This is a genomic window from Streptomyces sp. SCSIO 75703 (genome assembly GCF_036607905.1).
In the GTDB taxonomy this organism is placed as follows: Bacteria; Actinomycetota; Actinomycetes; order Streptomycetales; family Streptomycetaceae; genus Streptomyces.
In genome coordinates this window covers 4,693,084-5,154,456 of the sequence record NZ_CP144555.1, presented here as the reverse complement: position 1 = coordinate 5,154,456, position 461,373 = coordinate 4,693,084, and the positions used below count along the sequence as shown (strand labels likewise).

General features: G+C 74.0%; 391 protein-coding genes, 6 tRNA genes, 1 other RNA gene, 13 pseudogenes and 3 riboswitches (1 of these 414 only partly in view). Of the genes and pseudogenes, 199 read left to right on the top strand and 212 right to left on the bottom strand.

Annotated elements, in window-relative coordinates; all coding sequences use genetic code 11:
- Nucleotides 1-48: the start of a dienelactone hydrolase family protein gene (locus VM636_RS22635; RefSeq protein ID WP_338485484.1), read on the bottom strand. 597 nt of this gene lie to the left of the window's left edge; 48 of the gene's 645 nt are visible here — the first part of the coding sequence; the start codon lies at nt 46-48; the stop codon falls past the left edge of the window.
- A gap of 105 nt (nt 49-153) precedes the next feature.
- Between VM636_RS22635 and VM636_RS22630 the strand changes: the two genes are divergently transcribed.
- Nucleotides 154-1,281: a mechanosensitive ion channel domain-containing protein gene (locus tag VM636_RS22630; RefSeq protein ID WP_030417870.1), complete on the top strand. Its 1,128-nt coding sequence runs from the start codon at nt 154-156 to the stop codon at nt 1,279-1,281.
- Between the two features lie 36 nt (nt 1,282-1,317).
- On the opposite strand, the gene VM636_RS22625 is transcribed toward VM636_RS22630, so the two are convergent.
- The 4 genes from VM636_RS22625 to VM636_RS22610 form a co-directional block, all read right to left on the bottom strand.
- A complete protein-coding gene (locus VM636_RS22625) occupies nt 1,318-2,904 on the bottom strand; it encodes a Na+/H+ antiporter (RefSeq protein ID WP_030417869.1) in 1,587 nt (528 codons plus the stop codon).
- Between the two features lie 134 nt (nt 2,905-3,038).
- A complete protein-coding gene (locus VM636_RS22620) occupies nt 3,039-3,983 on the bottom strand; it encodes an RluA family pseudouridine synthase (protein ID WP_053912607.1) in 945 nt (314 codons plus the stop codon).
- Nucleotides 3,984-4,110: 127 nt separating this feature from the next.
- Complete coding sequence (gene lspA, locus VM636_RS22615; RefSeq protein WP_030417867.1) at nt 4,111-4,704, bottom strand: signal peptidase II; 594 nt, start codon at nt 4,702-4,704, stop codon at nt 4,111-4,113.
- Nucleotides 4,705-4,793: 89 nt separating this feature from the next.
- Nucleotides 4,794-5,615, bottom strand: a complete 822-nt coding sequence (locus tag VM636_RS22610; RefSeq protein ID WP_053912606.1) for a TraR/DksA family transcriptional regulator — start codon at nt 5,613-5,615, stop codon at nt 4,794-4,796.
- 634 nt (nt 5,616-6,249) lie between these two features.
- Between VM636_RS22610 and ileS the strand changes: the two genes are divergently transcribed.
- Nucleotides 6,250-9,396: an isoleucine--tRNA ligase gene (gene ileS, locus VM636_RS22605; RefSeq protein WP_053912605.1), complete on the top strand. Its 3,147-nt coding sequence runs from the start codon at nt 6,250-6,252 to the stop codon at nt 9,394-9,396.
- 213 nt (nt 9,397-9,609) lie between these two features.
- Here the strand turns inward: ileS and VM636_RS22600 are convergent, their stop codons facing one another.
- The 16 genes from VM636_RS22600 to rsmH all read right to left on the bottom strand — a co-directional run bounded on the left by VM636_RS22600 (nt 9,610) and on the right by rsmH (nt 27,525).
- Entirely contained in the window at nt 9,610-10,815 is a 1,206-nt protein-coding gene (locus VM636_RS22600) for a DivIVA domain-containing protein (protein WP_030417864.1), read from the bottom strand.
- 55 nt (nt 10,816-10,870) lie between these two features.
- Entirely contained in the window at nt 10,871-11,155 is a 285-nt protein-coding gene (locus VM636_RS22595) for a YggT family protein (RefSeq protein ID WP_030417863.1), read from the bottom strand.
- Nucleotides 11,156-11,227: 72 nt separating this feature from the next.
- A complete protein-coding gene (gene sepF / locus VM636_RS22590) occupies nt 11,228-11,869 on the bottom strand; it encodes a cell division protein SepF (protein WP_030417862.1) in 642 nt (213 codons plus the stop codon).
- A 129-nt stretch (nt 11,870-11,998) separates the two neighbouring features.
- Nucleotides 11,999-12,718 carry a YggS family pyridoxal phosphate-dependent enzyme gene (locus VM636_RS22585; RefSeq protein ID WP_053912604.1) on the bottom strand — a complete coding sequence of 240 codons (720 nt, stop codon included), beginning with the start codon at nt 12,716-12,718 and terminating at the stop codon, nt 11,999-12,001.
- 6 nt (nt 12,719-12,724) lie between these two features.
- Nucleotides 12,725-13,453 carry a peptidoglycan editing factor PgeF gene (gene pgeF, locus VM636_RS22580; protein WP_053912603.1) on the bottom strand — a complete coding sequence of 243 codons (729 nt, stop codon included), beginning with the start codon at nt 13,451-13,453 and terminating at the stop codon, nt 12,725-12,727.
- Nucleotides 13,450-14,652: a cell division protein FtsZ gene (gene ftsZ, locus VM636_RS22575; RefSeq protein WP_030417859.1), complete on the bottom strand. Its 1,203-nt coding sequence runs from the start codon at nt 14,650-14,652 to the stop codon at nt 13,450-13,452. The genes pgeF and ftsZ overlap by 4 nt, the downstream gene beginning before the upstream one ends.
- 287 nt (nt 14,653-14,939) lie before the next feature.
- Nucleotides 14,940-15,734, bottom strand: a complete 795-nt coding sequence (locus tag VM636_RS22570) for an FtsQ-type POTRA domain-containing protein (RefSeq protein ID WP_053912602.1) — start codon at nt 15,732-15,734, stop codon at nt 14,940-14,942.
- Between the two features lie 25 nt (nt 15,735-15,759).
- Nucleotides 15,760-16,854 carry an undecaprenyldiphospho-muramoylpentapeptide beta-N-acetylglucosaminyltransferase gene (gene murG / locus VM636_RS22565; protein ID WP_030417857.1) on the bottom strand — a complete coding sequence of 365 codons (1,095 nt, stop codon included), beginning with the start codon at nt 16,852-16,854 and terminating at the stop codon, nt 15,760-15,762.
- 6 nt (nt 16,855-16,860) lie between these two features.
- Complete coding sequence (gene ftsW, locus VM636_RS22560; protein WP_338485475.1) at nt 16,861-18,231, bottom strand: putative lipid II flippase FtsW; 1,371 nt, start codon at nt 18,229-18,231, stop codon at nt 16,861-16,863.
- A gap of 74 nt (nt 18,232-18,305) precedes the next feature.
- Nucleotides 18,306-19,712 carry a UDP-N-acetylmuramoyl-L-alanine--D-glutamate ligase gene (gene murD / locus VM636_RS22555; protein WP_078855648.1) on the bottom strand — a complete coding sequence of 469 codons (1,407 nt, stop codon included), beginning with the start codon at nt 19,710-19,712 and terminating at the stop codon, nt 18,306-18,308.
- A gap of 8 nt (nt 19,713-19,720) precedes the next feature.
- Nucleotides 19,721-20,812 (bottom strand): phospho-N-acetylmuramoyl-pentapeptide-transferase, encoded by a 1,092-nt coding sequence (gene mraY / locus VM636_RS22550; protein ID WP_030417854.1) that lies wholly within the window; start codon nt 20,810-20,812, stop codon nt 19,721-19,723.
- Nucleotides 20,812-22,218 carry a UDP-N-acetylmuramoyl-tripeptide--D-alanyl-D-alanine ligase gene (gene murF / locus VM636_RS22545; protein ID WP_030417853.1) on the bottom strand — a complete coding sequence of 469 codons (1,407 nt, stop codon included), beginning with the start codon at nt 22,216-22,218 and terminating at the stop codon, nt 20,812-20,814. Before murF ends, mraY begins: the two co-directional genes overlap by 1 nt.
- A gap of 4 nt (nt 22,219-22,222) precedes the next feature.
- Entirely contained in the window at nt 22,223-23,743 is a 1,521-nt protein-coding gene (locus tag VM636_RS22540; RefSeq protein ID WP_053912600.1) for a UDP-N-acetylmuramoyl-L-alanyl-D-glutamate--2,6-diaminopimelate ligase, read from the bottom strand.
- 188 nt (nt 23,744-23,931) lie between these two features.
- Nucleotides 23,932-25,920 carry a penicillin-binding protein 2 gene (locus tag VM636_RS22535; RefSeq protein WP_078855635.1) on the bottom strand — a complete coding sequence of 663 codons (1,989 nt, stop codon included), beginning with the start codon at nt 25,918-25,920 and terminating at the stop codon, nt 23,932-23,934.
- Nucleotides 25,917-26,519, bottom strand: a complete 603-nt coding sequence (locus tag VM636_RS22530; protein ID WP_030417850.1) for a hypothetical protein — start codon at nt 26,517-26,519, stop codon at nt 25,917-25,919. Before VM636_RS22530 ends, VM636_RS22535 begins: the two co-directional genes overlap by 4 nt.
- A 49-nt stretch (nt 26,520-26,568) precedes the next feature.
- Nucleotides 26,569-27,525, bottom strand: coding sequence for a 16S rRNA (cytosine(1402)-N(4))-methyltransferase RsmH (gene rsmH, locus VM636_RS22525; protein ID WP_078855634.1), 957 nt, complete (start codon nt 27,523-27,525; stop codon nt 26,569-26,571).
- A gap of 421 nt (nt 27,526-27,946) precedes the next feature.
- Between rsmH and VM636_RS22520 the strand changes: the two genes are divergently transcribed.
- The 4 genes from VM636_RS22520 (at nt 27,947) to VM636_RS22505 (ending at nt 33,555) form a co-directional block, all read left to right on the top strand.
- Nucleotides 27,947-28,501: a carbonic anhydrase gene (locus VM636_RS22520; RefSeq protein WP_305793743.1), complete on the top strand. Its 555-nt coding sequence runs from the start codon at nt 27,947-27,949 to the stop codon at nt 28,499-28,501.
- A gap of 313 nt (nt 28,502-28,814) precedes the next feature.
- Nucleotides 28,815-29,816 carry a MoxR family ATPase gene (locus tag VM636_RS22515; protein WP_030417847.1) on the top strand — a complete coding sequence of 334 codons (1,002 nt, stop codon included), beginning with the start codon at nt 28,815-28,817 and terminating at the stop codon, nt 29,814-29,816.
- On the top strand, nt 29,816-31,174 hold the full coding sequence (locus tag VM636_RS22510; protein WP_030417846.1) for a DUF58 domain-containing protein: 1,359 nt from the start codon (nt 29,816-29,818) through the stop codon (nt 31,172-31,174). Before VM636_RS22515 ends, VM636_RS22510 begins: the two co-directional genes overlap by 1 nt.
- Complete coding sequence (locus tag VM636_RS22505) at nt 31,171-33,555, top strand: DUF3488 and transglutaminase-like domain-containing protein (protein WP_338485469.1); 2,385 nt, start codon at nt 31,171-31,173, stop codon at nt 33,553-33,555. Before VM636_RS22510 ends, VM636_RS22505 begins: the two co-directional genes overlap by 4 nt.
- Before the next feature lie 189 nt (nt 33,556-33,744).
- Here VM636_RS22505 and VM636_RS22500 read toward each other — a convergent pair whose 3' ends face one another.
- From VM636_RS22500 to VM636_RS22490, 3 genes are all read right to left on the bottom strand, one after another.
- Entirely contained in the window at nt 33,745-34,143 is a 399-nt protein-coding gene (locus tag VM636_RS22500; protein ID WP_030417844.1) for a DUF3040 domain-containing protein, read from the bottom strand.
- Between the two features lie 277 nt (nt 34,144-34,420).
- Nucleotides 34,421-35,191, bottom strand: a complete 771-nt coding sequence (locus tag VM636_RS22495) for a methyltransferase (RefSeq protein WP_030417843.1) — start codon at nt 35,189-35,191, stop codon at nt 34,421-34,423.
- Between the two features lie 205 nt (nt 35,192-35,396).
- On the bottom strand, nt 35,397-35,969 hold the full coding sequence (locus VM636_RS22490) for an SAV_6107 family HEPN domain-containing protein (RefSeq protein ID WP_338485467.1): 573 nt from the start codon (nt 35,967-35,969) through the stop codon (nt 35,397-35,399).
- A gap of 175 nt (nt 35,970-36,144) precedes the next feature.
- Here VM636_RS22490 and VM636_RS22485 point away from each other — a divergent pair, with 175 nt between their 5' ends.
- The 4 genes from VM636_RS22485 (at nt 36,145) to VM636_RS22470 (ending at nt 41,686) form a co-directional block, all read left to right on the top strand.
- A complete protein-coding gene (locus VM636_RS22485; RefSeq protein ID WP_338485465.1) occupies nt 36,145-36,984 on the top strand; it encodes an ATP-binding cassette domain-containing protein in 840 nt (279 codons plus the stop codon).
- A complete protein-coding gene (locus VM636_RS22480; protein WP_053912596.1) occupies nt 36,956-39,034 on the top strand; it encodes a YhgE/Pip domain-containing protein in 2,079 nt (692 codons plus the stop codon). The genes VM636_RS22485 and VM636_RS22480 overlap by 29 nt, the downstream gene beginning before the upstream one ends.
- Before the next feature lie 46 nt (nt 39,035-39,080).
- The gene (locus tag VM636_RS22475) at nt 39,081-39,710 is read left to right on the top strand and encodes a TetR/AcrR family transcriptional regulator (protein WP_030417839.1); all 630 of its coding nucleotides are present in this window, start codon (nt 39,081-39,083) and stop codon (nt 39,708-39,710) included.
- A gap of 485 nt (nt 39,711-40,195) precedes the next feature.
- The gene (locus tag VM636_RS22470) at nt 40,196-41,686 is read left to right on the top strand and encodes an NAD(P)/FAD-dependent oxidoreductase (protein WP_030417838.1); all 1,491 of its coding nucleotides are present in this window, start codon (nt 40,196-40,198) and stop codon (nt 41,684-41,686) included.
- A 27-nt stretch (nt 41,687-41,713) separates the two neighbouring features.
- Here VM636_RS22470 and VM636_RS22465 read toward each other — a convergent pair whose 3' ends face one another.
- From VM636_RS22465 to VM636_RS22440, 6 genes are all read right to left on the bottom strand, one after another.
- Nucleotides 41,714-42,721 (bottom strand): membrane protein, encoded by a 1,008-nt coding sequence (locus VM636_RS22465; protein ID WP_030417837.1) that lies wholly within the window; start codon nt 42,719-42,721, stop codon nt 41,714-41,716.
- Between the two features lie 56 nt (nt 42,722-42,777).
- Nucleotides 42,778-43,701 (bottom strand): methylenetetrahydrofolate reductase [NAD(P)H], encoded by a 924-nt coding sequence (gene metF / locus VM636_RS22460; RefSeq protein WP_051821135.1) that lies wholly within the window; start codon nt 43,699-43,701, stop codon nt 42,778-42,780.
- A 164-nt stretch (nt 43,702-43,865) separates the two neighbouring features.
- Nucleotides 43,866-44,519, bottom strand: coding sequence for a thiamine phosphate synthase (thiE, locus tag VM636_RS22455; protein ID WP_030417835.1), 654 nt, complete (start codon nt 44,517-44,519; stop codon nt 43,866-43,868).
- A gap of 141 nt (nt 44,520-44,660) precedes the next feature.
- Nucleotides 44,661-45,026 (bottom strand): Rv2175c family DNA-binding protein, encoded by a 366-nt coding sequence (locus tag VM636_RS22450; protein WP_030417834.1) that lies wholly within the window; start codon nt 45,024-45,026, stop codon nt 44,661-44,663.
- An 82-nt stretch (nt 45,027-45,108) separates the two neighbouring features.
- Nucleotides 45,109-46,350 carry an FAD-dependent oxidoreductase gene (locus VM636_RS22445; protein ID WP_030417833.1) on the bottom strand — a complete coding sequence of 414 codons (1,242 nt, stop codon included), beginning with the start codon at nt 46,348-46,350 and terminating at the stop codon, nt 45,109-45,111.
- Between the two features lie 75 nt (nt 46,351-46,425).
- Complete coding sequence (locus tag VM636_RS22440) at nt 46,426-46,815, bottom strand: hypothetical protein (protein ID WP_338485461.1); 390 nt, start codon at nt 46,813-46,815, stop codon at nt 46,426-46,428.
- Nucleotides 46,816-46,866: 51 nt separating this feature from the next.
- A riboswitch (TPP riboswitch) is annotated at nt 46,867-46,978 on the top strand.
- Here VM636_RS22440 and thiO point away from each other — a divergent pair.
- The 5 genes from thiO to VM636_RS22415 all read left to right on the top strand — a co-directional run bounded on the left by thiO (nt 46,976) and on the right by VM636_RS22415 (nt 52,222).
- Entirely contained in the window at nt 46,976-48,160 is a 1,185-nt protein-coding gene (gene thiO, locus VM636_RS22435) for a glycine oxidase ThiO (protein WP_030417831.1), read from the top strand. Its footprint overlaps the riboswitch before it by 3 nt.
- Nucleotides 48,157-48,369, top strand: coding sequence for a sulfur carrier protein ThiS (gene thiS / locus VM636_RS22430; protein ID WP_030417830.1), 213 nt, complete (start codon nt 48,157-48,159; stop codon nt 48,367-48,369). The genes thiO and thiS overlap by 4 nt, the downstream gene beginning before the upstream one ends.
- Nucleotides 48,370-48,371: 2 nt before the next feature.
- Nucleotides 48,372-49,169, top strand: a complete 798-nt coding sequence (locus VM636_RS22425; protein ID WP_030417829.1) for a thiazole synthase — start codon at nt 48,372-48,374, stop codon at nt 49,167-49,169.
- A gap of 194 nt (nt 49,170-49,363) precedes the next feature.
- Nucleotides 49,364-51,298, top strand: coding sequence for a Stk1 family PASTA domain-containing Ser/Thr kinase (pknB, locus tag VM636_RS22420; protein ID WP_338485456.1), 1,935 nt, complete (start codon nt 49,364-49,366; stop codon nt 51,296-51,298).
- A gap of 45 nt (nt 51,299-51,343) precedes the next feature.
- The gene (locus VM636_RS22415) at nt 51,344-52,222 is read left to right on the top strand and encodes a deoxyribonuclease IV (protein WP_030417827.1); all 879 of its coding nucleotides are present in this window, start codon (nt 51,344-51,346) and stop codon (nt 52,220-52,222) included.
- Nucleotides 52,223-52,261: 39 nt separating this feature from the next.
- On the opposite strand, the gene VM636_RS22410 is transcribed toward VM636_RS22415, so the two are convergent.
- Nucleotides 52,262-52,909 carry a sulfite oxidase-like oxidoreductase gene (locus VM636_RS22410; RefSeq protein WP_030417826.1) on the bottom strand — a complete coding sequence of 216 codons (648 nt, stop codon included), beginning with the start codon at nt 52,907-52,909 and terminating at the stop codon, nt 52,262-52,264.
- A gap of 182 nt (nt 52,910-53,091) precedes the next feature.
- Between VM636_RS22410 and bfr the strand changes: the two genes are divergently transcribed.
- Nucleotides 53,092-53,610, top strand: coding sequence for a bacterioferritin (bfr, locus tag VM636_RS22405; protein WP_030417825.1), 519 nt, complete (start codon nt 53,092-53,094; stop codon nt 53,608-53,610).
- Nucleotides 53,611-53,658: 48 nt separating this feature from the next.
- Here bfr and VM636_RS22400 read toward each other — a convergent pair whose 3' ends face one another.
- A complete protein-coding gene (locus VM636_RS22400) occupies nt 53,659-53,994 on the bottom strand; it encodes a (2Fe-2S)-binding protein (protein WP_037857126.1) in 336 nt (111 codons plus the stop codon).
- A 178-nt stretch (nt 53,995-54,172) separates the two neighbouring features.
- Nucleotides 54,173-55,528 (bottom strand): 3-deoxy-7-phosphoheptulonate synthase class II, encoded by a 1,356-nt coding sequence (locus VM636_RS22395; protein WP_053912593.1) that lies wholly within the window; start codon nt 55,526-55,528, stop codon nt 54,173-54,175.
- A 300-nt stretch (nt 55,529-55,828) separates the two neighbouring features.
- Here VM636_RS22395 and VM636_RS22390 point away from each other — a divergent pair, with 300 nt between their 5' ends.
- Nucleotides 55,829-57,748, top strand: coding sequence for an anthranilate synthase family protein (locus tag VM636_RS22390; RefSeq protein ID WP_030417822.1), 1,920 nt, complete (start codon nt 55,829-55,831; stop codon nt 57,746-57,748).
- On the opposite strand, the gene VM636_RS22385 is transcribed toward VM636_RS22390, so the two are convergent.
- The 4 genes from VM636_RS22385 to VM636_RS22370 all read right to left on the bottom strand — a co-directional run bounded on the left by VM636_RS22385 (nt 57,700) and on the right by VM636_RS22370 (nt 61,593).
- Complete coding sequence (locus VM636_RS22385) at nt 57,700-58,695, bottom strand: 2-hydroxyacid dehydrogenase (protein WP_030417821.1); 996 nt, start codon at nt 58,693-58,695, stop codon at nt 57,700-57,702. The genes VM636_RS22390 and VM636_RS22385 overlap by 49 nt on opposite strands.
- A 117-nt stretch (nt 58,696-58,812) precedes the next feature.
- Nucleotides 58,813-59,490: a response regulator transcription factor gene (locus VM636_RS22380; RefSeq protein WP_030417820.1), complete on the bottom strand. Its 678-nt coding sequence runs from the start codon at nt 59,488-59,490 to the stop codon at nt 58,813-58,815.
- Entirely contained in the window at nt 59,487-60,746 is a 1,260-nt protein-coding gene (locus VM636_RS22375; RefSeq protein WP_051821133.1) for a DUF5931 domain-containing protein, read from the bottom strand. The genes VM636_RS22380 and VM636_RS22375 overlap by 4 nt, the downstream gene beginning before the upstream one ends.
- 49 nt (nt 60,747-60,795) lie before the next feature.
- Nucleotides 60,796-61,593, bottom strand: coding sequence for a lysophospholipid acyltransferase family protein (locus VM636_RS22370; RefSeq protein ID WP_037857123.1), 798 nt, complete (start codon nt 61,591-61,593; stop codon nt 60,796-60,798).
- 167 nt (nt 61,594-61,760) lie between these two features.
- Between VM636_RS22370 and VM636_RS22365 the strand changes: the two genes are divergently transcribed.
- Both VM636_RS22365 and VM636_RS22360 read left to right on the top strand, forming a co-directional pair.
- Nucleotides 61,761-62,564 (top strand): alpha/beta fold hydrolase, encoded by an 804-nt coding sequence (locus VM636_RS22365; RefSeq protein ID WP_030417817.1) that lies wholly within the window; start codon nt 61,761-61,763, stop codon nt 62,562-62,564.
- On the top strand, nt 62,557-63,225 hold the full coding sequence (locus tag VM636_RS22360; protein ID WP_053912592.1) for a hypothetical protein: 669 nt from the start codon (nt 62,557-62,559) through the stop codon (nt 63,223-63,225). The genes VM636_RS22365 and VM636_RS22360 overlap by 8 nt, the downstream gene beginning before the upstream one ends.
- A gap of 27 nt (nt 63,226-63,252) precedes the next feature.
- Here the strand turns inward: VM636_RS22360 and VM636_RS22355 are convergent, their stop codons facing one another.
- From VM636_RS22355 to VM636_RS22330, 6 genes are all read right to left on the bottom strand, one after another.
- Entirely contained in the window at nt 63,253-64,011 is a 759-nt protein-coding gene (locus VM636_RS22355) for an endonuclease/exonuclease/phosphatase family protein (RefSeq protein ID WP_030417815.1), read from the bottom strand.
- A 71-nt stretch (nt 64,012-64,082) separates the two neighbouring features.
- Nucleotides 64,083-65,036, bottom strand: a complete 954-nt coding sequence (locus tag VM636_RS22350; protein ID WP_030417814.1) for an ROK family glucokinase — start codon at nt 65,034-65,036, stop codon at nt 64,083-64,085.
- Nucleotides 65,037-65,164: 128 nt separating this feature from the next.
- Nucleotides 65,165-65,710 (bottom strand): DUF5304 domain-containing protein, encoded by a 546-nt coding sequence (locus tag VM636_RS22345; protein WP_053912591.1) that lies wholly within the window; start codon nt 65,708-65,710, stop codon nt 65,165-65,167.
- Between the two features lie 57 nt (nt 65,711-65,767).
- On the bottom strand, nt 65,768-66,940 hold the full coding sequence (locus VM636_RS22340; RefSeq protein ID WP_030417812.1) for an ArsA-related P-loop ATPase: 1,173 nt from the start codon (nt 66,938-66,940) through the stop codon (nt 65,768-65,770).
- Nucleotides 66,941-66,996: 56 nt separating this feature from the next.
- Entirely contained in the window at nt 66,997-67,437 is a 441-nt protein-coding gene (locus VM636_RS22335) for an SRPBCC family protein (RefSeq protein WP_030417811.1), read from the bottom strand.
- 124 nt (nt 67,438-67,561) lie between these two features.
- Nucleotides 67,562-68,317 carry a metallophosphoesterase gene (locus tag VM636_RS22330; protein ID WP_030417810.1) on the bottom strand — a complete coding sequence of 252 codons (756 nt, stop codon included), beginning with the start codon at nt 68,315-68,317 and terminating at the stop codon, nt 67,562-67,564.
- Between the two features lie 338 nt (nt 68,318-68,655).
- Between VM636_RS22330 and VM636_RS22325 the strand changes: the two genes are divergently transcribed.
- Entirely contained in the window at nt 68,656-70,452 is a 1,797-nt protein-coding gene (locus VM636_RS22325) for an AMP-dependent synthetase/ligase (protein WP_053912590.1), read from the top strand.
- A 94-nt stretch (nt 70,453-70,546) separates the two neighbouring features.
- Here the strand turns inward: VM636_RS22325 and VM636_RS22320 are convergent, their stop codons facing one another.
- Nucleotides 70,547-71,689, bottom strand: a complete 1,143-nt coding sequence (locus VM636_RS22320; RefSeq protein ID WP_030417808.1) for a glycosyltransferase family 4 protein — start codon at nt 71,687-71,689, stop codon at nt 70,547-70,549.
- A 121-nt stretch (nt 71,690-71,810) separates the two neighbouring features.
- On the opposite strand from VM636_RS22320, the gene VM636_RS22315 reads away from it, so the two are divergent.
- Entirely contained in the window at nt 71,811-73,040 is a 1,230-nt protein-coding gene (locus VM636_RS22315) for a glycosyltransferase 87 family protein (RefSeq protein ID WP_053912589.1), read from the top strand.
- 48 nt (nt 73,041-73,088) lie between these two features.
- Here the strand turns inward: VM636_RS22315 and VM636_RS22310 are convergent, their stop codons facing one another.
- The 5 genes from VM636_RS22310 to VM636_RS22290 all read right to left on the bottom strand — a co-directional run bounded on the left by VM636_RS22310 (nt 73,089) and on the right by VM636_RS22290 (nt 78,665).
- On the bottom strand, nt 73,089-74,273 hold the full coding sequence (locus VM636_RS22310; RefSeq protein ID WP_053912588.1) for a hypothetical protein: 1,185 nt from the start codon (nt 74,271-74,273) through the stop codon (nt 73,089-73,091).
- A gap of 33 nt (nt 74,274-74,306) precedes the next feature.
- Nucleotides 74,307-75,374, bottom strand: coding sequence for a C40 family peptidase (locus tag VM636_RS22305; RefSeq protein ID WP_030417805.1), 1,068 nt, complete (start codon nt 75,372-75,374; stop codon nt 74,307-74,309).
- A 210-nt stretch (nt 75,375-75,584) separates the two neighbouring features.
- Nucleotides 75,585-76,658, bottom strand: a complete 1,074-nt coding sequence (locus tag VM636_RS22300; protein ID WP_030417804.1) for a C40 family peptidase — start codon at nt 76,656-76,658, stop codon at nt 75,585-75,587.
- A 352-nt stretch (nt 76,659-77,010) separates the two neighbouring features.
- Nucleotides 77,011-78,360, bottom strand: coding sequence for an NYN domain-containing protein (locus tag VM636_RS22295; protein WP_030417803.1), 1,350 nt, complete (start codon nt 78,358-78,360; stop codon nt 77,011-77,013).
- 65 nt (nt 78,361-78,425) lie between these two features.
- Entirely contained in the window at nt 78,426-78,665 is a 240-nt protein-coding gene (locus VM636_RS22290; RefSeq protein ID WP_030417802.1) for a hypothetical protein, read from the bottom strand.
- A 156-nt stretch (nt 78,666-78,821) separates the two neighbouring features.
- Between VM636_RS22290 and VM636_RS22285 the strand changes: the two genes are divergently transcribed.
- The gene (locus tag VM636_RS22285; protein ID WP_078962483.1) at nt 78,822-79,583 is read left to right on the top strand and encodes a rhomboid family intramembrane serine protease; all 762 of its coding nucleotides are present in this window, start codon (nt 78,822-78,824) and stop codon (nt 79,581-79,583) included.
- Complete coding sequence (locus VM636_RS22280; protein WP_030417800.1) at nt 79,580-79,861, top strand: Lrp/AsnC ligand binding domain-containing protein; 282 nt, start codon at nt 79,580-79,582, stop codon at nt 79,859-79,861. Before VM636_RS22285 ends, VM636_RS22280 begins: the two co-directional genes overlap by 4 nt.
- A 37-nt stretch (nt 79,862-79,898) precedes the next feature.
- On the opposite strand, the gene VM636_RS22275 is transcribed toward VM636_RS22280, so the two are convergent.
- The 6 genes from VM636_RS22275 to VM636_RS22250 all read right to left on the bottom strand — a co-directional run bounded on the left by VM636_RS22275 (nt 79,899) and on the right by VM636_RS22250 (nt 87,258).
- Nucleotides 79,899-81,284 carry an aminotransferase class V-fold PLP-dependent enzyme gene (locus VM636_RS22275; RefSeq protein ID WP_053912587.1) on the bottom strand — a complete coding sequence of 462 codons (1,386 nt, stop codon included), beginning with the start codon at nt 81,282-81,284 and terminating at the stop codon, nt 79,899-79,901.
- A 370-nt stretch (nt 81,285-81,654) separates the two neighbouring features.
- A riboswitch (SAM riboswitch) is annotated at nt 81,655-81,771 on the bottom strand.
- Between the two features lie 84 nt (nt 81,772-81,855).
- A complete protein-coding gene (gene trpD / locus VM636_RS22270) occupies nt 81,856-82,920 on the bottom strand; it encodes an anthranilate phosphoribosyltransferase (protein ID WP_030417798.1) in 1,065 nt (354 codons plus the stop codon).
- A 153-nt stretch (nt 82,921-83,073) separates the two neighbouring features.
- Nucleotides 83,074-84,711: a cytochrome bc complex cytochrome b subunit gene (locus VM636_RS22265; RefSeq protein ID WP_030417797.1), complete on the bottom strand. Its 1,638-nt coding sequence runs from the start codon at nt 84,709-84,711 to the stop codon at nt 83,074-83,076.
- Nucleotides 84,708-85,766 carry a Rieske 2Fe-2S domain-containing protein gene (locus tag VM636_RS22260; protein WP_030417796.1) on the bottom strand — a complete coding sequence of 353 codons (1,059 nt, stop codon included), beginning with the start codon at nt 85,764-85,766 and terminating at the stop codon, nt 84,708-84,710. Before VM636_RS22260 ends, VM636_RS22265 begins: the two co-directional genes overlap by 4 nt.
- Nucleotides 85,763-86,572, bottom strand: coding sequence for a c-type cytochrome (locus VM636_RS22255; protein ID WP_030417795.1), 810 nt, complete (start codon nt 86,570-86,572; stop codon nt 85,763-85,765). Before VM636_RS22255 ends, VM636_RS22260 begins: the two co-directional genes overlap by 4 nt.
- A 65-nt stretch (nt 86,573-86,637) precedes the next feature.
- Nucleotides 86,638-87,258: a heme-copper oxidase subunit III gene (locus VM636_RS22250; protein ID WP_030417794.1), complete on the bottom strand. Its 621-nt coding sequence runs from the start codon at nt 87,256-87,258 to the stop codon at nt 86,638-86,640.
- A 178-nt stretch (nt 87,259-87,436) separates the two neighbouring features.
- On the opposite strand from VM636_RS22250, the gene VM636_RS22245 reads away from it, so the two are divergent.
- Nucleotides 87,437-87,838, top strand: coding sequence for a response regulator transcription factor (locus tag VM636_RS22245; protein WP_030417793.1), 402 nt, complete (start codon nt 87,437-87,439; stop codon nt 87,836-87,838).
- Nucleotides 87,839-87,936: 98 nt separating this feature from the next.
- Here the strand turns inward: VM636_RS22245 and VM636_RS22240 are convergent, their stop codons facing one another.
- The 4 genes from VM636_RS22240 to coxB form a co-directional block, all read right to left on the bottom strand.
- Nucleotides 87,937-89,211: an Ig-like domain-containing protein gene (locus tag VM636_RS22240; RefSeq protein ID WP_030417792.1), complete on the bottom strand. Its 1,275-nt coding sequence runs from the start codon at nt 89,209-89,211 to the stop codon at nt 87,937-87,939.
- 138 nt (nt 89,212-89,349) lie between these two features.
- Nucleotides 89,350-89,748, bottom strand: coding sequence for a cytochrome c oxidase subunit 4 (locus tag VM636_RS22235; protein ID WP_030417791.1), 399 nt, complete (start codon nt 89,746-89,748; stop codon nt 89,350-89,352).
- Entirely contained in the window at nt 89,745-91,481 is a 1,737-nt protein-coding gene (gene ctaD / locus VM636_RS22230; protein WP_030417790.1) for a cytochrome c oxidase subunit I, read from the bottom strand. The genes VM636_RS22235 and ctaD overlap by 4 nt, the downstream gene beginning before the upstream one ends.
- Nucleotides 91,478-92,437, bottom strand: a complete 960-nt coding sequence (coxB, locus tag VM636_RS22225) for a cytochrome c oxidase subunit II (RefSeq protein WP_030417789.1) — start codon at nt 92,435-92,437, stop codon at nt 91,478-91,480. The genes ctaD and coxB overlap by 4 nt, the downstream gene beginning before the upstream one ends.
- A gap of 355 nt (nt 92,438-92,792) precedes the next feature.
- On the opposite strand from coxB, the gene VM636_RS22220 reads away from it, so the two are divergent.
- Nucleotides 92,793-94,175 (top strand): cysteine desulfurase/sulfurtransferase TusA family protein, encoded by a 1,383-nt coding sequence (locus VM636_RS22220; protein WP_053912586.1) that lies wholly within the window; start codon nt 92,793-92,795, stop codon nt 94,173-94,175.
- Nucleotides 94,176-94,183: 8 nt separating this feature from the next.
- Here VM636_RS22220 and VM636_RS22215 read toward each other — a convergent pair whose 3' ends face one another.
- On the bottom strand, nt 94,184-95,158 hold the full coding sequence (locus tag VM636_RS22215) for a carbohydrate kinase family protein (protein ID WP_030417787.1): 975 nt from the start codon (nt 95,156-95,158) through the stop codon (nt 94,184-94,186).
- A 138-nt stretch (nt 95,159-95,296) separates the two neighbouring features.
- Here VM636_RS22215 and VM636_RS22210 point away from each other — a divergent pair, with 138 nt between their 5' ends.
- Together VM636_RS22210 and VM636_RS22205 are read left to right on the top strand one after the other, a co-directional pair.
- Nucleotides 95,297-95,506, top strand: coding sequence for a hypothetical protein (locus tag VM636_RS22210; RefSeq protein ID WP_030417786.1), 210 nt, complete (start codon nt 95,297-95,299; stop codon nt 95,504-95,506).
- A 93-nt stretch (nt 95,507-95,599) separates the two neighbouring features.
- Nucleotides 95,600-97,135: a hypothetical protein gene (locus tag VM636_RS22205; RefSeq protein WP_053912585.1), complete on the top strand. Its 1,536-nt coding sequence runs from the start codon at nt 95,600-95,602 to the stop codon at nt 97,133-97,135.
- 97 nt (nt 97,136-97,232) lie between these two features.
- On the opposite strand, the gene erpA is transcribed toward VM636_RS22205, so the two are convergent.
- Nucleotides 97,233-97,589 carry an iron-sulfur cluster insertion protein ErpA gene (gene erpA, locus VM636_RS22200; protein WP_030417784.1) on the bottom strand — a complete coding sequence of 119 codons (357 nt, stop codon included), beginning with the start codon at nt 97,587-97,589 and terminating at the stop codon, nt 97,233-97,235.
- 251 nt (nt 97,590-97,840) lie between these two features.
- Here erpA and nadA point away from each other — a divergent pair, with 251 nt between their 5' ends.
- Nucleotides 97,841-99,025, top strand: a complete 1,185-nt coding sequence (nadA, locus tag VM636_RS22195) for a quinolinate synthase NadA (protein WP_030417783.1) — start codon at nt 97,841-97,843, stop codon at nt 99,023-99,025.
- Between the two features lie 95 nt (nt 99,026-99,120).
- Here nadA and VM636_RS22190 read toward each other — a convergent pair whose 3' ends face one another.
- The 5 genes from VM636_RS22190 to VM636_RS22170 all read right to left on the bottom strand — a co-directional run bounded on the left by VM636_RS22190 (nt 99,121) and on the right by VM636_RS22170 (nt 105,545).
- Nucleotides 99,121-102,237 carry an efflux RND transporter permease subunit gene (locus tag VM636_RS22190; RefSeq protein ID WP_053912584.1) on the bottom strand — a complete coding sequence of 1,039 codons (3,117 nt, stop codon included), beginning with the start codon at nt 102,235-102,237 and terminating at the stop codon, nt 99,121-99,123.
- A 149-nt stretch (nt 102,238-102,386) separates the two neighbouring features.
- Nucleotides 102,387-103,070 (bottom strand): response regulator transcription factor, encoded by a 684-nt coding sequence (locus VM636_RS22185; RefSeq protein WP_030417781.1) that lies wholly within the window; start codon nt 103,068-103,070, stop codon nt 102,387-102,389.
- Entirely contained in the window at nt 103,067-104,293 is a 1,227-nt protein-coding gene (locus VM636_RS22180; RefSeq protein WP_030417780.1) for a sensor histidine kinase, read from the bottom strand. Before VM636_RS22180 ends, VM636_RS22185 begins: the two co-directional genes overlap by 4 nt.
- 150 nt (nt 104,294-104,443) lie before the next feature.
- Entirely contained in the window at nt 104,444-104,725 is a 282-nt protein-coding gene (locus VM636_RS22175; RefSeq protein WP_030417779.1) for a hypothetical protein, read from the bottom strand.
- A 43-nt stretch (nt 104,726-104,768) separates the two neighbouring features.
- The gene (locus tag VM636_RS22170; RefSeq protein WP_078855627.1) at nt 104,769-105,545 is read right to left on the bottom strand and encodes a PspA/IM30 family protein; all 777 of its coding nucleotides are present in this window, start codon (nt 105,543-105,545) and stop codon (nt 104,769-104,771) included.
- A 231-nt stretch (nt 105,546-105,776) separates the two neighbouring features.
- Here VM636_RS22170 and VM636_RS22165 point away from each other — a divergent pair, with 231 nt between their 5' ends.
- The 3 genes from VM636_RS22165 to VM636_RS22155 all read left to right on the top strand — a co-directional run bounded on the left by VM636_RS22165 (nt 105,777) and on the right by VM636_RS22155 (nt 108,682).
- The gene (locus VM636_RS22165; protein ID WP_199809319.1) at nt 105,777-106,460 is read left to right on the top strand and encodes a DUF3043 domain-containing protein; all 684 of its coding nucleotides are present in this window, start codon (nt 105,777-105,779) and stop codon (nt 106,458-106,460) included.
- 86 nt (nt 106,461-106,546) lie between these two features.
- Nucleotides 106,547-107,311: a class I SAM-dependent methyltransferase gene (locus VM636_RS22160; RefSeq protein ID WP_030417776.1), complete on the top strand. Its 765-nt coding sequence runs from the start codon at nt 106,547-106,549 to the stop codon at nt 107,309-107,311.
- Nucleotides 107,312-107,590: 279 nt separating this feature from the next.
- The gene (locus tag VM636_RS22155; protein ID WP_338485436.1) at nt 107,591-108,682 is read left to right on the top strand and encodes a trypsin-like peptidase domain-containing protein; all 1,092 of its coding nucleotides are present in this window, start codon (nt 107,591-107,593) and stop codon (nt 108,680-108,682) included.
- 70 nt (nt 108,683-108,752) lie between these two features.
- Here VM636_RS22155 and VM636_RS22150 read toward each other — a convergent pair whose 3' ends face one another.
- Entirely contained in the window at nt 108,753-108,965 is a 213-nt protein-coding gene (locus VM636_RS22150; RefSeq protein ID WP_030417774.1) for a hypothetical protein, read from the bottom strand.
- Nucleotides 108,966-109,231: 266 nt separating this feature from the next.
- On the opposite strand from VM636_RS22150, the gene VM636_RS22145 reads away from it, so the two are divergent.
- Entirely contained in the window at nt 109,232-110,431 is a 1,200-nt protein-coding gene (locus VM636_RS22145) for a bifunctional adenosylcobinamide kinase/adenosylcobinamide-phosphate guanylyltransferase (protein ID WP_053912582.1), read from the top strand.
- Here the strand turns inward: VM636_RS22145 and VM636_RS22140 are convergent.
- Nucleotides 110,420-111,157, bottom strand: coding sequence for a methyltransferase domain-containing protein (locus VM636_RS22140; protein ID WP_030417772.1), 738 nt, complete (start codon nt 111,155-111,157; stop codon nt 110,420-110,422). The two genes, VM636_RS22145 and VM636_RS22140, sit on opposite strands and share 12 nt — an antisense overlap.
- Before the next feature lie 172 nt (nt 111,158-111,329).
- Here VM636_RS22140 and cobT point away from each other — a divergent pair, with 172 nt between their 5' ends.
- The 9 genes from cobT (at nt 111,330) to VM636_RS22095 (ending at nt 124,672) form a co-directional block, all read left to right on the top strand.
- On the top strand, nt 111,330-112,469 hold the full coding sequence (gene cobT, locus VM636_RS22135; protein ID WP_053912580.1) for a nicotinate-nucleotide--dimethylbenzimidazole phosphoribosyltransferase: 1,140 nt from the start codon (nt 111,330-111,332) through the stop codon (nt 112,467-112,469).
- Nucleotides 112,470-112,831: 362 nt separating this feature from the next.
- Nucleotides 112,832-113,614, top strand: a complete 783-nt coding sequence (locus VM636_RS22130; protein ID WP_030417770.1) for an adenosylcobinamide-GDP ribazoletransferase — start codon at nt 112,832-112,834, stop codon at nt 113,612-113,614.
- Nucleotides 113,615-113,830: 216 nt separating this feature from the next.
- Nucleotides 113,831-115,360, top strand: a complete 1,530-nt coding sequence (locus tag VM636_RS22125) for a leucyl aminopeptidase (RefSeq protein ID WP_338485432.1) — start codon at nt 113,831-113,833, stop codon at nt 115,358-115,360.
- A gap of 288 nt (nt 115,361-115,648) precedes the next feature.
- A complete protein-coding gene (lpdA, locus tag VM636_RS22120) occupies nt 115,649-117,037 on the top strand; it encodes a dihydrolipoyl dehydrogenase (protein ID WP_053912577.1) in 1,389 nt (462 codons plus the stop codon).
- A gap of 63 nt (nt 117,038-117,100) precedes the next feature.
- On the top strand, nt 117,101-118,888 hold the full coding sequence (gene sucB, locus VM636_RS22115) for a 2-oxoglutarate dehydrogenase, E2 component, dihydrolipoamide succinyltransferase (protein WP_053912576.1): 1,788 nt from the start codon (nt 117,101-117,103) through the stop codon (nt 118,886-118,888).
- Nucleotides 118,889-119,080: 192 nt separating this feature from the next.
- Nucleotides 119,081-119,704, top strand: coding sequence for a GntR family transcriptional regulator (locus tag VM636_RS22110; RefSeq protein WP_030417766.1), 624 nt, complete (start codon nt 119,081-119,083; stop codon nt 119,702-119,704).
- A 411-nt stretch (nt 119,705-120,115) separates the two neighbouring features.
- Entirely contained in the window at nt 120,116-122,818 is a 2,703-nt protein-coding gene (gene aceE / locus VM636_RS22105; RefSeq protein WP_030417765.1) for a pyruvate dehydrogenase (acetyl-transferring), homodimeric type, read from the top strand.
- Between the two features lie 81 nt (nt 122,819-122,899).
- Nucleotides 122,900-124,051, top strand: coding sequence for a WYL domain-containing protein (locus VM636_RS22100; protein ID WP_030417764.1), 1,152 nt, complete (start codon nt 122,900-122,902; stop codon nt 124,049-124,051).
- 99 nt (nt 124,052-124,150) lie between these two features.
- A complete protein-coding gene (locus VM636_RS22095; protein ID WP_053912575.1) occupies nt 124,151-124,672 on the top strand; it encodes a DUF4240 domain-containing protein in 522 nt (173 codons plus the stop codon).
- 52 nt (nt 124,673-124,724) lie between these two features.
- Here VM636_RS22095 and VM636_RS22090 read toward each other — a convergent pair whose 3' ends face one another.
- Both VM636_RS22090 and VM636_RS22085 read right to left on the bottom strand, forming a co-directional pair.
- Entirely contained in the window at nt 124,725-125,579 is an 855-nt protein-coding gene (locus VM636_RS22090; RefSeq protein WP_078962481.1) for a peptidoglycan recognition protein, read from the bottom strand.
- Nucleotides 125,580-125,646: 67 nt separating this feature from the next.
- On the bottom strand, nt 125,647-126,144 hold the full coding sequence (locus tag VM636_RS22085; RefSeq protein WP_053912692.1) for a GNAT family N-acetyltransferase: 498 nt from the start codon (nt 126,142-126,144) through the stop codon (nt 125,647-125,649).
- A gap of 73 nt (nt 126,145-126,217) precedes the next feature.
- Between VM636_RS22085 and VM636_RS22080 the strand changes: the two genes are divergently transcribed.
- Nucleotides 126,218-127,120, top strand: coding sequence for a TIGR01777 family oxidoreductase (locus tag VM636_RS22080; RefSeq protein WP_030417760.1), 903 nt, complete (start codon nt 126,218-126,220; stop codon nt 127,118-127,120).
- A 235-nt stretch (nt 127,121-127,355) separates the two neighbouring features.
- Entirely contained in the window at nt 127,356-128,813 is a 1,458-nt protein-coding gene (locus VM636_RS22075) for an NAD(P)/FAD-dependent oxidoreductase (RefSeq protein WP_053912574.1), read from the top strand.
- A 174-nt stretch (nt 128,814-128,987) separates the two neighbouring features.
- Here the strand turns inward: VM636_RS22075 and VM636_RS22070 are convergent, their stop codons facing one another.
- Nucleotides 128,988-130,451, bottom strand: a complete 1,464-nt coding sequence (locus tag VM636_RS22070; protein ID WP_030417758.1) for a hypothetical protein — start codon at nt 130,449-130,451, stop codon at nt 128,988-128,990.
- A 256-nt stretch (nt 130,452-130,707) separates the two neighbouring features.
- Between VM636_RS22070 and lipB the strand changes: the two genes are divergently transcribed.
- From lipB to VM636_RS22050, 4 genes are all read left to right on the top strand, one after another.
- Nucleotides 130,708-131,577: a lipoyl(octanoyl) transferase LipB gene (gene lipB / locus VM636_RS22065; RefSeq protein WP_078855645.1), complete on the top strand. Its 870-nt coding sequence runs from the start codon at nt 130,708-130,710 to the stop codon at nt 131,575-131,577.
- A 116-nt stretch (nt 131,578-131,693) separates the two neighbouring features.
- Nucleotides 131,694-132,683 (top strand): lipoyl synthase, encoded by a 990-nt coding sequence (gene lipA / locus VM636_RS22060; protein ID WP_030417756.1) that lies wholly within the window; start codon nt 131,694-131,696, stop codon nt 132,681-132,683.
- Between the two features lie 303 nt (nt 132,684-132,986).
- The gene (locus tag VM636_RS22055; RefSeq protein WP_030417755.1) at nt 132,987-133,205 is read left to right on the top strand and encodes a hypothetical protein; all 219 of its coding nucleotides are present in this window, start codon (nt 132,987-132,989) and stop codon (nt 133,203-133,205) included.
- Between the two features lie 123 nt (nt 133,206-133,328).
- The gene (locus VM636_RS22050) at nt 133,329-134,033 is read left to right on the top strand and encodes a DUF4191 domain-containing protein (RefSeq protein WP_030417754.1); all 705 of its coding nucleotides are present in this window, start codon (nt 133,329-133,331) and stop codon (nt 134,031-134,033) included.
- A 206-nt stretch (nt 134,034-134,239) separates the two neighbouring features.
- Here the strand turns inward: VM636_RS22050 and VM636_RS22045 are convergent, their stop codons facing one another.
- Entirely contained in the window at nt 134,240-134,707 is a 468-nt protein-coding gene (locus VM636_RS22045; RefSeq protein ID WP_030417753.1) for an RDD family protein, read from the bottom strand.
- Nucleotides 134,708-134,991: 284 nt separating this feature from the next.
- Between VM636_RS22045 and glnA (VM636_RS22040) the strand changes: the two genes are divergently transcribed.
- From glnA (VM636_RS22040) to VM636_RS22020, 5 genes are all read left to right on the top strand, one after another.
- Complete coding sequence (glnA, locus tag VM636_RS22040) at nt 134,992-136,401, top strand: type I glutamate--ammonia ligase (RefSeq protein WP_030417752.1); 1,410 nt, start codon at nt 134,992-134,994, stop codon at nt 136,399-136,401.
- A gap of 139 nt (nt 136,402-136,540) precedes the next feature.
- A complete protein-coding gene (locus tag VM636_RS22035; protein ID WP_051821132.1) occupies nt 136,541-137,131 on the top strand; it encodes a hypothetical protein in 591 nt (196 codons plus the stop codon).
- 210 nt (nt 137,132-137,341) lie between these two features.
- Complete coding sequence (locus tag VM636_RS22030; protein ID WP_030417750.1) at nt 137,342-137,608, top strand: hypothetical protein; 267 nt, start codon at nt 137,342-137,344, stop codon at nt 137,606-137,608.
- A gap of 144 nt (nt 137,609-137,752) precedes the next feature.
- Nucleotides 137,753-138,670 carry a zinc metalloprotease HtpX gene (gene htpX / locus VM636_RS22025; RefSeq protein WP_030417749.1) on the top strand — a complete coding sequence of 306 codons (918 nt, stop codon included), beginning with the start codon at nt 137,753-137,755 and terminating at the stop codon, nt 138,668-138,670.
- Between the two features lie 3 nt (nt 138,671-138,673).
- Entirely contained in the window at nt 138,674-139,252 is a 579-nt protein-coding gene (locus VM636_RS22020; RefSeq protein WP_030417748.1) for a hypothetical protein, read from the top strand.
- An 82-nt stretch (nt 139,253-139,334) separates the two neighbouring features.
- On the opposite strand, the gene VM636_RS22015 is transcribed toward VM636_RS22020, so the two are convergent.
- The gene (locus tag VM636_RS22015; protein WP_030417747.1) at nt 139,335-139,649 is read right to left on the bottom strand and encodes a hypothetical protein; all 315 of its coding nucleotides are present in this window, start codon (nt 139,647-139,649) and stop codon (nt 139,335-139,337) included.
- Nucleotides 139,650-139,913: 264 nt separating this feature from the next.
- Between VM636_RS22015 and VM636_RS22010 the strand changes: the two genes are divergently transcribed.
- The 7 genes from VM636_RS22010 to VM636_RS21980 all read left to right on the top strand — a co-directional run bounded on the left by VM636_RS22010 (nt 139,914) and on the right by VM636_RS21980 (nt 146,956).
- Entirely contained in the window at nt 139,914-140,273 is a 360-nt protein-coding gene (locus VM636_RS22010; RefSeq protein ID WP_030417746.1) for an arsenate reductase family protein, read from the top strand.
- A 152-nt stretch (nt 140,274-140,425) separates the two neighbouring features.
- Nucleotides 140,426-141,202, top strand: coding sequence for a hypothetical protein (locus tag VM636_RS22005; RefSeq protein WP_053912573.1), 777 nt, complete (start codon nt 140,426-140,428; stop codon nt 141,200-141,202).
- Between the two features lie 116 nt (nt 141,203-141,318).
- Nucleotides 141,319-142,032 (top strand): hypothetical protein, encoded by a 714-nt coding sequence (locus tag VM636_RS22000; protein ID WP_030417744.1) that lies wholly within the window; start codon nt 141,319-141,321, stop codon nt 142,030-142,032.
- A gap of 508 nt (nt 142,033-142,540) precedes the next feature.
- Complete coding sequence (locus VM636_RS21995; protein ID WP_053912691.1) at nt 142,541-142,972, top strand: MarR family transcriptional regulator; 432 nt, start codon at nt 142,541-142,543, stop codon at nt 142,970-142,972.
- 540 nt (nt 142,973-143,512) lie between these two features.
- The gene (locus VM636_RS21990) at nt 143,513-144,181 is read left to right on the top strand and encodes a winged helix-turn-helix domain-containing protein (RefSeq protein ID WP_053912572.1); all 669 of its coding nucleotides are present in this window, start codon (nt 143,513-143,515) and stop codon (nt 144,179-144,181) included.
- 80 nt (nt 144,182-144,261) lie between these two features.
- Nucleotides 144,262-145,278: an SDR family oxidoreductase gene (locus VM636_RS21985; RefSeq protein ID WP_053912571.1), complete on the top strand. Its 1,017-nt coding sequence runs from the start codon at nt 144,262-144,264 to the stop codon at nt 145,276-145,278.
- Nucleotides 145,279-145,480: 202 nt separating this feature from the next.
- Nucleotides 145,481-146,956 carry a DUF1996 domain-containing protein gene (locus VM636_RS21980; protein WP_053912570.1) on the top strand — a complete coding sequence of 492 codons (1,476 nt, stop codon included), beginning with the start codon at nt 145,481-145,483 and terminating at the stop codon, nt 146,954-146,956.
- Nucleotides 146,957-147,095: 139 nt separating this feature from the next.
- Here the strand turns inward: VM636_RS21980 and VM636_RS21975 are convergent, their stop codons facing one another.
- Nucleotides 147,096-147,542 (bottom strand): hypothetical protein, encoded by a 447-nt coding sequence (locus VM636_RS21975; protein ID WP_030422415.1) that lies wholly within the window; start codon nt 147,540-147,542, stop codon nt 147,096-147,098.
- Nucleotides 147,543-147,863: 321 nt separating this feature from the next.
- On the opposite strand from VM636_RS21975, the gene VM636_RS21970 reads away from it, so the two are divergent.
- The 3 genes from VM636_RS21970 to VM636_RS21960 all read left to right on the top strand — a co-directional run bounded on the left by VM636_RS21970 (nt 147,864) and on the right by VM636_RS21960 (nt 151,777).
- Nucleotides 147,864-149,792, top strand: a complete 1,929-nt coding sequence (locus VM636_RS21970) for a hypothetical protein (protein WP_030422414.1) — start codon at nt 147,864-147,866, stop codon at nt 149,790-149,792.
- Nucleotides 149,793-149,962: 170 nt separating this feature from the next.
- Nucleotides 149,963-151,027, top strand: a complete 1,065-nt coding sequence (locus VM636_RS21965) for a PDR/VanB family oxidoreductase (protein ID WP_053912569.1) — start codon at nt 149,963-149,965, stop codon at nt 151,025-151,027.
- A gap of 57 nt (nt 151,028-151,084) precedes the next feature.
- A complete protein-coding gene (locus VM636_RS21960) occupies nt 151,085-151,777 on the top strand; it encodes a TetR/AcrR family transcriptional regulator (RefSeq protein WP_078856182.1) in 693 nt (230 codons plus the stop codon).
- 351 nt (nt 151,778-152,128) lie between these two features.
- On the opposite strand, the gene pulA is transcribed toward VM636_RS21960, so the two are convergent.
- From pulA to VM636_RS21930, 6 genes are all read right to left on the bottom strand, one after another.
- On the bottom strand, nt 152,129-154,873 hold the full coding sequence (pulA, locus tag VM636_RS21955; RefSeq protein ID WP_107091269.1) for a pullulanase-type alpha-1,6-glucosidase: 2,745 nt from the start codon (nt 154,871-154,873) through the stop codon (nt 152,129-152,131).
- A gap of 195 nt (nt 154,874-155,068) precedes the next feature.
- Nucleotides 155,069-156,445, bottom strand: a complete 1,377-nt coding sequence (locus VM636_RS21950; protein ID WP_199825435.1) for an alpha-amylase family protein — start codon at nt 156,443-156,445, stop codon at nt 155,069-155,071.
- A 309-nt stretch (nt 156,446-156,754) separates the two neighbouring features.
- Nucleotides 156,755-158,455: a glycoside hydrolase family 13 protein gene (locus VM636_RS21945; RefSeq protein ID WP_053912568.1), complete on the bottom strand. Its 1,701-nt coding sequence runs from the start codon at nt 158,453-158,455 to the stop codon at nt 156,755-156,757.
- Between the two features lie 110 nt (nt 158,456-158,565).
- Nucleotides 158,566-159,477: an ABC transporter permease subunit gene (locus tag VM636_RS21940; protein WP_053912567.1), complete on the bottom strand. Its 912-nt coding sequence runs from the start codon at nt 159,475-159,477 to the stop codon at nt 158,566-158,568.
- Nucleotides 159,478-159,490: 13 nt separating this feature from the next.
- Nucleotides 159,491-160,495 carry a sugar ABC transporter permease gene (locus VM636_RS21935; protein WP_053912566.1) on the bottom strand — a complete coding sequence of 335 codons (1,005 nt, stop codon included), beginning with the start codon at nt 160,493-160,495 and terminating at the stop codon, nt 159,491-159,493.
- Nucleotides 160,496-160,602: 107 nt separating this feature from the next.
- Nucleotides 160,603-161,874 carry an extracellular solute-binding protein gene (locus VM636_RS21930; protein WP_030422406.1) on the bottom strand — a complete coding sequence of 424 codons (1,272 nt, stop codon included), beginning with the start codon at nt 161,872-161,874 and terminating at the stop codon, nt 160,603-160,605.
- 514 nt (nt 161,875-162,388) lie between these two features.
- On the opposite strand from VM636_RS21930, the gene VM636_RS21925 reads away from it, so the two are divergent.
- Together VM636_RS21925 and VM636_RS21920 are read left to right on the top strand one after the other, a co-directional pair.
- Nucleotides 162,389-163,423, top strand: a complete 1,035-nt coding sequence (locus VM636_RS21925; protein WP_030422405.1) for a LacI family DNA-binding transcriptional regulator — start codon at nt 162,389-162,391, stop codon at nt 163,421-163,423.
- 85 nt (nt 163,424-163,508) lie between these two features.
- Nucleotides 163,509-164,378 (top strand): phosphatase PAP2 family protein, encoded by an 870-nt coding sequence (locus VM636_RS21920; protein WP_037859347.1) that lies wholly within the window; start codon nt 163,509-163,511, stop codon nt 164,376-164,378.
- Nucleotides 164,379-164,450: 72 nt separating this feature from the next.
- On the opposite strand, the gene VM636_RS21915 is transcribed toward VM636_RS21920, so the two are convergent.
- Nucleotides 164,451-167,447 carry a bifunctional [glutamine synthetase] adenylyltransferase/[glutamine synthetase]-adenylyl-L-tyrosine phosphorylase gene (locus tag VM636_RS21915; protein ID WP_030422403.1) on the bottom strand — a complete coding sequence of 999 codons (2,997 nt, stop codon included), beginning with the start codon at nt 167,445-167,447 and terminating at the stop codon, nt 164,451-164,453.
- A 247-nt stretch (nt 167,448-167,694) separates the two neighbouring features.
- Nucleotides 167,695-169,449 carry an NAD+ synthase gene (locus VM636_RS21910; RefSeq protein WP_053912565.1) on the bottom strand — a complete coding sequence of 585 codons (1,755 nt, stop codon included), beginning with the start codon at nt 169,447-169,449 and terminating at the stop codon, nt 167,695-167,697.
- 389 nt (nt 169,450-169,838) lie between these two features.
- On the opposite strand from VM636_RS21910, the gene glnA (VM636_RS21905) reads away from it, so the two are divergent.
- The 6 genes from glnA (VM636_RS21905) (at nt 169,839) to VM636_RS21880 (ending at nt 175,014) form a co-directional block, all read left to right on the top strand.
- Nucleotides 169,839-171,200, top strand: coding sequence for a type I glutamate--ammonia ligase (glnA, locus tag VM636_RS21905; RefSeq protein WP_030422401.1), 1,362 nt, complete (start codon nt 169,839-169,841; stop codon nt 171,198-171,200).
- A 363-nt stretch (nt 171,201-171,563) separates the two neighbouring features.
- On the top strand, nt 171,564-171,890 hold the full coding sequence (locus VM636_RS21900) for a hypothetical protein (protein ID WP_159042087.1): 327 nt from the start codon (nt 171,564-171,566) through the stop codon (nt 171,888-171,890).
- A gap of 5 nt (nt 171,891-171,895) precedes the next feature.
- Entirely contained in the window at nt 171,896-172,357 is a 462-nt protein-coding gene (locus VM636_RS21895) for a hypothetical protein (protein ID WP_158786524.1), read from the top strand.
- A gap of 61 nt (nt 172,358-172,418) precedes the next feature.
- Nucleotides 172,419-173,174 carry an ATP-binding cassette domain-containing protein gene (locus VM636_RS21890; protein ID WP_030422400.1) on the top strand — a complete coding sequence of 252 codons (756 nt, stop codon included), beginning with the start codon at nt 172,419-172,421 and terminating at the stop codon, nt 173,172-173,174.
- A gap of 35 nt (nt 173,175-173,209) precedes the next feature.
- A complete protein-coding gene (locus VM636_RS21885; RefSeq protein WP_338485413.1) occupies nt 173,210-174,424 on the top strand; it encodes a hypothetical protein in 1,215 nt (404 codons plus the stop codon).
- Nucleotides 174,421-175,014, top strand: coding sequence for a hypothetical protein (locus VM636_RS21880; RefSeq protein ID WP_053912564.1), 594 nt, complete (start codon nt 174,421-174,423; stop codon nt 175,012-175,014). The genes VM636_RS21885 and VM636_RS21880 overlap by 4 nt, the downstream gene beginning before the upstream one ends.
- Before the next feature lie 646 nt (nt 175,015-175,660).
- Here the strand turns inward: VM636_RS21880 and VM636_RS21875 are convergent.
- Entirely contained in the window at nt 175,661-176,713 is a 1,053-nt protein-coding gene (locus VM636_RS21875; protein WP_053912563.1) for an endonuclease/exonuclease/phosphatase family protein, read from the bottom strand.
- A 367-nt stretch (nt 176,714-177,080) separates the two neighbouring features.
- On the opposite strand from VM636_RS21875, the gene panB reads away from it, so the two are divergent.
- From panB to VM636_RS21860, 3 genes are all read left to right on the top strand, one after another.
- Nucleotides 177,081-177,956: a 3-methyl-2-oxobutanoate hydroxymethyltransferase gene (gene panB / locus VM636_RS21870; RefSeq protein ID WP_030422396.1), complete on the top strand. Its 876-nt coding sequence runs from the start codon at nt 177,081-177,083 to the stop codon at nt 177,954-177,956.
- A 206-nt stretch (nt 177,957-178,162) separates the two neighbouring features.
- A complete protein-coding gene (locus VM636_RS21865) occupies nt 178,163-179,188 on the top strand; it encodes an ATP-binding cassette domain-containing protein (protein ID WP_030422395.1) in 1,026 nt (341 codons plus the stop codon).
- A complete protein-coding gene (locus VM636_RS21860; protein ID WP_030422394.1) occupies nt 179,185-180,006 on the top strand; it encodes an ABC transporter permease in 822 nt (273 codons plus the stop codon). Before VM636_RS21865 ends, VM636_RS21860 begins: the two co-directional genes overlap by 4 nt.
- A gap of 8 nt (nt 180,007-180,014) precedes the next feature.
- Here the strand turns inward: VM636_RS21860 and VM636_RS21855 are convergent, their stop codons facing one another.
- Nucleotides 180,015-183,311, bottom strand: a complete 3,297-nt coding sequence (locus VM636_RS21855; protein ID WP_053912562.1) for a BTAD domain-containing putative transcriptional regulator — start codon at nt 183,309-183,311, stop codon at nt 180,015-180,017.
- A 260-nt stretch (nt 183,312-183,571) separates the two neighbouring features.
- Between VM636_RS21855 and VM636_RS21850 the strand changes: the two genes are divergently transcribed.
- Entirely contained in the window at nt 183,572-184,372 is an 801-nt protein-coding gene (locus tag VM636_RS21850) for a site-2 protease family protein (protein WP_030422392.1), read from the top strand.
- Here the strand turns inward: VM636_RS21850 and VM636_RS21845 are convergent.
- Both VM636_RS21845 and npdG read right to left on the bottom strand, forming a co-directional pair.
- Entirely contained in the window at nt 184,362-184,550 is a 189-nt protein-coding gene (locus VM636_RS21845) for a hypothetical protein (RefSeq protein ID WP_030422391.1), read from the bottom strand. The genes VM636_RS21850 and VM636_RS21845 overlap by 11 nt on opposite strands.
- 62 nt (nt 184,551-184,612) lie before the next feature.
- Nucleotides 184,613-185,320, bottom strand: coding sequence for an NADPH-dependent F420 reductase (gene npdG, locus VM636_RS21840; protein ID WP_030422390.1), 708 nt, complete (start codon nt 185,318-185,320; stop codon nt 184,613-184,615).
- A gap of 138 nt (nt 185,321-185,458) precedes the next feature.
- On the opposite strand from npdG, the gene VM636_RS21835 reads away from it, so the two are divergent.
- On the top strand, nt 185,459-186,073 hold the full coding sequence (locus VM636_RS21835; RefSeq protein WP_030422389.1) for a vWA domain-containing protein: 615 nt from the start codon (nt 185,459-185,461) through the stop codon (nt 186,071-186,073).
- 116 nt (nt 186,074-186,189) lie between these two features.
- Here VM636_RS21835 and VM636_RS21830 read toward each other — a convergent pair whose 3' ends face one another.
- Entirely contained in the window at nt 186,190-186,417 is a 228-nt protein-coding gene (locus tag VM636_RS21830; protein WP_053912561.1) for a hypothetical protein, read from the bottom strand.
- A gap of 58 nt (nt 186,418-186,475) precedes the next feature.
- On the opposite strand from VM636_RS21830, the gene map reads away from it, so the two are divergent.
- Nucleotides 186,476-187,333 carry a type I methionyl aminopeptidase gene (gene map / locus VM636_RS21825; RefSeq protein WP_030422387.1) on the top strand — a complete coding sequence of 286 codons (858 nt, stop codon included), beginning with the start codon at nt 186,476-186,478 and terminating at the stop codon, nt 187,331-187,333.
- A gap of 204 nt (nt 187,334-187,537) precedes the next feature.
- Nucleotides 187,538-188,185 (top strand): biliverdin-producing heme oxygenase, encoded by a 648-nt coding sequence (locus tag VM636_RS21820; RefSeq protein ID WP_053912560.1) that lies wholly within the window; start codon nt 187,538-187,540, stop codon nt 188,183-188,185.
- 147 nt (nt 188,186-188,332) lie between these two features.
- Here VM636_RS21820 and VM636_RS21815 read toward each other — a convergent pair whose 3' ends face one another.
- Nucleotides 188,333-189,871 carry an HtaA domain-containing protein gene (locus tag VM636_RS21815; protein WP_053912559.1) on the bottom strand — a complete coding sequence of 513 codons (1,539 nt, stop codon included), beginning with the start codon at nt 189,869-189,871 and terminating at the stop codon, nt 188,333-188,335.
- 52 nt (nt 189,872-189,923) lie between these two features.
- Nucleotides 189,924-191,348, bottom strand: coding sequence for an HtaA domain-containing protein (locus VM636_RS21810; protein WP_053912558.1), 1,425 nt, complete (start codon nt 191,346-191,348; stop codon nt 189,924-189,926).
- A gap of 81 nt (nt 191,349-191,429) precedes the next feature.
- Here VM636_RS21810 and VM636_RS21805 point away from each other — a divergent pair, with 81 nt between their 5' ends.
- The 4 genes from VM636_RS21805 (at nt 191,430) to VM636_RS21790 (ending at nt 195,559) form a co-directional block, all read left to right on the top strand.
- Entirely contained in the window at nt 191,430-192,470 is a 1,041-nt protein-coding gene (locus VM636_RS21805) for an ABC transporter substrate-binding protein (protein WP_053912557.1), read from the top strand.
- Nucleotides 192,467-193,558, top strand: coding sequence for an iron ABC transporter permease (locus VM636_RS21800; RefSeq protein WP_030422382.1), 1,092 nt, complete (start codon nt 192,467-192,469; stop codon nt 193,556-193,558). The genes VM636_RS21805 and VM636_RS21800 overlap by 4 nt, the downstream gene beginning before the upstream one ends.
- A complete protein-coding gene (locus tag VM636_RS21795) occupies nt 193,555-194,409 on the top strand; it encodes a heme ABC transporter ATP-binding protein (protein ID WP_053912556.1) in 855 nt (284 codons plus the stop codon). The genes VM636_RS21800 and VM636_RS21795 overlap by 4 nt, the downstream gene beginning before the upstream one ends.
- Before the next feature lie 151 nt (nt 194,410-194,560).
- Entirely contained in the window at nt 194,561-195,559 is a 999-nt protein-coding gene (locus tag VM636_RS21790; RefSeq protein WP_053912555.1) for a hypothetical protein, read from the top strand.
- Nucleotides 195,560-195,733: 174 nt separating this feature from the next.
- On the opposite strand, the gene VM636_RS21785 is transcribed toward VM636_RS21790, so the two are convergent.
- Together VM636_RS21785 and VM636_RS21780 are read right to left on the bottom strand one after the other, a co-directional pair.
- Nucleotides 195,734-196,465 carry a bifunctional DNA primase/polymerase gene (locus VM636_RS21785; protein WP_053912554.1) on the bottom strand — a complete coding sequence of 244 codons (732 nt, stop codon included), beginning with the start codon at nt 196,463-196,465 and terminating at the stop codon, nt 195,734-195,736.
- A 137-nt stretch (nt 196,466-196,602) separates the two neighbouring features.
- Complete coding sequence (locus tag VM636_RS21780) at nt 196,603-197,259, bottom strand: TetR/AcrR family transcriptional regulator (RefSeq protein ID WP_053912553.1); 657 nt, start codon at nt 197,257-197,259, stop codon at nt 196,603-196,605.
- Here VM636_RS21780 and VM636_RS21775 point away from each other — a divergent pair.
- Nucleotides 197,165-197,563: pseudogene (locus VM636_RS21775) on the top strand (hypothetical protein); the annotation flags it as partial. The gene VM636_RS21780 and the pseudogene VM636_RS21775 overlap by 95 nt on opposite strands.
- 31 nt (nt 197,564-197,594) lie before the next feature.
- Here VM636_RS21775 and VM636_RS21770 read toward each other — a convergent pair.
- The 4 genes from VM636_RS21770 to VM636_RS21755 all read right to left on the bottom strand — a co-directional run bounded on the left by VM636_RS21770 (nt 197,595) and on the right by VM636_RS21755 (nt 201,808).
- A complete protein-coding gene (locus VM636_RS21770) occupies nt 197,595-198,035 on the bottom strand; it encodes a hypothetical protein (RefSeq protein ID WP_338485403.1) in 441 nt (146 codons plus the stop codon).
- Nucleotides 198,036-198,060: 25 nt separating this feature from the next.
- Nucleotides 198,061-199,083 (bottom strand): small ribosomal subunit Rsm22 family protein, encoded by a 1,023-nt coding sequence (locus VM636_RS21765; RefSeq protein ID WP_053912551.1) that lies wholly within the window; start codon nt 199,081-199,083, stop codon nt 198,061-198,063.
- A gap of 104 nt (nt 199,084-199,187) precedes the next feature.
- Nucleotides 199,188-200,363, bottom strand: coding sequence for a serine hydrolase domain-containing protein (locus tag VM636_RS21760; protein ID WP_053912550.1), 1,176 nt, complete (start codon nt 200,361-200,363; stop codon nt 199,188-199,190).
- Complete coding sequence (locus VM636_RS21755) at nt 200,315-201,808, bottom strand: multidrug effflux MFS transporter (protein ID WP_030421624.1); 1,494 nt, start codon at nt 201,806-201,808, stop codon at nt 200,315-200,317. The genes VM636_RS21760 and VM636_RS21755 overlap by 49 nt, the downstream gene beginning before the upstream one ends.
- Before the next feature lie 88 nt (nt 201,809-201,896).
- On the opposite strand from VM636_RS21755, the gene VM636_RS21750 reads away from it, so the two are divergent.
- Nucleotides 201,897-202,988, top strand: coding sequence for a Gfo/Idh/MocA family oxidoreductase (locus tag VM636_RS21750; RefSeq protein WP_199825434.1), 1,092 nt, complete (start codon nt 201,897-201,899; stop codon nt 202,986-202,988).
- A 154-nt stretch (nt 202,989-203,142) separates the two neighbouring features.
- Nucleotides 203,143-203,970: an SDR family oxidoreductase gene (locus tag VM636_RS21745; RefSeq protein WP_078856084.1), complete on the top strand. Its 828-nt coding sequence runs from the start codon at nt 203,143-203,145 to the stop codon at nt 203,968-203,970.
- Between the two features lie 366 nt (nt 203,971-204,336).
- Here the strand turns inward: VM636_RS21745 and VM636_RS21740 are convergent.
- A pseudogene (locus VM636_RS21740) lies at nt 204,337-204,677 on the bottom strand (nuclear transport factor 2 family protein).
- A 166-nt stretch (nt 204,678-204,843) separates the two neighbouring features.
- Here VM636_RS21740 and VM636_RS21735 point away from each other — a divergent pair.
- The 4 genes from VM636_RS21735 (at nt 204,844) to VM636_RS21720 (ending at nt 207,298) form a co-directional block, all read left to right on the top strand.
- Nucleotides 204,844-205,386, top strand: coding sequence for a DoxX family protein (locus VM636_RS21735; protein ID WP_030421621.1), 543 nt, complete (start codon nt 204,844-204,846; stop codon nt 205,384-205,386).
- 19 nt (nt 205,387-205,405) lie between these two features.
- Complete coding sequence (locus VM636_RS21730; RefSeq protein ID WP_030421620.1) at nt 205,406-205,768, top strand: MazG-like family protein; 363 nt, start codon at nt 205,406-205,408, stop codon at nt 205,766-205,768.
- A 408-nt stretch (nt 205,769-206,176) separates the two neighbouring features.
- Nucleotides 206,177-206,497 (top strand): divalent-cation tolerance protein CutA, encoded by a 321-nt coding sequence (gene cutA / locus VM636_RS21725; protein ID WP_030421619.1) that lies wholly within the window; start codon nt 206,177-206,179, stop codon nt 206,495-206,497.
- A 108-nt stretch (nt 206,498-206,605) separates the two neighbouring features.
- Nucleotides 206,606-207,298 carry a DUF5701 family protein gene (locus VM636_RS21720; protein WP_030421618.1) on the top strand — a complete coding sequence of 231 codons (693 nt, stop codon included), beginning with the start codon at nt 206,606-206,608 and terminating at the stop codon, nt 207,296-207,298.
- Between the two features lie 52 nt (nt 207,299-207,350).
- On the opposite strand, the gene VM636_RS21715 is transcribed toward VM636_RS21720, so the two are convergent.
- The gene (locus tag VM636_RS21715; protein ID WP_051821450.1) at nt 207,351-207,863 is read right to left on the bottom strand and encodes a LuxR C-terminal-related transcriptional regulator; all 513 of its coding nucleotides are present in this window, start codon (nt 207,861-207,863) and stop codon (nt 207,351-207,353) included.
- 789 nt (nt 207,864-208,652) lie between these two features.
- Between VM636_RS21715 and VM636_RS21710 the strand changes: the two genes are divergently transcribed.
- A complete protein-coding gene (locus VM636_RS21710; RefSeq protein WP_053912548.1) occupies nt 208,653-209,003 on the top strand; it encodes a hypothetical protein in 351 nt (116 codons plus the stop codon).
- A 122-nt stretch (nt 209,004-209,125) separates the two neighbouring features.
- Here VM636_RS21710 and VM636_RS21705 read toward each other — a convergent pair whose 3' ends face one another.
- Nucleotides 209,126-210,946 carry a sigma-70 family RNA polymerase sigma factor gene (locus VM636_RS21705; RefSeq protein ID WP_053912547.1) on the bottom strand — a complete coding sequence of 607 codons (1,821 nt, stop codon included), beginning with the start codon at nt 210,944-210,946 and terminating at the stop codon, nt 209,126-209,128.
- A 360-nt stretch (nt 210,947-211,306) separates the two neighbouring features.
- Between VM636_RS21705 and VM636_RS21700 the strand changes: the two genes are divergently transcribed.
- The 3 genes from VM636_RS21700 to VM636_RS21690 all read left to right on the top strand — a co-directional run bounded on the left by VM636_RS21700 (nt 211,307) and on the right by VM636_RS21690 (nt 214,256).
- The gene (locus tag VM636_RS21700; RefSeq protein WP_338485398.1) at nt 211,307-212,668 is read left to right on the top strand and encodes an SPFH domain-containing protein; all 1,362 of its coding nucleotides are present in this window, start codon (nt 211,307-211,309) and stop codon (nt 212,666-212,668) included.
- Nucleotides 212,638-213,588 carry a C40 family peptidase gene (locus VM636_RS21695; RefSeq protein WP_053912545.1) on the top strand — a complete coding sequence of 317 codons (951 nt, stop codon included), beginning with the start codon at nt 212,638-212,640 and terminating at the stop codon, nt 213,586-213,588. The genes VM636_RS21700 and VM636_RS21695 overlap by 31 nt, the downstream gene beginning before the upstream one ends.
- Before the next feature lie 110 nt (nt 213,589-213,698).
- Nucleotides 213,699-214,256 carry a helix-turn-helix transcriptional regulator gene (locus VM636_RS21690; RefSeq protein ID WP_267882418.1) on the top strand — a complete coding sequence of 186 codons (558 nt, stop codon included), beginning with the start codon at nt 213,699-213,701 and terminating at the stop codon, nt 214,254-214,256.
- A 139-nt stretch (nt 214,257-214,395) separates the two neighbouring features.
- On the opposite strand, the gene VM636_RS21685 is transcribed toward VM636_RS21690, so the two are convergent.
- From VM636_RS21685 to rnpB, 5 genes are all read right to left on the bottom strand, one after another.
- Complete coding sequence (locus tag VM636_RS21685) at nt 214,396-215,268, bottom strand: hypothetical protein (RefSeq protein ID WP_159042086.1); 873 nt, start codon at nt 215,266-215,268, stop codon at nt 214,396-214,398.
- A gap of 337 nt (nt 215,269-215,605) precedes the next feature.
- Complete coding sequence (locus VM636_RS21680) at nt 215,606-216,211, bottom strand: hypothetical protein (RefSeq protein ID WP_158786487.1); 606 nt, start codon at nt 216,209-216,211, stop codon at nt 215,606-215,608.
- Complete coding sequence (locus VM636_RS21675; RefSeq protein WP_158786485.1) at nt 216,208-217,458, bottom strand: hypothetical protein; 1,251 nt, start codon at nt 217,456-217,458, stop codon at nt 216,208-216,210. The genes VM636_RS21680 and VM636_RS21675 overlap by 4 nt, the downstream gene beginning before the upstream one ends.
- On the bottom strand, nt 217,455-218,201 hold the full coding sequence (locus VM636_RS21670) for an ATP-binding cassette domain-containing protein (protein WP_338485394.1): 747 nt from the start codon (nt 218,199-218,201) through the stop codon (nt 217,455-217,457). The genes VM636_RS21675 and VM636_RS21670 overlap by 4 nt, the downstream gene beginning before the upstream one ends.
- 569 nt (nt 218,202-218,770) lie before the next feature.
- An RNA gene (gene rnpB / locus VM636_RS21665) (RNase P RNA component class A) lies at nt 218,771-219,170 on the bottom strand.
- A gap of 167 nt (nt 219,171-219,337) precedes the next feature.
- Between rnpB and VM636_RS21660 the strand changes: the two genes are divergently transcribed.
- From VM636_RS21660 to eda, 4 genes are all read left to right on the top strand, one after another.
- Nucleotides 219,338-220,102, top strand: coding sequence for a MerR family transcriptional regulator (locus VM636_RS21660; RefSeq protein WP_030421608.1), 765 nt, complete (start codon nt 219,338-219,340; stop codon nt 220,100-220,102).
- Nucleotides 220,099-220,698 carry a hypothetical protein gene (locus tag VM636_RS21655; protein ID WP_030421607.1) on the top strand — a complete coding sequence of 200 codons (600 nt, stop codon included), beginning with the start codon at nt 220,099-220,101 and terminating at the stop codon, nt 220,696-220,698. Before VM636_RS21660 ends, VM636_RS21655 begins: the two co-directional genes overlap by 4 nt.
- Before the next feature lie 230 nt (nt 220,699-220,928).
- Entirely contained in the window at nt 220,929-221,711 is a 783-nt protein-coding gene (gene yaaA, locus VM636_RS21650; protein ID WP_338485392.1) for a peroxide stress protein YaaA, read from the top strand.
- Nucleotides 221,712-221,783: 72 nt separating this feature from the next.
- Nucleotides 221,784-222,443, top strand: a complete 660-nt coding sequence (gene eda / locus VM636_RS21645) for a bifunctional 4-hydroxy-2-oxoglutarate aldolase/2-dehydro-3-deoxy-phosphogluconate aldolase (protein ID WP_030421605.1) — start codon at nt 221,784-221,786, stop codon at nt 222,441-222,443.
- Here eda and VM636_RS21640 read toward each other — a convergent pair.
- The 3 genes from VM636_RS21640 to VM636_RS21630 are packed head-to-tail and all read right to left on the bottom strand — an operon-like array spanning nt 222,418 to nt 225,334.
- Nucleotides 222,418-223,731 carry a bifunctional RNase H/acid phosphatase gene (locus tag VM636_RS21640; RefSeq protein ID WP_338485390.1) on the bottom strand — a complete coding sequence of 438 codons (1,314 nt, stop codon included), beginning with the start codon at nt 223,729-223,731 and terminating at the stop codon, nt 222,418-222,420. The genes eda and VM636_RS21640 overlap by 26 nt on opposite strands.
- Before the next feature lie 11 nt (nt 223,732-223,742).
- Nucleotides 223,743-224,486 carry a C4-type zinc ribbon domain-containing protein gene (locus VM636_RS21635; RefSeq protein ID WP_338486421.1) on the bottom strand — a complete coding sequence of 248 codons (744 nt, stop codon included), beginning with the start codon at nt 224,484-224,486 and terminating at the stop codon, nt 223,743-223,745.
- Complete coding sequence (locus VM636_RS21630; RefSeq protein WP_030421602.1) at nt 224,483-225,334, bottom strand: Nif3-like dinuclear metal center hexameric protein; 852 nt, start codon at nt 225,332-225,334, stop codon at nt 224,483-224,485. The genes VM636_RS21635 and VM636_RS21630 overlap by 4 nt, the downstream gene beginning before the upstream one ends.
- Nucleotides 225,335-225,765: 431 nt before the next feature.
- Between VM636_RS21630 and VM636_RS21625 the strand changes: the two genes are divergently transcribed.
- Nucleotides 225,766-226,941, top strand: coding sequence for a hypothetical protein (locus VM636_RS21625; RefSeq protein WP_053912540.1), 1,176 nt, complete (start codon nt 225,766-225,768; stop codon nt 226,939-226,941).
- Nucleotides 226,942-227,048: 107 nt separating this feature from the next.
- Entirely contained in the window at nt 227,049-227,219 is a 171-nt protein-coding gene (locus VM636_RS21620) for a hypothetical protein (RefSeq protein WP_078856080.1), read from the top strand.
- Nucleotides 227,220-227,322: 103 nt separating this feature from the next.
- Here the strand turns inward: VM636_RS21620 and VM636_RS21615 are convergent, their stop codons facing one another.
- On the bottom strand, nt 227,323-228,861 hold the full coding sequence (locus VM636_RS21615) for an MFS transporter (RefSeq protein WP_338485386.1): 1,539 nt from the start codon (nt 228,859-228,861) through the stop codon (nt 227,323-227,325).
- A 431-nt stretch (nt 228,862-229,292) separates the two neighbouring features.
- Here VM636_RS21615 and VM636_RS21610 point away from each other — a divergent pair, with 431 nt between their 5' ends.
- From VM636_RS21610 to VM636_RS21595, 4 genes are all read left to right on the top strand, one after another.
- Entirely contained in the window at nt 229,293-231,014 is a 1,722-nt protein-coding gene (locus tag VM636_RS21610; protein WP_338485384.1) for an MFS transporter, read from the top strand.
- 125 nt (nt 231,015-231,139) lie between these two features.
- Complete coding sequence (locus VM636_RS21605; protein ID WP_030421598.1) at nt 231,140-231,811, top strand: class I SAM-dependent methyltransferase; 672 nt, start codon at nt 231,140-231,142, stop codon at nt 231,809-231,811.
- A gap of 1 nt (nt 231,812) precedes the next feature.
- The gene (locus VM636_RS21600) at nt 231,813-232,793 is read left to right on the top strand and encodes an N-acetylmuramoyl-L-alanine amidase (protein ID WP_338485382.1); all 981 of its coding nucleotides are present in this window, start codon (nt 231,813-231,815) and stop codon (nt 232,791-232,793) included.
- Nucleotides 232,794-232,945: 152 nt separating this feature from the next.
- Nucleotides 232,946-233,737: a hypothetical protein gene (locus tag VM636_RS21595; RefSeq protein ID WP_030421596.1), complete on the top strand. Its 792-nt coding sequence runs from the start codon at nt 232,946-232,948 to the stop codon at nt 233,735-233,737.
- 242 nt (nt 233,738-233,979) lie between these two features.
- On the opposite strand, the gene VM636_RS21590 is transcribed toward VM636_RS21595, so the two are convergent.
- The 3 genes from VM636_RS21590 to VM636_RS21580 are packed head-to-tail and all read right to left on the bottom strand — an operon-like array spanning nt 233,980 to nt 237,181.
- Nucleotides 233,980-235,059 carry a prenyltransferase gene (locus VM636_RS21590; RefSeq protein WP_030421595.1) on the bottom strand — a complete coding sequence of 360 codons (1,080 nt, stop codon included), beginning with the start codon at nt 235,057-235,059 and terminating at the stop codon, nt 233,980-233,982.
- Complete coding sequence (locus VM636_RS21585) at nt 235,056-235,790, bottom strand: class I SAM-dependent methyltransferase (protein WP_338485380.1); 735 nt, start codon at nt 235,788-235,790, stop codon at nt 235,056-235,058. Before VM636_RS21585 ends, VM636_RS21590 begins: the two co-directional genes overlap by 4 nt.
- Entirely contained in the window at nt 235,784-237,181 is a 1,398-nt protein-coding gene (locus VM636_RS21580; RefSeq protein WP_030421593.1) for a glycosyltransferase family 4 protein, read from the bottom strand. Before VM636_RS21580 ends, VM636_RS21585 begins: the two co-directional genes overlap by 7 nt.
- Nucleotides 237,182-237,364: 183 nt before the next feature.
- On the opposite strand from VM636_RS21580, the gene VM636_RS21575 reads away from it, so the two are divergent.
- From VM636_RS21575 to VM636_RS21545, 7 genes are all read left to right on the top strand, one after another.
- Nucleotides 237,365-238,006, top strand: a complete 642-nt coding sequence (locus VM636_RS21575; RefSeq protein ID WP_030421592.1) for a TetR family transcriptional regulator — start codon at nt 237,365-237,367, stop codon at nt 238,004-238,006.
- A gap of 262 nt (nt 238,007-238,268) precedes the next feature.
- Nucleotides 238,269-238,352: riboswitch (cobalamin riboswitch) on the top strand.
- A gap of 128 nt (nt 238,353-238,480) precedes the next feature.
- Nucleotides 238,481-239,722 (top strand): prenyltransferase/squalene oxidase repeat-containing protein, encoded by a 1,242-nt coding sequence (locus VM636_RS21570; protein ID WP_030421591.1) that lies wholly within the window; start codon nt 238,481-238,483, stop codon nt 239,720-239,722.
- The gene (locus VM636_RS21565) at nt 239,719-240,387 is read left to right on the top strand and encodes an SCO2322 family protein (protein WP_030421590.1); all 669 of its coding nucleotides are present in this window, start codon (nt 239,719-239,721) and stop codon (nt 240,385-240,387) included. The genes VM636_RS21570 and VM636_RS21565 overlap by 4 nt, the downstream gene beginning before the upstream one ends.
- Nucleotides 240,374-241,645: an energy-coupling factor transporter transmembrane component T gene (locus tag VM636_RS21560; protein WP_234340351.1), complete on the top strand. Its 1,272-nt coding sequence runs from the start codon at nt 240,374-240,376 to the stop codon at nt 241,643-241,645. The genes VM636_RS21565 and VM636_RS21560 overlap by 14 nt, the downstream gene beginning before the upstream one ends.
- A complete protein-coding gene (locus VM636_RS21555) occupies nt 241,642-243,324 on the top strand; it encodes an ABC transporter ATP-binding protein (protein WP_030421588.1) in 1,683 nt (560 codons plus the stop codon). The genes VM636_RS21560 and VM636_RS21555 overlap by 4 nt, the downstream gene beginning before the upstream one ends.
- On the top strand, nt 243,321-244,307 hold the full coding sequence (locus VM636_RS21550; RefSeq protein WP_078856078.1) for an ECF transporter S component: 987 nt from the start codon (nt 243,321-243,323) through the stop codon (nt 244,305-244,307). The genes VM636_RS21555 and VM636_RS21550 overlap by 4 nt, the downstream gene beginning before the upstream one ends.
- A gap of 248 nt (nt 244,308-244,555) precedes the next feature.
- Nucleotides 244,556-244,789 (top strand): hypothetical protein, encoded by a 234-nt coding sequence (locus tag VM636_RS21545; protein ID WP_030421586.1) that lies wholly within the window; start codon nt 244,556-244,558, stop codon nt 244,787-244,789.
- A gap of 107 nt (nt 244,790-244,896) precedes the next feature.
- Here VM636_RS21545 and VM636_RS21540 read toward each other — a convergent pair whose 3' ends face one another.
- Complete coding sequence (locus VM636_RS21540; protein ID WP_078962474.1) at nt 244,897-247,086, bottom strand: bifunctional glycosyltransferase 87/phosphatase PAP2 family protein; 2,190 nt, start codon at nt 247,084-247,086, stop codon at nt 244,897-244,899.
- 538 nt (nt 247,087-247,624) lie between these two features.
- Between VM636_RS21540 and proP the strand changes: the two genes are divergently transcribed.
- Both proP and VM636_RS21530 read left to right on the top strand, forming a co-directional pair.
- Nucleotides 247,625-249,001, top strand: coding sequence for a glycine betaine/L-proline transporter ProP (gene proP, locus VM636_RS21535; RefSeq protein ID WP_053912537.1), 1,377 nt, complete (start codon nt 247,625-247,627; stop codon nt 248,999-249,001).
- Nucleotides 249,002-249,144: 143 nt separating this feature from the next.
- Complete coding sequence (locus VM636_RS21530) at nt 249,145-249,816, top strand: O-methyltransferase (protein ID WP_030421583.1); 672 nt, start codon at nt 249,145-249,147, stop codon at nt 249,814-249,816.
- 10 nt (nt 249,817-249,826) lie between these two features.
- Here the strand turns inward: VM636_RS21530 and VM636_RS21525 are convergent, their stop codons facing one another.
- Complete coding sequence (locus VM636_RS21525) at nt 249,827-250,219, bottom strand: hypothetical protein (protein ID WP_338485374.1); 393 nt, start codon at nt 250,217-250,219, stop codon at nt 249,827-249,829.
- A gap of 87 nt (nt 250,220-250,306) precedes the next feature.
- Here VM636_RS21525 and VM636_RS21520 point away from each other — a divergent pair, with 87 nt between their 5' ends.
- Both VM636_RS21520 and VM636_RS21515 read left to right on the top strand, forming a co-directional pair.
- Nucleotides 250,307-250,735, top strand: a complete 429-nt coding sequence (locus VM636_RS21520; protein ID WP_053912535.1) for a DUF1992 domain-containing protein — start codon at nt 250,307-250,309, stop codon at nt 250,733-250,735.
- Between the two features lie 35 nt (nt 250,736-250,770).
- The gene (locus VM636_RS21515; protein ID WP_030421580.1) at nt 250,771-251,292 is read left to right on the top strand and encodes a GNAT family N-acetyltransferase; all 522 of its coding nucleotides are present in this window, start codon (nt 250,771-250,773) and stop codon (nt 251,290-251,292) included.
- 37 nt (nt 251,293-251,329) lie between these two features.
- Here VM636_RS21515 and VM636_RS21510 read toward each other — a convergent pair whose 3' ends face one another.
- Nucleotides 251,330-253,396 carry an MFS transporter gene (locus VM636_RS21510; RefSeq protein ID WP_053912534.1) on the bottom strand — a complete coding sequence of 689 codons (2,067 nt, stop codon included), beginning with the start codon at nt 253,394-253,396 and terminating at the stop codon, nt 251,330-251,332.
- A gap of 1,082 nt (nt 253,397-254,478) precedes the next feature.
- Here VM636_RS21510 and VM636_RS21505 point away from each other — a divergent pair.
- A complete protein-coding gene (locus tag VM636_RS21505) occupies nt 254,479-255,315 on the top strand; it encodes a peptidoglycan-binding domain-containing protein (RefSeq protein ID WP_234340350.1) in 837 nt (278 codons plus the stop codon).
- Nucleotides 255,316-255,645: 330 nt separating this feature from the next.
- Here the strand turns inward: VM636_RS21505 and VM636_RS21500 are convergent, their stop codons facing one another.
- Nucleotides 255,646-256,305, bottom strand: coding sequence for an HAD-IA family hydrolase (locus tag VM636_RS21500; protein ID WP_030421577.1), 660 nt, complete (start codon nt 256,303-256,305; stop codon nt 255,646-255,648).
- A 261-nt stretch (nt 256,306-256,566) separates the two neighbouring features.
- Complete coding sequence (locus VM636_RS21495) at nt 256,567-257,148, bottom strand: TMEM165/GDT1 family protein (RefSeq protein ID WP_030421576.1); 582 nt, start codon at nt 257,146-257,148, stop codon at nt 256,567-256,569.
- Between the two features lie 401 nt (nt 257,149-257,549).
- On the opposite strand from VM636_RS21495, the gene VM636_RS21490 reads away from it, so the two are divergent.
- Entirely contained in the window at nt 257,550-258,194 is a 645-nt protein-coding gene (locus VM636_RS21490; protein WP_053912533.1) for an HNH endonuclease family protein, read from the top strand.
- Between the two features lie 289 nt (nt 258,195-258,483).
- Nucleotides 258,484-259,113, top strand: coding sequence for a VTT domain-containing protein (locus tag VM636_RS21485; protein WP_030421574.1), 630 nt, complete (start codon nt 258,484-258,486; stop codon nt 259,111-259,113).
- A 43-nt stretch (nt 259,114-259,156) separates the two neighbouring features.
- Here the strand turns inward: VM636_RS21485 and VM636_RS21480 are convergent, their stop codons facing one another.
- Nucleotides 259,157-259,390, bottom strand: a complete 234-nt coding sequence (locus VM636_RS21480) for a DUF2277 family protein (protein WP_030421573.1) — start codon at nt 259,388-259,390, stop codon at nt 259,157-259,159.
- Between the two features lie 200 nt (nt 259,391-259,590).
- Between VM636_RS21480 and VM636_RS21475 the strand changes: the two genes are divergently transcribed.
- On the top strand, nt 259,591-259,959 hold the full coding sequence (locus VM636_RS21475; RefSeq protein WP_030421572.1) for a hypothetical protein: 369 nt from the start codon (nt 259,591-259,593) through the stop codon (nt 259,957-259,959).
- Between the two features lie 16 nt (nt 259,960-259,975).
- On the opposite strand, the gene VM636_RS21470 is transcribed toward VM636_RS21475, so the two are convergent.
- From VM636_RS21470 to VM636_RS21460, 3 genes are all read right to left on the bottom strand, one after another.
- On the bottom strand, nt 259,976-260,605 hold the full coding sequence (locus VM636_RS21470; RefSeq protein ID WP_053912532.1) for a DUF305 domain-containing protein: 630 nt from the start codon (nt 260,603-260,605) through the stop codon (nt 259,976-259,978).
- 89 nt (nt 260,606-260,694) lie between these two features.
- Complete coding sequence (locus VM636_RS21465; protein WP_199825432.1) at nt 260,695-261,135, bottom strand: DUF6153 family protein; 441 nt, start codon at nt 261,133-261,135, stop codon at nt 260,695-260,697.
- Between the two features lie 80 nt (nt 261,136-261,215).
- Nucleotides 261,216-261,290: transfer RNA gene (locus VM636_RS21460), tRNA-Val, on the bottom strand.
- 331 nt (nt 261,291-261,621) lie between these two features.
- Here VM636_RS21460 and VM636_RS21455 point away from each other — a divergent pair.
- The 3 genes from VM636_RS21455 to VM636_RS21445 all read left to right on the top strand — a co-directional run bounded on the left by VM636_RS21455 (nt 261,622) and on the right by VM636_RS21445 (nt 264,199).
- Nucleotides 261,622-262,392, top strand: a complete 771-nt coding sequence (locus VM636_RS21455) for a DUF4097 family beta strand repeat-containing protein (protein ID WP_030423313.1) — start codon at nt 261,622-261,624, stop codon at nt 262,390-262,392.
- Between the two features lie 74 nt (nt 262,393-262,466).
- Entirely contained in the window at nt 262,467-263,873 is a 1,407-nt protein-coding gene (locus VM636_RS21450) for a hypothetical protein (protein WP_037860047.1), read from the top strand.
- Between the two features lie 104 nt (nt 263,874-263,977).
- The gene (locus VM636_RS21445; protein WP_030423311.1) at nt 263,978-264,199 is read left to right on the top strand and encodes a zinc ribbon domain-containing protein; all 222 of its coding nucleotides are present in this window, start codon (nt 263,978-263,980) and stop codon (nt 264,197-264,199) included.
- 6 nt (nt 264,200-264,205) lie between these two features.
- Here VM636_RS21445 and VM636_RS21440 read toward each other — a convergent pair whose 3' ends face one another.
- From VM636_RS21440 to VM636_RS21430, 3 genes are read right to left on the bottom strand one after another with little or no spacing between them, the layout of a single operon-like run.
- On the bottom strand, nt 264,206-265,024 hold the full coding sequence (locus tag VM636_RS21440; protein ID WP_030423310.1) for a hypothetical protein: 819 nt from the start codon (nt 265,022-265,024) through the stop codon (nt 264,206-264,208).
- Nucleotides 265,021-267,600, bottom strand: a complete 2,580-nt coding sequence (locus VM636_RS21435) for a phosphoribosyltransferase (protein ID WP_030423309.1) — start codon at nt 267,598-267,600, stop codon at nt 265,021-265,023. The genes VM636_RS21440 and VM636_RS21435 overlap by 4 nt, the downstream gene beginning before the upstream one ends.
- Nucleotides 267,597-268,790 carry an HpcH/HpaI aldolase/citrate lyase family protein gene (locus VM636_RS21430; RefSeq protein ID WP_030423308.1) on the bottom strand — a complete coding sequence of 398 codons (1,194 nt, stop codon included), beginning with the start codon at nt 268,788-268,790 and terminating at the stop codon, nt 267,597-267,599. The genes VM636_RS21435 and VM636_RS21430 overlap by 4 nt, the downstream gene beginning before the upstream one ends.
- Before the next feature lie 205 nt (nt 268,791-268,995).
- Between VM636_RS21430 and VM636_RS21425 the strand changes: the two genes are divergently transcribed.
- The gene (locus VM636_RS21425) at nt 268,996-269,880 is read left to right on the top strand and encodes a TerD family protein (RefSeq protein ID WP_030423307.1); all 885 of its coding nucleotides are present in this window, start codon (nt 268,996-268,998) and stop codon (nt 269,878-269,880) included.
- 143 nt (nt 269,881-270,023) lie between these two features.
- Here the strand turns inward: VM636_RS21425 and VM636_RS21420 are convergent, their stop codons facing one another.
- The 6 genes from VM636_RS21420 to VM636_RS21395 form a co-directional block, all read right to left on the bottom strand.
- Nucleotides 270,024-270,755, bottom strand: a complete 732-nt coding sequence (locus VM636_RS21420; RefSeq protein WP_030423306.1) for a Tellurium resistance — start codon at nt 270,753-270,755, stop codon at nt 270,024-270,026.
- A gap of 164 nt (nt 270,756-270,919) precedes the next feature.
- Nucleotides 270,920-272,050, bottom strand: a complete 1,131-nt coding sequence (locus tag VM636_RS21415) for a DUF475 domain-containing protein (RefSeq protein WP_053912530.1) — start codon at nt 272,048-272,050, stop codon at nt 270,920-270,922.
- A 76-nt stretch (nt 272,051-272,126) separates the two neighbouring features.
- Nucleotides 272,127-272,702 (bottom strand): TerD family protein, encoded by a 576-nt coding sequence (locus tag VM636_RS21410; protein WP_030419683.1) that lies wholly within the window; start codon nt 272,700-272,702, stop codon nt 272,127-272,129.
- Between the two features lie 130 nt (nt 272,703-272,832).
- The gene (locus VM636_RS21405; protein WP_030419684.1) at nt 272,833-273,408 is read right to left on the bottom strand and encodes a calcium homeostasis/redox stress adaptation protein; all 576 of its coding nucleotides are present in this window, start codon (nt 273,406-273,408) and stop codon (nt 272,833-272,835) included.
- Between the two features lie 124 nt (nt 273,409-273,532).
- On the bottom strand, nt 273,533-273,991 hold the full coding sequence (locus VM636_RS21400) for a peroxiredoxin (RefSeq protein ID WP_030419685.1): 459 nt from the start codon (nt 273,989-273,991) through the stop codon (nt 273,533-273,535).
- Nucleotides 273,992-274,111: 120 nt separating this feature from the next.
- On the bottom strand, nt 274,112-274,549 hold the full coding sequence (locus tag VM636_RS21395) for a DUF3052 domain-containing protein (protein WP_030419686.1): 438 nt from the start codon (nt 274,547-274,549) through the stop codon (nt 274,112-274,114).
- Between the two features lie 402 nt (nt 274,550-274,951).
- On the opposite strand from VM636_RS21395, the gene aceE (VM636_RS21390) reads away from it, so the two are divergent.
- Nucleotides 274,952-277,699 (top strand): pyruvate dehydrogenase (acetyl-transferring), homodimeric type, encoded by a 2,748-nt coding sequence (gene aceE, locus VM636_RS21390; protein ID WP_030419687.1) that lies wholly within the window; start codon nt 274,952-274,954, stop codon nt 277,697-277,699.
- A gap of 635 nt (nt 277,700-278,334) precedes the next feature.
- On the opposite strand, the gene VM636_RS21385 is transcribed toward aceE (VM636_RS21390), so the two are convergent.
- On the bottom strand, nt 278,335-279,951 hold the full coding sequence (locus tag VM636_RS21385) for an MFS transporter (RefSeq protein ID WP_030419688.1): 1,617 nt from the start codon (nt 279,949-279,951) through the stop codon (nt 278,335-278,337).
- Nucleotides 279,952-280,235: 284 nt separating this feature from the next.
- Here VM636_RS21385 and VM636_RS21380 point away from each other — a divergent pair, with 284 nt between their 5' ends.
- The 3 genes from VM636_RS21380 (at nt 280,236) to VM636_RS21370 (ending at nt 283,165) form a co-directional block, all read left to right on the top strand.
- On the top strand, nt 280,236-280,946 hold the full coding sequence (locus tag VM636_RS21380; protein ID WP_037857930.1) for a TetR family transcriptional regulator: 711 nt from the start codon (nt 280,236-280,238) through the stop codon (nt 280,944-280,946).
- Between the two features lie 83 nt (nt 280,947-281,029).
- Nucleotides 281,030-282,235 carry an alpha/beta hydrolase gene (locus VM636_RS21375; protein WP_030419690.1) on the top strand — a complete coding sequence of 402 codons (1,206 nt, stop codon included), beginning with the start codon at nt 281,030-281,032 and terminating at the stop codon, nt 282,233-282,235.
- Between the two features lie 75 nt (nt 282,236-282,310).
- Nucleotides 282,311-283,165, top strand: a complete 855-nt coding sequence (locus VM636_RS21370; protein WP_030419691.1) for a DUF4429 domain-containing protein — start codon at nt 282,311-282,313, stop codon at nt 283,163-283,165.
- An 18-nt stretch (nt 283,166-283,183) separates the two neighbouring features.
- On the opposite strand, the gene VM636_RS21365 is transcribed toward VM636_RS21370, so the two are convergent.
- Nucleotides 283,184-283,663 (bottom strand): MerR family transcriptional regulator, encoded by a 480-nt coding sequence (locus VM636_RS21365; RefSeq protein ID WP_030419692.1) that lies wholly within the window; start codon nt 283,661-283,663, stop codon nt 283,184-283,186.
- Nucleotides 283,664-283,912: 249 nt separating this feature from the next.
- On the opposite strand from VM636_RS21365, the gene VM636_RS21360 reads away from it, so the two are divergent.
- The gene (locus VM636_RS21360) at nt 283,913-284,734 is read left to right on the top strand and encodes a serine hydrolase domain-containing protein (protein ID WP_030419693.1); all 822 of its coding nucleotides are present in this window, start codon (nt 283,913-283,915) and stop codon (nt 284,732-284,734) included.
- Between the two features lie 3 nt (nt 284,735-284,737).
- Here VM636_RS21360 and VM636_RS21355 read toward each other — a convergent pair whose 3' ends face one another.
- Nucleotides 284,738-285,397, bottom strand: coding sequence for a pirin family protein (locus VM636_RS21355; protein WP_338485362.1), 660 nt, complete (start codon nt 285,395-285,397; stop codon nt 284,738-284,740).
- Between the two features lie 59 nt (nt 285,398-285,456).
- Here VM636_RS21355 and fasR point away from each other — a divergent pair, with 59 nt between their 5' ends.
- The 5 genes from fasR to VM636_RS21330 all read left to right on the top strand — a co-directional run bounded on the left by fasR (nt 285,457) and on the right by VM636_RS21330 (nt 290,458).
- The gene (gene fasR / locus VM636_RS21350) at nt 285,457-286,662 is read left to right on the top strand and encodes a fatty acid biosynthesis transcriptional regulator FasR (RefSeq protein WP_030419695.1); all 1,206 of its coding nucleotides are present in this window, start codon (nt 285,457-285,459) and stop codon (nt 286,660-286,662) included.
- An 89-nt stretch (nt 286,663-286,751) separates the two neighbouring features.
- Nucleotides 286,752-287,663, top strand: coding sequence for an ACP S-malonyltransferase (locus VM636_RS21345; RefSeq protein ID WP_053912528.1), 912 nt, complete (start codon nt 286,752-286,754; stop codon nt 287,661-287,663).
- Nucleotides 287,664-287,686: 23 nt separating this feature from the next.
- Nucleotides 287,687-288,754, top strand: coding sequence for a ketoacyl-ACP synthase III (locus VM636_RS21340; RefSeq protein ID WP_030419697.1), 1,068 nt, complete (start codon nt 287,687-287,689; stop codon nt 288,752-288,754).
- 78 nt (nt 288,755-288,832) lie between these two features.
- Nucleotides 288,833-289,081 (top strand): acyl carrier protein, encoded by a 249-nt coding sequence (locus VM636_RS21335; RefSeq protein ID WP_030419698.1) that lies wholly within the window; start codon nt 288,833-288,835, stop codon nt 289,079-289,081.
- 105 nt (nt 289,082-289,186) lie between these two features.
- Complete coding sequence (locus tag VM636_RS21330; RefSeq protein ID WP_053912527.1) at nt 289,187-290,458, top strand: beta-ketoacyl-[acyl-carrier-protein] synthase family protein; 1,272 nt, start codon at nt 289,187-289,189, stop codon at nt 290,456-290,458.
- 84 nt (nt 290,459-290,542) lie between these two features.
- On the opposite strand, the gene VM636_RS21325 is transcribed toward VM636_RS21330, so the two are convergent.
- Nucleotides 290,543-291,037, bottom strand: coding sequence for a DUF3145 domain-containing protein (locus VM636_RS21325; RefSeq protein WP_030419700.1), 495 nt, complete (start codon nt 291,035-291,037; stop codon nt 290,543-290,545).
- Nucleotides 291,038-291,331: 294 nt separating this feature from the next.
- Between VM636_RS21325 and VM636_RS21320 the strand changes: the two genes are divergently transcribed.
- Nucleotides 291,332-292,273 (top strand): SGNH/GDSL hydrolase family protein, encoded by a 942-nt coding sequence (locus VM636_RS21320; RefSeq protein ID WP_053912526.1) that lies wholly within the window; start codon nt 291,332-291,334, stop codon nt 292,271-292,273.
- A 242-nt stretch (nt 292,274-292,515) separates the two neighbouring features.
- On the opposite strand, the gene VM636_RS21315 is transcribed toward VM636_RS21320, so the two are convergent.
- The 3 genes from VM636_RS21315 to VM636_RS21305 form a co-directional block, all read right to left on the bottom strand.
- Nucleotides 292,516-293,421, bottom strand: a complete 906-nt coding sequence (locus tag VM636_RS21315) for an EI24 domain-containing protein (RefSeq protein ID WP_078962473.1) — start codon at nt 293,419-293,421, stop codon at nt 292,516-292,518.
- A 193-nt stretch (nt 293,422-293,614) separates the two neighbouring features.
- Nucleotides 293,615-294,034 carry an organic hydroperoxide resistance protein gene (locus VM636_RS21310; protein WP_030419703.1) on the bottom strand — a complete coding sequence of 140 codons (420 nt, stop codon included), beginning with the start codon at nt 294,032-294,034 and terminating at the stop codon, nt 293,615-293,617.
- 298 nt (nt 294,035-294,332) lie between these two features.
- The gene (locus tag VM636_RS21305; protein WP_030419704.1) at nt 294,333-295,355 is read right to left on the bottom strand and encodes an NADP-dependent oxidoreductase; all 1,023 of its coding nucleotides are present in this window, start codon (nt 295,353-295,355) and stop codon (nt 294,333-294,335) included.
- 131 nt (nt 295,356-295,486) lie between these two features.
- Here VM636_RS21305 and VM636_RS21300 point away from each other — a divergent pair, with 131 nt between their 5' ends.
- Nucleotides 295,487-295,930 (top strand): MarR family transcriptional regulator, encoded by a 444-nt coding sequence (locus tag VM636_RS21300; protein WP_030419705.1) that lies wholly within the window; start codon nt 295,487-295,489, stop codon nt 295,928-295,930.
- 212 nt (nt 295,931-296,142) lie between these two features.
- Here the strand turns inward: VM636_RS21300 and VM636_RS21295 are convergent, their stop codons facing one another.
- The gene (locus tag VM636_RS21295) at nt 296,143-296,985 is read right to left on the bottom strand and encodes a hypothetical protein (protein ID WP_053912525.1); all 843 of its coding nucleotides are present in this window, start codon (nt 296,983-296,985) and stop codon (nt 296,143-296,145) included.
- 225 nt (nt 296,986-297,210) lie between these two features.
- Here VM636_RS21295 and VM636_RS21290 point away from each other — a divergent pair, with 225 nt between their 5' ends.
- The 8 genes from VM636_RS21290 to VM636_RS21255 all read left to right on the top strand — a co-directional run bounded on the left by VM636_RS21290 (nt 297,211) and on the right by VM636_RS21255 (nt 309,242).
- On the top strand, nt 297,211-298,377 hold the full coding sequence (locus VM636_RS21290) for a mandelate racemase/muconate lactonizing enzyme family protein (protein WP_053912524.1): 1,167 nt from the start codon (nt 297,211-297,213) through the stop codon (nt 298,375-298,377).
- Entirely contained in the window at nt 298,374-299,378 is a 1,005-nt protein-coding gene (locus tag VM636_RS21285; RefSeq protein ID WP_053912523.1) for an alcohol dehydrogenase catalytic domain-containing protein, read from the top strand. Before VM636_RS21290 ends, VM636_RS21285 begins: the two co-directional genes overlap by 4 nt.
- A 74-nt stretch (nt 299,379-299,452) precedes the next feature.
- Nucleotides 299,453-300,430, top strand: coding sequence for a hypothetical protein (locus tag VM636_RS21280; protein ID WP_053912522.1), 978 nt, complete (start codon nt 299,453-299,455; stop codon nt 300,428-300,430).
- A gap of 185 nt (nt 300,431-300,615) precedes the next feature.
- Nucleotides 300,616-301,722 (top strand): multiple monosaccharide ABC transporter substrate-binding protein, encoded by a 1,107-nt coding sequence (gene chvE / locus VM636_RS21275; RefSeq protein WP_030419710.1) that lies wholly within the window; start codon nt 300,616-300,618, stop codon nt 301,720-301,722.
- 31 nt (nt 301,723-301,753) lie between these two features.
- The gene (gene mmsA / locus VM636_RS21270) at nt 301,754-303,304 is read left to right on the top strand and encodes a multiple monosaccharide ABC transporter ATP-binding protein (protein WP_030419711.1); all 1,551 of its coding nucleotides are present in this window, start codon (nt 301,754-301,756) and stop codon (nt 303,302-303,304) included.
- Nucleotides 303,301-304,545, top strand: coding sequence for a multiple monosaccharide ABC transporter permease (gene mmsB, locus VM636_RS21265; protein ID WP_030419712.1), 1,245 nt, complete (start codon nt 303,301-303,303; stop codon nt 304,543-304,545). Before mmsA ends, mmsB begins: the two co-directional genes overlap by 4 nt.
- A gap of 207 nt (nt 304,546-304,752) precedes the next feature.
- Complete coding sequence (locus VM636_RS21260; protein ID WP_030419713.1) at nt 304,753-306,411, top strand: histidinol-phosphate transaminase; 1,659 nt, start codon at nt 304,753-304,755, stop codon at nt 306,409-306,411.
- A gap of 107 nt (nt 306,412-306,518) precedes the next feature.
- Entirely contained in the window at nt 306,519-309,242 is a 2,724-nt protein-coding gene (locus tag VM636_RS21255; RefSeq protein ID WP_078962472.1) for a beta galactosidase jelly roll domain-containing protein, read from the top strand.
- Here the strand turns inward: VM636_RS21255 and VM636_RS21250 are convergent.
- The gene (locus VM636_RS21250) at nt 309,193-310,701 is read right to left on the bottom strand and encodes an alpha-N-arabinofuranosidase (RefSeq protein ID WP_030419715.1); all 1,509 of its coding nucleotides are present in this window, start codon (nt 310,699-310,701) and stop codon (nt 309,193-309,195) included. The genes VM636_RS21255 and VM636_RS21250 overlap by 50 nt on opposite strands.
- A gap of 355 nt (nt 310,702-311,056) precedes the next feature.
- Here VM636_RS21250 and VM636_RS21245 point away from each other — a divergent pair, with 355 nt between their 5' ends.
- From VM636_RS21245 to VM636_RS21225, 5 genes are all read left to right on the top strand, one after another.
- On the top strand, nt 311,057-312,286 hold the full coding sequence (locus VM636_RS21245; RefSeq protein ID WP_037857941.1) for an MAB_1171c family putative transporter: 1,230 nt from the start codon (nt 311,057-311,059) through the stop codon (nt 312,284-312,286).
- Between the two features lie 111 nt (nt 312,287-312,397).
- Nucleotides 312,398-312,925, top strand: coding sequence for a hypothetical protein (locus tag VM636_RS21240; protein WP_030419717.1), 528 nt, complete (start codon nt 312,398-312,400; stop codon nt 312,923-312,925).
- On the top strand, nt 312,922-314,121 hold the full coding sequence (locus tag VM636_RS21235; protein WP_030419718.1) for an MAB_1171c family putative transporter: 1,200 nt from the start codon (nt 312,922-312,924) through the stop codon (nt 314,119-314,121). The genes VM636_RS21240 and VM636_RS21235 overlap by 4 nt, the downstream gene beginning before the upstream one ends.
- Nucleotides 314,122-314,152: 31 nt before the next feature.
- Nucleotides 314,153-315,340 carry an MAB_1171c family putative transporter gene (locus tag VM636_RS21230; protein WP_030419719.1) on the top strand — a complete coding sequence of 396 codons (1,188 nt, stop codon included), beginning with the start codon at nt 314,153-314,155 and terminating at the stop codon, nt 315,338-315,340.
- A 14-nt stretch (nt 315,341-315,354) separates the two neighbouring features.
- Complete coding sequence (locus VM636_RS21225) at nt 315,355-316,761, top strand: FAD-dependent monooxygenase (RefSeq protein ID WP_030419720.1); 1,407 nt, start codon at nt 315,355-315,357, stop codon at nt 316,759-316,761.
- A 146-nt stretch (nt 316,762-316,907) separates the two neighbouring features.
- Here VM636_RS21225 and VM636_RS21220 read toward each other — a convergent pair whose 3' ends face one another.
- Together VM636_RS21220 and VM636_RS21215 are read right to left on the bottom strand one after the other, a co-directional pair.
- Nucleotides 316,908-317,750 carry an SMP-30/gluconolactonase/LRE family protein gene (locus VM636_RS21220; RefSeq protein WP_030419721.1) on the bottom strand — a complete coding sequence of 281 codons (843 nt, stop codon included), beginning with the start codon at nt 317,748-317,750 and terminating at the stop codon, nt 316,908-316,910.
- On the bottom strand, nt 317,747-318,520 hold the full coding sequence (locus tag VM636_RS21215; protein ID WP_030419722.1) for an IclR family transcriptional regulator: 774 nt from the start codon (nt 318,518-318,520) through the stop codon (nt 317,747-317,749). The genes VM636_RS21220 and VM636_RS21215 overlap by 4 nt, the downstream gene beginning before the upstream one ends.
- A 499-nt stretch (nt 318,521-319,019) precedes the next feature.
- On the opposite strand from VM636_RS21215, the gene VM636_RS21210 reads away from it, so the two are divergent.
- The 5 genes and pseudogenes from VM636_RS21210 to VM636_RS21190 all read left to right on the top strand — a co-directional run bounded on the left by VM636_RS21210 (nt 319,020) and on the right by VM636_RS21190 (nt 325,531).
- On the top strand, nt 319,020-319,652 hold the full coding sequence (locus VM636_RS21210) for a hypothetical protein (RefSeq protein WP_030419723.1): 633 nt from the start codon (nt 319,020-319,022) through the stop codon (nt 319,650-319,652).
- A 130-nt stretch (nt 319,653-319,782) separates the two neighbouring features.
- Nucleotides 319,783-320,874: a MerR family transcriptional regulator gene (locus tag VM636_RS21205; RefSeq protein ID WP_030419724.1), complete on the top strand. Its 1,092-nt coding sequence runs from the start codon at nt 319,783-319,785 to the stop codon at nt 320,872-320,874.
- Nucleotides 320,875-320,998: 124 nt separating this feature from the next.
- Nucleotides 320,999-322,454: pseudogene (locus tag VM636_RS21200) on the top strand (acyl-CoA synthetase).
- Between the two features lie 614 nt (nt 322,455-323,068).
- A complete protein-coding gene (locus VM636_RS21195; protein ID WP_030419726.1) occupies nt 323,069-324,103 on the top strand; it encodes a rod shape-determining protein in 1,035 nt (344 codons plus the stop codon).
- A 21-nt stretch (nt 324,104-324,124) separates the two neighbouring features.
- Nucleotides 324,125-325,531 carry a GAF domain-containing protein gene (locus VM636_RS21190; RefSeq protein ID WP_030419727.1) on the top strand — a complete coding sequence of 469 codons (1,407 nt, stop codon included), beginning with the start codon at nt 324,125-324,127 and terminating at the stop codon, nt 325,529-325,531.
- 39 nt (nt 325,532-325,570) lie between these two features.
- Here the strand turns inward: VM636_RS21190 and VM636_RS21185 are convergent, their stop codons facing one another.
- A complete protein-coding gene (locus VM636_RS21185) occupies nt 325,571-325,738 on the bottom strand; it encodes a hypothetical protein (RefSeq protein ID WP_199809365.1) in 168 nt (55 codons plus the stop codon).
- Nucleotides 325,739-325,959: 221 nt separating this feature from the next.
- Between VM636_RS21185 and VM636_RS21180 the strand changes: the two genes are divergently transcribed.
- Nucleotides 325,960-326,319, top strand: coding sequence for a DUF6204 family protein (locus VM636_RS21180; RefSeq protein ID WP_053912520.1), 360 nt, complete (start codon nt 325,960-325,962; stop codon nt 326,317-326,319).
- Between the two features lie 114 nt (nt 326,320-326,433).
- On the opposite strand, the gene VM636_RS21175 is transcribed toward VM636_RS21180, so the two are convergent.
- The 3 genes from VM636_RS21175 to VM636_RS21165 all read right to left on the bottom strand — a co-directional run bounded on the left by VM636_RS21175 (nt 326,434) and on the right by VM636_RS21165 (nt 326,868).
- Nucleotides 326,434-326,507 (bottom strand) — tRNA-Ile (locus VM636_RS21175).
- A gap of 210 nt (nt 326,508-326,717) precedes the next feature.
- A tRNA-Asn gene (locus tag VM636_RS21170) sits at nt 326,718-326,790 on the bottom strand.
- Between the two features lie 5 nt (nt 326,791-326,795).
- Nucleotides 326,796-326,868: transfer RNA gene (locus VM636_RS21165), tRNA-Asn, on the bottom strand.
- 148 nt (nt 326,869-327,016) lie between these two features.
- Here VM636_RS21165 and VM636_RS21160 point away from each other — a divergent pair.
- From VM636_RS21160 to VM636_RS21145, 4 genes are all read left to right on the top strand, one after another.
- Complete coding sequence (locus tag VM636_RS21160; RefSeq protein ID WP_030419729.1) at nt 327,017-327,322, top strand: YtxH domain-containing protein; 306 nt, start codon at nt 327,017-327,019, stop codon at nt 327,320-327,322.
- 54 nt (nt 327,323-327,376) lie between these two features.
- Complete coding sequence (locus tag VM636_RS21155) at nt 327,377-328,828, top strand: FGGY family carbohydrate kinase (protein WP_030419730.1); 1,452 nt, start codon at nt 327,377-327,379, stop codon at nt 328,826-328,828.
- 201 nt (nt 328,829-329,029) lie between these two features.
- Nucleotides 329,030-330,763 carry an ABC transporter ATP-binding protein gene (locus tag VM636_RS21150; protein ID WP_053912519.1) on the top strand — a complete coding sequence of 578 codons (1,734 nt, stop codon included), beginning with the start codon at nt 329,030-329,032 and terminating at the stop codon, nt 330,761-330,763.
- Complete coding sequence (locus VM636_RS21145; protein WP_030419732.1) at nt 330,763-332,691, top strand: ABC transporter ATP-binding protein; 1,929 nt, start codon at nt 330,763-330,765, stop codon at nt 332,689-332,691. Before VM636_RS21150 ends, VM636_RS21145 begins: the two co-directional genes overlap by 1 nt.
- Nucleotides 332,692-332,745: 54 nt before the next feature.
- Here VM636_RS21145 and VM636_RS21140 read toward each other — a convergent pair.
- The 4 genes and pseudogenes from VM636_RS21140 to VM636_RS21125 all read right to left on the bottom strand — a co-directional run bounded on the left by VM636_RS21140 (nt 332,746) and on the right by VM636_RS21125 (nt 338,899).
- A pseudogene (locus VM636_RS21140) lies at nt 332,746-334,025 on the bottom strand (RNA polymerase sigma factor).
- Between the two features lie 135 nt (nt 334,026-334,160).
- Nucleotides 334,161-336,089, bottom strand: a complete 1,929-nt coding sequence (gene dnaG / locus VM636_RS21135; RefSeq protein ID WP_053912517.1) for a DNA primase — start codon at nt 336,087-336,089, stop codon at nt 334,161-334,163.
- A gap of 88 nt (nt 336,090-336,177) precedes the next feature.
- Nucleotides 336,178-337,443, bottom strand: coding sequence for an FAD-dependent oxidoreductase (locus VM636_RS21130; protein ID WP_030419735.1), 1,266 nt, complete (start codon nt 337,441-337,443; stop codon nt 336,178-336,180).
- A 145-nt stretch (nt 337,444-337,588) separates the two neighbouring features.
- On the bottom strand, nt 337,589-338,899 hold the full coding sequence (locus VM636_RS21125; protein WP_030419736.1) for a deoxyguanosinetriphosphate triphosphohydrolase: 1,311 nt from the start codon (nt 338,897-338,899) through the stop codon (nt 337,589-337,591).
- Nucleotides 338,900-339,310: 411 nt separating this feature from the next.
- Here VM636_RS21125 and VM636_RS21120 point away from each other — a divergent pair, with 411 nt between their 5' ends.
- The gene (locus VM636_RS21120; RefSeq protein WP_338485346.1) at nt 339,311-339,838 is read left to right on the top strand and encodes a hypothetical protein; all 528 of its coding nucleotides are present in this window, start codon (nt 339,311-339,313) and stop codon (nt 339,836-339,838) included.
- Nucleotides 339,839-339,976: 138 nt separating this feature from the next.
- On the top strand, nt 339,977-340,603 hold the full coding sequence (locus tag VM636_RS21115) for a class F sortase (protein WP_030419738.1): 627 nt from the start codon (nt 339,977-339,979) through the stop codon (nt 340,601-340,603).
- Nucleotides 340,604-340,628: 25 nt separating this feature from the next.
- On the opposite strand, the gene VM636_RS21110 is transcribed toward VM636_RS21115, so the two are convergent.
- Entirely contained in the window at nt 340,629-341,411 is a 783-nt protein-coding gene (locus tag VM636_RS21110) for a TSUP family transporter (RefSeq protein ID WP_030419739.1), read from the bottom strand.
- Nucleotides 341,412-341,904: 493 nt separating this feature from the next.
- Between VM636_RS21110 and VM636_RS21105 the strand changes: the two genes are divergently transcribed.
- Nucleotides 341,905-342,357 carry an excalibur calcium-binding domain-containing protein gene (locus VM636_RS21105; RefSeq protein ID WP_338485344.1) on the top strand — a complete coding sequence of 151 codons (453 nt, stop codon included), beginning with the start codon at nt 341,905-341,907 and terminating at the stop codon, nt 342,355-342,357.
- Between the two features lie 207 nt (nt 342,358-342,564).
- On the opposite strand, the gene ppdK is transcribed toward VM636_RS21105, so the two are convergent.
- Nucleotides 342,565-345,258 carry a pyruvate, phosphate dikinase gene (ppdK, locus tag VM636_RS21100; protein ID WP_030419741.1) on the bottom strand — a complete coding sequence of 898 codons (2,694 nt, stop codon included), beginning with the start codon at nt 345,256-345,258 and terminating at the stop codon, nt 342,565-342,567.
- 1,400 nt (nt 345,259-346,658) lie between these two features.
- Here ppdK and VM636_RS21095 point away from each other — a divergent pair.
- A complete protein-coding gene (locus VM636_RS21095; protein ID WP_051821268.1) occupies nt 346,659-348,227 on the top strand; it encodes a hypothetical protein in 1,569 nt (522 codons plus the stop codon).
- Nucleotides 348,228-348,260: 33 nt separating this feature from the next.
- On the opposite strand, the gene dusB is transcribed toward VM636_RS21095, so the two are convergent.
- Nucleotides 348,261-349,427, bottom strand: coding sequence for a tRNA dihydrouridine synthase DusB (gene dusB, locus VM636_RS21090; protein ID WP_030419743.1), 1,167 nt, complete (start codon nt 349,425-349,427; stop codon nt 348,261-348,263).
- 97 nt (nt 349,428-349,524) lie between these two features.
- Between dusB and VM636_RS21085 the strand changes: the two genes are divergently transcribed.
- The gene (locus tag VM636_RS21085) at nt 349,525-350,976 is read left to right on the top strand and encodes an MFS transporter (protein ID WP_030419744.1); all 1,452 of its coding nucleotides are present in this window, start codon (nt 349,525-349,527) and stop codon (nt 350,974-350,976) included.
- A 16-nt stretch (nt 350,977-350,992) separates the two neighbouring features.
- On the opposite strand, the gene VM636_RS21080 is transcribed toward VM636_RS21085, so the two are convergent.
- From VM636_RS21080 to VM636_RS21065, 4 genes are all read right to left on the bottom strand, one after another.
- On the bottom strand, nt 350,993-355,357 hold the full coding sequence (locus VM636_RS21080; RefSeq protein WP_030419745.1) for a cation-translocating P-type ATPase: 4,365 nt from the start codon (nt 355,355-355,357) through the stop codon (nt 350,993-350,995).
- Nucleotides 355,358-355,366: 9 nt separating this feature from the next.
- Entirely contained in the window at nt 355,367-356,206 is an 840-nt protein-coding gene (locus VM636_RS21075) for a hypothetical protein (RefSeq protein WP_338485340.1), read from the bottom strand.
- A 121-nt stretch (nt 356,207-356,327) separates the two neighbouring features.
- Nucleotides 356,328-356,915, bottom strand: a complete 588-nt coding sequence (locus tag VM636_RS21070) for a TetR family transcriptional regulator (RefSeq protein WP_030419747.1) — start codon at nt 356,913-356,915, stop codon at nt 356,328-356,330.
- A 23-nt stretch (nt 356,916-356,938) separates the two neighbouring features.
- On the bottom strand, nt 356,939-357,943 hold the full coding sequence (locus VM636_RS21065; protein WP_053912512.1) for an aldo/keto reductase: 1,005 nt from the start codon (nt 357,941-357,943) through the stop codon (nt 356,939-356,941).
- Nucleotides 357,944-358,261: 318 nt separating this feature from the next.
- Here VM636_RS21065 and VM636_RS21060 point away from each other — a divergent pair, with 318 nt between their 5' ends.
- The gene (locus VM636_RS21060) at nt 358,262-359,341 is read left to right on the top strand and encodes a chitinase (protein ID WP_053912511.1); all 1,080 of its coding nucleotides are present in this window, start codon (nt 358,262-358,264) and stop codon (nt 359,339-359,341) included.
- Nucleotides 359,342-359,472: 131 nt separating this feature from the next.
- Here the strand turns inward: VM636_RS21060 and VM636_RS21055 are convergent, their stop codons facing one another.
- Nucleotides 359,473-360,855, bottom strand: a complete 1,383-nt coding sequence (locus VM636_RS21055; protein ID WP_030419750.1) for a glycine--tRNA ligase — start codon at nt 360,853-360,855, stop codon at nt 359,473-359,475.
- Nucleotides 360,856-360,993: 138 nt separating this feature from the next.
- Here VM636_RS21055 and VM636_RS21050 point away from each other — a divergent pair, with 138 nt between their 5' ends.
- Genes VM636_RS21050 through VM636_RS21035 form a run of 4 tightly spaced genes read left to right on the top strand, consistent with a single transcriptional unit; the run spans nt 360,994 to nt 364,189 of the window.
- Entirely contained in the window at nt 360,994-361,983 is a 990-nt protein-coding gene (locus VM636_RS21050) for a metal ABC transporter substrate-binding protein (RefSeq protein WP_053912510.1), read from the top strand.
- A gap of 35 nt (nt 361,984-362,018) precedes the next feature.
- On the top strand, nt 362,019-362,798 hold the full coding sequence (locus tag VM636_RS21045) for a metal ABC transporter ATP-binding protein (protein WP_030419752.1): 780 nt from the start codon (nt 362,019-362,021) through the stop codon (nt 362,796-362,798).
- Nucleotides 362,798-363,700, top strand: a complete 903-nt coding sequence (locus VM636_RS21040) for a metal ABC transporter permease (protein ID WP_030419753.1) — start codon at nt 362,798-362,800, stop codon at nt 363,698-363,700. Before VM636_RS21045 ends, VM636_RS21040 begins: the two co-directional genes overlap by 1 nt.
- A gap of 60 nt (nt 363,701-363,760) precedes the next feature.
- Nucleotides 363,761-364,189, top strand: coding sequence for a transcriptional repressor (locus VM636_RS21035; protein ID WP_030419754.1), 429 nt, complete (start codon nt 363,761-363,763; stop codon nt 364,187-364,189).
- A 75-nt stretch (nt 364,190-364,264) separates the two neighbouring features.
- On the opposite strand, the gene VM636_RS21030 is transcribed toward VM636_RS21035, so the two are convergent.
- Genes VM636_RS21030 through VM636_RS21015 form a run of 4 tightly spaced genes read right to left on the bottom strand, consistent with a single transcriptional unit; the run spans nt 364,265 to nt 366,330 of the window.
- On the bottom strand, nt 364,265-365,095 hold the full coding sequence (locus VM636_RS21030; RefSeq protein WP_053912509.1) for an isoprenyl transferase: 831 nt from the start codon (nt 365,093-365,095) through the stop codon (nt 364,265-364,267).
- A 44-nt stretch (nt 365,096-365,139) separates the two neighbouring features.
- Nucleotides 365,140-365,889, bottom strand: a complete 750-nt coding sequence (gene recO / locus VM636_RS21025) for a DNA repair protein RecO (protein WP_030419756.1) — start codon at nt 365,887-365,889, stop codon at nt 365,140-365,142.
- 22 nt (nt 365,890-365,911) lie between these two features.
- Nucleotides 365,912-366,127 (bottom strand): hypothetical protein, encoded by a 216-nt coding sequence (locus tag VM636_RS21020; RefSeq protein ID WP_030419757.1) that lies wholly within the window; start codon nt 366,125-366,127, stop codon nt 365,912-365,914.
- Entirely contained in the window at nt 366,124-366,330 is a 207-nt protein-coding gene (locus tag VM636_RS21015; RefSeq protein ID WP_338485334.1) for a hypothetical protein, read from the bottom strand. The genes VM636_RS21020 and VM636_RS21015 overlap by 4 nt, the downstream gene beginning before the upstream one ends.
- Before the next feature lie 115 nt (nt 366,331-366,445).
- Here VM636_RS21015 and VM636_RS21010 point away from each other — a divergent pair, with 115 nt between their 5' ends.
- Together VM636_RS21010 and VM636_RS21005 are read left to right on the top strand one after the other, a co-directional pair.
- Nucleotides 366,446-367,279, top strand: coding sequence for a helix-turn-helix transcriptional regulator (locus VM636_RS21010; RefSeq protein WP_338485332.1), 834 nt, complete (start codon nt 366,446-366,448; stop codon nt 367,277-367,279).
- Nucleotides 367,261-367,575, top strand: coding sequence for a DUF397 domain-containing protein (locus tag VM636_RS21005; RefSeq protein WP_051821267.1), 315 nt, complete (start codon nt 367,261-367,263; stop codon nt 367,573-367,575). The genes VM636_RS21010 and VM636_RS21005 overlap by 19 nt, the downstream gene beginning before the upstream one ends.
- A 55-nt stretch (nt 367,576-367,630) precedes the next feature.
- Here VM636_RS21005 and VM636_RS21000 read toward each other — a convergent pair whose 3' ends face one another.
- The 6 genes from VM636_RS21000 to VM636_RS20975 all read right to left on the bottom strand — a co-directional run bounded on the left by VM636_RS21000 (nt 367,631) and on the right by VM636_RS20975 (nt 374,391).
- Nucleotides 367,631-368,785: a hypothetical protein gene (locus VM636_RS21000; protein WP_030419761.1), complete on the bottom strand. Its 1,155-nt coding sequence runs from the start codon at nt 368,783-368,785 to the stop codon at nt 367,631-367,633.
- 73 nt (nt 368,786-368,858) lie between these two features.
- Nucleotides 368,859-369,839, bottom strand: coding sequence for an SCO2521 family protein (locus VM636_RS20995; protein ID WP_030419762.1), 981 nt, complete (start codon nt 369,837-369,839; stop codon nt 368,859-368,861).
- Nucleotide 369,840: 1 nt separating this feature from the next.
- Nucleotides 369,841-370,806 (bottom strand): SCO2522 family protein, encoded by a 966-nt coding sequence (locus VM636_RS20990; RefSeq protein ID WP_030419763.1) that lies wholly within the window; start codon nt 370,804-370,806, stop codon nt 369,841-369,843.
- Nucleotides 370,803-371,720, bottom strand: a complete 918-nt coding sequence (locus tag VM636_RS20985) for an SCO2523 family variant P-loop protein (protein WP_030419764.1) — start codon at nt 371,718-371,720, stop codon at nt 370,803-370,805. Before VM636_RS20985 ends, VM636_RS20990 begins: the two co-directional genes overlap by 4 nt.
- A gap of 2 nt (nt 371,721-371,722) precedes the next feature.
- Nucleotides 371,723-373,567 (bottom strand): SCO2524 family protein, encoded by a 1,845-nt coding sequence (locus VM636_RS20980; RefSeq protein WP_030419765.1) that lies wholly within the window; start codon nt 373,565-373,567, stop codon nt 371,723-371,725.
- Nucleotides 373,568-373,620: 53 nt separating this feature from the next.
- Nucleotides 373,621-374,391, bottom strand: coding sequence for an SCO2525 family SAM-dependent methyltransferase (locus VM636_RS20975; protein ID WP_030419766.1), 771 nt, complete (start codon nt 374,389-374,391; stop codon nt 373,621-373,623).
- A 311-nt stretch (nt 374,392-374,702) separates the two neighbouring features.
- Between VM636_RS20975 and VM636_RS20970 the strand changes: the two genes are divergently transcribed.
- Complete coding sequence (locus tag VM636_RS20970; RefSeq protein WP_030419767.1) at nt 374,703-375,251, top strand: GNAT family N-acetyltransferase; 549 nt, start codon at nt 374,703-374,705, stop codon at nt 375,249-375,251.
- Nucleotides 375,252-375,285: 34 nt separating this feature from the next.
- On the opposite strand, the gene VM636_RS20965 is transcribed toward VM636_RS20970, so the two are convergent.
- The gene (locus tag VM636_RS20965; protein WP_030419768.1) at nt 375,286-375,981 is read right to left on the bottom strand and encodes a TerB family tellurite resistance protein; all 696 of its coding nucleotides are present in this window, start codon (nt 375,979-375,981) and stop codon (nt 375,286-375,288) included.
- A 184-nt stretch (nt 375,982-376,165) separates the two neighbouring features.
- On the bottom strand, nt 376,166-377,887 hold the full coding sequence (gene leuA / locus VM636_RS20960) for a 2-isopropylmalate synthase (protein WP_030419769.1): 1,722 nt from the start codon (nt 377,885-377,887) through the stop codon (nt 376,166-376,168).
- 331 nt (nt 377,888-378,218) lie between these two features.
- Between leuA and VM636_RS20955 the strand changes: the two genes are divergently transcribed.
- From VM636_RS20955 to VM636_RS20920, 8 genes are all read left to right on the top strand, one after another.
- Nucleotides 378,219-379,313: a M4 family metallopeptidase gene (locus tag VM636_RS20955; protein WP_030419770.1), complete on the top strand. Its 1,095-nt coding sequence runs from the start codon at nt 378,219-378,221 to the stop codon at nt 379,311-379,313.
- Nucleotides 379,314-379,334: 21 nt separating this feature from the next.
- Nucleotides 379,335-379,601, top strand: a complete 267-nt coding sequence (locus tag VM636_RS20950; protein ID WP_030419771.1) for a protealysin inhibitor emfourin — start codon at nt 379,335-379,337, stop codon at nt 379,599-379,601.
- Between the two features lie 662 nt (nt 379,602-380,263).
- Nucleotides 380,264-381,343: a PhoH family protein gene (locus VM636_RS20945; protein ID WP_078962470.1), complete on the top strand. Its 1,080-nt coding sequence runs from the start codon at nt 380,264-380,266 to the stop codon at nt 381,341-381,343.
- Between the two features lie 12 nt (nt 381,344-381,355).
- Nucleotides 381,356-381,853, top strand: a complete 498-nt coding sequence (ybeY, locus tag VM636_RS20940) for an rRNA maturation RNase YbeY (RefSeq protein WP_030419773.1) — start codon at nt 381,356-381,358, stop codon at nt 381,851-381,853.
- Nucleotides 381,850-383,151, top strand: coding sequence for a hemolysin family protein (locus VM636_RS20935; protein WP_030419774.1), 1,302 nt, complete (start codon nt 381,850-381,852; stop codon nt 383,149-383,151). The genes ybeY and VM636_RS20935 overlap by 4 nt, the downstream gene beginning before the upstream one ends.
- Nucleotides 383,148-383,507, top strand: a complete 360-nt coding sequence (locus VM636_RS20930) for an MmcQ/YjbR family DNA-binding protein (RefSeq protein ID WP_030419775.1) — start codon at nt 383,148-383,150, stop codon at nt 383,505-383,507. The genes VM636_RS20935 and VM636_RS20930 overlap by 4 nt, the downstream gene beginning before the upstream one ends.
- A gap of 307 nt (nt 383,508-383,814) precedes the next feature.
- On the top strand, nt 383,815-384,168 hold the full coding sequence (locus tag VM636_RS20925) for a cytidine deaminase (protein ID WP_053912505.1): 354 nt from the start codon (nt 383,815-383,817) through the stop codon (nt 384,166-384,168).
- A gap of 121 nt (nt 384,169-384,289) precedes the next feature.
- A complete protein-coding gene (locus VM636_RS20920; RefSeq protein ID WP_053912504.1) occupies nt 384,290-385,075 on the top strand; it encodes an SDR family oxidoreductase in 786 nt (261 codons plus the stop codon).
- A 283-nt stretch (nt 385,076-385,358) separates the two neighbouring features.
- Here the strand turns inward: VM636_RS20920 and VM636_RS20915 are convergent, their stop codons facing one another.
- The gene (locus VM636_RS20915) at nt 385,359-385,919 is read right to left on the bottom strand and encodes a GNAT family protein (protein ID WP_053912503.1); all 561 of its coding nucleotides are present in this window, start codon (nt 385,917-385,919) and stop codon (nt 385,359-385,361) included.
- A gap of 280 nt (nt 385,920-386,199) precedes the next feature.
- On the opposite strand from VM636_RS20915, the pseudogene VM636_RS20910 reads away from it, so the two are divergent.
- The 3 pseudogenes from VM636_RS20910 to VM636_RS20900 all read left to right on the top strand — a co-directional run.
- Nucleotides 386,200-386,427, top strand: a pseudogene (locus VM636_RS20910) (replication initiator); the annotation flags it as partial.
- 51 nt (nt 386,428-386,478) lie between these two features.
- Nucleotides 386,479-386,647: pseudogene (locus tag VM636_RS20905) on the top strand (helix-turn-helix domain-containing protein).
- A pseudogene (locus tag VM636_RS20900) lies at nt 386,647-387,763 on the top strand (site-specific integrase). Before VM636_RS20905 ends, VM636_RS20900 begins: the two co-directional pseudogenes overlap by 1 nt.
- A gap of 50 nt (nt 387,764-387,813) precedes the next feature.
- Here VM636_RS20900 and VM636_RS20895 read toward each other — a convergent pair.
- A protein-coding gene (locus tag VM636_RS20895) for an IS5 family transposase (RefSeq protein WP_234312548.1) occupies nt 387,814-388,622 on the bottom strand; the annotation gives its coding sequence in 2 pieces (ribosomal slippage) (nt 387,814-388,302 and nt 388,305-388,622; 807 coding nt in all).
- A 229-nt stretch (nt 388,623-388,851) separates the two neighbouring features.
- Nucleotides 388,852-389,091, bottom strand: a complete 240-nt coding sequence (locus VM636_RS20890; RefSeq protein ID WP_338486417.1) for a transposase — start codon at nt 389,089-389,091, stop codon at nt 388,852-388,854.
- Nucleotides 389,092-389,108: 17 nt separating this feature from the next.
- Here VM636_RS20890 and VM636_RS20885 point away from each other — a divergent pair.
- Both VM636_RS20885 and VM636_RS20880 read left to right on the top strand, forming a co-directional pair.
- Nucleotides 389,109-389,461 (top strand): annotated as a pseudogene (locus tag VM636_RS20885) (winged helix-turn-helix domain-containing protein); the annotation flags it as partial.
- Nucleotides 389,458-389,987: pseudogene (locus tag VM636_RS20880) on the top strand (transposase). The pseudogenes VM636_RS20885 and VM636_RS20880, both read left to right, overlap by 4 nt.
- Before the next feature lie 28 nt (nt 389,988-390,015).
- Here VM636_RS20880 and VM636_RS20875 read toward each other — a convergent pair.
- Together VM636_RS20875 and VM636_RS20870 are read right to left on the bottom strand one after the other, a co-directional pair.
- Nucleotides 390,016-390,303 (bottom strand): hypothetical protein, encoded by a 288-nt coding sequence (locus VM636_RS20875; RefSeq protein WP_030419782.1) that lies wholly within the window; start codon nt 390,301-390,303, stop codon nt 390,016-390,018.
- Nucleotides 390,304-390,769: 466 nt separating this feature from the next.
- Nucleotides 390,770-394,381: pseudogene (locus VM636_RS20870) on the bottom strand (ricin-type beta-trefoil lectin domain protein); the annotation flags it as partial.
- A gap of 129 nt (nt 394,382-394,510) precedes the next feature.
- Between VM636_RS20870 and VM636_RS20865 the strand changes: the two are divergent.
- Together VM636_RS20865 and era are read left to right on the top strand one after the other, a co-directional pair.
- Entirely contained in the window at nt 394,511-394,717 is a 207-nt protein-coding gene (locus tag VM636_RS20865; RefSeq protein WP_030419784.1) for a hypothetical protein, read from the top strand.
- A gap of 119 nt (nt 394,718-394,836) precedes the next feature.
- Nucleotides 394,837-395,790 carry a GTPase Era gene (gene era / locus VM636_RS20860; RefSeq protein ID WP_030419785.1) on the top strand — a complete coding sequence of 318 codons (954 nt, stop codon included), beginning with the start codon at nt 394,837-394,839 and terminating at the stop codon, nt 395,788-395,790.
- A gap of 47 nt (nt 395,791-395,837) precedes the next feature.
- Here era and VM636_RS20855 read toward each other — a convergent pair whose 3' ends face one another.
- Nucleotides 395,838-396,890, bottom strand: a complete 1,053-nt coding sequence (locus VM636_RS20855; protein ID WP_234340354.1) for a PfkB family carbohydrate kinase — start codon at nt 396,888-396,890, stop codon at nt 395,838-395,840.
- A gap of 1,175 nt (nt 396,891-398,065) precedes the next feature.
- On the opposite strand from VM636_RS20855, the gene VM636_RS20850 reads away from it, so the two are divergent.
- Nucleotides 398,066-399,409, top strand: a complete 1,344-nt coding sequence (locus VM636_RS20850) for an MFS transporter (protein WP_053912502.1) — start codon at nt 398,066-398,068, stop codon at nt 399,407-399,409.
- Nucleotides 399,410-399,459: 50 nt separating this feature from the next.
- Here the strand turns inward: VM636_RS20850 and VM636_RS20845 are convergent, their stop codons facing one another.
- The 8 genes from VM636_RS20845 to hrcA all read right to left on the bottom strand — a co-directional run bounded on the left by VM636_RS20845 (nt 399,460) and on the right by hrcA (nt 411,182).
- Nucleotides 399,460-400,461, bottom strand: a complete 1,002-nt coding sequence (locus tag VM636_RS20845; RefSeq protein ID WP_053912501.1) for an adenosine deaminase — start codon at nt 400,459-400,461, stop codon at nt 399,460-399,462.
- Nucleotides 400,462-400,481: 20 nt separating this feature from the next.
- Nucleotides 400,482-401,387: a ribonuclease Z gene (locus tag VM636_RS20840; RefSeq protein WP_053912500.1), complete on the bottom strand. Its 906-nt coding sequence runs from the start codon at nt 401,385-401,387 to the stop codon at nt 400,482-400,484.
- 6 nt (nt 401,388-401,393) lie between these two features.
- Entirely contained in the window at nt 401,394-401,747 is a 354-nt protein-coding gene (locus tag VM636_RS20835; protein WP_053912499.1) for a histidine triad nucleotide-binding protein, read from the bottom strand.
- Nucleotides 401,748-401,800: 53 nt separating this feature from the next.
- Complete coding sequence (locus tag VM636_RS20830) at nt 401,801-405,004, bottom strand: S41 family peptidase (protein WP_053912498.1); 3,204 nt, start codon at nt 405,002-405,004, stop codon at nt 401,801-401,803.
- A gap of 2,091 nt (nt 405,005-407,095) precedes the next feature.
- Nucleotides 407,096-407,848, bottom strand: a complete 753-nt coding sequence (locus VM636_RS20825) for a 16S rRNA (uracil(1498)-N(3))-methyltransferase (protein ID WP_053912496.1) — start codon at nt 407,846-407,848, stop codon at nt 407,096-407,098.
- Nucleotides 407,845-408,930 carry a nitronate monooxygenase gene (locus tag VM636_RS20820; RefSeq protein ID WP_030418323.1) on the bottom strand — a complete coding sequence of 362 codons (1,086 nt, stop codon included), beginning with the start codon at nt 408,928-408,930 and terminating at the stop codon, nt 407,845-407,847. The genes VM636_RS20825 and VM636_RS20820 overlap by 4 nt, the downstream gene beginning before the upstream one ends.
- A gap of 95 nt (nt 408,931-409,025) precedes the next feature.
- Nucleotides 409,026-410,165, bottom strand: a complete 1,140-nt coding sequence (gene dnaJ / locus VM636_RS20815; RefSeq protein WP_030418322.1) for a molecular chaperone DnaJ — start codon at nt 410,163-410,165, stop codon at nt 409,026-409,028.
- Entirely contained in the window at nt 410,166-411,182 is a 1,017-nt protein-coding gene (gene hrcA, locus VM636_RS20810) for a heat-inducible transcriptional repressor HrcA (protein WP_030418321.1), read from the bottom strand. It abuts the gene before it with no gap.
- Between the two features lie 163 nt (nt 411,183-411,345).
- Between hrcA and VM636_RS20805 the strand changes: the two genes are divergently transcribed.
- Entirely contained in the window at nt 411,346-412,071 is a 726-nt protein-coding gene (locus tag VM636_RS20805; protein WP_030418320.1) for an MBL fold metallo-hydrolase, read from the top strand.
- Nucleotides 412,072-412,105: 34 nt separating this feature from the next.
- Nucleotides 412,106-412,906, top strand: coding sequence for a DUF3097 domain-containing protein (locus tag VM636_RS20800; RefSeq protein ID WP_030418319.1), 801 nt, complete (start codon nt 412,106-412,108; stop codon nt 412,904-412,906).
- A 205-nt stretch (nt 412,907-413,111) separates the two neighbouring features.
- Here VM636_RS20800 and hemW read toward each other — a convergent pair whose 3' ends face one another.
- From hemW to lepA, 4 genes are all read right to left on the bottom strand, one after another.
- Nucleotides 413,112-414,344 (bottom strand): radical SAM family heme chaperone HemW, encoded by a 1,233-nt coding sequence (gene hemW, locus VM636_RS20795; RefSeq protein ID WP_030418318.1) that lies wholly within the window; start codon nt 414,342-414,344, stop codon nt 413,112-413,114.
- A 27-nt stretch (nt 414,345-414,371) separates the two neighbouring features.
- On the bottom strand, nt 414,372-416,600 hold the full coding sequence (locus VM636_RS20790) for a SpoIIE family protein phosphatase (protein ID WP_053912495.1): 2,229 nt from the start codon (nt 416,598-416,600) through the stop codon (nt 414,372-414,374).
- Nucleotides 416,601-416,932: 332 nt separating this feature from the next.
- Complete coding sequence (locus VM636_RS20785) at nt 416,933-418,813, bottom strand: AMP-dependent synthetase/ligase (RefSeq protein WP_053912494.1); 1,881 nt, start codon at nt 418,811-418,813, stop codon at nt 416,933-416,935.
- A 249-nt stretch (nt 418,814-419,062) separates the two neighbouring features.
- The gene (gene lepA / locus VM636_RS20780; protein ID WP_030418315.1) at nt 419,063-420,931 is read right to left on the bottom strand and encodes a translation elongation factor 4; all 1,869 of its coding nucleotides are present in this window, start codon (nt 420,929-420,931) and stop codon (nt 419,063-419,065) included.
- A gap of 233 nt (nt 420,932-421,164) precedes the next feature.
- On the opposite strand from lepA, the gene rpsT reads away from it, so the two are divergent.
- Complete coding sequence (gene rpsT / locus VM636_RS20775; RefSeq protein WP_030418314.1) at nt 421,165-421,431, top strand: 30S ribosomal protein S20; 267 nt, start codon at nt 421,165-421,167, stop codon at nt 421,429-421,431.
- Nucleotides 421,432-421,983: 552 nt separating this feature from the next.
- Here rpsT and holA read toward each other — a convergent pair.
- The 6 genes and pseudogenes from holA to VM636_RS20745 all read right to left on the bottom strand — a co-directional run.
- The gene (gene holA, locus VM636_RS20770) at nt 421,984-422,973 is read right to left on the bottom strand and encodes a DNA polymerase III subunit delta (RefSeq protein WP_030418313.1); all 990 of its coding nucleotides are present in this window, start codon (nt 422,971-422,973) and stop codon (nt 421,984-421,986) included.
- Between the two features lie 186 nt (nt 422,974-423,159).
- A complete protein-coding gene (locus VM636_RS20765; RefSeq protein WP_053912493.1) occupies nt 423,160-423,405 on the bottom strand; it encodes a hypothetical protein in 246 nt (81 codons plus the stop codon).
- A gap of 42 nt (nt 423,406-423,447) precedes the next feature.
- A complete protein-coding gene (locus tag VM636_RS20760; protein WP_078962468.1) occupies nt 423,448-424,329 on the bottom strand; it encodes a YceI family protein in 882 nt (293 codons plus the stop codon).
- Between the two features lie 377 nt (nt 424,330-424,706).
- Complete coding sequence (locus VM636_RS20755; protein ID WP_053912492.1) at nt 424,707-425,078, bottom strand: DUF6415 family natural product biosynthesis protein; 372 nt, start codon at nt 425,076-425,078, stop codon at nt 424,707-424,709.
- 347 nt (nt 425,079-425,425) lie between these two features.
- Entirely contained in the window at nt 425,426-426,610 is a 1,185-nt protein-coding gene (locus tag VM636_RS20750; protein ID WP_053912491.1) for a helix-turn-helix transcriptional regulator, read from the bottom strand.
- A 352-nt stretch (nt 426,611-426,962) separates the two neighbouring features.
- A pseudogene (locus tag VM636_RS20745) lies at nt 426,963-427,559 on the bottom strand (MBL fold metallo-hydrolase); the annotation flags it as partial.
- A gap of 849 nt (nt 427,560-428,408) precedes the next feature.
- On the opposite strand from VM636_RS20745, the gene VM636_RS20740 reads away from it, so the two are divergent.
- From VM636_RS20740 to VM636_RS20720, 5 genes are all read left to right on the top strand, one after another.
- Nucleotides 428,409-428,933: a hypothetical protein gene (locus VM636_RS20740; protein WP_191045143.1), complete on the top strand. Its 525-nt coding sequence runs from the start codon at nt 428,409-428,411 to the stop codon at nt 428,931-428,933.
- On the top strand, nt 428,926-429,264 hold the full coding sequence (locus VM636_RS20735) for a hypothetical protein (protein WP_338485313.1): 339 nt from the start codon (nt 428,926-428,928) through the stop codon (nt 429,262-429,264). Before VM636_RS20740 ends, VM636_RS20735 begins: the two co-directional genes overlap by 8 nt.
- Nucleotides 429,261-430,232 (top strand): hypothetical protein, encoded by a 972-nt coding sequence (locus tag VM636_RS20730; protein ID WP_338485311.1) that lies wholly within the window; start codon nt 429,261-429,263, stop codon nt 430,230-430,232. The genes VM636_RS20735 and VM636_RS20730 overlap by 4 nt, the downstream gene beginning before the upstream one ends.
- Nucleotides 430,233-430,489: 257 nt before the next feature.
- Nucleotides 430,490-431,314: a hypothetical protein gene (locus tag VM636_RS20725; RefSeq protein ID WP_338485309.1), complete on the top strand. Its 825-nt coding sequence runs from the start codon at nt 430,490-430,492 to the stop codon at nt 431,312-431,314.
- A 43-nt stretch (nt 431,315-431,357) separates the two neighbouring features.
- Nucleotides 431,358-431,855 (top strand): DUF6420 family protein, encoded by a 498-nt coding sequence (locus VM636_RS20720; protein WP_338485307.1) that lies wholly within the window; start codon nt 431,358-431,360, stop codon nt 431,853-431,855.
- Between the two features lie 148 nt (nt 431,856-432,003).
- Here VM636_RS20720 and VM636_RS20715 read toward each other — a convergent pair whose 3' ends face one another.
- Both VM636_RS20715 and VM636_RS20710 read right to left on the bottom strand, forming a co-directional pair.
- Nucleotides 432,004-432,642, bottom strand: coding sequence for a hypothetical protein (locus VM636_RS20715; protein ID WP_338485306.1), 639 nt, complete (start codon nt 432,640-432,642; stop codon nt 432,004-432,006).
- Entirely contained in the window at nt 432,614-433,087 is a 474-nt protein-coding gene (locus tag VM636_RS20710) for a hypothetical protein (RefSeq protein WP_338485304.1), read from the bottom strand. Before VM636_RS20710 ends, VM636_RS20715 begins: the two co-directional genes overlap by 29 nt.
- A 388-nt stretch (nt 433,088-433,475) precedes the next feature.
- Here VM636_RS20710 and VM636_RS20705 point away from each other — a divergent pair, with 388 nt between their 5' ends.
- The 3 genes from VM636_RS20705 to VM636_RS20695 all read left to right on the top strand — a co-directional run bounded on the left by VM636_RS20705 (nt 433,476) and on the right by VM636_RS20695 (nt 435,450).
- A complete protein-coding gene (locus VM636_RS20705) occupies nt 433,476-433,961 on the top strand; it encodes a hypothetical protein (protein ID WP_338485302.1) in 486 nt (161 codons plus the stop codon).
- A gap of 129 nt (nt 433,962-434,090) precedes the next feature.
- Nucleotides 434,091-434,546 carry a hypothetical protein gene (locus VM636_RS20700; RefSeq protein WP_338485300.1) on the top strand — a complete coding sequence of 152 codons (456 nt, stop codon included), beginning with the start codon at nt 434,091-434,093 and terminating at the stop codon, nt 434,544-434,546.
- A 70-nt stretch (nt 434,547-434,616) separates the two neighbouring features.
- The gene (locus VM636_RS20695; RefSeq protein WP_338485298.1) at nt 434,617-435,450 is read left to right on the top strand and encodes a transposase family protein; all 834 of its coding nucleotides are present in this window, start codon (nt 434,617-434,619) and stop codon (nt 435,448-435,450) included.
- A gap of 9 nt (nt 435,451-435,459) precedes the next feature.
- On the opposite strand, the gene VM636_RS20690 is transcribed toward VM636_RS20695, so the two are convergent.
- Nucleotides 435,460-436,023 (bottom strand): hypothetical protein, encoded by a 564-nt coding sequence (locus VM636_RS20690; RefSeq protein WP_338485296.1) that lies wholly within the window; start codon nt 436,021-436,023, stop codon nt 435,460-435,462.
- A gap of 271 nt (nt 436,024-436,294) precedes the next feature.
- Between VM636_RS20690 and VM636_RS20685 the strand changes: the two are divergent.
- Nucleotides 436,295-436,651, top strand: a pseudogene (locus VM636_RS20685) (hypothetical protein); the annotation flags it as partial.
- Nucleotides 436,652-437,797: 1,146 nt separating this feature from the next.
- Here VM636_RS20685 and VM636_RS20680 read toward each other — a convergent pair.
- The 9 genes and pseudogenes from VM636_RS20680 to leuS all read right to left on the bottom strand — a co-directional run bounded on the left by VM636_RS20680 (nt 437,798) and on the right by leuS (nt 452,670).
- Nucleotides 437,798-438,256: a hypothetical protein gene (locus VM636_RS20680; RefSeq protein ID WP_338485294.1), complete on the bottom strand. Its 459-nt coding sequence runs from the start codon at nt 438,254-438,256 to the stop codon at nt 437,798-437,800.
- Nucleotides 438,253-440,364 (bottom strand): integrase, encoded by a 2,112-nt coding sequence (locus VM636_RS20675; protein ID WP_338485292.1) that lies wholly within the window; start codon nt 440,362-440,364, stop codon nt 438,253-438,255. Before VM636_RS20675 ends, VM636_RS20680 begins: the two co-directional genes overlap by 4 nt.
- The gene (locus tag VM636_RS20670) at nt 440,361-442,292 is read right to left on the bottom strand and encodes a hypothetical protein (protein WP_338485290.1); all 1,932 of its coding nucleotides are present in this window, start codon (nt 442,290-442,292) and stop codon (nt 440,361-440,363) included. The genes VM636_RS20675 and VM636_RS20670 overlap by 4 nt, the downstream gene beginning before the upstream one ends.
- Nucleotides 442,276-443,736, bottom strand: coding sequence for a hypothetical protein (locus VM636_RS20665; protein ID WP_338485288.1), 1,461 nt, complete (start codon nt 443,734-443,736; stop codon nt 442,276-442,278). The genes VM636_RS20670 and VM636_RS20665 overlap by 17 nt, the downstream gene beginning before the upstream one ends.
- 148 nt (nt 443,737-443,884) lie before the next feature.
- Nucleotides 443,885-445,867: pseudogene (locus tag VM636_RS20660) on the bottom strand (ComEC/Rec2 family competence protein); the annotation flags it as partial.
- Between the two features lie 335 nt (nt 445,868-446,202).
- Complete coding sequence (locus VM636_RS20655; protein ID WP_234340353.1) at nt 446,203-447,027, bottom strand: ComEA family DNA-binding protein; 825 nt, start codon at nt 447,025-447,027, stop codon at nt 446,203-446,205.
- 836 nt (nt 447,028-447,863) lie between these two features.
- On the bottom strand, nt 447,864-448,709 hold the full coding sequence (locus VM636_RS20650) for a DegV family protein (protein WP_030418304.1): 846 nt from the start codon (nt 448,707-448,709) through the stop codon (nt 447,864-447,866).
- A 71-nt stretch (nt 448,710-448,780) separates the two neighbouring features.
- Complete coding sequence (locus VM636_RS20645) at nt 448,781-449,542, bottom strand: hypothetical protein (protein WP_053912489.1); 762 nt, start codon at nt 449,540-449,542, stop codon at nt 448,781-448,783.
- A gap of 239 nt (nt 449,543-449,781) precedes the next feature.
- A complete protein-coding gene (gene leuS / locus VM636_RS20640) occupies nt 449,782-452,670 on the bottom strand; it encodes a leucine--tRNA ligase (protein ID WP_053912488.1) in 2,889 nt (962 codons plus the stop codon).
- A gap of 571 nt (nt 452,671-453,241) precedes the next feature.
- Here leuS and VM636_RS20635 point away from each other — a divergent pair.
- Nucleotides 453,242-454,489: a ferric reductase-like transmembrane domain-containing protein gene (locus tag VM636_RS20635; RefSeq protein WP_030418301.1), complete on the top strand. Its 1,248-nt coding sequence runs from the start codon at nt 453,242-453,244 to the stop codon at nt 454,487-454,489.
- A complete protein-coding gene (locus VM636_RS20630; RefSeq protein WP_053912487.1) occupies nt 454,486-456,099 on the top strand; it encodes an NADH-quinone oxidoreductase subunit NuoF family protein in 1,614 nt (537 codons plus the stop codon). The genes VM636_RS20635 and VM636_RS20630 overlap by 4 nt, the downstream gene beginning before the upstream one ends.
- Nucleotides 456,100-456,164: 65 nt before the next feature.
- Here VM636_RS20630 and VM636_RS20625 read toward each other — a convergent pair.
- The 9 genes from VM636_RS20625 to VM636_RS20585 all read right to left on the bottom strand — a co-directional run bounded on the left by VM636_RS20625 (nt 456,165) and on the right by VM636_RS20585 (nt 461,245).
- Nucleotides 456,165-456,237 (bottom strand) — tRNA-Ala (locus VM636_RS20625).
- A 197-nt stretch (nt 456,238-456,434) separates the two neighbouring features.
- Nucleotides 456,435-456,668 (bottom strand): hypothetical protein, encoded by a 234-nt coding sequence (locus tag VM636_RS20620; RefSeq protein ID WP_004988233.1) that lies wholly within the window; start codon nt 456,666-456,668, stop codon nt 456,435-456,437.
- Nucleotides 456,669-456,671: 3 nt separating this feature from the next.
- Nucleotides 456,672-456,845, bottom strand: coding sequence for a hypothetical protein (locus tag VM636_RS20615; protein WP_107091261.1), 174 nt, complete (start codon nt 456,843-456,845; stop codon nt 456,672-456,674).
- 199 nt (nt 456,846-457,044) lie between these two features.
- Nucleotides 457,045-457,117 (bottom strand) — tRNA-Ala (locus VM636_RS20610).
- Between the two features lie 123 nt (nt 457,118-457,240).
- Nucleotides 457,241-457,912 carry a histidine phosphatase family protein gene (locus tag VM636_RS20605; RefSeq protein WP_053912486.1) on the bottom strand — a complete coding sequence of 224 codons (672 nt, stop codon included), beginning with the start codon at nt 457,910-457,912 and terminating at the stop codon, nt 457,241-457,243.
- Nucleotides 457,909-458,358, bottom strand: coding sequence for a ribosome silencing factor (gene rsfS / locus VM636_RS20600; RefSeq protein WP_030418298.1), 450 nt, complete (start codon nt 458,356-458,358; stop codon nt 457,909-457,911). The genes VM636_RS20605 and rsfS overlap by 4 nt, the downstream gene beginning before the upstream one ends.
- Before the next feature lie 104 nt (nt 458,359-458,462).
- Nucleotides 458,463-460,286 (bottom strand): LCP family protein, encoded by a 1,824-nt coding sequence (locus VM636_RS20595; RefSeq protein WP_053912485.1) that lies wholly within the window; start codon nt 460,284-460,286, stop codon nt 458,463-458,465.
- 17 nt (nt 460,287-460,303) lie between these two features.
- Complete coding sequence (nadD, locus tag VM636_RS20590) at nt 460,304-460,993, bottom strand: nicotinate-nucleotide adenylyltransferase (protein WP_030418296.1); 690 nt, start codon at nt 460,991-460,993, stop codon at nt 460,304-460,306.
- 96 nt (nt 460,994-461,089) lie between these two features.
- Nucleotides 461,090-461,245 (bottom strand): hypothetical protein, encoded by a 156-nt coding sequence (locus VM636_RS20585; RefSeq protein ID WP_030418295.1) that lies wholly within the window; start codon nt 461,243-461,245, stop codon nt 461,090-461,092.
- Between the last annotated feature and the right edge of the window lie 128 nt (nt 461,246-461,373).

Genomic DNA, 461,373 nt, shown 5'->3' with positions numbered 1-461,373 from the left:
GACCGCCGGTCGCGGGCCGTGGGTCGAGTGAAAGAGCACGATGTCCATGCGTCCATCGTGCCAGCCGGGCGGGACGGCGCGGGACACGGCGGCGGCCCGGACGGGACACACCTCACAGGTTCGCTCCGGGCGTCACCGGTTACGTTCGTGGTCATGGAGAACGTACTCCGCCCGCTGATCGTGGTCGGCGGCTGTGTCCTGCTCACCCTGGCCATCGGCTGGGCCACCGACCTGCTGCTGCGCAAGGCCGACGCCCGGCATCACGAGACCCCCCTGTGGGGCCTCCTGCGCCGGGCCAGTGTCCCCTACCAGCTCGTCCTGTGCGCGGCGCTGCTCAGAGGCTCCTACGACGAGGCCCGGCTGCTGGAGGGGCACCGGGTCGGCATCGGCCGCGCGCTGACCCTGGTGCTGATCGGCTCGGTCGCCTGGCTGGTCGTCCGCATCGCGGCGGCGGTCGTCGAGACCTCCTACTCGCGCTACGCCCACGCCCGCGCCCGGACCGATCCGGCGCGGGTCCGGCGGGTGCGCACCCAGGTGTCGCTGATCATGCGGGTCGTGACGGCCGTCGTCGGCGTGGTCGCGGCGGCCTCGATGCTGCTGACCTTCCCGGCGATGCGCGCCGCGGGCGCCTCGCTGCTGGCCTCGGCCGGTGTCCTCGGCATCGTCGCCGGCATCGCGGCCCAGTCCACGCTGGGCAACCTCTTCGCGGGCCTCCAGATCGCCTTCGGCGACATGGTGCGCCTGGGCGACACGGTCGTGGTGAACGGCGAGTGGGGCACGGTCGAGGAGATCACGCTGACCTTCCTGACGGTGCGCACCTGGGACGAGCGCCGGATCACCATGCCGGTGTCGTACTTCACGGCGAACCCGTTCGAGAACTGGTCGCGGGGGACGCCGCAGATGTCCGGGACGGTCTACTGGTACCTGGACCACTCGGCCCCGCTGGACGCGATGCGCGAGCGGCTGCGGGACATCCTGCGCGACTGCCCCGCCTGGGACGGCCGGACCTACAACCTCACCGTCACCGACACCACCCCCAGCACCATGCAGGTGCGGGCGCTGGTGACCGCGAAGGACGCGGACGACATCTGGACGGTCCGCGTCGAGGTGCGCGAGCGGATGATCCGGTGGCTGGCCGACGAGCACCCGTACGCGCTGCCCCGCGTCACGACCGCGACGGCCCCGCCGGTGCCCGGCCGCGACGGGGCGGTGCCGCACGCCCGCCCGGGACGGACCGGGGAGACCCGCCGCCGCGCGGAGCACCCGGCCGAGCACCGCTGACCGGCGCCGGGCGCCGCCGGCCGCGCCCGGCGCCGGTCAGCGCAGGCTGCGCACGTCCAGGTGGCGCAGCACCCGGTCCACGATCTCCGGATCGGCCCCCGGTTCGCTGCGCGCGGCCAGCACCTCGTGGCGGGCGGCGCTCAGCATCTCGCCCTGGATGCGGCGGATGCGGCGCAGCCGCCGGGTGCGCTGCCGCTGGGCCTCGTGGCGCTCCTCGTCCCCGAGGTCCGGGCTGATCCGGTAGCCGATGTCGAAGGCCCGCCGCAGCATCTGCTCGGCCAGGTCCTCCGGCAGGTCCTCGACCGCCTCGATCTCCCGCAGCCGCTGCCGCGCCGCCCGCGCGGCACGCACGGCGAGCTGCTTCTCGTACTCCTGCTCCCGCTCGGTGTCCGCGCGCACCCCGAGCCGGCCCACCAGCCAGGGCAGGGTCGTCCCCTGCACCAGCAGGGTCGCGATGATGACCCCGAAGGCGATGAAGACGACCTCGTCGCGGTGCGGGAAGGGCGAGCCGTCGTCCGTCCGCAGCGGGATGGCGAGCGCGAGGGCGACCGAGGCGACGCCCCGCATCCCGGCCCACCACATGACGACGGACTCCCGCCAGGTCATCGGGATGTCCTCGTCCTGGTCGTGCTTGGCGTGCAGCCACCGGGTCAGCCAGGTGGCGGGCAGCAGCCAGACCAGCCGGACCAGGACGACCACGCCGACCACCGCCGCCGCCCAGCCGAGCAGTTCGCCCCAGCGCCCGGAGGCGGTGCGGATGGCGTGGGACAGTTCCAGCCCGATCAGCCCGAACGCGACGCCGGTGACGAGGGTGTCGACGACGCCCCAGACGGTATGCCCGGTGAGCCGGGTCATCACGTCGTCGGCGCCGACCGCGTACTCGGCGAGGAACATGGCGGTGGTCAGCACCGCGAGCACCCCGGAGCCGTGCAGTTCCTCGGCGACGACGTAGGAGGCGTACGGCACCAGCAGCGTCAGCCCGATCTGGAGGGTGGCGTCCTCCAGCAGGTCGATCAGCTTGTACGCGCCCCAGCCGAGCGCGAGGCCCACGGCGACGGCGACGACGGCGGAGAGCACCAGGTCGAGACCGGCCCGCCACGGGGAGAAGGAGCCGCCGACGGCGGCGGCGATGGCCACGTGGTAAAGGACGATGGCCGTCACGTCGTTGAAGAGGCCCTCGCCCTCCAGGATGGAGACCAGGCGACGCGGCAGCCCGAGCTTTCCGGCCACGGCGGTCGCGGCGACCGGGTCGGGCGGGGCGACCAGCGCGCCGAGCGCGAAGGCGGCGGCGACCGGCAGTCCGGGCACGATCGCGTGGGCCACGGTCGCCACGCAGGCCATGGTGACGAAGACCAGGGCCACCGCGAGCAGGAAGATGGGCCGCCGGTTGGCCGCGAACTGGCGCCAGGAGGTGCGCCGCACGGCCGCGTAGAGCAGCGGCGGCAGCAGCGTGGGCAGGATCAGCTCGGGCGGGATGTCCACGTCCGGCACGAAGTCGAGCAGCGCCAGGGCGATCCCGAGGACGGTCATCAGCACCGGGGCGGGCAGCCGGAGCCGGTCGCCGAGGGGGACGCTCAGCAGGGACCCGAGCAGGAGCACGAACAGCAGGGCCAACTGATCCACGGTCAGCGCTCCGGTGGCGTCGGGGCGGGCACGGCGCTCCCAGCCTGCCACCGGCCGTCGTGATCAGCCGGTCGGCGCTCCGGTGCCCGGGGCCGCGCCGGGCGGCGGGGCCCCGGGGGCGGGCGGGGCGCCGCTCAGCCGTAGGTCTCCTCGCGGACCTGGTCGAGGGCCCGGCCGAGGTCGTCGGGGTAGTCGCTGGTGAACTCGACCCGTTCGCCGGTGCCGGGGTGGTCGAAGCCGAGCCGCACCGCGTGCAGCCACTGCCGGGTCAGCCGCAGGCGCTTGGCGAGGGTGGGGTCGGCGCCGTAGGTGAGGTCGCCGACGCAGGGGTGGCGGTGGGCGGCCATGTGGACCCGGATCTGGTGGGTGCGGCCGGTCTCCAGCGCGACGTCGAGCAGGGAGGCGGCGCGGAACGCCTCGATGAGGTCGTAGTGGGTCACGGAGGGCTTGCCGTCGGCGGTGACCGCCCACTTGTAGTCGTGCTGCGGGTGCCGGCCGATGGGGGCGTCGATGGTGCCGCTGGTCGGGTCGGGGTGGCCCTGCACGAGCGTGTGGTAGCCCTTGTCGACCGTCCGCTCCTTGAACTGGCGCTTGAGGGAGGTGTACGCCCGTTCCGACTTGGCGACCGCCATCAGTCCCGAGGTGCCCACGTCGAGGCGGTGCACGATGCCCTGGCGCTCGGCGGCGCCGGAGGTGGAGACCCGGAAGCCGGCCGCGGCGAGCCCGCCGATGACGGTGGGGCCGGTCCAGCCGGGCGAGGGGTGGGCGGCGACGCCGACCGGCTTGACGACGACGACCACGTCCTCGTCGTCGTGGACGATCTCCATGCCCTCGACCGGTTCGGCGACGATCCGCACGGGCGCGGGCGCCGCCGGCATCTCGACCTCCAGCCAGGCGCCGCCGCGGACCCGCTCGGACTTGCCGACCACCGATCCGTCGACCTGCACCTTGCCCGTCGCGGCCAGTTCGGCGGCCTTGGTGCGGGAGAAGCCGAACATGCGGGAGATGGCGGCGTCGACGCGCTCGCCCTCCAGGCCGTCGGGTACGGGCAGGGTACGGATCTCGGGAAGCGTGCTCACGCCGTCGAGTATGCCGGACGGCCGGGACGGGGCCGTACGCCAGCCCGTGCCGCGGGCTCCGGCCGGCGCCCGTTCCCGGCCGTGGGAGGGCGCCGGTGCCGCCCCGGGCGGGGCCCCGCGCTCCCGCTCAGTCCCGGTGGACGGTGCCGTCCGGGTCGAGGCCGCGGAAGGAGAGCAGCACGATCAGGATGCCGCCGCAGACGATCGCCGAGTCGGCGAGGTTGAAGACGGCGAAGTGCTTGGGTGCGATGAAGTCGACGACCGCGCCCTCGAAGACGCCCGGCGAACGGAAGATCCGGTCGGTGAGGTTGCCCAGGGCGCCGCCGAGCAGCATGCCGAGCGCGATCGCCCACGGCAGGCTGTAGAGCTTGCGGGCCAGCCGGGCGATCACCACGATCACGGCCGCCGCGATCACCGTGAAGATCACGGTGAACGCCTCGCCGAAGCCGAAGGCCGCGCCCGCGTTGCGGATGGCCGCGAGCCGCAGCCAGTCCCCGACGATCTCGATGGGCTCGTGGTGCTCCAGCTTGGCCACCACGATCATCTTGCTCGCCAGGTCGAGCGCGTAGGCGATGGCGGCGACCACGAAGAGCACCGCCACCCGTCGCTTGCCCCGGGGGCGCTCCGGGGCCTCGGCCTGCCCGGCGCCGGCCCGCTCCTGCCCGTCCCCCGCCGCCTGCGGGGTGTCCGGCGTACCGATGATGCGCTCCGCCTCTGCCACGTGAGTCCCTCAACCTAGGTACCTGACTGAGCACGAGGGTACGGCACGCCCCGCGCGTCCCACGTGCTCAGTCGTGGTCCGGCGCCCGGTCAGGGACGGCGTTCCTGTTTCTGCTTGCACTCGACGCACAGCGTGGCCCGGGGGAACGCCTGCATCCTGGCCTTTCCGATGGGTTGGCCGCAGTTCTCGCAGAGGCCGTAGGTGCCCGTGTCGAGGCGGTCGAGGGCGCGCTCGGTCTGGACGAGCATCTCGCGCGCGTTGGCGGCGAGGGCCAGCTCGTGCTCGCGGGTGATGTTCTTGGTGCCGGTGTCGGCCTCGTCGTCGCCCGCCCCGTCGCCGGAGTCGCGCATCAGCCCCTGCAGCGAGCGTTCGGAGGAGGAGATCTCGGTACGGAGCCGGTCGGCCTCGCTCTGGAGGCCGATGCGCGCCTCCTCGGCCTCCTCCCGCGTCCAGGGGTCCTCGCCGGGACGTACGGGGAGGTCGCCGGGGTCGGCGGCGCCGCGCGCCGTGGGCAGCTCGGACGTGGCCGTCGTGGCCGTGCCGGGGGTCTTCTTCGCAACCACTGTCGTGGCTCCCGTCTGCTCCGCGGCCCGCGCCGCGCCCGCCTTCTTGGCCGTGCTCTTCTTCTTGGCCGTGCTCTTCTTCGCCGTACTCTTCCCCGCGTCCGCGGCCTTCTTCGCCGCGGTCTTCTTCGCCGGAGCCTTCTTCGCCGCGGTCTTCTTCGCCGGGGGGCTCTTCGCCGCCTTCCTCGCCGGCGGCTTCCCGGCGGCGGGCGGTTCCTGGGCCGGGCCTGCGGCGGCCGGGTCCCGCTCCGCTCCGGGCGCCGGTGCGCCGGGCTCCCCGGCGGCGCCCTTCCCCGCCGCCGTCTCCCGCACCGCGGACTGCTTCGCGGCGGTCTTCTTCGCCACCATGGCCGCGGTCCCTTCACGTGTGGTGATCTTGCTCCCGCATCGTGCTGGGACGATAAATCGACTCCGGTCCCGCGGCAACGGGGCACGCCGCCCGATTCGTCCCGCCTCGTCCACCGCTCGCGGCGGGCATGCATGCGTTGTGCCCAGCTCGCCGCCGGGTAATCCGCCGAGCCGTCCCGGACCCCTCCCGTGCGCGCCCCGGACACCCGTCCGCGCCATTCGGGGCATCCCGCCCCAAAACCCACCCCGGACCCGTCCGCGGCACCCGGCCGTCCCGGGCCCCGGAAATCCGGTCGGCCGCCGGTCCCGCGGCGCCGTACACTGGGCGGAGCGAAAAGCGTGGATGGGGACGAGTAGCGACGCGAGCGGCCCAGAGCGACCCGGGGACGGTGTGAGCCCGGGGGCGAGCCCGTCGTGAAGATCACCCCGGAGCCGCCGGAAGAAAGCCGCAGCCCCCGGGCGCGGCGAGTAGAACCGGCCTCGTGACCCCAATGAGGGGGCTCACCGGTGCGCCCGAGGCACCGGGGGCCAAGGAGGGTGGTACCGCGGGAGCGCGCCGCAGGCAGCGGCGTCCGTAGCCTCTACGGCTCTCGTCCCTCCGACGGAAGGCAGCACGTCCGCCGGAGGAAGCTCGTTGAACACGCAGCCGCAGTACCGACAGGTACCCGCCCAGGTCGACCTGCCCGCGCTCGAACACGCGGTGCTCGACTTCTGGCGCGAGCAGAAGATCTTCGCGAAGAGCCTGGAGCGGTCCGAGGGCCGCCCCGAGTGGGTGTTCTACGAGGGTCCGCCCACCGCCAACGGCATGCCGGGCGCCCACCACATCGAGGCGCGCGTCTTCAAGGACGTCTTCCCCCGCTTCCGCACCATGCGCGGCTACCACGTGGCCCGCAAGGCCGGCTGGGACTGCCACGGCCTCCCGGTCGAGCTGGCCGTGGAGAAGGAGCTGGGCTTCTCCGGCAAGAAGGACATCGAGGCGTACGGCATCGCCGCCTTCAACGACAAGTGCCGCGAGTCCGTGCTCCGGCACACCGACGCCTTCTCCGAGCTGACGACCCGGATGGGCTACTGGGTCGACATGGACGACGCGTACGTCACCATGGAGCCCGAGTACATCGAGTCCGTCTGGTGGTCGCTGAAGGAGATCTTCGGCAAGGGCCTGCTGGTCCAGGACCACCGGGTCGCCCCCTGGTGCCCGCGCTGCGGCACCGGCCTGTCCGACCACGAGCTGGCCCAGGGCTACGAGACGGTCGTCGACCCCTCCGTCTTCGTCCGCTTCCCGCTCACCTCCGGCCCGCTGGCCGGCGAGGCCGCGCTCCTGGTGTGGACGACCACGCCGTGGACCCTGGTCTCCAACACCGCCGTCGCGGCCCACCCCGAGGTCACCTACGTCGTCGCCACCGACGGCACCGAGAAGCTCGTCGTCGCCGAACAGCTCGTCGCCGGCGCCCTCGGCGAGGGCTGGGAGACCACCGGTGAGACCTTCACCGGAGCCGAGATGGAGCGCTGGACCTACCGCCGCCCCTTCGAGCTGGTCGACTTCCCCGAGCCGGCCCACTACGTGGTGAACGCCGAGTACGTCACCACCGGCGACGGCACCGGCCTCGTCCACCAGTCCCCCGCCTTCGGTGAGGACGACCTCGCCGTCTGCCGCGCCTACGGCCTGCCCGTCGTCAACCCGGTCCGCCCCGACGGCACCTTCGAGGAGGACCTCCCGCTGGTCGGCGGCGTCTTCTTCAAGAAGGCCGACGAACGGCTCACCGAGGACCTGCGCGAGCGCGGCCTGCTCTTCCGCCACGTCCCCTACGAGCACAGCTATCCGCACTGCTGGCGCTGCCACACCGCGCTGCTGTACTACGCCCAGCCCTCCTGGTACATCCGCACCACCGCGATCAAGGACCGGCTGCTGGCGGAGAACGAGAAGACCAACTGGTTCCCGGACTCCGTCAAGCACGGCCGCTACGGCGACTGGCTGGACAACAACATCGACTGGGCCCTGTCCCGCAACCGCTACTGGGGCACCCCGCTGCCGATCTGGCGCTGCGAGCAGGACCACCTCACCGTCGTCGGCTCCCGCGCCGAGCTGACCGGGCTGACCGGCACCGACCAGTCCGCGCTCGACCCGCACCGCCCCTACATCGACGAGGTCACCTTCCCCTGCCCGCAGGACGGGTGCGGGACGACGGCGACCCGCGTCCCGGAGGTCATCGACGCCTGGTACGACTCGGGCTCGATGCCGTTCGCGCAGTGGGGCTACCCGTACAAGAACAAGGAACTGTTCGAGTCCCGGTACCCGGCCCAGTTCATCAGCGAGGCCATCGACCAGACCCGCGGCTGGTTCTACACGCTGATGGCCGTCGGCACCCTGGTCTTCGACAGGTCGTCCTACGAGAACGTGGTCTGCCTCGGCCACATCCTCGCCGAGGACGGCCGCAAGATGTCCAAGCACCTCGGCAACATCCTCCAGCCCATCCCGCTCATGGACCAGCACGGCGCCGACGCCGTCCGCTGGTTCATGGCGGCCGGCGGCTCCCCCTGGGCGGCCCGCCGGGTCGGCCACGGCACCATCCAGGAGGTCGTCCGCAAGACGCTCCTCACCTACTGGAACACCGTCGCCTTCCAGGCCCTGTACGCCCGCACCACCGGCTGGGCGCCGAGCGAGGCCGACCCGGCCCCGGCCGACCGACCGGTGCTGGACCGCTGGCTCCTGTCCGAACTGCACCGCCTCACCGACCAGGTGACCGAGGCGCTGGAGAACTACGACACCCAGCGCGCCGGCAAGCTGCTCTCCGCGTTCGTCGACGACCTGTCCAACTGGTACGTCCGCCGCTCGCGCCGCCGCTTCTGGCAGGGCGACAAGGCGGCCCTGCGCACCCTGCACGAGGTCGTCGAGACCGTCACCCAGCTCATGGCGCCGCTCACCCCGTTCATCACCGAGCGGGTCTGGCAGGACCTGGTCGTCCCGGTCACCCCGGGCGCCCCGGAGTCGGTCCACCTGTCCTCCTGGCCCCGGGCCGACCTCACCGCCGTCGACCCGGAACTGTCCCGGCAGATGGCGTTGGTGCGGCGCCTGGTCGAACTGGGCCGGGCCACCCGTGCCGAGTCCGGCGTCAAGACCCGGCAGCCGCTCGGCCGTGCCCTGGTCGCCGTGTCGGGCTTCGAGACCCTCTCCCCCGAACTGCACACGCAGATCACCGAGGAGCTGAACGTCGAGTCGCTCGCCTCCCTCGGCGAGGTCGGCGGCTCCCTGGTCGACACGACCGCGAAGGCCAACTTCCGGGCGCTGGGCAAGCGGTTCGGCAAGCGCGTCCAGGACGTGGCGAAGGCCATCGCCGCCGCGGACGCCGCCGCGCTCTCCCTCGCCCTGCGCGAGGGCACGGCCTCGGTCGACGTCGACGGGGAGACCGTCACCCTCTCCCCCGACGAGGTGATCGTCACCGAGACGCCGCGCGAGGGCTGGTCGGTCGCCTCCGACTCGGGCGCCACGGTCGCCCTGGACCTGGAGATCACCGAGAAGCTGCGGCAGGCGGGCCTCGCCCGGGACGCCATCCGCCTGATCCAGGAGGCGCGCAAGAACAGCGGCCTGGACGTGGCCGACCGGATCGCGCTGCGCTGGACGGCCACCGACCCGGCGACCGTCGCCGCGCTGAGCGAGCACGCCGGCCTGATCGCCGACGAGGTCCTCGCCACGGACTTCGCCCAGGGCGAGGCGGACGACACCTTCGGCGACGCCTTCACCGACGAGGGACTGAGCCTCGTCTTCCGCCTGCGCAAGGCCTGATCCGCCTGCCGGGCCCCGCACCCGGGACACGACGAGGGCCCGGCCTCCCCCCTTCGGTGGGGGGAGGCCGGGCCCTCGCGCGTCACGGCTCCCGCCTGCCCGCGGCCCCCGGAAGGACACGGCCCCGGGCACGCGAGCGGGCCCCGGGTGGTCACCCGGGGCCCGCTCTGAACGCCGCCGGCCGCTAGGCCGTACTACCGGTCACGAGAACCGTCAGTTGTCGTCCTCGTCGATCAGGAAACCGCGCATCGGAGACGGCGCCTGGCCCATCGGCGAGGGGCCCTGCGGACGCACCGGCGCCATCGGCTGGGTCATCGCCGGCGACATCTGCTGCTGGCCGCCGTAGGACGGACCGCCCGGGTTCGGGCCGCCACCCATCGACGGGTTGCCGCCGTAGGACGGGGCACTCGCGCCGGCCGGTGCCATCGAGGGCGCCGGGGACGGCGGCAGGGACGCCGCCGCCGGGGTCCGCGGCGGGGCCAGCGAGTCGTCGGCCTGGGTCTCCAGCTGGCGGAGCTGCGACTCCAGGTAGGACTTCAGCCGCGTGCGGTACTCGCGCTCGAAGCCGCGCAGGTCCTCGACCTTGCGCTCCAGCGTGGCGCGGGCGGACTCCAGGGAGCCCATCGCGACGCGGTGCTTCTCCTGCGCGTCCCGCTCCAGGGCGTCGGCCTTGGCACGGGCGTCCCGCTCCAGGCCCTCGGCCCGCGAACGCGCCTCGCCCACGATCTTGTTGGCCTCGGAGCGGGCCTCGGCGATCGCCTGGTCGGCGGTCTGCTGGGCCAGCGAGAGGACACGGGCGGCGCTGTCGCCGCCGGGGCCCTGACCGGGCATGCCGGGGCCACCCGGGCCGCCGGGACCCTGCGGGCCGCCCATGCCCATCGGACCGGGGCCCATCTGACCCTGCATCGGACCCTGGCCCATCGGACCGGGACCCTGACCCATGGGACCGGGACCCTGACCCATCGGACCCGGACCCTGGCCCATCGGACCGGGGCCCTGCGGACCGCCCTGCCCACCGGGACCGGCGGGCAGCTGCGGCGCACCGCTCGGCAGCTGGGGCGGGCCTCCCATGGGGCCGCCCATCTGCTGCTGCGGCGGGCCCGATATGCCGGCGGGCACCGGAGCGCCGGGGCCTCGCATGCCCTGCTGCTGCGGAGGCATCCCCTGCTGGGGTGGGTGCTGCTGATGCTGCTGATCCTGGGGCGGCTCGGGGGGCTTGCGCATGTTCTGCTGGTTCTGCGCGGCCGCGCGCGTGGCCGCGGCCAGCTTGGCCCGCAGGTCCTCGTTCTCGCGGAGCAGCCGGGTCAGTTCGGCTTCGACCTCGTCGAGGAAGGCATCGACCTCGTCCTCGTCATAGCCTTCTCGGAGGCGGACGGTCGTGAACTGCTTGTTCCGCACGTCCTCAGGGGTCAACGGCATCTCTTCACCTCAACGTAGTCGTCGGCATTCGGCAAGCCCGCATCTCTCTCATCGTTCACAGCCGGCTCACGATCGAGATCAGGATGTAAACGATGATCATCAGCACGAAGAAGGACAGGTCGAGCGCCACGCCCCCGAGACGCAACGGCGGAATGAACCGCCGCAGAAGCTTCAACGGTGGATCGGTGACAGTGTAGGTGGCCTCCAGAACGACCACCATCGCCTTGCCGGGATGCCACGAGCGGGCGAACTGGAAGACGTAGTCCATGACCAACCGGAAGATGAGCACGATGAGGAAGCACATCAGCGCGATGTAGACGACATCCAAGACCACGCTCATGACCTGGGCTTCCCTCTCCCCTGAACCATCCCCCGGACCCGTCCTCGGGCCCGCGCTCACCGGTGCTGCGTCTCAGCTCTGGTTGAAGAACCCGCCCTCTGCGATACGGGCCTTGTCCTCCGCCGTGACATCGACGTTAGCAGGCGACAACAGGAACACCTTCTGCGTCACCCGCTCGATACTGCCGTGAAGACCAAACACCAAACCCGCCGCAAAGTCGACAAGTCGCTTCGCGTCTGTGTCATCCATCTCAGTCAGATTCATGATCACCGGCGTGCCCTCACGGAAGTGTTCCCCGATGGTACGGGCCTCGTTGTAGGTCCGCGGGTGAAGGGTGGTGATCCGGTAGGGCTCTCGTTCCGACACGACCTTGGGCATGATGACGGGTGCGCTCTTTTCCAGGCTTGCGCGTTCTTGTGTGATGGACGCCACGGGCGCGATGCGCGCCGGACGGCTGGATTCCGCCCCGAGCGAAGCGGATCGGGGCACCGGCTCGCGCTGGGCCGGAGGTTGCACGACGCGCACCTCTTCGTCCCGCTGGGGCTGGTGTGATCCGTGCGACTGGTGAGGCGGCTCGTGCCGCCGGTGGTCCCGCTCGGGCTCGGGGTCGAGTTCCGGTTCGAAGTCGTCGTCGGGGTCGAATCCCCGGCCGTCGTACCCATCGTCCTCCACGAGGCCGAGGTAGACCGCCATCTTGCGCATCGCGCCGGCCATGCTCTGAGTCCTCCGCTCTGTGGTGGATCGGCTGACGACTGCCAAGTGCCCGCGATCCACGAGGTCGTTGCCTCCGCCTTTCGACGGTAATGACCATATTTTCTACTGTGGTCCGACTTCTTGGCGACGTTACCCGAGCCCGGGGCGGACTCCGAGTACCGCCGTACCGACGCGCACATGTGTCGCTCCGGCCGCCACGGCGTCCTCGAGGTCCGCACTCATCCCTGCGGAGACCATGTTCGCAGCCGGATGGGTCCGGCGCAGGTCGGTCGACAAATCCATGAGGTGATCGAAGGCCGCGCGTTGACGTCCGGCATACTCCCCGGTGAGCGGCGCGACCGTCATCAGGCCGTCCAGCCGCAGCCCCTCGGCCCCGGCGACCAGGTCGGCCAACTCCGCGACGCCCGAGGGCGCCACGCCGCCGCGCTCGCCGCGTCCGCTCGCCCCCGCGTCGAGGGCGACCTGGAGCAGGCAGCCCACCTCGCGGCCGGCCCGCACCGCCTCGCGCGAGAGGGCGGTCACCAGCCGCCCCCGGTCGACAGACTGCACGACGTCGGCGTAACCGACCACGGAACGCACCTTGTTCGTCTGCAACTGCCCGACGAAGTGCCAGGAGAGCGGAAGGTCCGCGCAGGCCGCCGCCTTGGGCGCCGCGTCCTGGTCGCGGTTCTCGGCGACGTGGCGCACGCCGAGCCCGGACAGGACGCGCACGTCCTCGGCAGGGTAGGTCTTGGTGACCACGATGAGGGTCACCTCGTCGCGGCGTCGGCCGGCGGCGGCGCACGCCGCGGCGATGCGCCCCTCGACTGCCGTCAGATTCGTGGCGATTTCGTGCTTACGGTCCGTCATGCCCCATCAGTCCAGCCAGACATAGCCCGCGAGCCGTCCGGTGACCCGGTCGCGGCGGTACGAGAAGTGGTCGTGCGACTCCCGGGTGCACACCGGGGAGCGCGTACGGTCGCGCACGCCGAGGCGCTCCAGTTGCGCGTGCACTCCGGCGCACACGTCGACGGCCGGTGTCCCCCAACTGGTCTCGGCGTACGCGGCCGGCTCCGTCCCGGCGACCTCGTCGCGCATCGCCGCCGGCACCTCGTAGCACCGTCCGCAGACGGCGGGTCCGGTGCGGGCGACGATCCGGGCGGGGTCGGCGCCGAGGCCGGTCATGGCCCGTACGGTGGCGGGGACCACCCCGGCGGCCATGCCGGGCCGGCCCGCGTGCGCCGCGCCGGCGACGCCCGCGACCGGGTCGGCGAGCAGGACGGGCACGCAGTCGGCGGTGAGGACGGCGAGCGGGAGTCCGCGCCGGGCGGTGACGACCGCGTCGGCCGGGGGGACCGGCCGGTCCCCCCAGGGGCCGTCGACCACGGCCACGTCGGCGCCGTGCACCTGGTCCATCCAGACCACCCGGCCGGCGTCCAGGCCCAGCGCCCCGGCGGCGAGCCGCCGGTTGGCCAGGACGGCGGCGGGGTCGTCGCCGACCGCGCCGCCGAGATTCAGCTCCTCGTGCGGAACGGCGCTCACTCCGCCCCACCGGTCGGTGAAGCCGAAGTGCGCGCCGTTCACGGTGTCACGCTGTCCTATCACTTCAGGAAGTCCGGCACGTCCAGTTCCTCGGCCGCGCTGTCCGAGTAGGTACGGGAGGGCGGCACGGGCGGGGCGGTCAGCGGCGGGAGGTCGTCGACCGGCTCCGGCACGACCGGCTCCGGGTCCTCCTTGGGCTTGACGCTGCCGAGCGAGCCGAAGGTGGGGCGGCTCTCGGGCTGCCGGACCGGGGCGGGCTGCTCCTCGCGCTTGGCGGAGGAGGAGCCGAGGACGTTGTCCCGCTTGGCGGGGGGCTGGCCCCCGTCGAAGCCGGCGGCGATCACGGTGACCCGCACCTCGTCGCCGAGGGCGTCGTCGATGACCGCGCCGAAGATGATGTTGGCCTCGGGGTGGGCGGCCTCGCTGACGAGCTGGGCGGCCTCGTTGATCTCGAACAGGCCGAGGTCGGAGCCGCCGGAGATGGAGAGGAGCACGCCCCGGGCGCCGTCGATGGACGCCTCCAGCAGCGGCGAGGAGATCGCCATCTCGGCCGCGGCCACCGCGCGGTCGTCGCCGCGGGCCGAGCCGATGCCCATGAGGGCCGAACCGGCCTCGGACATGACCGACTTGACGTCGGCGAAGTCCAGGTTGATCAGGCCGGGGGTGGTGATGAGGTCGGTGATGCCCTGCACACCGGAGAGCAGCACCTGGTCCGCGGACTTGAAGGCGTCGAGCACGCTGACCTGACGGTCCGAGATGGACAGAAGCCGGTCGTTGGGGATGACGATGAGGGTGTCGACCTCTTCGCGGAGTTCGGCGATGCCGTCCTCGGCCTGGTTGGCGCGGCGCCGTCCCTCGAAGGTGAACGGGCGGGTGACCACGCCGATGGTGAGGGCGCCCAGCGAACGGGCGATGTTGGCCACGACGGGCGCCCCGCCGGTGCCGGTGCCGCCGCCTTCACCGGCTGTCACGAAGACCATGTCGGCCCCCTTGAGGACCTCCTCGATCTCCTCGCGGTGGTCCTCGGCCGCCTTGCGTCCGACGGCCGGGTTCGCTCCGGCGCCGAGTCCGCGGGTGAGTTCGCGGCCGACGTCCAGCTTGACGTCGGCGTCGCTCATCAACAGAGCTTGCGCGTCCGTGTTGATGGCGATGAACTCGACGCCCTTGAGACCGACCTCGATCATCCGGTTGATGGCATTGACACCACCGCCGCCGACACCGATGACTTTGATGACTGCGAGGTAGTTCTGCGGTGCTGCCACGTCGAAGGCCTCTCGCCTCGAGTTACGTGTCGCCGGATCGGCCGGAGCACTGCCGCTCCGCGACCCGACGACTGATGCCGATGGGACGGTCCGTAGCCCCGACCCGAACCCTAAAGCTCAAGTTTAGGGTTACCAGTGTGTCCGCTCCTTGGAGTCTTCCGAACAGGACACTAAGTCGACAAGCGGCGCGCGTTCAACGAACACGCCGAACCTCCCTTTTTTCTTTTCACCCTATGTGATCAGCCGTAGCGCTGCCCAGCCAGGGTGCTGGCCTGCACATATGCCCGTCAACTCGCCGATGACGCCGGGGCGGTGGGCACACTCACGTCGAAGTGACGTGCGTCCGGGGCCGCTTTCATGAGAGCGGTGAGCACCCGGGCCTTGTCTTCACCGAGTTCACCACTTCCCCACGTCACCGTCCGGTCGTCGGTCAGCTCCAGCGCGATGTCGTCGAAGGAACGGACGGTGATCTCGCGGGTCACCCGGGCGACGGGCTTCGGGACGCGGCGGGCGACCCGCACCGCCTCGCGCACCAGCCGGTCCTCGCCGAAGCGGCGCACGCTGGCGGCGGCCGGGCCGGACCGGGCGGGTTCGAGCCGCAGCACCGGCACGCCCTTCGGGGCCCGGGGCACTGTGGCGTAGCGGACGCCGTCGTCGTCCACCTCGACGAACTCGGCGCCCTTGCGCACCACCAGGACGGGAGTACGCTCCGTCACCCTCAGCACGATGCCGTCCGGCCAGGAGCGCTCCACGTCGACCGTGTCGATGCGGGGCAGTTCGCGGCCGAGGCGTGCGGCGAGGGCGCCGGTGTCGACGGAGACCAGCGGGTCGCCGAGGGGCACGTCGGCCGCCTCGCGGACCTCTGCGGGGGTCAGCACACGGGTGCCGGAGACCGACACGCGTTCCACCCGCAGCCAGTGTGAACCGTAGAGCAGCCAGACGGCCGCGCCGGTGGCGAGCACGAGGCCGGCCACCGAGATGATGATCGTACGGAGCCGGGGCCGCCGGAAACGCCCCGCGGGGGGCGGGCCGGACGACTCCCGTCGGCGTTCACCGCGTTCGGCGGTGGTCGTTCCGGCCACGCTCCCTGCCTTCCGTCATCCGTCCCTAGCGATGCGCACGGGCGGCGATCGCCTCGTACACCATGCCGACGAGGAGGTCGTCGGCGTCCCGGCGGCCGAACTCGGCGGCGGCGCGGGACATCTCGTACAGCCGGTGAGGGTCGGCGAGCACGGGCAGGACGTTCTGCTGCAGCCACTCGGGCGTCAGTTCCGCGTCGTCGACCAGCAGTCCGCCGCCGGCCTTGACCACCGGCTGGGCGTTGAGCCGCTGTTCGCCGTTGCCGATGGGCAGCGGGACGTAGGCGGCCGGGAGCCCGACGGCGGAGAGTTCGGCCACGGTCATCGCGCCCGCGCGGCAGAGCATCATGTCGGCCGCGGCGTACGCGAGGTCCATCCGGTCCAGGTAACTTACCGGGAGGTACGGGGGCATCCCCGGCATCTGCTGGACCTGCGGCAGTTCGTTCTTGGGGCCGACCGCGTGCAGGATCTGGATGCCCGCCTGCTGGAGCCACGGGGCGACCTGCTGGACCACCTCGTTGAGCCGCCGGGCACCCTGCGAGCCGCCGGAGACCAGCAGCGTCGGCAGGTTGGGGTCGAGCCCGAAGGCGGCGCGGGCCTCGGGGCGCACCGCGGCGCGGTCGAGGGTGGCGATGGCGCGGCGCAGCGGGATGCCGATGTACCGGGCGTCGCGCAGCTTGCTGTCCGGGGTGGAGACGGCGACCTGGCTGGCGTAGCGCGAACCGATCTTGTTGGCGAGGCCGGGGCGGGCGTTGGCCTCGTGCACGATGATCGGCACGCCGAGCCGCTTGGCCGCGAGGTACCCGGGCAGCGCGACGTAGCCGCCGAAGCCGACCACGGCGTCCGCCTTGGTGCGCTCCAGGATCTGCTCGGTGGCCTTGATGGTGCCGCGCAGCCGGCCCGGGACGGTGATCAGCTCGGGCGTGGGCTTGCGGGGCAGCGGTACGGCCGGGATCAGGGCCAGCTCGTAGCCGCGCTCGGGCACGAGCCGGGTCTCCAGGCCGCGTTCCGTGCCCAGGGCCGTGATGCCCACGGTCGGGTCCTGCCTGCGCAGGGCGTCCGCGAGGGCGAGCGCGGGCTCGATGTGGCCCGCGGTTCCTCCGCCGGCGAGTACGACATGCACCGAAATTCACCGCTCTCCGGACGAACGCGCCGCCGAGGCACGCCGTCGCATCGTGTTCCAACTCCGGGGGTTCCGTTTGGACCCGGTGCCCCCGGTCCCCCGCTTTCTACCAAAGCGGGGTTGCCGCAACGCAAGCGCCGCCCGCGCACCGGGCTCTTCCCGCGCGAAGGCGATCAGCAGCCCGATGGCGAACATGGTCGGCAGCAGGGCGGAGCCCCCGTAGGAGAACAGCGGGAGGGGGACGCCGGCGATCGGCAGCAGTCCGAGGACCGCGCCGAGGTTGATCACGGTCTGCGCCATGATCCAGGTGGTCACGCCTCCCGCGGCATACCTCACGAAGGGGTCCTCCGTGCGTCCGGCCACGCGAATACCCGCATAGCCTAGAGCCGCGAACAGGGCGAGCACCGACAGCGTCCCCATCAGACCCAGTTCCTCCCCGGTGATGGCGAAGATGAAGTCCGTGTGGGCTTCGGGGAGTTGTCCCCATTTCTCCACGCTGGCACCGAGTCCGGAGCCGAACAGGCCGCCGGAGGCGAGGGCGTAGAGGCCGTGCACCGCCTGCCAGCAGATGTCCTGCGGGCCGGGGTCGGTGGCGCCGATGCAGCTCATCCGGTCCATGCGGTTGGAGCTGGTCTTGATCAGGTACCCGCTGACCAGCGCGGCGACCGCCAGCACCCCGGCGAAGAGCCGCGTGGGCGCCCCGGCCAGCCAGAGCAGGCCGAAGAGGATCACGGCCAGGATGACCGCGGTGCCCATGTCGCTGCCGATCATGATCAGCCCGAGCAGCAGGAAGGTGGCCGGCACCAGCGGCACCAGCATGTGCTTCCACTGGGCCAGCAGGTTGCGGTCCTCCTTGCGGGCGAGCAGGTCGGCGCCCCACAGGATGAGGGCGAGCTTGCCGAACTCGCTGGGCTGGACGAGGAACGAGCCGCCCAGCGAGATCCAGTTCTGGTTGCCGTTGACGGCCACACCGATCCCCGGCACCTGCACGAGGGCCATCAGGCAGACGGCGACCGCGAGGAACGGGTAGGCCAGCGCACGGTGCAGCTTCACCGGCATCCGCATGGCGGCCGCCAGCAGCCCGGCGCCGATCAGCGCGGCCAGGAACTGCTTGCGGAAGAAGTACGAGCCGGGCAGCGAGAGCTGGAGCGCGGTGATCTGCGAGGCCGAGTAGACCATCACCAGACCGAGCACGGTGATGAGCAGGCTGCTGCCGAGGATCAGGTAGTACGCGGTGAGCGGGCGGTCCCAGGCGCGGCGCAGCCGGGTGTGCAGGCGGCGCAGCGCGTTCTCGCGCGCCGGGCGGGGCGGGCGGGCCGCCGACGGCCGTCTGACGGCCCGCTGGACGGGCGGACGCCCGGTACGGCTAACGGGCATCCGTGCCTCCGCTGTACGTCGGCCTGGACCGTCCCACGCGTCCCTCCCGAGGTCGCCCGGCGCAGGCGGCCGGGTCAGGCGCCGAGTTCGCGCACGGCCTGTGCGAAGGCCTCGCCGCGCCGGTTGTAGTTGGTGAACATGTCCATGGAGGCACAGGCCGGGGCCAGCAGCACCGTGTCGCCCGGCCGGGCGAGCCGCCGCGCCTCCTGGACCGCCTGGAGCATCGCCCCAGTGTCGGTCCGGTCGAGGTCGACCACGGGTACCTGCGGGGCGTGTCGCGCCAGGGCTTCGCGGATCAGGGCGCGGTCGGCGCCGATCAGGACGGCGCCGCGCAGCCGCCCCGCCGCCGCGGCGACCAGTTCGTCGAAGGTGGCGCCCTTGGCGAGCCCGCCGGCGATCCACACGATCGACTCGTAGGACGCCAAGGAGGCCGACGCGGCGTGGGTGTTGGTGGCCTTGGAGTCGTCGACGTAGGCCACCTGGTCCACGTCCGCGACGTGCGCGATGCGGTGGGCGTCGGGCCGGAAGGCGCGCAGCCCGTCGCGCACGGCCGCGGCGGGGACGCCGAAGGCGCGGGCGAGGGCCGCGGCGGCCAGGGCGTTGGCGACGTTGTGCGGGGCGGCCGGGACCACGTCGGAGACCTCGGCCAGCTCCTGGGCGCTGCGGTGCCGGTCGGCCACGAAGGCGCGGTCGACCAGGATGCCCTCCACCACGCCGAGTTGGGAGGGGCCGGGGGTCCCGAGGGTGAAGCCGATCGCCCGGCACCCCTCCTCGACGTCGGCGGCGCGGACCAGCTCCTCGGTGGCCGGGTCGGCGGCGTTGTACACGCAGGCGACCCGGTTGCCCTCGTAGACCCGGCCCTTGTCGGCCGCGTACGCCGCCATCGAGCCGTGCCAGTCGAGGTGGTCGGGGGCGAGGTTGAGCACCGCCGCCGAGTGGGCGCGCGGCGAGGGCGCCCAGTGGAGCTGGTAGCTGGACAGCTCCACGGCGAGGACGTCGTACTCCTCCTCGCCGGTGACCGCGTCCAGCACGGAGACGCCGATGTTGCCGACGGCCGCCGTGCGCAGGCCGGCCGCGGTCAGGATGGCGGCCAGCATCTGCACGGTGGTGGTCTTGCCGTTGGTGCCGGTGACGGCCAGCCAGGGGGCCGCGTCCGGTCCGCGCAGCCGCCAGGCCAGCTCGACGTCGCCCCAGACGGGGACGCCGGCGGCCTCGGCGGCGGCGAACAGCGGCTTGTCCGGCGGCCATCCGGGCGCCGTGACGATCAGCTCGGTGCCCTCGGGCAGGGTCGCCCCGTCGCCGAGGCGCACGGTGACGCCGAGCGCCCGCAGCTCCTCGGCCTGTGCCCGCGCGCGCTCGTCGTCGCCGTCGTTGACGACGGTGACGCGCGCGCCGAGGCCGGTGAGGACCTTGGCCGCCGGGACGCCGGAGACGCCCAGTCCCGCGACGGTGACGTGCTTGCCCCGGAATTCCGAAGGCACCGAGGAGGTCACTTGTCCGCTGCCCATCCCGCGTAGAAGAGTCCCAGTCCGACGATCACGCAGATGCCCTGGATGATCCAGAAACGGACCACGACCAGGACCTCGGACCAGCCTTTGAGTTCGAAGTGGTGCTGGAGCGGTGCCATGCGGAAGACCCGCTTGCCGGTGAGGCGGAAGGAGCCGACCTGGATGACCACCGACATGGTGATGAGGACGAACAGACCGCCGAGGATGGCGACCAGCAGCTCGGTGCGCGAGCAGATGGCCAGGCCCGCGAGGACGCCGCCCAGCGCCAGCGAACCGGTGTCGCCCATGAAGATCTTGGCGGGCGAGGTGTTCCACCACAGGAAGCCGAGGCAGGCGCCCATCAGGGCGGAGGCGACCACCGCGAGGTCGAGCGGGTCCCGTACCTCGAAACAGGCGTTGGGGTTGGTCAGGGTCTGCGCGTTGGCACAGGACTCCTGGTACTGCCAGACGCCGATGAAGGTGTAGGCGCCGAAGACCAGCACGGACGCGCCGGTGGCCAGGCCGTCCAGACCGTCCGTCAGGTTCACGCCGTTCGACATCGCGAGGATCATGAACAGCGCCCAGACCACGAACAGCACCGGTCCGATGGTCCAGCCGAAGTCGGTGATGAACGACAGCTTCGTGGACGCCGGGGTGTTGCCCCGGTTGTCGGCGAACTGGAGCGCGAGCACCGCGAAGGCGATGCCGACGATGAGCTGGCCGGCCATCTTCGCCTTGGCCCGCAGGCCCAGTGAGCGCCGCTTGACGATCTTGATGTAGTCGTCGAGGAAGCCGACCAGGCCCATCCCCGCCATCAGACCGAGCACCAGCAGGCCCGAGAAGGTCGGGGTCGCGTCGGCGTTCTCGTCGACGTACCCCGTGATCACCTTCGCCAGGAAGTACGCGGCGATCGTCGCCAGGATGAAGGCGATGCCGCCCATCGTCGGCGTACCGCGCTTGCTGGCGTGCTCGCGCGGGCCGTCGTCGCGGATGTACTGGCCGTACCCCTTGCGGGCCAGGAGCTTGATCAGCAGCGGGGTGCCGACCAGCGTCAGGAAGAGGCCGATGACTCCCGCGAACAGGATCTGCTTCATCATCGGGCGGCGACCTCACCCTCGGCGCCGGCATCGAGCAGCGCCGCGGCGACGCTCTCCAGTCCCACCGATCGGGACGCCTTCACGAGCACGACGTCCCCCGGGCGCAACTCGCTGCGCAACAGGTCGACCGCCGCCTGTGCGTCGGACACGTGCACCGACTCCTCACCCCATGAACCCTCGTTGTATGCGCCCAGTTGCAGCCAGGCGGCTTCCCTGCCCCCGACCGCGACGAGCTTGCTGACGTTGAGCCGGACGGCGAGCCGTCCGACCGCGTCGTGCTCGGCGAGCGCCTCGTCCCCGAGCTCGGCCATCTGGCCGAGCACCGCCCACGTGCGACGTCCCTTGCCCATGGCCGCCAGCGCGCGCAGCGCGGCACGCATGGACTCGGGGTTCGCGTTGTAGGCGTCGTTGACGACGGTCACGCCGTCCGGGCGCTCGGTGACCTCCATCCGCCAGCGGGAGAGGGAGCCCGCCTCGGAGAGCGCGGTGGCGATCTCGTCTGCGGACATGCCCAACTCGTGGGCGACGGCGGCCGCGGCGAGCGCGTTCGACACGTGGTGCTCACCGTACAGGCGCATGGTCACATCACGTGCACCGGAGGGTGTGTGAAGCCGGAAGGAAGGCTGTCCGCTGTCCGTGAGTCTCACGTTCTCGGCGCGAACGTCCGCTTCGCCGGACTCTCCGAAAAGGATCACCTTCGCCTTCGTACGGGAGGCCATGGCCCGTACGAGGGGGTCGTCCGCGTTGAGGACGGCCACGCCGTCCTCGGGCAGCGCCTCCACCAGCTCGCCCTTGGCCTCGGCGATCTGCTCCCGGCCGCCGAACTCGCCGATGTGGGCGCTGCCGACGTTGAGGACGAGGCCGACGGAGGGCGGGGTCAGTCCGGCCAGGTAGCGGATGTGGCCGATGCCCCGCGCGCCCATCTCCAGCACGAGGAAGCGGGTCTCCTCGGTGGCGGTGAGGGCGGTCAGCGGCAGCCCGATCTCGTTGTTGAGCGAGCCCGGCGTGAACACCGTCGGCGCCTTGCTCCGCAGCACCTGGGCGATGAGGTCCTTGGTGCTGGTCTTGCCGGCCGACCCGGTGAGCGCGACGAGGGTGGCGCCGAGCCGGCGGACCACGTGCCGGGCGAGGGCGCCGAGGGCGGCCTGCACGTCGTCGACGACGATCGCGGGCACGCCGACGGGCCGGGAGCCGAGCACGGCCGCCGCTCCCGCCCCGACGACCGCCGACGCGAAGTCGTGGCCGTCGACGCGCTCGCCGACGAAGGCGACGAAGAGGCAACCGGGCCCGGCCTCCCGGGAGTCCCGGACGACCGGCCCGGTGACCCGGACGGACGCGTCCGGTATGTCGTGCGTCTGCCCGCCGACGACTTCTGCGATCTCGGCGAGGGAGAGGGCGATCACAAGTTCATCCCTGGGTCTTCTGGATAGCTTCGCGAAGCACCTGGCGGTCGTCGAAGGGACGGACCACTCCGGCGATGTCCTGGCCCTGCTCGTGGCCCTTGCCCGCGACCAGTACGGTGTCGCCAGGCTCGGCCCGCGCGACGGCGGCGGCGACGGCGGCGGCCCGGTCCTCGAAGACCTGGACCTCGCCCCGTTCGTGCGACGGCACGGACGCGGCGCCCTCCAGCATCGTGGCGAGGATGGCGAGGGGGTCCTCGGAGCGGGGGTTGTCCGAGGTCAGCACGGCGGTGTCGGCGAGCCGGGCGGCGGCGGCGCCCATCGGGCCGCGTTTGCTGCCGTCGCGGTCGCCGCCGCAGCCGAGGACGACGTGCAGCCGGCCCTCGGTGACCTTGCGCAGGGCGCGCAGCACCGACTCGACCGCGTCGGTCTTGTGGGCGTAGTCGACCACCGCGAGGTAGGGCTGTCCGGCGTCCACCCGCTCCAGCCGGCCCGGCACGCCCGGCACGGCGGCGATGCCGTCGGCGGCGGTCTGCGGGTCGAGCCCGGCGGCGGCGAGGGCGACGAGGGCGGCGAGGGTGTTGGCCACGTTGAACGGGCCGGCCAGCGGCGAGGTGGCCGCGATCCGCTCGTCCTTCGGCCCGATGGCGGTGAAGGTCGAGTCGAGCGGGCCGACGGTGACGTCCTCGGCCCGCCAGTCGGCGTCGGGGTGGCCTTCCGCGGAGTAGGTGACGACCGGGACGGTGGCCTCGCGGGCGATGCGGCGGCCGTGCTCGTCGTCGACGTTGACCACGCCGAGGCGGCTGCGGGCGGGTGTGAAGAGCTGCGCCTTGGCCTGGTGGTAGTCCTCCATCCCGGAGTGGAAGTCCATGTGCTCCGGGCTGAGGTTGGTGAAGACGGCGACGTCGAAGACGCAGCCGTCGACGCGGCCGAGCACCAGGGCGTGGCTGGAGACCTCCATGGCGACCGCCTCGGTGCCGCGTTCGCGCATGACGCCGAAGAGCGCCTGGAGGTCGGTGGCCTCGGGGGTGGTGCGCTCGGAGGGGATGCGCTCGTCGCCGATGCGCATCTCGACCGTGCCGATGAGCCCGGTCGCCATGGTGGTGCGCAGCCCGCCCTCGACGAGGTAGGCCGTGGTGGTCTTCCCGGAGGTGCCGGTGATGCCGATCTGGAGGAGGTCGCGCCCGGGGTGGCCGTAGATGGTGGCCGCCAGTTCACCCATCCGGGCGCGGGGGTCCTCGACGACCAGGGCCGGCAGTCCGGCCGCGGCGGCGCGTTCGGCGCCGGCCGCGTCGGTCAGCACGGCGGCGGCGCCGAGGCCCGCGGCCTGGGTGACGAAGTCGGCTCCGTGGGCGCGGGCCCCGGGCAGCGCGGCGTACAGGTCACCCGGGCGGACGGCGCGCGAGTCGTGGGTGATCCCGGTGATCCCGGCGGTGCTGCGCGGTGCGGTGACACCCAGTTGACCGGCGAGTTCCGCGAGGGGTGTCGCGGTGGTCCGCGCCGGCCGGGGCGGTCCCGAATAGGTCACGGGATGACCCTTCTGGGTGGTTTGGGACTGATCAGCGTGTGGCACGGCGGTGAGCGTACCGGGCCCACCCGCCTCCGGGCGAAGTGAGGTCCGGGGGCTGTCCTGGTTCCCCGGATCGGGGGTGATCGTTGTCACGGGTGGTTCCTGGTGGCTCGGTGCTGGCTCGGTACGGGCTGCTCGGTGCGGGGTCAGGGCTTGAAGGTGACCGGGAGCTTCGCGGGTTCGGCGCCGGTGGGCGGGACCTGGAGGGTCTTCAGCGCGAACTCCATCACCTCCTTGTAGATGGGGCCGCAGATCTGGCCGCCGAAGTAGCTGCCCCGGGTGGCGTTCTGGATGGCGCAGTAGACGGTGACGCGGGGCTTGTCGGCGGGGGCGAACCCGGCGAACGAGGAGGTGTAGCCGTGGTACTTGCCGGTGGCCGGATCGACGCGGTTGGCGGTGCCCGTCTTGCCGGCCACGCGGTAGCCGGGGATGCGCGCCTTGGTGCCGGTGCCCTCCTCGTCGTCGACCACCGACTCCAGCATCCTGGCCAGCGTCCTGGCGGTCTCCTCGCTGACCACACGGGTCCTCTTGGGCTCGGGGGCGGGGGTGAAGCGCCCGTCGGCGCCCTTGGTGCCGCGCACGACGGTGGGTTCGACGCGCGTGCCGCCGTTGGCGATCGTCGAGTAGACGGAGGCCGCCTGGAGCGCGTTCACCGACACGCCCTGGCCGAAGGGAATCGTGTACTGCTGCGAGGTGGACCACTGTCCGGGCGGGGCGAGGATGCCCTTGGTCTCCCCCGGGAAGCCCAGTCCGCTGTACTCGCCGAGCCCGAACTTGCGCAGGTAGGAGTAGAGGACCTCGTTGGCCTCCCGCTGGGTCCCGCCCAGTTCGCCGGTGGCCAGGATGGTGCCGATGTTGCTGGACTTGGCGAGCACCCCGTTGAGCGTGAGGTACCAGGTGGGGTGGTCGACGTCGTCCTTGAAGAGGCGGTCGCCGCGGTGCAGCCGGTTGGGCACGGTGACGTGGGTGCCCGGCGTGGCGGCCTCCTCCTCCAGCACGGCGGCCATCGACATGACCTTGGCGGTGGAGCCGGGCTCGAAGGCGTCCTGGAGCGCCCCGTTGCCGAGCGCCGCCGGGTCGGCGTGGGCCAGGTCGCCCGGGTCGAACCCGGGCGAGTTGGCCATGGCGAGGATCTCGCCGGTGCGGGTGTCCTGGACGATCACGTAGCCGCCGTCGGCCTTGGACTTGGCGACCTGCTCGGTGATGGCGTGCTGGGCGGCCCACTGGATGTCCCGGTCGAGGGTCAGTTCGACGTCGCTGCCGGGCACGGCGGGCGTCTCGGTCGAGCCGGCCGTGGGCACGTGGCGCCCGCCGGACTGGGCGTAGCGGAGCGTGCCGTCCTTGCCGGCCAGCGTGTCGTCGAGCTGGCGTTCGAGGCCGCCGCCGCCCTTGCCCTCGGAGTCGACCCAGCCGATGAGTCCGGCGGCCAGGTCGCCGCCCGGGTAGACCCGCTTGCTGCTGGGGTCGGCGAAGACGCCGGCGAGGACGTTGACGGCGGACTTGTCCGTCTCGCGCTCCTTGGCCAGCGCGCTCTTCAGGTCCTTGATCTGGTTCCAGACCTGGGGGGTCTGGCGACGGGCGAGCCGGACGTAGCGCAGCCCGGTGTTCTTCGGGCGGAGCTGGGTGACCAGTTCCTCCTGCTCCCGGCCGAGGATGGGGGCGAGGAGCGCCGCCGCCTGCTCGGGTCCGTCGTCGACGCCGAGCTGGTCGCGGGTGAACATCGTGGGGTCGGCGGTGATGTCGTAGGCGTCCTCGGTGGCGGCGAGGGCGACGCCGTTGCGGTCGGTGATGCCGCCGCGCTCGGCGGTCAGGGTGTGGACGACGTAGCGGTTCTGCTCGGCCTTCGCGGTGTACGTGCCGGCCTCGACGGCCTGGACCTGGAGCAGCCGCACCACGAAGGCGGCCAGGACCAGGGTGAAGGCGAGCCCGACCATGCGCAGCCGGGGCCGGGGGCGGCCCAGGCGCAGGGAGCCGGACGCCGGGCCCCTGGGCGGGGAGGGCCGGGCCGGGCGGCGGGCCGGGCCGCGGGGGGACCGGGCGCCGGGTCCGGGCTGCCGCCGTCCGCCGGGGCGGACGGGCCGGGCGGGTCCGGGCACGCGGCGGCGCGGCGGTTGCCTGTCGGACACTTCCGTCACCTGCCGGGGGTCGGGGTCGGGAGGGGGCTGCCCGCCGCGGTGGGGGCGGGGGTGGTTCCGGGGGTCCCGGTGCCGGAGGGCTCCGCGCCGGGGGCCGGGGCCGGTCCGGTGGCGGGCGGCTCACCGGTGGCGGACGGGTCCGGGGAGGGATCGGCCGAGGGGTCCGTCCCGGACGGTGAGGGCGGCGCCTCGGGGGCGGCCGGCCGGGAGGTGGCCGGGGCCGGCGGGGTGGCCGCGGGGCTGGGCGAGCCCTTGACCTTGCCGTCGGGGCCGAGGAAGGCGGGGTCGCCGCCGGGCACCATACCCAGCTCGCCCGCGCGCCGGTGCAGCGCCTGGGGCGCGGCGTAGGCGTCGATGTCCCGCTGGAGCGCCTGCTCCTCGTCGGTGAGGCTCTTCGTCTCCCGTTTCAGGTCGGCGAGCTGGAAGGAGCCCTCGCTCAGCGCCGAGTTCAGCACCAGCAGGCCGATCAGTCCGCCACCGAGCAGCACGACGACCAGGAGGACGAAAGGCGCCCTGGCCGCCTGGCCTCGCCCGCCGCCCGGCGGGAAGAGCCGGGCGAGCCGCGCGGCCCGCCCCCTCAGTTCGGGTTTTCCGCTCACGTACCCTCCCCGCGGCCGCGACGGCGCACCCGCACCCGCCTGGCCGGCCTCACTCGACGTCCTCCCTGATGCGCTCGGCCCCGCGCAGCCGGGCCGGCGCCGCCCGCCGGTTCTCGGCGATCTCCTCCTCGGTGGGAAGTTCGGCACCGCGGGTGAGCAGCTTGAGCCGCGGCGCGTACCGCTCCGGCACGACGGGCAGTCCGGGCGGCGCGGTGACGGCCGCGCCGGCCGACAGGACCTGCTTGACCAGCCGGTCCTCCAGCGACTGGTACGAGAGCACCGCGATCCGGCCGCCGACGGCGAGGGCGCGCACCGCGGCCGGCACGGCCCGCTCCAGGACCGACAGCTCGCCGTTGACCTCGATCCGCAGCGCCTGGAAGGTGCGCTTGGCCGGATTGCCGCCGGTGCGCTTGGCGGCCTGCGGCAGCGCGTCGCGGATCAGCTCGACCAGCCGGGCGCTGGTGGTGAAGGGCTCCTTCTCCCGCTCACGCACGATCGCCGAGACGATACGCCGGGCCTGCTTCTCCTCGCCGTAGGCGCGCAGGATGCGCACCAGGTCGCCGGGCGGGTAGGTGTTGAGGACCTCGGCGGCGCTCACGCCGGCCGTCTGGTCCATCCGCATGTCCAGCGGGGCGTCCTGCGCGTAGGCGAAGCCGCGGCCGGCCTCGTCGAGCTGCATGGACGACACGCCGAGGTCGAAGAGCACGCCCTGCACGCGCGGCAGGCCGAGCCGCTCCAGGACCTCGGGCAGTTCGTCGTAGACGGCGTGGACCAGGGTGGCGCGGTCCCCGTAGCCGGCCAGCCGCTCGGCGGACAGGCGCAGGGCCTCCGGGTCCCGGTCGAGGGCGACCAGCCGCACCCCGGGGAAACGGTCGAGCAGGGCCTGGCTGTGTCCGCCGAGCCCGAGCGTGCAGTCCACGACCACCGCCCCCGGTTCCTGGAGCGCGGGTGCCAGCAGGTCCAGGCACCGCTGGAGCATCACCGGGACGTGTCGACTCTGGCTCAAGTGGTGCGGCCTCTCCGGTCCGGCGCGGCGTCACGTACCGCCGGGTCCCCTCCCGCTCGCTCGGAAGGGGAGACCTGCCGGCGCCGAAAGCGTCGGCCGGCCGGGAGCGGGAGGAGGCCGAGCCGTACGTACGCGCCGCGCACGTGGGGAGAGCCAGCGGGATCTCGCCCAGCTCTCCGGGGTGTTCAGTCCAGCGGGGAGAGCCTCGCCTCCCGCTGCGCGTCACTTTAGTCGACCGGGTCGCCCGGTCAATCAACCGGCCTGCGCGTCGCGGACACCGGCGTCCGCAAACCGGCGCACCGCGCCTTTTCACCCGTACGGGCGCATTCACACCGCCCTGTGGGTTGGCTCACAACAAGCCACGATGACGTTCTTTGTCCCGCTTCACCGAGGGCTACGGGCCCGGTCGGCCAGTAACGTCATGGTTATGACGACTTCTGCATCGGTTCCCGCAGGCTCCGAATCCGCCATAGTGCGCGAGGGCACCGTCACCGACCGGCTCGTCGAGGCCAACGCGGAGTACGCCGCCGCGTTCACCGATCCCGGGATGGACGCCCGTCCCGTTCAGCGCGTCGCCGTCGTCGCCTGTATGGACGCACGGCTCGACCTGCACGCCGCGCTCGGCCTTCACCTCGGTGACTGCCACACCATCCGCAACGCGGGAGGCGTCGTCACCGACGACGTCATCCGCTCCCTCACCATCAGCCAGCGTGCCCTGGGCACGCGCAGCATCGCCCTCATCCACCACACCGGCTGCGGCCTGGAGTCGCTCACCGAGGACTTCCGGCACGAACTGGAGATGGAGGTCGGCCAGCGCCCCGCGTGGGCGGTCGAGTCCTTCCGCGACGTCGACCAGGACGTGCGCCAGTCGATGAAGCGGGTGCGCACTTCGCCGTTCCTGCTGCACACCGAGGACGTCCGTGGTTTCGTCTTCGATGTACGGACGGGCCTGCTGCGCGAGGTCGACCCCGCCTGACCGGCCCGTACGCTCCGACACCCGTCCCCGTGCCGTCACCGGTGCCGCAAGACCCGACATAACGCGGCGAGTTGTCCACAGGCGAGTGACACGAATCGGTAACGGCGGCAAGAATGCGGGGAGTGGCCTCACGCGGGACCGTGGATTCCGCGTGGTGCCGCGACGGGGTGGGCCGTCCCGGGACACGGGGGCCGGCCGGAAAGCTGGGGTAACCCCGCTCCTCGGAGCGCGGGGAAGGGCCGAGGAGGGCCGGTTGACCACCTATGACGATCGTGCGAGCCGTGGGGGCGCCCCCGACCGGGCGTATCCGCCGGTGGGGGACGATCCGACCGCCGTCGTCGAGCGGGTGCGCGCGTCGGTCGAGAGCGTGATCGAGGGCAAGCCCGAGGTCGTGCGGCTCGCCCTGACCGTGCTGCTCGCCGAGGGGCACCTGCTCATCGAGGACGTCCCCGGGGTCGGCAAGACCATGCTGGCCAAGGCGCTGGCCCGGTCCGTCGACTGCTCCGTGCGCCGTATCCAGTTCACGCCGGACCTGCTGCCCTCGGACATCACCGGCGTCTCCATCTGGGACCAGCAGCGCCGGGACTTCGAGTTCAAACCGGGCGCCATCTTCGCCCAGGTGGTGATCGGCGACGAGATCAACCGCGCCTCGCCGAAGACCCAGTCCGCGCTCCTGGAGTCGATGGAGGAGCGCCAGGTCACCATCGACGGGCAGACCTACGAGCTGCCCAGCCCCTTCATGGTCGTGGCCACCCAGAACCCGGTGGAGATGGAGGGCACCTACCCGCTGCCCGAGGCCCAGCGCGACCGCTTCATGGCCCGGGTCTCCATCGGCTACCCGCACCCGGAGGCCGAACTGCGCATGCTGGACGTGCACGGCGGGGTGAACCCGCTGGACGACCTGCAGCCGGTGGCCCACGCCCACGACATCGTCAAGCTGGTCGAGGCGGTCCGCGAGGTGCACGTCGCCGAACCGGTCCGGCGGTACGCCGTGGACCTGGTCGCCGCCACCCGCACCCATCCCGACCTCAGACTCGGCGCCTCCCCGCGCGCCACCCTGCACCTGCTGCGCGCCGCGAAGGCCGCCGCCGCCCTCGGCGGGCGGGACTACGCGCTGCCGGACGACGTGCAGGCGCTCGCCGTCGCCGTCCTCGCGCACCGCCTGCTGCCCACCGCGCAGGCCCAGCTCAACGGCGCCACCGCCGAACAGGTCGTCCAGGAGATCCTGCGGCGCACCCCGGTGCCCGCCACCGTGCGCCACAACGGCCTCGGGGCGGCCCCCGCCCACGGCCGGCAGCCGCCGCGGAGGCCGTGATGGAGGCCGGGGGGACGCACCGCCCGGACCAGGACCAGGACGGCGCCGGGGGCGGCGGGATCCGCGCCGCCCTGGCCGGGCTGACCACCCGGGGGCGTTCCTTCCTGGCCGCCGGGATCGCCGCCGCCGTCTGCGCCTACGTCCTCGGCCAGGGCGACCTGCTCCGGGTGGGCCTGCTGCTGGGGGTGCTGCCGCCGGCCTGCGCCGCGGTGCTGCACCGCACCCGCCACCGGGTCGCCGGAGGGCGCCGGCTGTCCCCGGCGCGGGTGCCCGCCGCCGGGGAGGCCCGGGTGCACCTGCGCGTCGAGAACGTCTCGCGGCTGCCCACCGGACTGCTGATGCTCCAGGACCGGGTGCCCTACGTGCTCGGCCCGCGCCCCCGCTTCGTCCTGGACCGGGTCGAGCCGGGCGGCAGCCGGGAGGTGTCCTACCGGGTCCGCTCCGATCTGCGGGGCCGCTACCCGCTCGGCCCGCTCCAGTTGCGGCTGACCGACCCGTTCGGGATGTGCGAGCTGACCCGGTCCTTCTCGGCCGAGGACATCCTGACCGTCGTCCCGCGCGTGGAGGCGCTGCCGCCGGTGCGGCTGAGCGGCGATTCGCGGGGCCGCGGGGACGGGCTGCGGCGCGCGCTCGCCCTGGCCGGTGACGACGACGTCATCCCGCGCGGCTACCGGCACGGCGACGACCTGCGCCGGGTGCACTGGCGGTCCACCGCGCGCCACGGGGAGCTGATGGTGCGCCGCGAGGAGCAGCCGCGGCGGGCCCGCTGCACGGTCCTGCTGGACACCCGCCGGACGGCGTTCGAGGGCGCCGGTCCCGACTCGGCCTTCGAATGGGCCGTCGCGGGCGCCGCGTCCGTCCTGGCGCACATGCTGGAGCGGGGCTTCTCGGTGCGGCTGCTGACCGACACCGGCGCCACGGTCCCGGGCGAGGGCGCCGACGGCTTCACCTCCGGCGGCGGCGCCGACACCGCCGGGCTGCTGATGGACACCCTCGCGGTGGTCGGGCACTCCGGCCAGACCGGCCTGTCCCGGGTCCACGACGTGCTGCGCGGCGGCAGCGGGGGGCTGCTGGTGGCGTTCTTCGGGGACCTCGACGAGGAGCAGGCCGCCGTCGCCGCCACGCTGCGCCACGCCGGCGGCGGGGCGGTCGCCTTCGTCCTGGACGTGGCCGAGTGGCGCGGCGACGCGGCGCCGGGCACCGCCGCGGACGGGGACCGGGAGCCCCTGCGGCGGCTGCGCGAGGCGGGGTGGACCGTGGTCGGCGTCCCCCGCGGCGCCGCGCTCGCCGAGCTGTGGCGCCGGGCCGACCGCGAGCGCGACGGCCTCGCACCGGCCACCGGGGAGGACGGGCGATGAGCGGGCAGGCACGAGTGGCGCTGTGCGCCTGGGCGGCCACGCTGACGACGGCGTGCGCGCTGCTGCCGCTGGTGGACCCGGCGACCTGGATCGTGCAGGCCGCCTTCCTGCTGGCGGTGCAGTCGGGCGTGGGCGCGGTGGCCCGGCGGGTGCCGCTGGCCCGGCCGCTGACCGTCGCCGCGCAGTCGGTGACCGGGGTGCTGCTGCTGACCGTGGCCTTCGCCCGCCGGGAGGCCCTCGCCGGGCTGGTCCCCGGCCCGGAGGCCGTCGCCCGGGTGGGCGCGCTGCTGCGCCAGGGCGCCGACGACATCGCCCGGTACGCGATCCCGGCGCCGCTGGAGTCGGACGGCATCCGGCTCATGCTGGTCGGCGGGGTGCTGGTCATCGGCCTGCTGGTGGACACCCTGGCGGTGACCTTCCGCAGCGCGGCCCCGGCCGGGCTGCCGCTGCTCGCGCTGTACTCGGTGGCCGCGGGGCTCGCCGAGGGCGGCGCCGACTGGCTGTGGTTCCTGCTGGCCGCCACGGGGTACCTGACGCTGCTGCTCGCGGAGGGCCGCGACCGGCTGGCGCAGTGGGGACGGGTCTTCGGCGGGCCGCAGCGCACCGCCGGGGAGCGCGCGGGCCCCGCGGCGCCGCTGCGCACCGGGCGGCGGATCGGCGCCTTCGCGCTGGGCGTCGCCCTGGTGGTGCCGGCGGCGCTGCCCGCGCTGGAGGGGGGTCTGCTGGACAGCGCCCGCTCGGCGGGCGACGGTTCCGGGGGCGGCGGCACCATCTCCGCGGTGAACCCGCTGGTCTCCCTGCGGGACAGCCTCAACGTCGACGAGGACCGCCGGGTGCTGTCCGTCACCACCGACACGGCGGACCTCTCCGACCTGTACCTGCGGATCGTCTCCCTGGACGACTTCGACGGCACCACCTGGAAGCCGGCCAAGCGGCACATCACCTCGGTGCCGGAGGGCGCCTTCCCCACCCCCGCGGGGCTCGGCCCCGACGTGGAGCGCCGGGAGACGGTGACGACGGTGTCGGCGGCGGACTGGTACGCCCAGGACTGGCTGCCGATGCCGTATCCGCCGAGCGGGGTGCGGGTGTCCGGCCACTGGCGCTACGAGCCGGTCGGCATGACGCTGGTGGGCGACCACGGCCAGAACACCCGCGGGATGACGTACGAGGTGCGCGGTCTGGACGTGCGTCCGACGGCGGAGCAGCTCGCGGCGGCGCCCCGGCCGCCGGAGGGGCTGTTGCGGGAGTTCACGGAGCTGCCCGAGTCGCTGCCGGGGGTGGTCGCCGAGACCGCCCGCGAGGTGACGGCCGGGGCGTCGAACGCGTACGAGCGGGCGGTCGCGCTCCAGGAGTTCTTCGCCACCGAGGGCGGCTTCGTCTACGACACGCAGGTGCGGGTCGGCAGCGGGTCGCAGGCGATTTCCCGGTTCCTGCGGGACCGGCGGGGCTTTTGCGTGCACTTCTCCTTCTCCATGGCGGCGATGGCCCGCACCCTGGGCATACCGGCCCGGGTGGCGGTGGGCTTCGCGCCGGGCACGCCGCAGGGGGACGGTTCGGTGTCGGTGGGGCTGCGGGACGCGCACGCCTGGCCCGAGCTGTACTTCGAGGGTGTGGGCTGGACCCGGTTCGAGCCGACGCCGACCCGGGGTTCGGCGCCCTCGTACACGCTGCCTCAGGCGCCGGGGAGCGCGGTGCCGGACCCGGCCGAGCCGTCCCGGGACGCGCGGGCGGAGCCGTCGGCGGCGCCCTCGGCGAGCGACGGGTGCTCGGCGGAGGACAAGAAGGCGGAGGCGTGCGCGAGCGAGCCGGCGGTGACCGTGCCGGTGGCCGGCGGCGGCGGTCCGGGCGGGTACGCGGTGCTGGGCTGGACGCTGGGCGCCCTCGCGGTGCTGCTGACGCCGCTGACGCCGATGCTGTGGCGGCTGCGCCGGCGGTCGGTGCGACTGGGGGCGCACGGGCGGGGCGCGGCGGACGCGGCGCCGCACGCCCTGGCCGTGTGGGAGGAGCTGGGCGACACGGCGTGGGACCTCGGCGTCCCGCCCGACGGGTCGCTGACGCCGCGTGGCTCGGCGGAGCGGATCGTGCGGCTGGGGCGCCTGGACGAGGAGGCCGGGGCGGCGGTGCGCCGGGTGGCCCGCGCGGTGGAGGAGGTGCTGTACGCGCCCCGGCCGCGTCCGGTGGCGGGGCTGGCGGAGGACGCCGGCCGGGCGGCGGCGGGGTTGCGGGCCTCGGTGGGCCGGGGCACGCGGCTGCGGGCACGGATCGCCCCGCGTTCGGCCGTCCGGGTGGTCTGGGCGGCCTCGGCCCGGTGGACGGCCCTGCGGGAGCGCCTCGGCACGGCGTCGCGGCCCCCGCGCAAGGTGCCGGGTCTGCGCGGCTGACCGGACGGCGGCCGGCGCCGGGCTCCGGGGAGCCGGGGGCCCGGCGCCGCCCGTGGGGTCGCGGGGGCCGCGCGGGCGGGGACGGCCGGGCGCGCGAGGGCCGCGGGGACATGGGCGAGGGGGTGACCACCCGGTGGGTGGTCACCCCCTCGAACCGTCCTGTGCGGGGCGGAGGGCGGGTGCCGGGGCTCAGTGCCCCTGCTGCTCGTCCCTGCGCCGCTGCCAGCGCTCCTCTATACGGTCCATCACGGAGCGCCGCTGACGCCCCTGACCGCGTGGCTGTGGCCCGGTACCCGGGGGCGGCTGCTCGCCCGGCTTGGGGGCCTTGCGCCAGCCGGTCACCGCGAGGACCGCGCAGCCCAGCATGACGAGGAACCCCACCACGCTGAGCCAGACCTGCTTGGCGACCATACCGGCCATGAGGAGCGCAATTCCTACGAGGAAGCCCGCGACCGCCTGGTAGACCCGACGCCGGGTGTACGTACGCAGCCCGCTTCCCTCGAGCGCCGACGCGAACTTGGGATCTTCGGCGTACAGCGCTCGCTCCATCTGCTCGAGCATGCGCTGCTCGTGCTCCGAGAGCGGCACGGAGTCCTCCTCATCGTGCAGTCGCCGGGGCGACCCGGGGGGTCCCTTCAGGATAGGCAGGGAATCGCCCCCGTGAAACCCGCCCCTCTACGCCATGTGGCCAACCAGTATCCGCCATGACCACGTCGACTCGTCGAAGTTCCCATTCCCCGACGGCCGACCGGTCATGCCGGGCGGTCTCCTTCGATCATACGGCGCCCGGCCCCCGTTCGGGTGGGCTGTGGCGTACTCCATCGACGGCCGCGACGCTGATCAGCGGCCTGTCCCGGTGGGCGGCTCAGGCCCCGTCGGCCCCGCTCGCCTCACCGAGTACGTGGAGCTGGGTGGCCACGGCGTGGAAGGCGGGGAGTTCCGCGGCGGCGGCCTCCAGCTTGAGCAGGGCCTCGTGGGCTCCGGGCTCGGTGTCGACGAGGACGCCGGGGACGAGGTCGGTGAAGACCCGCACCCCGTGCACCGCGCCGACGCGGAGACCGGCGGCCTCGACGAGTCCGCTGAGCTGTTCGGCGGTGAAGCGCCGGGGCACCGGGTCGCCGTCGCCCCAGCGGCCGTCCGGGTCGTCGAGGGCCCGGTGGGCCTCCGCGAAGTGGCCGGCGAGGGCGCGGGCGAGGACGGCTCCGCCGAGTCCGGCGGCGAGCAGGCTGAGGACACCGTCGGGACGGAGGGCGGCGACGACGTTGCCGAGGCCCTCGGCGGGATCGTCCAGGTACTCCAGGACGCCGTGGCACAGGACGGCGTCGTGGCCGCCGCGCTCGACGACGTCGAAGAGGCCGCGGGCGTCGCCCTGGACCCCGCGCACCCGGTCGGCGACGCCGGCCTCGGCGGCGCGGCGCTCCAGCGCGAACAGGGCGTTGGGGCTGGGGTCGACGACGGTGACGTGGTGGCCGAGGCCGGCGAGGGGCACGGCGAAGTTGCCGCTGCCGCCGCCGGCGTCCAGGACGTCCAGCGCCCGCCGGCCCGTGGCCGTGACCCGGCGGTCGAGGGCCTCCTGCAGGACGTCCCAGACCACGGCGGTACGGAGGGCGGCACGGGGGCGCATCGGGTCCGGCACGGCAGTTGACTCCTCGGCGCGGCCCCGCCGCTGGCACGGGCGGAGCGAACGGGCTGCCCGTCCCGGTCCGGGACGCGGACGGGGGCGGGCTTCAGGCGCCTCCCACCCTATTGCCTCCGGTACGGGGGCGAACCACCCCGGGTCCGGCGCACCCCCCCGCCCCCGAGGCGCCGGGCCGCCGTGACCGTGGCCCGCCCGGGACGGGTCAGGCTGCGCCGGGCGAGCCGGGGGCGGGGGCGGGGTGGGGCGGCGCCTGCGTGGCGGGGCGGGAGGCAGGGACGAGGGGCTGGCGGGGCTGGAGGGTGAGCACGCGTTCCACCAGGCGCAGGAACATCCCGGCATCGCGCACCAGGTCGTCGGCGGCCCGCGCGTCGGCCGCGCCGCGGATGCCGGCCTCGGCGCGGGCCCGGCGCCCGGCGCCGGCGGCGAACAGGGCGCACCACTCCGTCAGTTCCGGTGCGATCTCGGGGACGACCTCCCAGGCGCTGCGGATGGGGGCGCGGGCCCTCGGGGTGGTCTCCGGGCGGCCCCGGGCGGCGAGCACCGCGGCGGCGGCGCGCAGGGCGGCGAGGTGGGCCGTGGCGTAGCGCTCGTTGGGCGGGTCCAGGAAGGCGGCCTCGGCCAGCCCTGATCGGGACTGGGCGAGCAGGTCGAGGGCGGCCGGCGGGGCGGCGGACCGGCGGAGCACCGGGTGCACGTCGCTCGCGGGGCCGTTCGGTGAGGGGGCAGGGCCGGGCGTGCGGCGCCGCCGGGCGGCGGCTGCGGACGGATGGGCCATGACGAACCTCCTGTCGTCTGCGTGACGGCACGGTGGCCGTCTGCGCATATCGTGCGGCCCGCCACTGACAATCCGCTCTGACCTGCGCCTTTGCCTCGCTCGACCGTTCGGGCTAGTTTTTGCACTGACCAGTCAGTTCAAAAAGGCTCCCGGGTGGGGCGGAGGGGTTGCGCTCGTGGTGGTGGACGAGGAGGCGTCCGGGCTCGCGGTGGCGGCGCGCGGGCTGGGGCTGCGGGGGCCGCGGGGCTGGGTGTTCCGGGACGTCGGAATCGACGCCGGGCCCGGTGCGCTGATCGCGCTGGCGGGGCCGTCGGGCTCCGGGCGCACCTGCCTGCTGCTGACGCTCACGGGGCGGATGCGGCCGACCGAGGGCACGGCGACCGTGGGCGGCCGGACGCTGCCCCGGCGGATGGCCGCCCTGCGCCGGGTCAGCGCCCTCGCCCACGTCCCGGGGGTCACCGACCTCGACCCCGCGCTGACCGTCGCCGAACACCTGCGCGAACGGGAGCTGCTGCAGCGCCGGTTCGGCGATTCCGTACGGGCGTTGCTGCGTCCGCGGTCGCGGTCCGCCGCCGGGGCCCGGCGGCGGACCGACGCGGCGCTGGCCGCCGCCGGGCTGGAGCTCGCGGCGCTGCCCAAGGGTCCGCGTACGGCCGTACGGGACCTGGAGCGGGTCGAGGCGCTCAGGCTCTCCGTCGCCCTGGCCCTGATCGGCCGGCCGCGGCTGCTCGGCGTGGACGACACGGACCTGAAGCTGTCGGCGGCCGAGCGGGAGGAGGTCTGGGCCCTGCTGCGGTCGCTGGCGGCGTCCGGCACGACGGTCGTGGCCGTCTGCGCGGAGGCGCCCGAGGACGCGGTGACCGTGTCCACCCGGCACGAACCCGCCGGCCGCTCCCCCCACGAGAACGACCACCCGAACGACCACGACCACGACGACGCCCACGACGACCACGACGCCCACGACGACCACGACAAGGAGACGGCCGATGCGCTCGCCGAAGCTGGCCGCGATTGAGCTGAGGCGCTTCGGGCGCGGGCGGCTGCCACGGGCCGCGCTGGTGGCGCTGCTGTTGCTGCCGCTGCTCTACGGCGCCCTGTACCTGTGGTCCTTCTGGGACCCGTACGGCCGCCTGGACCGCATCCCCGTGGCGCTGGTCAACGAGGACCGGGGCGCGGGCGCCGGCGACGAGCGGATCACCGCGGGCGACGACATCGCCGAGGGGCTGCTCGAGAGCGAGACGTTCGCGTGGCACCGGGTGAGCGCCGCCGAGGCCCGTGAGGGCGTGGAGGACGGCACCTACTACCTGTCGCTCACGCTGCCCGCCGACCTGAGCGCCAAGGTCGCCTCCGGCGCGGGCGACGCGCCCGAGGCCGGGGCGCTGCGGGTGCGCACCAACGACGCGAACAACTACATCGTCGGCCAGATCTCCCGGTCGGTCTTCTCCGAGGTGCGCCAGGCGGCGTCCGGCAAGGCGTCGCGGGCGTTCCTGGACCGCATCTTCATCTCGTTCTCCGACATCCACGGCGAGACGGTGAAGGCGGCCGAGGGGGCGGACACCCTCCAGGGCGGTATCGGCGAGGCCGAGAAGGGCTCGGGCGACCTGGCCTCGGGGCTGAAGGACGCCGAGGACGGCAGTGGCAGGCTCGGCAAGGCGCTGAAGAAGCTGGACACGGGCTCCGGCGATCTGGCGAAGGGCTCCAAGGAGGTCGCGGACGGCACCCGGAAGCTGGCCGAAGCGGTCGGGGGGCTGGCCGGCAAGGTGAGTCCGCTGCTGGACGAGAAGGCCGTCGGCGACACCGCCCGCTTCGTCGCCGACTCCTCGGGGGCGCTGCGGGAGAACCTGGACGCCCTGGTGGAGCGGGCCCCGGCCGCGGCGAAGGACGCCCGCGCGCGCGCCGACTCCCTGACGGAGGTCCACCGCGTCCGCTGCGAGGAGGCCGAGGAGGCGGACCCGGCCTGCGCCGACCTGGAGAAGGCCCGTGACGCGGCCTCGGGCGCGGCGGACGTCGCCGAGGAGATGTCCGCCCTGGTCGCCGGTCACCGGGCCGAGCTGAAGAAGCTCGACACCCACCTGGCCGGCCTCCAGGAGGCGGCCCGGGACCTCGCCGAGAAGGCGCCGCACCTCTCGAAGGACCTCAAGGACGCCGTCACCCGGGTGAACGAGCTGAACACCGGGGCCGGCAAGGTCGCCTCCGGCGCCAAGGCGCTGCACGAGGGGGTCGGTGCCGCCCGGACCGGCGCGAAGGAGCTGGACGAGGGCGTCGGCGCCCTGCGGACCGGCGCCGTGGACCTGAACGGCGGGCTCTTCAAGCTGGCCGACGGTTCCGAGAAGCTGGCCGGCGGGCTCCACGAGGGCGCCGACCGCATCCCCGACTACGACGAGGGCGAGCGCGACCGGCGCACCGAGGTGATGGCCGACCCGGTCCGGCTGGTCTCCGAGTCGCTGCACGAGGCGCCGAACTACGGCACCGGTTTCGCCCCGTACTTCATCCCGCTGTCGCTGTGGGTGGGCGCGATGGTGGCGTACATGCTGATCCCGCCGATGAACCGGCGGGCGCTGGCCGCGGGCGGCTCGGCCTGGCGGATCGCGCTGGCGGGGTGGCTGCCGGTGGCGGCGCTGGGGGTGCTCCAGACGGGGGCGCTGATCGCGGTGCTGCACTGGGGGCTGGGCCTGGAGATGGTCCGGGCGGCCGGCACGGTCGGCTTCCTCTTCCTCGTGACGGCGTGCTTCGCGGCGATCGTGCAGTGGCTGAACGCGCGCTTCGGCGCGGCGGGCCGCATCCTCGTGCTCGCACTGCTCATGCTCCAGCTCACCTCCGCGGGCGGCACCTACCCCGTACAGACCAGTCCGGGCTTCTTCAACGCGGTCCACCCCTTCCTGCCGATGACCCACGTGGTCGAGGCGCTGCGCCGGCTCATCACCGGCGGCGGGCTGGAACCGGTGTGGCAGGCGTGCGGGGTGCTCTCGCTCTACACGGTGGCCGCCCTGGCGCTGACCGCGCTCTCGGCCCGTCGCAGCCAGGTGTGGACGCCGTCCCGGCTGCACCCGGAGCTGAGCCTGTGAGCCCTGCGGTGACCATCGGGAGGAAGGGCCTGTGACAATCATGGCCATGGACAGCAGCAACGCCGCCCCGCAGGGGGGCAGCCGACGTGAGGCGACCCGGCAGCGGCTCTACGAGGCGGCCGTGACCCTCATCGCCGAGCAGGGCTTCTCCGCCACGACCGTGGACGAGATCGCCGAGCGGGCGGGGGTGGCGAAGGGCACGGTCTACTACAACTTCGCCAGCAAGTCCGTCCTGTTCGAGGAGTTGCTGCGGCACGGGGTCGGGCTGCTCACCGCCTCGCTGCGGGAGGCGGCGGAGCGCAGCGAGCGGGAGGGCCGCGGCCGGGTGGACGCCCTGGACGCGATGGTCCGGGCGGGGCTGGTCTTCATCGACCGCTATCCGGCCTTCACCCAGCTCTACGTGGCCGAGCTGTGGCGCACCAACCGGGCCTGGCAGGACACGCTGCTGGTGGTGCGGCAGGAGGCGGTCGCGGTGGTGGAGGGGGTGCTGCGCGAGGGCGTGGCGACCGGGGAGTTCAGCGAGGAGATCGACGTCCAGCTCACCGCCGCCGCGCTGGTCGGCATGGTGCTGGTGGCGGCGCTGGACTGGAAGTCGTTCCAGCCGGAACGCTCCCTGGACGATGTGCACGCCGCGCTCTCCCGGCTGCTCCAGGGCCGGGTGAGCGGCTGCCGCTGAGCGGTCCGTGCCGGCCCGTGCCCGTCGCGGGCACGGTCGGGCGCCGGTGCGGTGGTGGCCGCGTCCCCCGCGGGCCGCCACCGCACCGGCGCCTTCCCTTCCGTACGCCACGTACGTCACGTACGTCACGCGGTCACGCACGTCCGGTGCGCGCCCGCCGTACGTCCCCGTACGTCCCCCGTACGTTCCCCCGTCGGAACCCCCGTGTCGGTCGTCCCCCGGGTTCCCCCGTGCCTCGCTCCCGCCGGCCGCGACCGGCGGAAGGAGCGGATCGCGGGCCCGGTCCCGTTCCGGCGCCCCGTGCCGCCGGTGCCGGGACCCGGCCCCCTCTCCGTGTCTCCACCCTCTCGTTCCCGCAGGTCGCGGCCCATCCGCGCGGCTACTCATCTCCGCGGCTGAGTACGCGTACTCAGGCGTGCGCGGTGCCGCTCAGGACCCTCGCCCCCGGACCGGGCGTGGCCGGGGCGGCGGATAAAGTCCCGGTCATGGCACGGATTGCGGTGATCGGCGCCGGGATGGGCGCGATGGCGGCCGCCGCCCGGCTGGCCGTCGCGGGCCACCGGGTGGCGGTGTACGAGCGGAACGGGACCTACGGCGGTGCGGTGGGCCGCCTCGAACGCGACGGGTTCGCCTTCGACACCGGGCCGGGCCTGCTGCCGCTGCCCGCGGTCTGGCGCGATCTGTTCGTCAAGACCGGCAAGGAGCCCCTGGAGGACCGGGTCGGGCTGGTCCAGGTCGACCCGTCGTCCGCGCACCTCTTCGCCGACGGCACCCGGGCCGTCCTCCCCAACGCCTCGCGTGCCGGTGTGGTCGACGCGCTGGACGAGGCGCTCGGCGCCCCCGCCGGACAGCGCTGGGGGGACCTGCTGGTGCGGGCCCGGGAGGCGTGGGACCGCACCCGGCGCCCGCTGCTGGAGGAGCCGCTGTGGCCGAACTGGCGGGTGCTGGCCGAGCGCGAGCCCTACCCGGCGGTCCCCCACAAGCGGCTGCTGCGCACCCGCCGGGCCACCACCCTCGCCGAGGTCGGCGCCTGGGAACTGCGCGACGACCGGCTCGCCGCGCTGCTGGAGGGCCACGCCCTCGCCCACGGGCTGGACCCCCGCACCGCCCCGGCCAACGCGGCCGTCCTCGCGTACATGGAGTACGCCTTCGGCCTCTGGTACGTGCGCGGCGGACTGCGCGAGCTGGCCCGCGCCGTCCACGAACGCTGCCTGGCCCGCCGGGTGGAGTTCCGCTTCGGCCGCGAGGTCACCCGGGTGCTGACGGACGACGGCAGGGTGACGGGGATCGAGACGGCGGACGGCACCGTCGCCGAGGCCGACCTCGTGATCGCCGGGGTGCCGCCCGGCGTGCTGGAGTCGATCGCCGGCGAGGCGGTCCGGCGCGGCGGGGACGAGGTCCCGGCCCGGTCCGGGACGCCGAGCCGGCTCACGGTCCACCTGGCGCTGCGCGGCGACCGGCCCGAGGGCACCGCGCACCGCACGGTGGTGCACGCCCCGGACCGCGCGGCCGAACTGGACGCCCTGTTCGGCGGCGGGCACGGGCCGTGCGCGGCGCCGACGGTGACGGTGCTGCGCCCGGACGACCCGGAGCTGGTGCCCGGCCCGGGGTTCGAGGCGGTCACGCTGAGCGCGGTGGTGCCGGCCGGCACGGACGCGGGCGGGCACGCCGGGTCCCTGCTCGACGTGGCGGAGCGGGCGGTGCCCGGGCTGCGGGACCGGCTGCTGTGGCACGAGGTGCGCGCCCCGGCCGACGTCGCGGCGGCGACCGGCGCGGCGGGCGGGGCGGTCCCGGCGCCCGCGCTGGCCGCGTCCGCCGGGCGGCTGCTGCACCCGGCCAACGGCACGCGCACGCGGGGCCTGTTCACGGTCGGCGGCTGGTCGCACCCGGGCGGCGGGCTGCCGCACGCGGGCATGTCGGGCGCGCTGGTCGCCGGCCTGGTCGTGGAGGGGCCGGACTTCCGCGGCTCGCAGTGAGCGGGCGGGCCGGCCGGCCCCGGGCGGTCAGAAGCGGTACTGCTGCTCGTCGTAGCCCTGCGGGCCGTTCCGCGCCTGGCCGTCGCCCTGGTAGGGGTACGCCTGCTGCTCCGGCGGGAGGTCGCCGCCGTAGGGCTCGTCGGTGCTGCGCTGCTGCGGGACCCACACGCCGCCGGCCGGGGTCTCGCCGCCGTGGCCGCCGGCCGCGTACGGGTCGTGCGGGTAGCCCTGCTGCTGTTGCCCGTACTGGCCGCCGGTGGTGTCGTAGCCGCCGGTGTCGTACGAGGGCGTCCCGCCGTAGGTGTGGGTGCCGATGTACGGGTCGGAGTACGCGGCGTACTGCTGCCGGCCGGGGTCGTAGCCGTAGTCCTGCTGGGGGTAGCCGGAGTAGTCGTAGGCGTAGGACTGGTCGGCGCCCTGGGCGGCGGCCGGGGCCTGCTGGTCCTGGCCGTACCCGGCGGAGTCGCGGTAGACCCCGTAGGAGCCGGTGTCGTCGGGCAGCGGCTGCGGTGCGTGGACGGCGGTGGTCTCCGCGTCGGCGGGGGCGCCGGGGCGGTTCGGGGTGAACACGTCGTCGTGGTCGTCGTCGTGACCGTAGGCGTCCTGGTCGCGGGCCCCGGCGGGGTCGCCGTAGGCGTCGTCGCGGCGGTAGGCGGCCTCGTGACCGTCCCCGCCGTCGCCGCCGTACCCGTCGTCACCGGGGGCTTCGAGGCCGGAGACCTCCAGCGTCGGCTCCTGGCGGCCCCGTTCGGGCCGGCCGCGCTTGACCGCGGCCAGCCCCCCCGAGGAGACCGCCCAGCCGGAGGCGAAGCCGCGGCGGAAGGACAGCGTGACGTAGGTCTGGCCGACCGCGAACGCGGCGGCGCCCAGACCGATCACGATGACCGACGGGATCAGCACGCCGAGGACGACGCCGGCGAAGCCGCCGAAGGCGAGCAGCCGCCAGCGCAGCCGCGCCTTGTACTGCAACAGCACTTCGCCGAGCAGCCACAGCGCGACGACGCCGAACGCGATGTAGAGGACCGTCCAGCCCATGTACGCCCCTCTCCCAGTGGCCGCTTCGCAGTGTGTCGTACAGGCGTGCGGCCGGTCTAGGCCCGTGGTGGACGGTTCAGGCCCAGGTTCTCGTAGATTTCCAGCGTAGCCGTGGAGTTGTTGAGCGTGATGAAGTGCAGTCCGGGAACACCCTCGGCCAGCAGCCGCGCGCAGAACTCCGTGGCGAACGCGATGCCAATGGAGCGTACCGCCGCCGGATCGTCGCGTGACGCGAGGATGCGCTCTTTCAGCTCCTGCGGGAAGGACGCGTTGCTGAGCCTGGGCAACCTCTCCAGCATCTTCACACTGGTCACCGGCATGATCTCCGGAATGACCGGCGTGTCGCAGCCCGCCGCCTCGACCCGGTCGCGCAGCCGCAGGTACGACTCGGGACGGAAGAACATCTGTGTGATGGCGTAGTCGGCGCCGGCGCGGCACTTGTCGACGAAGTGCCGGACGTCGCTCTCCCAGTCGGGCGAGCGCGGGTGCGTCTCCGGGAAGGCGGCCACGCCGACGCAGAAGTCGCCCGACTCCTTGATGAGCCGGACCAGGTCGGCGGCGTACGTCAGCCCCTGGGGGTGCGCCACCCAGTCGCCCATCGGGTCGCCCGGCGGGTCGCCGCGCACGGCGAGCATGTTGCGGATGCCGGCGTCGGCGTACTGCCCGATGATGTTGCGCAGTTCGGCGACGGAGTGGTCGACCGCGGTCAGGTGGGCGACCGGGGTCAGGGTGGTGTCGGAGACGATCTGCTCGGTCTCCTTGACGGTGCCCGCGCGGGTGGAACCGCCCGCGCCGTAGGTGACGGAGACGAAGTCCGGTGCCACCGCCTCGACTCTGCGCAGCGCGCTCCACAGGTTCTTCTCGCCCTTGGGGGTCTTCGGCGCGGAGAACTCGAACGAGTACGTGGTCTTGCCGGCGGCCAGGATCTCGCGCACGGTGCGGGCGCGATCCGTCCTGGTCGATGCGGTTCCGAGGGCCATACGGGCAGGTTAGCCACGGGACGGCGGTCCCCCAACCGGACCGGGGATTTTGCCCGCATTGTCGATTTGTCGTCCACCTTGTGGACACTTCGCCGCCCCCGGGGGCCCGGCGGCCTCCCGGAGACCCCGGACCCGGGCGCGCCGGGCCCGGAGGAGGGCGTGGCTCAGGGGGCCTCGCGGAGCCGGTGGGCGAACTCGGCCGCCGCGGCGCCCGGATCGTCCGCCTCGGTGATCGCCCGGACGACGACGGCCCGCCGGGCGCCCGCCTCCAGCACCTGGTCGAGGGTCGTGAGGTCGATGCCGCCGATGGCGAACCAGGGGCGGCCGGTGCCGAGGGCGGCGGTGTGGCGCACGAGGTCCAGTCCGGGGGCTGGGCGGCCGGGTTTGGTGGGGGTCGGCCAGCACGGGCCGGTGCAGAAGTAGTCCACGCCCTCCTGGACGGCGGCGGCCTCGGCCTCGGCGGCCGAGTGCGTGGAGCGGCCGACGAGCACGCCGTCGCCGAGGATCCGGCGGGCGGCCGGCACCGGGAGGTCGCCCTGCCCGAGGTGGAGCACGTCGGCGCCGGCGGCGTGGGCGACGTCGGCCCGGTCGTTGACCGCGAGAAGCTTGCCGTGCCGCGCGCACGCCTCGGCGAAGACCTCCAGGTGCTCCAGTTCCTCGGCGGCCTCCATGCCCTTGTCGCGCAACTGCACGATGTCGACGCCTGCGGCCAGCACCACGTCCAGGAACGCGGGCAGGTCGCCCTGGGCCGTCCGGGCGTCGGTGCACAGGTAGAGGCGGGCGTCGGCGAGCCGGGCGCGCGCGGAACTGTCGGACATGCGGGGTCCCCCCAGGTTGGGTGTCGTACGGGCCGGCGCGGGGCGCGGCGGCGGATGCGGGCCCGCGCCACGGCCCGCGGACCGGCCGGGGTGCTCCCCCGCCGGTCCACGGGCCGGGCGTCGGGCGGTGTGCGCCACGGGTCAGACGGCGAGCGCCTGGGCGCGGCGCTTCACCTCCGTCCCGCGGTTCTCGGCGAGGGCCTGGGCCGGGGTACCGGGCAGGCTGGGGTCCGGGGTGAAGAGCCACTCCACCATTTCCTCGGGCGTGAAGCCGTCGTCCCGCAGCAGGGTCAGCGTGCCGGTGAGGCCCTTGACGACCTTGTCGCCGTCGATGAAGGCCGCCGGGACGTGCAGCGCCCGGTTCTCGCCGCGGCGTACGGCGATGAGCTGGCCTTCCTTGATCAGCTGCCGCACCCGGGTCACCTCGACGCCGAACCGCTCGGCGATGTCGGGAACGGTGAGCCAGTCGGGTACGAGCGCATCAATCTTCGCGTCAATCTCGGTCACCCCTCCAGCCTGCCATCCGCCACCGACAGCCGGAAACCGGGCGGGTCCGTCCCGGGGGCGCCCCCGGGACGGACCCGCCCGGTCAGGCGGTCGCGGACTTCAGCGGCCGGGCCGGGTCGGCGAGCAGCACCGGGTCCACCGGCGTGCCCGCCTCGATCAGGCGGCGGCCCTGGGCGAGGTCCCGGGGGCGGCCGACGGCCAGCAGGGCGACGAGCCGGTCCCCGCGCAGCCAGCAGACCGTCCAGGCGGGCCCGGCCGGGTCGCCGCGCCACAGCAGGGTGTCGGCGGCCGGGTGGTGGCCCGCGTACTGGACGAAGCGCCCGAACTGCTCGGACCAGAAGTAGGGCACCGGGTCGTAGACCGCCGGGGCCCGCCCCGCGCCGGCGGCGACGATGTTCGCGGCGACCGTGCGGGGGCCCTGGAGGGCGTTGTCCCAGTGGTGCACGAGCAGCCGCTCGCCGTAGCGGCGGGAGGGGAAGGAGGCGCAGTCGCCGACCGCGTAGACGTCCGGGGCGGTGGTGCGCAGCCGCTCGTCGGCCGGGACCTCGCCGTACGCGCCGAGGGCGATGCCGGAGCCGGCAAGCCAGCCGGTGGCGGGCCGGGCGCCGATGCCGACGAGGACCGCGCCGGCCGGCAGGCGGGTGCCGTCGTCCAGGACGGCCGTGCCGGGCTCGACGCGCGCCACGCGCGCGTGGGTGCGCAGGGCGGCGCCGCTGTCGGCGTACCAGGCGGCCATGGGGGCGGTGACCTCGGCGGGCAGCGCGCCCGCGAGCGGCCGGTCGGCGGCCTCCACGACGGTCACCTCGCACCCCGCCTCGCGGGCGGCGGTGGCGAACTCGGCGCCGATCCAGCCGGCGCCGACGACGACGACGTCGTGCTGCCGTTCGAGGACGGGGCGGAGCCGGGCGGCGTCGTCGAGGGTGCGCAGCAGGTGGACGCCGGGCGCGTCCCCGGCGCCGGGCAGCCGCAGCGGTTCGGCGCCGGTGGCGAGGACGAGGGCGTCGTAGGGCACGGGCCCCTCGGTGGTGTCCAGGACGTGGTCGCCGGGGCGCAGGCCGAGCGCCTCGTGGCCGAGCCGCAGGGTGACGCCGAGCGAGTCGAAGTCGATGTCGAAGGCGGAGCCCTCGGCGGTGCCGAGCAGCACGGCCTTGGAGAGCGGGGGGCGGTCGTAGGGCCGGTGGGTCTCGGCGCCGATGAGGGTGACGGTGCCCCGGTAGCCCTCCTCGCGCAGCGCGACGGCGGTCTGCACGCCCGCCATGCCCGCGCCGACGACGACCACGCCGGCTCCCGTGTCCCGTCCCGGTTCCCGTGTCTGCTCGCTCACCCGTTCACCATAGACACCCGGCGTGTCACCCCCGGCACCTGACGTGCCGTCGGCGGGCGGGAGGGGCCGGTGCCGCTACCCGTCCCGGACCTCCTCCACCGCGCTGGTGCCGCGGCCGGGGGCCGACTCCCACTCCCAGTCCTCCTCCAGGCGCAGGCGCCCGTCGGGCAGTGCCACGACGGTGGCCAGGCAGTGGCCCGAGGCGGTGGTCCCGTCGGTGCGGAGCTGCACGTACCGGAAGTCGAGCCGGTCGCCGTCGCGGGTGCCGACCAGCCGCCCGTGGACGACGTCGCCGCCCTCGTACTCGGCCCACACGACGCCGTCCCGCTCGTGGTAGGCGAACCGGGTGCGGGTGCCCACCTGGCCGGCCGACTGGTCGGCGACCGGGGCGAGGACACGGCCGTCCAGGGACGGCGGGGCCGGTCGGGCGGGGGCGGCCGGGCCGGGGGCGGGGGGACGGTTCACGCGGAAGGCTCCCTTACTGGGACGGACGGCATCGGGCTAGGGTGGCCAACGTAAGGCACACGCGGGAGCCCGGACGCACCGGGCTGAGAGGGAGGCTTGCGGCCTCCGACCGTACGAACCTGATCCGGATCATGCCGGCGAAGGGAGGGGCTGGACGCCCATGTCGTCTCCACCGTCGTCCCCGTCCACCTCGGACGTCCTCGTCGTCGGGGGCGGGATCATCGGGCTGGTCACGGCCTGGCGGGCCGCGCGGCGCGGGCTCGCCACCGCCGTCGTGGACCCCGCGCCGGGCGGCGGGGCCGCCCGGGTGGCCGCCGGGATGCTCGCCCCCGTCACCGAACTGCACTACGGCGAGCAGGCGCTGCTCGCGCTCGGCCTCGCCTCGGCCGAGCGGTACCCGGACTTCGCCGCCGAGCTGTCCGAGGCCACCGGGCACGACCTCGGCTACCGCCGCTGCGGCACCCTGGCCGTCGCCCTGGACGCCGACGACCGCGCCCACCTGCGGGAACTGCACGCCTTCCAGGAGCGCTGCGGGCTGGCGTCCACCTGGCTGCCAGGGCGGGAGTGCCGGCGCCTGGAGCCGATGCTCGCGCCCGGCGTGCGCGGGGGGCTCTGGGTGGAAGGCGACCACCAGATCGACCCCCGGCGGCTGGCCCGCGCGCTGGTCGTCGCCTGCGAACGGGCGGGCGTGGTCTTCCACCGCGACGAGGCCGTCCGGCTCACCATCGCCGGGGACCGGGCCACGGGGGTCGTCACGGCCGGCGGCACGGAACCGGCGGCCGGGCGGGTGGTGCTCGCCGCGGGCAGTCTCAGCGGCCGGCTCGCGGGCGTGCCCGAGGAGGTGCGTGCGCCGGTGCGGCCGGTCAAGGGCCAGGTGCTGCGGCTGGCGATGCCGTCGGCGCACGGGCCGCTGCTCGGGCGCACGGTGCGCGCGGTGGTCCGCGGCAACCCGCTCTACCTGGTGCCCCGGGAGAACGGCGAGCTGGTCGTCGGCGCCACCAGCGAGGAGCTGGGCTGGGACACGACGGTCACCGCGGGCGGGGTCTACGAGCTGCTGCGCGACGCCCACGAGCTGGTGCCGGGCATCACGGAGCTGCCGCTGGCCGAGACCCTGGCGGGCCTGCGCCCCGGCTCCCCCGACAACGCCCCGCTGCTCGGCGCCACCGCGCTGCCGGGACTGCTGCTGGCCACCGGGCACCACCGCAACGGCGTCCTGCTGACCCCCGTCACCGGCGACGTGATGGCCGAGATCCTCACCGGCGGGGAGCCGCCCGCCGTCGCACGTCCCTTCACCCCCCGGCGCTTCGGCGCCGCCGTCCCCGCACCCACGGAGCAGCCCGTATGAGCACCGACGTCACGATCCGCGTCAACGGGGAGCCGCGCGAGGTGGCTCCCGGCACCGCCCTGGACACGCTGGTGAGCAGCCTCACCGCGGCGCCCTCGGGCGTGGCCGCCGCCGTCAACGAGACCGTCGTCCCGCGCGCCCGCTGGTCCGCCACCGCCCTCGCCGAGGGCGACCGGGTCGAGGTCCTCACCGCCGTGCAGGGAGGCTGACCATGGCCGACGACCCCTTCGTCCTCGGCGGTACGACGTTCACCTCCCGGCTGATCATGGGCACCGGCGGGGCCCCCAGCCTGGACGTGCTGGAACGCTCGCTGGTCGCCTCCGGCACCGAGCTGACCACGGTGGCGATGCGCCGGGTGGACCCGTCCGTGCACGGGTCGGTGCTGTCGGTGCTGGAGCGGCTGGGCATCCGGGTGCTCCCGAACACGGCCGGCTGCTTCACGGCCGGGGAGGCGGTGCTCACCGCGCGCCTGGCCCGGGAGGCGCTCGGCACGGACCTGGTCAAGCTGGAGGTCATCGCCGACGAACGGACCCTGCTGCCGGACCCGGTCGAGCTGCTGGAGGCGGCCGAGACGCTGGTCGACGACGGGTTCACGGTGCTGCCGTACACCAACGACGACCCGGTGCTGGCGCGGCGGCTGGAGGAGGTGGGCTGCGCGGCGGTCATGCCGCTGGGCTCGCCGATCGGCTCCGGGCTCGGCATCCGCAACCCGCACAACTTCGAGCTGATCGTGGAGCGGGCCGGGGTGCCGGTGATCCTGGACGCGGGCGCCGGTACGGCGTCGGACGCGGCGCTGGCGATGGAGCTGGGGTGCGCGGGTGTGATGCTCGCCTCGGCGGTGACGCGGGCGCAGGAGCCGGTGCTGATGGCGTCCGCGATGCGGGCGGCGGTGGAGGCCGGGCGGCTGGCGCGGCGGGCGGGGCGCATCCCCCGGCGGCGGTTCGCCGAGGCGTCGTCGCCCGCCGGGGGCCTCGCGGAGCTGGACCCGGAGCGGCCCGCCTTCCGGTAGCCCGGCGTCACCCGCACCGCGCGGGGCCCCGCCGGGCCCCGGCCGCGCACCGCGGGCGGGACGCGAGCGCCGCGCGGGCCGGGCGCCGTCGGCGGCCGGCCCCGGTGGCCGGGTGTGTCACAGGTGGGCTTCAGGGGGGTTCCGGTCGTGGGCGAGGCGGCCGGGTGTCCGTTCCGGCTCGTACACTCGCCTGCGTGGACACGACCCTTCAGGACCCTCTGGTCGGGCAGGTGCTCGACGGCCGGTACCGCGTGGAGGCGCGGATCGCGGTCGGCGGGATGGCCACGGTCTACCGGGCCGTGGACACCCGCCTCGACCGCGTGCTCGCGCTGAAGGTGATGCACCCGGGCCTCGCCACCGACGCGACATTCGTCGAGCGCTTCATCCGGGAGGCCAAGTCGGCGGCCCGGCTCGACCACCCCAACGTCGTCCAGGTCTTCGACCAGGGCGCCCAGGGGGCCTACGTCTACCTGGCGATGGAGTACGTCTCCGGCTGCACCCTGCGCGACGTGCTGCGCGAGCGCGGGGCGCTCCAGCCCCGGGCGGCCTTCGGCATCCTGGAACCGGTGCTGGCCGCGCTCGGCGCCGCGCACCGGGCCGGGTTCGTGCACCGGGACATGAAGCCGGAGAACGTGCTCATAGGGGACGACGGCCGGGTCAAGGTCGCCGACTTCGGTCTGGTGCGGGCCGTGAACACGGTGACCAGCACGACCGGCGCCGTCCTCGGCACCGTCTCCTACCTGGCGCCCGAGCAGATCGAGCACGGCACCGCCGACCCCCGCGTCGACGTGTACGCGTGCGGGGTCGTCCTCTACGAGATGCTGACCGGCGGCAAGCCGCACGAGGGCGACTCCGCCGCCCAGGTGCTCTACAAGCACCTGCACGAGGACGTGCCGCCGCCCTCCGCCGCCGTGCCGGGACTGCCGTACGAGCTGGACGAACTGGTCGCCGGGGCCACGGCGCGCACCCCGGGGATCCGCCCCGCCGACGCGGTGGCGCTGCTGGCGCGGACCCGCGAGGCGCACGCGGCGCTGAGCGCGGAGCAACTGGACGCGCTGCCGCCGCAGGCGCTGAGCGCCGAGCACGACAACGCCGAGGACCGCACCAGCGTGATCCCCCGGTCCCTGGCCGTGCCCCGCCCGCTGCCGGTGAACGAGGACGACGACTCCCTCCCGGCGGACGGGGTGCACCGCACCAGCCGGCTGGCCGGGCCGCCGGTGCCGCCGCGCCGCGGACCGGCGGGCCTGGCGCGCGGGCCGCTGGCGATCGTCGCGGCCGTGCTGCTGGTGCTCGGCCTCGGCGTGGGCGTCTGGTACGTCAACTCCGGCCAGTTCACCAAGGTGCCGCCGCTGCTGTCCAAGACGGAGGCGCAGGCCCGGGAGCGGCTGGAGCGGTCCGGCCTGGGGACCGGCACGGTCCGGCACGCCCACAGCGACACCGTCGAGCGGGGCGCCGTCATCAGCACCGATCCCGCGGCGGGCGCCCGTATCCGCAAGGGCGACGCGGTGTCGTTCACGCTCTCCGACGGCCCCCGGAAGGTGAAGCTGCCGGACGTGGCGGGCTACCGGGAGGACCGGGCCCGCGCCCTGCTCCAGGACGAGGGGCTGGAGCCGGGGATGGTGACCCGGGAGTTCAGCGACGAGGTGCCGAGCGGCTTCGTGGTGTCCACCAGCCCGGCCGCGGGCACCGAGGTGCGCGGCGGCTCCGCCGTCGCCCTGGTGCTCAGCAAGGGCCGCCCGGTCGAGGTGCCGGACGTCGCCGGCGAGGACCTCCAGGACGCGCGGGCGGAACTGACCGAGGCCGGTCTCACCGTCGAGGTCGCCCCCGAGCAGGTCACCTCCGAGTACGACAAGGGCCAGGTCGCCCGGCAGACCCCGGCCCCGGGCAGCCGGGCCGCCGAGGGCGACACGGTGACGCTGACGGTGTCCAAGGGCCCGGAGATGGTCGAGGTGCCGGACGTGGTCGGCGAGAGCGTGGCCGACGCCCGGCAGACCCTTCAGAAGGCCGGTTTCGGCGTGAAGGAGGACCGCGGCCTGCTCGGGCTCTTCGGCGACAGGGTGAGGGAGCAGTCCGTGTCCGGCGGCGACACCGCGCCCAAGGGGTCGACGATCACCCTCCGCATCCGCTGACCCCGCCGGCCCCGGCCTCCGCCGGGGGCATGACACCCTGGGGACGTGAACAGTCTCCGGTCCGCCGCCTCCCGCAACCCCGTCGGCTCCCACGTCCCCGTCGCCGGCGGCCTGCACTCCACCGGGCTGTCCGCCGCCCGCGAGCTGAAGGCGGAGGCCGTGCAGGTCTTCGTCGCCAACCCGCGCGGCTGGGCCACACCGGCCGGCGACCCGGCGCAGGACGAGGCGTTCCGCGCCGCCTGCGCCGAGGCGTCGATCCCGGTCTACGTGCACGCCCCGTACCTGATCAACTTCGGGTCGCACACCGAGGCGACGGTGGAGCGGTCGGTGGAGTCGCTGCGGCACTCGCTGCGGCGCGGGCGGGCCATCGGGGCGCTCGGCGTGGTCGTGCACACCGGCAGCGCGACCGGCGGCCGGGAGCGTGCGGTGGCGCTGCGCCAGGTGCGCGAACGGCTGCTGCCGCTGCTGGACGAGCTGACCCACGAGGACGATCCGTACCTGCTGCTGGAGTCGACCGCCGGGCAGGGCGCTTCCCTGTGCTCACGGGCCGGGGACTTCGGCCCGTACTTCGAGGCGCTGGACGCCCACCCGAGGCTGGGCGTCTGCCTGGACACCTGCCACATCTTCGCGGCGGGGCACGATCTGGCCGGACCCGACGGGATGCACCGCACCCTCGACGAGCTGGTGGGGACGGTGGGCGAGGGGCGGCTGCGGCTGATCCACGCCAACGACTCCAAGGACGTCGCGGGCGCCCGCAAGGACCGGCACGAGAACATCGGCGCCGGGCACATCGGCGAGGAGCCGTTCCGGGCGCTGATGACCCACCCGGCGACCGAGGGCGTGCCGCTGGTCATCGAGACGCCGGGCGGGCCGCAGGGGCACGCGGCGGACGTGGAGCGGCTGAAGAAGCTCCGCGACGGCTGACCGGGACCGGGCCGGTCGTCTCCGGCCGGCCCCGGGCCGTCACAGCTCGGGGCCGTCCCCGGGCTCCTCCTGGTAGGTGTAGCGCTGTTCCTTCCAGGGGTCGCCGATGTTGTGGTAGCCGCGCTCCTCCCAGAAGCCGCGCCGGTCGGCGACCATGTACTCGACGCCGCGCACCCATTTCGGGCCCTTCCAGGCGTACAGGTGCGGGACGACCAGCCGGAGCGGGAAGCCGTGCTCGGCGGTGAGCAGCTCGCCGTCCTTGTGGGTGGCGAAGAGGGTGCTCTCGTCGGTGAAGTCGCCCAGCCGCAGGTTGGCGCTGTAGCCGTACTCGGCCCAGACCATCACGTGGGTGACGCCGGGGGCGGGCGGGGCGAGGTCGAGGACCGTGCGGGCGGGCACGCCGCCCCACTCGGAGCCGAGCATGCTGAACTTCGTGACGCAGTGCAGGTCGGCCACGACCGTGGTGTAGGGCAGCGCGGTGAACTCCTCGTGGGTCCAGCGGTGCTTGCCGCCGTCGGCGGTGGCGCCGAAGACCCGGAAGTCCCAGCGCTCCGGGCGGAACTTGGGCACCGGCCCGTAGTGCGTGACCGGCCAGCCGCGCTGGAGGCGCTGACCGGGGGGAAGCTCGAACGCCGGTGCTCCTTGCGTACCGCCTTCTCCCGTTTCGTGTCCCACCGGCTGACCCATGCCTCCATCCTGACAGACCGGGACCGATGCCCCCGACCCGACCGTCCTACTTTCGGGCAAATCAACCCAACACCGACCGAGTGCGGACTTACTTACTAAGTGCAGACTTACTGGACGATCTTCCTCGGCGATGCCATCATGCGGCGCAATCCGCCAGTTCCCGCCGGAAGGAGCCCCACCCGATGCAGGGCGACCCCGAGGTCATCGAATTCCTCAACGAGCAGCTCACCGCCGAGCTGACGGCGATCAACCAGTACTTCCTCCACTCGAAGCTCCAGGACCACAAGGGCTGGACCAAGCTCGCCTCGTACACGCGGTCGGAGTCCTTCGACGAGATGCGGCACGCGGAGGTGCTCACCGACCGCATCCTGCTCCTGGACGGGCTGCCCAACTACCAGCGCCTCTTCCACGTGCGGGTGGGCCAGACGGTCACCGAGATGTTCCGGGCGGACCGGGAGATCGAGGTCGAGGCCATCGACCGGCTGCGCCGGGGCATCGCCGTCATGCGCGCGAAGAACGACATCACGTCGGCCAACATCTTCGAGGCGATCCTCGCCGACGAGGAGCACCACATCGACTACCTGGACACACAGCTCGAACTGATCGAGAAGCTGGGTGAGCCGCTCTACCTGTCGACGGTGATCGAACAGTCCCAGCCGGACGCCTCCGGGCCGGGCACGGGCGGTTTCTCCACCCGCTGAGCCGGCGGCCCGGCGAGCGCCCCGGGCGGCGCCGGGTCCCGCGAGCGGTCAGGCGGCCCTGGGCAGGCCGGGGATCACCGGGAGGCCGGGGACCGCGGGAGGGCCGGGGATCTCCGGGAGACCGGGGGCGACGGGCGCCTCGGGCCGTCCGGGCACCCCGGGTGCCTCGGGCGGTGTGGCGAGGACCGCCGCGCGCCCCTCGCCGGCGGGCTCGCGGCGGGGGCCGGCCCCGCGGCCCAGCAGCGCCTGGATGCGCCGCACGCAGCCACCGCAGTCGGTGCCCGCCTTGCAGGCGGAGGCGATCTTCCGGGGCGTGCACGCGCCGTCGGCCGCGTGGGACCTCACCTGCTCCTCGGTCACGCCGAAGCAGCTGCAGACGAACACGCGGGGTCACCTCCCGGCAGGGGTCCAGGGTCGCGCCGTACCGACGGACCGGGGACCCGAGTGTCGGTGAGGCAAACCTAACCTTACCCATGGCTCGGGTGGGGCAAAAGCGTGCGGGGCGCGGATCGGGTGTGATCCGCGCCCCACTACGTCCGTTTCGCGCCCCGTGGGCGGTCCGTCACTGGTCCCGGTACATCTCCGCGACCAGGAAGGCGAGGTCCAGCGACTGGCTGCGGTTGAGCCGCGGGTCGCAGGCCGTCTCGTAACGCTGGTGCAGGTCGTCGACGAAGATCTCGTCGCCGCCGCCCACGCACTCGGTGACGTCGTCGCCGGTCAGCTCGACGTGGATGCCGCCCGGGTGGGTGCCGAGCGCCTTGTGCACCTCGAAGAAGCCCTTGACCTCGTCGAGCACGTCGTCGAAGCGCCGGGTCTTGTGCCCGGAGGCCGCCTCGAAGGTGTTGCCGTGCATCGGGTCGGTCACCCAGGCGACGGTGGCGCCGGAGGCGGTGACCTTCTCGACCAGCTCGGGGAGCCGGTCGCGGATCTTGTCCGCGCCCATCCGGACGACGAAGGTCAGCCGGCCCGGCTCGCGCTCCGGGTCCAGGCGCTCGATGTACTGCAGCGCCTCCTCGGCCGTCGTCGTCGGGCCCAGCTTGATGCCGACCGGGTTGCGGATCTTCGCCGCGAACTCGATGTGCGCGTGGTCGAGCTGCCGGGTGCGCTCGCCGATCCACACCATGTGCGCGGAGGTGTCGTAGAGCTGCCCGGTGCGCGAGTCCACGCGGGTGAGCGCCGACTCGTAGTCGAGCAGCAGCGCCTCGTGGGAGGCGAAGAACTCGACGGTCTTGAACTCCTCCGGGTCGGCGCCGCAGGCCCGCATGAAGTTCAGCGCGTTGTCGATCTCCCGGGCGAGCTGCTCGTAACGCTGGCCGGAGGGCGAGGACCGCACGAAGTCCTGGTTCCAGGCGTGCACCTGGCGCAGGTCGGCGTAGCCGCCGGTGGTGAAGGCGCGCACCAGGTTCAGCGTGGAGGCCGAGGCGTGGTACATGCGCTTCAGCCGCTCGGGGTCCGGGACGCGGGCCGCCTCGGTGAAGTCGAAGCCGTTGACCGAGTCACCGCGGTAGGTCGGCAGGGTCACGCCGTCGCGGGTCTCGGTCGGCTTGGAGCGCGGCTTGGAGTACTGGCCGGCGATCCGGCCCACCTTCACCACGGGCACGGACGCCGCGTAGGTGAGGACGGCGCCCATCTGGAGCAGGGTCTTGAGCTTGGCCCGGATGTGCTCGGCGGACACGGCGTCGAAGGACTCGGCGCAGTCGCCGCCCTGGAGCAGGAACGCCTCTCCCCGGGCGACGGCGGCCATGCGCGCGCGCAGTTGGTCGCACTCGCCGGCGAACACCAGCGGCGGATACGTTTCCAGCTCGGCGATCACCTCGCGCAGAGCCTGGGCATCCGGGTACTCGGGCTGCTGCGCCGCGGGCAGGTTTCGCCATGTCGCCTGAGCGGCGACGCTTCGAGAATCAGCGTTCACGGTCACGCGCCCCACAGTACGCGGTCGGCCGGGGTCCCCCGGGCAGCGCTCAGTGGGTGAGACGGTTTGTCCGGTCTCCCCCGCGGGGTCGCGGTTCGTGTACCGTGCCTGCCATGTTCGCGCACTCGACCCGCACCTGGTGGTGGACCGCCCTCCCGGCGGCCCGCTGACCGCGCGTACCCGAGACGCCGCGAAGGCCGCCCCGAGGGGCGGCCTTCGGTGTTCCGCGCACCGGTGCGCGAGCGGCCGTCCCTCTCCCCCTCCCCCGGCTCCCCGAGCCGGACGAGACCGAGAAGGACCGGATCCATGACGCTGCCCGCCCTGCCCGACCTGCGCGCCCTGACCGGCGACCCCCGCCCCTTCGCCCTGCTCCGGCGGCGCACGCCCGGCCGCGACCACGACACCGTCGAACTGCTGGTCGGCCCGGTCACCGCCCGCGAACGGCTGGGCGACCTGCCCGACGAGGGGCTGGCGCTGGTGCCCTTCCGCCAGATCCGCGAGCGCGGCTTCGACGTCCGCGACGACGGCACCCCGCTGCTGGTGCTCACCCCCGAGGAGCGGTACGAGATCCCGCTCGGCGAGGCCCTGGACCGGCTCCCCGCACACGAGGTCCGGGTGGTGGACGGCGGCTTCGACGTGGACGACGAGGAGTACGCGCGGACCGTGGGCCGGGTGCTGACGGAGGAGATCGGGCGGGGCGAGGGCGCCAACTTCGTGATCCGGCGGACCTACGGGGGGCGGATCCCCGGCTTCGGGCGGGCCGACGCGCTGGCCCTGTTCCGGCGGCTGCTGGAGGGCGAGCGGGGCGCGTACTGGACGTTCGTGGTGCACACCGGGGCGGCGGCGGGCGGGCGCACCCTGGTCGGCGCGAGCCCCGAGGTCCACGTGCGGATGTCCGGCGGGACGGTGGTGATGAACCCCATCAGCGGCACCTACCGCTACCCCGAGGCGGGCCCCACCCCGGAGCACCTGCTGCGCTTCCTCGCCGACGGCAAGGAGATCGAGGAGCTGTCGATGGTCGTCGACGAGGAGCTGAAGATGATGTGCACCGTGGGCGACCGGGGCGGGGTGGTGGTCGGCCCGCGGCTGAAGGAGATGGCACACCTCGCGCACACCGAGTACGAGTTGCGCGGCCGGTCCTCGCTGGACGTGCGGGAGGTGCTGCGGGAGACCATGTTCGCGGCGACCGTCACCGGCTCGCCCGTGCGGAACGCCTGCCGGGTCATCGAGCGGCACGAGAGGGGCGGACGCGGCTACTACGCGGGCGCGCTGGCCCTGCTCGGCCGCCGGGACGGCACCGGCGCCGACGCGCAGACCCTGGACTCCCCCATCCTCATCCGCACCGCCGACATCGACGCCGGCGGACGGCTGCGGGTGCCGGTGGGCGCCACGCTGGTCCGCGGCTCCGACCCGGCCGGCGAGGTCGCCGAGACCCACGCCAAGGCGGCCGGGGTGCTGGCCGCGCTGGGGGTGCGGCCGGGCCGGCCCCGGGCGGAGGCGGAGCGGCCCCGGCTGGCCGACGACCCCCGCGTCCGGGCGGCGCTGGACGGTCGCCGGGCCGCGCTGGCCCCGTTCTGGCTGCGGATGCAGGAGCCGGCGGGCACCTCGGCGGGGCACGCCCTGATGGTCGACGGGGAGGACACCTTCACCGCGATGCTCGGCCACCTGCTGCGCGCCTGCGGGTACGCGGTCGACGTGGTGCCCCACGACGCGCCGGGACTCGCCGAACGCGTCCTGGGGCACGAGGGCCCCGTGGTGCTGGGACCGGGCCCCGGCGACCCGGGCGACACCGCCGACCCCAAGATGCGGCGGCTGCGCTCGCTGGCCGCCGGCCTGATCCGCGGGCACCGGCACGGCGTGCTCGGCGTCTGTCTCGGGCACGAGATGATCGCCGCCGAACTGGGCCTGGATCTGGTGCGCAAGGCGGTGCCCTTCCAGGGGGCGCAGACGGCGATCGACCTCTTCGGGCGGCGGGAGACCGTCGGCTTCTACAACAGCTTCACGGCCCGCTGCGACGACGAGGCCCTGCGGGAGCTGGGCGCGCACGGCGTGGAGGTGAGCCGCTCGCCGTCCGGCGAGGTGCACGCCCTGCGCGGGCCCGGTTTCGCCGGGGTGCAGTTCCACCCGGAGTCGGTGCTCACGCTGAACGGCCCGGCGATCGTGCGGGAGCTGGCCGGTCAGCTCCGCGGCACGAGCACGTTCTCCGAGCGGCGTCCCGCGCGGTAGTCGAGGACGTTGCGCACGGTGGTGTCGACGATCTGCCCGACGGCCTCGCGGGTGTAGTACGCCTGGTGCGAGGTGACCACGACGTTCGGGAAGGTGACGAGGCGGGCCAGGGTGTCGTCCTCGACGGCCTCCAGGGACCGGTCGAAGAAGAACAAGCCCGCCTCCGCCTCGTACACGTCCAGGCCGACGCCGGTGAAGCGGCCCGCGCGCAGCTCCCCGACGAGGGCGGCGGTGTCGATCAGGCCGCCGCGGCTGGTGTTGACCAGGATCGCGTCGTCGCGCATCGACGTGAGCGCGTCGGCGTCGATCAGGTGCCGGGTCTCGGGCAGCAGGGGGACGTGCAGGCTGACCAGGTCGGCGGAGGCGAGCAGTTCCTCCCGGGGGACGTAGCGCATGCCGAGGGCGAGGCACTGCGGGTTCTCGGCGACGTCCCAGCCGAGCAGCTCCATGCCGAAGCCGTGCGCGATGCGGGCGAACGCCGTCCCGATCCGGCCGGTGCCGAGGACGCCCGCGGTGCGGCCGTGCAGATCGCGGCCGAGGAGCCCGTGCAGCCGGAAGTCGAAGTCGCGGGTGCGGGTGGAGGCCCGCACGATCCGCCGGTTGACGGCCATGGCGAGGGCCCAGGCGAACTCGGCGACCGCGTACGGGGAGTAGGTGGTGACCCGGGCGATGGTGAGGCCGAGCCGCTCGGCCGCCTCCAGGTCGATGTTGTTGAAGCCGGTGGAGCGCTGGGCGACCATCCGGGTGCCGCCGGCCGCGAGGACCTCCAGGACGGGCGTGCCCAGGTCGGCGTTGACGCTCGTGGAGATGGTCTCGTGGCCGTGGGCGATGGGGGCGGTGTCCTCGTTGAGGAAGACGTCCAGGCAGCGGACGTCGAGGTGGCCGGCGAAGGCCCGTTCGATGAGGGGTTGTTCGTCGGCCTGGACGCCGAAGACCAGGATCTCCATACCCGCTCCCGTGTGAGGGCCGTCTCCGTTCCGCCGGGTCCGGCGACCCGGGGCACCGGGCCCGAATATACGGCCGCCGGGCCGCGCCCGCGCGGGGGACGGCGGGGCGCGGCGTCGTCAGTCGTCGTCGAGGCCGCGCTCTATCGCGTAGCGCACCAGTTCCACCCGGTTGTGCAGCTGGAGCTTGCCCAGGGTGTTCTGGACGTGGTTCTGCACGGTGCGGTGGGAGATGACGAGGCGCTCGGCGATCTGCTTGTAGCTCAGCCCCTTGGCGACCAGCCGCAGGACCTCGGTCTCGCGGTCGGTGAGCCGGGGGGCGCCCGGCGCCCCGGTGTCGGGGGCGGGCGCCGGTTCGGAGGCCAGGCGCCGGTACTCGCCGAGGACGAGGCCGGCCAGGCCCGGAGTGAAGACCGGGTCGCCGTCGGCGGTGCGGCGCACGGCGTCCTGGAGTTCCCCGGTGGACGCCGACTTGAGCAGGTACCCGGTGGCCCCGGACTTGACGGCCTCCAGCACGTCGGCGTGCTCCCCGCTCGCCGACAGCACCAGGACGCGGACGGCGGGGTCGGCGCCGACGACCTCCTTGCAGACCTGGACGCCCGGCTTGCCGGGCAGGTTGAGGTCGAGGACGAGGACGTCCGGCGCGGTGGCGCGGGCCCGGCGCACCGCCTGTTCGCCGTCGCCCGCGGTGGCGACCACCTCGAAGCCGGACTCGGCCAGGTCCCGGGCGACCGCGTCGCGCCACATCGGGTGGTCGTCGACCACCATCACCGTGATCGGTCCCTGTCGTTCGCTCATCGCGTGCCGCCTCTCCCCGTGCGGCCGGCGCCCGGGTGCCCCGGTGCCGGCGTGGTCTTCGGTGCCCTCAGTTCGACCTCGGTGCCCTGGCCGGGGACCGAGATCAGCTCGGCGGTGCCGCCGAGGTCGCGCAGCCGGCCCCGGATGGACTGGGCCACCCCGAGCCGCCCCTCCCCCTCCGCCTCCGCGAGCCGGCCCTCCGGGATGCCGGGCCCGTCGTCGCGGACGGTGACGATCACCTCGTCGGGCTCGTCCTCGATCAGGATCCAGGCCCGCGCCCCCTCGCCGGCGTGCCGGCGGACGTTGTCCAGGGCGGCGCCGGCCGCGGCGGCCAGTTCCCGGGCGGTGCCGGGGGGCAGCAGGACCGGCGCCCCCGGTTCGGCGAGGCTCACCCGCGCCCCGGCCCGCGGTGCCAGCAGGGAGCGCAGGTCGAGGGGGGTGTCGGGGCCGGCCCCCGCGTCGTCCGGCTCCTCCACCATCCGGACGACGGCGCCCTCGGCGGTGTCCTCGGAGACCCGGGAGACGGGGACCATGCCGCCGGAGACCAGGGTGCGCAGCGCGACCTCCTGTTCCCCGGCCATCCGGCCCAGCTCGGCCGCCTCCCCGCCGATGACGGCGCCGCGCCGCTGCACCATGGCCAGCACCTGGAGCACGCTGTCGTGGATGTCCCGGGCGAGCCGTTCCCGCTCCCGGGTCGCGGCCTCGATCTCCAGGGCGCGGGCCAGCGTGCGCTCGGAGGCGCGGGCGACCTCGACGACGTAGCCGATGGCGATGGAGGCGACCCAGACGAGGATGACGTTGTGGACGGTGTCGCGGGCGGGGGTGCCGCGCTCGACGAGGTTGGCCACCGCGACCAGCGAGGAGGCGAGCGCCGCCCAGCGCCAGCCGCCCTTGAGGGCGAAGGCGAGGACGGAACCGGCGGTCCATATCGACGGCAGGGTGGGCCCGCCGCCCAGGACCCGCGCCGGGTCGTCGGCGACGGGGGTGAGCAGGATGCCGGTGAGGGCGAGGGTGAGGTCGGCGGCGAGGAACCGCTTGGTGCAGCGCGCCGCGCCCGCGACCCTCGGGAGGGTGGCGAGGGTCCACACGCCCAGCACGGCGAAGTAGCCGACGGCGAGCCAGGGCCGGGTGAAGCCCTCGTACGCGGTGGCGAAGAGGCCGGTCGCGTAGAGGACGGCGAGGATCCGGTAGGCGGTCAGCGCGCGCCACAGCGGCTGCTCGACCGACATCCTCATGACTCGTTCGCGTCCGGCCATGTCCCGTCTCCCCCGTTCCCGTCGCCGCCCCTCGGCGGCCCGCGCCGGCCTACGGCTCGGAGCGGCCCTCGCCGCCGCCCGCGTCCCTCTCCGCCCGCGCCGGACCCTTCCCGGCCTTCCCGGTCTTCTGGGTCTTCTCGGTCTTCCCGGCCTTCGCCGCTTCCTTCCCGGCCTTCGCCGCCTCCGCGAGCTGCCGCTTCATCGCGGTCGCGTAGACGTCGACGTACTCCTGGCCGGAGAGCTTCATGATTTCGTACATGACCTCGTCGGTCAGCGCCCGCAGCACGAAGCGGTCGTGCTCCATGCCCTGGTAGCGGCTGAAGTCCAGCGGCGCCCCGATGCGGATGCCGGGACGCATCAGCCGGGGCACGACCTGGCCCGGCGGCTGGATCTTCTCCGTGTCGATCATGGCGACCGGCAGCACCGGGGCGCCGGTGGCGAGGGCGACGCGGGCCAGGCCGCCGGGCTTGCCCCGGTAGAGCCGGCCGTCCGGGGAACGGGTGCCCTCCGGGTAGATGCCGAACAGCTCGCCGCGCTCCAGCACCTCGATGCCGCTCCGGATGGCGGCCTCCCCGGCGCCGCGCCCCCCGGAACGGTCCACCGGGAGCTGGCCGACGCCCTTGAAGAAGGCGGCGGTCAGCCGGCCCTTGACGCCCGGGGTCGTGAAGTACTCGGCCTTGGCGATGAAGGTGATCTTGCGGTGCAGGACGGCCGGGAGGAAGAACGAGTCGGAGAACGACAGGTGGTTGCTGGCCAGGATGGCGGGCCCCTCGGCCGGGACGTGCTCCAGCCCCTCCACCCACGGCCGGAAGGCGAGCTTCAGCGAGCCCCCGATGGTGACCTTCATCGCGCCGTACAACAAGCGAGTGCCTCCTGTGTCTGAGGGTGAGAGATTATCCCGGGCCACGGTCGATGGCCCCGACGGCCCTGGTCGGTGTCAGTGCGGTCGCGTACGGTGAAGTACCCGCACCCGGTGTGCCCCGCGGTGCCCGCTCGTCACGAGGGAGACCACACGTGCCGGTTCTGCCCGGAGCCGAGCCGTTCCGCCACGACGGCGGGGAGGCCGGCGTCCTCCTGTGCCACGGCTTCACCGGCTCCCCGCAGTCCCTGCGTCCCTGGGCCGGCCACCTCGCCGCGCGCGGCCTGTCCGTCTCGCTGCCGCTGCTGCCCGGACACGGCACCCGCTGGCAGGACCTCCAGCTCACCGGCTGGCAGGACTGGTACGCGGAGGTCGACCGCGCGCTGCACGTCCTGCGCGAGCGGTGCGAGAGGGTCTTCGTGGCCGGGCTGTCGATGGGCGGCGCCCTCGCGCTGCGGCTCGCCGCCCGGCACGGCGACGCGGTCTCCGGCGTGATCGTCGTCAACCCGGCCAACCGGATGCACGGCCTGGCCCCGCACGCCCTGCCGGTCCTGCGCCACCTCGTGCGCACCACCCGGGGCATCGCCAGCGACATCGCCCGGCCCGGCGCCGGGGAACTGGGCTACGACCGGGTGCCGCTGCACGCCGCGCACTCGCTGCGCGCCTTCTTCCGTCTCGTCGACGGCGAACTGCCCCAGGTCACCCAGCCGCTGCTGCTCCTGCGCAGTCCGCGCGACCACGTGGTGCCGCCGGCCGACTCGGCGCGGGTGCTGGGCCGGGTCTCCTCGACGGACGTGACGGAGATCCTGCTGGAACAGAGCTTTCACGTGGCGACGTTGGACCATGACGCGGACCGGATCTTCGCGGAGAGCGTCGCGTTCATCGGCCGGCTCGCGCCCGGTTCCGTCGGGGAGACGGAGCCCGGTCTCGGCAAGGAAGGGACGGCCGCAGGTGGCTGAGCACGACTCCGACCGCGACGAACGCGAGGAACGCGAGGAGCGGGAGGAGCGGGGCACCCAGCCCGCTCCGGAGGCGGACCGGCCGCGCCCCGCCCCTCCCGAGGGGGAGCGTGCGCGCCCCGGGGAGGCGGAGGGGCCGGCGGACGCCGCGCCGGGCGCCGCCGGGCCGTCCTTCGACGAGGACGCCGCCTGGGCGGCCATCGTCGCCGGTTACGGGCAGGAGCCGCCGGACCCGCCGGGCGCGAAGCCGTTCAAGTCGGTGGAGGACCTGGCGCTGCTGGAGGCCGACACCAACGACGAGAAGCCCGCCCCGGCCCGCCCGCTCGGCGGTTCGGTGGCCTTCGCGCCGGGGGTGGGTCCCCGCGACCACTCGCTGGCCGAGCCCTCCGAGGACGACTTCGACGAGGAGGACGAGGGCCACTTCGTACCGCCCGAGCCGCCGCCGCTGTCGGAGGGCGACACCACCACGAAGTTCGCCTGGCTGGGCGTGATCGGCGGCCCGGTCCTGCTGCTGCTCGCGGTGGTCCTCGACTGGGAGATGACGTGGTGGCTGACGTTGCTCACCATCGGCGGCTTCCTCGGCGGCTTCGCCACGCTGGTGGCGCGGATGCGCCCCGACGACGAGGGGGACGACGACCCGGGCCGCGGCGCGGTGGTCTGACCCGCCGCCGTGGGCCCCGGCCGGTGCTCAGGAGGCCGGGACGCGGAGGGCGGCCAGCACCGGCAGGTGGTCGGTGGCGGCCACCAGATCGCCCCGGTCCACCCCGGGCAGGCTCCGCGGCACCCCACAGCCCAGCACCTCGACCCCGGCCGTGGTGAAGAGGGCGTCGATGCGCTGGTGCGGGTCGGCCGCGGTGGAGGTGTACTCCCCGCCCCACGGCGCCGCGGTCCGGCAGTCCCGCAGCCCCTCGGCGAGCCGCCGGTGGGTGGGCCCCCCGGGGCGTTCGTTGAGGTCGCCGCCGGCCACCGCATGCTCCACGCCCAGCCGGGCCAGGTGGTCGAGGACCATCCCGGCCTGGGCGAGGCGCTCTTCGGCCCGCAGCGAGAGGTGGCAGCTCAGCACGCCGAGGCGGGCGCCGCCGATGCCGACCACGGCGGTGGCGAGGCCGCGCCGGTGCAGCCCCGGGGTGAGCGGCAGCAGCACGTCCCCGGTGCGCTCCACGGTGGCCCTCAGCGAGCACAGCAGCGCCGGTCCGGCGGCCGGGGCGCCCCCGGAGAGGACGACCAGATCGCAGGCGGCGGCGAGCCGGGCGAGCTTCTTGCGCCAGCGGAAGAAGCGGGGCGCCTCCTGGAGCAGGACGAGGTCGGCCTCGCAGGCGGCGACGACCCGGGCGAGGGCGTCGGTGTCGTCGCGCATCGAACGGACGTTGTACGAGAGGACCCGGACGACGGCGGAGCCGTCGGGCTCGGTGCGGGAGGCGGGCAGCGGGGTGTCGGTGGTCGCCATGCCGGTCAAGATACGACGCGGGCCCGCCGTCCCCGGGTGGGGCTCGGCGGGCCCGCGCGCACGACCGGGCGTCACATGATCGGGTCGGGCTCCCGGGCGAGGTCGGCGGCGCCCACGAGGCCCGCCTTGTTCCCGAGCCGGGCGGCGATCACGTCGGCCACCGGGCGCCAGTTCCCGCCGACCAGCCACCGCTTGTACGAGGTGCGGATCGGGTCGAGGACCAGGTCGCCCTCGTCGGAGAGGCCGCCGCCGACGATGAACGCGGACGGGTCGAAGAGCGAGGCCAGGTCGGCGAGGCCGGCCCCGGCCCAGCGGGCGAGTTCCCGGTAGGAGTCGACGGCCACCGGGCAGCCCTGCCGGGCGGCGACGGAGATGTGCTTGCCCTCGATGCCCCCGGGGGTGCCGTCGCCGAGGCCGAGGAGCACGTCGGCCCGCTCCGGGGTGGCGTTGGCGCGCTGCCTGGCGTAGCGGACGAGGGCGCGGCCGGAGGCGTACTGCTCCCAGCAGCCCTGGGAGCCGCAGCCGCACAGCAGCCCGTCGGGCACCATGCGGATGTGGCCGAACTCGGCGGCCACGCCGAAGTGGCCGCGGCGCAGCTTGTTGCCGATGATGATGCCGCCGCCCAGGCCGGTGCCGAGCGTGATGCAGATGACGTTGCGGTGCCCCTTGCCCGCGCCGAACTTGTACTCGCCCCAGGCCGCCGCGTTCGCGTCGTTCTCCACCACGACGGGGAGCCCCACGCGGGCCTCGACCTTCTCCTTGAGCGGCTCCTGGCGCCAGTCGATGTTCGGCGCGAAGTAGACGGTGGAGCGCTGCCGGTTGACGTACCCGGCGGCGCCGATGCCCACGCCGACGATCTCGTGTCCGGCCCGCGCCCCGTCCACGGAGGCGGCGATGGCGTCCACGATGGCCTCGGGCGTGGTGGGGGTCGGCACCTTGAAGGTCGAGAGGATGTTTCCGTCCTCGTCGACCACGCCGGCCGCGATCTTCGTGCCGCCGATGTCGACGCCGATGGTGAGTCCCATGAATCCCTCAGTTTCGGTCGAGCCCCGCTACGGCCAACCGTACCCGAGGCGATGCCGTCGGATTCGCTTCCCGGACGGGCCGCTGGGGCCCGCACCGCACGGCCGTTCGCGGCGGAACCGGGGGGATCTCAGTCCAGGTCGACGCGCCGGCCGGTGCCGCCGCCCTCGCCGTCGTCGTCCGCGCCGCCCTCGCCGTCCCCGCGGGGGGCGGCGGTGTCGCGGGGGTCGTCCTCGGCCCCGTTCCCGGTGGCCCCGGTGGTCCAGCGGTGCTCCTGGCCCCGGACCGCGGAACGGTAGGCGGCCAGGAGTTCCCCGCCGGCCGCGGCGAGGTGGTCGAAGACGTCGGGGTTGCGCTCGATGACGGGCTCGACGGCGGCCTTGGCCTGCCGGACGGCCTGCCGCACCGCCTCCTGGGCGGCGGGTCCGGCGACCGCGCCGAGCAGCGGGACGGGGAGGCCGGTGAGCTTGTCGGCGACCGCGTCGACCAGCCGGCGCAGTTCCTCGGCGGCCGAGCCGGGGGGCGGTCCGTAGGCGGAGCGGCGGCGGGCCTTCTCCTCCTCCAGGTCCTCGGCGCACGCCGTGGACCAGGCGTCGGCGTCGGTCACCCGCACCTCGTCGGCCGCGTCGGCCGCGTCGGCGCGAGCGTCCTCGGGCGTGGGCGGCTCTTCGCTCATGACGGACTCCTGACTGGGTTTCGTGCCTCCGACGTTACCCGACCGGGCCCGGGAGGTTCACCGGCCGCCGGGCCACAGCCGCGGGTCCGGCGCGAACCGGACGGCGAGGGTGCCCTCCCGCAGCGCGGCGCCCTCGACGGTGCAGCGGCGCAGCGCGGAGGGCAGCGGCACGATCCGGCGGAACGGGCCCGCCGTGACGACGAGTTCGTCGCCGCGCCGCACCAGGTCGAGTTCCTCGCGGACCGCGCCGGGCAGCGGGATGTGCCAGACGAGGACGCCGTCGGCGGCGAGCCGGTCGGTGACCGGCCAGGCGACGGGCGGCCCGTCCGGCCCGGTGTGCGGGGCGGCGAGGGCGGTCAGGTCGTCGGCGCCGCGCGGGTCCCGGCCCAGGTGGGGGACGGGGTGCACGGCGTGCGTCTCGTGCCAGGCGTCGAGGGTCTTGCGCTGCTGGGCGAGGGGGCCGGCGAGCCAGCCGTCGGCGGGCACGTCCTCGGGCAGCACCCGGTTGGCGACGAGCAGGTCGGTGCGCAGTCCGCGCAGGGCGAGGCCGAGACCGGCGGCGCGGACGGCGTCGGCACCGGCCGGGCCGGGTTCGGCGACCAGCCGGACGACGGTGCCGGGATCGGCGAGGACGGCCTCGGTGGCGGCCAGTTCGCGGTCCCAGCGGGCGGTGGTCTCGTAGAGGCCCTCGGCGGGCAGCGGGACACCGGCCAGGCGGCCCAGGACGGGGCGCAGGGCGCGGGCGGCCTGCCGCTCGGGCGGGAGCAGCCGGCGCAGGTAGCGGCGGAGTTCCTCGGGCAGGGCGAGCAGGGCGAGGGCCTCGGGCACGGGCGGCAGGTCGACGACGAGCACGTCGTGCGCCTCGGCGAGGGCGGCGTCCCGCAGGGCCCGCAGCAGGGCGAGGGCCCCGGCGCCGGGGAGCGGGGTCAGCTCCTCGGGGTCGAGGCGGGCGGCGCCGAGCAGGTCGAGTGCGGAGGCGGCGCGTTCCTGGAGGGCGGCGAGGTCGTCACGGAAGCCGCGGGCGGCGTCGGGACGCCAGACGGTCAGGCCCGGTGCGGCGGGGGCCGGCGTCCCCCCGGTGGCGACGCCGAGCGCGGCGCCGAGGGTGTCGTCGCGGTCCGAGCCGATCAGGAGGGTGCGGTGGCCCGCACGGGCGGCGGCGAGCGCGGTGGCGGCCGCGACGGTGGTACGGCCACTGCCGCCGGGGCCCGTGATCAGGAGGGTGCGCATGAGAGCGAACGCTACCCGCGCCGCGGGACCCCGGTGCCCGCACACCGGGGGCGGCGTTACGGGTGCACCGACTCCACGCGCTTCTTCAGGCCGGCCAGGGCCCGGTCGATGATGACCTTCTCGGCCTTGCGCTTGATCATGCCGAGCATCGGGATCTTGACGTCGACGGTGAGCCGGTAGGTCACCTCGGTGCCCTTGCCGGACGGCTTGAGCTGGTAGGAGCCGTCCAGGGAACGGAGCATCTGGGACTTGACCAGGGTCCAGGAGACCTCGTAGGGGCCGGTCCAGGTGTAGCCGAGGGTCTGGTCGTCCTTGATGGCGCCGGCGTCCATGACGAGGCGGACCTGCTCGGCGCGGCCGTCGGCACCGGTGGCGAGGACCTCGGCCTCCTTCACCTCTCCGGTCCAGTCGGGGTAGCGGGCGAAGTCGGCGATCACCTCCATGACGTCGGCGGGCGCCGCCTCGATCGTGATGCTCGAACTGGTGTGTTCCGCCATCGCCGTGGCTCCTCCGGATGCGGGCCGGTACTGGGATCGTCTCGGCACGGTGTGCCGCGTGCAGGCTACCGCGCAGCCGGACGTCGGCCGCCGCCACCTGCCGGACCGCGCGGGCGGCGCCGCGTCACCATTCGAGGACCCAGGGCCGGCCGGTGGTGGCGAAGTGGCCGACGTTCACGCACTCGGTGGCCCCGATCCGCATCCGCCGGGCCAGCGGCTGGTGGACGTGGCCGAAGAGGGCGTAGCGGGGCCGGGTCCGCCGGATCGCCTCCAGCAGGGCCCGGCTGCCCCGCTCGAAGCGCCGGGCGACGGTGTCGTAGACCAGTTCCGGCACCTCCGGCGGGATGTGGGTGCACAGGACGTCGACCTCGCCGACGGCCTCGATCTTCGCCGCGTACTCCTCGTCGCCGATCTCGAACGGGGTGCGCATCGGGGTGCGCAGTCCGCCGCCCACGAAACCGAAGACGCGCCCGCCGATCTCCACCCGCTGTCCGTCCAGCACGGTGGTGCCGGCCCCGGCGTACTCGGGCCACAGGGCGGGCATGTCGACGTTGCCGTAGGTGGCGTACGTCGGGGTGGGGAAGGCGGCGAACAGTTCGGTGTACTGCTTGCGCACCGCCCGTTCGATGAGCACCGACCGGTCCTCGCCGACGCCGGCCCAGAGCCGGGCCCCGAACTCGCGGGCCTCCTCGAAGCGCCGGGCGGTGCGCAGCGCGACGATCCGGTCGGCGTTGGCGACCCCGAACAGGTCGGGGAAGATGCCGCGCGAGTGGTCGGCGTAGTCGAGGAAGAGGATCAGGTCGCCCAGACAGACCAGGGCGTCGGCCCCCTCGCCTGCCCGGGCCAGGTCGCGGGCGTTGCCGTGGACGTCGCTGACCACGTGGACGCGCGTCGTCGCGCCGCCGGGCGGTGTGAATGCCATGCCGATCAAGCGTAAGCGGGTGCGGGTGGCGTGAACAGTGGCGGGCGGACCTGCCGTTACTGGCTGGCCGGTCGCCGCGTCGACTACTCTGCGCAAAGGAAACCCCCTACGTGTGACGCAGCGAACATCTCGCGGGGACCCCCTGTCGGAGAGCCCATACCGACGGGTAACGTCCGGGCAGTCCCGTCGTGCTCGGGCTTTCGGCATGCGAAGCCCCGAGCACCAGCCCGAGCCATGGACCGCACCGACGCATCACACACCGTCATGGCGCCGGCGCCCTAAGAGGAGCAGCAGTCTTGCGCGAGTTCAGCCTTCCGGCCTTGTACGAGGTCCCCGCGGACGGAAACCTGACCGACATCGTCCGCAGAAACGCCGCGCAGCATCCGGAGGTCGCCGTCATCGCCCGCAAGGCGGGCGACGCCTGGCAGGACGTGAGCGCGCGGGAGTTCCTCGCCGAGGTGCACGCCGCCGCCAAGGGCCTGATCGCCGCGGGCGTGCAGCCGGGCGACCGGGTCGGCCTGATGTCCCGGACCCGCTACGAGTGGACGCTGCTGGACTTCGCCATCTGGAGCGCGGGCGGGGTCACCGTGCCGGTCTACGAGACCAGCTCCCCCGAGCAGGTGCGGTGGATCCTCGGCGACTCCGGCGCGACCGCCTGCGTGGTGGAGTCGCCGGCGCACGCCGCCGCCGTGGAGTCGGTGCGCGAGGAGCTGCCCGCGCTCGAGCACCTCTGGCAGATCGACGCCGGGGGCGTGGAGGAGCTGGGCCGGCTCGGCCGGGACGTGACGGACCGCACGGTCGAGGAGCGCGGCTCGCTGGCGAAGGCCGACGACCCGGCGACGATCGTCTACACCTCGGGCACCACCGGCCGGCCCAAGGGCTGTGTGCTGACCCACCGCAGCTTCTTCGCCGAGTGCGGCAACGTCGTCGAGCGGCTGCGCCCGCTCTTTCGCACCGGCGAGTGCAGCGTGCTGCTCTTCCTGCCGCTGGCGCACGTCTTCGGGCGGCTGGTGCAGATCGCGCCGATGATGGCGCCGATCAAACTGGGCTGCGTCCCCGACATCAGGAACCTCACCGACGAGCTGGCCGCGTTCCGCCCGACGCTGATCCTCGGCGTGCCGCGGGTCTTCGAGAAGGTCTACAACGGGGCGCGGGCCAAGGCGCAGGCCGACGGCAAGGGCAAGATCTTCGACAAGGCCGCCGACACGGCCATCGCGTACAGCAAGGCGCTGGACAGCCCGGCGGGCCCCTCGTTCGGCCTGCGGATGCGCCACCGGCTCTTCGACCGGCTGGTGTACGGCAAGCTGCGCGCGGTCCTCGGCGGGCGCGGCGAGTACGCCATCTCCGGCGGCGCCCCGCTGGGCGAGCGGCTCGGGCACTTCTTCCGCGGCATCGGCTTCACCGTGCTGGAGGGCTACGGGCTGACCGAGTCCTGCGCGGCCACCGCCTTCAACCCCTGGGACCGGCAGAAGATCGGCACGGTGGGCCAGCCGCTGCCCGGCTCGGTGGTGCGCATCGCCGACGACGGCGAGGTGCTGTTGCACGGCGAGCACCTGTTCAAGGAGTACTGGGGCAATCCGGCCGCGACCGCCGAGGCGCTGGCCGACGGCTGGTTCCACACCGGCGACATCGGCACCCTCGACGAGGACGGCTACCTGCGGATCACCGGCCGCAAGAAGGAGATCATCGTCACGGCGGGCGGTAAGAACGTCGCCCCGGCGGTGATCGAGGACCGCATCCGGGCGCACGCGCTGGTCGCGGAGTGCATGGTGGTGGGCGACGGACGGCCGTTCGTGGGCGCGCTGGTCACCATCGACGAGGAGTTCCTCGGCCGCTGGTGCGCCGACCACGGCAAGCCGGCCGGTTCGACGGCCGCCTCGCTGCGCGAGGACCCCGAGCTGCTGGCCGCCGTGCAGGCGGCGGTGGACGACGGGAACGCGGCGGTCTCCAAGGCGGAGTCGGTGCGCAAGTTCCGGGTGCTGGACGCCCAGTTCACGGAGGAGTCGGGCCATCTGACGCCGTCGCTGAAGCTGAAGCGGGGCGTGGTGGCGAAGGACTACGCCGACGAGATCGAGGCGCTCTACCGCAAGTGACCCCGGGGCGGGGCCGCCCGCGGCCCGGCCGCTCACCTCGCTCACCTCGCTCCGCGGGGCCCGCCGGCCGCGGCCCGCCGGCCCCGCCCGCCGGTCAGAGGAGGTCGCGGAGCCGTTCCGCGAGCAGGTCCCAGCGCCAGGCCTCCTCGACCCAGGCCCGGCCCCGCTCCCCCATCCGGCGGCGCAGCTCCGCGTCGCCGAGGAGGGCGACGATCCGCTCGGCGGCCTGTTCGGCGGAGCCGCCCGCCACGACCCAGCCGGTCTCGCCGTCGAGGACCGCGTCGGGGGCGCCGCCGGAGTCCCCGGCGACGACGGGCAGCCCGGTCGCGGACGCCTCCAGGTAGACGATGCCGAGCCCCTCCACGTCGAGGCCGCCGCGCCGGGTGCGGCAGGGCATGGCGAAGACGTCCCCGGCGCCGTGGTGCGCGGGCAGTTCCGACCAGGGCACGGCGCCGGTGAAGCGGACGGAGCCGGCGACGCCCCGCTCGTGGGCCAGGCGGCGCAGCTCCTTCTCGTAGGGGCCGCCGCCGACGATCAGCAGCACGGTGTCCGGCTCGGCGGCGAGGATCGCGGGCAGGGCGCGGATCAGCGTGTCCTGGCCCTTGCGCGGCACGAGCCGGGAGACGCAGACCACCACGGGCCGGTCGGTCAGCCCGAGCCGGGCCCGCACCTCGGCACCGCCCGAACCGGGGTGGAAGGTCTTCTCGTCGACGCCCGGCGGCAGGTGCGCCATGCGGGCCGCCGCCTCGGCGGTGAGCGCGCCCGCGATCCGCGAGCGGGTGTACTCGCCGAGGTAGGTGACGGTGTCGACCGACTCCCCGATGCGCCGCAACAGCCCCCGGGCGGCGGGAAGCTGGGCCCAGCCAGCCTCGTGGCCGTGGGTGGTGGCGACGATCCGCCGGGCGCCCGCCCGCCGCAGCGCCGGGGCCATCAGGCCGAGGGGCGCCGCCGCCCCGAACCACACCGACTCGCAGTCGTGCTCGCGCAGCAGGGCCACCGCCCGCCGGGTCGCCGCGGGCGTCGGCAGCAGCATCGTCGTCCGGTCCCGTACGACCGTGAAGGGCTGCTCGGCGTCGAAGGCGGCGGTGGCCTCGGCACCCTCCCGGCCCCGCTTCCAGGTGGAGGCGTAGACGACCAGCCGCTCGGGGTCCAGGCGCAGCGCCATGTTGTGCAGGAATGCCTGGATGCCGCCCGGGCGGGGCGGGAAGTCGTTCGTCACGATCAGGGTCTTGCGCATCGCCGCCGACCCTACCGAACGGGCGGGCCGGGGCCGGTCCCGGCCGCGTCGGTGGCACCGGCGCCGTCGTACGGGACATCATGGGGCCCCACCAGGACGGCACGCGGACGGCGGGAGCACGGTGAGGACGACGGACGCGCTGCGCTCCCGGGCGGTGCCGGCGGCGGTGTGGGCGGCGACCCGGACGGCGCTGCTGCTCTTCGTGCTCGGCGTGTGGGCCTTCCCCGGGCCGGACGTCACCAGCGACGTGTCGGTGATCTACCAGGACTGGCACCACGTGCTGCGCACCGGCACCTTCCCGCAGCACGACGTGACCTGGCAGTACCCGCCCGGCGCCGCGTTCGCCGTGCTCTCCCCGGACCTGCTGCCCTTCCTCGACTACCCGACCGCCTTCTTCGTCCTCGCCTGCGCCGCCGACCTCGCCGTCCTCGCCATGCTCGGCTGCGCGGCCCGGCGGCCGGGCGGGTCCGCGGCCGGGCTGTGGGTGTGGGTGGCGGGCGTCCCGCTGCTCGGCCCGACGGTGTACGCCCGCTACGACGTGATGGTCGCCGCGGTCGCGGTGGCGGCCCTGCTGCTCGCCGGCCGGCATCCGCGCGTGGCGGGGGCGCTGGCCGGCTTCGGGGCGATGCTCAAGGTGTGGCCGGCGCTGCTGCTGGTGGGCGTGCGCCGGCGCGGGGCGTGGGTGGCGGCGGTGCTGGCCGCGGCGGCGGTGGCGGCGCTGTTCACCGTGACGATGCCGGGGGCCTTCGCCTTCCTGAGGTTCCAGCGGGACCGGGGCGTGGAGGTGGAGTCCCTGGCGGCGCTGGTGCTGCACGTGGCCCGGCACGCCGGCTGGGAGGGCGAGGTGCTGCTCCACTACGGCTCGGTGGAGTTCCTCGGTCCGTACGTGGACCTGCTGGGCACGCTCTCGCTGGCGCTGACCGGGGTGGCGTTCGGCTGGCTGCTGATGTGGCGGGTGGCGGCCTCGCGGTTCCCGGCGCACGCGGTGGCGGACGCGGCGTTCGTGGCGGTGCTGCTGTTCACGGTGACCAGCCGGGTGCTCAGCCCGCAGTACCTGGTGTGGCTGATCGCCCTCGCCGCGGTGTGCCGGTGCCGGCGGGCGGGGCGGATGCGGGTGCCGGCGGTCCTGGTGCTGGCGGCGAGCGCGGTGACGGTGCTGGAGTTCCCGGTCTGGTTCGGGCACGTGGTGGCGAGCGACCCGCTCGGCGTGACACTGCTGTTCGTGCGCAACGGGCTGCTGGTGGCGGCGACGCTCACCGCGGCTCGGGCGCTGTGGCGGGACACGGTGCGCAAGGCGGGGCCGGCCGCCGCGGCGCCGGAGCGGGCGGGCGAGGCGCCGGCGGCGCCGTGAGCGGGGGCGCCGGGCCCCGGGGCGCGCGGGCGGCTCCCCGGGGGCCGCTCAGGCGAGGGACGCGCGCAGGTACTGTGTCCAGTCCCGGGTGAACCGCTCCGGCGTGGTGCCGAGCACCGTGTCCAGTGCCTCGGCGACCGCGCCCTCGCGGTGTCCGTGCGCGCCCACGGCCCGGTAGAAGGCGTCGAGCCGGTCCTCGCCCCACCGGTCGGCGATCATCCGGCAGGCCAGCCAGCCGCCCTCGTAGGCGCGGGCCGTGGCCCGCGGGCCGCCGTCGGGCCCGAAGTCGCCGTCGGCCGGCAGCCGGACCGGCGCCCGCCCCTCCCGGACCGCGCGGGCGAGTTCGGGGGCCGCCTCGGCCGGGGCGGAGGGGCCGCCGCGGTAGGCGGCCCAGTCGGCGTACCCCTCGGAGAGCCAGAGCGGGGTGGCGGCGGTGGTGGCGTGCCGGGTGGCCACGTGGGCGGTCTCGTGGGTGAGGACGACCTGCCGTCCCCGGTCGCCGAGCAGCGCGTACGCCTCGGGATTGACGATGATCCGGTCGGCGGGGGCGGGCTCCCGGCCGCCGGTCACCCCGGTGGTGACCGCGGCGATGTCCCGGTAGGCGGAGGGCGGTGAGCCGAGCAGGCGGGCCATGTCCTCCAGCGAGCGCGGGACGAGGACGACGACCCGCCGGGGCCAGTCCTCGCCCCAGGCGTCCGACACGGCCGGCACCGCGCGGTCGGCCAGGTCCGCGAGGCCGCGCAGTTCCCCGGCGCCGCGGCCGACTCCGAGGACGAGGCCGCGTTCGCCGCGGACCGCCCGCACCTCGCCCTGGTCCCAGGGCTGTTCCCCGGCGCCGGGCGCGGGGCGTTCCCCGGCGACGGACCACCGTCCGCCGACGTCCCGGACCAGCCGGACGGTGCGGCGGGCGGTGACGGCGCCGGGGTCGTAGCCCTCGACCCGGTACCGCAGGTCGGCCTCGGCGGTGGCGGCGTCGCCGTCCCGTTCCAGCCGGGTCACCCGGTAGGACCAGGCGGCCAGCGGCACCGCGCCGAGGGCGTCGAAGCCGGCCGGGGCGCCGGTGCGGGCGTAGGCGGCGCGGTCGTGGCCGAGGACGGCCGCCGCGCGCCGGTCCAGCAGCCGCTGCACCCCGGCGAGTTCGGGGTCGGTGACGGGGCCGCCGCAGGCGGGGGCGGCGAGCAGCAGGCACAGGGCCGCCGCCGAGGTGCGGCGTACCCGCCGTCTGCCGGTCATCGCCCGATCGTAGGGGGCCGCGGGCCGCCCGGGTCAGACCCGGGTGACGGAGGAGACCGGCATCATCCCCACGGGGTCGTAACGCACCGGGGCACCGGGCCGGGGCGCGTGGATGACCTGGCCGCCGCCGACGTACAGGGCGATGTGGCTGGCGTCGTCCCGGTAGGCGACGAGGTCGCCGGGGCGGGCCTCGGAGAGCGGGACCTGCCGGCCCGCGTACCGCTGCTCCTGCGAGGTGCGCGGCAGGCTGATCCCGGCCTGGGCGTAGGACCACTGGGTCAGTCCCGAACAGTCGAAGCCGCTGGGGCCGTTGGCGCCCCAGATGTAGGGCTTGCCGAGGGCGGAGCGGGCGGCGGCGAGGGCGGCGGCGGCCCGTCCGGAGGCGGGGGCGGCACCGTCGGGGCCGGGCAGGTCGTCGCGGCCGGAGCGGGAGGCGCGGTCGAGGGCGCCGCGTTCGCCGGGCGGCAGGGAGAGCAGCAGGCGGCGGGCCTCGCCCAGTTTGCGTTCCACGGTGCGCTTGTGGGCGGCGACCGCCTCGCGGCTCTCCTCCAGTTCGGCGAGGCGCGCGGTGGCCTCGGAGCGGTCCTGGGCGAGCCGGCGCAGCGCGTCCCGGAGCTGCCCGAACTCGCCGGCCTGCCGGGTGCTGACGCGGTCCAGCGCGAGGGCGCGGTCGAGGTAGTCGTCCGGGTGGGCGGACAGGAGCAGGGCGAGCGAGGGGTCGAGGCCGCCGGAGCGGTACTGGGCTCCGGCGAGCGAACCGAGCGTCTCACGCAGGCCGTTGACCCGGTCCTGCTGCCGGGCGACCGCGTCGCGGGCGGTGTCGACCCGCTCGCGCAGTTCCTCGGCGCGCTCGTCGGCCTTGTTGTACTCCTCGGTGGCCCGTTCGGCCTCGGTGTAGAGGCGGTCCACCTCGGCCCGCGTGTCCTCGTGCGGGGCGGCGGCGGCCGGTACGGCGCCCAGGACGGCGGCGGCGACGGAGAGCAGGCCGGCCGCGCCGGTGAGCCCGCGGTGGGCCGGCGGAGCGGATCTCGTCGGTGCCGGACGGGCGGCGGCCGGGCCGCGGCGCGGGCCGGACGGCGCAAGACGGCGATGGGACCCCACGGGAAGCCGCACTCCTTCCGCTGGCGGACGGGGAAACGCGGCAGACAGTAGCCCCGCGGGGCGGCGGAGGCCAACGACCGTGGGCGGCCCGCGACACGGCGCCCCGCCGCTGACGCAGGTCACCGGCGGGGCGGGGGTCGAAGTACCGCAGCGTGATTCGCCCGAACGGGCGGTATGGGGGAGGCCTTTGGGGCGCGCGTGCCCGGTGGGTCAGACGCGCACGCCGAACATGAACGGGCCGCCGATGGTGTTCATCGACTCGTAGCGGACCACGGTGCCGGTGCGCGGGGCGTGCAGGATCTGGCCGTTGCCCGCGTAGAGGCCGACGTGGTGGATGTCGTTGAAGAAGAAGACGAGGTCGCCGACCTGGAGTTGGTTGACCGAGTAGATCCGCGTGCCGGCGTTGGCCTGGTCCTGGGACATGCGGGGCAGTCCGACGCCGGCCTGGGCGTAGGCCCAGCGGGTCAGGCCCGAGCAGTCGAAGGAGGAGGGGCCGGTGGCGCCGTAGACGTACGGGGTGCCTATCTTGCTCTGCGCGGCGGAGAAGGCCGCCCCGGCGCGGCCGGAGGCCGAGACGGAACCGCCGGCCGAGCCGGTGTCGGTGCTGCCGCCGCCACCGCTGAGCACCTGGCGCTCGCTGTCGCGGCTGGCGCGGGTCTCCTCCTCGGCGAGGGCGGCCTTCTCGGCGGCGGTGAGGCTGTTGAGGAGCTTCTGCGCGGAGGAGAGCTTGCCCTGGACTTCCTTCTTCTTCTTGCCCAGCTCGGTGCGCGTGGAGGAGAGGTCCTTGAGCTTGTCGGAGGCCTCCGCGCGCTGCTGGGCGAGGTCGCGCTGCTTCTCCTGGATCTTCTTCAGCGCCTCGACCTGCTGGCCGCTGAGCTGGTCCAGGGTGGACGCCTTGTCGAGGTAGTCGTCCGGGTCGGCGGAGAGGAAGAGCTGGAGGGAGGGGTCGAGGCCGCCGGTGCGGTACTGGGCGCTCGCCATCGAACCGAGGCCGTCGCGGAGCTTGTTCAGCTCCTCCTGGCCGCGGGCGACGTTGTCCTGGAGGGTGGAGATCTCCTTCTGGAGCTTGTCCTGCTTCTCCTTGGCGCCGTTGTACTTCTCGGTCGCCTGCTCCGCCTCCTGGTAGAGCTTGTCGACCTTGGCCTTGACCTCGTCCTTGCTCGGCTTCTCACTGGGGGCGGCGTTGGCGGCCTGCGAGCTCAGGGCGACAGCGGCGGCGGCAGCGGTGGTGAGCACGGTCACTCGTGCGCGGCTCGGCTGCTTGGGACGACGGTGGGACGCCACGGAGGCGAGCTCCTTCTTCCTCCAGCCGCCTACCGACACGCCGGCGGGCGGTGCCCTTCGCCGTCACTCACCCCTTGTGAGCGATCACCCGAGCGAAGGTTCGAGCCGACCCTAGTGACCCACTTGTGATCAGTTCAAATCCTCAGGTGAAAAATGTGAGGCAGCCGAGACATATTTTGCCTTCAACTCACCGCGCGTCACCTTGGCTTGACTCACCGTCGCCCAGATGTCCGTCAAAGTCGGCCAAGCGGCCCTTAAGGCACGGCAGTGAGGTAAGGGGCTGTTGGGACACACCGCTCACGGCACGGCACGCGGAAGGCACCCCGCCGGGCCGGACCGCCGGGCCGCGGGGTCAGCCGCGCGAGAAGCGCTTGAGGAGCACCGCCGAGGCCACCGGCCGCGCGCCCGCCCGCGCGATCCCGTCGGCGACCTCGCGGTCGGTGGAGACCACGACGACCGGCCGGCCCGGCGGCTCGGCGCGCACGAGTTGGCGGATCAGCTCGTCGGCGGTGACCCCGGGCTTGGAGAAGAGCACCCGCACCCCGCGCGGCGGCGCGAGCAGCACGGGCGCGGCCAGTTCGGCGCCGTCGAAGACACAGGTCGTCTCGGCGCCGGTCTGCGCGGCGAGCTGGGAGAGCTGGCCGAGCAGCCGCAGCCGCTGCTTCTCCAGCGGCATCTGCGGATAGCCGGTCTTGGTGACGTTGTAGCCGTCGACCACCAGGTGCGCCTGGGGCAGCGCCAGCAACTGGTCGAGGATGGCGGGGTCGTGCTCGGACAGGGCACGGGCCGCGATGTCCTTCGGCGACATCCGGCCGGGCTCGACCGCGTCCACCGTCTCCGCGGGCCGCACCGAGACCGGGGGCAGCGCCAGTTCGCGGCGCAGCCCCTGGGTCGCGTCGAGCAGCGTGTCGAGCAGCAGCCGGACCCGCATGTCCTCGACGCTGCGCCCCTCACGGGCCGCTTTGCGGGTGGCCTCCAGGGCCGCCTCCGCCTCCCCGAGCCGGGACTTCAGGCGCCGGTTCTCGCTCTCGGCGGCGGAGACCAGCGCCTGGGCGTCGGCGCGGACGGCGTCCGCTTCGGTCCGGATCCTGCGCAGCGCCGCCTCGCCGCGCCGCACGTCGCTGAGCGCGGCCCGCAGCTTGCGGTGGAGCGCGTCGGACTCTTTGCGCGCCGCGTCCAGCTCCGTCCGCAGCCGTTCGGTCTCGGCGCGGGTGTGCTCCCGGGCGCGGGCCAGCTCGCCGGTGAGCCGTTCCAGCTCGGCCCGGCTCTCCTCGCCGGCGCGCTCCGCGTCCGCGCGCAGCGCCTCCTCACCGGCCGCCGCCACCAGCTTGACCCAGCCCGGCGGACGCAGGACGTAGGCCGCGGCCGCCACGTCGAGCGGGTCCGCGGCCGGGGGCGGGGAGCCGGCGTCGAGGGCGCCGGCCAGCTCCGGCTGCGCCTCCCGGAACTTCTCGCCGACGCGCCCGCGGAAGAGCGGGTCGCCCTCCACGGCGGCGGCCATCGCGTTGCCCGCGAAGCGGATCCGGCGGGTCGGGGTGAAGCGGGCGTACTGCCGGAGCTGGGCGGGCAGTTCACCGAGGGTGAGCCCGCCGAAACCGTCGGACACGATCTGCACGACCCGGCGGCGCACCCCGTCGGGCAGCGGGCGGTCGAGCACCTCGGCGGCGCCGTCGCCCGGCTCTCCGCTCTGCGTCTGCGCCATCCGTCACCCCCATCCCTGAGGACGGTCCCCTGCGGGGCCGCCGCCGGCCGGGCCCGCTCCCCTCATCAGGAGCCGGCGCCCGGCCTGTCCACGAGTTCCACCTGGTCCACGGCATTGCACCAGCGACACCGCACCGACTCGATGGTCTCACTGAGCACCTCGCGCTCCTCGACCTTCGGCTCACCGGCCAGATCGAGGTGCACGTACTCGACGACCTTCGACGCGCGGGTCACGTCGAAGCGCGTGAGGTTGCCGCAGAGGGTGCAGCGCCACCGTGTCGTCTCGGTCGGCAGGGGAACGGTCATCGTCGCGGTTCGCTCTCTTCCGGTCCGGAGGACGCGCCGGACCGTCCGGTGCGTCTGGCTCGTAACCCTACGGCCTGGCGGGTACCCGTCGCCCGCGTGTCCACGGCGGCGAGGCGGTCCGGGCGGTTGTGCCCGGTTACGTCATGCTCTGTGTCCATGTTCCGCAACTGGAGGCCGGGGGCCCTGAGGAAAGCCCGGACGGGCGGCGACGACGGCACCTCCCGGTGCCGGGCGGCGCCGGTGACCTACGGGCTGATCGCGCTGTGCTGTGTGTCGTTCCTGGTCAGCCCGGCCTCGGGGCTGAATCCGGGGTACGGCGCCGGGGAGGCGCTGCTCACCGCGCAGCGCGCCTGGTTCCGACGCTGGGGCGTGGTCCCCGCAGAGCTGTTCGACGGCTCACCCGGTGCGGTGTTCACGCCGGTCACCGCGCTCTTCGTGCACGCCGGCTGGGTGCACCTGCTCGGCAACATGCTGTTCCTCTACGTCTTCGGCGTGATGACCGAGGCCCGGATGGGCCGGCTCGGGTTCGCGGTGTTCGCCGTGAGCTGCGGGAGCCTCGCCCTGCTGGGGTACGCGGTGGCCAACGCCTCCTCCGAGGAGTCCCTGGTGGGTGCCTCGGGGGCGATCTCGGCGGTGCTCGGCGCCTTCCTGCTCCTCTTCCCGCGGGCCCGGGTGACCAGCCTGCTGCCCTTCCTGTTCTTCGTGCCGCTGCGCTTCCCGGCCTGGGTGGTGCTGCCCTTCTGGGCCGGGCTCCAGGCGCTGGCGGCGGGGCGGGCCGGCGACGGGCCCGGCGTCGCCTACCTCGCCCACCTGGTGGGCTTCGGGCTCGGCTTCCTCTACGCCTGGGTGCGCTTCGGGCGGGGGACTAGAGTTGGGGGCGTCCCAGCGACGGCCCCCGAGGGAGAGAACCAGCCGTGATCAGCGCGATCGTCCTCATCAAGACCAGCGTGGACCGGATTCCCGAGATCGCGGAGCGGATCGCCGCGCTGGAGAGCGTCAGCGAGGTCTTCTCGGTCACCGGCACCTACGACCTGATCGCCATGGTCCGGGTCCGCCGGCACGAGGACCTGGCGGAGGTCATCCCGGGCCGGATCAGCAAGATCCCCGGAGTGGAGGCCACGGACACGCACGTGGCCTTCCGCACCTACTCCCAGCACGACCTGGAGGCGGCCTTCGCCATCGGGCTGGACAACTGACCCGCTCCCCCGCCGCGCCCCGGCCGGTCCGCCCCGCTCAGGCCGCCGGAGCCTCGGGCACGCAGCGCCCGTCCTCGGTGCGGTAGCTCCACCGGGCACCCTCGCGCACCAGCCGCCCCACGGCCTCGACGAACCGGTCGACGTGCTCCTCGGGCGTGCCCGCCCCGAAGCTGACCCGCACCGCGTGCAGGGGCCCCTCCCCGCCTCCCGGCTCCGCCGCCGCACCGCAGCCGCCCGGCGCCTGCGCCCCGCCGCCGAGCAGGGCGCGCACCAGCGGGTGGGCGCAGAACAGCCCGTCGCGCACGCCGATGCCGTACTCGGCGGAGAGCGCGGCGGCGAAGTGCGAGGCGTTCCAGCCCTCGACGACGAAGGAGACCACGCCGACACGGGGCGCCTTGTCGCCGAAGAGGGACAGCACCCGCACCTCGGGCACCCGGGCCAGCCCCGCCCGCAGCCGGCCGAGCAGGTACCGCTCCCGCGCCACCAGGGCGTCGAAGCCGGCCTCGGTCAGCGCCTCACAGGCGGAGGCGATGGCGTGGGCGCCGATCACGTTGGGCGAGCCGGCCTCGTGCCGGGCGGCGCCGTCGTGCCACTCGACCTCCAGCGTGCCGTCGGCCCGCCGGGCCACCGTCCGGCTGGCCCCGCCCCCGGCGAGGTAGGGCTCGGCCTCGCCCAGCCAGTCGGCGCGGCCGGCCAGCACGCCCGCGCCGAAGGGCGCGTACAGCTTGTGCCCGGAGAAGGCGACCCAGTCGACGTCCAGGTCGCGGACCCTGACCGGGTGGTGCGGGGCGAGCTGGGCGGCGTCCAGGACGACGCGGGCACCGTGGGCGTGGGCGGCGGCGGCCAGTTCGCGCACCGGCCACAGCTCGCCGGTGACGTTGGAGGCGCCGGTCACGCAGACCAGGGCGGGGCCGTGGGGGGCGCGGTCGGCGAGGGCCCGCTCCAGGATCTCCACGGCCCGCCCGGGGCTGTCGGGGGCGTCCAGCACGGTGACGGGGGCGCCGCGCCAGGGCAGCAGCGCCGCGTGGTGCTCGGTCTCGAAGACGAAGACCCGGCAGTCGCGGGGCAGGGCGGCGGCGAGCAGGTTGAGGGAGTCGGTGGTGGACCGGGTGAAGACGACCTGGTCCCCGGGGCGGCAGTCGAGGAACTCGGCGACGGTCCGGCGGGCCCGCTCGAACAGTTCGGTCGACAGCCGGGACAGGTGCCCGGCCCCGCGGTGCACGCTGCCGTAGTACGGGGCGTAGGCGGCCACGTCGTCCCAGACCCGGCGCAGCGCGGGGGCGCTGGCGGCGTAGTCGAGCGCGGCGTAGCCGATCTCGCCGCCGGTCACGAGCGGGACGGCGACGTCGAGACCCAGTACCGGGAGCGGGCCGGCGGGGGCGGCCGTGGAGGTCGCGGTGGCGGGGGCGGTGGCGGTGGTCATGGGTGTACTCCCGTGAGGACAGGCGGACCCTTCGCGCGGGCGCTGCGGCCGGGCGCGGAAGGGTCGGAAGGGGCAGAAGGGGGGAGGAGGACGCGCGGCGGGGGCGCTGCGGCCCCGGGCCCTCCGGCGCGGTCCCGGCGCACGCCCACGCGAGGCCGACGGCACGAAACCGGCGCGCGGGGCGCGGGGACGGCGGACCGTGAAAGCGGGCGGGAGGGGACCGTGACGGCGGGCCCGGGGGCGTCGTCGGGGGTGCGGGGCACGGGGGCACGGCACGAGGCGACGACGGCCCCTACGGCATTCGCTTGCTCACGGAAGGCTCCCTCGTACGACCAGGACCCCTGGCGGTGTCACTCGAAGGAGTGCGAGGGGTCCGCGCTTGCCATGGACCCTGCTGTCCACGGCCTGGTCTTCACCCGGGGCACCCCGCCACGGACGGAGGGTTGCCGGACAGTCGGCCGGGGCCGTGTGACTGTCACTCATGACCTGGAAGGGAACGTACGCGAGCCGGCCCGCCTCCCGCAACCCGGGTCCGGAGCGCGGGACGCCGGCCGGCCCGGCGGACGGGGTGTCAGGCGTTGCTGGCGGTGACCCAGCGTTCGAGGACGCGGCGGGCGGCGCCCGAGTCGACGGACTCCGCGGCCCGGTCCATGGCCGCCCGGAGCCGCTCGGCGAGCGGGCCGGCGCCCGGCTCCAGCGCCACCAGGGCCGCGGCGGAGTTGAGCAGGACCGCGTCGCGGACCGGGCCGCTCTCGCCGTGGAGCAGGCGGCGGGCGACGTCGGCGTTGTAGGCGGCGTCGGCGCCGCGCAGCGCCTCCACCGGCACCGGCTCGATGCCGACGTCCCGCGGGTCGAAGTGCTCCTCGGTGACCTTGCCGTCGCGCACCTCCCAGACCCGGGAGGTGGCGGTGGTGGTCAGCTCGTCGAGGCCGTCGTCACCGCGGAAGACCAGGGAGGAGTGGCCGCGCTCGGCGAAGACCCCGGCGATGATCGGGGCCATCCGGGCGTCGGCGACGCCGATCGCCTGTGCCTTGACGTGCGCGGGGTTGGTCAGCGGACCCAGGAAGTTGAAGACCGTACGGATGCCGAGCTGTCCGCGGGCCGCCGCGACGTGCCGCAGCGAGGGGTGGAACTTCACCGCGAAACAGAAGGTGATCCCGGCCTCCTCGGCGACCTCGGCGACCCGCCGCGGGCCGAGTTCCAGGTTGACGCCGAGCTTCTCCAGGACGTCGGAGGCGCCGGAGGCCGAGGAAGCGGCCCGGTTGCCGTGCTTGACGACCTTGGCCCCGGTGCCGGCCACGACGATCGCGGACATGGTGGAGATGTTGACCGTCTTGGCACCGTCGCCGCCGGTGCCGACGATGTCGACGGTCTCCCCCGGCACCTCGATCACCCGGGCGTGCGCGTACATGGTGCGGACCAGTCCGGAGATCTCCTCGACGGTCTCGCCCTTGGCCCTCAGCGCGGTGGCGAACCCGGCGATCTGCGCGTCGGTCGCCTCCCCCCGCATGATCACGTCGAGGGCCCAGGCGGTGTCGTCGGCGGTCAGGTCGTGACCGTCCAGCAGTCCGTTCAGCAGGGCGGGCCAGGAGCGGCCCGCCGCGGTGTCGCCTCCAGCGGGGGTCACAGCGCTCATCAGCCGCTCCTGTGTGTGGGTCGGGAAACCGTGTCCGCCGGAGGGCACGCGAGTGCTCCGGCGCCCCCCACCCTATCCAGCCGGGGACACGGCCGAGGGGCCCCGTCCGCAGACCGGACGGGACCCCTCGGCAGGTGTGGCGACGCGGGAGCGTCAGTGGTGGCCGTGGCCGCTCGTGATCTCCTTGTACTCCTCGACGGTCGGCTTCGGGATCTGCGAGTCCTCGCCGAAGTACGCGTTGCTCATCTTGGCCCGGAGCTTCTCCGTGGCCTTGGGCTTGCGCTCGACGCCGTTCTCGTCCACCGTCGGGCCGAGCTCGACGGGCCGGTACTGCTCGTGCGCCGTGAGCGTGTGGAGCTGCTCCTGGCTGAGCGGCTCGTGGACCTCGATGAACTCACCGTGCGGCAGGCGCTTGATGACGCCGGCCTCGCGGCCGTGCAGCACCTTCTCCTTGTCCCGGCGCTGGAGGCCGAGGCAGATCCGCTTGGTGACCACGAAGGCCACGACCGGTCCGAGGAAGAACCCGATCCGGACGAACCAGGTGACCGCGTTGATCGACAGGTGGAAGTGGGTGGCGACGATGTCGTTGCCACCACCGATCAGCGTGATCAGGTAGCCGGTGATCCAGGCGACGCCGACGGCCGTGCGGGTCGGGGCGTTGCGCGGGCGGTCCAGGATGTGGTGCTCGCGCTTGTCCCCGGTCACCCAGGACTCGATGAACGGGTACAGGGCGATCACGGCCAGGAACAGACCGAAGACGACCAGCGGGATGAACACGCCCAGGACCAGGGTGTGGCCCCAGAAGTTGATCTCCCAGCCCGGCATGGCGCGGACCAGGCCCTCGGCGAAGCCCATGTACCAGTCCGGCTGGGCGCCGGTGCCGACCTGGTCGGGCCGGTACGGGCCGATGCCCCAGATCGGGTTGATCGTCACGATGCCGGCGATGGCCGCGATGACACCGAAGACCAGGAAGAAGAAGCCTCCGGCCTTGGCCATGTAGACCGGCATCAGCGGCATGCCGACGACGTTCTTGTTGGTCTTGCCCGGCCCGGCGAACTGGGTGTGCTTGTGGTAGAAGACCAGGATCAGGTGGGCCACCATCAGGCCCAGCATGATGCCCGGCAGCAGCAGGATGTGGATCGAGTAGAACCGGGCCACGAAGTCGTGGCCGGGGAACTCCCCGCCGAACAGGAACATCGAGATGTACGTGCCGACGATCGGCACGGACAGGATCGCGCCCTGCGTGAAGCGGACACCGGTGCCGGAGAGCAGGTCGTCCGGGAGCGAGTAGCCGGTGAAACCGGTGAACATGCCCAGGACGAACAGCAGGAAGCCGAACAGCCAGTTGACCTCGCGCGGCTTGCGGAACGCGCCGGTGAAGAAGACGCGCATCATGTGCACGAACATGCCGGCGAGGAAGATCAGCGCCGCCCAGTGGTGGATCTGCCGGATGAGCAGACCACCGCGGATGTCGAAGCTGATGTCCAGCGTGGAGGCGTACGCCTCACTCATGAGCTGGCCCTGCATCGGCACGTACGAGCCGTGGTACGTGATCTCGTTCATCGACGGGTGGAAGAACAGCGTCAGGTACACACCCGTGAGGATGATGATGATGAAGCTGTACATGCACACTTCGCCCAGCATGAACGACCAGTGGTCGGGGAAGATCTTGCGCATGTTGGCCTTGGCCAGGGAGTAGATCCCGAGCCGCCCGTCCGCCCAGTCGGCGACGCGCTCGCCGGCCGGGGACTTCCCGCGAGAGCGGGCCTCAGTGCTCGGTGCAGTACTCATCCGCGCTCCCAGAAGGCAGGACCGACGGGCTCGTCGAAGTCGCCGAGCGCCTCGAGGTAGCCCTCGTCGTTCACACCGATACGCAGCTGCGGCAGGGCGTGACCGGCGGGACCGAAGATCACTCGGGCGCCGTCGGAGAGGTCGAAGGTGGACTGGTGGCAGGGGCACAGCGCGTGGTGCGTCTGCTGCTCGTACAGGGAGATCGGGCAACCGACGTGGGTGCAGATCTTCGAGTACGCCACGATGCCCTCGTGCGACCACTCGAGTTCGCGCTTGTCCTTGATGTCGCCCGGCTGGAGCCGGACGATCATCAGAGCCGCCTTGGCGATCTCGGACTGGAAGTTCTCGTCGTGCTCCGACATGCCCTCGGGCATGGCGAAGCTGAGCGAACCGACGACCACGTCCGAGGGACGGATCGGCTGGTTCGTGTTCATGTTGACGAGAAGCTTGCCCTTGGACCACATGGTGTGGCGGAGCTTGGTCCCGGGCAGCGGGCCGAGGTCGCGCAGGAGCACGACGCCGGAGAGCGGAACCAGGGTGAGCGCGCCGAGCATGGTGTTGCGGATCAGCTTGCGGCGCCCGATCGCCGATTCCTTCGCGCCCTGCTTGAAGTCCGCGTGGACCTTGGCCCGGACCTCCGGCGACGCCTCGATCGGGTGACGCTCATCGGCGATCTCCTCGTCGGACATCAGGGTGCGGGCCCAGTGGACCGCGCCCGCGCCGATGGTGAAGAGCGCGACACCGAGGGTCAGACCCAGCGCGAAGTTCATCGCGTTGAGGTGCCCCAGCGGCCACACGTAGATCGACTTGTCGTGCGGGATGGCCACGAACGCGGCGATGAAGCCGACGGTGGCCAGCATCGAGACCGTGAACAGCAGGGCCACCGTGCGCTCGGACCGCTTGGCGGCCCGCTCGTCGATGTCCTGCACCCGGTGCTCGTGGGGCGGCAGACCGGGGTCCGCGAACGGGTTCTCCTCGTCCGCGACCCGGACCGCACCGTGCGGGGCGTCCTGCTCAGCGGGCAGGTTCTCTTCGGGAATCTGGTTGCTACTCATGACTTCTTGGCCTTTGCGGTCCGAGCGGCGACCCAGACGGCGACCGCGATCAGCCCGCCCAGTCCGAACAGCCACGCGAACAGACCCTCACTGACCGGGCCCAGTCCGCCGAGGCTGAGACCGCCGGGGCTCTCGGTGTCTTCGCCGTTGACCGCGTTCAGGTAGGCGATGATGTCCTTCTTGTTCTGCTCCGACAGCGTCTGGTCGGGGAAGGAGGGCATGTTCTGCGGGCCGGTCTGCATGGCCTCGTAGATGTGCTTCGGGTCCACGCCCTCCAGACCGGGGGCGTACTTGCCGTGCGTCAGCGCGCCGCCCTTGCCGGTGAAGTTGTGGCACTGGGCGCAGTTGTTGCGGAACAGCGCGCCGCCGTTGGCGATGTCCGCGCCCTGCGGGCCGTACTGCTCCTTCGTCGGGACGGCCGGACCGGCACCCAGCGAAGCGATGTAGGCCGCGAGCTGGTCGATCTCGGCCTGCGAGTAGATGACCTTCTTGCGCGGGACCTGCGCGCCCGGCTGCTGGGCCGGCATCCGGCCGGTGCCCACCTGGAAGTCGACGGCCGCGGCGCCCACGCCGACCAGGCTCGGGCCGTCGGTGGTGCCCTGACCTCCGGTGCCGTGGCAGCTGGCGCAGCCGACGGCGTAGAGCTTCTTGCCCTCGTCGATGGCGAGGGACTGGGCGGTTTCATCGGCCTGCGCCTTGCTCGCGGGTGCGAACGCGGCGTACAGCCCCCCTGTGCATGCCAGCGCGAGGAGTAGGACGACGAGCGCCGCCAGCGGATGGCGTCGTCGTGCGGAGAGCTTTTTCACGGATTACCCCGGTGTCAGGATCTTCTGCGTCGATGCTTCTGGTATTGCGCGGGTGCGTGCCGCGACTACTTGATCATGTAGATCGTGGCGAAGAGGCCGATCCACACGACATCTACGAAGTGCCAGTAATAGGACACGACGATGGCGGCGGTCGCCTGATCGTGGGTGAACCTCCGGGCCGCGTAGGTGCGGCCGAGGACCAGCAGGAAGGCGAACAGTCCGCCCAACACGTGCAGTCCGTGGAAGCCGGTGGTCAGGTAGAACACCGAGCCGTAGGCGTCGGACGAGAGCGAGAGGCCCTCGTGCTTGACGAGCTCGGTGTACTCGAACACCTGACCGCCGATGAAGATCGACCCCATCGCGAAGGTGACGATGAACCACATCCGGAGCTTCTTCACGTCACCGCGCTCGGCCGCGAACACGCCGAGCTGGCAGGTGAGGGAGGAGAGCACCAGGATCGTGGTGTTCGTCGCGGAGAACGGGAAGTTCAACGCGTCGGCCTTCGAGGACCAGAAGTCCGGGCCGGTCACCGATCGCAGGGTGAAGTACATCGCAAAGAGGGCCGCGAAGAACATCAGCTCGGAACTCAGCCAGATGATGGTTCCGACGCTGGTGAGGTTCGGTCGGTTGACCGACGGGTGCGCGTGCCCGGTGTCTACTGTCGTTGCTGTCGCCACGACCGACATTATGTCGGTCGCTTATCCCGCCCTCACCCCGGGGGGTGCCGTTCGGAGTGTCCGCCCCCTCTGGACTGCCCGTATGGCCCACCGAACGGCCTGTCGAAGCCCGGTGCGGACCGCTGTTGACAAGGGGTGCGAGGGAGTAGCATCCGCCCCAACGGGCTACCGACGTATCGGAGGAAGCATGCAGGCGACCGCCACGGTGCTGGTCTACAGCGACGACTCCAACACCCGCGAACAAGTGCGGCTCGCCACCGGACGGCGGCCGGCGCCGGACGTGCCCGTGGTCGAGTTCCTGGAGTGCGCCACCCCGGCCGCCGTCGTCAGGGAATTGGACAAGGGCGGCATCGACGTCTGCGTCCTGGACGGCGAGGCCGTGCCCATGGGCGGCATGGGGCTGTGCCGGCAGATCAAGGACGAGATCTTCCGGTGCCCGCCGGTGCTGCTGCTCATCGCGCGGCCCCAGGACGCCTGGCTCGCCACCTGGAGCCGCGCGGAGTCCGCCGTGACCCTTCCGGTGGAACCGGTGGAGTTCGCCTCCGCCCTCGCCTCCCTGCTGCGGCAGAAGCGCCTGCAGAGCGCCTAGGACGCCCCTGCGGGCCCCGGGAGGCCGCCCGGGGCCCGTAGTGCCCGTACCGTCCCGCGGGCCCCTGGGCGGCGTCCTGGGCGTTCCGCGCCGCGCCGTCACGCCGCGGCGGGTCGCAGCCGGGCCCCGTCCTGCGGGTCCGGGGCGGCGCCCTGGCCGCCCGACAGGGCGCTGCCCTCGCGCCACTTGTCCCAGTCGAGGTTCCAGTCCCCGAAGCCGTTGCCGAAGGGCTCCATGGTGTCGCCGCCGGAGTTGATCACCTTGACGATGTCGCCCTCCTGCACCGTGTCGAAGAACCACTCGGCGTTGGAGGTGTTCATCCCGACGCAGCCGTGACTGACGTTGGCCGAGCCCTGGGAGCCGACGGACCAGGGCGCGGCGTGCACGTACTCGCCGCTCCAGGTGACCCGGGTGGCGAAGTACACCGGCAGGTCGTACGACTCCGAGGAGCCCTCGGCGATGCCGACGGTGCTGCTGCGCATCCGTACGAAGGGCTCCTTGCCGAGCACGACCTTGACGCCGTTGCGGGTCTCGAAGCCGGGCTTGCCCGCGGTGACCGGGATCTGCCGGACCTCCTCGCCGTCCCGGTAGACGGTGAGGGTGTGCGCGGCGGCGTCGGTGACGGCGACGACGCTGTCGCCGGTGCGGAACGTCAGCGGCTTGGTCTCGCCGCCCCACATCCGATCGCCGATCTTGATGCCCTCCAGGGTGGAGCGGACGTCCACGGTGGCGTGGGCGGGCCAGTACTCCTTGGGGCGGTAGTGCAGCTTCTTGTCGTCCACCCAGTGCCAGGAGCCCTCCACCGCGGGCGTGGAGCGCACCTTGAGCGCGCGTTCCACCACGGCCCGCTGGGCCTTGTCCTTGACCGGCTCGCTCAGCTCGGCCGTGACGGGCTGGCCCACGCCGTAGGTGCCCGCCTTGGGGCCGAAGGCGACGTCCAGGGTCTTCTTGGCGGCGGGGGTGCCGGTCTCGAAGGCGAGGACCTTGCGGCCGGGTGCCCCGGAGCCGTCCTCGGTGGAGACGCGCACCGTGTAGCGGGCGTTGGCGGCCAGCGGCGAGGTGCTGTGCCAGCGGGCGCCGTCGGCGGCGAGTTCGCCCGCCACGTGGCGGCCCGCGGCGTCCATCGCCGTGACGTCCGTGATGCGTCCGCCGGCGGCCTCGGCGACGACCTCCAGGGGGGTGTCCGGGTCGGCCTTCTTCCCGGCGTCCTTGGGTCCGTTGAACGAGATCTGGCCCGCCGCGTCGTAGGGGCCCGCCGACAGCGGGCTGCCGTCGCTGTCGCACGCGGCCACACTCGCGCCGAGGGCGATCACCAGCAGGGTGCAGCCGAGGGCGGTGCGCCCCGGCCCGGGGAGGTGAACCGTCTTGCTCATGGCCTCACGCTAGGGAGGGACGTCGGCGGCGGCACCGCGTGGTAGCCCGTGCGAGTGAGCGCGGGCGGGGCACGCGAAGGGGCCCGGACGCTCCTGACGGAGTGTCCGGGCCCCTCGGTGCCGGGCGGTGCCGGGTGCCTACTGGGTGCGGTTCTCGCCCCGGTAGTACTCGAAGACCCAGCCCCAGATGCTGATCACGATGATCGGGATGGAGAAGTACATGATCCACCAGCCCACGGCGATGCCGATGAAGCCGAGCGCCACACCGGACGCCAGGCCCAGCGGCTGCCAGCTGTGCGGGCTGAAGAACCCGACCTCGCCGGCGTCGTCGGCCACGTCCGCGTCCGTGTCGTCCTGGGCGCCGACGTCGACCCGCCTGGCCGTGAAGCCGAGGTAGAAGCCGACCATCAGGCACAGGCAGAAGGCCAGGAAGAGGATGGTGGCACCGGCCGGCTCCTTCGACCACGCGCCGTAGGCGATCGCCACGACGAGGATGAAGGCGCTCAGCCAGAGGAACATCTTGCCCTGGATCTTCACTTGCCCGCCTCCTTGCCGCCGGCGAGGGCCTTGTCACCGTGACCGGTGTTCTCGAGCTGGTCCAGGGCGGCGATCTCCGGGTGGTGCAGGTCGAACGCCGGGGATTCGCTGCGGATGCGCGGCAGGGTGAGGAAGTTGTGCCGCGGCGGCGGGCAGGAGGTCGCCCACTCCAGCGAACGGCCGTAGCCCCACGGGTCGTCCACGCCGACCGGCTTGCCGTACTTGGCCGTCTTCCAGATGTTGTAGAAGAACGGCAGGATCGACAGGCCCAGCAGGAACGAGGCGATGGTGGAGACGGTGTTCAGGAAGGTGAAGCCGTCGGCCGCCAGGTAGTCCGCGTACCGGCGCGGCATGCCCTCGGCGCCCAGCCAGTGCTGGACCAGGAAGGTGCCGTGGAAGCCGACGAACAGCGTCCAGAACGTGATCTTGCCCAGGCGCTCGTCGAGCATCTTGCCGGTGAACTTCGGCCACCAGAAGTGGAAGCCGGCGAACATCGCGAACACCACGGTGCCGAAGACGACGTAGTGGAAGTGGGCCACCACGAAGTACGAGTCGGAGACGTGGAAGTCCAGCGGCGGCGAGGCCAGGATGACACCGGTCAGACCACCGAAGAGGAAGGTGACCAGGAAGCCGGCCGACCACAGCATCGGTGTCTCGAAGCTGATGGAGCCCTTCCACATGGTGCCGACCCAGTTGAAGAACTTCACTCCGGTCGGGACCGCGATCAGGAAGGTCATGAAGGCGAAGAACGGGAGCAGTACGCCGCCCGTCACGTACATGTGGTGGGCCCACACCGTGATGGACAGACCCGCGATCGCGATCGTCGCACCGACCAGGCCCATGTAGCCGAAGATCGGCTTCCGGGAGAAGACCGGGACGATCTCACTGACGATGCCGAAGAACGGCAGCGCGATGATGTACACCTCGGGGTGGCCGAAGAACCAGAACAGGTGCTGCCACAACAGGGCCCCGCCGTTGGCGGAGTCGAAGATGTGGGCACCGAACTTGCGGTCCACCTCCAGCGCCAGCAGCGCGGCGGCCAGCACGGGGAAGGCCAGCAGGACCAGCAGACCGGTCAGCAGGACGTTCCAGGTGAAGATCGGCATGCGGAACATCGTCATGCCGGGTGCGCGCATGCAGATGATCGTGGTGATGAAGTTGACCGAGCCGAGGATGGTGCCGAAGCCCTGGAAGGCGAGACCCATGATCCACAGGTCCGCGCCCAGGCCCGGCGAGTGCACGGTGTCGGTCAGCGGCGAGTAGGCGAACCAGCCGAAGTCGGCCGCGCCCTGCGGGGTGAGGAAGCCGCCCAGCGCGATCAGCGAGCCGAACAGGTAGAGCCAGTAGGCGAACATGTTCAGCCGCGGGAACGCGACGTCGGGGGCGCCGATCTGGAGCGGCATGATCCAGTTCGCGAAGCCCGCGAAGAGCGGCGTCGCGAACATCAGGAGCATCACCGTGCCGTGCATGGTGAACGCCTGGTTGAACTGCTCGTTCGACATGATCTGCGTGCCCGGACGGGCCAGCTCGGCGCGCATCACGAGCGCCATCACGCCGCCGATGACGAAGAAGGCGAACGACGTCGCGAGGTACAGCGTGCCGATCGTCTTGTGGTCGGTGGTCGTCAGCCACTTGACCACGACGTTGCCAGGCTGCTTGCGCCGTACCGGCAGCTCGTTCTCGTACGAGTCCACAGCCGCCGAGGCACCCTGGGGTTCATTGAGGATGCTCACAGGTTGTTCGTCTCCCGGTTCTTCTCGTGGCTCGTCTGCGCGATGCCGGCGGGAACGTAACCGGTCTGCCCCTTCTTCGCGAGGTCCTTGAGGTGCTGCTCGTAGCGCTCAGGGGAGACGACCTTCACGTTGAACAGCATCCGGGAGTGGTCCACGCCGCAGAGCTCGGCGCACTTGCCGAAGAAGGTGCCCTCCTTGTTGGGGGTCACCTCGAAGGCGTTGGTGTGGCCCGGGATGATGTCCTGCTTCATCAGGAACGGCACCACCCAGAAGGAGTGGATGACGTCCCGCGAGGTCAGGACGAAGCGGACCGTCTTGCCCTTGGGGAGCCAGAGGGTCGGGCCCGGGTTGTTGTTCTGCGGGTTCCGCGTGCCAGGGATTCCGCAGTCGTAGGCACCGCCGGCGTTCGCGGGGAACTCCGCCTTGAACCGGTCGGGGATGCCGTCCAGTTCCTTGGAGGTCTTCGCGTCGCCGGTGGAGCCCTCGACGTTCTCGACGTAGTTGAAGCACCAGCTCCACTGGAAGCCGACCACGTTGACGGTGACGTCGGGCTGCTTCTTCAGGCTCATGAGCTCGGATTCGTCACGGGCGGTGAAGTAGAACAGCACCGAGACGATGACGAGCGGAACCATGGTGTACAGCGCCTCGATGGGCAGGTTGTACCTGGTCTGCGGTGGAACCTCGACCTTGGTGCGGCTGCGCCGGTGGAAGAAAGCACTCCACAGGATCAGGCCCCACACCAGCACGCCGACGGCGAGCGCGGCAGCCCAGGACCCCTGCCACAGGGAGAGGATCCGCGGAGCCTCTTCCGTGGTCGGGGTGGGCATGCCAAGGCGGGGGAAGTCCTTGTATGTGCAACCGGTGGCGGTCGCCAGGACCAGGCCCGCGGTCATTGCCTGCAGCAGCTTCCGCCGCATCGGGCGCCGCGGCGAGCGGTCGGAGCCGTTGGGACTCACGTAGCGCCTTCCCGAGAGTCTCGCCCGCGCTGGTTGGCTGCGGCCTTCTCGCTGGTCGGTCGCCGCCCTGCGTCGGGCAGGGGTTTGATGTTTATGCGGACCAAACCCTACTGGACGCCTTCCGGCGGGTCGCGGGGAGGGTGCCATACGCGCGGCGGGTCACCCCGAAGGGGTGGGACGGCCGGGGCCGGAACCGCATGTGACGGGGTGTCGGGCACGCGCCCGTACGGGACCCCCGCCCCCTTCCGGGTGAACCGGAACCGCTCCCCCGGGCGCCCGCCGGAAGCCTTCCCCGGGCCCGCGGCGGCCCGCCGGGGCCCGTCACCGCCGCGTGCGGGCGTCGTAGCGTGGGGGCGTGTCCTACTTCGATGCCGCCTCCGCCGCCCCCCTCCACCCCGTCGCCCGCCAGGCGCTCCTGGCCTCCCTGGACGAGGGCTGGGCCGATCCCGCGCGGCTGTACCGGGAGGGCCGGCGGGCCCGGATGCTGCTGGACGCGGCCCGCGAGGCCGCCGCGGAGGCGGTGGGGTGCCGCCCCGACGAGCTGGTGTTCACCCCCTCGGGCACCCGCGCGGTGCACGAGGGCGTCGCGGGCGCGCTGGCCGGCCGCCGCCGCACCGGCGACCACCTCATCGTGTCAGCCGTCGAACACTCGTCCGTGCTCCATGTGGCCGAGGCGCACGAGGCCGCCGGCGGCACGGTGACCCGGCTCGCCGTGGACCGCACGGCCGCGGTGGACCCGGCGGCGTACGCCGGTGCCCTGCGCCCCGGCACGGCCCTGGCGTGCCTCCAGTCGGCCAACCACGAGGTGGGCACCGAGCAGCCGGTGGCCGAGGTGGCCGAGGCGTGCCGGGCCGCGGGCGTGCCGCTGCTGGTGGACGCGGCCCAGTCGCTGGGCTGGGGCCCGGTGCCGGGCGCCTGGTCGCTGCTCGCGGCCAGTGCCCACAAGTGGGGCGGCCCCTCCGGGGTCGGGCTGCTCGTGGTGCGCAAGGGCGTGCGGTTCGCGCCCGCGGGGCCGGGTGACGAGCGCGAGTCGGGGCGGTCGGCCGGTTTCGAGAACATCCCGGCGATCGTGGCCGCCGCCGCCTCGCTGCGGGCGGTGCGGGCCGACGCGGCGCGGGAGGCGGCCCGGCTGCGGGAGCTGACCGGGCGCATCCGGGCCCGGGTGCCCGCCCTGGTGCCGGACGTGGAGGTGGTCGGCGATCCGGAGCGCCGGCTGCCCGGCATCGTGACCTTCTCGTGTCTCTATGTCGACGGGGAGACCCTGCTGCACGAGCTGGACCGGGCCGGTTTCTCGGTCTCCTCCGGCTCGTCCTGCACCAGCAGCACCCTGACGCCGAGCCATGTGCTGCGCGCGATGGGCGTGCTCAGCGAGGGCAACGTCCGTGTCTCCCTGCCGCCGGGCACCTCCGCCGAGGACGTCGAGCGCTTCCTGGAGGTGCTGCCGGGCACGGTGGCCGAGGTGCGGTCCCGGCTGGGGGCGCCGGCCGCCGCGGCCGGGGCACCGGGGGCGGGGGCCGACCGGGTCGTGGACGCGCTCGGCCGGCGCTGCCCCGTACCGGTGATCGAGCTGGCCAAGGTCTTCGGCGAGGTGCCGGTCGGCGGCACGGTACGGGTCCTCGCCGACGACGAGGCGGCCCGGCTGGACATCCCGGCCTGGTGCGAGATGCGCGGCCAGGAGTACGTGGGCGAGGAGCCGGCGGACCGGGGCGCGGCCTACGTGGTCCGCCGGGTCTCCTGACCGGGCGCTCAGCCGAGGTGGGCGCGGACCTCGCCCGCGGCCTCGTCGCCGTACGCCTTGGTGAAGCGCTCCATGAAGTGGGCGCGGCGGAGCTGGTACTCCTGGGTGCCGACGGTCTCGATGACGAGGGTGGCCAGCATGCAGCCGACCTGGGCGGCGCGCTCCAGGCCGACGCCCCAGGCGAGGCCGGAGAGGAAGCCGGCCCGGAAGGCGTCGCCGACGCCGGTCGGGTCGGCCTTGCGCTCCTCCTCGGGGCAGCCGACCTCGATGGGCGGCTCGCCGGCCCGCTCGATACGCACGCCGCGGGCGCCGAGGGTGGTGACGCGGTGGCCGACGCGGCCGAGGATCTCCTCGTCGCTCCAGCCGGTCTTGGTCTCGATGAGCCCCTTCTCGTACTCGTTGGAGAAGAGGTAGGTCGCCCCGTCCAGCAGTATCCGGATCTCGTCGCCGTTCATGCGGGCGATCTGCTGGGAGAAGTCGGCGGCGAAGGGGATGGCGCGCGAGCGGCACTCCTCGGTGTGCCGGAGCATGGCCTCCGGGTCGTCGGCGCCGATGGAGACCAGGTCGAGGCCGCCGATCCGGTCGGCGACGGTCTTCAGCTCGATGAGGCGGGCCTCGCTCATCGCGCCCGTGTAGAAGGAGCCGATCTGGTTGTGGTCGGCGTCGGTGGTGCAGACGAAGCGGGCGGTGTGCAGCGTCTCGGAGATGCGCACCGAGCCGGTGTCCACGCCGTGCCGGTCGAGCCAGGCGCGGTACTCGGCGAAGTCCGAACCGGCGGCCCCCACCAGGACCGGGCGGGTGCCGAGCTGCCCCATGCCGAAGGCGATGTTCGCGGCGACACCGCCGCGGCGCACGTCGAGCTGGTCGACCAGGAAGGAGAGCGAGACCGTGTGCAGCCGGTCCGCGACGAGCTGGTCGGAGAAGCGGCCGGGGAAGGTCATGAGGTGGTCGGTGGCGATGGAGCCGGTGACTGCGATGCGCACGGCGTGACTCTCTCCTGAGGGGGAGGCGGGTGAGGAGTCCACGCTACCCGGCGGCCCCCCGGGCGGAAGGGGCACCGCGGTGAAACTACCCGAGGGTAGAACTTTCCGCCCCGCCCGGAACCGGCCTACGGTGCCCCCATGACGAACATCGAGGCCACCGCCCCCGCGCCCGCCGACTTGGAGGGCGACCTCGCCTCCCTGCGCGGCGACTGCGCCCGCATGGCCGCGCGCTGGTCGGCTCCGGCGGACGGCGAGGCCCGCCCGGTCCCGCTCTCGCTCCTGCACGGCGTGCGCGTGCCGGGGACGTCGGCGCGGCTGCTGGACGCCATGTCGGAGTACGGCGACTGACGCCGTCCGGGTGACGCGTGCCGTCACCGGGAACCGGACGTCCGTCCACCGCGTCTCACCGCCGTCCCCCGACACGGCCGAAGGAGCGATGCGGTGAACACCGAGCGAGACGGGAACCACGAGGGCGGCGCCGCGCCCCCGGAGGCGGCCGGCGCCTCCGGCGCCCCGGGGGAGGTCCCCGGGGCGGGCGGCCCGCGTCCGGGGCGGCGTCCGCGGGGCGCGGTCGTGGCCTGTGTCGCCGCGGCGGTGCTGCTCGCCGGGGGCGGCGGCGCCTGGCTGGCGTCGGCCTCCGGCCAGTCCCGCGCGGACGGCACCGCGGCCGGTTCCGCGGGCGGCGGCACTCCCCCGCCGCTGGTGCTCGACGACCACCCGGCGCCGGACACCGGCGGCGCCGGCATCGCCCCGGGCGAGCCCGATCCGTCCGGCGTCCGCTACCGCGCCTCCGGCCCGCTGCCCGAGGGCCCCGGTTCGGCGCCGGTGTACCGGGCGCGGGGCGAGGTCGGCGCGGCGGACGTGGCCCGGCTGGCGAAGGCGCTCGGCGTGACGGACCCGCCGGTGGAGCGCGGCGGGACGTGGAAGGCGGGCCGGGTCGACGGCGGTTCGGGCGCGGTGCTCACGGTGGAGCGGGCCGCGCCGGGCACCTGGACGTTCCAGCGCTACGCCCCCGGCTCCGACGACTGCCGCAAGGGCAGGGCCTGCCCGGCGCCGTCCGGCGGCACCCCGGTGGACGAGGCCGCGGCGAGGAAGGCGGCGGCGCCGGTGCTGGAGGCGCTGGGGCTGGGGACGGCCCGGCTCGACGCGGGCCAGGTGACCGGCGCGCAGCGCGCGGTGAACGCCGATCCGGTGGTGGACGGGCTGCCGACCCGCGGCTGGACGACCGGGGTGCTGGTCGGCCCCGGGGGCGAGGTGTCCGGCGGCGGGGGCCGGATGGCGGCGCCGGTGCGGGGCGACGCGTACCCGGTGCTGGACGCCGGGCGGACGCTGGACCTGCTGAACGCGCCGGGCGCGGGCCCGGCGGGCGGAGTCGGCGGCTGCGCGAGCGCCGTACCGCTGGAGGAGACGGGGCCGCCGCCGGGGGCGGGGCTCGCCGCGCCCTGCCCGGCCGGGCCCGCGGCGCGGCCGGGCGCCGCGGAGCCGGGGACGGCGTCGGTGGAGGAGGCGGTGTTCGGGCTGGCCGCGCATCCGGTGCGGGGGCGGCCGGTGCTGGTGCCGTCCTGGCTGTTCGAGGTGCGGCGGCCGGGCGCGAGGTCCACGGAGACGGTGACGTACCCGGCGGTCGACCCGGCGCACCTCGCGCCGGCGGCCACGCGCTCCCCGGCCCCCGCGGAGGGGTCCGTGACGCGGGAGGTGCGCGTCGAGGGGTACCGGGCGGAGGGCGGTGAGCTGACCGTGTACTTCACCGGCGGCGTCTGCTCCTCCTACGAGGCGTCCGCCGAGGCCGGGAAGGACGAGGTGACGGTCACCGTGACCGAGCGCGCGGAGCCGGGGAAGGTCTGCGTCCTGCTCGCGCGGGAGGACGAGCGGACGGTGCGGCTGGAGGAGCCGCTCGGCGCGCGTTCCGTCGTCGCGCCGGACGGCACCGCGATCCGGCCGCACAAGCCGGGCGCCCGGCTGCCCGGCGCCCGCTGACGCGAGCCGGCCGAAAGGGGCGGCGCACGCCGAAGGGCGGCGGTGCCGGCGGGTCGCCGGTGCCGCCGCCCTCGAAGGCTCGCGTTCCGTCCGCTCTTTAGCTGAAGGAGTCGCCGCAGGCGCAGGAGCCGGTGGCGTTGGGGTTGTCGATCGTGAAGCCCTGCTTCTCGATCGTGTCCACGAAGTCGATGGTGGCGCCGACCAGGTAGGGGGCGCTCATGCGGTCGGTGACGACCTTGACGCCGTCGAAGTCCTTCAGGACGTCGCCGTCGAGCGAGCGCTCGTCGAAGAAGAGCTGGTAGCGCAGGCCGGAGCAGCCGCCGGGCTGGACGGCGACGCGGAGCGCCAGGTCGTCGCGGCCTTCCTGGTCGAGCAGCGCCTTGACCTTCGACGCGGCGGCGTCGGTCAGGATGATGCCGTCGGTGACGGTGGTGGTCTCGTCCGATACGGACATCTACATCTCTCCCGGGTTGTACGGAGACTGCTTGCCGACGGTTCCAACCGGCGGGGCCGCGGATTCATTCCGGGCCGGACCCGTTCTTTTCCCCTCGGCCTGCCCTTCATGCTCGCACATGGCCCGGGGGGCGGACAGCGATGCGGGCGCCGGGATTCACGTCACAGCGACGCGATGGGCATCGTCAAAGTGACGTGAACCGGTTATGATATATAGCGTCAGTTCGACGAAAAGTAGAAAGGGTGCGTGTCGTGACCACCGCCCAACCCCAGGAGCTCGACGTGCAGCCGACTCCCCTCGCCCTGCTCCTGCTCGGCCGCGAGGCCGACCCGCGCAGCGAGCGCGGCGTGGAGTGCCCCGGCGATCTGCCCTCCCCCTCCGACCCGGACCTGGTCGCCCGCGCCCGCGCGGCCAAGGAGAAGCTCGGGGACAGGGTCTTCGTCCTCGGCCACCACTACCAGCGCGACGAGGTCATCCAGTTCGCCGACGTCACGGGCGACTCCTTCAAGCTGGCCCGGGACGCCGCCGCCCGCCCGGAGGCGGAGTACATCGTCTTCTGCGGTGTGCACTTCATGGCGGAGTCGGCCGACATCCTGACCACCGACGACCAGAAGGTGGTGCTGCCCGACCTCGCGGCCGGCTGCTCCATGGCCGACATGGCCACCGCCGAGCAGGTCGCCGAGTGCTGGGACGTCCTGGCCGAGGCCGGGATAACCGAGCAGGTGGTGCCCGTCTCGTACATGAACTCGTCCGCGGACATCAAGGCGTTCACGGGCAAGCACGGCGGCACCATCTGCACCTCCTCCAACGCCCGCCGGGCCCTGGAGTGGGCCTTCGCCCAGGGCGAGAAGGTCCTCTTCCTGCCCGACCAGCACCTCGGGCGCAACACCGCGGTGCGGGACCTCGGCCTCTCCCTCGACGACTGCGTCGTCTACAACCCGCACCGCCCGAACGGCGGTCTGACCGTCGGGGAACTGCGCGCCGCCAAGATGATCCTGTGGCGCGGTCACTGCTCGGTGCACGGCCGCTTCAGCCTCGACTCGGTGCGCGACGTGCGCGAGCGGGTGCCGGGGATCAACGTCCTGGTGCACCCCGAGTGCCGCCACGAGGTCGTGGCCGCGGCCGACCACGTCGGCTCGACCGAGTACATCATCAAGACGCTGGAGGCGGCGCCGGCCGGCTCCAAGTGGGCCATCGGCACCGAACTGAACCTGGTGCGCCGGCTGGCGAACCGTTTCGCGCCGGAGGACAAGGAGGTCGTCTTCCTCGACCGGACGGTCTGCTTCTGCTCCACCATGAACCGCATCGACCTCCCGCACCTGGTCTGGGCGCTGGAGTCGCTCGCCGAGGGCACCCTCGTCAACCGCATCCGGGTCGACGAGGAGACCCAGGCGTTCGCCAAGCTCGCCCTGGAGCGGATGCTGGCGCTGCCGTAACGGTTCCTCACCCACGGGTCCCACCCGCCGCACGCCCGAAGGGGGTGCCCCGCGTCCTGCGGGGCACCCCCTTCCCGTGGTGCGTGCGGGCCGGGTCAGACCTGGGCCGGCTCCGGCTCCTGGGTGGGCTCCGGCTGGGGCGGCACCTCGCCGCGCCTGGCCGCGCGCTTCTTCGCCCGGCGCTCCTTGCCCAGTTCCAGCATGGCGTAGAGCGTCGGGACCAGCAGCAGCGTCAGCAGGGTCGACGTGATCAGACCGCCGATCACCACCACGGCCAGCGGCTGGGCGATGAAGCCGCCCTCGCCGGTGACGCCCAGCGCCATCGGCAGCAGGGCGAAGATCGTCGCCAGCGCGGTCATGAGGATGGGCCGCAGCCGGTGCCGGCCGCCCTCGATCACCGCCTCGACGATGCCGTGGCCCCGCGCGCGGTACTGGTTGATCAGGTCGATCAGCACGATCGCGTTGGTGACCACGATGCCGATGAGCATCAGCATGCCGATCATCGCCGGGACGCCCATCGGGGTGCCGGTGACGAGCAGCAGGCCGAGGGCGCCGGTCGCCGCGAACGGGATGGACACCAGCAGGATCAGCGGCTGGGCCAGCGACCGGAAGGTGCCGACCAGCAGCATGAACACGATGGCGACCGCGGCCAGCATGGCCAGGAACAGGCTCGCGAACGCCTCGTCCTGGTCGGCGCTGACGCCGCCGATCTCGGCCGTGGCGCCGGCCGGCAGCTTGAGCCCGGCGATCTCCGTCTGGAGGGTCGCGCTCACCGCGCCGGTGTTGTCGCCGGTGGGGCGGGCGGTGACCGTCGCCGCGCGCTGGCCGTCGATCCGGGTCATCGACACCGGGCCGTCCACCAGCTCGACCGTGGCGATGTCGCCCAGCTTCACCGGGCCGAGGGGCAGCGCCTTCAGCTCGGCGAGCGTCCGGGCGGACTGCGCGGAGCGGATCACCACGTCGCGCTCGGCGTCGTCCACGACCGCCTTGGCCACCGGGGTGCCGCGCACCGCCTGGGCGACGGCCGCGCCGAGCGTCTGCTCGGTGAAACCGGCCTCGGCGGCACGCTCGTTGGCGGTGACCGAGATCCGCGGCACGCTCTGCGCCAGGTCGCTGGTGACGTCCGTGACGTCGTCGAGCCCGGCGACCGTCTCGCGGACCCGCTCCGTCGCCTCGCGCAGCACCTTCGCGTCGGACGCCTTGACGACGACGCTCAGGTCCTGGCTGCCGAAGCCGTCACCGGTCGACACCGTGGTGGTGCCGATGCCGTCGAGCCGGGCGAGACCCTCCTCCAGCGCGGTGCGGACCTTCTCGGAGGAGGCCGAGTCCTCCAGCATCACCTGGTGGCTGGCCTGGTTGCTGTCCGTACCGCCGCCGAAGGCCGCCATGAAGCCGGAGGAGCCGATGGTGACCTGGTGGTCCTTGACGCCCTTGGTCTCCGACAGGAGCCGCTCGACCTTCGCGGCCTGCTCGTCGGTGGCCGCCAGGCTGGTGCCCGGCTTCAGTACCTGCTTGATGCTGAGGACCTTCTGCTCGCCCGGGTCGAAGAAGTTCGTCTTCAGCAGCGGGGCCATGCCGAAGGTGGCGAGCAGTACCGCGACGGCGATGCCCAGGCTGGTCAGCCGGCGCCGCGTGGCGAAGCGCAGGACCGGGATGTACAGGCGCTGCAGACGGCTGCGCGCCTCCTTCTCCTCGGCCACCCGGCGGGCCTCCGCCGCGTCCTCGGGGGTGCCCTTCGGGGGCCGCACGAACCAGTACGACAGGACCGGGATCACGGTGAGCGACACCAGCAGCGAGGCCAGCAGCGCGGCGGTGACGGTCAGGCTGAACGAGCCGAACAGCTCGCCGACCATGCCGCCGACCAGGCCGATCGGCAGGAAGACGGCGACCGTGGTGAGGGTCGAGGAGGTGACCGCGCCGGCCACCTCGCGCACGGCCTTGAGGATGGCCTCGCGCCGCTCCTCGCCGTAGCCCAGGTGCCGCTTGATGTTCTCCAGGACCACGATCGAGTCGTCGACGACGCGGCCGACGGCGATGGTCAGCGCGCCCAGCGTCAGCATGTTGAGCGACAGGTCGCGGGTCCACAGCACGATCAGCGCCAGCACCACCGACAGCGGGATGGAGACCGCCGTGACCAGCGTGGAGCGGACCGAGGCGAGGAAGACCAGGATCACCAGGACGGCGAAGACCAGACCGAGCGCGCCCTCCGTGGTCAGGCCCTCGATGGCCTTGGAGACCGCCGGTCCCTGGTCGCTGACCACGGTGAGCGTGGCGCCGGAGCCGAGCGACTCGCGCAGCTCGGGCAGCATGTCCTCGACCGCCCGCGAGATCGAGACCGCGCTGCCGTCGTGGTCCATGGTGAGCGCGACGGCCAGGCTCGGCCTGCCGTTGGTGCGGGTCAGGGAGTCGGCGCGGGCCTCCTGCTGCTCGACCTCGGCCACGTCGCCGAGGCGTACCGGCTTGCCGCCGCCCTGGCCGGCGACGCGCAGGTCCCGGATCTGCTCCAGGGAGGTGAAGCCGCCGCCGACCTGCACGGTGCGGTTGGCGCCGGCCTCGTCGAAGGAGCCCGCGGGGACGGTCGCGCCGCCCGCCTGGAGGGCCTGCCCGATCGCCTGCGGGGCGAGCTTCGCCTTCGCCAGCTTCGCCGGGTCCGGGGTGACGGTGATCTGGACGTCGCGGACGCCGTCGATCACGGCCTGGGCGACGCCGTCGATGCCCTTCAGCTCCGGGACGACGGCCTTGTCGAGCTGGTCGGCCAGGGCCTGCTGGTCCTTGTCGGAGGTGACGGCGAGGACCACGGTCGGGATGTCGTCCGTGGAACCGGAGACGACCTGCGGGTCCACCCCGGCCGGGAGCATGGCGCGGGCGCGGTTGACGGCCTGCTGGACGTCGGCGACGAGTTGCTGGGTGCCGTTGCCGTAGTCGAAGGACGCCATGATCACGGCGCTGCCCTCGGAAGCCTTCGAGGTGACGCCGGAGATCCCGTCGACCGCCTGGAGGCTGTTCTCGATCGGTTCGACGACCTGCTTCTCGACCACGTCCGGCGACGCGCCCTGGTACGGCGCCACCACGGACACCATGGGCAGTTCGATGGTGGGCAGCAGTTGCTGCTTGAGCTGGGGGATCGCGATCGCCCCGAAGACGAGCGCGATGATCGACATCAGCCCTATCAGGGCCCGTTGCGCGAGGCTGAATCTCGACAGCCAGGACATGGGTGAGGGTCTTCCTTCTGTGGCCTGAGCGGAGAGCGGGCACGTCGGCGCCCACCTCACACCCTGGGGCATGCGCGGCCCCGGTTCCGTAAGCCCCAGGTCCATTTCCCGGGGCCCGCCTACTCCCTGCGCAGTACGGCCCGGGGGACTCAGTCCACCCTCGGACGGACCAGGCCCGATTCGTACGCGATCACCACGAGTTGGGCGCGGTCGCGGGCGCCCAGCTTGGCCATCGCCCGGTTGACGTGGGTCTTGACGGTGAGCGGGCTGACGGTGAGGCGTTCGGCGATCTCGTCGTTGGAGTGCCCGCCGGCGACCTGCACCAGCACCTCGCGCTCGCGGCCGGTCAGCGCGGCGAGGCGTTCGGCGCGGCGCGGGTCGCGGTCGGCGCCGCCGGGGCCCTCCTGGGCGAGGAAGCGGGCGATCAGCCCCTTGGTGGCGGCCGGGGAGAGCAGCGCGTCGCCGCCGGCCGCGACACGGATCGCGTTGAGCAGTTCGCCGGGCTCGGCGCCCTTGCCGAGGAAGCCGGAGGCGCCCGCGCGCAGCGCGCCCACCACGTACTCGTCGACCTCGAAGGTGGTCAGGATGACCACCTTGACCCGGCCGAGCGCCGGATCGGAGCTGATCATGCGGGTGGCGGCGAGGCCGTCGGTGCCGGGCATGCGGATGTCCATGAGGACCACGTCGGGCCGGTGCGCGGCCGCCAGCCGGGCCGCCTCGGCCCCCTCGGACGCCTCCCCGACGACCTCCATGTCGGGCTCGGAGTCGACCAGCACCCTGAAGGCGCTGCGCAGCAGGGCCTGGTCGTCGGCGAGCAGGACACGGATCGTCATGCGGGCTCCTGCGCGGTGTCGGTGCGGCTGCCGACCGGAAGGATCGCATGGACCCGGAAACCGCCCCCGTAGCGGGGGCCGGTGGTGAGGGTTCCGCGGACCGCGGTGACGCGCTCGCGCATGCCGAGCAGCCCGTGTCCACCGCCGTCGGGGGCGGCGTCGGGGGCGGGTTCGCCGGTGCCGTCGTCGAGGACGGTCACCTCGACGTCCGTGCCGACGCGTACGACGCTGACCTCGGCGGCGGCGTCGGCCCCGGCGTGCTTGCGCACGTTGGTCAGGGCCTCCTGGATGATCCGGTAGGCGGCGAGGTCGGCGGCGGTGGGCAGGACTGTGCCCTGGTCGGCGCGGGCCACCTCGACGCGCATCCCGGCGTTGCGGAAGGTGGCGACGAGTTCGTCGAGGCGGTCGAGTCCGGGGGCGGGCTCGGTCGGCGCCTCGGGGTCGCCGGACTGGCGGAGCAGGCCGACGGTGGCGCGCAGTTCCTCCAGCGCGGAGCGGCCGGCCGCGCGGACGTGGGCGAGGGCCTCCTTGGCCTGGTCCGGGCGCCGGTCCATGACGTGGGCGGCCACGCCGGCCTGCACGTTGACCAGGGCGATGTGGTGGGCGACGACGTCGTGCAGGTCGCGGGCGATGCGCAGCCGCTCCTCGGCGACGCGGCGGCGGGCCTCCTCCTCGCGGGTCCGCTCGGCCTTCTCGGCCCGTTCGCGGATGGCGTGCACGAAGGCCCGGCGGCTGCGCACGGCGTCCCCGGCGGTGGCGCCGATGCCGGTCCAGGCGAAGACGGCGAGGTTCTCCTGCGCGTACCAGGGCGGGGGTCCGGCGAGCATGGCGGCGCCGGTGAGCACGGTCATGGTGAGCAGGCCGGCCCGCCAGGTGGTGGGGCGGTCGGTGCGGGCGGCGACGGTGTAGAGGGCGACGACCGCGGACATCACGACGGGGGCGCGCGGCTCGCCGGTGAGGCACTCGAGGACCGAGAGGCCGCCGGTGACGGCGAGGACCGCCAGCGGGGCGCGGCGGCGGAAGGCGAGGGCGGCGGCGCCGAGCACCATGAGGAGCAGGCTGAGCGGGTCGGGGGCGCGCACGCCCCAGGTGACGCCGTCGGGTCCGTGCCGGTCCATGAAGGTGCCGGCCACCATGCAGCCCAGGACGAGCGCCGCGAGGGCCGCGTCCAGCGCCGAGGGATGCGCTCCGATGCGGCACCGTGCACGCGCGAGGGTACTCACGCCCGCCTACGCTATCCGGCCCTCGCGGTCCCCTCCCAGCCCCGGGCGCCACGGGGGCCGGCCCTGACGCCGGGGAGCCGACCGGCCGCCCCGGCCGGGCGGGGCGGCGCCCGGTGGGGGCCGCTCCGTGCCCGGCAGGCCGCCGGGGCGTCAGGCGCCGGGGATCAGGCCGTCGTCGCTGAGGAGGTCGCGGACGCCCTCCAGGGTGGCCTCGGGGCCGGGGAGGATGAGGTCCGAGGGCTCCAGGGCGTCGTCCGGCAGCGGTTCGCCCAGCTCCCGGACCTTGGCCAGCAGAGCGTGGAGGGTCGCGCGGAAACCGGGTCCGTCGCCGTTCTCCATCTCGGCCAGCAGTTCGTCGTCCAGCTTGTTCAGCTCGGCGAGCCGGTCGTCGGCCAGCCTCACCTGCCCCTCCCCCATGATCCGTACGATCATGTCGCCCTCCTCGGCGATGGACCCCGGTGGCCGTCGGTGGTGGTCACTGCTTGTCGAAGCGCGGCGTGTCCCGCGTCTGCTGCTCGGGCTGCGCCTGCCGCTCGCCGCCCTCGATGGCCTGGCGGCCGTCGGAGCCGCCGCCGGCCAGCTCGGCCTTCATCCGCTGCAGTTCCAGCTCCACATCCGTACCACCGGAGAGCCGGTCCAGCTCGGCCTGGATGTCGTCCTTGTGCGTGCCGGACTGGTCGTCGAGGGCGCCGGAGGCCAGCAGTTCGTCGATGGCCCCGGCCCGCGCCTGGAGCTGGGCGGTCTTGTCCTCGGCGCGCTGGATCGCCAGGCCCACGTCGCCCATCTCCTCGGAGATGCCGGAGAACGCCTCGCCGATGCGGGTCTGCGCCTGGGCCGCCGTGTAGGTGGCCTTGATGGTCTCCTTCTTGGTGCGGAAGGCGTCCACCTTCGCCTGGAGCCGCTGGGCCGCCAGGGTGAGCTTCTCCTCCTCGCCCTGGAGCGTGGCGTGCTGGGTCTCCAGGTCGGTCACCTGCTGCTGGAGGGCGGCGCGGCGGGAGAGCGCCTCGCGGGCCAGGTCCTCGCGGCCCAGCGCGAGCGCCTTGCGGCCCTGGTCCTCCAGCTTGGACGACTGTGACTGCAACTGGTTGAGCTGGAGCTCCAGACGCTTGCGGCTGGTCGCCACGTCGGCGACCCCGCGGCGCACCTTCTGCAGCAGCTCAAGCTGTTTCTGGTACGAGTAATCGAGGGTCTCGCGCGGGTCCTCGGCCCGGTCAAGGGCCTTGTTGGCCTTCGCGCGGAAGATCATCCCCATACGCTTCATGACACCGCTCATGGGCTTCGCGCGCCCCCTTCTGACCGACTCAGCTCCAGCGACTGCAACAGAACCCACAGTACGGGCCCTGCGTCCATTACCGCACTGTCCGGGGCCGGATGCGCTCATCCGCAAGGACGACCGCCCGCGCCTCCGGTCCGGCGCAGGGAGGAGACGCCCCCCGAGAATGTCCGGAAAGCGACACTCCGGCCCGCCGCGCGGCACCCCTCCGTGCTCCTACAGACGCCCGGTGTTGCCGGATCGTTCCCCACCGGGCGTGGGTCCACACCCGTCGACCCCGTACCCTTGGGTTCTGTGTTCCGTAGCCGTGCCAAGGAAGAGAAGGCCCCGAGCGCCGACAAGGCGCCGGTGACCGACTCCAAGCAGCCCCGCGACCCGCAGGCCCCCAAGGGCAGGCCCACTCCCAAGCGCAGTGAGGCCCAGTCCCAGCGCCGTAGCGTCGCCAACACGCCGATGACGCGCAAGGAGGCGGCCAAGCGCCAGCGCGAGCAGCGCCGGGTCGAGATGGAGCGGCAGCGCCAGGCGCTCGCCAGCGGTGACGAGCGGTACCTGCCGCTGCGCGACAAGGGCCCGGTCCGCCGGTTCGCCCGCGACTTCGTCGACTCGCGCTTCAACATCGCCGAGTACTTCCTGCCGATGGCCGTGATCATCCTCGTGCTGAGCGTGATCCGGGTGGCGGCGCTGCAGAACATCGCGCTGCTGCTGTGGCTGGTCGTGATCGTGATGATCGTGCTCGACTCGATCGTCAGCGGTTTCCGGCTGCGCAAGATCCTCGCCGACCGGTTCCCGGACGAGCGCCGCCGCGGCGCCGTCGCGTACGCGCTGATGCGCTCGCTCCAGATGCGCCGGCTCCGGCTGCCCAAGCCGCGCGTCAAGCGCGGGGAGCGGCCCTGAGCGTCACACCGCTGGCGGGGGGCGACGCGGCACGGGACGTGCTGGACGGACCGGACGACAGGTCCGCCGTCGTACGGCAGGAGCTGGTGGCCCGGCAGCTCGACGAGCAGATGTCCGGCCGTTTCGCCGTCGGCCGGCGACTGCGCGTGCTCGACGTCGGCATGGGCCGCGGCGTCCAGGCGCTGCGGCTGGCACGGGCCGGGCACCGGGTGACCGGTGTGGAGCGGGACGCGGAGACGATCGCCGCCGCCCGCGACGCGCTGGCGCGCGAGCCCGAGGGCATCCGGGAGCGGATGCGCGTCCTGGAGGGCGACGGCCGCGACACCGGCGTGCACTTCCTGCCCGGCAGCTTCGACGTGGTGCTCTGCCACGGCATGCTGATGTACGTCGAGGAACCCGATCCGCTGCTCGCGGGGCTGGCCCGGATGCTCGCCCCGGGCGGGCTGCTGTCCCTGCTGGTGGGCAACGGCGACGCGCTCGCCATGCGCCCGGGGCTGCGCGGCGAGTGGTCCGCTGCGCTGGCCGCCTTCGACGGCGGGGAGACGGTCCCGGCCGCCCTGCCGCCGTCCCGGACGCCCGCGGAGGGGGAGACGGCCCCGGCCCGGCCCCGCGGCGGGGTCCGCGCGGACCGGCTGGCGACGCTGACGGCCAAGCTCGCCGGGATCGGCGCCCCGCTGCGCGCCTGGTACGGCGTACGGGTCTTCACGGACGCGGCGGGCGCCCCGGCCGGGACGGGCGTGGCCCCGGACGGCGACCTCGCGGCGCTGCTGGCGGCCGAGGAGCGGGCCGGGCGCACGGACCCCTACCGCGCGGTGGCCGCGCTGCTGCACCTGTGCGGGGTCCGCGGCTGACGGGGCACCACCCGCCCCCCGTGCCCGCGCCGCGGCCGACGGGACGCCCGCCGCACCCGGGCCCGCGCCACGGCCGACCGGACGCCCGCCGCCGTACCGCACCCCGTACCGGGCCCGCGGCCCCGGTGCACGCCTTCCCGACGTACCACCGCTCGCCGCTCCCCCAGCCCACGCCCCACCGCCACCCCCACGCCTCGGCGCTGGGCCGCGCCGCCGTCGGGCCGCCCGTTCGGGTGTGCACCGGGGGCCGGTCCGGCGGCCGGCCGTGAGACTCGGGGCATGGACGCTTCCCGCACCCGCACGCCCCCGCGCCCCCTCCGCACGCGCCTCGCCGTGCCGGTGTGCGGGCTGCTGCTCGCCACCGGCTGCTCGGCGGCCTCCGCACCGGACGCCGGGTCCGGGTCGGGCGAGCGGGAGGGCACCGCGGCGCGGGCCGCCGCACGGGCCAGCGACGGCCTCCAGGCCGACTACCAACGGGTGATCAAGAACGTCCTGCCGTCGGTCGTGCAGATCCAGGCCGGCAACGACCTCGGCTCGGGCGTGGTCTACGACGACAAGGGCCACGTCGTCACCAACGCGCACGTGGTCGGCGACCGCAAGACCTTCCGCGTGACCACCGCCCACAGCGAGCAGGCCCTCGCCGCCACCCTCGTCTCCGCCTACCCGGAGCAGGACCTCGCCGTGGTGAAGCTGGACACCGTGCCGCAGGGCGTGCGGGCGGCGGTGTTCGGGGACTCCTCGTCGGTCGAGGTGGGCCAGATCGTGCTGGCGATGGGCTCGCCGCTGGGGCTCTCCTCCAGCGTGACGCAGGGCATCGTGTCGGCGACCGGGCGGACCGTCACCGAGGGCAGCGGCGGCGGGGGCACGGGCGCGACCATCGCCAACATGGTGCAGACCTCGGCGGCCATCAACCCCGGCAACAGCGGCGGCGCGCTGGTGAACCTGGACAGCCGGGTCATCGGCATCCCGACGCTCGCCGCGACCGACCCGGGCCTCGGCGACAGCGCCGCCCCCGGCATCGGGTTCGCCATCCCGGCGTCGATGGTGAAGACCGTCGCCGACCAGATCATCGCGCACGGCAAGGTCACCGACTCGGGCCGGGCGGCGCTGGAGATCACCGGCCGTACCGTCGTCGACCGGGACTTCCAGCCCGCCGGGGTGGCCGTGGTCGACGTGAGGAAGGGCGGGGCCGCGGACAAGGCGGGGCTGCGCAGCGGCGACGTCATCACCCGGCTGGGCGATACGGACATCACCACGATCACCTCGCTCTCCGAGGCGCTGGCGGCGCGGAAGCCGGGCGACCGGGTGAAGGTGACGTACACCCGCGGCGGCGACCGGCGCACCGCGGAGGTCACGCTGGGCGAGCAGTGAGCCGGGGCGGGACCCCGTACGGGTCCCGCCCCGCCGCCCCACGCGCCGGGCGCGCGGCGTCCGCCGGCCGTCAGGCCGCGTCGGCGTGCAGGCTCATCGGCCCGTAGATCTCCTTGGCGTCCTCGAAGAGCCGCACCTGGTCCGCGCCGCCCGCCTTGAGGTCCTTCCAGTACTCGCCGAGCCACGACTCGGCGTCGCCCTGGGTGGTGAACTCCTCGGGCTCCACCGCGGGCCGGACCTCCGTCCCGTCGGCCGTCTCGAACCGCCACGTCCATGCCGCCATCTACGCCTCCCAGAGGTGAGCCACGTGCCGTGCGGGGACCGGGCACACGGTCCGGCCTCCCGGGCGCAGCCTATGCGCTGACCGGGGCCGGTCCCAGAAGGCCGCGTCCCGCCGGCCGGGCAGGGTCCCGCCCGTCGGCCGCCGGCCGGGCCGGGGCGGTGGCGCGGCCCGGCGGACGGCCGCCCGAGCGGCCCCCGCCCCGGCCGGCCGCGCCCTCGGGGGGACTCGGGCGGGCGGGACCCGGGGCGGCCGGGGAAAATCGGGGCGTGGACGTGACTCTGCTCGGCACCGGTGACCCCGCGGGACTCCCCCGCCCCGACTGTCCCTGCGCGGCCTGCGCCCTGGCGCGGGGCGACGGGGCACGGGCGGCGACCTCGCTGCTGGTGGACGGGGCGCTGCTGTTCGACCTGACGCCCGGGGCCGCCTTCGCCGCCGCGCGCGCCGGGCACTCGCTGACCGGCGTACGGCAGGTGCTGCTGTCGCACCCGCACGAGGGGCCGGCGGTGGAGGTGCCGGCCGGGCTGCCGCAGCCGGGGCGGGTGCCGGACGGGCGGGAGCTGGCGCTGCTGACCGGGCACCGGGTGCGGGCGGTGGCGATGGACGCGCCGGGCACCGGCTACGCGGTGACGGGGCCGGACGGGCGGCGCCTGCTGTACCTGCCGCCGGGCGGCGCCCCCGCGGGGCTGGAGGAGCCGGCCGACCGCTACGACCTGGTCCTCGCCGATCTCGTGGGCCGGCCGGACGCGCTGGCGCGGCTGCGCGCGGTGGGGGCGGTGGGCCCGGCCACCGACGTGGTCGCGGTGCACGTCGGCCACGACGCGCCATCCGGCCGCGAGCTGGAGCGGCGGCTCGCGGCGGCGGGGGCGCGGGCGGTGCCGGACGGGACGACGCTGGCCGTCGGCGACGGCGGGGAGGCGCCCGGGGTGCCGCGCCGGACGCTGGTGCTCGGCGGGGCCCGTTCGGGGAAGTCGGTGGAGGCCGAACGGCGGCTGGAGTCCTTCCCCGACGTGCTCTACGTGGCGACCGGCGGCTCGCGCGGCGGGGACACCGAGTGGGCGGCGCGGGTCAGCGCGCACCGGGAGCGGCGGCCGGGGTCCTGGCGCACCACCGAGACCTGCGACCTGGTGCCGCTGCTGGCCGAGGACGGGCCGCCGCTGCTGGTCGACTGCCTGTCGCTGTGGCTGACGGACGTGATGGACACCGTCGGCGCCTGGGACGACGCCCAGTGGGCCGACGGCGGGGAGCGGGCGCTGCGGGAGCGGGTGCGGGAGCTGACGGCCGCCGTGCGCGCCACCGGGCGCACCGTCGTCGCCGTGTCGAACGAGGTGGGGTCGGGGATCGTGCCGGCCACCGCCTCGGGGCGCCGCTACCGCGACGAACTCGGGCGGCTGAACGCGGCGTTCGCCGGGGAGTGCGAGCAGGTGCTGCTGGTGGTGGCCGGCCAGGCCCTGGTGCTACGCGGCTGACGCCTCCTTGCGGGCGATCAGGCGGGGGTCCTGCGGCGCGGTGAGGACCGTGGAGCCCCGGCGCTCCAGTTCGGCGGCGAGGCCGGCCGGGTGCGGGGTGCCGCCGGGGGCGAGCGCCCGCAGCCGGCGCGGGTCGGCCACGTCGAGGAGGAGCAAGCCGCCAGGCCGCAACGCGTCGAGGGCGGCGGCCAGTTCGGCCCGGGGGTCGGGCACGCGCTCCAGTTGCTGGAAGAGGCTGACCACGTCGTAGCGGGCGCGCAGCCGGGCCGCCAGCAGCGGGTCGGTCAGGCGGCCGACGTGCGCCTCCTCGACGCGTTCGGCGGCGCGGGCCCGCAGCACCCGGGGCGTGGGGTCGACCCCGTCGAAGGAGGTGTACGGGAACCAGCGGCGCGCGGTGTGCGGGAAGTCGGCGTCGCCGGTGCCGACGTCGAGCCAGCTCTCGGGTTCGGGGCAGCGCCGGAAGACGGCGCGGGCGGCGAGGACGTGCCGGAGGCGGGAGCCGGCCCGCACGGCGGGGTGGTCGGTGCCCTGGCCGGCGAGGGGGTTGCGGAAGGCGTGGCCGCAGTCGCGGCAGCGGTCCAGGGCGGGGCGGACGGGCGGGTGGCGCCGGGGGTCGCGCAGGCGGGGCCGGGGGCGCAGCCGCCGGGAGCCGCACCAGGGGCAGTCCTCGCGGTGCGGCCCGTGGACGGGGAGGGGAGGGACCGAGGGGGCGGGCGGTACGGACATGGACGGCTCCCGGCGAGAGGGTTGAAGCGGACGGACACGCCTCGGACACGACACACGACAATCCACGCAAAACGGTACGCAGCGGATGGCCTTCCGGGGTGCAACCACGCCCCCCGGGCGCGGTGCGGATGTGCCCTCCGCGGCCGGGGGCGGGGCCGGTACTGTCTGGCGAATGAGCTCGCTGAATCTCGACGACTTCACCGATCTGATCGAGCGTCCCGACGGCGGGGTGCGCCGGGACGCCGAGGCCCGCCGGGAGCGGCTGGCGGTGCCGCCTGGATCGCTGGGCCGCCTGGACGACCTGGGCGAGTGGCTGGCGGCGGCGCAGTCGGCCGTGCCGGTGCGGCCGGTGCAGCGGCCCCGGGTGGTGCTGTTCGCCGGGGACCACGGGGTCGCGGAGCTGGGCGTCTCGGCCCGGCCGGCCGGCGGCGCCGCGGACCTGGTGCGGGAGGTGCTGGAGGGCGGGCGTCCGGTCTCGGTGCTGGCGCGGCGGCTCGGGGTGCCGGTGCGCGTCGTCGACATGGCGCTGGACTGCGAGCCGGGCACGCTGCCGGCCGAGGTGGTCCGGCACCGGGTGCGGCGCTCCGGCGGGCGCATCGACGTCGAGGACGCGCTGAGCGCCGAGGAGGCGGAGGCGGCGTTCCGGGCCGGGGTCGCGGTGGCCGACGAGGAGGCCGACGCCGGTACGGACCTGGTGGTGCTCGGCGACGTGAGCGTGGGCGGGACCACGGCGGCGGGCGTGCTGGTGGCGGCGTTGTGCGGCACCGACGCCTCGGTGGTCACCGGGCGCGGCGGGCTGGCCATCGACGATCTGGCCTGGATGCGCAAGTGCGCGGCGATCCGCGACGCGCTGCGGCGGGCCCGGCCGGTCCTCGGCGATCAGCTCCGGCTGCTGGCGACGGTGGGCGGGGCCGACCTCACGGCGATGACGGGCTTCCTGCTCCAGAGCGCGGTGCGCAAGACGCCGGTGCTGCTGGACGGCGTGGTGGCGGCGGCGTGCGCGCTGGTGGGCCAGCGGGTCGCGTTCCGGGCGCCGGACTGGTGGCTCGCGGCGCACGACAGCGGGGAGCCGGCGCAGGCGAAGGCGCTGGACCGGATGGGCCTGGAGCCGCTGCTGACGCAGGGGGTGACGGTGGGCGAGGGGGCCGGCGGACTGCTGGCCCTGCCGCTGGTGCAGGCGGCCGCGGCCCTCGCGGCGGACCTCCCCGAACGCCCCGCCCCCGCCGCCCCGGAGGCGGACGCGGAGCCCGGGGCCGACGCCGGGCCCGGGGCCCCCGCCGAGCACGGCACGGCACCTGCCCGGGACGCGTAACCCCCGCCGGGGGCGGCTCCAGGGCACGGTCGCCGAGGGGCCCGAGACCGACCCCGCGCACAAGGCCCCCGCCGAGACCGGGGCCGACGCCAGGCGCGGGGCCCCCGCCGAGCACGGCACGGCACCTGCCCGGGACGCGTAACCCCCGCCGGGGGCGGCTCCAGGGCACGGTCGCCGAGGGGCCCGAGACCGACCCCGCGCACAAGGCCCCCGCCGAGCCCGGGGCCGGCCCCGGGCACGAGGGCGGGGAGCAGTGGCGTCTTGCCCGGTTCGACGATGTTCCGGAGCCGCCGCCCATCTCCCGTAAGCGCGTTTCCTCCCCGGCCGCGGGCGCCCTGGCGGACGCCGGGTAGTCTGCGCCGGTGCTCAGGACCCCCGCCTCCGACGGCCTCCGCTTCGCCTTCGGCACCCTCACCGTCCTCCCGGTCCGGGTCACCCGCTGGGACCGGGACGCCGCCCGCGGCGGCATGCTCTGGGCGCCGCTGGCCGGCGTGGTCGTCGGCGTCCTCGCGGCCGGGGCCGGTCTCGTGCTGCTGCTCCTGGGCGCCGCTGCGCCGCTCGCCGCCGTCGCCACCGCCGCCGTCCCGGCCGCCCTCACCCGTGGGCTGCACCTGGACGGGCTCGCCGACACCGCCGACGGGCTCGGCAGCGGCAAGCCCGCCGAGGACGCGCTGCGCGTCATGCGCCAGTCGGACATCGGCCCCTTCGGCGTGCTGGTCCTGGTCCTGGTGCTGCTCGCCCAGGTGGCCGCGCTCACCGAGGCGTACCAGGGGTCCTGGGCGCGAGGGGCGTTCGCCGCGGTCGTGTCGGCGACCGCGGCCCGGCTGGCGCTGACCCTGGCCGCCCGGTCCGGGGTGCCGTCCGCGCGCCCCGAGGGGCTCGGCGCGGCCGTCGCCGGGGTGGTGCCGGTGCGCGCGGCGCTGCTCGTGGCCGCCGCCGTGGTGGGGTCCGCGGCGGCCGGGGGCGCGCTGTTCGGGGCGTACGGGGCGCTGCGGGCGGCGCTCGCGGTGGTGTGCGCCGCCGGGGCCGCCGGTGTTCTGCTGCGGCGCTGCGTGCGCCGCTTCGGCGGGGTCACGGGGGACGTCTTCGGCGCGGTGGCGGAGACGGCGGCCACGACCGCCCTGGTGGTGCTCGTCCTCGGCTGACCCGGCGGCAAGCGCTGCCCGCCGGCACGTCCCCGGGCGGGAAAGGGGCCCCGGGGGAGGGATCGGACACGCGGTCGCGCGTAGGCTCGTGCCGGTCGATTACCCGCCCGGGTAAGGACCGCAACGCAGGAGGGATCTAGGGTCGGTTGTCGGGCCCGGTCGACCCACCCGCATTCGGCCACTCAAGACTTCATACGGAAGCGAGAATTCACCACCGTGACTGCTCTCACTCTCAGCACCGCCGCGGTGCCCGGCCTGCGGGCCGACGCGATCGTGATCGGTGTCGCCAAGGGCGCAAACGGCCCGCTCGTCGCACCGGGCGCCGAAGCCGTGGACAGCGCCTACGACGGCGGACTCGCCGGCGTCCTGGAGACCCTCGGCGCCTCCGGTGCCGAGGGCGAGGTGACGAAGGTGCCCGCGCCGTCCGGCTTCAAGGCGCCCCTCGTGGTGGCGGTGGGCCTCGGCTCCGAGCCCGAGGACGGCGAGGGCTGGGACGCCGAGGCGCTGCGCCAGGCCGCCGGGTCCGCCGCCCGCGCCCTGGCCGGCTCGAAGAAGGCCGCGTTCGCCCTGCCGCTCACCGAGGCCGCCGACACCGGCGCCGTCGCCGAGGGCGTGCTGCTCGGCGCGTACTCCTTCGACGCCTACAAGGACCGGGGCGGGGACGCCCGCGGCAAGAAGAAGGGCAAGGGCCCGCTGGCCGAGGCCGCGCTGCTGGGCGCCAAGCCCCGCGACAACGCCCACCGGGCGGCCGTCGAGCGCGCCACCGCCGTCGCCGAGGAACTGAACCGCGCCCGCGACCTGATCAACACCCCGCCGAACGACCTCGACCCCGAGGCGTTCGCCGCGATCGCCCAGGCCGCCGCCAAGGAACACGGCATCAAGGTCCAGGTGCTCGACGAGAAGGCGCTCGCCAAGGGCGGCTACGGCGGCATCCTCGGCGTCGGCGCCGGCTCCGCCGCCGGTCCGCGCCTGGTGAAGCTGTCGTACACCCCGTCCGGGGCGACGAAGACGCTCGCCTTCGTCGGCAAGGGCATCACGTACGACTCCGGCGGCATCTCGCTCAAGCCGGCCGGGCACAACGAGACGATGAAGTGCGACATGAGCGGCGCCGCCGCCGTGTTCGCGGCCGTCGTCGCCGCCGCCCGCCTCGGCCTCGGGGTGAACGTCACCGGCTGGCTGGCACTGGCCGAGAACATGCCCTCCGGTTCGGCGACCCGCCCGGGTGACGTGCTGCGCATGTACAGCGGCAAGACCGTCGAGGTGCTGAACACGGACGCCGAGGGCCGGCTCGTGCTGGCCGACGCGCTGTGGGCGGCCTCCGAGGAGGAGCCCGACGCGATCGTCGACGTGGCGACGCTGACCGGCGCGATGATGCTGGCGCTGGGCAACCGCACGTACGGGATCATGGCGAACGACGACGCCTTCCGCGCCGCGGTGCACGAGGCGGCCGAGGAGGTCGGCGAGCCGGCCTGGCCGATGCCGCTGCCCGAGCACCTGCGCAAGGGCATGGACTCGCCCACCGCCGACATCGCCAACATGGGTGAGCGGATGGGCGGCGGGCTGGTCGCCGGCCTGTTCCTGCGCGAGTTCGTCGGCGAGGGCATCGCCTGGGCGCACCTGGACATCGCGGGCCCGGCCTTCAACGAGGGCGGCCCCTTCGGCTACACGCCGAAGGGCGGTACCGGCTCGGCGGTGCGGACGCTGGTGCGGCTCGCGGAACTGGCCGCCGAGGGCGAGCTGGGCTGACGGCGCGACGGCGCTCCGGGGGCGCGGGGAATGCCCTGGCGGTGGGGTCCGTTGTGACCCACTGCGCGGCTTCCCGCGCCCCCGGGGTCCGCTCCCGGGCCGGTCCTCTCAGGTGAACGTGGGGCGTCTCACACCCCGGCCCGGCGTCTCGCGGGGCGCCGACAAGTGCGAAGATGGGGCTCGGCAGGACAGGGCCCCCACCGAAGGGCCGAGAGCAAGAGCGGCCGGACACCAGCCGCCGACCGGTCACTGGAGACCGGCGTGGCGCACATGCATGGAGGACGTGACGTGGCGAACGACGCCAGCACCGTTTTCGACCTAGTGATCCTCGGCGGTGGCAGCGGTGGTTACGCCGCGGCCCTGCGCGGGGCGCAGCTGGGCCTGGACGTCGCCCTGATCGAGAAGGACAAGGTCGGCGGTACCTGCCTGCACAAGGGGTGCATCCCCACCAAGGCCCTGCTCCACGCGGGCGAGGTCGCCGACCAGACCCGCGAGAGCGAGCAGTTCGGCGTACGGGCCTCCTACGAGGGCATCGACGTGCCCGCCGTCCAGAAGTACAAGGACGACGTGGTCTCGGGCCTGTACAAGGGCCTCCAGGGTCTGATCGCCTCGCGCAAGGTGACCTACATCGAGGGTGAGGGCCGGCTCTCCTCCCCGACCTCCGTCGACGTCAACGGCCGCCGCGTCCAGGGCCGCCACGTGCTGCTGGCGACCGGCTCCGTGCCGAAGTCGCTGCCCGGCCTGGAGATCGACGGCAACCGGATCATCTCCTCCGACCACGCCCTCGTCCTGGACCGCGTGCCGAAGTCCGCGATCATCCTGGGCGGCGGTGTCATCGGCGTCGAGTTCGCCTCGGTGTGGAAGTCGTTCGGCGCCGACGTCACGATCGTCGAGGGCCTCAAGCACCTCGTCCCGGTCGAGGACGAGAACAGCTCCAAGCTGCTGGAGCGCGCCTTCCGCAAGCGCGGCATCAAGTTCAACCTGGGCACCTTCTTCCAGAAGGCCGAGTACACCCAGGACGGCGTCAAGGTCACCCTCGCCGACGGCAAGGAGTTCGAGGCCGAGGTGCTGCTGGTCGCCATCGGCCGCGGCCCGGTCTCGCAGGGCCTGGGGTACGAGGAGGCCGGGGTCGCCATGGACCGCGGCTACGTCCTCGTCGACGAGTACATGCGGACGAACGTGCCGACCATCTCGGCCGTCGGCGACCTGGTGCCCACGCTCCAGCTCGCGCACGTCGGTTTCGCCGAGGGCATCCTCGTCGCCGAGCGTCTCGCCGGCCTGAAGACCGTCCCGGTCGACTACGACGGCGTGCCGCGCGTGACGTACTGTCACCCGGAGGTCGCCTCCGTCGGCATCACCGAGGCCAAGGCCAAGGATGTCTACGGCGCGGACAAGGTCGTCACCGTCAAGTACAACCTGGCGGGCAACGGCAAGAGCAAGATCCTGAAGACCGCGGGCGAGATCAAGCTCGTCCAGGTCAAGGACGGTGCCGTGGTCGGCGTCCACATGGTGGGCGACCGCATGGGCGAGCAGGTCGGAGAGGCCCAGCTCATCTACAACTGGGAGGCGCTGCCGGCCGAGGTCGCGCAGCTCGTCCACGCCCACCCGACGCAGAACGAGGCCCTGGGCGAGGCCCACCTGGCGCTGGCCGGCAAGCCGCTGCACTCCCACGACTGATCTCCCTCGGTCACGGGGCGCGACGACACAGACTTCCGCAATTCGTAAGGAGCAACCGAAACCATGGCGGTTTCCGTAACCCTTCCGGCGCTCGGCGAGAGCGTCACCGAGGGCACTGTCACCCGCTGGCTGAAGGCCGAGGGTGAGCGCGTCGAGGCCGACGAGCCGTTGCTCGAGGTCTCGACCGACAAGGTCGACACCGAGATCCCGGCCCCCGCCTCCGGCGTGCTGTCCTCCATCAAGGTCGCCGAGGACGAGACCGTCGAGGTCGGCGCCGAGCTGGCCCTGATCGACGACGGCAGCGGCGCCCCGGCGGCCGAGGCCGCCCCGGCCGCCGAGCCGGCCGCCCCCGCGGCGCCCGAGCCGGCGCCGCAGGCCGCTCCCTCCACCGAGCAGGCCGCCCCGGCGCCCGCTCCCACCGCCCAGGCCGCGGCGGGCGGCGCCTCGGCCCAGGGCACGGACGTGGTCCTGCCCGCGCTCGGCGAGTCCGTCACCGAGGGCACCGTCACCCGCTGGCTGAAGTCGGTCGGCGACAGCGTCGAGGCCGACGAGCCGCTGCTGGAGGTGTCCACCGACAAGGTCGACACCGAGATCCCGGCGCCCGCCGCCGGCACCCTGCTGGAGATCGTGGTCGGCGAGGACGAGACCGCCGAGGTCGGCGCCAAGCTGGCCGTCATCGGCGACGCCTCGGCCGCGCCCGCCGCCGCCCCGGCCGCCCCCGAGGCCCCGGCGCAGCCCGCCCCGGCGCCCGCCGCCGCCCCGGCCCCGGCCGCCCCGGCCGCCCCGGCTCCGGCCCCGCAGGCGCCGACGGTCCCGGCCCCGCAGCAGCAGACCACCCCGGCGCCCGACCCGGTGCCGTCCGCCCCGGTCGCCGCCCCGGCCCCCGCCGCCGCCCCGGCCGCGGTCCAGCCGGCCGACGACGGCGCCTACGTCACCCCGCTGGTGCGCAAGCTCGCCGCCGAGAACGGCGTCGACCTGACCACCGTCAAGGGCACCGGCGTCGGCGGCCGCATCCGCAAGCAGGACGTCCTGGCCGCCGCGGAGGCCGCCAAGGCCGCCGTTCCGGCCCAGGCCGCCCCGGCCGCCGCCGCGCCCGCCGCCAAGCGGACCCCGGTCCTGGAGGCGTCGCCGCTGCGCGGCCAGACCGTCAAGATGCCGCGCATCCGCAAGGTCATCGGCGACAACATGGTCAAGGCGCTGCGCGAGCAGGCGCAGCTCTCCTCGGTCGTCGAGGTCGACGTCACGCGCCTGATGCGGCTGCGTGCCCAGGCCAAGGACGCGTTCGCCGCCCGCGAGGGCGTCAAGCTGTCGCCGATGCCGTTCTTCGTGAAGGCCGCGGCCCAGGCGCTGAAGGCGCACCCGTCCATCAACGCCAAGATCAACGAGGCCGAGGGGACCATCACCTACTTCGACACCGAGCACGTCGGGATCGCGGTGGACTCCGAGAAGGGCCTGATGACCCCGGTCATCAAGAACGCCGGTGACCTCAACATCGCCGGCATCTCCAAGGCCACGGCGGAGCTGGCCGGCAAGGTCCGCGCCAGCAAGATCACCCCGGACGAGCTGTCCGGCGCGACCTTCACCATCAGCAACACCGGTTCGCGCGGCGCGCTCTTCGACACGATCATCGTGCCGCCGGGCCAGGTCGCGATCCTCGGCATCGGTGCCACGGTCAAGCGTCCGGCCGTCATCGAGACGGAGGAGGGCACGGTCATCGGCGTCCGCGACATGACGTACCTGACCCTGTCCTACGACCACCGTCTGGTGGACGGCGCCGACGCCGCCCGCTACCTGACCGCGGTCAAGGCGATCCTGGAGGCCGGCGAGTTCGAGGTCGAGCTGGGACTGTAGTCCCCGACCCGGCCGAACGGTCGTACGGCGCCCCCGCCCGGAGTTTCCGGACGGGGGCGCCTTCGTCCGTGTAAGCCTCGTCTCACCTGCCCCGGTGCCCCCTCGTGCGCCCTTCCCCCGGGCCTCCGCCACCGTATTGTCTAAAGGTCGAACGCCCCCGGGGGCCGCAAGGCCCCGCCCGAAGGAGCCCACATGACCGCCCCCGTCGTCCACTCGCTGCGCGAACAGATCCGCGAGCACATCCTGGAAGGGATCATCAGCGGGCGCTGGCAGCCGGGCGAGCGGATCGTGGAACGGCGCATCGCCACCGAGCTGGAGGTCAGCCAGACGCCCGTGCGGGAGGCCCTGCGGGAACTGGAGTCCCTGCGGCTGATCGAGTCGGCGCCCAACAAGGGCGTGCGGGTGCGCAATCTCAGCGCCGCCGACCTGGAGGAGAGCTACCCGGTCCGGGCCGGGCTGGAGGCGATCGCCGCCGAGCTGGCGGCGGAGCGGCTGGCCGGGGACTGCTCGGCGCTGGAACCGCACGTCAGCGCGCTCTACGAGGCCGACCGGGTCGCCGACGGCACCGGCCAGGTGCGGCACACGGTGGCCTTCCACCGCGAACTGGTGCGGGCGGCGGGCAACGCGGTGCTGCTGCACACCTGGGAGGGCCTGGGCATCGAGGTCTTCACGGCCCTGTCGATCCGGTGGCTGGGCACGGTGCAGCAGTCGTACGCCGAGGAGCACGAGGAGCTGGTGGCCGCCTTCCGCCGCCGCGATCCGCGCATCGCGGAGATCGTGAAGGCCCACGTCCTGGGCTGCGCGCCGCGCGCCTGAGCCCCACGGCCGGCGCGGGTGCCGGGCCGCCCGGAAGCGGGGCGGGCCGCGCGGGGCGAACACCCCCCGCGTGCGAACGCCCGGCCGCCGGGACGCGGGGCCCGTCCCCTCAGCGGCCCTGCACGCCGGGCGGACGGCTCTGAGCCGGCCCGGTCGGCGGGCTCCCGGCACCCGCGCCCACCTGCGAAAACAGCGACCGAGAAGCGTCACCCCGTGCCATCGTCGAAGGCACCCCGTGCCGACTTTCTCGTGTTCGAGAGGTTTTACCGTCAAACCTTTGATCGATCATCGATCAGCGAGTTACAGTCACCGACGGGCTTCCACCAGAGCCCCAGCCCTGTCCTGCCAAAGACCAAGGGCACCCCCGAACCCTTATTGAGGGAACCCCCTTCGACTGAGGAAGGCGGCGACATGACCGACCCCAACGCCATCCAGCCGAGCGCGCTCGACCAGCTCCACGACCGCGACCCCGAGGAGACCGCCGAGTGGCGGGCCTCGCTGGACGCCGTCACCGAGGCGGCCGGGCCGCACCGTGCCGCGTACCTGATGCGCCGCACCCTGGAGCACGCCGAGGGCGCGGGCATCCCGCTGCCGAAGCTGCTGGATACCGACTACGTCAACTCCATCCCCACCGCCGCCGAGCCCCCGGTGGACGGCGACGAGGAGCTGGAGGCCCGGATCACCGCCTGGAACCGCTGGAACGCGGCGGCGATGGTGACCCGCGGCAGCGAGCACGGCGTCGGCGGCCACATCGCCACCTTCGCGTCGGCGGCCTGGCTCTACGAGACCGGCTTCAACCACTTCTTCAAGGGCAAGGAGGCCGACGGCTCGGGCGACCAGCTCTACATCCAGGGCCACGCCTCGCCCGGCATCTACGCCCGCGCGTTCCTCGACGGCCGGCTGGACGAACGGCACCTGGACAACTTCCGCCGCGAGGCCGGCGGCGACGGCCTGCCCTCCTACCCGCACCCGCGCCGGCTGCCCTGGCTGTGGGAGTTCCCGACCGTGTCCATGGGCCTCGGCCCGATCTCCGCGGTCTACCAGGCGCGGTTCAACCGCTACCTGACCAGCCGCGGCATCAAGGACCTGTCGCGGTCCCACGTATGGGCGTTCCTCGGCGACGGCGAGATGGACGAGCCCGAGTCGACCACCGCGCTCACGCTCGCCGCCCGCGAGGGCCTGGACAACCTGACCTTCGTGGTCAACTGCAACCTCCAGCGCCTCGACGGGCCGGTGCGCGCCAACTTCAAGATCGTGCAGGAGCTGGAGGCGCAGTTCCGCGGCTCCGGCTGGAACGTCGTCAAGACGCTCTGGGGCACCGCCTGGGACGAGCTGTTCGCCCTGGACACCACGGGCGCGCTGGTCCGCCGGCTGCGCGAGGTGCCGGACGCCCAGGTGCAGACGTACCAGACGCGCGACGCCGCCTACATCCGCGAGGACTTCTTCGGCGCGGACCCGGCGCTCGCCGAGATGGCGAAGCTGCTCTCCGACGACAAGATCATCGAGTGCTTCCACTTCTCGCGCGGCGGCCACGAGTCGCGCAAGGTCTACGCCGCCTACCGCGCCGCGCTGGCGCACCGCGGCGCGCCGACCGTGATCCTGGCCCAGACGGTCAAGGGCCACACGCTCGGCGAGGGCTTCGCGTCGAAGAACGCGAACCACCAGATGAAGAAGCTGTCCACGGACGAGTTCAAGGCGATGCGCGACCGCCTCGGCCTGCCGATCAAGGACAGTGACTTCGCCGACGGCGTGGTCCCCTACGGCCACCCGGGCGCCGACTCCCCCGAGGTCCGCTACCTCCAGGAGCGCCGCGCCGCCCTCGGCGGTCCGGCCCCGGCCCGCCGGGTGCACCCGGTGGCGCCGCTGCCCGCCCCCGCCGACAAGGCGTTCGCCGCCTTCGACAAGGGCTCCGGCGCGCAGAAGGTCGCCACCACCATGGCGTTCGTCCGGCTGGTCAAGGACCTGGTCCGCGACAAGGAGACCGGCCGCCGCTGGGTGCCGATCGTCCCGGACGAGGCGCGCACGTTCGGCATGGAGAGCCTCTTCCCCTCGCTGGGCATCTACTCGCCCATGGGCCAGACGTACGAGCCGGTCGACCGCGACCAGCTCATGTACTACAAGGAGGCCACCAACGGCCAGATCCTCAACGAGGGGATCACCGAGGCCGGTTCGATGGCCGACTTCATCGCCGCCTCCACGTCGTACGCGACGCACGGCGAGCCGATGATCCCGTTCTACATCTTCTACTCGATGTTCGGCTGGCAGCGGACCGCCGACCAGATGTGGCAGCTCGGCGACCAGCTCGGCCGCGGCTTCCTGGTCGGCGCGACCGCCGGCCGGACCACGCTGACCGGCGAGGGCCTCCAGCACGCCGACGGCCACTCCCCCGCCATCGCGGCGACCAACCCGGCCGCCCTCTCCTACGACCCGGCCTTCGCCTTCGAGCTGGCGACCGTCGTCAAGGAGGGCCTGCGCCGGATGTACGGCGCGGCGGCACCGGGCGAGGACCAGGACGTCTTCTACTACCTGACGGTCTACAACGAGCCGCTGCCGCAGCCGGCGAAGCCGGCCGTCCCCGGCATCGACGAGGGCATCGTCAAGGGCCTGTACCGCTTCAACACGGCGGAGACGGCGGGTCTGACCCCCGCGGCGAACGCGCCGCGCATCCAGCTCCTCGGCTCCGGCACCGCCATCCACTGGGCGCTCGCCGCGCAGCGACTGCTCGCCGAGGAGTGGGGCGTGGCCGCCGACGTCTGGTCGGCGACCTCCTGGACGGAGCTGCGCCGGGACGCGATGGAGGCCGACGCGGCGCTGCTGCGCGGCGAGGAGCGGGTGCCGTTCGTGCGGCAGGCGCTGCACGGCGCCGAGGGCCCGGTCCTCGCGGTCTCCGACTACATGCGCCAGGTCCCGGACCAGATCGCGCAGTGGGTGGAGCAGGACTGGTCCTCGCTGGGCACCGACGGCTTCGGCCTGTCGGACACCCGTGACGCGGCCCGCCGCCACTTCGGCGTCGACGCCGAGTCGATCGTGGTCGCGGCCCTCGCCCAGCTCGCCCGGCGGGGCGAGGTCAAGGCGACGGCCGTGAAGGAGGCGCGCGAGCGCTACGGCCTGTAAAGCGCTACGGCCTGTAACAGGAGCACGTGGTCAGTGGGAGGCCCCCCGCCCCGGCGGGGGGCCTCCTGCATGATGGGCACCATGCGCGCTGCCCGCCTGATCACCATGGTGCTGCTGCTCCAGTCCCGGCCGTCCATGACCGCCGCCGAACTGGCCCGCGAACTGGAGGTGTCGGAGCGGACCGTGGCCCGGGACGCGCAGGCCCTCTCCGCGGCGGGCGTGCCGGTGTACGCCGAGCGCGGCCGGGCCGGCGGGTACCGGCTGGTCGGCGGCTACCGCACCCGGCTGACGGGGCTGGCCCGGGGCGAGGCCGAGGCGCTGTTCCTGTCGGGGGTGCCGGGGGCGCTGCGCGAGATGGGTCTGGAGGACGCGGCGTCGGCGGCCCGGCTCAAGGTGTCGGCGGCGCTGCTGCCCTCGCTGCGTGACGCCTCGCGGACGGCGGCGCAGCGCTTCCACCTGGACGCGCCGAACTGGTTCCGCGAGCCCGTCACGCCCCCGTTGCTGCCCGCCGTCGCCGACGCGGTCTGGGACGACCGGCGGGTGCGCGCCCGCTACCGGCGCGGCGAGGAGGAAGCCGAGCGGGACCTGGAGCCGTACGGGCTCGTCCTGAAGGCGGGCGTCTGGTACCTGTGCGCGCGGGCCCTGCCGGGGGTGTCAGGGCGGACCGAGGAGGCCCGTGAGGCTGCTGGGGCCCATGAGGCTGCTGGGGCCAGTGAAGCCCATGAGGCTGTTGGGGTCAGTGAGGCCGATGACACCCATGAGGTCCGCGAGGCACGCGAGGCATGTGAGGCCCGTGAGGCCGGGGAGGATGCGGGGGGCGACGGCCGGGGCGGGTACCGGGTGTACCGGATCGACCGGTTCACGGCGGTGGAGGCGGGCGAGGGGCGGTTCCGCCGGGACGCGGAGTTCGACCTGCCCGCCTTCTGGGCCGACCAGGCGGAACGATTCGCCCGGTCGATCCTGCGGGACCGCGCGGTGGTGCGGCTCTCCCCGCGCGGTGTCCGGAGCCTCTCGCACGCCGTCGACCCGGTCGCCGCGCGGGACGCCCTGGAGACGGCGCGGGCGCCGGACGCGGAGGGCTGGGTGACGGTGACCCTGGCGGTCGAGTCCGAGGAGGTGGCGCACGACCAGCTCCGCGCCCTCGGCCCGGAGGCGGAGGTCCTCTCCCCCGCCACCCTGCGCGCCCGCTTCGCGGAGGACGCCCGCCGGTTGTCGCGGCGCTACGGGGAATAGCGGGCGGCGGCTCGCCCCGCCGGCCGGTGGCCGGCCCGGCGGGTCGCCGGGGGCGCTCCGCGTGCGGGGGGTGCGCGCAAGGCCGATGCTGTACCCGTGATGGACGAGACGGAGTTCTGGGAGCTGGTCGACGCCACCCGCCAGGCTGCCGGCGGCGATCCCGAGGAACAGGCCGACCTGCTCGTGGACCGGCTCCTGGAGAAGGACCCGGATCTGGTGCTGGACTTCGCCCGCCACTTCGAGGCCCGCTGCAACCGGGCCTTCACCTGGGACCTGTGGGCCGCCGCCCGGGTCCTGCTCGACGAGGCCGACGAGGACGCGTTCGACTCCTTCCGCTGCTGGCTGATCGGCCAGGGCCGCGAGGTCTACGAGGGCGCGGTGCACGACGCGGACGCCCTCGCGGAGCTGCTGGACGACTTCGACGAGGATCTGGACGGCGACGGCGAGGACCTGGGCTACGCCGCCGACGAGGCGTACGAGCAGCTCACCGGCGCCGTCACCCCCGAACTGGGCATCGCGCCCGCGCCCGCCGAACCGCTGGGCACCCCCCTCGACCTGGAGGACGAGCGGGAACTCGCCCGGCGGCTGCCCCGGCTCTGGGAACGGTTCGGCCCCGGCTGAGCGCCCGCCCCGCACCCGCCCGTCGCGGGCGCGCCGCCCCCGTGCCCGCCCCTCACGGGCTCCCCGCCTCCTGGACCCGGCGCTCGTCCCCGGTGCGGCCCTGGAGCCGCGCCGCGCGCTCGCGGATCTCGGGCAGACGGGCGCTGAGGGCGGCCCCGGGGCACGTGGTCCGGTAGCCCTCGTCGTGGCCCGCGACGGCGGGCAGCGTGGCGGTGTCCCCGGCCGTGTACCGGCTGTGACCGTTGCTGGACACGAGCCGTACGCGCGTGCGCGGGTCGGTGTCGCTGCCGCCCAGCTTCCACGCCGCCACCGCGGCGATCGCCTCGGTCAGCGCGTCCGGCACCGGCACGCCCTCGGTGAACGTGCCGAGGGCGGCGACGCCCGCGGTGCGGTGGTTGAAGCCCTGGGTGTGGGCGCCGGTGACGGGCCGGTCGATGCCGCCCGCGCGGCCCTCGTAGACGGTGCCGCAGCGGTCGACGACGAAGTTGTAGCCGAGGTCGTCCCAGTCGCGGCCGTCGGTCTGGCCGTCGTAGAGGCCGCGGATGATCCCGGGCGCGTCGGCGCAGTCGTAGGCGTTCGGCGTGTCGGTGTGGTGGACGAAGACGGCGACGACCGCGTCGTCGTAGCGCGGTTCGGGCTGGTCGCGGGCGGCGTCGCCCAGCCACTGGGCGCGGGGCACGACGGCCGGGCGCGGGGCGGCGTGGGCGGTGGCGGCCCGTGCCGCCGCCGTACGGGCCGCGGCGGCGCGGGCGTGGCTGGACACGGCCCGTTCCACGCCCGCGGCGCACAGCCAGAGGGCGGCGACGGCGGCGAGGCCGGGGAGGCTGCCGAGCAGCAGCCGGGACACGCCGGACAGGCGGGCGGAACGCCGTTTCCGTGCCCCGCGCGATCCTCGGAAGACACGCATGGTCCCACTGTCGGGCCGCTTGGGTCCTGCGGCGAGCGCTGCTGTGCCACCCGGTGGAACGGTCCCGTCAGAGGGCGGACACGAGCGGTCGTCCCATCAGCACGTCGTCGACGTACTCCCCGCCGAGCAGGAACTCCTCCGGCTGGACGCCCTCGACGACGAAGCCCTCGGACTCGTAGAGCTTGCGCGCGGCGGTGTTGTGGCCGAGGACGCGCAGGGTGATGCGGCGCGCGCCCGCCCGGCGGGCGTCCTCGACGGCGGCGCGGACCAGGGCGCGTCCGGCGCCCCTGCCGCGGGCGGCGTCGCAGACGGCGAGGCCGCGGATCTGGCGGACGTGCGTGTTGGAGGCGAGTCCCGTGGGGAAGCCGATCCGGACGTAGCCGACGATCTCGCCGTCGAGTTCGGCGACGAAGTGGTCGTCGGGGCCGGACGTCGGGCGGAAGAAGGGTTCGTCGGGGCCGGGCGGCGGCGAGACGGCGTGCAGGTGGGACCAGGTGAGGCGGTCGAGGCGGCGCAGCGGCTCCTCGTCCTGTGGCCGGGCGCGGCGTATGTGCGGTACGGACATGACGGTCACTGTACGGCGCGTGTCCCGGGCGCCGGCCGGGTTTTTTCCGGGTGGCGCCCGGCAGGATGGGCGCATGGAACCTTCCCGAATCGTGGTGGCCGGCGCGTCCGGGGTCATCGGCGGCGCACTGGTGCGGTCGCTGGTCGCGGACGGGCACGAGGTGGTGCGCCTGGTGCGTCGTGAACCCCGGGGGGCGGACGAGTTCCGCTGGGATCCCGAGAGCGGCCGGATGGACGCCTCGGCCCTGGCCGGCCTTGACGCGGTGGTCAACCTGGCCGGGGCGGGGATCGGCGACCACCGCTGGACGGAGGCGTACAAGGCGCGTCTCCTCGGCAGCCGGGTGGGCGGCACGACGGCGCTCGCCGAGGCGCTGGCCGCGCTGGAGCCGGCGGTGCGCCCCCGCGTCTTCCTGAACGGCAGCGCGATCGGCTACTACGGCGACACCGGCGCGCGGAGCGTCGACGAGAGCGCCCCCGCCGGGGATGGCTTCCTGCCCTCGCTCTGCGTGGCCTGGGAGGCCGCGGCGGCACCGGCCCGGGAGGCGGGGGTGCGCACGGTGTTCGCCCGCACGGGGCTGGTGGTCAGCCGGGCCGGGGGCGCGTGGGGGCGGCTGTTCCCGCTGTTCCGGGCGGGTCTCGGCGGGCGGCTGGGCGACGGCTCGCAGTACTGGTCGTTCGTGGCGCTGCACGACGAGGTGGCCGCGCTGCGGCACCTGCTGGACCGCGCGGACCTGTCCGGTCCGTTCAACCTCACGGCCCCGCACCCGGTGACGAACCGCGAGGTCACCCGGGCGATGGGGCGTGTCCTGCACCGTCCCACGCCCTTCCCGGTCCCGGCGCCGGTGCTGCGCGCCGTCCTCGGCGAACTCGCCGCCGACGTGCTGGGCAGCGCCCGCGTCCTGCCCGCCCGCCTCCTGGAGTCGGGCTTCCGCTTCGCCTTCCCGGAGATCGACGGCGCGATCCGCGCGGCGGTGTAGCCCCGGCCCGTGCCGCGCGGCCCGCCCCGGCCGAGGCGCTTCGCGCCGGGGGCGGCACGGGGGCGCGGCCGGGGGTCCCGGCGGCGGGCGGGCATGCGACCGGTGTGCGACCGTGCCCTGTCTCCGCGCGACTCCCGCCGGGCCGCCGCGGCCCTACGCTCGTCACGAACTCGGGTATCCCTCGTGCCGGTTGGGGGCAGGACGTCTCCAGCGGCCGCGCACCCTAGGAGGGCACGTGCATGAGCCCGCGTACCAGGCGGACGTCGTCGTCGTGGGGGCCGGGATCGCCGGACTCGCCACGGCGCATCGGCTGATCAGCGCAGGAGTGTCGACGACGGTCCTGGAGGCGTCCCACACGGTGGGCGGCCGGATGGCGACCGAGAAGGTCGACGGTTTCCGGCTCGACCGGATCGGCCGGCCCCTGTCGGCCGCGTACCCCGAACTCGCCCTCACCCCGGGCCTGGAGGGCCTCACGCTCCTCCCGTACGCCCCCGGGGTCCTGCTGCACAGCGAGGGTCGCCGGCATCGCGCGGGCGCGCCCGCGGGCGCGGGGGGCGCAAGGGGCGCACTCCATGCGGTACGGGCCTTGGCGAGCGCCCCCCGGTCGGCGCCGGGGAGGCCGGTGCCCTCGGGGGTCCTCGCCGGCCCCCTCGGCGCCGCGTCCCGGTCCGCGAGCGCCCCGGCGCCCCTCGTCCCGCTCCCGGCGGACGCCCCGGGCGGCGAGGGCGGCCCGGCGCGGGCCCGCTCGCTCGGTCTGGTGGCGCCCCTGAGACTGCGGGCCGCGCTCACCCGGCTCGCCGGCACCCCGGTGGAACGGCTGCTGGCCCGCCCGGAGCTGCCCGCGGCCGAGGCGCTGGTGCTGCGCGGGCTGCCGACCCGCACGATCGGCGGATTCCTGCGCCCGCTGCTCGCCGCGCTGCTGTGCGATCCGGACCTGACCACCTCCAGCCGGTGCGCCGACCTCGCGCTGCGCTCCTTCGCGCGCGGGCGGCTGTGGCTGCCGGAGGGCGGCGCGGACGCCGTGCCGGAGCTGCTGGCGCGGACGCTGCCGCCGGGCACCGTGCACACCGGCGTGCGGGTCACCTCGGTCGCCACCAACGCCGTGGCCACCGCCGAGCACGGCGTCTTCCGCTGCCGCGCGGTGCTGGTGGCGACCGACGCCCGCGCCGCCGCCGAACTGCTGCCGGGGCTGCGGGTGCCGGAGTTCCACCCGGTGACGGTGGTGCACCACACGACGGAGGACCCGCCGCCGACCGGCACCTCCCTGCTGCTGGACGCGGACCGCGGCGGGCCGGTCGCCCACACGGCGGTGGTGAGCCAGGTGGACCCGTCCCGCGCCCCGGCCGGGCGTGCCCTGGTCTCGTCCACGGTGCTCGGGCCGCCCCCGGCGGACGTGGACGACGCCGTGCGCGGGCACCTCGCCCGGCTGTACGGCGCCCCCACCACGCGCTGGGAGACCCTCGCCGTCCACCACACGGCCGACGCCGTGCCCGTGATGCGCCCGCCGCACGATCTGCGCCGCCCGGTGCGGCTGCTGGCCGGGCTGTACGTGTGCGGCGACCACCGCGACACCAGCACCGTCCAGGGCGCGCTGTACTCGGCGCACCGGGCCTCGGCGGCGATCCTGGCCGACCTGGGCGCCGGCCGGCCGATGGACCGGGCCGAACCGCTGCCCACGGCCCGCGCCGCGTAGGGCGTCGCCGCGGTGCCCCGTCCGGACCGCACGCGGGCGGCGTGCGGCCGGGCGGCGCCGCGGGGCGCCGCGCCGCGCGGGTTCCGCCGGACCGCCGCGGGGAGCGGGCCACGTCGGCGAAACCGGCCCGCTCCCCGTGACGGCCCCGGCGGCCTCTCGCGCCGGGACCGGTGGCTAGCCCAGGGCGGCCACGCGGTCCCGGTATCCACGCACGGGCGCCGCGTCCCTGTACGGCTCCAGCCGGCGCTCGAAGTCGCGCACGTACTCCGTGGCGCGCACCGAGCGCATCTCCGCCGCCTGCGCGGCCGCCTCGGCGGCGAGCTGGCACGCCTGGTCGAGTTCGCCGAGGCCCAGGCGGGCGGTGGCGAGCACGATCCGGCAGAAGAGCCGGCTGCGGGCGTGGACCGGGGAGCGCAGGTGCAGCGAGCGCTCCGCGTACTGGGCGGCGGCGCGGAACTGCTGGAGGTCGCGGTGGCAGTGGCCCAGTTCGTCGGCGAGCTGGGCCTCGTCGAAGAACCGCGCCCAGTACGGCACCTCGTCACCGGGCCGGGCCGTCTCCATGGTCCGCTCCGCCCGGACCAGGGCGGCCGTGCAGGCCCGTACCTCGCCGAGCACGGCGTGCGCGCGGGCCTCGGCGGCGTGCAGCAGCGTCTGCACGACGGGCGGGGCGGAGGTGCCCACGCCCTGCTGCGCCACCCGCGCGAGCTGGCCCGCCTCGCGCCCGTGGCCCAGGTAGACCGCCTGGCGGCTCATGGTGACCAGCACGTAGCTGCCGTAGGCCCGGTCGCCCGCGGCCTGGGCGAGGCGCAGCGCCTGCACGAAGTAGCGCTGGGCGAGCCCGTGCGCGGCGATGTCGTACGAGGTCCAGCCGGCCAGCCGGGTCAGGTCGGCGGCGGCGGCGAACAGCCGGCGGCCGGTCTGCTCCCCGTAGGTGCCGCGCAGCATGGGCTCCAGCTCGTGCTCCAGGTAGCGGACGAGGGCCTGGCGGGCGTGGCCGCCGCCGTACCGGTCGTCGAGGCTGCGGAACAGCTCGCCGACCGAGCGGAGTGCGGCGAGGTCGCCGCCGGTGACGCGCTGGCCGGGGACGCGCTCGGCCGCGGTGCGCCGGCGGGTGGGGTCGGGGGCGGTGCCGGCCCTCGGGGGCGCGGGCCGGCCCTGGGCCGGGATGCGCACGGGCACCTCGGCGCGGGCCACCCGCTCGTCGGGGCGGCCGATCAGCCAGTCCCGGCTGGGCACGACGAGCCCGGCCGGGGTGAAGGCGATCTTCCGCAGTTCGGCGTGGCTGCCGGAGTCCTTGCGCCACAGTCCGCCGACGATGTCGACGGCCTCCTCCGGTGTGGCGGCGAACTCCAGGCCCGCGTACACGGGCGCGCACGCGTCCAGGCCGAGGTCCTGGGCGGTGAGCCGGCGGCCCAGGCGCCGGGTGAAGACCTCGGCGATGAGGGCGGGGGTGGTGCCGCGGGGTTGTTGACCGCGGAGCCAGCGGGTGACGGACGTCTTGTCGTATCTGAGGTCCAGGCCGTGTTCGAGTCCGAGCTGGTCGACGCGACGTGCGAGACCCGCGTTGGAGAACCCCGCTTCGGCGATGAGTGCGGCTAGCTGGCGGTTGGGGGTGCGCTGCGCGGGTCGTTCCGTCATGGTGCTGTGCGGTCTCCTGCCTTCCGGGCGTTCGATCACCCGGAGCGCCTGTGAGCAGCCCTGATGGCCTCTTGGTCGGCGCGAATGTAGCGGAGAGTGAGCGAGCTATCGCACACTTCGCCAGGCATTCATCCGATCGTGTGAGGATTGAATGCGGAGCTGACGGGAATGGCCCCCGGCTCCCGGTCCGGCCGCCGGACGTACAGTGGCGTGGGCACGGCGCGTGCCCGACGACCCTTGCAGGGAGGTGCTGGGCGTGAGCGAGGTGCGGTTCGTCCGGATGGGCTTCGGAGCCGACGCCGTGGACTACCGGGTGGCCTGGGACGAGCAGCGCCGGGTGCACGCGGCGCGCTTCGCCGACGAGGTCCCCGACACCGTGATCCTCCTGGAGCACCCGCCGGTCTACACGGCCGGCCGGCGCACCGAGGCCGGCGAACGTCCCCTGGACGGCACCCCGGTCATCGACGTGGACCGCGGCGGCAAGATCACCTGGCACGGCCCCGGCCAGCTCGTGGGCTACCCGATCCAGAAGCTGCCCCGTCCGGTGGACGTGGTCGCCCACGTCCGGCGGCTGGAGGAGGCCCTGATCCGCACCTGCGCGGAGTTCGGGCTGGAGACCACCCGGGTCGAGGGCCGCAGCGGCGTGTGGGTGCTCGGCGACCCGGTCGGGCAGCGCCCCTCGCCCGGCGGGCTCTCCCTGGACTTCGACCCCCGCCTCACCGACGACGAGTTCGACCCCCGGCTCAACGGCCCGGAGTACGCGCCCTCCAACGCGGGCCAGCGCGGCGAGGACCGCAAGATCGCCGCGATCGGCATCCGGGTCGCCAAGGGCGTCACCATGCACGGCTTCGCCCTGAACGTGAACCCGGACAACAAGTGGTTCGACCGGATCATCCCGTGCGGCATCCGGGACGCCGGGGTCGCCTCCCTGGCGAACGAGCTGGGCCGCGAGGTCACCCTCGACGAGGTGCTCCCCGTGGTCGAGCGGCATCTGCGCGACGTCCTGGAACACGCCGACCTCCGGCCGCGCGTGATCGAGAAGCCGGCGAGCGGGGAGCCGCCCGCCGCCCCCGGGGCCCCCGGGCCCGCCGCGGCGGACGGGCGGCCCGAGAAGGCGTCGGCTTGACCGTTCACCCGTTCCGGGGAATGCACCCCCTGGGTCTGAGGTTGGCCTCACCGCAGAGCCCGCCCATCACGGGCGTACCCTGGTGTACGCCGAAGAATCGAAGCTAGGGAGCCGACGTGTCCGCAGTCGCACCCGACGGACGCAAGATGCTGCGCCTGGAGGTCCGCAACAGCCAGACCCCCATCGAGCGCAAGCCCGAGTGGATCAAGACCCGGGCGAAAATGGGCCCCGAGTACACCAAGATGCAGAACCTCGTGAAGAGCGAGGGCCTGCACACGGTCTGCCAGGAAGCCGGCTGCCCCAACATCTACGAATGCTGGGAGGACCGCGAGGCGACCTTCCTCATCGGCGGCGACCAGTGCACCCGGCGCTGCGACTTCTGCCAGATCGACACCGGCAAGCCCGAGGCGCTCGACCGTGACGAGCCGCGCCGGGTCGGCGAGTCCGTGGTCACCATGGACCTCAACTACGCCACGATCACCGGCGTCGCCCGCGACGACCTCCCGGACGGCGGTGCCTGGCTCTACGCCGAGACGGTCCGCCAGATCCACCGGCAGACGGAGGGGCGCGCGGACGGCCGGACCAAGGTCGAACTGCTCGCCCCCGACTTCAACGCGGTCCCCGAGCTGCTGCGCGAGGTCTTCGACTCCCGCCCCGAGGTCTTCGCGCACAACGTCGAGACGGTGCCCCGGATCTTCAAGCGCATCCGCCCCGGCTTCCGCTACGAGCGCTCCCTGAAGGTCCTCACCGACGCCCGCGACCACGGGCTGGTCACCAAGTCCAACCTCATCCTCGGCATGGGCGAGACCCGCGAGGAGGTCGGCGAGGCGCTGCGGCAGCTCCACGACGCGGGCTGCGAGCTGATCACCATCACGCAGTACCTGCGCCCCTCCGTGCGCCACCACCCCGTGGAGCGCTGGGTCAAGCCGCAGGAGTTCGTGGAGCTGAAGGAGGAGGCCGAGCAGATCGGCTTCTCCGGTGTGATGTCCGGCCCGCTGGTGCGCTCCTCGTACCGCGCCGGGCGGCTCTACGCGATGGCCCGCGAGCAGCGCCACTCGGCCGCCGCCGGACAGGGCGCCGACCCGGTCGCCGCACGGGCCGTCTGACGGCGGCGGGCCGCCCCGGGCCCCGTTCGCGGGGCCGCGCCGAGCCCGTCGGGCGGCGTGTCCCGACGGGCGTGTGAAATCCCGCACAAGCCACTACCGGCCGGTAGCGAACGGTGTTCCGCGGCCCCGACCGTCCCCGCAGATGAGGGCCGCGGCCGGGGCCGCGCGGCCGTCACGGGCACCCGCACCCGTCCGTCATCCGCGTTTGACCGGCCGGTCACGCCCTGGTAACACCAAACCGTGACCCTGGAATCACGCCACGTGCACCCGTACCCGTCGCGGTACCGAGGGGGGACTTCCACGATGCCGGCCGCACCCGTCCGCGCCACCGCCATCCCGTCGTTCGGCACCGCCCTGCGGGCCGTCGAGTCGCTGCTGATGAGCGGCGGCCAGCGCACCGCCCGCCGCAACGCCTGGACCTCCGTGCTGGAGGACCGCCGCCGCGCCCGGGACCGCGTCGAGACCGAGCGGGTGCTGGGCGGGTCCTCCGAGGGCCCCCACCCCCTCGACGGGCACCCGTGACGTCCCCCTGACGCCCCGTCCCCGCCGCTCGCGGACGCACCGCCGCGCCCGTTCCCGGGGCCCGCGCCGCCCCGCCGGGCACTGCCGTCGTGGGCGCTTTCCCGGGCACGTAGACTTCGGGACATGGCGAGGAAGGAAACCGCAGCGGACGCTGCGAACCCCGGGCGACTGAAGCAGATCGCCCTGACCTACAAGATGACCCGCAAGGCCGACAAGAAGATCGGTCTTGTACTCGCGGCTGTCGGCATCGTCGTCCTCGGTGTCTTCCTCGCGATCGGTTTCCTGGTCGGTCACCCCATCTATCTCGGCATCCTGGGCCTGCTGCTCGCCTTCCTCGCGACGGCGATCGTCTTCGGGCGCCGGGCCGAGCGGGCGGCCTTCGGGCAGATGGAGGGCCAGCCCGGCGCCGCGGCGGCGGTCCTGGACAACATCGGCCGGGGCTGGACGACCACCCCCGCGGTGGCAATGAACCGCAGCCAGGACGTGGTGCACCGGGCGGTCGGCAAGGCCGGCATCGTGCTGGTCGCCGAGGGCAACCCGAACCGGGTGAAGACCCTGCTGGCGGCCGAGAAGAAGAAGATGAACCGCATCGTCGCCGACGTGCCGGTGCACGATCTGATCGTGGGCGACGGCGAGGGCCGGGTGGAGCTGAAGAAGCTCCGCACCACCATGCTGAAGCTGCCGCGCGTGCTCACCGGCCCGCAGGTCACGGCGACCAACGACCGGCTGCGCGCCCTGGGCGACCTGATGAGCAACATGCCGGTGCCCAAGGGGCCGATGCCGAAGGGCATGCGGATGCCGAAGGGCGGCAGCCCGAGGCAGCGCTGAGCCTCCCGACGCGGAACGGCGAAGGGGCGCCCGGATCACTCCGGGCGCCCCTTCGCCGTTCCGCGTGCGCGGGTCCGCCGTTCCGCGTGCGCGGACGGCGCGGGGTCCGAGGGCCCGGGAGGCGCCGGAGCGGCGGGCGCGGGTCCGTGCCCGGTCCCGGGGCGCCGGGCCCGCCGACGCGAGTGACGCGGGTAACGCCGGTGGCGCTAGAGGCGGACCTCGACGGTGCGGGCCAGGCGGTCGTGCAGGCCGCGGCCGTCCCGGTCCCACACCAGCGCCGGGATCGCGACGCACAGCAGGGCGGAGCGCAGCAGGGCGCGCAGCGGGTTGACGCGGCCCGTGCCCAGTTCGACCACGCGCAGCCCGAAGAGCCGCTTGCCCGGGGTGAAACCGAGCGTGCCGACGGTCAGCACGCTCAGCACGAAGAAGATGAGCAGCGCCCAGTTGCCGGTCGCCTGCTGGTAGCCATCCGTGATCAGACCGTTGGCGATCAGGAGGCACAGGGTCCAGTCGACGGCGAGGGCGCCGACACGCCGGCCCGGCCGGGCGATGGAGCCCGGTCCCTCCTCGGGCAGGCCGAGCTGCTCGCCCCGGTACCCCAGCTCCCCGCCGGCTCCCTCGATGGCCGCGCGCGGGCCGGAGAGCCACGATCCCATTGCTTGCCTGTTGTCCACGACGTCCACGGTACTGGGCGCGCTGCCGGACACCCGACGGAGGGTGGCCCGGCGGACGGGGGCGAAACCGGGTGCGGGAGGGCGGCGCGGGGCGGGTGACCAGGGGGTGTGACCGGCCCGACAGGCGCCTAGGCTGACACCGTGGCCGGTTAACTTCTGCGAAACATACGGGTCACGCCCGAGAAATTTCCCGTCCATAGGGTCGAGGGGAGCGTGGGCCGCCCGCAATGGCACACGCACGATCTACCACCCCGGCGGGACGGTCGGGAGTAGGAGGAGCCGGAATGTTCCAGAACGCCGACGAAGCCAAGAAATTCATCGCGGACGAGGACGTCAAGTTCATCGACGTCCGCTTCTGCGACCTGCCGGGCGTCATGCAGCACTTCACGCTGCCGGCCGGGGCGTTCGACCCGGACGAGGAGCAGGCCTTCGACGGTTCCTCCATCCGCGGTTTCCAGGCCATCCACGAGTCGGACATGTCGCTGCGCGCCGATCTGTCCACCGCCCGCGTGGACCCCTTCCGGCGGGACAAGACCCTCAACATCAACTTCTTCATCCACGACCCGATCACCGGTGAGCAGTACTCCCGTGACCCGCGGAACGTGGCCCGCAAGGCCGAGGCGTACCTCGCCTCCACCGGCATCGCCGACACGGCGTTCTTCGGCCCCGAGGCCGAGTTCTACGTCTTCGACAGCGTGCGTTTCGCCACCAGCGCGAACGAGAGCTTCTACCACATCGACTCCGAGGCCGGCGCCTGGAACACCGGTGCCCTGGAGGACAACCGCGGCTACAAGGTCCGCTACAAGGGCGGCTACTTCCCCGTCCCGCCGGTCGACCACTTCGCCGACCTGCGTGCCGAGATCTCCCTGGAGCTGGAGCGGGCCGGCCTCCAGGTGGAGCGCCAGCACCACGAGGTGGGCACGGCCGGCCAGGCCGAGATCAACTACAAGTTCAACACGCTGCTCGCCGCCGCCGACGACCTCCAGCTCTTCAAGTACATCGTGAAGAACGTGGCCTGGAAGAACGGCAAGACGGCCACCTTCATGCCGAAGCCGATCTTCGGCGACAACGGTTCGGGCATGCACGTCCACCAGTCGCTGTGGAGCAACGGCGAACCCCTCTTCTACGACGAGCAGGGCTACGCCGGCCTCTCCGACACCGCCCGCCACTACATCGGCGGCGTCCTGCGGCACGCCCCGTCGCTGCTGGCCTTCACCAACCCGACGGTGAACTCGTACCACCGCCTGGTGCCGGGCTTCGAGGCGCCGGTGAACCTCGTGTACTCGCAGCGCAACCGCTCGGCCGCGATGCGCATCCCGATCACCGGCTCGAACCCGAAGGCCAAGCGCGTCGAGTTCCGCGCCCCGGACGCCTCCGGCAACCCGTACCTGGCCTTCTCCGCGCTGCTGCTGGCCGGCCTGGACGGCATCAAGAACAAGATCGAGCCGGCCGACCCGATCGACAAGGACCTCTACGAGCTGCCCCCCGAGGAGCACGCCAACGTGGCCCAGGTCCCGACCTCCCTGGACGCGGTCCTGGACCGGCTGGAGGCCGACCACGAGTTCCTGCTCCAGGGCGACGTCTTCACGCCGGACCTGATCGAGACGTGGATCGACTTCAAGCGCGCCAACGAGATCGCGCCCCTCCAGCTCCGCCCGCACCCCCACGAGTTCGAGATGTACTTCGACGTGTGAGGACGGCGGGCGCGAGCCCGTCGCCGCCGCCTGGAGCTCCGCCTCTCGTCACGAGGGGCGGGGCTCGGCAGCGTGTGGGGGCGAGGTCTGCCGGACGGTGGCGGGGACATGCCGGGGTGGGCCGTGGCAGGGTGCGGGCATGGGATGGACGTACCGGGCACATGCCGGACTCGCGGGCGGGCTGAGCACCGTGCTGACGGTGGCCGCGCTGCTCACCTGGGTGCCGGGTACGGTGCCGACGGCGCCGGGGTGGCTCACCGGGGTGGGGTACGGCCTGGCCTTGCCGTTGTTCCTGGTGGCCCTGGCGCGGCTCGCGCCTCTCCGGGCCGACCGGTACCTGGCCTGGCAGGCGTTCCGCTGCGTTCCGCTCCCCGCGCGGGCGGTGCTGGGGACGCTGCCGGCGGCGGGCACGCTGACGATGGCCGTCGACCTGGCACGCAACGAGACCCTGACCTCCCCCGAGGCCCGCGACGGCCGGTACTGCGCGCGGGAGACGGCGCCGGGCGCGCGCGGGGAGGTCGAGATCCCCGAGGGGCGCCACCAGGCCCTCCGGGAGGAGGAGCGGCGCGGGGCGCTGGCCGGCGCGGGCCTCTTCGCCGCCGGCGCGGCCTACGCCGTCCTCACCGCGGCCGGGCTGCGGCGGGCGGACCGCGCGGTGGCGGACCACGGGAACGGCGCGGCGCAGGGCCCGGCGACGGCCGGGCCGGCGGAGCCCACCCCGACGCCGTAGGGCCGGGCGTCGCGCCGGGGCGAGGGCGTCCCGGGCCACGGCAGGGGGCCGCGCGCCCTGGGGCGGCGGGGGGGTGTCGCGCCGGGGGCGGGGTTCCTCACGGCCGGTTCCGGCGGAAAACGCTTCCCTCCGCGGCTTCCGAGGGGAATCATCGACAGTGACACGACTGTTCGATCGAGGACGCGCAGCGGAACGGGGAGAGGTACGGGGATGTCCGAGCGGCACGACGAGGAACGCGAGTTCGATCTGCGGTGGGCCGAGGGAGCCGAGCACAAGGAGCCCTCCGCCCGTGCCCGCATGCTGGCGGCGCGGTGGAAGGAGAACCCGCCCGGTCCGGTGCCCTTCCGCGCCGACCCCGAGCACGGGCGCTCCCGGCACCGTCACCGCTCGCCGTGGACGTCGGCGGCCCTGGTCCTCGGCATCGTCGCCGCGGTCATCCTGCTCCTGGGGTACGTGGAGTTCCGCGCGCCCTTCTGAGGCCGCCCTTCCGACGCCGTCCGCCGCCCCGACCAGGCGATCCGCCCCCCGCGCCCGTCACGAGTACCGCCGCGAACCACCCCTATCCGGCCGTACGGGTGCACACTGGACATCGGAACGAGTCCCTGACTGCGGGGTGATGAGATGCAGAGCCGCTTCCGGAGCGACCGGCGGTTGACCGTCCGTATGGGGGTCACGCTGTTCCTGCTCGGGTTGCTGTACGTGGGCTTCGTGGCCGCGTTGATCACGCTGCTGAAGTCCTGGGTCCTGGTCGTGGTGATCGTCGCGCTGCTGTTCGGCGCCCAGTACTGGTTCTCCGACCGGATCGCGCTGTTCGCCATGCACGGCAAGGTCGTCGAACGGGACGAGTATCCGGAGCTGCACGGGGTCGTGGACCGGCTGGCGGCGATGGCGGACATGCCGAAACCGCTGGTCGCCGTGTCGGCGATGGACATGCCGAACGCGTTCGCCACGGGACGCAACGCGGACAACGCGGTGGTCTGTGTGACCACCGGCCTGCTGCGGCGGCTGGAACCGGCCGAACTGGAGGGCGTGCTCGCGCACGAGTTGTCGCACGTGGCCCACAAGGACGTGGCGGTGATCACGGTCGCGTCCTTCCTCGGGGTGATCGCCGGACTCATCGTGCGGTTCGCCTTCTACTCACAGCTCTTCGGCGGCGGCCGGCGGGACCAGAACACCCTCGTCGTCTTCGCGGCGATCATGGGCGTCTCGGCCGCCGTGTACACGATCAGCTTCCTGTTGATCCGTGCCCTGTCCCGGTACCGGGAGCTGGCGGCGGACCGGGCGGCGGCGGTGCTCACCGGCCGTCCCTCGGCGCTGGCGGCGGCGCTCACCAAGGTGTCCGGGGACATCGCCCGCATCCCGACGAAGGACCTGCGGACGGCGCAGGCGTTCAACGCCTTCTACTTCACGCCGGCCTTCGGGTCCGACCCCGGTCTGGGCAAGTTCTTCGCCACGCACCCGAGCCTGGAGCAGCGGCTCGAACAGCTCGGCCGGATCTCGGCGGAGCTGGACGAGGCCGCGGCGCCCGGGAAGGCGTGACGCATGGGCCTGCTGGACATCCTGCTCGGCCGTACGAAACCCGTCGCACCCGACCTCGACCGCCTCTTCGCGCTGCCCTCCGCGGCGGTGACTCTGGAGGCGGCGGCCGGTTTCCGGCCGACCGGACAGGGCGCGGTCTGCTTCGCCACCGTCGAGGGCTCGGCCTTCGACGAGACCCACCGCGAGGTCCGCGCCCTGCTGGACGCGGACGCCGGGCGGACCCCGGTGGAGCTGAGCCGCGACGAGTACGGCTATTCGTGGCTCGTCTCACGCCGCTCCCCCGACGACCTCCCCCTGCTGGTGAACGACCTCCACGCGGTCAACAGCTCCATGGAGGCCAACGGCTTCGGCCCCCAGTTGCTCTGCTCGCTCGCCGGCTTCCAGGACGGCGAGGGGCGGCGGCTGGCCCTGGTCTACCTCTACAAGCGCGGCACCTTCTACCCCTTCGCCCCGCTGCCCGGCGCCAGGGAGCGCCGGGACAACGCGCTGGAGCTGCGGATCAGGGCCGTGCTGGCCGACGACCTCACCATCGAGCAGGATCTCGGCCGCTGGTTCCCCGTGTGGGGCGCGCCCGGACTGTGAGGGCCGCCCCGAGGCCGGGACGGGCGGCGGGGCCGCCCGGCTACAGGCGGGACGGCGCCGGGGCGGGTCCCGGCGCCGGGGCTCACCGGGCGGAGTGCAGGAACGCCCGCACCATGCGGCAGGTGATCGCCGACGGCGGGTGGACGCCGACGGTGCGCGCGGTCTCCCGTATCGTCTCGTCGCCGGCCTGCTCGGGCAGGTAGACGCCGGTGTCGAGCAGGGCTATGGCGAGCCGCATCGCCTTGAGCCGGCGGTTGTGCGCCACGTACCAGGCGCGGGGGCGGCCGGCGGGCAGCGGTCGCTTCGCCACGGGGGCGTACGGCAGGTCGAGCGGGACGGGACGCCGGGCGGTGGACTGGGTGGGCAGCGGCTTCGGCTTCAGGGCGGCAGCGGTCACGGGCATCCTCCTGACGCGGACGGGGCGCCGTCCGGACACCCCGGCGACACCCTCGAACACTGCGTCCATTCTACCGTCGGACACTGACATCCGGGGAGCCTGTGGACAGCCAAACGTCCAGGTCAGGACAGACAACGGGGCGACGTCACCTCCGGTACGCACGGGGCGCCCGGGGCACGGGAATTCGAACAGAGGGGGTGGGCGGCGGAGGTGCGGACGGGCCGGGGCGCCACTTCTCGGCCCGGCCCGGCTACCGTGTGCGGTATGGAGATCTGGATCAATCCGGCCTGCTCGAAGTGCCGCGGCGCGATCGCCCTGCTGGACGAGGCGGGCGCCGAGTACACCGTCCGCCGGTACCTGGAGGACGTGCCCGGCGAGGACGAGATCCGCGAGGTTCTGGGGCGGCTCGGCCTGGAGCCCTGGGACATCACCCGCACCCAGGAGCCCGCGGCGAAGGACCTGGGCGTCAAGGACTGGCCCCGGGACGACGCCGCCCGCGAGCGCTGGATCGCCGCGCTCGCCGCGCACCCCAAACTGATCCAGCGGCCGATCATCACCGCCGACGACGGGACGGCCGTGGTCGGCCGCACCGACGAGGCCGTCCGCGACGCCCTGTCCCGCTAGCGGCCCCGCCGGCGCGGCGGGCGGGCCGCGCCCCCGCGCGTCCCCGCCGCCCGCCGGACGGGTCCGCAGGAGACCGGACGTGTCCGCAGAAGAGCGGTACGGGGAGCGCGCGCCGCGACTCGGAGTGGTCCGCGCTGTTACTCTGCGCCGCGATGAGCCACGACGATCAAGGCGGACGGGGCCGGCCGGCGGGTACCGGTGCGGCCGGGCCGCGCCGCCGTCGGCGCACCCGGGTCTTACTGGCCGCGGCGGCGGGCGGCGTCCTCGTCGCGGCCGTCGCCGTCGACACCCCGCCGCCGTCCGCGCCCGGCGGGGAACCGCCGCCCGCCGCCGCCCGCACGACCGCCGGGACGAGCGCGCCCTCCGTCCCCGCCGGACTGCCGGGAACCGTCGACGGCAGGCCGCCCCGGCCGGCGGTCCGGCCGGAACGCGCCTTCCCCGCGACGGCCGTGCGGCTGCCCGACGGCTCCCGGTACAAGCGCCTGGACCTGGTGACCACTGCCGACTGCGCCCACCCGCTGGGGCCCGGGGCCCTCGCCGGCCGGGCCGAGAACTGCCGGCGGCTGACCGCCGCCCTGTTCACCGACGCCGAGCGGCGTTCGCGCGTGACGGTGACCGTGGTCAGCTTCGGACGGGCCGAGGACGCCTCGGCGCTCCGCGCGGTCCTCGCGGGAGCCCCGGCCGGCGACCGCGGCAACCCGCTCGACCCGCCGCCCGGTTCCGGCCTGCCCGCGGCCCCGGCCGGTGCCCCGTCCGTCCGGCGCGATCTGCCCGCCGTCCGCTCGGTGGTCCTCGCCGACGGCCGCTGGGCCGACGGCTCCCCGGCGGACGCGCGGGCCCTGACCCGGCAGACGGAGGGGCTGGCGCGGTACGTACGCGACAACGTGGTGTCCTACGAGGAGGGCGGCGTCGGCCCGGTCCCGGAGTGACCGGCGGGCGCCTGCTGTGACGTACGTTACGCCGGACGATCCCCGTGTCCCTGAGCAACCTTGTTCGGCATCTCGTACATAGCGGCGTACGCTCCCCTACCCTTCAGGAGCCGCGCATGTCGCGCAGGAGAACTCTCGGCACGAAGAAGACGATCGCCCTGCTGGTCGGTGCGGCGACGGTGGCGGGCGGTGGGGCCTTCGTGATGGCGAACGCCTCCCACGCCCAGACCACCGCCCACGCCCAGACGAGGTCGGCCCGGGACGCGACCGTCTGCCAGGGCCTGGCCACCGCGCTCGGCAACAACCAGCGGTTCATCGCGGACCAGCGGGCCGCCCCCGACGCCCAGTCGGAGGCACGGATCGCCAACCGCGAGGCCGTCGTCGAGGAGATCAAGCGCAAGCAGGAGGCGTCCGGGTGCGCGGTGGGGGAGTCGGCTCAGGACTCCCAGGCCGGGCAGCCGTCGCGGGGCGGGGCCCAGGAGGCCGGACAGGGAGCCGGACAGGCGGCCGGCGGGAACGCCGGCCCGGGCGCGGACCAGGCGGGCGGCCAGGACGCCGGGCAGTCCGGGGCCGGGCAGGCGGGACAGCGGGTCTGCGACGGCTCCACCGTCACCCTCTCCGGTGAGGGCGGTGCCCCGGCCGCGTCCAGCAACCAGTTCCCGGCGGGGACGAAGCTGCGCGTCACCAACCTGGACAACGACAAGTCCACGACGGTCGAGGTCACCTCGGTCTCGGGAAGCTGCGTCCTGCTCAACGACTCCGCCTTCGAACTCGTCCGCGAGCCGGGCAAGTTCCTGATCCGCCGGGCCGTGATCGAAAAGGTGGGATGAGACACCGCCCCGCCCCGGGACGGCTCCCCGGACCGGCGGGACGGCACAGCGCACGGCCGGGCACGCCGCCTGGCCCCGGCGGGCATCGTCCGCGGGGCCGAGGAGGAACAGGCGGCGCACCCGGCCGTGTCCGCGCCCGCGGGCACCGAGCCCCGCGGGCGGCCCGGCCCGGGAGACGGGCGGGACGACGGTCGGAGGGCCACGGCGCATGCTCATGCACGGTCAGGACCCCGGTGAGCGGGAAAGACGAGTCCGGTGGGACGGGCGGGAGCGGCAAGACGCGCCGGACGGGCGGGCCCGACAGGGCCCGCGGGACGCGCGGGAGGACCCCTGGGCCGGGCCCCTTCCCGAAGCCGGGCCTGATCACGGACCTGTGGCCGGACCGGGCCGCGGCCCTGGCGCCGGTCCCGCCACAGACCCTGGCGCCGGTCCCGCCGGTGATCCCGCCGCCGGTCCTCCCCCCGGTCCGGCCGGCGGGCCCGCGCCCGATCCCGCCGCCGGGCCCGAGATCGTCCGGCTGCTGCGCGCCGTGGCCGCGGGGCTGTCGGCCCACGGCGCGCGGTTCGCGCAGCGGCACGGCATGCATCCGACCGACGTCCGCGCCGTGACCGTGCTCCTCGACGCCTCCGGCACGGGCGAGGAGCTGACCGCCGGGCGCCTCGGCGCGGCGCTCGGGCTGAACTCCGCCGGGACGACCGCGCTGGTCGACCGGCTGGAACGGGCCGGGCACGCGCGCCGGGTCCGCGGCCGGCGCGACCGGCGCCACGTCGTCGTCCGGGTCGAGGACCGCGCGGTCGGCCTGGTCGGGCCCCACACCGGACGGCTCGCCGACCGCGCGACGGCCCTCCTGCGCGACTACGACGACCGTGAACTCGCCGCCGTCCGCCGCTTCCTGACCGGCATGCGCGACGCGGCCGGTCAGGAGGCGGCGGACGCCTGAGGGACGAGCGGACCGGACGCGCGGGACACGCGGGACACGGTACGGAAGCGCCGTACGGACCCCCGACACGCCGCACCCGCACCCGGCACCCGGCGGGGCTCCCCGCCCCGGGTGTCCGGCGCACCCGACGGGCCCCGCCACCGGCACGCGCCGTGCGGGCGACACGTCCGGCCGGGGGTGTCGGGCGCCGAGGACCGGCACGCCCTCCGCCGCCGGCCCCCTCTTTCACGCCATCCGGCGTGTCCGCGCCTCGGTCGCGGTCTCCTGCCGCCGCCCGGGGTCTGCTTCAATGGGGCTCATGGTCGGCTTCCGGAAGTTCGCGGCGACGGGTCCTCGGGACCTGGAGCCCTTCTGGCCTTCCCGTCAGCACCACGACTTCGACCGGGTGTGTTGCCGCGCGACGACCGCGCCGGCCCGCTAGAACGCCGTACCCCGGCCCCGGCCAGCGCGCACGACGTACGTCCCCGCGACGCGCCCGACCACGTTCCCGTGGCCGTCGCCCCTCCCGACGAACCTCTCGCGCGAAAGAGCTGACGTCCCATGGCGACCATCCGTCCCCTGTCCCCCGTCCCCCCGGCCCACCCCCGCGCCACGCCCCCCGAGCGTCCCTCGGGCCGTCCCGCCCCCTCCCCCGCCGCCCCGCCCGCCGGCGACCCCCGGCACCGGCTGCGTGCCGTCGACCGCGACGACGCGCAGGGGCCCGCGCCGCGCCCCGGCGTCCCCGAGGCGCTGGGCGGCGTGACCGACCTGCTGCCGCCCGGCGCGACCTGGCTTCCCGCGCCCCCGCAGTCGCTGCCCGCCCTGCCGGGCCGGCCGCCGATGGTGGGCTACCTCGTCCTCGTCCCGGCGGACCGGCAGCCGCCCCTGCCGCCGGTGGCCGTCACCGGCCGTCCCGAGAAGGGCTCGCCGGGCGGCGACCCGCTGGTACGGATCGACGCCGCGCGGCGCACCGCTTCCGTCGACGGGCGCGAACTCGACCTGACCTACCTGGAGTTCGAGCTGCTGGCACACCTGGTGGCGCACCCGCACCGGGTGCACACGCGCGACCACCTGGTCACCACCGTGTGGGGCTACGGACACGTGGGCGACGGCCGCACCGTCGACGTGCACATCGCCCGGCTGCGCCGCAAACTCGGCGCCGAGCACCGGCGGACGATCCAGACGGTGCGCCGGGTCGGCTACAAGTACGTCCCGCCGGCCGGTCGCTGAGCCCCGTCCGGCCGGGCGGGCGTTCTGCGCCGACGGCGGAATCCCGCGCCGCCGGCCACCGCGCCGGGCACAGTGGCCGCATGAGACTACTGGTGCTGGGCGGAACGGAGTTCGCGGGACGGGCCCTGGTGGAGGCGGCGCTCGCACGGGGCTGGGACGTCACCGTCCTGAACCGGGGACGGCACGCGCCGCCGCCCGGGGCGCGGGCGCTGCGCGGCGACCGGACGGCGAACGGCGGTCTCGACGCGCTGGCCGAGGGCACCTGGGACGCCGTCGTCGACACCTGGTCGGCGGCGCCCCGCGCGGTGCGGGACACGGCGCGGCTGCTGCGGGACCGCGCCGGACGGTACGTGTACGTGTCGAGCTGCTCGGTGTACGCGTGGCCGCCGTCCCCCGGGTACGGCGAGGACGCGCCGCTCGTCGAGGGCGCCGCGCCGGACGCGGACCGGACGGACTACGCGCGGGACAAGCGGGGCGCCGAACTGGCCGTCCTGGACGCCTTCGGCGCGGACCGCTCGGTGCTCGTCCGGGCCGGGCTGATCCTTGGCCCGTACGAGAACATCGGGCGGTTGCCGTGGTGGCTGAACCGGATGGCGCGGGGCGGCCCGGTGCTCGCCCCGGGGCCGCGGGAGCTGCCGCTCCAGTACGTGGACGTGCGCGACCTCGCCGCGTGGGTCCTCGACGCCGTGGAGCAGGGGCTGAGCGGGCCGTACAACCTCGTCTCGCCGCAGGGGCACGCCACCATGGGCGCGCTGCTCGACGCCTGCGCCGAGGTCACCGGCGGCACGGCCGTGTTGCGGTGGACCGACCCCGGCGCGGTCCTCGCCGCGGGGATCGAACCGTGGACGCAGCTCCCGGTGTGGGTGCCGCCCGGCGGCGAACTGCACGGCGCCCTGCACCGCTCCGACGTCTCCCGCGTCCTGGCCACGGGGCTGCGCTGCCGCCCGGTCGCCGAGACGGTGCGCGACACCTGGCGGTGGCTGTGCTCCCTCGGCGGCAACGCGCCGCAGCGGCCGGACCGGCCCGCGGTGGGGCTGGACCCGGTGACCGAGGCGAGGGTGCTGGCCACCGGCGCGCAGGGGCCGGGCACCCGCTGACGGCCCGCCCCCTCGCCCCTCACCCGGGTGAGGCGATGACAACCGTCAGTGTCCCAGGGGCTGTGGGGACCCGAGCCGTCCGGTGGGTCACCGGAAAATCCCCGGGACGGGTGAACACCTCGCGGGCGCCCTCCGTATGGATGGGCGCCGCTTCACTCCTGTCGGGCGCCTCGATGCCCCGCAAGGAAGTCAGAGGAGTTCCATGGGACGCAACACACGCAAACGCCGTATGCCACTGGCGGCCAAGGCCGTAGCCGGGGCGGCGGCTCTGGCGCTCGGTGGCGGCGGGCTCATCTGGGCCAACTTCCACGCCTCGGCGCACGAGAGGCACGGGGGCCACGACCGGACCCGGTCGGTGGCCGCGCAGGTCGCCACGATCAACTGCCCCGACGTCGGCCAGCGGCTCTCCGACGTGCCGGACCGGGCGCGCGGCGAGGTCGACGGCGAACTGGCCACGATGGACAGCCAGATCACCGACGCCTACCAGCAGCTCGCCACCACCCGGCGGGCGCAGGAGGGCGACCCGAAGTACGTCCAGAACACCATCCTGGGCCCGCTCAAGGACCGGCGGAAGGTGATCATCGACCGGATCAAGCTGGAGATCGACCGGGCCGGCGGCCGTGCCGACAACAGCCTGGACGAGCTGGCCGGGTGCGAGGGCCAGCCCGCCGGGACGCCGCAGGACGGCGGCGGCCAGGAACAGGGCGGCGGTCAGGAGGGCGGCCGGGACCAGGACGACAACGGCAACGGTGTCGCGGGTCCGGTGGCCGACGACTTCGTCGACATCAACGACGTCCGGCCCGGCTCCCGCAACACACGCAACGGTCTCGCCGCCAACGGCGACAGCGGGTCCAGGGGCACGTTCACCACGGACTGCGGTGTCAACGAGAACAACCTGTTCAACAGTGACAACGTGATCGCCGCCCCGGGTGTCGGCAACGGCGCCCACCACACGCACGACTACGTCGGCAACCAGGGCAACAACGCCTTCGCCGGCGACGAGGACCTCGCCCGGGCGGCCACCACCTGCAAGAACCAGGGCGACAGGTCGACCTACTTCTGGCCGGTGCTGCGCCTGCAGGACGGCACCCGGGAGTTCGACGCCGACGACGACGGCGGTGGCGCCGAGGGCAACGTCGGCAAGATCCTCAAGCCCGCCCAGGCCGAACTGCGCTTCACCGGCAACAAGCGGGGCGACGTGGTGGCGATGCCGAAGTTCCTGCGCATCATCACCGGTGACGCGAAGTCCTTCACCAACGGCGAGGCCAACGCCAACAGCTCCTGGAGCTGCACCGGCTTCGAGGACCGGCAGATCACCGACAAGTACCCGCTGTGCCCCGAGGGCAGCCAGGTGGTGCGCACCACCAACTTCCAGAGCTGCTGGGACGGCCAGAACACGGACAGCGCCAACCACCGCACCCACACGGCGTTCGTCCGCGAGGACGGGAGCTGCCCCGACGGCTTCCAGGCCATCCCCCAGCTCCAGGTCCGCCTGGTGTACGACATCCCCACCCCGACCGTGGAGAACGGCCAGGTGACGAACCCGTACGCCGTGGACAGCTTCCCGGAGCAGCTGCACAAGCCGATCACCGATCACAACGACTTCATCAACGTCATGGACGAGTCCCTGATGAACAGGGTCGTCAAGTGCATCAACAAGGGCAAGAACTGCACCTGATCGCGGTCGTGGCCCCCTGAGCGGCACGGGGGCCGTACGGCCGGGAGGGGCCGGTGGCGCTGATTCCGCCACCGGCCCCTCGCCCGTTTCCGCCGTGCCCCGCCTCCGCGCCGGGCGCGTCGGCCGGTGCCGGTCTCCGTCAGCCGCCGTGTCCGGCGTGCTGCCCCGAGCCGTGGCCGGAGCCCCCGCCGTGCTCCGGGCCGTGCTGGACGCCCTGTTCCACGACGCCGCCGAGCCGGCCGCGCAGTCCCTCGACGAGGCCCTGCTCGCCGACCGCGACCCACTTGCGGCCGACCAGGTAGTAACCGCCGTAGTCCTTGGCGGTGTTGATCCACTCGCGCTGGCCGCGGTCGGTGGCGAAGGTGACGATCACGTACTTCTCCCCGCCCCTCTCGCAGATGGCCTGGCGGATGGTGTCGGCGTCGGTCTGCAGGTCGGGCTCGCACTCGGCCTCGGCGGCCAGGTGCTCCAGGCTCCCCGTCGCCGTCTCGGGGACGGCCGCCTCGCCGTCACCGGTTCCGCACCCGGCGAGCGCCAGCGCCAGCGCCGCTCCGGCCGGGGCGAGCATCGATCGGGTCAGCCTCATGGGTTCCTCCGGTCCTTCCGGCGAATGCCGTCCGGGGCCCCGGACGCGGGGCCCCGGACATCGATACGGGCGCGGGGCGCGGCATGCTCAAACGGACCCGCGCCGGTGCCTCCCCGGCCCCCGCCGTCCGTCCGGCCGGCCCCGCCCGGCCGCCGCACCCGGCCCGCGCGAGCCCCTGCCGAGACCCGCCCCGGGCGCGCTCCCGGGGCCGCCCCGGCCCCCGCCCGCGCCCCGCGCCGCCAGTCGTCCGCGCCCCCGCGCCGGCCCCGCCCGGCGGGCGCCCCCGGGTGACCAACCGCCGGTTCGCTCGTTCTGCTGAACGTGCAGTCACAGGATGTCGCCCCGCGCCCCGCACCCTCCGCCGCCGACCCGGTCGTCGACGTCGAGCAGGCCGAGGCCGCGCTCGTCGAGCACTACCCCCGGCTCGTCCGGCTCGCCTACCTGGTGCTGCCGTCCGGCCTCGGCCGGAGGCGCCGGGTGCTGACCGCGCACGCCCTCGTCCAGCGCGCGCTGCCCCGCAACCGCACCCGCACGCCCGTGATCCCGGCCCAGTCGGCCGGCCGCGAGGGCGACCCCGGGTACGCGCTGGTCCGCCTGCGGGTCGTGCGGACGGCGCTGACCGCGGGGCTGCCGCTGCGGCGCCGGGCCTGGCCGCGGCGGGCCCAACTGCCCCCGCTGCTGCCCCAGGTGTGGGGGCTGACGCTCTTCCCCCGGTCCGGCGGCGCGGACGAACTCGCCCTGGACCAGCGGCTGTCCGGCCTGTCCGGGCCGGGCCGGGCGGCGTACGCGCTGCGCGGGCTGGAGAAGCTGCCGGACGGCGACGTGCGCCAGGTGCTCACGGCCGCCGGGGTCGACGACACCGACGCCGACACCGCGCTGCGCGAGGCCGACGCGGTGGGCGAGCCGTACGCGCTGCTGCGCTCCCCCGAGTTCGACCCCTGCACGCTCCAGGCCCGGCCCACCGACCTGATGCGGCGCCGCCAGCACACCAAGGCGGCGCTGGTCGCCGGGGCGGCGCTGGTCGTGTGTGGGGCGCTGCTCGGCCTGCCCGGCGACGGCTGGGGGCCGGACGGCGCCGCCGCCCCGCCCTACGCGCAGAACCCGGCGGCGGAGGCGGCCCTCGACCCCGGCCGGGTGACGAAGGCCGCCCCCACGGCGTGGCGGACCGCGGACCGCACCGACTTCTCGGTGTGGCCGGCCCGCGGCGACCTCACCGGCGACCGGGAGCTGGTCCGCCGCGCCCTCGCCGTGTGGGCCCGCCCCGGCGAGACCGTGCACGTGTCGGCGACGCCCGGCACGCCGACCGGCGGCCCGGCCGGACCGCCCCAGCTCCTGTACGCCGGGGACCTGGGCAACGCGCGCGTGGTGCTGCTCCACGACGGTCTCCGGGTCGTCCGGTACGCCGAGCCCAAGGAGGGCTCGGCCGGTGCCGCGCTGGACTTCGCGCGGACCGACGGCGCCACGCGCTCCGAGGCGGGTGCCCTGGTGCTGGACCGGGCCGACGGCAACGTGCGCTATCTGACCGCGCCCTGGGTCACCGGGGCCGCCGAGCGCGACCTCACCCGGCCCGGCGGCGGCGCCATGGACCTGACGCTGACCGACGGGGTGACCTCGCCGCTCGCCAGCCCCGCCCAGCACACCGGGGCGTGCACCTCGTGGAACGCGCTCCAGCTCGCCGACGGCTCCCGCACCCAGGTCGTGAGCGACCTCGGCGAACTGGTGCCGGCCCGCCTCACCACCGGCCGGCCCGGCTCCGTGAAGAACGTCTCCGGGGCCGAGTCCCTGCGCGCCTGGGCGCCGTACGCCTGCTCCCTGGGGTCGGTGCGGGGCCAGGGCGTGCGCGCGGTCAACGCCTGGGAGTTCGCCTCGCAGCCGCTGCCCGGAGCCGCCGGGACCGGCTCGTGGGTGTGCACGCGGGCCGAGACGTGGCGCGGCGAGGGGGCGAGGGTGCTGGCCCAGTTCCGCACGCCGGGCGGGCCGGCGGGCGCCGTGGCGGCGAAGGCGGAGGACGTGCCGGCGTGCGGCGCGCGGGACGCCCACGTCCTGGCCGGCGTGCTCTGGAAGTCGGAGGGCGGGGAGTGGTACCTGCTCGCCGCGGCCGGCGGCGACGGTGCCCGCGCGGTCACCGCGACGGGCGGGGTCAGCGCCTCCGCCGAGGGCCCGGTCCTGACGGCGCGGGCCGAGGAGGGCGCCAAGGCCGAGCTGCGGGCCACCCTGCCCGACGGCCGCACCCTGGACGGCCTCGGCTGACCCGGCCGGCCCCGCCCACCGGGCCGCCCCGCCCGGCACCCCAGAGCCCGGGGCCCGTCCGGCGCCCGCGCGCGGCGCGGGGTACGCGACGCCGACGCTAGCTGACACTGGCGTCAACAAGATGCGGCACACCCCTTCTCCCCGCCGCTACTCGCCAGTACATTGACGCCATGTCTGACAAGCCGAGGTCGTCGACGGTGAGGGCTCTGGTCGTGGTCGCCGGGGTCGGGGTGATCGCCTGGCGGGTGATGCGCGGCCGGGCCCGTGACGCCCGGGGCGGGGGCGGCGCCCCGGCGCTCGCGCCGCGGGCCGCCCGGCCGCTGACGCTGCTGGTGACGGCGCACGAGCGGATCGCCGACGGGGTCGTCCTGATCCGGCTGGAGGGACACGACCTGCCACGCTGGGAGCCCGGGGCCCACCTGGACCTGGTGCTGCCCTCGGGCCTGGCCCGGTCGTACTCGCTGTGCGGGGACCCGGAGGACACCTCGTCGTACACCGTCGCCGCCCGGCTGGTGGCGGACGGCCGGGGCGGTTCGCGCGAGGTGCACGAACAGGTGCGGGAGGCGATGGAGCTGGAGGTGCGCGGGCCGCGCAACCGCTTCCCGCTCGTCGAGGCGGCCCCCTCCTACGTCTTCGTCGCGGGCGGCATCGGCATCACGCCCCTGCTGCCGATGCTGCGCGCCCTGCCGGAGGACGCCGACTGGCGGCTGCTGTACGGCGGCCGGACGCGGGCCTCGATGCCCTTCCTGGAGGAGGTCCGGAAGCTGGACGGGGACCGCGGCCGGGTCACCGTGGTCGCCGAGGACGAGGAGGGCCGGCCCCCGCTCGACGCGTTCCTCGCGGACCTCCCGGAGGGCGCCGCCGTCTACTGCTGCGGCCCCGAGGGGCTGATGGCGGCCGTGACCGAGCGGCTGCCCGAGGGCGTCACCCCGCACCTGGAGCGGTTCACGCCCGTGCTGACGGCCGACGGCGACACGGACGTGGAGGTCGAACTGCGGCGCAGCGGGCGCACGGTGGCCGTGCCCGCCGGCACCTCCGTACTGGCGGCGGTCCGCGAGGAACTGCCGGACACCCCCTACTCCTGCGAGCAGGGCTGGTGCGGGACCTGCCAGCAACGGGTGCTGGAGGGCGAGATCGACCACCGGGACGAGTTGCTGACCGACGCGGAGCGGGGGGACTCGATGCTCATCTGTGTCTCCCGTGCGCGAAATGGGCGGCTGGTGCTGGACTTGTGAACATCGATGCGCGATCCAGCCCGTTCGGAGGCTGGATTCAATCGGTAAGGTGTTCGTATGAGCACCGGGGTACGCCGCAGAATGGGCGTCGAGGAACGGCGGCGGCAACTCATCGGCGTCGCGCTCGAACTCTTCAGCCGCCGCTCGCCCGACGAGGTCTCCATCGACGAGATAGCGTCCGCCGCGGGCATCTCACGCCCGCTCGTCTACCACTACTTCCCCGGCAAACTCAGCCTGTACGAGGCCGCGTTGAGACGCGCCTCGGATGACCTGGCGGGCCGGTTCGAGGAGCCGCGCGAGGGCCCCCTGGGGGCCCGGCTGCTGCGGGTGATGCGCCGCTACTTCGCCTTCGTGGACGAGCACGGCCCCGGTTTCTCCGCCCTGATGCGCGGCGGCCCGGCGGTCGGCTCGTCCACCACGAACGCGCTCGTCGACTCCGTACGGCAGGCCGCGTACGTCCAGGTCCTTTCGCACCTGGACGTGGAGGAGCCGCCCGCGCGGCTGGAGTTGGTCGTGCGCTCGTGGATCTCGCTGGCCGAGTCGACGGCGCTGATCTGGCTGGACGGCCGGCGGGTGCCGCGCGGCGAACTGGAGGTGCAGCTCGTGTACGACTTCGCGGCGCTGCTCGCGGTCAGCGCCTCCTTCGACGAGGAGATGGGCGCGCTGCTCGGCCGCGTCCTCGCCGAGGAGCCGCCCGGCGGCCCGCTGGACGCGCTGATCGCCCGGATCACCGGGCCGGCCGCCGCCTGACCTCGGCCCTCGGCCGACCGGCAGGACGGGTCGAGGTCGCGGACCTCGGCGAAGAGGTGGCGGACGGCGCCGCCCGCGGGGCACACGCGTGCGCGCGGCAGCTCCACGACGGCGCCGGACAGCCCGCGCCTTCCTCTCCTCGCTCCGGCCCGCGTTCCCGCGAGCAGCGCCCCATCCACGTCGCCGGCCCGGCGACCGCAAGGCCGGCGTCCGCGATGTGCGGCGCCGCCCTCGCGAACGCGGGCCGGTCGAAGGCGTCGGCGCACGGCGCCGGGTGGCCGGCGGTGCTCCGCGGCACGAGCCCTCCCGTGGGTGAACGGCAGGGCTCGGCCTCACCGCGGCGCGCGGCCGTCAGCCGGTGCGGGCGAAGACGGCGGCCGTGCGGGCCGGGACGGTGAAGGTGCCGGTCCGCGCGGTGTACCGGGCGCCCTTGACCACCGGGTCGGCGCCGCCCGCCTGCACGGGGTGGAGCCGGTGCCCCGTGCCCGCGAGGGCGGGGACGCGCTGGCGGGCCGTGTCCGGCGTGGCGTTGAGGACGACGACGAGGTCGCCGACGCTCATGGTGATCACGCCCGGGGTCTCGGCCGGGCCGGACAGCGGGAAGGAGAGCCGGGACTGCACCCGGGCCGCCGTGCCGAGGGAGAAGGACTTCTCGGCCGTCCGGATGCGCAGCAGGTCGCGGTAGGCGGCCGAGGCGGACTCGATCTGCTCGCAGCCGACCGACACACCGGTCAGCAACGGTGCGGCGTACGGCCACTTGTCGGCGTTGTCGGCGGCGGGCGGCAGACCCCGTCCGAAGCCGTTGCCGTCGGCGCAGTTCCAGTGCAGGGCGTTGAACCAGTCGCCGCTGTCGTAGGAGTTGCGGTCCAGCGACTTGGAGCGCAGCAGGTCGGTGCCCGCCTGGGAGAGCGCCGGGCCCTGCGAGAGCGCGGCGGTCGCCAGGGCGAGGACCTGCATCCTGGCCCGGTCGTCGGCGCCGGTCGTGGCGGGCAGTTTGAAGGCGAGGGCGTCGAAGAGGGTCTCGTTGTCGTGCGCGTCGGCGTAGGCGACGGCGTCGCCGGGTGCCGCGGCGTACCCGGCGGGCGCGCCGTTGTAGTCGACCTGGGAGCCCTTGACCGTGCGGCCGGCGGTGTCGGTGAAGGTGTAGTCGGCCAGGTTGCCGGTGAGCCCGACCTTGATCAGGTCCTGCTGGTGCAGGAGCCGGGCCCGCTGCTCGGCGCGGGTGCCGTTGGCCGGGGAGGAGTTGGGGTCGGTGTAGAGGCCGGTGGCGAAGCCCTGCACGCCGGGGTCGGCGTCGAAGGGGCCGCCGCCGCGCACCGCGTCGCGGGCCCGGTCGGAGAAGGTGGCGATGCCGGTGCCGGCCATGTTGGCCTGCGTGGCCTGCACGAAGCGGGCGTCGTCGGCGATCTCGCCGAAGTTCCAGCCCTCCCCGTACAGGATGATCTTCTTGCCGTCGACGCCGTCCTTGCCGGGGGTGAGCGCGTCGAGGGCCTCGCGGACGGCGAGCATGTTGGCCCTCGGGTGGTGGCCCATGAGGTCGAAGCGGAAGCCGTCGACCTTGTACTCCCGGGCCCAGGTGACGACGGAGTCCACGACGAGCTTGCCCATCATGGCGTTCTCGGGGGCGGTGTTGGCGCAGCAGGTGCTGTTCGCCACCGATCCGTCCGCCAGCAGCCGGTGGTAGTAGCCGGGCACGATGCGGTCGAGGACGCTCCGGGGGTCCTGGCCGCTCGCGGCGGTGTGGTTGTAGACGACGTCCATGACGACGCGGAGGCCGTCCTCGTTGAGCGCCTTGACCATCCGGCGGAACTCGACGGTACGGGCGGCGCCGTCCGGGTCGGTGGCGTAGGAGCCCTCGGGGACGGTGTAGTGGTACGGGTCGTAGCCCCAGTTGTAGGCGTCCCGGCCGGCGGTGCGGGCGACGCACTCCTGCTGGGCGGGCGAGTCGGCGGGGAGGGCGGCGAGGTCGCAGTCGGGGGCGGCGCGGTCGGCGGCCCGTTCGGGGACGGTGGCGAAGTCGAAGGCCGGGAGCAGGTGGACGTGGGAGGTGCCCGCTCGTGCGAGGCGGCGCAGGTGCCGGGAGCCGTCGCTGTCCCGGTCGGTGAAGGCGAGGTAGGTGCCGGGCCGGCGCGCGGTGCGGTCCGAGGCGGAGAAGTCCCGGACGTGCAGTTCCTGGATCTGGGCGTCGCGCAGGGGCACCGCCGCCGGTTTGGCGAGGCGGGACCAGCCGGCGGGGGCGAGGGTGGGGTCGGCGAGGTCGACGGCGAGGCTGTGGGTGGAGTCGGCGGTCAGGGCGACCGAGTAGGGGTCGGTGACCTTGTTGGTGACGACGCGGCCCGCGGCGGGTGCCCACACCTCGACGGCGTACCGGTAGGGCAGGCCCTTCCAGGCGGCGGGGCCGGTCGCGGACCAGACGCCGGTGGCGTCGTCGCGCCGCATGCGGACGGTGGAGCCGCCGATCTCCAGCGAGACGCGGCGGGCGGTGGGGGCCCAGACGGAGAGGGTGGGGCGGCCCCGGCGGAAGACGGGCCCCAGTCGCTCCCGGGTGGCGCGGGCGGCGTAGAGGTCGTCGAGGACGCCCGCGGTCTGTACGCCGGTGGCGGCGACGACGGCGCCGGCGGCGGAGTTCTGGCTGGCGAGGAGTTCGCCGCGCAGGGCCCCGGGCACCCGGGCGCGGTCGCGCCGGTCGACGCTCCAGGCGGTGGTGTCGCGCAGGTGCGGGAACCTCGCCCGCTGGGCGGGGGTGAGGGTGGTGGGGCCGAGCCGGAGGGAGGGGCCGTCGGCACCGGTGACGGTGGTGCCCCGCAGGCCCAGGGAGCCGGTGGGCGAGGTGAGGAGCCGGGCGGAGGCGGCGCCGTCGGCGCGGTCCCAGACGAGGGTGTCGCGGTCGATCCAGACGGCGCGGGACGCGGCGGGGTCGAGGGCGCTCGCGGCGGCCGGCCCGGCGGGCGCCGGGGAGCCGCCCGCGGGGGCCGCGCCGGCGGGCGCGGTGAGGGGCGGCAGCAGGGTGGCGGCGAGGGCGGCGGCGGTGACGGCCGCGGTCCGTCCGGCCGTGGCGGTGCGGCGCCGCCAGGGCGCCGGCCATCTCGGTATCACGGGGGCTCCTTGCGCTCACGGCTCGGTCGGGCCGGGCTTCGGGGTGACGGGGCGGAGAGGCGAACGGGGTGGGGCGGGGTGGGGGGTTGGGGGCGCGGCGGCGCCCGGCGTGACCGTAGCGCCGCCGCAAGGCTTGCAGCAAGGGCCGTGGAAACATCGGCAAGATTTTTCACTGCCCTTGCGTGACAGGCCCGTTCAGCAGGAGGAGCGGCCGGCGTGCAGCGCGAGCGCGGTGTTCGCGCCCAGGGTGGCGGTGAAGCGGCCCGAGCCGTCCACGGCCACGGTTCCGCCGCCCTGCACGTCGCAGTAGGTGCCGGCGGGCAGGGAGGTCTGGAAGGTGCGGGTCAGCGGGCCCGTCTCGTGGTTGAGCGCGACGAAGCCCCGGTCGCCGCGGCCGAAGGCGATGGCGTTGTTCCCGTTGTCCCACCAGTCGGTCACCGCCTGCCCTCGGGTGGCGTTGCGGAAGCCGACCATGGACCGGATCTCCGGCCAGGCGTGCTGGCACTTCCAGCCGTCCTGCCAGCAGGCGTTCACCCGGCCGCCGTTGGGCGGCCCGGCGTCGGAGTCTGACCACTCGTAGCCGGAGTGGACGTCGGGGGCGCCGTAGGGCCAGGCGAGCATGAAGACGTTGGCGAGGGTGTAGTCGGCGCCGTTCTTGTAGCTGAGCGTGGAACCGTTGCGCTCGGTGTCGTGGTTGTCGACGAAGACGGCGGCGCCGGAGCCGTTCAGGTACCCCCAGCCCTCGCCGTAGTTCTTCAGGTAGGCGAGCTTCTCGGAGGTCAGGACCCGCTTGAGGTCGTAGGCGTAGCGGAACTCCTGCACGTCGCCGTTGCCCGTGTACTCGGTGGGCTGGACCGCCTCGCCGGCGCCGAAGATCACCTCCTGCTTCCAGTAGGCGGCGGGCCGGGTGAGGCGGGACTTGATGTTCGCGAGGTCGTCGGCGGGCATGTGCTTGGCGGCGTCGATGCGGAAGCCGTCCACGCCGAGGGAGAGCAGGTCGTTCATGTACCCGGCGATGGCGCCGCGGACGTGTTCCTCGCCGGTGTCCAGGTCGGCGAGGCCGACCAGTTCGCAGTGCTGGACGTTCCAGCGGTCCCGGTAGTCGGTGATCTCGGCGGTGCAGTCGTCGAAGTCGGGGCGCGAGTACAGCCCGGGGTAGTCGTACTTCGTGTACGGGGAGCCGCCGGTGCCGGTGCCGCTGCCCGCCGACATGTGGTTGACGACCGTGTCGACGACGACCTTCACGCCCGCCCCGTGGCAGGTGCCGACCATGGAGCGGAAGGCGTCGCGGTCGCCGAGGCGCCCGGCGATCTTGTAGCTGACCGGCTGGTACGAGGTCCACCACTGGGAGCCCTGTATGTGCTCGGCGGGCGGGGAGACCTGGACGTATCCGTAGCCGGCCGGGCCGAGCGCGGTGGCGCACTCGCGGGCGACGGAGGCGAAGTCCCACTCGAAGAGGACGGCGGTGACGTCCTTGTCGCCGGGCGGGGACGCCTGTGCGCTAGTCGGGTTCATGACAAGGGAAGCGGCGGCGGCGAGGGCTGCCGCCCCGAGCAGGGCTCTGCGGGCCATGTGGGGCTCCTTCTCCGTCGTGGACACGGACGGGCTCGTGGGGAGCCGCGGACTTCTGAGGATTCTTGCTGCAACCTTCAGAAATCTTGCGGTGACGCAGATGGTAGAGGCCCGCCGCCGGAAAGGCAGCGGGCCGAACCGAATCCGTCCGGATTTCTCACCGACGCCCCGCGGGCGGGCGCCGGTTGCCGGTGGCGGCCCCGGCATCTCGGGGCCGCCACCGGCCGTCGCCACCGGGCGCCTCGCCACCGGGCGCCTCGCCTCCGGAGGCAGGTCGGTGCCGGAGGCAGGTCGGTTGCCGGAGGCCGGTCAGGCGCGGTCGGCGGTCCACCAGGCCGTGGTGTCGCCCGGCACCGTCACCGAGCCCCCCGTCCCGGTCACCTCGCCGCTCGCGAGCAGCAGCCGCCCCGGGGCCGCCACCTCGACCGGCCCGGACGTGGTGTTGGCGACGCACACGAACTCCCCGCGCCGGAAGGCGAGGACGCCCTCGGCCGACGGCAGCCACTCCACCGCGTCCCCGGCCCCCAGCGCGGGGTGCTCGCGGCGCAGCGCCAGCGCGGCGCGGTACAGCTCCAGCGTGGAGCCGGCGACGCCGGTCTGCGCCTCCACGCTCAGCTCACCCCACTCGGCCGGCTGCGGCAGCCAGCTCCCGCCCTCGCCGAAGCCGTACGAGCCGCCCCCGCGCGTCCACGGGATCGGCACCCGGCAGCCGTCGCGGAAGCCGTCCTGCCCGGCGCCGCGGAAGTACGCCGGGTCCTGGCGCACCTCGTCGGGCAGGTCGACGACGTCCGGCAGGCCCAGTTCCTCGCCCTGGTAGACGTAGGCCGAGCCGGGCAGCGCCAGCATCAGCAGGGTCGCCGCGCGGGCCCGGCGCAGGCCGAGTTCCCGGTCGCCGGCCCGCCGGATCTGGGTGCCGAGGCCGGGCGGGTTGGCGAAGCGGGTGGCGTGCCGGGTGACGTCGTGGTTGGAGAGCACCCAGGTGGCCGGGGCGCCGACCGGGCGCATCGCGTCCAGGGTGCGGTCGATGACGGAGCGCAGTTCGGCGGCGTCCCAGTAGGTGCCCAGGTACTGGAAGTTGAACGCCTGGTGCAGTTCGTCGGGGCGCACGTAGTGGGCGGTGCGCTCGACGGTCGGGGTCCACGCCTCGGCGACGAAGATCCGCTCGCCGTCGTACTCGTCGAGGATGCGGCGCCACTGGCGGTAGATGTCGTGGACGCCGTCCTGGTCGAAGAAGGGCATGACGTCGTTGCCGAGCAGTTTGAGCTGCTCGTGGGAGCCCAGGTCGGGCAGGCCGTCGGCCTTGACCATGCCGTGCGCCACGTCGATGCGGAAGCCGTCGACGCCCATGTCGAGCCAGAAGCGCAGGATGGAGCGGAACTCGTCGCCGACGGCGGGGTGTTCCCAGTTGAAGTCGGGCTGTTCGGGGGCGAAGAGGTGCAGGTACCACTCCCCCGGCGTGCCGTCGGGCTCGGTGACCCGGGTCCAGGCGGGGCCGCCGAAGATGGACTCCCAGTCGTTGGGGGGGAGTTCGCCGTCGGGTCCCTTGCCGGGGCGGAAGTGGTAGCGCTCGCGCAGCGGCGAGCCGGGGCCCTCGGCGACGGCCTGCCGGAACCAGTCGTGCTGGTCGGAGGAGTGGTTGGGGACCAGGTCGACGATGATGCGCAGGCCCAGCCGGTGGGCCTCGCGGATCAGCGCGTCGGCGTCCGGGAGGGTGCCGAACATGGGGTCGACGGCGCGGTAGTCGGCGACGTCGTAGCCGGCGTCGGCCTGGGGCGAGGCGTAGAAGGGACTGAGCCACACGGCGTCCACGCCGAGGTCGCGCAGGTAGGGCAGGCGGCTGCGGATGCCCTCCAGGTCGCCCATGCCGTCGCCGTCGGCGTCGGCGAAGCTGCGGGGGTAGACCTGGTAGATCACCGCGTCGCGCCACCAGTCGGGGCGCTCGGCGACCGTGGTGGGGGCCGGGGCGGTCTGGGGAGTCGGGGCCGGGGCGGCTGAGTGCTGCTGGCTCATGTCGTCCTTGATGCGGTGGGGGTTCCCCGGTGGGGGACGTACGGGTCGTGAGGTCGTCGTGCGGGGCCCGCGCGGGGCGGGGGCCGGACGCGGGGCGCCCGGCCGGGGCGTCAGCCCTTGGTGCCGCCCGCGGTGAGGCCGGTGACCAGGTTCCTCTGCACGAGGTAGAAGAAGGCGGAGACGGGTATCGCGATGAGGACCGCGGTGGCGGCCATCAGGTGGCGCTGTGCGTCGTGTTCGCTGACGAAGCTCTGCAGGCCGACCGCGAGGGTGTACTTGCGGTCGTCGAGCAGGAAGGTGGTGGCGAAGGCGACCTCGCCGAAGGCGGTGATGAAGCTGTAGAAGGCGGCGACGGCCAGTCCGGGCTTGGCCAGCGGCAGGATCAGCCGGACGAAGGTGCCGATCGGGGAGAGCCCGTCGACGCGTCCGGCCTCGTCGATCTCGAAGGGGATGGTGTCGAAGTACCCCTTCATCAGCCAGGCGCAGTAGGGCACGGCCGTCGAGCAGTAGACGAGGATCAGGCCGAGGTAGCTGTCGATGAGGCCCAGCCGGGACAGGATCTGGTACATCGGCACCATCAGCACGGCCACCGGGAACATCTGGGTGACCAGGAGCGCCCACATGAAGCGGCGGTACCCGGGGAAGCGCATGCGGGAGACCGCGTAGCCGGTGCTGGCGGAGACCAGGACGCCGATGAGCGTGGTGCCGAGCGAGACGATCAGCGAACTCTTCAGCCAGTCGAAGAACGCCGTGTGCTGGAGCACGAAGGCGTAGTTGTCCAGCGTCATCTTCCGCCAGATGCCCCCGGGGTGCAGGTAGTCGTCCTTGTCCGGGCCGAGGGAGAGGAAGACCAGCCAGGCCACCGGGAAGAAGGCGACGGCGCTGGCCGTGGCGAGGACGGCGTGGGAGGCCAGGCGCGCCAGCGGGCCGCGTTCGCCGCGCGGGCGCACCGGACGGGGCGGGGCGGGCGGGGAGGCGGGAGGGGGCACCGGGGCGGGGGTCCGGAGGGTGGGGGTGCTCATGACGGCTCCTGCCTCAGATCGCGAGCTGCTGCTCGTGGCGGTTCAGCCAGCGGCGGTAGAAGGAGGTGAAGACGATCAGGATGGCCAGCAGGAGGATGCCGTAGGCGGCGGACTGCGCGAAGTCGCGCGGCTGCTGTCCGAAGCCGAGCTGGTAGGCCCAGGTGACGAGGATCTGCGCCTCCGGCGCGGTGTTGCCGAAGAGCAGGAAGATGACGGCGAACTGGTTGAAGGTCCAGATCACGCCGAGCAGGACCACGGTGGAGCTGACCGAGCGCAGTCCGGGCAGGGTGACGTGGCGGAAGCGCTGCCAGGCGTTCGCGCCGTCCATCTCGGCCGCCTCGTACAGGGCGCCGTCGACGGACTGGAGGCCGCCGAGCAGCGAGACCATCATGAACGGCACCCCGCACCAGGTGTTCACCATGATCGCGGCGGTGCGCTGCCAGAAGGTGTCCTCCAGCCAGGCGGGCGTCGGCAGGTGCAGGAAGTCCAGGGCGGAGTTGACGACGCCGCTGTCGGCGAGCATGAAGCGCCAGCCGAAGACGGTCACGAAGGTCGGCACGGCCCAGGGCAGGATGAGCACGAGCCGGTAGAAGGTGCGGCCCCGCAGCTTCTGGTCGAGGAGCAGCGCGAGGGCGAGGCCGATGCCGTAGTGCAGGGCGACGCAGGCCGCCGTCCACCCGATCGTCCAGACGAAGTGCGACCAGAAGCGGTCGTAGGCGGTCGGGCCCCAGAGGATGTCGGCGTAGTTGTCGAGGCCGATGAACTTGTAGGTGGCCGCGATCTCGTTGACGCCGATGGTGCGGGCCGAGTTGAGGCTGTTGGCGTCGGTGAGCGTGAGGTAGAAGCCGTACGCCAGCGGATACAGCACCAGGACGCCGAGCACCACGGCCACCGGCGCGATCATGGCGTAGGCGTACCAGTGCTTGCGGTAGCCGTGCTTGAGGCGGCTGACCGGGCCGGGCCGCGGGGCGCGGTCACCGCGGCGCTTGCCGGTCGCGCGGTCGATGGCGACTGTCATGGTTCGGCACCTTCTGGGGGATCAGGCTGGAGGGTCGGGGGGCGGCTCACGGGCCGGCGGCCGCCGGGTCCCGGCCCCTCGGGGCGGGTCCGGCGGCCGCGCGGGCGTCACTTGCCGAAGTCCGGCACCAGCTTGGTGAAGGCGATCTCGGCGTCGGCCAGTCCCTTGTCGAGGGACTGCTTTCCGGCGGCGATCTGGGGCAGTTCGTCGTCGAGCGGGCCCCACAGCGAGCTGTACTCGGGCAGTGCCGGGCGCGGCTGGGCGGCGGGCAGGACGCCCTGGAAGCCGGCGATGCCCGGGTCGGCCTTGACCTGGTCGGTGTAGGCGTCGTCGCGGGTGGGCAGCGTGGAGTTCTTCAGCGCGACCTTCTCCTGGGCCTCGGCGGAGGTCATGAACTTCACGAAGGCGAGCGCGGCCTTCTGGTGCGCGGCGTCCGAACCGGCGTACACCGAGAGGTTGTGGCCGCCGGTCGGGGCGCCGGCCTTGCCGGTGGAGCCGGCCGGGACGGTGGCGATGCCGAGGTTGTCCTTGTCCTGGAAGGCGGAGCCCTTGTAGAAGTTGGTGATCTCCCACGGGCCCTGGATGATCGAGGCGACCTTGCCGTTGACGAAGGCGTCCTGGATGTGGGCGTACGCCTCGGCGGTGGCGTCGGCCTTGTGCAGGCCCTTGCCGTCGAAGAGGCCGAGCCAGGTGCCGTAGGCCTTCTTCGCCTCGGGCGAGGCGACGGTGATCTTCTTGGCGGCGGCGTCGACGGTGTCGGTGCCCTCGCCGTAGAGGAACGGCTGCCCGTAGTAGCCGGCGGTGGAGCCCCAGTAGCCGTCGACGCCCGTCTCGTCCTTGATGGTGGCGGCGGCCTTCTTCAGGTCGTCCCAGGTCTGGGGCACCTCGACGCCGGCCTTCTCGAAGAGCTGCTTGTTGTAGACGAAGGCGAGGGTGTCGGTGACCAGCGGCACGCCGTACGTCTTGCCCTCGTACTTCGCCTGCTCGATCAGGCTGGGCTGGAACTTCGCGGCGTCGTCGAGGGCCTCGGTGCCGTCCAGCGGCAGGAAGAAGCCCTTCTTGGCGAAGGCGGGGGTCCAGCCGACCTCGGAGCGCAGCACGTCGGGGGCGCCCTTGGAGCCGGCGGCGGTGTCGAACTTGTTCTGCGCCTGGTCGAAGGGGACGTTGACGTAGTTGACCTTGATGTCCTGGTGGGCGGCCTCGAACTCCTTGACCAGCGCCTTGTAGGTGGGGGCCTCGTTGGTCGCGTTGGAGGTGTCCCACCAGGTGATGGTGACCGGACCGCCGGCCTTGTCGTCGCCTGCGCCGTCCCCGCCGCACGCCGTCGCCGCGAGGGCGAGGGACGCCACCAGAGCGGTGGCCGCTATGCCACGCCGCATGAGTTCTCCTTGAGGGTGAAAGCCCGAGTGCCGCAGGGCGCGGGTCCGTCCGCCGTCCTGCCACCGTGCCGACTGCGCCCGGATGGTGCCCCGGCCGCTCGTATGAGGGCGGCCGGCGGGCTCCGCCGGGCGACGTGAACGTAACAGCGATGCAAGCCGCGCGAAAGTGCTTGCAGCAAAAAAGTGCAAGAACTGCCGAGAGTTACCCTGCCGTGACCTGACCTCGATCGCCGCGAGACCGGACCGGGGCCGGTGTTGGCCGGTATTGCCCCTGGCCGCTCGCCGGCACGACGGACCGTCACGGACTTGTGCAAGACTCTGCAAGCACTTGCCATACGGTCCGGTGACGACGCGCCCCGCGTCGCGGACCCCGAAGCCACCCCGGCCCGACGACCCGGTGGCCCGACCCTGGGGGATCGCGATGACCCAGCAGCCCGCGGCGGGCCGTGCCCCGGCCCGCACCCGGCGGACGATCGGTGGGCAAGCCCCCACCCGGCCGGTACAGTCCAGCCCTGTGACCACCCGGCTTGCCGACATCGCCGCGCAGGCGGGGGTGAGCGAAGCGACGGTCAGCCGGGTCCTCAACGGGAAGCCGGGCGTCGCCGCCACCACCCGCCAGTCCGTGCTGGCCGCGCTCGACGTCCTCGGCTACGAGCGTCCGGTGCGCCTGCGCCAGCGCAGCGAGGGGCTGGTCGGCCTGATCACCCCGGAGCTGGAGAACCCGATATTCCCCGCCCTGGCCCAGGTCATCGGCCAGGCGCTGACCCGCCAGGGCTACACCCCGGTGCTCGCCACCCAGACGCCGGGCGGCTCCACCGAGGACGAACTGACCGAGATGCTGGTCGACCGCGGGGTCGCCGGCATCATCTACGTCTCCGGACTGCACGCCGACACCACCGCCGACACCCAGCGCTACGAACGGCTGCGGGCGCGCGGGGTGCCGTTCGTCCTCGTGGACGGCTTCTCGCCCAAGGTGCAGGCCCCGTTCATCTCCCCCGACGACCGCGCGGCGATGCACCTGGCCGTCACCCACCTCGTCTCCCTCGGGCACACCCGGATCGGGCTGGCCCTCGGACCCAGGCGGTTCGTGCCCGTACAACGCAAGATCGAGGGCTTCGTGCGCACCGTCCAGGACCAACTGGGGCTGAGCGCCGAGACGGTGGAGCGCGACTTCGTCCAGCACTCGCTGTACACCCTGGAGGGCGGCCAGGCCGCCGCCGCGGCGCTCATCGGCCGGGACTGCACGGCGGTGGTGTGCGCGAGCGACATGATGGCGCTGGGCGCCATACGCGCCGCCCGGCAGCACGGCCTGGAGGTCCCCCGCGACATCTCGGTCGTCGGCTTCGACGACTCGCCGCTGATCGCCTTCACCGACCCGCCCCTGACCACCGTGCGCAAGCCGGTCCCCGCGATGGGACAGGCCGCGGTGCGGACCCTGCTGGAGGAGATCGGCGGCACGCCCGCGCCGCACAGCGAGTTCGTGTTCATGCCGGAACTGGTGGTGCGCGGTTCCACGGCCTCGGCACCGGGCGAGCGGCCCCGCCCCTGACCTCGGGGTCCGGCGCGCGCGTGCATCCCGGTCCGGTTGGAGGGATGATCGGTGGGGAAGGGGTTTTCTGGCAGACTTCATGCCTATGGGTGACGTGACCGTGACGACTTCGGAGGGCCCACGCGAGGGCGTTCCGCGGCCCGTCGGGGACCAGGGGCGACGGCGCCTCATGGACCGGCTGCGCACCCCCCGCCCGCCGCGGCTGTGGTTCGAGATCCTGCTGATCGCGCTGAGTTACTGGACGTACTCGGTCGTGCGCAACGCGGTGCCCGAACAGCGGGCGCAGGCGCTGCGCAACGCCGACTGGATCTGGCAGCTCGAGCGGCAACTCGGCACCGCCTTCGAGCTGTCGGTCAACCACGCGGTGAACTCGGTGACCTGGCTCATCATCGGGATGAACTACTACTACGCCACCCTGCACTTCGTGGTCACCCTCGGCGTGCTGGTGTGGCTCTACCGCCGCCACCCCGGCCGCTACGCGGCGACCCGGCTGGTGCTCTTCGCCACCACCGCCGTGGCGCTCGCCGGTTACTACCTGTATCCGCTCGCGCCGCCCCGGTTGATGAACGGCGGCCACTTCGTCGACACCGTGATGGTGCACGAGACCTGGGGCTCGATGGCCTCCGGCGACCTGAAGAACATGTCCAACCAGTACGCCGCGATGCCGTCGATGCACATCGGCTGGTCGCTGTGGTGCGGGCTGACCCTCTACGCCCTCGCCAGGGTGCCCTGGGTGAAGGTCCTCGGCCTGCTCTACCCGGCGCTCACCCTGGTGGTGATCGTGGCCACCGCCAACCACTTCTGGCTGGACGCGGTGGGCGGCCTGCTCTGCCTCGCCGTCGGCTACGCGGTGGCGTGGCTCTGGTACGGAAGGTGGCCGTACGCCCTGCCCCGGCGGGCACCGGCCCGGCAGCCTCGTCGAAAGGGCGCGGTACCGGCGTCGGGAAGACCGTAGGGCCCCGCCGGGCCGTGTGCCGCACGGCCCGCGCGGGGTCCGCCGGAGCCCGGCAGGTCCCCCGGACGCCCGTCACGCCCCGTAGAACAGCTCCTCGACCACCGTGCGCGCCAGCCGCGTCGTCCGCCGGTACGCCTCCAGCATGTCCCCGGCGTGACCGGGCCCGTAGCCCAGGTACCGGCCGACCGCCGCCAGATCGCGGCTGTCCGTGGGGAAGGTGTCGCCGGCCCGGCCGCGCACCAGCATCACCGCGTTGCGCACGCGGGTCGCCAGCACCCACGCCTCGTCCAGCGTGGCGGCGTGCTCCTCGGACACCAGCCCGGCCGCGCTCGCCGCCGCCAGCGCCTCGCGGGTCCGCGTGGTCCGCAGCTCCGGCACCTCGTGCGCGTGCCGCAACTGCGCGAGCTGCACGGTCCACTCCACGTCGGAGAGCCCGCCCGGCCCCAGTTTGGCGTGCAGCTTGGGATCGGTGCCGCGCGGCAGCCGCTCGGACTCCATCCGCGCCTTGAGCCGCCGGATCTCCCGTACGGACTCCTCCGTGAGCCCCCGCGCCGGGTAGCGCAGCGGGCCGGCCAGCTCCAGGAAGCGCCGGCCCAGCTCCTCGTCGCCGGCCACGAACTCCGCCCGCAGCAGCGCCTGCGACTCCCACACCAGCGACCAGCGCCGGTAGTACGCCTCGTACGACTTCAGGGTGCGCACCGGCGGACCCGACTTGCCCTCCGGGCGCAGGTCCGCGTCGACGACCAGCGGCGGGTCGGCGCTCGGCACCTGGAGCAGCCGGCGCATCTCGGCGACGACCCGGCCGGCGGCGTCGGCGGCCTCCCGTTCGTCCACGCCGTCGCGCGGCTCGTGCACGAAGAGCACGTCGGCGTCGGAGCCGTAGCCCAGTTCGTTGCCGCCGAAGCGGCCCATGCCGATGACCGCGAACCGGGTCGGCAGGGTGTCCCCCCAGCCCGCGCGGACCACCGCGCGCAGCGTGCCGGCCAGGGTCACCGCGGTCAGGTCGGACACGGCGGCGCCGACGCGGTCCACCAGGGCGCCCTGGTCGGCCTCGGCGGGCCGGGCCTCGGTGCCGTAGGAGCCGACGATGTCGGCGGCGGCGGTGCGGAACAGCTCGCGGCGGCGGACCCCGCGCGCCACCGTCACGGCCTGCACGGCGTCGTCGGCGCGGCGGACCGCGGCCAGCACCTCCTGTTCGAGCTGGGCCCGGCCGCGTGGCGCGAGGCCCGCCGCGGCGCCCTCGCCGAGCAGCGCCACCGCCTCCGGCGCCCGCATCAGCAGGTCGGGGGCGAGCCGCCCGGCCGACAGCACCCGGGCCAGGTTCTCGGCGGCGGCGCCCTCGTCGCGCAGCAGCCGCAGGTACCAGGGGGTCTTGCCGAGCGCGTCGGAGACCTTGCGGAAGTTGAGCAGGCCCGCGTCCGGGTCGGCGGAGTCCGCGAACCAGCCGAGCAGCACCGGCAGCAGCGTCCGCTGGATCGCCGCCTTGCGGGTGACGCCCGAGGCCAGCGCCTCCAGGTGCCGCAGGGCGGCGGCCGGATCGGCGTACCCGAGGGCCACCAGGCGCTCCCGGGCCGCCTCGGCGGACAGCCGGGTCTCGCCGGGCGCGAGCTGGGCGACCGCGTCCAGCAGCGGCCGGTAGAACAGCTTCTCGTGCAGCCGGCGCACCACGGCCGCGTGGCGCTTCCACTCCCGCGGCAGCGTCGTCACCGGGTCGGTGCGCAGGCCCAGCGAGCGGCCGAGGCGGCGCAGGTCGGCCTCGTCCTCGGGCACCAGGTGGGTACGGCGCAGCCGGTGGAGCTGGATCCGGTGCTCCATGGAGCGCAGGAAGCGGTACGCCTCGTCGAGCTGGGCCGCGTCCGCCCGGCCCACGTACCCGCCCGCGGCGAGGGCCTCCAGCGCGTCCAGCGTCGTCCCGCTGCGCAGCGCCGGGTCGCCGCGGCCGTGCACGAGCTGGAGGAGCTGCACCGCGAACTCGACGTCCCGCAGCCCGCCCGGCCCCAGTTTGAGCTGCCGGTCGACCTCGGCGGGCGGGATCGTCTCCACCACCCGGCGGCGCATCTTCTGCACGTCGGGGACGAAGTTCTCCCGTTCGGACGCCTGCCACACCAGCGGGCGGACGGCGGCCAGGTACTCCTCGCCGAGCGCCGCGTCGCCCGCCACCGGGCGGGCCTTGAGCAGCGCCTGGAACTCCCAGGTCTTCGCCCAGCGCTGGTAGTAGGCGAGGTGGCTGGCGAGGGTGCGCACCAGCGGCCCGTTGCGGCCCTCGGGGCGCAGGTTGGCGTCGACGGGCCAGATGGAGCCCTCGACGGTGGTCTCGGAGCAGATCCGCATCAGGTGCGAGGCGAGGCCGGTCGCCGCGCGCAGCGCGCCGCTCTCGTCGGCGCCCTCGGCGGGCTCCGCCACGAAGACGACGTCGACGTCCGAGACGTAGTTCAGCTCGTGGCCGCCGCACTTGCCCATGGCGATCACCGCCAGCCGGCACAGCGCGGCGTCCTCGGGCGCGGCGGCCTCGGCGAGGGCGAGGGCACGGCGCAGCGTGGCGGTGGCGAGGTCGGCCAGTTCGGCGGCGGTCTCGGCGACGTCGATGGTGCCGCACACGTCGCGGGCGGCGAGGGAGAGCAGGCAGCGCCGGTAGGCGACCCGCAGGGACACCGGGTCGTCGGCACCGGCGAGCCCGCTCTCGAACTCGGCGACGCCGGGGTGCAGGTCCCGCGGCTCGTACGTGACCAGGGCCCGCCAGTCGCCGCAGTGCCGGGCGAGGTGGTCGCCGAGCGCCTCGGAGGCGCCCAGCACGCCCAGGAGGCGGTCGCGCAGCGGTTTGGCCGCTATCACCGTGTCCAGCAGCTCCCGGCGGGCGGCGGGCTCGGGCTGGGCCTCCAGCAGCCGCACCAGTTGGCGCAGGGCGAGGTCGGGGTCGGCGGTGGCGCCCAGTGCCTCCAGCAGGACCGGGTCGTCGCGGACGGCGGCCACCTCGGGGGCGTCGAGCAGCCGCTCGGCGGCGGAGGGGTCGGTGAAGCCGTGCCGGAGCAGCCGCGTGAAGGTACTGCTCCTGCGTCCCGGCGCCGCCATCTGGGCCTCCCTGTCACCCACCGGCCCCCGGCCGGCCCACGCGATACGTTCCCGAGCCTAGCGGCCTCGGCGGCCCGCACCCGGGCGACGACGGGGCCGGGGCCCGCGTCGGGGCCGGGCGCGGGGGCGCCCCACGTCGGGGCCGGAGTGTGCGGGCGTCCTGGCCGGGTGCGCGGGGCTCGCGTCCGGGCGGGGGGCCCGGGGCCCGCGTCGGGGCCGGGGCGCGGGCCGCCGGCGCCGGCGTGGCTCAGCCGGACTCCCGCCAGCGGTTGGTGATGGGCAGACGGCGGTCCTTGCCGAAGCCCTTGGGCGAGATCTTGGTGCCCGGCGGGTACTGGCGGCGCTTGTACTCCGCGGTGTCGACCATCCGCAGCGTCTTCGTCACCAGCTCCGCGTCGTACCCGGCGGCGACGATCTCGTCGGCGCCCCGGTCCCGGTCCACGTACAGCTCCAGGATCGCGTCGAGCACCGGGTAGTCCGGCAGCGAGTCGGTGTCCACCTGGCCGGGCCGCAGCTCGGCGCTGGGCGGCTTGGTGATCGAGTTCTCGGGGATCGGCGGGGTCTCGCCGCGCGCGGCCGCCGAGCGGTTGCGCCACTCGGCGAGGCGGAAGACCCACGTCTTGTAGACGTCCTTGATGGGGCCGAAGGCGCCCACCGAGTCGCCGTAGAGGGTGGAGTAGCCCACCGCCAGCTCGGACTTGTTGCCCGGGGCGAGGACGATGTGGCCCTCCTGGTTGGAGATCGCCATCAGCGTCGTCCCGCGCAGCCGTGACTGGAGGTTCTCCTCGGCGAGGCCGGTCAGCCCCAGCGCCCCCATGAACGCGTCGAACATCGGCTCGATGGACACGGTGCGGTAGTGCAGGCCGGTGCGGCGGGCCAGCTCGGCCGCGTCGTCCCTGGAGTGCTGGGAGGAGTACTTGGACGGCATCGACACGCCGTACACGTTCTCCGCGCCCAGCGCGTCGCAGGCGATCGCGGCGACCAGCGCCGAGTCGATGCCGCCGGAGAGGCCGACGAGCACCGAACGGAAGCCGTTCTTCGCGGCGTAGGCGCGCAGGCCGGTGACGAGCGCCGCGTAGACCTCGGCGTCGTCGTCGAGGCGCGGCCCCTGCCCGCCGGCGGGCTCGGGCGCGTGGGCGGGCAGCGGACCGCCGGAGAGCACGACGCGGTCGATGCGCAGCCCGTCGTCCACCACCCCGCCGGGGGCGTCCGGGTCGGCGGCCGGCAGGTCGAGGTCGACCACCAGGCACTCCTCGGCGAACTGCGCGGCCCGCGCCAGCACGGCGCCGTCCCGGTCGACGACGATGGAGTCGCCGTCGAAGACCAGCTCGTCCTGGCCGCCGGTCAGGGCCAGGTAGGCGGTGGTGCACCCGGCCTCCTGGGCACGCTTGCGCACCAGCTCCAGCCGGGTGTCGTCCTTCTCCCGCTCGTACGGGGAGGCGTTGACGGAGAGCAGCAGCCCGGCCCGCGCCGAGCGCGTGGCGGGCACCCGGCCGCCGTCCTGCCACAGGTCCTCGCAGATGGCGAGGGCGACGTCGACCCCGTGCACCCGCAGCACCGGCAGGGTGTCGCCGGGGACGAAGTAGCGGTACTCGTCGAAGACGCCGTAGTTCGGCAGGTGGTGCTTGGCGAAGGAGAGGACCGCCTCCCCGCGGTGCAGCACGGCCGCCGCGTTGCGCGGGGCGCCGGCCGGGCGGCCGTACGCCGGCCGGTCGTGCGGGGCGCGGTCGAGGTAGCCGACGAGCACCGGCAGCTCGCCGAGGCCCTCGTCGGCGAGGCGTGCGGCGAGGGCGCGCAGGGCGGCGCGGGAGGCGTCCACGAAGGACGACCGCAGGGCGAGGTCCTCGACGGGGTACCCGGTCAGCACCATCTCCGGGAACGCCACGAGGTGCGCTCCCCGCTCGGCGGCGCGGCGGGTCCAGCGGACGACCGACTCCGCGTTCCCGGCGAGGTCGCCGACGCGGGCGTCGATCTGGTTCAGGGCGAGTCGTAGTTGGGGCACGCGCCCAGTGTAATCGTCACTCCGACACGATGGGCTGACGCGGCGGGGCCCGAAGGCACGGCGCGGCGGGGCGGCGCGGCGGGTCCACCGGGCGGTGCGCCGTACGGGGCGGCGCCGCAGGAATGGCCCGACCGAACCGGTGGCCTCTACCCTGCGGTGAGAGCGGTGCACCGAAGGGGCGCGCCCGGACGGGACCCACCCGGACGGCTCCCCGGAGCCGTCCGCCCGTGCGGCACGCGGTCATCGCCGGCGCCCGGTCCGGGGCCGCGCGGCCGGCCGAGGTCCGCAACGCGACGGCAACACCGCTGTGGTGTGATGCTCGGGTGCCCGACCGCCTCCCGCCGTACCGGAGACAGGCGGTCTGACCAGCGAGGATGGGGAAGCGGAAGATGGACAAGCAACAGGAGTTCGTGATCCGGACGCTGGAGGAGCGCGACATCCGGTTCGTGCGCCTGTGGTTCACGGACGTGCTGGGCTTCCTCAAGTCGGTGGCCGTGGCCCCGGCCGAGCTGGAGCAGGCGTTCGACGAGGGCATCGGCTTCGACGGCTCCGCCATCGAGGGCTTCGCCCGGGTCTACGAGTCCGACATGATCGCCAAGCCGGACCCGTCGACGTTCCAGGTGCTGCCCTGGCGGGCGGAGGCCCCCGGCACGGCCCGGATGTTCTGCGACATCCTCATGCCGGACGGCTCGCCGTCCTTCGCCGACCCGCGCTACGTCCTCAAGCGCGCGCTGGCCCGCACCTCCGACCTGGGCTTCACCTTCTACACGCACCCGGAGATCGAGTTCTTCCTGCTGAAGGACAAGCCGGTGGACGGCACGGTGCCGACGCCCGCCGACAACTCCGGGTACTTCGACCACACCCCGCAGAACATCGGCATGGACTTCCGCCGCAAGGCCATCACCATGCTGGAGTCGATGGGGATCTCGGTGGAGTTCTCCCACCACGAGGGCGCCCCGGGCCAGCAGGAGATCGACCTGCGGTACGCGGACGCGCTCTCCACGGCCGACAACATCATGACCTTCCGCCTGATCATGAAGCAGGTCGCGCTGGAGCAGGGCCTGCAGGCCACGTTCATGCCGAAGCCCTTCTCGGAGCACCCCGGCTCGGGCATGCACTCGCACCTGTCGCTCTTCGAGGGCGACCGCAACGCCTTCTACGAGTCCGGCGCGGAGTACCAGCTCTCCAAGATCGGCCGTTCCTTCATCGCGGGCCTGCTGCGGCACGCGGCGGAGACCTCGGCGGTCACCAACCAGTGGGTCAACTCCTACAAGCGCATCTGGGGCGGCTCCGAGCGCACCGCCGGCGCGGGCGGCGAGGCCCCCTCGTACATCTGCTGGGGCCACAACAACCGCTCGGCGCTGGTCCGGGTGCCGATGTACAAGCCCGGCAAGACCGGCTCCGCGCGGGTCGAGGTCCGTTCCATCGACTCCGGCGCCAACCCGTACCTGACCTACGCGGTGCTGCTGGCGGCCGGTCTGAAGGGCGTCGAGGAGGGCTACGAACTCCCGCCGGGCGCCGAGGACGACGTGTGGGCCCTCTCCGACGCGGAACGCCGCGCGCTGGGCATCGAGCCGCTGCCGCAGAACCTGGGCGAGGCCCTCGCCCTGATGGAACGCAGCGACCTGGTCGCCGAGACCCTCGGCGAGCACGTCTTCGACTTCTTCCTCCGCAACAAGCGCCAGGAATGGGAGGAGTACCGCTCCCAGGTCACGGCCTTCGAACTCCGCAAGAACCTGCCGGTGTTGTAGGCGCGAGTCCGGGACGGGTTCCCCGCCGGTCCGGCGGCCGGGGCCGACGTCCGCGGAGCGCCGGCCCCGTGGCGCCTCACCCTCCCGGACCCGCCTCCGGGCCGCCGGCGCCGGATCGGCGCCCTCCTCCCGGCCGCCCGGTGAACGGCACCCGCCGCGTCACCGGACGTCCGTCCCCGCGCAGCCCGGCAGGGCGCCCGGGACCGGCGAAGACTCCTTCACGCGGCGCTCGGCAGGCGGCCGGAAGGCCGACGGGCTCCCCACCGCGCCGGGCCGTGGGTTCTCGTGCACCCAGGCAGTCGGCTCCCTGGAACCCGGCTCTCTCTCCTGGTCAACGGCACGGTCGATGCCGGCAAGGCGTCGGTGGCTGAGAACGTGGGCGACCCTCTCGCCGACAGAACACGCAAGATGCCCTTTTCGCACGGAAAAGCAGCGAAAATTGAGCAGCACCCCAAACCAAGTGAAATGAACCTGTGCGCTGTTCTTAAATCCCATTGCTCATCGAACGGACAATCGACTAAGGTGCTGCATGCGCTCGGTCGCTGGGGGGGTGGAGAAGCGAGCGTATTTTTATTTCCGGGGGGCTTCTTTCTGCATGCAGCACTCACTTTTCTGCATGCCCATTTTCCCCTTCCTGGCGACTCCCATCGGATTACCGTCCACACCGTCACCCGCAACTGGGAAGGATGAGAAAGATGGGTACGCCCACTCACACGTCTACTGTTTCCGGACGCAGGATGCGCCGCCTCGCAACGGTACTGGGTGGTTCTGCAGCACTTTCCCTCGCGATCGCACCATCAGCCTTCGCGGAAGGGAACTTCTCCAGCTCGATAAGCGGAGCTGCCACTGGCTTCAATTCGCGCTGGTGGGACGACAGGAACCAGGACAGCAGCGACACCGTCATCAAGTTCACGGGATGCACGACGACGTCAGGTCCTGCCTTCAAGAGCGTGACAGTCCAGCTCACGCGCTACCGTCCGGTGATTTCGGATGTGAACGAGGGTCAGAAGACCTTCACCGCCTGCGCCAACGGCGGGACGTCCACCGGTAACTGGGGCCGCAAGCAGGCCGCCGAGTACCGCTTCGCCCTGATGAAGATCAACGGAAGCAGCTCCGGACACTGGATGAGCGTCAGGACCGTCGGTGTTTGGTACTGAGTGAGTAGTTGGGTGACCGCCCTCCGCTAGGGTGGTCACCCATCCTCGCAGAAGGACTCCGATGCCCATCTCCTATGTGGACTGTTCCTTCGGCTATCGCCGGGGGGTTCCCGTTGTCTCTTCGCTCGACTTCACCTTCCCGACGGGGAACACGGTTTTCCTCGGGCCGAACGGAGCCGGGAAGAGCACATTACTGAAACTTGCCGCGTCCGCGCTGTCACCGACCTCGGGAACAGTCGGCTACGCGGGACTTGAGACCGGTTCCCGCCGGGCCCTGAGGGAATACCGGCGCAGAATCGCGTGGATGCCCCAGAACATCGAATGCGTCGCGGGACTGACGGCGCGTGAGCAGGTCGCCTACGTCGGCTGGCTCAAGGGGCTTTCCAAAGCAGCCGCATGGGAGAAGGCCGAAAGCGCCCTCACCCGCGTGGAGCTGGGAAAACACGTGGACCGGAAGGTGTCCGAACTGTCCGGTGGGCAACTCCGCCGGGTGGGTGTGGCTCAATCGCTCGTGCACGATGCGGAGGTTCTCCTGCTGGACGAGCCAACGGCGGGCATGGACCCGCGCCAGCGCAGAGTCTTTCACGATGTCCTGGAGCAACTGCGGGGCCACGTCGACGTGGTGCTGTCCACACACGACGTAGCCGATCTCGAATCCGCCTACGACTCGGTTGTGGTCCTGCTGGACGGCGAGGTCGAGTTCCACGGTGCCATCCCGGAATTCCTTGCCATGGCCCCGCCCGGCACCCCGCCCGGCCGCCTCGCCGAGGCTGCCTACCACGCGCTGACGGAGAGTGGGTCGCTGTGCGATTCCTGACCGCCCTCCGGGCCTCCTCCGTCAAGTGGGCGGCCTTGTTCCTGCTCCCGGCCACCTGGTTCCTGGTCATCGAATGGGCGCGCTTCGCCGAGCGGGGGTTCGGTACCGCGGTCGCCGAGGCGGCGGCGTTCCCGGTGTTCGCGGTAGCCGCCGTGTGCTCGGCATGCGCGGCGTGGGAGGCCGGACGGCTGCGGCGATCCCAGGTGTGGGGGCTGGCCCCGGTACGAGGGCGGCTGCGGATCGCCGCCGACGCCATGGTCCCCGTACTGGCTCTCGCCGTCGCGGCCCTTGCCGTCGGCCTGCTGGCCGCGTCCGTGGCCCTGGGGACCCCGCCCAACAGCGCGGGGATGCCGCCGTTGGCGTCGGGCGCCCTGGTGGCACTGTCCTATGCGGTCCTGGGGTTCGGGGTGGGCAGCGTGACGCCCCGGGTCGTCGGCGCTCCGCTGATGCTCATCGGCGTGTACGTGTGGATGACCGTTCCGGCGTCGTCCAACGTCATGTGGGTCCGGCACCTGTCCGGCATGCAGATCACGTCGTCGACCGTCACGGACTCCGTCGCACCGGCGGCCTTCGCCGCGCCGGTGCTGCTCGGCGCCTCCGCGGCAGCCGGCCTCATGCTGCTGGTGTCGGGCGCCGGCAGCAGAATCCTTCGTGCCGTCCCGGCGGTCTGCTGCGCCCTGGCCGGGTCACTGACGGCCTACCTCCTGGTGGCGGACTGGGGGCCGGATGCGCCGACGACGCCCCGAACGGGGGCGACCGTCTGCGCGCGGTCCGGTCCACGGATCTGCGTACCGCGTGAATACGCCGCCGACATTCCGCGAGTTCACCGAACCGCCACCGATGTGCTGGCGCGTCTGGAGACCGTGGGACTAGGCCGTCCGCTGACGTTGGCGCTCGTCTCCAGGGACACGGCCGTCTCACCGACCACCTGGCGATTCGATCCGCATCCGGACCAGGACGACACGGCTTTGCGCAGCGTCATCGCGTGGAGCGCGATGCCCGACGTGCCGGACTGCTTCGCTCACGATGACGGGTACACGGGCAGCGATGCGGAAATCAGAGCCTGGCTGCTACTCGTTTCGGGCATCGGCGAGGAGCAGGTGTCGTCCGCGATGGACGCCACGCGGGTCCAAGCCGCGGCCAAGGCGCTCGCCCTTCCGCCGGCGGCTCAGGCCGACTGGTTCCGGGCGACCGTCACGGCGTTGAGGTCCTGCGCGCCCACTCCCGAACCCGCGAGCAGGGCGTCGTGAGCCTGTGGTTCGGCACGAGGCGGTGGTGGGTCGCGGGGATCGGCCTCCTGGTGTTCTTCCTCGGGGCGGTACTGGCAGGAGAGCGCCAGGCCGTTGTACCGGCCTTCACCCCGATCGGCTCGGCCACGGTCAAGCTCATGCTCTTCCTCCCGGTACCGGTGTGCCTGAGTGTCCTGTACTGCCTGGAGAACGCCTTGGTCGCGGCCGAGCTGACGGCCATCCGCCGAACGGCCGCGTACGACCGGGCCGCCCTCGTGACCGCGGGGGTTCTGGCGCAAGTCGCCGCCGCCCTCTGCGGGTTGCTCGTCCAGACTCCGACAGCACAGGCGGCCGGAAGAAACGTCCTCTTCCTCGTGGGGCTGATGCTCGCGACGCGCGCGGTGCTGGGGCCGCTCGCCGCGGGCGCGGTGTGCGTCGGCTGGCTCGTCCTCGTGACCCTGGTCGGTTACGGGGGTGATCTGCGCCCGCACGCCTGGACGGTGGTCCTCCGCGACTCCCACGACGTGCTGTCGGGTCTCGTCTCCTGCGCGCTCTTCGCCGTCGGCGTGGGCCTGGTGGGCAAGGGCCGGCGCCCCTCCCCCGTCGCCTGACGCCGGTACGCCGACGGGCGACGCGCCGGACGGTCCCCCTCGGCGGGGGCGGCCCGTCCGGCCGGGGGCGTGGGCGGCGATCACGCGGTCGCGCGGTCGCGTGGTCGCGGGCGGGGCGGGGCGGGGCGCGCCGGCGGTCCGCCGCGTACGAGGTGGCCGCCGCCAGGCCGAGGAGGGCCGGGGCCGTGCCGGCGAGCGCCTGGGAGGTGACGCCGAGGCCGGCGGCGAGGGCGAGGCCGCCGGTCCAGGTGGCCGATGGCGTTGGCGAGGTTGAAGGCGGCCTGGTTGGCGGCGGAGGCCGGCGAGGGGGCGGCCCGCGCCTTCTCCCTGACCGTGAGCTGGAGCGGGGCGCCGGTGGCGAAGGTGGCCGGCGGCCGGGAGCGTGATGTCCAGGTCGTCCGCGACCTCGGGCAGCAGCCCCATCATGACGAACTCGGTCGTGCCGATGCCGAAGGCGCCCACGGCGAGGGCGAGCAGGGCCAGGGGCATGAGGGGCGGGCCTTTCGGGAGCGGGATTCCGGACCGGACCGGCTCGGGCGGGGGCCCGGCCTCATGTTCCAGTGCGAAACAAAGTCACTCAGGCCGGGCCTCCGCCGGGTGACGCGGAGGTGTCCGGCGACCGCCCGTACGGCGCCTGCCTGGGGGTTCAGGAGGTCTCTGTGTCGACCTTCACCCGCGCGGCGATCGGCAGGTGGTCGCTTCCGGTCTGCGGAAGGGTCCAACTGCTCACCGGTTCCACCCCGGTGGTCAGGATCTGGTCGATACGGGCCATCGGGAAGGCCGCCGGCCAACTGAAGCCGAAGCCGTCGCCGGCGGCGCCCTGCGGGGAGCGCAGTTGGGAGGTGATGGCGTTCAGCGCGCGGTCGTTCATGGTGCCGTTGAGGTCGCCGAGGAGGATCTTGCGCGGCAGCGCCTCGTCGGCGATGGCCTCGCCGAGCGCGTCGGCGCTCTTGTCGCGCTGCCGGGCGGTGAACCCGGCCTCCAGCTTCACCCGGACGGAGGGCAGGTGGGCGACGTACACGGCGACCGGCCCGGAGGGGGTGGCGACGGTGGCGCGCATGGCGCGCTTCCAGCCGAGCTTGATGTCGACCGCCCGTACGTCGCTGATCGGGTACTTGCTCCACAGGCCGACCGTGCCGACCACCGCGTGGTGCTCGTAGGTCGTCGCCAGTGTCCGTTCGTAGACGGGGACGGCGGACGCCTTCAGCTCCTCCAGGGCGAGCACGTCCGCGCCGGAGTCGGCCACGGAGCGGGCGGTGCCGGACGGGTCGGCGTTGTCGGCGTTGACGTTGTGGGAGACGACCATGAGGTCCCCTCCGGTGCCGGTCTTGTCGAAGAGGAGGCCGCCGAAGAGGTCCAGCCACACGGCGACCGGCAGCACCAGGGCGATCAGCGCCGTGGCGGAACGGCGGACCAGCGCGATCAGCAGCAGGACCGGCAGGAGCAGACCGCACCACGGCAGGAAGGTCTCCGTGAGGCTGCCGAGGTTGCCGACCGCGTTCGGGATGCGCGAGTGCGCGGCCATCACCGCGGCCAGCCCCACGGCCACCGCCGCGGTGAGCAGGCCCCGGCGCCAGATCCGCCGGTCGCCGCGCCAGCCGTCGGTCAGCCTCCGCAACAGGCGCCGGAACCGGCCCCCCGGGCGCCCGGTTCCCGGACCGCCCCCGTCCGTCTCCGCCATGTACGCCTGCTGCGCCATACCGCTGCCTCACTGCCTGCCGTGCACACCGTCCGCCCCGTGCCTCAGCACCCTAGGCGATGATCGGTTCCGTTCCCGCCGCCGCGTGGCGGCCGTACGGGCACGATGACGTGCGGACCCGCGCCGGAAGTTCCGGACGTGCGCGCCGGGTGGGGCCTCTGTGACAGAACGCGCACATTCGCGCCCGTGCCGTTCCCCGCGGGACACTCCGGACGGGCCCCAGCCTCTCGTCTGGATCACCCCGGGCTCGCTGGGTCCGGCCTGATCCAACGAGAGACCCTAGCCGCGCCCCCGCCGCGGGTGCCACCATGGAGGGGATCCGGGGACGCCGTCAGGGCGCCTCGAGATGACATGAAGGAGCGTTGCCATGACGCAGCTTCCAGCTGCCCCGACGCCACAGCGTCCGCCCGCCGACGCCGGGAAGGCGCTGTACGGGGGCAAGAGCACCCGCCGCATCACCGTCCGCGACATCGCCGCCGCCAAGGAGCGCGGCGAGAAGTGGCCCATGCTCACCGCGTACGACGCGATGACCGCGTCCGTCTACGACGAGGCCGGCATCCCGGTGATCCTCGTGGGCGACTCCGCGGGCAACTGCCACCTGGGCTACGACACCACCGTGCCGGTGACGCTGGACGAGATGACCATGCTCTCCGCCGCCGTGGTCCGGGGCACGAGCCGTTCCCTGATCGTCGCCGACCTGCCCTTCGGCACGTACCAGGAGGGGCCCGTGCAGGCGCTGCGCTCGGCGATGCGGCTGGTCAAGGAGGCCGGGGCCGGGGCGGTCAAGCTGGAGGGCGGCGAGCGCTCGCACCGGCAGATCGAGCTGCTGGTGGAGTCCGGCGTCCCGGTGATGGCGCACATCGGCCTGACCCCGCAGTCCGTCAACGCCATGGGCTACCGCGTCCAGGGCCGCGGCGAGGAGGCGGCCCAGCAACTGCTGCGGGACGCCAAGGCGGTGCAGGACGCGGGCGCCTTCTCGGTGGTGCTGGAGCTGGTCCCGGCCGAGCTGGCCGCCGAGGTGACGCGCACCCTGCACATCCCCACCGTGGGCATCGGCGCCGGGGCCGGCACGGACGCCCAGGTGCTGGTGGGCACCGACATGCTCGGGCTGACCGGCGGCCGGGTGCCGAAGTTCGTCAAGAAGTACGCCGACCTGCGCCAGGTCATGGGCGACGCGGCGAAGGCGTTCGCCGAGGACGTCGTCGGCGGAACGTTCCCGCAGGAGGAGCACTCCGTCCACTGATCCACCGCGGTACGACGCCGGCCCCGCCGATCTTCCCCCGTCGGCGGGGCCGGCCCCTTCCCGCCTCCCGCGCCGCCGCCACGCGCCTCGCGGCGGCGCGGTGACGCCCGGCCGACGCCGGGACGTCACCCCGCGTGCCTACCGCGCCGCCCGGCTGTCGGCGGGATGTCGGCGGTTTGTCGGCGGGGCCTGGCACCGTCGTCGTCATGAAGGACATCGACGACGCCCCGACGGCCGCGGACGCCGCGGTCACCGTACGGGGACTGGTCAAGCACTACGGCGAGACCAAGGCGCTGGACGGGGTCGACCTGGACGTGCGCGAGGGCACCGTGATGGGCGTCCTCGGCCCCAACGGCGCCGGCAAGACCACCCTCGTGCGGATCCTGTCCACCCTCATCACCCCCGACGCGGGCCACGCCGTCGTCGCCGGGTACGACGCCGTGCGCCAGCCGCGCCAGTTGCGCCGGGTGATCGGGCTGACCGGACAGTACGCCTCCGTGGACGAGAAGCTCCCCGGCTGGGAGAACCTGTACCTGATCGGCCGGCTGCTCGACCTGCCCCGCAAGGAGGCCCGCGCCCGCGCCGGCGAACTGCTGGAGCGGTTCTCGCTGACCGAGGCCGCCAAACGGCCCGCCGCCACCTACTCCGGCGGCATGCGGCGCCGGCTGGACCTGGCCGCCTCCATGATCGGCCGTCCGGCCGTGCTCTTCCTCGACGAGCCGACCACCGGACTGGACCCGCGCACCCGCAACGAGGTGTGGGACGAGGTCAAGCGCATGGTCGGCGACGGCGTCACCGTGCTGCTCACCACCCAGTACATGGAGGAGGCCGAACAGCTCGCCTCCGAACTGACCGTGGTCGACCGCGGCCGGGTCATCGCCGGCGGCGGCATCGAGGAGCTGAAGGCCCGCGTCGGCGGGCGCACCCTGCGCATCCGCCCCGTCGACCCGGCCCATCTGCGCCCGCTCGCCGCCTTCCTGGACGAGTCCGGCCTCACCGGGCTCGCCACGGCGACGGTCGACACCCGGCGCGACGACGTCCTCGTCCCGATCCTCAGCGACGAGCAGCTCACCGCCGTGGTGGGCGCAGTCACCGCACGCGACATCACGCTCGCCTCCATCACCACCGAACTGCCCAGCCTGGACGAGGTCTTCCTGTCCCTCACCGGCCACCGCGCCGGTGCCGCGCAGGACTCCGCGCCCGCCGAGACCCGCGAGGAGGCCACCGTATGAGCGCCGCCACCCTGACCGCCCCGACGAACGCGCCCGACGCCCGCATCCCGCTCCGCGCGCACCTGCGGCACACCGGCGCCCTGGTCCGGCGCAACCTGCTCTGGATCCGGCAGGACCCGGAGTCGATGTTCGACGCCCTGCTCTTCCCGATCGTCTTCACGCTGCTGTTCGTCTACGTCTTCGGCGGCTCCATCGGGCAGGCGCTCGGCGGCGGCCAGGACCAGTACGTGCAGTACGTGGTGCCCGGACTGATGGCCATGATGGGCATGAACATGGCCATGGGGGTCGGCACCGGGTTCAACACCGACTTCAACTCCGGCGTGATGGACCGCTTCCGGTCCCTGCCGATCGGGCGCGGCTCGGTGCTCTTCGCCAAGATCGCGGTGGAACTGCTGCGGATGCTGTTCGCCACCGCGGTGCTGATGATCGTCGCCGTGCTGGTCGGCTTCGACATCACCGACTGGCCGGGACTGCTGGCCTCGGTGGGGCTGTCCGCGGTCTTCGGCTCGTCCGTGATGTGGGTCTTCCTCACCCTCGGCGTGGTGATGAAGAACGCCCAGTCGGTGCAGGCGATGGGCTTCCTGGTGCTGATGCCGCTCCAGTTCGGCTCGTCCATCTTCGCCCCGCCCGGGTCGATGCCGGGCTGGCTGGAGGCGTTCACCCGCTACAACCCGCTCTCCACCCTCGCGGACGCCGCGCGCGGGCTGATGACGGGCGGCCCGGTCGCGCACAACCTGTGGATCACCCTGGGCTGGTCGGTGGCGCTCACCGCGGTCATGGCGCCGGTGGCCATCCACAAGTTCCGCACCAAGAGCTGACGGCCGGCTCAGACCAGGGCGGCGGCCTCCCGCGGGGACAGGCCGCCGCCCTCCGCGTACGCGGCCCGGTACGCCTCGGGGCCGAGCGCCCGTCCGGCGCGGCGCACGGCGCGGGCGCGGGCGTCCCGCTCCTGGGCGGACAGCACGTGGCGCGGCGGCAGCGCCGCGTCGGCGGCACCGATCAGCCGGGCGGCGTCGCGGGCGCGGCTGCCTCCGTCGACGCGGGCGAGGGCGGCGGCCGCGACGGTGAGGTAGGCGGAGCGCATGTTGGGGGCGAAGGTCGCGGACAGCGGGTCCTCCGCGAGCCGCAGCACCCGCCGGGACTTGACGAGGCACTCCTCGTCGAGCCCCTCCAGGGTGTCCAGCCAGGCTTCGATGGCGAGGATCACGGCGTCGAAGACGACGAAGTGGGAGATGGCGAACTCCTCGCGCACCAGCCGCACCTGTTCACGGGCCTCGGCGGTCCGGCCGGTCATGCCGAGCCGTACGGACAGGAAGAGCCGGGCGGCGGGCATCGCCCCGTTGTGGATCATGCCGCGCGCCCGGTCGACGACGTCGCGCAGGACGCGTTCGCCCTCCTCGCCCCGGCCCGCCTCCAGCAGGGCGCTGCCGAGCCGGGCGCCGAGGACGGCCACCTGGGCGGGGGCGCCGAGGCGTTCGGCGTGCTCGGCGGCGGCCTCGTAGTCGGCGGCGGCGAGCAGGTAGGCGCCCTCGCGCTCACGGGCCTCGGCACGGGCGGAGAGGGCCTCGGCGGCGCCCCAGGCGTCCCCGAGGCGGCGGTAGATCGCCAGGGACTCGTCGGCGTCGCGGCCCGCGTCGCCCGCCCAGTCGGTGCGGTTGGCGAACAGGTTGGCGCGCATCTGGAGGGCGCCGGCCAGTTCCCAGTCGTAGCCGGGGGTGGCGCGGCAGGTGGCGACGGCGGCGTCCGCGATCACGCGCAGCCGGGGCATGTCGCCGCTGAGCATCACCGCGAAGAACCAGAACAGGCCGGGGCTGACGCAGGTCTGGGGCATGCCCGGTTCGTAGGTGCGGGCGATGGCGCGCAGCTTCTCCTTGGCCCGCGGGGTCTGCCAGGCGTCCAGTTCGGTGTCCATGCAGGCCAGGTGGGCCAGGTGGACGCCGCGCCGGGCCTCGGCGAGGACCTCGCCGGTCATCGGGGGCGGCGCGGCCGTGCACCGCTCCCACACCGGCCGGGCCGGCACGACCGGTTCGGCGAAGGGGTCGGGGCCGAGCGCCATCACCTCCGCGAACCAGGTGCGCGACTCCACGCGCAGGTCGCGGATCTGCCAGTACCAGACCAGGGACAGGGTGAGGCTCAGCGCCTCCTGCTCGTCGCGTTCGGCGAGGGCGTGGCGCAGGGCGGTGCGCAGGTTCTCGTACTCGCGCTCCAGCCGGGCGATGGCGGCCAGTTGGCGGGATCCGCGCAGCAACGGGTCGGTGGTGCGGGCGAGTTCGCGGTAGTGGGTGAGGTGCGCGCGGGCGGCGGCGGCGCGTCCGCCGCTCTCGTCGAGGCGTTCGGCGGCGTACTCGGCGACGGTCTCCAGGAGCCGGTAGCGCATGCCGTCGCCGGACTCGGCGTCCGGTACGGGGGCGGCGACGACGAGGGACTTGTCGACGAGGGAGCCGAGGGCGTCCAGGGCGGCGGGACCGCAGACGGCCTCGGCGGCGGCCAGGTCGCAGCCGCCGGCGAAGACGGAGAGGCGGCGCAGCACCTCGCGTTCGTCCTCGTCGAGCAGGTCCCAGGACCAGTCGACGACCGCGCGCAGGGTCTGCTGGCGGGGGCGGACGGTGCGGCTGCCGGAGGTGAGCAGGCGGAAGCGGTCGTCGAGCCGGTCGGCGATCTGGCGGGGGGTGAGCATCCGCAGCCGGGCGGCGGCCAGTTCGATGGCGAGGGGCAGTCCGTCGAGGCGGCGGCAGATCTCGGCGCACGCCTCCGGGTCGTCCTCGGTGCGGAAGCCGGGCCGCGCGGCGGCGCCCCGGTCGGCGAGCAGCCGCAGCGCGGCCGGTTCGGAGAGCGGTTCGACGGGGCGCAGCAGTTCGCCGGGGACGCCGAGGGGTTCGCGGCTGGTGGCGAGGACGGTCAGGCCGGGGCAGCGGGCGAGCAGTTCCTCGGTGAGGCGGGCGGCGGCCTCGACGACGTGTTCGCAGTTGTCCAGGACGATCAGCAGGCGGCGCGGGCCGCAGTGCTCGACGAGGCGTTCGACGGCGGTGGCCCGCCGGTCGGCGACGGCCCGCAGTTCCTCGGCGCCGGCGCCGAACAGCACGGTCTCGCGGGCGCCGACGGCGGTCAGGACGGCCTCGGGCACGGCGTCGGGGTCGTCGACGGGGGCGAGTTCGGCGAGCCACACCCCGTCGCGGGCGGCGGGCCCGGCGTGCTCGGCGGCCTCCTGGGACAGGCGGGTCTTCCCGGAGCCGCCGGGGCCGAGGAGGGTGACCAGGCGGGTGGCGGCCAGGTCGGCGCGGAGCGCCTGGAGGTCGGCGTCGCGGCCGACGAAGGAGGTGAGGCGGGCGCGGAGGTTGCCGCGGGGGCGGGTGTCCCGCGGTGCGGGGGCCGGGGCGGGCGGCGCGTTCCCCGCCGGGGGGCCGAGGAGCCCGGCGTGCAGGGCGCGCAGTCCGGGGCCGGGGCCGGTGCCGAGCCGGTCGGCGAGCAGGCGCCGTACGGCCTCGTAGCCGGCGAGGGCCTCGGCGGTGCGTCCGGTGTCGCGCAGGGCGCGCAGCCGCAGGGCCTGGAGGGGTTCGTCGAGGGGGTGGCCGTCGCACAGGGCGGTCAGCTCGGGCAGCGACTCCTCGGCCCGGCCGAGGTCGAGGGCGGCGGTGTGGCGGGCGCGCAGCACGTCCAGGCGCCGGGTCTCCCGGCGGGCCGCCTCGGCGGCGCGGTCGGGCAGGTCGGCGAGGGCGGGGTCGCGCCAGAGGGCGAGGGCGTCGTCCAGGATCTCGGCGGCCTTGGCGGGGTCGCCGTCGGCCAGGGCGCGGGTGCCCTCGCCGGCCAGCCGCTCGAAGCGGTGCAGGTCGACGTCGTCGGGGGCGGAGGCGAGCCGGTAGCCGCCGTCGGCGGAGGCGACCGCGTCGGGGCCGAGCGTCCGGCGCAGCCGGCCGACCAGTGCCTGGAGGGCGCCGGTCGCGTCGGCGGGCGGGTCCGCGCCCCAGACCTCCTCGACCAGCAGTCCGGCGGGCACGGTGCGGCCGGGCCGCAGGGCGAGGACGGTGAGCAGGGCACGCAGCCGCGCCCCGCCGACCGGGACGGCGGTGCCGTCGGTGCGGAGTGCCTGGGTCGTGCCGAGGATGCGGTAGCGCACGGGGTCCATTGTCACCGCCCGCGTCGCGCCCGGTCACGGGGTTTCCGCGGTGCGGCGCCCCGCGGGGCCGGCCGGGCCGGTGCGAGGCCGGCGCGGGGCGGGCGGCGGGGCGGGCACGCGGCCCCGTCGGCCCGGCGGCCGGGCCCTTTGGCGCCCTGCCGGCCCGGTCCCCGGGCGCTCGTCCCGACCGCCGCGTTCCGGCGCTCGCCCCGCGCCCGGTCGTCCGGGTACCGTCGTCGGTCCCCGGTCCGCAGCTCAGGAGCCCGCCCATGGCCAGCGTCCCCGTCCGCCCAGACGATCGGCGGGTCAGTCCCGTGTTCCTCGGGATCGCGGCCGTCGCCGCGGTGGCCGGGTGGGCCGCCTGGACCGGGTTCGGGGACGTGCCGGGGTTCGCGGTGTTCCTGTTCGTGACGGCCGCCTGGATCGTCTCGCTCTGCCTGCACGAGTACGCGCACGCCCGTACCGCCCTGCACGCCGGCGATCCCACGGTCGGCGCGAAGGGCTACCTCACCCTGAACCCGCTGACGTACACGCACCCCCTGCTCAGCATCGTGCTGCCGGTGGTGTTCGTGGCGCTGGGCGGGATCGGCCTGCCCGGCGGCGCCGTCTCCATCGAGCGCGGGCGGATCCGGGGGCGCCTGCGGCACAGCCTGGTCTCGGCCGCGGGGCCGCTGACGAACGTGCTGTTCGCCGTGGTGTGCACGGCCCCGTTCTGGCTGGACGCGCTGGACGGCGTGCCGCCCGCCTTCCGCTCCGCCCTCGCCTTCCTCGCCCTGCTCCAGGTCACGGCGGCGATCCTGAACTTCCTGCCGGTGCCGGGCCTGGACGGGTACGGCGTGGTCGAGCCCTGGCTCCCGCCCGGGGTGCGGCGGCAGGCCGAGCCGTTCGCCCGGTACGGCCTGCTCCTCGCGGTCGCGCTGCTGCTGTGGGTGCCGGTGGTCAACGGCGTGTTCTTCGACGTGGTGCACGCCGTCCTGTGCGGCCTCGGGGTCGACGAGTCCGCCTCGTCGTGCGGCTTCGCGCTCTACCGGTTCTGGGAGGACGGCGGTCTCTGCGCCGTCACCGGGTGACCGGCGCGCGGCGGGCGTCGCGGTCGCGCTTGACGTAGTACCAGCACATGTTGGACGTCAGGCCGGTCAGCAGGACCCAGACGACACCGATCAGCACGTGGCCCTGCGCGAAGGAGAGGACCGCGGCGGCCACGGCGAGCACGCAGACGATCAGGGCGTAGAGGGCGAGACGGGGCATGCGGGGGCTCCTGTCGGGGGACACGGCGGGCACTGCTGCGCCCTCCAGTGTCCCCCATGGCCTCATACGTCCGTCACGCGGAGCCCGGCGTGGGCCTTGTAGCGGCGGTTCACGGAGATCAGGTTGGCGACCAGCGACTCGACCTGGTGGGCGCCTCGCAGCCGGCCGGCGAAGACGCCGCGCATGCCGGGGATGCGGCCGGCGAGGGCCTGGACGGTCTCCACGTCGGCCCGCGCCTCGCCGAGCACCATCACGTCGGTGTCGATCTCGTCGATCTCCCGGTCCTGGAGCAGGACGGCCGACAGGTGGTGGAAGGCGGCGGTGACCCGGCTGTCGGGGAGCAGCGCGGCGGCCTGCTCGGCGGCGCTGCCCTCCTCGGGCTTCAGGGCGTAGGCGCCCTTCTTGTCGAAGCCGAGCGGGTTGACGCAGTCGACGACGAGCTTGCCGGCGAGTTCCGTGCGCAGCGACTCCAGGGTGGCGCCGTGGCCCTCCCAGGGCACGGCGACGATGACGAGGTCGCTGCGGCGGGCGGTCTCGGCGTTGTCGGCGCCCTCGACGCCCAGCCCGATGTCCGCGGCGGCGTCCCGGGCGCGCTCGGCGGCGCGGGAGCCGACGATCACCTTCTGGCCGGCGCGGGCGAGCCGGTAGGCGAGGCCCTTGCCCTGGGGGCCGGTCCCGCCGAGGACGCCGACGACGAGACCGGAGACGTCGGGCAGGTCCCAGGGGTCCTTGGCGGGGGCCTTCTGTGCAGCACTGTCGGAAGAGGTCATGCGCCCGACCCTACGTCCGCGCGGGCCCCGGCACCGGGTGCGGGGGCGGGCCGCCGGGGCCGGGCCGCGGGTCCCCGGTTCGGGGGAACCGGGGGCGAACACCCCCCTCGTGCGCGGGGTTGCGGCAGGATGCGCGCCATGGACGCCGTACGGGTCGCGCTGTTGCGGGAAGTGCTGGCCGGGACCGAGTGGCTGGGGGCCACCCGGCGGTTCGCGGGGGCGCTGCGCGGGTCGGTGGTCTCGCACGGGGGCGGGCTGCTGCTGGTGGGCACCGCCGACCACGAGCCGTGGCACCTGGCGGCGCACCTGGTGGACGAGGCCGCCTGGTCGGGCACGCCGGAGCTGGCCCCGACCCTGGTGCGGCACGACGCGCGTCCCTCGGACCCGGCGCACCTGGCGGTGGGGCTGGGGCGGCTCGCGGCGGCCCGGCGCGGGGAGACGCTGCTCGTGGTGACGCCGGACGATCCGGGGGCGCGGCTGCTGGAGGGCGTGCACGACGCGCGGCGGGCCGGGGCGACGGTGCTGGCGCTGGGCACCGGCGGGGACGCCGGGGAGCGGGAGCTGACCGCGATGGCGCACGAGACGCTGGCCGTGCCGGACGGCGCGGAACTGGACCTGGACACCGTGCAGCACCTGGTCAGCGCGGCGGCCGGGGAGGACGCGGTGCCCCCGCAGCGCGGGCGGCGCACCTTCCGGGACCGGCTCTCCCGCCTCGCCGACCACCTGACGGCCCCGCCCCCGCCCCGCTGGTGACGGGGCCCGGCGGGCGGGGCCTGCGGCCCGGGGCACAGGGGCCGGGGGGCAGGGCCGACGGCACGGGGGCCGGGGGCACGAGGGCCGACGGCCCGGGGCGCGGGCGCCCGGCCGGGTCAGTCGTCGGCGCGGGTGTCGTCCGGGTCGTGCCAGCGGGGGTCGTTCTCCCACTGGAGGTCGCGTTCGCGGGCGGTCTCCATCGCCCGCTCGGCCTCCGCGCGGGAGGTGTAGGGCCCGAAGCGGTTCTTGGCCGGGCACTCCGGCCCCTCCTCCACCTCGTGGTGCTCCAGGCAGTAGAACCACTCGCCGGGTTTGCCGACGGTGCGCTTCTTGAACAGGGCCATGACCGGCTCCTTTCGCCAGGGACATGGTGTCGTATGCCCGCTGGTTAGACTCGCTGGCATGTCTGGCCAGTCGCTGCTCGTACCAGGGGAGCTGTCTCCCACCCGTTCCGTACCCGGAAACATCCGCCGGCCCGAGTACGTCGGCAGACCGGCGCCGACGCCGTACACCGGGCCGGAGGTGCAGACGCCCGAGACGGTCGAGGCGATGCGCAGGGCCGGGCGGATCGCGGCGCGGGCGATGGCCGAGGCGGCGAAGCTCATCGCGCCCGGGGTGACCACGGACGAGCTGGACCGGGTGGCGCACGCCTACATGTGCGACCACGGCGCCTACCCCTCGACGCTCGGCTACCGCGGTTTCCCGAAGTCGCTGTGCACCTCGGTCAACGAGGTGATCTGCCACGGCATCCCGGACTCGACGGTGCTGCGCGACGGCGACATCGTGAACCTGGACGTGACGGCGTACATCGGCGGCGTGCACGGCGACACGAACGCGACCTACCTCGTGGGCGAGGTGGACGAGGAGAGCACCGCGCTGGTCGACCGCACCCGCGAGGCGCTCAACCGGGCGATCAAGGCGGTGAAGCCGGGCCGGCAGATCAACGTCATCGGCCGGGTCATCGAGTCCTACGCCAAGCGCTTCGGCTACGGGGTGGTCCGCGACTTCACCGGCCACGGCATCAACACCGCCTTCCACTCCGGGCTGATCGTGCCGCACTACGACAGCCCGCACGCCACGACCGTGATCCGGCCCGGCATGACCTTCACGATCGAGCCGATGCTGACGCTCGGGACGATCGAGTACGACATGTGGGAGGACGGCTGGACGGTCGTGACGAAGGACCGCAAGCGGACCGCGCAGTTCGAGCACACGCTGGTCGTGACGGACACCGGCGCGGAGATCCTCACGCTGCCCTGACCCCCCGTCCGCGTCCGCGGACCCCGCCGAGACCCGCCCGCCCGGAGCCACCGGGCCGGCGGGTCCTCTGTTTTCCGGCCCGGGCGGGCTCTCGCGTTGCCGACACGTTGTCGGTAAAGTTACCCACAGCGCGTCGGGACCGTTACCGACAAAGCGTCGGCAAAGTGTTGACTTAGGTAAGCCTAACCATAGAAAATCTGGGCCATGGACTCCTTCTCGACCCTCATCCGCACGGCCTCCCACGAGCAGCACGTGGAGGCGGAGACCTCCACTTTCATGAGCGACCTGCTCGGCGGCCGCCTCGGAGTCGACGCCTACGCGCGCTACACCGAGCAGTTGTGGTTCGTCTACGAAGCCCTGGAGGACGCCGCCGGCCGGCTCGCCTCCGACCCGGTGGCCGGGCCCTTCGTCCGTCCGGAGCTGCTGCGGCTGCCGTCCCTGGAGCGCGACCTGGCGCACCTGCGCGGGGCCGGCTGGCGCGCGGGCGTGACCGCCCTGCCGGCGACGAAGGAGTACGCGGCCCGGGTCCGCGAGTGCGCCGAGCAGTGGCCCGCCGGCTACATCGCCCACCACTACACGCGCTACCTGGGCGATCTGTCCGGCGGCCAGATCATCCGCGACAAGGCCGAGCGCACCTGGGGCTTCGCGAGGAAGGGCGACGGCGTCCGCTTCTACGTCTTCGAGGGGATCGGCAACCCGGCCGCCTTCAAGCGCGAGTACCGCGAACTGCTGGACGGCATCCGCGCCGACGACCTGGAGAAGCAGCGCGTGATCGCCGAGTGCAAGCGGGCGTTCGCGCTCAACACCGGCGTCTTCCGCGCCCTGGGCGAGGAGTTCCCGCTCTCGGCCTGAGCCGTGCCCGCACGCCCCGGTCCCCTTCGGCCGGATCGCCGAAGGGGACCGGGGCGTGCGCGAGGGCACCGGCCCGCGCGCCGGAGAAGGCCGGCCGGATGCCGGGCCGGCGACCGGTGGGGGTGCGGGCGCGCCCCCACCGGTGGGTCACTCGGCGGCCGGACGCCGCTTGCGGGCGACGAGGACGGCGCCCGCGCCGGCGGCCACGGCGAGGCCGGCCGCCGCGCCGAGGGCCGCGCCCGGGATCTCCGCGCCGGTGGCCGCCAGGCTGCCGCCGCCGGTGATGCCGCCCGTGGTGGAGCCGACGCCGCCCACGGTCGAGCCGGCGCCGCCGGAGGTGCCGCCGCCGCCCGAGCCGCCGGTGCCGCCGAAGCCGCCGCCCGTGCCCCCCTCGGGCAGCTTGGCGCCGTCGGTCAGGGCCACCGACAGGGTGACCGGGTCGAGCGCCGTGCCGGCGGTGTAGAAGTCGCCGAACGCCGTGGCGCCCGCCGCGGTGAGCGTGGCGGCGATCGCGTCGACGGTGATGACGTCGTCCTTGGCGGTCAGCGCGGCGGACTGGGCCTCGAGGTCGGCCAGGACCACGCCGGCGGACTTCTCGCCCAGGCTGTTCACGTCGGCGGTGAGCGTGCCCCTGCCGCCGTCGAGGGTGGCCCGCAGGTTGCTCAGGGTCAGGTCGAGGCCGTGACTGCCGTTGGCCTCGTGGCCCTTGAAGCTGACGGCGCCCTTGAAGGAGGCGTCGAGCTTGCCTGCCTTCGTGTCGTAGGTGCCGGTGGCGTCCTTGAAGGTGAAGGCGCCGTTGGCGGCCGCCTGGGTCGCGCCGCCCGAGGTGGTGATGGTGCCCTTGGCCGTCGGGCCGGTGACGTAGGCGCGGAAGGAGTCCTTCACGCCCCAGCCGAGGGTGCCGTCGGCGAGGGCGCCCTGGGCCGGAGCCCGCGTGGCCGGGGCCGACGGCTTGGGCGGGGCGGTGCCCTCGCTCGCGGTGGGGCTCGGCCCGCCGGTCGTGGGCGGTGTCGTCGGGGTGGTCTCGGAGGCGGTGGGCTCCGGGGTGCCCGGGGTGTCCGTCGGCTCCGGCGACTGGGCCGGCGGCTCGGAGGCGGGCGGGGTGGTCGGCGTCGGCGGGGTGTTCCGCACCACCGTCAGCGGGTCGCCCGCGGCGCCCTCGTAGCTCGCGCTGCCGAAGACCTCCGCGGCCTGGCCGGTCAGCGTGGTCTCCATGTTCCTCATGTCCCGGGTGACCTCGACCGTGGCCAGCGGCACGTCGTCCCGCGTGGTGCCGTTGGCGGTCACGTCGGCCGTGATCCGGGCGTCCTTGCTGTCGAACTTGACGTCGGACAGCGTGAACGCGAAGCCGTGGGCGGCGGACTCGACCGCGAGGCTGCCCTGGAAGGCGAGGTTCACGGTGTGGCCGGTCGCGTCGTAGCCGCCGACGCCCCCGGTGAAGGTGAAGACGCCGTTGCCGGCGGCCTGGCTCGCGCCGTCGGCGGCGGTGAAGGCGCCCTTGGCGAAGGTGGCGACGTAGGTGCGGTACGACTGCTTGATGCCCCACGTCAGTTCGTAGTCCTCGAGCGGGACCTCGGCCGCGGAGGCGGTGCCGGCGCCGAGGGTGGCGAGGGCGGTCGCGCCGAGGGCGGCGGCCGTCGTCACGGCGGCGGCGAGGGTGAGGGAGCGGCGTCGTCTGACGGGCATGCTCGGTTCTCCTTGGGTGGTGGGCCGCCCGGAGGCGGTCGGGGATGGTGACTCAGCCCTCGTCCGCGGGGGACGTGGAGGCGGCGGTGCCGGCGCGGCGCCGGCGGGTGGCGGCGACCCCGAGGGCCGCGGCCACCAGCGACAGGGCACCGGCGGCGATGCCGACGGGCAGAGCGGGGATGCCGGAGCCGCCGGTGGCGTGCGCGACGGGTCCGGCGGAGGTCTCGGGGGCGGCCTTCGGCCGCGCGCTCGCGCTCGCCGCGGGTGCGCTGCCCAGGTCGGGCAGGGCGGGCAGCGTCGCGTCGTCGGTGAGGGCGACGGCGAGGGAGACGGGGTCCATCTCCGTGCCCTCCTGGTACATCCCGCCGAATGCCTCGGCGCCGCGTGCGGTGAGCTTGGCGGGGGCCTCGGTCACGGCGACCAGGCCGTCGGCCGGTTCGAGGTCCTCGGCGGCGAAGGTGACCAGTGCCACCTTGCCGGCGGTCAGGTCCGGGCTCGCCACGTCGGCGTAGAGCGTGCCCTCGCCGTCCTTCACGGTGGCGCGGACGGCGGCGAGCCGGAGGTCGAGGCCGTCCGCGCCGGTGAAGCGGACCTCGCCGCGGAAGGCGGCGGTGAGGGTGCCGTCCTCGAAGGTGCCGGTGCCGCCGGGGAAGCGGAAGAGGGCTCCGCCGTCCTGGGCGCCGGCGGCGAGGGTCCACGCGCCGCGTGCGATCTCGCCGGTGACGTACTCGCGGAAGGTGCGGCGCACGCCCCAGTCGACGGCGCCGTCGCGGATCTCGCCGCCGGCCGTCTTCCCCTTGGCGTCGGGGGACGTGGAGGCGTCGCCGGGCGTGGCGGACGGCTCCTTTTTCGGCGCCGGGGCGCGGACGTCGGCGGAGAGGCTGACCGGGTCGAGCGGGGTGCCGGCGGTGTAGTAGCCGGCGAAGGCGGCCGCGCCCTGGGCGGTGAGGGTGGCGGGCAGGTTGTCGAGGGCGACGGAGGCGCCGCCGCCCCGCATGTCGATGCCGCCCAGGAAGAGGACGGCGAAGGGCACCTGACGGGACGTCGTGACCGCCCCGGTGTCCTTCGCCTTGCCGACGACGTCCACGAAGAGCGTGCCGGAGGAGCCGGAGATGCTCACGGTGGGACGGCTGATGGTGAGCTCGAGCTGGTTCGTGCCGTCGCCCGCGGGGTGGCCGGCGAAGCGGACGCCGCCGGCGAAGGCGGCCCGGAAGGCGCCGGTGTCCCCGTCGTAGGAGCCGCTCGCGGAGTGGAAGCGGAAGGCGCTGCCGCCGACCGTGGCGGCGCCGCCGGTCAGCGAGTAACTCCCCTTGGCGACGGGCCCGGTGACATAGCTCTGGAAGCTGGACTTGATGCCCCAGTCGAGCCGTCCGCCCTGCACGGTCCGGTTCTCGGCGTGGGCGGCGGTCGCCGGGAGCAGGGCTCCGAGGACGACCGCGCACAACACGGTGACCAGGGCGCGGAATCGGGCGGGCATGGGCACGTCCTCCGGATCGGGGCCGGCTACAAGTTCAGGTAAGGCTAACCTAAGCTACGAACTGCTCGGACTGGTGGGCGGATGAAAGGAACGGACCGGATCGTGCGACGCTCGCGAACCCGACTGGCGGGAGCACTGCTGTCCGTGCTCGCCCTCACGGTGACGACGACCGGATGCGGAGGCTCCTCAAAGGCCGCGCCCTCCGGCGGGAAATCCTCGTCCGCCCCGGCCGGACCGAACCGGCTGGAGCCCCTGGAGACCACCGCGGAGCCGCGTCTGCCGGTCACCGTGCGCTCCGCCGACGGCGAGCGGGTGACGGTGGAGCGGGCCGAGCGGATCGTCCCGCTCTCCGGCAGCCTCAGCGAGATCGTCTTCACCCTCGGCCTCGGCGACCGGGTCGTCGCCCGTGACGTCTCCGCCACCTTCGACCAGGCGGCCGGCCTGCCCGTGGTCACCCGGGGCCACGACGTCTCCGCCGAGAGCGTGCTGTCGCTCCGTCCGGACCTGGTCGTCGCCGAGACGACCACCGGGCCCCAGGAGGCCGTCGACCAGATCCGCGCGGCCGGCGTCCCGGTGCTCTTCGTGAAGGCGGCGACCGGCCTGGCCGACGTCGGCCCGCGCATCCGGACCGTCGCGGACGCGCTCGGGGTCCCTGACGCGGGCCGGGAGCTGACCCGGCGCTCCGAGGAGCGGATCGAGGCGGTACGCGACGACGTTCCGGCGGTGACGGACAAGCCGCGCGTCGCCTTCCTCTACCTGCGCGGCTCGGCCTCCGTCCACCTGCTCGGCGGCAGGGACTCCGGCGCCGTCTCGCTGATCGAGGCGGCCGGCGGGATCGACGCCGGGGCGGCCTCCGGCCTGGACAAGGACTTCACCGCCATCACCGGCGAGGCCCTGGCGAAGGCGGCGCCCGACGCGATCCTCGTGATGAGCAAGGGCCTCGCATCGGTCGGCGGCGTCGACGGACTGGCCGCGATCCCCGGCATCGCCCAGACCCCGGCCGGGATGGACCGCCGGATCGTCTCCGTCGAGGACGGCGTCCTGCTCAACTACGGCCCGCGCACCGACCAGGTGCTCCGCTCCGTGGTCGAGCAGCTCTACGCCGAGGGCGGCGAGCGGTGACCGTCCTCGACAAGCGGGCCCGCCCGGCCGCCCCCGCCGCCGGGGCCCCGCGACGCGGCCGGCGCGGCACCCCCTGGCTGCTGACGGCGGCCCTCGCGGCCGGCCTCCTCGTCCTCGTCCCGGTCGCGGCCGGCACCGGCGCCTACCCCGTCCCGGTCGGCGACGTGCTCGGTTCGCTGCTCCACCGCGCGGGGCTCGGCGGCACCGAACTCGACCGGGTGGCCGAGTCGGTGCTGTGGAACGTGCGCTTCCCCCGGATCGTGCTCGCCCTCCTGGTCGGCGCCTCCCTGGGCTGCGCGGGCGCCCTGATGCAGGGCGTGTTCGGCAACCCGCTCGCCGAACCCGGTGTCATCGGCGTCTCCTCCGGCGCGGCGGTCGGCGCGGTCGCCGCCATCGCCTTCGGCTTCGGCTTCCTCGGCGCCTGGACGGTGCCGGCCTTCGCCTTCGCCGCCGGACTCGCCACCGTCCTGGTGGTCTACGTGATGGCCCGCGCCGGGGGCCGCACCGAGGTCGTGACGCTGATCCTCACCGGCATCGCCGTCAACGCCTTCGCGGGCGCGCTGATCGGCCTCTTCCTCTTCTTCGCGGACACCGCGGCCGTCAACCAGATCACGTTCTGGCAACTGGGCTCGCTCGCCCAGGCGACCTGGCCGAAGGTGCTCGGCGTGCTCCCCTGCGCGGTGACCGGACTGGCCCTCGCCCCGCTGTACGCCCGCCGCCTCGACCTGCTGGCGCTCGGCGAACGCCCCGCCCGGCACCTGGGCGTGGACGTGGAGCGGCTGCGGATCGTGCTGATCCTGGTGATCGCGCTGCTCACGGCGGCGGCGGTGAGCGTGGCCGGCGTCATCGGCTTCGTCGGCCTCGTCGTCCCGCACCTGCTGCGGATGTCGGCGGGCCCCGGGCACCGGTTCCTCATCCCGGGCAGCGCCCTGCTCGGCGCGCTCGTGCTGCTCGGCGCCGACCTCGCCGCGCGCACGGTCGCCGAACCGGCCGAACTGCCGCTGGGGGTGCTGACCGCCCTGGTCGGCAGCCCGTTCTTCTTCTGGCTGCTGCGCCGCACCCGGCGCAGGCAAGGGGGTTGGGCGTGAGAGGCGTCCTGAGGGTCGGGCGGCTGGCGCGGCTCGTACCGTCCCGGCCGGTGCCGCCGGCGCCGGCCGCGCCCGGCGAGATCCTGGCCGAGGCGGAGGACCTGCGGGTCCGGCTGGCGGGCCGGCTGGTCCTGGACGGGGTCGGCGTCCGCGTCCGCGCGGGCGAGGTCCTCGCCCTGGTCGGCCCCAACGGGGCGGGCAAGTCCACCCTGTTGGGCGCGCTCTGCGCCGACCTGGCCCCCGACGAGGGGACCGTGCGCATCCACGGCCGGCCGGCCTCCGCCTGGTCCGCGCCGGAACTGGCGCTGCGCCGGGCGGTGTTGCCGCAGTCGGCGGCGCTGTCCTTCCCGTTCCCGGTGGCGGACGTGGTGCGGATGGGCCGGGCCCCGTGGGCGGGCTCGGACCGGGAGGACGAGGACGACGCCGTGGTGGCCGACGCCATGGCGCGCACCGAGGTGACGGCGTTCGCCGGACGCCCGTTCTCCGCGCTCAGCGGTGGCGAGCGGGCGCGGGTGGCGCTGGCCCGGGTGCTGGCCCAGCGGGCGCCGCTGGTGCTGCTCGACGAGCCGACGGCGGCGCTGGACCTGCGCCACCAGGAGCTGGTGCTGCGGCTGTGCCGGGAGCGGGCGGCGGCCGGGGACGCGGTCGTCGTGGTCCTGCACGACCTGGGGCTGGCGGCGGCGTACGCGCACCGGGTGGCGATCCTGCGCGGCGGGCGGGTGGCCGCCGACGGCCCGCCGGCCGAGGTGTTCTCCCACGCGCTGCTGAGCGAGGTCTACGACCAGCCGGTGGAGGTGCTGGCGCACCCCCGCACGGGCGAGGTGCTGGTGACCCCGCGCCGCGCCCCCTGACCGGACCGTCTTTCACTGACGTACCGTCAGGCGTGGCAGCCGGGCGGGGTCGTGAGGTCACGGTGTGGCCGCTGTCCCCGGTCCCGGCGTCCGCGCCGCGCCGGGCCCCGGTAGGGTTCGCCTCCGGGAAGGGGAAGGTGAAGGTAACCGGATGAGCAGGGATCGCGGCTCCCGAAGGCCCGGCCGACCGGCCCGGGGCACGCTGACGGCGGCCCTGGCGACCGCCGTGGCGATGACGAGCGGATGCGTGGTGGTGCACGGCGAGCGCGAGGTGCTCCCGGCCACGACCCGCGCCGAGGCCGCGAAGGCGCTGGAGGAGTTCACCGCCGCCTACAACAAGGCGGACAAGGCGTACGACCCCGCCCTGGACGCCGGCCACACCACCGGACCGCTCGCCGCCATCGACGCGGCGCGGCTGAAGGCGGGCCGGGCCAACAACCCGGACGGCAACCCCGCGCACACCCCGCTGTCCCTGACCAACCCGGTGTTCACGATCCCCAAGAAGGCGGGCTGGCCGCGCTGGTTCGTGGCGGACGCGGAGGCCAACAAGGGCGGCGACTCCCACTGGCTGCTGGTCTTCACCCGGCACGGCCTGGACGAGACCTGGCGGGTGGCCTACCTCACCCTGGTCGCGCCCGGTTCGCTGCCCGCGTTCCGTACGGACGCGGACGGCTGGGCGGAGGCGGTGCCCGCCGACGAGGACGGCCTGGCGGTGGCGCCGGCCGGGCTGAGCGAGGGGTACGCGGCCTACCTCCGGGACGGCGGGAGCGGTTTCGCCGACGGGGTGCACACCAGTACGTGGCGGCAGACCCGGGCCAAGCGGACGACGCGGCCGGGGCTGGTCACCCAGTACATCGACGAGGCGCTGACCGAGGGCGACCACGCGCCGCTGGCGCTGCGCACCGAGGACGGCGGGGCGCTGGTCTTCTTCGCCTCCCGGCACTTCGAGAAGCAGACCGCGGCGTCGGGGGCGGCCGTGCCGCCCCCGAACCGGGACGTGCTGGCGCTGACGGACGGCGAGATCAAGCAGTCGCTGACCATGGAGTTCGTCTCGAACCAGGTCGCCCTGGACCCGGCGAAGGGCACGGGCGACGGCCGGGTCGCGGTGCTGGGCCGCGTGCAGGGGCTGACCTCGGCGAAGGGCGAGTAGCCGGGCACGCCGAGGGGGGCCGGGGCCGCGGTGCGGGTGTCCCGGCGGGCCCGGTGCGCGGGGGCAGGGCGGCCGGTCCGTGCCGGAGCAGGGCCGTACGTCCGTGCTTGCCGGTGCCGGGCGGTCCGGGCCTGTCGTCGTCGAGCGGTTGCCGGCGCCGGGCGGTCCGGTGGCTCAGTGGCGCAGGGGCCAGGCCGCTCCGGCCTGGTCGCTCTCCTCGCCGACGTGCCGGGCGCAGGCGTCGGTGAGGGTCTCCAGGAGGGTGAGCGGGTCCGGCAGCGGGTGTTCGGGGCCGCGCACCCAGTGCACCGTCTGGTTCTCGCCGGGCAGCCGGGCCGGGGGGACGAGGACGTAGGAGCCGCGGCAGTGCCAGCGCAGGCCGGGGTGCTCGTCCATCGTCTCGGGGTGGCAGTCCAGCTCGCAGGGCCACCACTCGTCCTCGTCCTCGGGGGTGCCGCGGGTGAGGGTGAAGAACAGCAGGCGGCCGTCGTCGCTCTCGGCGACCGGTCCGACCTCGACGCCCGCCTCCAGCAGCCGGCGCAGGGTCTCGCGGCCCACTTCGAGGGGCACGTCGAGCACGTCGTGGACCATGCCGGTGGCGGTGATGAAGTTGGCCTGCGGCTGGTGTCGGGCCCAGCGCTCGATCTGGGAGCGGTCGGTGGTGGACTGCGTCTGCCAGGCGAAGGAGACCGGGTGCCGGGCCGGGGTGGGACAGCCCACGCGGTCGCAGGAGCAGCGGTACCCGGCCGGGTGCGCGGCGGGCGCGAGCGGCAGGCCCGCGGCGGCGGCGGCGAGCAGCAGGGGCTCCCTGCCGCCGTCGTCGGCGGCGTCCTTGGGGCGGCGTCCTCGCAGCCACTGGGAGATTCTGCCCCGCAGGCCGGTCCGGCCGCCGAACTCCGCGCTCATCTATCCCCTCGCCTCGCCATCGTGCGCACCAGCATGCCCTATGGTCGCACCATTCCGTGCGTCGGGGTCGGGAAGGGACAAACTTCCCTGGTCACCCCGGGACGGGGGCGGCGCCCGGAACCGGGCGGGCGGCGGGGCTACCGCGGGACGAGCCCGTGCAGCGCGTACTCGACGAGCGTGTCCGTGTAGGCGTGGGACAGCGGGGCCGTGCGCTGCAGCCAGCGCTGGGCGAGCGGGGAGACGAAGAGTTCGAGGGCGATGCGCGGGTCGACGTCCGGCCGGATCTGCCCGGCGTCCTGGGCGGCGCGCAGCCGGTCGACGTAGAGCTGGAGCGAGGGGTCGAGGAGCTTGGCCACGAACTCCCGGCCGAGCTGTTCGTCGACCAGGCCCTCGGCGGCCAGGGCGCGGGAGGGGGCCTCGAAGCGCGGGTCGCGCAACTCGTCGACGGTGGCGCGCAGCACCGCCTTGAGGTCGGCGGCGAGGTCGCCGGTGTCGGGGATGGCCTGGGCGGCGGGGTCCTGGCCGGCGGCGCGGGCGGCCTGTTCGCCGAGGTCGAGGAACGCCTCCATCAGGACGTCGGCCTTCGAGGACCACCAGCGGTAGATCGTCTGCTTGCCGACGCCGGCGCGGGCGGCGATGCCCTCGACGGTGGTCCGGGGGTAGCCCACCTCGGAGACGAGGGCGAGGGCGGCGCCGTAGATGGCGCGGCGGGAGCGCTCGCTGCGGCGGGTGGTGTCGGGGCGGGGCCGGGCGGGGGCGGCGGGCCGGGCGGGGGTGGGTTCCTGGTCGGGCATGATCCGAATTTATCAGGTTGACAAGACGCCACGTCTCGCCGAACAGTGGGGGCATCCCGTGCGCGAGACGGACCGTCTCGCACCGCCGGGGAGTGCGAGGCGGCCGGGTACGGAGGCGTACGGCCGCGTACGGAGACCCACGGGAAGGGAGAGCCCGATGAGCAAGGGCGGCAACGAGAACACCCTGGGCGTCGGCGGCAACCGCCGGCACCTGGGCCGCGGCGCGCTGCGCGGGGGCGGCGGGGGCGGCCGGGCCGGCGGCGGTCCGGCCCCGCGGGACACGGCTCGGGAGGAGAAACGGGACCTGCTGCGCCGCCTGCGGGAACGGCAGGAGGCTATGGCGCGGGAACGGGAACGGCCGCAGGAGCCGGGCGAGGAGCGGGCGCGGGGCGCGGAACGGGGTGAGGAACGGCACGGGGAACGGCCGGCCGGCCCGGAGCGGGCCGGCCCACCGGCGGCGGCCGGGGCTGCGGACGCCCCGGAGACCTCCGATACGCCGGTGACTCCGGGGCCTGCGGGGACTTGGGGGCCTCCAGGGTCTGCGGGGACTCCGGGAACTCCGGGGACTCCGGGGACTCCGGGAACTCCGGGAACTCCGGGAACTCCGGGAACTCCGGGAACTCCGGGAACTCCGGGAACTCCGGGAACTCCGGGAACTCCGGGAACTCCGGGAACTCCGGGAACTCCGGGAACTCCGGGAACTCCGGGAACTCCGGGAACTCCGGGAACTCCGGGGACTCCAGGGCCTGCGGGGCCTGCGGGGACTCCTGGGGCATCGGAGGCGGGGTTCCGCCGGGAGGGCTAGCCTCCGGGTCGGTCCCCCGCCGGGAGGGGCTGGTCCCCGGGCGGGGGCCAGGCGTCGCCCCAGTCCGCGTCGCGGGCCGCCTTGTAGAGGTCACCGTGGCGTTTGGTGACCGTGGTCCGGTGCAGCCGCTCGTCCGTGTCGCACAGGTCGAGCAGGACCTGCCCCTTGCGGAGCTGCGGGCGCCGGACCACCCGGGCCGGGGCCGGGGCGGCGGGGAAGCGGGTGGCGGCGACGTAGCTGAACTTCTCGTCCTCGTAGGCGAGGGAGCCGCCCTTGACCCGGCGGTGCAGGGAGGAACGGCTGACCCGCGCGGCGAAGTGGCACCAGTCCGCGCCGGGGACGATGGGGCAGGCCGCGCTGTGCGGGCAGGGCGCGGCGACCCGGAACCCGGCCGCGGCGAGCCGGTCGCGGGCCTCGACGACCCGGGCGTGGCCGTCGGGCGTGCCGGCCTCGACGATCACCACGGCGCGGGCGGCACCGGCGGCGGTGTCGACGAGGGCGGCGCGGTCGTCGGGGGTGAGTTCGTTGAGGACGTAGGAGACGGTGACGAGGTCGGCGTCCTCGACGGTGAGCGCCGGGCCGATGCGGGCGCGCCGCCAGCTCACGTCCCGCAGGGCGGGGTGGGCGGCGGCGATCTCGCGGCCGAGGGCGAGGGCCGGTTCGGCCCAGTCGAGGACGGTCACCGGGCGTTCGCCGCCCCAGGTGTCGCTGACGGCCCAGGTCGCGGCGCCGGTGCCGCCGCCGACGTCGACGTGGCTGCCGGGTGCCCAGCCGGGCACGGCGGCGGCGAGGGCGCCCAGCGCGGAGCGGACCGCGGCGAAGGTCGCCGGCATGCGGTAGGCGGCGTACGCGACGACGTCGGCCCGGTCCCGCAGGATCGGGGCGTCGGTCGGGGTGGCCCCGCGGTAGGTGGCGATCAGCCGCTCCACGGCCTGCGCGGCCTGCCGGGACGGCAGCCCGTCGACCAGGTGGGCGAGGGAGTCACGCAGCGCGTCGGCGGGGACGGTGGGGTCGTTCACCCCGAAATCGTACGGCGCCGCGTCCCCGCCGCGCGCCCGCCCGCCGCCAGGGCCCGCCGGCCTCGGGGCCCCCGGCCCGCGGCGCCCTCCCGGCACGTGCGGCGTCACGCCCCCCGGACCGCCCGCGCCAGCAGGGTGCACAGGGCCGCGCGGGGGGCGTTGTCCGCGGGGCGGCGCCGGGGGTGCACCGTGTTGGCGAGGAGGACCGCGAAGGTGTCCGTCGCCCGGTCCAGGACGAGCATGGTGCCGGTGAAGCCGGTGTGCCCGGCCGCCCCGCGCCCCGCCAGCTCCCCCATGAACCAGGGCTGGTCGAGGGCGAAGCCCAGGCCCGGTGGGGCCAGCAGCAGTTCCACGAAGTCCGGGCCGAGGACGCGCGCCGGGCCGTAGGCGCCGCCCGCGAGCAGCGCGCGGCAGAAGACCGCCAGGTCCCGGGCGGTCGAGAAGAGACCGGCGTGGCCGGCCACCCCGCCCAGCGCCCAGGCGTTCTCGTCGTGGACGACGCCGCGCAGCATGCCCCGGTCCGCCTTGGCCCACGGCCGGCGCTGGTCCTCCGTCGCCGCCGCGCCCGGGCAGGGCCCGAACCGGGTCGCCGTCATGCCCAGCGGCCGGGTGATCCCGTCGTGGACGAGGGTGTCGAGGGGCCGGCCGGAGACCCGTTCCAGGACGTGCTGGAGCAGCAGCATGTTCAGGTCCGAGTAGCAGTACGTGCCGGGCACCCCGACCGGCGGCTCCGCGCGCAGCCGCGCCGTCCGCTCCCGGTCGTCGGCGCAGTCGTACAGCGGGAGTTCGGGCCGCAGCCCGGAGGTGTGGGTGAGCAGGTGCCGTACGGTCACGCCGTGCTCGGCGGCGCCCCGGAAGTCCGGGAGGTACGCGCCGACCTCGGCGTCGATGCCGAGCGTGCCGCGTTCGATCTGCTGTACGGCGGCCACGGCCGTGAAGAGCTTGGTCAGGGAGGCCAGGTCGAAGGGGGTGGCGACGGTCGCCGGGACCCGCCCGGCGGGCGGCAGTTCCGCTCCGGTGCCGGTGCGCGGGTCCCAGGCCCCGTACCGTACGGCCCATCCCGCCGCCTCCTCGACGGCGAGTACGGGTCCGCGGCCGGCGGCCACGACGGCCCCGGCCGCCCAGGGCCGTTCGCCCTCGGTCAGCGCGCGCACGCCCCGCACCAGCCGGTCCAGCGGCTCCGGGTCGAGCCCGGCGCGTTCCGGGGTGTCGCTGCGCAGTCGCGGGGCGCTCAGATCCGCTCGCCCTCCCCCGCCGTCCGGCCGCGCCGGGGCCGGCACAGGACCAGGAAGAAGGCCAGCGCCACGAGGGCGGCGGCCAGTTGGACGATCGCCATGGGCAGGGCGGTGTCCTCGCCGGCGATGCCCACCAGCGGGGAGGCGACGGCGCCGATCAGGAAGGAGGAGGTGCCGAGCAGCGCGGAGGCGGAGCCGGCCGCGTGCTTGACCCGCGTCAGGGCGAGGGTCTGGGTGTTGGGCAGGGTGATGCCCATCGCGGACATCAGCACGAACAGCGCGGCGGCCACCGGCACGAGCCCGACCTCGCCGAAGACCCCCAGGGACATCAGCAGCAGGGCGGTGGCGGCGGTGATGACGACGAGCAGGCCGAAGCCGAGCACCCGGTCCAGGCGGACCCGGCCCACCAGGACCTTGCCGTTGATCTGGCCGACGATGACCAGGCCGACCGAGTTGACGCCGAACAGGACGCTGAAGGTCTGCGGGGAGGCCCCGTAGATCTCCTGGACGACGAAGGGCGAGGCGGCGATGTACGCGAAGAGCGCGGCGAAGGTGAAGCCGCCGGTGAGCATGTAGCCGGTGAAGGCACGGTCGGCGAGCAGGCCGCGCAGGGAGCGGAGGGTGGCGCGGACCCCGCCGGCGTGGCGTTCGGCGGCGGGCAGCGTCTCGGGGAGTTTCGCCCAGACGACGCCGCCGAGCACCGCGCCGACCACGGTGAGCACGACGAAGACGCCCCGCCAGTCCGTCACGCGCAGGATCTGTCCACCGATGACCGGCGCGACCACGGGGGCGACGCCGGAGATCAGCATGAGGGTGGAGAAGAAGCGGGCCATGGCCACGCCGTCGTACAGGTCGCGGACGACGGCCCGCGCGATGACGATGCCGGCGGCGCCCGCGAGGCCCTGGGCCAGCCGGAAGGCGACGAGCAGTTCGACGGTGGGCGCGAGGGCGCACAGGGCGGTGGCGACGACGTAGACGGCGAGGCCGGTCAGCAGCGGGCGGCGGCGGCCCCACCGGTCGCTCATCGGGCCGACGACGAGCTGGCCGAGGGCCATGCCGGCGAGGCAGGCGGTGAGCGTGAGCTGCACGGTCGCGGCGGGCGCGCGCAGGGCCTGGGTGACCTCCGGCAGCGCGGGGAGGTACATGTCCATCGCCAGCGGGGGCGTGGCGGTCAGCCCGCCGAGGATGAGCGTGACGAGCAGGCTGGTGCGGCGGACACCGCGCGGCGCGGGCGCCCTCCCGGCGGGGCGGACGCCCGGGGCGGGCGCCTTGGCGGCGGGGCCGGGCGCCTTCCCGGCGGGGCGGGCGGCCGGGGCGGGGGTGTCCGCGTCGGCGGCGGGGCCGGCCGGGTCGCGGGGCGGCGCGGCGCACGGCGCGGCGGAGCGCGGCGCCGCGGGCGGGGTCTCCGCCGGGTGCGGCGCCGGTGCGGGTGACGGTGAGTGCGGTGAGTGCGGTGACGGGTGCGGTATCGACGGCCCGCTCTCGGGCATGTGCCCCTCCCTCTTCTACGGATCCGCCCCCTATGCTCTCAGCTCGTACGCTCGTGAACGAATGCTTCGAGGCGAGGACGGGGGCGCTGTGGCGGAGCGGAAGGTGCGCTGGGGAATCCTGGCGACCGGGGGGATGGCGGCGAGGTTCACGGCGGACCTGGCGGGTCTGCCGGACGCCGAGGTGGTCGCGGTGGCCTCGCGGACCGAGGCGCCGGCGCGGGAGTTCGCCCGCCGCTTCGGGATACCCCGGGCTCACGGCTCCTGGGAGGCGCTGGCGCGCGACGAGGAGGTCGACGTGGTCTACGTCGCCACCCCGCACGCGGCGCACCGGGCGGCGGCGGGGCTGTGCCTGGAGGCGGGGCGCAACGTGCTCTGCGAGAAGCCGTTCACGCTGAACGCGCGCGAGGCGGGCGAACTGGTCGCCCTCGCCCGGCGGCGCGGGGTCTTCCTGATGGAGGCCATGTGGACCTACTGCAACCCGCTGGTGCGGCGGCTGAAGGCGCTGGTGGACGACGGGGCGGTCGGCGAGGTGCGCGGCGTGCAGGCGGACTTCGGGCTGACCGGGAGCTTCCCTGCGGGCCACCGGCTGCGGGACCCGGCGCAGGGCGGCGGCGCGCTGCTCGACCTCGGCGTGTACCCGGTGGCGTTCGCGCAGTTGCTGCTGGGCGAACCGTCCGGCGTCACGGCGCGGGCGGTCCTGTCCGAGGAGGGCGTCGACCTCCAGACGGGCGCGCTGCTGACCTGGGAGGGCGGCGCGCTGGCGGCGCTGCACTGCTCCATCGTGGGCGCGACGCCCAACTGGGCGGCGGTGACGGGCTCGCGGGGCCGGATCGAGGTGCCCCGCGGCTTCTTCGCCCCGGACCGTTTCGTGCTGCACCGGGAGGGGCGGGAGCCCGAGAAGTTCCTCGCCGACCCGGCGGACGGGCCGCACGACGGCCTCGCGCACGAGGCGCGGGAGGTGATGCGGGCGCTGCGCGCGGGTGAGCGGGAGTCGCCGCTGGTCCCGCTGGACGGCACGCTCGCGGTGATGCGGACGCTGGACGCCATCCGCGCCCAGGTGGGTGTGCGCTACCCGGGGGAGACGGAGGACGACGACACCGGCGGGGCCGGGGCCGAGGCGGCGGGCGGCGCGGGAGGGCCGGTTCCGGGCCCGGCCGGCCCGGTGCCGGCACCGGCCTGACGGCGGGGCGGGCGCGGGCCCCGGAAGCGGGCGGGCCCCCGAAGCGGACGGCCCCTTCCCGGCACAGGTCCGGCCCCGGGCCGTAAGCCCGCCACCCCCGGGCCCCGGTCCGTACGCGCGCCGCCCGCGGGTCCCGCGCGTACGCTGCCGCCCCATGGACACCGCGAAGAGCACGGACACCGACACCGTGAAGAGCACCGGCGCGCAGGCGCACGAGACCCACGGGGCGGCCCGCCGGGGGCGGGTGGCCCTGGTGACGGGGGCGGGCTCCGGCATCGGCCGGGCGGTCGCGCTGGAACTGCTGCGCGGCGGCTGGTCGTTGGCGCTGGCCGGCCGCCGTGCGGAGCCCCTGCGGCGGACGGCGGGGCTGGTGCCCGGCGCCACCGCCCTCGCCGTACCGGCCGACGTGTCGCGGCCCGAGGACGTGGACGCCCTGTTCGCGGCGGTGCGTGAGCGTTTCGGGCGGCTGGACCTGCTCTTCAACAACGCCGGGACCTTCGGGCCGGGCGGCGTGCCCGTCGAGGAGCTGTCCTTCGAGGCGTGGCGGCGGGTCGTGGACGTCAACCTCAACGGGGCGTTCCTGTGCGCGCGGGCGGCGTACCGGCAGATGAAGGACCAGGAGCCGCGGGGCGGGCGGATCATCAACAACGGCTCGATCTCGGCGCACACGCCGCGTCCCCACTCGGTGGCCTACACGGCGACCAAGCACGCGCTGACCGGGCTGACCAAGTCACTGGCGCTGGACGGCCGTGCGCACGGCATCGCGGCCGGGCAGATCGACATCGGCAACGCGGCGACCGACATGACGGCCCGTATGGGCTCCGGCGCGCTCCAGGCCACCGGGGAGGTCGCGCCCGAGCCGGTGATGGACGTGGCCGACGTGGCGCGCACGGTGCGGCACATGGCGGAGCTGCCGGCGGAGGCGAACATCCCGTTCGTGACGGTCATGGCGACGACGATGCCGTATCTGGGGCGCGGCTGAACTCGACGCGGGCAAAGGGGCGTTCGCGCGGAGCAACGCCCCACCGCACGACGCATCCACACATACGGAGCTTCCCGGTCCGCCATGTTGCGCCCGGCATCGGTCGTATGCTCAACTTTCCTTCACCGGAGCTTCACACTCGGAGCGTCGGCCTTCCGGGAGCTTCGCGGACCATCCCGAGGGGGGCGGCAGCCGTTCCGCACGCCGGCCGGGGGCGGGTCTCGCGTGGGACCGCGGGATGCGCACGCGCGCGCGGAACGGCTGCCCCACACACCCGGCGCCGACGCGCCCGCCGGGCCACGGACCGGCGCGTCGTACGCCACGCCCCCTCGCCCGGTGCGGACCCCCGGAGGTGGCCGGCGGCCCTCACGCCTGCCCCGTCCCGAAGCGGGCGATGCGGCCGGCGTCGTCCAAGGTGAAACGCCCCCGGGTGCGCGTCTCGCCCCAGGTGTCGTTGCGGTTGCGGGCGATGAGGCGACGGCCGTCGTCCGACTCGCCGTCGGCCTCCACGTGACCGTGCGAGGAGAGGATCTCGCGGTCGGTCAACTGGTCGAGGTCCCGGTCGTCGCCGTTGCCGCTGTCGTCGCCGTCGGCGATGGTGGCGCCCGGCGCGAGCGCGGCGGGGAACGCCGAGCAGACCGGGGAGTTCAGTTCGGGGCGGTGACGTAGGCCCGCACGGCCTGCTCGCCGAGTCGCGTGGTCTTCATGCCGGTCAGCGTCACACCGCTCCCCCGGCCCCGCCGCCCGGCGGCCCCGGCCCGCCACCCGAACGGCGCCCGCGGGGGGCCCGCCGGAGGTCGCCGGGCGGAGGCGGTGCCACGGTGGGAACACGGGACGAAGGACGCGACCGCCCGCTGCGCGAAGGGACCCCACATGACCTGCTACGACCGACGCGACCTCGGCCTGCTGCTGCTCCGGCTGGGCACCGGCGGGGTGCTCGCCGCCCACGGCGCGCAGAAGCTGCTCGGCTGGTTCGGGGGCGGCGGCATCGAGGGCACCGGCCGCTTCATGGAGTCCGTCGGCTACGCGCCGGGCAAGGCCAGCGCGAGGGCCGCGGGCCTCGCGGAGACCGGCGGCGGGGTACTGCTGGCACTGGGGCTGGCGACCCCGGCCGCGGGCGCGGCGGCGGCCGGCGCGATGGCGGGGGCCGCGGCGGTGCACACGCCGCACGGCTTCTTCGCCCAGTCCGGCGGCTACGAGTACGCCGCGTCGCTCGGGCTGACCTCGGCCGGTCTCGCGGTCACGGGCCCCGGACGCCTCTCCGTGGACCACGCCCTCGGCCACTCGGTCAACCGCGGCTGGATGGTCCCGGCCGCGCTCGCGGCGACGGCGGCGGCCACGGCGGTCGTCCTCGGCGCGCGCTCCCGGCGGCTGCGCAGGGCAGCCCAGGGCGAACAGGAGCCGCTGTTCGACTGAGGCGTGGCACCCTGCCCGCATGAACGGGAACGACGACGATCGCACCGCCGGCCTCTGGGAGGGCGTGGACGCCCTGTGCCACTGGCTGGACGCCCACCAGCCGGTACGCGGCCGGGAGGGCCTGCTGCTGCGCGTGCTCAAACTGTCCGAGGAGGTCGGCGAGGCGGCCCAGGCGGTGATCGGCGCGACCGGCCAGAACCCGCGCAAGGGCGTCACCCACACGTGGCAGGACGTGGAGGCCGAACTGTGCGACGTGGCCCTCACCGCCCTGGTGGCCCTCCGCACCCTCACCCCGGAAGCCCCCGAGGTCTTCGCCCGCCACCTGTCCGGCGTGACCGCCCGCTCCACACCCCCGGAACCGGCCCCCGGCGGCCGGGCATGAGCAACGCCCTGTCGTGACGGCGCGAGCGGCCCGCGCCGAGGTCAGGCAGTCGTCCGTACCCGGCGGACCCCGGGCGACGGCAACGGCCGGGCGGCGACCGACGGCACCGCCGGGAACCCCGCCGGGCGGTGCCCGCCACCACCGCTCAGAAGCGCCCCGCGAGGTCGCCAGGATCTGCGGACTCCACATTCCGCAGCTCCCGTACGAGTTGCAGGGAGAGGCGTCTCCGGGTCCGGGGCGGCCCGTGCCGAAGACCGGTGACCACCGGTCCCCGGGCACGAGCCCGGCGGACCCGAAGGCGGTCGTCCGGGACACTCCGCCTCGCAGTGGCGGGCGCTCCTTGGATTCCCGGAGTCGGTGGGCGGTACGGTCCGCGGTGACGACGTCGATCCGGGAGGAAGAGGGACCGTGGCCGGGTATCTGACCGTGTGGACCACCACCGACGCGCCCGAGAAGGCGCGGGAGCTGGCCGCCGGGGCGGTGGAGGCGCGGGTCGCGGCCTGCGCGCAGGTCGACGGGCCGGTCACCAGCGTGTACCGGTGGGAAGGCGTGGTCCGCACGGACCAGGAGTGGCGCGTGCAGTTCAAGACGACCACCGAGCGCTACCCCGCGCTGGAGGCGCACCTGCGGCGCGCGCACGACTACGACACCCCGGAGATCGTCGCCGTGCCGGTCACGCACGGCGGGGCGGACTACCTGGCGTGGATCGACGAGGAGACCCGCGGCTGACCGCCTCCACGGTCCCGCTCCCCCCGCCGCTCCCCCGGGAATGTTCCGGCGGGCCGGCTCGTTGACCGGGCGCCGTCCGCCGTCCGTCCCCACACCCCTGGGAGCATCGTGCCCGAGACCCCCGCCGTCCCCCCGGCAGACGCCGCCGCGCCCGCCCTCCCCGCGCTGCCCGCCCCCGGCGCGCAGGCCGAGCGCCTGATCGAGCTGGGCGTGCACGAGACCGCCGGGCTCCCCGCCTCCGCACTCCGCGACTTCGCCGAGGCCGCCGACGCCCTGCCCGGGGCCGGGGGCGCGCTGCTCGCCGTCCACCCGGACCGCGCTCCCGCCTCCGCGCTCGCCCCGCTGCTCGTCCGGGACGGCAAACCCGGCTTCGTCGTCGCCGACATGACCGACGTCGACCTGTTCGCCCCCCTCGACACGGCAACCCCGCCCGACGCGCCCCTCTACCTCGTCACCGGCCTCGACCGCGGCGACCACCTGGCCGACTGGAGCCCGAACGAGGCCCTGCCCGCCCTCGCCGCCGACGCCCGTACCCCGCTGTTGCTCACCGAGGGCATCCACTGGCTGCTCCAGCGGCCCGCCGTCCTCGACCGCAACCACTGCTTCATGACCATCGGTTCCCGGCTGCGCAAGCCCAACGGCACCCTGGACTCACGCACTCCGGCGATCTGGATCAGCAACGGCACCGGCCGGGACGGCCGTGAGCGCCGCAACGCCCCCAAAATCGGCTGGTGTTGGGCGGGCAACCGCCACACGTGGCTCGGCTTCGGCTCCGCGACGGGGCGTGCCACGCTGCCGTAGCCGAGCCGCGTGGCGGCGCCGCCCGGCACGCACCGCTGGCCCACCGGCCCGACTACGCGGCCCGGCCGGGCCGTTGGCGGTCCGGGGCGTGCCCGGGGCGGTGGCGCAGGTGGCCGTGCTGGTAGGCGAGCGCCACCGCGTGCGCCCGGTGCCGGGCCTGGAGGACGTCGAAGATGCGGCGGACGTGGCTCTTGACGGTGTTCACGCTCAGGTACAGCTCGCCGGCGATCTCCTCGTTGCTCTTCCCCTCGGCGATGCGCTGCAACACCTCCTGGCAGCGCTCGGTGAGCACCACCCACTCGCGGGGCTCGGGTGAGAGCCGCGCCAGCCAGCCGCGTTCGTAGCCGATGGCGACCATGCGGGCGCGTTCGTTGGTACCGAGGCTCTTGCCCAGCCGGTCGACGTGCCGCTGCACGGTCGGCCGGGCCACGTGCAGGTGCCCGGCGATCTCGACGTTCGTGTACCCGCGGGCGACGCCCGACAGGACCTGGAGCTGCCTCCAGGTCGGGGGGACGGTCCGCTTCCGGGCCGTCCGCTCGATGGTCTCCGGACCGGTGATGGTCACGCTGCCCCTCTCCTTGGCCGTCAAGTGACGCGGCACGCATGCCGCTTCACCCGGAGAGAGCCGGCAGCGGGGCGTTCCTGACGCGGTTCGGGGCAACGTTTTTCCGGACGCCCGCCAGGGGCCGTGCCCGCGGGGCCGCCGGACCCGGGCACGCCGTCCGGTCAGCGGCCCCCTACGGCGACTCCCGCCGGCGACAGGCGGATCGCGGCCGGACACACGCGCGCGGGGCGGGGCCGCGCGGGGCCTGCGAGAGGAACGCACGGCGGGACGTACGGGAGGGGCGTACCGGAGGGCCCGGGGCGTACGGAAGGGCCCGGGGCGTACGGAGGTCGTGGGCGCTCGCCCGGCCGGCCGTGCGGTGGCTCGTACGGCCCGGTCGGCACGGTGTCCGCGGCGGGCCCCCCGGCGGCTCATGTGCCGCCCGGAACCCATTCGCCCGGCGGTCGTTGGCAGTTTTCACGGCCCGTCACCCGGCCCGAAAGAGTCGAGAAATCCGCCGTTCCGCGCGTCATGGCCCGTCACCTCGCGACTCCGGGGAGTGATGTGCCCTCCCGCGGGCCCCCGCGCCCGCGACCGACCGACGAGGTTCCGATGCCGAACACGCCCCGCCGCACCACCGCCGAGACGACGCGGTCCCCGCGCCCCGTACGTGGCCGCGCCGCGCGGTTACGCCTCCGGCACCCCCGCACCCGGCGCCCCCACCCGGCCCACGCGGGCCGGCCGGCGCTGCCCCGGCGCCGGGGCCGCACCTCCTGGACCACGCCACCGCGAGAACGGAGCCGAACCGCCGTGAGAAGCCCCCACCACTTCCTGCACTTCGGCTACGGCGCCCTGTTCGGGTGGCTCGCCTGGTGCGCCGTGCAGTCCGCCCGCAACGGGGCGCCCTGGGCGTGCGCGGCGTTCGTCGCCGGCTCCGGTCTCGTCGTCGTCGCGGTGATACGCGAGGGCGACCTGGAGGACGCCCTGCGCCGTGAGGCCGTACGGAGGGAACGCGCCGGCCGCCCGCGACCGGCCGACGCCGGCGCCGCGGTGGCGGCCGTCGCGCTGGCCGGCTGGTGCTGCGACGCGTGGGCGGCCACCGCCGGCGCGGAACACGGACCGGCCTGCCGGCACCGCCTGCCCAAGGACGACGCGGCCTGACGGGGGCGTGACGGGCCGGGGTCCGCCGGGGCCGGTGGGGACACCGGCCCGGCGGACCCGGGGTGATCACAGGGCGCCGGTGCCGCCGCGCGTCGGCGGTCCGGCCCCGTACGGCAGCCGATTTATCGTTTCACCAGCCAGGCGAGGGCGCCCAGGGTCGACCACAGGGGGACGTCGTACGGCGACCACCCCTCGCGCCGGCCGTCACCCTGGCCGTTGCCGAGGACGTTCGCGTGGCCCGGAGGGCACCAGCCCGGGTGGCCGGGCCGCTCGCAGGGCCGGCAGGGCCGGCCGTGGCCGTTGCCGTGGCCCGGCGGGCGGCACTCACCGCTCGTCGGTGAGGGCGTCGGCGACGGGGTGGGCGTCGGCTCGACGGACGGCGACGGTACGGAGGTCGGCGAGGGCGTCGGCTCCGGTGTGGGCGACGGCTCGGCCGAGGGGGTCGGCGTCGGCTCCGGGGTCGGCGACGGCTCGGGCGACGGCGAGGGCGTCGGGTCCGGCGACGGCTCCGGGGTCGGTGACGGCTCGGGCGTCGGCGAGGGCGTCGGGTCGGGCGACGGCGTCGGCTCCGCGCTCTCGGCCGGCTCCTCCGACGGCGAGGGCGACGGCGACGGCTTGGGCGAGGGCGTCGGGGAGGGCGTCGGCGACGGCGTCGGCTCCGGACGCTCCGGGCGGCTCGGCGTCGGCGCGGGGCTCTCCGGGCCCGCCGGCGGCCCGACGGCGGGGGTCTCCTCGCCCGGGGACGGCGCGGGAAGGGCGCCGGCGCCCTCCTCGGACGGCTCCGGCGAGGGCTCCGGCGCGTCCACCGGGCCGCCCCTCTCCGCCACGTCGGGCACCGGCCCCTCGTGCGCGGCCTCGGGCCCGGCGTCCGGCGCCCCGGGGGGCGCGGGGCGGTCGGCCGGGAAGGACGGCGCCGAGGCGGGCGGCGGCGCCGGCCCGGCCGACGCGGGCGGCGCGGCCCGGCCGGCCCCGCCCTGGCCGGCGGTGAGCGCCAGGGCGAGGGAACCGGCCGCGACCACGGCGGCGGCCGCCCCTGCCGAGGCGAGTACCTTGCCGTTCCTCCACGGGGCCTTGGGCATCGGCACCGCGGCCTGGCCCGCCTGCGCCGCGCCCTGCTGGACGGCGGCGGAACCCGCGGTGCGCAGCAGGTAGGCGGAGGCGGCGGAGCCGAGGAAGAGCGGGGCGACGGCCGACCGGATCGTGGCGGAGAGGTCGGCGAGTTCGAGGTAGAGGCCCTTGCAGTCGCCGCAGGTGTCGAGGTGGTCGCTGACCTGCGCGCTCTGCGTCTTGCCGAGCTTGCCGCGGGTGAACGCGCCCAGCTTGTCGGCGTACTTGCGGCAGGCCCGGTCGGCGGCGGTGGTGATGTGGGCCTGGATGTAGGCGGTGCGCAGGCCCTCGCGGGCCCGGTAGGCCAGCGCCGAGACGCTGTTGGGCCGCAGGCCCAGCAGGGGCGCGACGTTCGCCGGGGCCTCGCCCTCGACCTCGGTGTGCCAGAGCACGGCCTGCCAGCGTTCGGGCAGGGAGCGGAACGCCTCGCCGACGGCCTGGTTGTCGAACGCCTCGGCCGCCGGGTCCCGGACGGGTTCGGCGGCGTCGTGGCCGTCCCAGGTGTCGGTGAGGACCGTGCGCCGCTGCTGGCGGGTGACGCGGAAGGCGCAGTGGCGGACGGTGCGGACGAGGTAGCCGCGGAAGAACTCGGTGGGGCCGGAGCCCTTGCGTATCGCGCCCAGGACGTTGGCGAACGCCTCGGCGACCAGGTCGTCGACGTCCGCCTCGCGGGCGGCGAACTGGCGGGCGCAGAGCACGGCCGCTCTGCGGTGCCGTGCGTAGAGCGTCTCGTAGGCCGCGTTGTCACCTTCACGGACGGCGGCGATGAGCCGGGCGTCGCCGGGTTCCGCGGACTCTTCGGGCTCCGGCGGCGGGAGCGCGGTGCTGTCGCTCATGAATCCTCTACCGCGGCGGTACGGCCCTGGCCGGCCGGACACGGCGCTTACTGACGGTGATCGATGCGCAACACATTAGATAATCGGAAAGTTGACACGTCAACAGATGTAAGCAGGCACATCCATCGAAATGATGAGATGACGCGCGTTGGCCGCAGACCCGCGGAAATGGCTTCCGCGCAGGTGCCGGCACCTCTCTGACCGGCACCTTCTTCCTTCCCGCCCGCACCGGCGAGGTGCCGGCCGTGGCATAGATCACGCCGGCCGGGCCGCTCTGCCGCGTCATGACCCCGCGGCCGGTGCCTCAGGACGGTGCCCGGTCAACGCGGCCGGGGTCACCAGGTGAAAAGGAAACCGCGGTTGAAGAGTGAGCGCGCGCGGGCACCCGTGAACTCGGTGCTGCCCCCCGACGATTTCCCCTTCCCTCTCGCACAGGTCGGGGACCCGTCGTTCAAGGAACCGCTCCCGGCCCCCGGCCCGGACCGGCGACCGGAACCCGGGGACACCCCGGGCCCGGACCCGAGGCCGGACCCGGGACCGTCGGAGGAGCGGGAACACCCGTACGGGACAGGCGAGTACGACACCGTCGAGTACGAGACGGGCGAGTACGACACCGTCGAGTACGACATCCGCGGCCACGGCACCGACGCGCACGGACCCGGCGAGTCCGGGCCGGGCGGCCACGGGCCGGACGGGTACGACGCCGCCACCGGCGTGGGCCCGCCCGCACCCCCGCCGTCCCCGGCACCCGAGCCGGAACGGCGGGCGGCGCCCGCCGTTCCGCGCCGGCGGGTGCCGCGGGCCGGGGCCGTCTCGGAGGTGCGGGAGTTCCGGGCCCGGCCGGTGCTGCCCGGCACCCTCGCCCTGTACTGCGCCGTGCTGTGCGGCGGCGCCCTCGCCGTCCTCGCCACGAGGCCGCGGGCCGTGGGGCGTTGGACGGACCTGCCCGCACCGTCCCCGGCCCTGCTGACCGGCCTCGCCGCCGTGGTGCTGCTCGCGGCGGCGGGCCTGCTGCGCAACGGCGAGGGACACGCGGTCGTCCTGACCCGCTGGGGCCGCTACCGGGGCACGGTGCGCCGCACCGGCCTGCTGTGGGTGAACCCCTTCGCCCGACGGCACCGCGTGGACGTACGGCTGCGCCACTTCCAGGGCGAGGCCCTGCCCGCCGTGGACCGCGTCGGCCATCCGGTCCTCGTCGGCCTGCTGATCGTCTGGCGGGTCAAGGACACCGCGCGGGCCGTGTTCGCGGTCGACGACCACGAGGAGTTCCTGCGCGAACAGGCGGCGGCGAGCATGGCCGAGGTCGCCTCGACGCTGCCCTGCGACCGGTTCGGCACCCCCGGGCCGACGCTGCGCGACGGAACGTGGTTCGGAGAGGAGGCCACCGGGCGGCTGGCCGCCGAGACGGCCCCGGCGGGCCTGGAGGTCTACTCCGTCCAGCAGCTCTCCCTCGACTACGCCACCGAGGTCGCCGACGCCATCCACCGGCTCCGCAGTGCCGAACTCAACGCCCAACTGCGCACCACCGTCATCGGCGACGCCGTCGACATCGCCCGCGCGGCCCTGGACCGGATCAGGGCCGACGAGGGCGACGGCGAGGACGCGCCCTCGGGCCAGGACGCCGAGTTCCTGCGCCTGCTCGTGCTTTCGCTGCTCAGCCCGAGCGCGAATCTGAAGGAATGGGGAAACCAGTGGCCGGAACACCGAAGTTCGTCGAACTGAACGTCACCGACGGCTGCGGGACGTGCGCGTTCTGCACCAGGCCGTCGCAGGAGGGGAAGCGGACCGTGCTCGCCGCGCGGCCTGCCCAGGGCCGCGCGTGCCGGGCGCGGACGGCCGGCGCGCTGCTCGCCATCGCCACGGGCGTGGTGGGCATCGAGGCCGGGACCACCACGCCGGCCGGCGCGCTGCCGGCGCCCAGCCGGGAGGGCTGGGACGGTACCCGCTACTGGTTCAAGTCCCACGGCCAGTGGCGCTGGACCAGCCACCAGAGCGTCTACCTCCAGCGCACCGGAGGCACGGGCAAGGCGGCGGCACCGGCACCGGCACCGGCCAGGACGGCGACGCGGAGCACGGCCGCCGAGCAGGCGTGGCTCCCCGCGCCGAGCCGCGCGGGCTGGGACGGTACCCGCTACTGGTTCAAGACCAACGGCCAGTGGCGCTGGACCAGCCACCAGAGCGTCTACCTCCAGCGCACCGGAGGCGGCACGGGGGGCACCGGGGCAGGCACCGGCGCCACCGCGCCGCCCGCGAAGCCCGCGCCCCCGAAGGGGAACACGGCCTCCCTGGAGCCCGCCCTCACGTACGCCCTCGCCCAGTTGGGCAAGCCGTACATCTGGGGCGGCAACGGGCCCACCGGCTACGACTGCTCCGGCCTGGTGCAGCAGGCGTACGCCCGCGCCGGGATCTCGCTGCCACGGGTCGCCTCGGACCAGTACGGGGCCACCACCAAGATCTCGTCCAGCAGCCTGCGCCGCGGCGACCTGCTCTTCTGGTCGTCCAACGGCCGTCAGTCCGGCGTCCACCACGTCGCCGTCTACCTCGGCGGCGGACGCTACGTGGAGGCCCCCCGGCCGGGCAAGAACGTCCGCGTCTCGCCGCTGTCGAACGGCTACCCGCCCAACCTGTTCGGCCGCCCCTGACCGGACACCGGGCGAGCCGGCCCCGACCGCGTCATAGGGGCGCAGGCGGGGCCTCTCTCAAGTGTCACGCAGGTACGGCGGCACCGCCCGCCTCGAGGAGGAGGCCCCCCTTGCCCACCCAGCCGACCCCGCCGCCTCAACCGACCCAGCCGTCTCAGTCCTCCGCACCCCGGGAGCTGACGCGGCGCCAGGAGGAGGTGTTGTGGCTCATGCTGACCGGTGCCACGGCGGACCGGATCGCCCAGGAACTGGGTATCAGCCGGGCCACGGTGCAGACCCATCTGCGCGCCATCTACGCGGCGTTCGGCGTCCGGAGCCGGGCGCCGGCCGTCATCGCGGCCATCGAGCGGGGCTATCTGCCCGGCAGCCTCGACCGGGGCTGGAGCCACGACCGGGAGCGGGTGCTGCGCGCCCTGCGGCAGGCGTGGAGCCCCTGCTGGGTCCACCCGGCGCACACGCCGAGCTGCGCCGTGTGCGTCCGGGCGGCCACCCTGGGCCACGCCATCGCCCTGGTACGGGACCCGGGGGCGCCGGCGCAGCCCCCGCCGGCGGCCGGCCCCCCGGGCGCCGCCGGCGGCCCCCGCCCGGTCCCTCCCCGCCCCACCAGGGCCCTGCCGCCGCCGGAACCGTCCCGGAAGACGGGCAACGGAAACGGGGCCCACCGGTGACGTACCACTCCCGCCGGGGCGCACGCGGGCCCGGTGCCCGACGCCGCGCCGCCGGGCGTCACGTGCCCGGCGGCGCGGCCTCACCCGACGCGGAAGGCGCGGGCACCGCCGGGGGCGGCGCCGGCGGCCCGGCCGGGCGTCACGCGCGGGCCCGACCGGCCGCGGTCCCCGCCCGCCTCAGCCGCGCCGGCAGGCTGGAGCCGGGGACCGCGGTCTCGGCGGCGAGCAGCCGGCACAGCGCGCACCCGCCGAGATGCGCCCGGACCTCGTCGTTGCGGCGGGCCGTGAGTTCGAGCCGTACGTGCGCGGCGGCCGTCAGGTACGACAGGTGGCTCCCCCGCGCCTCCACCGGCCCGGTGCGGCGCAGCCCCCGCCACAGGTAGGCGTCGACGAGGGCGTCGAGTCCGGCCCGCAGCGGCCCGGGGCCGTGCCGGTCCGGGGGTTCGCCCTCCACGCAGACCGCCCACAGAACGTCGGCGTGGTGCGCGGGGAGGGAGGTGAGCACGTCGTAGGCGAGCAGCGTCTCCTCGGCGCCGGGCCCGCCGCCGGTGACCACGCGGCGCAGCGCGCGCCCGGCCGCGGCCCGCCGGACGCCGACCCGGACCTCGCGCTCGAAGTCGAAGGTGCGGTCCTCCGGCGCCGTGCGCTGCAACGCCTCGACGGCACGGCGGCAGGCGTGGAAGAGCAGCGTCTCCGTCCCCTCGCGCTCCGACGCCCCGAGATAGCGCCGCACGATCCGGCGTCCGGGCCGGGCGGCGCGCACGCACAGCCGGTGGACGGCGCCGGGTTCGCCGAGCCGGGCGCGGTGGAGGAGGTCGGCCTGTTCGGGCGGGGGCGCGGGAAGGACGGGCGGCCCGGTGGACAGCGCGTGCGGGAACGGATCGGGGCCCAGCCGCGGCAGCCGCACGGTCTCCGGTTCGGCGACGACGGCCCTCGGGCGCACGGCGATCCCCCGCCGGAAGGTGGTCCAGTCCCAGGTGGCCCTCCCCGCCGACCGCCCGACGTCGCTCACGGCCACCCCGCCCTCCCGTAGGCATCCCGCGGCCCCGCCCGAACCGAAGCCTCGAAACCCCAGAGCCCCGCCCCCGCCCTCCATGACGCGAAACGCCCCGGAAGCCGCGAAGGCGACACGGGGCAGCGGGGTGGGCGGGAGCGGCGAACGGACGGCGGGGCGGCGGCGCGCGGCGCGCCGCGAGCGGAGGTGGGCCCGGCCGGCGACGGCGCTCCGGGGGGCCGCGGCCGGCTCCCGCGCCGGGGCGCCCGAGCCCGGGGCACACCCCGGGCACTGCGGGGTCCCGGCGGCAGGCCACCGGCCGCCGGCCATGCGGCCTACGCACGGCGCGACACCGTCAAGCGGTGCGTCGACCGCCTGCGGCGGTGGCACGGCGTCGCGAAAGCCACCGCCTCCCGGGGGTGTTGACGGAACGGATGCCGGTGGCCGCCAGCAGTGCCGCGGTCAGGGACCACGCGAGGACACTGCTCGACGGATACAGGACCACAGCCCACCAGGCGTGGCTTCCTGCCGGGCCACGTCCCGCCACGATGCTGGCGATCAGCAGCATCATGCCCGTGGCGATACCTGATGCGCTGTTGCCCACCTGGGCGATCAGGAGACCGACGCAGGTCAACAGCATGACGTTGCGGGCGATGTCGAAACCTGTGACGAAACCGGCTGCCAGACACAGGACGAAAACGGATGCCACGAATACCGCGTCGATCACGGCGACATCGACTGCGGCGGTCCGTTCGATGTGATCGGCACGTCGGTTGAGGCAGTACAGGACCGTGGAAGACACCAGCAGTGGGGTGAAGTAGGCCAGGGGCGCGACGCCGCTGCCATGGAGAGCGGGCAACTCGATGCTGCTCGTTCCCGAAAGCTGGCATACCACCGCCATCAGGATGATCGCTCCGGCTGCGATCCACCACTTCCGCACTGCTGTCACATACAGCCTCACCGGGCCCCCTGCCCCGCGCAGGCATGGTTGAGGACCTGTTGCGTGAACCAGGCGGACTGCTGCTTCGCCGGCTCGTCGAGAACAGGGCCTACCAGGCCCCACAACTGCGGATCGGTTCTCCTGCGTACCTCGTCCTTGTCGCCTGCCACGGCAGTGGCCCATACGACTTCCGGAGCGGACGGGCCTCCGCATGACCGCTTTCCATGCTGGGCCGCGGTTCCTTCGACAGCCGATATTGCCATGACATCGGCAGCCGTATGGTAATCGGCTTGCCGGCGAACGGCGGGGAGTGACCAGTGCAACCGCCAGACGCCCGGTGCGGGCTTCACTGACGGCGAGAGGATTTCCATACGCTTCGGCTGTGTGACGCCGGCGGCGACCAGGGCACTGAGTGGACGTTGGGTGTTGTGGCGGATCTGCGGAATATGGGAACGGTACTCCGGTGGAACGCAGATCTGCGGGGCGGTTCCGGAACACACGGAATCAACGGCACGGACGGTTGACGGATTGCCGTAGCCCCATCCGCTGACCGCGGCGTGTCCGGCGAGGAGCGCCACCGCGGCGACACCCGCGCCTGCGGGGAGGAAGATACGGCGGGAGTCGGTGCGGGTGAGGAGCCATACGACAGCTATGAGACAGCCGGTGAAAATCCATGGCACGAAGTAGATGTCGGGCCGGTGGACATCGGTGATGGTGGATGTTCCGTCGATGAATCCGCCGAGATGCCTCAGCCATGCGTGAGACATGGCGTGTGGCATCGTCAGCCAGGCCCAGCACAGGGCTGCTGCTGCCGGTGCGGCGATACTTCTGGGGAGACGTCCGCCGACGTACCAGCCGATCACGGCCCACTCGGCAGGGACGATGGTCATGTGTGCCAGTGCGGTCCATCCGGCGCCGGAAGGAAATACCCCGGTATTGATCCGTGCCATGACGACGGCGAGCACGAGAAGTGCGGCTCCCAGCGCGACGATGGGAGTAGCGACGAACAGTAACAGCGACCATCGTGACCGTGCGGATGTGGTCAACATATGCCGTACGGGCCGCAAGCGCCCCGAGTCCCATGCGGCACATGCGGCGACGGCCGGGGCTATCGCGGCCAGAGCGTAGATCGTACTCTCGCCCGACTCGATTCCGTAGTGTGATGGAACGGTGAGAACCGTGCTCTGCATGTACAGGTATACGAACAGGGCCGCCGGGACGATGACCCAGGGAGCCGCCGAACGCCGCAGCTGATGCCAGATGATCACCGGGTTCCTCCTTCGAGGACAGCGGTGTAGGCGTCTTCCGCGGCGCGCCCCGAGTGGCCTTGGGTGCCCGAATGATCGAGAAACGAAGGAACAGATCCGTTGAACAGCACCTTTCCCTCATAAAGCACCACGACGTCGCTGAAGACTTCACTGATGTCAGCGATGTCATGAGTGGAGACGATCACCTGTGTTTCGTTCCGCAACGATGCGACGAGCTGGAGGAAGGACCTCCGCTGTTTCGGATCGAGCCCTACGGTGGGTTCGTCAAGGAGCAGGATCCTGGCGCGGTGGACGAGGGCCTGAGCGATGGCGACACGCTGCTGCTGCCCGCCGGACAGGTCACTGACCTTCCGGTCCACTTGCTCGGCGAGGCCCACACGTTCCAGCGCCTCGCCGGACGCGCTCGACGCGTCGCGCTGCGCCATGCCCTTGAGCCATCCCGCGTAGGTGACGTGCTGACGGCAGGTCATCCCCGGGAGGAACGACGGATTCTGCGGGAGCCACGCCACTGAGGCACGGTAGGCCGCGGACTGCTTGCGGCTCCACGGGCTCAGGCCGTCGAATGTCACGCCTCCGGACCGGGGGCGCAGGGCGCTCGCCCCGAGCGACAGCAGTGTGCTCTTGCCGGCTCCATTGGGTCCGAGGAGAACGGTGGCTCCGGAGGTGAAAGCCAGATCGAGGCCCCGGACGACGTCATCACCTCCCCGGTATCCGAAGGTGCACTCGTGGAAGGCGAGAGTCATGGAGGGCCCTTCTGCGCGCCGGCCCCGCGGCACGGTGTGCCGCGGGGCCGCGAACTGCCGATCGGTTGTAGGCGGTCAGTGAGGAGACCGATACGGGAGCGTAGACGTTGTGCCCGTGGCCGACGACGAAGTGGCTGCCCCCGCCGTGCTCGCTCCGTGGGGGTGGGACGGGGCTCTCGCTGGCCGGGCGGGGTTGCGGGGGTGGGCCGGGTAGGCCCGGTGCGTCCGTGGTGGTGGCGAACTGGAGGTGCGGGGTGGCGTCGGCGCCGGGGCGGCTGGCGGAGCCGGGGGGTACGGCTCGCGAGCGGGCGGAGGAGTCACGGGCCGAACCGGACACAGCGCGGTCGCGGCGGGACGACCGGCTCATCGCCCGCCGACGGGTCGGCCGGGTGTGCGGCGGGGCGGGATCGCGGGCCGGGAAGGGCGCATGGAGGCCGGGACGAAGCCACAGGGCCGTCGGCGGCGAAGACGGCACCGGCGGACCCGGCGTCGGCCGGGCACACCCGGTTCGGCCCCGGGGCCGATGACAGAGTAAGCACTCCTTCGGCCTGGACGGCCGGAGGGGCCGGCAGACGAGCCGGGCTGTACGCCGGGTTCTGTTCCGGGGGGTCCTCGCGGGCCCCCCGGTGACGGTCATCCCTCTAGGACCGGCGTTGCCACCGGCCTCCAGCGGTCTACCCGCGGACTCGGGCGGGCAGCCCTCGAACGTCCGCGCAGGAGCGCCGGGGCGCTCCCTCTTGACCTTGCTCCGGGTGGGGTTTACCTAGCTGCCCAGGTCACCCTGGGCACTGGTGGTCTCTTACACCACCGTTTCACCCTTACCGAGGACCGAGGTCCCCGGCGGTCTGCTTTCTGTGGCACTGTCCCGCGGGTCACCCCGGGTGGCCGTTAGCCACCACCCTGCCCTGTGGAGCCCGGACGTTCCTCGGGAAGCCCCAGGGGGCTCCACGCGACCGTCCGCCCGGCTCGTCTGCCGTGCCCCCATGCTACCGGCCCGGCAGCCCCTCCCGTCCCGCGCCCGCGGCCGGAGGAAGCCGCCGGTCTCCCGGCCGGGGGCGCGTACGGGTGCGCCCGGCCCGCCGGGAGCCGTGCCCCGTGCTTGACCTTGTCGCGACGGCAACGTTTTGACTGGGGGCATGCGAATCGGAGAGGTCGCCGACGCGGTGGGGGTCACCACGCGGACGGTGCGGTACTACCACCACCAGGGGCTGTTGCCGGAGCCGGAGCGGCTGGCCAACGGTTACCGGACGTACACGCTGCGGCACGTCGTCGTGCTCGCGCGCATCCGGCGGCTGACGGAGCTGGGGCTCGGGCTCGCCGAGGTGCGGGACGTCCTCGCGGACGACGCCGGGAAGGACCTGGCCGAGGTGCTGGCGGAGCTGGACGCCGACCTCGCCCGGCAGGAGGCGGCGGTCCGGGAGCGACGGGCGCGGCTGCGGGCGTTGCGGGAGACGGAGGGCGGGCTGTCGGCCGAGGGGCCGGTGTCGCCGGAGCTGGCCGCGCTCTTCACGGACATGGCGCCCGCCGTCGAGGGCTCGCCGATGGCCGCCCGGGACCGGGAGATGCTGGCGTTGCTGGAGACCACGGCGGGCCCCGAGGTGCGGGCCCAGCTCGTGGGCACCCTGCGCGAGGCCCTGGGGTCGCCGGAGGCGGTCGCCCGGGTCCGGCGCGTCTACGCCCTGCTGGACGAGCTGGCCGACGCGGCGCCCGACGATCCCCGGGTCGGGGAGGCGGCCCGCGCGCTCGCCGGTTTCCTGCCCGGGGAGCTGCCGGAGGGGGAGCCCGGCGCCGGGGGCACGGCCGGTTTCCTGCGGGCCTTCTACGCCGACTTCGCGCCCGCCCAGGCGGAGGCCATCCGGCAGGCGATGCGTCAGGCCGGCTGTGGGCGGTGGGAGCCGTGAACGCCGGACGGCTGCTGCTCCGGCACGAGCTGCGGCTGCTCGCCGCCCTCGGGCGGTGGGCGTCCCGGCGGCCGGCGGCCCTGCCCCAGGGCTCGGTCGCCTTCGGGTACGCGCGGGGACAGGGCGCTCCCATGGCCGGGCTGGGGTGCGTGTGCGTGGTCGAGACGCTGATGCTCTCCGTGCTGCTGCGCGGCCGGCCCACCGTGCACCACGTCGTCCTCGTGCTGGACGTGTACGCGGTCGTCCTGGTCGTCGCCCTGCACGCCTCCTCGGTGGTGTACCCACACGTCCTGGACCCGGGCGCCGGGACGCTGCGGGTACGCCGTTCGCTCCACGTCGACCTGGTGGTCCCGCTGGAGCGGGTCGTGTCCGTGCGGCGCGAGCTGCGCACCACGCACGAGCGGCGGGAGGGCGCACTGGACGTCGTCGTGGGCGCGCAGACCTCCGTGACGCTCGAACTGGCCGGGACCGTGCGTCACGTGACGTTCCTCGGGCGGCGGCGCGAGGTGGGGGTGGTCCGTCTCCACGCCGACGATCCGGCCGCCCTCGTACGGGCCGTCGTCGCGGCACGGGACGGGTTGGCGGGGCCCGCGTAGGGCGGGTGGTGCCGACGGCCCCTGGCCACGCGTGGTGAGGGATGTGGGGAGGGATACGGCCGGTCGGGCGGCGGTCCCCCGGGCGGCTCGCGGCCGACCGGAAGGGGGCGCACAGCCCGGCGGGGGCGCGCAGCCCGGCGGGGGCACGGAGCCGGGCGTGGGCGTGGAGCCCGGCGGGGTGGGGCGCCGTACGCCGTACCCTGGCCGGGGTTCCGAGTGAAGGAGTGCGTGTGCTGGTCCTGCTGCCGCCGTCGGAGGGGAAGGCGCCGTCGGGGCGCGGTGCCCCGGTGGAGACCGGGGCGTTGTCGCTGCCGGGGCTCACGGCCGCCCGGGGGACCGTCCTCGGCGAGTTGGTGGAACTGTGCTCCGGGGACGAGGAGAAGGCCCGCGAGGTGCTCGGGCTGAGCGAGGGGCTGCGCGGCGAGGTCGCCAAGAACGCGGGGCTGCGCACGGCCGGGGCGCGGCCGGCCGGGGAGGTGTACACGGGCGTGCTGTACGACGCCCTGGGCCTGGCGTCCCTCGATCCGGCGGCCCGGCGGCGGGCCGCGCGGAGCCTGCTGGTGTTCTCGGGGCTGTGGGGCGCGGTCCGGGTCGGCGACCGCATCCCCTCCTACCGCTGCGCGATGGGCGTGAGACTGCCCGGCCTCGGCGCGCTGGGCGCGTTCTGGCGGGCGCCGATGGCCGAGGTGCTGCCGGAGGCGGCCGGGTCCGGGCTGGTGCTGGACCTGCGGTCGGCGGCGTACGCGACGGCCTGGAAGCCGGCGGGCGAGGTCGCCGGGCGGACGGCGTCGGTACGGGTGCTGCACGCGCCGACCCGCAAGGTGGTCAGCCACTTCAACAAGGCGACCAAGGGCCGGATCGTCCGGAGCCTGCTGGAGTCGGGCAGCGCGCCGCGGGGACCGGCGGAGCTGGTGACGGCGCTGCGGGACCTCGGGTACACGGTCGAGGCGGAGGCGCCCGCACGGGCCGGGCGGCCGTGGTCGCTGGACGTGCTGGTGGACGAGGTCCACTGAGCCGGACCCCAGGTCGTTGCAGTGTGCGCAACGGGCTTTGCGCGGGGTGCGGGCGGCGGGCACGATGAGGCCATGACCTCACCGCTGCCCCCGTCCCCGTCCGGCTCCGTGCTGGATCTCGCGCCCGTGGTGCCCGTCGTGGTCGTCCACGACCCGGCCGACGCGGTGCCGCTGGCCCGTGCCCTGGTCGCCGGCGGACTGCCGGCGATCGAGGTCACGCTGCGCACGCCGGCCGCGGTGGAGGCGATCCGGGCCGTGGCCCGCGAGGTGCCGGAGGCGGTGGTCGGCGCGGGCACCCTGGTCACGCCGGACCAGGTGGCCGAGGTGGTGGCCGCCGGGGCGCGGTTCCTGGTGAGCCCGGGGTGGACGGACGCGCTGCTGGCGGCGATGCGGGGGGCGGGGGTGCCGTTCCTGCCAGGGGTGTCGACCACGTCGGAGGTGGTGGCGCTGCTGGAGCGCGGGGTGCGCGAGATGAAGTTCTTCCCGGCCGAGGCCGCGGGCGGCACCGCCTACCTCGAGGCCCTCGCCGGACCGCTGCCGCAGGCCCGGTTCTGCCCGACCGGCGGCATCGGCCCGGCCTCCGCCCCGGAGTACCTGGCGCTGCCCAACGTGGGCTGCGTCGGCGGCAGTTGGATGCTCCCGGCGGACGCGATCGCCGACCGCGACTGGGGGCGGGTCGAGGAGCTGGCCCGGTCGGCGGCGGCGCTCAGCGCAGGTGGGACGTGTCGTTGAAGAGCCGGACGCTGGCTCCGCCGTCGGCGTAGTAGGCCACCGCCGACAGCGAGGCCGCCGACAGCTCCATGCGGAACAGGGCCTCGGGCGGGGCGCCGAGGGCGAGCCGGACGAAGGTCTTGATCGGCGTCACGTGGGAGACGAGCAGGACCGTACGGCCCGCGTACGCGGCCACGAGCCGGTCGCGGGCGGCGGCCACCCGGGCGCCGGTCGCGGCGAAGCTCTCGCCGCCGCCGGTCGGTTCGGCGTCCGGGGAGGAGAGCCAGGCGTCGAGGTCGTCCGGGTGGCGTTCGCGCACCTCGGCGAAGGTCAGCCCCTCCCAGGCGCCGAAGTCGGTCTCGCGCAGGCCGTCGTCGACGGCGACCTTAAGGCCGAGCCGGCCGGCGACGACGGCCGCCGTCTGCCGGGTCCGGGCCAGCGGGGACGCCACGACGGCCTGGACGGTGCCGCGCCGGGCCAGGCTCGCGGCGACCCGCTCGGCCTGTTCCCTGCCGACGTCCGACAGGGAGGGATCGCTGCCGCCGCTGCCGGAGAACCGCTTCTGCGGGGTCAGCGGCGTCTCCCCGTGCCGCAGCAGGACGAAGGTCGCGGGGGCGCCCATGTCGGGCGGGCCCCAGCCGGGGGTGGCCACGGTCCGGGCGGCGCGGGCGTCGGTCCCGGTACGGGTACGGGTACCCTCGGCCCCGGCGGGCGCGGAGACGGCCCGCGCGGCGGGCGGGCTCGCGGACGCCCCCGACGCCTCGGACACGCCGGACGCCTCAGGCGACCCGGAGGCACCGGAGGTCCCGGAAGCACCGGACGTCCCCGAGGCACCGGCGGCGTCCGAAGCCCCGGCGGGCCCGCCCGCCCGCGGCCCCGCTCCCGGTGTCCACGGTTCGCCGCGGGCGCCCGCGTCCATCGCCTCGTTGGCCAGCCGGTCGGCGTGCCGGTTGCTCTCGCGGGGGATCCACTCGTAGGTGACCCGGCCGGGCGGGAAGACGGCCGCCGCCTCCAGCGCGAGCGGCTTCATCGCGGGGTGCTTGACCTTCCAGCGGCCCGACATCTGCTCGACGACGAGTTTGGAGTCCATCCGGACGCGCACCGAGGCCGCCGGGTCCAGCGCGTGCGCGGCGCGCAGCCCGGCCACCAGTCCCCGGTACTCGGCGACGTTGTTGGTGGCGACGCCCAGGTACGCGGCGGTCTCGGCCACCGTCTCGCCGGTCGCCGCGTCCCGCACCACGGCGCCGTAGCCGGCGGGCCCCGGGTTGCCCCGCGAGCCTCCGTCGGCCTCGACCACGAACTCCCGCACCCGCGACGCCCCTACAGTCCGGAGTCGGCCGTACGCACCAGGATGCGGCGGCAGTTCTCGCAGCGGACCACGGTGTCCGGGGCGGCCTGGCGGATCTCGTTCAGTTCGGTGATGGCCAGTTCCTGGCGGCAGCCCTGGCAGGTGCGCTGGGACAGCTTGGCCGCGCCGACCCCGCCCTGCTGCTCGCGCAGCCGGTCGTAGAGCTTCATCAGGTCGGCGGGGACCGCCGCGGCGACGACCTCGCGGTCCTTGGTCACCGAGGCGGCCTCGGCGTCGAGTGTGCCGAGGGCGGTGTCACGGCGGGCGGTGACCTCGTCGAGGCGGCCCTGGACGGCGGCGACCCGCTCGGTCAGCTCGGCGACGCGCTCCTGCGCGGACTCCCGGCGCTCCATCACCTCCAGGACGATGTCCTCCAGGTCGCTCTGGCGCTTGGCGAGGGAGGCGATCTCCCGCTGGAGGCTCTCCAGGTCCTTCGGGGAGGTGACCGCGCCGGAGTCCAGGCGCTGCTGGTCGCGGGCGGCGCGGCGGCTCACCTGGTCCACGTCCTGTTCGGCCTTGGTCTGTTCGCGGGCGCAGTCGCTCTCCTCGGTCTGCGCCGCCACCAGCAGGTCGCGCTGCTGGGCGTGGTCCTTGGTCAGCGACTCGACCTCGGCGTGCTCGGGCAGCGAGCGCCGCTTGTGCGCGATCTGCTGGAGGCGGACGTCCAGGTCCTGGACGTCGAGGAGGCGGATCTGGTCGGCGGGCGCGGCGTTCAGTTGGGGGCTCCTGCGGTCGGGTCGGCGGACGCCGCGTGGGCGGTCCAGGGGTCGGTGACCGTCCGGGAGACGTGGACCCTCAGGCCCCATCCCCTCCGGTCGGAGATCTCGTCGAGCTGGGCGGCGGCCAGCTCGCACCAGGGCCATTCGGTGGCCCAGTGCGCGGCGTCGAACAGCGCGAGGGGGCTGTGGGCGCGGGCCTCGGAGGCCGGGTGGTGGCGCAGGTCGGCGGTGAGGAAGGCGTCGACCCCGGCGGCCCGTACGTGGTCGAAGAGGCTGTCGCCGGAGCCGCCGCTGACGGCGACGGTGCGGACGGTGGCCTCCGGGTCGCCGGCGACGCGGATGCCCTGCGCGGTGGCGGGCAGCCGCGCGGCGGCCCGGCGGGCGAACTCGCGGACCGTGAGCGGGTGGTCCAGCTCGCAGATCCGGCCCAGTCCGCGGCGGCCCTCCGGGTCGCCCGGGTCCGGCACGAGGGGCCCCACGACACGCAGGCCGAGGGCGCCGGCCAGGGCGTCGGAGACACCGGGGTCGGCGGTGTCGGCGTTGGTGTGCGCGACGTGCAGGGCGATGTCGTTCCTGATCAGCGTGTGCACGACCCGGCCCTTGAAGGTGGAGGCCGCGACGGTCGTGGTCCCCCGCAGGTAGAGCGGGTGGTGGGTGACGAGCAGGCCGGCGCCGAGGTTCACCGCCTCGTCGACGATCTCCTGGACCGGGTCGACCGCGAACAGGACCCGGGTGACCTCCTGGCCGGGGTCGCCCACGACGGTGCCGACCGCGTCCCAGGACTCGGCCCGCTCGGCGGGCCACAGGTTCTCCAGCGCGGCGATGACTTCTGACAGACGGGGCACGCAGGCAAGGCTACCTGGCCGTCCCGCGCCGCCGTACCCGCCGCGTGTGCAGGGCGTATCCACGGCGTATCCGCGGGCGCCCGCCCCGGCGCACCCGCCGTACGACGGCACCCGCGCCGTGCGAGCGCCCCCGCCATAGGACAGCGCCCCCGCCGCCACCGCCCGCCCCGCCACCGCCCGTTCGGCCGCCCGGCGCCGCACCGTGCCGTCCACCGCCCCTCACCCCGCCCCTCACCCGTGCCGCACCCGTGTCCGCCACGCCCACGTCCCCGGCACCCGCGTCCCGCGGCCCCCGAGGGAGGGGGCAGCACACTCGGAGCCCCTTCCTCGGCAGAATCGTTCCTGTGCCACCCGTTTGTGTGACGAGGGTGGTCGTCGGTCCTCCGGCCGCGCGTACGAAAACTAGCTTCGTCGCCGGAGGTGACCGAACGATGACAGCGTGTGCGATCGAGCCGTCGGCGGACCGCGGGATCGGCGACCACGAGGACGGCCCGCCGCGGCCGGGCTGCGCCGTCGCCGCGGAGGGCGCCTACGCCGCCCGCCTCGCCCGCGACGGCGAGTCCTGGTTCCCGGAGCGCTGGACGCTGGACGGCCCCGAGCCCTACGCCGTGCCGCTCCCCGCGCACCAGCCCGAGGAGCCCGGTACCGAGGTGCAGCCGATGGGCGACGGGCGGGTCCTGGTGCACCGGGTGGCGGCGGAGCGGCACCTCTTCGCCCTGCTGTACCCCGCCGGGCCCGGCACCGGCGAACTGCCGCTCGGCGCGGTCGAACACCCCCGGGACTCCGGCGCGCTGCGGCTGGTCCCCCCGGTCCCCGGCGGCGAGCGGGCCTACGCCCTCGCCGTGGGCCCGCGGACGACGACCGTGTGGCGGGTGGCCGGCGGTCCCTCGGGGCCCGAGCCGGTCGCCGAGGTCACCGGCCGCTGCGCGGGCGGGGCATGGCTGGACCGCGAGGGCCGGATGCTCGCGGTGGACCGGGAGACCGGCGGGCGCACCAAGGCGGTCGTCGTGGACCTGGCGCGGGACGGCGAGGTGTCGCCGCTGCTCCAGATCGCCGAGGACAGCGACGACCGGGTCCTGCTGGCCGACCCCGACAGCGGTCTGGTGCTGGTCCGTTCGGACGCGCCCTCGCCCGGCGCTCACCGGCTCGGCTGGGGGGTGCTGGGCAGCACACTGCCGGTGCGCTTCCCGGGATGCCTGACCGTACCCGGCTGCACGGTCACCCCCTTCGCCGTCCAGCCGGGACAGGCGCTGACGCCCGAGCGGTGCGCCGTGGCGCTGCGGGTGGACGGGCCGTTCGGGAGCTGGGTCGGGGTGTGGCGGCCGGCCGAGCGGCGGATGCGGCACCTCCCGGCGCCCGAGGGCTGGCTGGCCGGAGCCGGGCTGTGGACGCCGGAGGGCGAACTGTGCCTGCCGTACGCCACGGACGAGGTGCCCTGCGGGCTGGCCCGGCTGACGGTGCCCGAGGACGACGCCGAACCGGCGCGGGAGGAGGAGCCGGAGCCCGGGGCGGCGGCACCGGCACCGGCCCCGGCGCCGCGGCCGGTGCCCCTGCAACAGGCCCCGCTGGCCCGACTGGCGGAGCGGGCGCCGCGGGTAACGAAGTAGTCGCGAAGTAGTCGCGGTTGGCGTGACGGCCCCGGGGGCCGTCGGACCCGCCGGTTAGACTCGCCCGGCTACAGGAAAGATCAGTGTGACGGGGTGAATTCCTTCCGATGAGCGACGCCAGCACGAACCAGCCGACGCGGGCCGACGGTGCCGACGTTCACGAGACCTCCGCGGGCCGCGGCCGGCACCGCGGACCGGTCTCCGAGCACGACGCCGAGGCGGCGCCGAGCGGCCGCCACCGCAAGCCCGCCGAGCGGGCCGAGACCGCGGCGGCCTGACCGTACGACCACCACGGCCGCCACCGACCGCCTCGGCCGGCGCGGTCGCCGGGCCCCGTCCGCCGCTTCCGGCGGGCGGGGCCTTCGCCGTCCCGCGCCGCGCTCAGCCGGTCCCCGGCCCGCCGTCCCGCCCGCTCTCCGGCGCCTCGGGCACGTCCCCCGCCGGGGCCGCCTCCCGTGGTGCCTCCCCGGCACCGGTGCGCGGCCCCTCGGCCTTCGCCGGCGCCGTGCGCGCGGGGAGCCAGGCCCACATCAGCAGGGCGCCCGCGACCAGCACCACGGCGCCGGTACGGAAGACCAGGGCGTACCCGTCGGTCAGCGCCTCGGGGCCCGCCCCGTCCCCGCCGGACCGGGCTGCCGCGATCGTCGACATCACGGCCAGGCCGAGCGAACCACCCATCGTGCGGGAGGTGTTGATGAGCCCGGAGACCAGTCCGGCGTCGCCCGGGGCCGCCCCCGAGGTGGCCACCGAGGCCAGCGGCGTGCCGGCGAGCCCGGCGCCCAGCATCATCAGCACCCCCGGGATCATGATCGCGGTGAGGTAGTCGCCGTCGGCGGTCATCGTCGACTGCCAGGCGTAACCGGCCGCCGAGACCAGCGTGCCCAGCGCCGCCAGGTTCCGCGCCCCGATCAGCCGCATGAAGCGGGGGGCCGCCTTCGAGCCCAGGACCACGGCGAGGGAACTGGGCACCAGCGCGAGACCCGCCTCCAGCGGCGAGTAGTGGAGGACGTTCTGGGCGTAGAGCGTCATGAAGAACCACATCGAGAACATCGCCGAGCCGCACACCAGCATCGCCACGTTGGCCGAGCCCACCGACCGCAGCCGCAGCAGGGCGAGCGGCACCAGCGGGGCGACGGTCCGCGCCTCGACGAGGAGGAACAGCGCGAGCATCGCCGGCCCGGCCACCAGCGGCACCAGCGTGGCCGCCGCCGACCAGCCCGCCGACTCGGTCTGCGAGATGCCGTACGCGAGGGTCGCCATCCCGGCGGTCACCAGCAGCGCGCCGGGCAGGTCGAGCCGGCGCCGCCGCCCGGACCGGCTCTCGGAGAGCCAGCGCACGGCACCGGCGAGGACGACCGCGCCGACGGGCACGTTGATGAGCAGGACCCAGCGCCAGGAGAGCCCGTCGACCAGGACGCCGCCGACCAGTCCGCCGGCCGCGCCGCCGCCCGCGCCCACGGCGGTCCAGGTGGCGATGGCCCGCGCCCGCGCGGCGCCCTCCGGCACGGCCGCGGTCAGGATCGTCAGCGTGGACGGCGCCAGCACCGCCGCGCCCAGCCCCTGCACGGCGCGGGCGGCGAGCAGTTCCCAGCCCTCCCCGGCGAGACCGCCGCCCAGCGAGGCCAGCGTGAACAGGCCGAGCCCCACCAGGAACATCCGCTTGCGCCCGTAGAGGTCCCCGGCCCGTCCGCCGAGCAGCATGAGGCCGGCGAAGGAGATGGCGTAGGCGTTGACCACCCACTGCAGGCCCTGGGCGCTCAGGTCGAGGTCGGCGCGCATCGAGGGGAGCGCGACGTTGACGACGGAGACGTCGAGGACGACCAGGAACTGCCCGGCGCAGGCGAGCGCCACGATGAGCCAGGTCGGTGGTGTACGGCGAGGGGATATCCGGGCGGCGGGGGTTCGGGGGGCTTGCAGCATGGACGTCATGGTCTCAGCCGGGTGGCGCCCCTTGCACCGGGATAGTCGCGCGGCACGGCCGGACGGGGCGCGCGGACGCCCGGACGGCCCGCCGCCGGGGCCGGCGGGCGCCCGGACGGAGCCCGCCGGCCCCCGGCCCCCCGGCCGTGCCCTCCCCCGCGCCCGTACGCGGCCCGCGGGACCCCCGCGGCCTCGTCCCCTCCCCCGGCACCCGGCGGCTCGCCCGTCCCGGTCTGCCCGTCCCGCTCCGCCCGCCGGTCCCGCCCCCCGCCGCCCGTGCGTCCCGAGGCACGGTGGACGCCCGGCCCGGGGGTCGGCCAAGATTCCCTTAGGGGCCCGAAGCAACGGAATCGGCGCCCCGCGCACGGGGGCCCGCCCGTGCCCGTCCCGCCGCCGGCGCGGACCCGACCCCGCCCCGGAGGCCCGAGCCCATGACGCCGACGTCGCCCGACCGGCCCCTGACCGCGGCGCGCAGGAGCGTCGTCCCGGTGCTCGCCTTCGCGGGCATCACGGTGGCGGTGATGCAGACGCTGCTGGTCCCCGTCATCAAGGACCTGCCGCGCCTGCTGGACACCACCCCCGCCGACGCCACCTGGGTCCTGACCTCGACCCTGCTGGCGGGCGCCGTGGCCACGCCGGTCATGGGACGCCTCGGCGACCTGTACGGCAAACGGCGGATGCTGATCGCCAGCCTCGCCGTGATGGTGGTCGGCGCGCTGGTCAGCGCGGTCACCGCCAGTCTGGTCCCGATGATCGTGGGGCGGAGCCTGCAGGGCTTCGCCATGGGCGCGATACCCCTCGGCATCGGGCTGATGCGGGACCTGCTGCCGCCCGAGCGGCTCGGTTCGGCGATGGCCCTGATGAGTTCGTCGATCGGCGTCGGCGGCGGACTGGCCCTGCCCGCGGCGGCGCTGGTCGCCCAGCACGCCGACTGGCACACCCTCTTCTACGGCGCCGCCGCGCTCGGCGTCCTCTCCATCGCGCTCACCCTCCTCGTGGTGCCGGAGTCACCGCTGCGGGCGCGGGGTTCCTTCGACCTGCCGGGCGCGCTCGGCCTCGGCGCGGGTCTGCTGCTCTTCCTGCTGCCGATCACGAAGGGCGCCGAGTGGGGCTGGTCCTCGCCGGGCACGGTGGGCCTGTTCGCCGGCTCCCTGGTGGTGCTCCTGCTGTGGGGGTGGCTGGAGCTGAGGGTGGCGGCGCCCCTGGTCGACCTGCGGACGACGGCCCGCCGCGAGGTCCTGCTCACCAACCTCGCCTCCGTCATGATCGGCGTCTCCTTCTACGTGGTCTCCCTGGTCCTGCCCCAGCTCCTCCAACTGCCCACCGCCACCGGGCACGGGCTGGGGCAGTCCATGGTCGTGGCGGGGCTGTGCGTGGCCCCGCTGGGGCTGACGATGATGTTCACCGCGCCGCTGTACGCTCGGCTGTCCGCCCGCCACGGACCGCGCACCACGCTGATCATCGGCCTGCTGGTCATCGCGGCCGGCTACGGCGGCGGGCTCGGCCTGATGGCGGCGGCCTGGCAGACCGTCCTCACCTCGGTGCTGCTGGGCGCGGGCGTCGGCCTGGCCTACGCGTCGCTGCCCGCGCTGATCACCGGCGCCGTCCCGGCGTCGGAGACCGGCGCGGCCAACGGCCTCAACACCCTGATGCGGTCCATCGGCACGTCGGTGTCGAGCGCGGTCGTCGGCATGGTGCTGGCGGCCACGGCGCACGACGCGGGCGGGGTCGCCGTGCCCTCCCTGCGCGGTTTCCGGATCTCCTTCCTGATCGCGACCGGCGCGGTGGCGGTGGGCCTGGTCCTGGCACTGCTGCTGCCCCGCCGGGTGTCCGCGGCGGGCGGGGCGCGGACGCCGGTGCCGGGCCGGGCCGGGCAGGCGCGGGCCGGGTTCCGGGGGCGGGTGCTGGCCGCCGACGGCACGCCGGTCGCGCACGCCAGGATCACGCTGCTCGACCGGCACGGGCGACGGGCGGGGGCGGCCCTCTCGGGCGGCGACGGACGGTACGCGCTCGCCGTACCCGGCGGGGGCCCGTACGTGCTGGCCGCCCGCGCCGCCGGGCACGGTCCGCTCGCGCACGCGGCGACCCACACGGGCGGGGAGGGGACGGTGGAGCTGGACCTCGCCCTGCCGGGCGAGACGGTCCCCGCCTGACGGCCGGCCCGCGCCGGGTGCCGCGTCACGCCCCCGCCGTGTACGCCGCGGGGCCGGTGCGGCAGCATGGGCCGCCGCACGTCCCGCCCCGCACGACCGCACGACCGCACGACCGAGAGGACCCCATGTCCGCGGCACCCGCGCCCGATGTCCAGGCCGCCTTCGAGGCAGCGAAGGGCTTCATGCCCCCGCACGAGGGCCTGGCCCTGTACGCCGCGGCGCTGGAGGCGGGCCGGCTCGGGCTGCCGCTGCTGGAGGTCGGCACCTACTGCGGGCGTTCCACGCTGCTGCTCGCCGAGGCGGCGCGGCTGAGCGGCGTCAGCGTGTTCACCGTCGACCACCACCGGGGCAGCGAGGAGCAGCAGCCCGGCTGGGACTACCACGACCCGGAGACGGTCGACCCCGAACTCGGCGTGATGGACACCCTTCCGCACTTCCGCCGCACGCTGCGCCGGGCGGGGCTGGAGGAGCACGTGGTGGCGCTGGTGGGCCGCTCGCCGCAGATCGCGGCGGTCTGGAACGCCCCCGTCGGCCTGGTGTTCATCGACGGCGGCCACACCGACGAGCACGCCGGCGCCGACTACGAGGGGTGGGCGCCGCACGTGGCGGAGGGCGGGTTCCTCGTCATCCACGACGTCTTCCCGGAACCGGCCGACGAGTTCACCGGGCAGGCGCCGTACCGGGTCTACCTGCGGGCGCTCGGGTCCGGCGCGTTCACCGAGGTCTCGGTGACCGACTCGCTGCGCGTCCTGCGCAGAACGTCGGCGGGGGCCGGGGCGCGCGGCGAGGGTCGCTGACGTGTCGTACACAGGCCCGGACACCGAACCGCCCCGCCGTTCCCCGCTGCGCCGCCCGTCGGTCGTGGCGCTGGCCGCGCTGGTGCCCGGCGCGCTGCTGGGCTGGGGCGTCTACGCGGCGGTCGGCGACGACGGCGGCGGCCGGGCGGACACCGCGCAGGCGTCCCCGGCGGCGAGCGGCACGGCCGCCTCCCGCGACCCCTCCGCCGCGCCCTCCGGATCGCCGGACGGGGCCGCGGGCGGGAGCCCGTCCGCGCAGGCGTCCCCGTCGGGCACCGCGCCGGGGTCCGCGCCCCCCGCGACCGGCCCGCTCAAGGGCAAGGTCGTCGTGATCGACCCGGGCCACAACACGGGCAACTCCCGCCACACGGCCGAGATCAACCGGGCCGTGGACGTCGGCACCCACCGCAAGGAGTGCGACACCACCGGCACGTCCACGGACGACGGGTACGCGGAGGCCGCGTTCACCCTGGACGTGGCACACCGGCTGCGGGCGCTGCTGGAGGAGCAGGGCGTGACGGTGCGCCTGACCCACGACGGGGACCGGCCGTTCGGCCCGTGCGTGGACGAACGGGCCCGGATCGGCAACGAGGCGCACGCGGACGCGGCCCTGTCCATCCACGCCGACGGCTCCGGCACCGGCAACCGCGGCTTCCACGTGATCCTGCCGGGCGCGGTGCGCGAGGGCGCCGCCGACACCCGCGCCATCGTCGCCCCCTCCGCCGAACTCGGCGAGCGGATCGCGGGCAACTTCGTCCGGGTCACGGGCAGCGCGCCCGCCAACTACCTCGGCGGCGGCACCGGTCTCGTCACGCGGACCGACCTGGGCGGTCTCAATCTGTCAACGGTTCCGAAGGTGTTCATCGAGTGCGGCAACATGCGGGACGCCACGGACGCCTCCCTCCTGACCAGCGGTTCCTGGCGGCAGAAGGCCGCGGAGGGGATGTCTGAGGGAATCGTGAGTTTCCTGCGCGGGTCGTGATCGGCGCACCCGTCCCTGCGGACAGCTCCGGCACCCGGAGGATAGTGTCGTCCGTACGATGAGGGGCCACCCCCGCGCTTCACACCGGGGCCCGAGGGCGACAGGGTGACAGCGACGCCTCCAACGACGAGACGACCTACGAAGGACCTGAAGTGAATATCCGCTCCCTCACTCGAGGCGACGGCGTGGTGATCGGAGCAGCGGTGTTGCTGTTCATCGCCTCGTTCCTCAACACGTACGAAGGCAGCAGCAGCGGCATCCCCAACGCCTGGGACGACCTCGGTCTGGTGATGAGCCTGTACGTCGGTGGCATCATCGGCGCGGTCCTGATCGTCCTCGCCCGTGCCCTCCCGCAGCCGCGCAAGGTGGCCGGCCTGGAACTGGGGCAGTTCGGTGTCGCGCTCTCCGTCTTCGCCGCGTGGACCGCGTTCTGGACGATCGTCGACCCGGCGGGTCCGTTCGACCGGCTCGGCTCGGTCGGTGTCGGCGCCGGTCTGGTCCTCGGCCTGATCGGCGCCCTGGCGCTGGCCGCGGGCGCGATCGCCACCCCGCTGGTGCCCGCGCTGGGCGCGGCCCTGCTGCCCGCCCCGAGCCCCGCCGCGCCGCAGCCCTACGGGGCGCAGCCGCAGGGCGGCTACGGCTACCCGGGCGCGCCGCAGCCGCAGTTCGGCGGCCAGCAGCCGGGGCAGCCCTTCGGGGGCCAGCCGTCGCAGGGCGGCCAGCAGGCGCCGGCGCAGCCGGCCGGGGACTTCTCCCCGTTCTGGTTCGCCGTGCCGGTGCCGCGTCCGCTGTTCGGGGAGGACGGTTCGCCGACCCCGATCGCCGAACTGGCGCCGGGCACCTGGTACCTGGCGGTGGAGCAGCGGGGGGCGAACCTGGTGGCGCAGACCCAGGACGGCCGCCGCGGCGTGCTCCAGGACACCTCGGGCATCCAGCGCGGCTGACCCGCTCGGCTGCCGCCAACGGCCCCTCGCCCACCGGTACGTCCGGGCGGGGGGCCGTCCTCGTGCCCCGACGGGCCGGCGGGGGCGGCCGGTGCGGCGCGGCGGGCTCCCGGAAGCGGTCTCCGGGGCCGGACGTGGAGCACGTCCCCTCGGCATCGGCAGGCACCGCCGTCGCTGGCCGGGCGGCGGTGCCTGCCGGTCAGCGGCGGCGGGAGGGGCCGGGTGCGCCCTCGCGGGCCCGGTCAGACGCAGCAGTCAGGGTCGAGGCCGCGCGGCAGCAGGTCGCCGGCGAAGACCCGGCAGGTCGCCTCGTGTCCGCCGAGCGCGGCGACCGCGAGGAGCAGGGAGCCGGCGGTCCAGGTGGTCAGCTCCCGCGGCCAGACGGCGTCGTCCTCGTAGACGTAACCGGTCCAGTACAGGCCGCTCGCGGGATCGCGCAGGTGCCGGATGGACTGGAGGATCTCCAGCGCGCGGTCGGACTCGCCCACCGCCCACAGGGCGAGGGCGAGTTCGGCCGACTCGCCGCCGGTGACCCACGGGTTGGGGACCACGCAGCGCACGCCGAGGCCGGGGACGACGAAGCGGTCCCAGCCCTCCTCGATCCGGCTGCGCGCCTCGGTGCCGCCGAGGGCGCCGCCCAGCACCGGGTAGTACCAGTCCATGGAGTAGCGGCCCTTGTCGAGGAACCGCCCGGGGTGCCGCCGGATGGCGTGCCGCAGCGCGCCCGCCGCCAGTTCCCAGTCGGGCTGCGGCTCCTCGCGCTGTTCCGCGACGGCGAGGGCGCAGCGCAGCGCGTGGTGGACGGAGGAACTGCCGGTCAGCAGCGCGTCGGTGGTGTCCGTGCCGTCCTCGTCGCGACGCCAGCCGATCTGCCCGCCGGGCTGCTGGAGGCGCAGCACGAACTCGACGGCGGCGACGACGACCGGCCACATCCGGTCGAGGAAGGTGTCGTCGCCCGTGGCGAGGTAGTGGTGCCAGGTGCCGACGGCCACGTACGCGACGAAGTTGGTCTCCCGGCCCCGGTCGGTGACGTCGTCGAAGGCGCCGTCGGCGTAGGCCGCGTACCAGGAGCCGTCCGGGTTCTGGTGGCGGGCGAGCCACAGGTAGGCCCGTTCGGCGGCCTCGTGCTCGCCGGCCGCGTCCAGGGCCATGGCGGCCTCGACGTGGTCCCAGGGGTCGAGGTGGTGGCCGCGGAACCAGGGGATGGCGCCGTCCGGGCGCTGGACGCCGAGGATGCCGCGGACGGTGGCGGCGGCCTCGTCGGCGGTCAGGACGCCGGGCAGGACGAGGTGTTCGGCGCGGGGGGCGCGGGAGGTGGTCACGGGGCGCCCACCCGGGGCAGGTGCGGCTTGGTCGCGTAGGCCACGAAACTCTTGCCGAGCAGCGGGTTCAGGGCCTGTTCGGCGACCCGGGTGGCGAGCGGCTTCTTCATGATGTCCCAGACCAGCAGCTTGTGGTACGCCCGCACGGGCAGCGCCCGGTCGTTGTCGACGCCGAAGGCGCATTTGAGCCACCAGTACGGAGAGTGCAGGGCGTGCGCGTGGTGGGTGCCGTAGGGGCGCAGGCCGGCCCCGCGGATCTTGCGGAGGAGTTCGTCGGCGCGGTAGATCCGGATGTGGCCGCCCTCGACCTCGTGGTAGGCGTCGGACAGGGCCCAGCAGACCTTCTCGGGGCCGTAGCGGGGGACGGTGACGGCGATGCGTCCGCCGGGGCGCAGCACGCGGACCATCTCGGCGAGGACGCCCTTGTCGTCGGGGATGTGCTCCATCACCTCGGAGATGATGACGACGTCGAAGGACTCGTCGGGGAAGGGCAGGGCGAGGGCGTCGCCCTCCACGGCGGTGGCGGTGGCTCCGGGCGGGGCCTCGCCGGCCTCCTCCATCGCGGCGAACCAGGTGGCGACCTCGCGGATCTCCTCCGCGTTGCGGTCCAGGGCGACGACGTGCGCGCCGCGCCGGTAACACGCGAAGGCGTGCCGTCCGGCGCCGCAGCCGAGGTCCAGGACGCGGTCGCCGGGGGCGAGCGGGAACCGGGTGAAGTCGACGGTCAGCACGTGGCCCTGCTTTCGGGATAGACGCCGGTGTCACGGGGGGAGGTCGGGGCGGCGGTCCGGGGCGCGGCGCGGTCCGGGGCGGTGGGCGCGGCGGCGACGGCCTCCCGGTAACGGGCGGCGGTGCCCTCGGCGGCGCGGGCCCAGGTGAAGTGGCGCAGGACCCGGTCGCGCCCGGCGGCGCCGAGCCGGGCCCGCAGCGCCGGGTCGCCGAGGAGCCGGCCGAGTCCGGCGGCGAGGGCGCCCGCGTCGCCGGGCGGCACCGCGAGGCAGGTCTCCCCGTCGCGTCCGGCGACCTCGGGCACGGCGCCGCCGGTGGTGGCCAGCAGGGGCGTGCCGGTGGCCATGGCCTCGGCGGCGGGCAGCGAGAACCCCTCGTACAGGGACGGCACGCAGGCGACCTCCGCGGAGCGGACCAGGTCGACGAGCGCGGCGTCGGAGATGCCCTTGACGAACTCGACGGCGCCGTCGAGTCCGTACCGGTCGAGCGCCTGGGCGACGGGCCCCTCGGCGGGCCGCTTGCCGACCACGACGAGGTGGGCGCCGGGCCGCTCGGTGCGGACCTTGGCCAGCGCCTCGACGAGGAAGACCAGGCCCTTGAGCGGGACGTCGGCGCTGGAGGTGGTCACGATCCGGCCCGGTACGCGGGGCACGGAGGGGTCGGGCGAGAAGAGGCCGGTGTCGGCGCCGATGGGGACGACGTGGACGCGGTCGCCGCGCACGCCGAGGTCGTCGACGATCTCCTGACGGGAGGTGCCGGAGACGGTGAGCACGCTGGGCAGCCGGCGCGCGACCCGCTTCTGCATGCGGGTGAAGCCGTACCAGCGGCGCACGGACAGGCGGCGCTGCCAGGTCTCGGCGGCCTCCAGGTCGAGGCGGCGGTCGACGGTGATGGGGTGGTGGATGGTGGTGACCAGGGGGGCGCCGAGGTCGCCGAGGAGTCCGTAGCCGAGGGTCTGGTTGTCGTGGATCACGTCGAAGTCGCCGCGGCGGGCCAGCAGAAGGCGGCGGGCGCGCAGCGAGAAGGTGAGCGGCTCGGGGAAGCCGCCGGTCCACATGGTGGCGACCTCCAGCGCGTCGACCCAGTCGCGGTACTCCTCGCGGCGCGGGGTGCGGAAGGGGTCGGGCTGGCGGTAGAGGTCGAGGCTGGGCAGTTCGGTCAGGCGCGGTCCGCCGGGGGCGTCCTGGGCGTCGAGGACGGGGTAGGGCTGGGCGCCGATGACCTCGACGTGGTGGCCGAGACGGGTCAGTTCGCGGGAGAGGTGGCGTACGTAGACGCCCTGACCACCGCAGAACGGGTTCCCCTTGTAGGTGAGGAGCGCGATGCGGAGCGGTCGCGAGCCGTCGGCGGCGGGCTCCGGGCCGGGGCCCGCCTGACTGGCCTCAGCGGTCACTCTTGGGCCCCCTTCTGCCTGCGCCGTCCCGCGAGACTACGCCGGGACGCTAACCTAGAACAAGTTTCAGACTTGATCGTCCGGAGGCTCCGAATCTACCGGCAGGTAGGGATGCTGTGACCGGTGGATCAGGTGATTCGCGCCACGGCGGGAGGCCGCGGCGCACCGGGCGTCGGGGAGAAGGTGACCAAGGTGGACAAGCCGGGAGCCGGCTCCGGGTGCCGTCCCGTTTCCCCGTCCCTCACCGCGCGTCAGGAGGCGCGGCGGCGCCGCATCCTGCGCGCGAGCGCGCGGCTCGCGGCCCGGGGCGGCTTCGAGGCGGTGCAGATGCGTGAGGTGGCGGAGTCCTCCGAGGTGGCCCTCGGCACGCTGTACCGCTACTTCCCGTCCAAGGTGCATCTGCTCGTCGCGGTGATGCAGGACCAACTGGAGCGGCTGCACGCCACGTTGCGCAAGCAGCCGCCGGACGGCGACACGGCCGCGGAGCGGGTCGCGCAGACCCTGGTACGGGCCTTCCGGGCGCTCCAGCGCGAACCCCGGCTGGCCGAGGCGATGGTGCGGGCGCTGACCTTCGCCGACCGCAGCGTCGCCCCGGAGGTCGAGCAGGTCTCGCGGCAGACCACGGCGATCATCCTGGAGGCCACGGGCGGGCTGGAGGACCCGGCGCCGGGGCAGCTCGCGGCGGTCCGCGTCATCGAGCACACCTGGCACTCGACGCTGGTCGCCTGGCTCTCGGGCCGCGCCTCCCTCGCCCAGGCGACGGCCGACATCGAGACCGCGTGCCGCCTGATCGAGCTGACCTCGGCGGACCCCCGGACCCCGTAGCCCGGCCGCGCCGGCCGGGCGGGGACGGGGACGGGGACGGCGTGGTCCGGCCGCGACAGGACGGGGCGGCGTGACCCGGCCGCTACGGGACAGGCCGGCGGGACGGGGCCGCGACCCGGGCGCGGCGGGGCGAGGCGGCGTGGGCCGCCGGGCCGGGTGGCCGGCGGTGTGGGCCGGCTGTCGTGGGCCGGCTCCCACCAGCCCCTGGGGCCCGGTTCGGCGGGGCGGGTAAGGTGGCCCCGTCGTCATCACACCCGTACGGGGGGAAGCCGGTGCAATTCCGGCGCTGACCCGCAACCGTGAGCCGCCCGCCCAGTACCCGCGCGGACGGTGAGCCGGACTGCCCCGCACGGTCGTGACCGGCTCACGTGCCCGGCGCCCGCCGGTGCACGGGCACCGTCGAGGCATACGGGGCCGAGCCGCCGGGGGTGTCCCCTGCTGCCCGCCCCGCGCAGGGAAAGGCACCCGCCGATCATGAATGTCCGCCGCCGCAGCGCCGCGGCCCTGGCCGCGATAGCCGTGCTCGGCGCCGCCGCCGCGCCCGCTCTCGCCGCCGACCCCTCCCCGGCCCCGACCGCGCACACGCCGTCCGGGCTCTTCGGCACCTCCGACCCGCAGTACGACGGCGTCTGGCGCCAGTCCCTCGCGCTGCTCGCGCAGCGGACGGTGGGCGTCACCCCCGCGCCGAAGGCCGTGGACTGGCTCACCGGACAGCAGTGCGCCGACGGTTCCTTCGCGGCGTTCCGCGCCGAGCCGCGGCAGGACTGCGACGCCGAGACCATGGTCGACACCAACAGCACGGGCGCCGCCGTGCAGGCCCTGGCCGCGCTCGGCGGCCGGGACGAGGCCACCGGGAAGGCCGTCGGCTGGCTCAAGTCCGTGCAGAACGACGACGGCGGCTGGGGCTACACCCCCGGCGGCCCCAGCGACGCCAACTCCACCTCCGTCGTCATCGGCGCCCTGGCCGCCGTGGGCGAGACGCCCGAGAAGGTCAGGAAGGGCGCCAAGTCCCCCTACGACGCGCTGCTCTCCTTCGCCGTGCCCTGCGACGACCCGAAGGGCGCGGGCGCCTTCGCCTTCCAGCCGGAGAAGGACGGCTCGCTGGCCGCCAACGCGGACGCCACCGCCGCCGCCGTCCTCGGCGCGCTCGGCAAGGGCTTCGCGGCCGAGGCCGGCACGGGGACGCCGGGCGAGTGCGCCGGCAAGCCGAGCCCGGAGCAGGCCGCCGCCGCGGGCGCCGCGCACCTCGCCGGCGCCGTCGCCGAGAGCGGCCACCTGACCTCCGCCATGCCCGGCGCCGAGGACCAGCCCGACATCGGCAACACCGCCGACACCGTCGTCGCGCTCGCCGCGCAGGGCGGGGCCGAACGGGCCGCGAAGCCGCTGGCCTGGCTGGAGGAGAACGGCGGTGCCTGGGCCGAGCAGGCCGGTCCCGCCGCCTACGCCCAGCTCGTCTTCGCCGCGCACGCCACCGGCACCGACCCGCGCGCCTTCGGCGGCACCGACCTCGTGGCGAAGCTCAACGCGACCGGCCCCGCCCCGCAGCGGGGCGCCGCCGGCGACGCCTCCGGCAAGGAGGCCGACGCGAAGGACGAGAAGGCCGGGGAGAAGGGCGACTCCGGCTTCGGCCTGTGGTGGTACGTCGGGGTCTTCCTCGTCGCGGGCGCCGGCATCGGCTTCCTGCTGAGCGGACGCGCCCGGAAGCGGACCCCGTGACCCGCCGCGCCCTCCCGCTGGTCCTGGCCGCGCTCCTGCTGATGGGGAGCGCCGGCCAGGCCCAGGCCGCCGGTTACCGCTACTGGTCCTTCTGGGACCGCGACGGCGACCGCTGGGTCTACGCCACCCAGGGCCCCTCCACCACCCGCCCCGCCGACGGGGACGTGCAGGGCTTCCGGTTCGCGGTCAGCGAGGACTCCGCCGACGCGGTCCGGCCGCGCGGCACCGCGGACTTCGCCGAGATCTGCGCGAAGACCCCGGCCCGGGACGGCGGCAAGCGGGTGGCGCTGGTGCTGGACTTCGGCACGGAGGCCGACGCCCCCGGCGGCGAGAAGCCGCCCGCCGGGCGCACCGCCTGTGCCGACGTCGACGCCGACGCCACCACCGCGGAGGCCCTGGCCGCCGTCGCCGGTCCGCTGCGCTACGACACCGGCGCCCTGCTCTGCGCCATCGCCGGCTACCCGCGCACGGGCTGCGGCGAGCAGGTGAGCGGGCGCGGCGAGCCGTCGTCCGCGCCCGCGGCACGGGCGGCCAAGGAGCCCGGGGAACGGGAGGAGGGCGGCTCCGGCCCCTCCGTCGGCCTGGTCGCCGGCATCGCGGCGGTCGCGGTCCTCGGCGGGGCGGCCGTCTGGCAGGCGAGGCGGCGCGGGAATGCGGCCGGCTGATCCCGCGGGCCCCCGCGCCGGGGCCGCGCGGCCGGACCCGGGCACCGCGGCCGGCCACCCCGGCCCGGGCACCGCGGCAGGCCACCCCGGCCGGGGCGCCGGGGCTGGGCACCCGGCCCCGCGCCCCGTGGTCGCGCGCGCCCGGACCACGCTCCGGGGCCCCGGCTCCGGGGCCGTGCACCCCGGCGCCTGGTGGCTGTGGGCGCTCGCGCTCGGCACGGCCGCCACCCGCACCACCAACCCCCTGCTGCTCGGCCTGCTCGTGGCGGTCTCCGCGTACGTGGTGGGCGCCCGCCGGCCGCACGCCCCCTGGGCCCGCTCCTACGGCGCCTTCGTCAAACTCGCCCTGGCCGTCCTGGTGATCCGGCTGCTGTTCACGACCGTCCTCGGTTCGCCGATCCCCGGCACCCACGTCCTCGTGACCCTGCCCGAGGTGCCGCTGCCCGACTGGGCGCAGGGCATCCGCCTGGGCGGCCGGGTCACCGCCGAGGGCCTGGTCTTCGCCCTGTACGACGCGCTGCGGCTGGCCGCGCTGCTGATCTGCGTCGGCGCCGCCAACGCCCTCGCCAACCCCTCCCGCCTGCTGAAGTCGCTGCCCGGCGCCCTGTACGAGACCGGGGTGGCCGTCGTCGTCGCCCTGACCTTCGCCCCGAACCTGATCGCCGACGTGCAGCGGCTGCGGGCCGCCCGGCGGCTGCGCGGACGCCCCGACCGGGGTGTGCGGGGGCTGCTCCAGGTCGGACTGCCGGTGCTGGAGGGCGCGTTGGAGCGTTCGGTGGCGCTGGCCGCCGCGATGGACGCCCGCGGCTACGGCCGTACCGCGCGGGTCCCCGCCGCCGTGCGCCGCACCACCGCCGCGCTCACCCTGGGCGGGCTGCTCGGCGTGTGCGCCGGGACGTACGGTCTGCTGACCGCCGAGGGCGGCACCTACGGCGTGCCCGTGCTGCTCGCCGGGGTCGTCGCCGCGCTCGCCGGGCTCCGGCTGGGCGGGCGGCGCTCGCCGCGCACCCGGTACCGCCCGGACCGCTGGGACGCCCGCGCCTGGCTGGTCGCCGCCTCCGGGGCGGCGGTCGCGGCCCTGCTGGCCCTCGCCGCCGTCCGCGACCCGGCGGCCCTGAACCCGGGGGTGGTGCCGCTGACCGCGCCCGGTCTGCCGCTGTGGCCCGCGGCGGCGGTCCTGCTCGGCCTCCTGCCGGCCTTCGTCACCCCCGCACCCGAGCGGCCCACGGCCGCCCAGCCCGCCGAGGAGCCCTCGTGATCCGCTTCGAGAACGTCTCGGTCACCTACGACCAGGCCGCCGAACCGGCCGTCGCCGGTGTGGACTTCGCGGTGCCGGAGGGCGAACTCGCGCTGCTCGCCGGTCCCTCGGGGGCCGGCAAGTCGACGGTGCTCGGCGCGGTCGGCGGCCTGGTGCCGCACTTCACCGGCGGCACCCTGCGCGGCAGGGTCACCGTCGCCGGCCGCGACACCCGCACGCACAAGCCGCGCGACCTGGCCGACGTGGTCGGCACGGTCGGCCAGGACCCGCTGGCCCACTTCGTGACGGACACCGTCGAGGAGGAACTCGCCTACGGGATGGAGTCCCTCGGCCTGCCGCCGGACGTGATGCGCCGCCGGGTGGAGGAGACCCTCGACCTGCTGGGCCTGGCCGGGCTGCGCGACCGCCCCCTGGCCACGCTCTCCGGCGGGCAGCGGCAGCGGGTCGCCATCGGCTCCGTCCTCACCCCGCACCCCCGGGTGCTGGTCCTCGACGAGCCGACCTCGGCGCTGGACCCGGCCGCCGCGGAGGAGGTCCTCGCCGTCCTCCAGCGCCTCGTGCACGACCTGGGCACCACGGTCCTGCTGGCCGAGCACCGCCTGGAGCGCGTCGTGCAGTACGCCGACCGGATCGTGCTGCTGCCCGCGCCGGGCCGGGCACCCGTGGTGGGCGCGCCCGCCGAGGTGATGGCCCTCTCCCCGGTCTGTCCGCCGGTGGTGGAACTGGGCCGGCTGGCGGGCTGGTCGCCGCTGCCGCTGACCGTCCGGGACGCCCGGCGCCGGGCCGCCCCGCTGCGCGAGCGGCTGGCCGGCCTGGAGCCTGCGGCCCGCCCCGCGCCCCGGGCCGCGCTGCCCGCGCCGCCGCCGCTCACCGCGCCCCGCCGGCGCCTCGGCGGCCGGTCCGCCGGCCCGGCCGCCACGCCCTCCCCGTACGCGGCCGAGGTGCGCGGGCTCGCGGTGCGGCGCGGCCGGGTCCAGGCGCTGCGCCACGTGGACCTCACCGTCTCCCCCGGCGAGACCGTCGCCCTGATGGGCCGCAACGGCGCCGGGAAGTCCACCCTGCTCTCGGCGCTGGTCGGACTGGTCGAGCCGGCCGCCGGCACGGTCCGCGCCGGTGACGCCGTACCGCACCGCACCACCCCCCGCGACCTGCTGCGCCGCGTCGGCCTGGTCCCGCAGGAGCCGCGCGACCTGCTCTGCGCGGACACGGTCGCCGCCGAGTGCGAGGCCGCCGACCGGGACGCGCGGGCGGCCCCCGGCACCTGCCGCGCCCTCCTCGCCGCACTGCTGCCCGGCGTCGCCGACGCCGCGCACCCGCGCGATCTGTCCGAGGGCCAGCGGCTGACCCTCGCCCTGTCGGTGGTGCTGGCGGCCCGCCCGCCGCTGCTCCTGCTGGACGAGCCGACCCGCGGACTGGACTACGCGGCCAAGGCCCGGCTCTCCGGCATCCTGCGCGACCTGGCCGCCGGGGGGCACGCGATCGTGCTGGCCACCCACGACGTGGAACTCGCCGCCGAGCTGGCCGACCGGGTCGTGCTGCTCGCCGAGGGCGAGGTGATCGCCGACGGTCCGGCGGCGGAGGTGGTGACGGCGTCGCCGTCCTTCGCGCCGCAGGTCGCCAAGGTGCTGGCCCCGCGCACCTGGCTGACCGTCGCCCAGGTCCGGCAGGCGCTGGCATGAGCGGCACCCGGCCCCCGCGCGCCGCCACGGCGCCCCGGGACGGCGGCCCCCCGGCCCGTGGCCGCGCCGCCGCGGACCGGCACGGCGGCCCCCCGCCCCAGCGGCAGGCGCGGGCGGTCCGTCTCGGCCCGCGGTCCGTCACCGCCCTCGTCCTGGTCGGCGCGGTCGGGGTGGCCGGCTTCGGCTGGCCCTTCCTCGCCCCGCCCGCCTCCGGGCTGAACGCCCACGCCCAGGACGCGCCCTGGCTCTTCGCCGGACTGCTGGTGCTGCTGGTGGCCGTGGTCGCGGCGACCATCGCCGAGTCGGGTCTCGGCCCCAAGGCGGTGGCGATGCTCGGCGTGCTGGCCGCGACGGGCGCCGCGCTGCGCCCGCTCGGCGCGGGCACCGCCGGGCTGGAGCCGATGTTCTTCCTGATGGTGCTCAGCGGCCGGGTGCTCGGACCGGGGTTCGGCTTCGTACTGGGCTCCGTGACGATGTTCGCCTCGGCACTGCTGACCGGCGGGGTCGGCCCGTGGATGCCGTTCCAGATGCTGGCCATGGGCTGGTTCACGATGGGCGCGGGGCTGCTGCCCTTCCCCGACCGGCTGCGGGGCCGCGGGGAGCTGCTGCTCCTGGCCGGGTACGGCTTCCTGGCCGCCTTCGCCTACGGCACGATCATGAACATGTCCGGCTGGCCGTTCATGAACGAGCTGGCCTCGAACATCGCCTTCTCCCCGGACGCCTCGGTCTCCGCCAACCTGGCCCGCTTCCTCGCCTACTGCCTGGCGACCTCGCTCGGCTGGGACGCGGGCCGCGCCCTGGTGACGGTCGTGCTGACCCTCGTCCTCGGCCCCCCGGTCCTCCGGGCCCTGCGCCGGGCCACCCGCCGCGCCGCCTTCGAGGCGCCGGTCGCCTTCGAGGCACCCGGCGCGCAGCACCCTGAGCGCGGGACTGCGGCGGGCGGGGCTCCGGCGGGCGACGACGGGGTGAGCCGCCCCACGTGACGCCGGTCACCTACGAGGCGGGGCCGTAGGACCGCCAGCCCCCACCGCCGCTCCGGCGCGTCTGCCGGGCGCCGGGCGGACGGGCGGCGCCGGGTGCTACCGGCGGTCGTACGAACGCCGGTAGCACCCGGGTCTCTTGCCCCTGGCACCGGCGCACTGTTTCGCTGGACCGGTCGCCGGGCGCCGGGACTCCCCACGGACCCGGCCCACCCCCGGCGGCGGCTCGGCACCCCACGGAAAGGCCCCCCATGACCGCCTCTTCGCTCACGGGCCGCGTCCGCGTCCCGAAGAAGGCCCTCGCCGGTGCCGTCGTGGCCGCCGCGGCCTGCGGAACGCTCCTCGGCGCCACGCCCGCCCACGGGCCGGCGCCCGCCCCCGCCGCGGTGGAGAACGCGTGGCACACCGGCGGCGACGGGAACAGCGCGCAGGCCGTCGCGTACCAGGGCGACGTCCTGCTGCGGCAGGCGACCGGCACGTCCTGACCCGCCTCAGCCGGCCGCCCCCTTGCGGGGACCGGCCCACCGACCGAAGGCGGCGGCCCCCGAATCCCCGGGCCGCCGTCTTCGCCCTTCTCCCGCCACCCGCCCGGTCAGCCCGGGGTGCGGTCCGGCGCCGGAGGCCGCGGGTCCGCGTCCCTGCCGCCCGTACCGGCGCCGTCCTCGCCCGGCACGCCCGCACCGCCGCCGTCGGGCACCCCTTCCGCGGCGTCCGCGGGGCGGGTGCGCGGCATGACCATCGGGCCGACGGGCGCGGCTTTGGCGCCCCGCGCCTCCCCCGCCGCGACCGCCGCCGTGAGCGTCCGCGCCCTCGGCCCCTGCAAGAGGTACGTCAGCCCGAAGCCGCCGCCCACCACCAGCGCGCCGCCGACCGCGTCCAGCACCCAGTGGTTGCCGGTCGCCACGATCGCCGAGACCGTGAACAGCGGGTGGAGCAGCCCGAGCGCCTTCGTCCACACGCTCGGCGCGATGACCGCGATCGCCACCCCGCACCACAGCGACCAGCCGAAGTGCAGCGAGGGCATCGCCGCGTACTGGTTGGTGAGCGCCGTCAGCGTGCCGTAGTCCGGCTTGGAGAAGTCCTGCACCCCGTGGACCGTGTCGATGATGCCGAGCGTCGGCATCAGCCGGGGCGGCGCCAGCGGGTAGAGCCAGAAGCCGGCCAGCGCCAGCAGCGTGGTGAAGCCGAGGGAGGAGCGGGCCCAGCGGTAGTCGACCGGGCGGCGCCAGTACAGCAGCCCGAGCACGGTCAGCGGCACGACGAAGTGGAACGACGTGTAGTAGAAGTCGAAGAACTCGCGCAGCCGGCCGATCCCGACCACCCAGTGGTTGACCGCGTGCTCGATGTCCAGGCCCAGGGCGCGCTCCAGGTCGAGGATCTGGTGCCCGTGCCGCTCGGCCCGCGCCCGCCCCGCCTCGTTGCTGCCGCCGGTCGCCGCCAGCCGGATGTGCGAGTAGACGGCGTAGGTGACCCGGATGAGGAGCAGTTCCAGCAGCAGGTTGGGGCGGGTGAGGACCCGGCGCAGGAAGGGCAGCAGGGGGACGCCGCGCAGCCGCGCCGGGACGGCGGGCGCGTACTCGGCCGGCACCGGCCGGTCGAAGTGGGGCGAGGTGCGCGGCAGGAACGGCACCGCGACCGCCGCGGCCACCGCCGCCAGCAGCACCAGGTTGTCGCGCAGCGGGTACAGGACCGCCAGGTTCGGCAGCATCATCCTGGCGGGCAGCGACATCACCAGGACCACGGCGACCGGCCACACCAGCCGGTCGGAGGCACGCCTGCCGACCCGGCCGACGACCGCGAGCAGCACCCACAGGAGCTGGTGCTGCCAGGCGGTCGGGGAGATCACCACGGCCGCGCAGCCGGTGACGGCGACGGCGAGCAGGAGCTGTCCGTCGCGGGCGTAGCGCACGGCGCGGCGCAGGCCCAGCACGGCGACGGCCGCGCCCGCCAGGGCGAACAGGGCGATCTCCGCCGGCCCGGAGAGGCCGAGCCGCAGCAGGGCGCCGTGCAGGGACTGGTTGGCGAGGTCGTCGGCGGCGGCGCCCAGGCCCACCCCGGCCAGGTGGTGCACCCAGTACGCGGAGGAGTCCCCGGGCATGAGCGCCCAGGCCAGCGCGGTGCACCCGGCGAAGACGGCGCCGGTGGCCCGCGCGGCCCGCCGGCGGTCGGTGAACCAGAGCAGCGGCACGAAGAGCAGCACCGTCGGCTGGAGTGCGGCGGCGACGCCGACGAGGGCGCCGCCCGCCCGCTGCCCGCGCACGCCGAAGCAGCCGAGCAGGACCAGCAGGACCGGGATGATGCTGGTCTGGCCGAGCCACAGCGCGTTGCGCACCGGCAGGGAGAGCATCAGCAGGCTCACGGCAACGGGCGCCGCCAGCAGCGCCGTCCGGCGTCCGACCGGCTGCGGCAGGGCGCGGGCGGCGACCAGGCCGAGGGCGACGACCAGCAGCAGCGAGCCGAAGGTCCAGCCCCAGCCGAGGGCCTGCTCGGCGGCGCGCGTGAGGGGTTTGAGGACCAGTCCGGTGAAGGGCGTGCCGGTGAACCGGGTGGAGTCGTAGAGCGGGCCCCCCACGTGCAGCACCCCGTGCGGGCCGACCCAGGTCTCCAGGTCGGTCAGGCGTTCCCCGCGCGGGGTGCCGAGGACGGCGGTGAACTGCCGGACGGCCAGGAGGGCGGCGACCAGCCAGAGGCCGAGCCGTATCGCGCGCAGCCGGTCCCCGGCCGGGCCGCCGGCGGTGGCCCCGAAGTCGGCCGGCCGGCCGCTGTGCTCCGCATTCGCCACGCCCCGTCGGCCTCCCGCCCCGCCCCGTCCCGTCCGCGTCCGTGCGCGCGCTGGTGTCCCTGCGAACCCTATGAGACCCGCGTCGCCCCCGGAGACAGACGCGGCAACCGCGCCGCCACCTGACCGTCACCCTCCTTTTGTCCGGATGACGATAGTCCGGACGGGTGGCGCCCGCCTCCCGCGCCACGGGAAGGCACCCGGGCCGGTCCGGTTCCCGCGCGGGCCGGATTCCCGGAGCGAGAAGGGTCACAGGCGGGCCGGGGAAGCCGCGCTCCGTGGCGGCGGGACCTCCCTGCGTGCACGCCCTTTTACCGCCGAGGGCGACGGGAAGCATACCCTGCGTAATCAGGACATCGGCACCTATGGTCGTTTTCTGGCCTCGCGGCGGACGTCGCGGGCCCTTCCGGCCCCGGGCCCCGCGCCCCGGGCCGTTCCTCCGGCCCCGGCTCCGCGCCGCGGGCTGCTTCCGGCCCGGCGACAGTGCCGCCGTACGGGTCGTGGCGTCCCTGTCCCCTGTGAAAGGAAGGCGAGCGAACTCTTGTCGGCTGCCACCGTCGCCACCCACCCGTCCGGCGCGCCCCACGCCTCCCCCTCCCCCACGCCCACCGCCACCGATCCCGCGCTCGTGCGCCGCGCCGTCAAGGCCGCGGCGCTGGGCAACGCCATGGAGTGGTTCGACTTCGGCGTCTACAGCTACCTCGCGGTCACGCTGGGCAAGGTCTTCTTCCCCTCGGGCAGTCCGACCGCCCAGTTGCTGTCCACGTTCGGCGCCTTCGCGGCGGCGTTCCTGGTCCGGCCGCTCGGCGGCGCGGTGTTCGGCCCGCTCGGGGACCGGGTGGGGCGGCAGAAGGTCCTCGCGGTCACGATGATCATGATGGCGGCGGGCACGTTCGCCATCGGCCTGATCCCGTCGTACGCGACGATCGGCGTGTGGGCGCCGGTGCTGCTGCTGCTCGCGCGGCTGCTCCAGGGCTTCTCGACCGGCGGCGAGTACGCAGGCGCGGCCACCTTCATCGCCGAGTACGCGCCGGACAAGCGGCGCGGCTTCCTCGGGAGCTGGCTGGAGTTCGGCACGCTCGCCGGGTACGTCGGCGGGGCGGGGCTGGTCACGCTGATGACGGCGCTGCTGTCCGACGGCGACCTGACCTCCTGGGGCTGGCGCCTGCCGTTCCTGATCGCCGGCCCGATGGGCGTCATCGGCCTCTACCTGCGCACACGGCTGGAGGAGACCCCGGCCTTCGCGGCCGAGGTGGAGAAGGCCGAGGCGGCCCGGCCCCGGGTGCCGCTGCGCGAGATGATCACCGGCCAGTGGCGGGCGCTGCTGCTCTGCGTGGGCCTGGTGCTGGTCTTCAACGTCACCGACTACATGCTGCTGTCGTACATGCCGAGCTACCTGACGAGCGAGCTGAAGTACGACGCGACGCACGGGCTGCTGGTGGTCCTCGGCGTGATGGCGCTGATGATGGTGGTCCAGCCGTTCGCCGGGGCGCTGACCGACCGCGTCGGCCGCCGGCCGGTGATCGCGGCGGGCTGCGCCGGGTTCCTGCTGCTGTCGGTGCCCGCGCTGCTGCTGATCCGCCAGGGCAGCCTGGTGGCGATCGGGCTCGGCATGGGCGCGCTGGGGCTGCTGCTGGTCTGCTTCACCGCCTCGATGCCGGCCGCGCTGCCCGCGCTCTTCCCGACCCGGGTGCGCTACGGCTCGCTGTCGATCGGCTTCAACGTGTCGGTGTCCCTGTTCGGCGGGACGACCCCGCTGGTCGTGACCGCGCTGATCGGGGCGACGGGGGACGTGATGATGCCCGCGTACTACATGATGGCGGCGGCCGTGGTCGGCGGCGTGGCCGTGTGGTTCATGACCGAGTCGGCCGGGCGCCCGCTGCCCGGTTCCGGCCCGGCGCTCGAACGGCGGGACTGACGGCCCCCGCGGTCAGGGAGGGGGACACGCCGGGCGGCCGGCTGACAGGCCGCCCGGCCCGCGGCTATATTCGGCAGCGATTCATTAGCGCACCTACTTAGCGGCGCTAACGAGACCGCCGAGACACCGACGAGGGGCCCCGCATGAGCGAGTCGCAGGTCTGGGACGACGTCGACGCCTACGTCCACGAGCACCTGGCGCCGGACGACGACGTCCTCGCCGCCGCGCTCAGGGACAGTGACGCGGCCGGCCTGCCGCCGATCGCCGTCACCGCCGCGCAGGGCAAGCTGCTCCACCTGCTGGCCGGGGTCCAGGGCGCCCGCAACATCCTGGAGATCGGCACGCTCGGCGGCTACAGCACCATCTGGATGGCCCGCGCCCTGCCCGCCGACGGCCGCCTGGTCACCCTGGAGTACAGCCCGCTGCACGCCGAGGTCGCCGGGCGCAACATCGCCCGCGCCGGGCTGGAGGGGGTGGTCGACGTCCGGGTGGGCCCCGCGCTGGAGTCGCTGCCGAGGCTCGCCGACGAGAACCCGCCGCCCTTCGACCTCGTCTTCGTCGACGCCGACAAGGGCAACAACACGCGCTACCTGGAGTGGGCGCTGCGCCTCACCCGCGCCGGCAGCCTGATCGTCGTCGACAACGTGGTGCGCGGCGGCAAGGTGGCCGACCCCGACGACACCACCGAGGGGGTACGGGGCTCACGCGCCGCGCTGGAGATGATCGGCAGCCATCCGCGGCTGACCGGCACCGCGATCCAGACCGTCGGCGCCAAGGGCTACGACGGCTTCGCGCTGGCCCGGGTACTGGCCTGACCGGCGCCGTTCACGCCTCGTGGTAGAAGCCGACGTTGACGCTGCGCGGCTCGCGCCGGTCCCGGACCACGACCTCGCCGCTGCCGCCCCGCGGCAGCGCCACGGTGCCCCCGTACGCGAGCGGGTGGGCCTGCCCGTCGACGACGAGGCCGACCTTGGAGGACGGGTCGTCCTGGGAGCCGCGCAGCCAGGTGAGCAGCCAGGCGCCGTCGGGGCCGCACCGGAACTCCAGGTGCGCCCGGGAGACGAACAGCCAGTCGTCCGGCGTCACCAGCCGGCACACGGTCCGGTCCCGGCCCACGTGGAGCACGGACCCCGGTTCGCTCGGCGCGTCGGCCATCTGCATGCCGGCCGTCGCCCCGGCGTCGGCCGCCGCGACGGCGGCCATGGTGAGTTCGAGCACGAGCGCTCCTCCTGAGACGTCCGTCGTTGGCGTACCGCCGCCGCATGATAGATCGGCCGGACGGGTGATGTCCGGCACAATGGGCTCATGACCGAGCGAAAGCCCCCCGGCGTCGCCTTCGAGTCGTGGGTCGACAAGCAGATCCGGGACGCCGAGGCGCGCGGCGAGTTCGCCGGGCTCGCGGGCGCCGGCCGGCCCCTCCCCGACGAGGCGGAGGCCCCCTACGACGAGCTGTGGTGGATCAGGCGGAAGCTGGCCCGCGAGGGCGTCTCCGTCCTGCCGCCCGCCCTCGCCCTGCGCAAGGAGGCCGAGGACACCCTGGCCGCCGCGCTGACCGCCCCCTCGGAGGCGGCGGCCCGCCGCCTCGTCGAGGCCCTCAACACCAAGATCCGCGACATGATGTTCGCGCCCCCGCCCGGCCCGCCGCTGGGCCTCAAGCCCTACGACCTCGACACCGTCGGCAGACAGTGGCGGGACCACCGCGAACACCGCGACCACCGGGGAAGGCAGGAGTGAGGCGGGCGGCTTCCGAGGCGGGTGAGGCTCCTTTGGTGGACGCGGTTCCTCCGGCGGGCGGGCCGCCGTGGAGCGTCGGCCCGGAGCCGTACGACTCGGCCGTCGCCGCCGCCCTGTGGCGGGCGTACTACACCGAGGTCAGCGACCGCTGGTACCTGCTGCACCGGGGCACGCCCACCGAACCCGCCGAACTGGAACGGGAGATCGCCGCGCGGTCCGGCGCCGACCTCGCCCCGCCCCGGGGGCGGCTGCTGGTCGCCCGGTACGGGGGCGTCCCGGCCGGCACGGCGGGCGTCCGGCTGCTGGACGCCGCCACCGCCGAGCTGACCCGGGTCTACCTGGACCCGGCGCTACGGGGCCGGGGCGGGGCCGCCCGGCTGGTCGGGGCCGCCGAGGACGCGGCACGGGAGCTGGGCGCCGGCCGCCTGCTCCTCGACACCCGGACCGACCTCGTCGAGGCCCGCGCCCTGTACGCGCGCCTCGGCTACACCGAGACCGCGCCGCACAACGCCGACCCGTACGCCGGGCACTGGTTCGCCAAGGACCTGAGGCACTGACGACCGCCGCGCTCCGCCCCGGCCCGCGCGCCGACGGCTACGGCGCCGACGCCGGGTCCGCGGTGCCGGTCAGCGGGGGGCCGTTGTGGGGACGTTCGCGCGCCGAGCCGCACAGTTCGGCGGTCAGCTCCTTCACGAGCTGCACCAGGTCGGTGGGGCGGTCCGGCCCCCACCAGTCGCCCAGCAGCTCCGCCAGGGAGTCCTCCCGGGCCTCGGCCAGCCGGTCGGCGACCCGGTGTCCCTCCTCGGTGAGAACCATGTCGAGGCCCTCGCGGACCGCGAGGCGCCGCTCCTCCACCTGCCGGGCCGCGGCGAGCACCACGTGCAGGGGGACGGGGCTGCGCTCGGCGAGGAGGGCGGGCTCGATCCGTCCGTACCGCCGGACCCGCAGCAGCATCCAGCTCGCCGCCGGCAGCAGGTCGTAGCCGGCCCGCTCGGTGATGCGGCGGTAGATCTCCCGTCGGCCCTCGCGGGTGCCGAGCACCGACAGGGCGCGGCACACCTCGTCGTGCGAGGAGCGTTCGACGGGGTTGCTGGCGAGGGTCTGGGTGGCGTCGGGCGCGGTGACCGAACCGCGCAGCCGGTCCTCCCTGAGGAACCAGGCGAGCGCGAAGGCGAGCAGGGCGACGGGGGCCGCGTAGAGGAAGACGTCGGTGATGGCGGACGCGTAGGCGTGCAGCGCCGCGGGCCGCAACGCCGGCGGCAGTGCCGCGATGCCGCGCGGGTCGGCCTTCAGCGTGTCGGCCGACACGCCCGGGGGCAGCCGGGCGCCCCGCAAGGCGTCCGCCAGCGTGTCGCCGAGACGGGTGGCGAAGACCGTACCGAAGACGGCGACGCCGAAAGAGGCGCCGATGGAGCGGAAGAAGGTGGCCCCGGAGGTGGCGACGCCCAGGTCCTCGTAGGAGACGGCGTTCTGCACGATGAGCACCAGCACCTGCATGACGAGGCCGAGGCCGGTGCCGAAGACGAAGAAGCAGACGCTCATCTCGGCGGTCGAACTGTGCTCGTCCAGCCGGTGCAGCAGGAGCAGTCCGACCGTGGTGACGGCGGTGCCCGCGAGCGGGAACACCTTCCAGCGGCCGGTGCGGCTGACGATCTGGCCCGACCCGGTCGACGCCAGCAGCAGCCCCGCCACCATCGGCAGCATGTGCACGCCGGACAGCGTCGGCGTGATGCCCCGCACGACCTGGAGGAAGGTCGGCAGGTAGGTCATCGCGCCGAACATGGCGAAACCGACGATGAAACTGATGACGGCCGACAGCGTGAAGGTGCGGACCCGGAACAGTTTGAGCGGCAGCACCGGTTCGGCGGCCCGGCGCTCCACCGCCACGAAGAGCACCGCCAGGAGCACGCCCAGCACGGCCAGCCCGAGGATCTGCGGCGAGCCCCACGCCCAGGTGGTGCCGCCGAGCGAGGCGACCAGCACCAGGCAGGTGGCGACGGAGGCGATGAGCAGGGTGCCGAGGTAGTCGATGGTGTGGCGGGTGCCGCGGCGCGGGATGTGCAGCACGGCCGCGATGACGACGAGCGCGACGACGCCGACCGGCAGGTTGACGTAGAAGACCCAGCGCCAGCTCAGGTGCTGGGTGAAGACCCCGCCGAGCAGCGGGCCGAGGACGCTGGTCGCGCCGAACACGGCACCGAACAGGCCCTGGTAGCGGCCGCGTTCGCGGGGCGAGACGAGGTCGCCGACGATCGCCATCGACAGCACCATCAGGCCGCCGCCGCCCAGCCCCTGCACCGCGCGGAAGACGATCAGCCCGGTCATGCTCTGCGCGAGGCCGCACAGCGCCGAACCGGCCAGGAAGATGACGATCGCCGCCTGGAACAGCCGCTTGCGCCCGTACTGGTCGCCGAGCTTGCCCCACAGCGGCGTGGCCGCCGTCGCGGCCAGCAGGTAGGCGGTGACCACCCAGGACAGGTGCTCCAGGCCGCCGAGGTCGCTGACGATGGTGGGCAGCGCCGTCGAGACGATGGTCTGGTCGAGCGCGGCGAGCAGCATGCCGAGGAGCAGGGCCCCGATGGAGACCAGTACGCCGCCGGAGACCTGTTCCTCCTCCGCGGGGCGCACCGGGTCGCTCGCCTCGCGCACACGTGCGGCCATCAGGACCTCCCACGGACGCCGTCACACAGGACCATCCTGGTCGGTGTGACCGTTTACGGCCTGTCGAGTCCCGGCCGGAACGCGCGTGTCACCGCGCGTACCCGGAGCCGCGCCCGCGCGGATGTGGAGGAGATCTGCATAATCTCTGGAGTTTACGAGTGGACCGCGAGGGGGGATCGCGGCGGACCCCGCCAGGGGAAGGGAACGCGCGCGTGCAACGGCCGACGGGCTCATCAGGGACACCGCAGGAACCACGGAAGACGCCCTCCCGGGGGGAGGCGGAGGGGACGGCGCCGGCTCCCCCCGACGAGGTGACGACGCCGGAGGCGACCGGGGCTCAGGGGGTTCCCGGGGCTGTTGGGACTCCAGGGGCTGCCGGGCCTTTCGATGCTCCGGGGACCGCTGGGTCTTGCGAACCTCCAGGGGCTCACGAGGCTTCCGGGAGCCTTGAGGCCCGCCATGGGGCCCATGGGGCCGGCCTGCCGCATGGCGCCGAGGCGTCCGGCGAGGCCGGGGCCCTGCCGGCGAGCGGGGCCGGGCACGCCACCGGAGGGCCGGGACACGCCTGCCCCGGGTGCGCGGCGCCCCGGAACCCGGACCGGACGCCCTCCTGCGGCTGTGGTTCGCGGGCGGCCGAGGCGCTGCGCGACGCCCGTACGGCGCAGGCGGCCGCCGCCGAGGACTTCACCCCGCTGCGCATACGCCCGTACGTGGAGTTGGACGGCGCCCCCGGCACGGCGGCACCCCCGCCCTCGCCCGTACCGCCCTCCGAGGGCGCCGAACCGGCGAAGAGCACGCCCCCGGACGGGGCGCCCGGAGAGGCCCCGGGCGCCGGCCCGGAAGGCACGATGCCGCTGCGGACCCTCGGCACCGCGCCACCGCCCGCGCCACCGGCGCCCTCCGGCGACACGCCCGGGGCCCCGCCCGCCCCGCATCCGTCCGGCACACCGGACCCGCACCACACCGCCGAGGCCCCCGGCGGGCCCGTTCCGGGGCGTACGACTCCCCCGCCGCCCGCCGGCCCGGCCGGCGGTCTCCCGCCCGGCACGCCCGGCACACCCGTCCCGGACCCGGAGACGACCATGGCGCTGCGTGTCGCCGCCGCGCCGCCCCCGCCCGCCGCCACGGGCTCCGCGCTGCCCACCCCGCTCGCCCCGTCCGGCGGCACCCCCGACTCGCGCGATGTGCGCATGTTCGACACGGGGACGCTGCCGATCCCGCCCGCCGCCGGACTCGCCACGCCCGGAGGGCCCGCGGCCCCCGCCGCGCCGGGCACCGGCGACACGCCGGCCCCGCGCCGACGGCGCCGGGGCGTGCTGCTGGGCGCGGCCGGCGCGGTCGTCGCCGTGGTGGGCGCGGCCGGGTACGCCGCCGGGCTGTTCTCCTACGAGTCGCCCTCGCGGAACGGGGCCCTGCCGGACGAGGTCCGGGCGAGCGTCCCGGACACCGTGTCCGGCACGCCCGAGGCGTCCGCCGTCGCGCCGAGCGGCACGGCGAGCCCGTCGCCGACCGTGTCGCCGCCGGCCTCCGCACCGGTGGAGGCCGGCACGAGCACGGCGCCCTCGGCCTCCGCGCCGGCCACGGCGAGCCCCACGGCACCGGCGACGGCGTCACGGGAGCCGACCGCCCCGCCGACGTCGGCACCGGCCACGCCGACGGCCGACCCGGTGGGCCCGGCCCCGGACGAGGACGGCGGCCCGGTCCTCAGCCGGGGCAGCCGCGGCCCCGCCGTGACGGAGTTGCAACAGCGGCTGAACCAACTGCACCTGTACACGGGCCGGATCAACGGCAGTTACACCCACCAGGTCGAGGACTCGGTGCGCGTCTACCAGTGGGCGCGCGGCATCCGCGGCGACGGCCTCGGCGTCTACGGCCCCGACACCCGCCGCGCCCTGGAGGCGGAGACCCGCACCCCCTGACCCCGGGGACCGGGACGCCGACGAGAGGTCCGAGGGCCCGGGGATGCGGTGCCCCGGTGGCCCATGGGCCCGGCGGTCCCGTACGGGACCGGGAGTACGGCCCCGGGAGCACGGGACCGGGTGTACGGCCCCGGGGAGCACGGGACCCGGGAGACTGGCGACTCGGCGGGTCCGGCGGCCCCGGCCGTCCCGCGGCCCCGGCGGGCGCCCGGCCGGAACCGCGACGCACCGCCCCGCCGCACGGCTCGCCCGCCGGTGCGGCGGGGCGGCGGACCGGCACCGGCGAGCCCGCGGCCCGGCGGCAGGCCGCCTCGCCCCGGTCCGGCCCCCTCAGCCCACGTCGAGCCGCAGCGTCCCGTCCTCCGTCGGCGTGACCCGGACGCGGGTCAGGTCGGGCACGGTCACGTCGGGACGGTGGGCACCGGCCCGGGGGCCGACGCCGACGACCCGCATCCCGGCGGCCCGCGCGGCGGCGATGCCCGCGGCGGAGTCCTCGAAGGCGACGCAGTCGGCGGGCGCGACGCCCAGTTCGGCGGCGCCCTTGAGGAAGCCCTCGGGGTCGGGCTTGCTCGCGCCGACCGATTCGGCGGTGACGCGGACGTCCGGCAGGGCGAGCCCGGCGGCGGCCATCCGCGCGCCGGCCAGGGCGGCGTCGGCGGAGGTCACCAGCGCGTGCGGCAGCCCGGCCAGCGAGGCGAGGAAAGCCTCCGCGCCCGGGATCGCCACGACGCCGTCGGTGTCGGCGGTCTCCGCGGCGAGCATGCGGGCGTTGTCCGCGTGGTTCTGCTCCATGGGGCGGTCCGGCAGCAGCAGCGCCATGGAGGCGTAGCCCTGGCGGCCGTGGACGACCTTCATCACCTCCTCGCCGTCGAGTCCGTGCCGGTCGGCCCAGCGCCGCCAGACCCGCTCGACGGCGGCGTCCGAGTTGACGAGGGTGCCGTCCATGTCGAGCAGGAGGGCGCGGGCGGTGAGCGAGGGCGTGGCCGTCATCGGCGGTCTCCAGGGCGGGGGGAAGCGGCGCGGACGGCGGAGCCCGCCGTGCGGTCCGGGGGGACAAGGTGGCCCCGCCCGCCGGTCAGGGAAAACGGGCGGGAGCCACTTTGTTCCTCCACGGTACAAAAGAGGTCGCGCTTCGCGCCACCGGCCCCGGGCGAACACTCACCCGGGGCGGGGCGGACCGGCGGGAACACTCCCCCGGGCCGGGCTGGACCCGCGGGAACATTCCCCCGGGCCGGACGGCCCCGGCCGCCCTCACGCGGTGGCCGCCTCCCACAGGCTCCACACGCCCAGGCCGGTCATGAGCAGTGCGGCGATCTTCGTGATGAGCCCCAGCGGCACACGCTTCATGAGCGCCCGTCCGCCGACGATGCCGAGCCCGGCCACGGCCCACAGGGCGAGCACTGCGCCCAGGCCGACGGAGACCGGGTCGTCGTAACGGGCCGCCAGGTTGGCCGTCATGATCTGGGTGAGGTCGCCGAACTCGGCGACCAGGATGAGCATGAAGCCCGCTCCGGCGACCTTCCAGAAGGACTGGTCCTCGGGCCGGCGGACCTCCTCGTCCCCGTCGTCCTTCTTCAGCAGGAGCATCGCCGCCCCGCCCAGGAAGAGCGCGCCGGTCACCGCGTGCACGATCTGCTGCGGCAGCAGGGTCAGGACACTGCCCGCCGCCACCGCCAGCACGACGTGCAGGGCGAACGCGGCGGCCACGCCGGCGAAGACGTAGGACGCGCGGTAACGGGTGCCGAGGACGAGGCCGGCGAGGGCGGTCTTGTCCGGGAGTTCGGCGAGGAAGACGACGCCGAAGACGATCGCCGTCACGGTGAAGCTGATCAAGAGGTCCTCTATCGGTCGGGGCCGCCCCGCCGAGAGTGTGGGTCCTGCGGTCACGACACCTCGGCACGGCAGCACACTTGATCGTCCCCGCCGCCCGGCGGGAACGCGCACTGCTTGCCGAAGGTCTCGCTGGCCGACCCCGTGACCGAGGTCCGCCTCCGGGCGCCGGCTCAGGCGAGCTGAGCAGTGTGTCGACGGTCCGGCGAAGAGCTACTCCCCTTCTGCGCCGCCCATGGTACGCGAACCGCCGGCCGGCTTCGAGGGACGAAAGTCCCGCCGCCCCTGGACGTGTCATGCACGTGTCATTAACTTCTTACCAGCCGCACACCCGCGCGCCATCCGGTGCCGCGAGCATTCCCCTCGCCCGCGTCCCGACACCCCCACACCACAAGGGAGTTCGCATGCCGAAGCTCTACGCGCGTCGACGGTTCGCCGTCCTCGCCGCGCTCACCGGACTCATAGCCTCCGCCGGGCTCTTCCACGGTCCGGCCGCCTCCGCCGCCCTCCCCACGCCGGTCAGCGCCGCCACCGCCCGCGGCTACCTCGCCTCCCTGAAGGTGGCCCCCGAGAACCGCACCGGCTACAAGCGCGACCTCTTCCCCCACTGGATCACGCAGTCCGGCACCTGCAACACCCGCGAGACCGTCCTCAAACGCGACGGCACCAACGTCGTCACCGACGCCGCCTGCGCCGCCACCAGCGGCAGTTGGTACTCGCCCTTCGACGGGGCCACCTGGACCGCCGCCTCCGACGTCGACATCGACCACCTCGTCCCGCTGGCCGAGGCGTGGGACTCCGGCGCGAGCGCCTGGACCACGGCCCAGCGCCAGGCGTTCGCCAACGACCTGACACGTCCTCAGCTCCTCGCCGTCACCGACACCGTGAACCAGTCCAAGGGCGACAAGGACCCGGCCGAGTGGATGCCGCCCCGGGCCGCCTACCACTGCACCTACGTGCGCGCCTGGGTGCAGGTGAAGTACTACTACGGCCTCTCGGTCGACACCGCCGAGAAGACGGCGCTCACGAACCGGCTCGCCGGCTGCTGACGCCCGGCACGCCGAACCGCCCGCCCTCCCCCGTCCGGCCCGGGGGAGGGCGGCCCCGTGTGCGGCGCCGGCACCCTGTCCGGCACGCGATCCGGCGCACTGTCCGGCGCCGGGCCGGTGCCGCCGGTCCGCTCCGACGGCGGGGTGAATATCCCGTGCCGAACACACAAGCCCCCTGTGAATCTTGTGTCCCGCCCGCCGCGTAGGCTGTATGGCTGTCAGGAGCCGCTCCTGCCGTCCCCCGCACCGCGGCACGGTCCGGCCCACGGGGGATGCACGGGGAGTCGTGGTGGTCGAGAGCCTGGGAAGCATCGGGTCGCTGGTCAGCAGCCCGTGGATCTACGCGCTGGTGGGCGTCTCGGTCCTCCTGGACGTCTTCCTCCCGCTGCTGCCGAGCGGGGTCCTGGTGATCACCGCGGCCACCGCGGCGGCGGCCGGCTCGGGCGCGGCGGCGGCCGGCCGGGTCCCGCACGACGTGCCGGACATCCTGGTCCTCCTGCTGTGCGCCACCACCGCCTCCGTCGTCGGCGACCTCGTCGTCTACCGGCTCGCCTGGCGCGGCGGGCCGCGCCTGGACCGGGCCATCGCCCGCTCCCGCCGGCTGACCAGCGCGCAGGAACGCCTCGGCGGCGCACTGGCCCGCGGCGGCGGCGCGCTCGTCGTCCTGGCCCGCTTCGCCCCGGCCGGCCGCTCGGTCGTCTCGCTCGTCGCCGGGTCCGCGCACCGCAGGGCGCGCGAGTTCCTGCCCTGGTCCGCGCTCGCGGGGCTGGCCTGGGCCGCGTACAGCGTGGCCCTCGGCTACTTCGGCGGCGCGTGGCTCGGCGCGAGCTGGCTGGCGGCGGGGGTGTCGCTGGCCGCGCTGTTCGCCGCGGGGGCGGGCGCCGCCTACCTGATGCGCCGCCAGCCCCAGGCCGCGTAGGGACTCCGCCCCCCGCCCCCTCGTCTCCGGCGCCTCGCCCGCCTCATCCCGCCCGGCGGGCGGGCGCGGCGCCGCGCACCTCCAGGTCGTCCAGCAACTGGGCGGTGGCCGCGGTGACGGCCTCCACGGCACGGTCGAAGACCTCCCGGTTGTGCGCGGCCGGGGCGCGGAACCCCGAGACCTTGCGCACGTACTGCAGGGCGGCGGCCCGGATCTCCTCCTCGGTGGCCTCCTCGGCCAGCGCGGGCGGTCGGAGCGTCTTGATGCTGCGGCACATGGCGTCACCCTCCTGCGTCGGTCCGCGGAGCCGCCCGCCGGCCCTCGGGCGGGCGTAGGCCGCCGGCTCCCACGCCCTCCACGGTAGGACAGGGGTCCGACATCCGGACTCGCCCGGAACGGACAGCGGCCCGCCACTCGTTCGCGTGAAGGGGCCCGGGGAACGCGCGCCCTTAAATCGAACAGGCGTATCATTGCGGTGTGGCTGCGACCTATGACTTCCCCAGTGATCTCCTCGCCGGTCAGGAGGAACTTCATCAGGTCCGGGCCGAGCTGTCGGCCCTGCTGAAGAGGCTCCCCTGGTCGGTGGAACCACGGGACGGCTTCAGCGACGACAACGGCTGGCGCAAGGTCGAGCGTCCCGCCTCCCCCGGCTGGTCCGCGGACGAGCAGGCGGAGGTGGAGAAGCTGCGCCGGCGCGAGCGCGAGCTGGCCGTCTTCGTGAGCACCCACCGCTACTGGTCCGAGGTCACCGGACCCGACCGCGTGCGCGGCCGTGCCGAGCTGAAGCGGACGCCCGGGACCCCGCCCGGGGCCGCCGGCGAGGCGGCGCCCGGACAGGGCCCGTAGCCGCGGCGGAGCCGGGTCAGCCCTCGCCGAGGAGCTTCCTCATCTCGGCGATCTCGGCGATCTGCGCCGAGACGACGTCCTCCGCCATGGCTCGGGAGGGTCCGTGCCGTCCCTCGGCGAGTTCGGTCTCGGCCATCTCCACCGCGCCCTCGTGGTGCGCGATCATCATGGTCAGGAACATCCGGTCGAAGTCCGCGCCGGAGGCCCCCTCCAGCTCGGTCATCTCCCGGTCGTCCATCATCCCGGGCATGCCCTCGTGGCCCGCGTGGCCGGCGCCGGAGGTCTCGGCGGGCACCTCCTCGCCCCAGGACTCCAGCCACCCGGTCATGGTGGTGATCTCCGGGTCCTGCGCCTTCTCGATCCGGGCGGCGAGGTCCTCGACCTCGGCCGACGCGGAGCGCCCGGCGACCATGCGCGCCATGTCCAGCGCCTGCCGGTGGTGCGGGATCATGCCCTGCGCGAAGGCGACGTCGCGGCCGTTGTGCACGTCCGTGCCGGCCTCGGCGCTCGCGGACGGGGAGGTCTGCGGGCCCTCCTGCCCGCTGCGGCCACCGCTCTCGCCGCCGCAGGCGGCGAGGACGAGGGCCACGGTGACACCGGCCGCCGCCAGGGCGGTACGGCGCGTCAGGGTACGGATGCTGCTCATGCGTGAACTCCTGCGGGGAATCGGATCGTCGACGTGCCGGTGTGCCGCACCGCGCGGTCTCGGCCGGGCGGTGCGGGCGGGGGCGGCGTCTATATCCGCAGCAGTTGGAGTTCGGCCAGGGAGGGCGGGGCGCGCGCCGCGTCGGGCGCCCCCGCGGTACGGGAGTGCGCGGCCCCGTGGCGCGCGGGCGCGGCCACCGGGTCCGGGACGAGCGCGGGCAGCGCCGGCCCGGCGGCGAGCGCGCCGGACGCGCAGGCCGCGTCGGCGTGGCGCAACCGCCCCCCGCCGGACCCGTCCTCCGCGGCGCAGGCGTGGACCGTCACGGGCAGCACGGACGCCGGCACGGCGGGCCCGGGAACGTGCCGGGGCGCGGCGGCGTACGGGGCGGGGTGTTCCGGGGGCAGACCGCCGCCGGGGGCCAGGCCGTGCATCCCCAGCACTCCGGCGAGCACGCCGAGCAGGCACACGGCACGCCACCACCACACGGGCGGGCGGCGGACGGAGGGCTCGGGGGTGCTCACGGACAGCATCCTAGGGAGGGGGCCGCGGGCGCACGCGCGGGGCCCCCGGAAGATCTCCGGGGGCCCCGCTCCGGCACGGCCGCCGGTCCTGGTGGGCGCGGACGGTTTCGAACCGCCGACATCCTGCTTGTAAGGCAGGCGCTCTACCCCTGAGCTACGCACCCAGGACGAGTCGACAGCCTACATGGCCCCGGCGCCCCTCCCGCAAAACCCCCGCCCGCCCCCTCCGCCCCGGCCCGCGGACCGTCCGCCACACCCCCGCCCACGCCCCCGGCCCCCCGGAAGGACCCCCGCGCCGCGCCCCGTCCGCGCGTCCGCCGGGCCGCCGCCGTCCCGGCCTGGGGTTAACCCCACCCCGGATCCGGGAGCGGCCCGGATGCCCTCCAAGAGCCGTGCTCCGTACGGTCGTAGAGCCTCGCCGAACGGGCCCGCCGACAGGACGGGCGCCCGCCCGGCGCGGCACGCAGCCGTCCGCCCAGGGGGAGAAGACCCGTCATGACCGTCCGTACCGTTCCCGCCCGCGCGCTGGCCGCCGCCGGCACCGTCGCCGTGCTGCTGGCGGGCCTCGTCGGCTGCGCCTCCGCCGAGGACGACAAGGACCCCGAGCACCGCTCCTTCGCCCTGCCGGGGAAGACGCTCACCGTCGACTCGGACGACGCGGCGCTGGAGGTCGTCGCCGGCGGCCGGGCGGCCGACGGGAGGATCGAGGTGACCCGGTGGTTCTCGGGCTCGGTCACCCTCGGCAAGGACCCGGAGGTGAGCTGGCGGATGACCGAGGACCGGCTGGTGCTGCGGATGCGCTGCTCCGGCTTCATCGCCGACTGCTCGGCCCGGTACCGGATCGAGGTGCCGCGCGGCGTCGCCGTCACGGTGCGGGACGGTGACGGCAGCGTACGGGCGAGCGGGTTCCGGGACCCCCTGGACATCCGTACCAAGGACGGCTCCCTGCACGTCACCGACAGCACCGGGCCGCTGCGGCTGCGCACCGACGACGGGTCGCTGCGCGCCGAGGTCTCCGCGCGGCGGGTCGACGCGCGCACCGGCGACGGGTCGGTGCGCCTGACCCTGGGCGCCGTACCGGACGGGGTGCGGGCGCAGAGCGGTGACGGGTCGGTGTCGGTGACCGTGCCGGAGGCCGCGTACAAGCTGACGACCCGCACCGGCGACGGGTCGGTGCGGGCCGACGTGCGGCGCGACGACGCCAGCCCGCACGTCCTGGACGTCCGCACCAAGGACGGCTCGATCACGGTGCGCACGGCGGACTGACCGGGCCGTGTGTTCGTCCTTGCCGGGTGGGACAATGGACCGACCCGGGAAGACGGACGACACGGGAGAGGGATGTGACGGCGACACCATCGCAGCCGAACTCGCCGATGGTGCCGTGCGCACCACACCCGCCGCGCCCCTCCGCGCCCCGGCGCCCGCCGGGCGCGCTGCGCGACGCGGTCACCCTGCTCGGCCTCCCGCTGCTCGCCGCGCTGGCGCTGCCCGCCGCCTTCGCGGGCGGCGGCACCCGGCGCTGGTTCGGGGGGCGCGCGGAGAGCCAGCGGGCGCAGGCGCAGGCCGCGAAGGACGCCGCCGCCGCGGCCTTCTACGAACTGGACACCGCCCAGCGCGAGCTGCGGATCTCCGTCGAGACGATCGCCGCCGTCGACTCCTCCCCCGCCGCCCGGCAGGCCGTCGAGCAGTTCGCGGCGCTGGGCCGGACCATCGACGCGGTCAGCCACCACTACATCGAGGCCGTGGACGCCCACGACCTCGACCGGGACGACCTGGAGGCGTCGGCCGCCGCGCGGGCCCGCACCGAACTCACCCGTGCCAAGGACGACCTGGACCGGGTCCGGCGGGACCTCGACCACTACGCGGCCGGCCTCGGCCCGCTGCTCGGCAAGGCCGAGACCCAGCTCGCCCGGCTGGCGCCCGCCGTCGAACGGGCCCGGCAGGCGCTGCTCGCCGCCTCGAACGCCCTGGACGCGGCCCGCGCCGCCGGGCTCGGCGCCGACGACCTCGCCGCCCGGCTCGCCGCCCTCGGCCCGGAGCTGACCCGGCTGAACGAGGGCGCCGGCCGCCACGGGCTGCCGCAGACCCTGGAGCGGGCCGAACGCGTCACGCGGGAGGCCGAGGCGGTACGCGCCGAAGCCGGGCGGCTGCCCGAGCGGGCCGCCGAGATCGACCGCCGCCTGGTCACCCTGCGCACCCGCGCCCAGGCGCTGACCACCCGCGCCGGACAGGTGGAGCCGGTCCTGAGCGAACTGCGGCGCCGCTTCACGGCCGCCTGCTGGCAGGACCTCCAGCAGGTCCCGGACCAGGCCGCCGCCTCGGTCCGCCAGGCCGAGGAGAGGCTCGCCGAGGCCCGGACCGCCCGCGCCGAACAGCGCTGGGCGGACGCCACCGGCCTGCTGTCGACCGCCCGGGAACTGCTGAACGGCACCGACGAGGCGGTCTCCGCCGCCGGGGACCGGCTGCGGCAGCTCAACGCGGTGCAGAAGGACCCGGGGCAGGAGGTCGAGCGGACCCGGTTCGCGATCCGCGACGCCCAGCGGCTGGCCATGGCGGGCCGCACCACCCCCGAGCCCCGGCACGCCCGGCCCCTCGACGACGCCGTGGCCCGGCTGGAGCGCGCGGTCGCCGGCCTGGAGGGCCGCCACCCCGACTACTGGCACTTCCTCACCGAGACGGACGCGGTGCGGCGGACGGTGGCCCGGGTCGTGTCGGAGATCCGCGAGGAGCGCGGCGCGGGCCGGTGACGGCGACGGACCGCCCCCTCCGCGGGCGGCCCCCCGGCGCACGTGCCCCGGTCCCGCGGGGCGCGGCCGGTCCCGCCGGGGCGGGCCCCGGCTAACCTGGGCGCATGCCTCGTTACGAGTACCGCTGCCGAAGCTGTGGCGACACCTTCGAGTTGAGCCGTCCCATGGCCGAGTCCTCCGCCCCCGCCGCCTGCCCCGCGGGCCACGACGACACGGTGAAGCTGCTGTCGACGGTCGCCGTCGGCGGCACCTCCTCCGCGCCCGCCGCGGCGCCCCGGCCCTCGGGCGGGGGCGGCGGCTGCTGCGGCGGGGGATGCTGCGGCTGACGCGGCTCAGCCTGCCGCCGGGCCGCCCACCGCGTCCAGGAACTCCCGCAGGATGCGCTCCCCGGCGGCCACCCCCCGCTCCGGCAGGGCGGTGACGGCCGGGGCGTGCCAGCCGGAGTCGGCGAGTTCGCCGTGGGCCGGGCGCCAGCCCCGGTCGGCGGCGAGCAGCAGGTCGGCGTCCAGGAGCGAGTCCCCGGCGGCGAGCACGGGCCCGGCGCCGGTGCGGCGGGCCACCTCGCGCACGGCGGCGCTCTTGGTGAGCGGCCGGGGGACGGCGTAGAGCTTGCGGCCCTGGAGGGAGACGCCCCAGCCGCGTTCCCCGGCCCAGGCGGCGAGTTCCTTCACCCACCCCTCGGGCAGCAGGTCGCGCTCGACGACCAGGTAGGCGAAGAGGTCGTCGGCGACCCGGTGCTTGCGCGTCCACGCCGGGTCGGCGGTGCGCGCGAGGTGGTCGCGGACCTCGGCGAGGGGCGCGCACTCGGCGGCGAGCCGTGCCCTCACGCGCGCGTGCCAGTCGGGGTCGGGGACGCCGTCGACCAGCAGGTGGCCGCCGTTGGCGCAGACCGCGTGGCGCGGCGGCGGGCCGGGCAGGCGGATGCGCCCGTACTGGGCGGGGGTGCGGGTGGTGGCCGGTACGAAGTGCGCGCGGCCGGCGAGTTCGGCGAGCAGCCCCGCGGCCGTCTCGGTCAGGTAGGACAGCGGCCGGCCCTCGTAGACCTCGACGCAGAGCAGCCGGGGCGCCCGCTCGTCGGGCACGGTCAGGCCGAGGGCGGCGGCGGAGTAGACGAGGGTGCGGTCGAGGTCGCTGGCGACGAGGACGGTCATCCGGCCGTCACCGCCGTGCCGTCGGCGCCGGTCGCGCCGCGCGTGTAGCGGGGGTGGACGAGGCCGACGCAGGTGTACGGCAGCCCGTCGACCTCCTCGACGGGGACGCCCCGCTGGGCGGCGAGCAGGCGCACGTGGTCCAGGTCGGCGCCCGCGCCGGTGCGGGCCAGCACCTTCCACGGCACCCGGCGCAGCATCACCCGGGTGGTCTCGCCGACGCCGGGCTTGACGAGGTTGACGTCGTGGATGCCGTACTCCTCGCTGATGCGCTCCACGGCCGCCCAGCCCGCCCAGGTGGGCGTCCGGTCGGCGGCGAGGAGGTCCTTGGCCCGGTCGAGGGCGGCGTCGGCGGCCTCCGGGAAGCGGGCCGAGACCGCGTCGAGGAAGTCCCGGGAGAGGTCGGCGCCGGCCAGGTCGCGGTAGAACTTGGCGCCGTGGAAGTCGTGCGGTCCGACCAGGTCGGCGCGGAGCACGGTGCGCGATATCAGCCCGGAGACGGTGGAGTTGAGGCACGCGGACGGGATGAGGAAGTCGTCGCGGGTGCCGTAGGTGCGTACGCAGGAGCCGGGGTCGGCCAGGACGGCGATCTCCGGGTCGAAGCCGGTGACGCCCTCGCGGGCCTCGAAGTCGCGCAGGGCGTCGGCGAGTTCGCGGGTGATGGCGCCCTTGCCGGTCCAGCCGTCGACGAAGACGACGTCGGCCGGGTCGTGGTGGGCGGCCAGCCAGCGCAGCGCGTTGGCGTCGATGCCGCGGCCCCGCACGATGGAGACCGCGTAGTGCGGGAGGTCCAGTCCGTGGCGGAAGCGGGCCCAGCGGCGCATGAGGATGCCGACCGGGGTCCCGGCGCGGGCCAGGGAGACCAGGACGGGCCGGGGGGAGCGCTCGGCGAGGACGAGTTCGGTGACGGCGCCGACGGCCCGTGCCAGCCGGTGCGCGGAGGTCTCCAGCGCCGAGTGGAACAGCTCCCGGTAGCGCGCGCTGGGCTGGTACTCGACGGGCAGCGACTCGGCGTAGTGCGCGCCGCCGCGCTGGATCGCCTCCTCGCGCTCCTCGGTGGGCGCCTCCAGGGTCACCTCCGAGAGGTCCTGGAGCAGCCAGCCGACCTCGTCGGGGTCGTACGAGGAGAAGGCGGGGCCGCGCAGGGGGTCGGGCAGCATCGGGGGCCTTTCGGGGACGTGCGGGGCTCGCGGGCGGTAGGACGGGACGACGGCGAGCAGGACGTGCGGGACGTGCGCGGCGAGCCGGTCCGCCAGACCGCCGGGGGCGTGCAGCGCGGGCGTGTCGGCGGCGGAGTCGACGACGGCGACGACGGTGTCGAAGCCGTTGCCGGCGACGTTGTAGGCGTAGCGCTCGCCGGGGCCGTCGGCGGGGTCGTCGTGGGCGGGGAAGACCAGGCGGGTGCGGATCGCGTACCCGGGGTCGTCGACGGCGAGGACGGGCGAGCGGGTGGTGGTGGAGAAGCGGACCTCGGCGCCGCCGGTGCGCTCCAGTTCGTGGGCGAGGCGCAGCGGGGCGTACATCAGCTCCTCGGAGCCGAGGACGAGGACGCGGCGGGCTCCGGCCGGCAGGGCTGCGGCGATCCGGGCGGCCATGGCGGGCAGGGCCGTCTCCAGCCGCGCGCGGTGCGCGGGCGTGAAGCCGTGCCGTCCGCCGTCGGGCAGTCCGGCGGGCCATCCCAGGTCGACGCGCCGGACGCCGCCCGGGGCGGCACCGGGACCGGCCCGCCCGGCGGGGCCGCCGCCGTCCGGCGTGTCGTCCGCGCGGCGGCCGACGGCCGGCGTGCCGACGGCCCCGCCGGGGGCGTCCCCCGTCCCCGGCGGGGGCTGCGCCGGGGACGCCGCCTCGTACCGGGCGACGAGTGCGCGGCCCCTCTCCAGGACGTCCGGCGGCAGCCGCACCGTGCCCGAGGCCGTCGCGACCAGGTCCACGCGGGCGCCGATGTCCCGGGCGAAGCCGTCCAGGCGCCCGGCGTCGGCGGGTGAGCGCATGTCGACCAGGGCGACGACGACGTACCGCTCGCGCGGGTAGCGGGCGTGCAGGGCGCGGACGGTGTTGAGGACCGTGTTGCCGGTGGAGAACTCGTCGTCGACGAGGACCAGCGGTCCCGTCCCGGCGAGCAGTTCCGGGTCCTCGGGCAGCAGCAGGTGGGAGGTGGCGTGGGAGTGGGACTCCTCGAAGCCGCCCGCCTGCCGGACGCCGGGCACCGGGCGCCGGGTGGAGTGCAGGTAGGAGGCGCCGCCCAGGCCGTCGGCGACCGAGTGGCCGAGCCCGGTGGCGGTCTCCGCGTAGCCGAGGACGACGCAGCGGGCGGCCTCCTCGGGGCCGAGCAGTCCGCGCACGCGCCGGCCGAGCGCGACGCCGTGGCCGTGGACGACCGAGGGGGACTGCGGGACGTGCTTGCCGAGCACGTGGGAGACGAGCAGGTGCGCCCGCTTGGGGTTGCGGCGCAGGGCGAGCCCCAGGAGCCCCGTCAGCGTGTCGTCGCCGTCGAGTTCCACGCCGAGCCGCCGCGCGACCCAGCTCCCGGACCAGACGCCGGGGCGGCCGTCCGCCGCCGTGCCCTGGATGTCGTTCACGCGTCCCCCGCGGTGCGGTCGGTTCCGTCGGTGAGTCCGGCGCCGAGGAGTTCCACGAAGCCGATGTCCTCGTTGGCCACCCCGAATGCCTCGGCGCGCAGCAGCGTCCGCTCGGCCCAGGCGCGGTGCGGCTTCACCTCGTTCATCTTGTTCGTGTACGCCGACCGCAGCACGCCCCCGCCGTCGCGCTCGGGGCGCAGGATGTCGCGGGCGTCGCAGTACTCCTCGTGGCTGACGACGGACAGCGCGTGCACGGGCAGGACGTGGGAGGGGTGGATGCAGGTCTTGCCGAGCAGTCCGTTGGCCTGGTCGAGGGAGATCTCCCGCAGCAGTCCGTCCATGGCGTGGTCGATCAGCCGCTGGCGCAGCGCGGCGGCCTTGACCTCCAGGAAGGGGCTCTGCCGCAACTGCGGCTTGAACATCCGCTCCTGGACCCGGAAGTACTCCCACACCGGCCCGGTGACGGTGAACCCGGTGCCGTCGGCGCGGCCGAGCACGTTGACCACGTCGGCGATGACGGAGGCGACGATCTGGATGTCGTAGGCGGTCATGTCGGAGGCGCGGCGCAGCCCGTAGGAGGAGCAGAAGTCGGTGACGCCGAGGCGCAGGGCGAGGACGCGGTCGCGGTACTTGTCGACGGCGCGGAAGATGCCCTCCAGGGTGGGGACGCGCGTCTCCTGGTAGAGCAGGTCGGGCGATTCCAGGACCGGCATGGCGAACAGCCGGCGTCCGCTCGCCGCCTCGGCGCCGGCGAGCGCCTCCAGGAAGGGCAGTCCGCGCTCGCCGGTGAACTTGGGCAGGACGAAGCCGGAGAGCAGGTGGGCCGCGGGGCCGAGGCGGGCGGTCAGGTCGGTTATCTGCCCGGGGGTGCGGACCCGTATGAAGAGCAGTGGCACCCGCGCGCCGGGCCGGGCGGCCAGGTCGGTGAGGTGGCGGACGAGGTTCTCCTCGCCGGCCGGCACGTCGGCGTCACCGATCGAGTCCTCCAGGCACAGCACCATCGACACCACCCCGTGGGCGGCCTGCTTGAGGACGTCGTCGGCGAGGTGCGGGCGGGTGGCCGGGCTGTAGAGGGTGGCGCCGAGGGCGGCGGAGAGCAGCCGGGCCGGGGAGTCGGCCGTGAAGGCACAGGGCTCCTGGTGGAAGAGGCGCCTGCGCACCTCAGGAGCGATGTGGCCGAAATGACGCATGTGTACTCCCCCGTGGTGACTGGGCCACCTGGAACTGTCCGAAGGTGACCGGTAATAGTACGTACGTGACCGTGTCGGCGGTTCCCGCCGCACAGGAAATCCAGGTGACCGGCCGTGGGACGGCGGGCGGCCCGGTGCGCGGGGACATGATCCGGCCACCGGCCCCGCGTTGTCGTGACCAGGACCGAGAGGGCAGGATGACGGCATGACGCACGCGATGCTGAAGGGGTCGAACGTCCCGCTGCAAGCCACCACGGTACGCGCCGTGCTGCGCTGGACCCCCGGGCAGGGGGTCCCGGACGTCGACGCCTCCGCGCTGCTGCTGGGCCACGACGACCGTGTGCGTTCCGACGAGGACTTCGTCTTCTACAACCAGCCGCGGCACCCCTCCGGGCAGGTCTGGCGGCTCGGCAAGAAGCGGGCCGGGGACGCGCTGACGGACACGGTCCAGACGGACCTGTCCGGGGTCGAGGGCTCGGTGGGCAGGATCCTGCTGGTCGCCTCGGCGGACGGTGTCGCCTTCGACCAGGTGCACGACCTGCGCATCCTGCTGTACGACGCGGTGGCCGGGGACGAGGAACCGCTGGCGTATTTCGACGTCCGGCCGGAGACCGGCCGGGAGACGGCGCTGATCTGCGGCGAGCTGTACCGGCGCGGGGAGGGCTGGAAGTTCCGGGCGCTCGGCGAGGGCTACTCGAACGGTCTGAAGGGCCTCGCGACCGACTTCGGCATCTCGGTGGACGAGTCGGAGGCGGCGCAGGACGCGTCCGACGCCGAGGACCCGGCGCCGCCCGCCCCGGCGCCGCCGGCCGCGCCGGTCCCCGAGGTCTCGCGCCCGCTGCCCCCGGAGCAGCCGCCGGGCGTGCCCGGGGTGCCCGCCCAGCCCGCCTACGGCTACCCGCAGCCGCCCGCGGCGACGGGGCCGGCCTACGGCTACCCGCAGCCCGCCGGGCGGCCCGGCTACGGCTACCCGCAAGCCCCGGCCGCCGCCCTGGCGCAGGCCGGCTACGGCTACCCGGCGCCGGTCGGGCCCGCCCCGGACCCCGACTTCCGCCTCCCCCCGCAGGGCCCCCAGTTCGTGGGCCGCTAGGGTCTTCGCCCGGGTCAGGCCGGACCTCGCGAGCCCGGCCTGAGCCGACGAGAGGCCCTGGGGCCGCCGCGGTGCCCCGTGCGCTCGCCTCCCCGACGCCGGCCGGGAGACGGGCCGGGGCGCGGGCGGGCCCGGACCCGCCGCTACGTCTTCGACTTGTAGCCGCGCCCCCAGTGGAGCCCCCAGCCGTAGAGCCGGTCCAGCTCGCCCTGGAAGCCGTAGACGAACTTCACCTCGCGGTGGACGAGGATCTCGTCCTTGACGTTCTCGATCAGCACCACGGCGCAGGAGCGGGCCTGCGGGTGCCGTTCGTCGAGGCCGATCTCGATGCGCGGCCCGTTGCTCGGGTAGAGCGTGACGATGGCGTGGGTGCGGTCGAAGGCGGGCGTCTGGTCGTAGATGTACACGAAGACCAGGAGCCGCTTGATGGCCTCGCGCTGGTCGAGGTTGATGTACATCGTCTCGCCGGAGGCCGAGCCGAACCGGTCGTCGCCGCTGATCTTCACGTACGGCGGGGCGTTGACGTCGCCGAGGTAGCCGCCGAGCGGCTGGACCACTCCCTTGGTGCCGTCCTGGAGTTCGTAGAGGCAGCCGAGGTCGAGGTCGACGTTGACCATGCTCTGGCTGTGCCCGACGACCGCCGGCGGCTTCAGCGCCTTGAACGGGTGGCGCAGCAGGCTCTCCCGCTGGACGCCCACGACGTCGGAGGTCCGCATCCGCCAGGACAGGTTGATGCGGAGGTTGCCGGTGGCCGCGCCCTGTTTGGTCAGGGAGATCTGGCTGTGCCGTTTGGTCAGTTCTATGGCGTTGGTCGCGGCGCTGCCCGAGTCGAACTCGCTCTCGCGGCCCCGCCACAGTCCGTCCAGGAAGCCCATTTTCGCCCCCACGTCCTCTCGACTCGTACCGGCATGCGGACGGGGCGGTCGCGGGGAGCACTCTCCCTGCGCCCGCCCCGTCACAAGCGTTCCCGCCCCCGGGGCCGGTTCACACCGGCGCGCGTGCGCTCCGGAGGCGGAACCGGCCAGGGGCCGGCGGACCCTCACACGCCCGAGGGAACCTCGGTCTTCTCGCCGTCGTCCGCTCGCTCGGTGGCGGCGAGGGCGCGGTTGCGGCGTACGGAGGACCAGAAGGACCAGCCGATGAGGACGACGCCGACCAGGCCGGTGATGATCTCGTTGATCTGGTACTGGATGGTGACCAGGAGGATCACGGCGAGGGCGCCGATCGCGTAGTGGGCGCCGTGCTCCAGGTAGACGTAGTCGTCCAGGGTGCCCTGGCGGACCAGGTAGACCGTGAGCGACCGCACGTACATCGCGCCGATGCCCAGGCCGAGCGCCATCAGGACGATGTCGTTGGTGATGGCGAAGGCGCCGATCACGCCGTCGAAGGAGAACGAGGCGTCCAGCACCTCCAGGTACAGGAACATGAAGAAGGCCGCCTTGCCGGCCAGGGCCATCGCCGAGCGCGGCCTGCCCGCGCGCTCGTCGGCCTCGTCGGCCTCCTCCTCCTCTTCGAGCTTGTCCTCGAAGTACCCGGAGAGCCCGCCGACGATCATGTAGGTGATCAGACCGGCCACCCCCGCGATCAGGACGGTCTCGGCCTTGTCGACCGTGGCCCCGCCGTGCTGGTGGGCGTGGGTGGCGAAGGTCATCGCCGAGACCAGCAGCACGACCAGCGCCACGCAGACCGACAGCATGTCGACCTTGCCCAGCCTGGCCAGCGGACGCTCCAGCCAGGACAGCCACTTGATGTCCCGGTCCTCGAAGACGAAGTCCAGGAAGATCATCAGCAGGAACATGCCGCCGAACGCCGCGATCGCCGGATGCGCGTCGGTCACCAGCTCCTGGTAGCGGTGCTTGTCGGTGAGGGCCAGTTCGACGGCCTCGATCGGCCCGAGCTGGGCACTGACCGCCACGATGACGACCGGGAAGACCAGCCGCATGCCGAAGACGGCGATCAGGATGCCCAGGGTGAGGAAGATCTTCTGCCAGAAGGCGTTCATCTTCTTCAGGATCCCGGCGTTGACCACCGCGTTGTCGAACGACAGCGAGATCTCCAGAACGGAGAGGATCGCCACGATCCCGAACGCGGTCCACCCCCCGTAGAAGACCGCCGCGACCAGGCCGAGCGCGGTGACCGCGAACGACCAGCCGAAGGTTTTCAGAATCACTGGCTACCCCATCGTGTGTGGGGGGTCCTTCCCAGACGGAGTCTGGGGGAGGCGCTCCCCTGCGCCGTACCCGGCTTTACGAAACGTTGACTCCGAAGTCTAGGGCGATCCCGCGCAGCCCGGACGCGTACCCCTGACCAACTGCACGGAATTTCCACTCACCCTGGTAGCGGTACAGCTCACCGAAGATCATGGCCGTTTCGCTGGAGGCGTCCTCGCTCAGGTCGTAGCGGGCCAGCTCCTGGCCGTCGGCCTGGTTGACGACCCGGATGAAGGCGTTGGCGACCTGGCCGAAGGTCTGGCCGCGCTCGTCGGCCAGGTGGATCGACACCGGGAAGACGATCTTGTCGGCGTGGGCCGGGACCCTGGAGAGGTCGACCAGGAGGGACTCGTCGTCGCCCTCGCCCTCACCGGTGAGGTTGTCGCCGGTGTGCTCGATGGAGCCGTCGGGGCTCGTGAGCTGGTTGTAGAAGACGAACCACTCGTCCCCGAGCACCCGGCCGCCGCTGCACACCAGCGCGCTGGCGTCGAGGTCGAAGGGTGCTCCGGTGGTGGAACGCGCGTCCCAGCCGAGGCCGACCAGCACCTGAGTGAGGTTCGGTGCGGCCTTCGACAGCGAGACGTTGCCCCCCTTGGCAAGAGTGACGCCCATGGTGATGGTCCCTCCCCGGGTGATGGTTCTTGGGTTACTTGCGCGTCCGGCGCCGCACGTAAACCGTGCGGCGCCGGACGATGAGGCCGTTCGCCTCGGGGTGTTCAGGCGTCCGGGACGTTCACACGTCTCAGACGTTCACGCCGAAGTCCTGCGCGATGCCGCGCAGGCCCGAGGCGTAGCCCTGGCCGATGGCGCGGAACTTCCACTCCGCGCCGTTGCGGTACAGCTCGCCGAAGACCATCGCGGTCTCCGTGGAGGCGTCCTCGCTCAGGTCGTAGCGGGCGATCTCGGCCTCGCCCGCCTGGTTCACGACGCGGATGAAGGCGTTGCGGACCTGGCCGAAGGACTGCTGGCGGTTCTCGGCGTCGTAGATCGAGACCGGGAAGACGATCTTCTCGATGTCGGCGGGGACGCCGGCCAGGTCGACCTTGATCTGCTCGTCGTCGCCCTCGCCCTCACCGGTGAGGTTGTCGCCGGTGTGCTCGACCGAGCCGTCGGGGCTCCTGAGGTTGTTGAAGAACACGAAGTGCTGGTCGCTGGCGACCTTGCCGGAACTGTTCAGCAGCAGCGCGCTGGCGTCGAGGTCGAAGCCGGTGCCGGTCGTGGTGCGGACATCCCACCCCAGACCGACGATGACCGCGGTCAGGCCGGGGGCCTCCTTGGTCAGCGATACGTTGCCGCCCTTGCTGAGGCTGACTCCCACGAGTCCTCCCTTGGTGTCCCGGGGCGTGAGCCCCGTCGTGCGTCGGATGTGTGTGTGGATGCCGGATCAACGAGTCGATCCTAGTGACGGGTTCCCGTCCGCCGCGGGCCGTGCGGCCCGGGAATCACAGGGTGTCGAGCGCCTTCACGTACTCGTCCAGGTCACGGGCGTCCGGCAGGCCGTTGACGACGGTCCAGCGGACGACGCCCTCCCGGTCGATGACGAAGGTGCCGCGGACGGCACAGCCCTTGTCCTCGTCGAAGACGCCGTAGGCGCGCGAGACGTTGCCGTGCGGCCAGAAGTCCGACAGCAACGGGTACTCCAGGCCCTCCTGCTCGCCGAAGACGCGCAGGGTGTGGATGGAGTCGTTGGACACGGCGAGCACCTGGGTGTCGCGGTCGGCGAAGCGGGGCAGGTTGTCGCGGATCTCGCACAGCTCGCCCGTGCAGACGCCCGTGAAGGCGAACGGGTAGAAGAGCAGCACGACGTTCGCGCGCCCGTGGAAGTCGGACAGCCGCACGGTGGCGCCGTGGTTGTCCTTCAGCTCGAAGTCGGGGGCCTTGTCGCCGACCTGGATCGCCATGGTCCTGTTCGTCCCTTCGGAGGGTGGTTCGCTGGGAAACACCCTACGCAGGGGCCGTCGCGGGACCGCGGACGGGCCGGACGGTGCCGGTCCGTCCACGGTCCGGGACGGTCGTACGGCTCAGCGCTTCGACTTGGCCGCCTTCGGCGTCGCCAGCCGGCTGCCGCTCCAGTCCTTGCCGACGCTGATGCTCTTGGACGCCGTCAGCCCTGCCGTCGTCGCGGCTTCCGAGATGTCACTGGGCTCGACGTATCCGGTCCGGCCGGTCTTCGGCGTCAGGAGCAGGATCGAGCCGCCTTCTTCGATGTACGTGGTGGCATCCACCAGCGCATCCGTCAGGTCGCCGTCGTCGTCACGGAACCACAGCACGACGGCGTCGGCCACGTCCTCGTAGTCCTCGTCCACCAGCTCGCCCTCGACGGCTCCTTCGATGGCCTCGCGGAGCTCCTGGTCGACATCGTCGTCGTAGCCGATCTCCTGGACCACCTGCTCGGGCTGGAACCCCAGCCTTACGGCAGGGTTCGTCCGCTCCTCCGCGTGGTCCGCGGTCGCGCTCACGGGTTGCCTCCTGATCATGTCTTGGTCGGGGCCCCCGGTCCGTCGGGACCGGAGGGATCTCGGCCACGCGCGTGCGCGTGGCTTGGCCGTAGTCCACACGGGCGGGACGGATCGCGCAAGTACCCGGCCGCCGGGACCGCCGAAACGGTGACGATCCGGGCGGTGTCGCCGCAACTCCCGCCTTGCCGTCCAGACCGAAGGTGACGTACACCACACCTATCTGCCCCGTTTGCGCATTTGGGAACCCTGCGGGGTACGACACTCGGACGACCGTGTCCCGATTCCCGTGAGGGAACCGGTTACCCCACGGTACAGATGACGTTTTCCCGCCTGCGGTGGACGATGGGAAACGGCGTACCCCGCACCCGTCGCACCGTGGCCCTCCGACAGTGAAGGAACAGCGTGGCTTCCGCAAACGATCGCAGTCCGATCATCATTGGCGGCCTGCCGAGTCAGGTTCCTGACTTCGACCCCGAGGAAACGCAGGAGTGGCTCGACTCCCTCGACGCCGCCGTCGACGAGCGCGGCCGGGAGCGGGCCCGCTACCTCATGCTGCGGCTGATCGAGCGGGCCCGCGAGAAGCGCGTGGCCGTGCCCGAGATGCGCAGCACGGACTACGTGAACACCATCGCGACCCGCGACGAGCCGTTCTTCCCCGGCAACGAGGAGATCGAGCGCAAGATCCTCAACGCCACCCGGTGGAACGCCGCGGTGATGGTGTCCCGGGCGCAGCGGCCCGGCATCGGCGTGGGCGGTCACATCGCCACCTTCGCCTCGTCGGCCTCGCTGTACGACGTGGGCTTCAACCACTTCTTCCGCGGCAAGGACCACGGGGACGGCGGCGACCAGGTCTTCTTCCAGGGGCACGCCTCGCCCGGCATCTACGCCCGCGCCTACCTCCTGGACCGGCTCGGCGAACGGCACCTGGACGGGTTCCGGCAGGAGAAGTCCAAGGCGCCGGACGGGCTGTCCTCGTACCCGCACCCGCGCTCCATGCCGGACTTCTGGGAGTTCCCCACGGTGTCGATGGGGCTCGGCCCGATCGGCGCGATCTACCAGGCGCGCATGAACCGGTACATGCAGGCGCGCGGCATCGCCGACACCTCCCGCTCGCACGTGTGGGCCTTCCTCGGCGACGGCGAGATGGACGAGCCCGAGTCGCTGGGCCAGCTCTCCATCGCCGCCCGCGAGGGCCTGGACAACCTGACCTTCGTGGTCAACTGCAACCTCCAGCGCCTGGACGGTCCGGTGCGCGGCAACGGGAAGATCATCCAGGAGCTGGAGTCGATCTTCCGGGGCGCCGGCTGGAACGTGATCAAGCTGGTGTGGGACCGTTCCTGGGACCCGCTGCTGGCCCAGGACCGCGACGGCGTGCTGGTCAACCGGATGAACACCACGCCGGACGGACAGTTCCAGACGTACGCCACGGAGTCCGGCGCGTACATCCGCGACCACTTCTTCGGCGACGACCACCGGCTGCGCGCGATGGTCGAGAACATGACCGACGACCAGATCCTGCACCTGGGCCGCGGCGGCCACGACCACCGCAAGATCTACGCGGCGTACAAGGCGGCCGTCGAGCACAAGGGGCAGCCCACGGTCATCCTGGCCAAGACGGTCAAGGGCTGGACGCTGGGCCCGAACTTCGAGGGCCGCAACGCCACCCACCAGATGAAGAAGCTCACGGTCGACGACCTCAAGGGCTTCCGCGACCGGCTGCACCTGCCGATCTCCGACCGGGAACTGGAGTCCGGCCCGCCGCCGTACTACCACCCGGGGCCGGACACCGAGGAGATGCAGTACATGCACGACCGGCGCCGCGGTCTGGGCGGGTACGTCCCGACCCGGCTGGTGCGGTCGAAGCCGCTCGCGCTGCCGGGCGACGCCACGTACGCGACGGTGAAGAAGGGTTCCGGCCAGCAGTCGATCGCCACCACCATGGCCTTCGTGCGCCTGCTGAAGGACCTCATGCGGGACAAGGAGATCGGCCGTCGGTTCGTGCTGATCGCGCCCGACGAGTACCGCACCTTCGGCATGGACTCGTTCTTCCCGAGTGCGAAGATCTACAACCCGCTGGGCCAGCAGTACGAGTCGGTCGACCGGGACCTGCTCCTCGCCTACAAGGAGGCGCCGAACGGGCAGATGCTGCACGACGGCATCTCGGAGGCGGGCTGCACGGCCTCGCTGATCGCGGCCGGCTCGGCCTACGCCACCCACGGCGAACCGCTGATCCCGGTCTACGTCTTCTACTCGATGTTCGGGTTCCAGCGCACCGGCGACCAGTTCTGGCAGATGGCCGACCAGCTCGCGCGCGGATTCGTGCTGGGCGCGACCGCCGGACGCACGACCCTGACCGGTGAGGGGCTCCAGCACGCGGACGGCCACTCGCAGTTGCTGGCCTCGACCAACCCGGCGTGCGTCGCGTACGACCCGGCGTACGCCTACGAGATCGCGCACATCGTCCAGGACGGCCTGCGCCGCATGTACGGCGGCGACGCGCGGCACCCGCACGGCGAGGACGTCTTCTACTACCTGACCGTCTACAACGAGCCGATCCAGCACCCGGCCGAGCCGGCGGACGTGGACGTGGAGGGCATCCTCAAGGGCGTCCACCGCATCGCCGCGGGCGGGGCCGGTGCCGTCCCGGCGCAGATCCTGGCGTCCGGTGTGGCGGTCCCGTGGGCGCTGGAGGCCCGGCGCATCCTCGCCGAGGAGTGGAACGTGCGCGCCGACGTCTGGTCGGCGACCTCCTGGAACGAGCTCCGGCGCGAGGCCGTGGCCTGCGAGGAGCACAACCTGCTGCACCCGGAGGAGGAACAGCGGGTGCCGTGGGTGACGCGGAGGCTGGCCGGGGCCGAGGGCCCCTTCGTGGCGGTGTCCGACTGGATGCGGTCGGTGCCGGACCAGATCGCGCGGTGGGTGCCGGGGACGTACCAGTCGCTGGGCGCCGACGGCTTCGGCTTCGCGGACACCCGCGGGGCGGCGCGGCGCTTCTTCCACATCGACGCCCAGTCGATCGTGGTGGCGGTGCTGACGGAGCTGGCCCGCGAGGGCAAGGTCGACCGGTCGGCGCTGAAGCAGGCGGTGGACCGGTACCGGCTGCTGGACGTCACGGCGGCCGACCCGGGGGTCGCGGGCGGCGACGCCTAGGGTCTTTCGTTGGGATCAGGCCGGCCCCCGCGAGCCCGGCGTGATCCACACGAGAGGCCCAGGACGCCTCGGCACGGGCCCGGTCGCCGGGCCCCGGACCGGCTCCGGCCGGGGGCGCCCGCCCGCCGCGGGACACCCCCGGCCGCTTCCGTGTCCCGTGGGGCGGGCCGCGGGCCCACGGCCGGGCTCCGTGGCCGCGGAGAGGTCCGACGGCTGCGGGCGCCGCGCGGTCCGGCCCGTTCCATGGCCCCGTGCGGTCAGGTGAGCGGGGGTTCCCGCGCGATCGGTGCCGCAGCGCGCCCTCGTCGAGCCCCGCGGGCCCCGCGTCGTGCCGGGCCCGGCCGGACTCACCCTCCGGGTACCCCGTACCGGACGCGGCATCCCGGGGCGGGCCGGCCGCGCGCTGCCCCCCTCCGGCAGCGCGCGCCGCGGCCTCCGCTCCCCCATGCCCTGCGGAGGGCTTGACCCACTGTCACCTGCCGGGGCCCCGAAGGCGAGGTTTCCGGCCCCCTGTCACCCTGATAGGCGAACGGGCCGGGACGCCCGGCCGGTCACGGGCGGACGCCCGGACACCCGGACGGGGCGGGGCGCCCGAGCGCCCCGCCCCGCACACCGGGAACGGTCCGGACCGCGGCTCAGATGTGCCCCATGCCCGCACCGGCCTCCGCGTTCGCCCCGCGCTTGGTCAGCAGCGCGATCAGCACGGCGAAGGCCGCGACGCCCGCCGCGGTCAGCGAGGCCACGCTCATGCCCGAGATGAAGGTGTCGTGCGCCACCTTCGTGATCAGTCCGGCGACCGGCTCCGGGGTGCCCTCGGGCACCGGCGCCACCCCGACCCGGACCGCCTCGGAGGCCGGGCCGAGCTGTTCCGGGGTGAGCTTCGGCAGCCCGGCGGACGTCCAGTTGCCGGCCAGGTCGCGGTCGACCTTGGAGGCCATCACGGCACCCAGCACGGCCGTGCCGAGGCTGCCGCCGATCTGCATCGCCGCCTGCTGGAGCCCGCCGGCCACGCCGGACAGCTCCAGCGGCGCGTTGCCCACGATGACCTCGGTGGCGCCGACCATGACCGGCGCCAGGCCGAGGCCGAGGACGGCGAACCAGAGCGACATGACGCCGCTGCCGGTGTCCTTCTCCAGCGTGGACATGCCGTACATGGCGAGCGCGGTGAGCGCCATGCCGCCGGCGAGCGGGACGCGCGGGCCGACCTTGGTGATCATCAGGCCCGCGAGCGGGGAGCCGACGATCATCATGCCGGTCAGCGGCAGCAGGTGCAGGCCCGCGTCGACCGGGCTCATGCCGTGCACGTTCTGCAGGTAGAAGGTGACGAAGAACAGGCCGCCCATGAAGGCGATGGCCATGAGCACCATCAGGACCACGCCCGCCGACAGCGGCACCGAGCGGAACATGGCGAGCGGGATCAGCGGCTCGCGGACCTTGCTCTCCCACAGCGCGAAGAGGCCGAAGCCCACCAGGGACGCCACGATGAACGCCCAGGTCTTGCCGTCGCCCCAGCCCCACGCCGGGGCCTTGATGAGCGCCCAGACCAGGCAGAACATCGACGCCGACAGCAGTGCGATGCCGGGCAGGTCGAAGGAGCGCGGGGCGTTCTCGGCGCGGTGGTCGAGCAGGATGAGGACGCCGAGGACGACGGCGAGGACGCCCACCGGCACGTTGATGAAGAACACCGACTGCCAGTTGACGTGCTCGACCAGGACGCCGCCGAGGATCGGGCCGCCCGCGGTGGAGGCGCCGATGACCATGCCCCAGATGCCGATGGCCATGTTCAGCTTCTCGGCGGGGAAGGTGGCACGCAGCAGGCCGAGCGCGGCCGGCATCAGCAGCGCGCCGAAGACGCCCTGGAGCACCCGGAAGACGACCACCAGCGGGATCGTGTGGGACAGGCCGATGGCGCCCGAGGCGGCGGCGAAACCGACCACGCCGATCAGGAAGGTCTGGCGGTGCCCGAAGCGGTCGCCGAGCTTGCCCGCGGTGATCAGGGAGACCGCGAGGGCGAGGAAGTAGGAGTTGGTGATCCACTGCACGTCGGAGAAGCTGGCGTGCAGGTCCTTGGCGATCGCCGGGTTGGCGATGGCCACGATGGTGCCGTCCAGGGCCACCATCATGACCCCGACGGCGACGGTGATGAGTGTGAACCACGGGTGCCCGCGCAGGCCGGCTGCCGGTGCGGGGCCCGACGGGTCTGATGGTGCGTCCCCCGGACCCGTCGTCTCGATGGTGGTCTGACTAGTCATACCTTCGAGGCTAGTGACAGTCGCTGACAGTTGACAAACCATTTCACTAGTCGGTAACTGACAGGACATCCCCGCGACCGCGGCCCACCCCGCGGACCACGGCCGCGACCAGCACGACGACCCACAACAGACAACCGACAACCGACAACGACGCCGCCGGACGGCGGAGCAGACGGCGACCGGCGGCGGACGGCGGCGGACAGCCACCGGCAGCGACCGGCGACCGGCGGAGGGCGGCGACCGATGCCCCGCCCGCGCCGGCGGCGAGAGGCAAGGAGCGGATCTTGGGACGGGCGGACACCACCACGCCGGCGAACGGCGTGCCGTCACCCCCGCGGCCCGGACTGCGCGAGCGCAAGAAGCGGCGCACCCGGGACGCGCTGCTGCGCGCGGCCCTCCGCCTGTTCGCCGAGCAGGGCTACGAGCGGACCACCGTCGACGACATCGCCGAGGCCGCGGACGTCTCCCAGCGCACCTTCTTCCGCTACTTCGGCGGCAAGGAGGAGGCCGCGTTCTTCGTCTCCCGGATGGCGGAGGGGCACTTCGTCGAGGCGGTGCGGCGCCGCCCGCCCGGCGAGGCGCCGCTGGACGCGCTCCGCCTCGCGCTCTGCGAGAGCTGGGACGCCATCGGCGACTCCATCGGGCAACTGGTCCCGCTCGACCTGCACATGCGCTTCTACCGGGTGATCGAGTCGACGCCGGCGCTGCTCGCCGCGCACCTGCGGCGCGCGAACGAGCTGGAGGAGGAACTGGCCCGGGTGATCGCCGGGCGGGAGGGGCTGGACGTCGACACGGACCCGCGCCCCCGGGTGGTCGTGGCCGTCTTCGGCGCGGTGATGCGGGTGACGGAGCGGATCTGGTCGGCCGGGGACGACGCCGGCCTCCCGGCCCTGCGGGACCTGACCGCCGCCTACCTCGACCAGGTGGAACCGGCCCTCTCCGGGCCGTGGCGCACGGATGCCGACACGCCGGGCACTGGCCGCGGAACCCCGTAGAAACCCCGTATCACGCGACTGAAACGTGATCCGTGTCACTGGATTCACGCGAGACCCTCCCGTTCTCCTAGTGTGTCCTCCCAGTGACTTCCTTCGACGCCTCCCCCCATCCGCACGTCTGGCGCGCGGTGCTCGCCCTGGCCGTGGTGTTCGTGATGCTGGCGACCACCGGCTGGACCGCCCTGCGCGACCACCGGGGGCCGACGGACCTCGAGGCCTCGGTGGCGGCCTGGGAGCACGGCCGGATCGACGGGCACCGACTGCCCCGCGCCACCTCGGCCCCGGCCCGGCTGGCCCGCTTCTTCGCCTCGCTCACCGAGGCCCAGCGCACGCGCCTGGCCCACCGCTACCCCCTCGCCGTCGGCAACATGAACGGCGCCCCCGTCACCCTGCGCTACCAGGCCAACCGGCTCGCGCTGGACGCGGCCCGCGCGGTCGAGCTGCGGCGCACGCACGACCACCGCCTCTCCCCCGCCGGCCAGCAGGAGGCGGGCCGGCGCGTGCACCGCTACGCCTCCCTGCTCGGCGCCGACCGCCACATCCTCGCCTTCGACCCCGCCGGACCGGGCCGGGTCGCCGAGGTCCTCGGGGACCTCGACCACGCCGAACGCGTCTCCGTCGTCGTCCCCGGCGTCGACACCGCCCTGCTCACCTTCCAGCGCACCGGCCGCAAGTACACGGCACCGGCCGGCATGGCCGAGGCGCTGTACGCGGCGGAGCGCGCGGCGAGCCCCGGCACCCGCACCGCCGTGATCGCCTGGGCCGACTACACCACTCCGAACGGCGTCGGCATGGAGGCGGCCACCGCGGCCCGCGCCGAACGCGGCGCCGTCCGCCTCGACGCGCTGGTCCGCGCCCTGCCGGGCCGGAGCGCCGTCTCCCTGTTCTGCCACAGCTACGGCTCGGTGGTGTGCGGGCTGGCCGCCCGCGGACTGCCCGCCCGGGTGACCGACATCGCGGTGGCCGGCAGTCCGGGCATGCGCGCGGCGAACGTCTCCCGCCTGCGCACCTCCGCCCGGGTCTGGGCGATGCGGGACGCCGACGACTGGATCGGCGAGGTGCCCTACCTGGAACTCGGCGGCCTGGGGCACGGCGCCGACCCGATGTCCGCCGCCTTCGGCGCGCGGACCGTGTCGGCAGGGGGCGCCAAGGGGCACGGCGGCTACTTCGTGCCGGGCACGGAGAGCCTGCGCAACCTCGCCGGGATCGGTGTTGGCGCATACCGCGCCGTGGCCTGCGCCGAGGCCGGTGACACGTGCCGCGAGGACATGTCCGGGACAGCCGCCTGACGCGCGTAGAGGGGTGGAAACTCCGTTTTGCACAGGGAGGGGACGGAGGCGCTCGTGCCGCATACGATGAGCCGCATGGGTGACGTACTGGCCGGATTTCACGCCGCCTGGGAGTTCGGGTCCGACTCCGTGCTCATCCGCTACGAACGGGGGATGCGCACACCCAGACTCTTCCAGGCCCTGGGGGAACGCCGTGTGCCCCTGGAGGCGATCGCCGGGGTGGCGCTGACGCCCGGCAGACGCGGCACCGTGGTACTGCGCGCCGAACCGCGGCCCGGCGCCGACCCGCTGATGGAGGCCGCCGCGGGACAGCTCAAGGAGGGCTACGACCCGTACCGGCTGGTGCTGCCCGCCGACCGGGAGGACGACGCCGAGCGCTTCGCCGGCGAGCTGCGCGCCCGCGTCGCCGGGCCGGAGCCGGCCGAGCGGTACCTGGTCGCGGCGCCCGAGGGGCCCCGGCGGTTCAAGGCGTACGACGGGAAGGCGTCCTTCGACGGCACGTCGGTGCGGTTCCGCTGGTCCTGGACGGGCGCCTCGTCGGCGAAGTGGAAGGCCGGCGACCAGAGCTTCCCGGTCGCCGGCCTCGGCGGGGTGGAGTGGCGCTCCCCCGAGGCGCTGGAGGGTCATCTGCGGCTGCTGCCCCGGGACGGGGAGCCGGCCGACCCGCGGGCCGACCAGGACCCGGCGGCCGTCGTCTTCGCGCTCGGGTACGGGCCGGTGCACGAGTCGCTGCCCTTCGCGGCGGCGGTGCTGGCCGCGGTCCGGGAGCGGGGCGCGGCGGCGCCGGCACCCGTCGTGGTGCCGGCGCCGCGGCGCGACCCCTCGGACATCGCGGAGCGCATCCGCCACCTCGGGGAGCTGCACCGGGCGGGGCTGGTGACGGACGAGGAGTTCTCCTCGAAGAAGGCGCAGTTGCTGGCGGAGCTGTAGGCGGCGCCGGGCGGCGCGTCAGGTCGCCTCCCGGTCCCGGACGCGTTCCAGGTCCCCGTAGAAGTCGATCTTCAGGTCGAGCACGGCGAGGGTCTCCCGGAGTTCCGCGATCCGCTTGAGCACGTCCCCCCGGGTGGACTCCAGGAGTTCGCGCCGCTGCCCGTAGGTGCTCTCCCCGGCGCGGACCAGCTCCGCGTAGCGGACCATGTCCGCGACCGGCATGCCGGTCAGGCGCAGCTTGCCGACGAGGTCGAGCCAGTCGAGGTCGGCATTGGTGTAGCGCCGCTGCCCGGTGTGCGAGCGGTCGATGTGGGACATCAGCCCGATCCGCTCGTACCAGCGCAGGGTGTGGGCCGACAGGCCGGTCAGCGCGGCGACCTCGCTGATGGTGTAGCGGTCCTGTCCGTCGGGGCGCGGGGGGCGCGGCGGCCCGGCGGAGCGGCGATCTGTTCTGGTGGCGTTGGGCCGGGTTCCGGCCGCGGTCTGCATCACCGTCATGGACCCACGCTAGGACGTTGGAGTGCGCTCCAGGCAAGCGGCTCGGTCGGAAACCGTCCCCGGCGGCAGGCGGGACGGCCGGGTCCGGGCTCGGTGGCGTGCGGGGCACGGGTCCCGTACACCGTGCGGTGCCGGGGTGCGCGGCGGCGGTGCCGCGCCTTCCTCCGGCGACGGGCGACGCCCTCGGTTTCCCCCGGGACCCCGACCCCTCGACACGGCGGTGTCCGCGGGCCGCCTAGGCTCGGTGCCATGTCGCTGAAGAGCCTCGCCCTGATCGAGAACTGGCCGGTTCCCACCGCCGCGGCGGGTGCCGTCCGCGCCGACGGCACCGTCCTGGGCACCCACGGCCCGGCGGGGCGGCGTTTCCCGCTCGCCTCGGTCACCAAGCCGCTCGCGGCCTACGCCGCGCTCGTCGCCTACGAGGAGGGCGCCGTCGAGCTGGACGAGCCGGCCGGTCCGCCCGGGTCGACCGTCCGCCACCTGCTCGCCCACACCTCCGGCCTGGCCTTCGACGAGCACCGCGCGAGCTTCGCCCCCGGGGAGCGCCGGCTGTACTCCAACGCGGGTTTCGAGCGGCTCGGGGAGCACATCGCGCGGGCCGCCGAGATGCCGTTCGCCGAGTACGCCCGCCAGGCGGTGCTGGAGCCGCTCGGCATGACCTCGACCTCGCTGGACGGCTCCCCCGCGAAGGACGGCGTCTCCACGGTGGAGGACCTGCTGCGCTTCGCCGCCGAGGTGCAGGCGCCGCGCCTGCTGGACCCGCGCACCGTCGCGGAGGCGATGACCGTGCAGTACCCGGGCACCAAGGGCGTGCTGCCGGGCTACGGCCACCAGAACCCCAACGACTGGGGCCTCGGCTTCGAGATCCGCGACGGCAAGTCCCCGCACTGGACGGGCGCCTCGTCCTCGCCCCGCACCTTCGGCCACTTCGGCCAGTCCGGCACGTTCCTGTGGATCGACCCGGACGCGGGCCTGGCCTGCGCGTCCCTGACCGACCGCCCCTTCGGCCCGTGGGCCGTCGAGGCGTGGCCCCCCTTCACCGACGCGGTCCTGGCCGAGGCGCGGGGCTGAGGGTCACCGCACGGTCATCGCCCAGGCCAGCAGTTCCGCGGGCGCCGTCGCCGTCGCCCGCGGGGACCCGGCGTCCACGAGGCGGGCCGCGTCGCCGGGCCCGAGCGTCCCGCCGGCCAGGCGCACGGTGCCGCGCACGACGTGGACGTAGAGGTACGGGGCGGCCGGCAGGTCCGTGTGCCCGCCCGGTGCCAGGCGGCGGACGTGGAGGACGGCCCCCGCCTCCGGCACCGGGAAGGGGACGGTGTCGGGCAGGGCGCGGACGGTCTCGTAGGCCGGGGTGCCGCCGGACTCGCGCGGGGCGAGCCACATCTGGACGAAGGTCAGGGGCGCCGTCCCGTCGTTGCGTTCCACGTGCCGCACACCGGAGGCGGCGCTCAGCCGCTGCACGTCCCCGGGGCGCACCACGGTCTTGCGGCCGGTGCTGTCCCGGTGGGTCAGCTCGCCCTCGACCACCCACGTGACGATCTCGGTGTGGCTGTGCGGGTGTTCGTCGAAGCCCGCGCCGGGCGCGAGGCGCTCCTCGTTGCACGCGATCAGTGACCCGAAGCGGAGGTTGTCCGGGTCGTAGTGGGGGCCGAAGGAGAAGGCGTGCCGCGTCTCGATGCCGGCCGCCGGCTCGCCCCCGGGGTAGCGCTCGTCGGCGCGCCGTATGTCCGTCACGGGTCCCACCGTAGACCCGGCGGCACCCGCGCCCGTCCTGATAAGGCAGTCTTGTCCACGTGCCCGAACCCGAAACCGGCAAGCCCGGAGCCTCCGTGCCGTCCCCCCATCCCCATGCCGCGACCCTGAAGCGACTGGAGAAGTCCTCCGGGTCGCTCGCCGCGCAGGCGATCGCACGGATGGACGAGACGCTGCCCTGGTACCGGGCGATGCCCCCGGAGAACCGTTCCTGGATCGGGCTCGTCGCCCAGGCGGGCATCGCCGCCTTCACGGAGTGGTTCCGGCGTCCCGACGCCCCGCAGGCCATCTCCACCGACGTGTTCGGCACCGCGCCGCGCGAGCTGACCCGGGCGATCACGCTGCGGCAGACCGTCGAGATGGTGCGCACCACCATCGAGGTGATGGAGACGGCCATCGACGAGGTGGCCGCCCCCGGCGACGAGTCGGTGCTGCGCGAGGCGCTGCTGGTGTACGCGCGGGAGATCGCCTTCGCCACCGCCCAGGTGTACGCCCAGGCCGCCGAGGCACGCGGTGCCTGGGACGCGCGGCTGGAGTCGCTGGTGGTGAACGCGGTGCTGAGCGGGGAGGCCGACGAGGGCGCCGTCTCCCGGGCCGCCGCCCTCGGCTGGAACTCGCCGGAGCACGTGTGCGTGGTGCTGGGCACCGCGCCCAACGGGGACTCCGAGCTGACGGTGGAGGCGATCCGGCGGGCCGCCCGGCACGCCAAGCTCCAGGTGCTGACGGGTGTGCTCGGCGACCGGCTCGTGGTGATCGCGGGCGGCAGCGACAACCCGCTGGGGGTGGCGAAGTCGCTGATCGGGCCGTTCGCGCAGGGACCGGTGGTGGCCGGTCCGGTGGTGCCGGACCTGCTGGCCGCGACCCGGTCCGCGCAGGCCGCCGCCGCCGGGCTCAAGGCGTGCACCGCCTGGCAGGACGCCCCGCGCCCGGTGCTCGCCGACGATCTGCTGCCGGAGCGCGCGATCGCCTCGGACCCGGCGGCGCGCGAGCAACTGGTGGAGGAGATCTACAGACCGCTGGAGGAGGCCGGGGCCGCTCTGCTGGAGACGCTGAGCGTCTATCTGGAGCAGGCGAGCAGTCTGGAGGGCGCCGCCAGGATGCTCTTCGTTCACCCCAATACCGTGCGCTACCGGCTCCGACGTGTGACAGACGTCACCGGCTGGTCACCCTCTGATGTACGGTCGGCCTTCACACTGCGGATCGCGCTGATCCTGGGGCGCCTGGCCGATGGAGATCCGCAACTCTAGGCTTTTGTGGAAGACCCACAAAACCCCCTCGTGTTCTTCGTCCTTGTCCTCACGGGCGGCCGTGGCCGTCCTCAAGAGAGAGTGTGAGAGTGCTCGTACTCGTCGCTCCCGGCCAGGGTGCCCAGACGCCCGGCTTCCTGACTGACTGGCTCGCCCTCCCCGGCGCGCAGGACCGCGTCGCCGCGTGGTCCGACGCCATCGGCCTCGACCTCGTCCACTACGGGACGAAGGCCGACGCCGAGGAGATCCGTGACACGGCCGTCGCGCAGCCGCTGCTGGTCGCCGCCGGTCTGCTCTCCGCCGCGGCACTCGGTGACATCGCGCCGGGCGCGGTCGCCGGCCACAGCGTCGGCGAGATCACCGCCGCCGCCTTCGCGGGCGTGCTCGACGACGGCGCCGCGCTGTCCCTCGTCCGCCGCCGGGGCCTGGCCATGGCCGAGGCCGCCGCGGTCACCGAGACCGGCATGTCGGCGCTGCTCGGCGGCGACCCGGAGGTGAGCGTGGCCCACCTGGAGAAGCTCGGTCTGACCCCGGCGAACGTGAACGGCGCCGGCCAGATCGTCGCCGCCGGCACCGTCGCGCAGCTCGCGGCGCTGGCCGAGGACAAGCCCGAGGGCGTGCGCAAGGTCGTCCCGCTGAAGGTCGCGGGCGCCTTCCACACCCACCACATGGCGCCCGCCGTGGCCGAACTGGCCGAGGCCGCCCGCGCCCTGACGCCCGCCGACCCGGCGCTCACGTACGTGTCCAACAAGGACGGGAAGGCCGTGGCCACCGGCGCCGAGGTGCTGGAGCGCCTCGTCGGGCAGGTCGCCAACCCGGTCCGCTGGGACCTGTGCATGGAGACGTTCAAGGAACTGGGCGTCACGGCGCTGATCGAGGTGTGCCCCGGCGGCACGCTGACCGGTCTGGCCAAGCGCGCGCTGCCCGGCGTCACGACGCTGGCCCTGAAGACCCCCGCCGACCTCGACGCGGCGCGCGAACTCGTCGCCGAACACGCCTGACGCCCCGAAGGAGCCGACCGCACATGGCGAAGATCAAGCCCGGCAAGGGAGCCCCGTACGCGCGCATCCTCGGGGTGGGCGGCTACCGCCCGACCCGGGTGGTGCCCAACGAGGTGATCCTGGAGACGATCGACTCGTCCGACGAGTGGATCCGCTCGCGCTCCGGCATCGAGACGCGGCACTGGGCCTCGCCGGAGGAGACGGTCGCCGCGATGTCGGTCGAGGCGTCCGGCAAGGCCATCGCGGACGCCGGGATCGACGCCGGGCAGATCGGCGCCGTGGTCGTCTCGACGGTGTCGCACTTCAGCCAGACCCCGGCCGTCGCCACCGAGATCGCCGACCGGCTGGGCACGAACAGGGCCGCCGCCTTCGACATCTCGGCCGGCTGCGCGGGCTTCGGTTACGGACTGACCCTCGCCAAGGGCATGGTCGTCGAGGGTTCCGCGGAGTACGTCCTCGTCATCGGCGTGGAGCGGCTCTCCGACCTGACCGACCTGGAGGACCGGGCGACGGCCTTCCTCTTCGGCGACGGCGCGGGCGCGGTCGTGGTCGGCCCTTCCAAGGAGCCGGCGATCGGCCCGACGGTGTGGGGTTCCGAGGGCGACAAGGCCGAAACGATCAAGCAGACGGTCCCGTGGGACCGTTTCGTCCCCCACCTGCGGACCGGCTCCGGCGAGGGCGCCCCCACCGGCGACGTCACCGGCCTCCCCCTCGACAGCGAGGGCAACGTCAAGTTTCCTGCGATCACGCAGGAGGGCCAGGCGGTGTTCCGCTGGGCCGTGTTCGAGATGGCGAAGGTCGCCCAGCAGGCGCTGGACGCGGCCGGGATCAGCCCGGACGACCTGGACGTCTTCATCCCGCACCAGGCCAACGTGCGGATCATCGACTCGATGGTGAAGACGCTGAAGCTGCCGGAGCACGTCACGGTCGCGCGTGACATCCGCACCACCGGCAACACCTCGGCCGCCTCGATCCCGCTCGCGATGGAGCGGCTCCTGGCGACCGGCGAGGCGAAGAGCGGCGACACCGCGCTCGTCATCGGCTTCGGGGCGGGTCTCGTCTACGCCGCGACGGTCGTTACCCTCCCCTAGGCACCTCCGCTCCGGATCACCCGGTCCGGCACGGAACCTTTTGCCACACCCTCTGGAAATCTACGAAGGAGCGCCGCCATGGCCGCCACCCAGGAAGAGATCGTCGCCGGTCTCGCCGAGATCGTGAACGAGATCGCCGGTATCCCCACCGAGGACGTGAAGCTCGACAAGTCCTTCACCGACGACCTGGACGTCGACTCGCTGTCCATGGTCGAGGTCGTCGTCGCCGCCGAGGAGCGCTTCGACGTCAAGATCCCGGACGAGGACGTCAAGAACCTGAAGACGGTCGGCGACGCCACCGAGTACATCCTCAAGCACCAGGGCTGACCCCCGGTCACCCGGGCACGGCCCGGGTCCCGTCCTGGGCCGCACTGCCCCGCCACCCGGCGGTGGCGCCGTACGAATCCCGTATCCGTTGGAGAAAGAATTCCCGTGAGCTCGACCAATCGCACCGTGGTCGTCACCGGTATCGGCGCAACCACACCGCTGGGTGGCGACGCGGCCTCTACCTGGGAGGGCCTGGTCGCAGGCCGGTCCGGCGTCAAGCCGCTGGAGGAGGAGTGGGCCGCCGACCAGGCGGTCCGCATCGCCGCCCGGGTCGCCGTGGAACCGACCGAGGTCATCCCCCGGCCGCAGGCCCGCCGGCTGGACCGCTCGGCGCAGTTCGCGCTGATCGCGTCCCAGGAGGCGTGGAAGGACGCCGGCTTCACCGGCAAGGCCGGTGAGGACCCGAGCGTCGACCCCGACCGGCTCGGCGCGGTCATCGCCTCCGGCATCGGCGGGGTGACGACCCTCCTCGACCAGTACGACGTGCTGAAGGAGAAGGGCGTCCGCCGCGTCTCCCCGCACACCGTGCCCATGCTGATGCCGAACGGCCCCTCCGCCAACGTCGGTCTGGCCGTGGGCGCCCGCGCGGGCGTGCACACCCCGGTCTCGGCCTGCGCGTCGGGCGCGGAGGCCATCGGCTACGCCATCGAGATGATCCGCTCCGGCCGGGCCGACGTGGTCGTCGCGGGCGGCACGGAGGCGGCGATCCACCCGCTGCCCATCGCCGCGTTCGGCAACATGATGGCGATGTCCAAGAACAACGACGACCCGCAGGGCGCCTCGCGCCCCTTCGACACCAAGCGGGACGGCTTCGTCCTCGGCGAGGGCGCCGGCGTCCTGGTCCTGGAGTCCGCCGAGCACGCCGCCGCGCGCGGCGCCCGCGTCTACGCGGAGGCGGTCGGCCAGGGCATCTCCGCCGACTCCCACGACATCGTGCAGCCGGAGCCGGAGGGCCGCGGCATCTCGCACGCCCTCCAGCACCTGCTGGAGCGCACCGACCTGGACCCGGCCGAGATCGTGCACGTCAACGCGCACGCCACCTCGACGCCGGCCGGTGACATCGCCGAGCTGAAGGCGCTGCGCAAGGTCTTCGGCGACGACACGGACCACTTCGCGGTCTCCGGCACCAAGTCGATGACCGGTCACCTCCTCGGTGGCGCGGGCGGCGTGGAGTCGGTCGCGACGGTCCTCGCGCTGTACCACCGGACGGCGCCGCCGACCATCAACGTCGACGACCTCGACCCGGAGGCCGCGGCCACCGCCGACATCGTGCGGGGCGAGGCGCGCGCGCTGCCCGCCGAGGGCCGTATCGCCGCGCTGAACGACTCGTTCGGCTTCGGCGGGCACAACGTGGTGCTGGCGTTCCGGACGGTCTGAGCGCCCCCGTGACCACGAGTGGCCCGCTCCCCGGGAAGGGGGGCGGGCCACTGTCGCGTCCGGGGCCGGGCGACCCCGCCGGGATCAGACGACCTGGTGGAGCCAGCGCACGGGGGCGCCCTCACCGGCGTAGCGGAAGGGCTCCAGTTCGTCGTCCCAGGGCTTGCCGAGGAGCTTGGCGATCTCGGCCTCCAGGTCGGTCTCGCCGGCCTGGGAGCGCACCAGGGCGGCGCGCAGCCGGTCCTCGGGGATGAGGATGTCGCCGTGGATGCCGGTGACGGCGTGGAAGATGCCGAGGTCGGGGGTGCAGCTGTACCGCTCGCCCTCGGCGTTGGCGGACGGCTCGGCGGTCACCTCGAAGCGCAGGAGCTGCCAGCCGCGCAGGGCGGAGGCGAGCTGGGAGGCGGTGCCGGCCCGGCCCTGCCAGGAGAACTCCGAACGCCAGGTGCCGGGCGAGGCGGGCTGCCGGATCCAGTCCAGGCTGACGCGCGTGCCGAGCACCCCCGCGACGGCCCACTCGACGTGCGGGCAGAGCGCGCGCGGCGCGGAGTGCACGTACAGAACTCCACGTGTCGTCACCGGAACCTCCGGGCTGAGCGGGACATCTCACAACGGGCGGGACGGCCGTGGCCTCGGGGGCCACATGAGGGCGAGGCTACCGTGCGACGGCGCAAGGAGTGTGACGTACCGTCGGTCCCACCGCCGGGAAACCGCCCTCATTCACCCGGCAGGACGCTTGTACGGGTGTGCGCGGGCGCATCCGGAGGCGCTCGGGAACCCTGGCGCGGTGTCATGGGTTGAGCACGGTGGAAGCCGGCCGGGCCGGCGGAGGGCGGCCGGCGGGCGGTCGCGGCAGTCGAGGGAGGGCACCCCATGGACGACGGGACGGAGCGGGCGCCGCACCGGCGCCGCCCCCGCACGCGCGCCGGGCTCGCGCTCCTGGCCGCCGTCGCGCTGGGCCTGTCCGGGTGCGGTCTGCTCGGCGGGGACTCCTCCGACGCCTCCGGCACGGCGCGTCCCTCGCCCTCGCCGAAGCCGGCGCCGGTCTGGAACCCGGCCCCGCGGTCGGTCGCCGCGGTGGGCGACTCGATCACCCGCGGGTTCGACGCCTGCGCGGTCCTGTCGGACTGCCCCGAGGTGTCGTGGGCGACCGGCACCAGCGCCGAGGTGGACAGCCTCGCGGTGCGGCTGCTGGGCGCTGAGGGGGCGGCGGAGCGGAGCTGGAACCACGCGGTGACCGGCTCGCGGATGGCGGACCTGCCGGCGCAGATGGCCCGGGCGGCGCGGGACCGGCCGGAGCTGGTGACGGTCATGGCCGGGGCCAACGACGCCTGCCGGGCCACGGCCGCGGCGATGACCCCGGTGGCCGACTTCCGCGCCCAGTTCGAGGAGGCGCTGCGCGCCCTGCGCACGGAGCTGCCGCGGACACAGGTGTACGTGGCGAGCATCCCGGACCTGAAGCGCCTGTGGTCCCAGGGGCGTACCAACGCGCTCGGCAAGCAGGTGTGGAAGCTCGGCCTGTGCCCGTCGATGCTGGGCGACGCGGACGCGCTGGACGCGGCGGCGACCGAGCGGCGCGACGCCGTGCGGGAGCGGGTGGAAGCGTACAACGAGGTGCTGCGGGAGGTGTGCGCGAAGGACCGGCGGTGCCGTACGGACGACGGGGCGGTGTACGCGTACCGGTTCGGCACCGCGCAGCTCAGCCGCTGGGACTGGTTCCACCCGAGCGTGGACGGCCAGGCCCGGCTGGCCGAGATCGCCTACCGCGCGGTCACGGCGGAGCGGCCCGGGGCGGCTCGCCCGGGACCGGAATGACGGGTGAGGCGAATCCGGGCACGTCCCGTCTCGGCGCCCACGGCCCGTGAGCGGGGCGGCGGGGGCCGGGTGCCGGTGCCGTCCGCCGGGTGAGCCCCGGCCCGGCCGTCAGGTGCCGGGCCGGGGCTGTCCACGGGGGCGTCGGGCGGGTGGCGCGGGACGCCGTACGGTCCGACCGTAGTGGCCCCGCGGGGCCTGCGGCCGGTGATCGGGAGGATTCGGGGGATGTCCGTACGAACCTTTCACACGGGTCCGTGGGCGGTCCGGCCGGTCGCGCCGGAGCCCGGGTGACCGTGCGGTCCGGTGTCGCCGTCGGGGGCGGGGTCGTCGTCGCAGGCGTGGGCGGGGTCGTCGGGCTCAGGGCCGGGGTCGTCGTCGGACGCGTGGGCGGGGCCGTCGAGGATCTCCTCGCCGAGCAGGTCGCGGGCGAGGAGGGTGGCGCCGGCGACCGCGCCCGGCATCAGGAAGACCGCGACGAACGGCACCAGGAAGGCCAGGCCCAGCGGTGTGCCGAAGCCCCACACCAGCAGCTTGCGGGTGCGCAGCAGCGCCAGCCGCTCGCGCAGTTCCAGGCCCCGGCGCTGGAGGGCGCCCGCGGCCAGTTCCTCGCTGAGGAAGAAGCCGGTGACGAGGAACCCCGCCACCGGCACGGCGGTCTGCCCGAGCACCGGCACGAAGCCGAGCGCGAAGAGCAGCACGCCCCACAGGGCGGCCCGCACCAGGATGCGCAGGCTGTCCCGGGTGGAGACCCACACGTCGCGCCAGAAGGACAGCTCGGACTCGGGCGCGGTGCCGTCGGCGGAGACGTCCCGGTCGACGGCCTCGGAGAGGCTGTCGTAGAAGAGGCTTCCGATGAGCAGGGTGACGGCGGTGAAGGTGAGGACGGCCAGGAGCAGGCCGAGCGCGAACAGCACCACGGTCAGCACGCCGCGGAAGATCCCGGCCCAGGGGCTCGCCCAGTCGTCGGCGAAGGGCGTCGCCCAGGCGACCGTGTCCGCGCCCCACACGATCAGCACGACGAGGGTCGCGAGGTAGAGGACGAGGGTGATCAGACCGGGCAGGAGTCCGTAGCCGTAGTTCTTCCGGTGCCGGGCCATCCACCGCTGGCCTTTGAGGAGATGACCGAACCCCGCCCCCAGATCGCGCATGGGCGGAACTCTACCGGGGCACGCGCGGCCCCCGTCCGGGACGGCGCGGCCCGGGTCGCGGGGTCGCGCGGCCCCGGACGGCGGGGGCCTGGGGGCCGCACGACGGGATCGCCGGGACTCCGGGGCCGTGCCGCGCCGGGCGGGCGGGTCACGCCGCGTGCCCGGCGGCCCGGGGGGGCGGAGCGGTCCCGTCTCAGGCGAGGGTGACGGTGATGTTGCCGCGGGTGGCCTTGGAGTAAGGGCAGACCTGGTGGGCCTTCTCCGTCAGGCTGCGGGCGTCCTCGGCGCCCAGTCCGGGGATCGACGCGGAGATCTCGACGGTGATCCCGAACCCGTCGGCGTTCTTGCCGATCCCGACCTTCGCGGTGACGGTCGAGCCGGAGACGTCGACGCCCTCCTGGCGGGCGACGACCGCCAGCGCGCCCTGGAAGCAGGCGCTGTAACCGGCGGCGAAGAGCTGCTCCGGGTTGGTGCCGGCGCCGCTGCCGCCCATCTCCTTGGGCGGGTTGACGACCAGGTCGAGCCTGCCGTCGTCGGTGGCGACGCGGCCGTCGCGGCCGTTCTCGGCGGTGGCGACGGCGGTGTAGAGGACCTCGGACTGCTGGATGGGCATGCGGGTGTCTTCCTCCTCGGTCCGCCGTGACTCGCGCCCACGACCACGACGGATTTCGGAAAGACGTTACCGCATCGCGGAACACCCGGGAAGGGGTGCGGGGCGCGGCGCGGGCGCGCGGGGCCGGCGGACACGGAGACCCCGGGCCCGGCATCCGGGCCCCACCGAGCCCTCCGGGCGAGCCCGGTGGGCCCGGTGGGCCCGGTGGGCCCGGTGGGCCTCGCAGACCCCGTGAGCCCCGCAGGCCCCGCAGGCCCGGTAGGCCCCGTGGGGACCCGCTCGCTCTGGACGGGCCGGGTCAGACCGCGACGATCATCTTGCCGGTGTTGTCCCCGCGCAGGACGCCGAGGAAGGCGTCGAGGGTGTTCCCGACGCCCTCGACCACCGTCTCGTGGTACTTCAGCTCACCGGAGCGGACCCAGGCGCCGACCTCCTCGACGAACCGGGGCCGCAGGTCCTCGTGGTCGCCGACGAGGAAGCCCTCGATCCGGCCGCGGGTCTGGATGAGGCGGGCGAGGTTGCGCGGGCCGGGGGCGGGCTCGGTGGCGTTGTAGACCGAGATCATGCCGCAGACCGCGATCCGGCCGCCCCGGTTGAGCCGGCCGATGGCCGCCTCCAGGTGGTCGCCGCCCACGTTGTCGAAGTACACGTCCACGCCGTCGGGGGCGGCGGAGCGCAGTTGCTCGGCCACCGGGGCGTCCTTGTAGTTGAAGGCGGCGTCGAAGCCGTACTCGTCCAGGAGCAGCCGCACCTTGGCGTCGGAGCCGGCCGAGCCGACGACCCGGGAGGCGCCCTTCAGCCGGGCGATCTGGCCGACCTGGCCGCCGACGGCGCCGGCCGCGCCGGAGACGAAGACGGTGTCGCCCTCGCGGAGCGCGGCCACCCGCAGCAGTCCCGCGTAGGCGGTCAGGCCGGTCATGCCGAGCACGCCGAGGTAGGTGGAGAGCGGGGCCGCGTCCGGGTCGACGCGGACGGCGTGCCGGGCGTCCAGGACGGCGTACTCGCGCCAGCCGAGGAAGTGCAGCACGTGGTCGCCGGGCGCGAAGCCCTCCGCCGCGGAGGCGACGACCTCGCCGACGGCGCCGCCCTGCATCGCCTTGCCCAGTTCGAAGGGGGCGACGTAGGACTTCGCGGCGCTCATGCGGCCGCGCATGTAGGGGTCGACCGAGAGGTACCGGTTGCGGACCAGCACCTGGCCCTCGGCGGGGACGGGCACCTCCGCCTCGACCAGGGCGAAGTCCTCCGGCTCGGGCCAGCCGACCGGACGGCTGACGAGGTGCCATTCACGGTTGACGGCGGGGAGGGAGGGGGAGTCGGTCATCGGGGCGCCTTTCCGCACGGGGGTCGCGTCCGCGGGCCGGCGCTCGGCTCCGGCCGCGAATGCTTCACTACCTGAAACAACCATGCGGCTGAACATTTCAGGTTGTCAAACACCTGGGTACCCTGGACCCCATGCCTTCTCCCGAGCGCAGCACCGCCCGCCGCCCCGACGCCCTCACCCTGGAGGTCGTGGAGCTGATCGGCGAGGTCGTGGCCCGCTTCCACGCCGACTACGAGGAGGCGGCGGCGGAGCGCGCGCTCACCGGGGCGCAGGCCAAGCTGCTGAGCCTGCTCTCGCTGGAGCCGCTGCCGATGCGGCGACTGGCGCGGAAGCTGCGGTGCGAGCCGTCGAACGTGACCGGGATCGTGGACCGGCTGGAGGCGCGGGGGCTGGTGGAGCGGCTGACGGACCCCGGCGACCGGCGGGTCAAGCTCGCGGCGGCCACGCCGGAGGGGCGCCGGGTGGCGCGGGGACTGCGGGAGTCGCTGCACTTCGCCCGCGAGCCGCTCGCGGGCCTGTCGGAGGAGGAACGGGTCGCCCTGCGCGACGCGCTGCGGCGCATCGTGGCGGACTGAGCGGGGGACCCGGGGCCGGGCCGGCCGGAGCGCTCCCGCCGGGGCGTGCCCTGGGGTCTTTCGTTGAGACCAGGCCGGGCTCGCGGGGCCCGGCACCGCGCCTCGCCGCGTTCTCGTCGATTGTGAGGGCCCCGCCCTGCCGCCCCCCTCCGCCTTGCGCTGCACGGCACCGGACTCCCCTCCCTGATCCGGCCTGATCCCAACGAAAGACCCTAGGCGCACCACCACAGGAAGCGGTCGCAGGTCTCCGAGGGGGCGGGGGACGGCGGGGGCGGGGCCGGGGGCGTGCTCGTGACGGCCGGGGGATCCGGCGTGGTGCGGGGAGGCGGCTGCGGGTCCGAGCCGGGGGGCGGGGGCGGGGCGTCCGTCGCCTCCTCGGTGTCCGGGGCCTTCGGCGGTGTCTCGGAGGCGCCGGCCCCGGGGGACGGGTCCGCCGGGCCGGAGGCCGACTCCGACGGGGAGGCCGAGGCGGAGGCGGACGCGGTGGGCGAGGGGACGCCGGAGGGGTCCGCGGTGTGCCGGTCGGCGGCGGGCAGGGCCGGGTCGCCGGCCTCCCGGGAGGTCCCGCCGTCGGCCGTCCCGTCCCCGACGGAGGCGGGCGCCGGGGTGCTTTCCGGTCCGTCGACGCCGAGTTCGGCGAGGCTCAGTCCCCCGGCTGCCAGGACGAAGCCGGTGGTGATCAGCAGGGTCCGGCGTCTGCGCCGGCGGTGCGCGGCGGCCCTGCGGTCCCGACGGCGGCCGGGCCGGTCGCCCTCGGGACGGCCGGCGTCGGGGCGGTCCGTGACGCCACCGCCGGGGTCTTCGCCCGGATGGCCGCCGGCGGCGCCGCCGCCCTCGTCACCCCCGCCGTCCCGCGCGGGGCGCGGTGGCCGGGGGGCGCCCGGTGGCTCCCCCGCCCCGTCGGCGTCACCGGGGCCCCCGGCGCCGCCGGACGCGCGCTCCTCGCCCGGAGCGGCGAACGCGCCGACAGCGGTGGGCTGTTCGACCTGGGTGCCGCACCCCGGGCAGGCGAGGGCGCCGTTGAGGTGCCGTCGGCACGGTTGGCAGTAGTCCATGACGCGGGAAGGCTAGGTTCCGGACGGGTGGGGTTCCTAGACATCCCTGTGAAGGTTGTGTGGGAAAGCGGGCACGCCTCTTCCCCGGCACCCCTGCGCATGCTGGCGAAACTGCCGAAACCGTTATGTGTCCGACCCGTTGACACCCCGACCGCGCCCTCCTTACTGTCTCGCCAGCATTTCGAACGAGTGCCGAAATCTCGAACACCGGGAAGGGCTGCCGCCGTGCGCATCACCGGAATCAGCACACACGTGGTCGGGACGCCGTGGCGGAACCTGACCTACGTCCAGGTGCACACCGACGAGGGGGTCACGGGGGTCGGGGAGACCCGGATGCTCGGGCACACCGACGCCCTGCTCGGCTATCTGCGGGAGGCGGAGGCCAACCACATCGCCGGCTCCGACCCGTTCGCCGTCGAGGACCTGGTCCGCCGCATGAAGTACGGGGACTTCGGCCGGGCCGGGGAGATCGTGATGTCCGGCATCGCCGTGGTCGAGATGGCCTGCTGGGACATCAAGGGCAAGGCCCTCGGCGTCCCCGTCTGGCAGTTGCTCGGCGGGAAGGTCACCGACCGGGTCATGGCGTACGCGAACGGCTGGTACACCACCGAGCGGACCCCCCAGGCGTACCACGAGGCCGCCCGGCGGGTGGTCGAGCGCGGATACCGGGCGCTGAAGATCGACCCCTTCGGCACCGGCCACTACGAGCTGGACCACGAACAGACCCTGTACGCCGTCTCGTTGATCGAGGCCGTACGGGACGCCATCGGCCCCGCGACCGAGCTGATGCTGGAGATGCACGGCCGCTTCTCCCCCTCCACCGCCGTGCGGCTGGCCCGGGAACTGGCGCCGTTCCGCCCGGCCTGGCTGGAGGAGCCGGTCCCGCCGGAGAACCTCAAGGCGCTGGAGAAGGTCGCCGCCAAGGTCGACATCCCGGTCGCCACCGGCGAACGCGTCCACGACCGCATCGAGTTCCGCGAGCTGTTCGAGAGCCAGGCCGCCGACATCATCCAGCCCGACGTGGGGCACATCGGCGGTATCTGGGAGGCCCGCAAGCTCGCCGCCACCGCCGAGACGCACTACATGCTCGTCGCCCCGCACAACGTCGGTGGGTCCGTCCTGACCGCCGCCGGCCTCCACCTCGGCTTCGCCACCCCCAACTTCAAGATCCTGGAGCACTTCAACGACTTCGCCGACGCGGAGATCTCCGCGGTCGTCCGGGGCGCCCCGCGGGTGGACCCGGCGGACGGCTGCTTCGCCCTCCCCGAAGCCCCCGGTCTCGGCGTGGAGCTGGACACCGACGCGGCGGACGCCTTCCCCCAGCAGCAGGCCCGGTTCGACCTGTGGGCCGACGGCTGGGAGCAGCGCCGGCCCCGGGAGCGCGGCGCATGAGCACCGAGATCGTTATCGAGGCGCCGGGGCGCCACCGCGCGGCCCCGCACACCCCGCGCGAGCCCGGTCCCGGCGAGGCGCTGGTGCGGGTGCACGCCGTCGGGATCTGCGGCAGCGACCGCGAGGTCTACGAGGGCAACCGGCCCGAGGGGTACGTCCGTTACCCCCTGGTCCCCGGGCACGAGTGGTCCGGCACGGTGGAGCGGGTCGGCCCCGGGGCACCGGCGTCCCTGGCCGGGCGCGCGGTGGTCGGCGAGGGCTTCCGCAACTGCCAGGTGTGCGACCGCTGCCACGCGGGCGAGACCACGCTGTGCGACGCCGGGTACGAGGAGACCGGGTTCACCCGGCCCGGGGCCATGGCGCCGACGCTGACCCTGCCGGCCCGGCTGCTGCACGTGCTGCCCGAGGGCGCCGACCTCACCGCCGCCGCCCTGCTGGAGCCGGCCGCCTGTGTCGCCGCCGCCGCGCTGAAGGCGCGGGTCCGGCCCGGTGAACGGGTCGCCGTGGTCGGCACCGGGACGCTCGGCATGCTCGCGGTGCAGTTCCTGCGGGCCGCGTCCCCGGCGGAGTTGCTGGTGGTCGGCACCGGCCGGGAGCGGGAGGGGCCGGCCCGGCGTTTCGGCGCGACCGGCTTCCGTACCCGGGGCGGCGAACTGCCCGGCGGGTTCGACGTGGTGGTCGAGGCCGCCGGGTCGGCCGACGCGGCCCGCACCGCCGCCGCGCTGCCACGCCGGGGCGGCCGGCTGGTGCTGACCGGCATCCCGGCGCCGGGCGCCGACGGCCTCGACCCCACCGACCTGGTGGTCCGGCAGCTCGAGGTGCGGACCGTCTTCGGGGCGCCGCCGGCCGCCTGGGCGCACGCGGTGCGGATGTTCGCCGCCGGACTGCTCGACCCGCTGCCGCTGGTCACGCACGAGGTGCCGCTGTCCGCGTTCGCCCGGGCCATCGCCCTGGCCGGCTCCGGACACCCGGACGTCGGCAAGGTCCTGCTGCGCCCCTGAGCCGCCCGCCCGCCTGCCCACCCCCGCAGGCACCGCCACGCCTGCCCCGCCCCCCCTACCCCGGAGGAGCCCACGTGCCCGACGTTTCCCCCCCGGCCGTCCGCCGGCCCGGTGAGCCGGTGCTCACCGCCCTCGGCCTGGCCGCCCCCGCGCCCGACCCCGCCGACGCCTCGCCGCACTCCTTCCCCGGCGGGGGCCGCTGGCGCACCGAGGTGCCCTCCTGCGAGGGTCCCGAGGCGCTGGCGGCGGTGCTGGAGGAGTCCGCGCGGCTGGAGGTGCCGGTGCACCGGATCAGCCAGGGCAGCGGCGTGTGGATGCTGACCGACGCCGAGATCGCCGAGATGGTCGCCGCCACGGCCGAACGGGACGTCGAGCTCTGCCTGTTCACCGGGCCGCGCGGCACCTGGGACATCGGTGCCGGCACCCGCACCGACGCGGGCGGGGCCGGTCCGCGAGCCCGGGGCCACGACGCGGTCGCCGGCTGCGTCGAGGACGCGGTCCGCGCCACCGGCCTCGGTGTGCGGTGCCTGCTCGTCGCCGACGAGGGCGTGCTGTGGACGCTGCACCGGGCGCGGGCGGCCGGTCTCCTGCCCGCCGACACCACGCTCAAGGTCTCCGCGCTCGTCGGGCCGGTCAACCCGGCCTCGTACGCGGTGTACGAGCGGCTCGGCGCCGACTCGGTCAACGTGCCCAGCGATCTGACGCTGTGCCACCTGACGGAGATCCGGCGGGTTTCGGCCGCGCCGGTCGACCTCTACGTCGAGGCGCCGGACGACCTCGGGGGCTACGTGCGCATGTACGAGGTGGCCGAACTGATCCGGCGCGCCGCCCCGGTGTACCTCAAGTTCGGCCTCGCCAAGGCGCCGGGGATCTACCCGTACGGCGCCCACCTGCGGGAACTCGCGCTGGCGAGTGCGCGGGAGCGGGTGCGGCGCGGGCGGCTGGTCCTGGACCTGCTGGCCCGGCACGGCGCGGACGGGGGGATGGCCCCGCTCGGTTCGCGGCTGCCCGGACCGCTCAGCCGCTTCGCGATCTCGTCACAACGTTCCTGAAACCCTCTTCACAAAAGGCCACACAGTCGCGCACAATCCCACACACCTGTTCTGGGCCGCTCCACCCCGGCCGCCCCGGCGGTCCGTTCTCCCGCACCACCGGCCTTCCGTGCCACCGGAGTTCACGCACCACGGCGTTCCGCACCACCCGCCCGAGCCCTGCACCCACAGCAAGGATGATGACCATGCGCAACCGCAGAGCCGCACTCGCCGCCGTCGCCTCGGCCGCCTCCCTCGCCCTCGCCCTGACCGGCTGCGGCCAGAACGGCGAGGGCGGCGGCGAGGGGGACAAGGGGGGCGCGGACGGCGCCACCATCGGCATCGCCATGCCGACGAAGTCCTCCGAACGCTGGATCGCCGACGGTGCCAACGTCGAGAGGGAACTGAAGGCCAAGGGGTACAAGACCCGGCTGGTCTACGGCGAGGACGACCCGGACCAGCAGGTCTCCCAGATCGAGAACATGATCACCCAGGGTGTGAGGGCCCTGATCGTCGCCGCCATCGACAACAAGTCGCTCGACAACGTGATGCGGCAGGCGAAGGACGCCGGCATCCCGGTCGTCTCCTACGACCGGCTGATCCTCGGCACCGAGGTCGACTACTACGCCTCCTTCGACAACGAGAAGGTGGGTGAGCTGCAGGGCGGCTACATCGTCGACAAGCTCGGCCTGGAGAAGGGCGAGAAGGGCCCGTTCAGCATCGAGCTGTTCGCCGGCTCCAACGACGACAACAACACCAAGTACTTCTTCCAGGGCGCGATGAACGTCCTCAAGCCCCACCTGGACGAGGGCCGGCTGGTCGTCCGGTCCCAGCAGACCGCGCTGAACCAGGTGACCACCCTGCGCTGGGACGGCGGCACCGCGCAAAGGCGCATGGACGACCTGCTCACGTCGAGCTACCGCAGCTCCCGGGTGGACGCGGTCCTCTCCCCCTACGACGGCATCTCCATCGGCATCCTGTCCGCCCTGAAGTCGGACGGCTACGGCTCGGCCGGCAAGCCCATGCCGATCGTCACCGGGCAGGACGCCGAGATCGCCTCGGTCAAGTCGATCGTGGCGGGCGAGCAGACGCAGACCGTCTACAAGGACCTGCGCCGGCTCGCCAAGGTCGCCACCGGCATGGTCGACGCGCTGCTGAACGACAAGAAGCCCGAGGTCAACGACACCACGTCCTATGACAACGGTGCCAAGGTCGTCCCCGCCTACCTGCTCCAGCCGGTCAGCGTCGACAAGTCCAACTACCGGAAGATCCTCGTCGACGGCGGCTTCTACACCGAGAACGACCTCAAGTAACCGGGCCGGATACGGATTGGAAGGCACGACCATGGCGGGACCCGTCCTGGAAATGCGCTCGATCGTCAAGACCTTCCCCGGCGTCAAGGCGCTCTCCGACGTCACGCTCACCGTCCGCCGGGGCGAGGTCCACGCCGTCTGCGGCGAGAACGGGGCCGGCAAGTCGACCCTGATGAAGGTGGTCTCCGGCGTGCACCCGCACGGCAGCTACGAGGGGGAGATCCTCTTCGAGTCGAAGCCGTGCCGCTTCAAGGACATCCGGGCGAGCGAGCAGCAGGGCATCGTCATCATCCACCAGGAGCTGGCGCTGGTGCCGTACCTCTCCCTCGCGGAGAACATCTTCCTGGGCAACGAGCACGCCCGGCGCGGACTGATCGACTGGAACGAGACCCTGCGCCACGCCTCCGCGCTGCTGCGCCGGGTCGGGCTGCACGAGCACCCGGAGACCCGCGTCGCCGACATCGGCGTGGGCAAGCAGCAGCTCGTGGAGATCGCCAAGGCGCTCTCCAAGCGGGTGAAGCTGCTCATCCTCGACGAGCCGACGGCCGCCCTCAACGACGAGGACAGCGGCAAACTCCTCGCCCTGATCCTCCAGTTGAAGGAACAGGGCATCACCTCGATCATCATCTCGCACAAGCTGAACGAGATCCGCCGGGTCGCCGACTCGGTCACCATCCTCCGCGACGGGCGCACCATCGAGACGCTGGACGTCAGGGCCGCGGAGACCACCGAGGACCGGATCATCAGCGGGATGGTCGGCCGCGACCTGGAGCACCGCTTCCCCGAACGCACCGAGCACCGTCCGGAGGCCGGGGCGGCGCCCGCGCTGGAGATCCGCAACTGGACCGTGCACCACCCCATCGACCAGCAGCGCAAGGTGGTCGACGACGTCTCCCTCGAGGTGCGGCGCGGCGAGATCGTCGGCATCGCCGGGCTGATGGGCGCCGGCCGCACCGAACTGGCGATGAGCGTCTTCGGCCGCTCGTACGGGCGGTGGGCGGGCGGCACGGTGCTGCGCGACGGCCGCGAGGTCCGCACCCGTACCGTCCCGGAGGCGGTCGGGCACGGCATCGCGTACGTCACCGAGGACCGCAAGCACTACGGGCTGAACCTGATCGACACCATCAACCGGAACGTGTCGCTGACCGCGCTCGGCAAGGTGGCCCGGCACGGCGTGGTCGACGAGCACGAGGAGCGGCGGGTCGCGGAGGGCTTCCGCACCTCCATGAACATCAAGGCGCCGACCGTGTTCGAGCCGGTGGGCAGGTTGTCCGGCGGCAACCAGCAGAAGGTCGTCCTCAGCAAGTGGATCTTCGCGGGTCCCGAGGTGCTGATCCTGGACGAGCCCACGCGGGGCATCGACGTGGGCGCCAAGTACGAGATCTACACGGTCGTCGACCGGCTGGCCGCCGAGGGCAAGGCGGTCGTCCTCATCTCCTCCGAGCTGCCGGAGCTGCTCGGCATGTGCGACCGCGTCTACACCATGGCGGCGGGGCGGCTGACGGGCGAGTTCTCGCGGGCCGAGGCCACGCAGGAGGCGCTGATGCGCCAGATGACGAAGGACAAAGAGGTATCCCGATGAGCACCGACGTGAGCGCGAAGAGCCCGGCCCCCGCCCCGCCGGGCCGGGACGGCCCGGACACCGGCGCCGGCCTGCTGCGGCTGATGCTCGACGGGCTGCGCCGCAACATGCGCCAGTACGGGATGCTGATCGCGCTCGGCCTGATCGTGCTGCTCTTCGCCGCGTGGTCCGGCGGCGATCTGCTGCTGCCGCGCAACGTGTCCAACCTGGTGCTCCAGAACAGCTACATCCTGCTGCTGGCGATCGGCATGATGCTCGTCATCATCGCCGGGCACATCGACCTGTCGGTGGGCTCGCTGACCGCCTTCGTGGGCGCGATGTCCGCCGTGCTGATGGTCGACCACGACGTGGCCTGGCCGCTGGCGGTGGTGCTCTGCCTGGCCCTCGGCGCGCTGGCCGGGTCCGCGCAGGGCTTCTTCGTCGCCTATCTCGGCATACCGTCCTTCATCGTGACCCTGGCGGGCATGCTGGTCTTCCGGGGCCTGACCGAGATCGTCCTGAAGGGGCAGACTCTCGGCCCGCTCCCCCGGGGCCTGCAGGAGATCGCCAACGGCTTCCTGCCCGAGGTCGGCCCGCACACGAACTACCACAACCTCACCCTGCTGCTCGGCTTCGCGCTGATCGCGTTCGTCGTGTACCAGGAGGTCCGGGACCGCAGGCGGCAGCGGGAGTTCGCGCTCGACGTGCCGCCGGCCAGGCTGTTCGCGCTCAAGCTGGTGGCGCTGGTCTCCGCGGTCCTCGTCGTCACCCTGCTGCTGGCCAGCCACAAGGGCGCCCCGATCGTCCTGCTCATCCTGGGCGTGCTGGTGGCCGGCTTCGGCTACGTGATGCGCAACGCGGTCGTCGGCCGGCACATCTACGCGATCGGCGGCAACCTCCCGGCGGCCAAGCTCTCCGGGGTGAAGGACCGGAAGGTCACCTTCCTGGTCTTCCTGAACATGGGCATGCTCGCCGCCCTGGCCGGCCTGGTCTACGCCGCCCGCTTCAACGCGGCCTCGCCGAAGTCGGGCCTCGGCTTCGAACTGGAGGCCATCGCGGCCTCGTTCATCGGCGGCGCGTCGATGAGCGGCGGCGTCGGCACGGTCCTCGGCGCCATCATCGGCGGCCTGGTCCTCGGTGTGCTCAACAACGGCATGAACCTCGTCGGCATCGGCACCGACTGGCAGCAGGTCATCAAGGGCCTGGTCCTGCTGGCCGCGGTCGGCTTCGACGTGTGGAACAAGCGCAGGGTCGGTTCGTAGCGCCGGCCGGGGCGGACGTACCGGACGGCGACGGTGCGCTGCTCCGGCACCCGGGCCCGACCGGCCGCCCCCGGCACCCCGGTCCCGACCGGCGCCCACCGGGCGGTCACATTTCTTTCACACCCGTTGAACACCTCCCCCGCCCCACGCGTATCCCTGGGTGGCCCGTGCTCCCCCGCGCGGGCCACCCAGCGACGGAGGTCCCCCTTGTCCGGCAGCGTCACCTCGTTGTTCCGCGGCGCCGCGGCGCACAGCCCCTCGATGGCGGCGCTGACACGGGCGAACGGCGACGGCGCGGCCGGACCGGTGGACTTCTGCATCCCGTGCAACCCCTACTTCCCGACCCCGGCCATGTTCGAGGAGATGGCGGGCCGGCTGCGCGAGATCATCACGTACTACCCGAGCGACGCCGACACCATCACCGCCGAACTGTGCGGCCTGCTCCAGCTCCCGCCGCAGTGCGTGGCGATGGGCAACGGGTCCACCGAGCTGATCACCTGGATCGACCACCTGCTGGTCCGCGAGTCCCTCGCCGTCCCGGTCCCCACCTTCGGCCGCTGGACCGACCAGCCGGCGGAGACCGGCAAGCGGGTCGACATGTTCCCGCTCCAGGAGGCGAACGGCTTCGCCCTCGACCTCGCCCGGTACGCCGGGTTCCTCCGGGCCCGGGGCAGCCGGGTCGCGGTGATCTGCAACCCCAACAACCCCGACGGCGGCTTCCTGCACAGGCAGGCGGTCGTGGGGTTCATGGACGCGATGGCCGATCTGGACCTCGTCGTGATCGACGAGTCCTTCCTGGAGTTCGCCGACGCCGAGGAGGAGCCCAGCGTGGTCCGGGAGGCCGTGCTGCGCCCCAACGTCATCGTCCTGCGCAGCCTCGGCAAGAACTTCGGCCTGCACGGCATCCGCTTCGGCTACCTCGTCGCCAACCCGTCGCTGGCCGGGCGGGTGCGCGGCATGCTGCCCAAGTGGAACCTCAACTCCTTCGCGGAACACGTGGTGTTCATGCTCCGCGAGCACGGGACGGAGTACGCGCGGAGCCTGCGCGAGGTGCGCCGCGACCGCCTGGAGATGGCCGGGCGGCTCGCCACCCTGCCGGGCCTGACCGTCTACCCGTCCCAGGGGAACTTCCTCTTCGTCCGCCTGCCCGTGGGTGCCGAGGGCACCGTCGTCCGGGACCGCATGCTCACCGAGCACGGGGTCCTGGTCCGCGAGTGCGGCAACAAGATCGGTTCCTCCAGCCGCTTCCTGCGTCTCGTGGTGCGTCCCCGGGCGGACGTGCACCGCCTGGTGTCCGGTCTGGAACAGGTGCTCTACGGGACCGGGAGGGAGGCCGCCGTGCCCGAGCACGCCACCGGGACCGGCTACAGCTCGGGCACGGCGGCGGTGGACCGCCTGGTCAGCGAGACCAACGGGGCCGGCCTGAGGGGGCTCGCCGAGCGGGCGGCCGCCCCGGGGCTCGCTGCCGCGCCCTCCGCCGGCACCGGCATGTCGCTCCCCTCCGGACCGGTGGCCGCCCCGGCCGCCGCCGGGGGGATGCCGGTGCCGGCGGTGTCCCCGCCCGCACCCCGGCCGGCGCCGGTCCCCCAGCCGGCGCCGGCCCCCACCCCGGCGGCCCCGGCCGCCGCCATCCCGGCCGCCGCCATCCCGGCGGCGCTCCCACCCGCCGCCACCGCGTCCACCGCGCCCGTCCCGGCGGCGCGGACGCCGCTGCCCGCCGGCCCCACGCCGCCCGGCGTCCCCGCCCGGGGCGGTCTGACGGCCGCCCAGGTCCGCGGCACCAACGGACGGGACCCCGTCGCGCCCGGCACCTGGCCGGCCCCGCAGAACTGGCCCAACGCGGCCGGCATGGTCCCCACCGCCTGACCCGGGCCCCCAGCCCGCGCCCACCGCGGGACGACGTGGAGAATGGGCCGGCACGCGCGGCCCTGCCGTGCGGCGGCAGGGAAGAACGGGCAACAGGAGGGGCTCCCTTGGAGCTCGGCACGCGCAACAGGACCGGCACCCTCGGCAGGCGGGCCTTCGGTGCCCTCGCCGGGACGACCGCCCTCGGTCTCGCCCTCGGCGGCAGCGGCGCCGGCGGCGCGGCCGGGACCCCGGCCGGGGCGCGGCGCCCCGTGCCCACCGGACCGCCACCGGCACGGCCCGCCGCGGACGGCGTCCGCCACCGGGTCGAGACCGACCGCCACTCCCTCCTCGTCGACGGGCGCCGCCTGGTGCTCCTGGCCGGGGAGGCGCACCCCTTCCGGCTGCCCGGCCCGTCCCTGTGGCGGGACGTGCTGGAGAAGCTCCGGGCCCACGGCGGCACCGCGGTCGTCGCCGTCCTCGACCGCCGGCAGCTCACGCCGTTCCCCGGGCACGACGACCTCGGCGGCGTCCGCGACCTCGACCGGTTCCTGCGGCTGGCCGCCGGGGCCGGGCTCTACGTGGTCCTGCGGCCCCTCCCCCGGCCCGGCCCCGACGCCGGGGCGTGGCTCTCCCGCGTGCACGCGGTCGCCGCCCGGCACCTGTACACCCGGGGCACCGGCACCGTCCTGCTCTACCGCACCGGGGCCACCGGCCCCGGCGAGACGGCCCGGCTGCGCGAGCGGCTGCGCGCCGACGGTCTCGACCTGCCCCTCGTGCCCGACGGGTCCCCGCTCGCCCGGGGCGAGGTGCGCGGAGCGGCGGACCCGGCGGCCGTGCGGCTCGGCCGGCTCGACGCCCTCGGTCCCGGGCCGGCGGTGCACACCGTCGGCACCTTCTTCGGCGGCACCTCCTGGGGCTGGCTCCCCGGCCCGCCCGCCCCCGGCCCGGTGTACGACCCCACGGCACCGCTCGACGAGGCCCGCCGGCCGACCGGACGGATGGCGCCGGTGCACCAGTTCGGGCACCTGCTGCGCCACGTCCCCGACCTCGCCCGGCTGACGGAGGCCCGGGGCGGGGGCGCCCGGGACGCCCGGCTGCGGGTGCGGCACCTGGCCAACCCGGACACCGGCGCCCGGTTCCACGTCCTGGCCAACGACTCCGCCGAGGACGTCACCTCCGCGGTGCCGCTGGACGGCCGGCCGGTGCCGGTCACCGTCCCGGCCGGGGACGCCCGGCTGCTCGCCTCCGGGCTCCCGCTGGGGGCCGGGCCGAGGCTGGCGTACGCGACGGTGCAGCCCATGGCGGTGCTGAGCGCCGGGCGGCAGGACATCGCGGTCTTCGCCGGGCGGACGGGCGAGACGGCACAGGTGGTGCTGGACTGCCCGAGCGAGCCGTGGCCGTCCCGGCTGGACGACGAGGCGGCCTGGGCGTACGACCACGGCCGGCTGCACGTGACGGCGCCGCTGCCCGCGGGCAGACCGGTGCGGGTTTGGGTGCGCGGCGCGGACTCGGAACGGCCGCTCCTGCTGGTCCTCGCCGACGACGCCGCCTCGCTGCGGCTGTGGCCGTACGAGACCCCGTCGGGCCCCGGCCTCGTCCACGGACCCGAACTGCTGCGCGAGGCCGTGGTGGACGGGCAAACGCTGCGGCTGACCGGCGACACCGGGGACGAGTGCCCGCTGCGGGTGTGGGCGCCGCGCGGTGTCACCGCCGTCACCTGGAACGGCCGCCCGGTGCGCACCGCCGTCGACCGGGACGGGAGCCTGCGCGCCCGCTGGCCGCTGCCCGGCGTGCCGGAGCCGGAGCTGCCCGCGCTGGACGGCTGGCGGCGTCGGGCGGAGAACCCGCAGTCGGCGCCGGATGACGACGACGGGTGGACGCCCGCCGTGTGGCGGACGCCGGCCTCCTCGACGCCCGTGCCCGAGGGGCAGCCGGTGCTCTTCGCCGAGGAGTACGGCCTCCCGCACGGCGACGTCTGGTACCGGGGGCGGCTGCGGGGCGCGGCGGGGCTGGAGTGGGTCTCCCTCGCCCACCGCGCGGGCCCGCGGGGCCTGGTGATGGCGTGGCTCGACGGGGAGCCGCTCGGCGTCCACCGCACCGGGGGCGCCGGGATCGACACGGCCCGCTTCGCCGTGCCGCGCCGGCTGCGCGAACGGCTGCGCTCGGCGCCTGGCACACCGGTCCTCGCGGTGCTGGTCCGGCGCACCCGCGACCCCGAGGAGGGGCCCGGCGGCGCGGACGGGCGGACGGCGAGCGGGCTGGTGTCGGCGGCCTTCGGGGGCGTCTCGCCCGAGGTGCGCTGGCGGGTGTGCGGGCCGCCGGCGCCCGACCCGGTGCGCGGCCCCCTCAACACCGGGGGCCTGCGCGGGGAACGCGAGGGCTGGCACCTGCCCGGACTCGACGAGGCCGGCTGGGAGCCGGTCGCCGCGCCGCGCGCCGAGCCGCGCCAGGGCGTGGCCTGGTACCGCACCGGGTTCCGGCTCGACGTGCCGCCGGAGGTGGACGCCTCGGTCGCGCTGGTGCTCGACGGGGTGTCCGGTGCCCGCGTCCAGGTCTTCCTCAACGGCTGGAACCTGGGCGAGTACGGGGACGACGGGCGGGGCCTGGTCCTGCCGGGCGGCGTGCTGCGCACCCGGGCCGCCCGCAACACGCTCGCCCTCGCGGTCCTGTCCGACGGGAGCGCCGCGGCGGGGCGGGCGTCGGCCCGGCTGGTGACCCGGGGCGTGGCGGCGGGCGGGGTGCCGGTGGACCGGGTGCCCGCGCCGGGCCGGGCGGCCTGGCAGCCAGGGCCGGCGGGGTTCAGCGCAGCCGGATCACGTTCCAGGACAGGGGTTCCAGGACGGTGGTGAGGCGGCCGTCGCGCAGGACCGTGCCGGCGACCCGGTGCGGTCTCACCCGCTCGGGCCGGTCGAGGGTGTTGCGGGCCTCGGGGTCGGCGTCCGCGAGGGCGCTGTGCCCGATCACGCCGGTCGGGCGCGGCCCCCGCAGGACCACGTCGAGCGGGAGGGGCTCGGTGCGGGAGCGGTTGACGGCGAAGAGGGTGACGGAGCCGTCCCCGGCGCGTACGGCGGTGGCGTGCAGCAGCGCGGCCTCCCCGTACCGGTCCGTGTGGTGGACCGGGGCGTCCACGCGGACGTCGAGGACCCGGCCGCGGCCGTGCCGGGCGGCCTGCGCGAAGGGGAAGAAGATCGTCTGGCGCCAGGCCGGCCCGCCCGGCTCGGTCATGATCGGGGCGATGACGTTGACGAGCTGGGCGAGGCAGGCGAGGCGGACCCGGTCGGCGTGGCGCAGCAGGGCGATGAGCAGCGAGCCGACGACGACCGCGTCGGTGACGGTGTAGTGGTCCTCCAGCAGGCGGGGGGCCTCGGGCCACTCGTCGGGCCCGAAGCCGCCCTCGCGCCGCCGGGACGCGTACCAGACGTTCCACTCGTCGAAGGCGAGCCCGATCCGCTTGGCGGACTTCAGCCGGGCGGCGACGTGGTCGCAGGTGGCGGCGGTCTCCTCGATCTGGCGTTCCATGTCGACGGCGGAGGCCAGGAAGGAGTCGACGTCGCCGTCGAGGGGTTCGTAGTAGGCGTGCAGGGAGATGTGGTCGACGAGGTCGTGGGTGTGGGCGAGGACGGTCGCCTCCCACGCGGCGAAGGCGGGCATGGAGCGGCCGGAGGAGCCGCAGACGACGAGTTCGGCTCCGGGGTCGCGGCGGCGCAGGGCGCGGGCCGTCTCGGCGGCGAGCCGGCCGTACTCCTCGGCGGTCTTGTGGCCGGTCTGCCAGGGGCCGTCCATCTCGTTGCCGAGGCACCACATGCGGATGCCGAAGGGTTCCGGGTCGCCGTGGGCGGCGCGGAGGTCGGACAGGGCCGTGCCGCAGGGGTGGTTGGCGTACTCGTGCAGGCGCAGGGCGTCGGCGACGCCGCGGGTGCCGAGGTTGAGGGCCATCAGGGGCGCGGTGCTCGGGCCGAGGGCGCGCAGGAAGCCGTGGAACTCGGAGAGGCCGAAGTGGTGGGTCTCGGTGGAGTGCCAGGCGTCGTCGAGGCGGCGGGGGCGGTCGGCGACGGGGCCGACGGAGTCCTCCCAGCGGTGGCCGGAGACGAAGTTGCCGCCGGGGTAGCGGACGAGGGTGACGCCGAGTTCGCGGATCAGGGCGAGCACGTCCCGGCGCAGTCCGGCCGCGTCGGCCGCCGGGTGTCCCGGTTCGTACAGGCCCGTGTACACGCAGCGGCCGAGGTGTTCGACGAAGGAACCGAAGAGGCGCGGGTCGACGTCGCCGACGGTGAAGTCGGGGTCCAGGGTGAGGCGGGCGGTACGCAAGGGCGTCCTCCGGGCGGGGAGAGGTCGTCAAGGGGCGCACGGCACCGGCCTGTTCGAGATTCCGGACAGTGCCCGTGTCGTCGGACGGGACGGTAGGGTCATGGCGGGGACGCGTCAATGGGACCCGCCGCAGCCCGGGGCGGTGGCGTTCCCCTGACGCGGGCCGGGGCGGGCGCGTAGCCTCGGCCGGGGACCGGCGGTGCGAAGGGGGAGCGATGGACGTCCCGGGCGGCGCGCGGGGCCGGCGCGCGGGCACCACGGGGGGATGCGGCGGGACCCCGCCCACCGGCCGGCGCGGACCCACCGGCCCTCCGGCGCGGGCCGCGGGGCGCCCCGCGGGCGGGGGCGCGGCACGATGACCTGGTTCCTCGGCGAGTTCTACCCGTCGTTCTGGTGGATACCGGCGACCGTCCTGGCCGCCGCGCTGGCGATCAAGCTGCCGACGATCATCCGGTTCCGCGGGGACCCCCTGCTGCTCGCGGTCGGCGGACTGCTCCTGCTGGCCCTGGCCGTCTTCGTGTTCGTCGCGCCGTCCACCATCGCCTGGGTCAACCGGGTCACCGGCGTGCCCAACATCTCGGCGCCCTGGGTGTACTCCCTGCTGACCGCCTTCTGCGCCTCCTGCCTGCTGCTGATCATCATCTGGCGGGGCGGGCCGGCCGACCGGTCCGCGGCCACCCGCCGCGCCGTCCGCCGGGTCGTCGGCGCCTACTCCGGCGTGATCGTCGCCCTGTGGGTGCTCTTCGCCCTCGCCGACGCGCCCGAGGAACGCCTGCGTGATCTGGACACCTACTACGCGACGACGCCCTTCATGCGCGAGGAGATCCTGCTCTACCTCCTCGCCCACACCACGGCCGTGCTGATCACCTCGAACCTGATCCGCAACTGGGTGCGCACCGACGGCCTCGACGCCTGGCTGCGCTGGGGCCTGAAGTTCCTCGGCGCCGGCTACGCGATGAACCTGCTCTTCGACGCCGCCAAGCTGACCGCCGTGGTGGCCCGCTGGACGGGGCACGACCTGGACCGGCTCAACACCGACGTGGCGCCGCCGGTGGCCTGCCTGTCCGCCGTGCTGATCGCCATCGGCTTCATCCTGCCGCACGCCGGCCAGTACCTGCACGAACGCTGGCGGCTGCGGGCCGCCCACCGCGAACTGGGGCCCCTGTACGCGCTGATGCGGCAGGCGGGCGGCCGGCGGGACGCGTTCGCGCCGTTCGCCGGGCCCGAACTGCGGCTGACCCGCCGGGAGACGTTCATCCGCGACGCCCTGCTGCCGCTCGCCCGCGCCCTCGACGAGGACCTGCGCCACCGCTCCTACGACGCCGCCCGCGCCCTCGGCCACCCGCCGGAGCGGGCCCGCGCGCTGGCCGCCGCGGTGGCCATCGCGGACGCCGTCGACGCCCGGCGCCGGCGGCCCGGCGACCCCGGCCGGACCGCGGACGCCCCCGGCACGGCCGCGCTGCTCCGCGAGATCGGCGCCGTCTCCCGCGCCCTGCGCAGCCCCGAGGCGCTGCGGGCGGTGCGGGCCCGCGCCGATGCCCGGGACGGCGGAATCCGGCTGGCCGGGGGGACCGGAAGTGGCTGAGGCCGCCGTCGGCTTGGCATATTGCACGCACCGGACGGCGCCGACGCCGCGCGCCGCCGCGGCCTGCCCGCGCGGCTTCTCGCGGGCAGGAGACGACGTGAGAGGAGAACGGTGCGCACGAACAGGCAGATGCGACGTCTGGCCGACGCGCTCATCGCCCCCATCCGGGTGCCGGTCCCGGCCGATCCGGAGGTCCTGTTCGAGGCGCTGGTCGCGTCCGTCGCCGCCTGGCGGGGGCGCGAGATCGTGGTCCGCAGGGAAAGCTTCCCGCCACACACGGCCAGCGGCCTGTGGCTGGAGGCCGAGACGCACGACATCGTCGTCGTGGACCGCCGGGCCGCCGTGTGGCACCAGATCGTCATCCTCACCCACGAGGTGTGGCACATGAACCGCCGCCGCGCCGAGGCCGCCGCGCGCACCCGGACGCACGGCGCCGCCCCCCGGCCGGTCGCGGCCCGCACCGACTTCAGCCTCGCCGAGGAACGCGAGGCCGACCGGTTCGGCATGCTGATGGGCCGCCGGCTGCGGGCCTGGCTGGAGGCGTCCGAGGACTCGGTGCACGCGGCCCGCGACGAGGACGCCCAGGGCCTGGCCGAACGCATCGGGGCGGCCCTCAACTACCGTGGTCCGCACGGATGAACGCCATGGTCAACTACGCGAGCTGCGCCGTGCTCTGGCTGGGTCTGGCCGCCAAGGCCCCCGACCTCGTACGGCACCGCCGCGACCCCTACCTCCGGGCCATCTGCGCGGTGCTGGCCCTGGCCGGGCTCTGCTTCCTCCTCGGCGCCCCGCCCACCGTGGGCGCCGTCAACGACCTGAGCGGGGTGCCGAACCTGGCCGCGCCGCTCACCTACGCCTCCGTCACCGCGTACAGCGCCGCCGCCCAGGTGCTCGTCGTGCACTGGCGGGGCGGGCCCCGGGTGCGGGCGGTGGCCCGCCGCTGGATGCTCGCCTACGCGCTGGTCGTGCTCGGCATCGCCGTCTCCTTCGCCCTCGGCGACGCCCCGGTGGAACGCCGTACCGACCTGGATCTCTACTACGCGACGACGCCGTTCATCGGCCAGATGATCGTGCTCTACCTGCTCGGGCACCTCGCCGCGGTCACCGTCACCACCGTCTCCGCGCTGCGCTGGGCCCGGCGGGTGCGCGGGCCGCTGCGCCTGGGGCTGACGGTGCTCGGGGCGGGCGCCCTGTGCAACGCCGGGTACAGCCTCTCCAAGCTGGCCGCGGTAGCCGCCCGCTGGACCGGCCGGGACTGGCAGGTGCTGGTCACGGACGTCTCCCCGACAGCCGCGGCGGGCAGCGCCGTGCTCACCGTCACCGGGGTGCTGATCCCGCTGGCCGTGCCGGGCTGGGCGCGACGGCGGCGGGCCCGCCGCGCCTACCTGCGGCTGGAGCCGCTGGAGCGGGTCCTCGACGACCTCCTCACCAGGCGCTCCCTGCGGCTGCCCCGGCCCCGCGCGGTCTCGCCGGGCGCCCGGCTGATGTGGCGCCAGACCAGCATCCACAACGCGCTCGGCCACCTCGCCCCGCACCTCGACGCGGCCCTGTTCGACCGGGTGCGCGAGGACGCGCTGCGCGCCACGGGCGACGCCGAGCGGGCCGAGGCCGCCGCCTGGGCGGCCGTCGTCGCCGACGCGGCGCACCGGGCGGGCCGGGGAGAGCGGGACGAGCCGGACGAGCGGGAGCGGCCCGGCGGCGGCGCCTGCGCGCTCCCCCACCGGCTGCCCGGACCGGCCGCCCTGGCCCGCATCGCCGACGCCCTGGCCACCGCCCCCGCCGCCGCCCCCGCGCCCCGCGGACGCGGACCGGCCGCCGTGACCGGTGCCGTATGAACCGGCCGCGTGTCGAAGGGAGTCCACCGGCATGAACCTCCTCGTGTACGGGGCGGCCGGGGTGTTCGCGCTGTCCTGCCTGGTGCTGTTCCGGCGGCCCGGCAGACCCGTGCTCGGCACGCTCACCGTCTCCACCTGCGCGGCGATCCTGCTGGGCGCGCTGGTCCTGGTCTGCGCGGCCCCGCCGACCCTCGCCGCCGTCAACGACCTGACGGGCGTGGTGAACTTCGGCGCGCCGCTGACCTACGGCATGCTCTCCGCCTACAGTTGCGCGCTGCTCGTGCTGCTCGTCAACTGGCGCGGCGGCCCGAGGTCCCGGATACGGCGCCGGGTGCTGGCCAGCATGGCCGCCTACGCGGTCCTCATCGCCGCCCTCGTCGTGCTGTTCACCCTGGCCGAGGCGCCCGACGAACGGCTCACCGACCTCGACACGTACTACGCGAACACGCCGTTCATGCGGGAGATGATCCTGCTCTACCTCGCCGGGCACAGCGCGGCGACGCTCGTGATGTGCGCCGTCTGCGTCAAATGGGGCCGCGAGGTGACCGGGCTGCTGCGCACCGGGCTGCGGCTGATCCTCGCCGGCAGCCTGCTCGACCTGGTCGGCTTCCAACTGGCCAAGTACACCGCGGTGGTGGCCCGCTGGTACGGCCACGACGTCGACTTCCTGTCCACCACCCTGGCCCCGCCCATGGCCTCGCTCGGCGCCCTGGTCTGCTCCGCCGGGTTCGTGCTGCCCCGGCTGCTGCCGGCCGCCGTCGCCCAGTGGCGGGGCCTCGGCGACTACCGCCGGCTCGGCCCGCTGTGGGCGCTGCTGCGGTTCGCGCCGACCGCGCCGAAACCGGCCGCCTCCTGGTGGCAGTCGCCGCGCGAGCGGCTGCAGTGGCGGGAGGTGTCGATCCACGACGCGCTGCTGGCGCTCGCCCCGTACTTCGACGACCGGGTGCGCGAGCGGGAGCACGAGGCCGCCCTGCGCGCGGGCCGCACCGCCCGCCAGGCCCGGCTGGCCGCGGAGGCCGCGATGCTCACCGACGCCGCCCGCCGCGCCGCCGCCCACGAGGAGCCGCCGGCCGACCCGAGCACCTACCGCCTGCACGCCACGCAGGTGTCGGGACCGGGCGCGCTGGTCGAACTCGCCCGCACGCTGGGCCGTGCGCCGGCCGGCGCACCGGCGCGCGAGGGTACGGTGAGGGCCGCCCACGGCTGGACCCATGGCTGAAGACGAGGAGATCCATGTCCCGTAGAGCTGTCGTCATCGGTGCCGGTCTGGCCGGCATGCTGGCCGCGGCGGCGCTGTCCCCCGCGGTGGACGAGGTGATCGTGCTGGAGCGCGACGACCTCCCCGACGGGCCCGAGCACCGGCGCGGGCTGCCGCAGGGCCGTCACGCGCACCTGCTGATGGCCGGGGGCCTGGCCGCCATGGAGGACCTGCTGCCCGGCGCCGGCCTGCGCAAGCGGCTGCTCACCGCCGGCGCCCACGAGATACCCCTCGGCAACGGCATGGTGGCCCTCACCCCCGACGGCTGGTTACGGCGCTGGCGCCACGAGGGCCCCCGGATGGTCACGTGCAGCCGCGCGCTGGTCGACTGGGTGGTCCGCGAGACCGTCCTCGCCCACACCGGCGCCACCGTCCGCAAGGCCAACGCACGTGCTCTGACCGGTGGTTCGCACCGCGTGACGGGGGTGGTCGCCGCCCCGGCGGACGGCACCGGCCCGGAGGAGGTGCTCGACGCCGACCTCGTCGTCGACGCGAGCGGGCGCGGCTCGCGGCTGCTGCACTGGCTGGACGGCGTCGGCGTCCGCGGTGTCGAGGAGCGCACCGTGGACGCGGGACTGGTCAACGCCACCCGCCTGTACCGGGTGCCCGAGGGCGCCGAAAACTTCCCGCTGACGGTGCTCCAGGCGAACCCGTACGCCTCCCGGCCGGGCCGCAGCGGCATGGTGATGCCGATCGAGGACGGCCGCTGGCTGGTCAGCCTGGCCGGCACCCGGGGCGGCGAGCCGCCCGCCGACCCGGACGGCTTCCTGCGCTACACCCTGGACCTGCCGCACCCCCTGGTGGGCCGGCTGATCTCCGGCGCCGAACCGGTGACCGACGTCCACGTCGGCCGCAGCACCAGCAACGTGCGCCGCTACGTGGAGCGGGCCCGGCACTGGCCCGAGGGGTTCGTCGTCCTCGGGGACGCGCTCGCCACCTTCAACCCGGCCTACGGGCAGGGCATGTCCGTCGCGGCGATGGGCGCCCGCGCGCTGGCCGAGGAGGTGCGCCGCTCCGGTGCCGGCGCGCCGGGGCTGGCCCGCCGGGTGCAGCGGGGCGCCGCGCGGCCGGTGGACGCGGCCTGGGCGGTGGCGGTCGGCCAGGACGTCATGTACCCGGCCACGCGGGGGGCCGCGGCGAGCCCGGCCGACCGGCTCGTCGCGGCGTACACCCGGCGGCTGACCCGGGCGGCGACCGGCTCGTACCAGGCCGCCGCCGCGCTGTGGGACGTCACCAGCCTCCTCGCCGGACCGGGCCGGGTGCTGCGCCCGGGCGCGCTGCTGTCCACCCTGACGGGTCCCGTGCTGCCGCCGGCCGCCCAGCCCCCGCTGTCCCGCGCCGAGTGGCGGACGGTGCACGCCCTGGACCGCACGGGGGCCTGAGCGGCGGAGCGCCGGGGGTGCGGCCCGGTCCCCGGGACCCGAGGCACCGCCGGGGGCGCCGGGGGGCCGGGGACGCCGGGTGCGGACGCGCCGGGGGCCGGGGTGCGGGCGTGCCGGGCGCCGGGGGGGGCGCCGCTCCGGGCCGGTCAGCCCGCGAAGGCCGGCTGCGGCAGCCCCTGCCCCGCCCCCGGCAGCACCAGCAGCGCCCCGGCGAGCGGGTGCGGTGCCGTCAGCCCCGCCCGGGCCGTCGTCACGTACAGGTCCGTCAGGTCCGGACCGCCGAAGGCGCAGGACGTCACGCGCGGCACCGGCAGCCGGACCACCCGGTCGAGGCGGCCGTCCGGCGTGTAGCGGCGCAGCGCCGCCCCGTCCCACAGCGCCAGCCACACGCAGCCCTCGGCGTCCACGGTGAGCCCGTCGGGGTACCCGGCGCCCTCCTCCAGCGCGGCGAGGGTGCGCCGGCCGCCGATCCGCCCGGCCTCGTGGTCGAAGACGTCGATGCGCCGGGTCGGCGTGTCGACGTAGTACATCAGCCGTCCGTCGGGGCTCCAGCCGATGCCGTTGCTGATCGACACGTCGTCGAGGACGGTCGTCGCGGTGCCGTCGCCGGTGATCCGGCTCAGGGTGCCGCCGCCCCCGGCCTCGTCGTAGCGCATGGTGCCCGCCCACAGGCTGCCGTCGGGGGCGACGGCGGCGTCGTTGGCCCGGCGGCCGGGCACCGGGTCGCGGTGCAGCGGACGCAGGGTGCCGTCCGGGTCGAGGAGGAAGACGCCGTCGCGCAGGGACAGGACGAGTCCGCCGCCGGCGCGCGGCAGGGCGGCGCCGACGTGCTGGTCGGTGGTGCGCTGCGTGCGCCGGCCGGTGGCCGGGTCGAGGGTGTGCACGCGGGAGCCGAGGATGTCCACCCAGACCAGGGTCGCGCCGGCCGGGTCCCAGACGGGCCCCTCGCCGAGTTCCGCCGCGGCCGGGACCGCCACCCGCCACCTCACGCCGCCCTCCGGTGGCCGAGCCGTTCGGAGAGTTCGGCGGCGCCCTCGACGGCGAGCCGCTCCAGTTCCGCGCGGCGCTCCTCGCTCCAGCGGATCAGGGGAACGGAGATGGAGAGCGCGGCGACGACCCGCCCGGAGCGGTCGCGGACCGGGGCGGCGACGCAGGAGACGTCCGCGTTGGACTCGCGGTTCTCGACGGCGACGCCGCGGGCGCGGACGCCGGCCAGGGCCTCGCGCAGCACCGCCGGGTCGGTGATGCTGTTCGGCGTCATCGCGGCCAGCTCCGTCCCGTCGGGGAACCGGGCGTCCAGCTCCGGCTCGGGCAGCGAGGCGAGCAGCATCTTGCCGACGGACGTGCAGTGCGCGGGCAGCCGCCGTCCGGCCGCGGAGACCATGCGCACCGCGTGCGTGGAGTCCACCTTGGCGATGTAGATGACGTCGGTGTCCTCCAGGATCGCCACGTGCACGGTCTCGTCGCAGGTCTCGGCGACGCCCCGGGCGACCTGCCGGCCCTCGGCGGCGAGGTCGAGGTCCTCGGCGTAGCGGGAGCCGAGCTGGTAGGGACGGACGCCGAGCCGGTACCGTCCCGGCTCGGCGGCCACCGGCACCAGGTACCTGCGGGCGACGAGCGTGCCGACCAGCTCGTGCACGGTGGTGCGCGGCAGGCCCAGCCGGCGGACGATCTCGGGCGCGGAGAGCGCGTCGTCGCCGTCGAGGAAGAGTTCGAGTATGTCGAGAGCCCGGGTCACGGCTGGTACGAGGCGTCCCATGTCCGGCCCCCCTCCCTGGTGTCTCGGGCGCCCGCGCTCCCGGGGCCCGGCGGCCGGACGGGCGGACACGGGCGTTCGAGATATCAACAGGCTGTCGGTATGGCGAACACAGGCTACTCACACGGGGTTTCCCACGGCAATGGATCAACACGGGGTGGTTGCCGGGGCGCGGGGGCGGGGGCGGGGGCGGGGCCGGAGCCCGCGGGTGACAGGCCGGACGCTCGGCCGGACCGGCGGGCGACGGGACCCGGCGGACGCGCCGGCCGCACCGTGCCGACGGCGGGGCCGGAGCCGCGGGTGACGGACCATGCCCCGACGGCCCAGGCGGTGCGGGCGCCGACGGCGCGGTGGAGCGGGGTGCCGACGGCGAGGGTGGAGCGGGGCGCCGACGGCGAGGGTGGAGCGGGGTGCCGACGGCGGGCCCCCGTGGGCGGCGGGGCGGTGCACGGCCTCGCCCTGGGAGGCGGCGCCGTGGACCCCCGTGCGCGACGATGGGCGCATGCCGCCCGCCCAGCGACCCACCGGCCCCTTCACCCCCCTCGACTTCACGTTGGTGCTGCTGCGCCGCATGGCCGACCACAACCCCGGCCTGGTGCGGGAGGCCCGCGCCGCCCTGGGGGCCTCCGCCGCGGACATGCGGGAGGCCAACCGGCGCTGGCAGGCCCGGCTGCGCGCCCCGGGGCGCGGCTCGGGCCGTTCCCTCCCCCACGGCCTCGGGGGCGTGCGGGGCCCGGACGTCCGCTCGGCCCTCGGGCCGCCGGAGTCGGTCGTGCCGCGCCGGATCGGCGACCTGGAGTGCGAGGCCCGGCAGTGGCCGCTGCCGCTCTGGCCGGACCTGCGCTTCGAGGTGCTGGCGGCGCCCGACGGCACCGTCTGGAACGCCTGGCTGGTCCGCGCGCCGGGCGCCGGGGCCGCGGCGCCGCGCACGCTGGAGGAGCTGACGCCCTGGTCGTGCACGGTCGACGAGGCCGCCCGCGCCTTCCCCCCGGCCCGGCCGGTGCCGGGCTCGGCGCCCACCCGGTGGGGGCTGCTCCTCACCGCGCCGGACGCGCGGGGCGTACCGCACGAGGTGGCCGCGGAGTTCACGTGGGGGCTGCTGCAACGCGTGGGGACCGACGGCCGGCCCGGCTGACCGCGCGCGCCCGCGGGCGCCCCGGCCCCCGCCGGTGACGTGCGGCAACCCGGAACCGGGAGCGGGCGCTTGACCTTCCCCTTCGGTGAAGCCCCAGCATCGGGGACGGAACGCGAACGAGGGGGGCCGGATGCGCGAGGACCTGCTGACCATCGGCGCCTTCGCCAGGGCCTGCGGGCTCTCGCCCAAGGCGCTGCGGCTCTACGACTCCCTGGGGCTGCTGCGCCCCGCCCGCGTCGACCCGGACACCGGCTACCGCTACTACGCGGCCGGCCAACTGGACCGGGCCCGGCTGGTGGTACGGCTGCGCCGCCTCGGCATGCCGCTGGCCGCCGTCCGGGAGGTCTGCGCCCTCGGCCCCGCCGACGCGGCCCGCGAGGTCGCCGCCCACTGGGCCCGTGTCGAGGCCGAGACGGCCCTGCGGCGGGACCTCGCCGCGTTCCTGATCGCCCACCTGACACGGGAACCGGCCCCCGGGCCGGGAAAGGACGACGTCACCATGCCGGAACCCCGACTTCGCCACCACGCCCACTCGGACCCCGGCCGGGTCCGCCCGGCCAACCAGGACGCCGCCTACGCGGGCGCCCGCCTGCTCGCCGTCGCCGACGGATTCGGCACGGCGGGCGCCGGCGCGAGCAGTGCCGCCGTCGGCGCCCTGCGCTTCCTGGACCAGGGGGAGCCGCCCGCGGGCGATGTGCTCGACCTGCTGGAGGAGGCCGTACGGGCCGCCGCCGAGGCGGTGCGGGACGCCGCCTCCGGCGCCGGGGAGGCGGGCACCACCCTCACGGCGCTGCTGTGGACCGGGCCGCGGCTCGCCCTGACGCACATCGGCGACACACGGGCCTACGTCCTGCGTGACGGCGGCCTCTCGCTCCTCACCCGCGACCACACCCTGGTCCAGTCGATGGTCGACGAGGGGCGGCTGACCCCGCTGGAGGCGGCGGCCCACCCGCGGCGCTCCCTGCTCGCCCGCGCGCTGACCGGGGACGGCGCGGCCACCCGCCCGGACCTGCGCCTGTACGACTCCCTTCCCGGCGACCGCTACCTCCTGTGCTCCGACGGCCTGTCGGCGGTCGTCCCCGAGCCCCGGCTGCGCGGTCTGCTCGCGGCCGCCCCGGACCCGGACCGGGCGGTGGCGTCGCTGATCGACGCGGCCGGCACGGCGGGCGCTCCGGACAACGTCACGTGCGTGGTGGCGGACGCCCCGGCCCACGCGGCCTGACCACCCCGGGGGCGGTGCCCCGGCCGTCCCGGCGTCCGTCCGGGGCACCGCCCCCTCCGTCCGGCCCGGCGCGCTGGTGTAGGAACGGGGGGACCCCTGTCGCCCAGGCCAAGGAGCGCGTGCCGTGTCCTCCCTCTTCCCCGCCCTCACGGACGATCCGGGCGAGCGCGTCGCCCTGCGGTTCGGCGACCGGTCGCTGACGTACGCGCGGCTCGCGGCGGCGGCCGGTGCCGTCGCCGACCGGGTGCGCGGGGCCGGCCGGGTCGCCGTGTGGGCGACGCCCACCCTGGAGACGGCCGTCGCGGTGGTGGGCACCCTGCTCGCCGGCGCCGCCGCCGTCCCCCTCAACCCGAGGTCCGGCGGGAGGGAACTGGCGCACATCCTGTCCGACAGCGCCCCCTCCCTGCTGCTCGCCGCGCCCGGCGACGCGCCGCCGGACCCGGTGGCGGGCCTCCGGCGCGTCGAGGTGGACGCCGGTGCGCGCGGCCCCGTCCCCGAGGACCGCGCCGCCGGCACCCGCACCGGCCCTGGTCGTCTACACCTCCGGCACCACCGGCCCGCCCAAGGGCGCCGTCATCCCGCGGCGCGCGGTCGCCCACACCCTGGACGCGCTCGCCGACGCCTGGGGGTGGACCGGCGACGACGTGCTGGTGCACGGCCTGCCCCTGTTCCACGTGCACGGCCTCGTGCTCGGCGTGCTCGGCCCGCTGCGGCGCGGCGGGAGCGTGCGCCATCTGGGCCGCTTCGATCCGCACGGCGCGGCGCGGGAGCTGTCCGACGGCGCGACCATGCTGTTCGGGGTGCCGACGATGTACCACCGGATCGCGGAGGCGCTGCCCGGCGATCCGGCGCTGGCGGCGGCGTACGCCGGTGCGCGGCTGCTGGTCTCCGGGTCCGCCGCGCTGCCGGTGCACGACCACGAGCGGATCACCGCGGCGACCGGACGCCGGGTCGTCGAACGGTACGGGATGACGGAGACGCTGATGAACACCAGCGTGCGGGCGGACGGCGCACCGCGCCCCGGCACGGTCGGTGTCCCGCTGCCGGGGGTGGAACTGCGACTGGTGGAGGAGGACGGCACGCCGTTCGCCGCGTACGACGGGGAGCGCGTCGGCGAGATCCAGGTGCGCGGCCCGAACCTGTTCACCGAGTACCTCAACCGGCCGGACGCCACCGCCGCCGCCTTCACCGCCGACGGCTGGTTCCGCACCGGCGACATGGCGGTGCGCGAGCGCGACGGCTCGGTCCGCATCGTCGGCCGCAAGGCGACCGACCTGATCAAGAGCGGCGGCTACAAGATCGGGGCCGGCGAGATCGAGAACGCCCTGCTGGAGCATCCGGGGGTACGGGAGGCCGCCGTCACCGGGGAGCCGGACGCCGACCTGGGCGAGCGGATCGTCGCCTGGGTCGTCCCGGCGGACCCCCAGTCCCCGCCGTCCCTCGCCGAGCTGGCCGGTCACGTGGCCGGCCGGCTCGCGCCGCACAAGCGGCCCCGCGTCCTGCGGCTGCTCGACGCGCTGCCGCGCAACGACATGGGGAAGATCATGAAACGCGCGCTGGGGCCGAGCGCGGGTGCGTGAGCGCCGAGCGGCGCGGGGAGGCGCGGCCGTGGGGGGGCGCTCGGGGCCGAGTACGCCGGTCACGATGGGCGTGGAGGCGCGCGGAGGAGCGTGCGCGCGGCGGGTGGGGGCGCGACGGTTCCCGACAAGGAGCCCGAACACACGCTCAGTTGTTCCCTGGAACAGGTGATCGTTGCCTCAGGCGTCGCATGAGCCCACCGCGACGCGCGATACTTACGGTGCGCAAGCGACGGGCTGCAGACCGTAGTTGAGCGCGGTCCCACACATGCATCACGCAAGGAGTAACACGATCATGAACCTTCTCACCGACATCCTCGCCGGCCTCATCCACTTCGTCGGCTGGCTGGTCTGACGGTCAGAAGAACCCGCGGCGCCGTCTCCCCGTCCCAGGGAGGCGGCGCCGTCCGTCTGTCCGCACCCGCCCGCGCACGCCCCCACCCCGCCCCGGCGGACACCCCCGGCCCCGTACGCCCACGACACGCCGCGGGGCCCCCGTTCGGCGGTCCCCCGCCCGGCCCCTCCCGGAAGGCGGCGGCCCCCGCGCCCGCGCACGATGCCTGACAGGGCCGCCATCCGGCGGCCCCGCACGGTATGCGCTCTCGGGAGGACCCGTCATGACCGCCACTCTGGAGCAGCTCCGCCGCTGCCACTTCGCCGTCGACCTCGGGGCGGCCCGCACCCGTGTCTACGTCAAGGGCGAGGGCCTCGTCGTCGACGAGCCCTCCGCCGCCGCGGTCAACACCCGCACCGGCGCGCTCATCGCCGTCGGCGAACTGGCCGAGCGGATGACCGGCCGCACCCCCGGTTACATCCGCGTCGTGCGCCCGGTCTCCGGCGGCACGGTCGTCGACATCGAGATGGCCCAGCGCATGCTCCGCCACCTGCTCGGCGACAAGGTGCGCCGCACCCTGCGCCGCAAGCCCCGGCTGCGCGCCGCCGCCTGCACCCCGCACGACGCCGACCCCCTCGCCCAGCGCGCCGCCATCGAGACCCTGGTCGGGCTGGGCGCCCGCCGGGTGGAACTCGTGGACACGCTCATCGCCGCCGCCGTCGGCTGCGGACTGCCCGTGGAGCGACCCGAGGCCACCATGATCATGGTGTGCGGCGCGCACGCCACGCAGGTCGCGGTGCTCTCCCTCGGCTCGATCGTGACCGCCGAGCGCATCCCGGTCGGCGGCGAGGCCGTGGACCACGCGATCGTGCAGCACCTGCGCCACCAGCACCAGCTCATGCTGCCCAGCCAGTCGGTGCGCCCCCTCCAGGTCGCCCTGTCCGGCACCGGCCTGACCGCGCGGGGACCGCTGTCGGCCGAGATCCACGGCCGGGACGTGGCGACCGGGCTGGCCCGCAGCGTCCGGGTCGACACGGAGGCCGTGCGCGCCGCCATCCAGACGCCGCTGACCGCCGTGCTCGACGGCATCGGCAAGGTGCTCCGGGACTGCCCGCCCGATCTGGTCGCCGACCTCGCCGACCGCGGGATCATGATGGTCGGCGGCAGCGCGCTGCTCCCCGGCTTCGACCAGATGCTGCGTCAGGCGACCGGCATGCCGGTGACCATCGCGGAACGGCCCGGCGTGTGCGCCGTGCAGGGCCTCGGCACGATGCTGGAGGGACTGGTCGAGCCGCTGGTGCTGGACCCGCTGTCCTGAGCCGCCGAGGACACCGTCTCCATGACCGGCCAGGCCGCTCCCCGGCCCACCCGACTCCTCGAAACCGTCCTCGACGTGGGCGCCGACCTCGACCTGCGGGGCACCCTCCAGCACATCGTGGACGGCGCCGTCGAACTGACCGGCGCCGCGCACGCCGCCCTGACCACCGCCGACCCGGCGCGGGACGGCCTGGCCGGGATCCGCGCGCGGGGCCCGGACGGCGCACCCGGGCCGGGCCACCGGCTGCGGGTGCCGATCGACGTGAACGGCGAACCGTTCGGCGCCCTGCACCTGACCGGCCGGCCCGGCGGCGGCCCGTTCACCGTCGAGGACGAACAGGTCCTGCGGTTCCTCGCGGTGCGGGCCGGCATCGCGATCGGCAACGCCCGGCTCTACGAGGCGGCCCGGCAGCGCGAACGCTGGATCGAGGGCGCCGCCGCCGTCACCACGGCCCTGCTCACCCGCCAGAACGCCGGCGACGCCCTGACGACCGTCGCCGAACGCGCCCGCCTCCTCGCCGACGCCGCGGCGGGCGTCATCCTCCAGCCGACCCCGGAGGGCGGCATGGAGATCGTGACCGCGGCGGCGCCGGACGACCCCGACGGCATCGTCGGCGCCACGATCGCGCCCGGCAGCCCCGTCCTGCGCCTGCTCCTGGGCGGGGAGCCGGTCTTCATCGACGACTCGGCGACCGACCCCCGGATGACGACGCACGTGCGGCACCGGTTCGGGCCCAGCATGATGCTGCCGCTCCAGGCGGGCGGACGGCTGATCGGCACCCTCGCGCTGCCGCGCCGCCGCGGCGACCGCGCCTACACCGAGACGGAACGGCTGCTCGCCACCCAGTTCGCCTCCCAGGCCGCCCTCGCCCTGGTCCTCGCCGACGCCCGGCACGGCCGGGAACGCCTCGCCGTCTACGAGGACCGCGACCGCATCGCCCGCGACCTGCACGACCTGGTGGTGCAGCGGCTCTTCGCCACCGGCATGATGCTGGAGTCCACGCAGCGCCGGCCCGGCGCGGGCGCCATCGGCGACGTGCTCGGGCGGGCCGTGGAGGAACTGCGCTCCACGGTCCAGGAGGTACGCACCGCGATCTTCGCCCTCCAGCAGCCACCGGCCGGCCCGCCGACGGGACTGCGCGGCAGGGTGCTGCGCGAGACGGAGGGCGCCGCCGCGCGGCTCGGCTTCCCGGTGTCCGCGCGCTTCACCGGCGCCGTCGACCACCGCGTCCCGGACCCGGTCGCCGACCGCCTGCTCACGGCGCTGCGCGAGGCGCTGGCCGACGCGGCCGGCCGCGAGGGCGTCACCCGCGTCGAGGTCGCCGTCGACGTGACGACGCCCCTGCCCGACGACCGGGACGGTGTCCGCCTCACCGTCCGCGACGACGCCGGCCCCGGCACGACGACCCTCTGGTGCTCCCCGCTCTGACGCGGGGGCGCCGACGGTCACCCGCGGGGCCGGCGCGGCTCAGCCGCGGTGCGGGTCGTCCCCCTCCCGCCCCTCCTCGGCGGGCGTCTGCTCGCGCTCGCCCTCCGCCTGCGACGGAGTGGGGTGTACCGGGCTCAGCCGCCCGCTGTCCTGCTCGTCGTCGCGCTCGCCCTCGGCCTGCGACGGAGTGGGGGTGAAGTCACTCATCTGCCTGCCTCCTCACGCACCCGCCCCGAGTACCCGCCCTTCCCCGGGGAAAGCCGCCGCCGGGCCCGTGGCCGCGAACGGTCGCCCCGGTGGCGCCCGTGCCGGCCGTCCACAGGGAAGCGCGAAACGGGAGACGGGAAACGGCAAGCGGGAAGCGGGAAGCGCGAAGGGCCCCGGGAAACCCCGGTGACCCGGCCCGGACCGCTGGCTAGGGTCGGGGCATGACCACTCGCACCTTCCGCGTCACCGTACGCGGCGTCTTCGACGGACTCGACGACGACCAGCGCGCCGCGCTCCTCGCCGACGCCGCGGAACACGACGTCCTGCGCGCCGCCTTCACCCGTGAGGGGCACCTCAGTTACGACATCGCGGCGCGCTCCGCCTTCACCTTCCGCTTCCTGGACTCGGGGGAGGAAGAGGAGGACATCCTGGAGGCGTCCGAACGGGCGGAGGAGGCCGCGAGGGCCTGGCTGACGGAGCGCGGCTACGGCCACAAGAACCTCCGGTCCCAGGCGGAGGACCTCTCCCAGGCTCCGCTGGGCAAGCGACGGCGCCGCGAGGCCGCCCGCGACACCCCGTAGGGCACCGGAGGCCGACGCGGCCGACCGGTCGTTTCCGGCCTGTCACGGAGGGGTGGCGGCCCCCGTCCCCGCGCGGTTCCGCGAGGGGACGCGGCCGGGACGACGGGCCGAGGGTGGGGCGGGTGGGACTCGAACCCACGGCCGACGGATTATGAGTCCGTTGCTCTAACCGGCTGAGCTACCGCCCCATGGCGGCGTGTCGCGTACATGTGTGCGCGCCGTCTGCCGCAGCATAGCCGCTCATACGATCTCCTGCCTCGAATGGTCGGCCCGTCCGGCGCGTTCACGACCATGAGGACTCCGCCGCGCGCCCCGCGGTTCCCGATGGGGGAAAACCGCCTGGGGAACAGGCGGGGCGCACAGGAAAAAGGACCCCTGGCGGGGTCCTCGTTCTCCTGCTCCCCCGACTGGACTCGAACCAGTAACCTGCCGGTTAACAGCCGGCTGCTCTGCCAATTGAGCTACGGAGGACCGAGCTCCCCCGACTGGACTCGAACCAGTAACCTGCCGGTTAACAGCCGGCTGCTCTGCCAATTGAGCTACGGAGGAATGCCTCGTCTCGCATCGAACGCACCCGCCTGGGTAACCGCCAGAGGGCGCGCGTTCGCTGCGACACATACATTAGCGCAAGCAGGGGGGTGCTCCGCCAATCGGTTCCCCCCGCGCCGAGGAACCACGCAAGGGAAGGGTGGCCACCATGCGTTACCGGCTCACGTTCGTCGTGGGGCTCGCCGTCGGCTACGTGCTGGGCACGAAGGCCGGGCGGGAGCGTTACGAACAGCTCAGGAAGTCCGCCCGGCAGGTCGCACAGAACCCGGCGGTCCGCAACACCGCCGAGTCGGCGGCGCAGCAGGGCCGCCACTTCGCGGACCGGGCGTACCACGCGGTGAGCGACCGGGTCGGCGAACGGATGCCCGATTCCGTCGCCCAGCGGGTGCGTTCCCTGCGCGAACGCAACGCGCACGGCGCGGGCCGCGACGACTGGGGCAGCAGCACCACCTGAGGCGTCCGCCCCCATGGGGTACGGCATCTCTCGCCGTACGGCAGAATTTCGGTCATGGGGATAGTCGCCGGGTTGGACAGTTCGCCCGATTTCACTCGTATCGTCGTCTGTGATGCGGACACCGGTGCCGTGCTGCGGCAGGGATACGCTCCGCATCCCGTGGAGAGCCCCGAGGGCGGCCGCCCCTCCGACGTCGACCCGCAGGCGTGGCTCCTGTCGCTCGGCGAGGCGGCCGGCGGCGGCCTGCTGGAGGGCGTGCAGGCCATCGGGGTCTCGGCACAGGCCAACGCGGTCGTGCCGCTGGACGCGCAGGGCAACACGGTGCGCCCGGCGATGGTCGGCGGTGACAAACGGGCGCAGGTGGCCGCGGCCGACCTGATCGACGCCTTCGGCGGGCGCGAGGCGTGGGCGCAGTCCGTGGGCAGCGTGCCGCAGGCCGCCCAGGCCGTGACCAAGCTGCGCTGGCTGGCCCGCAGCGAGCCCGAGTCCGCCGCGCGCACCGCGGGCGTGCTCCAGGCGCACGACTGGCTGGTCTGGCAACTGCTCGGCCGTCCGCCGCGCCGCACCACCGACCGGGGCGGCGCCTCGGGCACCGGCTACTGGTCGGCGGCGACCGGCGGCTACCGGCCCGACCTGGTCGAGCTGGCCCTCGGCCGGCAGGTCGTCCTGCCCGAGGTGATCGGGCCCGCCGACGCGGCCGGCACCACCCCGGAGGGGCTGCTGATCTCGGCCGGCACCGGCGAGACCATGGCCGCCGCCTTCGGGCTCGGCATCGGCCTCGGCGACGCGGTCGTCTCGCTGGGCGCCTCCGGATCGGTGATGGCGGTCCACTCCGAACCGCTCGCCGACCAGTCCGGGATGATCACGGCCCTGGCCGACGCGACCGGCATGCACCTGCCCGTCGTCACCACCCTCAACGCCGTACGGGCCCTGCGCGGCGCCGCCGAACTGCTCGGCGTGCCGGACCTGGAGTCCCTGTCCGGCCTGGCGATGAAGTCGACGCCGGGTTCGCACGGGCTCGTCCTGCTCCCCTACCTGGAGGGCGAGCGGACACCGAACCTGCCGCACACCGCCGGCACCCTGGCCGGTCTGCGGCGCGAGTCGATGAAGCCGGAGCACCTGGCGCGGGCCTCGTTCGAGGGGATGCTGTGCGGCCTGGCGGACGCGCTGGACGTGCTGCGGGCGCGGGGCGTGGACGTGCGGCGGGTCTTCCTGCTGGGCGCGGCGGCCGAGCTGCCGGCGGTCCAGGAGGTGGCGCCCGCGCTCTTCGGCACGCAGGTCGTCGTCCCGCAGCCGGCCGACTACGCGGCGATCGGCGCCGCCCGGCAGGCGGCTTGGGCGCTCGGCGCCTCGCAGGGCACGCTGGACCCCCGTACTCCCCCGGTCTGGCAGGGCCCGGTCGCCCAGGTGCTGGAGCCGGGCGAGAACCTGGCGGTCGGCCAGGCGGTGCGCCAGCAGTACGTGTCGGTGCGCGAGCAGACCCACCCGGGGGCCCTGCGCGCGTAGGCGCGGGGACCGGGGGCGGCCCGCCCGGGACCGGGGGCGGCCCGCCCGGGGCCGGGGCGCGCGGGGCTCCCCGGAGACCGTGCGCGCCCCCGAAGGCCGTCCGCGCCGCCGGAAAACCGGTTGAGGTAACGCGGGTGGAGTGTTCGACGATAGGGGCCAGGGGCAACCACTCGCCCCGTCGCCGACTCCGAGAGACCCAGCGTGCTCATACGATTGCTGCGGGCCCATCTGAGGCCCTACAAGAAACCCATCGCCCTGGTGGTGGCGCTCCAGTTCCTCCAGACCTGCGCCACCCTCTACCTGCCCACCCTGAACGCGGACATCATCGACAACGGTGTCGTCCAGGGCGACACCGGCTACATCATGGGTTTCGGCGCCGTGATGATCGCCATCTCGCTCGCCCAGGTGGTGTGCAACATCGGCGCCGTGTACTTCGGTGCCCGCACCGCCGCGGCGCTCGGCCGGGACGTACGGGGAGCCGTCTTCGACCGGGTGCAGTCCTTCTCCGCGCGCGAGGTGGGCCACTTCGGGGCGCCCTCGCTGATCACGCGGACCACCAACGACGTGCAGCAGGTCCAGATGCTGGCCCTGATGACGTTCACCCTGATGGTGTCGGCGCCGATCATGTGCGTCGGCGGTGTGGTGCTGGCGCTCGGCCTGGACGTGCCGCTGTCCGGGGTGCTGCTCGGAGTGATCCCGGTGCTCGCGGTCAGCGTGACGCTGATCGTGCGGCGGCTGCGCCCGCTGTTCCGCTCGATGCAGGAGCGCCTCGACACGGTGAACCGGGTGCTGCGCGAGCAGATCACCGGCAACCGCGTGATCCGGGCCTTCGTCCGGGACACGTACGAGGAGCGGCGCTTCCGCAAGGCCAACACGGAGCTGACGGACGTGGCGCTCGGCACCGGCAACCTGCTGGCGCTGATGTTCCCGGTGGTCATGACGGTGGTGAACCTGTCGTCGATCGCGGTGGTCTGGTTCGGCGCGCACCGCATCGACAGCGGCGGCATGCAGATCGGCGACCTGACCGCCTTCCTCGCCTACCTGATGCAGATCGTCATGTCCGTGATGATGGCCACCTTCATGTTCATGATGGTGCCGCGCGCCGAGGTGTGCGCCGAGCGCATCCAGGAGGTCCTGGACACCGGGAGCAGTGTGGTGCCGCCGGCCGCGCCCGTCACCGTACTGCACCGGCGGGGCCGCCTGGAGCTGCGGGGCGCGGGCTTCCGCTACCCCGGCGCCGAGGAGCCCGTGCTGCGCGGCGTCGGCCTGGTGGCGCGGCCCGGCGAGACGACCGCCGTCATCGGGTCGACCGGCAGCGGCAAGACCACGCTGCTCTCCCTGGTGCCCCGGCTCTTCGACGCGACCGAGGGCGAGGTGCTGGTCGACGGGGTGGACGTACGCCGCCTCGACCCGGCGCTGCTGGCCCGCACCGTGGGCCTGGTGCCGCAGAAGCCGTACCTGTTCGCCGGCACGGTGGCGACGAACCTGCGCTACGGCAACCCGGACGCCGGTGACGAGGAGCTGTGGCGGGCGCTGGAGGTGGCGCAGGCCAAGGGGTTCGTCGAGCGGCTGGAGGGCGGGCTGGACGCGCCCATCGCGCAGGGCGGCACCAACGTCTCCGGCGGCCAGCGGCAGCGGCTCGCCATCGCCCGGACGCTGGTGCAGCGTCCGGAGATCTACCTCTTCGACGACTCCTTCTCCGCACTGGACTACGCGACGGACGCGGCGTTGCGCGCCGAGCTGTCCCGGGAGACGGCCGAGGCGACCGTGGTGATCGTGGCGCAGCGGGTGGCGACGATCCGGGACGCCGACCGGATCGTCGTGCTGGACGAGGGCCAGGTGGTCGGTGTCGGCCGGCACCGCGAACTGATGGCCGGGAACGAGACGTACCGGGAGATCGTGCTCTCCCAGCTCACGGAAGCGGAGGCTGCCTGATGGCCGGGCCTGGGGGGCGCATGATGGCCGGGGCCGGTCCCGACCAGCGGTCGATGGACTTCGTGGGATCGGGCAAGCGGCTCATCGGCCGGTTCCGGCCGGAACGGGTGACGATCTGGGCGCTGCTGGCCTGCGTGGTCGTCAGCGTCGGCCTGAGCGTGATCGGGCCGAAGATCCTCGGCAAGGCCACCGACCTGGTCTTCGGCGGCATCGTCGGCCGGGACCTGCCGGCCGGGGCCACGAAGGAACAGGTCCTGGAGTCGATGCGGGCGCGCGGCGAGGACCGGATCGCCGACATGCTGCGCGGCACCGACTTCACGCCGGGCCGGGGCATCGACTTCACCGCCGTCGGCCAGGTGCTGCTGCTCGCGCTCGGCACCTTCCTGGTGGCGGGGCTGCTGATGGCGGTGGCGACCCGGCTGGTGAACCGGGCGGTCAACCGGACGATGTTCCGGCTGCGGGAGGACGTGCAGACGAAGCTGTCGCGGCTGCCGCTATCGTACTTCGACAGCCGTCAGCGCGGTGAGGTGCTGTCCCGGGCGACCAACGACATCGACAACATGGGCCAGACCCTCCAGCAGTCGATGGGCCAGTTGATCAACTCGGTGCTGACCGTGCTCGGCGTGCTGGTGATGATGTTCTACGTCTCCTGGATTCTCGCCCTGGTGGCGCTGGTGACGGTGCCGCTGTCGTTCGTGGTGGCGACCCGGGTGGGCAAGCGGTCGCAGCCGCACTTCGTGCAGCAGTGGCGCTCCACGGGCGAGCTGAACGCGCACATCGAGGAGATGTACACCGGGCACACCCTGGTGAAGGTGTTCGGCCGGCAGGAGGAGTCCGCGCAGCAGTTCGCCGAGCAGAACGAGGCGCTGTACGAGGCCGGGTTCCGGGCGCAGTTCAACAGCGGGATCATGCAGCCGCTGATGATGTTCGTGTCGAACCTGAACTACGTGCTGATCGCGGTGGTCGGCGGGCTGCGGGTGGCCACGGGCACGCTGTCCATCGGCGACGTGCAGGCGTTCATCCAGTACTCCCGGCAGTTCTCGATGCCGCTGACGCAGATCGCGTCGATGGCGAACCTGGTGCAGTCGGGCGTGGCCTCGGCGGAGCGGGTCTTCGAACTCCTCGACGCCGAGGAGCAGTCGGCGGACCCCGTCCCGGGCGTGCGGCCGGAGGAGCTGCGGGGACGGGTCGCGCTGGAGCACGTGTCGTTCCGTTACGACCCCGGCACGCCGCTGATCGAGGACCTGTCGCTCACCGTGGAGCCGGGCCACACGGTGGCCATCGTGGGACCGACGGGCGCGGGCAAGACCACGCTGGTCAACCTGCTGATGCGGTTCTACGAGGTCTCCGGCGGGCGGATCACCCTGGACGGCGTCGACATCGCGGCGATGTCCCGGGACGAACTGCGCGCCGGGATCGGGATGGTGCTCCAGGACACCTGGCTGTTCGGCGGGACCATCGCGGAGAACATCGCCTACGGCGCCCGGCGCGAGGTCACGCGCGGGGAGATCGAGGAGGCGGCGCGGGCGGCGCACGCCGACCGGTTCGTGCGGACGCTGCCCGACGGCTACGACACGGTGCTGGACGACGAGGGCACGGGGGTGAGCGCCGGCGAGAAGCAGCTCGTCACGATCGCGCGGGCCTTCCTGTCCGACCCGGTGATCCTGGTGCTGGACGAGGCGACGAGTTCGGTGGACACCCGCACCGAGGTGCTGATCCAGAAGGCGATGGCCAAACTGGCGCACGGGCGGACGGCGTTCGTCATCGCGCACCGGCTCTCCACCATCCGGGACGCGGACACGATCCTCGTGATGGAGGACGGGTCGATCGTGGAACAGGGCGGGCACGCCGAGCTGCTGGCGGCCGGCGGGGCCTACGCGCGGCTGTACAAGGCGCAGTTCGCCGAGGCGGTGGCCGAGGTCGAGTAGGTCCGTGCCGCACGGCGGACGGGGGCCGCGTGGCGCGGCCCCCGTCCGCCGTCGTCAGTCGAGGTAGCCGCGGAGCTGGTCGGCGAAGGCGTGGTCGCGGAGCTTGCCCAGGGTCTTGGACTCGATCTGCCGGATGCGCTCGCGGGTGACGCCGAAGATGCGGCCGATCTCCTCCAGGGTGCGGGGGCGGCCGTCGGCCAGCCCGTAGCGGAGCTGGACCACCTTGCGTTCGCGTTCCCCGAGGGTCGACAGGACCGCCTCCAGGTGTTCGCGCAGCAGCAGGAAGGCGGCGGATTCGACGGGGCTGGCGGCGTCGCCGTCCTCGATGAGGTCGCCGAGGGCGACGTCGTCCTCCTCGCCGACGGGGGCGTGCAGGGAGACCGGTTCCTGGGCGAGGCGCAGCACCTCGCCGACCCGTTCCCGGGGCAGGTCGAGGTGGGCGGCGACCTCCTCGTGGGTGGGTTCGTGGCCGCGTTCCTGGAGCAGGCGGCGCTGGACGCGGACGACCCGGTTGATGAGTTCGACGACGTGGACGGGGACGCGGATGGTGCGGGCCTGGTCGGCGAGGGCGCGGGACATGGCCTGGCGTATCCACCAGGTGGCGTAGGTGGAGAACTTGTAGCCGCGGGCGTAGTCGAACTTCTCCACGGCCCGGATCAGGCCGAGGTTGCCCTCCTGGACGAGGTCGAGCATGGTCAGCCCGCGTCCGACGTACCGTTTCGCCACCGAGACGACCAGGCGCAGGTTCGCCTCGATCAGACGGCGTTTGGCGACCCGGCCCCTGACGACGAGCCGGTCGAGGTCCGAGGCGAGCCCGCTGTCGAGGTCGGTGGCGAGGCGGAGTTTCTCCTCGGCGAAGAGGCCGGCCTCCACGCTGCGGGCGAGTTCGACCTCCTCGTCGGCGGTGAGCAGCGGGATGCGGCCGATCTCGCGCAGGTACTGGCGGAAGAGGTCGGAGGAGGGGCCGCCGGACTCGGCGCGGGCGGGCGCGGACGGCGATCCGGCCCGGCGGGGCGGCGCGGCGGGGCCGCCGGCCGGGGCGGGGGCGTCCCGGCGGGGGGCGCGGCGGGGCGGGGGCATCGCGACGAGGACGCCGGCCTGCGCCTCGGGGGCGGCCGTGTCGGCGGGGGTGAGGGTCTGGGTCTGCACGGGGCGACCTCCAGGATGAACGCCGCCGGCGGGGGACGGCGGCGGTACGTCGGGCGGAGCCGGCGGCCTCGCCGCTGCCGGTCGGCGGGCGGGAACGGCACGGCGGGGGTCCGGGCCCGTCGGGGGACGGGCCGGCCGCGCTCCGGGGACTCAGGCACCGCACACCAGTGTGGGGTACGACACATCGCCGCCACGAGGGGCGTGCGGTGACTTTTTGCGTCCGGCCCGTGACCGGGGGGCGTCGCGGCCGGCCGGGACCGGCGGGCGCGGCGGCGGTGGGGCGACGGGCGGCGGGGCGGCGGGGCGGGTGCCCCGGCGGGTCACAGGGCGGCGGCGCCGTGTTCGCGCAGGGCCTGGTCGTACTGCTGGAGCACCCACAACTCGTTCTGCACGGCGGCGAGTTCGGCCGGGTCTCCCTGGGTGCCGAGCCGGGTGAGGCGGCTGGTGATGTCCCGGATGCGGCGTTCGACGGCGCGGCGGCGGACGGCCACGAGCTGGACGCCGGCGTAGACCTCGTCGACGTCCTTCACCCCGCGGTGCACCATGATCGCCTCGACGGCGAGTTCGGTGACCATGGCGCGGACGGTGTCGTCCGGGGCGGCCTCGCGGACCCGGACCAGGTAGTCCTGCGGGTCCTGGACGCCGAACTCGGCGCCGCCGGCCTCCAGGACCGCCTGGCGCACGGCCGCGTAGGGCGGGGCGGTGAACTCGTCCACGCCGTACGCGTCGAAGGCCGGGGAGACCAGTTCGGGCCGCTGGAGGGCGAGCTTGAGCAGTTCGCGCTCGGTGGCGAAGACCGGGTTGCGCAGGGTGAGGGCGGGTCCGCGCGGGGCGGCCGGGGCGGGGACCGCGTACGCCTCGGCGCCGCCCTGCCGGGACCGGCCGGGGCCGGACACCGAGGCCTTGCCGCCGCGTTCGCGGGCCCAGCGGGCGAGCTGGGCGACGCGCTTGACCACGAACTGGGTGTCCAGGATGCCGAGCATGCCAGCGAGCTGGACGGCGACCTCGTGCTGGGCGCCGCTGTTCTTGATCCGGGCGACGACCGGGGCGGCCTCGTCCAGGGCGGCGGCGCGGCCGGCCGGGGTGTCCAGGTCGTAGCGCGCGGTGATCTGGCGCAGCGCGAACTCGAAGAGCGGGGTGCGTGGTTCGGTCAGGTCGGCGACGGCCTCGTCTCCCTTGGCCAGGCGCAGGTCGCAGGGGTCCATGCCGTCGGGGGCGATGGCGATGTAGGTCTCGGCGGCGAACTTCTGGTCGTCCTCGAAGGCGCGCAGGGCGGCCTTCTGGCCGGCCGCGTCCCCGTCGAAGGTGAAGATCACGCGGGCCGAGCCGTTGTCCATGAGGAGCCGGCGCAGGATCTTGATGTGGTCGCCGCCGAAGGCGGTGCCGCAGGTGGCGATGGCCGTGGTGACGCCGGCCAGGTGGCAGGCCATGACGTCCGTGTAGCCCTCGACGACGACCGCGCGGGAGGACTTGGCGATGTCCTTCTTCGCCAGGTCGATGCCGTACAGCACCTGGGACTTGCGGTAGATCGCGGTCTCGGGGGTGTTGAGGTACTTCGGGCCGTTGTCGGCCTCGTAGAGCTTGCGGGCGCCGAAGCCGACGACGTCGCCGCCGATGTCGCGGATGGGCCACATCAGCCGGCCGCGGAAGCGGTCGATGGGGCCCCGGCGGCCCTCCTGGGAGAGGCCCGACAGCAGCAGTTCCTTGTCGGTGAAGCCCTTGCCGCGCAGGTACCGGGTGAGGTGGTCCCAGCCCTGGGGGCTGTAGCCGACGCCGAAGTGCTCGGCGGCGGCCTGGTCGAAGCCCCGCTCGGCGAGGAAGGCGCGGCCGGTCTCCGCCTCGGCGCCGCCGGCGAGCTGCTCGGCGTACCACTCGGCGGCGATCTTGTGCGCCTCGACCAGGCGGATGCGTTCGCCGCGCTGGTGGGCGGGGTTGTAGCCGCCCTCCTCGTAGCGCAGGGTGATGCCGGCCTGCGCGGCCAGCCGCTCGACCGCCTCGGAGAAGGTGAGGTGGTCGATCTTCATCACGAACGTGAGGGTGTCGCCGCCCTCCTGGCAGCCGAAGCAGTGGAAGAGCCCCTTGCTCGGGCTGACCTGGAAGGACGGGGACTTCTCGTCGTGGAAGGGGCACAGGCCCTTCAGGTTGCCGCCGCCCGCGTTGCGCAGCTGGAGGTACTCGGAGACGACGGCGTCGATCGGGACCGCGTCCCGTACCGCCTTCACGTCCTCGTCGTTGATCCGTCCCGCCACGCCTGAAGTCTACGGTGGCCGCCGCCGGTGCCGGGTCCCGGTGGCGCCGCGTGCCTGGTCGTCGCGGTGGGGGCGGGGGCGGGGGCGGCTAGCCGGCGAGGCCGTCGAGCGGGACGTGCGGGTCGGCGAGGGCCTCGGTGTCCACCGTGACGCGCTCGCGGATCAGCCGCTGGACGGCGTCGGTGACGTCCCACACGTTGACGTTCATCCCGGCCAGGACGCGGCCCTCCTTCATCCAGAAGGCGATGAACTCGCGCTTGGCCGCGTCCCCGCGGATCACCACCTCGTCGTAGGAGCCGGGGGGCGCCCAGCCGGAGTACTCCATGCCGAGGTCGTACTGGTCGGAGAAGAAGTACGGCACGCGGTCGTAGGCGACCTCCTGGCCGAGCATGGCGCGGGCCGCGGCCGGGCCGCCGTTGAGCGCGTTGGCCCAGTGCTCCACCCTCAGCCGGGAGGAGAAGAGGGCGTGCGGGAAGGAAGCCACGTCCCCGGCGGCGAAGATGTCGGGGTCGGAGGTGCGCAGCCGTTCGTCGACGACGATGCCGCCGCCGTGCGCCCGGTCGGCGATCTCCAGGCCGGCCGCCTGGGCGAGGGAGGTGCGGGGGGCGGCGCCGATCGCGGCGAGCACGTCGTGCGCGGGGTGCTCCTCGCCGTCGTCGGTGCGGGCGGCGAGGACCATGCCGTCCTGGCCGACGATCTCGGTCAGCCGGACGCCGAAGCGGAAGCGGACGCCGTGCGCCCGGTGGAGTTCGCCGAACAGGGCGCCCAGCTCGGGGCCGAGGACGCTGTGCAGCGGGGTGGGGCCCGGTTCGACGACGGTGACCTCGGCGCCGTACTGGCGGGCCGCCGCCGCGACCTCCAGGCCGATCCAGCCGGCGCCGGCGATCACCAGGTGGCCGTTGTCCCGACCGAGGGAGGCGAGGACGCCCTTGAGCCGCTCGGCGTGGGCGAGGCGGCGCAGGTGGTGGACGCCGGCCAGGTCGGTGCCGGGCACGTCGAGGCGGCGGGGCTCGGCGCCGGTGGCAATGAGCAGCTTGTCGTAGGAGGCGCGGGTGCCGTCGTCGCCGTAGTGCACGGTCTTCGCGGTCCGGTCGATGGCGACGACGGTCTGGCCGAGGTGCAGTTCCACGTCGTGGCGCGCGTACCAGGCGGGTTCGTGCACGAAGACGCTGTCGCGGTCCTCCTTGCCGAGCAGGTAGCCCTTGGACAGCGGCGGGCGCTCGTAGGGGTGGTCGCGTTCGTCGCTGATGAGGATCACCCGTCCGGTGAAACCCTCGGTGCGGAGCGTCTCGGCCGCCTTCGCGCCGGCCAGCCCTCCTCCGACGATGACGAATGTCTGATCCGCGTCGACCACTTGTTGCCTCCTCGTCAGGGTGCCGCCACATGCGAGCGTCCCGCACCCTGCCGGGCGCGGGAAGGGGGAGTGACCCGATCAGGCCAGGAAGACCGGTGCCCCGGGGGGATTCGGGGGCGTCCGGGTCACCGCCGTCCCGCCAGTCTCACGGATGTCCGGTCAGCCGTGCGTGAAGCGAGCGGGCCGAGGCGTCCGTGAGGGAGGAGATCTGGTCCACGATCACCCGTTTGCGGGCGCGGTCGTCGCCGGCGCGGTCGAACAGGGCGCGGAACTGGGGGTCGAGTCCGTCCGGGGCGCGGGCGGTGAGCGCCTCGGCGAGTTCGGCGACGACGACCCGCTGGTCGGCGCGGAGCCGCTCCTGCTCGGCGCGCTGCATGACGTAGCGGTCGGCGACGGCCTTGAGGACGGCGCACTCCGTCCGGGTCTCGCGGGGCACGACCAGTTCGGCCGTGTACCGGGTGAGGCGGCCGGAGCCCCAGGCGGCCCGGGTGGCGCCCTCGGCGGCGAGGCAGAAGCGGCCGATGAGCTGGCTGGTGGCGTCCTTCAGCCGGGCCTGGGCGACGGCGGTGCCGTCGTAGCCGTGCGGCCACCAGTCCTGGGCGAGGAGGCGGTCGAGGGCCGCGGCGAGTTCCGCCGGGCCGGCGTCCGGGGCGTAGCGGGCGGCGGCGACCGCGAAGACGTCCTCGCGTTCGGGGTCGGCCAGCAGGCAGTTCGGGTCGATGTGCCCGGCGTGCAGGCCGTCCTCCACGTCGTGCACCGAGTACGCCACGTCGTCGGCCCAGTCCATGACCTGGGCCTCGAAGCAGGTGCGGGTGCCGGGGGCGCCCTCGCGCAGCCAGGCGAAGACGGGCAGGTCGTCCTCGTAGACGCCGAACTTGGCGGAGGCCGGGTCGGTGGGGTGGGCGCCGCGCGGCCAGGGGTACTTGGTGGCGGCGTCGAGGGTGGCGCGGGTGAGGTTGAGGCCGACGCTGACCGGTTCGCCGGAGGCCGGGTCGGTGACGAACCGTTTCGGTTCGATGCGGGTGAGCAGCCGGAGCGACTGGGCGTTGCCCTCGAAGCCGCCGCAGTCCGCGGCGAACTCGTTCAGCGCCTGTTCGCCGTTGTGGCCGAAGGGCGGGTGGCCCAGGTCGTGGGAGAGGCAGGCCGCCTCGACGAGGTCGGGGTCGCAGCCGAGGGCGGCGCCCAGTTCCCGGCCGACCTGGGCGCACTCCAGGGAGTGGGTGAGCCGGGTGCGGGGGCTGGCGTCCCAGGCCGGTACGGGGCCGGTCACGCCCGGGGTGACGACCTGCGTCTTGCCGGCCAGCCGGCGCAGGGCGGCCGAGTGCAGGACGCGGGCGCGGTCCCGCTGGAAGGCGGTGCGGCCGGGACGTTTGTCCGGCTCGGCGGCCCAGCGGGCCAGGGAGCCGGGGTCGTAGGGCGCGGGGGCGGGGGGCGCGGGGTGAGCGGTGCCTTCCATGCCTTCGACAGTACGGGGGCGGTGCGCGGGGCGACGGTCCGCCTCCGGAGCGGGGCGGGGAGCCGCCCCCGGCACGGGGCGGGGAGCGCGGGCCCGGGGCGGCGGCGGGCCCCGGGGCCGGAGCCAGGAGCCGGGGGGTCGCGGGCCCCGGGGCCGGGGGCCGGGGGCCGCAGGCCCGTTCGGCTGGGGTGATCACCCGTTCACAGGCCCGGCGGAGGCGGTTCGGGATCTTTTCCGGTGCCGGTGCGGGCGGCGCCGGTGACCTGGCCAAACGGCGCGGGGCGCCCGCGCGCCGGAGCGGACGGCGACACCCGTTCATCCCATTCCTGACCGGAGTTCAGGGAGCGGGCGGGGTGCGGGGGGCCTTTCCTCGGAAGGGCAGGGCCACCGATGACGCGCGAAGGAGCACCGATGCGACGTACCGCCCGCCTGCTGACCGGTACCGCGCTCGCCGTGGCGGCGGGTCTCGCCACCGCGCCGGGCGCGTACGCCGGGGACGGCACGGCCCCCGGCCGCCTGGACGTGTACCCGTCCTCGGTCGTGCCGGGCGACGGCGCGACGGTGAACACGGCGGCCTGCGGCGAGAACGGCTCGGCGGCCGGCGACGCCACCGCGGTGGGCGGCGGCACCTTCGCGCTGGCGCCGACCACGCACCGGGGCGAGGCGATCGGCCGGTTCACGGTGCCGTCGAGCGCGCAGCCGGGGACGTACGAGATCGTCGCGACCTGTGGGGAGAGCGGGCGCCGGGTCGCCGGCGACCTGGAGGTCACGCTGACCTCGGCGGCCCAGGTGCATCCGCGGGGGAGTGTGAAGACGGGGGTCGGCGGCGCGCTCGGCCCCGGCCCCGTGCAGACCGCGGCCGGTGTGACGGCGCTGGCCGTCGCCGCCGCGGGCGGTACCTGGCTCCTGCATCGCCGGGCGAGAGGCGACGGGATCTGACGGGCACCCTCCGCCGCCCGTCCACCGGTACCGCACACCCCGCCCCCTCCGGGTCCGACGCCCCTCGCGGCCCGGAGGGGGCCGGGGCACCCGAGGAACCCGAGGCCCGCCGAGGGACAGCCGAGACAGGGGGACGTCATGCGCAAGTCGGGCGACGCCGCGATAGCCGCCGTCACCGTGGTCGCCCTGTGCGCCGGGGCCTGGCTGCTGGGCGGCGGCTCCGGGACCGGCGCCCCGCCGCAGCCCTCCCCCGCCCAGGCCGCCTCCGGCACGGGCCCGGACACGGGCGCGTCCGCCGCCCCGGCGCTGGCGCCCTCGCCGCCCGACCGGGTCCGGATACCGGCGATCGGCGTGGACGCCCCGCTGACCGGCCTCGGCCTGACCGCCTCCGGCAGCCTCGACGTCCCGCCGCCGCGGCAGAAGAACCTGGCCGGCTGGTACGAGGACGGCGTCACCCCGGGCGAGCGCGGCACCGCGATCGTCGCCGGGCACGTCGACAACGCCGAGGGCCCCGCCGTCTTCTACCGGCTCGGCGCGCTGGCGAAGGGCGACGCGATCGAGGTGGCCCGGCGCGACGGGGGCGTGGCGGTGTTCACGGTGGACGCGGTGGAGGTGTACGCGGCGGCCGGCTTCCCGGACGAGAAGGTGTACGGCGCGGCGGCGCGGCCCGAACTGCGGGTGATCACCTGCGGCGGCGGCTACACCCGGGGCACCGGCTACCAGGGCAACGTGGTGGTCTTCGCACACCTCACCGGCGCCCGCTGACCCCGGTGTCCTCCGGTGCGGGGCGTCAGGCCAGCCACTGCTCGTAGGCCAGGTTCGCCACCAGGGCGAAGACGACGGTCAGCAGGACGACGCGGACGAAGCCGCTGCCCTTCTTCAGGGCGGTGCGGGCGCCGAGGGTCCCGCCGGCCAGGTTGAAGACGGCCATCAGGGCGGCGAGCTGCCACAGGACCGCGCCCTGCCAGGCGAACATGGCCAGGGCGCCCGCGTTGGTGCAGCAGTTGACGATCTTCGCGGTGGCGGAGGCGGTGACCAGGTCCTGGTGGAGGACGGCGGTCAGCGCCAGCACCAGGAAGGTGCCGGTGCCGGGGCCGACGAGCCCGTCGTAGAAGCCGATGCCGAGGCCGGCCAGGCCGATCGCGGCGAACACCCGGCGGCGGGTGACCGGTCCCGGCGCGGGGGCGGTGCCGAAGGCGGGCCGCAGGATCACGAAGGCCGCGACCCCGAGCAGCACGACCATGATCACCGGTTTGAGGACCTCGGTGCTCATCCCGGCCGCGAAGAAGGCGCCGCCGGACGATCCGGCGAGGGCGGCCAGTCCGATCCGCACGGCCATGACGACGTCGACCGGCGCCTTGCGGGCGTAGGTCACCGCGGCGCCGGTGGTGCCGACGATGGCGACGGCCTTGTTGGTGCCGAGGGCGTGGGCCGCCGGGGTGCCGGCGGGCAGCCCGAGCAGCAGCGCGGGCAGCAGCAGGAGCCCGCCGCCGCCGACCACGGCGTCGATCCAGCCGGCCGCGAACGCGGCGAGGCACAGCAGGACGACCACGGTCAGCGATATGTCGGGCATGATCATGACCCTAGGAAGCGGGCGGGTGCGGCGTCCATGGACCTGAGCGACTTCTGAGGTTGCCCGCGAGCCTCCGATCACGCCGGCGACCCGCCGACCACACCTCGGCCGCCGCGGCCTCCCGGCCACGCGCCGTCCCGTCCGAGGCCCCGGCCGGCAGCGCCGCGCCCCCTCGTCTCGCCCCCGGCACTCCCCCACCACCCCCGCACCCCCGCACGCCCCCGCGCGCTCCCGCTCCCGCGCCACCCCGGGGCCCGTTCCGTGGTTGGCCCGGGTACGGGCCGCGGCACTCCCCCGCTGGTGGGGGCGGGGCCGCACCCGTCGCCCGGCCGGCACCACCGCGCCCCGCGACGGCCGGACCGGACGGAGAGCCACCACCCGGTCACGTCACGTTCTCATCACGGGCCCTCCATACTCCCTCCACACCGGCGTGATCCCAGTACCTTCTGAGCCACCCATTTCCCACCAATCCACTCCATTTTCAGGACTGTTGATGAGCCTCCCGCGCAAACCCGCCGCCGTGGCCCTCGCCGCGCTGGCGCTGGCCGCCCTGCCGTCCGTCGCCGCGGCGCACGACGGCACCCACCCGTTCGCGAACTGCTCCGAGGCGTACGCCCACGGGTACGCGAACATCCCCGCGAACGACCCCCACTACGGCAAGCACCTGGACCGCGACAACGACGGCGTGGGCTGCGACAAGCCGCCCGCCGGTTTCGTGCCGGCCCAGGACCGGGACGGCGGGGGCGCCACCGGCTCCGGCTCCGGCTCCGGCTCCGGCTCCGGCGGCACCGTCACCGGCGAGGCCGGGCGCGAGGGCACCGACCTCGCGGAGACCGGCGGCAACGGTGCCACCCCCTACCTGGCGGCGGGCGGCGCGGCCGTCGCCCTCGCCGGCGGCGGCGTGCTCGTGGCCGCCCGCAGGCGCCGGGCCGGCGCCGGCGGCTGACCGGGCCGCCGGCACCGGGCCCCCGTTCCCTTTCCTCCGGGGGCCCGGCGGCCGGGCGCACGCACGAGAGGCGGCTCCCCCGCACGGGAGCCGCCTCTTCGCATGGGACCGGAGCCGCCGCCGATCGGTGAGGTGGTCGGGTGACAGACGGCGGCTCCGGGGTCTGACCGCCCCGGCGCGGACGGGACGTCCGCGCCGGGGCGGGGCTCAGCGGTGGTCGCTGCCCTCCGCGGTGACGGCCGCCCGGCCCGCCTCCAGCCGCGCCACCGGGATGCGGAACGGGGAGCAGGAGACGTAGTCGAGCCCCACCTCGTGGAAGAAGTGGACCGACTCCGGGTCGCCGCCGTGCTCGCCGCAGACACCCAGCTTGAGGTCGGGGCGGGTGGCCCGCCCGGCCTTCGCCGCCGCGGCCACCAGGGACCCCACACCGTCCCGGTCGATGGTCTCGAACGGGGAGACGCCGAAGATGCCCTTCTCCAGGTACGCGGTGAAGAAGCTCGCCTCCACGTCGTCGCGGCTGAAGCCCCACACGGTCTGGGTCAGGTCGTTGGTGCCGAAGGAGAAGAACTCCGCCGCCTCGGCGATCTGGCCGGCCGTCAGCGCGGCGCGCGGCAGCTCGATCATCGTGCCGATGGAGAGCTTCAGCCGGGCGCCGGAGGCCGCCTCGACCTCCTCGATGACCCGGTCCGCCTCCTCGCGGACGATCTCCAGCTCCTGCACGGTGCCGACCAGCGGGATCATGATCTCGGCGCGCGGGTCGCCCTTGGCCGCCCGCCGCTCGGCCGCGGCCTCCGCGATGGCCCGCACCTGCATGGTGAACAGGCCGGGGACCACCAGGCCGAGGCGGACGCCGCGCAGGCCCAGCATGGGGTTCTGCTCGTGCAGCCGGTGCACGGCCTGCAGGAGGCGCAGCTCGTTCTCGTGCGGCTCCTGGCGGGACTCGGCCAGGGCGACGCGCACCGACAGCTCGGTGATGTCGGGCAGGAACTCGTGCAGCGGCGGGTCCAGCAGCCGGATGGTGACCGGCAGCCCGTCCATCGCCTCGAACAGCTCGACGAAGTCCTGCCGCTGGAACGGGAGCAGCGCCTTCAGCGACTCCTCGCGGTCGGCGTCCGTGTCGGCGAGGATGAGCCGCTCCACCAGCCCGCGCCGGTCGCCGAGGAACATGTGCTCGGTACGGCACAGGCCGATGCCCTGCGCGCCGAAGCGGCGCGCGCGCAGCGCGTCCTCGGCGTTGTCGGCGTTGGCGCGCACCCGCAGCCGGCGCTTGCGGTCGGCGAACGCCATCATCCGGTGCACCGCCTCGACCAGTTCGTCGGCGTCGTCGGCGCCCGGGTGCATCCGGCCCTCGAAGTACTCGACGACGGGCGACGGCACGACCGGCACCTCGCCCAGGTAGACCTTGCCGGACGAGCCGTCGATCGAGATGAGGTCCCCCTCCTCGACGACCCGCCCGCCGGGTACGGTCATCCGCCGGCGCTTGGTGTCGACCTCCAGCTCCTCGGCGCCGCAGACACAGGTCTTGCCCATGCCGCGCGCGACGACGGCCGCGTGGGAGGTCTTGCCGCCGCGCGAGGTCAGGATGCCCTCGGCGGCGATCATGCCGTCCAGGTCGTCGGGGTTGGTCTCGCGGCGGATCAGGATGACCTTCTCGCCGGACCGCGACCACTTGACGGCCGTGTACGAGTCGAAGACGGCCTTGCCGACCGCCGCGCCCGGGGAGGCGGCGATGCCCCGGCCGACCTGCTCGACCTTGGCCTCCTCGTCGAAGCGGGGGAACATGAGCTGGGCGAGCTGGGCGCCGGTGACGCGCTGGAGGGCCTCCGCCTCGCCGATGAGCCCCTGGTCCACGAGCTGGGTGGCGATGCGGAAGGCGGCGCCGGCGGTGCGCTTGCCGACCCGGGTCTGGAGCATCCAGAGCTGACCGCGCTCGATCGTGAACTCGATGTCGCAGAGGTCCTTGTAGTGGTTCTCCAGCGTCTCCATGATCCGCATGAGCCGGTCGTACGACGTCTTGTCGATCGACTCCAGCTCGGCGAGCGGGACGGTGTTGCGGATGCCCGCGACGACGTCCTCGCCCTGGGCGTTCTGGAGGTAGTCGCCGTAGACGCCCTGGTGGCCGGAGGCGGGGTCGCGGGTGAAGGCGACGCCGGTGCCGGAGTCCGGGCCGAGGTTGCCGAAGACCATGGAGCAGACGTTGACGGCGGTGCCGAGGTCGTGCGGGATGCGCTCCTGCCGGCGGTAGAGCTTCGCGCGGTCGCCGTTCCAGGACTCGAAGACCGCCTTGATGGCGAGGTCCATCTGCTCCCGGGGGTCCTGCGGGAAGTCCCGGCCGGCCTCCTTCTTGACGATCTTCTTGAAGGTGGTGACGAGCTTCTTGAGGTCGGCGGCGGCCAGTTCGGTGTCGACCGTGACCTTCTTCGCCTCCTTGGCCTTCTCCAGCGCCTCCTCGAAGAGGTCGCCGTCGACGCCGAGGACGGTCCGGCCGAACATCTGGATCAGACGGCGGTAGGAGTCCCACGCGAAGCGGTCGTCGCCCGCCTGCTTGGCGAGGCCCTGCACCGAGGCGTCGGAGAGGCCGATGTTGAGGACCGTGTCCATCATGCCGGGCATGGAGAACTTGGCTCCGGAACGGACCGACACGAGGAGGGGGTCGTCGGCCTGGCCGAGCTTCTTGCCCATCGTCGCCTCGAGGGCGGCGAGGTGCGCACTCACCTCGTCGCGCAGCTCCGCCGGCTCGTCACCGCTGTCCAGGTAGACCTTGCAGGCTTCGGTGGTGATGGTGAAGCCGGGCGGGACGGGGAGGCCGAGGTTGGTCATCTCGGCGAGGTTGGCGCCCTTGCCGCCGAGGAGGTCCTTGAGGTCCTTGTTGCCCTCGGTGAAGTCGTAGACGAACTTCACGCCCTCAACGCGGCTGGCCGTCTCAGCTCCATGGAGATCTTTGTTTTCCGACACGGGTCTCGACTCCTCGAGGACGCGGTGGCTGCCCTGACGGCGAGGAATGTACCCAGATCAAAGGCCCGTGGGTACGTCCACTTGTGCGTCATGCGCCCGTAACCGGGCACGTGCCAGCGGATCGAAAGTCAAGGCTTGGCAAGCGAGCGAGCCGGGATGTTTTCACTTCTTGAACGCGGGCGCGGCCACAGAAGCGGCATTGCGCTCACCTGAGCGCCATTCTCCACGTTTGAGTTCGATCGATGAACGATCATTTGGTGGCACTGAGTGCCACGGCTTGAGGAAATGGAGGGGCCCGTCAATTGCTCATCTGAGCAGTAGGGCTATCAGAGGTGGCGAGAATCACGCTCCTCGGGGCACCCGGATTTCACCATGCGGACGCGTGCGCGAGGCCCGCGCGGCGACGTGACCGGAACGCGACCGCCTCCGGTTGAACGCCAGGGGCGCGGCGGCCGTACGACATGGGCGGCGGGCCCGGTCCCCCACGCCGGGTCCGCCACTTCGCACGTTGCTGTTCCGTAGGGAAGGACCTCCGGGTGCCGGTCTTCGCACGCTTCCGCCAGTCGTCCCACGCCCCGGCCTGCGGCCCGGACCCGGCAAAGGGGGCGGAACCCGCCGAGGGCCCGGCACCGCCGGAGGGGGGACCGGCGGAGACCGCCGAGGCTCAGGGGGCGAGCGGGGCCGGCGCGACCGCCGATACGGATACGGCGGCAGGGGCCGCCGAGCCTCAAGGGGTGAACCGGGCTGGTGCGACCGCCGGCACCGGCGAGACCGCGGAGGCCACTGAGCCCCGGGGGCCGAGGAAGCCGGGCGAGACGGCGGAGGCTCCCGGGGCGGCAGAGGCCCCCGGGGCTGCGGACGCCGAAAAGGCACCGGATGCCACCGCCCACGCCGTACCGGGCGCGTACCCGGGCACGGACGCGAGCCCGGACACGGACCCGGCCACGGACCCGGCCACGGACGCGCACCCGGCGCCCGGCCCCGGCCCCGGCCTCAAGCCGGTGCCGTCCCCCCGTCAGGCCCCCGACGCCCGGACGGCCCCGGCCCCCGACGCCGAGCCGGCCCCGACCCCGGCATCGGACCCCGGGCCGCAGCCCCCCGCCGGCACCCCGCCCGCCCCGGGCCCCGACCGGACCGACGACGCCGGGCCCTCCCCGGCCCCCGCCCCGCGGAATGCGCGCCCCGCCGGTCTCCCCGCCCTCCTCCGTCTCTCCGCGCTCCCCCGCCTTCTCCGGCGCCGCGCCTCCTTCCCCGCCCCCTTCCCCTCGCTCCGCCCCGCCGGCGCCGGCCGCCCCGTCCTCCGGCGGAGCCTCACCCTCCTCGCCGCCGCCTTCGTCCTCGCCGCGCTGCTCCTGCCGAACACCTTCGGCGCGCTGAAGGCGAACCGGTTCACGCAGATACCCGGCGAGGCGATCGTCGGCGCCGCGATCCTGCTGAGCCTGCCGCGCCGGGCCCGGCGGGCCACCGCGGTGCTGCTCGGGACCCTCCTCGGCGTACTGACCGTGCTGAACGTGCTGGACCTCGGCTTCGGCGAGTACCTGGGCCGGGGTTTCAACCTCGTCCTGGACTGGGCGCTGCTGGAGGACGCCCGCGGCTTCGTCGCCGACTCGATGGGCGGCACGGTCGCCGTGCTGGCCGTGGCCTGTGCCGTCGCCCTGGCGCTGCTCCTGCCGCTGCTGACGGTGCTGGCCGTGCGGCGCCTCGGTGAGGTGCTGGCCGCCGACCGGGACCGCTCGACGCGGGGCGTGCTGATCGCCGGCACCGTGTGGATCACCTGCTCGGTGCTGGGGTTGCAGCTCTTCGGCATGCCGCTGGCCACGGGCCGGGCGGCGCACGCGGTCCAGGCCCAGAAGGACCGGGTGCGGGACACGATCCGGGACGAGGCGGCCTTCGCCCGGGAGGCGCGGACGGACGCGTTCGGCGGCACGCCCCCGGACCAGCTCGTGCCGGACCTGCGCGGCAAGGACGTGATCTTCGCGTTCGTCGAGAGCTACGGCCGCAGCGCCATCGAGGACCCGATCATGGCCCCGGGCGTCAACCGGACCCTGGAGACGGGCACGGAGGCGCTGGCGGCGGCGGGTTACCGCGCCAAGAGCGGCTGGCTGACCTCACCGGCGTACGGGGCGGGGAGCTGGCTCGGCCACTCGACGTTCATCTCGGGCCTGTGGGTGGACAACCAGCAGCGCTACACCACCGTGACGTCGGGCGAGCACCGCACGCTGACCAAGATGTTCGGCGAGACGGGCGCCTGGGACACGGTCGGCGTCATGCCGGGCGTGCAGAAGGCGTGGCCGGAGGCGCGCTTCCACGGGCTCGACACGGTCTACAACGCCTTCCGGCTCGGCTACCGGGGCCCGAAGTTCGCCTGGTCCACCATGCCGGACCAGTACACGCTGGAGGCGTTCCAGCGGCTGGAGCACGGCAGGAAGCGGGACAAGCCGCTGATGGCGGAGATCATCCTGACGTCGAGCCACCAGCCGTGGGCGCCGATCCCCCGGATGGTCGGCTGGGACGAGGTGGGCGACGGCTCGGTCTTCCGCGCGATCCAGCGGGAGGGCGAGAAACCGGCCGACATCATCGCGGACGAGACGCGCTCGCGCGAGGAGTACGGGAAGACGATCGAGTACTCGCTCACGTGCCTCACCCAGTGGCTGGAGCGGTACGGGACCGACGACACGGTCCTCGTCTTCCTCGGCGACCACCAGCCGATCTCCCGGGTGAGCGGGACGAACGCCGGCCGGGACGTGCCGGTGACGATCGCCGCCCGTGACCCGAAGGTGCTGGACGCCGTCGCGGACTGGGGGTGGACGGACGGGCTGCGGCCCGAGCACGACGCGCCGGTGTGGAAGATGAGCGCCTTCCGGGACCGCTTCCTGACCGCCTACGGCTCGACCCCGCACCCCACCAGGGGCTGAGCCCGGCCCTCCCGGCGGCCGGCCCGGACCGGGTCAGCCGCCGGAGGTGTCCAGTTCGGCGTCGGCGCCGACACCCGCGGCGTCGTACGGGTCGGCCAGCCAGTTCTCGGGCAGGACGACGCGGTTGTTGCCGGAGGTCCGGCCGCGGGGCCCGTCGGCGCCGGTGGGCCAGGGCTGGTCGAGGTCGAGTTCGCCGAGCCCGCGGCGCAGGTCGTCCAGGCAGGAGGCGACGGCGAGGCGGCGGCGCATCTCGGAGCCGACCGCGAAGCCCTTGAGGTACCAGGCGACGTGCTTGCGGAAGTCGGTCACGCCGCGGGACTCGTCGCCGGTCCACTCGCCGAGCAGCGCGGCGTGCCGGACCATCACGTCGGCGACCTCGCGCAGGGCGGGCCGGACGAAGTCGCCGGGGCGGCCCTCGAAGGCGGCGACGAGGTCGGCGAAGAGCCACGGGCGGCCCAGGCAGCCGCGGCCGACGACGACCCCGTCGCAGCCGGTCTCGCGGACCATGCGCAGGGCGTCGTCGGCGGACCAGATGTCGCCGTTGCCGAGGACGGGGATCTCGGGGACGTGCTCCTTGAGGCGGGCGATGGCGTCCCAGTCGGCGGTGCCGCCGTAGTGCTGGGCGGCGGTGCGGCCGTGCAGCGCGATGGCGGTGACGCCCTCCTCGACGGCGATGCGGCCGGCGTCCAGGTAGGTGAGGTGGTCGTCGTCGATGCCCTTGCGCATCTTCATCGTCACGGGCAGGTCCCCGGCGCCGGCGACGGCCTCGCGCAGGATGGCCCGCAGCAGGTTCCGCTTGTAGGGCAGGGCCGATCCGCCGCCCTTGCGGGTGACCTTGGGGACCGGGCAGCCGAAGTTGAGGTCGATGTGGTCGGCGAGGTCCTCGTCCGCGATCATGCGGACGGCCTTGCCGACGGTGGCCGGGTCGACGCCGTAGAGCTGGATGGAGCGCGGGGTCTCGGTGGCGTCGAAGCGGATGAGCTGCATGGTCTTCTCGTTGCGCTCGACCAGCGCCCGGGTCGTGATCATCTCGCTCACGAAGAGGCCCTTGCCGCCGCTGAACTCCCGGCACAGGGTGCGGAAGGGCGCGTTGGTGATCCCGGCCATCGGCGCCAGCACCACGGGCGGGGCGACGGCGTGCGGGCCGATCGGCAGCGTCGGGTGCGTGGTGAGCGCGGCGGGCGTGGTGGGCGTGGGCATAGCCCCATTGTCGCGCACGCCGGAGGTGGCCCGACGCGAAGACCCTGTATCGGTCATTAGTTAACCGCACTATCGACATACGCGTACGATGGAACCCATGTCCGAGCCGAGCCACCGCCGCCGCATGCTCGTGCTCGCCATCTGCTGTATGAGCCTGCTGATCGTGAGCCTCGACAACACCGTGCTGAACGTGGCCCTCCCGGCCCTGCAGCGCGATCTGCACGCCACCACGGCGGGCCTCCAGTGGACCATCGACGGCTACACGCTGGTGCTCGCCGCGCTGCTGATGCTCGCCGGGTCGACGGCGGACCGGATCGGCCGCAAACGGGTCTTCATGACCGGGCTGGTCGTCTTCACCCTCGGCTCCGTGCTCTGCTCGCTGGCCCCCGGACAGGAGTGGCTGGTGGTGTTCCGGATGGTGCAGGCGGTGGGCGGCTCGATGCTCAACCCGGTCGCCATGTCGATCATCACCAACACCTTCACCGACCCCCGCGAACGCGCCCGCGCCATCGGGGTGTGGGGCGCGGTCGTCGGCCTCTCCATGGCCGCCGGGCCCTTGGTGGGCGGGTTGCTGGTGGACTCGGTGGGGTGGCGGTCGATCTTCTGGCTCAACCTGCCGGTGGGGCTGGCGGCGCTGCTGCTGACGCTGCGGTTCGTCCCGGAGTCGCGGGCGCCGCGGGCCCGCCGCCCGGACCCGCTGGGCCAGGTGATGGTGATCGTCCTCTTCGGCTCCCTGACGTACGCGATCATCGAGGCGCCGACGGCCGGGGCGGCCACGGTGCTGCCCTTCGCCGCGGTGGCGCTGGCCGCGCTGGGCGGACTGCTCTGGTACGAGCCGCGCCGCACGGAACCCCTCATCGACCTGCGCTTCTTCCGCTCGGCGCCGTTCAGCGGGGCCACGGTGATCGCGGTGAGCGCCTTCGCCTCGCTGGGCGGCTTCCTGTTCCTGTCCACGCTCTACCTCCAGAACGTGCGCGGGCTGAGCGCGCTGGAGGCGGGGCTGTGGATGCTGCCGATGGCGGTGCCGACCTTCCTGTGCGCCCCGCTGTCCGGACGGCTGGTCGGCAACCGGGGGCCGCGCCTGCCCCTGCTCGTGGCCGGCGCCGCCCTGACGGTGAGCGGGACGCTGTTCGCCGCGTTCCGCGCGGAGACCGCCGACGCCACCCTGTTCCTCGGCTACGTGCTGTTCGGCGTGGGCTTCGGCTTCGTCAACGCGCCCATCACCAACACGGCCGTCTCCGGCATGCCCCGCGCTCAGGCCGGGGTCGCCGCCGCCGTCGCCTCCACCAGCCGCCAACTGGGCCAGACCCTGGGCGTGGCGGTGGTCGGCGCGCTGCTCGCGGCGGGCGTGGGCGCCTCGACGTACCGGGAGGCGTTCGTGGCGGCGGCGCGGCCGGGCTGGTGGGTCCTGGCCGGGTGCGGGCTGACGGTGCTGGTCGTCGGCGCCCTCACCACCGGCTCCTGGGGCCGCCGCACGGCCGCCCGCACGGCACAGCGCCTGCACTCCCCCGGCCTCCGGGACGACGACACCCTCGCCACCCGGCGCTGAGACGTCCCCGTCCTCCTCACGGCAGGAGGGCTTGGGGGAGGTGGGGTTTGAGCTGGGGCCAGTAGCGCATCAGGGCGGATTCGACGTGCGGCAGGGCGCGTTGGCCGACGAGGGCCAGGGCGATGGCGGCGGTGACGCCGGTCCAGGCGACGGGGCCGAGCGGCGTGCAGCCGACGAGGCGGCTGGTGAACGGGTTCTGCACCAGGAGGACCAGGACGGCGGCGGAACCCAGGGACGTCACCTGGACCAGGCGGCTGTCGCGGCGGTCGGTGAGGGTCTGGGCGAGCTGGGTGCCGACGACGGCGCACAGGGCCATGGTGGTCGAGCGGCGCGCGGTGCCCGGCGTGAAGCGGCCGAAGAGCCAGGCGGCCGTCGCCCCGAGGCAGGTGGTCAGGGCCCGGTGCCGGATCTGGCGGATCAGGGGGGCGCCGAGGACGGCGGTGCCCAGCGGGGCGCCCGCGCCGGGGTCCTCCTCCTCGGGGTCGCCGCTCGGGGTGACCGCGACGGCCATCGCGGGGAACAGGTCGGTGAAGAGGTTGACCAGCAGCATCTGGCGGGTGGAGAGCGGGGCGGCGCCGCCGAGGACGGTGCCGAGGATGCCGAAGCCGACCTCGCCCGCGTTGCCGCCGATCAGGATGGCGATGGCGTCGGCGACGCTGTGCCACAGCGCCCGGCCCTCGCGCACGGCCTCGACCAGGACGAGCAGGTCGTCGCCGGTCACCACGAGGTCGGCGGCGTTGCGGGCGGCGGCGGAACCGCGCGCGTTGATGCCGACGCCGATGTCGGCGGCGCGGATCGCGGCGGCGTCGTTGGCGCCGTCGCCGACCATGCCGACGACCCGTCCGGCGTCCCGCAGCGATTCGACGACCTGGAGCTTCTGCTCGGGTGCCACCCGGGCCACGACGTCGGCGTCGCGCAGCATCCGGGAGCGTGCAAAGCGGTCGGCGGCGGCGAGTTCGTCGCCGGTGACCACGGTGGCGTCCTCGGGCCAGCCGAGGTCGGCGGCGATGGCGCGGGCGGTCTGCGGGTGGTCGCCGGTGAGCACCACGGGCCGTACACCCGCCTCGCGCAGGCCGCGCACCAGCGCCGGGGAGGTCTCGCGGGCCACGTCGGACAGGGCCAGCAGCCCGGTGAACTCCAGCCCTTCCAGGGGCTGTTCGAGGACGTCGACGGCCTCCTCCCCGGGGCGCAGCGGCCGGCCGGCGACCGCGATGATGCGCAGCCCGGCGCGGGCCAGGGCGTGGGCGGTCTCGACGGCGTGCGCGGGCAGCGCGGGGCAGGCGGGCAGCAGGACCTCGGGGGCGCCCTTGACCACCAGCGCCGGTGCCCCGTCCGCGTCCCGGCCGACGGCGGCGGCGTAGCCGCGGGAGGTCTCGAAGGGCAGGCCCTCCTCCTGCGTCCAGCGCGGGTCGGGCCCGGCCGCGTCGAGGATCGCCTCGTCGGTGGCGTGGGCGGGGCGGGAGCGGTCGCCGTTGAGCCGGGGGCAGGCGCGGGCGGCGGTGCGGACCGCGGCGCCGGCCTCGTCCTGCCCCACCCGGTGCACGGTGCCGCCCGCGTCCGCGACCTTGACCAGCCGCAGCCGGTTCTCGGTGAGCGTGCCGGTCTTGTCGAAGCAGACGGTGTCCATCCGGCCCAGCGCCTCCAGGGTGCGCGGGGTGCGGACGAGGACGCCGCGGCGCCCGAGCCGCCGGGCCGCGGCCAGTTGGGCCACGGTGGCGACCAGCGGCAGCCCCTCGGGGACGGCGGCCACGGCGACGGAGACGCCGCCGCTGACGGCCTGGCGCACGGGCGTTCCGCGCAGCAGGGACAGGCCGGTCACCGCGGCGCCGCCGGCCAGGGTCAGCGGGAGCGCCTTGCGGGTGAGTTCCTGCAGCCGGGCCTGGACACCGGCGGCGGCGGGCGTGCGGGCGGCGAGCGCGACGGCGCGGGCGGCCTCGGTGTGGTCGCCGGTGTCGACGACGACGGCCCAGGCGCGGCCGGCGACGACGGTGGTGCCCTCGAAGACCATGCAGTGCCGTTCGGCCATCGGGGCGCGGGGCGCCGGGTCGACGCTCTTGTCGACGGGCAGGGACTCCCCGGTGAGCGCGGACTCGTCGACCTCCAGTCCGTCCTCCCACAGCAGCCGGGCGTCGGCGGGCACGACGTCGTCGGTCTGGATCTCGATCACCTGGCCGGGGTGGAGGTCGGCCGCGTCCACGATGCGCGGGGCGGCTCCGGCGGCCGGCGGGGTGAAGGGTGCGCCGCCGTTGCCGTCGGGGGTCTCGGCGCGGGTGAGGCGGGCCTTCTGCTCCTGTTCGGCGAGGAGTCCGGACAGGGCCCGTTCGGCGCGCAGCCGCTGGAAGCCGCCGACCAGCGCGTTGACGTCGAGGGCGCCGACGACGAGCAGGGCGTCGACGACGGAGCCGAGGATCGCGGAGGCGGCGGAGCCGACGGCGAGGACGGGGGTGAGGGGGTCGTCGAGTTCGCCGCGTACGGCGCGGGCGAGGTGCCACGTCCAGCGGGCCGGGGCCAGCGCCCGGACGCGGCCGGTGCGTTCGGCCGCGGCCCGCAGTCCGGCGGTGGCCCGTTCGACGGCGGTGGGTTCGGCTTCGCGTGCGGCTTCCAGCCGGTCGTGCACGTCGTCCAGGTCGAGGGCGTGCCAGGCCACGCGGGGCCGGGGACGGGGGGCGCGGGCGGCGGCCACGCTCAGGGCGGCCCGGGTGCCGGAGAACAGGGCCGCGGCGGCGGCGCCGTCGACGGGGGCGTGGCGCAGACCCGGCAGGACGGTGGGGCCGCTGCGGCGCCGTTTCTCGCCGACCGCCACCAGCAGCCCGGACAGGGCGGCGCCGGAGCGGGCCAGCACCTGGGAGCGCCGGCCGACGGTGCGGGCGGCGGGGACGGCGCGCAGCAGCCGCCACACGTCGGCGAGGCCGCCCGGGGCGAGGACGTCGGCGCCCCAGGCGACCGGCGCGTCGGCGTCGGCGAGCGCGACGGCCACGTCCGCCGCGTAGAGCCCGGCGGTGACGGCCGGGGGGTCGCCGGGGCGGGGGCGGACGACGGCGAGGACGCCGCCGTCGCCGCGCACCTCCGCGACCACGTCCGCGAGCGGCCGGGCGGCGGAGACGACCTGGTCGGCGAGGCCGGAGAAGTCCGCGAGGGCCGGGTCCTCGACCATCACCACGCGCAGTCCGGCGCGGCGGGCCGCGTCGAGGACCTCCTCCGTCCAGGGGTCGGCGCCCGCGCCTGGGGCGCGCAGCGCGCTGGGGTGCAGGACGACGGTGCCGGCCATCTCCAGTTGGCCGAGCCGTTCGGGGTCGCGGACGAGGACGCCGGTGCGCGAGAGCGCCGTGCCGAGGACGGCGCGGAAGACGGCGGGCCCGTACCGGGCGGCCTTGGGGGAGCCGGCCAGGACCGCCTCGGCGGCCTCGTGGAGGTCGTGCTTGACGAGCAGGGTGGCCGCGGCGCCGGCCACGCTGCCGGTGGAGGCGTGGGCGGCGTACTCCTGGGCCGGGGAGGTGCGCGGCGCGGGCCGCAGCGCGGGGGCGGCGGGCAGGCTGCCGCGGCCGGGGACGCACAGCCGGTCGTGGACGGCGTCGAAGGCGGCCGTGCGGGTCACCGCCTCGGTGAGCTGGCAGGCGCGCAGCGCCCCGTCGAGGACGAGGGAGGCGGGGGTCTGGCCGGCGCCGTGCACGGCCGCGTTGGCGGTGGCGAGGGCGACGTCCATGCGGTGGTGGCCGACCCGGGCGCGCAGCCAGGCGCGGAAGGCGGGGTTCTCGCGGAGCAGGGTCGTCACGGCGGTGATCAGGCGCGGCGAGGGCGGCAGGCGCAGGGAGGAGGCGGTCACGGCGACGGCGACGCCGAGCGCGTCGACGCCCAGCGCGGTCGCGGCGACGCGGACGGAGGTGGGGTCGCCGGGGTGGGCGAGTTCCTCCACGGGGTCGTCCGCGGGGGCGAGTCCGTGCTCCTCGGCGAGGGTGGCGGCGCGGTCGAGGACGCGGTCGGTGAGGGCGTCCTCGGTGGCGGTGACGACCAGGCGGGCGAGGCCGGCGTCCCAGTAGGCGACGGCCACGTCCGGGTGTTCGGCGAGGGCCGCGGCGACCCGGCGGGCGGCGCGTTCCCGGCCGCCCGCCTGCCGCACCTTCTCGGGTGCGGCGGGGACGAGGGCGAGGTGGGCGCGGGGGCCGGCCCGCCACCGGCGGGAGCCGCCGGGCAGCGCGGCGCGGGCGACGCGGGCCGCGCGGGCGGCGAAGTCCGCGCCGCGCACCCCGGCGCGCGCGGTGCCGGCCACCGCGCCGGCGGCGGCGCCCACGGCGGGCGCGGTGCCGCGGGCGAGCAGCCGGGGTCCGGCCAGGACGAACCCGGCGACGGCGGCCGGGGAACGCGTCAGGAGTCCACCGGTCATCGCGCGTCCTCAGCCCGCCTTCCCGGTACGGGCCGAACCGGCGGCAGCGCGGCGGGCGGCGGCGTTCCGGGCCGCGCCGGTCTGCTCGGCGGCCGTGCGCGGGGTGGCCGTCTTCCCGGTGGCGGTCTTCTTCGCGGCGGCGGACCCGCGCGCGGTGCTCTTCTGGGCAGCGGTCTTCTGGGCAGCGGTCTTCTGCGCGGCGGTCTTCTGCGCGGCGGTCTTCTGCGCCGTGGTGGTCTTCTTCGCGGCGGCCGTCTTCCGGGCGGTGGTCTTCCGGGCGGTGGCCGACTTCTTGGCGGCGGCGCTCCTGGCGGCGGCGTTCTTCACGGCGGTGCTCTTCACGCCCCCCGAACGCCGTGCCGCGGCGGCGCTCTTCGCGGCCCCGCCGGCCGTCGCCGCCGGGGCGGGCCGGGCGACCGTGCCGGGGGTGGCGGCGGAGCCCGTACGAGCCGCGGGGGGCGTCTCGCGGGCCCCCGTACCGGCCTTCTCGGCGGCCTGACCGGGGGCCGTGCGCGCGGCACGCCCCCCGGCACCCGCGCCGGTCTCCCGCACCGCCCGCCCGCCGTTCCCGTCGGCGGCGCCGTCGGCCTCGTGCGGCCGGGGCTGGGTCAGCCAGGCGACGGCCGCTCCGGTGAGCGCCACCGGCCACTCGACCAGACCGGCGACGCCGAGCACCCCGGCGCCGGTGTAGACGACGAGGCGCCGGCCGCGCGGCGAGACCGCGCCGATCCGGTCCAGCGTCCCTTCGGCGACCTTGCCGACCGTGCCGGCGCCCGGCACCTTCCGCAGCGCCGAGGCGGCCGCGTGCAACGGCCGCGGGAGCGTCTGCGCCGACTTCTGCTCAGCCATGACTGTCCTCGCCCTGTGCGAACTGGAAACCCTGGAACCTCACCTTCCGCACTTCCGCGGGTTCCCGCACTTCGAGCACTCATCCCGACGGCCTCACCCGGTGGGCCGGCCCGTCCCCCGTTCAGCCCCGCAGCCCGCGCGCCAGCAGGTCGACGACGGCCGCCAACTCCGCCTCGACGCCGGGTCGTTCCCACTCCTCGGCATGGCAGGGGTCGTGGAAGCGGGCGGTGGCGTGGAAGACGGCGCGGGCGGCGGCCGCCGGATCGGCGACGGTGAAGGAACCGTCCGCCACGCCCGCCCGGACGATCCGGGTGAGCTGCCCGGTCAGCTCGGCCAGGTGCGCGCCGACCACGGCGCCGTTCTCCCCGGCGAGCACGGTGTACGTGGCGAACAGTTCGGGGTCCTCGCCCGCCTTGCGGCGCTTGGCCGCGAACAGGGCCCACAGCCACTGCCGCAGCCGCCGGCCGGGATCGCCCTCGGCGTCGGCGATCCCGGCCAGTTCGCCGCAGGCCCGCTCCAGCCACCGCTCGGTGACCGCCTCGCGCAGCGCCGCCTTGGTGCGGAAGTGCCGGTAGACGCTGCCGTGGCTGACCCCGAGCGCGCGGGCCACGTCGACCACGGTGGCCTTGACCGGGCCGTGCCGGCGCAGCACCTCCTCGGTGGCTTCGAGGATGCGTTCGGGGGTCAGGGGCTCGGAGGTCGGTGCCATGGCCCCGACCGTACCCGGACGGTTCAGCGCTCCAGGTGGGCCATCTGGGCCTCGGGGTAGCGGTCGCCGGCCGCGGCCCCCGGGGGCACCGCCCGCTCGACGGCCGCGAGGTCGGCCTCGTCGAGGGTGACGTCCAGGGCGCCGAGCGCCTCGGCGAGCCGCTCGCGGGTGCGGGCGCCGACCAGCGGCACGATGTCCTCGCCGCGGGAGAGCACCCAGGCGATGGCGGTCTGGGCGACGGTGGCGCCCTTGCATTCGGCGACCTCGCGCAGGGCGTCGACGAGGTCCAGGTTGCGCTGGAGGTTCTCGCCCTGGAAGCGGGGCGCGTGGGCGCGGAAGTCGGTCGCGGCGAGCCGCCGGTCGCGGGCGAAGTGGCCGGAGAGCAGCCCGCGGGAGAGGACGCCGTACGCGGTGACCGCGACGCCCAGTTCGCGGGCGGCCGGCAGGATCTCGTCCTCGATGCCCCGGGAGAGGAGCGAGTACTCGGTCTGGAGGTCGCTGACGGGGGCGGTCGCGGCGGCCCGGCGCAGGGTGGCGGCGCCGACCTCGCTCAGGCCGATGTGGCGCACGTACCCCTCCTCGACGAGCCGGGCGACGGCGCCGACGGTCTCCTCGACGGGGACGTCGGGGTCGAGGCGGGCGAGGCGGTAGACGTCGATGTGGTCGACGCCCAGGCGCTGCAGCGAGTACGCGGCGAAGGTGCGCACCGCGTCGGGACGGCCGTCGTAGCCGAGCCAGTCGCCGCCGGGGTCGCGCAGGGCGCCGAACTTGACGCTGACGAGGGCCTGTTCGCGGCGGGCGGCGGGGGCGGTGCGCAGCGCCTCGCCGATCAGCATCTCGTTGTGGCCCATGCCGTAGAAGTCGCCGGTGTCGAGCAGGGTGACGCCCGCTTCGAGGGCGGCGTGCACGGTGGCGATCGACTCGGCACGGTCGGCGTCGCCGTAGAGGGCGGACATGCCCATGCAGCCGAGGCCGAGGGCGGAGACCTGGGGTCCGGTGGTTCCGAGGGAGCGGGTGCTCATCGTCATGCCCTCCACCCTCGCATGACAGATGACAGATTTCCATCTCTGTCAGTCTTTGATCCGTCAACGACCGCCACCCCCTCCGCGAGGAGCAGGGCGCCCCCTTGCGGCCAGGCGCGACGCCCTTCGGCGCGGATGCCGGCCGGTCCATCACGGCACCACCCCTCCTCGATCGTTTTGGTCCAGACCTCTTGACGAATGGTCTGGACCAGAGCACTGTCGTCCCCGACGACGACTGTCATGTCATCGACACCAACCGGCGGCCCCACACCGCCGGTTCCGCATGTCCCCGCTCCTCGCCGCACCCCCACCGGGAGGCCACGCATGGTCCGCCGCACCGTCCGTTCGCTCGCCGCCGCGCTCACCGCGGCCGTCCTCGCGCCACTCGCGCTCGCCTCCGCCCCGGCCGCGTCGGCCGCCCCGGCCCCCGCCCCCGCCCCCGCCGCCGACACCTGCGCCCTGAAGCCCAAGCCGGCCGGCAAGGTCCTCCAGGGCTACTGGGAGAACTGGGACGGCTCCTCCAACGGCGTCCACCCGCCCTTCGGCTGGACCCCGATCACCGACTCCCGCATCGCCCAGCACGGCTACAACGTGATCAACGCGGCCTTCCCGGTCATCCGCTCCGACGGCACGGCGCTGTGGGAGGACGGGATGGACGCGGGCGTGAAGGTGGCGACCCCGGCGGAGATGTGCGCGGCGAAGGCGGCCGGGCAGACGATCCTGCTCTCCATCGGCGGGGCGACGGCCGGCATCGACCTCAACTCCACCGCCGTCGCCGACCGGTTCGTCGAGACGATCGTGCCGATCCTGAAGACGTACAACTTCGACGGCATCGACATCGACATCGAGACCGGGCTGACCGGCACGGGCGACATCGGCCGGCTCTCCCCCTCGCAGGCCAACCTGATCCGCATCATCGACGGCGTGCTGGAGCGGATGCCGGCCGGCTTCGGCCTGACCATGGCCCCGGAGACCGCGTACGTGACCGGCGGCAGCGTGGTCTACGGGTCGATCTGGGGCGCGTACCTGCCGATCATCAAGAAGTACGCGGACAACGGCCGCCTGTGGTGGCTGAACATGCAGTACTACAACGGCAGCATGTACGGCTGCTCCGGCGACTCCTACGCGGCCGGCACCGTGCAGGGCTTCACCGCGCAGACCGACTGCCTGGACAAGGGCCTGGTCATCCAGGGCACGACGATCCGGGTGCCCTACGACAAGCAGGTCCCGGGCCTGCCCGCGCAGCCGGGCGCCGGCGGCGGCCACATGGCCCCGGCCCAGGTCGCGCAGGCGTGGAACCACTACGGCACGAGCCTCAAGGGCCTCATGACGTGGTCGATCAACTGGGACGGGTCGAAGAACTGGACCTTCGGCGACAACGTCAAGGCCCTCCAGGGCCGTTGACCCTCCCGGGCCCCCGTGCGCCCGCATGGGCGCCCGCGGGGCCCGAAAACGCGGAACGCCGGACGGGCCACCACGGCTCGTCCGGCGTTCCGCGTCCGGCGGGGGCGGCGAGGCCCCCGCCGGACGGCGTCCTAGCAGCCGACCAGACGCGAGGCCAGGTAGCCCTCGATCTGGTCCAGCGACACGCGCTCCTGCTTCATGGAGTCACGCTCGCGCACCGTCACCGCGTTGTCCTCGAGGGTGTCGAAGTCGACGGTCACGCAGTACGGGGTGCCGATCTCGTCCTGGCGGCGGTAGCGGCGGCCGATGGCGCCCGCGTCGTCGAACTCGATGTTCCAGTTCTGGCGCAGGGCCTGGGCGAGGCCCTTGGCCTTCGGCGACAGCTCCGGGTTGCGGGAGAGCGGGAGCACGGCGACCTTCACCGGCGCGAGGCGGTGGTCCAGGCGCAGCACGACGCGCTTCTCCAGCTTGCCCTTGGCGTTGGGCGCCTCGTCCTCGACGTAGGCGTCGAGCAGGAAGGCGAGCATCGCCCGGCCGAGACCGGCCGCCGGCTCGATGACGTACGGCGTCCAGCGCTCGCCGGCCTCCTGGTCGAAGTAGGAGAGGTCCTGGCCGGACGCCTTGGAGTGGGCGCCGAGGTCGTAGTCGGTGCGGTTGGCGACGCCCTCCAGCTCGCCCCACTCGCTGCCGCCGAACTGGAAGCGGTACTCGATGTCGGCGGTGCGCTTGGAGTAGTGGGAGAGCTTCTCCTTCGGGTGCTCGAACCAGCGCATGTTCTCCTCGCGCATGCCGAGACCGGTGTACCAGTTCCAGCGCTGCTGCATCCAGTACTCCTGCCACTCCTCGTCCTCGCCCGGCTTGACGAAGAACTCCATCTCCATCTGCTCGAACTCGCGGGTCCGGAAGATGAAGTTGCCGGGCGTGATCTCGTTGCGGAAGGACTTGCCGATCTGGGCGATGCCGAAGGGCGGCTTGCGGCGCGAAGAGGTCTGCACCTGGGCGAAGTTGGTGAAGATGCCCTGGGCGGTCTCGGGGCGCAGGTAGGCGACCGAGCCGGAGTCCTGGGTGGGGCCGAGGTGGGTGGAGAGCAGACCGGAGAACTGCTTGGGCTCGGTGAACTGGCCCTTGTTGCCGCAGTTGGGGCAGTTGACGTCCGCGAGGCCGTTCTCGGGGGCGCGGCCCTTCTTCTCCTCGTACGCCTCCTCCAGGTGGTCCGCGCGGAACCGCTTGTGGCAGGCGGTGCACTCGGTGAGCGGGTCGGTGAAGGTGGCGACATGGCCGGAGGCCACCCACACCTCGGGGGCAAGGATGACGGACGAGTCGATACCGACGACGTCCTCGCGCGAGGTGACCATGTAGCGCCACCACTGGCGCTTCAGGTTCTCCTTGAGCTCGACACCCAGCGGACCGTAGTCCCAGGCGGCACGCTGTCCGCCGTAGATCTCACTGCACGGGAATACGAAGCCACGGCGCTTGCTCAGGCTGACGATGGTGTCGATCTTGTCGGCGGCCACGGTGCTCTCTTCATTACGACGACGGGCGACGAAGCGAGATGCTTCCAGAGAATGACCCAGGTTACCGGCGGGGACGGCCCCCGGACCAAATCGGCCCCTTGTTGACAACGGTTTCCAGTTTCGTTGAAAATGGGAGTCATGAACGCACGACGACGCACCATATCCGGCATAGCGGTCACCGCGACCGCCCTCCTGGGTCTCGGGACCCTTTCCGCCTGCTCCACCGACGATTCCGCGACGGGCAAGGCGGGCAACACCGACAAGTTCGACGTCGTCGCGTCGTTCTACCCGATGGCCTTCCTCGCCGAACAGATAGGCCGCGATCACGTCAACGTGACCAGTCTGACGCAGCCCGGCCAGGAGCCGCACGACCTGGAGATCAGCGCCAAGCAGCGGGCACAGCTCGAAAGTTCGGACGCGGCCCTCTACCTCAAGGGCCTCCAGCCCTCCGTCGACGAGGCCATCGCCCAGTCCGGCATCACGACGAAGATCGACGCGGCCACGCTCACCACCCTGGAGGACCACGCCGCCGGTCACGACGGGCACGACGCCCACGACGGGCACGACGAGCACGCGGACGACGACGGCCACGGCCACGACCACGGCGGCAAGGACCCGCACGTCTGGCTCGACCCGGTCAAGTACGCCGAGGTCGCCAAGGGCGTCGGCAAGGCGTTCGGCAAGGCCGACCCCGACCACGCGGCCGACTACGAGAAGAACACCGCCGACCTCGTCGCCCGCCTCGGCGAGCTGGACACCCGCTTCGAGACCGGCCTGAAGGACACGAAGACCAAGGTCTTCATCACCACCCACGCCGCCTTCGGCTACCTCGCCGAGCGCTACGGACTGACCGAGGAGGCCATCAGCGGCCTCGACCCGGAGTCCGAGCCCAGCGCCGCCCGGGTCCGCGAACTCTCCGAGACCGCCAAGGCCGACGGCGTCACCACCGTCTTCTACGAGACGCTGGTCAGCGACAAGACCGCGAAGACCCTCGCCCGCGACACCGGGCTGAAGACCGACGTCCTCGACCCCCTGGAGGGCATCACCGACGCCTCCCGCGGCGACGACTACATCCAGGTCATGGACGCCAACCTCGCGGCCCTCCAGAAGGCCCTCGGAGCCAAATGACCCCCCGCCCGGAACGAGACGACCCGGAGGCCCGCATGAGCGAGCGCACGAAGGAAGCCGTGATCTCCCTGAGCGGCGTCCGCGCCGACCTGGGCTCCCGCCCGGTGCTGCGCGGCATCGACCTCACCGTGCGCCGCGGCGAGGTGGTCGCCCTGCTCGGGGCCAACGGCTCCGGCAAGTCCACCGCCGTGCGCACCCTCATAGGCCAGGTCCCGGTCGCCGCCGGGGAGGTGGCGCTCTTCGGCGTCCCCCGCCGCCGGTTCCGCGACTGGGCGCGCGTCGGCTACGTCCCGCAGCGCACCACGGCCGCGGGCGGCGTCCCCGCCACGGTCACCGAGGTCGTCTCCTCCGGCCGGCTCTCCCGCACCCGCCTCGGCCGCCTCCGCAAGGCCGACCACGCGGCCGTGCGCCGCGCCCTGGAACTGGTCGGCATGGCGGACCGGGCCAGGGACTCCGTGGACGCCCTCTCCGGCGGACAGCACCAGCGGGTCCTGATCGCCCGCGCGCTCGCCGCCGAACCCGAACTGCTGATCATGGACGAGCCGATGGCGGGCGTCGACCTCGCCAGCCAGGAGGTGCTGGCCCGCACCCTGCGCGCCCAGGTCGGGGCCGGCACCACCGTCCTGCTCGTCCTGCACGAGCTGGGCCCCCTGGAGCCCCTCATCGACCGGGCCGTCGTCCTGCGCGACGGCTGCGTCCTGCACGACGGGCCGCCCCCCGAGGCCCTCGGGCAGCACGCCCTGCCCGGCCACGACCACGTCCACCCGCACGAGCCGGCGGACACCGCACCGATGCGCACGGGACTGCTGAGCTGATGGACCTCCTGAACTACGCCTTCATGCAGCGGGCCCTGCTGGCCGCCGTCCTGGTCGGCATCACCGCGCCCGCCATCGGCATCTACCTCGTCCAGCGCCGCCAGGCCCTCATGGGCGACGGCATCGGCCACGTGGCGATGACCGGCGTCGGCCTCGGCTTCCTGCTCTCCTGGTCCCCCGTGTGGATGGCCGCCGCGGTCTCCGTCCTCGGCGCCGTCCTCATGGAGCTGATCCGCTGGTACGGCAGGACCCGCGGCGACATCGCCCTCGCCATGCTCTTCTACGGGGGCATGGCGGGCGGCGTGATGTTCATCAACCTCGCCCCGACCGGCTCCAACGCCAACCTGACCTCGTACCTCTTCGGCTCCCTGACGACCGTCTCCGATGCCGACGTGACCGCGATCTGCGTGCTCGCCGCCTTCGTGGTCCTGGTCACCCTGGGACTGCGCCGGCAGCTCTTCGCGGTCAGCCAGGACGAGGAGTTCGCCCGGGTCACCGGGCTGCCGGTGCGCGCGCTGAACCTGCTCACCGCCGTCACGGCCGCCGTGACCGTCACGGTCGCCATGCGCGTCGTCGGCCTGCTGCTGGTCTCCGCGCTGATGGTGGTGCCGGTCGCCGCCGCCCAGCAGCTCAGCCGCAGCTTCGCCGCCACCTTCGCCATCGCCGTCGCCATCGGCGTCGGCGTCACCCTCGGCGGCACGGTCACCTCGTACTACCAGGACGTGCCGCCCGGCGCGACGATCGTGCTGCTGACCATCGCCGTCTTCATCGCCCTGACCGCGCTGGCGACCCCGCTGGCCCGGCGGCGCGCGCGGGCCGGGGCCGGCGCCGAGAGCTCCGGGGACCCGGCGGAGTACCGCATCCCCGCCACCCGGGGGGCCGCCGAGGAGGGCGGTATCTGACCTCCGCACTGCCGGACTGGCACAATGGCCCCGGCAGTGCAGACGTGAGGAGGCATCCCCGTGACGACCGCTGGACCGCCCGTGAAGGGCCGCGCCACTCGGCAGCGGGCCGCCGTGGCGGCGGCTCTCCAAGAGGTCGAGGAATTCCGCAGCGCGCAGGAACTCCACGACATGCTCAAGCACAAGGGCGACTCGGTGGGGCTCACCACGGTCTACCGGACACTTCAATCCCTCGCCGACGCCGGGGAGGTCGACGTCCTGCGCACCGCGGAGGGCGAGTCCGTCTACCGGCGGTGCTCCACCGACGACCATCACCACCACCTCGTCTGCCGCACCTGCGGCAAGGCCGTCGAGGTGGAGGGCCCGGTGGTGGAGAAGTGGGCGGAGGCCGTCGCCGCCGAGCACGGCTTCGTCGACGTGGCGCACACCGTGGAGATCTTCGGCACCTGCGCCGAGTGCGCGGCGGCCGAGGCGACGCCGCCGGCCTGAGTCACCCCCGGCCACGAGGGCCGCGGACGCCGCCCGGCGTCCGCGGCCCTTCGCGCGTCACCCCGCCGGCGGCCGCTACGGCAGGCGGCCCTCCATGGCGAGGAGTTCCTCGTTCGGGATCGCCCCGCCGAAGCGCCGGTCCCGGGAGGCGAACTCCAGGCACGCGCGCCACAGGTCCCGCCGGTCGAAGTCGGGCCACAGCACGTCCTGGAACACCATCTCCGCGTAGGCGCTCTGCCACAGCAGGTAGTTCGACGTGCGCTGCTCACCACTGGGCCGCAGGAACAGGTCCACGTCCGGCATGTCCGGGAAGTACAGGTACTTGGCGACCGTCTTCTCGGTGACCTTGGCCGGGTCGAGGCGGCCCGCCCGCACCTCCTCGGCGATCGCCTGCGCCGCGTCCGCGATCTCCGCCCGGCCGCCGTAGTTCATGCAGAAGTAGAGGGTCAGCCGGTCGTTGTCCTCGGTCTGCTCCTGGGCGACCTGCAACTCCTTGGCGACCGACTTCCACAGCTTGGGCATCCGCCCCACCCAGCGCACCCGCACGCCCAGCTCGTCGAGGCTGTCGCGCGACTTGCGGATGAAGTCCCGGTTGAAGTTCATCAGGAAGCGGACCTCCTCGGGGGACCGCTTCCAGTTCTCCGTGGAGAAGGCGTACAGCGAGACGTTCCGCACACCGATCTCGATCGCGCCCTGGAGCACGTCGAGCACCCGCTCGGCCCCGACCTTGTGCCCCTCGGTGCGCGGCAGCCCCCGGTCCTTCGCCCAGCGCCCGTTGCCGTCCATGACGATCGCCACATGCTCCGGCACCAGCTCGCCGAGCCGCGGGGGCCGCGCGCCGGACGGATGCGGTTCCGGTGTCCGGTACTCGCGGCGCTGCCGCCCCAGGAACCCGCGTACGGCCATGTGTCTCTCGTCTCCTCGTGCTGTGGGTGTGTACCAGGGCCTTGCTAGGACTTCTCGACGTACCGCAGCGACCGCAGCCCGCGCTCCAGGTGCCAGTGGAGGTACGCGGAGACCAGTCCGCTGCCCTCTCTGACGTACCGCGGCTCGCACGCGTCCGCGGTCGCCCAGTCCCCCGCCAGCAGCGCGCCGAGCAGTTCCAGGGCCTGCGGCGAGGGTACGACGCTGCCGGGCACCCGGCACTCCGCGCAGACGGAGCCGCCCGAGCCCACCGAGAAGAACCGGTTCGGGCCCGGCATGCCGCACCGCGCGCAGTCCCCGAAGGTCGGCGCGTAGCCGTTGACCGCGAGGGAGCGCAGCAGGAACGCGTCCAGGACCAGGCCCGGCGCGTGCTCGCCCCGGGCCAGCGTCCGCAGCGCCCCCACCAGCAGCAGGTACTGCTGCACCGCCGGCTCGCCCTCGTGGTCGGTGAAGCGCTCGGCGGTCTCCAGCATGGCCGTCCCGGCGGTGTACCGCCCGTAGTCGGTCACGATGGCACCGCCGTACGGCGCGATGGTCTCGCTCTGCGTGCACAGCGGCAGCCCCCGCCCGACCAGCTCGCTGCCCCGTGCGAAGAACTGCACGTCGACGTGGGAGAACGGCTCCAGCCGCGCCCCGAACTTCGACTTCGTGCGGCGCACCCCCCGCGCCACGGCGCGTACCCGGCCGTGACCGCGGGTGAGCAGGGTGATGATCCGGTCCGCCTCACCCAGCTTCTGGGTGCGCAGCACGATGCCGTCGTCGCGGAACAGACTCATGGCGTCCATTCTCGCGCATCGCTCAGGGCACCTCGCCCCGGCTCCGAGCGTTCGTGTACGCGGTCGCCGCGCTCAGCCGCTCGGCGGTCGTGGCCCGCCGTACGGCCTGCGGCTCCGCGTCCCACTCCCGGCCGCCGCCGTACGGCCGCATCTGCACGTAGGGCCCCTCGTGCCCCATCACGACGCCGACGCGGCCGGTCCCCGTGTCCACCGCGTGGGCCCCGACCGGCGGCATCATCGCAGGACCGCCGCGAGCCGCCGGGCGGTCTCGACCGAGCACCGGCCCAGCTCCACCAGGGGGCAGGGGGCCTCACGCGCGAGACTCACCGGGTCGAGCCCGAGGGAGGGCAAGGTGATTCCCGCCTTGGCGAGTGCCGCACGCAATTCGTTCACCGTTTCCTCCGCTTCTTCGACGCAGTGCGCCGAGTGCCGTGCCTTCACCGTGTTCCCCTCGCTTCTCCGGTTTCACTCTTCGTGCATCCACCATGCCTCTCCGTGCCTAGACTCGGCCGCAACCCGCGCCCTACAAATGCGGGTCAGTGCAAGGGGGTTGGTTATGGCCAACGGTTCACGGCAGGCGGCGTGGGAGTTCTTCGGCACGGAACTCAAGCGACGGCGGGAGGACGCGGGCATCACCCAGGTCGAGCTGGGCGCACGGGTATTCGTCTCCGGCGGTTACATCGGCCAGTTCGAACAGGCGATTCGCAAACCACAGTTGGACGTCGCCCAGCGGATCGACGAGACACTGCAAACCGACGGCTTTTTCGAACGGCTCTGGCGAAAGCTCATCAAGGAGCAGCGATTCGCCGACTACTTCGCCCACACGGCGGAACTGGAGCGGCTGGCCACCGGTATCTACGAGTGGGCACCTGCCGTCGTACCGGGTCTCCTCCAGACCCGCGAGTACGCCCGTGCGATCTACTTGTCGCACAACCCGCTGGCCACGGACGAGTGGATCGACGACATGGTCAACCTCCGCCTGGACCGCGCCAAGATCCTCAAGGACGCTGCACGGCCCGTGTATTGGGTACTCATGCACGAGACGGTGCTCCGCACGCCGGTCGGCTCGGAGGACGTGATGGCCGAGCAGTTGGACCATCTCGCCGAGATGGTGCGAAGTCGCACGGCCCTGATGCAGGTGCTGCCGTTCGCCGCCGGAGCCCACCCGCACATGGGCAAGCTGATGCTGCTCCACGAGTTCGAGGACGCCCCTCCAACTGTCTATACAGAAGGGGTGAATTCCGGCAGCCTGCTGGATGACCCAGCAGCCGTAAAGGGAGCGCGAGGGGCTTACGATCTCCTGAGGGCCGACGCCCTCTCGCGGAAGGCGTCCCTGGACATGATCGAAGCGACGGCGGAAGGCTACAGAGCATGCGCAGGTACAACCTGACGAACGCACGCTGGCGCAAGAGCAGCTACAGCGGCGGCAACGGCGGTGAGGCATGTGTCGAGGTCGCGTACGACTTCCCGGGTGCCGCAAGCTGGCGCAAGGCCACTTACAGCAACGGCGAGGGTGGTAGCTGCGTCGAGGTCGCCGACGGGGTCCCCGGCGTCGTGCCTGTCCGGGACAGTAAGCAGGACGCCGGTCCGGTGCTGGTCGTCGGGGCGATGGCCTGGACGGAGTTCGTAGGTGCCGTCGGGGACGCGCTCGCGCCTCGCCCGCACGCCGGGCCGGCCCGGCGCTGACGCCCGGCCCGCTTCTTCCCGCGGCACCGGTGGGGAAGCGGGCGGCTGCGGTGCGTCAGGTCTGGTCCACCATCCACGTGCCGTCCTCCTCCGCGTCGACGCGGACCTCCAGCTCCCGTACCCCCATGCCCGCCTCCCACAGTTCCCGGAACCGCTTCAGCCGGTCCTGGACGTGGTCCGGCCGGGCGATGAGCCGGGTGCGGACGTTGACGTCGCGCAGGTCCTGCTCGATCTCGAACGACACCTGCTCGTCGTAGACGATGAAGTCGTTCGTGGTGCCCCGCTGGAGGTTGGGCGGCAGCTCGGGCAGGACGGAGACGCGGACCTCGATCTGGAGCAGGTCCTGTTCCTCGCAGAGCCGCAGCAGCCGGTCGTCGAGTTCGCGGGCGCTTGCCAGCAGGAACAGGCGGCGGACGCAGACGCCCTGGTGCTCGATCGCCTCCTGCTGGGCCTGGAGGTAGCGGCTCGCGGGCTCGCTGTTCCAGAACTCGCGGTCGACGCTGGTGCTGGTGGCGTAGATGGTCTGCTCGGCGGCGTGGGTGAGGCCGAGCATCCAGTCGTGGTTCTCGCCGGGGCACTCCGCGGTCAGGTTGGTGAGGTCGGCCATGTAGCCGACGACCCGCTTCATCTCCAGGCGGACGAAGGTGTAGAGGATCGCGGGTCCGGGCGCGAGGGCCTCGGCGAAGTTCTTGGCCAGTTCGGGGACACCGTCGATGCGGGCCCGGTCGAGCCGCGGGTAGGGCTCGCCGCGCCGGTTCTGCGCGAGGTGCGTCTCGACGAGCCGGCGCACGTCCTCGATGTGGCGGGTGAGCCCGGCCCGGAGGTCCTGGTCGTAGCGGTCGAGGCCGTCGCGGACCGTGCCGGCGTGTTCGGCGAGGGCGTGCTCGACGCGCCGGGTGTGCTCGATGAGCCGCAGGTCGGGCCCGCGGGCCGCCTCCCGGGCCCGCCGGTCCAGCCCGTACAGCCAGTGCAGGGCGACGACGGCCCCGGCGCCGAGGAGGGCGGTGGCGCCCTGCCGCAGCGGGCCGCTGTCCGGGCTCAGCAGGGCGGCGGCGCCCCAGAGCGCGGCGCCGGTGACGAGGCCGGACAGCAGCCGGCGCGGCCAGGGCGAGGCGCCCGTGAGGGACTTGGGACCGGTGAGCGCCGGGGCGCCCGCGGGGCCGGGTGGACGGAGTGTCTCGTCGGGGCGGGGTGACCGTGCCGTGTTCATCTCGCTTCTCCCCCCGTTGGGATACGCGTCGGATCGGGACGTGCGGGGCGGCGTGCGGAAGAGGGGCGTCCGGTCAGGGCGCCGGTGTCACCTCCCGCCGCGCGGGGCCGATGGCCTGGAGGGCCAGTTGGTCGCGGACGCGGTGGACGAGGGCGTCCCACTGGCGGGTGAAGCCGGGCCGCTCCTCCAGCGGGTCCCACAGCCCGGCCAGGGCGGGGGTCACCCGGGCCCGGGGCATCCACAGGTGCAGCAGGTGGTCGACGGCGGGCCGCAGCGCGCGCAGGACGGCCGGCCCGTCGCGGTCCGCGCCGGTGCCGAGGCGGATGCCGTCGAAGGTGCGGACCACGGTGGTCAGCAGCCAGTCGTGCAGGGCGAGGTCGGCGCAGAGTGCGGCGACCTCGTCGGCGGGGGTGCCCTCGGGGACGCGGAGGCGGACGGTGCGCAGTTCGTCCTCGGCGAGCGTGAACCGCTCCAGGCTCGGTCCGGCGCCGCCGGGCGCGGGCAGGGCGGCCCAGCGCAGCCGGGTGGGCCGGGACCGCAGGGGCGGGCGCTGGTCGAGCAGCGGGTGGCGCAGCAGCCGGGTCAGCAGCGCGTCGGCGATGAGGCCGACGTCCAGGTCGCCCTGGCGGCCGCCGTCGAGCACGCCCCGGGCGACCGGTTCGCGGGGCAGTTTCCCGAGCGGTTCGACCGTGCCGGGCCGCACCAGGTACTGGCCCCAGGGCCGACGCTGGTCGGGGCCGGCGGCGGGGGCGCCGAAGCGGGCGGAGGTCTGGAGCACCCGGCCCTCGGTGAGCACGGCGTGCGCGGCGACGGTGCCGACGGCGCGGACGCGGGCACCGTCGGCGGCGGGCAGCGGGCAGTCGACGCCGGTCAGGGTGTCCGGCGAGCGCGCGTAGAGCGTGGGGCGCTCGGAGAGCAGGACCCGCTCGTCGGCGCGCAGGGCGAGGAACTGGGCGGCGGAGCGGATGTCGAGGGCCTGGCGCGCGGGCAGCAGGCAGGTGCGGATCTCGCCGCAGACGAGGGCGGTGGGCGGGCCGGTCTCGGGCGGCCGCATCTCACGGCCCCGCGTAGAACACGTAGGAGATCCGGTCGGCGACGGAGTCGGGCAGCTCCGCCCGTTCGCCCCGCGCGCGGACCGCGACCTGCCCGAGGGCGCCGGGGTCCACCTCGGTCTGGTCGAGGATGACGCGGACGGCGTGCTCGACGGGCAGGAAGCGGTTGGGCAGGACGGAGCAGGTGCGGTAGGCGGTGAAGGGGTCCGCGGCCGGGTTGAGCCGCAGCAGCGGCGGCAGGTCGTCCCAGTCGTCGGGGAAGCCGGCGCCGGTGTGCGGGCGGGGGGTGAGGACCGCTTCGCCCTGGTGGCGCAGGAGGCCGAGCCGGGCCAGTTGCCAGACGGCGGCGAGGAAGGGGCAGGACCAGGTGCGCCGCCCGTCGGGTCCGTCGCTGAAGAGTTCGGTGTCGAGGAAGACGGAGTGGCGGCGGGCCGCGGTCTCCTTCGGCGGGCGCCACACCTGGGCCCGTTTCATGGCCTGCGGGGCGCGGGCGGCGGGGCTGCGCTCCCCGTTGGCCAGCCAGCCGGTCTGGGCGGCGGGCGGCCGGTTGCCGTGGCTGCCGGGCGGCGGCGACTCGACGATGCGGCCGGCCACCGCCTCGGCGACGGGCACCTCCCCGAAGACCGCGCAGCCGGACTCGCGGGCCAGGTAGTCGACGCCGAGCCCGGCCCGGTCCGCCTCGGCGAGGAGCATCGGGACGACCTCGGCGGGGCTGGAGAACCGGGTGAAGTAGTCGTCGACGAGGAAGCAGGTGCTGATCCGGGCCCGTTTGGCGCCGGCGCGGGCGGTGGCGGCGGCGCGGGCCGCCTCCGCCCAGGGGCGGACCTCGGCGAAGTGGCGGCGCAGCCGTCCGGGGCCGGCCTCGAAGTCCTCCATGTAGAGGTGGCCCAGCTCCAGCGAGAGGTGGGCGAGGGGCACCGCCTGGGTGCGGGGGGCGGCGGCGGTCTCGTGGAACACCGCGTCGGTCATGGCTGCCCCCAGTGCGCGTCGTCCGTCAGGCGCCGGGCGATCTCCTCCAGCGCTTCGAGGGTCTCCTTGTTGGCGATCTGCGTGGAGAGCACGTCCTCCTCGGTGATCAGTTGCTCGCGCCACTGGAGTATCGGCTCCAGCGGCACGACGCCGAGCACGACGCTGTCGCCGATGCGGTGTTCGGCGGCGAGCCGGCGCAGCGCCTCGTCGCACGCCTGCATCCAGGCGGCCTGCGCGGGCGAACCCTGCGCCCACAGCGGCGACTCGGGGTCGGGCACGGCGGCCCGCACGAAGCGGATCGAGGCCCGCAGCGTCTCCTCGTCGTGGCCGCGCTCCACCCCGCCGCGCAGGATGCCGTGGTCGGTGTGGACCAGCCCGGAGGCGGCGATGACGTGCTGGCGGGTCCAGCGGTGGAAGACGAGCCAGCGGCAGGGCACGTACCGCATCCGGGGGTGGGCGGTGGCGGCGAGGACCATGTCCACCGCGTAACTGCGTCCGGCGCTCAGGTCGACGAGGGTCACGTCGAACTCGTTGTTGAGGCGCAGCAGCAGGTCGACGCAGCGTTCGAGGGCGTCCTCGCCGGTGGCGAACTCGCCGCCGCCCGCGTCGCCGGGCAGGAGGACCAGGCGCCCGGACTGGTTGGGCCGGGTGCGCAGTTGCGGGTGTTCGGTCTGGCGCCACACGTCGATCCGGGCCGGCTCCGGCGTCTCGCCCTCCAGGTAGGAGTGGAGGCCGGGTTCCGCGGTGCCGCGCAGGGCGCCGGGCACGTCGAAGACGGCGGCGGCGGTGGGCGAGCCGAAGTCGAAGTCGACGTAGGCCACGTGGTCGCCGGTGAGCGCGCGCTGGTACGCCAGGTTGGCGCTGGTCACCGAGCGCCCGGTGCCTCCCTTGTCGGAGGCGGCGAAGACGAGCACGGTCACACCTCCTGGGCGGCGGCTCCCCTGGCCTGGGCCAGGGTGTCGAGTTCCCTCAGCACCGGCAGGGCCAGCGCGAAGGCGGTCGCCGGACGGTCGTCGATCAGGCCGCGGGCGTGGTCGAGGCGGTTCTCGATGCTCCGCATGGTGCGGGCCCGGCTGCCGTCCGGGGAGGTGGCTCCCTCCAGTTGCTCCTTGCCGAACAGGTGGGTGGCCTCGCTGAGCAGTTCCCGCGCCAGCTCGGCCAGTTCGGCGCTGCGGATGGGCTGCTGCTTGTACAGGTTGCGGGCGGCGACGAGGCATTCGGTGACACGCTCGGTGATGCTCCACGACAGGCGGCGGCCGACGCCCCGGGCGTCCGGGTAGACGGCGCGCACGTTGTCCCAGAGGCCGGCGCCGTCCTCGTCCTCGATGCGCCGCTCCCACAGGTGCTCGAAGGTCTGCTCGGCGAGCCGCAGCAGCCGGTCCTGGGCGCCGATGGTCCGGGACAGCTCGGCGAGCTGGATGCTGCGCTTGAGGAGCTGCGCGGAGAAGTCCGTCATCCGCCACAGCAGCAGGTTCCCGGAGCGCTCGGAGCCGGCGAGGGGCATGGTGACGCCCGGGTTGTGCAGCCGGATGGTGGGGTCCTCCCTGGTCATCCGGCTGGTGATCCGGCCCCGGTCGGCGAGGCGCTCCATGATGGCGACGGTGCGGGTGAGGTCGTCGTCGGTGGCCTTGCGGCGGACCAGGTCGTGGACGAGGATCGCGGCGACGGTCAGCGAGAAGTACTCGGACTCCAGCCGCAGTCCGGTGGTCTGCCAGGGCAGGTCCTCCAGCGGCCAGCGCTCGGTGCCGAAGCGGGCCACGGCCGACCAGTACTGCTGGCTCAGCTCCCAGCGCAGCCGCAGCGCCTCCGCCAGCTTCTGCTGGTCGGCGTCGAGCAGGCCGAGGGTGAGGGTGCGCTCGGAGAAGAGGTCCTGGATGCCGTCGAGGGCGACCACGGTGAAGTACACGTAGGGCAGCCGGTCGGCGATGCCGTCGGGCTGCCCGTGGACCTGCACGTTGAGGTCGACGACGCGGGGGGCGTCGTGGACGACGCCCCAGGCCCAGCCGCACTCGAAGAGCTGGCTCTCGTCGCGGATGCCCTCGTCGACCTGGATGCCGCGGCTCAGGCTCTCGATGATGGTGGCGCGCAGCGGGCGCAGCCGGCGGGAGAACTGCTGGAGCACCTGCCGGTCGGACTGTCCGCCCTGGCCGATGACCTGGATGAGGCGCCTGCCCTGCTCCGACTCGGCGTCGAAGACGTTCACGGTGAAGGAGCGCAGCAGGCTGATCATCGCGGCGGTGAGCCGGGCGTTGGTCGCCTCGCGCAGTTCCTCGACGGCCCGGCGGACCTCGCGGCGGGTGGTGGTGCCCTCGTAGACCTTGAGGAAGCCGAGGGTGGCCAGGCAGAGCGTGATGGACATCGAGTAGGAGTCGACGACCCCGAGCTGCTCCTGCTCGTGGGTGAGTTCGACGTCGGGTCCGCTGGGGCGGAAGTAGTGGCCGCCGGCGAAGGTGGGGCTGTCGTCGGGCCCGGTGTGGGTGCGCATGAACTGGTTCAGCGCGCTGATCAGGTTGGCCGGGATCTCCAGCCGGGTGCCGAGCCGTTCCAGGGCGCGCAGCACGTCCCGTTCGGTGGTGTCCGGCTGGTCGAGGCGGAAGGCAGGGACCTCGGTGGCCGGGTAGAGGAGGCAGAGCAGGCGCTCGGCGTCGGCGACGCTGCTCAGCCCGTCGCTCTCGCCGCCGACGAGCTTGCCGTCGTCGAACGCGTGACGGGCCATGGCCTGCCAGATGTCCAGCAGATGCTGGCGTGGCTTGATCTGCATCCCCCGCACCCTTCGCACAGATCCTGCTGCCTGTGGACTGCATGTCCCCGTTCCTACGGGGTGGCAACCTCCCCGTTCCGCCGGCCCAGGGCGAGCAGGATGCCTTCGTGTCCCGGCCGCACCATGTGGTGCAGGTCGTGGGTCTCCACGTCGGTCGTGAAGGCTTCCAGGCTCTCCCTGACGCGCTCCTCGTTGACCCGGTAGGCCGGGTAGGCGTGGTCGCCGACCCGGTACCCGACGGACTCCTTCATGAAGGCGGCGGCGAAGGGCGCCCCCTCGCCCAGCGCGTTCATGAAGCAGCGCACGCCCCGCGCGAACTCCTCGGGGCACTCGGACATGGAGTCGGCGACGAAGAACATCGTGCCCATCTCCCAGCGCCGCTGCCCGTCCAGGTCGAACAGGTTGCCCCGCTCCACCCGGACGATCTCCCCGCACCGGGTGCGCGGTTCGACGTCCCGGTAGGCCGGGGCCTCGCGGAGCACCTCCCAGAAGGCGTCCCACACGGAGTCGTACCCCGCGGGGGACACCTGGCGCTCCAGGTACTCGACGTTCGGCTGCGCGTACTCCAGCAGCAGCACCTTCTCGCACCACGGCAGCATCGAGAGCGCCGGGTAGAGGTTGGCGCCGGCGCCCACGTCGACGCCCCGCACCGAGTCGGGGACGCCGTCCGCGAAGCAGCGGCCGAAGTGGTCGCGCATGAGCCGCACGATGAGGAGATCGACATCGAGCGGCGTCCGGTAGTTGTTGTCGACGTACACCTCTGGATCGAATTTCGACCAGGGCGCGTCGGCGTTGCGATCCATAGTCACCCTGCCGTGTTCCATTCGGTGGTGGACGGCCCGTGTGCCGTGCGCGCGAGCCCCGTTGGACGCCCGTGCGGGAGCGGCGTCGGCGTTGTTCGCAAGGTAGGCCACCAGAAGGCACCCGGACAGCGGGGAACCCGCCAGTCCGTATCGGCAGGGCGCACGCCGGGCGCACCGTTGTACACCCGAACTCGCCCTTGCATGACGGAAGTTGGACGCTCACTCTAGCCAGGGGACGGCACCGCCGCCACCGATGCGCAGTCATTCCATCGTGTGGCCGTGCCGGCGACCGTCCGGTTGACGTCCGCACGTCCCGTCTGTCTGGGGGTGGCATGACCGCCGAACCACTGGAACGCTCCTGGGACCGCCACGAGCGCTACGGGAGGACGGCGCCCTTACCGGACACCCCACCGCTCCTCCTGCGCACCGCCCGCGAGTGCGACCTGCCCGAGCTGCGCCGGCTGGACCGGGAGGTGTTCCGCGAGGTCGCCTACCCCGGCTTCCTGCTCCGCCAGCTCTGGGACATGTACGCCGAGCACTTCCTCGTCCTCGACGACGGCGCGGGCCGGCTGCGCGGCTACGTGCTGGCCGCCACCCGGACGCCGGCGCTCGGCCAGGACAGCTGGATACTCGGCCTGTGCGTGGCCCGGGACCGGCGGCGCGGCGGGCTCGGGCGGGAGCTGATGACCGAGGTGCTGGAGCGGCTGCGCCGGGACGGCGTGGAACGGGTGCGGCTGACCGTCGAGCCGGCCAACCGGGCCGCCCTCCTGCTCTACCGCTCCCTCGGCTTCTCGCCCGAGGGCCCGGACGCGGGCCTGCGCCGGGACTACTTCGGTCCGGGCATGGACCGGCGCATCCTGCTCCTGGACCTCACCGCCTGACGCCCGTCCCCTCCCCGGGCGCCCGGCGGCGCGGTCAGGAGGGGGTGCCGGCCGACTCCAGCAGCCGGGTCACGTCGGCCGAGCAGATGGTCAGCGCCGCACCCACCGTCGCCAGCGCGTCCCGCTCGGCGGGGGTGTAGGGGCCGTCGGCCAGCGCGATGCGGGCGCCCTGGAGCAGGATCGATTCGCGTCCGGCGGCGGCCAGGTGCGGGGCCAGCGGGTCCAGCGACTCGTGCAGCTCTATCGCGAGCCCCGGCACGCAGGGCTCCCCCGCCACCCGTCCGGTGTCCGCCTCCAGCGCCTCGACGAGGGCGGCGAGCCGCTCCTCGTCGCAGTCCGCGAGGCCGGCCGCGCGCACCGCGGCGGCGGCCGTCTCCAGCGCCGTGCGCGAGCCGGTGCCGCCCGCGGCCAGCACCGCGAGGGCGACCGTGCGGACGGCGTCGCGCAGCATCGCCGAGAAGCGGGTCGTGGTCGGGTGGTCGAGCACGTCGGTGCCGAAGCGGCGGCGGCAGGCCGCGCACTCGACCGCCGGCGCGCACTCGCCGCGCGGCAGCACGGGCACGCCGAGCAGGGCCAGGCGGCGGCGCCCGGACAGGCGCTGGTAATTGCGGTCGCCGCCGCAGCCGGGGCAGAAGAACTCCCCGTCTCCGACGCAGGTCCAGGCGGTGCGGGTGCCCAGGATGCGCGGGAGCCGGACAGCCCGGCCGTGTCGTCTCCGTACAGGCAGCACGTCGCACCTCCGTAACCGCGCGGCAACATCGCCGCGCTGGCGTGATGTTAGCCACATCGTCGACGCGGAGTCAGTACCCCGGAAGAGACCTTTCCGTGACCTGCACACATATCTGGCCGGTATCCGACGGGGCCCCGCCCGCCTGTGCTCGGCGTGCGGGGCCCCAAACCACCGGTCGGAATGATCAGCGGGACGCGCGGTTGACGGCCGAGACGACCGCCTTCAGCGACGCGCGTGTCGTGTTCGCGTCGATTCCGATCCCCCACAGGACCTTGTCGCCGATCGCGCACTCGATGTAGGAGGCGGCCTGCGCGGACGCGCCCTCGCTCATCGTGTGCTCCTGGTAGTCCAGCAGGCGCACGTCCACGCCGATGGACTGCAGCGCGTCGAAGAAGGCCGAGATCGGACCGTTGCCCGCGCCGGTCAGGACGGTGTCGGCGCCGTCCACCGCGGCCTCCACGGTGAGCGTGTCGGTGCCGTCGCGGTCGGTCGTGGTCTGGCCGTTCTTGACCTGGATGCGCCCCCACGGGTTGTCCGGGTTGGGCAGGTACTCGTCCTGGAAGACGGCCCAGATGTCGGCCGGGGTCACCTCGCCGCCCTCGGCGTCCGTCTTCGCCTGGATGATCCTGGAGAACTCGATCTGCATCCGGCGCGGCAGGTCCAGCTTGTGGTCGTTCTTCAGCACGTAGGCGATGCCGCCCTTGCCGGACTGCGAGTTGACCCGGATGACCGCCTCGTAGGAGCGGCCGACGTCCTTCGGGTCGATCGGCAGGTACGGGACCGCCCACTCGATCTCGTCGACGGTGACGCCCCGGGCCTTCGCGTCGGCCTCCATGGCGTCGAAGCCCTTCTTGATGGCGTCCTGGTGGGAGCCGGAGAAGGACGTGTAGACCAGGTCGCCCACGTACGGGTGGCGCGGGTGGACCTCCATCTGGTTGCAGTACTCCCAGGTGCGACGGATCTCGTCGATGTCCGAGAAGTCGATCTGCGGGTCGACGCCCTGCGAGAACAGGTTCATGCCCAGGGTGACCAGGTCGACGTTGCCGGTGCGCTCGCCCTGCCCGAACAGGCAGCCCTCGACGCGGTCGGCGCCGGCCATCAGCGCCAGCTCGGCGGCGGCCACGGCGGTGCCGCGGTCGTTGTGCGGGTGCACCGACAGGCACACGTGCTCCCGGCGGGACAGCCGGCGGCCCATCCACTCGAAGCGGTCGGCGTGCGTGGACGGCGTGGAACGCTCCACCGTGGCGGGCAGGTTCAGGATGATCTCGCGGCCCGGTCCGGGCTGGTAGACGTCCATCACCGCCTCGCAGACCTCCAGGGCGAAGTCCAGCTCGGTGTCGGTGAAGATCTCCGGGCTGTACTGGTAGCCGAACTCCGTCTCCGGGCCCAGCAGCTTCTCCGCGTACTCCATCACCAGGCGGGTGCCGTCGACGGCGATCTGCTTGATGTCGTCCTTGGAGCCGCGGAAGACGACCCGGCGGAAGACCGGGGCGGTGGCGTTGTACAGGTGGACGGTGGCCCGGCGGGCGCCCTTCAGGGACTCCACCGTGCGCTCGATCAGGTCCTCGCGGGCCTGCGTCAGCACGGAGATCGTCACGTCGTCCGGGATGGCGTCCGGGTCCTCGACGATCGAGCGGACGAAGTCGTAGTCGGTCTGCCCGGAGGCCGGGAAGCCGACCTCGATCTCCTTGTAGCCCATGGCGACCAGCAGGTCGAACATCGCGCGCTTGCGGGCGGGCGACATGGGGTCGATCAGGGCCTGGTTGCCGTCGCGCAGGTCGGTCGAGAGCCAGCGGGGGGCCTGGGTGATCCGCCGGGTGGGCCAGGTGCGGCCGTCCAGGTCGACCTGGTCGTAGCCGCGGTACTTGGCGACGGGCATGGTGCTGGGCTGCTGGCGGTTGGCCATGGTGGCGTGGGCTCCTCTGATGTCCGCGGTGTCCGCGTGTCCGGAAGGACGGCCGACGACGCACCACCAAGCACCGCGGGGAGGGAGTCGGCCTCTACAGGCCCTCGCCGCGGCAGCTAAGGAGAAGCAGCCCGAAACGCATGATGGTCCGCAGCGTAGCCCAGTCGCGCCGGTCACGCGGGTCCGTATCAGTATGCGGGACCAGGGCGCCCGACCGGCCACAAAGTGCCGTATACCACCCAAGGGTGCCATCGGGCCCGCTTGTCACCGCATTTCATCCGTCACGGTCGCGGATGGTGACAGCAAGGTCACGCACTGCGACGATTGCTCCATGCCGACCACACAGCCGACCCCGCCGGCCGCCGGCGGGGGCACCGAGCCCGTCTTCTGCGCCATCGTGCCGCCCCACGTCCTCGACAAGCTCGCCCGGCACGACGACCCCGCGCTCTCCGGCCCCGCCCGGCGCACCATCCGCCGCGACGCCGTCGAGCGCACCCAGCGCAACCTGACCACCGTCATCGGCGCCGCCGCCGTCGCCCCCCGCGCCGGCGCCGAGCCGGGCAAGCCCCACCGCACCGTCCACGACGCCCGGCACGGCACCGACCTGCCCGGCCGCACGGTGCGCACCGAGGGCCAGGAGCCCGGCAGGGACGCCACCGTCAACCGCGCCTACACCGGTCTGGGCGCCACCTTCGAGCTGTTCCTCACGGCGTACGGCCGCGACTCCATCGACGGCGCGGGCCTGCCGCTCGACGCGACCGTGCACTACGACCGCGACTACAACAACGCCTTCTGGAACGGCGAGCAGATGGTCTTCGGCGACGGCGACGGCGAGATCTTCCTCGACTTCACCCTCCCGATCGACGTCATCGGCCACGAACTGACCCACGGCGTCACCCAGCACACCGCCAACCTGACCTACTACGGCCAGTCCGGCGCCCTCAACGAATCGGTGTCGGACGTCTTCGGCTCCCTGATCAAGCAGTACTCCCTCGGCCAGACCGCCACCGAGGCCGACTGGCTGATCGGCGCCGGGCTCCTCGCCCCGCGCGTCACCGGCGAGGCGCTGCGCTCCATGAAGGCCCCCGGCACCGCGTACGACGACGACGTCCTCGGCAAGGACCCCCAGCCCGCCACGATGGACGACTACGTGCGCACCGGCCGGGACAACGGCGGCGTCCACATCAACTCCGGCATCCCCAACCACGCCTTCTACCTCCTCGCCACCGAACTGGGCGGTCACGCCTGGGAGCGGGCCGGACAGATCTGGTACGACGTGCTCACCTCCGGCGCGCTCGAGGAGGACGCCCTCTTCACCGACTTCGCCACCGCCACGGTGCGCGCCGCCCGCGAACGCTACGGCGACGGCGACGAGCGGGAGGCGGTCGCCAAGGCGTGGGAGCAGGTCGGGGTGCGCACGCTCTGATCGCGTACTAGACACGGACCCATGCGGATTCAGGTAAGGCGTACAGGAGGCTTCGCGGGCATCGAGCGCTTCGCGGAGGTGGACACCACCGGGCGGGCCGACGCGTCCGAGTGGCACACGCTGGTCGAACGGGCACTCGCCGACGGCCGGGGCACCCCGCCCGTCGGGGTCCCGGACGGGTTCAGCTACCAGATCACCGTCGACGGGAAGACGGTCTACGCCGCCGACCCCCGGCTCACCGACGAACAGCGCCGGCTCATCTCCCGAGTGCTCCGGGAGGGCGCCTGAGAGCACGGGCGGGACGTCGGCCGGATTCCCGGCGTCCCGCCCGCGCACGGGCCTCTGCTCCGTTACTCCGTCACCCGCCGCTACGGGTGCTCCGCCATCCGACCGGCCCCCCGGCACGCCGCCCGCCCCGATGCCCCGGTTCCCCGGCGGCTCCCCGCCGGGCGTGCCCGTCTCCGCCCACCGGAGGGCGAACGCCGCGGACCCGCGCGAAGGCGCCCCGGCCGGGACGCCTTCGCCGCCCGCCCCGGCCGCATCAGGGCCGGCCCGCCGCGGCGGTGGCCGGCGACCACTGCCACCGCGGTCACCAGGACGTCGCCCTCCTCGCCGGCCTCGGCGCGGACGCCCACCGCCCCCGATCTCCCGGCCCCCGGTGAACTCCCCCCGGGGGCCCCGGCTTCCCCGACCGCCCGGCCGACGAGGTGTGCGCGGCCGGCCGGGCGCCGGGTGCCCGGCCGGGCCCGGCCCGCGCACCGAGCGACCCCGGCACCCCCGCCGCCCCGGCACCCGGCCCACCCCCGGCACTCCGCCGCGGCCCGGCGGCCCCGCGCCCCCCGGAAATCGCCTCGGCACCTCCCGCGGGGAGTCGTAGGCTGGGACGAGGAGCCCACACCTGTCACGCGGCCACCGCCGCAGAGGAGGACCGCAGGCCACCGCGCCGGCCCATGACTCAGACACCCTCAGCCCACACCCCCGCGCAGGGGCAGGCCAGAGCACAGATCACCGTCCCCGCACGGCACCCCATGGTCACCGTCCTCGGATCCGGCGACTCCCTGCTGCGCGTGATCGAGAAGTCCTTCCCGGCCACCGACATCCACGTCCGGGGCAACGAGATCAGCGCCGTCGGCGACGCCCACGAGGTCGCGCTGGTCCAGCGGGTCTTCGACGAGATGATGCTGGTGCTGCGCACCGGGCAGCCGCTGACCGAGGACGCGGTGGAGCGGTCGATCGCCATGCTCAAGGCGAGCGAGAACGGGGAGAACGACGGCCAGGAGACCCCGGCCGAGGTCCTCACCCAGAACATCCTCTCCTCCCGGGGCCGCACCATCCGCCCCAAGACGCTGAACCAGAAGCGGTACGTCGACGCCATCGACAAGCACACCGTCGTCTTCGGCATCGGCCCCGCCGGCACCGGCAAGACCTACCTGGCCATGGCCAAGGCCGTGCAGGCCCTCCAGTCCAAGCAGGTCAACCGCATCATCCTGACCCGCCCCGCGGTGGAGGCCGGCGAACGCCTCGGCTTCCTGCCCGGCACGCTCTACGAGAAGATCGACCCGTACCTGCGCCCGCTCTACGACGCGCTGCACGACATGATCGACCCCGACTCGATCCCCCGCCTGATGGCGGCGGGCACCATCGAGGTCGCCCCGCTGGCGTACATGCGCGGCCGGACGCTCAACGACGCCTTCATCATCCTCGACGAGGCCCAGAACACGAGCCCCGAGCAGATGAAGATGTTCCTCACCCGGCTCGGCTTCGACTCGAAGATCGTGATCACCGGTGACGTCACCCAGGTCGACCTGCCCGGCGGCACCAAGTCCGGTCTGCGCCAGGTCCAGGAGATCCTGGAGGGCGTCGAGGACGTCCACTTCTCCCGGCTCTCGTCGCACGACGTCGTACGACACCGGCTGGTGGGCCGTATCGTCGACGCCTACGAGCAGTACGACAGCAGGAACGGCACCGACGGCGGCGTCCAGCCGGACGCCCGCCCCCAGGGGCGCGGTGCCAAGGCCAAGGGGAAGTAGACCAGCACGACCATGTCGATCGACGTCAACAACGAATCCGGAACCGAGGTCGACGAGCAGGCGATCCTCGACATCGCCCGCTACGCGCTCACGCGGATGCGCATCCACCCGCTCTCCGAACTCTCGGTGATCGTCGTGGACGCCGACGCCATGGAGCAGCTCCACATCCAGTGGATGGACCTGCCCGGACCCACCGATGTCATGTCCTTCCCGATGGACGAGCTGCGCCCGCCGGCCAAGGACGAGGAGGAGCCCCCGCAGGGGCTCCTCGGCGACATCGTCCTGTGCCCGGAGGTCGCCGCCCGCCAGGGCGAGGAGGCGCCGACCCGGCACACCATGGACGAGGAGTTGCAACTGCTCACCGTCCACGGTGTGCTGCACCTCCTCGGCTACGACCACGAGGAGCCCGACGAGAAGGCCGAGATGTTCGGCCTCCAGGCCGCCATCGTGGACGGCTGGCGCGCGGAGCGTGGCCTGACCGGCCCGTCCCCGGCGCCGACCGTGTCATGAGTCCCTCCCTCATCGCCGGGGCGGTCGCCCTGGTGGTGGTCGCCTGGCTCGCCGCGTGCGCGGAGGCGGGACTCGCGCGGGTCTCCAGCTTCCGCGCCGAGGAGGCCGTACGGTCCGGGCGGCGCGGCAGCGCCCGACTGGCCCGCGTCGCCGCCGACCCCACCCGCTACCTCAACGTGGCGCTGCTGGTCCGGGTGGCCTGCGAGATGGCCGCCGCCGCGCTGGTCACCTACGCCTGCCTGCGCGAGTTCGACGGCACCGCCAAGGCACTGGTGATCGCCATCGCCGTGATGGTGCTGGTGTCGTACGTCGCCGTCGGGGTCTCCCCGCGCACCATCGGCCGCCAGCACCCGCTGAACACCGCGACGGCGGCGGCGTACGTCCTGGTGCCGCTCGACCGGATCATGGGCCCGGTGCCCTCGCTGCTGATCCTCCTCGGCAACGCGTTCACCCCCGGGCGGGGCTTCCGCCGGGGGCCGTTCGCGTCGGAGGCGGAACTGCGCGCGCTGGTCGACCTCGCGGAGAAGGAGTCCCTGATCGAGGCCGAGGAGCGCAAGATGGTGCACTCGGTCTTCGAACTGGGCGACACGCTGGTGCGCGAGGTGATGGTGCCGCGCACCGACCTCGTGGTCATCGAGCGGTACAAGACCATCCGGCAGGCGCTCACCCTCGCCCTGCGCTCCGGTTTCTCCCGCATCCCGGTGACCGGCGACAGCGAGGACGACGTGGTGGGCGTCGTCTACCTCAAGGACCTGGTCCGCCGCACCCACATCAACCGCGACGCGGAGAACGAGCTGGTCTCCACCGCGATGCGGCCCGCCTACTTCGTACCGGACACGAAGAACGCGGGCGACCTGCTGCGCGAGATGCAGAAGGAGCACAAGCACGTCGCCGTCGTCATCGACGAGTACGGCGGCACGGCCGGCATCGTCACCATCGAGGACGTCCTGGAGGAGATCGTCGGCGAGATCACCGACGAGTACGACCGGGAGCTGCCGCCGGTGGAGGTCCTCGGCGAGGGCCGGTTCCGGGTCACCTCCCGGCTGGACCTGGGCGACCTGGGCGAGCTGTACGGCCTGGAGTTCGACGACGAGGACGTGGAGACGGTCGGCGGCCTGCTGGCGAAGGCGCTCGGCCGGGTGCCGATCGCGGGCGCCTCGGCCGTGGTCGAACTGCCCGACGGGCGGCGACTGCGGCTGACCGCGGAGTCCGCGGCGGGCCGGCGGAACAAGATCGTGACGGTGCTGGTGGAGCCGGTCGGCACGACGGCCCCCGAGACGACGGAGGCCGCGGAGTGACACCCGAGGGACTGCGCGCGTTCTGCCTGTCGTTCAACGCGGCGGTGGAGGAGTTCCCCTTCGGACCGGAGGCGTCGGTCTTCAAGGTGCTGGGCAAGATGTTCGCCCTGTCCCGCCTGGACGCGCGCCCGCTGACGGTCAACCTCAAGTGCGACCCGGACGACGCGGTACGGCTGCGCGCCGAGTACGCGGGCCTGATCGTGCCGGGCTACCACATGAACAAGCGCCACTGGAACACCGTCACCGCCGACGGCGCCCTCCCCGCCCGCCTCGTCCGCGAACTGGTGGAGGACTCCTACGACCTGGTGGTGGCCGGCCTGCCCCGCGCGGAACGACTCCGGCTGGGACGGGGGTAGCGCCACCCCTTGCCCACGTCGGGGGCGGGTGGCGGGGGGGGGCGGACCCGCGGCGGCCGGTGGCCGGGGCGGGCGCCGGGGCGGGTGCCGGGGCGAGTGCCGGGACGGGTGCCGGGACGGGTGCCGGGGCGAGTGCCGGGGCGGGTACCGGGGCGGGCGCCGGGGAGGGTGGCCAGACCTGGTGGCCGGGGCGGGTGACGGCGGCCGGGGGCGGCGGCCCGTGGCCAGACCTGGTCGCCGGTGACGGCGGCGGGGGTCGGCCGACCGGGCGGTGACCGGCCCCCCGGCCGCTACGTATGCTCGGCTCATGACCGACAGCAGCGCGCTCGACCCCGAGGACCGCAAGATCATCACCCTGGCCCGGACCACCCGGGCCCGCAACGGCGTCCCCGAGGGCGCCGCCGTACGCGACGAGACCGGCCGCACCTACGTCGCCGGCACCGTCGCCCTGGACTCCCTGAAGCTCAGCGCCCTGCGCACCGCCGTGGCGATGGCGGTCGCGTCCGGCGCGACCTCCCTGGAAGCGGCGACCGTGGTGACGGACGCGGAGACGGCGTCCCCCGAGGACCTGGCCGCGGTCCGCGACCTGGGCGGCGCCCAGACCACGGTCCTGGTGGCGGCCCCGGACGGCACGGTACGGGAGACGCTGACCGCGGGCTGACGCGGCGGGGCGGGCGGGGCGCCGTGGAGGCGGACGAGGCACGACGGGCCGGCACAGGTGGGTGGGGGCGCGCGGAAAAACGGTTGCCACGAAGACCCGCCTCCACCGACGATCTCCCTCTGTGACGACACGGCAGCCCGACCCCACCCACCCCGTCCCCCGCCCCCTGGCCCTGATCACCGGCGTGGGCCGCACGGTGGGCATCGGCGCGGGCATCGCCCGGCGGCTGGCCGAGTCGGGCTGGGACATCGCCTTCACCTGCTGGACGCCCTACGACGACCGCATGACCTGGGGCGGCGAACCGGAGGCCCGGCGGACGATCGCCGGGGAACTGGCCGGGCACGGAGCGGCGACGCTGGCCGTCGAGGCCGACCTCGCGGACCCGGAGACACCGGCGCGCCTCTTCGACGAGGTGGAGAGCGCCCTGGGCCCGGTGACGGCCCTGGTGATGTGCCACTGCGAGTCGGTCGACTCCGGCCTGCTGGACACCACCCTGGACAGCTTCGACCGGCACTTCGCGGTCAACGCCCGAGCGCCGTGGCTGCTGATCCGCGAGTTCGGCCGCCGCTTCTCCGGCACCTGGGGCAGCGGCCGGATCATCAGCCTGACCAGCGACCACACCGTGGGAAACCTCCCCTACGGCGCCGGCAAGGGCGCCCTGGACCGCATCACCCTGGCCGCCGCGCACGAACTCGCTCATCTGGGCATCACCGCCAACGCGGTCAACCCGGGCCCGGTGGACACCGGCTGGATGACGGCGGACCTCCGCGACGAACTCACCCGTCGCACCCCCCTACGCCGCCTGGGCACCCCCCAGGACACCGCCCACCTGGTCGCCTTCCTCTGCTCCCCCGAAGGCCAATGGCTCAACGCCCAACTCCTCCAGAGCAACGGCGGCTTGAGCTAGGGGCGGTCTGCGGTGGCCGTCAAGGAACCTGCCAGGATTCCGCGCGCCCCCGTGACCGCCGTAGGCAGACGGTCTCCGGCGAGGCAGTTCTCCGGCGACGCGCCACAACGGATCGCGGTACCCAGCCGGCCCCCCATCTCACCGCTGCCCGCTCCGCCGTGTCGCGATCGCGGCGTATCCGGCGTTCAGGAGAAGCGACGGCACCCGCGCGCCGATGAGAGGGGTGCCGCTCCAGGCGGGCCCCGTGAGCCATGGGATGCTCCGGCGTCCCGGAACAGCACACCTAGCGGCCGGCAGTGGGGTGCCACTCGCGGCGGAGGAGGCCGAAGACCCAGGAGTCGGAGACATCGCCGTTGACGACGCAGTCCTCGCGCAGGGTGCCTTCGCGGACGAAACCGAGCTTCTCCAGGACCCGGGCGGACGCCACGTTGCGGGTGTCGGTCTCGGCCTGGACGCGGTTCAGGTCCAGGGTGTCGAACGCCCACCGCAGGACGGCGTGCGCGGTCTCCGTGGCGTAGCCGTGACCCCACGCGGCGGGGTCGAAGACGTAGCCCAGGGACGCGCTGCGGAAGTTCGGGTTCCAACCGGTCAGGCCGCACCAGCCGATGAACGCGCCGTCGGAGGCGCGGTCGACGGCCAGCCGCGCTCCCGTGCCCTCCTCCTCGATCGTCCGGCAGATCGCGATGAAGCGCTGGGCGCGGGCCGGTTCGCTCCACGGCGGGGAGTCCCAATAACGCAGCACGTGAGCACTGCTGTGCAGTGCGTAGAGCGGCGCCGCGTCGGCGTCGGTGAACGGCCGCAGTCGCAGGCGGGCGGTGCGCAGCTCGGGAGTGGGCAAGGTCATGCGGGGCATCCTGCCGCGTCGGCTCGGCCCCGGCCATGCGTTTGTCCGGACGGTCGGGGCACGTGCGCCCCCGGTGACCCGGCACGCGTCGTTCCCCGCCCCCGCCGACACGGTGCCGGTACGGTGGCGACACGCACCAGGCGTGCGGTCGACAAGGCGAAGCGACCGGGTGTGCCCGCCGGGGCCACCGTCATCACCCGAGATGGCTCCCGGCTGTTCGCCACGCGGTCCATCACGTCGCCCAGCGACCTGACGACCGATAGCCGGGCCGGCCCTCAGCTACTCCACCACCCTGGGCGCGCTGCGCGACGCCCGCCGCGCCTGGCGCACCGCACAGGCCCGCGTCCACGCCGGCCTGCCCGAGCCCGACCCGGACACCACCCTCGTCGTCGGCCACTGGGCTTACCAGGGCTCGGGCTACAGCCCCGGCAACGCGCCCCTCGCAGCCGCCGTCTGGCACCACCGGGAACGGGAACGCCAGTTCATCGCCGAAGGGGGCTGCGGATGAACGCGCAGGAACCCGGCCCGGCCCGGCGGGGACTGGAGTACGGCGGAAGAACTGCTGACCGTGCCCCAGGTCACGCCGGCTCCAGCTCGGCCGTTCCGCCGTTTACGACCTGCTCCGCACCAAGCAGCTCCTCTCGATCACCCTCGGCCGCGCCCGCCGCATCCCCGCCCACTCCCTCACCGACTTCATCCGCACCCGCCTCGAACAGGAAGCCGCCTGATGACCACGCCCCGCGACACCCCTGCCTCCCGCCGCGTGCGCGCCAACGGCGACGGAACCGTCTACCAGCGCAAGGACGGCCGCTGGGAAGCCGCCGGATACGTCCTCGCCCCCGGCAGCACCCGAAAGCGCGTCCGCGTCTACGGCACCACCCGCACCGACGCCCTCGCCAAGCTCACCGCCAGGACATCCGCACCCGGCTCAACCGGCCCCGCACCACCTGCCAGTGCTGCACTCGCGGCATCGCGTCCGACGCGACCAGCCTCGCTGCTGCGACGCCGGCCAGTGCTGCCACAAGGTGCTCTCCCCGTTGACGCTCGCCTGCATGCACTCCGTGCTCAAGTCCGCCCTGGAGCACGCCGTCCGCGAGGAAGAGATCCCGCGAAACGTCGCCCGCAACGTCCGCTCCGGCACCCCACGGCCCCGACGTTTTGAACCCCTCACCGCCGACGAAGCCCCCCAGTTCCTCGTGGCCACGCGCGGACACCGGTTGCACGCGCTGTTTGAACTCGCCCTGCACACCGGACTCCGCAAGGGCGAACTCCTCGGCCTGCGCTGGGAAGACCTCGACCTCGACGCTGGCACCGCCGCGATCCGCCGAACCTTGCAGCGCACCAGCACCGGCGGGCTCACCACCACACTGCCTACCAAGACGCGGGCCTCCGAGCGCCGCATCGCACTCCCCACCCGCTGCGTCCAGTCGCTGAAGCTCCACCACGAGCAGCAGAAGCTCGAACGTGAGGCCGTAGGCACCAGATGGCAGCACAACGGACACGTGCTCACCACCGCGCAGGGCCGACCGATCGACCCGACCAACCTCACCCGCGCCTTCCTCACACTCCTCCGCAAGGCCGACCTCCGCCGCATCCGATTCCACGACCTTCGCCACACCACCGCCACCCTGCTCCTGGAACAAGGCGCCTAACTTGTCGTCATCAAGGAGCTGTTGGGCCACGCCCACATCGGCGTCACCGCCACCGTCTACGCCCACGTCAGGCTCCGCCTCCAGCGCGACGCCATCGACACCCTCGGCACCGCCCTCGGAAGCCCCACGATCACCGAAGCAACCAACGGCGATGGCGACGAACCGCCACCCTGCGCTGCCCTCGTCCGCTGACGTTGCCGTCAACTACTGCCGTCACGGCGCACAAAGAGCTCGTAACACGATCATGATCGGGCCTTCTTGAGACGTCTCCAGCAGATCAGGCCGCAGGCCAGGGAGACGAAGGCATCGTGCAGTTCGGTGCGGCGTTCCCAGCGGACCGCGAGGCGCTTGAACTGGTGGAGCAGGGCGAAGGTCTGCTCCACGACGTACCGGAGCTTGCCCAGGCCCTTGATGTTCGGTGATCCCTTGCGGGAGATGACGGGCAGGATCCGCCGATGACGCAGCTCGGCACGGTTCGGGTTGGAGTCGTAGCCCTTGTCGCCGAGCAGGGCTTCGGGACGGCGGCGCGGACGGCCAGGCCGTCCGGCCACGGGCGGGATGCCGTCGACCAGGGCAAGGGTCTGGGCGACGTCATTGACGTTGGCCGCAGTCGTGATGACTTTCAGCGGGGTGCCGCGACCGTCGCAGATCAGGTGGTATTTGCTGCCCGTCTTGCGCCGGTCGACCGGCGACGGACCGGTGTCGGCACCCCCTTTTTCGCGCGGATGTGGGAGCCGTCAACGCACGCCCGCGACCAGTCGAGTTCGCCGGCCGCGTTCAGCTCGGCGAGCAGGATGCGATGCAGCTGGTCGAAGACGCCGGCCCGCTGCCACCGTTCCAGGCGGCGCCAGGAGGTCTGTCCAGAGCCGAACCCCAGCTCCAAGGGCAGGAGTTGCCAGGCTATGTCGTTGTGGAGCACGTACAGGATGCCCTGCAGACACAGCCGGTCCGCCACCGGTCGTGGCCCCGGCGACCGCTCGGGCCAGGGCGGCAGCAGCGGTTCGATCAGCGCCCACAAGTCGTCGTCCACGATCCACGGCCGGGTAGTCACACCCTCCGAACGGCCGAATCCTCACATCGGTCACGGCCTACCAGGCCACTTCAACAAGATCGTGTTACGAGCTCAAAGGCCTCACAAACGCACTCCCCAGACGGCTTTAAATTTGCAGACGCGTTTCCCCATTGCCCCCTCGATATCACTGAAACCACAGAAGCCCCAGTCGGCTGTAACCGCCGACTGGGGCTCACCTCTGCGAGTTTGAGGGCGTCTGAAAAGCCTGTCAGCGGGCTGTTCTTGCGAGGCGACGAAGGAGAAGCATGGCCATGGCGAGGTAGATGACGTTCTCTGAGTTGACCCGCAGGTACTCATAGTCCTTCGACAGTCGGCGACACCGTCCCAGCCAAGCGAACACCCTCTCCACCACCCAACGTCGCGAGACCACCACGAAGAGTGGTACCGCAGGTGGTCGTGTCCCTGCCTTGACCCACGTCGAGCGGAAGCCGCCGTCGCGACGCTGCACGATGCGGCCCACGGTCCTTGCGGTCGTAGGGGCCGGCGTCGCTCCGAGGCTGAGCGATCAGCAGTTCACGCAGCTGGAGGCGGAGCTGGCCAAAGGACCGGCCGCGCATGGCTGGAAGGACCAGCGCTGGACGCTGGCCCGTGTGAAGACGGTCAACGGCCGACGCTTCCATCTGACGTACACGATCCAGGGTGTGCGGAAGCTGTTGGTGCGTAACAGCTGGTCCTGTCAGGTACCGGCCCGCAGAGCGATGGAGCGGGATGACGATGCGGTCGTGGGGTGGGTCAAGGAGGTGTGGCCCCGCGCGGAAGGCTCGCGGCGGCCCGTGGAGCCTGGCTCGTCTTCGAGGACGAAGCCGGATTCTCCATGACGCCGCCGCACGCAAAGACATGGTCGCCACGCGGCCGGACCCCGGTGGTCCGGGTCCGCGGCCGCTCCCGCAGACGGATATCCATCGCGGCGCTGACCTGCTACAAACCAGGCCACCAGTCACGGCTGATCTACCGGCCTCGCCACGACGACGGCAACCGTGACCGGCGCAAGAGCTTTTCCTGGCGTGACTACCGGGACCTGCTGATCGCCGCCCACCAGCAGCTCGGCGGCCCGATCGTGCTCGTCTGGGACAACCTCAACGTCCACAAGGCCGCCGGACTACGGGAGTTCGCCACCTCCCGGGACTGGCTCACCATCTACTACCTGCCGCCCTATGCACCCGACCTCAACCCCGTCGAAGGCATCTGGTCCCTCCTGCGCCGCGGCTGGCTCTCCAACGTCGCCTTCAGCACCCCGAACACCTCGTCCACTGCATCCGACACGGCCTACGCCACATCCAGTACCGCAGCCACCTCATAGACGGCTGCCTCGCCGAAACCGGCCTGACCATCAGCCCTGCCTGATCAGCAGCACGACATCCCGAGTTCAACGTCAGTGGTTGTAACCGGGAAGCCAATCCAACTGCTGGAGAGCAGTCAGGTCACCGCGAACCAAGATGGCCATCACCCGGATCATCTCCACGCGCGAAACGTGCTGGAGATGGCGAGGCTGGACGTCGCTGTCATCGAGATTTTCAAGCACCAGAGTTCCGTCCTGAAACGCTGAAACAATCCAGGAGGAGTCATCATCCGTGACCGATACGTCTGGGTGCTCATCATCGTTGGGCCCATCGAGCTCAGCGATGAGTGACGGTACACCGGCCTCGGTGCCGTCCTCCATACCCCCGTCTCGATGCGTAAATGTAATCGACATCGTCGACTCACCTCCTATTACGTGGGGCGCCGTTCGGAACCGCCCACTCCGAGTAGCCGCCGGAGCCACCGGGATGCAACAGATGCTGCCAGAGCGACCCAGGATCATGCTGGGAACGCGGCACGAGGCGCATCACACCCTGTCGTCCGCCGGCGTTGGAGGCCGGCTCATGTTGCCAGGTCCACCCAGCCGGGGTTCGCCTACCCCCCTGTGAGGAGACAGCTCCACCGATCCCCGGAATCATTTGCTCCATCGACTGAGCAAAGCCAGCGTCCGACTGAAGCGCCGCGTCAAGCGCCTCATTCGCCCGCCTGAAATGCGTACCTCGCGATCGACCGAAATCGGCTACATCAAGAGTCATCTCGAAGGCAACTGAATAGGCTTGGGGGCCACCTCCGCAAGCACACGCTTCGCCAGCAGAGTCTACGCCAGAGTTGCAGTTGTGAACGAGTATCGGAGTGGCCCCCGCCAGCACATAGTACGTGTGGAGGTCGCTGACGGTGAGGTTGTGGACTGCTGTCGTGTGGGCTGTCCAACGGTCGATCGCGGTGATCTGGACGTGGGTGCCGGCACTGGTCTGGAGCCATTGGCCGGGGCGGAGGTCTGTCGCGTCGATCCACTCGCCGAGTTCCGGGACCCAGAACGGATGGCCGTCGGTCGCGGTGACCTCGGCCGTCTTCGGGCCGGCCGCGCGGTCGGTGGCGATGGTGACCTTGACCAGGTGCTTCAGGCCCTCGCCCTTGATCTCGGCGGTGACCGTCTCGACCCGCTTCTCGCCACTTGCCGGGTCGGTGGCGACGACCTTGTCGCCCACCTTGACCTCTTCGATCGGCTTGGTGGTGCCGTCGGCCATCAGGACCCTGGTGCCGGGGACGAAGCTGTTGCACCCGGGACCGTCCGTCGCCTTCCCGTCGCCGCCGCTTCCGCTGGAGCCGCCCTTGTTACGGGACGAGCCCCCTGAATCGCCGCCCGGTTTGGCTCCGGAACTCTTCCCGCCGCCTCCCGAACTCTTGCCGGAGGACGCGGAGGAAACCTTCGGGGCCGCCTTGGCCTGCGCCTGTTTCTGGACCGGGCTGCCGGTCTTCTTGGTCTTGGCGACCGCCTTGTCGGTGGTTCTCTTCGCCTGTTCGGCGGCCTTCTTCTTGGCGCGTTGCGCGGCTTCCTTCTTCGCCTTCTCGATCGCCGCCTTCTTCGCCTTCAACGCCGCCGCCTCGGCCGCCTTGGCCGCCTTGAGGACGCCTTCCGCGGCCTTCTTCGCCGTACGGAAGGACTGGATCGCGTCGATCGTGCGCTTGACGGCCTTCAGCACCGACGGGATCTTGCCGAGCTTGGTCCACGGGATCGCGCCCACGATGATGCTGCCGCAGGACCACATGTCGCCGCCGAAGCAGGCGAGCGCGTCGTTGATGCCGATGAAGTCCTTGAGCGTCGCCCAGGCGACGGAGAGGATCACCGAGGTCAGCGACTTGCCCATGGTGGCGTGTGCCTGGGCCACCTGCGCCGCGGACAGGCCCGCGCCGGCCAGGGCCGCCGCCCGTTCCGAGGCGGTCAGGGAGATGGCCAGGCCCGTCGGGTCGGACATCGTCACCGGGTTGTTGTGCGCGTAGGCGTACCCGTTGGACTGGAGGCGGTCGTTGAGGTCCAGGACCGGGTCGGCGGAGAGGAAGCGCCCGACGACGGGGTCGTACAGGCGTGCGCCCAGCGGCTGGTAGCCGGAGGCGTCGTCCCGCGTCGCGCCCAGGAACCCGGTGTGGCTCTGGAAGTTGACACCGGCCGTGTCGGTGCCGCGCTGGTTGCCGAACGGGTCCTGCTTGCGGATGCGCACCGGCATCTCGCCGTTCAGCACCACCTCCGCGTAGGTGCTGCCCTGGTGGTCGCCGGCGAGCGCGACGAGGCTCTCGCTCGCCGTGCCGAAGGAGTGGCGCATGACCGCGCCGCCGGGGGCCGCGTAGGTGCGCTGGGTGTTGACCAGGGTGCCGCCGCGCTGGACGGTGACCTCGGACTCGCCCAGGTGGAGGGTGGCCTGCTTGCCCTTGACGGTCAGCAGGCGTGATCCGTCGGGGCCGTAGAGGTGCCGGGTGTCGTTCTGGGGTGCCCACTGCTGCTCGGCCTTGGTGGCGTCGCAGGCGGCCAACACGACCGGGGTCGAGTTGGCGGAGTCGGCCCCCTTGACCGCGTAGCACAGGCCGGAGGCGAGGTGCTTCAGCTCACCGGAGGTGCTGCGCTTCAGCTCCTGCCCGGCCGAGCCGTCGCACTTGCGGAGCTGGACCGCCGACCCGGCTGCGTTGCCGACCGGCTGCGCGCACCAGTGGTCGTAGATGGTGAGCGTGCCCCTGTCGGGGTCGGTCTGGGCGGGGCCGACGGCGAAGCGCCAGTTCTGCGCGGCGGAGGTGTTGCAGCCGTAGAGCTGGACCACGGTCCCGGCGGTCGCCGTGCCGCCCTTCAGGTCGAGGCATTTGTCGGCGAGCCCGACGTACGGGGTCCGGCCGCCGGCACCCTGGCCCTTGATCCGGTCGACCTGTCCGTCGTAGGTCCAGGTCAGTTCCTGTTTGTCGCCGTTGTCGGCGGAGGTGACGGACTTGGTCTCGCCGGTCAGCTCGTACAGGCGCCGCGCCTCTGCGGTGACCTGGGCGCCCTGGAGGGTGGTGTAGGTCCTCGTCACCGTGGTCAGCGTGTGCGGCTGGGTGCCGTCGGCCTTGCCGTAGGCGTAGGTGGTGGTGGCGTCCTTGGCGGTGTCGCCGGTGAGGTCCTTCTCGGTGAGCTTGGTGCGGTTGCCGACCAGGTCGTACTCGTACTCCTGCCAGTAGCCGGAGTTGTCCTTGCCGGCGGACACCCGCGGGGTGCCGTCGCTGCCCTTGGGGGCGGTGCAGGCGGTCTGGTCCTGGGCCGTCCAGGCCGTCTTGAGCTGGCCGAGGGGGTCGTACGCGAAGCACTGGCGCTCCTCGATGCCGGTCGAGTGCTCCCGGATCGAGGTGACGTTGCCCGCGGGGTCGTAGGCGTAGGAGCGGCGGGAGACGAGGTGGCCGCCGACCAGGGTCTTGTCCCCGGTCTGCTCCCGGTGGACGGACTGTTCCTTCAGCTCGCCGCTCGACTCGTCGAAGGAGTTCTGTGTCCACACGCGGTACGGCTGCGCGCCGAGGGTCGAGCGCAGCACCTGGCCGTAGGAGTCGTAGACGGTCTCGGCGCCGTACCAGTCCTTGCCGGAGACCGAGAGCGGGTTGCCGTCCTTGTTGTAGCGGACGACGAGCTGCTCGGCGGCGAAGCGGCCGACCGCCGGCAGTGAGGCCTCCTTCAGCTTGCCGGTGTCGTCGTAGGTGTAGCCGTACGTGTACGAGGACTGCAGGCCCCAGGTGCCGGCGATGCTCTGCGGCAGCGTCAGCGTGGTGGAGGTGGGCTGGTAGTCCTTGGTGTAGCCGTCGATCTTCTGTGTGTACGGCTCGCCGTCGGTGTAGCGGGTGGCGCGGGCCGGCATGCCCTTGCCGCCGGGGGCCGAGTCGTAGGTGAGGTCGGACAGCAGGGTGCCGGTGGGGCCGTCGAGGCGCTGCTCGGTGGGGCGGGAGAGGGCGTCGTAGCCGTTCCAGACCGTGGTGCCGCGGGCGTTGGTGGTGGTCAGCGGCCGGTCGAGGTGGTCGTAGGTGACGCGGGTGGTGCCGGTGTCCGGGTCGGTGGCGGAGGTCTGCCGTCCGCGGTGGTCGTAGGCCCAGGTCCACGGGTGGGCGGTGTCGGCGGAGCCGGTGGCCTTCACCAACCGGCCGTGCCGGTCGTACGTGTAGCGGGTGGAGGTGAAGCCGCCGGGCGCCGCCGGGTCGAAGGTGTCGACGCGGCTGGTGCGGCCGAGGGCGTCGGTGTGGACGCGGTAGGAGGAGGCGCCGGACGGGTTGACGACCGTGGACCAGTCCTCGCCGTACTCGTAGCGGGTCGCGCGCTCGGGGACGGGCTGGGAGGTGGTCTCCCGCGTCAGCGGGTCCTCGACCTTGAGGACGGGCGTCTCCTGCACCACTCGGCCCATGCCGTCGTAGGCGTAGCGGGTGATGTTGGGGACGGCACCCCGGACCTGCTCTGGCGCAACCTGGACAACGGCGCGCTCAACGTCCGCCACGGCAGGCCCGGTCCCGTCCGCGGCAGCGTCGACCTCGTCTCGCTCAAGCTGGCCACCGGTTCGCTCGGCGGTGACGTGCCCTACGGCACGAACTGGAAGGAGTCCGTGATCTCGACGGCGCTCGGCATCCCGGACGTCAACGGGGACGGCATCCCCGACATCTGGGCCCGGTACGCCGCCGACGGGCAGATGCGGATCTACCAGCCGTCCAGGACCGAGGCCAAGGCGCCGGTGAAGATCGTGCTCACCGTGGACTGGAGGTCGGTCCGGGCCATGGGCTGACAGGGGGCGGGCCGCAGGGTCCCGCCGCCGGTGCCGCCCGTCCCGCTTCCGGGGCGGGCGGTACCGTCTTCGGGCGGGCGTGGTGCGGTGGGGGGTCGGGGATCGGGGACAATGGCGCCATGAGCGTGCGCACCCAGTCATCCGAAACGCCGGCCGAGGCTGTCCACCGGGCCGGCTTCGCCTGCTTCGTGGGCCGCCCCAACGCGGGCAAGTCCACCCTCACGAACGCTCTGGTCGGGCAGAAGGTGGCCATCACCTCGAACCGGCCGCAGACCACCCGGCACACCGTGCGCGGCATCGTGCACCGTGCGGACGCCCAGCTCATCCTGGTGGACACCCCCGGGCTGCACAAACCGCGCACGCTGCTGGGCGAGCGGCTGAACGACGTGGTGCGCACGACGTGGGCCGAGGTCGACGTGATCGGTTTCTGTCTGCCCGCCAACGAGAAGATCGGCCCCGGCGACCGTTTCATCGCCAAGGAGCTGGCCGGGATCAAGAAGACCCCGAAGGTGGCGATCGTCACCAAGACGGACCTCGTCGACTCCAAGGCCCTCGCCGAGCAGCTCATCGCCATCGACCGGCTCGGCGCGGAGCTGGGCATCGCCTGGGCCGAGATCGTGCCCGTGTCCGCCACCGGCGGCAAGCAGGTGAGCCTGCTCGCCGACCTGCTGGTGCCGTTGATGCCGGAGGGCCCCGCCCTCTACCCCGAGGGCGATCTGACCGACGAGCCCGAGCAGGTCATGGTCGCCGAGCTGATCCGGGAGGCCGCCCTGGAGGGCGTCCGCGACGAGCTGCCGCACTCCATCGCGGTCGTCGTCGAGGAGATGCTGCCGCGCGAGGACCGGCCGGCCGACAAGCCGCTGCTCGACATCCACGCCAACGTGTTCATCGAGCGCCCCAGCCAGAAGGGCATCGTCATCGGCCCCAAGGGCAAGCGTCTGAAGGACGTCGGCATCAAGTCCCGCAAGCAGATCGAGGCCCTGCTCGGCACGCCCGTCTTCCTCGACCTGCACGTCAAGGTGGCCAAGGACTGGCAGCGCGACCCCAAGCAGCTCCGCCGCCTCGGATTCTGATCCACCCCGGGGAGCGGGACCCGCCCGCCTCCCCCGCCCCCCCTGGGTCAGGCCGGGCGGCGGAAGCCGATGGTGGGCACGGCGCGGCGCAGCGGCCAGGGCCGGGCCCGTTCCTCGCGGACCAGGTCCGCCAGGAACGCGTACCGGCGCAGTGCCTCGGGGTCCTGCCCCGGCACCGACTGCACCCGGCGCCACCAGGCGGCGATCTCCGACCAGCCCGGCGCCGACAGCGAGCCGCCGAACTCCTGCACCGAGAGCGCCGCGGTCAGCCCCGCGAAGGCGAGCCGGTCGGCGAGCGGCCAGCCGGCCAGCGTGCCGGTGACGAAACCGGCGACGAACACGTCCCCGGCGCCGGTCGGGTCCAGCGCCTCCACCTCGATCGCCGGCACCTCGGCGCTCTCCCCGGTCCGCCCGTCGACCGCGTACGCGCCCTCCGCGCCGAGGGTGACCACGGCGACCGGCACGTGGTCGGTCAGGGCGTGCGCGGCGGCGCGGGGGCAGGCGGAGCGGGTGTAGCGCATGGCCTCGGCGGCGTTCGGCAGGAACGCCTCGCAGTGGGCGAGGTCGGGCAGTCCCGCCAGGTCCCAGGCACCGGTGTCGTCCCAGCCGACGTCGGCGAAGACCCGGGTGCCGCGGGCGGCCGCCTGCGCGATCCAGGGGGCGCGGACGCCGGGGGTGAGGGAGGCGATGGCCGCGCGGGTGCGGGGCGGGCACTGCGGCGAGGGCTCCTGCGGCGGGGGCTCGTGGCCGTGGGAGACCATCGTGCGCTCCCCCTCGTACGCCATCGAGACCGTGACCGGAGAGTGCCAGCCGGGGACGGTCCGGGAGGGGGTGAGGTCGATGCCCTCGCCCTGGGCGAGGGCGTCCCAGCAGTAGTCGCCGTAGTGGTCGTCGCCGAAGGCGGCGGCGAGCGAGGTGCGCAGGCCGAGGCGGGCCAGGGCGGTCGCCATGTTGGCCACGCCGCCGGGGCTCGATCCCATGCCGCGCGCCCAGGACTCGGTGCCGCGCACGGGGGCGGAGTCGAGTCCGGTGAAGATGACGTCGAGGAAGACGGTGCCGGTCAGGTACACGTCCCAGGGCGGGTCCTGCGGGGTGCGCAGGGCGGCGAGCGGGTCGGCCTGGGGGTGGCGGCCGGGTGACTCGTCGGCGTGGTGGCGGTGCGTGCGTTCCTCGGCGGGCGGGACGTCGGAGAGCCCCGCGGGGGTGCCGGCCAAGGGCGCGGCGGGGCTGGTGGGCGTGGTGGTCGGCGTGTCGGCGGCGGGGGCGGGGGGCCGGGAGGCCGGTGTGCCGGCAGAGGGCGGGGCGGGCGGGGGCTCGGGCGTGTCGTACGCGTCGTACGGCGTGTCGTGCGTGACGTCGGCCGGCACGCCGTGGGGAATCTCCGACGGCACGCCGTGCGGCGCCCGCGACGACACGCCGTGCGGGCCCTCGGTGGGCCTTCCGGCCGGCGCGCCGGCGGGGAGTCCGGCCCGCGTGTCGGCCCGTTTCCGGGGCGACACGCCGGTGGGCGGCGGTCCTGCGGCGGACTCGTCGGGCGTGGTCGACGCGGTGGACACGGTGGACGCTGTCACGGTGCGCTCCCTGGCGTGGTGCGGATCAGGCCAGTGTGCACCACCTCCGGCGCCTGGCGGGGCCGTCCCGGAGGGTGTCACGCCCGCGGGGCGGTCCGGAGGCAGAACCCGCCGCGGAGCACACCGGTCTCCGGCACGCCCCACCGGCCGCCGACCTGTCGATCCGCCGATCCGCCGTCCCGCCCGCACCGGCCCGATCCGCCGTCCCGCCCGCACCGGCCCGGTCGGCACCCCTCGCCGGCTCGTGGCCCGTACCGGCAGGCGCCCGGACGCCCCCGCGCCCCGTACCGTCGCGCCCCCACGCGTCCGCGCCCACACCGGCACACGACCGCGCCCGCCCACCGGCAGCACGGGCATCCAGCGAACTGACACCCGGAGCACCCCGAACGCCCGGAGGGCCACCGGACCCGCGTCCCGTGCCCGGGGCGGCCCGTCTGCCCCGGCGCCGGCCCCGAGACCTCTCCACCGGGCCCCCAACACCGGGCGGGACAGGGGCACTTCACCCCATTCCACCCACCCTCCGAGCCACCGGAAGAGATCGCTGCTACCCAGCCTCCCCCACCCCAAACACATCTGTGGCCCAGATCACACCCGCTCGCCTCCCGTGGCCCTCCCGGGCTTGATACAAATTGCCCCGCACGATCCCGTGACCTTCCGGCGATCGGCGCTCTCCCCCTTCCCTTTCGCACGCCCCGGGAACGCCCGTGTTCGCCCCCCGCACCTCTCCCTGGCCCCTCGTCGCCCTCTTCACGGCCGGGTACCTCCCCCCGTATCTGCTCCCCACCACCGTCGGCAGACTCGACACCGGGCTTCCGCTGAGCGCCACCCAGGCGGGCGCCATCGGCAGTGCCCTGCTGCTGAGTTCGGCCTCGGCCGGCTTCCTGCTCGCCTCCCGGGTACGCAAGAGCGGCGCCCGCGCCCTGGCCCGGCTCGGCCTCACCCTGGCCGTCCTCGGCTACGGTGCCGCCGCGCTCGCCGACACCGTCCCGGCCGTCGTCGTCGGCGCGGTCGTCGGCGGCTTCGGCTCCGGTACGGCCACCACGGTCGCCGCCACCCGGATCGCCGCCGCACGCGATCCGCACCGCGCCTCCACCCTGGGCCTGCTCAGCGTCTCCGCGCTGGCCGGCGCCGTCTACCTGACGGTCCCCCACCTCGGCCCGGACCACGGGCTGCCGCTCGCCGCGATCGCGCTCACCGCGCTCGCCGTGTGGCCGCTCACCGGCCGGCTGCCGGGCCGCGCCGGTGCCTCGCCCGCCCCGCACGAGACGGCCCCGCTCCCCCGCCGCCGCTCCGGCGCGGTCCTCGCCGTCACCGTGCTCTGCTGGTCCCTCGCCCAGAACTCCCTGTGGGGCGTCAGCGGCCGGATCGGGCTGACCCAGGCCCACCTCGGGGACGCCGCCCTCGGCGCCGTCTTCGCCGCGGCCCTCGGCGCCGGGCTCGTCGGCATCCTCGCGGCCGGGGCGATCGGCTCCCGGCTCGGGCGCGCGATGCCGATCGGCGGCGGCACCGTACTGATCGCCGGATGCATCGCGGTGAGCGCCGCCGCGACCACCCCGCTCACCTTCGCCACCGGCGAGATCGCCTGGAACACCCTCTACCCGGTCGTGCTCTCGTACCTCATCGGGCTCGCCGCCTCCCTCGACCCGCGGGGCCGCTGGGCGGTACTGGTCGGCTCGGCGTCCTCGCTGGGCGCCGCGGCCGGACCGCTGACGGGCAGCGTGCTCTCGGCACGGGCCGGTTTCGCCGGCATGGGCCTGGCGCTGGGGGCCGGGCTGCTGCTGGTCGCCCTGCCGATGACCGCCGTCGCCCTGCACACCGGCGGACGCCGGCTGCTGCTGCCCGGCGCGGTCCGCCGCCGCGGTGGCACCCCGGCGGCCGTGGTCGCCGCGGCCACCGGCACGCCCAGCGGCGCGGTCCCCGAGGTCGGCGCCGCGGAGCAGCCCGTCGTGGAGATCCCCGTCGAGGCGCCCGCCGCGGCCGTGCGGGGCGCCTACGGAACGGCGGGGCCCCGGCAGGCGGCGGCCGTGCCGGGGCCGGGAGCGGGGTAGGGAGCGGGGCGGGGACGGACGCCCGGAGGCCCCCCGGGCGCCGAAAGACCCTAGACGCCCCGCCCCAGGTCGTACGCGGCCACCTCGGCCAGGCAGCGGGCCCGCAGTTCCTCGTCGTCCTCCAGGAAGGAGGCGAGGAAGGAGTTGCGGGCCAGTTCCCGCAGCCGCTCCCCGTCCAGGCCGAGCGCCTCGCGGACCGCGTCGAAGTTGTCGCCCACGTAGCCGCCGAAGTACGCCGGATCGTCGGAGTTGAGCGTGCACATCAGGCCCGCGTCGAGCAGCGCCGGAAGCGGGTGGTCGGCGAGGGTGTCGACGGTGCGCAGCCGCACGTTGGACAGCGGGCACAGGGTCAGCGGGGTGCGCTCCCGCGCCAGCCGCGCCACCAGCGCCGGGTCCTCCAGGCAGCGCAGCCCGTGGTCGATCCGCTCCACGCCGAGGACGTCCAGCGCCTCGGTGATGTACTCCGGCGGGCCCTCCTCACCGGCGTGCGCGACCCGGCGCAGACCGAGCGCGGCGGCGGCCTCGAACACCTCGCGGAACTTCGCCGGGGGGTGTCCCACCTCGGCGGAGTCCAGGCCGACACCGGTGATGCGGTCCAGGTGGGGGCGGGCCGCGTCGAGGGTGGCGAGGGCCGACTCCGCGGACTCGTCGCGCAGGAAGCACAGGATGAGGCGGGTGGAGACGCCGTGCCGCTCCCGGGCGGTGCCCAGCGCCCGCCACAGGCCGTCCACGACCGTGTCCATGCTGATCCCGCGGGCCAGGTGGGCCTGCGGGTCGAAGAAGATCTCCGCGTGGCGCACGCCCTGGGCGGCGGCGCGGGCGAGGTAGGCGTCGGCCAGGTCGGCGAAGTCCCGCTCGGTGCGCAGGACCGCCATCAGCTCGTAGTACAGGTTCAGGAAGGACTGGAGGTCCGTGAAGCGGTACGCCTCCCGCAGCGCCTCGGTGTCCGCGTAGGGCAGGGACACGTGGTTGCGGGCGGCCAGCTCGAAGGCCAGCTCGGGCTCCAGGGTGCCTTCGATGTGCAGGTGCAGTTCGGCTTTGGGCAGAGGCATCCGGGCATCGTACGGGTGGCTCACCGGCGTTTCGGAACCGGCACCCGCAGCAGGTCACGGGCCACGGTCAGCTCGCCCTCGTACCTGGCCGCCCGCGCCTGCCGGGCGAACTCCTCCGGGTCGCCGTAGCGCTGGCTGAAGTGCGTCAGCACCAGGTGCCGCACGCCCGCCTCCCGCGCCACCCCCGCCGCCTGGGCGGCCGTCAGGTGACCGTGCTCCACGGCCAGCTCCTCGTCCTCGTCGAGGAAGGTCGACTCGATGACCAGCAGGTCGCAGCCCTCCGCCAGGGCGTACGCCCCCTCGCAGAGCCGGGTGTCCATGACGAACGCGAACCGCTGGCCCCGCCGCACCTCGCTCACCTCGTCGAGGGTGACGCCGCCGAGCGAGCCCTCCCGCTGGAGCCGTCCCACGTCCGGGCCCCGGATGCCGTGCTCGGCCAGCCGCTCCGGCAGCATCCGGCGCCCGTCCGGCTCGGTGAGCCGGTAGCCGAAGGACTCCACCGGATGCGACAGCCGCCGCGCCTCGAACGTGTACCCCGGGGTCCGCGCGAGGACCCCGTCGGCGTCGACCGGCGCCTCGGTGACCCCGACCGTCTCCCGGTAGGCGGTCGCGTACCGCAGCCGGTCGAAGAAACGCTGCCCGGAGCGCGGGTAGTGGGCGGTGACCGGGTGCGGCACCCGGTCCAGGTTGATCCGCTGGATCACCCCGGCCAGGCCGAGGCTGTGGTCCCCGTGGAAGTGGGTGACGCAGATCCGGTTCAGGTCGTGCGCGGCGACCCCGGCGCGCAGCATCTGGCGCTGCGTGCCCTCGCCGGGGTCGAACAGGATGCCCTCACCGTCCCAGCGCAGCAGGTAGCCGTTGTGGTTGCGGTGCCGGGTGGGGACCTGGCTGGCGGTGCCGAGGACCACCAGTTCGCGTACGGACACGGTGGACTACCCGGGGGGCCATTCCATGCCGCGGCCACCGAGCACGTGCGCGTGCGCGTGCCACACCGTCTGGCCCGCGCCGCTGCCGGTGTTGAAGACGACCCGGTAGCTCTCCAGCTTCTCCTCGTCGGCGACGGCCTGCGTCTCGCGCAGCACGTCCGCGGCGATCTCCGGCGCGGCCGAGGCCAGGGCGGCGGCGTCCTGGTGGTGGGCCTTGGGGATCACCAGGATGTGCGTGGGCGCCTGCGGGTTGATGTCCCGGAAGGCGACGGTCGTCTCCGTCTCGCGGACGATGGTCGCCGGGATCGTCCCCGAGACGATCTTGCAGAACAGGCAGTCGTCCTGCGGTTCCCCTGCCATGGGGCCCTCCTCACGCCGGTGATCTTCCACCGGCATCGTATCGACCGGCCGGCTCACGGCGCCCCCGGCAGGCTCGGCGGGGTCTTCGCCGGGCTCTCCTCCAGGGCGGCGAGCGCGATCCGGACCGCCTCGTCGAGCTGCGGGTCGCGGCCCGCGGCGTGGTCCTGCGGGCGCTGCTCCACCTCGACGTCCGGGTCGACGCCGTGGTTCTCCACGCCCCAGCCGTAACCCTCCAGCCAGAACGCGTACTTGGGCTGCGTGATCAGCGTCCCGTCGACCAGCCGGTAGCGGCTGTCGATGCCGACGACCCCGCCCCAGGTGCGGGTGCCGACGACCGGGCCGATGCCGAGCGCCTTGATCGCCGCGTTGACGATGTCGCCGTCGGAGCCGGAGAACTCGTTGGCGACCGCCACGACGGGACCGCGCGGGGCGTCCTGCGGGTAGCTGACGGGCCGCATGCCGCGCGGCAGGTCCCAGCCGACGATCCGCCGGGCCAGCTTCTCCACGACCAGTTGCGAGGTGTGGCCGCCGCGGTTCTCCCGCACGTCGACGACGAGGCCCTCGCGGATCACCTCGACCCGCAGGTCCCGGTGGAGCTGCGCCCAGCCCGAGCCGACCATGTCGGGCACGTGCAGGTAGCCCAGCCGCCCGCCGGAACGCTCCCGCACGTACGCGCGCCGGTCCGCGACCCAGGCGTGGTAGCGCAGCGGTTCCTCGTCGGCGAGCGGCACGACGACCGCGTGCCGCACCTCGCCGCCGCCGGCCGGGGAGACGGTCAGCTCGACCGGTTTGCCGGCGGTGCCCACCAGCAGCGGGCCCGGTCCGGTGACCGGGTCGACGGGCGTGCCGGCCACCGCCACGATCGCGTCCCCCGCCCGCAGGGCCACGCCGGGCGCGGCCAGCGGCGAACGGGCCTGCGGGTCGGAGGTCTCCGACGGCAGGATGCGGTCGATGCGCCAGGCACCGTCCTCGTGCCGGGACAGGTCGGCGCCGAGGAGTCCCTGCGCGCTGCCGCCGTGCCCGCCGCGCGGGGTGACGTAGGCGTGCGAGGTGCCGAGTTCGCCGTGCACCTCCCACAGCAGGTCGACGAGGTCGTCGTGGGTGGCCACGCGGTCCAGGACGGGCCGGTAGCGGTCGAGGACACCGTCCCAGTCGACGCCGTTCATGTCGGGGCGCCAGAAGTTGTCCCGCATGACGCGGCCGGTCTCGTCGAACATCTGCCGCCACTCCGCGGCCGGGTCGACGGTCTGCCGGACGCGGGCCAGGTCGACGGTGATGTTGGTGTCGCTGTCCTCGTCGCCGGAGGCCCGTCGGTCGCTCGGCACCACCTTGAGCCGGCCGTCGGTCCACATCAGCACCCGCTTGCCGTCGCCGCTGACCTCGAAGTGGTCGGCGTCGCCCGCCAGATGCTCGACGCGCTGCTGGGCGAGGTCGTAGCGCTCCAGTTCGGTGCCGGGCTCCGGCTCGTCGGGGGTGGCGCGGGAGGCGCCGAGGACGCCGGTGACCGGGTGGCGCAGCCACAGCACGCCGTCCTTGGCGGCGCGCAGCCGGGAGTAGCGGGCGGCCTCCACCGGGAAGGGCACGATGCGGTCGGCGAGGCCCTCCAGGTCGATCCGGGTGGCCGGGGTGCCCTCGCTGTCCGGGGTCTCCTCGCGGTCCGGCGTCTCGAACGGCCGCCCGTGCCGCTGCGGTCCGAACGGCGACGGCGTGGTCGCCGCCAGCGTGATCAGGTACGGGCGGGCCGCCTCCACGAACGCCAGGTCGAAGACGTGCTCGTCGTAGACCGGGTCGAAGGACCGGGTGGACAGGAACGCCAGGTGCTTGCCGTCCAGCGTGAACGCCGGCGCGTAGTCCCGGAAGCGCAGCGGGGTCGCCTCCGTCACCGACAGGTCGGTGGTGTTGGCCAGCTTCAACTGGCGCAGCGGGTCGGGGCCGGGGTGGGACCAGGCGAGCCAGGCCGAGTCGGGGGAGAACACCAGCCCGGAGACGTCGCCGTCCTCGCTGCGGTCCACCTCGCGGACCTCGCCGCTCTCCCGCTCGACGAAGAGCACCCGCCCGTCGTGGGAGGCGACCGCGGCCCGGCTGCCGTCCGGGGCCATGGCGAGCGCCAGGACCCGGCCGAGCCGGCCCGCGGCCAGCCGGCGCGGGGTGGCGCCCGGCGCGAGCCCGGTGGCGGGCGCGAACTCCAGGGCGTCCTCGCCCTCCGCGTCCGTCACCCACACCACCCATTCCTCGCCGTCGGCGCGGAACGTACGCGGCAGCCGGGCGCGCACGCCGGGGTGCGCGGCGAGCGCACGGGCGGGCCCGTTGCGGTGCGTGACCCAGTGCACGCCCCCGCGTACGGCGACCGCGCTGCCCCGCGCGGTGTGGTCGGGGGAGGCGGAGCCGAACCAGCGGGCGGCGTTCACCGGGAACGGCTGGAGGTCGACCCGCGGCCCGCCGAGCCGGATCTCCAGCCGGCGCGGCTCGGCCCCGTCCAGATCGTCCAGCGTCCACAGTTCGCCGGCGCTGGAGTAGACGACGCGGGTGCCGTCGGTGGCGGCGTGCCGGGCGTAGAACCCGCCGAGCGGCGTGTGGCGGCGCAGGTCGCCACCGTCGGCGAGGGAGGAGTAGAGGGCACCGGTGCCCTCGTGGTCGGAGAGGAACGCGACCCGCTCCCCCACCCAGAGGGGGTACTCGATGTTCCCGTCGAGGTCCGCGTGCAGCCGCACGAACTCGCCGTCGTCCTGGGCGTCGATCCACAGTTTGCCGGCCGTGCCGCCCCGGTACCGCTTCCACCAGGCGGCCTCCCGGCCCATCGGCGCGGAGAGCAGCACGGTGTGCGGGCCGTGGACGACATCGCCGACCGGCCCGTACGGAAGGGTCCGCGCCGGTCCGCCGTCGAGCGGGACGGCCCGCGCCCAGGTGCGGCGCAGGCTGGCCTCGCCGTGGGAGCTGAGGGCCAGGACCTCCCCCTCGGGGGTCCAGCCGCGGACCTGGGTCTTGAGGCTCCCCCAGTGGGTGAGGCGGGTGGCGGGGCCGCCGTCGACGGGCGCGACGTGCACCTCGGGGGCGCCGTCACGGGTGGAGGTCCAGGCGACGGTGGTGCCGTCGGGCGCGATCCGGGGATGGTTCACCGGCATGTTGTCGGCGCTGACCCGCCAGGCCCGGCCACCGTCGAGCGGGGCCAGCCAGACATCGTCCTCGGCGGTGAAGGCGACCAACTCGCCGTGCGGGTGCGGAAAGCGGAGGTATGCAGGCGCTGCGGGCTGTGTCACGCCATCAGCCTACGCAGGGGCGGGGCCTCGCGGACAGGGGTTTGGATCACTTGCCCGGCCGGGCGGCGGAGGGGCGGCCGCTCGCCCCCGGCAGGACGGCAGTGGGGGTCGCCGGGACAACCAGAGCTTGGGGTCACGGTGGGGGTGGGGGTGGGGCTGGGGGTGGGGGTGGGGGTGGTGTGCGGGTGGAGGTGAAGGTGAGGGCCGGGGTGCCCGGGGTGCCCGGGGTTGTCGTGGTGATCGGGGCGGGGGTGTGGGCGGGGCGGGGGGTGAGGGTGTAGGCGGGGGTGTAGCCGGGGGCGAGGTGGGGCGCGGTGGGAGGGGCCGGGTGAGGGGAGGGGGTGGTGGGGGCGGGAGGTGGCCGGCCGGTGGTGTGTGAGAGGCGGGTGCGGTACGGGGAGCCGGTGGCGTGAATGGGTCGAGCGAAATGAGCGGGGTGAGCGGGGTGAGCGGGGTGAGCGGGGTGACTGGGCCGGGAGTGGCGTCGCAGTCGCCGAGCCCCGCCCCGCGGAACCACCGCTCGCCGCCCACCTCGACGCTCAGGTCACCGCGCACGCAGACGCCGTCCACCAGGCGGGTCACCCGCCCGGAAACGGTGATGTCCCGTCCGTCGCCGGTCCGGCCCCGGCAGTCGACGGAGGCGGCGGCCCGCTCACCGGCGGGGGCGCGCACGCCGGTGCCGTTCGAGGTGGTGCCGGTGTGGGGGGTGCTCCGGGGGTTGGTGTTCTGGGGGTTGGCGTTCTGGGGGTTGGCGTTCTGGGGGTTGGTGTTCTGGGGGCTGCTGTGCTGCGGGTTCGTGTCCTGGGCGGTGGCGGTGCAGCTCAGCCACCGCACGTCGACGTTCTGCCGGTCGAGTTCACGGGTCACGGTCCGGTCGGTGGTGTACGCGACGGAGGCCGAGCCGAGCCCGCCGGGGTCGCAGGCGGACACCGTGACGGCCACGACCCCGCAGAGCACGGCGACGGCCGGTGCGTGCCACCACCCGCGCGGTCGCCGTGGGCGAGCCTGTCGCCCGGGGTGCGCCGGCTGCACGGGGTGCGCCGGCTGCACGGGGTGAGGGGAGTGGAGGCCGTGGGTGAGGTGGGGGCCGTGGGTGGGGTGCGGCGGGTGTGCGGAGTGGGGTGCGTGGGCGGGGCCGGGCGGATGGGTGGGGTGCGGCACGTGTGCGGGGTTCGACGCGTGGGCCGCGTAACAAATCCCTGTTAATACCCTCATGGCCTGACAGATTGCCACCGGTGCGGGGCGCGACGGTAGGGCGCGCACGGTCACTTCGCGCCAGGCGCGCGAGCCGTGTTTCTGGGGGGCGGTGCTGAAGGCGAGGCGCGAAGGGGATGTGAGCAACGCTCACAGGCGGCGTCGTGGGTGGGGCGGGCGGCAGGGCTGGTGTGCATCAGGGGGTGAGCCAGTGGGGTGTGAAGCGGGGGGCGTGACGCCGGGGCGTGAACCAGGAGCAGCGTGAGCCGAGTTCACAGCCACTGTGATGCCGGGCCGTGTCACATACGGGGTGCAGTGCCGGAGTCTGTGGGTGTGAGCGGCATTCACAGGCAGAGCTGCCGGCCGGAGGGACTCATTGGCGTGACGGGCACCTCACCACACCCTCATCGTGAGCCAGTACACACGCGACCTCAGCCGATGAAGCACCCCACAGCCCACCCCAGCCACACCCCCACCAGCGTGAACCCCGCTCACAAGCGACGCAGGCATGTGAAGCGTCATCAGCCACGCCACCGGCAGCGGCACCGGCACCGGCACCGGCACCGCCTGGTCACCGCACCGCCCGCCCACCCGGCCGTTCACGCCTCCGGTCCCGACTCCAACAACCAACCCACCCACGCAAACCGCCGTGAACCCTGCTCACAACCGCCGTGTGAACCCGACTCACCGCCACGTCGCGTGAGCCCCGTTCACACCACACCGCGACCATGTGCAACCCGCTCATAACCCGGCCGCGTGAACGCCGCTCACCACCCCGCCGCGTGAACCCGACTCACCACCCCGCCGCGTGAACCCCGCTCACACCCTCAGCGTGTGAACCCCGCTCACACCCTCAGCGTGTGAACCCCGCTCACGACGCCGCCCGGTGAGCCCCGTTCACACCCCCCACCGCCCCGTCCGGGTCAACAGCGCCGCCGTCGCCGCCGTGCCCGCCGTGGACGTGCGCAGCACCGTCCGCCCCAGCCGGTACGGCCGCGCCCCCGCCTCCGCGAACCGGGCCAGCTCCTCCGGCGACACCCCGCCCTCGGGCCCGACGACCAGGACGATCTCCCCCGCCCGGGGAAGTTCCGCGGTGGCCAGCGGGGCGTCCCCGCTCTCGTGGAGCACGGCCGCGAAGTCCGCCCCCGCGAGGAGCGCGGCGACCTCCTTGGTCGTCGCCGCGTCGGCGACCTCGGGGAAGCGGACCCGGCGGGACTGCTTGCCCGCCTCACGGGCGGTGGCCCGCCACTTGGCGAGGGCCTTCAGGCCGCGGTCGCCCCGCCACCGGGTGACGCAGCGCGACGCCGCCCAGGGCACGATCGCGTCGACGCCGACCTCGGTCATGGTCTCGACGGCGAGTTCGCCGCGGTCGCCCTTGGGGAGAGCCTGGACGACGGTGACGCGGGGCGTCTCCCGCGGCTCCTCGCGCACGGCCGCCAGGTCCCCGACGGTCAGGCGGTCCTTGCCCTCGGCGGCGCTCACCACGCCCTCGGTCCAGCGTCCGCGCCCGTCGGTGAGGACGACGGCCTCGCCGGGCCGCAGGCGCTTCACGGAGACCGCGTGCCGGCCCTCGGGGCCGTCGAGGACGTACTCCCCGCCGGCCGGGCCCCCCGGGGTGAGGGTGTCGACCACGAACACCGGTGCCGTCATCGGCCCGATCCTCCCGTTACGAATTCCGTCAACTCGACCTGGGCGGCGGTGAGTTCCTCCACCAGTACCTCCACCAGCCGGCCCGCGGGCAGGTCCCGGGCCATGCGGTGGCCCTGTCCGGACCACAGCGCCATGCCCTGCGCGTCGCCCGCCTTCGCCGCCGCCTTGCGCAGCGGGGCGGTGAGGTGGTGGACCTCGGGGTAGGCGGCGGGGGCGTAGGGGCCGTGCTCGCGCACGAAGCGGTTGACCAGGCCGCGGGCGGGGCGGCCGGAGAAGGCGCGGGTCAGTTCGGTGCGGACGTAGAGCGGGTTGGTCAGCGCCGCCTTGTGCAGGGGGTGGGCGCCGGACTCGGGGGTGGCGAGGAAGGCGGTGCCGAGCTGGGCCGCGCCGGCGCCCGCGGCGAGGACGGCGGCGATCTGCGCGCCGCGCATGAGCCCCCCGGCGGCGACGACGGGCAGGGAGACCGCCTCGCGGACCTGCGCGACCAGGGAGAGCAGCCCGGTCCCGGCGCCGCCGGTCTCCGGGTTGTCCCGGTGGGTGCCCTGGTGGCCGCCCGCCTCCGCGCCCTGGGCGATCACCGCGTCGGCGCCGGCCCGTTCCACGGCCCGCGCCTCCTCGGCGGTGGTCGCCGAGACCAGGGTGACGGTGCCGACGCGGCGCAGCGCCTCCAGGTCCTCGGGGGCGGGCACGCCGAAGTGGAAGGAGACGACCGGGACGGGATCGTCGAGGAGCACGGCGAGTTTGGCGTCGTAGTTGTCGTCGCGGCCGTTGTCGGGGTCGCCCAGCTCGGTCTCGTACCAGGCGGCCTCGCCGGCGAGCTGCTCGGCGTAGACGCCGACGGCGGCGGGGTCGGCGGTCTCCGGCTGCGGCATGAAGAGGTTGACGCCGAAGGGGCGGCCGGTCAGTCCGCGGAGCTGTTTGATCTCCTGGTACATGCCGTCCGCGGTCTTGTACCCGGCCGCGAGGAAGCCCAGCCCGCCCGCCTCGCAGACCGCGCCGGCGAGCTGCGGCACCGAGACGCCGCCGGCCATGGGCGCCTGCACGATCGGGTACGGGGTGAGACCGGTCAGCGCGGAGGACATGACGGCATGGTGTCACGTCCTCCCCGCCGGTTCGCAGCCACCCTTCCATCGGCATATGCCGTGGTCATCCACGAGGGGGAGTGCGGCGGTCCGGATCAGCGGCCGTTGAAGGCGTCCTTGAGCCGGGAGAAGAGTCCCTGCTGGCCGGGCTGGAACTGGCCTTGCGGGCGTTCCTCACCGCGCAGCTTCGACAACTCGCGCAGCAGGCGCTCCTGTTCGGGGTCGAGCTTGGTGGGGGTGGTCACCTCGACGTGGACGATGAGGTCGCCCCGGCCGCCGCCGCGCAGGTGCGTGACGCCGCGGCCGTGCAGCGGGATCGACTGGCCGGACTGGGTGCCGGGCCGGATGTCGACCTCCTCCAGGCCGTCCAGGGTCTCCAGGGGCACTTTGGTGCCGAGGGCCGCCGCGGTCATCGGGATGGTGACCGTGCAGTGCAGGTCGTCGCCGCGCCGCTGGAAGGTCTGGTGGGGCAGTTCGTGGATCTCGACGTACAGGTCGCCGGCCGGGCCGCCGCCGGGGCCGACCTCGCCCTCGCCGGCGAGCTGGATGCGGGTGCCGTTGTCCACACCGGCCGGGATCTTCACCGTCAGGGTGCGGCGGGAGCGGATGCGGCCGTCGCCCGCGCACTCGGGGCACGGGGTGGGCACCACGGTGCCGAAGCCCTGGCACTGCGGGCAGGGCCGCGAGGTCATGACCTGGCCCAGGAAGGACCGGGTGACCTGGGAGACCTCGCCCCGGCCGCGGCACATGTCGCAGGTCTGCGCGGAGGTGCCGGGCGCGGCGCCCTCACCGTTGCAGGTGTTGCAGACGACGGCCGTGTCGACCTGGATGTCCTTGGTCGTGCCGAAGGCCGCCTCGTCCAGCTCGACCTCGATGCGGATCATGGCGTCCTGGCCCCGGCGGGTGCGCGAGCGCGGCCCGCGCTGCGACGCCGTGCCGAAGAAGGCGTCCATGATGTCCGAGAAGTTCCCGAAGCCGCCCGCGCCGAAGCCGCCCGCGCCACCGGCGGCGCCGGCCTGCGAGAGGGGGTCTCCGCCGAGGTCGTAGACCTGCTTCTTCTGCGGGTCCGACAACACCTCGTAGGCGGCGTTGATCTCCTTGAAACGCTCCTGCGTCTTCGGATCGGGGTTGACGTCCGGGTGCAGCTCGCGCGCGAGCCGGCGGAACGCCTTCTTGATCTCGTCCTGGGACGCGTCGCGTCGCACGCCGAGTACGGCGTAGTAGTCCGTGGCCACCTAAGACTCCGCCAGGATCTGTCCGACGTACCGTGCCACTGCGCGTACCGCTCCCATCGTTCCCGGGTAGTCCATGCGGGTCGGACCGACCACGCCGAGCTTGGCAACCGCCTCGCCGCCCGAACCGTAGCCCACCGACACGACGGACGTGGAGTTGAGTCCTTCGTGGGCGTTCTCGTGACCGATGCGCACGGTGACGCCCGGTTCCTGCGCCTCGCCGAGCAGCTTGAGGAGCACGACCTGCTCCTCCAGCGCCTCCAGGACGGGGCGGATCACCAGGGGGAAATCGTGCCCGAAGCGGGTCAGATTGGCGGTCCCGCCGATCATGAGCCGCTCCTCGTTCTCCTCGACCAGCGTCTCCAGGAGAGTGGAGAGCACGGTGGAGACCGTACCGCGGTCCTCGGCCTCGAACGCCTCGGGCAGATCCTCGACCAGGCCCGGCACGTCCGTGAACCGGCGGCCCGCGACCCGGCTGTTGAGCCGTGCCCGCAGGTCGGCGAGGGACGCCTCCCCGAACGGCGCCGGGCAGTCCACCATCCGCTGCTCGACCCGGCCGGTGTCCGTGATCAGCACGAGCATCAGCCGCGCAGGCGCCAGCGCGAGCAGTTCCACGTGGCGCACCGTCGAACGGGTCAGCGACGGGTACTGCACGACCGCGACCTGCCGCGTGAGCTGCGCCAGCAGCCGCACGGTGCGGGCCACCACGTCGTCGAGGTCGACGGCGCCGTCCAGGAAGCCCTGGATGGCCCGCCGCTCGGGCGCGGTCATCGGCTTGACGCCGGCCAGTTTGTCGACGAACAGCCGGTAGCCCTTGTCGGTCGGGATGCGCCCGGCGCTGGTGTGCGGCTGGGCGATGAACCCCTCGTCCTCCAGGGCCGCCATGTCGTTGCGCACGGTGGCCGGGGAGACGCCGAGGTTGTGCCGCTCGGTGAGCGCCTTGGAGCCGACCGGCTCCTCCGTGCCCACGTAGTCCTGGACGATGGCGCGCAGCACCTGGAGCCTGCGTTCACTGAGCATCGCGCAACACACCTCCAGATCGCCTTCGCCCGGTGTTCCCCCTGGCACTCACCGTGTTCGAGTGCCAGTCTTCCCGGGCCCAGTGTACGGCCGTCGGGTACGCCCCGGGCAAGGCCGGGGCACACGCCGTCGCGCGGGGTGACCGGACCGCTAGCGTCGCCGCATGACGGTGACTTGGGAAGAGCCGGGGTGGGAGAGGATCACGGCCCACGTGGTACGGCGGCGGCTGCCGGGCTGGGACTGCACGGTGGGGCTGGTCCTCGGGGCGGGCGGCGTCCTCGCGGTGGACGCCGGGTCGTGCCTGGCCGAGGGGGCCGGGGTACGGGCGTGGGCGGAGCGGACGGCGGGGGCGCGTGTGACGCATCTCGCGCTGACCCACGCGCACTTCGACCACGTCCTGGGGGCGGGGGCGTTCCCGGACGCGCGGGTGTACGGGGCCCCGGGCGTGGGCGCGGCGCTGACCGGGGGCCGGGAGGAGCTGGTCGCGGACGCGGTGGCGCACGGCCTGGACGCGCGCGCGGCGCGGGAGGCGGCGGACGCGCTGCCCGGGGCCGTGCGGGAGACGGAGGGCGAAGTGACGCTGGACCTCGGCGGCGGGGCGCGGGCGGTGCTGGCCGCCGTGGGCCCCGGGCACACCGGCCACGACCTGGCGGTGCTGGTGCCGGGCGATCCGGCGGTGGTCCTCTGCGGGGACCTCGTCGAGGAGTCCGGGCCCCCGCAGGCGGGCCCGGACGCGGTGCCGTCGCGCTGGCCGGCCGCCCTGGACCGGCTGCTCGCGCTCGGTGGCGAGGACGCCCGGTACGTTCCGGGCCACGGGGCGGTGGTCGACGCGGCGTTCGTGCGCGCGCAGCGCGACGCCCTGGCGGTCCGCTTCGGCGTGTCGCGGTGATCACGTCCGGTCCGTTCCTCGTATCGTCGGCAGAATGCGCCAGTACTCCGCCGATCTGACCCCGCCGTGGAAGAAGCCGCAGCCCGTGCCGGAGGTGCCGGCCGAGCCCGGACTCGTGGTCGAGGAGCCCGGCACCGGCTTCTGCGGCGCGGTGACCGGCTGCGAGGCGGGCACCGTGACCCTGGAGGACCGCTTCGGCAAGCGCCGGGTCTTCCCGATGGAGCCCCGCGGGTTCCTGCTGGAGGGCAGGGCGGTGACGCTGGTACGGCCGCCCTCCGGCCCGGTACGGCCCACGCGGACGGCGTCCGGCTCGGTGGCGGTGCCCGGCGCGCGCGCCCGGGTGGCACGGGCCGGCCGCATCTACGTGGAGGGCCGGCACGACGCCGAGCTGGTCGAGAAGGTCTGGGGCGACGACCTGCGCGTCGAGGGCGTGGTCGTGGAGTACCTGGAGGGCGTCGACGACCTCCCCGCGATCGTCGACGCCTTCGCGCCCGGCCCGGACGCCCGCCTCGGCGTCCTGGTGGACCATCTGGTGCCGGGCACGAAGGAGTGGCGGATCGCGGAGTCGGTCACCAGCGAGCACGCGCTCGTGGTGGGCCACCCGTACATCGACGTCTGGGAGGCCGTGAAGCCGTCCTCGCTGGGCATCCCCGGCTGGCCCCGGGTGCCGCGCGGCCAGGACTGGAAGACGGGGGTGTGCCGGGCACTGGGCTGGCCGGAGAACACGGGCGCGGCCTGGCAGGCGATCCTCGGCCGGGTGCGGTCGTACAAGGACCTGGAGCCGTCGCTGCTCGGCAGCGTGGAACGCCTCATCGACCACGTGACGGCCCCCTGACCCGACGGCGGTCGCCCAGGGGACGGCGCCTGACGCGACGGCGGGTCGCCCACAGGACGGCGCCCTGACCGGTCGGCGGGTCGCCCGGGGGCCGCGGCCCGACCGGCCCGCGACGCGCCCCGACCGGCCCGCGCCGCGGTCGGCCCGGGGTCCGGCGCCGACGGCGCCCTGACCGGCCCTCGCGCCGGCCCCCGTACCGTCCGGCTCAGTCGACCAGGTCGCGGACCACCGCGTCGGCCAGCAGACGGCCGCGCAGGGTGAGCGCCGCGCGCCCCTCCTCGTACGGGCCGCCGCGCAGCAGTCCGTCGGCGAGCGCGCGGCGGGCGGCGGCGAGCCCGGCCGGCCGCAGCAGGCCGAGCGGGACGCCTTCGCGCAGCCGCAGCTCCAGCAGCACGCGCTCCACCCGCCGGTCCTCGTCGGTCAGCAGTTCGCGGCCGGCGCCGGGCGAGCGGCCCTCGGCGAGGGCGGCGGCGTAGGCGGCGGGGTGCTTCACGTTCCACCAGCGGACCCCGCCCACGTGGCTGTGGGCGCCGGGGCCCGCGCCCCACCAGTCGGCGCCCGTCCAGTACAGCTCGTTGTGGCGGCAGCGGCCCGCCTCGGAGGCGGCCCAGTTGGACACCTCGTACCAGTCGAATCCGGCCGCCGACAGCATCTCCTCGGCGATCAGGTACCGGTCGGCGTGGACGTCGTCGTCGGTCATGGGGACCTCGCCACGCCGGATGCGCCGGGCGAGCCGCGTGCCCTCCTCGACGATGAGCGCGTACGCGGACACGTGGTCGGGTCCGGCGCCGAGCGCGGCGTCCAGCGAGGCCCGCCAGTCGTCGTCGGACTCGCCGGGGGTGCCGTAGATCAGGTCGAGGTTGACGTGCGCGAAACCGGCCGCGCGGGCCTCGGCCACGCACTCCTCGGGGCGGCCCGGGGTGTGCGTGCGGTCCAGCACCCGCAGTACGTGCGGGCGGGCGCTCTGCATGCCGAAGGAGATCCGGTCGAAGCCGCCCTCCCGCAGTTCGGCCAGGTAGGCAGGGCCGACGGACTCCGGGTTGGCCTCCGTGGTGACCTCCGCGTCCGCCGCCAGCCCGAACTCCTCGCGGATCGCGCGCAGCATCCGGACCAGGTCGGCGGCCGGCAGCAGGGTGGGGGTGCCGCCGCCGACGAAGACGGTCCGCACCTCGCGGGGGTCGTCGCCGAGGACCTTGCGGGCGAGGCGGACCTCGTCGGTGAGGGTCGCGGCGTAGGTGTCGCGGGAGGCCAGGGCGCCGCCGCTGCCGCGCAGCTCGGACGCGGTGTAGGTGTTGAAGTCGCAGTAGCCGCAGCGGGTGGCGCAGTACGGGACGTGCAGGTAGAAGCCGAGGGGCCGGCCGGCGGCCCCGGCGAGCGCGGACGCGGGCAGGGCGCCGTCGGCGGGGACGGGGTCGCCGTCGGGGAGTGCGGAGGGCATGCCCTCCATTGTCCCGCACGCCCGCCGCTACTCCGCCTGGAGCACCAGGAGCGCCAGGTCGTCCTCGGGCGGGCGGTCGCCGAACTCGTGCACCAGGCGTCTGATGCGCTCGGCGATCCGGTCGGCGTCCAGCCCCGCGCACCCGGCGAGGGCGGCGGCGAGCCCGTCGCCGTCGTCGAACTGGCGGCTGCCGGAGCGCCGCTCGGTGACCCCGTCGGTGACGCACAGCAGCGTCTCGCCGCCGCGCAGCTCGAAGGTCTCGCTGGTGTACGTCGCGTCCTCGACGACGCCGAGCAGGGTCTGCGGCGGGGCGACCACGCGGACCCCTCCGTCGGGGCCGAGGAGCAGGGGCAGGGGGTGGCCGGCGGAGGCGAGGGTGCAGCGGACGCCGCCCTCCACGGGGACGAGTTCGCCGTAGAGGAGGGAGAGGAAGCGGGTCTGCGGTCCGTCGCCCGGGGCAACCGGTGGGCCGCCGACGGCCACCAGCGCGCGGGCGGCGGCGTCGGCGGCCTCGGTGGCGTCGTCCAGGAGGAGCTGGTTGAGGCGGTCGAGGACGTCCGGTACGTCGTAGCCCTCGCGGGCCAGCAGGCGCAGCCAGGGCCGGGCGAGGCCGATGACGACGGCGGCCTCCGGGCCCTTGCCCTGGACGTCGCCGACGGCGAAGCACCAGCGGCCCGCGCCGGCCGGGAAGAGGTCGTAGAAGTCGCCGCTGGGGCCGTCCTCGTCCCAGGGTTCGTAGACGAGGGAGCTGCGCACGCCGGGGATCTCGGCGACGGCGCCGGGCAGCAGACCGCGCTGGAGGACGGCGCTGATGGTGGCCTGGCGCGCGTACTGGCGGGCGGTGCCGATGGCGAGCGCCACCCGGCGTCCGAGGTCCTCGACCAGGCCGCTGATCTCGTCGGGGAAGCGGCCGGTGCCGCAGCGGCCGAGGACCAGGGTGCCGAGCGGCCGGCCGCCGGCCACGAGGCGGTAGGCGAGCGCCGTGCCGTACGTGCCGCGCGGGCCGAGGGCGCCGGCCGGCCACGGGTGCTCGACGGGACCGGAACGCCAGGGTTCGCGGGCGCGCGGCGGCTCCTTCTCCAGGGCCAGGCGCAGGTCCTCGACGCGGTGCTCGCTGCCGTGCCAGACGCCGGTCAGCCGGGCGCCGGCGGTGGCGCCGGTCTCGTCGCCCCAGGCGGCGCGGCCCAGCGACTCGTCCTCCAGCCAGACGGCGCACCAGTCGGCGAGGCGGGGGACGACGAGCTGCCCGGTGAGGGAGGCGATGAGGTCCTCGTCGAGCTGCCCGGCCAGCAGGTCGGACGCCTCGGCGAGGAAGGAGAGCGCGCCCCTGCCGAGCCACTCGCGGTCCCGGCCGACGGGCGGGCGGTGGGCGGACCGGCCGGTGCCGGGGCCGGACGCGGGGGCCTCGGCGTCCAGGGGGGCGCCGGGGCCGCCGGCGCGCGCGTCCGGCGGCGCGTCCGTGCGGGGGCCGGACGGCGTGCTCCCGGCCCCGTCCGGGGCGGACGCCGGGGGCGGGCCGTCGGCCGTCGCCGGATACGCCGCCTCCGCCGGTCCCGTCGGCTTCGCCAGTGCATCGGGGGCCACCGGTGCCACGGACGTCACCGCCGGTGCCGCCGGTGCGGGGCTGTGCCCGGCCGCCGTCTCCGGCGCGGGCCCGGCGGCGCCCGCCGCGCCCGCCTCCCCCGGCGCCTGACGGGCCGCGACGCCGCCCGGTAACCCGGCACCCCCGGCGTAGGCGCTCTCGGGCCCGGCGCCATCCGCCGGGGGCAGTCGCGCCCAGACGGTCTTGGCGCCCGTGCGGTAGGTGATGCCCCAGGCGTCGGAGAGGGTGGCGACGAGCCGCAGGCCGCGCCCGTGCTCCGGGGCCTCCGGCAGCGGCTCGGGCTCGCCGCCCCGCGGGGCGCGGGCGGGGTGCCGGTCGGTCGCCTCGATGACGATCGCGCCCGTCTCCTCCAGCCGGCAGACCAGTTCCACGTCGGTGCCGGCGTGTACGACGGCGTTGGTGACCAGTTCGCTGGCGACCACCAGGGCGTCGGCGGCGAGGCGGTCGGTCAGCCGCTCGGTGCCGGGCAGTCCGCTGCCGGACCAGTCGGCGAGGGCCGCCCGGACCAGTGCGCGGGCGGCGCCGGGCGCGAGGGAGCTGCCGAGCAGCGTGGTGTGCGCCCGCGCGCACTCCCACGCCGGGGCCCGGCCCGCGGGCGCGGGCGCCTCGAGGGCACGGGAGGCGTTCTCCCGTTGGGTAGGAATGGCCCCCATGGACGGCTCCCCGGGCTGTTCGTGCGGTCGCGCGTGGTCGTGTGCCGACAGGGTGGCAGAACGACCCCGTACCGCAGCACGGAGTTACCGAAGTAGGCCGTCATGAGTGGAACCGTGGTCCACGAACGTCCGAACAAGGTCGAAAGTCAGACAGATTCGAGCACACCTGCGCGAGCGGCCGGTCGCCCTTCCGTGTCGGCCGCCCCGTCGGACGCGCCGCCGCGGAAGTCACCGGACGCGCCGCCGGGCGAGACGGCGGAAGCACCCGGCGGCACGAGACGGAAGCACCCGGGCGCGGCGGGGCGGCACGGGCCGCCCCGCCGCGCGTCCGGCTACGCCTCGCGGGCACCCTCGTACATCTCGTCGATCAGGTGCTTGTACTGCCGTTCCACCACCGGGCGCTTCAGCTTGAGGCTCGGGGTGATCTCGCCGTGCTCCACGTCCAGGTCGCGCGGGAGCAGGCGGAACTTCTTGATCGTCTGCCAGCGCTGGAGCCCCTCGTTGAGCTGCTCGACGTAGCCGCCGACCATCTCGACGGTGGCCGGCGCCGCGACGATCTCCGCGTACGTCCGGCCCTCCAGGCCGTTGTCCCTGGCCCACTCCCCGAGGGAGACCTCGTCGAGGGCGATGAGGGCGGTGCAGTAGTTCCGGTCGGCGCCGTGGACCAGGATGTTGGAGACGTAGGGGCACACCGCCTTGAACCGTCCCTCGACCTCGGCCGGGGCGATGTACTTGCCGCCCGACGTCTTGATCAGGTCCTTCTTGCGGTCGGTGATGCGAAGGTAGCCGTCGGGCGAGAGTTCGCCGATGTCGCCGGTGTGCAGCCAGCCGTCGGCCTCCAGCACCTCGGCGGTCTGCTCGGGCAGCTTGTGGTAGCCCTCCATGATGCCGGGGCCGCGCAGCAGGACCTCCCCGTCGTCGGCGATGCGCACCTCGGTACCGGGCAGCGGCTTGCCGACCGTGCCGGTGCGGTACGCCTCGCCGGGGTTGACGAAGGAGGCGGCGGAGGACTCGGTGAGGCCGTAGCCCTCCAGGATGTGGATGCCGGCGCCGGCGAAGAAGTAGCCGATCTCCGGGGCGAGGGCCGCGCTGCCGGAGACGCAGGCGCGCAGCCGCCCGCCGAACGCCTCGCGGATCTTGGCGTAGACCAGGGCGTCGGCCACCTTGTGCTTGGCCGCGAGGCCGACGGGGGCCTTCGCGGTGCCGGTGCGCCGGAAGGAGTCCTGGGTGGCCTTGGCGTACTCGCGGGCCACCCCGGCCGCCCACTGGAAGATCTTGTACTTGGCGGCGCCGCCCGCGCGGGCCTTGGCGGCGACGCCGTTGTAGACCTTCTCGAAGATGCGGGGCACGGCCGCCATGTAGGTCGGCTGCACGACCGGCAGATTCTCGATGATCTTGTCGACGCGGCCGTCGACGGCGGTGACGTGCCCCACCTCGATCTGCCCGGAGGTGAGCACCTTGCCGAAGACGTGCGCGAGCGGCAGCCACAGGTACTGCACGTCCTCGCCGGTGCACAGCCCGGTCGCGGCGATCGCCTTCGCCATGTACGACCAGCAGTCGTGCGGCAGGCGCACGCCCTTGGGGCGGCCGGTGGTTCCGGAGGTGTAGATGAGGGTGGCGAGCCGGTCCCTGGTGAGCTCGCCGACCCGCTCCTTGATCAGCCCGGGTTCCCGCTCCAGCCGGGCGGCGCCCCGGCGCTCCAGCTCGTCGAGGGTGAGCACCCAGCCGTCGTCACCGGTGTCGGCGCCGGCCGGGTCGATCAGCACCACGTGGACGAGATCGGGCAGCTCCGCGCGCCGGGCACGGACCTTGGCGAGCTGGGCGGCGTCCTCGGCGACGAGGACCCGGCTCTCGGAGTCGGACAGGATGTACGCCGACTCCTCCTCGTTGGTCTGCGGGTACACCGTGGTCGTGGCGGCGCCGGCGCACATGATGCCGAGGTCGCACAGGATCCAGTCCAGCCGGGTGGCGGAGGCGAGGGCCACGCGCTCCTCGGGGCGTACGCCGAGTTCGATCAGCCCGGCGGCGATGGCGTGGACACGCTCGGCGGCCTGCGCCCAGGTCAGCGACTTCCAGTCGTCGGGGCCCTCCCCCGAGGCGGGTGGCACCGGGTAGCGGTAGGCCTCGGCGTCCGGCGTGGCCGCCACGCGCTCCAGGAAGAGTCCCGCCACGGAGGGCGGGCGGTTCTCGATCAAGGTCTGTGTGTCGCTCACGACATCCTCCGGGCCCGCGACGGTGCGGCTGGCTCAGGTGCGGCTGGTTTCGCTCTCGGACGTTGTTTAACTCATGAGTAACTATGGGGCAGGCATCAGGGTAAGGGGCGATCGGCCCGCGCGTAAGAGCCCGCGCCCGCCCACTTCCCCCGGTCCTCGGTCCGGGGACGCGCGGGGGCCCGCCGCACTTTCGTACGACGGGCCCCCTGGTGTCCGTTTCTGCCGGCCGACGGCGGCGACGCTCCCGCGCTACTTCTTGGACTTGCCGCCGCCCGAGCCGTCGTCGCTGGAGAGCACCGCGATGAAGGCCTCCTGGGGAACCTCCACCGAACCCACCATCTTCATGCGCTTCTTGCCCTCCTTCTGCTTCTCCAGCAGCTTCCGCTTACGGGAGATGTCACCGCCGTAGCACTTGGCGAGGACGTCCTTGCGGATGGCGCGGATGGTCTCGCGGGCGATCACCCTGGAGCCGATCGCGGCCTGCACGGGCACCTCGAAGTTCTGCCGCGGGATCAGCTCGCGCAGCTTGGCGACGAGCCGCACGCCGTACGCGTACGCATGGTCCTTGTGGGTGATCGCCGAGAAGGCGTCCACCTTGTCGCCGTGCAGGAGGATGTCCACCTTCACCAGGGAGCTGCTCTGCTCGCCGGTGGGCTCGTAGTCGAGGGAGGCGTATCCGCGCGTCTTCGACTTGAGCTGGTCGAAGAAGTCGAAGACGATCTCCGCGAGCGGCAGGGTGTACCGGATCTCGACCCGGTCCTCGGACAGGTAGTCCATGCCGAGCAGCGAACCGCGCCGCGTCTGGCACAGCTCCATGATCGCGCCGATGAACTCGGTGGGCGCGAGGATCGTGGCCCGCACGACCGGCTCGAAGACCTCGGCGAGCTTGCCCTCGGGGAACTCGCTCGGGTTGGTGACGGTGACCTCGGTGCCGTCCTCCATGATCACGCGGTAGACCACGTTCGGCGCGGTGGCGATCAGGTCGAGCCCGAACTCGCGCTCCAGCCGCTCCCGGATCACGTCCAGGTGCAGCAGGCCGAGGAAGCCGACGCGGAAACCGAAGCCGAGCGCGGCCGAGGTCTCCGGCTCGTAGACCAGCGCGGCGTCGTTGAGCTGGAGCTTGTCCAGCGCCTCGCGCAGCTCCGGGTAGTCCGACCCGTCCAGCGGGTACAGCCCCGAGAACACCATCGGCTTGGGTTCCTTGTAGCCGCCCAGCGGCTCGCCGGCACCCTGGTGCTGGCTGGTGACCGTGTCACCGACCTTGGACTGGCGGACGTCCTTCACGCCGGTGATGAGGTAGCCGACCTCGCCGACGCCCAGCCCGTCCGAGGCGAGCATCTCCGGCGAGTTGGTGCCGATCTCCAGCAGCTCGTGGGTGGCGCCCGTGGACATCATCCGGATGCGCTCGCGCTTGTTGAGCTGGCCGTCGACGACCCGGACGTAGGTGACGACGCCCCGGTAGGAGTCGTACACCGAGTCGAAGATCATCGCGCGGGCGGGGGCGTCCGCGTCACCGACCGGCGCCGGGACCCGCTCGACGACACGGTCCAGCAGCGCCTCGACGCCCAGCCCGGTCTTCGCGGAGACCCGCAGCACGTCGGCGGGGTCGCAGCCGATGAGGTTCGCCAGTTCCTCGGAGAACTTCTCCGGCTGCGCCGCCGGAAGGTCGATCTTGTTCAGCACCGGGATGATCGTGAGGTCGTTCTCCATCGCCAGGTACAGGTTGGCGAGGGTCTGCGCCTCGATGCCCTGGGCCGCGTCCACGAGGAGGATGCAGCCCTCGCACGCCGCGAGCGACCGCGACACCTCGTACGTGAAGTCGACGTGCCCGGGGGTGTCGATCATGTTGAGGATGTGCGTCCTGCCGTCGTCGTGCGTGGGCGCCCACGGCAGACGCACCGCCTGGGACTTGATCGTGATGCCACGCTCACGCTCGATGTCCATGCGGTCGAGGTACTGGGCGCGCATCTGCCGCTGCTCCACCACACCGGTCAGCTGGAGCATCCGGTCGGCGAGCGTGGACTTGCCGTGGTCGATGTGCGCGATGATGCAGAAGTTGCGGATCAGAGCCGGGTCGGTACGGCTCGGCTCGGGCACATGGCTAGGGATCGCGGGCACGCAGGGTCCTGATTCTTGAGGCGTCCGCAGTGTCTGCGGTCTCGGGTCGGATCATTACGCAGCTTCCATCGTCCCACGTATGGCGAGCCGGGACGGGTTTGGGCCACTCCGCGGGCCGCTGCTACTGTGGGCGGCTGTGTCTCATGCCCTCTCAGCGCGAGGCACAGCAGACAGAGAACTCACCGGTACGAGGCCCCTCGCGGTCGCGTGCCTGAACCTGCAAAGGCTCATTCGTGGCGAACATCAAGTCCCAGATCAAGCGGAACAAGACCAACGAGAAGGCCCGGCTGCGCAACAAGGCCGTCAAGTCCTCTCTGAAGACCGCGATCCGCAAGGCTCGCGAGGCCGCCGCCGCGGGCGACGTCGAGAAGGCCACCGAGTACCAGCGCGTCGCCGCGCGCGAGCTCGACAAGGCCGTCTCCAAGGGCGTCATCCACAAGAACCAGGCCGCCAACAAGAAGTCGGCCCTGGCTCAGAAGGTCGCCGCCGTCAAGGCCTGACCCGCTTCTGGTCCACCTCGCCGGAAGGACCCGGGCGGGCCCTCTCTCATCCGCCCCCGACCGGCACACACGACCCGTGCGCGGCCTGCGTTCGCCACGCGGGCACGGGTCCCCCGCATGATCCGAAGACCCCGGCCCCGTCCCTCCCGGACGGACGCCGGGGTCTTCGGCGTCCGTCCGGGCGAGGTCGCTGGGGGCGGTGCCCTTCCCGGGGAGGGCATCGGGGGTTTCGGTGCCCCTCCCGGAGGGCAGCGCGGGTTTCGGTGTCGAGGGGTCTTCGGGGTCGGCCGGGGGTTCGGTGCGTCGGGGCTCTGGGGCCGGCGGGAGCCTCGGTGGCGGCGGCCTCGGTGGCAGCGGGAGTCTCGGTGGCGGCGGCCTCGGTGGCCGCGGCCTCGGTGGCAGCGGGAATCTCGGTGGCGGCGGCCTCGGTGGCAGCGGGAGCCTCGGTGGCGGCGGGCGGGGCTTCGGTGCCGACGGGTACCGGTGCCTGCGCGCCCTCCCGGCGCTCCGCCCGGGGGGCGCGCGGCCGGTCCGGCGGTCCGCGTCGGCTTGTCAGGCCCTGCCCCGTGAACGGGCCGCCGCGGCGATCGTCACGACCGCCTTCTCCAGGGCGTACTCGGGATCGTCGCCCCCGCCCTTCACCCCCGCGTCCGCCTCGGCCACGGCGCGCAGTGCCACCGAGACGCCGTCCGGCGTCCAGCCCCTCATCTGCTGCCGCACCCGGTCGATCTTCCACGGCGGCATCCCCAGCTCCCGCGCCAGGTCGGCGGGACGCCCCCCGCGCGCGGAGGACAGCTTCCCGATGGCCCGTACGCCCTGCGCCAGCGCGCTGGTGATCAGTACGGGCGCCACCCCCGTCGCCAGCGACCAGCGCAGCGCCTCCAGGGCCTCCGCGGCCCGGCCCTCGACCGCGCGGTCGGCGACGGTGAAGCTCGACGCCTCGGCACGCCCCGTGTAGTAGCGGCCGACGACGGCCTCGTCGATGGTGCCCTCGACGTCGGCGGTGAGCTGGGAGACCGCCGAGGCCAGCTCGCGCAGGTCGCTGCCGATCGCGTCGACCAGGGCCTGGCACGCCTCCGGGGTGGCCGAGCGCCCCGCCGAACGGAACTCCGCCCGTACGAACGCCAGCCGGTCGGCCGGCTTGGTCATCTTCGGGCAGGCCACCTCCCGTGCCCCCGCCTTGCGCGCGGCGTCCAGCAGGCCCTTGCCCTTGGCGCCGCCCGCGTGCAGCAGGACGAGGGTGATCTCCTCGGCCGGGGAGGCGAGGTAGGACTTGACGTCCCTGACCGTGTCGGCGCTCAGGTCCTGGGAGTCCCGGACCACGACGACCTTGCGCTCGGCGAACAGCGAGGGACTGGTCAGCTCGGCGAGGGTACCGGGCTGCAACTGGTCGGGGGTCAGGTCACGCACGTCCGTGTCGGCGTCGGCGGCACGCGCGGCGGCCACCACCTCCTGCACGGCGCGGTCAAGCAGCAGGTCCTCCTGGCCCACGGCGAGGGTCACCGGGGCGAGGACGTCGTCGTTCGCAGTCTTCCTGGCCATCGTCGACAAGCATCGCACGCACCACCGACAACGCCCTCCGCCGGACGCCCCGCGGACGGCGCGCGCGGGAGTGCGCGGGCGGGGGCAGCGGGCGGGGCGCGCTGTGCCCGGCGGGCGCGGGGAGGGCAGGCGGGGCGGGCAGGCGGGGCGGGCAGGGTGCGGCGGGGCGGGCGCGGCGCGCGTGGTTCAGGGTTCCTCGCGCCAGCCGTCCCACCGGCTGGCGAACGTGTCCAGTTCCCGGGGGTCCAGGCGCTCGTCCTCGTCACGCAGGACGAGGAGCCACTGGGCGTCCTCGGCGTCGTCCTCGCCGGCCAGGGAGTCCCGTACGAGTTCGGGTTCCTCGTCGAGCCCGAAGTGTTCCCCGAGCGCTTCGGCGGCCTCTTCCGCGGCGTCGCGGTCGGGCAGCACCAGCACGTGTCTCACGTCGTTCACGGGGCAATTCTGCGGCACCGGGGCGAGCGCGCCGCAGACGGGTCAGCCCTTGGGCACGATCTGCACGTCCAGGTCGATGCCGATGCTGGGGCCGACGACGGCGATGCCGCGGGCCAGCATGGTCTGCCAGCTCACCGTGAAGTCGTCGCGGTGCAGTTCGGTGGTGGCCCGGCAGGCGGCGCGGACCTCGCCCTCGATGCCGTTGCCCAGTCCGAAGTACTCGGTGTCCAGGGTGACGGTGCGGGTGACGCCGTGCAGGGAGAGGGCGCCGGTGACGGCCCAGCGGTTGCCGCCGCGGTGGGTGAAGCGGTCGCTGTAGAACTCCAGGGTCGGGTACCGCTCCACGTCCAGGAAGTCCGCCGACCGCAGGTGGTCGTCGCGCATCCGCACGTTGGTGTCGATGGACGCGGCGTCGATCACCACGTGCATCGCGGAGTGTGCGACGTCGTCGGCGATGCGCACGGCGCCCGCGAAGGAGTTGAACCGGCCGTGGACCCGGGCCAGCCCGATGTGCCGGGCGGTGAAACCGATGGAGGAGTGGGCCGGTTCGATCTCCCAGTCGCCGACGGCGGGCAACTGCGGTGGCTGGGCCACCTGGAGGGTCACGTCGCCCAGCGAGGCGAGGGAGTCCTCGGCGACCGTCGCGATGGCCCGGTAGGGGGTGAAGCCCTCGGCGGAGACGGCGAGCCGGTACTCCCCGGCGGGCACGGTCGCCACGAACGAACCGTAGGGGTCGGTACCGCCGCCGACCACCTTGCGGCCCATGGCGTCGCTGACGGCCAGTTCGGCGTGCGGCACCGGTTCGCCGACCGGGTCGAGGACGCGGCAGCTCAGCACCCCGGCGCTCGGCGGGGTGTGCACCGCCGCGAGGGGGCCCGTCCGCTGCGTCCGCTTCGTTCGGTTGCCCAGCCAGCGGCTGATCATCTGCGACACCCTCCGCACCCTGCCCACCATCAGTTGCCGAAGAAACATTCGATCACCAATGAGGCTTTCGAGGCAACCTGCGACCACTTCACGCCAAAGAAGCCCATGTGCAGGGAGAACTCCCGAGTAACCCGTGTGACCCGTATTGACCGGCCAGGTGTGATTTCTCACAGAGAGCAGCCCGGGGGCCTGCTCGCGGGAGGCGTGCGGCGTTGCATGACGGCACGGATGGCCGGAGGGCGTGACGAGGCGAGTGGCGGGTGCCGGGTAGCGGGTGCCCGGTAGCAGGTGCCGGGTGGCGGCACTGGTGAGGGGCAGCCGGCGGGAGGGGCCGGGCGGGTGGGGTGCCCGGGTGGCGGGGCGGTCGGGGCGGCCGGTCAGGGGCCGGTCAGGGCCTCGTAGTGGTCGCAGAGGGCGTTCAGCGTGCGGGCCAGACGACGGGCGCGGCCGAGGGACCCTCCGTGCCGCGGGGCCGGCCGGGCCCGCAGCCTCTCGCGGGCCTCCCCCACGCAGGCGAGCGCGCAGTACCGGGGCACGCTCTCCACCGGCAGCTGCCCCGCCAGCCGCTCCACCTCCGGGACGAGGAGCTGGAGCTGCCCGCGCAGCAGCCCGGTGACGGCGTTCAGCTCGGCACCGGCCGGCGGCAACGCCTCCGCCACCGCGTCCGGGTCCAGCAGGATCGCCACCGTCCGCCGCATCAGCAACAGGTCCAGCGGCTCCGTCGCCTCGTCCCGTTCCACCGCGTTCACCGCCCCGCCTCCCGCCCCGCCCGGTGCACCGGACACGCACACGGCGGCAACGGGTCGAGCACCGTCGGCGACGCCTCGCCCTCCGGCACCCGCACGGTGCCCTGGTCCTCCGTGACCGTACCGTCCCGGGCCATCCGGTACACACGCAGAGTCATCTTGACACCGGGCTCTCCCCGGGCGGTGGGTTCCATGACGTCGGCGCTCCCTCGACGAGCGTGAGCCACGCCCCCGAACCGTTCTCACGCGGTCCCGGGGGTCCTGTCCCCTCTCAGAGTGCCGACCCCACGGGTCCGGAAGTATCAGTCCTCACTGATAGTCCCGCCCACGATGTCACCCTGCGTCACCTGTCATCCGCCCAGCCAGGCCCCGTAGTTGGTGAACGTGTCCGGCATGCGCCGCTTCGCCGACTCCAGCGCCGTGTACGTCTCCCGCACCGTCGGGTGGTACTTCGTCTGCTGCGGCGCGAGCCTGCGCGCCGTCAGGAGACTCTTGAACGCGGCGTCCGTCCGGCCCGTCCAGAGGTGCGCCCGCGCCACCTCGGCGTGGTGGTGGGCAAGCCGCGACGGCGGCCAGTCCTCCGGGATGACCACGTGCCGCGCCTCGTCCACCGCCTTCGCGTACTGGTCCAGCTCGGTCAGCACACTGACCCGGTGCACCCCCACGTTGGTCGGCCCGAACGACAGCCAGTGCACCTTCTCCGCGGGCCCCGTCATCTTCGCGATCCGCGCCGCCTCGTCGAGGTGCTCCCGCGCCGTGTCCTGGTCCTTGTCCCGCCCGGCCACCACCGCCGCGCCCAGGTGCATCTGCCCCGTGACCGCGTCGAGCACCCGGCCCGGCTCCGCCTGCCCCAGCGTGGCCATGCCCAGGCCGATGAGCCGCCGCCCCGTCTTGTAGTCGCTGGCCCGCAGATACGCCAGCGCCCTCAGGTACTGGCGCATCCCCGCGAGCACCGGATCGGACGCCTTCTGCGCCGCCCAGTCCAGCCGGTCCAGCGCGACCGTGCACAGATCCGGGTACCCCAGCTTGGTCGTCACGTCGTACGCGGTCCGGTACGTGCTGGCCAGCAGCCGCCAGCTCCGTCCCGACGGCACGGTGTGCACCGTCGACGTGGCCTCCCGGATCAGGCCGGGCAGGTCGGCGGCGACCTGCTTGATGTTGGTGACCCGCACCAGCGCGCACAGCTCCTCGGCATGCCGCTCCAGCTCGCCGACCGGGCGCGGGACGACGTCGGGGTCGGGCCCGAGATCGTAGACGTTCAACGCCTCCCGGATCGGGTTGATCAGGCCGTCGAGCTGGTCCTGTCGCAGTTCCTCCAGGTAGGGCTGCCCGTGGAGTTCGGCGACGGGGACGGACAGGGCGCGGGCGAGCGCCCCGATCACGGACGGGCTCGCGGGCATCGCGCCCTGCTCGACCTTGGTCAGCGTGCTGTAGGAGACGTGTGACCGGTCGGCCAGCTCACGCTGTGTCAGCCGGCGGATCTTACGGGCGTGCCTGATGCGCGCGCCCGTGTGCTCTTCGGGGGACGGGGGCATGGCTGGTCTCCGTTCTGCACTCGGCATCAGAACGCTACCCACGCACCCCCTCCGGACTCCGCTCGGCAACGCTCGTCCCTTTCACCCGTGGCGATTTCACACGACCTGCCGACCCTGCGCGTGGCCGGGAACACCTCGTCGAACGGGTGGTCCCGGCGGACGGGGGCGCAGTGCGCGGTGGTGCGCGCCGTCCCGTCCCCACCTCCCGAACACATTCCGGTTCCGGCCCCGGCCGCGGCCGGGGCCGGGCTCGCCGCCGCCCGGTGGCCCGCGCCCCGGCCACCTCGCGGCCGGGCCGGACGGAGCGGCGTGGGGAGCCCCGGCCGGAGTGACGGACGCGCTCCGTCACCGGTCAGTCCGTCGCCACGTGCAGGGCGGCGGCCGTCCCCGTCACCGCCAACGCCCCCTCCCGGTCCGTGCGCAGGACCCTCGCCCCCCGGGCACGCAGTGCCTCCACCGTCGCCGGCGACGGGTGCCCGTACGGGTTCTGCTCACCGCAACTGACCAGGGCGAGCCGAGGCGACGCCGTACGGAGGAGTCCGGCGTCCTGGTGCGCCGAACCGTGATGGGCCACCTTGAGCACGTCCACACCGGCCAGAAGCGCCGCCTGCGATCTGTCCAACTCCCGCTGCGCCGGGGGTTCGAGATCACCGAGCAACAGCATGCGCAGGCCCGCCACCCGCACCAGCAGGGTGACACTGGCGTCGTTGGGTCCGGCCGCGGCGGACACCGGCCCCGGCGGCGGCCACAGCACCCGCCAGGACAGCTCCCCGGTACGCCGCTCCTCCCCCGCGAGGGCCCGCCGCACCGGAACGCCCCGCGCCTTCGCCTGACGGCGGACGGACTCCGCCTGGTCGGCGGGCTCGTCGAGCCCCGTCGTCTCGATCACACCCACCCGGCGCCCCCTCAGCACCCCGGGCAGCCCCGCCACGTGATCGGCGTGGAAGTGTTCTCCACGATCCACATGTCTCATGAGACATCGACCCGCCTGACCCACTCAGGTGCGACGTGGACCTCGCAAGAGCAATGCCACCGTCGGATCACTGCATCGCTGAGACACAACGACCCTTCACTGACATGTGACGTAAATCACGCCATAGGCGCCTGTGGGGTACTGCGCGTAGGTGTGTATACCGAGAGTTGTTCTCTCAGATCGGCGACGTCGATGCCCAGTCGCTCGGCTGTCTCGGGGAGTCGGATGCCGGGGACTACGGCGGCGAGGCAGAGTGCGTCTTCGTGCAGTGCGCACTCCAAGCGAGTTGCGTTCCGTAGGCGTGCTCGGGCCTGTGATGCGGCGTCGCTGATGAGTGCGTGGATCTGTGCCAGCTCGGGTGCGGGTGCGGGAGGAGCCATCAGGGCGGAGAGGTCGGGTACCGGTTGGTCGGTGATGCGAAATTACGGCGCCACTGCGCTGGCCTCGAAGACCTCGTCCAGACCTATGCCCACGCGATCAACGAGCTCGCCCGCGAGAACCAGCAGCTTAAAGACAGGCTTGAGGGCTCAGCCGACAATGTCCGTCCCCTGACACGGAGCCGGCACCGCCCTGAAACGTGCGTTCGTCTCTTCCCGGGCGAAGGTCATGGCACACCTGGCTCAGGGTTGTCCGATCACCTTCTGATGATCGCGCCTCAGTGCCGCGTCGGCTGTTCTAATACTCCAGCAGCGTTTCGCTATCTGGCCTGGTCAGAGGCAGCGTCGGGAGTGTAGTTGGCTGCTGGCATGTCAGGGTCGGTCTTGCGGGACCGGCCCCGCCCGCAACCGCTGCCCGCCGGCAGTCACCAGGAGGGAAGACCACAGCATGCTCCATCCGAACGTCCTCGGGGACTGGCAGGAGTACGACGAAGACTTCACGGGCCTCCGCGTCCGGGTACACAGCTTCAAGAAGGGCGACGTTCCCAAGAGAGGCCGTGACGACGACGCGAAGGGCCTGACGTACTTCAGCTTCCAGGTCACCGTCGAGAACCGCGCCGAGGAGTACTTCGACCTCCGCCTCTGCGACAACGAAGTGCAGATACGTGCAGGCAAAGACGGCCACAGCGCCTTCCTCGACGAGTACGGCTCGACCTGGATCAGGAACTTCCGGCTCTACCCGCTCCGCCGGGCCTCAGCCACCATCTTCGCCGCCGCCCCTGCCAGCCACCTCAAGACCGTCGATATCCAGATCGCCATGCGATTCGATAATGAAGGCACGGACCCGTACGTGTGGGTCGGCAGCGATGGCATCCCCGAATCCACCGGCCGGACCACGGTGAGGAAGACCCGCGGCAAGGGCATCGCGGACGAGGTCAGCAAGTTTCTTGAGCAGGGAGGAACCGATGTCTGACCTCACAGCACGCCGCGCTGTCTATATGCGCGAGGCTATTGCTGAAGCTCAGAAGAAGGGATCCTTTCCCGAACCCGTCTGCCAAGCGCTCCTCGGAGTCCTCGACCTGTACGACGCTGCAATCGACCAGGCACGACGAGACGACTCGTTCCTGCAAGCCTGGGCGATGAACTTCCGTCTCGAGGGCTTCACCATGCCCAACGAGAGCGGAACCCGAACTCTGCTTCCCGGTCTTGCTGCCGCCATCAACCAGCTCATCCAGGCCTTCCCGGATGATGAGGATGAACATCTGCCCCATCTGCGCAGCGTTCCCGGGGAGGCGCAGCAGTGAGCGCGACCAACGACAGCGGGCCGAGCGTCAACTTCCCGCCCGTGCTCAACGGGCTCGACTTCCTGGAGAGCACCGTTGACCTGCTCGCCGTGAAAGGGGACGTCCCGTCCCGAAACTTGAAGTACGCCGTGGTGCACTTGGCGTCCGCCGCGGAGACGCTGTTCAAGGCCCGGCTCGCTATGAAAGATCCGGCCCTGGTGTGGGCCAAACCCGACGCCTACGACCCGGGCAACCATGCACGCGGAGACTTCCAGAGTTGCGGTTGGCAGGACGCCCGCAAGCGCGTCATCAAGGAGTTCGACCTCGATACAGAGCTATTGGCACCACGACACTTCAAGGCCCTCGCCCAGATGCGCAACCGCTTCGCGCACCTCGGAGTCACCGACACCGCCCTCGCAGTGGAAGTGCTCACGACGCCCGTGCTCGACAACCTGCTCACCTTCGTACGCGAGGACCTGCTCCCCCGGGTGGAAGGAGAAGAGCTCACGCTCGCTGAGGACGCCGTGGAGCGCATCCGCCCTGGCCTTGGCCGCATCCAACGCCTCGTAGACCTGCGCATGGAACCCGCGCGGAAACTGCTGGGCAAGTGGTCCACTATCCTCCCTTGCCCCATCTGCGCGGCGGTCGCGGTGCCCTTGGATGGCGGCGCCGATCTGACCTGCGCGGTCTGCGAATCCCACTTGGGACCGCCGGCCGAAGCAGTCTGGGCTTACGCGGACACCTCGGAGCACGAGATCGTCACCGGCGGCGGCCCGTCCCCGGTGCACCAATGCGGTGAGTGTGGCAGGGAGGCCGTGACAGATGTCCCCACCGATGGCGAAGGCAGCGGCTCCAGGCTGCTCTGCCTCTTCTGCGGCATCGAGTGCGTGGGACTCTGCGGCTACTGCGAGCTTGCGGTTGCCAGCTTCGCCATCCCGGAAACGCACATGTGCAGCGACTGCTTTGAGCACCGATATCAGCGCTACTGACCCCCGACAGAGGGCTGGTTGGGGTGGTACACGGTGTGCGAGTCTCCTACGGTGCTGCCCAGGGCTGGGGCCCGATAGCTGTCGGGGCATTCGCCAGCCGCCTTCGCCGACCCCCGGGGCCCCCGGGCTGCCGCTCACGCGGTACCGCGGCTCGTGTGGCTGGAGCCAGGCCCGTTGCTCGCGGTCGGGGGAAATTGGCGGTGATACAGCGGCCCGCCCGGCAGAATCGGGTGATCGACACGCCCTTTGGGGGAGCTATGCAGGAACTCCGCTTCGACGACGATATTCGGTTCACCGCGGCGGTCAGCAGCGACCAGACGTGGCTGCACCGTGCGCTGGGAGCCTACGAGCTGAGCGTCCAGCTCGCCGTCGGGGTGTCGCCCCTCACCGAGGCCGGGAAGATCCTCGCCCTGGAGGCGGACCTGTTCGGCTTCGAGGCGACGGGGCAGCGCTCCCGGCTTGCCCGGACCACGGCGAACCTGGCGTACACCCCGACGGTGACCGTCCACCGTGTGAACATGTCGTTCCCGCTGACCTCGTTGCAGGTCCACGCGATTGAGGAGGGCCGCACCGGCGACATCCGGTTCGAGATCGACCTCAACGCGACCCTGCCGCAGGCGCCCGGGTACCCGGGGAGCGCCCAGGACACAGCGCACATCACCATCGCCAAGAGCCGATGGGAACAGCAGCTCGCGCAGCTTGGACCGTCCGCGGCGTTCGAGATGGCGGTGCCGTACCCGATCGGCGATCCGGAGCGGGACGAGGTCGGCCGGACGTTGCGAGAGGCGCAGCGGCTGCTGACCGTGGGCGAAGTGCGGGCGTCGATCCTAGAGGTCAGGCGGGCGCTGGAGTGGGTCCGGGAGAACGTCACCTGGGACAACCCCGGATCGAGGAAGCAAGCCAGCCAGTGCAACCAGACCGAGCGGTGGTGGCGGATCCAGGACGCCCTGTACAGCCAGACCTGCGGCGCCCTGCACAACGATGCGGTCACTAAGACCTTTCAGTACGACCGGGCCGAGGCGGAGACGCTCCTGGCGATGACCTCCGCGCTGCTGCGGAACGTGCCCGTCACCAGCGCGTGACGGGGCGGCCCGGCGCCCGCCCCGCGATCGAAACGAGGACCGCATGACAATCGAGCACAACGGCATTGCAGGCCCCTACTTCGAGTACGACGGACTGCCCGCCCTGCACGCAGTGGATAAGGATCTGCCGCTGATCCATCCGTACGCCCCCGTGGCGCCCGGCCGCTACATCACGCCCGGCGGCGGACGGCTCACCATCCGCCCGGCCGAGATGGGCGCCCACCTCCGGATCACGCTGGATCATCTGGGCTGTCCGGCCCAGCTCACCGACGAGAAGAACGCCGCCTTTAAGCGGCTCGCCCTGGCCGCCGAGGGGTACTGCGTGCAGGCCGGGTGCCGACACCGTGCCGCGTACGCGGACGGGGTGCTGCGCATCTTCGAGGTGCGCAACGGGAGCATCGCGCTCGCCGCGTTCGTGCGCGCCGCGCTCGCGGTCGAGCTGGGGGACTTCACGCCTCCGGACCGGCTCTTGCAGGAAACCGAAGCACTGGCCGGGCCTGTCCGCTGGGAGACCGAAGGGGACAAGGTCAGCGGCGGCTAGAGGCTGTCTCTTTGAAGTGGCGGCGAGCTGGTGTCACCGGCACGGGGGTGAAGCAGCTCGTGGGTGCACCACGAGAACGACCAGCACGCGGAAGCGCGACTCTGCGGCAGCGCCGAGTCTCGAGTCTCGTCCGCCCAGTTACTGTCGATCAGCCGTGTGTCGACCTATCGAAGTTTCGGTTGAGGCCGGGGCATCCCGCGAGGCACTTATCGCAGCTGAGCCTCACTCCCGGCCGAAAATTCGGCCCAAGAGCAGCACGCAGCTCAGTAGATGTGCCGAGCGACAGGCTGCCGAAGCGCGCATCCCGGAATCTCGGGTTAGCTACGAGGGCCACTGCCAGGATCTGGGCCTTCGTGATGATGACGAGGCACTCACGGCCTTCGTACGACTCACCGGGGATGTGATCGCATTCGTCAGGATCAAGTCCGCAAATCGAGCACTCCGACTCGTCCACGCGTGTCTCCACGCTAAACCCGACCCGAAGATGCCCAAGATCGACTGGACACTCCCGGTAGTAGACGCCGTCGCGGTAGGCCATGGTGCAAGCCTTCGGATAGGCCCGCCTCAGCAATCCGCCTACCTCGTCCAGCAGCTCATGAGCTCGGTCGAAGAGGGCAAGGTCGTGCTCTTCGGAACGGTCCATTACCTGCCGCAGCTCCCCCCTCAGCCGCCGCAGGATCTCTAGCGCAGCTGGATCGGGGTGGCGTGCAGCTTTGGCCTGCTCAAGGTCGACCTGGCACTGCTGGAAGACTTCGTTCTCATCCCTCGGGGAGCTGACGGCGCTCATCCTCAGAACCCCACCTCTCGATCCTGGTGATCGCTTCGAGGACCGAGTCGGCCGGGCCGTCCAGCACCAGCTTGGTGGTCAGGTCACCCTGCCGGGTTACCTCCACGTGCAGAACGGGGGACGGAACAGTCACCTCTTCGCCGGACGAATCGCCCCTCCTGAGGATCTTCATCGTCGCGTAGGAGGAGACCAAGCCAGTCAGCGTTGCGATCAGGGTCTCTTTCCCGACGTCCCTGGCGAACTCGATGATCGGCAACCAGAACTCGGCGGCGTCGTGGGTCAGGTAAGTGCGATCAGGCTTCTCGTCCTCGAACTCGACGGTCAAGCCGGCGGCTCGGATGAGCTTCGCCACCCTGATCGCTTCGTACGGGTAGTTCCCGGGGACATCCGAGCGGGACACGCTCGGCAGTCCGGCAACTCCGCGCCTGATCAGCACGTCAGCCAAGGTCAACCCCCTCAGTTTTCCTCTCAGTTGCCATGATCCCACAACTGCGTGATCTCGGCTGTGTCGCCGGGGTCGCGAAAAGCAGGTTGCACACGAACGTCCCGAGCGTCGTCGCCGACAAGCGCCTGCGGGACTACGGACGGGTTGATCAGCCCATAATTGGAGTCAGTGGGCCTCCGCCAACCTGAAGCCGCAGGTCAAAGGGCTGGTGTGACCGGCTCTCGCGGTGCTCACGCTACTCGTGGGCGGGAGTCCATGGAGAAGATCGTCTGACAGAGGTCGGGGTTGTCTCCGAAACGGAGGTCAGTCCGGGGCGGCGCTCTGGCCTGTGCATCTGGGCTGGAAGGCACAGTCCGTCCTGCTGGCCAGCGCATGACATCCTGGCCCAGTGCTCCTGAACGATCTCGCCAGCAGTGTCGATCTCCGCCCAGTGCGCTATCAGTTCGCCACGGTCCGGGGCGACTCGTACGACGACAACTGGCTGGTCATTGACGGCACGGTGATGACTCCTGAGGGAAGCTGGTCCTTCGCCGATCCATGTTTGCTCACCGATGAGGCCCACCAGGTGTCCGCGTGGCTGCGCGCGGTGGCCGCGGGGACGGTGGCCGTGTCCGAACCTGATGCCGAAGGTGAGCTCTCGCCGGACACGTGGTTCATCGAGCCGGTCGTGGCTTTCAGCCTCGCCGATCAAAGCGAGGGCGGGACCGCGGTGATTCGCGTTCATCTGTCCTTGGAGGCGGCACCCCCGTGGCACCAGGGTGACAACGGGGCTGACATCTACCAGTACGTCGTGGAGGTCAGGATGGACGCCGCGGCGCTGCTCCACGCGGCTGACCAGTGGGACCTCTCTCTGGCTTCCTTCCCGCCCCGCTGATCACCGTTCAGGTGCGACAACCCGACTCACGGTTTCGCAAGATTCATCTCAACCGGGGCAGCCACCTGACACTCCCAGTACGACCGATTCCTACTCGCAGCGGCCGGGCGGTCTTCTACGATCCCGTACATGCTGGATCCCGAGCTGCTGGAACGGATCACCGCGCGCCGTGCGGAACTGGACGAACTCGAGGAACAGCTGGCCAAGCAGCTGGCGGAGGTGCGGGCGGAGCGGGACGAACTCGCCGTCGCCGAACGTGTTTTTGAGCGGGTGAGTGAGCAGCTCGCCGAGGAGCGTGCCTCGGCCGCGCCGGCGCCCGGGCAGGTGGGCGGCCGGGCGGTGATGCTGATCCCGCACCGCGAGCCGGGCGTGGAGGAGACCATGCTTCCGCCGGCCTACCGGCGCATCCTCACTGCTGTGCGGCAGGCCGCCGGGCCGGTCATGACTCGGCAGGTCGGCGAGGTGCTGGGGGTGGACGTCAGCGTGCGGAGCAAGCTGGAGCCGCTGCGCGGGAAGCTGGTCAGACTGACCGACCGCGGCTGGCTGCGGAAACTTCCCGACGGCCGGTTCACCACCCGTCTGTGACCTGACCCCGCCGTCCGCGGCGGTGCGGCTCGGGCGTAACCGGCATGCCCCCGGCGGCCGTTGGAATTGTGTGACGAAAACCAACGAACGCGCCGAGGACACCTGCCCGCTTGTCTACCAGTGCCGTCTGCCGCTGTCCACGCGCACCGTCAACCACCTCGCCGATCTGCTGCGGCGCCGTCTGAAGGCGATACGGTCCCGGTGGCGGATCCTGCCGCCCGGCCGGATCGCGGTGATCGTCCTGGCCGTGCTGCGTCACGACCAGCGCCTGGCCGACATGGCCGGCGGCAACAACGTGTCCGAGTCCACCGTCCGCCGCTGGCGCGACGAACTGATCGGACTGCTCGCCGCCCAGGCACCACGCCTGGACCGCGCCCTGAAGAAGATCGCCAAGCGGGGCGGGGAGGTCGTCCTGATCGACGGCACCCTCATCCGCACCCAGCGCCGCACCGGAAAGGCCGACCGGCGGAACTATTCCGGCAAGCACCGCAGCCATGGCCTGCACTTCCTCGCCCTGACTGACGAGAAGGGGCGCCTGATCTGGATATCCGCCGCCCGGCCCGGCCGCACCCACGACAACACCGCGGCCCGCCACGACCACATCCTGGCCCACCTGCGCGCGGCCGGCCTCGGGGCGCTGGCCGACCTCGGCTTCCGTGGCCTGGACAACGACATCCTCGATCCCGTCATCGTCACCGGCTACACCGCCGGCCGCACCCACAAGCTCACCCCGGGCGAGAAGGAAGCCAACCGCGTCCTCGCGATCGGACGGGCACCGGTCGAGCACGGCTTCGCCCACCTCAAGAACTGGCGAATCCTCACCAAGCTCCGTACCGATCCCGCCCGCGCCACCCGACTCCTGCGCGCTTTGCTCGTCCTGACGAACCTCGAAGTCAACCGCTGAGCTTGTGATTCAACGCCTGCTTTGAGGACCGGCCAGCTGGGTGGGGAGATGTACCGACGCGTCGTCACTCACAGAGGTCACCCCGAGGTCACGGCGCATCACGGTCCTCATGGCCCGCAGCAGGTCCCAGACCTCCGCCTGGGCCCGGAACGCAGCGGCCATCGTCTCCTCAGGGCCGGGCGCTTCTCGCTCCAGGCGTTTGACCTGGCCGTATACGCTGGTCAGGGCTTTGTTGACCTCACTCGCAGATACGAGCACGTCGTCAGGGGCGATCATCTGCGCTTGGGAGTACGTGTCGCGGTGGGCTCTTTTTGCCTCATCGAGTGCTGCCCGGTCGGTCTCCTCGGCCCTACGTTCCTGCATGACATGCAGGAACTGGCTGAGCGCCGTGGTGAACTGACGTGCGTCCCGATTGAGCTCCACATAGCAGGTGCGTCGGAGCAGGAGGTTGTCGCGGACCTCTTCATGGTCCCGAACCAGCTCTATCTCCCGACGTTTTGCCCGTTCAGAGACACGTTGAGTAAGCAACGATCCCCCCAGCGTTCCGGCCACACCTGCCACCGCGATGATCACAGAGCCGAGATCCACAGCACCCCTCGAAGCCGCTTACAGTCCACTGATCAAGTTCGGTACCAGACGTTAAGCGGCAAGCTGACGGATGATCTACCCCGCAGACTCCCGCCCATGACCGGCGCGAGTACCCCAGGAGGCCGCCACACCAGCCCTTTGACCTGCGACGTCAAGTTGGCGGGGGCTCAGTGCCGAGCGACCCGGCGCATCGCACCCACCCCGGGTGCACTCACCGCGATCGGAGAGCATCGTGAACAACAGCGCGTTGTGGCGAGTGGTTGACAACGAGAGTGGTACCCAGTCCATCGTCAGCACGCCCTCCGAGGCGGTCGCGTTCGTCAACAGCCGGTTCGACACCGATGACGACGACGAGCCGTTCAGCATCACCAAGGTCGGCCCTCTCCTTCCGAAGCCGCTCGAGGTCATCACCGCATGGGCGGCCAAGAAGGACGGCGAGCGAACCGACGGGCGTACTGCGCCGATCATAATCAGGCCGGTTGTGACGGATAACGCCATCGAGTGCAATGATGTCGTGCTCTGGGGCGACGTGTATGTCTCGTGGGACCACGACATGTACACCATCGAGGGGCCGGACGGCTCCGAGTACAGCGAGGCTGACAGCGCAGCCGAGTAATCTGGGCCTGCCCCCGAAAGTAGACCCGAAGCATGCCGTCACGGTAGTCGTTAAGCCAATCCAAGTCAGAGGCGAGAGAAGGAACCACCGAAAGCTTGGTAGCGACCCGGTCTGCTATCTCATTTCCCTCGCCGAAGCTCCACAGCGTCTCATCCGGATCAGGGACATCGAGATGAAGTTCCGTCTCCACTTGCCCGACGAGGCGAGCGCGCTCGGAAGCGAATTCTTCATCAGTAATGACCAAAACCTTGAATTCATCAGCCAACCACTTGGGGCGCGGCACGATGGCTGACACGTCCTTCTTCTTTTTCTGCGCATGCTCGACGAGCGATCGACTGTCGAACTCAGGAGTCATAAGGACCCAAGTGTGCAAACGCACATCACCGAGGAGGCGACAAGTGCCCTCAACATCGCCACAAAGACGCCTAAGATCTTTTGTGATCTTGCGCTTCTGGGAGGTCGTCTGAGACTCCAGAGTGAAGGCGTCTTCCGGGACATAGCACTGGTAGCCGACTCCGTCGTAACGAAATGCTTCCAGGCCGCCGTCACCGCCACCACGGGCGGGAATGAACTGAATGTTCGAGTCGTAGCGCATCGACAGGAGGCGTCGGCAGTAGGCCTCCCATTCGCCCCCGCTCCACTGCTCTCTGATCACTTGGGCACTCTAACGGCGCATCGGTGGACGAATCCATGGGTTGACCACAGTCGATGCCGGCTCGTGAGCTCTGAGTCATCACAGTAATCGAACACAGGAGCCATTCGAAAGGCTGTGTTAACTCTGCCCTGTGCGGATGACCTGGCAGTGGCTCGCCTCAACGTTGCGGACATGTCTGGGACGTTTACTCGCAGGTCACCCGTGTTCGTGGCGATACTCAACCGGAGAACTCCAGGAGCACGGCCAGCCGCTGGGCCAGGCCCTCGAGGGTGGGGACGTAGTCGTCGACCGGGCGCTGCTGGAACGTGGCAGGCACGGCGCAGGCGCCGGGCCAACCTGGCCGTTCACGCGGACGGTTGCGACCAACTCGCCGCTATCGTCAGGTTCAGGAGATGCTGAGTCAGGGTGCGGTGCTGGCGTGTCCATGGAGGGACGGTAGTACCCGCCGGCCCCGGCGCCGCCAGCGGGTAGTTGCGGGTCAGTGGCAGTCAGTGGGAATCGTCATCGGCGGGGTCTCGTGGGCGGTGCAGGGGGATCACTCTGCCGCCGGAGGCGGCGACCTCCTGCCGTAGCAGCGTGTTGTCGTGGTGGAGTGCGGCAATTGCGGTGGCGGCGGCATCCAGGCGGCGCTGGAGTGTGGTGCACTGCCGGGTCTTCTCGGCGAGCTTGCGCTTGAGCTCGCGGATCTCCTCGTCCCGGCGGGCTTCTCCGGGGGTGGTACTGCCGTGCTGGACGAGGTAAGCGTCCCACTCGGCGAGGACGGTGTGGGCGCGGTTCATGGTGGCCCGGCTCACCCCTGCCTCCCGCCACAGATTTTGCTTGGTCAGCCGGCCGTCGGTTCGCTGGGGTTTGCCCGCGAACAGGCGTTGCATCGCGGCGCGCAGTGCTTTGGCGGTCTCTTCGGTGACGCCGTCAGCTGTCAGGGTCCGATTGGCGGGGCCAGTCACGTGTTCTCCTCCTTGACCTGGGCGAGGACGGCGTCAGCGCGCTCGACCTCGCGGTGGATGACGGCCTTGCGGGCTGCGGGCAGGCGGCGGGTTTCGAGCAACTTGAGCTGTGTGCGCTTGTGCGAGTCGTAGATGGGGACGTGCTCGATGCCGATCATGCTGTTGTGGCAGCGGTCGGGGCGGCAGCGCCAGTCCAGCGGGCCAGTGTGTCCCTTGGGGATGACAGTGTTCTCACGGCAGACGGCCCCCTGCGGGTTCGCCTCGTCGAAGAGGCAGTTGTTGAGCATGCCGAAGCGGATGGTGATCCGGGCCTTGCGTAGCAGGTCGTCCTCGACTCGGGCGTCGCCGTCTTTGGCTTTGACGGTGGAGATGATGTCGTCGAACGTCTCCTTGACCCGTTCCGCGCCGGCGCCGTAGCCGATCGGTTTGCCGTCCTTGTACTGGTCGTAGAGGTCCTTGAAGCGGCGGAATCGGGTGGCTTCCAGGGCGGTTTCCAGCAGTTCGGCCCACTGGGTGTCGGCGGCCGCATACGACTGGGTGGTGCGGTTGGCCAAGGCTCGTGCGGCGACGTGTTTGAGCTGGATCCCCAGGGCGATCTCGGAGCCGGGGAACTGGTCGGTGAGCATGGCCATGGTGTGGCGGAACATGTGCGGGCGGACCCGGCCTTTGGGGATCTCGTCCAGTCCCGACCAGGCCCGGCCGGAGTTCACCTCGTTGATGAACGCGTCGATCATCTGGTCGCCGTGGACGGCCTCGGTGCTCTCGGGCCTCTTCATCGGGGAGAAGACGCGTTCGTCGTGGACCGAGACGATCTCGGCCAGTGTGATCGCCTCGGCAGCGGGTTCGATGATCCACCAGTGTTTGCCCGGCCGGCCTGCTCGTCCCTTGTCCAGGTGCGACTTGATCGCCGGAGCGTTGTAGTGCTGGACGACGGAACCGCGCCTGATCTCGTGGATCTCGCTGTCGCGCATCATGGACAGTGCCGCGACCAGGCAGAATGCGGCGTCCCTGAGCCTGACCAGCATGCGTGTCAATGCTCTGGGATCAAGGCCGGGATGCCAGGGGCCGACGCTGCCGTCCGCCCGGGTCACCTCGACCAGATCGTGGATCAGGCCGGAGGTCGTGGGGTGCCCGGCGGCGAGGGCAGCCCAGACCTTCTCACGTCGGCGCATCCCGGACGGCAGCGCTGCGGTGAACAGGCCGGATCCCTTGGAGGAGCTGAACCCCATGAACAGGGCCAGCAGGTTCCAGTTGACGCCCTCGTGCTTCTTGCCGAGGGAGGACCCGGAGTGGGCCGGATCGTGCAGCGGGATCCGGTTGCCGGGGTCCGCGAGCCAGGCGTCGAGCACCTCGTCCGCCTCGCTGCGCCGATCGGTGCTGGTCCTCGCGATCGCGCGAAGCTGCTGGTAGCGGGTCATAGCACGCAGGACGTCGGGGGCGAAGGTGTGCACATAGATCCAGGCCGCCCTGACCAGCGGAAACCATACCTCTGGTGCGATGGTGGGGGTGGACAGGTCGTGTGTCACCTCGTACTTGGCAGCCTTGCGTGCACTCATGCCGTGCCAGGGGTCCACAGCTGGGCCGCCCAGGGCCAGGGCGGGGCCGATCTCGTGGAGGAACTTCGCGACGACGATGTAGTTCATCAACGTGCCGGGCTTGCGGCCCTTCTGCCGCAGCCACTTGATGAACCGGCGCAAATCCGTATGCCGCCATGTCCCCATCCGGGCTGGCAGTCCCTGCTTCTCCGCCCAGCCGGCCAGGGTGCGCAGGGCGGATACCCGGCGGATGGCGGTCTGCACGTCGAAGGGCTCGGGGGCGAGATGGACACCGGCGTCGATCAACGCCTCGTGCCGCGGATTCGCCATGATCATGAAGGTTTCCCGGGCCGTGAGATTCCACTCGGGATCGTTCAGCCCGTTGCTGAACGTGGCCCGCCAGCCGCACTCGGGGACGTTGGCGTTGCGGCGGACCACGCCGTTGAAGTCCCAGATGCCCACCTGCCCGAACAGCGGCGAGTCGGCGTCGCCAAGCAGGGAGTGGCTCTGGATGACCGGCTCGCCGTCCTTGAAGATCGAGACGGGCAGCGGTCGGACTGCAGGTGTGTTCATGCGTCGAACTCCACGTGTGCGGCCAGCGGAAGGGACAAGGTGATGCCGCCCTCGGCGATGTGCTTGCGGGCCAGCGCGATCTCCTGCTCGGTGCGGTCCTCCAGTACCGCCTGCAGATTGACGTAGGACTGTCCCCACAGTGCGGTGAAATGCTGCGGGGCCAGCCGCTGCCGGATGCGCTCCACGTGGTCGCTGAACAACAGGAGCTGAGGAAGCTGACTGGGCAGCACCCAGGCATTGCGGCATTCCAGGCAGCGCAGCGGGGCGACCGCGCACAGCTCTCCGGCGGGGCTGAACGGCGATTCATAAGGGTTCGTGCAGTGGGTGACGCCCATGTCCAGTTCGCCCTCGACCAGGTCGTCGGCCTCCTTCTTGCTCAGGCCGAGGGCCTGTAGCTGCGTGCTCTCCTCGGCGGCCTGTGCGGCCTCTTGGGACAGCACGGTCGGCCCCTCGAGCGCCATGCTGAACCAGTGGTCCTGGGCGGAGTTGATCACCTCGGCGGAGATCACGCGCAGGGTCGTCCCCTGCGCGTAGTGGCCTTTGAACGTCTCCTCGTAGTGGTCGTCGGCGGCCTCGTGGATGTGGCCGCGGGAGGCGACGACCTTCTCCACCTTGCCGGACTTACGCAGGCGCCTGATGTCGGTCTTGCCCTCGACGGTGACCCCGTGGACCTCCAGCCACCTGCTGAAACGGGCCAGTGGGGCCTCGGGGTTCCATTCGCAGAATTTCAGCTCACGGTCCACGTCCACCGCCGCCCGTACGAACAGATTTCCCTCCGGGTCGGCGGCCCGCTGCCGTGCGCGTTCGGTCACGGCCATCAGGCGCTTGACGATCGCGCCGGGCTCGCGGCGGGGCCGGTCGGTGAATTCCTTGGTCTCGATCACGTCCGCCATCTCGATCGAGGTGTCCTTGAAGGCGCGGTAGTAGCGGCGCTTCGCGCGCTTGCGTACCAGCGTCATCCGCACTCCTCGCGGCGTGAATTCGACGCCGTCCTCGGTGAGTTTGCTGACCTCCTCGGGCGGATGCGCGGTGGCGTCGATCAGCAGCACCCGGAAGGCGTGCAGGTCGAAGGTGCTCGGCCACAGCTGAGCGACCAGATGCCGGGTCAGCTCGATGCGGGCCGTGGTCACCGGCATACTGCCGTCCGGCCGGCGGATGCACGCGCGCAGTTCCTCGGTCCACCCCCGAGTCGGCCCCACGGCGTCACTGATCTGCGCTGGTGTGACCGCCTCGTGAGCGAGTCCCCACAGCAGATCCGGGATGGACATCCACGATCCGTCGCCCGGGTGGCGGCCCTGTGCGGCCAGACGCCAGCCCGTCTCCAGGCGCTTCTCCAGCGCGATCACAGCTGCCCAGGCGGCACGGACCATGGCCTGCTTCTCCGCGCGGGAGAACTCATCGAGTTCTTCGTTCTCGCCGATCGGGACGCCGCTGCCGGCCTTGGCCAGCGCGGCCATACGCTCGGTGACCGGCCGCTCCGGGTGTTCCACCCGTCTGCGGATCAGAACCCGTACGGCGCCGGACAGGATGGCGGGCCGGTTGGAGTTGGGGGCGAACCCTGACGGCAGTTTCCTCTCCCAGGTAGCCATGGCGCGTGCCAGGTCGGGTTGATCTCTGCCCAGGGAGGCCCGGGCGGCGTCCTCGCCCAGCTGAGCATCCACCGACGTGCACAGATTGTCGATCGCCTGCTGATAGGACTGCACCGTCCCGGCCGCCAGCCCGGCCGCCTCCACGTACTCGACCCACTCATCGGCCAGCTCCGCTGCCAACTGCGAGCAGGTGTACACACTCGGCAGGACGCGGCTGGTCAGGTTGCGCCTCGTCGCACTCGCCGTACGGATCACGCGCTCCCCGACCCTGCCCACCACCGGATCCGGCACCTCGGGGACGTCCGGGAAGTCCCTGGTGAACTCACCCCTGCGCGGCATCGGCCACCCCCCGCTTCTCCAGACGGAAAGCGTGCGAGGCGATCTGCGCGTACGTCGCCTCGCTGCCCAGCTCGCCGACCCAGCCGCGGAAGGCATCGTCGAACTCATTGAGCAGATCGTCGGTGTACTCGAGGTACTCGTAGGTGGTAGCCGGGCTGGAATGCCCGAGCCTGCGCATGACGATCAACAGCGGGTTCAGCCGCATATGACTGGACAGGTAGGAGCGGTGCCGGCGGCGGCGCGCGGCCGCATCCGGCTCCTCGCCGTCCATCTGCCGCTCCAGGTAGTTGAGCATCTGCAGGGCGTAGGTGTGGCGGAGATCGTGCCAGCGCCACCTTTTGCGCGGCAACACGGTGTGCTCATCGGCGAGTGCGGTCATGCGGCGCCAGGCTGCGTGCCGGTAGCGCTTCCACGAATCGGCCCCGGGCATCAGTCCGCCCTGGCAGATGAACACCGCCAGCGCCTCCAGGCCAACGTCCGTCTCGTGCACCGCGATCCGCCGCAGCTCCGGGTCCATCGCGGACATCTCGAGCACCTTCTCGATCCCGTCCAGCACTCCGTAGACCAGGCCCGACTCGTGGTCGATGCGAGAGACGACGAACAGATCGCGATGCCGCTTTTCCAGGCGTTTCGCCGATGTGGCAGCCTGCTCGGGCCGCTCCAGCAGCAGGTAGGGCTCCAGTCCCTTCATCGAGTCGTCCGGAACGTAGATGGTGCGGGCCTTGCCGTACTTCGCGCAGGCCTGAACGGTGAACTCCACGTCCCTGACCGGGTGCCCCACCCCGATGCCCAGCTCGGGCAGCAGGACCGTCGCCCACTCCTGCCACCGCATCCCCGTGCCCAGCGCCAGGTCGGCCGCCCCGCGGTTGCGGTGCGGCGACCAGCCCCGAAACGACAGATCCACACGTGAGTCCGGAAGCTGGCCGCCCAGACCCACGTCGCGGAAGTACCGGTACTGCGACAGGGTGAGGTGACGGATGTTCATCCTCTGCCTCAGCTTGGGCGCGAGCGGATTCCGCCCTTTCGAACCAACCCGCACCGGCCTCTGCTTTACCAGCCCGACGTCGTCCTTCAGGTAGCCATAGAACCGGTCAAGGAGCTGCGACTCCTTACCCCACGCCGCATCCTGAATCGGCCGCCTCTGAAGCACCGTACGAACCCGCTTGTAGGCCCTGACGTCGGACTCAGTGGCCGAGAGCACATCCCGCCCTCGGTGTTCCTGATGCTCGGAGTACCGGAAGAGGATCCGCCCGTACTCCTTCATCGTGCCCTTGCCCAGCTCGTCGTTGGACAGGCTCCGACCCCACGAGCAGTGCGGCTCGACGGGCATCATCGTTTCGTCATCGAGGTAGATCGGCATCCCGTCCGCAAGCGCCCGATCATCCAGAAGCACGACGACTTCCTCACCGGAGATCACTTCACTCTCCAAGTAGCGCAGCGCCAACTTTGAGTCTAAAAAGAAGAGTTGCATCATTTGCTCTCTCTGAGACAACAGTCAGCAGAGAGATAGCAGGGCTTGCTGTAGCCACACCACTCCGACACCAACAGAGAACGGTGCGTCATGAGACAAATCTGAACTGCCCCAAGAAGTCGTGCGTCAGCAGCAGCAACGGGACACTGGTGATCCCGAGCGAGCGCAGACACCGGTCGACCAGCACCGGATCCGGCCCGGCGTCCACCACCACCCCGGCCCCCGGACCCGCCGCCAGCACCAGCGCGTCCCCCTGTCCCACGTCGCACATCACCATCCGCCAGCCCGGCGGCGGCCATCCCGTGAACACCCGCGTCAGCGGCACCGGCTGCACCACCGCCACCACCAGCAGCACCGCACAGGCACCGCACCACCACGGATGCGCGAGCAACCGCCGGCCGGCCAGCAGCAGCCCCACCGTCAGCAGCGCGAGCAGCGCCGCCCCCGTCCACGAGCCCGGCCAGTCCACCCCCGCGCCCGGCAACCCGGCCCCGGTACGGGCGATCACCGCGATCCACCCGGCCGGCCACCCCGCGCACCACGCCAGCGCCTCGGCCACCGGCATCGCCACGGGCGCCGCCGCCAGCGCCGCGAATCCCAGCACCGTGGCCGGCGCGACCGCGAACTCCACCAGCAGATTGCACGGCACCGCGACCAGACTCACCCGGGACGACAGCACCGCCACGACCGGCGCGCACACGGCCTGCGCGGCCCCCGCCGCGGCCAACGCCTCCGCGAGCCGGGGCGGCACCCCGCGCCGGAGCAGTGCCCCGCTCCACCGGGGCGCGAGCGTCAGCAGGGCGCCGGTGGCCAGCACCGAGAGCAGGAAGCCGTAACTCCGCGCCAGCCACGGGTCGTAGAGCACCAGCAGGAGCACCGCCGCGGCCAGGGCCGGCAGCAGCGATCTACGGCGTCCGGTGGCCAGCGCGAGCAACGCGATCGCCCCGCAGGCAGCCGCCCGCAACACGCTCGGGTCGGGGCGGCACACGATCACGAAGGCCAGCGCCAGCCCGCCACCGAACAGGGCCGTCGTCCGCAGCGAGAGGCCGAGCCGCGGGGCCAGGCCCCGGCGTTCGCTCAGCTGCGCCAGCCCCGGCGGCCCCAGCAGCAACGCGATCATGATCGTGAGGTTGGCGCCGGACACGGCCAGGGTGTGCGTGAGATCCGTCGCCCTGAACGCCTCGTCCAGCTCCGGCGTCAGCCGGGAGATGTCCCCGACGACCAGGCCCGGCAACAACGCCCGCGCGTCCGCCGGCAGCCCGTCGGTGGCCTCCCGCAGCCCCGCGCGCAGCCTGCCGGCCAGCCGCTGCGGAGCCGACGGCCCCCGCACCACCTCCGGTGTCCCCTGGCCTCGGACCCGCAGCACGGCGGCGACCCGGTCCCCGCTCTCCCGCGCGGGCGCCGACCGCGCGGTGACACGCAGCCTTGTACTGGGCAGCAGCCCCAGCCACGGCGAGGTGTCCGGCCCCCCGCCCGCCACCCGCGCGTCACCGCCGCCACCCGGCGGGCCCCGGGACGTCTGGCCGGCCAGGTCCACGAGCAGCAACACCGGCGTCCGCGTCGACGTGCGCCGCCCGGCCTCCGCCACCCGGCGCACGTCGGCCCGGATCACGGCCGTCGGCGCGGCCGCGTGGTTGCCCCGTACCCGGGGCCGGCTCACTTGTGGGTCGGCGGTGACCTCCACCTCGGCGGTCACCGTGGCGTACCGCGCCGCCAGGTCCGGCACCGGGCCGCGCCGCAGATCCGCCCCGTGCAGCGCCGCCGAGGCGGTGGACGCGGCCACGCAGAGCAGTACGGCGGCCACCGACACCCGCAGTGCCGTACGCCGGGCCTCTCCGGCGGGACGCCGTCGGCGGACCTGTCCGATACGGCGGGTGGCCCCCGGCAACAGCAGGGCTCCGCCCGCCGCGAGGCACCCGACCGCCACGAGGGCGGCCCGCCCCGGCGGGGCGTGCAGCATCAGCGCCGCCGTCGCCCAGGCCGCCAGCGCGGGCGCCACCAACCGCAGGTCCGTGGGGCCCCCGTGGAGACGGCGCGTGGCGCCGGGCCGGAGCCCGGGAAGCCGGCGCGACGCGTGCGGCTCCGGGGCCGGGGCCGGGTTCAAAGTCGGGTTCGGGTTTGGGTCCGGGTCCGGGTCCGGGTCCGGGTCCGCGAAGGATGCCGGGGTGGCGGGGAGGGGAAGGGGAGGAAGGGTGGGGTCCCTGACCGGCGGGGCCGCGCCGTGGCCTGCCGGGACGTGGCCGGGTGACGTGGAGGGTGCGGGGAGCGCCCTGGTGCCGAGGCGGGCCACCGTCATCGGGCCGGAGGCGGTGGCCGGCTCCGGGTGCGGGGTGGCGAGGGTGTCCGGGACCACGGCAGCCGTGTCCGGTGGGCCTCCGGTCCCCTGGGCGAACCGAAATTCCGGCCCGCTGCGGGTGCGCCCGTGGCCGTGGCGGGCGGTCATGGCCGCACGAGGTCACGAAGGTCGGCGAAGCGGCGTTCACCGATGCCGTTGACCTCGCGTAACTCGTCCACCGAGCGGAAACCGCCGTGCCGTGTGCGGTAGTCGATGATGTGCCGGGCCAGTACGGGACCGACGCCCGGCAGGGTGTCGAGCTGCTCGGCGGTCGCCGTGTTCAGGGAGATCAGGCCGGCGGGCGCCCCCGTTCCCGGCACACTGCCGTCCGGACCGGGGGCGGGGGCGGGGGCGCCGACGACGATCTGCTCGCCGTCCACGAGGAACCGGGCCCGGTTGAGCGCGTCGGTGTCCGTACCGGGTCGCACTCCACCGGCCGCGCGCAGGGCGTCCGCGACGCGCGAGCCGGGCGGCAGCTTGTGGACACCGGGACGGCGCACCTTGCCGCCCACGTCGACCACGATCTCGGCCCCGGCCGCCGGTACCTCGGCCCGGGGCGCGCCGGCCTGCTCGCCCCGGTTCGCCGTGCCGCCCCCCTCGCCCGGCTCGCTCCGCCCGTCCGGGCCGAACGCCCCCGCCTCCCGGACCACTTCGGGCGCCGCCACGGACTCCGTACGCCCGGACCTGAAGTGGTACACCGCGAACGCCGTCGCCACCGCGAGGACCACGGTGAGCGCGACCACCCCGCGCCGCTCCAGCCCGCACCTGTTCTGCAACCACAGCGGCATCCGCTCCCGCAGCGCCGAACCGGCCCTGCCCCGCCAAGCAGCCATCCCCACCGAGGCGGCTCCCGCCGGCGCCTCCTGCCTCAGGGCCCGCGCCGTCCCGTCGACCGCGTCGGAACCGCTGGTCACCGGACCGCCGGTCAGCCGGTGAGCGCCGGGCGGGACGGCACCGCCGGTCGTCCCGGCAGCAGCGGCCGAGGGACCACCGGGGCGAGCGGCGCCCGGACCGGGGAAGGGGATCGTGCGGGCACGGACGCCGGAGCCCGCCGGCCGAGCGCCGCCACCCGGCTCCGTACCGCCGCCCGTGTACGGAACTGTGGCCGGCACGCGCCCCACGGGACCACGACCCGTACGCGAAGCCGCAGCTCCGGGGCGAGCGTGCCGTCCGCCGCCAGCGGGCACGGGAGGGCCGATGGAGGGACCCGCAGGCCGCCCCGCGGCGAAGGGGGCCGCCGTCCGCCTGCTCCACAGTCCGCCCGCGATACCGGCGCCGTACACCGCCCGGCCGGCGGCGCGCCCGGCCGCCGCGCGCCACGCAGGGGCCGGTGCCGCGGCTGTTCCCGCGGTCGGCGCGGTGGCAGCCACCGTCGGCGAGACCGTGCCGGACTGCCGTAGGGGACCGGTGCGTTGGGCGAGGAGCGCCTCGGCGCGGCGGCGGGATTCCCCGGCCGGGGCCCGGAGCGGCCCGGACCGGCTGCGCCCGGGGGGCCTGCGGTGCCGTCGGGCCCGTCCGTCGGAGCCCGGGGCCCGGCCCGGTCCGCTGCTCGCGGTGACGGTGCGAAAGCGTGAGCGAAGAGTCATGCGGCGAGGATGGGGCATTTCCCCACCCCCGCGATGATCATGGTGGATTCCCGTGGACGGCTGCCCGGTTGTGGATATCTCCGTCACTCACACGAGGGGCCGGGGCGTCGGTGCCTGGACACTGGCACCGTCGGCACCTGTGGCACCGGCGGCACCGGCGGCATCATGGGCACCGCCAGTCACCGGGGTGACACCACGGCACCCAGCAGCCCGGGGCCCGTGTGCGCGCCGATCACCGCGCCGACCTCGCTCACGTGCAGGTCGGCCAGCCCCGGCACGCGTTCGCGGAGCCGTTCGGCGAGGGCGGAGGCCCGCTCGGGGGCGGCCAGATGGTGGACGGCGATGTCGACGGGCGCGCTGCCCGCCCGGTCGGCGACGATCTCCTCCAGGCGGGCGATGGCCTTGGAGGCGGTGCGTACCTTCTCCAGCGGTTCGATCCGGCCGTCGTTGAGCTGGAGCAGCGGCTTCACCGCGAGGGCCGAGCCGAGCAACGCCTGGGCCGCGCCGATCCGGCCGCCGCGGCGCAGGTAGTCGAGGGTGTCGACGTAGAAGTAGGCGGAGGTGTCCGAGGCGCGTTTCTCGGCGGCGGCGACGGCCTCGTCGACGGTGCCGCCGGTCTCGGCGGTCTCCGCGGCGGCGAGGGCGCAGAAGCCGAGGGCCATGGCGATCATGCCGGTGTCGACGACACGTACCGGGACGGGGGCCTCTCGGGCGGCGACGACGGCGGCGTCGTGCGTGCCGGACAACTCGGACGACAGGTGGAGGGAGACGATGCTCTGGGCTCCGGCGGCCGCCAGGTCGCGGTAGGTCTCGGCGAAGAGGGCGGGGCTGGGGCGGGAGGTGGTGACGGCCTGCCGCTTCTGGAGCGCCTGGGCGAGGGAGCGGGTGGAGATCTCGGTGCCCTCGCGCAGGGCCTGGTCGCCGAGGACCACGGTCAGGGGGACCGCGGTGATGCCGTGCCGTTCCATCGTCCGGTCCGGTAGGTAGGCCGTTGAATCCGTGACGATCGCGACATGGCGGGACATGAGCTGGAGGTTACCTGGCGTAGTGCCCGTGCGGCAGCCCGGCCCAGGGACCGGCGGCGACGGCCCGCCGGTCAGGTCGTGTTCTCCGGGCGGGCCTTCTTCTGCCACGGATACGCGGGGCGTACGCCGGGCGGGGTGATGGCGGGCGGCGTGCGCGGGTCGGCGGCCGACGCCGGGCGCCGCGCCCCGTGGTGTCCGCCGGCGGGGGCGCCGGGCCGGGAGCCGGACTGCGGGTCCGGCCGCGCGGCCGACGAGGGTCGCGTCGTCGTGGTGGGGTCGCCGGTGTCGACGGGGTCCCAGTGGCGCAGGGCGCCGGCCTCGACGTCGATCTCGGCGCTGAGTGTGTCCAGGTCGTCGTCGACCACGTGGTGGGCGCGGTCGTGCGCGGCCCAGCGCAGCGCCTCGGCCGAGCGGGTGATGCGTTCGGTGCGGGCGCGGAGCGCGGGCAGCAGCTCGGCGATCCTGGTCCGGTCCGGTTCGGCCTCCAGCCGTCTCAGCTCGGCGTCGAGTGCGAAGCCGTGGGCGCTGAGCCGTTCGAAGAGCGCGAGGGATTCCTTGAGGGACTGGTCCTCGGCCACGCGCGCGTGGAGCGTGTCCTGCGTGGCGCGCATGGAGGTGCGCAGGGAGAGGCGCAGTTCGGCCAGTTCGCCGACCGGTCCGGGCTGGACGACGGACTTGGCGCGCAAGGTGTGGTCCTCGACGGTGCGGCGGGCCTGAGAGATGCCGCGGTCCACGCTGCGCTTGGCGGCGCCGACCACCTTGACCGTGGCGTAGACGCCGACCGCGACGGCGAGCAGGAAGAGCAGGGCGAAGACGGTGATCACTGCTTCCACGAAGCTCCTCCTCCGGACGTCGGACGGGCGGTTCGGACGTCGGGCCGCCGACAGGGTCCACGTCGACGGGCCGCGCTGTCCGGGCACCGCCCTTCAACGGTAAACGCTGCGGGCGGGCGCACGGTTCCTGCGGGACCCGGAACAAGCCCGCATTCGCCCCCGGTCCTGTCGCCCTCTTCCCCTAGGGGACGCGCGAGAGGGACACCCGGGGCCGGGTGTCCCTCCGTGCGGCCGGTGGGTCAGGCGGGGACGATGTTCACCAGCTTCGGTGCGCGGACGACGACCTTGCGGATGCCGGCGCCGCCGAGGGCCGCGACGACCTTGTCGTCGGCCAGGGCCGCCTTCTCCAGTTCCTCGTCGGAGATGGCCGGGTCGACCTCCAGGCGGGCCCGGACCTTGCCCTTGATCTGGACGACGCAGGTGACGGTCTCGTCGACGACGTAGGCGGGGTCGGCTACGGGGAAGTCCCGGTGGACGACCGAGTCGGTGTGCCCGAGCCTGCGCCACAGTTCCTCGGCGACGTGCGGGGCGAGCGGGGCGGTCAGCAGCACCAGCGGCTCGGCGACCGCGCGCGGCACGCCGCCGCCGCTCTTGGTCAGGTGGTTGTTCAGCTCGGTGACCTTGGCGATGGCGGTGTTGAACCGCATGGCCTCCAGGTCCTGGCGGACCCCGTCGATGGCCTTGTGCAGGGCGCGCAGGGTCTCGTCGTCGGGCGCGGCGTCGGTGACGGTCACCTCGCCGGTGTCCTCGTCGACGATGTTGCGCCACAGCCGCTGGAGCAGCCGGAACTGGCCCACCACCGCGCGCGTGTCCCACGGCCGGGAGACGTCCAGGGGGCCCATCGCCATCTCGTACAGGCGCAGCGTGTCGGCGCCGTACTCGGCGCAGATCTCGTCCGGCGTGACGGCGTTCTTCAGGGACTTGCCCATCTTGCCGAGCAGCCGGGAGACCTTTTCGCCCTGGTGGTAGTAGACGCCGTCGCGTTCCTCGACCTCGGCGGCGGGTACGGCGATGCCGCGGCCGTCGCGGTAGACGTACGCCTGGATCATTCCCTGGTTGAACAGCTTGTGGAACGGCTCGGCCGAGGAGACGTGTCCCAGGTCGAAGAGGACCTTGGACCAGAAACGGGCGTACAGCAGGTGGAGCACGGCGTGCTCGGCGCCGCCGACGTACAGGTCGACGCCGCCGTGGGGCAGGCCCTCGCGGGGGCCCATCCAGTATCGCTCGATCTCCGGGTCGACGAGTTGCCGGTCGTTGTGCGGGTCCAGGTAGCGCATTTCGTACCAGCACGAGCCGGCCCAGTTGGGCATGGTGTTGGTCTCGCGGCGGTAGCGGCGCGGGCCGCGGCCGTCACCGAGGTCGAGGGTGACGTGGACCCAGTCGTCGTTGCGGGAGAGGGGGGTCTCCGGGCGGGTGTCGGCGTCGTCGGGGTCGAAGGTGCGCGGGGAGTAGTCCTCGACCTCGGGCAGTTCCAGGGGGAGCATCGACTCGGGCAGGGCGTGGGCGATGCCGTCCTCGTCGTAGACGATCGGGAAGGGCTCGCCCCAGTAGCGCTGGCGGCTGAACAGCCAGTCGCGCAGGCGGAAGTTGACCGTGCCCTCGCCGACACCGCGGCGTTCCAGCCATTCGGTGATGCGGGTCTTGGCCTCGGCGACGTCCAGGCCGTCCAGGCTGACCTCGTCGTTGGCGGAGTTGATGATCCTGGCGTCGTGGGAGGCGAAGGCCTCCTCCCAGGTGGCGGTGTCGGTGCCGCGCCCGTCGGTCGGCTCGACGATGCAGTGGACGGGCAGGTCGAAGGCGCGGGCGAACTCGAAGTCGCGCTGGTCACCGGCGGGCACGGCCATGATCGCGCCGGTGCCGTAGCCCATCAGCACGTAGTCGGCGATGAAGACCGGGACCTGCCGGCCGTTGACCGGGTTGGTGGCGTGGGCGCCGATGAAGACGCCCGTCTTGTCCTTGGCCTCGGCCTGGCGCTCGACGTCGGACTTGGAGGCGGCCTGCGCGCGGTAGGCGGCGACAGCCTCGGCCGGCGTGGCGTGGCCACCCGTCCAGGCCGGGCGGGTGCCCTCGGGCCAGGTGTCCGCGGTGAACTTCTCCACCAGGGGGTGCTCCGGGGCGAGCACCATGTAGGTGGCGCCGAAGAGGGTGTCGGGGCGCGTGGTGAAGACGGTGATGCGTTCGCCGTCGATGGGGAAGTCGACGCGGGCGCCTTCGGAGCGGCCGATCCAGTTGCGCTGCTGGAGCTTGATGGCCTCGGGCCAGTCCAGCGCGTCCAGGTCCTCCAGCAGCCGGTCGGCGTAGGCGGTGATGCGCATGTTCCACTGGCGCAGCTTGGACTTGAAGACGGGGAAGTTGCCGCGTTCGGAGCGTCCTTCGGCGGTGACTTCCTCGTTGGCCAGGACGGTGCCCAGTCCGGGGCACCAGTTGACGGGCGCGTCGGAGGCGTAGGCCAGGCGGTATTCACCGAGCACGTCGGCGCGTTCGGCTTCGCTCAGCTCGCTCCACGCGCGCGTGTGGCCCGGTACGTCCCGGTCGCCGGAGGCGAACTGTTCGACCAGTTCGGCGATGGGGCGGGCCTTGCCGGCCTGGTCGTCGTACCAGGAGTTGAAGATCTGCAGGAAGATCCACTGGGTCCACTTGTAGTAGGCGGGGTCGATCGTGGCGAACGACCGGCGCCTGTCGTGGCCCAGGCCCAGGCGGCGGAGCTGGACCTGCATGTTCTTGATGTTGGCCTCGGTGGACACGCGCGGGTGCGTGCCGGTCTGCACGGCGTACTGCTCGGCGGGCAGGCCGAAGGCGTCGAAGCCGAGGGTGTGCAGGACGTTGTGGCCGGTCATGCGCTGGAAGCGGGCGTAGACGTCGGTGGCGATGTAGCCGAGGGGGTGTCCGACGTGCAGTCCCGCACCGGACGGGTACGGGAACATGTCCATGATGAACTTCTTGGGCCGGGCGACCAGCTCGGGGTCGCCCGCCAGGTCACCCGAGGGGTTCGGCGCGTCGTACGTGCCCTCGGCGTCCCAGAAGTCCTGCCAGCGTGCCTCGATCTCGGCGGCCAGGGCGGCCGTGTAGCGGTGCGGCGCGGCATCCGCCGTCACGGGGGCGGTCGCCGCGGGGTTCGTCTCGCTCATGATCCTCAAAGCTCCATCGATCGTCTTCGCCAGCGGCTGCGACATCCGGAAAACGAAAAATCCCCTCGCACAGGAGGGGACGCCGCGCCGATTCCGCCACCGGACTGCGACCGGCGGTCGGGACTGATCAGCGCGGCTCGCTAAGCAGAAGGCGTACGGCACGCATGGCGTCAGGGTACCGCAGCCGTCGAGACCGCTGCGACGCGCTTCCGGGCCCGCCAAACCTGAACCTTGGTCAAAGTTTACTTCGCGTAACGACCACTATGGGACATCACAACGACCAGATGGTTCTTTCATAACAACGCAATAACTCGAATCCGGTACCCATGGGTATGGCGCCACTTAGAGTGCGGCTGCGGGACCGCCTTCCCGAACCGCTCGGAGTTGCCCCCATGAACCCTCCCCTGATCCACCCGCGCAGTCACTCTGCGTTCTCACCTCCTGCCGTTCCCCCGGCCACGCCACGCCCGGACGCGACATCCGGCGCCCCCACGGCCGCCCCGGCACGCCGGGCCGCCACGCCCACCCCCGCCACCGCCGCTCCCGCCCCGACGCGGGGAGGGATGGCGCCGTGACGACGGACAGCAGCACGGCGGGCGACACCTTCGCGGAGTTCCTCAACTTCGGCGCGGGCGTCCTCTCCCTGGTCTTCCTCAGCTGCTCGGTGATCTGGGGCCTCGTCGCCCAGGACCGGGTCGTCCTCGACACCCGCCGGCGGATCATGGCCCAGGCGGTGCACCGGAGCACCGCCGTCGCCTCGATCGTGTTCCTGCTCGTGCACATCACGATCAAGCTGGTGCTGGACCACACCACCTGGGTCGCCGCGGTGATCCCGTTCGGACTGCTGGCCACGGAGGACGAGGCGTTCGGCGGCCGCGGCTTCCTCATCGGCCTCGGCACGGTCGCCGGCCTGCTCATGATCTTCGTGGGCGTCACCGGCATCCTGCGCAACCGCTTCGCCTCACCCGCCCCCGTCGCCGCCCGCTGGCGGGCCATGCACATGCTGGCCTACCCCGCCTGGTGCGCCGCCCTCATCCACGGGCTCTACGCGGGTCGAGCGGCCAAGCCGATCTTCCTGATCCTCTACGGACTGTCCCTCCTCGGCGTCATGGGCGCCCTCGCCCTGCGCGTCGCACCCCAGCGGATCAAGCGCCAGGCCGCCGAAGCCATCACCCGCCTCCTCGGCACCGACGGCCCGGACGGCCATGAGGCCCCCCGCGAGAGGCGCGGGCGATCCCGGGGCTCCTCCGCGCTCCCCGGCTACGAGGACGTCACCGCGACCCGCGCCGCCGCACCCGCCGCGGCCACCACCGCGCCGCAGCCCCGGTACGAGCGCGCGGAGCGCGTCGCCCCGCCGGTGCCGGAACAGCCCGCCGACGGCTTCGCGGCCGCCTACCGCGCCGTCTCCGCGCCCCCGCGCCCCCCGCGGCAGGCCGCGGCCCCACAGGGCGTGCCCCCGCAGATGCCGATGGACATGCGGCCCACCGAGGCGATGCCCGTCGTCGACACGGGCGGCAGCACCTCCGGAAACTGGCCGATACCGTCCCCGCCGCCGGTCGGCGAGGCACCCCCGTCGGCGTACGACCCGCTCAACGACACGGGATACACCATCCCCGCCTACGGCAATCCGGGCACGCAGTCCCAGAGCCCGAGTGACGTGTACGACACCGGTGAGACGAACGGGGCCTACGCGCCGTACAACCCGAACGACACGTACAACAGCGGTCCCGCCACAGAAACAACCCCCGGTGTGTCCTACGACTTCGGCGCACCGGGTTCGGGCGAACCTTGGAACACGCCTTCCGGAGGCTTTCAGTGAACGAGGCCCTGCCCGACGTCCCAGAAGTCCGCGTGGTCGGCCTTCCGCAGCTCACGTCGGGCTTCGACCTTGTCGAACGACTCGATCTGCCCATGCACCTCAAGGTGCACGGGCCGCTCGAACCGCTGGGCGGCGAACAGCTCGCCCAGCTCTCGGAACGCATCAACCTCCGAGGCCGCGGCGGCGCGGGCTTCCCCTTCCACAAGAAGCTGCGCTCGGTCGCCGAGGCGGCGATCAAACGCGGGGTACGGCCCGTCGTCGTGGTCAACGGCAGCGAGGACGAGCCTGCCTGCCGCAAGGACACGGTGCTGATCAACCGTGCCCCGCACCTCATCCTGGACGGCGCCCTGCTGTGCGCGGAGGCCATGGGCGCCCGCACCCTGGTCATCGGCGTCACCCGGGAGTCCACGCAGCGCTCCATGGAGGCCGCCCTCGCCGAACGCGGCCTGAACAACGGACGCCGTTCCGCGCTGCGCGCCCGCGTGCAGCGCAATCCGGTACGGATGGTCACCGGCGCGGCGGCCTCGCTGATCCGCTCCATCGACGGTGGCCCGGCGATCCCGCCGGGCCGCAAGGTCAGCGCCTCCAAGAGCGGTGTGGGCGGCGCACCGACCCTGCTGTCGAACGCCGAGACGTTCGCGCAGCTCGCCATCGCCGCCCGGATCGGCCCGGAGCGCTATGGCCACACGGGCCTGTACGACGAGCCGGGCACCGTCATGCTCACGGTCTCCGGCGCCGTGGCCCGCCCCATGGTCATCGAGGTACCGACGGGGGTGCCGCTGCGCTACGTGCTGCAACTCGCGGGCGCCCCGCCGGTGCCGCAGGGCGTGCTGACCGGCGGCTACCACGGCAAGTGGATCGACTCGGCGACGGTCGACGAGGCGATCGTCTCCCGGAACTCGCTCCAGCAGGTGGGGGGCGCGCTCGGCGCGGGCGCGATCCTGCCGATCAGTCAGGAGACCTGTCCGCTGGGCGAGTCGCTGCGGGTGGCGCAGTGGCTGGCGGAGGAGAGCGCGGGCCAGTGCGGTCCGTGCTACCTCGGCCTGCCGGCCGCCGCGCGCGGCATCGAGGACATCCTCAACGGAGGCGGTCCGGCCGCGCTGGAGGCGGTCAAGCAGGTCGCCAAGAACGTGAAGCGGCGGGGCGCCTGTTCGCACCCGGACGGTTCGGCGATGTTCCTGGAGTCGACCGTGAAGGCCTTCACCGATGACCTGGCCGCCCATGTCCTGGGCAACGGCTGCGGACGCCCCGTGGAGGGCGTGCTGCCGCTCTTCGAGGGCGGCAAGGCGCCGACGGGCATCCCGGGCGGTGGCGGCCAGGAGGAGGGCCCGAGCCGGCAGCGGATCTACGTCGACTGGACGCTGTGCCGGGGCCACGGGCTGTGCGCGGATCTCCTGCCGGAGGTCTTCCAGCTCGGTGCGGATGGTTTCCCGACGGTGGCGCAGGCGGATGTGCCGCGGTTCGCGGAGGCCAAGGCGGTACGGGCGGTGCGTCGTTGTCCGGCGCTGGCGCTGCGCATCGAGGAGGACACGCGGGGCCAGTCGCCGTCGTCGCGGACGAATCTGCCGGTGCTGTCGCAGGGCCGGGGGCGACGTGCGCTCGGCCGCTGAGCGGCCCGCTCGCCCCGTCTGACGAAGAATCCCCCCGGATCCGATGATCCGGGGGGATTTCCTTGTGGAGCTAAGGAGAATTGAACTCCTGACCTCCTGCATGCCATGCAGGCGCTCTACCAACTGAGCTATAGCCCCAGGCCGGTCACGCGGTGCTCCGCGCTTCCTCACCGCCTGGTTTCCCCGGCGGCGACGCCAACATTACACGGTCGACCGGGTCCAACACCAAATCGATTCCCTCGTGCGCCCGGTGTGACGTCGTCTACGGGCCGACACGCCGAGCAGGCGGCCCGGACCGCGCCCCCGGTGCGTGCCCCGGCGGGCCGGGTCGTGTCTCAGGCGGTGACGAAGGAGTAGAACCGTTTGAGGGTGCAGTGCTCCTCCAGGAGCCGGCCGTAGATCGGTTCCCCCTCCAGCTCCCGGTAGGTCTCGATGGGGTCGCCTTTTATGATCAGCGCCCGCGCGCATTCCTCGCACCAGTACTGGTACTCGGGGTTGAGCGGCTCCATGTCGCGCACGATGGGGGTGCCGCTGCCACACCAGTCGCACTTTCGCCTGTGTGCACCCATTGTTCAGCTCCAGCTATGGCCGCAGGCGGTGCACACGTACGAGATGCCGCCGTTGTCGCCGAGGACCTGGGCGACGTGGGCGGAACCGCAGGAAGGGCAGCTGAGACGGGTGGCCGTTTTCGGTGTCACCGCTCCGCCGAAGAGGCCACCGGCCTCCTCGAGGATGCTCCCAGGCATCGTCTCTCCCTCCCGTCGGGCCGCGCCCCCTTCCGGCCGTTTGATTCTGCCACGACCGGACCGACACGGTCAGCGACGCCTCGGTACCAGTCCGGACACGGAGCCTCACAGGGGTATACGACTGCCGGGGCTCCCCTGCTCAAGCCGAGGCGACGAAAAATCCCGCCCCCTGGAGGGGACGGGATTCGTCCGTGTGCTGTGGAGCTAAGGAGAATTGAACTCCTGACCTCCTGCATGCCATGCAGGCGCTCTACCAACTGAGCTATAGCCCCTGGTGCCACACGACCGGGTCGTATGGTCTCCGTCCGGTCCCGCTCGGCGGGGCGAACAAGAAGAACTTTAGCCTGCGCCCTGCCGGAAAGTGAAATCCGGGTCCGGGGCTGGTCTCGGGCCGTTCAGACGTCGTCGCCGAGGACCGGTTCCGGCAGGGTGCCGGCGTTGTGCTCGAGCAGGCGCCAGCCGCGCGCGCCCTCGCCCAGCACGGACCAGCAGCAGTTGGTGAGCCCGCCGAGGCTCTCCCAGGTGGGCGGTGCGAGGCCGAGGAGGCGGCCGATGGTGGTGCGGATCGTGCCGCCGTGGCTGACGACGACCAGGGTGCCGTCCTCGGGGAGTTTCTCGGCGTGGCGGAGTACGACGGGGGCGGCGCGGTCGGCGACCTCGGTCTCCAGTTCGCCGCCGCCGCGGCGGACGGGTTCGCCGCGTTTCCAGGCCGCGTACTCCTCGCCGTGGCGGGCGATGATCTCGTCGTGGGTCAGTCCCTGCCAGATGCCCGCGTAGGTCTCCCGCAGGCCCTCCTCCGCCGTCACCTGCAGTCCGGTGAGAGTGGACAGCTCGGCGGCGGTGTGGGCGGCGCGGGTGAGGTCGGAGGAGATGATCGCGTCGGGCCGCAGTCCGGCGAGCAGCTTGGCGGCGCGGCGGGCCTGGGCGGCGCCGGTGGCGGTGAGGGGCACGTCGGTGGTGCCCTGGAAGCGGCGTTCCACGTTCCAGGCGGTCTGGCCGTGCCGCCAGAGGATGACGCGCCGGCCGCGTTCGGCGCGCCCGGCGGTCACCTCGCCGGTGGTGCTCATCGCGGTTCCCCGGCGGTGCCGGCGGCCTCGTCGGCGGCGGTCTGCTGCCGGGCGTGCTCCTCGGCCTTGCCGCGGGTGGCCACGGCGTCGGCGGGGAGGTCCAGCTCGGGGCAGTCCTTCCACAGCCGCTCCAGGGCGTAGAAGACGCGCTCCTCGCTGTGCTGGACGTGGACGACGATGTCGACGTAGTCGAGGAGGACCCAGCGGGCCTCGCGGTCGCCTTCGCGGCGGACGGGCTTGGCGCCGAGTTCGCGGGCGAGGCGTTCCTCGATCTCGTCGACGATGGACTTGACCTGGCGGTCGTTGGGCGCGGAGGCCAGCAGGAAGGCGTCCGTGATCGACAGCACGTCGCTGACGTCGTAGGCGACGATGTCGTGCGCGAGCTTGTCGGCGGCCGCCTGGGCGGCCGTGGTGATGAGTTCGATGGAGCGGTCGGTCGCGGTCACTGCGTGGCTTTCGGTCGGTGGTGGGTTGACTTCAAGGGTCTCACGGTCGCCGGTGGCGGCTCGCGCGGAAGGGTCCCCCGGTGCCGCCCGGGGGCCCTTTCCTGTCAGGACTGAGGGGTGTAGTCGCGGCCGAGGAGGACGGAGACTCCGGCGTTGGAGGCGACCTTGCCCTGGGTGACGGCGCTGTCGGGCAGGCCGAGGGTCTTGGCGACCTGGACGGCGTTCTCCTTGTCGGCGGCGTCGGCGTAGACGACCTCGGAGGTGGAGGCGGTGCCGGTGGCGGTGCCTCCGTCGAGGTAGGTGAAGCCGCCGTTGAGGAGGGTGACGCGGGCCTTGGATGCGCGGTCCTCGCCGGTGGCGTCGCGGACGGAGACGCTGACGGCGGCGTCCTTGTCGGGGCTCTTGGCGGTGCCGCCGAGGATGTCCTTGACGATGCCGTCGGCGTCCTCGGCGCCGAGCCTTCCACCGGTCTGGACGGGCAGGAGGACGGTCGAGAAGTCGCCGCCCTTGGCGCGGTCGGCGAGTCCGGCGAGGAAGGTGCCGAGGTCGCCCTCGGTGAGGGGCGGGTCGAGGATCATGCCGAGGGTCTCCACGGTGGTCGTGGCGGCCTTGGGGTCGGAGGAGAGTTTGCGCAGGGTTGCCTGCACGACCTGTCCGAAGCGCTGGAGCTGGGTGTCGGCCGTCTCGCCGGGGGCGGTGTGGGTGGCGTAGGCGACGGCCATCTTGCCGCTGAGGGTCTGGTCCTCGCCCTTGCGGACGAGGGGAGTCGCGTCCTTGTCCTCGGTGTCGGGGTCGGGCACGTCCGTGTCGGTGTCGACCTCGATGTTGCCGACGAGGTCGACGAGGATCTGGAGGTAGGGGGTGTCCAGGCGCCAGGTGCCCTCGATGTCGGTGCCGAGGACGGAGTCGAGGGCGGAGCGGGTGGTGTCGGGGCCGGCGTCGTCGACGGATTTGGCGAGCGTGGTGGTGCTGCCGTCGTCGGCGCTGAGGGCGAGCGCGTTGGGGAGCAGGACGGCGGTGCCGCGTTTGGTGGTGGTGTTGTCGACGAGGAGGACGGTGGAGGTCGTGCCCTTCTTGGTGTCGTGCAGGTGGACGGCGATGACCTCGCGTTTTTGGGCGCCGGCCGCGGTGGTGGCGCCGTTCGCGTCGTCGGAGGAGGACATGCCGGGGAGTTTTCCGGCGTACCAGAGGTAGCCGACGCCGCCGGCGGCGATGAGTGCCAGGACGACGGTCAGCGCGATGAGGCGGCTGCGGGCGCGGCGGCGGGCCTCTTCGCGGCGTTCGGTGCGGTTCTCGGTGAAGGTGAGCCAGTCGATGACGTCTTCGGAGTCGTCGGTGGGCTCTTCGACGAAGGCGAACTGTTCGGTGCGGTAGTCGGGGGCGGTCTCGCCGTCGGTGTCGTCGGCGGGTGGCGCGGTTTCCTCGGGCGGGCCGGCCTGCTGGGGGATGTGGGCTGTCTGTTCGGCGACGCGGGAGCGGGCGGGGCCGCCGCCCGCGGGCTGGGCGTGGGTGTCGTAGGTGTGCCGGCCGCCGTCGGGCGTGGCGGGGCTGTGTGTGTCGTACGGGTGCGGTCCGCCCGGTGGGGCGGGGTGCTGCGTGTCGTACGTCTGCCGGCCGCCTGGGGTCTCGGGGGTGTCGTACGTCGGGGTGTCGGGGGTGTCGTACGTGCCGTAGCCGGGGGCGTAGCCGGTCGGGTTGCCGTAGGCGTCGTAGGTCTGGGCGGGCTGCTGCCCGTGGGCGCCCGTGCCGTAGGGGTCGTAGGCGTAGCCCTGGGGGTGTCCGTCGTGCGGTGCGTATGGGTCGTACGTCTGCTGCCGGGCGGGGTCGGCCGGGGGCTGGGCCTGGCGGTAGACCGGCCGGCCGTAGTCGTCGTAGCCGACCAGCTCGTACGGTTCGGGCCCGTACCCCGCGTCGTATCGGTCGTTCACCGGGTGCCCCTCTCGGCTCACTGGCCGCGGTACAGCTGACGTTTGTCGATGTAGCGCACGACGCCGTCCGGCACCAGGTACCAGACGGGTTCGCCCTGGGCGACTCTGGCCCGGCAGTCCGTCGAGGAGATGGCTAGCGCGGGAACCTCGACGAGCGAGACGCCGCCTTCCGGGAGTCCGTCGTCTGTCAGGTGGTGGCCGGGCCGGGTGACGCCGATGAAGTGGGCGAGGGAGAAGAGTTCCTCACTGTCGCGCCAGGTGAGGATCTGGGCGAGGGCGTCGGCGCCGGTGATGAAGAACAGGTCCGTGTCCGGGTTGAGGGCACTCAGGTCGCGCAGGGTGTCCACGGTGTACGTGGGTCCGCCGCGGTCGATGTCGATGCGGCTGACGGAGAACTGCGGGTTCTCGACGGTGGCGACGACGGTCATCAGGTACCGGTCCTCGGCCGCGGAGACGGTGCGGTGGCTCTTCTGCCAGGGCTGCCCGGTGGGGACGAAGACGACTTCGTCGAGGTGGAACTGTGAGGCGACTTCGCTGGCCGCCACGAGGTGTCCGTGGTGGATCGGGTCGAATGTGCCGCCCATGACGCCGAGTCGGCGTTTGCCCGTCCGTGAGGGGCCGTTGCCGGGACCGGCGGGCACCGGGCGGTGCGGTGTGCCGCCTCCGGTGTCGTGCGCCGGGCCGGTAGGCATGTCCTGCTCTCCCATGCGTGCAGACCCTACCGGCCCGGTCGCGGAGCCCTGGCTCCCCTCCGGGTCCGCGGCTTCGCGGAGCGGGAGGAACCCCCACGATCCTCCCGGGTTCTAGCGGTCGCGGTTGAAGCGTGTGGTGATCCACAGCAGGAGCAGCAGGACGGCCAGGGCGCCGCCTCCGACGAGGATCGGTTCGAGGCTTTCGTGGTTGCCTCCGCCCTCGGATGCGAGGGTGACCAACTGGGCAGCAGTGCTCTGGATGCTCATCTTCGGCAGGACCTATTCACGTGTGGGCGGGACATGGACGTCCGGCTCATCGTATGCGGGGCCGCCGGGGACGATCACGCCGACTCCGCCGTTGGGCACGCGCGCGTGCCGGACGGCGGTCGGAAGGG

Coding starts and splice junctions, on each gene's coding strand:
- VM636_RS21950 (WP_199825435.1), bottom strand. CDS start 156,445: ATGGCCCGCAGAGCCCTGCTCGGGGCGGCAGCCCTCGCCGCCGCCGCT.
- VM636_RS21110 (WP_030419739.1), bottom strand. CDS start 341,411: ATGCCCGACATATCGCTGACCGTGGTCGTCCTGCTGTGCCTCGCCGCG.
- VM636_RS21975 (WP_030422415.1), bottom strand. CDS start 147,542: ATGAGGCTGACCCGATCGATGCTCGCCCCGGCCGGAGCGGCGCTGGCG.
- VM636_RS21920 (WP_037859347.1), top strand. CDS start 163,509: ATGGGTGACGTGACCGTGACGACTTCGGAGGGCCCACGCGAGGGCGTT.
- VM636_RS22600 (WP_030417864.1), bottom strand. CDS start 10,815: ATGCCGTTGACCCCTGAGGACGTGCGGAACAAGCAGTTCACGACCGTC.
- htpX (WP_030417749.1), top strand. CDS start 137,753: ATGCAGAGCCGCTTCCGGAGCGACCGGCGGTTGACCGTCCGTATGGGG.
- nadD (WP_030418296.1), bottom strand. CDS start 460,993: ATGGGAGAGCAGGACATGCCTACCGGCCCGGCGCACGACACCGGAGGC.
- VM636_RS22070 (WP_030417758.1), bottom strand. CDS start 130,451: ATGACGGAACGACCCGCGCAGCGCACCCCCAACCGCCAGCTAGCCGCA.
- VM636_RS20605 (WP_053912486.1), bottom strand. CDS start 457,912: ATGAGCACCACCGGCGAGGTGACCGCCGGGCGCGCCGAACGCGGCCGG.
- VM636_RS20805 (WP_030418320.1), top strand. CDS start 411,346: ATGACGGTGACTTGGGAAGAGCCGGGGTGGGAGAGGATCACGGCCCAC.
- mmsB (WP_030419712.1), top strand. CDS start 303,301: ATGAGCACCGACGTGAGCGCGAAGAGCCCGGCCCCCGCCCCGCCGGGC.
- VM636_RS20720 (WP_338485307.1), top strand. CDS start 431,358: ATGACAATCGAGCACAACGGCATTGCAGGCCCCTACTTCGAGTACGAC.
- ftsW (WP_338485475.1), bottom strand. CDS start 18,231: ATGCCCGTTAGCCGTACCGGGCGTCCGCCCGTCCAGCGGGCCGTCAGA.
- VM636_RS21520 (WP_053912535.1), top strand. CDS start 250,307: ATGACCGAGCGAAAGCCCCCCGGCGTCGCCTTCGAGTCGTGGGTCGAC.
- VM636_RS21965 (WP_053912569.1), top strand. CDS start 149,963: ATGTCTGACAAGCCGAGGTCGTCGACGGTGAGGGCTCTGGTCGTGGTC.
- VM636_RS21550 (WP_078856078.1), top strand. CDS start 243,321: ATGAGCGGCACCCGGCCCCCGCGCGCCGCCACGGCGCCCCGGGACGGC.
- VM636_RS21605 (WP_030421598.1), top strand. CDS start 231,140: ATGTCCGCGGCACCCGCGCCCGATGTCCAGGCCGCCTTCGAGGCAGCG.
- VM636_RS21845 (WP_030422391.1), bottom strand. CDS start 184,550: ATGCCCCGTCTCGCCCTCTACGCCCTGATCGTCTGCGTGCTCGCCGTG.
- VM636_RS20700 (WP_338485300.1), top strand. CDS start 434,091: ATGCTGGATCCCGAGCTGCTGGAACGGATCACCGCGCGCCGTGCGGAA.
- thiE (WP_030417835.1), bottom strand. CDS start 44,519: ATGTCCGACAGTTCCGCGCGCGCCCGGCTCGCCGACGCCCGCCTCTAC.
- VM636_RS22520 (WP_305793743.1), top strand. CDS start 27,947: ATGGTTATGACGACTTCTGCATCGGTTCCCGCAGGCTCCGAATCCGCC.
- VM636_RS20740 (WP_191045143.1), top strand. CDS start 428,409: ATGCTCCATCCGAACGTCCTCGGGGACTGGCAGGAGTACGACGAAGAC.
- VM636_RS22310 (WP_053912588.1), bottom strand. CDS start 74,273: ATGACCGGCAGACGGCGGGTACGCCGCACCTCGGCGGCGGCCCTGTGC.
- VM636_RS21365 (WP_030419692.1), bottom strand. CDS start 283,663: ATGACGGTGATGCAGACCGCGGCCGGAACCCGGCCCAACGCCACCAGA.
- VM636_RS22155 (WP_338485436.1), top strand. CDS start 107,591: ATGGACGCTTCCCGCACCCGCACGCCCCCGCGCCCCCTCCGCACGCGC.
- VM636_RS21445 (WP_030423311.1), top strand. CDS start 263,978: ATGCCTCGTTACGAGTACCGCTGCCGAAGCTGTGGCGACACCTTCGAG.
- VM636_RS22470 (WP_030417838.1), top strand. CDS start 40,196: ATGGCACGGATTGCGGTGATCGGCGCCGGGATGGGCGCGATGGCGGCC.
- VM636_RS20820 (WP_030418323.1), bottom strand. CDS start 408,930: ATGTCCTCCGCGCTGACCGGTCTCACCCCGTACCCGATCGTGCAGGCG.
- VM636_RS22480 (WP_053912596.1), top strand. CDS start 36,956: ATGCGCTCGCCGAAGCTGGCCGCGATTGAGCTGAGGCGCTTCGGGCGC.
- VM636_RS22410 (WP_030417826.1), bottom strand. CDS start 52,909: ATGGGTCAGCCGGTGGGACACGAAACGGGAGAAGGCGGTACGCAAGGA.
- VM636_RS21455 (WP_030423313.1), top strand. CDS start 261,622: ATGACCGTCCGTACCGTTCCCGCCCGCGCGCTGGCCGCCGCCGGCACC.
- VM636_RS20875 (WP_030419782.1), bottom strand. CDS start 390,303: ATGGAGGACGGCACCGAGGCCGGTGTACCGTCACTCATCGCTGAGCTC.
- VM636_RS21660 (WP_030421608.1), top strand. CDS start 219,338: ATGCGAATCGGAGAGGTCGCCGACGCGGTGGGGGTCACCACGCGGACG.
- VM636_RS22240 (WP_030417792.1), bottom strand. CDS start 89,211: ATGAGCAAGACGGTTCACCTCCCCGGGCCGGGGCGCACCGCCCTCGGC.
- VM636_RS22350 (WP_030417814.1), bottom strand. CDS start 65,036: ATGGGACTCACCATCGGCGTCGACATCGGCGGCACGAAGATCGCGGCC.
- VM636_RS21835 (WP_030422389.1), top strand. CDS start 185,459: ATGGACGCCGTACGGGTCGCGCTGTTGCGGGAAGTGCTGGCCGGGACC.
- VM636_RS21295 (WP_053912525.1), bottom strand. CDS start 296,985: ATGGACTACTGCCAACCGTGCCGACGGCACCTCAACGGCGCCCTCGCC.
- VM636_RS22175 (WP_030417779.1), bottom strand. CDS start 104,725: ATGATCGTACGGATCATGGGGGAGGGGCAGGTGAGGCTGGCCGACGAC.
- VM636_RS22250 (WP_030417794.1), bottom strand. CDS start 87,258: ATGTCGGTCGTGGCGACAGCAACGACAGTAGACACCGGGCACGCGCAC.
- VM636_RS20915 (WP_053912503.1), bottom strand. CDS start 385,919: ATGACCTTGCCCACTCCCGAGCTGCGCACCGCCCGCCTGCGACTGCGG.
- glnA (WP_030422401.1), top strand. CDS start 169,839: ATGGACAAGCAACAGGAGTTCGTGATCCGGACGCTGGAGGAGCGCGAC.
- VM636_RS21030 (WP_053912509.1), bottom strand. CDS start 365,095: ATGGCCGTACGCGGGTTCCTGGGGCGGCAGCGCCGCGAGTACCGGACA.
- glnA (WP_030417752.1), top strand. CDS start 134,992: ATGTTCCAGAACGCCGACGAAGCCAAGAAATTCATCGCGGACGAGGAC.
- VM636_RS21010 (WP_338485332.1), top strand. CDS start 366,446: ATGGCCAACGGTTCACGGCAGGCGGCGTGGGAGTTCTTCGGCACGGAA.
- VM636_RS21980 (WP_053912570.1), top strand. CDS start 145,481: ATGGGACGCAACACACGCAAACGCCGTATGCCACTGGCGGCCAAGGCC.
- VM636_RS20845 (WP_053912501.1), bottom strand. CDS start 400,461: ATGCCTCTGCCCAAAGCCGAACTGCACCTGCACATCGAAGGCACCCTG.
- VM636_RS22080 (WP_030417760.1), top strand. CDS start 126,218: ATGGAACCTTCCCGAATCGTGGTGGCCGGCGCGTCCGGGGTCATCGGC.
- VM636_RS22035 (WP_051821132.1), top strand. CDS start 136,541: ATGGGATGGACGTACCGGGCACATGCCGGACTCGCGGGCGGGCTGAGC.
- VM636_RS21785 (WP_053912554.1), bottom strand. CDS start 196,465: ATGAGCGCGGAGTTCGGCGGCCGGACCGGCCTGCGGGGCAGAATCTCC.
- VM636_RS22095 (WP_053912575.1), top strand. CDS start 124,151: ATGGACGAGACGGAGTTCTGGGAGCTGGTCGACGCCACCCGCCAGGCT.
- VM636_RS22150 (WP_030417774.1), bottom strand. CDS start 108,965: ATGGCGGCATGGACGTGGCGGTTCGAGACGGCCGACGGGACGGAGGTC.
- VM636_RS22285 (WP_078962483.1), top strand. CDS start 78,822: ATGTTCCGCAACTGGAGGCCGGGGGCCCTGAGGAAAGCCCGGACGGGC.
- VM636_RS21805 (WP_053912557.1), top strand. CDS start 191,430: ATGAAAGGAACGGACCGGATCGTGCGACGCTCGCGAACCCGACTGGCG.
- VM636_RS20980 (WP_030419765.1), bottom strand. CDS start 373,567: ATGCAGATCAAGCCACGCCAGCATCTGCTGGACATCTGGCAGGCCATG.
- dusB (WP_030419743.1), bottom strand. CDS start 349,427: ATGCCCACGCCCACCACGCCCGCCGCGCTCACCACGCACCCGACGCTG.
- ybeY (WP_030419773.1), top strand. CDS start 381,356: ATGTCGATCGACGTCAACAACGAATCCGGAACCGAGGTCGACGAGCAG.
- VM636_RS20790 (WP_053912495.1), bottom strand. CDS start 416,600: ATGGGGGCCATTCCTACCCAACGGGAGAACGCCTCCCGTGCCCTCGAG.
- VM636_RS21470 (WP_053912532.1), bottom strand. CDS start 260,605: ATGAGCAGCATCCGTACCCTGACGCGCCGTACCGCCCTGGCGGCGGCC.
- VM636_RS22275 (WP_053912587.1), bottom strand. CDS start 81,284: ATGACCACCGCCACCGCCCCCGCCACCGCGACCTCCACGGCCGCCCCC.
- VM636_RS20725 (WP_338485309.1), top strand. CDS start 430,490: ATGCAGGAACTCCGCTTCGACGACGATATTCGGTTCACCGCGGCGGTC.
- map (WP_030422387.1), top strand. CDS start 186,476: ATGTCTGGCCAGTCGCTGCTCGTACCAGGGGAGCTGTCTCCCACCCGT.
- VM636_RS21305 (WP_030419704.1), bottom strand. CDS start 295,355: ATGACCGACTCCCCCTCCCTCCCCGCCGTCAACCGTGAATGGCACCTC.
- VM636_RS21960 (WP_078856182.1), top strand. CDS start 151,085: ATGAGCACCGGGGTACGCCGCAGAATGGGCGTCGAGGAACGGCGGCGG.
- VM636_RS21050 (WP_053912510.1), top strand. CDS start 360,994: ATGAACGCACGACGACGCACCATATCCGGCATAGCGGTCACCGCGACC.
- VM636_RS22020 (WP_030417748.1), top strand. CDS start 138,674: ATGGGCCTGCTGGACATCCTGCTCGGCCGTACGAAACCCGTCGCACCC.
- VM636_RS21315 (WP_078962473.1), bottom strand. CDS start 293,421: ATGCGCGATCTGGGGGCGGGGTTCGGTCATCTCCTCAAAGGCCAGCGG.
- VM636_RS20675 (WP_338485292.1), bottom strand. CDS start 440,364: ATGAACACACCTGCAGTCCGACCGCTGCCCGTCTCGATCTTCAAGGAC.
- VM636_RS21075 (WP_338485340.1), bottom strand. CDS start 356,206: ATGGCTGAGCAGAAGTCGGCGCAGACGCTCCCGCGGCCGTTGCACGCG.
- VM636_RS21430 (WP_030423308.1), bottom strand. CDS start 268,790: ATGCGTCATTTCGGCCACATCGCTCCTGAGGTGCGCAGGCGCCTCTTC.
- VM636_RS22295 (WP_030417803.1), bottom strand. CDS start 78,360: ATGGCGCAGACGCAGAGCGGAGAGCCGGGCGACGGCGCCGCCGAGGTG.
- npdG (WP_030422390.1), bottom strand. CDS start 185,320: ATGACCTCTTCCGACAGTGCTGCACAGAAGGCCCCCGCCAAGGACCCC.
- sucB (WP_053912576.1), top strand. CDS start 117,101: ATGGCGGTTTCCGTAACCCTTCCGGCGCTCGGCGAGAGCGTCACCGAG.
- VM636_RS21610 (WP_338485384.1), top strand. CDS start 229,293: ATGACGCCGACGTCGCCCGACCGGCCCCTGACCGCGGCGCGCAGGAGC.
- VM636_RS21300 (WP_030419705.1), top strand. CDS start 295,487: ATGCCTTCTCCCGAGCGCAGCACCGCCCGCCGCCCCGACGCCCTCACC.
- VM636_RS21500 (WP_030421577.1), bottom strand. CDS start 256,305: ATGACGGCCACGCCCTCGCTCACCGCCCGCGCCCTCCTGCTCGACATG.
- VM636_RS21705 (WP_053912547.1), bottom strand. CDS start 210,946: ATGAGCGACAGCACCGCGCTCCCGCCGCCGGAGCCCGAAGAGTCCGCG.
- mraY (WP_030417854.1), bottom strand. CDS start 20,812: ATGAAGCAGATCCTGTTCGCGGGAGTCATCGGCCTCTTCCTGACGCTG.
- VM636_RS22010 (WP_030417746.1), top strand. CDS start 139,914: ATGGAGATCTGGATCAATCCGGCCTGCTCGAAGTGCCGCGGCGCGATC.
- VM636_RS21820 (WP_053912560.1), top strand. CDS start 187,538: ATGGACTCCTTCTCGACCCTCATCCGCACGGCCTCCCACGAGCAGCAC.
- VM636_RS22210 (WP_030417786.1), top strand. CDS start 95,297: ATGACGAACATCGAGGCCACCGCCCCCGCGCCCGCCGACTTGGAGGGC.
- erpA (WP_030417784.1), bottom strand. CDS start 97,589: ATGTCCGTATCGGACGAGACCACCACCGTCACCGACGGCATCATCCTG.
- VM636_RS21400 (WP_030419685.1), bottom strand. CDS start 273,991: ATGGCGATCCAGGTCGGCGACAAGGCCCCCGACTTCGAGCTGAAGGAC.
- VM636_RS20950 (WP_030419771.1), top strand. CDS start 379,335: ATGCGGATTCAGGTAAGGCGTACAGGAGGCTTCGCGGGCATCGAGCGC.
- VM636_RS20585 (WP_030418295.1), bottom strand. CDS start 461,245: ATGAGCATCCAGAGCACTGCTGCCCAGTTGGTCACCCTCGCATCCGAG.
- VM636_RS21125 (WP_030419736.1), bottom strand. CDS start 338,899: ATGGAAGGCACCGCTCACCCCGCGCCCCCCGCCCCCGCGCCCTACGAC.
- VM636_RS21120 (WP_338485346.1), top strand. CDS start 339,311: ATGCGACGTACCGCCCGCCTGCTGACCGGTACCGCGCTCGCCGTGGCG.
- VM636_RS21360 (WP_030419693.1), top strand. CDS start 283,913: ATGTCGCTGAAGAGCCTCGCCCTGATCGAGAACTGGCCGGTTCCCACC.
- metF (WP_051821135.1), bottom strand. CDS start 43,701: ATGGCCCTCGGAACCGCATCGACCAGGACGGATCGCGCCCGCACCGTG.
- VM636_RS21530 (WP_030421583.1), top strand. CDS start 249,145: ATGAGCGAGTCGCAGGTCTGGGACGACGTCGACGCCTACGTCCACGAG.
- thiO (WP_030417831.1), top strand. CDS start 46,976: ATGTCGTCTCCACCGTCGTCCCCGTCCACCTCGGACGTCCTCGTCGTC.
- VM636_RS22465 (WP_030417837.1), bottom strand. CDS start 42,721: ATGGGCTGGACGGTCCTCTACATCGCGTTCGGCGTCGTCGCGCTGTGG.
- VM636_RS22265 (WP_030417797.1), bottom strand. CDS start 84,711: ATGAGTACTGCACCGAGCACTGAGGCCCGCTCTCGCGGGAAGTCCCCG.
- VM636_RS22140 (WP_030417772.1), bottom strand. CDS start 111,157: ATGTCCGTACCGCCCGCCCCCTCGGTCCCTCCCCTCCCCGTCCACGGG.
- VM636_RS21155 (WP_030419730.1), top strand. CDS start 327,377: ATGGGGATAGTCGCCGGGTTGGACAGTTCGCCCGATTTCACTCGTATC.
- VM636_RS21755 (WP_030421624.1), bottom strand. CDS start 201,808: ATGCCCGAGAGCGGGCCGTCGATACCGCACCCGTCACCGCACTCACCG.
- VM636_RS21005 (WP_051821267.1), top strand. CDS start 367,261: ATGCGCAGGTACAACCTGACGAACGCACGCTGGCGCAAGAGCAGCTAC.
- VM636_RS21915 (WP_030422403.1), bottom strand. CDS start 167,447: ATGGCGGCGCCGGGACGCAGGAGCAGTACCTTCACGCGGCTGCTCCGG.
- VM636_RS21810 (WP_053912558.1), bottom strand. CDS start 191,348: ATGCCCGCCCGATTCCGCGCCCTGGTCACCGTGTTGTGCGCGGTCGTC.
- VM636_RS21245 (WP_037857941.1), top strand. CDS start 311,057: ATGACCTGGTTCCTCGGCGAGTTCTACCCGTCGTTCTGGTGGATACCG.
- VM636_RS21105 (WP_338485344.1), top strand. CDS start 341,905: ATGAGCCTCCCGCGCAAACCCGCCGCCGTGGCCCTCGCCGCGCTGGCG.
- leuA (WP_030419769.1), bottom strand. CDS start 377,887: ATGGCCAACCGCCAGCAGCCCAGCACCATGCCCGTCGCCAAGTACCGC.
- VM636_RS21210 (WP_030419723.1), top strand. CDS start 319,020: ATGCCGCCCGCCCAGCGACCCACCGGCCCCTTCACCCCCCTCGACTTC.
- VM636_RS21320 (WP_053912526.1), top strand. CDS start 291,332: ATGGACGACGGGACGGAGCGGGCGCCGCACCGGCGCCGCCCCCGCACG.
- VM636_RS22595 (WP_030417863.1), bottom strand. CDS start 11,155: ATGAGCGTGGTCTTGGATGTCGTCTACATCGCGCTGATGTGCTTCCTC.
- VM636_RS21310 (WP_030419703.1), bottom strand. CDS start 294,034: ATGCCCATCCAGCAGTCCGAGGTCCTCTACACCGCCGTCGCCACCGCC.
- VM636_RS22170 (WP_078855627.1), bottom strand. CDS start 105,545: ATGGGGATGATCTTCCGCGCGAAGGCCAACAAGGCCCTTGACCGGGCC.
- VM636_RS21145 (WP_030419732.1), top strand. CDS start 330,763: ATGGCCGGGCCTGGGGGGCGCATGATGGCCGGGGCCGGTCCCGACCAG.
- VM636_RS21780 (WP_053912553.1), bottom strand. CDS start 197,259: ATGCCCGACCAGGAACCCACCCCCGCCCGGCCCGCCGCCCCCGCCCGG.
- VM636_RS21490 (WP_053912533.1), top strand. CDS start 257,550: ATGCCGAAGCTCTACGCGCGTCGACGGTTCGCCGTCCTCGCCGCGCTC.
- VM636_RS21670 (WP_338485394.1), bottom strand. CDS start 218,201: ATGACTCTCGCCTTCCACGAGTGCACCTTCGGATACCGGGGAGGTGAT.
- VM636_RS22030 (WP_030417750.1), top strand. CDS start 137,342: ATGTCCGAGCGGCACGACGAGGAACGCGAGTTCGATCTGCGGTGGGCC.
- VM636_RS21205 (WP_030419724.1), top strand. CDS start 319,783: ATGCGCGAGGACCTGCTGACCATCGGCGCCTTCGCCAGGGCCTGCGGG.
- VM636_RS20970 (WP_030419767.1), top strand. CDS start 374,703: ATGACCGCCGAACCACTGGAACGCTCCTGGGACCGCCACGAGCGCTAC.
- VM636_RS20670 (WP_338485290.1), bottom strand. CDS start 442,292: ATGCCGCGCAGGGGTGAGTTCACCAGGGACTTCCCGGACGTCCCCGAG.
- VM636_RS22245 (WP_030417793.1), top strand. CDS start 87,437: ATGCAGGCGACCGCCACGGTGCTGGTCTACAGCGACGACTCCAACACC.
- VM636_RS21545 (WP_030421586.1), top strand. CDS start 244,556: ATGACCGCCTCTTCGCTCACGGGCCGCGTCCGCGTCCCGAAGAAGGCC.
- VM636_RS22585 (WP_053912604.1), bottom strand. CDS start 12,718: ATGACGGACCGTAAGCACGAAATCGCCACGAATCTGACGGCAGTCGAG.
- VM636_RS22290 (WP_030417802.1), bottom strand. CDS start 78,665: ATGACCGTTCCCCTGCCGACCGAGACGACACGGTGGCGCTGCACCCTC.
- VM636_RS21465 (WP_199825432.1), bottom strand. CDS start 261,135: ATGCTGTCCGTGAGCACCCCCGAGCCCTCCGTCCGCCGCCCGCCCGTG.
- VM636_RS20825 (WP_053912496.1), bottom strand. CDS start 407,848: ATGACGGCACCGGTGTTCGTGGTCGACACCCTCACCCCGGGGGGCCCG.
- VM636_RS22380 (WP_030417820.1), bottom strand. CDS start 59,490: ATGAGCGAACGACAGGGACCGATCACGGTGATGGTGGTCGACGACCAC.
- VM636_RS21940 (WP_053912567.1), bottom strand. CDS start 159,477: ATGAGCACCCCCACCCTCCGGACCCCCGCCCCGGTGCCCCCTCCCGCC.
- VM636_RS21285 (WP_053912523.1), top strand. CDS start 298,374: ATGAGCACCGAGATCGTTATCGAGGCGCCGGGGCGCCACCGCGCGGCC.
- VM636_RS22000 (WP_030417744.1), top strand. CDS start 141,319: ATGTCGCGCAGGAGAACTCTCGGCACGAAGAAGACGATCGCCCTGCTG.
- VM636_RS21770 (WP_338485403.1), bottom strand. CDS start 198,035: ATGCCCCAGGAGTCCCCGCAGGCCCCGCAGGCCCTGGAGTCCCCGGAG.
- hrcA (WP_030418321.1), bottom strand. CDS start 411,182: ATGCTCAGTGAACGCAGGCTCCAGGTGCTGCGCGCCATCGTCCAGGAC.
- VM636_RS21560 (WP_234340351.1), top strand. CDS start 240,374: ATGCGGCCGGCTGATCCCGCGGGCCCCCGCGCCGGGGCCGCGCGGCCG.
- chvE (WP_030419710.1), top strand. CDS start 300,616: ATGCGCAACCGCAGAGCCGCACTCGCCGCCGTCGCCTCGGCCGCCTCC.
- VM636_RS20835 (WP_053912499.1), bottom strand. CDS start 401,747: ATGGCAGGGGAACCGCAGGACGACTGCCTGTTCTGCAAGATCGTCTCG.
- VM636_RS21985 (WP_053912571.1), top strand. CDS start 144,262: ATGAGACTACTGGTGCTGGGCGGAACGGAGTTCGCGGGACGGGCCCTG.
- VM636_RS20620 (WP_004988233.1), bottom strand. CDS start 456,668: ATGGGTGCACACAGGCGAAAGTGCGACTGGTGTGGCAGCGGCACCCCC.
- VM636_RS21480 (WP_030421573.1), bottom strand. CDS start 259,390: ATGTGCCGCAGCATCAAGACGCTCCGACCGCCCGCGCTGGCCGAGGAG.
- VM636_RS21070 (WP_030419747.1), bottom strand. CDS start 356,915: ATGGCACCGACCTCCGAGCCCCTGACCCCCGAACGCATCCTCGAAGCC.
- VM636_RS22630 (WP_030417870.1), top strand. CDS start 154: ATGGAGAACGTACTCCGCCCGCTGATCGTGGTCGGCGGCTGTGTCCTG.
- VM636_RS21730 (WP_030421620.1), top strand. CDS start 205,406: ATGAACGGGAACGACGACGATCGCACCGCCGGCCTCTGGGAGGGCGTG.
- VM636_RS22505 (WP_338485469.1), top strand. CDS start 31,171: ATGAGCGGGCAGGCACGAGTGGCGCTGTGCGCCTGGGCGGCCACGCTG.
- VM636_RS21945 (WP_053912568.1), bottom strand. CDS start 158,455: ATGAGCCAGCAGCACTCAGCCGCCCCGGCCCCGACTCCCCAGACCGCC.
- VM636_RS22335 (WP_030417811.1), bottom strand. CDS start 67,437: ATGGCGGAACACACCAGTTCGAGCATCACGATCGAGGCGGCGCCCGCC.
- trpD (WP_030417798.1), bottom strand. CDS start 82,920: ATGAGCGCTGTGACCCCCGCTGGAGGCGACACCGCGGCGGGCCGCTCC.
- VM636_RS21890 (WP_030422400.1), top strand. CDS start 172,419: ATGCCCATCTCCTATGTGGACTGTTCCTTCGGCTATCGCCGGGGGGTT.
- sepF (WP_030417862.1), bottom strand. CDS start 11,869: ATGGCCGGCGCGATGCGCAAGATGGCGGTCTACCTCGGCCTCGTGGAG.
- bfr (WP_030417825.1), top strand. CDS start 53,092: ATGCAGGGCGACCCCGAGGTCATCGAATTCCTCAACGAGCAGCTCACC.
- VM636_RS22320 (WP_030417808.1), bottom strand. CDS start 71,689: ATGCGCAAGACCCTGATCGTGACGAACGACTTCCCGCCCCGCCCGGGC.
- VM636_RS22490 (WP_338485467.1), bottom strand. CDS start 35,969: ATGGCCCATCCGTCCGCAGCCGCCGCCCGGCGGCGCCGCACGCCCGGC.
- eda (WP_030421605.1), top strand. CDS start 221,784: ATGACCTCACCGCTGCCCCCGTCCCCGTCCGGCTCCGTGCTGGATCTC.
- VM636_RS21625 (WP_053912540.1), top strand. CDS start 225,766: ATGACAGCGTGTGCGATCGAGCCGTCGGCGGACCGCGGGATCGGCGAC.
- VM636_RS22610 (WP_053912606.1), bottom strand. CDS start 5,615: ATGGTGGCGAAGAAGACCGCCGCGAAGCAGTCCGCGGTGCGGGAGACG.
- VM636_RS22090 (WP_078962481.1), bottom strand. CDS start 125,579: ATGCGTGTCTTCCGAGGATCGCGCGGGGCACGGAAACGGCGTTCCGCC.
- VM636_RS21385 (WP_030419688.1), bottom strand. CDS start 279,951: ATGACTAGTCAGACCACCATCGAGACGACGGGTCCGGGGGACGCACCA.
- VM636_RS22110 (WP_030417766.1), top strand. CDS start 119,081: ATGACCGCCCCCGTCGTCCACTCGCTGCGCGAACAGATCCGCGAGCAC.
- aceE (WP_030417765.1), top strand. CDS start 120,116: ATGACCGACCCCAACGCCATCCAGCCGAGCGCGCTCGACCAGCTCCAC.
- VM636_RS20615 (WP_107091261.1), bottom strand. CDS start 456,845: ATGCCTGGGAGCATCCTCGAGGAGGCCGGTGGCCTCTTCGGCGGAGCG.
- VM636_RS20750 (WP_053912491.1), bottom strand. CDS start 426,610: ATGCCCCCGTCCCCCGAAGAGCACACGGGCGCGCGCATCAGGCACGCC.
- cobT (WP_053912580.1), top strand. CDS start 111,330: ATGAGCTCGCTGAATCTCGACGACTTCACCGATCTGATCGAGCGTCCC.
- VM636_RS22375 (WP_051821133.1), bottom strand. CDS start 60,746: ATGGCCGGACGCGAACGAGTCATGAGGATGTCGGTCGAGCAGCCGCTG.
- VM636_RS22510 (WP_030417846.1), top strand. CDS start 29,816: ATGGAGGCCGGGGGGACGCACCGCCCGGACCAGGACCAGGACGGCGCC.
- VM636_RS21185 (WP_199809365.1), bottom strand. CDS start 325,738: ATGAGTGACTTCACCCCCACTCCGTCGCAGGCCGAGGGCGAGCGCGAC.
- VM636_RS21000 (WP_030419761.1), bottom strand. CDS start 368,785: ATGAACACGGCACGGTCACCCCGCCCCGACGAGACACTCCGTCCACCC.
- VM636_RS22475 (WP_030417839.1), top strand. CDS start 39,081: ATGGACAGCAGCAACGCCGCCCCGCAGGGGGGCAGCCGACGTGAGGCG.
- VM636_RS21045 (WP_030419752.1), top strand. CDS start 362,019: ATGAGCGAGCGCACGAAGGAAGCCGTGATCTCCCTGAGCGGCGTCCGC.
- VM636_RS22100 (WP_030417764.1), top strand. CDS start 122,900: ATGCGCGCTGCCCGCCTGATCACCATGGTGCTGCTGCTCCAGTCCCGG.
- VM636_RS21020 (WP_030419757.1), bottom strand. CDS start 366,127: ATGATGCCGCCGGTCGGGGCCCACGCGGTGGACACGGGGACCGGCCGC.
- VM636_RS21745 (WP_078856084.1), top strand. CDS start 203,143: ATGGACACCGCGAAGAGCACGGACACCGACACCGTGAAGAGCACCGGC.
- VM636_RS20925 (WP_053912505.1), top strand. CDS start 383,815: ATGACCGACAGCAGCGCGCTCGACCCCGAGGACCGCAAGATCATCACC.
- VM636_RS20995 (WP_030419762.1), bottom strand. CDS start 369,839: ATGCGGCCGCCCGAGACCGGCCCGCCCACCGCCCTCGTCTGCGGCGAG.
- VM636_RS21235 (WP_030419718.1), top strand. CDS start 312,922: ATGAACGCCATGGTCAACTACGCGAGCTGCGCCGTGCTCTGGCTGGGT.
- VM636_RS21830 (WP_053912561.1), bottom strand. CDS start 186,417: ATGGCCCTGTTCAAGAAGCGCACCGTCGGCAAACCCGGCGAGTGGTTC.
- VM636_RS21790 (WP_053912555.1), top strand. CDS start 194,561: ATGAGCAGGGATCGCGGCTCCCGAAGGCCCGGCCGACCGGCCCGGGGC.
- VM636_RS22340 (WP_030417812.1), bottom strand. CDS start 66,940: ATGCGCACCCTCCTGATCACGGGCCCCGGCGGCAGTGGCCGTACCACC.
- mmsA (WP_030419711.1), top strand. CDS start 301,754: ATGGCGGGACCCGTCCTGGAAATGCGCTCGATCGTCAAGACCTTCCCC.
- VM636_RS22050 (WP_030417754.1), top strand. CDS start 133,329: ATGGCGAGGAAGGAAACCGCAGCGGACGCTGCGAACCCCGGGCGACTG.
- VM636_RS21195 (WP_030419726.1), top strand. CDS start 323,069: ATGACCGCCACTCTGGAGCAGCTCCGCCGCTGCCACTTCGCCGTCGAC.
- VM636_RS21410 (WP_030419683.1), bottom strand. CDS start 272,702: ATGGGCGTCACTCTTGCCAAGGGGGGCAACGTCTCGCTGTCGAAGGCC.
- VM636_RS20935 (WP_030419774.1), top strand. CDS start 381,850: ATGAGTCCCTCCCTCATCGCCGGGGCGGTCGCCCTGGTGGTGGTCGCC.
- VM636_RS21505 (WP_234340350.1), top strand. CDS start 254,479: ATGGCGCTGCGTGTCGCCGCCGCGCCGCCCCCGCCCGCCGCCACGGGC.
- VM636_RS21895 (WP_158786524.1), top strand. CDS start 171,896: ATGGGTACGCCCACTCACACGTCTACTGTTTCCGGACGCAGGATGCGC.
- VM636_RS21615 (WP_338485386.1), bottom strand. CDS start 228,861: ATGCTGCAAGCCCCCCGAACCCCCGCCGCCCGGATATCCCCTCGCCGT.
- VM636_RS22190 (WP_053912584.1), bottom strand. CDS start 102,237: ATGTCCTGGCTGTCGAGATTCAGCCTCGCGCAACGGGCCCTGATAGGG.
- VM636_RS22425 (WP_030417829.1), top strand. CDS start 48,372: ATGGCCGACGACCCCTTCGTCCTCGGCGGTACGACGTTCACCTCCCGG.
- VM636_RS21115 (WP_030419738.1), top strand. CDS start 339,977: ATGCGCAAGTCGGGCGACGCCGCGATAGCCGCCGTCACCGTGGTCGCC.
- VM636_RS21420 (WP_030423306.1), bottom strand. CDS start 270,755: ATGGGCTTCCTGGACGGACTGTGGCGGGGCCGCGAGAGCGAGTTCGAC.
- VM636_RS21225 (WP_030419720.1), top strand. CDS start 315,355: ATGTCCCGTAGAGCTGTCGTCATCGGTGCCGGTCTGGCCGGCATGCTG.
- VM636_RS22345 (WP_053912591.1), bottom strand. CDS start 65,710: ATGAGCGAAGAGCCGCCCACGCCCGAGGACGCTCGCGCCGACGCGGCC.
- VM636_RS20975 (WP_030419766.1), bottom strand. CDS start 374,391: ATGGAACACGGCAGGGTGACTATGGATCGCAACGCCGACGCGCCCTGG.
- VM636_RS21850 (WP_030422392.1), top strand. CDS start 183,572: ATGGCCAGCGTCCCCGTCCGCCCAGACGATCGGCGGGTCAGTCCCGTG.
- leuS (WP_053912488.1), bottom strand. CDS start 452,670: ATGAGCGAGACGAACCCCGCGGCGACCGCCCCCGTGACGGCGGATGCC.
- VM636_RS20760 (WP_078962468.1), bottom strand. CDS start 424,329: ATGATCAGCCGCTGGCTGGGCAACCGAACGAAGCGGACGCAGCGGACG.
- VM636_RS21370 (WP_030419691.1), top strand. CDS start 282,311: ATGGGTGACGTACTGGCCGGATTTCACGCCGCCTGGGAGTTCGGGTCC.
- VM636_RS22055 (WP_030417755.1), top strand. CDS start 132,987: ATGCCGGCCGCACCCGTCCGCGCCACCGCCATCCCGTCGTTCGGCACC.
- VM636_RS21425 (WP_030423307.1), top strand. CDS start 268,996: ATGACGCACGCGATGCTGAAGGGGTCGAACGTCCCGCTGCAAGCCACC.
- VM636_RS21335 (WP_030419698.1), top strand. CDS start 288,833: ATGGCCGCCACCCAGGAAGAGATCGTCGCCGGTCTCGCCGAGATCGTG.
- VM636_RS21080 (WP_030419745.1), bottom strand. CDS start 355,357: ATGACCGGTGGACTCCTGACGCGTTCCCCGGCCGCCGTCGCCGGGTTC.
- VM636_RS21875 (WP_053912563.1), bottom strand. CDS start 176,713: ATGGCGCAGCAGGCGTACATGGCGGAGACGGACGGGGGCGGTCCGGGA.
- VM636_RS21215 (WP_030419722.1), bottom strand. CDS start 318,520: ATGGGACGCCTCGTACCAGCCGTGACCCGGGCTCTCGACATACTCGAA.
- VM636_RS22355 (WP_030417815.1), bottom strand. CDS start 64,011: ATGGCGACCACCGACACCCCGCTGCCCGCCTCCCGCACCGAGCCCGAC.
- VM636_RS22085 (WP_053912692.1), bottom strand. CDS start 126,144: ATGTCCGTACCGCACATACGCCGCGCCCGGCCACAGGACGAGGAGCCG.
- VM636_RS21620 (WP_078856080.1), top strand. CDS start 227,049: ATGAGCGACGCCAGCACGAACCAGCCGACGCGGGCCGACGGTGCCGAC.
- VM636_RS21865 (WP_030422395.1), top strand. CDS start 178,163: ATGAAGGACATCGACGACGCCCCGACGGCCGCGGACGCCGCGGTCACC.
- VM636_RS22260 (WP_030417796.1), bottom strand. CDS start 85,766: ATGAGTAGCAACCAGATTCCCGAAGAGAACCTGCCCGCTGAGCAGGAC.
- VM636_RS21935 (WP_053912566.1), bottom strand. CDS start 160,495: ATGACAGTCGCCATCGACCGCGCGACCGGCAAGCGCCGCGGTGACCGC.
- VM636_RS21930 (WP_030422406.1), bottom strand. CDS start 161,874: ATGCGGCGTGGCATAGCGGCCACCGCTCTGGTGGCGTCCCTCGCCCTC.
- VM636_RS22390 (WP_030417822.1), top strand. CDS start 55,829: ATGACGCTGCCCGCCCTGCCCGACCTGCGCGCCCTGACCGGCGACCCC.
- holA (WP_030418313.1), bottom strand. CDS start 422,973: ATGGCCAGGAAGACTGCGAACGACGACGTCCTCGCCCCGGTGACCCTC.
- VM636_RS21065 (WP_053912512.1), bottom strand. CDS start 357,943: ATGACGATGAGCACCCGCTCCCTCGGAACCACCGGACCCCAGGTCTCC.
- VM636_RS21510 (WP_053912534.1), bottom strand. CDS start 253,396: ATGGCCGCACGTGTGCGCGAGGCGAGCGACCCGGTGCGCCCCGCGGAG.
- VM636_RS21570 (WP_030421591.1), top strand. CDS start 238,481: ATGAATGTCCGCCGCCGCAGCGCCGCGGCCCTGGCCGCGATAGCCGTG.
- VM636_RS20945 (WP_078962470.1), top strand. CDS start 380,264: ATGACTCAGACACCCTCAGCCCACACCCCCGCGCAGGGGCAGGCCAGA.
- VM636_RS21060 (WP_053912511.1), top strand. CDS start 358,262: ATGGTCCGCCGCACCGTCCGTTCGCTCGCCGCCGCGCTCACCGCGGCC.
- VM636_RS20735 (WP_338485313.1), top strand. CDS start 428,926: ATGTCTGACCTCACAGCACGCCGCGCTGTCTATATGCGCGAGGCTATT.
- panB (WP_030422396.1), top strand. CDS start 177,081: ATGACGCAGCTTCCAGCTGCCCCGACGCCACAGCGTCCGCCCGCCGAC.
- VM636_RS20650 (WP_030418304.1), bottom strand. CDS start 448,709: ATGTCCCGCCATGTCGCGATCGTCACGGATTCAACGGCCTACCTACCG.
- VM636_RS21735 (WP_030421621.1), top strand. CDS start 204,844: ATGACCTGCTACGACCGACGCGACCTCGGCCTGCTGCTGCTCCGGCTG.
- VM636_RS21160 (WP_030419729.1), top strand. CDS start 327,017: ATGCGTTACCGGCTCACGTTCGTCGTGGGGCTCGCCGTCGGCTACGTG.
- VM636_RS22370 (WP_037857123.1), bottom strand. CDS start 61,593: ATGAAGGTCACCATCGGGGGCTCGCTGAAGCTCGCCTTCCGGCCGTGG.
- era (WP_030419785.1), top strand. CDS start 394,837: ATGAGCGTGCGCACCCAGTCATCCGAAACGCCGGCCGAGGCTGTCCAC.
- VM636_RS21190 (WP_030419727.1), top strand. CDS start 324,125: ATGACCGGCCAGGCCGCTCCCCGGCCCACCCGACTCCTCGAAACCGTC.
- VM636_RS20990 (WP_030419763.1), bottom strand. CDS start 370,806: ATGACCGACGCGGTGTTCCACGAGACCGCCGCCGCCCCCCGCACCCAG.
- VM636_RS21085 (WP_030419744.1), top strand. CDS start 349,525: ATGTCCGAGCCGAGCCACCGCCGCCGCATGCTCGTGCTCGCCATCTGC.
- VM636_RS21815 (WP_053912559.1), bottom strand. CDS start 189,871: ATGCCCGTCAGACGACGCCGCTCCCTCACCCTCGCCGCCGCCGTGACG.
- VM636_RS21440 (WP_030423310.1), bottom strand. CDS start 265,024: ATGACCGTCCTCGTCGCCAGCGACCTCGACCGCACCCTCGTCTACTCC.
- VM636_RS21040 (WP_030419753.1), top strand. CDS start 362,798: ATGGACCTCCTGAACTACGCCTTCATGCAGCGGGCCCTGCTGGCCGCC.
- VM636_RS22005 (WP_053912573.1), top strand. CDS start 140,426: ATGAGCCACGACGATCAAGGCGGACGGGGCCGGCCGGCGGGTACCGGT.
- VM636_RS21990 (WP_053912572.1), top strand. CDS start 143,513: ATGGCGACCATCCGTCCCCTGTCCCCCGTCCCCCCGGCCCACCCCCGC.
- VM636_RS21860 (WP_030422394.1), top strand. CDS start 179,185: ATGAGCGCCGCCACCCTGACCGCCCCGACGAACGCGCCCGACGCCCGC.
- VM636_RS21340 (WP_030419697.1), top strand. CDS start 287,687: ATGGCGAAGATCAAGCCCGGCAAGGGAGCCCCGTACGCGCGCATCCTC.
- thiS (WP_030417830.1), top strand. CDS start 48,157: ATGAGCACCGACGTCACGATCCGCGTCAACGGGGAGCCGCGCGAGGTG.
- VM636_RS22185 (WP_030417781.1), bottom strand. CDS start 103,070: ATGACGATCCGTGTCCTGCTCGCCGACGACCAGGCCCTGCTGCGCAGC.
- VM636_RS21180 (WP_053912520.1), top strand. CDS start 325,960: ATGACCACTCGCACCTTCCGCGTCACCGTACGCGGCGTCTTCGACGGA.
- VM636_RS20955 (WP_030419770.1), top strand. CDS start 378,219: ATGCCGACCACACAGCCGACCCCGCCGGCCGCCGGCGGGGGCACCGAG.
- hemW (WP_030418318.1), bottom strand. CDS start 414,344: ATGCCCTCCGCACTCCCCGACGGCGACCCCGTCCCCGCCGACGGCGCC.
- recO (WP_030419756.1), bottom strand. CDS start 365,889: ATGAGTCTGTTCCGCGACGACGGCATCGTGCTGCGCACCCAGAAGCTG.
- VM636_RS21230 (WP_030419719.1), top strand. CDS start 314,153: ATGAACCTCCTCGTGTACGGGGCGGCCGGGGTGTTCGCGCTGTCCTGC.
- VM636_RS22385 (WP_030417821.1), bottom strand. CDS start 58,695: ATGGAGATCCTGGTCTTCGGCGTCCAGGCCGACGAACAACCCCTCATC.
- VM636_RS20715 (WP_338485306.1), bottom strand. CDS start 432,642: ATGAGCGCCGTCAGCTCCCCGAGGGATGAGAACGAAGTCTTCCAGCAG.
- VM636_RS20800 (WP_030418319.1), top strand. CDS start 412,106: ATGCGCCAGTACTCCGCCGATCTGACCCCGCCGTGGAAGAAGCCGCAG.
- VM636_RS21855 (WP_053912562.1), bottom strand. CDS start 183,311: ATGGACCCCGTGCGCTACCGCATCCTCGGCACGACCCAGGCACTCCGC.